The following is a 422,001-nucleotide window of genomic DNA, read 5'->3' as shown; positions in this document are numbered from 1 at the left end:
GGGGCCGGGCGGGCGGATCTGGCCGCGGCGGCGGTGGCGGTGCTGACGCAGGAGGGGCACCTGGGGGCGACCTATGAGCTCGGTGGGGCACCGTTCACGCTGACCGAGCTGGCGGCGACGTTCAGCGAGGTCCTGGGGACCCCGATCGTCTACCGGGATGTGTCGGTCGCCGAGTACACGGCGACGTTGACGGGTGCGGGGGTGCCGCCGGAGATGGCTGCGGCGGTGGCTGATGCCGATGCCGGGCTGGCCCGCGGGGAGTTGTTCACCGCCAGCGAGGACCTGGCGAAACTCCTCGGCCGCCCGGCGACCACAGCACACGACGCCATCCGGAACGCCGCGGAGCCCCGATGAACCACGTCGACACCCGCATTTGGTCGGGGAGGGGAAACTGCTCCCGATCGTCTCGGGGCGCGCCAGGCACGGCGTGAGCGCGATTCCCGCACCCGGCGGCAAACGAGGAGACGGCGCGTGCCGTCGCCGGCTGATTACCACCCTCCTTTGAAGACCCGAGAGGCAGCACGCCATGACCACCCAGAGCACCACCGCCACACCGGAGCTCGCCGGCAAGACCGCCCTGATCACCGGCTCCACCAGCGGCATCGGCCGCGCCACTGCCGACACGCTGGCCGCGCTGGGCGCCCACGTCATCGTCTCCGGGCGTGATGCTCCGCGCGGTGAGGCCGCAGTGGGCGAGATCCGCGCCGCCGGTGGCCGGGCCGACTTCGTCGCAGCCGACCTGCGGGATTCCGCCAGCGTTCGCGGTCTGGCCGAGCGGGCCCTGGGGATCGGGGGCGGCCGGGTTGACATCCTGGTCAACAACGCCGCCGTCTACCCGTACGCGCCGCTCGCCGACGTCACCGAGGACGCTTTCGATCAGGTCTATGCCGTCAATGTCAAAGCGCTGTTCTTTCTGACCAAGGCCTTGGCGCCGGCCATGGTCGAGCACGGCGAGGGCGTCGTGGTGAACTTCTCCACCGGACTGGCCAACATGGGTGTCGCGACGGGCTCGGTCTACTCCTCCAGCAAGGGCGCGGTGGAGTCCTTGACTCGCGCTTGGGCGGCGGAGCTCGGCCCCAGCGGCGTGCGCGTCAACGCGATCAGCCCCGGGATAATCGTCACTCCCGGTCTCGACGGCGTCGACCCCGGAATCCTCGAATTGACCAACGGCGACCCCGCCGGCCGCCCCGGTCAACCCGAAGAGGTCGCTCGCGGGGTCGCGTTCCTTGTCTCCGACTCCGCGAGCTACGTCCACGGGGTCGTGCTGCCGGTCGACGGCGGAGCACTCGCCACCCTCTGATCGAAAGACCTCGATCCGCGGCTGATCCACCCATAGTTTTAAGGAGATCCAATGAGCTTCGATACCCGCGCGGGCACGCGCGGCGGCAAGGTTCCCGCGGGACGGTTCGTCCGCATGTTCAACAAACTGGCCGAGCGGTGGCTGCGCCGCAGGGGTGGCCGGGTCATGGGCTTGAGAGTGCTGGTGCTGACCACGACCGGCGCCAAGTCCGGTGCCGAGCGCACCACGCCGGTCGGCTACTTCCCGGACGAGGACGGAAGCTGGCTGATCGTGGCCTCCGCGAATGGCGCGGCCGGAAATCCGGGCTGGTACTACAACATCGGCGCGCACCCGGACAAAGTCCGTGCCGAGGTCGATGGCCGCACAGTCACGGTCGCGCCCCAGCAGTTGCGCGGGTCTGAACGCGAGACGGTGTGGAAGCGGATCACCGCGACAGCACCCCGGTTCGCCCAGTACCAGGAGAAAACGGATCGTGAACTGCCGGTCATCCGCCTCACATCGCAGCGCTGACCTCGCTCGCGATCTGTTCGTGTGCCTGCGAAAAACCAGGAGGTTCACCATGTCCGAACTGCGGGGTCCGGCCGGGAAGAACGGACAAGGCCGTCCGCTGCGCTGTCACGAAGTCCCGCGAGTCGCCGGGTGAGCGCCGCCGACGTCCCCATTGACCTGAGTGGCCGGATCGCACTCGTCACCGGCGGCACCGGAGGGATGGGCCGGGTCATCACGACCGAATTGGCTCGGGCCGGCGCTCACGTCGTCACCACGAGCAGGGACCCCGTGCAAGGAGACGCGCTGCGCCGCCGCGTCGCGACCGACGTGGGCGCCGACCGGGTCGAGGTGCTGACCGGAGACCTCGCGTCCCGCGCCGACCTGCTCCGGCTCGCCGCCGAGTTCGCGGCGCGACACGATGCTCTGCACCTGCTCGTCAACAATGCCGGTGCGCATTACCGGAATCGATGGCTGACCGTCGACGGCGTCGAGGCGCATGTGGCGGTCAACCACCTCGCCGGGTTCGGCCTCACCTACCTCCTGCGCGACCGCCTCCGGGCCGACCCTCCGGCCCGGGTGGTCAACGTCGTCTCGGCAGCGATGTCCAACATCCGCCCGCCGCTGTTCGGCCGCCCGCGTCCGGTTCCGCTCGACCTCAGCGGTGTCGCCGACGTGCGGGAACTGAACCCGGCCGAAGGGTTCGCGCCGTTCGCCGCCTACGCCAGGGCCAAACTGCTGGCCACCGTCTGCGGCTACGAATTCGCCGACCGGTGGCGGGACGAAGGCGTGACCGTGAACGCCGTGCACCCGGGAATCGTGAGCACCGGCATCGTCGACGACATCCTCCCGACGGTGCTCGGACCGTTCCGCTCGCTGATCCACCGGCGGCTGCTGACCCCCGAGCAGGGCGCCTCGGCAGCGCTGCGCCTGGCCACCGACCCGAGCCTCGCTACCGCGTCCGGTCGCTACTACGTGCGTGACCAGGAGAAGCGTTCCCCCGACGTTTCCTACGACCCCGTCACCCGCGCTGCGGCTTGGCAACTCAGCCTCGAATGGGTCACCACACCAGGCCGGTCCTAGGGAGCTGTTTTACGCCGCGGCTGGTGAGGCGGAGCCCCGTCGGGCGGCTGCGGTTTGCGACTCGCCCAAGGTCCACAGGGATGCGCCGAGCAGGACGAGGTCCTTGAGCAGGAACTGGCCGGTCGGGGAGAGCGCGGGCAGGCCGCCGGCGGCTGGGTCGCCGATGCCGGGGGTGGTGAACAGGAAGCTGAGCGTGGTCAGGAACAGCCCGACGGCGAGCAGACTGCCCACCGCCGAGGAGCGCGGCAGCAGGGGGCGCAACGCGATCAAGAGCGCCGCGGCGAGTTCGATGGTGCCGAATACCGCCGACAGCGCCCCTGGGTCGAGTACTCCGCTGGTCCAGCTCAGGAACGGGCTGTGCGAGACGTACTGCTGGATCCGCGCCGCCTCCGAGGCGGTGAACTTCAACGCGCCGATCCAGGCGATGACCACCACCAGGCCGTACCGCAGCACCACTGCCCCGGCCACGCCGATCCTGTTGCCCGTCTGCTGCGTGGAAATCACTGTGGCTGCGCCCTTTCGCCGGCTTCGATGATCGGCTCGACCGTAGTGACATCGGGGCGGGCGCGGGTGGGGCAGCGCATTACGGTTTTCTGACCAGGACGAGTGCCCGGGGCTCAGGCTGGGCCCGGATCGTTGTGGTGTGGGCGCCTCCACGCGCCGCTGCTGCGCCGCTCGTCGGCAAGCCGCCACGGCCGGGCCAGGTGGCCGGTTGTGGTGAGGGCCTTGCCCTGCGGGCTTTCGGCGGCTCGGCGGGCGTCCATCTCGGTCTGGCCGGCGCTCGCGCAAGTTGGGAGAGGCCGGATTCAGCGGGCACGGAGGTAGGTAGCGAACGTCTACTGTGTACTCAAGGTCGTGAGGCCGGTCGCCAATAGGTGCACTGATCGCGACCTGGGTTGCTTTCATGGCAAAGACCCTCGCGCTCGATCCCGAAGTCGCCGCACGACTGGATGGCGGGTCTATGTTGCTGTAGTCCTTGCAGCTCGGTGTGATTCTCGCCGTCTGGCAGGCGATCCTGCGCCGTGGGCAGGACGACAGGTGTTCCGGGCGTTCGACCCGTTTGTGCTGGGCACGCCGGCGCCGGCGGGTTCCTCCGCGTCAGTCCAGGACGGCTTCCGTCTCGAGCCCGGCCGTGAGCATGGCGATCAGGTTGGCGACGAAGGCTTCGTGGTCCAGCAGTACCGGTAGTCGTTCGTCGATGCGGTTTGCGCGGTCGGCGAGGGTCGCGGTGAGCATGGTGATCGTGAGGGCGATGCGTTCCAGTGCGACCGGCTCGGGCAGTCGTGCCCGGCAGCAGTCCTCCAGGAGGGCCAGCTGGGCGGCCAGCGCCGTTCCCGCGACCGGGTCGGGCAGTTCGTGGGTGCGGACGCCGGCGCGTCCGGCGAGTTGCGCGATGATGCGCAGGAAGTCTCGCCCGTCCTCGCGCGTGAGTTCGGCGGCGACCGGGCCCACGACGGCGGCGACCACAGCGCTGAGTTCCGGCTCCGATCCGAGCGCGTCCAGCGCGGGTTTTCGCTGGTCCTCCATGCGTTGGACATGCCGGTCGATGATGGCCGTCAGCAGGCCGTGCCTTGAGCCGAAGTGGTAGTGCACGGCCGAATCGTTCGCCTGGCCGGCCAGCGCCACGATGTCCCGCGTCGCCGCGCCGTCGATGCCGTGGCGGGCGAACAGGCGCGCACCGGCGCTGAGCAGCCGCTCCCTGGTGGTTGTGGCAGACCTTGGCATGCGGCTATATTAACCACTGTCGTTAATAACGGCGACCGTTAACCCCGATGAAGGGGGCGCCATGGCCGTTACTGCCTACTACGACCCGTTCGACGAAGCGGTACTGGCCGACCCGTATCCGGCTTACCGGCGCTTGCGTGACGACGACCCGGTGCACCGCCACGGCAAACCGCCGTTCTGGACCCTGGCCCGATTCGAGGACGTTTGGGGCGCCGTACGCGATCCCGGCACGTTCTCTTCGGCGCAGGGGTTGACCTTCCTCCCCGACGAGATCGGGAAACTCGGGCTCGCCCCGACGATCGTGATGCAGGATCCGCCGCTCCACGGCCAGTTGCGGGCGCTCGTCAGCAAGGGCCTCACCCCGCGGCGGGTGACCGATCTCGAGGCGATGATCCGGGCTTTCGCGCGGGAACGGATCGCGGCGATGGAGCAGCAGGCCGCCGAAGGCATTCCGGTTGACCTGCATCGGGACTTCTCCGCTCGTATTCCCACTTTTGTACTGGCTCACCTGCTCGGCGTGCCGGAGCACGACCGGGCGCGGTTCGGACCGTGGGTGTCGGCCCTGACCACGTTGCAGGACAGTGGTTTCGACCTCGCGGCGCTCAACGCCGCCGACGCCGTCACCGAGATGTTCGGGTACTTTTCCGAGGTGATCACCGCCCGGCGCGCGAATCCCGGCGACGATCTCATCAGCGCGCTCACCGCCGCGGAGGTGGCCGGGAATACGTTGACGGACTGGGACATTCTCGGGTTCTGCTTCGTGATGGTCGCGGGCGGCAACGACACCACCGGCAATCTCATCTCCCACGCGGTCACGTTGCTCGACGGCGATCACGCCCAACGGGAACTCCTGCTGCGGCAGCCGGACCTGCTGCCGGGCGCGCTGCTGGAGTTCCTCCGGATGGAGGGATCGGTGCAGGGCCTGGCGCGCACCACCCTTCGCCCGGTGGTGCTCCACGACATCGAGATCCCCGCCGGCGAGAAAGTGCTGATGCTCTTCGGCGCGGCCAACCGCGACGAGCGCGAGTTCGGGCCGACGGCCGACCGGCTCGACGTCACCCGCGAGATTCCCCGGCACCTCGGCTTCTCCAGCGGCCCGCATTTCTGCGTGGGCTCCCACCTGGCCCGGCTACAGGCGAAGGTGGCGCTCGAAGAACTGCTCTCCCGGCACCCGGACGTCGGCGTGGACCTCCCTTCCGCGGTGCGGCTGCGCTCTCCATTTACCCGCGGGTGGGTCAGCCTTCCCGTCACCGGGCTGGCGCATTAGGCCTCGCGGTGAGATGGGCCGAATGGCTACTTCTTCCCGGCCTTCCGGTCGTTTCGGGTTGGTCACGGGGTCCGAGTGCGCCACCGCCCACGTTCCACTGTCCTATCGGGACCCAGGTGGACCGCAGATCTCCTTGGCCCTGACCAAACGGCCTGCCACCGACCCGCAGCAACCCCGGCGGTCCCGCCGCGGCTGTCGCCGGTGCCGGCCGCGCGCTTCGACATCGTCGGGTTCGACCCGCGTGGCACCCACGACTCCAGCCCGGTCACCTGTTCCGACGACCCGGCCGACGACGCGAAACTGAACCCGGTCTTCCCTGTCACCGAAGCCGAAGTGGCCGCGGCGATCCGGCAGGTCGGCGAAGTCACCGCGCGCTGCGCACAGCACGCCGGACCGCTGCTGGCGCACATGTCCACCGCCGATGGCCCGGGACCTGGACCTGCTGCGCCGCGCCGTCGATGACCGGCAACTGACCTATGTCGGCACTTCCTACGGGACGCACCTGGGTGAGGTGTATGCCAACCTCTTCCCGCAACGGGTGCGGGCGATGGCGCTCGACGGCGTGCTGCAACCAGAGGACTGGACCACCGGCCGTCAGCCGGGGCAGGGCGACGAGCCGTACGTCTACCGGCTCGGCTCGGCTCGGCCCTCGGCGCCCAGACCGCGCTGGACACCATGCTGCGAGTTCGGCGGGCCCGATGCCACGGAGCAAAGCCTGCACCGCAAGTACGACGAGCTGCTGGCCACGCTGCGCCGGGGACCGATCACCTACACCGATTCGCACGGCGAGAAGCAGCAGATCACCTACCAGGAGCTGGTCGGCCGGATGCCGACCGCGCTGTACGGCGCGGATGCCGCCACCTACATCGGCCCTTTTCTTCAGGTGCTGTACCTCGCCACCCGGCATCCGGCCGCCGCCGCGGCCGCGCGTATCCCGACGCAAGCCCAGCCGCGGTTCTCCGACGAGCCGCAGAGTGCCGACAACGCCTGGCACAACGCCGTTGCCTGCACGGATTCCGACAACCCGCGCGATCCGCGGGAGGTCGGTCGCTATGCCCGGCTGGCCGACCGGCTCGGGGACCCGGCGACACCGTATGAGGCGCCGTCTCCGCCAGTCACCTGCTCGCCCGGGCCCGCCTGCTCACCGCCGACGTCCCCGGGCACGGCATCGCCTACGACGGCCGGAACCAGTGCGTGGACCAGTGGCTGGACGGTTACCTGACCGACCTGGCGCTGCCGCCGGCCGGCACGGTCTGCGCCGCCGAGCACGGAACCTCTTGAAGTGCGCGCCAAACCGCCAGCGGGCCCGCTGATCGCCGTGATGATCGAGGCCACGCGATGCTCCTCACCACGCCTGGCCGAGTGGTCAGCGGTCGTCGACGGGGCGGAAGGCGATCACGGGTAGTTCACGCACCAGGCGGTGGCGGGCCTCGTCGGTGCCGTCGTAGGTCCAGCCGACCAGGTTGCCGAGCACCCGCCGCAGGAGTGGGGCGACCAGGCGGTTCCGTTGTTCATAATCGGCCAGCACCGCGGCGGCGGCGTCTTCGTCGAGGATGCGATGGACCGGGACGAACTGCCGGCGGCCGAGGGTGATCTCGATCGCCGGGCGGGCCTGGATGTTGCGCAGCCAGTCGGTGGCCCGGCCGAAGCCGGCCATGACCATGACTTCCCCGGAGGCCGGGTCGGTCTTCAGGACCTCCACGACGGTCCGGTACCGGCGGCCGGAACGGCGGCCCTGGTGGGTCAGGCGCAGGAAGCGGTGGCCCAGCAGCCATCCGGCATGCCAGTCGTACAGGCGCAGCGGTGCGCGGAACACGGCTCGCAGCAGTGGGCCGGGGCGGCGTGGCTCGGTCATCGTGGCTCCTCCGCAGCTTCGTGGTTCGTCGTGGGGTCCACCGCTGCGGCCGGCTGCCACAGGCCCGTGGTGTAGAGGGCGGTGACTTCGTCGGACCAGCGGCGCAGCCCGTCGGGGGCGAGGGGGTCGGCGCCGAGGACCTCCCGGATCGGTTCGCGCAGCAGGATCATGGCCAGGTCGTTGGCGAGCAGCAGCGCCGCGCGCAGTGGAGTGTCTTCGTGCGGGGCGAGCAGTTGCTGTTCGGCCAGGGCCGTCAGCAGGCGCGCGGTCGCGGCGTGCCAGCTGCGGAACAGCCGCGTTCCGGCGGGATCGCCGGACAGCAGGAGCCACCGCAGGTACCCCGGCAACGGCGAGTCCGGCGGCAGGGCCCGCCCGATGGCGGTGGCGATCGACTCGCTCTGCCCGGGCAGGCCGGGACCGGCCAGCACCTCGTCCAGCAACGCATCGAACACCCTGCTGACCTGCTCGTCGACTGCCGCGCGCAGCCCGTCCTTGGTGCCGAAGTGGTGCACCACCAGCGCGGGTGAGACGCCGGCGGCGGTGGCGATCTGACGGAGGCTGACCGCGTCGGGGCCGCGTTCGGCGAACAGGCGCAACGCTTCGTTGCGGATGGTCGCCCGCGCGGTCAGATCGCCCGGCGATGGTACTGAACGCATGTACAGCAGACTAAACAAGTGTTCAGTACGGTGTCAACGACTGCTCCGCGGCGAAGCCGGAAGTGCGCAATTTCGTGCATCGATCGGACCGGTGCTCTTGATCTAGCGTCGTGGCCGTGACTGAGATCGAACCTTTCCCGGTGAGCATTCCCGAGCGCGCCCTGGAGGATCTGCGGGAGCGGCTGGACCGCGTCCGGCTCCCCGAAGCCGAGACCGTTCCGGACGGGACCCAGGGCATCGGCCTGAACCGGCTGCGGAGCCTGCTGGACGCCTGGCGGCAGCACGATTGGCGGTCGCTGGAGAAGCGATGGAACGCGATACCGCACTACCGCACCCGGCTGGACGGACTGGACATCGCGTTCTGGCACGTGCGCTCGCCCGAGCCTCGTGCCTCTCCGTTGGTGCTGACGCACGGCTGGCCCGGTTCGGTGCTGGAATTCGAGAGCGTCATCGGGCCGCTGACCGACCCGGTCTCGCACGGCGGCTCCGCCGAAGACGCCTTCGACGTGGTCGTACCCGCCATGCCGGGCTTCGGTTTCAGCGAGCGTCCCGACGAGCCCGGCTGGAACACCGGCCGGACCGCGCGGGCCTGGGCCGAGCTGATGACCCGGCTCGGGTACGAGCGCTTCGGCGCGCACGGCGGCGACTGGGGCGCGTTCATCAGCACCGAACTGGCCCGTCAGGAGCCCGAGCGGGTCGCCGCCCTGCACCTGACCATGCCGATCGCGTGGCCCCGGCCCGAGGACCTGGAGACCGCCGACGAGGCGGAGCGGCGCCTGATCGCCAAACGGGACCGGTTCCTGGCCACCGGCCCCACCCACGTGATCGCGCAGGGCATGCTGCCGCAGACGTTGGGCTACTCCCTGCTGGACTCTCCCGCCGGGCTCGCCGCGTGGCTGGACGAGGCGCTGGTCGCCTTCTCGGACACCCGGCCCGAGGCCGGCGGCGGCGTCAGCGTGGCGCAGCAGGTGGACGACATCGCCCTGTACTGGTTCACCGGCACCGGCGCCTCCGCCGCCCGGTGGTACTGGGAGTCGATGCGGTCGCGGCAGCAGCTCGCCCAGGAGCAGCCGGTCACCGTGCCCACCGCCTGCACGCTGTTCCCGGGCGAGCCGTTCCCCGTCGCCCGGCGCTGGGCGGAGCGCAGCTACGCCAACCTGATCAGCTGGAACGAGATGGAGCACGGCGGGCACTACCCGGGCTGGGAACACCCCGATGTGCTGATCAGCGAGCTGAGGAACGCGTTCCGGACGGTTCGTTGAACCACTCTGTCTACTGTGGATGGTGGCCTGGGCGCATGAAAAAAGCAGGGAGCTCTCCCTGCCACTTCCAACGTATACCGCACCACTGGGCTTGCGGCAAGGCCCCCGCGGTGGCGCACAATCGTCAGCCGTGGCCGGAGCGCGTTGTGTCCGGTGTGGAGACGAAGGTGAATCGGGGGAAGTTTCGTGATCGACGTGATCATCGCCGGCGGCGGGCCGACCGGCGTGATGCTGGCGGCCGAGCTGCGGCTGCAGGGGCTGGGCGTGGTCGTGCTGGAGCGGGACGCCGAGCCCGGCGAGATCGTCCGCGGGCTGGGCCTGCACACGCGCAGCCTGGAGGTGCTGGATCAGCGCGGGCTGCTGGAGCGGTTCCTGGCGGTCGGCACGCAGTACCCGATCGGGGGATTCGCCGGCATCGCCAAACCGACTCCGGCGCACCTGGACACCTCGTTCCCGCACATCCTCGGCCTGCCGCAGACCGTGGTCGAACGGCTGCTGGCCGAGCACGCCCTCGAGGTCGGCACCGACCTGCGGCGCGGCTGCGAGCTGGTCGGACTGAGCCAGGACGAAGACGGCGTGACGGTCGAGCTGGCCGACGGCACCCGGCTGCGCTCGCGCTACGTCGTCGGCTGCGACGGCGGCCGCAGCACGGTGCGCAAGCTGCTCGGGATCGGCTTCCCCGGCGAGTCCGCGCGGCACGAATGGCTGCTGGCCGAGGTGGAGCTGGCCGCCGGCGCCGACGAGGTGACCGCGGTGATGACGGAGGTCCGCAAGACCCAGCTGGGATTCGGCGCCGGCCCGCTGCCAGGCGGGGGCTACCGGCTGGTCACGCCCGCGTTGGAGGTGGCCGAGGGCCGCACTCGCCCGCCGACGCTGGACGAGCTGAAGGAGGCGACCCGGGCGACCGCGGGGACCGACTTCGGAATGCATTCGCCGCGCTGGCTTTCGCGGTTCGGCGACGCGACCCGGTTGGCCGAGCACTATCGGGCCGGACGGGTCCTGTTGGCAGGCGACGCGGCGCACACGCATCCGCCGATGGGCGGGCAGGGGCTCAACCTCGGTATCCAGGACGCGTTCAACCTGGGCTGGAAACTGGCGGCCGAAATCCATGGCTGGGCGCCGGAGGGGCTGCTGGACAGCTACGAGGCCGAACGGCATCCGGTCGCCGATTCGGTGCTGAACAACACGCGGGCGCAGTCGGAACTGATGTCCTTGGAGCCGGGCGCGCGGGCGGTGCGGCGGCTGGTTTCGGAGTTGATGGACTTCGAAGAGGTCAATCGGTTCCTGGTCGAGAAGGTCAGCGCGATCGGCATCCGTTATGACTTCGGGGAAGGCCACTACCTGCTGGGACGGCGGCTGCGGGACGTGGGGTTGAAGCGGGGGCGGCTCTACGCGCGGATGCACGCCGGCCGCGGGCTCCTGCTCGACCAGACCGGTGGGCTTTCGGTGGCCGGGTGGGGTGATCGGGTGGATCACGTCGTCGACGTGAGCGAGGAACTCGACGTACCCGCGGTGCTGCTGCGACCGGACGGGCACGTGGTCTGGGTCGGTGACGATCAGGCGGAGCTGGCCGATCGGCTGGCGCAGTGGTTCGGGACGGCCGGGTGACCGGGCCGGGTGGGTGATCGGGCCGGGTGGGCCGGGCTGGTTCAGGTGGGTGATCGGGCCGGGTGGGCCGGGCCGGTTCAGGCGGGTGCGGTGCGGTCCGAGCGCGTACAGCTTCAGCACAGGCCGGCCATAAGCGGCTCACATGAATGGTGAGCACTCTCTGGAAGGTCACCTACTTGGTAGGTAGGCAACCAGGTATCAGGCCGAGGAGAGGAACACCGTCATGAACGACTACGAACCGGCCCATCGCCCGCCCGCCGGGTCGTCCCCGGTGGCCGGACCCGATCGGGCAAGCCGGTCGCGCCGGTCGCGGTGGGGGAAACGAGGCACGTGGATCGCGGCCGCGGGGCTGACCGTGGCGATGGTCGGGCTGGCCGGTGCCGGCACGGCCTCCGCGGCGGAGCTCTCGCCGGCCGCGTCGACGCCGGTCGGTGGTGGACCGGCGGCCCCGCCGTCCGACGGGGGGACGACCGGGATCATCGACTCCAAGTCCGCGTCGAGCTTCACGCTCGCGACGGCGACGGGCGTGGAGGTGACCGTCAACGAGGATTCCGCCACGACGTACCGGCTCGGCATCCTCCCCGCCCCGGCGAATGTCGTGCGGACGGGTGAAAGCGTCCTCGTGCTGGGGCTCGTCGACAGCGCGACGATCACGGCTTCGCAGGTCACCGTGCAGCCCTTCGGCGACGGCGGCGCGGCGGCCGCCCAGAAGGCCGGGGTGATCGCCTTCCAGCAGGGCGTGCCTTCGCCGACGCAGTCGGTCGGCCAGATCCCGACGGACTACACCGAAGGGGACGGGACGATCGTCAGCGGGGCGGTGGCGGACAAGGCCACGACGGCCTCGCAGGCCGTGGTCCCCGGCGGCGTCGTCGACCGCGTTGTGCTGTTGAGCGACGGCGAGTACGAGGTCCACAACATCAGCATCAACTGGCCGCACCATGTCTTCGTCAGCAAGGACTTCAAGGTCCTCGGCTACGAGTGATCGCCGGACGGGCGGCCCCCACCGCGGGGCCGCCCGTCTGCGGCCGGGGTCAGGGCCGGTTGCGCGGGTCCGCGCTGCCGCCCAGCCCCACGTGTTCGCCCAGCCAGGAAGACAGCAGCGCGGTCAGTCCGGGATCGGTCTCCCGGAGGCGTTTCGCACCGGGGGAGGTCTGGACCCGTTTGACCGCCTTGTAGTGGTACTCGCGCACGAGCTGGACGGCCGCGGGGCCGTCGCGCCGCGCGAGGGCGTCCACGATGTCCATCCGGGCCTTGGCCAGCGATCGGGGGACGCGCCCCCATTCTTCGGCGGATTCCTTCGACAGTTCGAGGGCCAGGCCGATCTGCATCTGGGTGATGAACCGGCACAGCGCGGCCAGCAACGGGTTGTGCGAGATCGCGGAGAGGGTCACGAAGAAGTTCAGCAGTGCCGCGGCGGAGGCTTCCGCGTCGGCGACCTTCGCCGCCTGCTCGGCAGCGGCCCGCAGTTCGGCGATGTCCTCATCGGACGCCCGTTCGACGGCCTGCTCGACGGCGTAGGCGTTCAGCGCCCCGAGGAGGCCGAACACGTCGGGAGCGGTCACCTTCTCGAACTGGACGACCGAGGCGATGGACATCGCGAGCAGGGTGTCCCCGCTCGCGGTGACCGTGGTCCGGCTGCCGTTGCGGGTGCTGAGCAGGCCCATCGCGGTCAGCACCCGGACGGCTTCGCGGACGGTCGGCGCGCTGACGTCGTACTGGGCCGCCAGCTCCCGCTCGGACGGCAGCCGCGCGCCGTCCGGCAGCGCGCCGCTGAGGATCTGGGCCCGCAGGTCGTCCACGATCTGATCGGCGACCCGGCCACGGTACAGGCGTGCTGACGGCTGCGACATGTGCTCTCCTCGGCGGTTCTCCCTGACGATTCTACCTACTTGGTACCCAGTGTCGAGTTCGCGCAGCCGGGAACGGCCACCACCCTTGCTCTCAACCTACCAAGTAGGTAGCGTAGTTGGCGGACATCCACAGAGGAGGACCGAGATGAAGATCGCGCCTTACGACGAAAACGGCTATCACATGGACCACCCGAGGGGCACGGTGTCCTTCAACTACCTGCTGATGGGCGGCGAGCCGGAGAAGCTGGAGAACTTCCGCTACATCCTGGGGCGGCAGGAAGGCGACTTCCGCATGCCGCGGCACCGGCACACGTTCGAGCAGATCCGGCTGCCGCTGGTCGGCGACATGAACCTGGGCGAACAGGGCATCCTGCACGAGGGGGAGATCGGCTATTTCCCGGAGGGGCAGACCTACGGGCCGCAGGACGACCCGCTGGGCACCCCGAAGCAGCTGCAGCTGGTGCTGCAGTTCGGCGGCGCGGCCGGCCTGGGCATGGCCGCCGCACGAGGTCGTGGACCGGCCGCGCAGCGCGACGGCGAGGCACCGCGCCGCGAACGCCGCGAGATCAAGTTCCCGCGGCCGCGTTACCAGAGCGTGCTCATCATGAACCCGGTCCACTTCAACTGGCTGCCGGTGGCCGGGGCGCCGGGCGTCGAGCGCAAGTTCTTCGGCTCGTTCACCGAGCGCGCGTTCTGGATCGAGCACGTCAAGGTCGGTTCCGGCGCCCGGTGGACCTCCACGGCCGGCGAGGGGCGGCGGCTGATCGTCGCGCTGTCCGGAACGGCCACTGTGGACGGAACGTCGATCGGCCGGCTGGCGGCCCTGCAAGTCGAGGCCGGCGAGACGCTGGAGCTCGACGCGACCGAGGGGATGGTGCTCTTCGTCGTGGGCCTCCCGCCGGTGCAGGTGCCGGCGGTGCCTTCGGATCAGTTCGACATCGTCACCAGCGACGGCGGGATCGAGTTCGAGACCCCGCGCAAGCGGGCGGCCCGGGACGCGGCCGAGAAGGCCACGGCTTCTTGATCCGAGTGGTTCGGCTCGGGATCCGGTCGAGTCCACTGTGGCCTGATCCGAGTCCTGTTGTTCATCGACCCGCTCGGGCCGGGCGGGCTGCGGCTCGGCCTCAATCTCGCTGCCGGGCGATCGGGTCGGGTCGGGCACGCCGCGGCCCGACTTGGATCTCGCCGTTCGTGGGAAGACTCGGCCGGCGCCCGACCTGAAACCCGCCGTCCGCGGACCGGCTCGGAGGTGACCCATGGTGCGACCTGATCGAAGGATCCGTGAAGCCGTCAGCGCGCCGGTCGCGGTGGCCGTGGTCTACGTCGCGGTCATGTTTCTGTCCACTATGGACTCAACCATCGTCAACGTGGCGCTGCCGACCATCGGGCGGAGCTTCTCCGTGCCGTCCACGGCGGTCGACTCGGTGTCCATCGCCTATCTGGTCAGCCTGGCGGTGTTCGTGCCGGCGTCGGGCTGGGTCGGCGACCGGTTCGGCGGCAAGCGCACGCTGCTCACCGCGATCACGGTGTTCACGATCGCCTCGGCGCTGTGCGGGACCGCGTCGAGCCTCGGCGAGCTGGTGCTGTTCCGGGTGGTGCAGGGCGCGGGCGGCGGGCTGCTCACCTCGGTCGGGATGGCCATGCTGATGCGGGCTTACCCGCCGCGGCAACGGGTCCGGGTGTCCGCCCTGATCACGTTGGCGACCGGGGTCGCGCCGGCTGTGGGGCCGGTGCTCGGCGGGCTGCTGGTCACCGGCCGGTCCTGGCGGGCGGTGTTCTCGGTCAACGTGCCGATCGGCGTCGCCGCGCTGGTGTTCGGCGCGGTGTTCCTGCGCCGTGACGACCAGCACCGGCCCGGCGAGTTCGACACCGCCGGGTTCCTGCTCGCCGCGTCCGGGCTGGGGCTGGTGATGTACGGCGTTTCGGTGGGGCCCCGTGACGGCTGGGCCTCGCCCGGAGTGCTCGCTGCCGTAGCCGCGGGGATGGTGCTGCTGGTCGCGTTGGTGGTGCTGGAACTTCGCCGGAAAGCGCCGATCATGGACGTCCGGTTGCTGCTGGACCGGCTGTTCGGCAACGCCACCGCCATCATGGCGATCGAGTCCGTCACGTTCCTCGGCACGCTCTACACGGTTTCACTGTACTTTCAGGACGGTCGCGGGATGTCCGCGCTCGAGTCCGGCCTGAGCACGTTCCCGGAGGCGCTCGGGGTGATCGCGGGCTCGCAGCTGGGCAGCCGGTGGCTGTACCGCAGGCTCGGGCCGCGCCGGCACCTGATGGCCGGGATCGCCGGGACCAGCCTGTTCATCGCGGGGCTCGGACTGCTCGGCACGGACACGAACGCCTGGGTGCTGCGGGTGGTGCTGTTCGGGATGGGCTTGTCCGTCGGGCAGGTCTTCGTGGCCGGCCAGGCCGTCGCGTTCGCGGACATCTCGCCGGCCGACTCCGGCCGGGCGTCCACTTTGTTCAATATCGGCCGGCGGCTCGGCGGCGCGCTCGGGGTCGCCGTGACCACCACCGTCCTCGTGCTGGCCGGCACGACGGCCGGTGGCCCGGTCGCGACCTCGGCCTACCACCTGGCCTTTTTCGTGGCCGCCGCGTTCAACCTGCTCGGCCTGCCGGCCGCCCGCGCCCTGCGCCCGGACGACGCGGCGAACACCATTTCCTTTCCACGCAACAAAAAGAAAGGCAATCATGCTGTCCTTGAACCAAGCCTCGGAAATCGTCGACGCGGCACTGGGCAAAGCGCGTGAGCTCGGCCTGCGCCCGTTGACCGTCACCGTGCTCGACCCCGGCGGTCACCCCATCGTGGTCAAGCGGGAGGACGACGCCGGGATCCTGCGCCCGCAGATCGCGCACGCGAAGGCGTGGGGCTGTCTCGGCACCGGACACGGCGGGGCCGCCGGCGCCCGGCACGCCACCCGTGACCCGGCGTTCTTCTCCGCGTTGGCCGCGATGTCGGAAGGCCGTGTCGCGTCCTCTCGTGGCGGCGTGCTGGTCCGCGACGCCGAGGGAGCCCTGCTGGGCGCGGTCGGGGTGAGCGGGGATCGCCCGGAGAACGACGAGACGGTCGCCGTCGCCGGGGTCGAGAAGGCCGGTCTGGTCGCCGACGCCGGCTGAACCACCCGTATTCGACGCGAGAAACGTTGGTGTCCCATGAAGGAGAACCCGGCCGAAGACCGTTCCGAATCCCCGGCCCGGCGCCGGCCCGCTCTGGTGATCTGCCTCGTGGCCAGCTTCATGACCCTGTTCGACGTCAGCGTCGTCACCATCGCGCTGCCTTCGATGGAACGCTCCCTGCGCCTGACCCCGGCCGAGGTCACCTGGGTCCTCGCCGGTTACGCGCTGGCGTTCGGCCTCACCCTGATCCCGGCGGGCCGGCTCGGCGACGAACACGGCCGCCGCACCCTGTTCCTGATCGGCCTCGCGTTGTTCGCGGTGACCGGGGTGATCTGCGGGGTGGCGCCGAACGGCGTGGTCCTGATCGCCGGACGGCTGCTGCGCGGCGTCTCGGCGGGCATCCTCGCGCCACAGGTGATCGCCTTGCTGCAACAGATGTACCCGAAGCAGACGCGTGGCCGGGCGTTCGGCTACTACGGCGCGACGACCGGGCTGTCCACCGCGCTCGGCCCGCTGCTCGGCGGGGTGATCCTGCAGGCCTTCGGCCCGGCTCTGGGCTGGCGGTGGATCTTCTGGCTCTCGATTCCCATCCTGCTGGTCGCGCTGGCCGTCGGCTTCAAGGTGCTGCCGGCCGACCGGCGCGGCCCTGCCCACCGGCTCGATTTCGTGGGCGTTGTGGTGCTGGCGCTGGGCCTGGTCGCGATCATGCTGCCGCTGCTGCAGGAGACCGGGCCGGCCGCGCATCCGCAGTTCTGGCTGTTCGCGGTGGGCGCGGTGCTCCTCGTGCTGTTCGTGCTGTGGCAGCGCCGCCTCGCCGCGCGGGAGGCCCGGCCCCTGGTGCACCTGAAAGTGCTGCACATCCGCAGCTACGCGGTCGGCACCGCGATCGCCACCGCCTTCTACACCGGTTTCACCAGCATTTTCCTGATCCTCACGCTGTTCCTGCAGCAGGGCCTGAAGTATTCCCCGCTGCACGCGGCCCTGACCACGCTGATCTTCACGATCTCGTCGGCGGGCACGGCCGTGCTCAGCGGGCGCCTGGTGCACCGGTTCGGCCGTCCGCTGGTCGTGCTGGGCACCGGGATCGCCACGGTCGGATTGATCGTGACGGCGCTGGTCGCGCACGTCTCGACCGTGGCGAGCGCCCCGCTGGCCCTGGCCGTTCCACTGCTGATCGCCGGGGCGGGCTGTGGTCTGGTCATCTCCGCGAACCAGACGCTCACCCTCGTCGACATCACCCGCGGCACGGCCGGAGTCGCCGCCGGCGTTTACGAAACCGGCGTGCGCATCGGCACGGCGCTGGGCACCGCGATCGCCGGCGCGCTGTTCTTCGGCACGCTCGCGAGCACGCACGGGGACTATCACGCCGCGGTCGCCATCGGGCTGATCAGCCCCGCGGCGTTGGTGGGACTGGCTTTTGTGATCGGGCTGACCGATCTGATGCGGCCGGTGCGTGCCACCGTCGGGGCGGCCTCATGAAGGCGGGCGGGCGCCGCGGAGGAATTGTTCGACCGCGGTTTCGACGAGGCCGTCCAGCAGTTCCGGTTTGACGAAGTTGCCGTTGATGATCGAGGCGATGCCCTGGAGGGTCGCGAACAGCACGATCCCGATCTGCTCGGGGGCGCAGGTCTGGAGCGCGCCCTCCTCCTGCCCCTGGAGGATCAGCTCGCCCATCACCCTGAACGGCGCTTCGGCCGCTTCGACGATCTGCGTCGCGCCCGGCCGGTGCTTGCTGGTGTACATCAGTTCGAGGAGCGCGGCGTTCTCGGTGGCGAAGCGGGTGTAGGCCGTCATGGTGGTTCGCACGCGTGATGGGAAGTCTTCGCCGGCACTGGCCAACGCGGTGCGCAGGGTGGTGTCCAGTCGTTCGAAACCGGCCAGGGCGAGCGCGTCGAGCAGCGCTTGACGGTCGGGAAAATGCCGGCGCGGCGCGGCGTGGCTGACGCCGATCTCCCGGGCCAGGTCACGCAGCGACAGCTGGTCCGCGCCGTTTTCCCGCAGGCCGCGCTCGGCCGCGTCGAGCAGTGCGGTCCGGAGATTGCCGTGGTGGTAGGGCCGGTCGTCGTTCGGTGGAGGCACAGGCCAGACGATAGCCGAACATGTTTTCGTTGACAACATAGTTGACGGCGCCTACTTTGTTGCTTGTGACTACATTCAGCGTCTCGGACCTTCCTTCCATGACCGGCCGCACCGTCGTCGTCACCGGCGCGAACAGCGGGATCGGCCGCGTGGCGGCGCGCGAACTCGCGGCCAAGGGCGCCCGCGTGGTGCTGGCCGTGCGCAATCCCGACAAGGGCCGCGAGGCCGCCGCCGGGATGACCGGCCAGGTCGAGGTCGCGCGGCTCGATCTCGCCGACCAGTCCTCGGTCCGCGCCTTCGCCGAGGGCTTCACCGACCCCATCGACCTGCTGATCAACAACGCGGGGGTGATGATCCCGCCGTTCTCCCGCACGGCGGACGGTTTCGAATTGCAGTTCGGGACCAACCACCTCGGGCATTTCGCGCTGACGAACCTGCTCCTGCCGCGGATCACCGGACGCGTCGTCACGGTCTCGTCCAACGGGCACAAGATGGGCTCGATCGACTTCGACGACCTGAACTGGGACCGCAAGCCGTACCGGGCGATGACCGCCTACGCGCAGTCCAAGCTGGCGAACCTCCTGTTCACCTCGGAACTCCAGCGGCGGCTCACCGAAGCCGCCTCGACGGTGGTCGCGACAGCCGCGCACCCCGGCGCGGCAGCCACCAACCTGCTGCGGCCCGATGGCCGCGGACGCGTGAGCCACCTGGTACAGAAGGCGGCGGTCAACTTCATTTCCCAGAGCGAAGACGACGGCGCCCTGCCGACGCTGTACGCGGCCGTCGCGGATATCCCGGGCAACAGCTACGCCGGCCCGCGCGGATTCCTGGAGGGACGCGGCGCACCGGAACTGGTCGGCCGCTCGAAGCGGGCGCAGGACGCCGAGGTGGCCCGCCGCCTGTGGGAGGTCTCGGAGAAGCTGACGGGAGTCGGTTTTCCCCGGGACGCTCTTCACGCCGTCTGACGTCGTCGGTCCTTTGTGGACGTGCGGACGCGGTCAGCCGGGGAGGGCGGCGCGGGCGCAGGCGCCCAGGGTCTGCTCGCCGTACGCGGTGAGGTCGGCGTCCAGGTCGAGGGGGCCGTTGTGGGCTCGGGCCCCGGGGGTGATCAGGTCGTGGGGGACGAGCCAGCAGACCTCGAACTCGAGGCCGTCCGGGTCCTTGGCGTAGAGGGCCTTCGTGGTGCCGTGGTCGGTGGAGCCGACCAGGGCACCGGCGGCGGTGAGGGCCTCGGCGTACGCGCGGAGGTCGCCGAGGGTGGGGACTTCCCAGGCCAGGTGGTAGAGGCCGACCTCGCCGTGGCCCGCCCGGCTGGCGGCGGCTTCGCCGATCTGGAACAGGCCCAGGTCGTGGTCGTTCGCCGATTCCGGGGCCTGCAGGAACGCCGATTCCGGGGTGCGGTGCACCACGCGGAAACCGAGCACGCCGACGTAGAAGTCCGTGCTGCGGGCCGCGTCCCGGACCCAGAGGACGGCGTGGTTCATACCGCGGATCGGCACGGGCACTCCTTCGGTCTCACCGAGAGTTCGGTGTCACGGCAGGGCGAACGAGGACCCCTCGTGGTGCCACCAGTTCCGGTAGAACTCCGAGTCCTCCACCAGCGCGAGGTACCCCGCCTCGATCTTGGCACACAGCTCGTCCACCAGCGAGGCCACCGGGGAGTCCGCGCGCCAGGCGAGCAGCAGCTCCCGGTACAGCGGCGTCCCGGTGAGCGAGAGCGTCGCGAGGCCGGTGCGCGCCGTGCCGATGGGGTAGAGCAGGCAGATCCCGCGGCCCTCGGCGGTGAGCGAAAACGCCACGTGCGCCTCGTTGGTCAGATGCGTGATGCGCTGGTCGAAACCGGCGGCCGCGCAGGTGCGGGCGAAGTACTCGTTCATCCCGCTGTCGTCCGGGTCCGGCATCACCCATTTCTCGCCGGACAGCTCCGCCAGCGCGATTTCCCCGCGTGCCGCCAAATCGTGGTGCTCGGCCACGCCGAGGAAAAACGGCTCGCGCAGCAGCAGCCGTTGTTCGACGCCCGGTGGCTGCGGCACCGGGAATCCCGGGAACTGCCGCAGCACGGCGACATCCAGCTCGCCCGAGCCCAGCAGGGCCGTCAACGCGCCGGTCTCCCGGATCGTCCGGCTGGTCACCTCACGCCGTGGCAGCGTGGCGGTGAGCGTGTTGACCAGCAGGCTGAACTGCTGCGCCGGGATGCCGCCGACCTTGACCGGCGCGCCCGCCTCGTGCTGCGCGTTGAGCCGCGCCGACCGTTGCAGGGAATCGAAATGGCGTAACAGGTTCTGCGCGTCGCGGACCAGCTCGGTGCCCGTGTGCGTGGGCAGCACCCCCTCGGCGGAGCGGACGAACAGCGGGCCGCCGAGCAGCTGCTCGATGCGTTTGAGCTGCGTGGTCACCGCCGGCTGGGTGAGGTGCAGGCGTGCGGCGGCCCGGCGGAGACTGCCCGCTTCGGCGATCGCCAAGACCAGTTCGAGATGCCGGATCTCCAGGCGCATGACCGCACATTATCGCCGAATGCAATAGGGCCGTTCGGAGTGACGATCATGGATCGGGGCCCGGGGCGCGGTTACGTTCCCGGCGTGACGTCCACCGCGCCCGTACCGCTGATCGGGAAGACCGCACTTCCGGTGCTGTTCTCCGACGACGTCCTGCGGCAGTTCCTCGACGCCGCGGCCGTCGAATACGCGTTCATCACCCCGGAGGAGCCCAGACCCTGTTTCGGGGTTTTGCTCGGTGTGGTCGCCGAGGACGCGCTGCTGGTCACGGACATCGCGTTCGGCCGCAACGTCCGCGGCACCGATCCCGCCGCGCGCGCCGAGTTCGCGGACACGATCGTCCCGCGGTTCGGCTCGGCGTACGAGAACGAGGTGCGCGCGTGGTGGCTGGCTCCGGCGGACCTGCTGCGCATCACGCGTGCGGCGGACGCGCGCGGCCTCGACGTGCTCGGCTCGATCCACCTGCACCCGGACTGGCACCGGCTCGGCCCGGAGTGCGAGCGCGGGCGGCCGCTGAGCGAGCGGCCGACGCCGATGGACTCGTACGTCTTCCGCAGCACGGGCTGGCCGCTCAACGTCGTCTGCTACCTGGAGCGCCGGCACGGCGGCTTCTACTACACGCTCGCCGCGTGGGACGGCGACTGCTCGTCGCTGCCGCTGCGCGTGCACACCCCGGCCGGCAAGGAGATCGCGTGAGCGACGAGCAGATCCGAGACCTGTGGCGGACGATGACGCTCGGCTGGGCGGAGGGCGATGCTTCGCTGTTCGCCTCCGTCTTCGCCGAAGACGTCGACTTCGTGACGGTGCGCGGCGAAGAGCTTTCCGGCCGCGAAGCCGTCGAAGCGGGCCACTCGCGCCTCTTCGCGACGGCCTATCGCGACACCACGTTGCGCGCGACGGTCGGCCTGATCCGCCCGCTCTCACCCGGGCTCTCACTGGTGCACGCGACGTCCACCATCGCCCCGATGGGCGCGACGACGCATGCCCAAGCCGTGGTGCGGCTCAACGGTTCGGCGTCGATCGCCGCCTTCCACAACATGATCCCGAAGGGAGCCTCCTGATGACCCGGCCCCGGCTGCGCCACCTCGCGTTCGTCGTCCAGGACGCCAAAAGCATGGCCGAGTTCTACTGCTCGCAGTTCGGCATGGACCTGTTCCACACCGACCCCGACGGCAGCCACTTCGTCACCGACGGGTACCTGAACCTCGCGCTGATCCAGCAACAACTGGACGGCGACGTGCCCACCGGCTTCAACCACTTCGGCTTCGAGGTCCCCGACGTCGCCCCGATCGCCGACCGGCTCACCGCCGCAGGCCTCCCCACCCCCGCCCTCCGCGGCGGCGACCGGCCATTCGCCGAGTACCGCGCGATCGACCCGGAGGGGAATTGGTTCGATCTGTCGGCGCACGGGTTTCTGCCGCCGGGGGTGGAACAGGGCTGAGGCCGGCTATTTCAGCAACGCGACCAGGTCGGTGGCGATGCGGTGCTCGACCGTGGCCGGCACGGACTGGACGACGGGCGCCAGCACGCCCGAGGCAACGGCGCCCAGGCAGCGGGCCTGGAGGGTCAGGCCGAGGTCCATGGCCTGGATCGAGTTGCCGTTGGCGGCCGTCAGGTTGAGCATCCGGCCCTGGTCGAGCAACACCAGCTCACGACCGTCGTCGAGGACATGGCCGGTGCGGCGGGACGGGGAGCCGTACTCGACCGTGCGGACGGTGCGCGCGGCCAGCGCCGTGCGGTCGACCTCCCACGCGAAGTGGCCGACCCCGGCCAGCACGGCGCCGTCGGGCAGGGCGGCCAGCTCCTCGGCGCCGAGCACGTTCGCGTGGCCGGTGGCGGTGAAGACCAGCCGCGCGTCGGACACGACTTCGGCGGCGGTGCCGACGCGGTGGCCGTTCAAGATCGCCTCCAGGGCGCGCATCGGGTCGGTGTCGCAGACCGAAACCCGCGCGCCGAGCCGGCTCAGTGTGTCGGCGACACCCTTGCCGCACGGGCCGTAGCCGAGCACGGCGGCGCGCAGTCCGGGCACCATCAGGTTGGTGGCGTTGAGGAATCCCTGGACCACACTCTGGCCGACGCCGAACTCGTTCTCCACCAGCAGCTTCAGCCGCGAATCGTTGATCACGACCACCGGGGCCAGCTGGGAGGCCTGCTCGGATGCCGCGCGCAGGCGGATCCCGCCGGTGGTGGTCTCCTCGGTGCCGCCGAGGTAACCGGCCGGTGCGCCCGATTCGAAGAGGGAGAGCGTCAGGTCGCCGCCGTTGTCCAGCGTCAGGTGCGGCTCGCATTCGAGCACCCGCTCGACGTTGCGCCGGTGCTCCGGCTCGCCGTCCGCGCGCCGGGTGAAGACGGCGACGCCCAGTTCCCGCAGATAGTCCGCGACGTCATCGTGCGTCGTGCCCGGCGAGCCGGTGAGACTGACCTCGACGCCCGCACGTACCAGCAGCGTCACCAGCCCAGCGGTCTTCGGCTCGACGTGCAGGCACATGGCGAGTCGCCGTCCGGTGAGGATCGGGGCCAGTTCGCCGACCGCCTGGGCGGTGAGGGGCATGTGCTTCAGCGCCCAGGCCGTGGCGGGACTTCCGGGCAGGACCGGGTTTTCGGGCAGCGCGGGGTTTTCGGGCATGACGGGATTCCTTTTCCACGGGATGACGGGTGAACGGAAGGGCGCGCTGGCCGCCGTCAGCCGTAGAAGTCACACCGGAAGGAATGGTCGCCGAAGATCGGCGTCACGAGTTCCTGCCGGGGGAAGCACACCTCGGCAGGATACCCCGACCGCGGCCCGGTCCCTGACCGTTCGCCGTGGGAGCGCAGGAAAGCCCGGAATGCCAAGAGTTCCGCTCAGCGCACCGGCAAGGCCCGCCTCCTCCGGCCGAGGGCGGATGGGTCGAGGTTGGCTCGGGTGCCGGCCTGGTGGCCGTCGCGGTAGCCGGAGCCGGACAGGCGGCGGGGGGAGGCGGAGCGCAGGTTGCCGTACTCCTGGTCGAAGGCGTTTTGCACTACGGCGGTGCGATCGCGGATCACCAGTTCCGCCGAGCGTTGGCCGGGGCCGGCGGGCTGGTGGTCGCGGGCGGCGTTTTCCTCGGCGTGGATCAGGCGCTCGTGGACGGCGCGCGCGAAGCCGTGCAGCCAGGTGCGGCGGTACGCGGCGAGCGACTCGCGGAACACCCGGCCGTCCGGCCGGACCCGGGTCAGCTGGGTGCTCGCCTGGAGCAGCAGGCTGGTGAACAGCAGCTCGACCCGCGAGAGGTCGGAGCGGAACCCGAACACGGTGACGGCGACGACGCTCTGGCCTTCCCGGTGCAGCAGAGTGCGGCAGCGCAACGGGTACGCGACGTTCGTGAGCAGGCTCGCCTTGTCGCGGCTGTACGGGTTGTCGATCGGGATCTTGAGCACGGTGAGGTCGTCGGCGCTGCGGCCCGCGGCGGCGAGCATCGCGTTGTCGATCCCGTACCGGGCGATCAGCTCGGCGGCCTTGGTGTTGTACAGCTCGGCTTCGGCCTCGGTGACGGCCGGGTCCTCCGCCTTGGCGAGCAGCTTGCGGATGCGCTCCAGCTGCGTGTCGTGGTCGGGCATGATCCCCCTCTCCTGCTGGGCCGGGCCTGGGCGGCCGGCATGGGGTACAAGGTAGGCGCGGGGTACGACAATATTCGATCAGATGTTCGGACGGCGTCCGGGGCGGCCGCGTGTCGGCGCTGTCCGCCATAGGATCTACGTCGTGACCGATGCCGTTGTGGTCGGGTCCGGGCCGAACGGCCTGGCCGCCGCCGTGCTGCTGGCCAGGGCCGGGCTGTCCGTGGAACTGCACGAGGCGGCGGCGGAGCTGGGCGGGGGCGCGCGGTCGGCGCGGCTGTTCGACGCCGACGTGGTGCACGACGTCTGCTCCGCGGTGCACCCGATGGCCGTCGCTTCGCCGTTCTTCCGCGGCTTCGACCTCGCGGCGCACGGCGTCGAGATGTGCCGGCCCGAAATCGCGTACGGCCATCCCGTGGACGAGCACCGCACGGGGCTCGCGTACGCGGACCTCGACCGCACCTGCGAACGCCTCGGCCGGGACGGCGGGCGCTGGCGCCGGCTGATGGCCCCGCTCGTCGAGCACAGCCGTGAGGTCACCACGCTGCTCCTGGGCGACCTCCGCCACCTGCCGTCGCCCGGTCCGGCGGCCCTGCTGCCGCCGCGGATCCTGGCGCTGCAGGCCGATCTGTTCCGCGGTCCGGAGGCGTCCGCGCTGCTCGCGGGCGTCGCTGCGCACACGACCGGACGGCTGCCCTCGCTGGTCGGCGGCGGAACCGCGCTGCTGCTCGGGCACCTCGCGCACGCCACCGGCTGGCCCGTCCCGCGCGGTGGCACGCAGGTGCTCGCCGACGCGCTCGCCGCGGACCTGCGCGCGCACGGCGGCCGCATCCACACCAGCAGCCGCGTCACCGACCTCCGCCAGCTCGCCCACGCGCGCGCGGTGCTGCTCGACGTCGCCCCGCGCGGCCTGCTCGACATCGCGGGTGCGTACGTGCCGGCGGGCTACCGGCGCGCGCTGGAGAAGGTGCGTTACGGCCCGGGCGCGGCGAAGGTCGACTTCCTCGTTTCGGAGCCGATTCCTTGGCAGGAAAGGGAACTCGCGAAGGCCGGCACCATCCACATCGGCGGCACGCGCGCCGAGGTGCACGCGGCGGAGAACACCGTGGTGGCCGGGCGCCGCGCCGCTGAGCCGTTTGTGCTCGTCGCCCAGCCGATGGTCGCCGACCCTTCGCGCGGCCTGCCCCGCAAACAGCCGATCTGGGCGTACACCCATGTGCCGCAAGGAGATCCGCTCGACGCCACCGACGTCGTCCGACGGCGGATCGAGCGGTTCGCGCCCGGCTTCGGCGACACGATCCTCGCGTCGCGGGCGGTCCCGGCGAGTGAACTCGAGGCCTACAACGCGAATTATGTCGGCGGTGACATTTCCGCGGCCGCCGTCACGCTTCGCCAGGTGCTCGCGCGCCCGGTCCCACGCTGGAACACCTACCGCACCCCGCTCAGTGGCGTTTACCTCTGCTCCGGCGCGACGCCGCCAGGACCGGGCGTCCACGGCATGGCGGGCCTGCACGCCGCGAAAGCCGTGCTGCGCAAGGAATTCGGCCTCAACGAGCTGCCGGCGGGCTGGGCCTAGGGGCGCGGGGCCGCACGAGCCCGGTTTCGTAGGCCACGACCACGGCCTGGGCGCGGCTGGAGATGCCGAGCTTGGTCATCAGCCGGTTGAGGTGCGTTTTCACCGTCGCCTCGCTGACGCGCAGCTGGACGGCGATATCGGGATTCGTCGCGCCGGTGCCGACGAAACGCAGGACCTCGACCTCACGCTCGGTCAGGCAGGCCAGCGTCGGCCCCGGCTCGTCCGGCGGCGTGCGCGTGAACGCCTCGACGAGCCGGCGGGTGACGGTCGGGCCGAAGAGCATGTCGCCGCGCGCGACGGCGTGGATGCCCGCGATCAGCGTCTCCGGCGGGCTGTCCTTGAGCAGGAAGCCCGACGCTCCCGCGCGCAGCGCCGTGTACACGTACTCGTCGAGGTCGAAGACGGTCAGGATCAGCACTCGCGGCTTCTCGGCGCCCGCCGCGGCGAGGATCCGCGCGGTGGCCGTGACGCCGTCGAGGCCGGGCAGCCGGATGTCCATGAGGATCACGTCGGGCTTGAGCCGCAGCGCCTTCTCGACCGCTTCCAGCCCGTCCTTCGCCTCGCCGGCGACGTCGATGCCCGGGACGGCGCCCAGCAGCGCGGCGAAACCGGCGCGCACCAGGTCCTGGTCGTCCACCACGAGCACACTGGTCACTACGGCTCTCCCGCGCTCCGGCCGGGGTTGGGGTACGGCAGGGTCAGCTCGATCCCGAACCCCGCTGGTTCGCGCGGGCCGATCTCGATCACGCCACCGTACATACGTGCGCGCTCGCGCATGCCGACCAGCCCGTGCCCGGCGTGGTTCGCGCGGGGCGGGGCGCCGCCGCCGGAGTCGACGACCAGCAGGCGCAGGCCCTCGGCGCCGTAGTCCAGCGTCACCTCGGCCGACGCGTCCCCGGCGTGCTTGATGACGTTCGTGAGCGCTTCCTGCGCCACCCGGTACGCGCAGAGCTGCTGGCCGGGCGGCAGGGACCGCGGGGTGCCCGTGATGCACAGATGTGCGCTGAGGCCGGCTTCGCGCAGCCGCCCGACCAGCGCGGGCAGGTCGGCCAGCCCGGGCTGCGGGCGGTACTCGCCCGGCTCGTGCCGTGGCGGCCGCAGCACGCTGAGCAGGCGGCGAAGCTCATCGAGGGCTTCGGTGGTGGTGCCGGTGATGGTGTCGAGCGCGCCGCGCGCGGTGTCCGGCGCCGACTCGAAGACGTACCGCGCCAGGTTCGCCTGCACGGAGATCACCGAAAGGTGGTGCGACACCACGTCGTGCAGCTCTCGCGCGATCCGGATGCGCTCCTCGACCACGGCGTGGCGGGCTTCCAGCTCGATCTCGCGCTCGGCCCGCTCGGCGCGTTCCGCCGTGGCGCGCAAGCGGTTCGCGCGGGTGTACACGGAGTGTCCGATGAGGACGATCGCGGCCCCCTGCAGCAGGCCGAGCACCGTGTCGGGGAGCGGGTGGGAGGCGCCGCCGGCGATCATCGCGGCCTCGTAACCGAGCACCGCGATCGCGGTCGGCGGCCAGGCCTGGCGGACCGGGTAGCGCGCCCACACCGTGTACGCGGCGATGAGGATGCCCGGCTCGCCGAGCGTGGAGCGGAAGCCGCACAGGTAGAAGGCGCACACCAGGACGATCACGGCCAGCAGTGAGCCGATCGGGTAACGGCGGCGCACCAGCAGCGGGCCGGCGCCGGCGGCGGCCAGCACGAGGCCGGGCAGGCCCGGCCGGTCGCCCAGCTCACCGCCGTGGACGGCCGCGCCCGCCACCAGCAGGACCCCGACCGCGACCGCCAGCGTGCTGTCCAGGAGCACCGGCCGCGCTCGTACCCCACGCACAACTCGTTCCGCGAACCCCAGCACGCCCGCGAAGCTACCCGGCCCGAGCCGCGGAAAACCACTCCGCTACCGCCGTGGTAGGAGGCCGCCGCGCGGGATACCGCCAAGGTTTACCCGCGGCTGAGGCTTGGGTGGGATTCGGCGGGCGCCGGGCCCGGATAACGTTTTCCACGAATGGTCACCCATTCCCGTTGCTCGGCGGAGAGCGTGCCAGGGCCTGGGGAGGAACCCGGCCGCTCTTCGCCGAGTGTCAGCCCAAGTACGCGTCGAGCGTCACCGCGAGAGCTGATTCCGGCGAAGGCGCGAAGCTCGCCCCGGCCAGCCCGCCCCACAGCCACAGCTGCGCCAGCCCGTGCAACGCCGCCCAGAGCGAAGCCGCGACGAGCCGTGAGTCGGTTCCTTCGCGGAGGCGCTCGTCCTTCGCTACTTCGCGGTCTTCGTGGACGAGCGTGGCGAAGAAGTCGAACACGATGCTGCTCGCGCTGACCAGGCCGGGCTCGTCCGGGTCGGTCAGGTCGCGGCGGAACATCAGCTCGAACATCGCCGGGTTGCTCAGCGCGAAGTCGACGTACGCGTGGCAGGCGGCGGTGAGACGCTCTCGCGGAGTGCCGTCGGGGAGCTGGGAGCCGCGTTCGAGCAGCTGCGTGAAGCCCCGCGTCGCGACGACGGACAACAGCTCGGCGCGTCCGGCGAAGTGACGCAGTGGCGCGCCATGGGAGACGCCCGCCGCCTTCGCGATGCCGCGCAGCGTCACCGCTTCCACACCGGCGTCGGTGAGCAGAGCGGTGGCGGTGCTGATCAGCCGTTGTCTCACAGCTGCGCCTCGCTGAACGCCACGGGCAGCAGGTCGGGGCGCTTGGGCAGGAAGCCGTCGCCGGGTGAGCGCCCGATGAGGCGGTTGCGCAGCCGCGTGACGCCGACCGGCAGCACTTCCTTGCACAGCCAGAGCAGGTCTTCGCGGACGCTCGAGCGCGCGGGCACGCCGGGCAGCGGACGGAGCCAGTCGCCGTCGTGGCCGATGCCGAGGCGGTTGAGGACATGGCCGGCGACGCGGAGATGACCGGTCTCGGACAGGTGCAGGCGGTCCGGGCCGAAGTAGCGGGCGTCGTGCGCGGCCTGGTCGGGCCAGAGGTCCACGAGCTTGGCGCCGTAGCTGACGGAGGCTTCGCGGATGGCGTCGTTCAGCGCGGTGACGCGGGGGCGCATGCGGGTGCCGAGCGGCATGCGGTGCGAGATGTCGCTAAGCGTGAAGGTGACGACGGTGGGGGCGATTCGCGTGCAGTGGCGGATCGCGGCGTCGACGCGGCGGGCGACGGTGCGCGCGTCCCAGCCGCGGCTCATCACGTCGTTGCCGCCGCCGAACAGCGCGATCAGGTCGGGCTCCAGCCGTTCGGCGGTGGGCAGCTGCTCGGCGGTGATCCGGTCGAGGCGCCGTCCGCGCACGGCGAGGTTGGCGTAGCGGAAACCGGGCTCGTGGCGGGCGAGCCGCCCGGCGACGAAGTCGGCCCAGCCGCGGTACTGGCTGTGGTCGGGGTACGGATCGTCGAGCCCCTCGGCACAACTGTCGCCGACGGCGACGAATCTCTGGAAGCCCATGTCGAATCTCCGTAACCCCTGGTTCACCTTGTAGACACTGTCTATCAAACTTGTGTAGACGGTGTCTACGTGGGGTGGATCGCTCAGGGGTATGAAGATGCCGAGCCGGTTCAGCAGGCCGACTGGGCCACCGAGTCGATCCGGTCCGCGGCGGGCGACGCGGGATCTTGCTTTGCTGAAGACGCCGGCGCCGCGACGAGGTTGGCGTCGCGATCGCTTCGTGGCCTGGGCCGACGTGGCAGCGCTCGGGGCCGGTGAGAGTGTCGAAAAATGGGGTGAGGAGCGGCTGGTCGCGGGCGTAGCGTCGCCGGCTGTGATCAGTGAGGACGACCCGGCGGACGGGTGGTTTCCCGAGAGCGTGGCCGCGGGCTACGACGCGCCCGGTGGAGCGAACTCGCCCGAGGTGGTGACGCTCGCGGTGCGCCGGTGAGCGGCATCGAGCTGAGCCGGGCGATGGCGGCGCGGCTCGCGGGCAAGCCGGGCGGCGGCGCGGTCGAGGTCACGATCGGCGATATGACGACGACGCGGGTGGCCGGTCGGTTCTCCATGGGCTACCTGGTGTTCAACACGATCAGCAATGCGCGAACGGGACGGTGTCCTGTCCCGGCGGCAGGCGGCGCAGGTCCGTGTCGCCCGGCGCCGGCTACGTCGGGTTCGACCAGTACGACGTCGTCACGCAGGAGTTCACTTCGAACCACGTCACTGTGTCGCCGGACGGGACGGGGCGGTTGGGCGTTCACTGCCGAAAGCACCAAACACGTGTCGGTCTGGCAGAAGTTCCCGAGTGTGTGAGGGTGCGGCGCAGCCCGGCCGGGAGTCCGGAAGGATCTTCGGCATGAAGATCCTGGTGGTGGGTGGAAGCGGGTTGCTGGGGCACCACGTGCTGGAGCAGCTGCGGTTGCGCGGGCACGAGGCGACGACGGTGGCGCGTACGCCCCGCGAAGGCGTCGACCGTGTCCTCGACGTCGCGGCGGCTTCCGACGAAGAGCTGCGAGAGCTGGTCGCGGGTCACGACGGTGTGGTGTTCGCCGGTGGCATGGACGACCGGGCGGTCGGCAAGGGGCCGGTCGCGCCGAGGTTGTACGCGGGCAATGTCGCGCCGGTGGTGGCGTTGCTGCGTGCGGCTCGTGCGGCGGGCTGTACGCGGGCCGCGGTGCTGGCGTCGTATTACACGTACTTCGACCGCGTGCACCCTGAGTGGGAGCTGGCCGCGAAGCATCCGTACGTGCGCAGCCGCAACGAGCAGGCTCGGGTTGGGCGCGAGACGGCGGGGCCGGACCTGCCGGTGGCGATCATCGAAGTGCCGTTTGTCTTCGGGGTCGCGCCCGGACGGGTGCCGGAGTGGTCGGTGCCGCTGGTGAAGTGGATCCGGTCCTCCGCACCGCTGTTCGCGCCCGCGGGCGGCAGCGCGGCGACGAGCGCGCGCGGCGTCGGCATCGTGACCGTCGAGGCGCTGGAGGACGCGTCGGGCGCCGACATCCCGGTGGTGGAGGAGAACCTGCACTGGAAGGACATGCTCACGCGGATGGCCGGCGCGGCGGGCCGGGCCCGCCCGGTGCGCACGATCCCGGGCGCCGTCGTCACGGCGATGTTCCGCCTCGGCGGTTTCGTCAACCGGGTGGCCGGCAAGCATCCCGGGCTCGCCATCGAGCATCTCGACGGCCTGTTCCTGCGTGAGCTGTTCGTGGAGCCGCCGGTGCCCCGCTCCGTCGACGAGGCCATCCGGGAGACGGCGAAGGCCTGACTTACCGCAGCCGGGTCCGGTGCGTCCTCGCCGCGGCCAGACGAGGGTCGTCGGCGGGCAGCCGGGTGCAGAGGGCCTCCAGGATCTCGCGGTCGTCCGCGCCGCAGGAGGTTTCCCAGAACGACCACAGCACCGCGGGGTCCGGGCTGTTCAGGGCCAGCTGGCGGACCTGGGCGGTCAGGGCCTCGCGTTCCTCCAGGATCGCCGGGGCCTCCGATTCCGACAGCAGCGGGCCGTGGAAGGCCTCGACGGCTTCGGCCGCCGAGCCGCGGCGCAGCGCGGCGCGGATGCGCAGGAAGTCCGCGTCGACGTCGGCGGCCAGCCGGTACGGGCGGGTCTGCACCACGCCCGTGCCGAGTTGCGTGCGCAGGCGGTGGATCTCCGCGCGGACGGTGACCGGGTTGCCGTTCTCGCCGTAGAGCTGCAAGGCCAGGCGCTCCGCGGAAAGCCCGCGCGGGTGCAGCGCGAGCAGGGTGAGGATCTCCGCGTGCCGCAGCGTGAACGGGACCTCGCGACCGTCCACAGTGGTCGATCCGGCGCCGTCGGTGAGGAACTCCAGCCGCAGCCGGCGCCGGTGCGCCGGTCCGGAGGTGGCCAGGCGCAGCAGGAAACCGTCGTCCAGCGGGTCGACGACGGCGATCCGGCCGTCCGGCAGCGTCACCGTGCCGCCGCCGCGGCGTACCTCCACAGTGGACGGAAGGGTGCAGGATTCCGCGGCCAGCACCCGTCCGCCCGCCGAAAGCAGGGCGCCGGGACGGCCGCGCAGCGCCTCCAGGTGACGCATGTTCGTGCGCCGCACCTTCTCGTCCCGCACCGCCAGGTGGGCGCGCAGCTGGCCCTCCGCGAGCTGGGCCGTGGCGGTGACCAGCGCGAGCATCGCCGGGTGGACGGTGCGCAGCGGCCCGCTGACGTCGATCGATCCCAGCAGCAGCCCCGTTTCCGGGTCTCGCACGGGCGCCGCCGCGCAGGTCCACGCGTGATAGCGGGCGACCAGGTGCTCGGCCGAGTAGATCTGCACCGGCGCGCCGGTCGCCAGCGTGGTGCCCATCGCGTTGGTGCCGATGGCCTCCTCGCTCCAGCGCGTGCCCTCCGTGAGCGCCACGCGGTCCGCGCGCACCAGGACGCCGGACGCGCCTTCGCGCCAGAGGATCAGCCCCTCGGCGTCGGTCACGATCATCATGTGCTCGGCGTCTTCGGCGATGCTCACCAGCGTCTGGCGCAGCAGCGGCAGCAGCGGCGCGAGCGGGTGCTCGTCGCGCAGGTCGGGCATTTCGGCCGGCTCGTACACCAGCGGGGCCTCACCCGAGTCCGGGTCGACGTGCGCGGCCAGCGAGCGCTGCCAGGAGTCGGAAACCACCGAACGCGGCGAGCGCGGGGCCGGGACGCCGGACAGCACGGCCTCGCGGACGTCTTTGAGCAGCCGCGCGTACGACTCCGGATCGCGCAGCAATTCCGGCTCGGGCAGCTCCGCCACGTCTCCCAGGGTAGAGACCCAGCTCACAGCGGCGCAACGTCCGTGCAACGTAGCCCGGCCTAGCGTTCGCGGCTGTCCGTCACTCCCGGCAACGAGGCAGGAAAGATGGCCGTTTACGCCGCACCGAACACCGACGGCAGTGTCGTCGACTACGAAACCCGTTACGACCACTACATCGGCGGCGAATACGTCGCCCCGGCCAGTGGGCAGTACTTCGAAAACCCCACCCCGATCACCGGCAAGACGTTCACCGAGATCGCGCGCGGGACCGCCGCCGACATCGACCGGGCCCTCGACGCGGCGGAGGGCGCCGCGCCGGCGTGGGGCCGCACGTCCGTGGAAGCGCGCTCGGGCATCCTGCTCAAGATCGCGGACCGGATGGAGCAGAACCTCGAGAAGATCGCGGTCGCCGAGGCGTGGGAGAACGGCAAGCCGGTACGCGAGACGCTGGCCGCCGACATCCCGCTCGCCATCGACCACTTCCGCTACTTCGCCGGCGCCCTGCGCGCGCAGGAGGGCGGCATCTCGCAGATCGACGAGAACACCGTCGCGTACCACTTCCACGAGCCGCTCGGCGTGGTCGGGCAGATCATCCCGTGGAACTTCCCGATCCTGATGGCGGTCTGGAAGCTGGCCCCGGCACTGGCCGCGGGCAACGCGATCGTGCTCAAGCCGGCCGAGCAGACGCCGGCGTCGATCCACCTGCTGATGTCGCTGATCGGCGACCTGATCCCGCCCGGCGTGCTGAACATCGTCAACGGCTTCGGCGTGGAAGCGGGCAAGCCGCTCGCGTCGAGCGACCGCGTGCGCAAGGTCGCCTTCACCGGCGAGACCACCACCGGGCGGCTGATCCTCCAGTACGCCAGCGAAAACATCATCCCGGTGACGGTGGAGCTGGGCGGCAAGAGCCCGAACATCTTCTTCGACGACGTCGCCGCCCAGAACGACGCCTTCTACGACAAGGCGCAGGAGGGCTTCACGCTCTTCGCGCTCAACCAGGGCGAAGTCTGCACGTGTCCTTCGCGCGCGTTGATCCAGGCCGGCATCTACGACTCGTTCCTCGGCGACGCCGTGGAGCGCGTGAAGAAGATCAAGCAGGGCAACCCGCTCGACACCGACACGCAGGTCGGCGCCCAGGCGTCCAACGACCAGTACGAAAAGATCATGTCCTACATCGACATCGGCAAGCAGGAGGGCGCGAAGGTCCTCACCGGTGGCGAGAAGGCGGACGTCGGCGGCGAGTTCAGCGGCGGCTACTACGTGCAGCCGACGGTGTTCGAGGGCGACAACAAGATGCGGATCTTCCAGGAGGAGATCTTCGGCCCGGTGGTCTCGGTGGCGAAGTTCGACGACTACGCCGACGCGATGAAGATCGCCAACGACACCCTGTACGGCCTCGGCGCCGGCGTCTGGTCGCGGGACGGCAACACCGCCTACCGCGCCGGCCGCGACATCCAGGCCGGCCGCGTCTGGGTGAACAACTACCACGCGTACCCGGCGCACGCCGCGTTCGGCGGGTACAAGGCCTCGGGCATCGGCCGCGAGAACCACAAGATGATGCTGGACCACTACCAGCAGACGAAGAACATGCTGGTCTCCTACTCGGACCAGGCGCTCGGGTTCTTCTGATGACCACGCGACGGGTGGACCTCACCGAGTCGGCGGGCGACCTGCTGCGCAAGCTGGTGGCGTTGCACGGCCCGGTGATGTTCCACCAGTCCGGCGGCTGCTGCGACGGCAGCGCCCCGATGTGCTACCCGCTCGGCGAGTTCAAGGTGGGCCAGCGGGACGTGCACCTGGGCGACCTCGCCGTCGACGGCATCGACGCCGTGCCGGTGTGGATGTCCGGTCCGCAGTTCGAGTACTGGAAGCACACGCACCTGACGATCGACGTCGTCACCGGGCGCGGCAGCGGGTTCTCCCTGGAGGCTCCCGAGGGCGTGCGCTTCCTGATCCGCTCGCGGTTGTTCAGCGACGAGGAGTCGGCGGCGCTGAACGGATAGCGCAAGGGCTCGTGAGTGGTCGTGCCGGTGAGAACCGGCGTGGCCACTCACGAGTCGTGTTAGCTTCCGGGGTATGACCGACCTCCGACTCGCCGGCGTTTTCGTCGGCCGCCCCAGCGTGCTCGGCCACCGTCGCGACCAGCCGGTCCTCAGCGCGATCGTGAAGGAACCGGTGACCGCGCCGGAACTCGCGCTCACGCGGCTCAACCTCGACGGCGACGAGCAGGCCGACCTGACGGTGCACGGCGGGGTCGACAAAGCGGTTTACGTCTACCCGAGCGCGCACTACGACGCGTGGGAAGCCGACGGTTTCGACGTCGGGGTCGGCCACTTCGGCGAGAACCTCACGGTGTCGGGCGCGGACGAGACGACCGTGCGGATCGGCGACGTCTGGGCGTGGGGCGAAGCACTGGTGCAGGTCTCGCAGCCGCGGCAGCCGTGTTTCAAGCTGGCCATGCGGACCGGGCGCAAGGACGTGGTGCCGGGCATGATCGACTCCGGCCGCTGCGGCTGGTACCTGCGGGTGCTGCGCCCGGGGACGGTGCCGACCGGCGGCGCGCTCACCCTCGTGGAGACCGACGCGGACGCCCCGACGATCAGCGAGGTCCACGTCATCGCGTTCGCCAATTTCGCGCAGCTCGAACCGCCGCAGGCCGAGGCGGGCATCCGGTTCGCCGAGCGGGTCCTGGCCACCCCGGCGCTTTCGCCGTCCTACAGCGGCGGGATCCGCTCGGCCGTCGACCGCTGGCGGTTGCGGCACGCCAACGTGAGTTGACGCCGCGGGTCACGGTGTTTCGAACGAGCTGAGCGTCACGTCGTAGTCGGCGCCGCCGACGGCGAACATCGACGTCATCCAGTGGTAGAAGTTGTCCCCGCGCTCGCGCAGCTGCCGGTACAGCTCGGTGATCAGCTCGCGGCCGACGTCGGCGAGGCGCGGGTCGTCGATCCGGTTCACCAGCTCGTGCGGGTCGTCGCGCAGGTCGTACAGCTCGTTGACCGACTCGGGGTTGACCACGAGCTTGTGCGTGCTCGTCCGCAGCATTCGTTGCGGGTACGGGAAGTGGTGCCCGTGGAACTCGGCGAGCACGGACCCGCGCCAGCCCGGGTGCTCGCCGTCGACCAGCGGCCGCAGGCTCCGGCCGTCGGCCGCGGGCTCGGTGGGCAGTCCCGCGAGGTCGAGGATGGTCGCGGTCAGGTCCGTCAACGTCACGAACTCGTCGCGGACCTGACCCGCGGGGCTGCCCGGAATCCTTGCCAGCGCGGGAATCCGGTAGATCTCGTCGTACATCGCGGGGCCCTTGTCGTGCAGGCGGTGCGCGCCGGTGAACTCGCCGTGGTCGGCGGTCATCAGCACCGCGGTGTCCTCGGCGAGGCCGAGGCGGTCGACCGCGTCGAGGATGCGCCCGATCTCGTGATCGATGAGCGTGACGTAACCCCAGTAGGCGGCGACGAGCTTGCGGCTGACGGCCTCGTCCAAGGTGTCGAACGCCCAGTGCGCGCTGTAGTTGCGTTGCACCGGGGGCTTGCCGTCGAAGGTCTCGCGCACGGACGGCGGCAGCTCGATCCCGTCCGGTTCATAAAGATCGAGGTACTCGCCGGGCAGGATGTAGGGCAGGTGCGGGCCGAAGAAGTGGGTCGCCAGGAAGAACCGCCGGCCACCGGGATCGGCGGCGAACCGTTCGAGCATCTCGATGGTGCGGTCCGCCAGGTAGTGCTCGAACGTGGCTTCGACGGGCTGGTGCAGCCGCGCCGCCATCAGGTTGCCCGGCCCGCCGTTGGGCGCCACGCCCCGGACGGGGTCGCTGATCCGGTACGGCGGCAGGCCGCGCTCGTCCAGGTAGGCCAGGTAGTCGGGGTGATCGACCGGGTTGTGCCAGCCGGGCAGCGTCGGCCCCTCGAAGCCGTAGTCGGCCGCGGTCCGGCGCACGCCCCCGTGCCACTTGCCGACCAGCCCGAGCCGCCAGTCCGCGTCACGCAACGCCTCGGCGAAGGTGAACTGGTCGTCGGCCAGATCCTCCAGGTAGCCGACGTTGCGCTCGTAGTTGGCCAGCAGCCGGTGCCGGAACGGCGCCACGCCGGTCAGCAGGCTCGCCCGCGCCGGGGTGCAGATCGCCGTCGGGGTGAACGCGTGCGTGAAGCGGGTCCCGCTCGCGGCCAGCCCGTCCAGCGCCGGGGTCCGGACGGCCGGATTGCCGTAACAGCCCAGCGTGGAGATCGAATGCTGGTCGGTCATCAGGAAGACGATGTTGCCGGGCGCGTCGTTCATCCCGTGGTCCGCGCCGGGATCCCGGTCCGGTCCGCGGCCAGGCGGGCGTGCACCAGCGCGCCGCGCGCGCCGGCCGTCCGGTCGTCGTGGGCCAGCCGGACGGTCAGCTCGGCCACACACCAGCTGGGCGCCACATCGCGCAGCACGTGTTCCAGCCGGTCGGGGAAACCCGGCAGCTGGGCGACCCGGCCGCCGACGACCACCAAGGACACGTCCAGCACGGCGAGCACCCCCGCCAGCGCCTGCCCGGCCGCACCGGCGGCCTGGTCGAGCGCGGCCGTCGCGCCGGGATCGCCGGCGCGCAACCGTTCGGTCAACGCGGTGAGATCCGCGCTGCCGGTCGCGGCCAGCAGCGCGGGCAGGCTCGCCACCAGCTCGACGCAGCCGCGCCCGCCGCAGGCGCACCGCGGCCCCTTCGGGTCGACGCACACGTGGCCCAGTTCGCCCGCCGTGCCCCAGCTACCCGAAACCAGCGAGCCGTCGACCACCACACCACCGCCGACACCCTCGTCCACCCGCAGGTAGACCACATTCCGGTCGCCGGCGGCCGCGGTCTCGCCGAGCGCCGTGTAGCGGGTGTTGTTCTCCACGCGCACCGGGACACCGAAGCGCTCGGCCAGGCAGGCGGCGACGTCGGCGCGGTCGCGGGTGAACCGGGCGAGCGCCAGGTCCTGGGAGCGGCGGCCCTCGCCGGTGAACTTCGGGCCCGGGGTCCCGGCCGCGACGCCGTGCACGGTGGTCAGGTCGAGGTCCTGCTCGGCCGCGAGGTCGGCCAGCAGCGCCACGGCCGCCGCCACGCGGGCGCGGACCCCGGTGCCCGCGCCGATATCGCGGTCCGCCACCGCGATCACGTTGTCCGCGCCGTCGGCGACGGCGACCGCCAGATGCGCGCGCCCGATCTCGATGCCCACCAGCTCGGCCCGCGAAGCGTTGATGCTGACCAGCATCGACGGCCGTCCCCGGCCGCCGTCCGTCCCGTGCGCGGACTCCCGGATCCGGCCCTCGCCGGCCAGCACCCCCAGGCAGCTGGACACCGTCGCCCGGGAAAGCCCGGTCTCGGCGACCAGGCGCTGGCGGGTCATCGGCCCGTACCGGCGCAGGGCCGCGATGATCGCGGCGCGGGAGGCGTCCGAGCCCGCCCGCCGGGCGTCACCACTCGTTGTCCCGGCGATCTCGCGCCCCTTCCCCCGGCTGTCGTCCGTCCTCGGAAGATTATGTCCAACATCCGACGGAAACAAGATGATGCATGGAAAGAGTCTTCCCATTTTTGTTGTAGTACTTGACGTTAATAGACGGGCGGGTTGACACTCTCCGGCACGTTCCCGCCCAGGCTCGGTGACCACCGGAGGCCAGTCATGAAGCGAGCGACCGCGGTGGCCGCGATGGCCGCCGTGCTCGTCGGCTACGACATGGGGGTCATCTCCGGCGCGCTGCTGTTCATCAAGCCGGAGTTCCGGCTTTCGCCGCTGGAGAGCGGTTTCGTCGTCACGACCTTGCTGGTGGGGGCGGTGGTCGGCGCGGCGGTGGCCGGATCGGTGGCCCAGGCGATCGGCAGGCGGACCACCCTGCTGATCACCTGCCTGGTGTACGTGGTGTCCAGCGTGGTGATGGCGGTGGCGCCGGGTTACGGCTGGCTGCTCGTCGGCCGGGCGCTCGCGGGCGTCGCCGTGGGCAGTACCCAGAGCACTGTGCCCACGTACCTGGCGGAGCTCGCCCCCACCGACACGCGGGGCCGGCAGAGCACCGGCAACCAGCTCATGATCGCGACGGGCATCCTGATCTCCGCGGTCGTCAACTACTTCTTCGCCCGCGACCTCTCGTGGCGCTGGTCGCTCGGCCTCGCGGCGGTGCCGGCCGCGCTGATCGGACTGGCCCTGCTCCGGCAGTCCGAGACGCCCCGCTGGCTGATGCTCAAGGGACGGGTCGACGAGGCGCGCCGGGTCCTCGACGCGTTGCTGCCTGCCGACCAGGCGCAGCGAGCGTTCGGCGAGCTCGACGCCGCGCGCCGGGCCGACGTCGGGGGCGACACCGGCAACGCGTCCCTCACCTGGCGTTCGCTGCTGCGCTCGCGCGCACTGCGCCGGATACTGGTCGTCGCGACGATCTTCTCGATGGCACAGCAACTTCTCGGCATCAACTCGATCGTCTACTACGCGCCGACGATCCTCGCCCAGGTCGGCTTCGGCACCACGGCGGCCTTGATCAACACTATCGGTTTCGGCGTGCTTTCGGTCGTGATGACGCTCCTGTGCGGGTATGTCGTCGACCGGACCGGGCGACGTCCGCTGCTGATCGCCGGCGCGGTCGTGCTGGGCGTCGCGATGCTCGGCGTGGCCGCCGTGTTCGGCTTCCACCTGCTCGGCACCTTCGCCGGGCAGAGCGCCGTCCTGGCCATGCTCTCGATCTTCAAGGCGGGCTACTCGCTGACCTGGGGGCCGGTCGTGTGGATCATGCTGCCGGAGCTGTTCCCGCTGCGGGCGCGCTCGGCCGGCGTCTCGGTGGCCACCAGCGCCCAGATCCTCGTCACGGTGGCGCTCACGCTGTTCTTCCCCGACCTCATCGCGCACGGCGCCACCGGCATCTTCGTGTTCTTCGGCCTGTTCGGCTTGGCCGCGGCGGTTTTCGCCGCGAAGCTGCTGCCCGAGACCACCCGGCAGAGCCTCGAGTCGCTCCACCTGCCCGCACTGCGACGATCGTCGTGATCAGTTGCCGAGGTTCATCTCGCCGATGAACCACCGTCCCTGCTTCCGCTGCAGCGTCCATTTCACGCCGAAGCCCCCGGCGTTGTGCGAGCCGATGAGCATCAGGGCGTTCAACGTGTGACCGTCCAGGCTGATCCCGGTGTCGGCCACGGTCGCCGTGTCGCCCGACGGCGTGATCTTGTCCACCGTCACCTTTCCCTTCGGGGGCAACGCGATGCCGGGCTTGGCCCACCCGGTGCGCAGGCTGGTCAGGGTTTGGTGGCTTCCGGTTGCGCGCAAGCCTTGGCCGGGTCCAGGTTCGAGTTCGGGGGAGCGGTGTTGAGCAAGCATGCCTTGCGGTAGTGCTGCTGAAGGACATCCGTGACGAAAACGGTCATCAGGGCTTCGGGCGTCGCCGAGCCCTTCGCCTCGTCACCGCCGGGCGTGGTGGCCGATGGGGCAGTGCCGGCTGTGGTACTCGGTGCCGCGGCCGGTGAATCACCTCCGGCCGCGCTCGTCGCTGCCGGGCCGCCGCAGGCCGCGGTGCCGGCGAGCATCGTGACCAGCGCGGCCGGCACCACGACCCGGCGGAGTTTTGCCGTCGCGAGCATCAATGGGCCTTTCACTTGTGCTGCAGGGCCTGGAATTCGGGCAGCCAGGCGTAGTTCGGCGCGGCGGTTCCGTTCGGGAGCGGCTGCACGGTGTGCGTGGCGAACAGGCTGTTCAGCAGCCATGGCGTCTTGTCCGGGCCGAAGCCGCCCGACATCGCGGCGTCCTGGCCGATCCCGTACCCGGCGAACGCGAGCTTTCCGGTCGCGCGGAACTTCTGCGTCTGCTCGGTGAGGAAGTTCTTGTTGTTCTCGAACCACGGGCTGGTGCGGAGGAAGTCGTCCCACTGGTCCTGCGGGAACGGCTTCGCGAGCGCGTCCTTGATGACCTGCCACACCTGGGTGCCGGGCGCGACGTGGTACTTGCTCGCGTACTCGGCGGACACCCGGCCGGTGAGATGCTTCTTCCAGAACAGGACCAGCGAGAACTCGGTGGCGAGGAACTTCTTGTCCGGCCCCAGTTTCGGCAGGACGTAGTCGAGGTAGGCGGCGCCGCCGCCCGGGTCCGCGAGGTGCGGGTGGATGTCCGTGCCGGCGAGCTCCGGGGTGGTGCGCACGTGGGTCAGCCAGCGTTCGGTGGCCGCGACGCGCCACGCGGGCTCGTCCAGGTGGTTCAGCGCGCCCATGTAGAGGCTGGTCTTGCCCTGGCCGGGGGAATGGGCCGCGCGGTACTTGACGACATGGTCGGCGACTGCCTCGTAGAAGGCGTTGAGCGCGCCGTTGGCCCAGTCGTCGCGGGTGGACTCGATGAACGGCTCGTTGCCGAGCACCAGGATGTCGATCTTGTCCAGCACCAGCGGCAGCACCTTGTCCAGCCGGGCGAGCTCGGCGTTCATCGCCGCGCTGCCCGGCCGCGGCAACGGCTTCGGGGCGTACGGGAACTTCAGCGACAGCACCGTTCCGTAGCCCTGCCCGCTCGCCCGCAGGAGGGTGCTGACCGTCGGGTCGGCGGCCGGATCGCCGTCGTCGACCCGCGGCATGGGCAGGAACCCGCGCAGCCAGGTCGCACCCGCGGTCGTGAGCTCGCCGAAGGTCATGACGCGCGGGTCGCCGTTGAAGTTCGCGCCGAGGACGCCGTCCGGCGGCGGTGCGGTGACCCGCGCCGCGGCCTCCGGCGAAGTGGCCGCGGCCAGTCTCGGGTCCGCCGAGCCGCAGGCCGCCCCGCCCAGCGCGGTCGCGCCGGCCATTGTGGACAGTTGAAGCAGGCGGCGCCGGGACAGTCGGGTCATGTGCGCAGATGTTCCATGCACCGCCTGCTTATTGTCAAGCGGTACGACATAAATCAGGTGAGTCAGGGCAGCGCCGGCGCCGGTTCGGTCACCTCCAGTCGACCTGCGGGGAGCGGTAGAAGTCGATGCCCTGCGCCTGCCAGCGCGGGGCCTGCTTCGCCAGCCGCTCGCGGTAGGCGTCCCAGTTGTGGGAGGCCTGCGGCGACCAGCCGATCTCCGCGATGCCCGCCAGTCGCGGGAAGGCCATGTACTCGAGGTTGTCGCTGGTGCGGAGGGTCTCCGTCCACAGTGGAGCCTCGACGCCGGCGACGGAGCTTTCGCCGACGCCGTCCACGAGGGTCGCCGGGTCCCAGTCGTAGGCGTCCTTGACCTCGACGAGGCCGGCCCAGTCCTGGCCGAGCGGCGTCTGCGCGTTGTACTTCATGTCGAGGTACGCGTGGTTCGACGGCGACATCAGGATCTTGTTGCCGCGCGCGGCGGCGGCCGCGACGTCGGCGTTCGCGCCGCCCTGGTCCCAGTACTGCGGGATGGCCGAGGCCGGCGGCTGGGTCTTCGAGATCTCGTGCCAGCCGGTGATCAGCTTGCCGTACTTGGCGACCAGCGGGCTCACCTTCTGGTAGAAGGTCTTGTAGTCGGCGTCGGTGGTGGAGTGCGCTTCGTCGCCGCCGATGCCGAGGTACTTGCCCGGCGTGATGGCGGCCAGCTCGCGGATCACGTCCTCGACGAACTTGTACGTCGTCGGCGAGCTGATGCACAGCGAGCTGTAGCCCACCTCGGTGTCGGTGCGCGGCGGCACCGCGACCCCGTCGCAGTTCAGCTCCGCGTACGTGGCCTGCGCCGCGTTGGTGTGCCCGGGCATGTCGATCTCCGGGACGATCGTGATGTGGCGCGAAGCGGCGTACGCGACGATGTCCTTGTACTCCGCCTGCGTGTAGTAGCCGCCCGGGTCGCCATCGACGGCGCCCTTGCCGCCCTCGGTCGCCAGCCGCGGCCAGCTCTTGATCTCGATGCGCCAGCCCTGGTCGTCGGCCAGGTGCAGGTGCAGGGTGTTGATCTTGTACTGCGCGATCTGGTCGATGTACAGCTTCACCTGCGACGGCGTGAAGAAGTGCCGCGCGACGTCGAGCATCGCGCCCCGGTAGCCGAAGCGCGGGTAGTCCAGGACGCTGCCGCCCGCCACCGTCCAGCTCGCGCGGAACTGCACGGACTTCGCGTCGATCGTGGCCGGCAGCAGCTGCCGCAGCGACTGCACGCCTTCGAACAGCCCGGCGGCGGTGTCGGCCTTGAGCGTGACCCCGGACTTCGCGACGTCCAGCTGGTAGCCCTCGGTGCCCACGCGCGGGTCGGCGTGGCCCACCTCCAGCGAGATGGCGGGCAGCCCGGCCGAGCGCTGGACCACGGGCAGCGCGTACCCGGTCGAGGTCCGCAGCAGCCCCCGCAGGTAGGCCGCGACGTCACCCGCGCCCTGGCCGGCGCGGATGACGGTGAGCGGCGTCAGCGTGAAGTTCGCCTTCGGGTCGGCCTTCGCCTCCACGGGCACCGGCACGATGTCGGTGACGCTGCGCTCGACCTCCCGGGGCGCGGGCACTGCGGCGGCGGACCCGGGCAGCCCGAGCGCCGCGAGGCCGAGAACGGTCACACCGAGCACGGCCCTGGACAGGGTCTTCCTCACGGCTACCTCCGTCGGGGAGAAGACAGACATCAAGAGGTATAGACCACCTCGATCGCCGGGGCAACGGCCGAACGGCTGGTGACCTCAACCGCTTCGAGCACCGGGGTGGAGGAGCACATCACCGCGGTAGCTCACACCGTGATGACGATCTTGCCGTGGACGTGCCGATCGGCCTGCAGCTCCACGGCGTCGCGGAACTTCTCGAGCGGGAAGGTCGCGGCGATCGGCACGGTGATGCGGCCGGCGAGGATGGCGTCGGTGAGCTGCTTCGCCGAGCCCGGGCTCGCGTCGACGCCGCCGGTCGCGCGGACGCCACCGGGCGGGTTGGGGCCGGCGGCGATGGTGGAGATCCGCTCGGCCGGCACGCCGAGTTCGAGTGCGGCCTCGGCCGTTTCGGTGCCGAACAGGTCGGTCGCCGCGGTCACCCCGTCCGACGCCAGCGCCCGGACGCGGTCCGCCAGCCCGGCGCCGTAGGCCACCGGCTCGGCGCCGAGTTCGCGCAGGAATTCGAACGTGCTCGCCGACGCGGTGCCGATCACCCGCGCGCCGGCGAGCTTCGCGAGCTGCACGGCGAACACGCCCACCCCGCCCGCGGCGCCGCCGATCAGGACGGTGTCGCCGGACTTCAGGCCGATCACCGACAGCGCGGCCGAAGCGGTCAGACCGGCGACGGGAAGCGTGGCCGCCACCTCGTCGCTGATGCCGTCCGGCGTCGGCCAGAGCGTCTCGGCGGGTGTCTCGAGCACGACGAAATCAGCGACGGCGCGGCTCAGCGCGCCGCCGAAGACCCGGTCGCCCAGCGCGAATCCGGTGGCGCCTTCGCCGACCTCGTCCACCACGCCGGCCAGGTCGTAACCGAAACCGGACGGCAGGGTCACGCCGAACCGCGCCGCCGCCTCGGGCCGGGCGGCCAGGGCCCAGTCCATCGGGTTCAGCCCGGCCGCCGTCACCCGGACCCGGATCTCGCCCGTGCCGGCGTGCGGCTCGGGAACGTCTCGCAGCTCCAGCACTTCGGGGCCACCGAACTTCTCGTAGATGACAGCGCGGCTCATGTCGGACCTCCACGGACAGTGATGAGACTTGGTCCTGTCACCGTACACCTCATCACGGGACCAAGTCCCGTACGCTGGGTCGCATGGCCCGCTGGGAACCCGACGCACCGGGGCGACTCGCCGTCGCCGCCCTCGACCTGTTCGCGGAGCGGGGCTACGAAGCGACGACGGTGATCCAGATCGCCGAGCGGGCCGGGCTGACGAAAAGCACGTTCTTCCGCCACTTCCCGGACAAGCGGGAGGTGCTCTTCGGCGGGACCACGATGGCCGGGCGGCTCACCGACGAGATCGTCGGCGCGCCGGCCGAAGCCACGCCGCTCGAAGTGCTGGCCCAGGCCATGGACGCGATCGGGCGCGAGATCTTCACCTCCGATCGCCGCGAGCTCAGCGCCCGGCGGCGGGCGGTCATCGCCGCCAACCCGGAGCTGCGGGAGCGCGAGGCGTTGAAGGGGCTCGGCCTCACCGCGGCGATGAGCGATTCGCTCAAGCGCCGCGGCGTGCCGGAGCTGACCGCGCGCGCGGCGGCGGAACTGGGCGCACTCGCGTTCGAGATCGCTTACGACCGCTGGAGCAGCGCGACCGGCGGCGACGATTTCGCTGCGGTCGCCCGGAAAGCCCTCGGCGAGGTGCGGGCGGCCACCGAGCTGTGCTGACCGGGGTCAGCCGCGCAGCACCGCCCGCAGCGCGTCCAGCACCGCGACGTCCTCGATGGTCGAAGGCACCGGCTCGTCCCGGCCGTCCGCGATCCCGCGCATGGTTTTCCGCAGGATCTTCCCCGAGCGCGTCTTCGGCAACGCCTCCACCACCGACACCTCGCGGAACGCCGCCACCGGGCCGATATCCCGGCGTACCAAGGCGACCAGCTCCTCCCGAAGCTGCTCCTCCGCGACGTCCGCGCCCGCCTTCAGCACCACGAAACCCCGCGGCACCTGCCCCTTCAGCTGATCGGCGACACCGATCACCGCGCACTCCGCGACGGCCGGGTGCGAAGCCAGCACGGCCTCCATCGAGCCGGTCGACAGGCGGTGGCCGGCCACGTTGATCACGTCGTCGGTGCGGCCCATGACAAAGAGGTAACCGTCCTCGTCCAGGTAACCGGAGTCGCCGGTCAGGTAGTGGCCGGGGTAACGGGACAGGTAGGCCTCGCGGTAACGCTCGTCGGCGCCCCACAAGGTGGTCAGGGAACCGGGCGGCAGCGGCAGTTTCAGCGTGATGGCGCCCTCCTGCCCGGCGGGCAGCTCCGCGCCGTTCTGGTCGAGGACGTGCACATCCCAGCCGGGCACGGGCTTCGTGGCCGAGCCGGGCTTCACCGGCATCGGCTCCAGGCCGCGCGGGTTCGCGGCGATCGGCCAGCCGGTTTCGGTCTGCCACCAGTGATCGATCACCGGCGTGCCGAGTTTGTCCCCGGCCCAGTGGTAGGTCTCCGGGTCCAGCCGCTCGCCCGCGAGGAAGAGCGCGCGGAACCCGGTCAGGTCGTACTTCTTCAGCTCCGCCGCGTCCGGGTCGATCTTCTTCACCGCGCGCAACGCCGTGGGCGCGGTGAACAGCGCCTGCACGCCGTGCTCGGAGATCACCCGCCAGAACGCGCCCGCGTCCGGCGTGCCGACCGGTTTTCCTTCGTACAGCACAGTTGTGGCGCCGACCAGCAGCGGCGCGTACACGATGTACGAGTGCCCGACGACCCAGCCGACGTCGGACGCGGTCCACCACACGTCGCCGGCGTGGACGTCGTAGATCGCGCCCATCGACCAGGCCAGCGCCACCGCGTGGCCGCCCGCGTCACGCACCACGCCCTTCGGCTTCCCCGTGGTGCCGGACGTGTAGAGGATGTACAGCGGGTCCGTCGCCTTCACCGGCACCGGGTCCACGGGAAGGGCGCTCTCGACCAGGTCGTCCCAGTCCAGATCGGTGCCGGACAGCTCGGCGCCCGCCTGTTCGCGCTGCAGCACCACGACGTGCTCGGGCTGGTGCTCGGTGGTCGCGAGCGCGGCGTCGATGATGGGCTTGTACTCGACGACGCGCGTCGGCTCGATGCCGCACGAAGCGGCGATCACCAGCTTCGGCTTCGCGTCCTCGATGCGCGCGGCCAGCTCCTTCGGCGCGAAGCCCCCGAAGACGACGGAGTGCACGGCGCCGATGCGCGCGCAGGCGAGCATCGCGATCACCGCCTCCGGGATCATCGGCAGGTAGAGGATCACGCGGTCACCGCGTGTCACGCCGAGTGAGGTGAGCGCGCCCGCGAACACCGCCACCTCGTCGCGCAGCTCGCTGTAGGTGTAGCGGCGCTTCTGCCCGGTGACCGGCGAATCCCAGATCAGCGCGGGCTGCGCACCCCGGCCGCCGTCCGCGTGCCGGTCGAGCGCGTTGTACGCGGTGTTCAGCTCCCCGTCGGGAAACCACCGGTAGAAGGGCTCGGCGGAGGCGTCCAGCGCCCGCGTCGGCGGCTTCGCCCAGTCGATCGCCCGCGCCGCGTCGAGCCAGAAACCCTCGGGGTCGGCCAGGCTGCGCCGGTAGGTCTCGGAGTAAGCGCCCATGCTCGGTGTCTCCTCGTCGACGGATCTGCTCCAATCATGGCCCCCTCGGCAGCGTGACGCAGGTTTCATCGGCGGTCGCGGCGAACGGACCCGGCAACCTCGGGAAACCCGTGCGCGTCCTAAGCTGGACAGCGGGGAACACACCGCGCAGCGGTACCACGGCGACACCGACAGTGAGGGGACCCAGGCGGTGAACGGATTCGCGAGCGCGCTGCTCTCGCTCGCGCACACCCTGTTCGGCCCGGATTTCTGCCCGGGCGACTGGGTTTGGGCGACGACCACAGCCGGTGCGCTCGTCGCGCTGTTCCCCGCGCTCGGCGCGCTGGTGGTGGCCATCATCCGCAAGGGCACCGGCAACCGGTACGACGCGACCACGCTGACGGTTTTCGGCCTGATCGGCTTCGTGACCGTGCTGCTGCTGCCGTGGCTGCTGTCGAACGGCATCTCCGAGACCTTCCGCTCGATCAGCGCGGGCGGCAGCGGCGGCCTTTCGCACGCCGAGGTTTCCACGATGGGCAAGTCGTTCTGCTTCATCGACGGCTCGCAGGGGAAGTACCTCGGCGCGGGCAGCAACGTGTTCGAGACGCTCTTCTACCCGAAGGGCCTCAAGCTTTCCTACGGCCTGTACGTGCTCGCGTTCACCGTGCTGCCCGTCGGCTCGCTGCTGTTCGTGATGCTGCAGGCACGCACCGCGTTCCGGCGTGGGCCGAAGTGGCCTTCGCGGTTCTTCTGGATCCCGTTCGTCGTGATGGCGCTGGCTAGCGTCGGGATGTCGGCGAACACGGCCGTGCACTTCTGGCTCGGGTTCCTGCCGTTCAGCGTGCTCGGCCTGATCCCGGTGGGGCTGGTCGGCCCGCCGCCGTGGTCGGTGATCAACCGGCCGGAGCCGCGGCGCGAGCCCGAGCGGCCGCCCGTCGCGCAGCAACCGCCGCCCCAGCAGCAGCCCCCGCCGCCGGTGAACCGGCCGTACCCGGCCACCGCGCTCGCGTCGGCGCCCGATCCGATGGGGCTGGCCGCGGTGCCGGGCCCGATCCCGCCGCCGCCCGGTTCGCGGGGTGCCGGCGGCAGCCGTTACCGGCGCGTCCGGCGGCTCGGCCACGGTGGCTTCGGCACCGTCTGGGAGGCCGTCGACACCCAGCTGAACCGCACCGTCGCGCTGAAGATCGCGCACGCGCCGGACCGCGACACCGAGGAGCGCATGCAGCGCGAGGCCCGCGCGCTCGCCGTGGTGAACCACCCGAACTGCGTGAAGGTGTACGACCTGGCCGAGGAGCCGGATGGGCTCGCCCTGGTGATGGAGTACCTGGAGGGCCGCCCGCTCGCCGAGGTGGTCGACGGCCAGGGCCCGCTCGACGACGTCGCCGCCGGACGGCTGTGGGCCACCATGGCCGGCGCGCTGGTCGCCGCCCACGAGAAGGGTGTGCTGCACCGCGACATCAAGCCGTCCAACGTGATCCTCGACCCGGCCGGCCTGGCCCACCTGATCGACTTCGGCATCGCCCGCAGCCAGGGCGACTCCAAGATGACGGCCACCGGCATGATGATCGGCACGCCCGACTTCGTCGCGCCGGAGCAAGCGATGGGCGCGCCGGCCAGCCCGGCGTCGGACGCCTGGCAGCTCGCCGCCACAGTCAGCTACGCGCTGTCGGGCCAGCCCCCGCGCGGGACCCGCGAGACCCCGATGGCGGCGCTGATGGCCGCCGCGCGCGCGGACCCGGTGACGCATTTGCCGCGGCGTTCTGCGCACGCGCGCATTCTCGGTGCGTCACTTGATCCGGAGCCGCGGCGCCGTCCGACGCTGGCGGCGGTTCGGCGTGAGGTGGAGGGCTGGTTGAGCCGGGCGGGTAAGTCTGCTGATGGGCCCGTTACGCAGATCGTGCCGCGTCAGCCGCATCGTTGAGCCGGTTTGGCGGCGGAGAACTCGAGCCGTTCCTTGGGTTTGTGCTGCACGTTCACCTGCTCGAAACCGGCCGTGCGGAGGCGCTGCGGCAGGGTGGCCGGATCGACGACGTTCATGGTGTCGCCTAGGTGCAGCAGCCGGAAACGGAAGCTGAGCTGGCTGTCCGTGCCGCAGTAGGTGCCGCCGGGGCGCAGGACCCGGGCGGCCTCGCCGAAGATCGCGTTCTGCAGGGCGGTTGTCGGCACGTGGTGCAGCATCGTGAAGCACACGACGGCCGAGAAGCGGCCGGTGTCGAACGGCATCTCGGCGCCGCTGCCCTCCACCACCTCGGCCCGGTCACCGAACTTGCCGCGCAGCAGCTCGGTGGACGCGTGGTCGATTTCCAGCACGGTCAGCTTCGGCAGGACGTCGAGCAGCACCTGAGTGGTCGCGCCGAAGCCGGGGCCGATCTCGAGGACGTCGTCGCCGAGGTCGAAGCGCGCGAGCCACGCCGGCAGCACCGAGGCGATCATCGCGGCCCACTTGTCCGAGCTGCACAGCTTGCGGTGGACCAGGTTCATCGGCATGGCCCTCACGCTAGGAGCCGGCAGGCGTGACCGTAAGGCAATAGGCTGTCAAGCCATGTCGTCAGACAGCCAAGTGAGTGCGATGCTGCTGGGCGACCTCGCGCTGCCCGCCGGCGCCTGGTTCCCCTGGCACGAGCACCCCGTGCACCAGCTGGTCTGGTCGGCGCGCGGGGTCCTCGCGGTCGCGGTGGGCGACGCGCACTGGGTGCTGCCGACGACCCGTGCGCTGTGGATGCCGGCCGGGGTGCGACACCGCACCGGCGCGGTCGGCAACGCGGTGCTGCGCGGCATCTACGCCGAGCCGAAGCGGTGCCCGGTCAGCTGGCCGGAGCCGCGGATCGTCGCCGTCCGGCCGCTGCTGCGGGAGCTGCTGGATCACCTTTCGGCCGACGGGCTGGCCGACGAGCCGCGCCGCCGCGCCGAGGCCGTGGCCTTCGACCTGCTGGAACCCCTTGAGGTGGCGCCGATCGTGGTGCCTTCGCCGCTCGACCCGCGTGCCCGTGACGTCGAGGCCGTGGTGCTCGCCGATCCCGCGGACCGCCGTGGGCTCGCCGAGCTGGGCCGCGCCGTCGGGGCCAGTGAGCGGACGCTGGCGCGCGCGTTCACCCGCGACTGCCGGATGACGTTCGGGACCTGGCGCACGCAGGTGCGGTTGCGCGCTTCGCTGCCGCTGCTGGCCGCGGGACAGCCGATGGACACCGTCGCGCACCGCGTCGGTTACGCGTCGGCGAGCGCTTTCGTGGCCGCCTTCCGGCGCTCGGTCGGGGTCACCCCCGGCGCGTACTTCGCGAGGTGAATCAACGCCAGGACGGCAGCCACATTTCGGCTTGCCACTGGGCGTTGGTGATCGGCACGCCGTTCAGGATCGGCCACAGCCAGGCGAAGTTGGCCACCACCAGCCCGGTGTACAGGGCGACGACGAGCAGACCGGTGCCTCGCCGTTCGAACCCGAGCTTCGCGCTGCCGAGGATCTGCCCCAGCACGAGCACGATCCCGAGCACGAGGAACGGCGCCATCGGAGTCGCGTAGAAGAAGTACATCTGCCGGTCGATGTTCGTGAACCAGGGCAGCAGGCCGGCGAAGTAGCCGACGAGCACGGCGGCGTAGCGCCAGTCGGCGCGGAAGAACCAGCGCCACAGGCCCCAGCCGAGCATCGGCAGCGAGACCCACCACATCGCCGGGGTGCCGATCAGCATCGTCGCGCCGACGCACCGGGACTCGCCGCAGCCGGTGACGTTGCCGTCGTAGTAGTAGAGCATCGGGCGCAGGCCCATCGGCCACGTCCACGGCTTGGACTCCCACGGGTGCGGGTTGTCCTTGGGCGTGAGCAGGGTTTCGTGGAAGTGCAGCACGTTCAGCGTGTAGTCGCCGAGCGACCGCAGCGCGGGCGGCACCCAGGCGAACAGGCCGGGCGCGATGTCCTTGATCTCGGTGTAGTGCCGGTCGGTGGCCGTCTCGCTGGCGAACCAGGCCCAGAACGCGGCCAGGTACATCAGCACCGGGATGGCCACGATCGCCCAGAGCGCCGGGGCGACGTCACGCCGGATCGTGCCGACCCACGGCCGCTCGACGCCGGCCGCGCGCCGCGCCGCGACGTCGAAGAACACGGTCAGCAGGCCGAACGCCGCGATGTAGTAGAGGGCGGACCACTTGACGCCGAAGGTCAGGCCGATCATCACGCCGGTCGCGAACCGCCACCAGCGGAAGCCGAGCTTCGGGCCCCACGGGGACTCGGTCGCCCAGCCCTCGCGCACGGCGACCGCGAGCCGCCGGCGCACCTGGTCGCGGTCGCAGAGCAGGCAGGCGAACGCGGCGAGCGCGAACAGCGCGATGAAGATGTCGAGCATGCCCATGCGCGATTGCAGGTGCAGCACGCCGTCGCTGATCACCAGCACGCCCGCGATGCCGCCGAGCAGCGTCGAGCGGGTGAGCCGCCGCGCGATGCGGACGGTGAGCAGGATGATCAGCGTCCCGGCGAGCGCCGGCATGATCCGCCAGCCCCAGCCGTTGTAGCCGAACAGCCATTCGCCGATCGCGATGAAGTCCTTCGCCAGCGGCGGGTGCACGATCAGCTCGTAGCCGGCGTTGTCCTCGTAGCCGCCGTTGCGCAGCATCTGCGCGGCCTGGGGCACGTAGTGCTTTTCGTCGAAGACCGGGGTGCCGTGGTCCGTGGGGACGCCGAGGTTCTGCAGCCGGACGTACCCGCCGATCAGCGTCAGCACCAGCGTGACGATCCAGCTGCGCAGCCGGTCGGCCGGCATGCCGCGGCCGAGGAGGGTGGCCTCGCGGTCGGTCGGCGGCCGGAGCGCGTCGAGGGGGTCCGGCCGCACGCTCTCGTCGTCGGGACGGGTCAGCAGTGCGGTCACGGGGCCCGATACTAGTGGCTCGGCTGTGACGGGCGTCGTTACGCTGGCCGTCATGACCACTTCGCCCGGACGGCTCGTCCTCGCCGCGACCCCGCTGGGCGACACCGGCGACGCGTCCTCGCGCCTGATCACGGCGCTGGCCACGGCGGACGTCATCGCGGCCGAGGACACGCGCCGGCTGCGGACGCTGGCCTCCGCGCTGAACGTGACGCCGTCCGGCCGCGTGGTGAGCTTCTACGAAGACGTCGAGACCGCGCGTCTGCCGAAGCTGCTGGAATCCTTGCGTGCGGGCGAAACGGTGCTTTTGGTGACCGATGCCGGAATGCCCAGCGTGTCCGACCCGGGCTTCCGCCTGGTAGCTGCCTGCGTAGCCGAGGACCTGCCGGTGACCTGCCTGCCCGGCCCTTCCGCGGTGACGACGGCGCTGGCGCTCTCGGGACTGCCGTGCGACCGGTTCTGCTTCGAGGGCTTCGCGCCGCGCAAGCCGGGTGAACGCGGGAAATGGCTGGCCTCGCTGGCTTCCGAGCCGCGGACCGCCGTGTTCTTCGAGTCGCCCCACCGGGTGGCCTCGACGCTGGCCGACGCCGCCGCCGCGCTCGGCGGCACGCGGCGGGCCGCCGTCTGCCGAGAGCTGACCAAGACGTACGAAGAGGTCAAGCGGGGCACGCTGGCTTCGTTGGCCGAGTGGGCCGCCGACGGCGTCCGCGGCGAGATCACGGTGGTGCTGGAGGGCGCGGCGCCCCGCGCGGTGAGCGTTTCCGACCTCGTCGGCGAGGTCTCGTCCCGCGTCTCCGCCGGCGAACGCCTGAAGTCCGCGGCGGCCGACGTCGCCGAGGCGGCGGGAGTGTCCAAAAAGGAGCTTTACGACGCGGTGCTCGCCTCGCGGAAGTAAGCCGGTTTACGAGAGCAGCGCGGTCACCGCGGCGTGGGCCTTCGACGCGTCCGGCTCCTCGCCCGTGATCACGTCGGTGTAGATGAACGACTCGCCGATGCGGACCAGCAGGTAGGCCAGGTCCGCGACCGGCAACGGCGTGGTTAGGCGGCCCGCCGAGACCTCCGTCGACAGCAGGCCCGCCAGTTTTCCGATGGTCCGCGACTGCACCAGGCTCGCCTTGGTGGTCAGCAGGCGCAGCGCCCGCTCCGGCTCCCGCTGGAGGAACGAGCGGAACGGCGCGGAAGCGTTCACCGTGCGCACGAAGGCGCCGATGGCGTCCGCGATGCCCGCCGCGCCGCGGCCGGTGAACGAGACGTTGTCCAGTACCGAAGCCGTTTCCGCCCAGAGGACCTCCGCCAGCAGCTGGTCGCGGCCGCCGACCCAGCGGTGCAGCGTGGCGCGGCTGACGCCCAGCGAAGCGGCCAGCTCGCGCATGTCCACCCGGCGCCCGGCCAGGAACCAGGTCCGCGCCAGGCGGAAGGCGGCCACGGCGTCGGGCCGCGGGGCGGCGAGTGAGCGCGAGAGTGGGGTGTCGATGGCGTGAGACGTTATCACGTACTGTCGCATCGGTGAGACATCTGGCAGAGTGTCTCATCAGCCGTGGCCGAGGAGGAAGACGAAGATGCGCGCAGTTCAGGTGACCGAGTTCGGTGGTCCCGAGGTCCTCAAGCTCGTCGAGCTGCCGGACCCCGTCGCCGGGCCCGGTGAAGTGCTGATCGACGTCGAGCGGATCGGGGTGAACTACGCCGACACGCACCAGGCGGAGAACTCCTACCTCGCGCCCAGCAAGCTGCCGCTGGTCCCCGGCGGCGAGGTGGTCGGGCGCACGGCGGACGGCCGTCGGGTCGTCGCGCTGCTGAACGGCGGGGGCGGCTACGCGGAGCGCGCGGTGGCCGCCGAAGCCATGGCCTTCCCGCTGCCCGAGGGCATCGACGACCTCACCGCCTTGTCCATGCTGGTCCAGGGCGCCACCGCCTGGATCCTGCTGCGCAAGAACGTCCACCTCGACGCCGGTGAGTCCGTGGTCGTGCACGCCGCGGCCGGCGGGGTGGGCACGATCGCGGTGCAGCTCGCCAAAGCGTGGGGCGCGGGCCGCGTGATCGCGACCGCCAGCAGCGACGAGAAGCGCGCGCTGGCCCTCGAACTCGGCGCCGACGTCGCGGTCGACTCCCGCGCGGAGGACATGACCGAAACTCTGCTGGAGGCCAACGGCGGCAAGCGGGTCGACGTGGTGCTCGACATGGTCGGCGGGACCACCACCGACCAGAGCCTCACGGCCCTCGCGCCGTTCGGCCGCCTGGCTTTTTACGGCATGGCCGGGCGCAAGCAGCCCAAGCCGGTCGAGCCGCGCAACCTGCTCGGCCACAGCACCACGGTCGCCGGCATGTGGCTGCCGCACGTCTTCCGCCTGCCCGGCAACGTTTTCGGCACCGCGCTCACCGAGCTGTTCGACCTGGCCGCCGGCGGGGCCATCCGCGCGATCCCCGGCGGCGAGTACGCGCTCGCCGACGCCCGCGGCGCGCACGAAGCCCTCCGCTCGCGCGGCACCATCGGCAAGCTCCTGCTCGACCCCACCCGCTGACAACGGCTCAGTGCGGCGGGGTGGCCAGCAGCCGTTCCAGCGGAGCGACCTTGTGCAGGCACTCCTGCCACTCCGCCGCACTGTCCGAATCGGCCGTGATGCCGCCGCCGACGCCCAGCTCGATGGTGCCGTCGTGGATCTCGAACGTCCGGATCGCGACGTTCAGCTCCAGCCCGGCCAGCGGCGAAGCCAGTCCGACGGCTCCGGTGTAGACCCCGCGCGCAACCGGCTCCAGCGCGGCGATCAGGTCCAGCGCGCGGATCTTGGGCGCGCCGGTCACCGAGCCCGGCGGGAACGTCGCGGCCAGCAGCGCCTCGTCGGTCACCCCGTCCGCGAGCCGTCCCTCCACAGTGGACGCCAGATGCCAGACGCCCGGTGCCGGGTGGACCGCGAGCAGGTCCGGCACCACCACGCTGCCGACCGCGCAGACCCGGCCGAGGTCGTTGCGCACCAGGTCGGTGATCATCACGTTCTCGGCGACGTCCTTGGCGGAATCCCGCAGCCGCGCCGCGTTCCCGTCGTCCTCGGGGCCGCGGCGGGGGAGCGTGCCCTTGATCGGCCTGGACCGCACGCGCCGGCCGTGGCGTTCCAGGAACAGCTCCGGCGAAAGCGACACGACCGACCCCCACGAGCCGGCGATGTACGCGGCCCGCCGCGGCGCCAGCCGTCGGACCCCTTCGGCGAACAGCGCGGCCGGCTCCCCGGCGAAGTCACCGGTGAACCGGCAGCAGACGTTGGCCTGGAACAGCTCACCGGCCTCGATCTCGTGCACACACGCCTTCACGGCCTGCTGGTGCGAAGCCGCTGAGGGGCGGTGCAACCGCGAAGCTGACCAAGACAGCTTCGCTGGTGCGGCCAGTGCACGCTCCACAGTGGACAACCGTGGCCCGGGGTCGGCGAGCGATTCGAACCAGCACACCCCGTCGGAATCCCAGCGCAGCACGTGGTCCGCCCACCCCCACACCGAGGCGGGCAGCGCCCCGCGGCGCCCGGACGGGTCCGCCAGGTCATAGGACAGGGAGCCGAACCAGCCGCCGCCCACACAGCCGGGCACGGCGTCCTCGACCTCCGGCAGCACGGTGGGGAACGGGCCCGCGGTGATCTCGGGGAACGGCGCGACGATCGCCGTCGAGCCGAACCACGAGCCGCACAGCGCCGCGGGCTGCGGCAGGCCGTGCGCGAGCGCGTACGCGGACAGCAGCTCCACGGCCCGTGACGGGGTCACGGGGGTGGACAGGCGCTGCCGCTGGAACCGCATCCGGACATTGTGCCCGGAAAAGCTGGCTGGCCAGCGGGAACGTGATCAGAGCAGCACGTCGGACAGCTTGAACGGGTACACCACCGCGTCCTGCGCGACCGGCCCGCTGATCCCCGGCACGTCGTCTTCGCACGCGTACTGGTGCAGCCCCAGCCGGGAGTGGAACCAGCCGGCCCGGCCCGCGATGCCGTTGTGCCGCACCAGCCAGAGCACCACCTCGGGGTCGGCCCAGCGGTCGGGATTGAGCCGGTGCGCCCAGCAGTCGTGGCCGGCGTAGACGAGCACCCGCTCGATCCGCGCCGCGTGCCGCACGTGCTTGATCCACGCCTTCACGAACCGGTCGTCGACGCTCTGCGCGTCCACCTCCAGCGCGGGGGCCAGCGAGCCCGGGGCGAACGCGCCGAGCTTGCTGGCCGTCCGGACGAAGTGCTCGGCCTGGTCGTGCACGGCGCCGGGCCGCGCGTAGTGCCGCGCGCCGGTGTGGAGGCCGGCCCGCTGCGCGCCGGCCAGCGTGCGCTCGGCGCCCGCGTCGCTCCAGTTCACGTTCTCGCTCACGGTCACCGAGGCGAACCGGATCTCGGCGTCCCGGACCACTGCCCAGTCGAGTACCTGCTCACGATGGGAGAGGGTGAGCCCTCGCTCGATCTCCGGTTCGGTCACTCTGCGCCCCCACCAGCCCCACGTCGGGTGAAAGAACACCCTACGTCTCTGTCAAGGGCGCAGCGTGACCGGTGCCCGGCGTGTCCCGGCTGGTCAGGCGTTCTCGCGCTGGAACGTGCGGGTGCCCCACCAGATCGCCAGCACCGCCATCACCAGCACCACCACGCTCCCGGTGAACAGCGCGTCCATCGAGAAGTCGCCGCGGAAGCTGTTGCGCTCCACGTCGACCACGTGCCGGAACGGGTTGATCTGCGAGATCGTGTACAGCCACTTCGGTGCCAGCCCGGCCGTGATCGGGATGAGGATCCCGGACAGCAGGAGCAGCGGCATCAGCACCGCGTTCAGCAACGCGGGGAACGACTGCTCGCTCTTCAGCGTGAGCGCCAGCGCGTACGAGCACGAAGCCAGCGTCACCGCCAGCAGGAACACGATGAGCAGGCTCAGCAGCACCCCGCCGACCGGCGCGTTCAGATCGAACACCAGGTAGGCGAGCACGATGATGAGGATCGACTGCACCACCGCCTGCAACGCGTTGGCCAGCACCTTCCCCAGCAGCAGGGCCGCGCGGCTGACCGGCGTCACGCGCAGCCGCTCGACCACGCCGGAGCGGTAGTCGGCCAGCAGCGAGAACCCGACGAACGAGCTGCCGAACAGCGCGAGCTGCGCGATCAGCGCCGGGGTCAGCACCATCCAGCCGTCCACGTCGGACAGTCCTTGCGCGTTCAGCGTCTTCACCAGAAGCGGCCCGAAGAAGAAGAGGTACAGCAGCGGTTGCATGATGCCGATCAGCAGCCAGGCCGGGTTTCGCAGCGCGCCGACCATGTCCCGCCGGAAGATCAGCCAGGTGTCACGCAACATGGGTCACCTCCGGCTGGGCCGCGCCCTGCTCGGCGTCGCGCAGCGAGCGCCCGGTGAGCGTGAGGAACACGTCGTCGAGCGTCGGCCGGGTGACCTGGATCGACGACATCACGATGTCCTTCGCGTCGAGCGCGCGCAGCAGCTCCGGCATGGCCGTGTCACCGCGTGGCACGCGGAACCGGATCAGGCCGTCCTCGACGTCGAAGTCGTGCGCGCCGGTGAGCTGCCGGGCGATGTCCGCGGCCGCGGACGTCACCTCGGGCTCGACGCCGACCACCACGCCGTCGCCGGAAACGCGGGCCTTGAGCGAGTCCGGGGTGCCCTCGGCGACGATGCGGCCGTCGTCGATCACGATCAGCCGGTCGGCCAGCGCGTCGGCCTCGTCGAGGTAGTGCGTGGTCAGGAAGATCGTGACCCCGTGCTCCGCGCGCAGCCGGCGGATGTGGTCCCACAGGTTCGCCCGGCTCTGCGGGTCGAGCCCGGTGGACGGCTCGTCGAGGAAGACCAGCCCGGGGCTGTGCACCAGCCCGAGGACGATGTCGAGCCGCCGCCGCTGGCCGCCGGACAGTGTTTTGGTCAGCCGGCCGCCGAGGCCGGCCAGGTCGAGCTGCTCGGCCAGCAGGGCGCCGCGTGCGTGCACGTCGGCCTTGCTCATGCCGTACAACCGGCCCTGCAGCTCGATTTCCTCGTCGACCCGGCTCTCCGGCGCCGAGCCGCCGCCCTGCGCGACGTAGCCGATGTTGCGCCGGACCCCCAGCGGGTCGGCCAGCAGGTCGTGCCCGCCGACGGTCGCCGTCCCCGCGGACGGCTTCAGCAGCGTGGTGAGCATGCGCAGCGTGGTGGTCTTGCCGGCCCCGTTCGGACCGAGGAACCCCACCAGCTCGCCGGCCTCGACATCGAGGTCGACCCCCTTGACCGCGTGCACCTCACCACCGCTGCGGCCCTTGCGGCGGAACCGCCGCTCGAGACCACGTGCCGTGATCATGCGAACCCCTCTCCTCCCAGTGATCAACTAGTCAAGTTTGACTAATCGAAGACCACACTGTGCCCGAGGAGGGCGGCACTAGTCAAACTTGATTACTCGGTTTCCGGCGGGCTGCCGAACGACGAGCCCGGATCGTCGGCCATCACGTATTCGCCCGCCTCGAGCCGGGCGATCAGGCCGATGAGCCATTCGTGGCTCGTGTCGGCGATCCCGGACCACAGCCGGAACAGCTCGCTCACGTGCGCCGCCTTGCCCCAGTCCTCCCCGTTGTCGATGAGCATCCGGGACTGCTTCGCCTCGGCCTCGAAGTCCACCAGCCGTTTCCGCAGCAGGGTGAGGGCGTGCTTGCGGGACAGCGCGGGCATCAGGCTGACCGCGGCGCCCATCTCCGGGCGGCTCATCGGCGCGTCGGCCAGCGCCCGCGCCAGCAGCACCCGGAACTCGTGGTCGCCGTCGGCGGTGAGCCGGTAGGCCACGCGGTCCGGGCCGCTGTCGCCCGGTTCCACCTCGACCTGCTCCAGCAGGTGCTCCGCGGTCATCTTCTTCAGCGCGTGGTAGATCGAGCCGGGCTGCACGTTCGCCCACTTGTCCGCGGACCAGGACAGCAGCTCCCGCCGCACCTGATAGCCGTGCGCCCGGCCGTACATCCGCACGACCCCGAGCACGAGCAGACGCGTCGCCGACACCCGTTCTCCCTTCACGGACCGGCCACGAAACGCCGTGGACCGCTTCCGTAACCTAAACAGGTATGAGCACCCCTGTGTTGACAGCGGTGGCCTGGCCCTACGCCAACGGGCCCCGCCACATCGGCCACGTATCCGGATTCGGCGTCCCGTCCGACGTCTTCTCCCGCTACCAGCGAATGGCCGGCAACCGGGTGCTCATGGTGTCCGGGACCGACGAGCACGGCACCCCGATCACCGTCCAGGCCGACAAGGAGGGCCTGACCCCGCAGCAGACCGCGGACAAGTACACCCGCCAGATCGACGAGGACCTGCGCGGGCTCGGCCTGTCCTACGACCTGTTCACCCGCACCTCGACCGGCAACCACGCCGAGGTGACGCAGCAGATCTTCCTGGCGCTCAACCGCAACGGCTACGTGATCCCGAAGACCACGCGCGGCGCGATCAGCCCGTCCACGGGCCGGACGCTGCCGGACCGCTACGTCGAGGGCACCTGCCCGATCTGCGGCTACGACGGCGCGCGCGGCGACCAGTGCGACAACTGCGGCAACCAGCTCGACGCCGCGGAGCTGATCAACCCGAAGTCGCGGATCAACGGCGAGACGCCGAAGTTCGTCGAGACCGAGCACTACTTCCTCGACCTGCCCGCGTTCACCAAGGTCCTCGGCGACTGGCTGGCGACCAAGACCGAGTGGCGCCCGAACGTCCTCAACTTCACCCGCAACCTGATCGACGACATGCGGCCCCGCCCGATCACGCGTGACCTCGACTGGGGCGTGAAGATCCCCCTCGACGGCTGGAGCGACCAGCCGATGAAGCGGTTCTACGTCTGGTTCGACGCGGTGATCGGCTACTTCTCGGCCAGCGTCGAGTGGGCCCGGCGCTCGGGCAACCCGGAAGCGTGGCAGGAGTGGTGGACCAACCCGGACGCCCGCGCTTACTACTTCATGGGCAAGGACAACATCACCTTCCACGCCCAGATCTGGCCCGCGCTGCTGCTCGGCCACAACGGCGAGGGCGATCGCGGCGGCGATCCCGGCAAGTACGGCAGGCTGCGGCTGCCGGACGAGATCGTGTCCAGCGAGTTCCTCACCATGAGCGGCTCGAAGTTCTCCACCTCGCGCGGCACGGTCATCTACGTGCACGACTTCCTGCGCGAGTACGGCCCGGACGCGCTGCGCTACTTCATCTCGGCGGCCGGCCCGGAGACCCAGGACACCGACTTCACCTGGGACGAGTTCGTGCGCCGCACCAACTTCGAGCTGGCCAACGAGTGGGGCAACCTGGTCAACCGGTCGATCTCGATGGCGCACAAGAACGTGGGCGCCATCCCTCGCCCGGAGGCGCCGACGGCCGCCGACGAGGAGCTGAAGGCGTTGTCGCGCAAGGCTTTCGAGACCGCCGGCGCGCATCTGCAGCGCTCGCGTTTCAAGGCCGCTTCGAGCGAGGCGATGCGGGTGGTCACGGCCGCCAACCGGTACCTGTCGGACCAGGAGCCGTGGAAGCTCAAGGACGACCCCGCCCGGCGTGACAGCGTGCTGCACACGGCGTTGCAAGTGGTCAGCGACGCGAACACGCTGCTGACGCCGTTCCTGCCGCATTCGGCGCAGAAGGTGCACGAGGCGCTCGGCGGCACCGGTGTCTGGGCCGCGCAGCCGGAGCTGCAGGAGGTCGAGGACCTCGACATCCCCGGTCGCGTCAACCCGATCCTGACCGGCGACTACGCGGGCGAGCAGGCCAAGTGGGAGTCGCAGCCGATCGAGGTCGGCCGTCCCCTGTCGAAGCCGACGCCGCTGTTCACCAAGCTGGACCCCGAACTCGGCGAGACCGGCCCGGAGTGGGCCCCGATCGTCAAATAAGGGCTCGTGGGTGTTCAAGCCGGTGAGAACCGGCGTGAACACCCACGAGTATCTTCGGCGCCATGGGTGACGAGAAGCGTGAACTGCCGCCGATCCCGGACCGCCTGCCGGCCTCGGTCGTGGACGCCCACACCCACCTCGACGCGTGCGGCGCCGTCACCGCGGCCGACGTGACGGCCATGGTCGACCGGGCCGAGCGGGCCGGCGTCGCGCGGGTGATCACGGTCGCCGACGACCTCGCCTCGGCCCAGTGGGCCGCCGACGCGTCCACCTGGGACACCCGGGTTTTCGCCGCCGTCGCCATACATCCCACGCGCACCAAGGACTTCGGCGATTCCGAACGGTCCGAAGTGGAGCATCTCGCGAAGGCCGCGGGGGTGGTCGCGGTCGGCGAGACCGGCCTCGACTACTACTGGGGCTACTCGCCGCACGACGCCCAGCAGGACGCGTTCCGCTGGCACATCGACCTCGCCAAGCGCGTGGGCAAGCCGCTGATGATCCACGACCGCGAAGCGCACGAGGACGTCCTGCGCATCCTGGACGAAGAGGGCGCTCCGGACGACGTCGTCTTCCACTGCTTCTCCGGCGACGAGCACATCGCGCGCCGCTGCATCGATGCCGGCTACGTGTTGTCCTTCGCCGGCACCGTCACGTTCAAGAACGCGCGCGGCCTTCACGAGGCGGCGCGGATCTGCCCGGCGGGCCAGTACCTCGCCGAGACGGACGCGCCGTTCCTGACGCCCCACCCGTTCCGTGGGCGGCCGAACGAGCCCTACTGCGCGGCCTACACCGTCCGGCACCTCGCGGCGCTGAGGGGCGAAGGCGTCCACGAAGTCGCCGAAGCGGTCCGGACCACTGCCGAACGCGTCTTCCGGCTGACCGGCGGTTCCCCAGCGTGACAACGGGTTCAACACATTGCGACGTTCGGGTTCTCCTGTTCGTCCACCTGATGAGTGACGCGGGTCACGACACTCCGGGGGGTGTTTGCGCAACCCGCCGACCTCCGTTACTGTCCCGTGATCGTGCCGGTCGGTGCCGCCGAAGCGGAACCGGCTGATACGCCCACAGTCACGTCAGTGCACGTCGGGGAAGCGGGACCGAGGTTGGTACGACTCGGACCCGTGACGATGGCGCTGACTGGGGGTGTCGGACTTGAGAGGCGCGCCGTATGGCGCGTCGCGACGAAGGTTCGGTCGCGGAAACGCGACTGTCCTGGGAAAGGGAACGACCCAAGTGACTGGTAGTAGGCAGGGTGGCTCGCGCCATAGGGCCGAGGACACCTTCTTCGCTTCCGCCGGCTCGGTGGCCGTGCTCGACCGCGAACTCGAAGACACCGCGTACGGGCATCTGGACTTCTCTGACGAGCTGTACGTGACCCAGCAGGACGTGCTCGCGGCGCTGGGCCCGGACGCCGACACGCTGATGGCCGAGATCGACGTCGACGTCGACGAGCTGATCCGGCTGATCAATGCCGAGACCACGATGCTCCCGCCGCTCGTCCTGCCGGACGAGGTGGCCGAGGACCGCACCGCGACGCCGCAGACCCAGAAGGTCGCCGTCGAGGAAGGCCTCATCGAGGCCACCCGCACCTGGAAGCGCCGGTTCCTCAAGGGCGCCGTGCTGGCCGTGCTGATCACCGTCGGCGGTGGCGGTGGCGCCGCCGCGCTGGCGATGAACAAGAGCGTCACGGTCGACGTCGACGGCCAGCAGCGCACGGTGCACAGCTACGGCGACACCGTGGGCGAGGTCCTCCAGGACGCCGGCCTTTCGGTCGGCGCGCACGACTCGCTCTCGCCCTCCCCGCAGGCCGCGGTCGGCGACGGCGGCGTCATCAAGCTCGAGCGCGGCCGCCAGCTGAACCTGGTCGTCGACGGCGTCTCGCGCCCCTCGTGGGTCCGCGCGAGCAGCCTCGGCGACGCGATGACCCAGCTGGGCATGGCCGACCTGGTCGCCAAGGGCGCCTGGACCTCGATGCCGGCCAGCGGCCAGCTGCCGCTGGAGGGCTCCACCGTCCAGGTCAAGACCCTCAAGCACATCACGCTCTACGACGGCACGAACGCCCCGAAGAAGGTCACCAGCAACGCGGTGACCACCAAGGAGTTCGTCTCCGACCTCAAGATGAACCTCGGCCCGGACGACGCCGTCGAAGGTGGTCTGGACGTCACGCTCAAGGACGGCGCTGAAGTCCACGTGAGCCGCATGGGCGTCTCGATGGTCAACCAGCAGGAGACCATCGACCCGGACGTGCAGCAGTCCGACGACCCGACCTTGGAGAAGGGCAAGACCACCGTCGTGGACCCGGGCACCCCGGGCCAGAAGATGGTCACCTACAAGGTCACCAAGAAGAACGGCGAAGAGATCTCGCGCGAGCAGGTCTCCGAGCAGGTCCTGGTGCAGGCCAAGCCGAAGATCATCAAGGTCGGCACCATGAAGCCCGCCGACCCGGCGATCGGCGACGGCTCCGCCTGGGACCGCATCGCGCAGTGCGAGGCGACCGGCAACTGGGCCGCCAACACCGGCAACGGCTACTACGGCGGCCTCCAGTTCAACAAGAGCACCTGGGACGCCTACGGCGGCGACCAGTACGCGGCCTACCCGCACCAGGCCAGCCGCGCCCAGCAGATCGCGATCGCCCAGAAGGTCCACGACGCCCGTGGCGACTACAGCGCCTGGCCGGTCTGCGGCAAGAAGGCCTGAGTTCCGCTCCCGTACCCACGGCTCGGTAGGCTCTCCCGGTGGTTGAACTGCTGGGGCCTGCCGAGATCCGCGGGATGGCGGCCGAGCTCGACGTCCGCCCGACGAAGAAGCTCGGGCAGAACTTCGTGCACGACCCCAACACGGTTCGCCGCATCGTCGAACTGGCCGGGGTGGGCGCGGGCGATGTCGTCCTCGAAGTCGGGCCCGGGCTCGGCTCGCTGACCCTGGGGCTGCTGGCTTCGGGCGCGGACGTCGTCGCCGTCGAAATCGATCCCGTGCTGGCCGAGCGCCTGCCGCGGACGGCGGCGGAGCGGGCCCCCGAAGCGGCCGAACGCCTTTCCGTGTTCGGCGCGGACGCCTTGCGCGTGCGGGCCGCCGATCTGCCGGCCGCGCCCGTGTCGCTGGTCGCGAACCTGCCGTACAACGTCGCGGTGCCCGTGGTGCTGCACCTGCTGGCCGAGCTGCCCTCGCTGCGGCGGGGGCTGGTGATGGTCCAGACCGAGGTGGCCGACCGGATGGCCGCGGGCCCCGGCAGCCGCATCTACGGCGTGCCGAGCGTGAAGCTCGCCTGGTACGGCCCGGCCCGCAAGGTGGCCGCCGTGCCCCGCAACGTCTTCTGGCCGGTCCCGAACGTCGACTCGGCGCTGGTCTCCTTCGAACGGGCCGAGACGCCGGTGACCGACGTCGACCGCAAGACCCTGTTCGACCTCGTGGACGCCGCGTTCTCCCAGCGCCGCAAGACTTTGCGGGCCGCGCTGGCGGGCTGGGCCGGGTCCGCCGACCGCGCGGGCGAGCTGCTCACCGCCGCGGGCATCGACCCGCGGACCCGCGGTGAGCAGCTGGACGTGCACGACTTCGCGCGGCTGGCCGCACAGGTCTGAACCACGCCGGACGGCGGTCAGGCGGTGCCGAACAGCCGGTCGAGGTGGTAGTCGAGGGTCGCGACGACCTCGTCGGGCCGGTAGCGGTCGTGCAGCACGTCCAGCCCCAGCCCGGTGATGCCGGAGACGAGCAGGTTCGCCTCGTGCCAGGGGTCCGCGCCGGGCACGAGTGACGCCGCCGACAGCAGGCCGGCCACCAGGTCTTCGATCGGCGTGCCCTCGCCGAGGAAAACCTTCGCCAGCTCGGGATCGCTGTGCGTGCGGCTGAAGTACGCGATGTGCACGCGCAGGGACTGCGCGCGCTCCTCGTCCAGCGGCAGCAGTTCCGTGAGCACCGAGCGCAGGACGCCGCGCGGGCTCTGCTCCGGCAGCTCCGCGATGCGGGCCTGCGCTCGTGACTCGCCCTGCTCGTGGAGGTAGCGCAGGGCCAGGACGAGCAGGTTGTGCTTCGTCTCGAAGTAGTACTGCACCAGCCGCAGCGAGACGCCGGCCTCGGCGGCCACCTCGCGCATGCTCACCGACTCGAGGCCGCGGGCGGCGGCGATCCGCCAGACCGCTTCGGCGATCTGACGCCGGCGCTGGTCGTGGTCCACCCGCTTGGCCATCGTGCTCCTCGATTGTGTGGTACGAGTGTATCTGATACGTCTGTATCACCAGGAAGGGACATGAACGAGGGCTGGTACCGGCTGTGGGAGGTGATCGTCGGCGCGGTGGGCATCCGCGCCGGCGTGATCGCCGTGGCGTTCGCGCTGCTCGTGGTGCTCGACGAGCGGCGTAAGAAGGCGCCGCCCATGAAGGGTTCCTGACCGTCCACAGGGGAATTGCCCGGCGGCCCGGCTATCGGAGCGCGGCCGGTCGTGTCAAGCGGCCCGACCGGTGAACCGTCCTCACGTTCCGCGATGCAGGACGGAGTGTTCCGGTATCCGGGCGCCACCACTCGTGTGATCTGCACCAACGCGCTTGCGTTCACCCAATGGGATCGGCTTTACTCGGTATGTCCATCCCGAGCGACTGAGAGACCTGGCTCGCCGAAGTCGCAGCAACCACCCTCCGCAGGGCAGGTGCTACCGCCAGGACCGATGGAGGCTGTTTCCGATGAAGAGGGAACCCCGACCGCTCCTGCTCACCAAGCGGCGCGTAGTCGACGAAGGTCGCCGCACGGTATGTGCGTGTCGACGCTCCATGGTCATCGCCTGATCCTCTCTTCCGCTTCTTCTTGAGCGCCGTCCTCTTCGGACGGTTTATCGGTGACGCCCGGCGCGCCCGTGAACGGTGCTGCGCCCCCTGCTTGGAGCCCTTCGTGATCACTGTCGAAAACGTGTCCAAATCCTTTCCCCTCAACGGAAATCCGGTCGCCGCGCTGCGTGACGTGAGCGTCGACGTGCAGGCCGGCTCCCTCTTCGGCGTGGTCGGCCCGGCCGGCTCGGGCAAGTCGACCCTCGCCCGCTGCATCGCGCTGCAGGAGCGCCCCGACCGCGGCGTCGTGCGGCTCGACGGCCTCAACACCGGCACCCTCGACGGCCGCCGGCTGCGCGAGGTCCGCCGCCAGCTCGGCATCGTCGGCACCAAGCCGGAGCTGCTGGCCGAGCGCACCGTGGCCGGCAACATCGCGACCCCGCTGGAGCAGCTGGGCGTCGACGGCCCGCAGCGCCGCAGCCGCGTCGGCTCGCTGCTCGACCTGGCCGGGCTGACCGCGCGGGCCGCCCAGCACCCGGGTGAGCTGACCGACGGCCAGCTGCGCCGGGTCGCCGTGGCCAAGGCGCTCGCGGCCGGACCGGCCGTGCTGCTCGCCGACGACCCGACCGCGGGCATCGCCCCGGAGGAGGCCGGCGCCGTGCTGGCGGTGCTCGACCGGGCGCGCGCCGAGCTGGGTGTCACGGTGCTGGTGACCACGCAGGACGCGGGCGTCGTCCGCCGGGTCTGCGACGACGTCGCGGTGCTGGAGGAAGGCGCCATCGTCGAGCGCGGCACGGTGCTCGACCTGATCGCGTCGCCGGGCAGCTGGACCGCGCAGGCGGTGCTGCCCGCGATCGAGACCACCCGGGCGCAGACCGCGAAGTACGACCGCTCGGCCGACGTCGTGCTGATCGGCTTCGCCTCCGTGGGCGCGCTCCTGCCCGAGGCGGCCGGCCGGTTCGACGTCGAGCTCGCCACCATCGGCGGCGGCCTGACCCGCATCGGCGACACCCCGATCGGCCGCTTCCGCCTCGGCGTCCGTGGCGAGCGGGCCGACGCCGCGCTGGCCTGGATCGCCGACCGCGGCGCCCACGTGACCCACACCGCGCGCGGCCCGCAGAGCGTCGTCGCCGCCTGATCGATTCGCTCGGAAAGGCCGTCCCGGAGCAGTTTTGCGGGGCGGCCTTTCCCGTGTCCGGGGTTCCGGGACGGCTGTCCGAAATCCGGGTACGGGTGTCCGGCCGGGGAGGGGTTGCCGAACGCGGCAGCCCGTGCGCGGAAGGTCGGCGGCGCCCCGAGTTTCTCCTGGTGGCCAGCCGATCGGCCCGGCCACGTAGGCTGACTGGGTGCTCGCAGTGGTTCCTCCCCCAGTCACCGTCCGGGTCCCGGCCAAGGTCAATCTGCACCTGGCGGTCGGCGACCCGCGCGCGGACGGTTTCCATGAGCTGGTCACCGTGTTCCAGGCGCTCTCGCTGACGGACGAGGTCACCGTCGCGGCCACCGACGAGCCCGGGCTCGAGGTCTACGGCGAGGGGGAGGGCACGGTGCCCACCGACGCCACGAACCTCGCCTGGCGGGCGGCGCGGGAGCTGGCCGCGTACGCCGGCCGTCCGGACGACGACGATCCGAAGGTGCGCATCGTGCTGCGCAAGGGGATCCCGGTCGCGGGCGGCATGGCCGGCGGCAGCGCGGATGCGGCGGCGACGCTCGTGGGCCTCGCGTCGCTGTGGAAGCTCGACATCACCCGCGACGAGCTGGCCGCGATCGCCGGTAAGCTGGGCAGCGACGTGCCTTTCGCGCTGTACGGCGGCACGGCGCTCGGTACCGGGCGCGGCGAGCAGCTCGTGCCGGTGCTGTCTCGGCACACGTTCCACTGGGTGCTCGCGTTCGACCACAAGGGCCTCTCCACGCCGAAGGTGTTCGGCGAGCTCGACCGGCTGCGCGCCGAGGGCAAGCCGCCGCGCGTCGGCGCGCACACGCCCGTGGTCGAGGCGCTCGCTTCCGGTGACCCGCGGCAGCTCGCGCTGCTGCTGGGCAACGACCTCCAGGCCGCGGCCGTCTCGCTGCGGCCGGGCCTGCGGCGCACCCTGCGCGCGGGCGTGAACGCGGGAGCGCTGGCCGGCTGTGTTTCCGGCTCGGGCCCGACGTGTGCCTTCCTCTGCGTCGACGCGCAGGCGGCCGTTGAGGTGGCCGCCGAGCTGTCCGGCGCCGGGGTGTGCCGCACGGTGCGCGTCGCGCACGGGCCGGTGCCCGGCGCGCGGGTGGTCGGCGGCGACGACGCGCCGCGCAGCACGCCGCCGCGCGTGCACGCCTGATCTTCATTGAACTGTCCACTGTGGAAGGGATCGGATGGCCAACCTGGTCAACCTGGAGTCGGTGAGCAAGTCCTACGGGGTGAAGCCGCTGCTGGACAAGGTTTCCCTCGGCGTCGCCGAAGGACAGCGCATCGGCGTGGTCGGCCTCAACGGCGGTGGCAAGACCACCCTGCTGGAGGTCCTCTCGGGACTGAGTGAACCGGACGACGGGCGCGTGAGCCACGTGCGCGGGCTGCGGATGGCCGTGGTCACCCAGCGCACCGAGCTGCCCGAGGGCAGCACGGTCGGCGATGTCGTGCTGGCCCGCTACGGCGCCGAGCACGAATGGGCCGCCGACGCCCGCGTCCGGTCCATTGTGGATGGTCTCGGGATCACCGCGATCGGGCTGGACAAGGCGACTGCCACGCTTTCCGGTGGAGAGCGCCGTCGCGTCGCGCTCGCCGCCGCGCTGACCGGCGAGCTGGACCTGGTGGTGCTCGACGAGCCCACCAACCACCTGGACGTCGAGGGGGTCCGCTGGCTGGCGGATCACCTGCTCGCCCGCCGGACCGCCGTGGTGGTCGTGACCCACGACCGGTGGTTCCTGGACACGGTCGCGAGCGTCACCTGGGAGGTCGCGAACGGCCGCGTCGAGCAGTACGAAGGCGGTTACGCGGACTGGATCTTCGCGCGTGCCGAGCGGGCGCGGCTGTCCGCGACCGCCGAGGAGAAGCGGCAGAACCTGGCGCGCAAGGAGTTGGCGTGGCTGCGCCGCGGCCCGCAGGCCCGCTCGTCGAAGCCGCGGTACCGCGTCGAGGCCGCCGAGGCGCTGATCGCCGACGTGCCGCCGTTGCGGGACACCGTCGAGCTGCACGCGTTCGCGAAGCGGCGGCTCGGCAAGACGGTGCTGGAGCTGGAGGACGTGACCGTCGGCGTCGGCGGCCGGACCCTGCTCGACCACGTCACCTGGCGGATCGGCCCCGGTGACCGGATCGGCCTGGTCGGCGTGAACGGCTCCGGCAAGACCACCCTGCTCAAACTGCTCGGCGGGGAGATCGAATCCTCGACCGGGCACCGGAAACAGGGCAAGACCGTCGCGCTCGCGCACCTGCGCCAGGAGCTGGACGACCTGCCGAAGGACCTCCGGGTGCTGCAGGCGATCGAGCAGGTCGCCGGGCGCGTGGTGTTCGGCAAGCAGGAGATGACCGCTTCGCAGCTCGGCGAGAAGCTGGGCTTCCCGCAGGCCCGCCAGTGGACGCCGGTCGGCGACCTGTCCGGCGGCGAGCGGCGCCGGCTCCAGCTGTGCCGGCTGCTGATGGCCGAGCCGAACGTGCTGCTGCTCGACGAGCCGACGAACGACCTGGACATCGACACCCTGCAGCAGCTGGAAGACCTGCTCGACGGCTGGCCCGGCACGATGGTCGTCGTCTCGCACGACCGGTACCTGGTCGAGCGCGTCTGCGACACCACGGTCGCCCTCTTCGGCGACGGCGAGGTGACCGACCTGCCCGGCGGCATCGAGGAGTACCTCAAGCGGCGCCTGAAGATCCGTGACGCCGCCCCGCGCCGTGAGTCCGTCGAGGCCGCCCCGGCGAAGGCCGAGGCCAAGCGCGACGCGGCGGAGGTGCGGGCCGCGCGCAAGGAGCTCGGCCGGCTGGAGCGCAAGCTCGACCAGCTCTCCTCGCGCGAGGAGAAGATCCACGTGGCGCTCGCCGAAGCGGCCACGGACCCGGCGAAGCTGATCGAGCTGAACACCGAGCTGAAGACGCTGCAGGCGGAGAAGGACGACGTCGAGGCGCGCTGGCTGGAGACCTCCGAGGCGGCCGAATAGCCGCCCGTCGAGCCGGGTGCACCGAGCCGAACAGCGCTGTTCAGGCCACGGGCGGCGGGCGTTGACAACCAGACAGTAATCTGACGCCCATGAGTCGGTTCGTGGACACGCTCGTCGGTACGGCGGCAGGGCGGGGTCAGCAGCGGGGCATGGTCACCGGGGAGCCCAAGGAGCCGGTGCGCAGGACGTGGGCCGAGGTCCACGACGAGGCGCTACGGGTCGCCGGGGCCTTGGTGGCAGGCGGGCTGACGCCGGGGAGCGCGGTCGCGGTGCTGGCCGCCGCGCCTTCGCTGATCGCGCCCACCGTGCAGGCCGTCTGGCTCGCCGGGGGCAGCGTGACGATGCTGCACCAGCCCACCCAGCGCACGGACCTCGCCGAATGGGCGGACGACACGGTCAAGGTGCTGGGCATGATCGGCGCGGAGCTGGTGGTGCTCGGCGAGCCGTTCGACGCGCTCGCGCCGGTGCTCGCGGAGAAGGGCATCGGCTACCGGCTGATCACCGAGCTGCGTGACGGCGAGCCGCTGGCCGAGGTCGTGCCCACCGCCGAGGGCGACACCGCGCTGCTGCAGCTCACCAGTGGGTCGACCGCCGAGCCGAAGGCCGTGCGGATCACGTACGGGAACCTCTACACCAACGTCAAGGCGATGGTGGAGCGCGCGGAGTTCGACTTCGACACCGACGTGATGGTGTCCTGGCTGCCGACCTTCCACGACATGGGCATGGTCGGCTTCCTGACCGTGCCGATGACGTTCGGCGTCGAGCTGGTCAAGATCACGCCGGTGGAGTTTCTGTCCGGGCCGCTGATCTGGCCGGAGCTGATCACGAAGTACCGCGGCACCACCACGGCGGCGCCGAACTTCGCGTACGCCATCGTCGGCCGCCGCATGGCGCGGGTGGACGACGAGAGCGCCTACGACCTGTCCACGCTGCGCATCGCGCTGAACGGCGCGGAGCCGATCGACGAGACCGCCGTGCAGACGTTCGTCGAGGCCGGCGCCCGGTTCAAGATGCCGGCCGAGTGCGTGTTCCCGGCGTACGGCATGGCGGAGGCGACCCTGGCCGTCTCGTTCGCGCCGCTGTTCACCGGGCTCACGCTGGACGTGGTGGAAGCCGAAGCGCTGGAGGCCGGTAACCGCGCGGTGCCGGTGCCCGAGGGCGACCCGCGGCGCGGGACCGACTCGGTGCGCTCGTTCGCGATGCTCGGACGCCCGCTCGACGGCCTCGAGGCGGAGATCGTCGACGACCAGGGCCACCGGCTCGGCGACCGGGAGGTCGGCGAGATCCGGCTGCGCGGCGAGGCCGTGACGCCGGGCTACCTGACCGTCGACGGCCCGGTCGACACCCAGGACGCCGACGGCTGGCTCGACACCGGCGACCTCGGTTACCTGGTGAACGGCCAGATCGTCATCTGCGGGCGGCGCAAGGACGTGATCATCATGGGCGGCCGCAACCTCTACCCGACCGACATCGAGCGCGCGGCCACCTCGGTGGAGGGCGTGCGCGCGGGCAACGCCGTGGCCGTGCGCATCGACGCCGGCAGCCGTCGCGAGCGTTTCGCCGTGGTGGTGGAGTCCAAGCTGGCCGGTGACGCCGACGCCGAGCGGGCACTGTCCAAAGAGGTCGCGGCCCGGGTGCGCGACGCGGTCGACATGCGGCCGTTCGCCGTGGTCGTGCTGCCGGCCGGCAGCCTGCCGAAAACGCCTTCGGGCAAGGTCAAGCGCGCCGCCACGGCCGTCCAGTACGCCGAGAAGATCTCGCACGACGCGAACTCCTGACCCACGCGAAAAGCCCCCGCCCGCGACGAGGATGGAGTCGCGGGAGGGGGCTTTTCGCTGTCGGGGCTGGGAGTCCGGAGGGTGGGAGAACAACTGCGCCGCGGGGGAACGGCGCCGGGTTCCGGTGCGGAGGGGACTTTCGCGCCTCGTCCCGGCTCGGATCGCTGGGCCGTTCAAGAAGAACGGCACGGCGGCCCGGGCTCGAAAGCGGGCGGCCGCGGGGTACGGCGGTCCGGGTCTGATGGCGGGCGCGGGGGGACGGCGTCCCCCCCGGCACCGCCTCGGGTTACCGGTCCTGGAGGTGTTCGGCCGCTTCCCCGGCCGGGCGTGGGGCGCGCTGGGCGGTGGCCTCGTGCTCGTCGCGGGCGCCCGGGACACCCGGGGCGCGCCGTCCGGAGAGGTCGGCCAGCTGGTCCTCGACCTCGTCGAGGAACTGGTCCACCTCACGCTCGTCGTAGCCGCGCTTGCCGATCAGCGGCTTGTTGAACATCACGTGGTGGACTTCCGCGGCGGTCAGGTCGTCCTCTTCGGCGATCGTCTTGGCGATGCGCCGCACGTACTCGTCGACCTCGTTCTTCGCGTATCCGCGGCGGCCGATCGGGGCGTTACCGAAAGCGACCTCGGCGAGGTCCTCGGCGGTGAACGACATGAAAGATTCTCCGATTCAAGGTCGGTGTGCGAACTCCCGCCCTCCGTCCTAACCGGTCATCGGGGCACCCGGAAGGGAAAGCACCCCGGGTCGACTCGATCAGGGAAGCAGAAGCCGCCCATCGAGTGAGGAGATATCGCGTTACGTCACCGACCATCACTCACTGAGAGCAACGGAGTGGTCAGCCCGCGTGGAACTCGTTCTGCGCGTCCGTGAGGCCCTTGGCGACCAGTGCCTCGGTGGCGTCGGCGCAGCGGTCGACCTCGAACGGGAGCTCCTTGCGCTCCACCGTCGAGAAGTCCTTCAGCACGAAGTCGGCCGGGTCCTGGCGGCCCGGCGGGCGGCCGATGCCGAACCGCACGCGGTAGTAGTCACGCGTGCCGAGCGACTTGGTGATGGAGCGGAGGCCGTTGTGGCCGTTGTCGCCGCCGCCGAGCTTGAGCTTCAGCGCGCCGAACGGCACGTCCAGCTCGTCGTGCACCACGACGACCCCGGACGGCGGGACCTTGAAGAACCGGGCGGCGCCGACCACGGGCCCGCCGGACAGGTTCATGAACGAGCGGGGCTTAACCAGCACCACGCGACGGCCGGAAAGCCGTCCCTCGAGCACCTCGGCGCCGCTCTTGTGGGCCTTGAACTTGCCGCCGATGCGCGCGGCCAGCTCGTCGAGCACCATGAAGCCGACGTTGTGCCGGTTGCCGGCGTACTGGGGCCCGGGATTGCCGAGGCCGGCGAGCACGATCAGCTCGCCGGCCCCGGGCAGGTCTTCACTCACGGAAGTGAGCTTATTCGGCGGCCTCGGTGGCGGCGGCGTCGCCTTCGGCGGCGTCCTCGTCCTCGGTCGACTCACGCTGCTCGTTGACGGCCACGACCAGCGCCTCGGGGTCGGTGACCAGCTCCGCGCCCGCGGGCAGGGTGAGCTGCCCGGCGCTGATCTGGACGCCGGCCTCGATCCCCTCGACGGAGACCTCGACCTGCTCCGGGATGTGCAGGGCCTCGACCTCGACCTGGATGGTGTCGAGGTCCTGGGCGACCAGGGTGCCCGGGGCGGCGGTGCCGGTGACGACGACGGGCACGTCCACGGTGATCTTCTCGCCGCGCTTGACGACCAGCAGGTCGACGTGCTCGATGTAGTTCTTCAGCGGGTGCACGACGATGGTCTTCGTCAGCGCCAGCTCGTCGGAGCCCTCGAGGTCGAGGGTGATGACGGCGTTGCTGCCGTTCTCGCGGACCACGCGGGCGAACTCGAGGGCCGGCAGCGCGAAGTGCCGCGGGTCCGAGCCGTGCCCGTACAGGACCGCGGGGATCTTGCCGGCACGACGGGTGCGCCGCGCGGCACCCTTGCCGAACTCGGTGCGCGGCTCGACGGAAAGACGTACCTCGGACACGGTGTAGCACTCCTTCAAATCACGATGCGGTGCAGCAGTGGCGGCGGGGATCGTCGATCTCTGCTCGGGGCGGTTGCGTACGGCGGCGAGTACCGGGCGTGAGGGGTCCACGGGGGCTTCTCAAACCGCCGCGTCGATCACGCTGGGCACCGAATGGTGCACCCGCCTCGCCGAGACAACTCGAGAAGTGTAGACCAGCCTGGGCCGGTGCGGTGACGACGGGGGCGCCCGCGCGCGCCGACCTTGGGCCGGGCGGTGGGTGACGACACAATAAAGGTGCTCCCGGCACCGGTCGCGGGGATGAGATGATCCCGGCGGAAAGAGGGGCGGGAATGCGGGCTCGATGGACCGCCGTGGCGGTCGTGCTGATGGGCGGGCTGCTCGCGGGCTGCCAGGTCGCGGTGTCCGGTTCGGCCGGGGTTTCGGCCGCCGACCAGCAGAAAGCCGACCGGCTCGCGGCGCAGAAGACCGCCGTCGCCGCGGCGCTCGACGCGCTGCGGCAGGCACCGGCGCTGCAGTACGACACCACGGTCAAGGACGCCTCCGGCAAGCCCGCGGACCTGACCTTCCGGGTCACGCGCGACGGCGACGGGATCGGCACGCTGCCGTTCGAGGGCCAGGCCGTGCAGATCGTGCAGGTCGGCGGCGAGCTGTACGTCTCCGCGAACGCGGACTACTGGAAGGCGCACGGGCTGGAGGACAGCAGTGCCCGGTTCGGCACCGGCTGGGTGCACACCGTCGGCACCGAGCTGCCCGTGGACCCGGGGGCGAAGCTCGCGCCGGGCAAGCTCGCGGACGAGCTGGGCAAGTCGCTGGCCACGCTGAACCAGACGGCCGAGCCGGTGCGGCAGAAGCAGCCCGACGGCACGGAGGCGTACCAGCTCGGCGGCGGCCTCGGCACCCTCCAGGTGACCGCCGCGCAGCCGAACCGCGTGGTGGGCTTCGCGCCGGCGCTGATCGACCCGCAGGGCGGGGCGAAGCTCGGCGCCGGGTTCCAGGTCCGCCCGATCGCCGGTGACGAGCTGAAGAAGTTCCACACCGACTTCGACAACGCCGTGGGCGGGCTGGGCCAGCCGTTCGAGGGACTCGCGCAGGCCAGCGTCGCGGTGCTGAACGACAAGCTCGACTGCAAGGACTTCGTCGGCTCCTGCACCACCTCGGTGGACGTCTCGACCAGCGTGGTGGGCGGCGACTCGGACCCGAAGCCGGTGGTGCACGTGACGCTGACCGTCGAGATGAGCGCCGACGCGCTCGGCTCGCAGACCTGCACCACCCAGGGCGACGCGGCGGCGGACGCGACGATCACGATGTCCTGCTCGGTCAAGTTCTCGCTGCCGAACCGCACGGCCAGCTACCAGGTGCTGGCCAAGCCGACGGCCGTCGCCGAGGTCCGGGTGCCGTTCGACGCGAACGCCGTGAAGCAGAAGCTGGCGACGTCCTTCGCCGCGCTCGGCGGCTGACCTGCACGCCTACCCGCGGGTGCGTTGGTTTCGTTGAAGTAGCCGATCACCCGTCCTTACCATCGGCGCCGTCAAGCACGGAGTCCTTGGGTGAGGAGCGGTCATGAGCAAGCTGGTGGTGTTCGGCGCGACGGGGTACGCCGGCGGCCGGATCACGGAGGAGGCGCTGCGGCGCGGCCATTCGGTGGTCGGCGTCGCGCGTAAGGCTGAAGGCCTGCCGGACGGCGTCGAGGCGCGCGCGGGTTCGATGCACGACGCCGGCTTCGTCACGGACGTGACCCGCGGCGCCGACGTGATCGTGGTCGCGACGCCGGGTCGCGCGGATGACGAGGGCCGTCGCCTGCTGGACGCCGTGCCGACGCTGGTGGACGCGGCCCGCGCGGCCGGCGCGCGCCTGTCGTTCGTCGGCGGGGCGGGCTCGCTGCACGTCGCCGAGGGCGGCCCGCGGCTGATCGACACCCCGGAATTCCCGGACGAGTACAAGGCGGAGGCGGGCAGCCACGCCGACGTCCTCGCGGCCCTGCGCGCGCTGCCCGAGGGTGACGACTGGTTCTACGTCAGCCCGGCCGCCGAGTTCGGCGCCTGGAACGCCGGCGAGCGCACCGGCGAGTTCCGCCTGGGCGGCGACGTCCTGCTGTCGGACGAGGACGGCCACTCGAGGATCAGCGGCGCGGACTACGCGATCGCCTTCGTCGACGAGATCGACGAGCCGAAGCACCCGCGGGCACGATTCACCGTCGCCTACTGACCGACTCGTGAGTGTTCGTGACGGTTCCCACCGGCAGGAACACTCACGAGTCCTGACCGGTCAGCCCGGGGAGCCCACCACACAGAGGAACTTCGTGGCGTGCGCGGGGTCGAGCGCGTTGGTGACCAGGTTCCAGACGTTGAGGTCGTAGGCCTCGCCGATGTGGCCCACCGGGTCGAACGGGCAGGTGTCCTGGACGTACTGGTTGTCCACGCCCGGCTCGCGGACGAACGCGGTGTCGGTGGGCGTGACCAGCTCGTCGGCCCGCGAAGTGAGGACCGTGTAGCGCACGCCGGGCTGGGCGATCGGTCCGTTGTCCAGCGTGGTGACCGCGGCGCCGTCGGTGATCAGGTTGTCGCAGGCCGGGCAGCCGAGCGTGGACAGCGCCTGGCCGACGGCGTCACGCTCGCCCTGGCCCAGCAGGTACGCGAGCTTGGTCAGCCCGCCGAAGGTGGTGCCGTGGGTGGGCGGCGCGATGGCCACCACGGTGCCGATCTTGTCCGCGATGCCCTGGGTCTTGGTCACGTAGAGGGACTGGAAGCCGCCCTCGGAATGCCCGACGATGTCCACTTTGGACGCACCGGTCTCGGCCAGCACCCGGCCGATGAACGCCTTGATCTCGGCCGCGGAGTCGGCGATCGGGCGCAGCCCGCCGACCACGGGGAAGCCCGGGTAGGCGCCGTAGGTCTGGCTGAACGTGCAGTAGCCCTTGGCCGCGACGGCCGACTGCATGAAGTTCAGGTCCTCGTAGTAGGTGGCGCCCAGCCCGTGGAGGAAGACCACGGGGTGGGGGTGCGCGGCGCTCGGCCGGCAGGACGGGTCGTTGTCGCCGCCGGTCGCCGCCTGCGCCGGGGCGGCGGTGAACGCCGCCGTCACGAGCGCCGCGGCGGCCAGCACAGCCGCTTTGGTCCGCAATCGCATCCTCATCGAGAAGCTTCCTTCCTCAGGGGCTCACCGGCGGCGTTGCCGGTGGATCAGGTGGCCCGTCGCGGGGCGGGGTAAAGCGTTTCGACCAGTTCGGCGTGGCGGCGGGCGACGACGTCGCGCCGGATCTTGAGGGTCGGGGTCAGCTCGCCGGCGGCCACCGAGAACGGGGCCGGCACGATCGCGAAGTCCCGGATCCGCTCGGGCGGAGAATAGCGGGCGTTGACGGCTTCGACCTCTCGGGCGATGAGCGCGCGCAGGCGCTCGTCGCCGGACCAGCCTTCGGCGGCGGGGTCGACGCCGGTCTCGGAGGTCAGCTCGGGCAGCCGGTCCTGGTCGAGGGCGAGCAGCGCGACCGGGTACGGGCGGCGGTCGCCGAGCAGCACGGCCTCGGCGATCCACGGCGTCCGGCGCAGGTCGGTTTCGATCGCGGCGGGGGACAGGTTCTTGCCCGCCGAGGTGATCACGATGTCCTTCTTGCGCCCGGTGATGGTGAGGAACCCGTCGGCGTCGAGCGAGCCGAGGTCACCGGTGCGCAGCCAACCGTCCACAACGGACTCCGCGGTCGCGGCGGGGTTGTTCCAGTAGCCCGCGAAGACGCCCGCCGAGCGGCCCAGCACCTCGCCGTCTTCGGCGATCGCCAGCTCCACGCCGGGTGCCGCGCGCCCGACGGTGCCGACGCGCCAGGCATCCGGCGTGTTCGAGGTGAGCACGGCGGTCGACTCGGTCATCCCGTACGCCTCGTACACCGGCACTCCGCAGGCGAAGAAGAACTCGAGGATCTCCGGGGCGATCGGGGCCGACCCGGTGATCGCGTGGCCGAGCCGCCCGCCGAACGCGGCGCGGACGCGGCCGAACAGCTGCTCTTCCGCGTCGGCGAACCGGCGGGCCTCCGCCTCGTCCAGCTGCTCGCCGCGACGCGCGCGCAGACCCAGCTCGACCGTCGGCCCGAGGTCCGGGGCCAGGCCGCTGACCACCGAGTAGATCTTCTCGAACAGCATCGGCGCCGACGGCAGGTAGGTCGGCGCGACCTCGGCCAGCTCGCCGGCCACGGCGCGGATGTCGCCGCCGGAGTACGCGATCGTGGCGCCGGTGCGCAGGCAGTAGACCTGCAGCATCCGGGTCAGCAGGTGGGCCAGCGGGAGGTAGGCGAACAGCACGTCGCCCGGGGCGGCTTCGCTGATTTCGCGCAGGGCCCCGATCACCGAGGCGACGTTGTGGTGGGTGAGCACGCAGCCCTTGGGCTCGCCGGTGGTGCCGGAGGTGCCGGAGGTGTAGACGATGGTGAACGGGTCGTCCGGCGCGGGTTCGGGCACCGGTCCGAGGTCGGCCGCGCCGGTGCCGGAATTGATCACCTCGGTGAGCGGACTGCCAGTGGCGTCGATGCCCAGCACCAGCTCCAGCGCGGGCAGCTCGTCGCGCAGCGCTTCGATGTCGGCCAGGTGCCCATCGGTTTCCACGAGCACAGCGGTGGCGCCGGAGTCGTGCAGGATCCAGCGAATCTGGCCGCGGGAGCCGGTGGGGTAAACCGGCACGCAGATCGCGCCGAGCCGGGCGATCGCGAGGTCGCAGACTGTCCACTCAGGACGGGTCCGGCAGAGCAGCGCCACCCGGTCGCCTCGCCGTACACCGCCTTCGCGCAGCAGCCCGGCCACTCGGCTCGTCGCGTGGTCCAGCTCGGTGAAGGTGCGCTCCCGCCAGCCGCCGCGCTCCGGGAAGCGCTGGGCGACCGCCTCGCCGAACGCGGCCGCCGCTTCGGCGGCGAGACCGCACAGGCCACGCTCGGTTGACATTGGATACCTCCGGGTATTGGATACTTGAAGGTATGGAGTTGGGCTCGCCAAAGTCAAGACCCAGATCAGGGAGGACCGGCCGATGGCCGCGCTGGAACCCGGACCCGGCCGGACGCGGCCGACGCGGTCCGAAACCCGCCGTCGCATCCTCGACGCGGCGTTCACCGTCTTCGGCGAGCGCGGGATCGCGGCGTCGAAGCTGACCGAGGTCGCCGCGGCCGCGGGACTGACCAAGGGCGCGGTGTACTCGAGCTTCGCGTCGAAGGACGAGCTGGTGCTGGCGCTGATGGAGGAGCACGCCGCGCACCGGCTCGAGGCGAGCCTGGCCGGCTTCGCGGAGGCCGGCGACGGCGGCGTGGGCCTGGGATGCGTCGCGGCGGTGCTGATGCACGAGATGCGCACGGACGCCGTCTGGCACCGGCTGCTCGCGGAGTTCTTCGCGCTGGCCCACCACGACGAGCACCGGCGCGACGCGTTGAAGCTGCGCCGCCGCGAGGTGCGCACGACCATCGCGCGGGCGCTGGAACGGCTGGCCGAGGGGTTCGACCTGGAGCTGCCGCTGCCGCCGCGGGAGTTCGCCGTGATCCTGCTGGCGCTGAGCAACGGCCTCGCCGTCGAGTCGGACATCGACGACGAGGCCGTCCCGGACGACCTGCTCGGCCGCGTGCTGACCCTGATCGCCGGCGAGGCCGTCGCCAAGGTCCGCTCAGCGGCGGAAAGCATTACAGAGCAATGAAAACCCGCTACCGGCCGCGCAGCTCGGCGACCACCGGCGCGAACGTTTCCAGCATCGCCTCGAACACGGTGATGTAGGAGAACCCGTAGCGCTCACGGCGGTCGACGAGCTGTTGGACGATCTCGTCCACCGTGCCGAGGAGCAGTTGCGGCGCGTCCAGCAGCTCGTCGGTGTTCTCTACTGAGCGGTTCTCGACCGAGCGCTCGTCGGTGTCCGCGTGCCACTCGGCCGCGGCGGCGCGCCGGTCTTCGGTCACGACCACGCGCTGGACCAGCATGTTGTACTCGACCTCGCGGTCGCCGGCGAGTGAGCGGAAGAACCGGACGCGTTCGTCCATCGCCTCGGCGTTGTCGAGCACGAAGGTGCCCGGTGGCTTCCCGCGGTCCTGCCTCAGCCCCGCGAAACCGGCGATGTCGGCGTGCTCCGCGGCGAGGCGCAGCACCCCGTCGCTGTTGCCCGCGATCAGCAGACGCGGCAGCCCGCCCTCGTCCGCCAGCCGGGTCTTCAGCTCGTCGAGCCCTTCGACCAGGTAATCGATCCGCTCGGCCGCCTTGCGCCACGGCAGCCCGGCGTCGTCGAACTCGGACTTCATATGCCCGGAACCGAGCCCGAGGTCGAGCCGGCCGCCGGTCAGCGCGTCGGTGCTCGCGACGTCACGCGCGAAGAGCGCCAGGTTGTAGAACGGCACGTTGGACACCAGCGTGCCCACTCGCGGCCGCTCGGTGACGGCGGCCGCGGCCACCAGCGCCGGGAACGGCGCGGGCCGGCCGGGGCCGAGGTGATCGGGCACCGTGATGACGTCGTAGCCCAGCTCTTCGGCCCGGCGGCACTTGGCCGTCCACTCGGCCCGGTCGGTGACCCCGCGGAAGCTGATGCCGAACTTGAATTTCCCCATGCGGCGAAACTAGCGCCTGCCGGGGCGGCGGCGGAGACGATTTCGCCGCCGGCGGACCGAGGTTCACCGGCGGCGAAAACGAGGGCTTTCCGGACGCGGGTCAGGCGGCGCCGTCGAACAGCGAGGTGACCGAGCCGTCCTCGAACACCTGCTGGATGGCCTCCGCGAGCATCGGCGCGATGGACAGCACCGTCAGCCCCGGGAAGCGCTTCTCCTCCGGGATCGGCAGGGTGTTGGTGACGATGACCTCGCGGGCCTTGCACTGCGAGAGCCGCTCGGTCGCCGGGTCGGAGAGGATGCCGTGCGTGGTCGCGATGACCACGTCCGCCGCGCCCTCCTGGATCAGCGCCTCGGTGGCCTTCACGATCGTGCCGCCGGTGTCGATCATGTCGTCGATCAGCACGCAGAGCTTGCCCTGCACCTTGCCGACCACGCGGTTGGCCACCGCCTGGTTGGGCTTGTCCGGGTCGCGCGTCTTGTGGATGAACGCGATCGGCCGGTCGCCCAGCTGCTGCGCCCACTTCTCGGCCAGGCGCACCCGGCCCGAGTCCGGCGAGACGACGGTGATGTCCGCGTCGCCGTAGGTGGCCTTGATGTGGTCGGCGAGCACCGACTGGGCCATCAGGTGGTCGACGGGGCCGTCGAAGAAGCCCTGGATCTGCGCGGTGTGCAGGTCGACCGTCATGATCCGGTCGGCGCCCGCGGTCTTGAACAGGTCCGCGATCAGCCGGGCCGAGATCGGCTCGCGGCCCTTGTGCTTCTTGTCCTGCCGCGCGTACGGGTAGAACGGCATCACCACGGTGATCCGCTTCGCGCTCGCCCGCTTGAGCGCGTCCACCATGATCAGCTGCTCCATCACGTACTCGTTGATGGGCGTGGTGTGCGCCTGGATCACGAAGGCGTCGGTGCCGCGCACCGACTCCTCGAACCGCACGAACAGCTCGCCGTTGGCGAAGGTGTGCGCGGTCTGCGGGGTGATCTGGACGCCGAGGTTCTCGGCGACCTCCTCCGCGAGTTCCCGGTGTGCGCGGCCGGAGAAGAGCATCAGGTTCTTCTTCGGCGTCCCGGACTTCTGGCTCATGCTGGCGACTCCCCGTCGGTTCCTGATTCTGCCAAGGACACGGCGGTGTCCTGCTGCGCGGCGAGTGCGGCTTCCGCCGCCTCCGCCGCGGGTGTGCCCGGCCTGCGCCGGCCCGCCCAGCCTTCGATGGTGCGCTGCGGGCCCGCCGACACCGCCAGCGCGCCTGGCGGGACGTCGTCGCGGATGACCGCACCCGCCCCACTGTAAGCGCCGTCGCCGATCCGCACCGGCGCTACCAGCGTGTTGTCCGCGCCGAGGCGCACGTGGGAGCCGACGACGGTGTGGTGCTTGCCCACGCCGTCGTAGTTCACGAACACGCTGGAGCAGCCGATGTTGCTGTGCTCGCCGATCTTCGCGTCGCCGACGTAGGTCAGGTGCGGCACCTTCGTGCCGTCGCCGATTTCCGCGTTCTTGGTCTCGACGAACGCGCCCAGCTTGCCCTTGGCGCCGAGCTTCGTGCCCGGCCGCAGGTAGGTGTACGGGCCGACGTTGACGCCGTCGCCCAGCTCGGAGCCGGAGCCGTGCACGCGCACGACCGAGGCGTGCGCGCCGATGACCACGTCGGTGAGCGTGGTGTCCGGGCCGACCACCGAGCCCTCACCGACCGAGGTGGCGCCCTTGAGCTGCGTGTTCGGCTCCAGCAGGACGTCGCGGGAGAGCTTCACGTCCGCCTCGATCCAGGTGGTGCCCGGGTCGGTCACGGTCACGCCCTCGCGCTGCCAGCGGCGCACGATCCGGCGGTTGTACTCCGCGCCCAGCACGGAGAGCTGCACGCGGTCGTTCACACCCTCGGTGACCCACGGGTCGTCGACGACCAGCGCGCCGACGCCCTTGCCGTCGTCGCGGGCGATGCCGAGCACGTCGGTCAGATATAGCTCGCCCTGCGCGTTGTCGGTCGACAGGCGCGAGAGGCCGTCGGTCAGCACTGCGGCGTCGAACGCGTAGACGCCCGAGTTGATCTCCTGGATTTCGTGCTGCGCCGGGGTCGCGTCCTTGTGCTCGACGATCGCGCTCACGCCGCCCGCTTCGTCGCGCACGATCCGGCCGTAGCCGGACGGGTCGGCGACCACGGCGGTGAGCACGGTGACCGCGTTGCCGGAGCCGGTGTGCTCGGCCAGCAGCGCGGACAGCGTCTCGGTGTCCAGCAGCGGCACGTCGCCGTAGCTGACGAGCACGGTGCCGGTCAGGCCGTCCGGCAGCTCGTGCAGCGCGCAGGAAACGGCGTGCCCGGTGCCCTTCTGCTCGGCCTGCACGGCGGTGGTGACTTCGCGGCCCAGTACTCCGCCGACGCGCGCCAGCTCGGCGCCGACGGCTTCACGGCCGTGGCCGATCACCACGACGAGGTGTTCCGGGTCCAGTCCGGCCGCGGCGCGGACCGCGTGCTCCACCAAGGGGCGCCCGGCGATCGGGTGCAGCACCTTGGGGGTGGACGAGCGCATGCGGGTGCCCTCACCCGCGGCGAGGATCAGCGTGCTCAGCGGGCCGCTCAACGACACTCCCAATGATTCACCGGTGGGGTTGCTTCTCGGCCAACGATCCTACGTGGGGTCTTCGGAGTCCCACGCGGGGTCGGTCGGGCTGGTCCCGTCGGGCCAGCCGGTGCCGGCTTCGGTGGCCATCGAGTTGGCCGACGCCACCTGGTTGCCACCGCCGCGTTTTGCCTGGTACATGGCGGCATCCGCCCGCGCGAGCACCTGCTCGGCCCGTTCCTGCGGCCGCAGCGACACCAGGCCGATCGACAGCGTGACGCCGTGCGAAAGGTGATGGGGCAGGTCTGCGACGGATTTCACTGCGCGCCCCAGCGCCATCTTCGCCGCCGAAGCCGGCGCGCCCGGGAGCAGCACGATGAACTCGTCGCCGCCGTACCGCGCGACAACGTCGTCACCACGCAACGCGTCACGAAGCGTGCTCGCGACGACACGGAGCACGTTGTCGCCCTCGGCGTGCGACTGGCGGTCGTTGACTCCCTTGAAGCCGTCGAGGTCGACCAGCCCGACGGCCAGCGGCTGCGCGTCGGCCGACGAGGCCAGCGTGCGCAGGCGCTCGTCCAGCGCGCGGCGGTTCGGCAGCCCGGTGAGCGGGTCCTGCAGGGCCTGCTGGGTGATCGCGCCGTGCTCGGCGGAGAGGCGCTCGTGCTCGCGGCGGGCGTTCAGCGTGGCGATCTGCGACTCGCGCAGCGTCCACATCTCCGCTTCGAGCGTGGTGGCGTAGTCGATCATCGACGGGCTGGAGCCGGACGGGTGGTCCCGCGAAGTGTCGAGGCGCGCGAGCTCGCGGGCCACGTTGAGCCGCATCGACGGCTGCGACAGGTCCCTGTTCATCGCGGCGCGGACGTCACGCAGCACCTGCAGCGCCTCTTCCCGGCGGTCGCACCGGTCGAGGCAGCGGGCCAGCGCGATGGCGACGATCTCCTGCTCGTGCGGGAACTGCTGGCCGCTGTTCAGCTCGTGCAGACGGGCCACCTGGTCTTCGCTCGGGTGGTGCAGCGCGAGCGCGGACGCGAGCACGCCGACCTGGTCGACGGCCGCGACGCCGGCCTTGCGCGGGAACAGCGACTCGGCGAACGGGCCCTCGGCCGCCACCGCCATCGACGCGGCCGTGCGGAACTTCTCCTTGGCCTCTTCGTACTGCTCGACGCGCTCCAGCCGCAGGCCCCAGCCGAGCATCAGCCGCACCCGGTTCATCAGCTGCAGGGTGATCTCGTGCGGGCTCGCGCTGTCGCGGATCGCCTGGTGCGCGCGGCCGAGGACCTCCTCGGCGGCCTCGTAGACGCCGAGCTGGTTGAGCACGATCCAGCAGTCGAGCAGGGCGTTGGACAGCATCCGGTTCCAGTTGCGGATGCCGATCTGGCGGTCCGGGATGGTGGAGTCGTCGAGGATCGCCAGCGCCCTGGCGATCTCGGTGAGCGCGGCGTCTTCCTGCGCGGCCAGCACCAGCCGGCGCCCGCGCAGGGCGTGCGCGTCGGCGCGCAGCAGCGAAAGGCCGTGGCGGCGGGTGTGCGCGAGCATCTCGTCGAGCCGCGGCTCGGCCTCGGCGGCCAGGCCGCGCGTGACCAGCCGGGCGAAGGCGGAGGCGCGCAGCAGCTGCGCGACCAGTGACGGCTCGCCGCGGCGCAGGGTCTCTTCGAGCAGCTCGTCCATGATCGCGACGATCTCGAGCTGCTGCTCGTGGGGCTGCCGCTGGACCGCCGCGATCAGTTCGCGGCCACGGCCGACCAGCCAGGCGTCGGACATCTCGGCGAGGGTCGGGCGCCTGGCCCCCGTGTCGTCGGTCGCTTCGTCGGTCAGCCGCCCCACCCCCCATCGCCATGGCCGCCAGGAACGTTCCGCTGCTCCGCCGCCAGGATTCGAACCTGAACCGTCAGAACCAAAATCTGAAGTGCTGCCGATTACACTACGGCGGATCGATCCTGGTCAGGATAGCGATGATCGAAGACCCCGGTCGCGGGAGGGTGAGCCCCGTACCCCCCGGGTACGCGGTAAAAGCAGTTGACTGCCCGGGGATCGGGCAAATCGGGCCTCCCCAGGGCGGGAAACCTCCTGTACCGTAACTTACGGCATCGTAGGTAAGGTGACCCTTCGTAAGGGCTCGTAGGAAGAAGTGAACTGTATGACGGCCACCCTTGACCGTTCCCAGCCCGCTGGAGAGCCGCCGGCCCCGAAGGGGCCCAAACCGATCATCGAGGGCCACCGGTCGATCGGGGTCCAGTTCTCCGTCTACTTCGGCGTGATCGCGCCGCTGGTGGCGCTGCTGGTCGCCGTCCCGTTCGCCTGGGGCTGGGGCCTGAGCTGGGTCGACGTCGGGCTGTTCGTGGTGTTCTACGGGATCAGCGGGCTCGGCATCACCGTCGCCTACCACCGTTACTTCACGCACGGCTCGTTCAAGGCCCAGAAGTGGCTGCGCGTGGTCATGGCCATCGCGGGCAGCATCGCCCTGCAGGGCCCGGTGATCACCTGGGTGGCGGACCACCGCCGGCACCACGCGTTCTCCGACCGCGACGGCGACCCGCACTCCCCGTGGGCGTTCGGCACCTCGCCGATGGCCATCGCCAAGGGCTTCTGGCACGCGCACATGGGCTGGCTGTTCGAGCGCGACACCAGCAACCAGGGGCGGTTCGCGCCGGATCTGGTCAAGGACAGCGCCATCCGCAAGGTCGACGACCTGTTCTGGCTCTGGGCACTGGTGAGCCTGCTGCTGCCGGCGCTGCTGGGCGGCCTGATCTCGTGGTCGCTGTGGGGCGCGGTGACCGCGTTCTTCTGGGCGGGCCTGGTGCGCATCTGCGTGCTGCACCACGTGACCTGGTCGGTCAACTCGATCTGCCACATGATCGGCGAGCGCCCGTTCGCCGCGCGGGACAAGTCGGCCAACTTCTGGCCGCTGGCGATCTTCTCCTTCGGCGAGTCCTGGCACAACCTGCACCACGCCGACCCGACGTCCGCGCGCCACGGCGTGCAGCGCGGGCAGATCGACATGTCCGCCCGGCTGATCTGGATGTTCGAGAAGTTCGGCTGGGTGCACGACGTGCGCTGGCCGACTCCGCAGCGGCTGGCGAGGATCGCCGCCGAAGCGAAGTAGGTCTCCGGTTCGGCGTAGTCTGCCCCGGTGGCGGGGAGACGACGGGCCAAGCGAGAGGCGGCCGTCACCGGAGCGCGACCGACCGCTCCGGTGACCCGGGTTCGCATGACGGGCAGCGAGCGCCGGCAGCAATTGCTGAACGTGGCGCGGGCACTGTTCGCAGAGAAGGGTTTCGACGGCACCTCGGTGGAGGAGATCGCGGCGCGCGCCAACGTCTCCAAGCCGGTGGTGTACGAGCATTTCGGTGGCAAGGAAGGCATCTACGCGGTGGTCGTGGACCGCGAGACGCGGGTCCTGCTCGACCGCATGGTCTCGACCCTGCACGGCGGCCACCCGCGCGTGATGCTGGAACAGGCGGCGTGCGCGTTGCTCGGCTACGTCGAGGACTCCCATGACGGCTTCCGCATCCTGGTCCGCGACTCACCGGTGGCCAGCTCCACCGGCACGTTTTCCACTGTGCTGAACGACATCGCCAGCCAGGTGGAGCACATCCTCGCGCAGCAGTTCGCGGCGCGCGGGTACGAGGAGAAGCTTTCCGCCGTGTACGCCCAGGCTCTGGTCGGCATGGTCGCCCTCACCGGCCAGTGGTGGCTCGACGCCCGCAAGCCGAAGCGTGACGAGGTGGCGGCGCACCTGGTGAACCTGGCCTGGAACGGGCTGTCCAATTTGGAGCACAAGCCCAAACTGCTCGGCTGACTCAGCGCAGCAGCCCTTGCGAGTGCAGGTCGTCGAAGATCAGCTGGTCGACGGCGGAGACGCGGGGGCGGTCGGCGTACCCGAGCCACGCGAGCTCCGCGATCTCGCTGCTCGGCGTGAGTGCGCCGGTGTATTCGGCGGTGTAGCAGGTCATCCGCACCACCACGCCGGACGCGCGGCCGTGCGCCTGCGCTTCCCACGTGCCGGCCGGGGAGATGGACGCGGGCATCAGCGCCACGGTCAGCTCCTCGGCGATTTCGCGCACCAGCGTCTCGACGTCCGACTCGCCCGGCTCGCGCTTGCCGCCGGGGAAGTACCAGGCGTCCTTGCCCTTCGAGCGGGTGCTGAGGATCCGGCCGTCCACGAGGTGCAGCCAGGCGATCTTGTCGATCATGCGAGCGCCGCCAGCACCTCGTCGGTGGTGGCCACCGTGCCGAGCCGCGTGAAGATCTTCGTCAGCGACGATTCGTGCGAGAGGTCCGAAAGGCCGGTCATCGCGTCGGACACCGCGATGGTCTGGTAGCCGTGGTCCGCGGCCGCGCGCAGCGTCGACTCCACTCCGAACTCCGTGGCGATCCCGCCGAACACCACCGTGCGCACGCCCGCTTCGCGCAGATGGGCGTGCAGGTCGGTGCCGTAGAAGCCGCCGATGGTCTGCTTGACCACCAGCTTCTCGCCGACGCGGGGCTGGATCTCGGGCACCACGTCGAGGCCGTCGGCCTGCTCGCTGCCCGGCGGCCGCGCCTGGACGACCACCACCTGGGCGCCGGCCTCGGAAAATGCGTCGCGCAGGCGCACGGCGTTCGCCACGACCTCCGGCCCGGACAGCGGGGTCGTCGGCAGGGCCACGATCCGCTCCTGCAAGTCGACGAGCACGAGGGCGGCGGAGCCGGGGTCGATCTCGGTCATGGCGCCGATCCTAGGCCTGCCCGGTGATCGAGGTCGGCGAGCAGGAGGCGCAACAGGCCCGCCAGCTGGTCGCGCTGGGCCGGGGTGAGGGCCGAGACCAGCGTCTCCTCGTGGTCGAGCAGGTCGGTCACGGTGCGCTCGATCAGCTCGTGCCCGGCCGCCGTCAGCTCGACGTGCACCGTGCGACGGTCCTCTGTGGACTTGACGCGGCGGACGTGCCCCTCGCGCTCGGCGCGGGCCGTCTGCTGGGAGATGGCGCCGGGGCTGACGCGGCAGCGCTTCGCCAGCTCGCCCGCGGTCAGCCGGTACGGCGGCCCCGCGCGGCGCAGGGTGCTCAGTAGCGTCCGCGTCGTCGCGTCCACGCCGAGCCGCAGCATGGTCGCGCGCCGGTCGTCCTCCAGCAGCTTCGCGATGTGCCAGATCCGCGTGATGACGCCGATCGACGCCACGGGCGCGCCCGGCTGCTCGCGCTGCCACGCCCGCTGGATCTCGTCGACCTCGTCGCTTGACGCGTTTTCCGGCGCGCGGGTACGGTCGTCCATGGACTTACTTTAACAGTAAAGGATGTATTTGATGAGTCGGAACGTCGTGGTGACCGGCGGGGGCACGGGAATCGGGTACGCGGTGGCTTCCCGGTTCGCGCGAGACGGTGACCGAGTGACGATCACCGGCCGCCGTGAAGGCGTGCTCACCGAGGCCGCGGCCCTGCTCGGCGCGCGGGCGGTGGTCTTCGACGCGGCCGATGCCACCGCGGTCGCGAACGCGCTGGGAGAACTGCCCGAAACCGTCGACGTACTGGTCAACAATGCCGGGGGAAACACCGATTTCCTCCGTGACGACGAGGCCGGCCTGGCCGCGCTGGACGCCGCCTGGACCGCGAACTTCCGGGCCAACGTGTTCACCGCCGCGCTGATCACCTCGGGCCTGCGCGACCGGTTCGCCGACCACGGCCGCGTGATCACCATCGGCTCCATCGCCGCGCACACCGGCGGCGGCTCGTACGGCTGGGCGAAGGCGGCCGTCGAGGCCTGGAACGCCGACGTCGGGCGGATGCTCGGCCCGCGCGGCATCACCGCGAACGTGGTGGCGCCCGGCCTGATCGTCGACACGGAGTTCTTCCACGGCAAGCTCACCGACGAGCGCCGCGCCCGCCTGGTCGGCAACACGATGAACAAGCGCGCCGGTGTGCCCGAAGACGTCGCCGACGTCGTCGCGTTCCTCGCGAGCCCGGCCGCCGGCCACGTGACCGGGCAGGTGGTGCACGTCAACGGCGGTGCGCACTCAGGTCGCTGAGCCGTCCAGGAACTCGGCGGCCACGCGCTTCGGCACGCACATCCGCCACGCGTCGAGGACCAGCTCGGTCATTTCGTCGGCCTCCAGCGCGGCGAGCCGCACGCGGACCCACTGGTAGCGCTCGTCGGACGGCTCGGGTGGCAGGAACTTCTCCGGCTCGCCGGCGACCAGCGCGTCCCGCTGCTCCCTCGGGAACGCGAAGCCCATGGTCGTCTCGTCACGGGAGAAGGCCAGGTAGACGATCCGGCCGATGCGGAACTTCACCCGGTCCCGCACCAGTGCTTCGGTGCTGCGCGGCAGCGTCCGCGCCAGCCGGCGCACGTCCTCGATGGTCACCATCGGTGGAGGCTAGCGCGGCTTCCCTGAAACCTGTTGTCAGCGAAGCCGGTCTCAGGCAGGTGTCACGCGCAGCAGTTTGTCGTTGTCACCGTTGGAAGTCGTCACGTACAGCGCGCCGTCCGGGCCGCTGCGCACGCCGCGCAGGCGGCCGAACTTGTCGTCGAACTCCTTGGGCAGCGTCACGCTCGTGACGTTCGCGGCGGCGTCGAGGTGCAGCAGCAGGAGCTTCTGGCCCTTGAGCGCGGCGACGGCCAGCGCGCCGTTGTTCGCGCCCCACTGCTCGCCGGTGAGGAACGCGTCGCCGCTGGTCGCCTCGGTGATCGAGCCGGTGGTCCACAGTGGACTGACGGCGTCCGGGAAACGCTTCGTGTCCGTCATCGGCACGCTCTCGTCGTAATTCGGGTCGGTGCCGCCCTTGGACGGGTCCCAGCCGTAGTTCCCGCCGCGCTTGATCAGGTTGACCTCGTCGTCGAAGGCCGGCCCGTGCTCGGCGGTGATGACCTGCCCGGTGCCGGGGCGGATGGCGACGCCCTGGATGTTGCGGTGCCCGTAGGTCCAGATCCGCCGTTCGTTCGGGTCGGCCGAAGAGAAGAACGGGTTGTCCGGCAACGGTTCCCCGGTCTTGGCGTTGATCCGCAGCACCTTGCCGCCGAGCCGGTGCCGGTCCTGCGAGACCGCCGCGGTCGCGGTGTCGCCGGTGCCGACCAGGAGCGCGCCGTCCGGGGCGAGCGTCGGGCGGCAGCCGGAGTGGCGCCCGCTCGGGTTGACCGGCAGGCCGGTGAGCAGGTCGCGCGCCTTCACCGCGCTCGCGCCGTCCTCGGCCAGCCGCCAGGTGACCAGCCGGATGTCGACCGCCTTGCCGTTCTCCTGGTGCGTCTGGCAGGTGGTGAACTCCCGGGACGAGCCGAAGTCCGCGGCCGGCGCGAGGCCCATCAGCCCGCCTTCGCCCTGCACGAGGACGTCGAAGAAATCGGCGCGCACCTCGGTCACCCGGCCCTCGCGCACCAGCGCGAGCCGGCCCGGCCGTTGCGTCACGAGCATGGCGCCGCCGGGCAGGAAGCCGATGTCCCAGCCGTGCTCCAGCCCGCTCGCGACCTCCTCGACGTGGAAGCCGCCGGCCGCCGGCGCGGTGGTGGCCGGCGGCGTCTGGGCGTTCCCCGGCGGGCTCGAGCAGGCCGCGGTGAGCACCACCAACGTCGCGAACAGGGCGGGCACGGAAAGGCGCATGGGCCCAGCATGCCGGACAAACCGGAAAGATCACCGATTCAATCGCCGGACGGCGAGGTCGTCGGCCGCGATCGCCGCGACGCCGTCGCCGTTCAACGAGCTGATGCTGCGCACGTTCGAGCGCGACGGCTTCGTGGACCGGCGCGCGTGCGCGGTCGTGCCGCCCCGCGTCGAGCACCGCCTCACCGCGCTCGGCCGCCCCACGGGCGGACGCCGTCACCTCCGCTCGGACGCACCGCGGGTGATCGCCGACGGTTCCGCGGCGCGTTCACACTCAGTCGCCACCAGCCGGACAGACCTTCGCGAGGGGAGTTTCGGGGCCACCGCGGCGGATCAGCCGGTTCCGCTGCGTGAGCGCGGGCGGGCGCCGGTGTCGCGAGCGGCCCACTCGTGCGGTGAGCGGCATCTTGTCGGTGCCGGCACGTAGTCTGGGACAGTGACCGACGCTCCACTGTCCGGACTCCTCCAAGCCATCCTTCCCGACCCGGCCCTGCGCGGGGCCGTCGAGCGGGCGGGCGCCCCGTTGCTCGAACTGCAGGGCCCCGTCGCCGCGCGCCAGCTGGTCGCCGCGGCCCTCGCCGAAGAACCCGGCGCGGGCGGCGCCGGCCGTCCCGTCCTCGTGGTCACCGCCACCGGGCGGGAGGCCGACGAGCTGACCACCGCGCTGTCGGCGCTGCTCGGCCGCGAGCGGGTCGCCGACTTCCCGTCGTGGGAAACGCTGCCCCACGAACGCCTCTCGCCGCGCGCCGACACCGTCGGCAAACGGCTGGAGGTGCTGCACCGCCTGCACACGGGCGAAGACGAGCTGAGGGTCGTCGTCTCGACCGTGCGCAGCCTGATCCAGCCGATGGCGCCCGGCCTCGGCTCGCTCGCGCCGGTCGACCTGGTGGTGGGCGAGGAGCAGAGCTTCGAAGACCTGCTGGAGCGGCTCGTCGAGCTGGCGTACAGCCGGGTGGACATGGTCGAGAAGCGCGGCGAGTTCGCGGTGCGCGGCGGCATCCTCGACCTGTTCGGGCCCACCGCGCAGCACCCGGTCCGGGTCGAGTTCTGGGGCGACGAGGTCAGTGAGATCCGCGCGTTCGCGGTGTCCGACCAGCGCTCGCTGCCCGGCGAGATCCAGCACGTCACCGCGCCGCCGTGCCGCGAGCTGCTGCTCACCGGTGCGGTCAAGGCGAAGGCCGCCGAGCTGGCGGGCGCGTACGAGGCGGACGCGCACCTGGCCGAGATGCTCACCAAGCTCGCCGACGGCATCCCGGTGGAGGGCATGGAGGCGCTCATCCCGGTGCTCTGCGAGGGCGAGCTGGAACTGCTCACCGACGCGATGCCGGTGGGCAGCCACGTGCTGCTGGCCGATCCGGAGAAGATCCGCGCCCGCGCCGCCGACCTGGTGCGCACCGGCCAGGAGTTCCTGGAGGCGTCCTGGACCACCGCCGCGGCGGGCGGCCAGGCGCCGATCGACCTCGGCGCGTCGGCCTACCGCGAGCTGACCGGGGTCGCCAAGCACGCGCAGGAGACCCGGCGGCCCTGGTGGACGATCACCCAGCTGACCACCGAGGACGCGGACGTCCTGCGGGTCGCCGTCGAGCCGGCGCCCGCGTACCGGGGCGAGCTGGAGCGCGCGATGACCGACCTGCGCGCGCACGTCGCCTCGGGCGGCACCGGGGTGCTCGTGGTCGCCGGGCAGGGCACCGCGAGCCGCGCCGTCGAGCAGCTGGCCGGCGCCGAGGTCCCGGCCACGCTGGCCGCGGACGGCCTCACGGCGGTCCCGCCGGCCGGCATCGTCACGGTCACCTGCGGCGGCCTTTCCGATGGCTTCGTGTCACCGGAGCGGGCGCTCGTCGTGCTGTCGGAGGCCGACCTCACCGGCCGCGGCGCGAACGCCGGGGTGTCCACAAAGGACCTCAACGCGAAGATGCCGTCGCGGCGGCGAAACGCGGTCGACCCGCTGGCGTTGCGGGCGGGCGATTACGTGGTGCACGAGCAGCACGGCATCGGCCGGTTCGTCGAAATGGTGCAGCGCACCGTCGCGGGGGCGACGCGCGAGTACCTGCTGCTGGAGTACGCGTCGTCGAAGCGCGGCCACCCGGGCGACCGGCTCTTCGTGCCGACCGACCAGCTCGACGAGGTCTCGCGTTACGTCGGCGGCGAGCTGCCGACGCTGAACAAGCTGGGCGGCTCCGACTGGAAGAACACCAAGGCCAGGGCCAAGAAGGCGGTCAAGGAGATCGCCGCCGAGCTGGTCCAGCTCTACGCCGCGCGCCAGGCCGCGCCCGGGCACCCCTTCGGCCCGGACACACCGTGGCAGCACGAGCTGGAGGACGCGTTCCCGTTCACCGAGACGAACGACCAGCTGGCCGCCATCGACGAGGTCAAGTCCGATATGGAGCGCGGCGTCCCGATGGACCGCGTGATCTGCGGCGACGTCGGCTACGGCAAGACCGAGATCGCCGTGCGCGCGGCGTTCAAGGCGGTGCAGGACGGCAAGCAGGTCGCCGTGCTGGTGCCCACCACGCTGCTCGCGCAGCAGCACCTGAACACCTTCGCCGAGCGCATGCAGTCGTTCCCGGTGACCATCAAGGGGCTCTCGCGGTTCACCAACAAGACCGAGTCCGACCTCGTGCTGGAGCAGCTGGCCGAGGGCGAGGTCGACGTCGTGATCGGCACGCACCGCCTGCTGCAGACCGGGATCCGGTACAAGGACCTCGGCCTGGTGATCGTCGACGAGGAGCAGCGGTTCGGCGTTGAGCACAAGGAGCACATCAAGGCGCTGCGCACGCACGTCGACGTGCTCACGATGTCCGCCACGCCGATCCCGCGCACGCTGGAGATGTCGCTGGCCGGCATCCGCGAGATGTCCACCATCCTGACGCCGCCGGAGGACCGGCACCCGATCCTCACCTATGTCGGCTCGTACGACGACAAGCAGGTCGGCGCCGCCGTCCGTCGCGAGCTGCTGCGCGACGGCCAGGTGTTCTACGTGCACAACCGCGTTTCGTCGATCGAGAAGGCCGCGCGGCGCATCCGCGAGCTGGTGCCGGAGGCGCGGGTGGTGACCGCGCACGGGCAGATGAACGAGGACAAGCTCGAGAAGATCATCCAGGGCTTCTGGGAGAACGAGTACGACGTGCTGGTGTGCACCACCATCGTCGAGACCGGGCTGGACATCTCCAACGCCAACACGCTGATCGTCGAGCGCGGCGACCTGCTCGGGCTCGCGCAGCTGCACCAGCTGCGCGGCCGCGTCGGGCGTGGCCGCGAGCGCGGGTACGCGTATTTCCTGTACCCGCCGGAAGCGCCGCTCACCGAGACGGCGCACGACCGGCTCGCCACCATCGCGCAGAACACCGAGCTGGGCGCGGGCATGGCCGTCGCGATGAAGGACCTGGAGATCCGCGGCGCGGGCAACATCCTGGGCGCGGAGCAGTCCGGCCACATCGCGGGCGTCGGGTTCGACCTGTACGTGCGGCTGGTCGGCGAAGCGGTGGACGCGTTCCGCCGGCACGCCGGCGCCGAGCCCGCGGAGGACGACGAGCTGGCCGAGGTCCGCGTCGACCTCCCGGTGGACGCCCACATCCCGCACGACTACGTGCCGGGGGAGCGGCTCCGCCTGGAGGCCTACCGCAAGATCGCGGCCGCGCCGGACACCGCGGGCCTCGACGCGGTCCGCGAGGAACTCGTCGACCGCTACGGCCAGCCGCCCGCGCCGGTCACCCGCCTGCTGGCCGTGGCAGCCTTCCGCCACACCTGCCGAGCGGCCGGGGTCACGGAGGTCGCGGTGCAGGGCAACACCATCCGCTTCGCCCCACTGCCGCTGGCCGACTCGCAACTGGTCCGCCTCAAGCGCCTCTACCCCAAGGCGACCTACAAGGCGATCACGAACACCGTCTCGGTCCCCAAGCCGACCGAAGGCCCCGCCGGCGGCCGCATGGGCGCCCCGACCCTGCGCGACGAACAGCTGCTGGAGTGGTGCGCCAAACTCCTGGGCCACCTGACGAAAACCCCGGCCGCGGTCTGACGGGCGGCAAATGCTCGTGAGTGTTCAGGACGGTTCTCACCGTCGTGAACACTCACGAGGCCTGATGTCACGAGCCGTTCGAGCTGAGCTGGAACATCGGCGGCTCCGTAGTGGCCAGCCGCATGCGGTGCTCCACCTCCGGGGTCGGCAGCGCGCCCGCGTCCGCCAACGGCTTCGGACGGGGCACGCGCGGCACCCGGGCGCCCGAGCCGCCGCCGCGGCCCGGGTAGACGAGCAGGCCGCGGTCCGGGTCGGGGACCGCGTCCAGGGCGGCCGTCACCGCGGGGAGGGCGCGGAAGCGGTCGCGCCGGTCCTCGGTGTCGAACTCGATCTCCAGCGTCACGCCCCAGCCGTGCACGTGCCACGTCCACTGCCCGGCGCCGTTGGTCAGCGCCGCTTCGGTCAGGCCGTCGCCGTGCGCGCGTTGCCAGGCCCGGGCCGGGAACGTGCCGTCGAGGACCTCAATCGACAACCAAGAGTCCATTTGTCGACAATACTGCGCGGGCAACGAACACGGTGTTGCGTTTCGGGGGCGGGCGTATGAGAGGGTATGGCCTGTGATGCGGATCATGGGGCGCCCTCGCGCGCTGATCGCCGTTGTGGCCGGTGCGTTCCTGCTCTCCGGATGTGGTGCCGGGCCCAGTCAGGTGAGCGCCGCGGCGATCATCGACGGCAAGGTCACCTCCATCGACCAGGTGCAGGCGCTGCTGGACAAGGCGGTCCAGGAACAGCCGTACGCCAAGCAGCTCGCGGCGCAGCACAAGCTCGACCTCGTGGGCCGGGAGATCGTGCGCCAGGAGCTGCTGCACGCGGTGGTGACCAAGGCCGCGGAGAAGGAGAAGGTCACCGCCGACCAGGACGCCATCGGCGCGGCCATGCTCCAGGACCCGCTGGCCGGCGCGCTGCCGCAGTCGGTCACGCAGAACCAGGACTCCGCCGTCACCCAGCTGGTCTGGCGCGTGCGCGACCACCGCGAGGCGCTGACCGACCAGTACCTCGAGCAGAAGCTGGCGATCAAGTACCTGCCGACGCTCACGGTCAACTTCGACTACACCACCGTCGGCGCGCCGAGTGCCGACGGCACGGCGCCCTCGACCGACCCGGCCACCGCGCGCGCCGACGCCATCGCCAAGGCGCGGCAGTTCGCCGCCGACCCGAAGGCCGTCCAGGGCGAGATCCAGAGCGGCGCGCAGGCCGGGGTCGAGGGCAACGTCGGCACGCAGGTGCCCGCGCTGTCGTCGCCGCAGGACGCCACGACGGTGCTGTTCGGCGTGCCCGCCAACACCGTGATCGCCTTCCAGCCGAACGCGGCCGGCAACCCGACCTGGGTCGTCGCGGTCGTGCGCCAGCGCGCCACCGGCAAGGCCGTCGCCACCGATCAGGCCCAGCAGCCGACGCCGGACCAGCTCGGCGGCATCGGCATCCGGCTGCTGCAGCCGTACCTCGGCGACGTCGACTACCGCATCAACCCGCGCTACGGCGTGTGGGACGCCGTGGGCATGGACCTCGCGCCGAACGCCAACGCCACCAAGGGGCTCGTGCTGCCGGTGCAGGGCGCCGCCCCGGCCCAGCAGTGACCGGCTCTGTTGTCGTAGTCGCCCGAGGGGCGACGCTCCCGGCCGCCGCGGTTCCGCTCCTGCGTACCGCGGCGGCGGTGTACGCGGGGTCGGACGTGGACGCCGCCGCGTTCGGCCTGCCGCCGGTCGCCGAAGCGCCGTCCCTGCGCGACATCGTGCTCGTGGTCGGCTCGCTCGCGGAGCCGACGGCCGTCGCGCTCCGCTCTGCCGGGGCGCAGGTGCTCGAGGCGTCGGCCGATCCGCTCGTCGAGGCCGTGCTGGTGATGGACCGGCTCCGCTCGCCGGGCGGCTGCCCGTGGGACGGGGTGCAGACGCACGATTCGATGCGCAAGTACCTGGTCGAGGAGACCTACGAGCTGCTCGAGGCCATCGAGGAGAACGACCGCGCGGCCCTGCGCGAAGAACTCGGCGACGTGCTGCTGCAGGTGCTCTTCCACGCACGCGTGGCCGCCGAGGACCCCCAGGACCCGTTCACGATCGACGACGTGGCGGGCGAGCTCGTCGCCAAGCTCGTCGGCCGCCACCCCAACGTCTTCGGCGACGCCGGCAAGGTGGCCACGGCCGAGCACCAGGAACTGAAGTGGGAAGAGCTCAAACAGGCGGAGAAACAACGTAAGTCCATTGTGGACGGCGTGGCGCTCGGCCAGCCCGCGGCCGCGCTCGCCGGAAAGCTCGGCCAGCGCAGCGGCCGCGCCGGCATCCCGCTGGACCTGTTCCCCGCCGGCGCCGACCCGGCCTCCCAGCTCTTCCGCACGGCCGCCACGGCGCGCCGCGCGGGCATCGACCCCGAGGGTGACCTGCGGGCGGTCGCAAAGCAGTTCGCGCGCGACATCCGCGCCGCCGAGGCCGCCGCCCGCGCCGAAGGCGTCGAGCCCACCACCCTCGAAGCCGATGGCTGGCGCAAGTTCTGGCCCTCGGCCTGAGGCCGCGCCGGGTGCGAACCAGACCGGTCTGACCCCGACCTGAGCGCCGGTGTGTCCACCACCCGTCTCAACGGATGATCGAGAAAAGCGGTTTGCTGCGCATTCCGTCGTCCGGGACAATCGATCAAAGCGCCGAAGAATTCGTTCTGTCCGGCTGGCAGACTCGCTGATGGCGCGCGGAAGTATTCGCGCCGAGCGGTAAATGTCCTGTCCGAAAAGAATCGAATTGGGTGTGATCACCATGGAGCAGACCACTCCGGTTGTCGAAGACCTGTCCATCGAGGAGCTCAACGACGTGGCGGCCGCTGACTGTGCCGGCACCGCCTCGACCGCGAGCACGCCGGTCAGCACCGCGGCCTGCATCGGCTGCGCCAGCGTCTGATCCGGGCTTTTTTCATTTCCGCAGTATTCGAGTAACCAAAACATCTGAGGGGAAAGACATGACTCCGGAAAAGCTGAACACGACCGAGCTGCCGATCGAGGACCTGACGGTGGAAGAGCTCTCCGAGGTGGGTGGCGCCGCTACCGCCAGCACCGCCGGCACCATCAGCACCCCGGCCACGGTCGGTACCGCGGCCTGCCTGGGCGGCTGATTTCGACGGTCTTCGCATCGCGAGAACCGAGGTAGCTACCGGTGTGTGCCGGCCGGTCGGCACACACCGGTAACACCCGAGAGCTGGGGAGCAGACATGGACGAGCTGACGAAGGCGGCGCTGCGGTTCATCGGTGATCCGAAGTCGCAGCCGGTGGGGGACAACGGGCTGTTCGCGCGGCTGGCCGAGGAGAAGCCGGTGATCCACGCGGGCAGCGTGTGGATCGTTTCGCGGCACGACCTGGTCGGCAAGATCGCCCGGCACCCCGCGGGCGCGCTCCGGATGCCGGACGAGTGGTCCGCGACGCGGCAGCTCGACGAGGCGACCAGCCGGGTGCTCGACGGGTTGCTGCCGATCCAGCCGCCCGCCGACCACCAGCGGCTGCGGCGGCTCGTGGCCGGGCAGTTCAGCGCCAAGTCCGTGGCCGGGCTGCGGGGCGCGGTCCAGGAGATCGTCGCCGAACTGCTGGCGGAACCCTTGCGCCACGGCGAATGCGAGTTCGTCGGTGACGTGTGCGGGCCGCTGCCGGTGTACACCACGGCCGCGTTGCTGGGGCTGCCGCCCGCCGACCGGCATCAGGTGCTGGGCTGGGCGAGCGCGATCAACAGCGCGGTGGTCAACGAGGTGACCGGACGGCTCGGCGGCCGCTACGGCGCCCCGGGCTCCACCGCCGCGACCGGTCTCGCCGAAGTGGTGGGCTACATCAACGACCTCGCCGCCCGCCGCGGCGACGGCACCGACCTGATCTCCCGGCTCGCGCGCGCTTCGTCCGAAGAGGACGGACGACTCTCGCACGACGAGCTGGTCTCGATGGTCCTCATGCTCTTCATGACGGGGATCGACACCGTGGGCAGCGCGCTCGCGAACGTGGTGCTGGCGCTGCGGAAGCACCCGGACGCCTGGCGTCGCGTGGTCGCCGATCCTTCGCTGGCCGCTGCCGCGTACGTGGAGGGCATCCGCCTGCACCCACCGTTGCCGCTGATGAGCCGGATCGCGGAGGACGACATCGACCTCGACGGCGTGACCATCCCGCGGGGCAGCACGGTGCTGCTGATGTACGGCGCGGCCAACCTCGACCCGGCGGTGTTCACGCGCCCGCTGGACTTCGATCTGGACCGCACGGAGGCGCGGCACCTCGCCTTCGGCCACGGTCCCCACTACTGCCTCGGCGCGAGCCTGGCCGTGCTGCAGGGCGAAACCGTGCTGGCGGCGCTGGCCGCCCACGCGCCGGACTTCCGGCTGGCCGGCCAGGACATCCGCCGTCGCGACGAGATGGCGTTCCACAGCCCGGCGTCGCTGCGGCTCGTACTGCCCGAAACGGAGCCGATGGCTTCGGCCGTCGCGGCTCCGGCCGGGTCGTGTCCGTTCGGGGCCGGTGGAAGGCCGTGAGGTCGCCGTCCAGCGCTACCCCCGTCATCGGGCAGGTGGAGGAGGCCGACTGCGGCCCCGCCTGTCTGGGCATCCTGCTCGCGCACCGCGGCACCCCGGTTCCCGCCGCGCGGTTGCGGGCGGAATGCGGGGTCTCGCGCGACGGCACCACGGCGGCCGACCTGCTCCGGGTCGGGGCCGGCCACGGACTGGCCGGACGGGGGCTGCGCATCCGTGAAGGCGACCCGTTGCCCGCGCTGCGATCGCTGCCGCTGCCGGCCGTCGTTCTGTTGCACGGCAACCACTTCGCCGTTCTCGAGGCGGTTGACGGCGGCGCCGTCGTCAACGATCCCGCCCGCGGCCGGGATCGGCGCACCAGCGCCCAGTTCCGGGCCGAATTCAGTGGCATCGTGCTGACTTTCACCTCCGCCGCCGCGCCTCCCGCGACGGCCAAGCGACCGAGCCGGTCGACCCTGCGGACGTGCGCGCGCTGGCTCGCCGAGGTCCGGGGCCGGGTGACCGCCGCGGCCGGCGCCGGGCTCGGCCTCGGTGCGGTGACCGGCGCCGCGGCACTGCTCGTCGACGGTGTTGTCGCCGGCCGCCTGAACTCCGGCGTTGCCGTGGCCGCGCTGATCGTCGCGGCGCTCGCGGCCGCCGCGCTGGCGTACGGGCAGCGGTGGCTGGCCGCCGAGGTCCATGACGTGGTCGCCGGACGGCGGAAGCGGGCGGTGCTGGACAAGCTGCTGACGGTGCCCGCGTCGTTCCTCGACCGCCGTTCGAACGCGGCGCTGGGGGCGCAGGCGCGGTTCGCCGAGACCTCGGCGGTCCTGCTCGCGCACCGGGTGGTGCCGCTGCTGGCGAGCGCCGGGTTCCTGGTGCCGGTGGCCGTGGTGCTCGGGTGGCTTTCGTGGCCGGCGCTGCTGGTCGGTATCGGCGGCGCCGGCCTCGCGGCGGGGCTGCGGACGATGGGACAGCGCCGCTCGGCGGTGTCGCGACGGCTGTTCGTCGGGGAGCTGACCCGGCGCAACGGGATCGCGCGCGCCGCGTTCGCCCGGCTCGACGCGGTTCACGCCGAGCAATCGGAACCGGACCTGTTCGCGGAGTTCGCCGAGCTCCAGGGCGAAGAGCTGGCCGCGCGCCGCCGTGCCGCGGACCGCGCGCGTCTCTGGACCTCAGCGGCGACGGGGGTGGAACTCGCGGCGGCCGCCGGCGCGGTCTGGCAGGCCGCGGCGCTGGTCGCGCTCGCCCCGTTCCTGATCCACGCCCGGGCGGTGCTGGAACACCTCGGCGGGCTGCCCGAGCTGATCGACCGGACGAACGTGCTGGACGACCTCGACGAAGCCGCCCCGCATCCACGTTTCGTCGCCGAAGCCGGGGTTGCGGAGTCCACATTGGATGGCCGGGTCGAATTGACCGGCGTCGGTTTCGGCTACTCACCCCGGCGGCCGGTGCTGCGCGGGGCCACCGTGAGCGTGCCGGCCGGTGGGCGGCTGGTGGTGACCGGCAGCGGCAAGTCGACCCTGCTGCGGCTGCTGGCCGGCGCGCTCGAGCCCACCACCGGCGAGATCCGCCTCGGCGGCCGTGCCCACGGCGAGATCCCGCGGGCCATGCTGCGCGACGGGGTCGGCTACCTGCCGCAGGTGCCGTGGCTGTTCCCCGGCACGGTGCACGAAAACCTCACGCTGGCCGACGATGACGTCACCGACGCTCAGGTCGCCCACGCCCTGGACGACGCGGGCCTCACCACCCTGATCACCGCCCGCGGCGGCGCCCGCACCGCCCGGATCGCCCCGAACGCCCGAAATTTCAGCGGCGGTGAACGCCGTCGCCTCGCCTTGGCCAGGGCGCTGCTCCGCGACCCGGCCATCCTGCTGCTCGACGAGCCGGACTTCGTGGGGGACGCTCGGATCGAGCGTGCGCTGGCTCGCCGCGGTGCCACCGTGGTGGTCACCTCCGGGTCTGCACCGTCCACTTCGGATGGTCAGGTCCTCGAGCTGGGGCTGGTGGCGTCATGACCACCATCGACCGCGAGCTGCCCGCCGCGGACTGGCCCGCGTGTCGTGAGGCGCTGCGGCCGTTGCTGGGCCAGGTGCCGGAAGACGCGCCGGACGGGCCCGATCCGGTGACAGCGGCGGCCGAGGCGGGCGGCTGGCGGGCCGTGCGGGTTTCCCCCGGCAGCACCGTTTCCGGGACCGCGCTGGTGCTCGATACCGCCGGCCGGGCCGTCCTGCTGCGGTCCGGCCGGCACCCCGAGCCGGTGGGCGCCCGCGCGGTTTGGCAGCTGTACGCGAAGGGCCTCGATCGACCCCGCGTTCCGGTCGCGGTGGTGGTCACCGGGCTGCTGGCCGCGCTGGTCAGCTGTGCGTCCGCGATGCTCAGCGTGCGGTACGGCTGGCTGGTGCCCGTGCTGGCCGCGCTGCCGATCATCCTGCTGCTGGGCCTGCGCGACCGGCTCGCCGCCGACGCCCAGCACCGGCTCCAATCCACAGTGGAACCCGCGCTCTGGGATCTGCTGCTCGACCCGGCCCGGACCGGATTGCGCACCACGGAGCCGGAACTGCGCGCGGCCGCGACCACCGTCGTTTCCCGGTTGCGCACGCTTGTGGCCGCCGCCGCGCTCGACGCGTTGCTCGTGACGGCTATGGTCGCCGCGGCCTTCTTCGCGTTGCTGACCGTCAGCGTCGGAACGGCTTGGGCGGTGCTCCCCGTCGCAGTCGCCGGTCTCGTGGCGCTGGCCCGCTCGGCTCGTGGCCCGGCCGCGGGCCTCACCGGCGACGGGCTCGACCAGCTGCTGACCGGGACCGACGAGATCCACCTCTACGCCGCCGAACGCCGGATGCTCGCCCGGCTCCGGCCGGAGCGCCCCGCGGCCCGGCCCGAACCGCGGTCGGCCGCGGTCGCCGCGGCTATCCCCTTTCTCCTGCTCGCCACCGTTCTCGGGATCGCGCGCGCGGATGTCCTGCTGGCCGCGTGCGCGGTCCTGGCCCAGCTCTTCCTGGTGCTGGGCCGCTCGGACAACACGGTCCGCTCGGTCTTCGTGGTCGGCGGTGAAGCCGTCCGGGGGATCCGGGCGCTGCTGGCCGCCGCGAAAGCCACCGAGGTACCCACCCTCGCACTCGACCTGATTCCGGGTGAGTTCGTGGTCATCACCGGTCCGTCCGGCGCCGGCAAGACCACCCTGCTCGACCGGCTCAGCGCGGCCGACCGCGGCCGGACCGGGTACCTCCGGCAGGACGCCGACCTCCCGCGTGGCACCGTCCGCACGGTGGTGCTCGGCCGTTCCCCGGCCGCTGACGACCAGGCCTGGGCCGCGCTCGGCCAGGCCGGGCTCGCCGAGGTGATCAGGGGGCTCCCGATGGGACTGTCCACTGTGGTCAGCGGCGGGGCCGGCGGGTTCTCCGCGAGCCAGCTCAAGCTCCTTCAGCTCGCCCGGGCGTTCGCGCGCCGGCCGCGGCTGCTCCTGCTCGACGAGCCACCGGACACGATCGCCGAGGTGGTGCGCGATCAGGAGGGCGTGACCAGGGTCGTCGTCAGCCGCTCGCCCCGGTTCCTCGACGTCGCCGACCGGGTGCTCGTGCTCGGAGACGACGTGCCAACGAACACCGAAACCCGCTGGGGGAATTCATGAGGAAAGTCATCCGGTTCAAGCGGTACCTGCGTGCCGAGGTCGTCGAGGGCGACGGCGTGTACCTGATCGCGGAGCGGTTCGGGCACGTGCGGCTGGCGGGCGGGCTCGTGGAGCGGGCGACGCCGTTGCTCGCGAGCAAGCACACGCGCGCCGAGGTCGTCGAGGCGCTGGCAGGCGAGTTCCCGGCCGCGCGGGTTGAGGCGGTGCTGGACAAGCTCGTCGTCGCCGGCCACGTCGCCGAGGTGGACGCCGATGCCGACCAGCGCGCGGGCGGGTTCTGGGAGCTGCATTCCCTCGACGGTGACGCCGCGCTGGACCGGGTCGCGGCGACACCGATCGACGTGGTGCGCTTCGGCGACGTCTCCGAGGAGGGCTTCGCCGAGGCCGCCGAGCAGGCCGGGCTAACCCTCGGCACCGGCCCGTCCGCCCTCACCGTGGTGCTCGTCGACGACTACCTCAACCCCGAGGTGGCGGACTTCAACCTCGACCGCCTCGCCGACGGCCGCCCCTGGCTGCTGGCCAAGCCGACCGGCGGTCTGCTGTGGACCGGCCCGGTGTTCGAACCGGGCACCACGGCCTGCTGGTGGTGCCTGGCCGCGCGGCTGTCGTCGAACCAGATGGTGATGAACTACCTCAAGCAGCGCAACGGTCTCATCGCCCCGCCGGTGACCTCGATCGCCGATCTCGCCACCACCCGGCAGCTCGGCCTGCGGCTCACCGCGTTGCAGGCAGCGGCCTGGCTGGCCACCGGCTCGAGCAGCCCAGACCAGAGCTGTCCGGCGGAGACCGAGGTCGTCACCTTCGACACCGTGACGATGGACAGCCGGCACCATCGGCTCACCCGCCGTCCGCAGTGCGCCGCCTGCGGCGACCGCGAGCTGCAGAGCCGGCTGCACCAGGAGCCGGTGCGGCTGACCAGCCGGCCCAAGGCGAAGATCACCGACGGCGGGCACCGGGCCAAGTCGCCGGAGAAGCTGCTCGCCGAATTCGAGCCGCTGGTCAGCCCGATCACCGGCCCGGTGAAGCAGCTCGTGAAGCTGCCGTCCGATGTGGAGGGTCTGCACACCTATCAGGCGGGGCAGAACTTCGCCGTGCCGATGGGGCACGTGTCGGACCTGCGGGCCGGCCTGCGCAGTGCCGCGTCCGGCAAGGGCATGACCGACGTGCAGGCCCGCGCGTCGGCGATCGGCGAGGCCGTCGAGCGGTACAGCGGGCTCTACCGCGGCGACGAGGGACGGATTTCCGCCACCTACCGGGAACTCGGCCCGGAGCAGGCGTTCCAGCCGAACGAGCTGCACCTGTTCAGCGACGCCCAGTTCCGCGACCGGGCCGAGTGGAACGCGCGGGACTCGCACTTCCAGCGGGTGTGCGATCCGTTCGACCCGGCGCAGAAGATCGACTGGACGCCCGTGTGGTCGCTGACGCACCAGCGCACCAAGTACTTCCCGACCGCCAGCCTCTTCTTCGGCTACCCGTTGCAGCGGGGCAACCGTTACAGCGGCGCGGACTCCAACGGCAACGCCGCCGGGACCTGCCTCGAGGACGCCATCGTGCAGGGTTTCATGGAGCTGGTGGAACGCGACAGCGTCGCGCTCTGGTGGTACAACATGCTCCGCCGTCCGGCGATCGACCTGGCCAGTTTCGGCGACCCCTACTTCGACACCTGGCAGCGGAGCTACCGCGCCGCGAACCGCGAGGCCTGGGCGCTCGACCTCACCACCGACCTCGGCATCCCCACCGTGGTCACGGTTTCCCGCCGGATCGACAAGCCGGTGGAGGACCTGCTCATCGCGTTCGGCGCGCATTTCGACATCAAGATCGCCATCTCCCGGGCGATGACGGAGATGAACCAGTTCCTGCCCGCCGTGATCGGCGCCAAGGACGGAGCCGAGGAGTACGCCTTCCCCGATCCGGAGCAGCACCGCTGGTGGCGCACGGCGACGCTGGCGAACCAGCCGTACCTGCGTCCGCTCGACGGGCCGCCGCGCACCGCCGCCGACTACACCGACCTGAGCACCGACGACCTGGCCGAGGACGTCCGGCTCGCGCAGCGGACCGTCGAGCGGGCCGGGCTGGAGATGCTGGTGCTCGACCAGACCCGGCCGGACATCGGCCTGCCCGTGGTGAAGGTGCTCGTGCCCGGCCTGCGGCACTTCTGGACGCGGTACGCGCCCGGCCGGCTCTACGACGTGCCCGTGCGGATGGGCTGGCTGGCCGGGCCCACCGCCGAAACCGCCCTGAACCCGACCGCGATGTTCCTGTGAGGAGCACAGCCATGACCACCATCGATCACCCCCGGCCCGCCACCCGGCTCGGCCTGCGCTCCGACGTCCGGATCGACGAGCGGGACGGCACCGTCCGGCTGCTCAGCCGGGTCGGTTCGTTCGCGCTGCACGGCGTCACCCCCGAGGTGACGCGGGCGTTGCGCGAGCTGGCGGTGGCCCCGCGCGCCGATCTCGACCTGTCGGAAACGCAGCTGCGGCAGATCGTGGAGCGCGCGAAGCAGCTCTTCGCCCGCTTCATCGAGCTCGACGGCCGGGTCCTCGTCCGGATCGAGGCGACCAGTCGCGCCGGTGCCTACGAGCCGGCCGAGATCTCCGCGGACGCCCGGCTGCGGCTGTCGAAGTTCGCCCTGCTGCGCACCCTGGACAACGAGCTGGTGCTGGAGTCCCCCTTGGTCCGGCACCGGGTGACGCTGGTGGACCCGGTCGCGGCCGCCGTCGTCGCGCGGCTCGGGACCGAGGGCACGGCCGCGGATCTGGCCGGTCTGCTCCCCGAGGACGCCACGGCGGAGCTGATCGGGCACCTCGTCGGCGCGGGTTTCGTCGAGCAGGGCACGCCGACGGGCTTCCCCTCCGACACCGAAGCAGTGCTGCGCCAATGGGACTTTCACGACCTGCTCAGCCACTCGCGGGCCCGCAGCGGTCGCTTCGATCAGCCGTTCGGCGGGATTTTCCCGTACCTGGGCGACATCGAGCCGCGTCCGGCGATCAAACCGGTGCCGGACGGCAGGTCGATCGAGTTGTTCCGCCCGGAGCTGGACGAGGTGCTCGCCACCGACCCGTCGCTCACCGCCGTGCTGGAGGCCCGCACCTCGGTCCGCCAGTACGGGGAAAAGCCTTTGACGGCAAGGCAGATCGGCGAATGGCTCTACCGGACGGCGCGGGTTCGCGCGGTCTACGGCCCCACCCCGAACGCACCGTACGAGGCGAGCACCCGGCCGTACCCCTGCGGCGGCGCGGCGTATGAGCTGGAGCTGTACCTGACCGTGCAGCGGTGCGACGGCATCGAGCCCGGCATCTACTACTACGACCCGGTGGGCCATCGGCTGGTGCTCGTCAACGACGGCGAGGCCGACCGGCAGGCCCTGTTGGAGACCGCTTCGATCGCGACCGCGCTGCAGGCCGATCCGGACGTGCTGGTGACGATGACGTCGAGGTTCCAGCGGCTTTCGTGGAAGTATCGCGCCATCGCGTATTCCGTGAGCCTCAAGCACGCCGGCGTGCTTTACCAGACGATGTACCTGGTGGCGACCGCGATGGGGCTGGCGCCGTGCGGGCTCGGCAGCGGTGACTCCGACCTCGCGGCCCGCGCGTTCGGCCTCGACTACCTGACGGAGTCCAGCGTCGGCGACTTCATCCTCGGCAGCCGCCCGGTGCCGGCCGCGGACGCGCCGCCGCGCCCGCTGCCCGAGAGCTGGCAGGCGGTGAACGACCCCGGGTGGGCGTCGAGCGCGTACTCGCTGCTGCGTGAACGGCACTGGACCTCGTCGTGATCCCCGACGTCGGAACGCTGGCCCCGGCGGCAACCCGGATGGTGGTCGCCCCGGTGACCGTCGTGCGGGTGGCCGGGCTGCCGGTGCCGGCGGTCGACGACCTGGCCGCGCCCGACACCGTGACCGCGCTGCGCGAGGCCGCGGAGCACGAGCGGGCGGCGGCCGCGCTGGCCGGGCCGCTCGGTGATCGGCTCTACGACTTGGTGCCCCAGCTCGACAAGCCGCTGCGGCGGGCCGTCGTGAAGCTGCGCCGGGACATCCACAATGGACGCCCGGTGCCGGTGCCCGCCGGACTGCCGCCCGGCCTCGCCGCGGAGGTCACCCGGTGGGCCGAACTGGTGCGCCACGCCCAGACGCGGCGCACCGCGGCCAGTGCGGACTTCGCCGCGGAGACCGCGCGGGCGGCGAAAGCGATGCGTGGTCACCTGGGCGCGCCGGAAGTCGCGAGTGGACTGGCGCTGGCGAGTCCGGAGTTCACCGGACGGCTGCTCGCCGCGCCGCTCGACGACGCCCCGTCGGCCCGTTCGGTCCGCAGCGCGACCGCTTACCTCACGCGGATCGCGTTGAAGACGAGCCCGTTCAGCTCACTGACCACGGTCGGCGTCCCGGACGGCGAGCCCGCGCGGGTGACCAGCTCGTCGCGGCCGCACGCCCTCGCGTTGTTGCTGGCCTGCTTGAAGGATCGACGGCTCGCGGACCGCCTGACCGTCACCGCCGTGTCGGGGTTGCGGCAGGTCGACGGCCGGTGGCTCGCCACCCTGCCCAGCCGGGTGATCGTGCGCCGCACGCCGCTGCGCGTTGACGAGCTGGTCGGCTGTGGGGCGTACGACTGGCTGCTCGACGGCCTGCCCGCCGATCCGGTCCGGCTCGCCGAGTGCTTCCCGGACGAGCCCGGCCTGGCCCGCCGGCTCGCGGAAACCGGTCTGCTGCAACCGGTTCTGCCCTGGCCGATCCGGGCGCGGTCGGACTTCGCCGAGCTGGCGGCGTGGGCCGAGGACCGGATCGGCGGCCCGTTCGCGGCGGCGGCCAGTGCGCTGGCCGAACAGGAGCGGATCGTCGCCGGCGAACCCGAGCCGGCCCGCCGGGCCGCGGCGATCGGGTCGGCCCACCAAGCCGTCGCGGAGGCGTTCGCGGCGCTGGACCAGCCCGCGCCGTCGTGGGCCGGTGAGCTGCCGCTGTTCCACGAAGCAGTGGCCGCGCCGCGATGCCCGGAGCTGCCGGCCCCGGTGACCGAAGACCTCGCGGACATCGGCCGCACGCTCGTCCCGCACATCTGGCGCGACGGGCGGTACGCCGAATTGGTGCGCTGCTTCGTGCTCCGTCACGGCCGGGGCGCCGCGAACGTGCCGCTGCTCGATTTCCTCTACGCGTTCCTCACCCGGTCCGATCCGGCCGCGCTGGCCATGTTGCTGCCGGAAGTCGACCTCGCCGTCGCCCGTGACGCCGCCCGCCTGCGGGGCACCGGAACCCTGGCGACCGCGAGCAACGCGGTGTTCTTCCAGGTCGCCGCCGGCTCCGCGGCCGAGGTGGCCGCCGGGGCCCACCTCACCGTGGTCAACGCGGTGCACTCCGGCGGGCTCGGCCTGCTCGGCCGGTGGACGCCGGTCGCCGCCGGTCTGGACGAGCCGCTCGCCGAGTGGGCCCGGGGCCTGCACCCGGGCTGTCGCGTCCACCAGGTGACGCCGCACGCCGACTGGGCCTCGCTGCAGCGGCCGGCGCTGGGCCTGCCCGTGCTGTCAACCCCGGGCGACCTGCGCCACCCCGAGTCCGGTGCCGGGCTGGAGGGGATGACACTTGCCCACGATCCGGCGAGCGACACCCTCCAAGTGTCCGATGTGGACGGAGCGGTGGCGTTCGCCTACACCGGGGCGGTGCCGCAGCACCTGCAACGCGGGGTCGCCGAACTCGTCTGCCTGCTGTCCAACCCGTGGCTGACGCTCGGCCGGGTCGACCGCGACCGCCGGGTGGCCGACGACGCGGATTCCGGCTACCAGCCCCGGCGGCAGCGTGGCCGCGTGGTCTGGGCGAGGGCGCGCTGGAGCTTCCCGGCCGAAGCGGTGCCGAGGCCGGACCGCGGCGAGCCGCCGGTGGAGTTCTTCGCCCGGCTGCGGGGCTGGCGCGAGGTCCACGGCCTGCCGGACGAGGTGTTCGTGACCGGCGTCGTCCGGGCGGGCGGCCGGGTCAGCAGGCGCAAGCCGCAGTGGCTCGGGTTCGACCACCCGTTCCCGGTGTGGGCCGCGCTCGGCGTCGCCGATCCGGATGTGTCCGCAGTGGACTTCGCGGAGGCGCTGCCCGATTGCGCCGGGCATTGGGCCGAGTGCGCCCGCGGTGAACGGTTCGCGACCGAGTTCCAGGGGCTGGTGCGCCATGGCTGAGTGGCTCTACTACCGTGCCCCCGTCGAACCGGCCGGGGCGGGCGAACCCCTGCTGCGCACCGTGGTGGCCCCCGCCGTCCGGCAGCTGCGCGCGGAGGTGTCGGACCTGCGCTGGTTCTACCTCAGGTTCCTCGACGCCACCGGTCTGCACTTGCGCTGGCGGCTGACCGCCGGCCCGGCCGCGCTGAACCACGTCGAGCAGGTCGTCGACGAAGCGCTGGCGGGTGCCTACAGCAAACACGTCTACGAGCCGGAGACCGGGAAGTTCGCGGACATGGCGGTCGCCGAGCGGCTCTTCCAGCTCAGCAGCGAGACGGCGCTGGAGTTGCTGGCGCGGCACCGCAGCGGCGGCCGCTCGGGGCTCGCCGCGGCGGTGATGCTGGCCATGACCGCCGGCCTGCCCGCGAGCCGGCGTCCGGCTTTCCTGCACCAGTACGGCTGGTACTGGTCGGGCGGTCCGGCGCGGCGCCCGTGGACCGCGGCGCCGTGGACCTCGCTGGCCGACCCGCGGGTGCGGGCGAAGGCGGACGGCCTGCTTTCCGAGGCGAACGCCGTGCTCGGCGGACCGTCCGGGGAACTGATCCGCGGTTTCTCGCGGCAATTCTGGGCGGCGGCCGATTCGATGCCGCTGCGGTCGGGATATTTTCAGCTGTTCCACCACTTGCATCTGGCCGGGAATCGCCTCGGGGTGTTTCCCGCGGCCGAGGCCGTGATCGCCCGCCTGCTCTTCCTTTCCCACGCTGACCAGCAGCTGGGCCACCTGACACTTGTCATGTGAGCCGGATGGAAAATGTCATCCGATACTCGTGTTCTCATCCACTGACGGAGGCTGGGCCATGACCGGTAAATTCGATCCCGTGAGTGACGAATCGGTAATCGAGATACGCGATCTCCACCTGGACTACGGGGATTTCACCGCGGTGGACGGCATTTCGCTGGCCGTCCCGCCGGGGCAGGTGCTGGCGCTGCTGGGCACCAACGGGGCCGGCAAGACCAGCACGGTCGACGTGCTGACCGGCTTCCAGCGGCCGACCAGCGGCACCGTGCGGGTGCTCGGCGCGGACCCGCTGACCGAGCGGCGGAAGATCGCCACCCGGGTCGGGATCGTGTTGCAGGAGGCCGGTTTCCTCGAGACCCTCACGGTGGCCGAGACCATCGACGCCTGGCGCCGGTTCACCCCGGGCGCGCGGCCGCGGGCCGAGGCGCTGGAGATGGTGGACCTCGGGCGCCGGGCCGGAGTCCAGGTCGGGAAGCTCTCCGGCGGGGAGAAGCGCCGCCTCGACCTGACCCTCGGCCTGCTCGGCGGGCCTGAGGTGCTGTTCCTCGACGAGCCGACCACCGGGCTCGACCCGGAGGCCCGCCGCAACGTCTGGCACCTGCTGCGCGAGCTCATCCTCGCCGGCATGACGGTGCTGCTCACCACGCACTACATGGAGGAGGCCGAGGCGCTGGCCGACCAGGTCGCGATCATGGACCGCGGCCGGATCGTGCGGGAGGGCACGCTCGCCGAGATCACCGCGCGCTCGGCCACCGCCGTCTCGTTCCGGCTGCCGCCCGCGTTCGGCGCCGCCGACCTGCCACCACTCGACGGCGCCGAGGCGGCCGAGCGGGACGGCCGGGTCCTCGTGCACACCCACGAACCCCAGCGCACGCTCGCCGCCCTGCTCGGCTGGGCGGCCGGGCACGGGGTGGAGCTGGCCGAACTCGACGTGCGCGCCGGCTCGCTGGAAGACGCGTTCCTGGCGGCCGCCGCCGGGGAGAGGAGCTCACGATGACCTGGCTCGGTTACGCGCGGGCGCAGTTCCTGTTGTCCCAGCAGGTGTATTGGAAGCGGATCGGCATCGCGCTCACCGGCACCCTGGTGCCGCTCGTGCTCGGCGGCTTCATGCCGTTCCAGCTCCGCCACGGCCCGGCCGTGGACGGCGCGCCCGCGGGGATGTACGCGCTCACCGGCTTCCTCGCCTTCGCCCTGTTCTTCACGGTGTACACCCTGGTCAACGCGGTCACCTCGCGGCGCGATGCCTTGGTGTACAAGCGATTGCGCGCGGCCTCGCTGCCGGACAGCGCGATCTTCGCCGGTGAGGGCGCCGCGGCCTCGCTGCCCGGGCTGATCGTGGCGGTGCTGCTGATCGTCTTCGGCCTGGTGGCCCTGGACGCCGGCGCGCCCGCCAACCCGTTGCTGCTGGTCGTCGGGCTCGTGCTGGGCGTGGCGATGTTCGCGCTGCTCGCGGTCGGGATCTCCGGGATCCTGCCCAGCGCCGACACCTCGATGTGGATCGTCACGCCGGTGATGGTGCTGTTCATGTTCTGCTCCGGGATCTACGCGCCGCTCTCCTCCCTGCCCGGCCCGCTCGCGGACGCCGCGGTCTACCTGCCGATGGCGCCGGTGGTCAGCATCGTGCGCACGGCCTACCTCGGCGCGGACTTCGCCGGCCACAACGCGATCATGGGCCTGTCCGGCGCCGGGGCCCCGCTGGGCTTCGCCGGCCAGGTCCAGGCCTGCATCGGCCCGTTGTGCGTGACCGTGGCGTGGGCCGTGATCGGGCTGTCGCTGGCCCGCAAGTTCTTCCGCTGGGACCCCAAGCGGTCCGGTCGCTGAGATGTCCGCGACGGTGAGCTGTGATCCAATGACGGAACAGGTGATCGGGATGGAGACGCTCGCGCTCCGCCCTTCGCCGGTCCGGGGGAGCGGGGAGGAAACAGGGGCCATGGCGCGACGCTCGCGGACCGCGGTGGCCCGCACGGCGACGATCCTGCTGATCGTGCTCTGCGTCGCGTACGGCGTCGAGCCGCTGTTCTCCTCCGGTGCGCCGCGGACCGGCGCCCTCTGGGCCGCACTGCTGGGCCTCGCGGCCTTCAGCGCCGTTCTCGCCCACGTGATCTGGAGTGGCACGCAGCTGGTGGCCGCCGGGAAACCCTGGTCGCTGGTCGTGGCCGGGATCCTCGCCGTGGGCTTGTACCTGCGCTTCGGCCCGGCGCTGGTGGCGCTGCCGGCGATCTTCTGCGGGGCCGCGGTCTTCACCCTCAGCCGGGTGCGCGCCGCCTCGCTGGTCGTGGTCGTGGTCGGCGGCTCGTGGCTGCTGCTCGCCCGGTCGGCGCTGCCGGCCGGGGAGATCGTCGACCTGATCGGCCGCGGGCTCGTGGTGATGGTCGTGATCGCCGTGGTGGGCACCGTGATCCTGCTCAACGGCGAGGTCGAGCGCAGCCGCGGCGAGCTCGCGCGCGTCGCGGTGCTGGAGGAGCGGTTGCGCTTCGCCCGCGACGTGCACGACCTGCTGGGACACAGCCTGTCCGTGATCGCGTTGAAGGGTGAGGTCGCGGCCCGGCTCACCGCCCGTGATCCGGAGCGTGGCGCGGCCGAGATGGACGCGGTCGTCGACCTGGCCCGCCGGTCCGTGGACGAGGTGCGCACGCTGGTGCGTGGTTACCGCCGGCAGTCGCTGAAGGCCGAGGTCGAGGGCGGGGTCAGCGTGCTGACCGCGGCCGGGGTCGAGTGCCGGGTGGACGAGGTGCCCGCGGGCCTGCCGGACCGGATCGAGCCGGTGTTCGGCTGGGTGGTGCGCGAGGCCGTCACGAACATCCTGCGCCACAGCGAGGCCACCCGGTGCGGCATCGGCTTCCACCGGGCCGGCGGCCGGATCAGCCTGGTGGTGACCAACAACGGCGTCCGCGAGAGCCCGGCCGACGGGCTGGGCAACGGCCTGGCCGGGCTGGCCGAGCGGCTCGGCGCCGTCGGCGGCACGCTGGAGAGCGGACCGGAGCCCGGCGGCGGCTTCCGGCTCACCGCTTCGGCCCCGCTGGAGGAGAAGTGACGATCCGCGTACTGATCGCCGAGGACCAGGAGCTGATCCGCACCGCGCTGGTCACCCTGGTCGGGCTGGAGCCGGACATCGACGTCGTCGCCAAGGCCGAGGACGGGGCCCAGGCGGTGGCGATCGCCGCCGGCACCGAGCTCGACCTGGTGGTGCTGGACATCGACATGCCGGTGCTGGACGGGCTCTCGGCCGCCGAGCAGCTGGCCGCCGCGCATCCGGGCCTGGCGCTGGTGATGCTGACCAGCCACGGCCGTCCCGGCTACCTGAAGCGGGCCGTGCAGGCGGGCGCGCGGGGTTTCGTGACCAAGAACGTGTCCGGCACGGAGCTGGCCAAGGTCATCCGCGAGGTGCACGCCGGCGGCCGCTACCTCGACCCCGACCTGGTCGCCGACGCGATGTTCGCCGGGGAGTGCCCGCTCGCCGCGCGTGAGCTGGAGATCCTGCGGCTGGCCGAGGACGGGCGTCCGCTGTCGGGCATCGCGAAGACGCTTTCGCTGCAGGAGGGCACCGTCCGCAACTACATGTCCGCGGCGATCACCAAGCTGGGAGTCGACAACCGCATCAGCGCGGTCCGGCACGCCAGGAACATGGGCTGGCTGTAATCCCGGCCGGCTCCCGCGTTTTCCGGGAAGGGAGTAAGGAAATGGGTAGTTTCGGCAAAAAGGACGACGGCGACCGCAAGCCGCCGCTGGCCAACGTCATCGGTTCCAAGGGCAAGGGCGGCTGGTTCGGCAAGAAGGACAAGAAAGACAAGAAGGACGACAAAAAGAAGTACAACGGCAGCTACTGACCACTGCCACGGCTGAACGCCGAAGGGGCTTTCCGCGCCGGCCGGCGCGGGAGGTCCCTTCGGCCGTGAGGCCTCCCCGACGATGCGGACGCCGGGTGCCGGGTGAGCCGGACCCGGGCAGGCGGGTGGCGCGGGTCCTTCCCCTCGCGCCGCCCAGCCGTCACGCGTGCGTCAAGCCAGCTCCGGCAGCCGTCTCTCCTCGCTCGTCGCGAGGGCGACCAGCCCGGCCCCGTAGGCCGCGATCACCGCCTGCGCGCGGCTGGGCACGGCGAACTTCTGCAGGATGTGGTGGACGTGCGAGCGCACCGTCGCCGCCGACACCGACAGCCGCAGCGCGATGTCCGCGTTGGACAATCCATAGGCGAGCAGCTCCAGCACGTCGCGTTCCCGGCTGGTCAGCTGCAGGTCCACGCCGCCGCGGCGGGTGGTGTCCGAGTCCTGCATCAGGGAAGACACCTGGCGGTGCACCTCGACCGGCATCAGCACGGTGTCGCCGGCCGCCACCACTCTGATCGCGAGCATCAGCTCGTCCGGGGTGGTCGCCGGCGAGAGGACCGCCCGCGCGTTCAGCGTGATCAGGTCCACCGGCCGGTAGGCGTCCCCGAGCTCGGCGAACGTGATCACCTTGACCGCGGTGCCCAGCCGGCGGAACGCGGTGAAGTCGTCGCCGGGGTCGCACACCACCGCCACCACCTCGTCCGTGCCCGGAAGCTGGGCGAGGGCCTCGCACACCCGGCCGCACTGGCCGACGACCTCGAGGTTGTCCTGACCGGTCAGCAGCGCCGAGAGCCCGGCGCGCGTGAGCGGATCGGCACAAGAGATGAATACTTTGATCTTCAACCTGTCCCCCAGGTTTCCCGCTTCGCACAACGCCATATCTGAAGGAATTTCGTGAATTTTACGGATGAAAATTCAACCGGGACCGGATTGAATGCTGCTCACCGTCGAGTGGCTGATCACAACGCCCCCATTGCGTTCTTGTGATGCTTTCGTGGAGGAGAATTTCATAATGCCCGAAAGTTGTCCACCGGCCGTGATGGCGATGAGTGAGACGATCACCCGGACGGCTGGAGGCAACCTTAAGAGGGCATCAACTTGTATTCGGGTACGGCCGGTGAGGCTGCCGAAATATCCGATTGGCGTAGTTTCGGTTCGGGTGATGTGTGACGCACGACACAGTGATCCGAGAACCGGAGGACGGGGCATGGCGTCTTGCCTGGTGTGAAGCACAAGCCACCAGCGGAGGCGGACGAGGAGCAACTCGTCCGCCGGACGGCGCGGGGTGACCGGGCGGCATTCGAGGAGTTCTACCGCCGCACGTCACCCTGGCTCGCCGTCCGCCTGCGCCGCCGTTGCGCCGACGAACAGGTCGTCGCCGAGGTCATGCAGGAGACCTACCTTGCCGTCTGGCGGGCCGCGGGCTCGTTCTCGGGCGCCGCGGCCGGCGGGACGGCCGTCGGGTGGGTGTGGACGATCGCCGCGCGGAGACTGGTCGACGCGTTCCGGCGGCGGGCGCACCACGCCCAGCCGCCGCCGGCCGTCCAGGTCGCGGTGGTGGCACCGGCCGCCGAGGAGGAGGCGCTGGCCGCGACGGTCGGCGACTACGTCGGCAACGCACTGCGGGCGCTGGCGCCCGAACTGCGCCAGATCCTGCAGGCGATGGTGCTCGACGGGCTGTCCGTCCGCGAGACGGCCGTCCTGCTCGGGCTGCCGGAAGGAACTGTGAAAACACGGGCGCGCCGCGCGCGGATCGCCATGCGAGAGGCACTGTCATGAACCACGTCGCCGATCGGCTGCTCACCGGCTACCTCAACGGGCACGACCTGCCCGCCGACCAGGCCTGGGCGGTCGAAGCCCACCTGGAGCTGTGCGCGGTCTGCCGGGGCCGGCTCGCCACACTGTCCACACCGGACGTTTCGGCGCTGCTCGACGGCGTCTGGGCGGGGCTCGAGCCGAAGCTCGGCACCCGTCCGCAGCCGGCCACCAGCCGGTTGCGGGCCCTGCTGGACCGGTGGACGACGCCGGTGATGCTGCCGTGGCTCCTGATGGTGCTGCTGGTCTCGCTCATGTCGGTGTGGCTGGACTGGGCGGACTTCTGGCAGCACGGGTCGTTCGTGCAGCTGTTCGCGCCGGTGCTGCCGGTGCTGGGCGTGGCCGCTTCGTGGTCGGGCGGGCTGGACCCGGCCCACGAGCTGGTCACGGCGAGCCCGCGGGCCGGGCTGGACCTGGTGCTGCGCCGGACCACCGCGGTGCTGGTGGCGGTGCTGCCGGTGCTGCTGATCGCGGGCTGGCTCACCGGGTCTTCGGTGGGGCTGTGGCTGCTGCCGAGCCTCGCGTTCACGACGGGGACGCTCGCGCTGGGGTTGCTGATCGGAGTGCAGCGCGCGGCCGGGGCACTGGTGGTGGTGTGGCTGGTCGTGCTCGCGGCGCCCACGCTCGCCACCGGCACCTCGTTCGCCCTGCAGGCCGGGGCCACGCCCGTCTGGGCCGGAATCTTCGCGCTGACCGTGGTGGTGATGGTGCTCCGCCGGAGCGCCTTCACGCGGCTCATCGCTCATCGATAGGGAATGAGGGGACAATGGACATGCGGGCAGTCGAAGCCGCAGAGGTCGCTCCGTCGACCTATGCCTGGGAAATCCAGGCCAAGGGGCTGAAAGTACGGGTAGGACGGCAGAAAATGGCCGTCAACGGCCTCGATCTCTCGCTGGGGACGGGAGTGCACGGGCTGCTCGGGCCCAACGGGGCCGGCAAGACCACGCTGATCCGGGCGCTGGCGACGGTGCTCCGGCCGACCGAAGGCAGTCTGACGCTGCTCGGTGAGTCCGTCGGGGGACGCATCGACCAGCGCGGCCTGCGCCGCCGGATCGGGTACCTGCCGCAGACGTTCGGCTACTACAAGCGGTTCACCGTGCGCGAGTTCGTCGAGTACCTGGCGTGGCTCAAGGAGATGCCCAAGGCGGACATCCCGGGTGCGGTGCAGCGGGCGATCGAGCGCGTCGGCCTCGCCGACCGCGCCGAGGACAAGTTGAAGACGCTCTCGGGCGGCATGGTCCGCCGGGTCGGGATCGCCCAGGCGATCGTCAACGACCCGCAGATCCTGCTGCTCGACGAGCCCACCGCCGGGCTCGACCCGGCGCAGCGCGTGCGGTTCCGCGAGCTGATGCAGGAGCTGGGCCAGGACGCCTGCGTGCTCGTCTCGACGCACCTCGTGGAGGACGTGGCCACCGCCTGCACCGACGTGGTCCTGTTCGCCGAGGGCAAGCTGGTCTTCCAGGGCACGCCCGACCAGCTGGCCGCGGCGGGCGGGCAGCAGCACGTCGGCGACAGCCCGATCGAACGCGGCTACTCCGCCCTGCTGAACCACGAACGCGGGCAGGAGGCGTGGTGAACGTCTTGCGGACGGAGCTGCGGCGCACCATCGCGCCGTGGCTGACCCTGGCGGTGCTGGTCGTCGGGCTGGGCTTCTTCTTCGGCTTCCTCAACAAGGGCCCGTGGTTCAAGGAGCCGGCGGCCTGGGACGGGCAATGGGCGTCCTCGGTGCTGTGGACGCGCTACCTGCTGATGCTGCTGTGGCCGATCATCGTCGGCGCTTCGGCGATCCAGGGCATGCGCGACAGCCGGTCCGGCACCGGGGAACTGCTCGGCACGATGCCGCGCCCGGCCCGGCACCGCATGACGAAGCTGAGCCTCGCGCTGGGCCTCGCGGCCGTGGTGGCGTACGTCGTCATCCTGCTGACCGGGCTGGGGCAGGTGGTGGCGCACGACGGGCTGTTCACCTTCAGCTGGGTGCTGCCCGCGCTGGTCGGGCTGGTGGCGGTGATCGCCGGGGTCGGGCTGGGCCTCGGTGTCGGGCGGCTGCTGCCGAACCCGGTCACCGCCCCCGCGCTCGCCGTGCTGGCGCTGGTGGCCTGCGTGTTGTTGCAGCTTTCGAGCGAGCAGAGCAGTGTCGGCGGGCTGCTGCCGAACCGGCTGACCCAGCTGGGGATCGCGCCACAGGAGCCGCGCAGCCCGTTCCTCGTGCCGACGGTGAGCCTCAGCGTCGGGCAGCTGTGCTGGCTGGCCGGTCTGGCCGCCACCGGGTTCCTGCTGTTCTCGGCGTCGACGGTGCGACGGCGGCTGCTCGCACTGCTGCCGGTGGTGGCCGGCCTGGCGATCGCCCTCCCGCTGTTCCCTTCGGCGTTGGCCGACAACCTGACCGTCGACCAGGTGACCGCCGCCCCGGTGTGCGACGGCCCGGTGTGCGTCACGAAGATGCACGCGGACCAACTGTCCACTTTGGTCAGACCGGGGAAGGAAGCCTTGCGGCAGCTGGCGAAGCTCCCCGGAGCGCCGACCACGCTGATGGAGTCGACCGACGCGAGCCGGTCGACCGCCCGGCTCGTCGGCGCCCAGGACCCGTCGAAGGTCTTCGTGCAGCTCGACGACTGGAAGTACTACAGCAAGCACGGCGACGATGCGGTTTACCGGCTCACCGCCGGCGGCGGGACCCAGGTCTGCGGTGCACCGAGCTACGGCGGCGAGCGGGAAACCCGGGAGCTGGCCGCGCGCTCGGTGGTCTCCGGATGGCTGGGCGGCGGGCTGAAACTGCCCTCGGCGGCGCGTTACTACACCGGCTTGACGGATCTGGCGAACCAGGCGTGGGCGGGCTTGCAGGCCCTGCCGCAGCAGGAACAGCTGGCCCGCGTCGCCGCCTCCCGGCAGGCCGAGCTGAGCTGCCAGGGTGACGCGCTGACCGCGCTCACGCGGGGAGCCGCGTGATGAGGTGGATGACGCTGTACGTGCGGTCGCGGCAGGTGCCCGCGTCCCTGCTGGCCCTGGTGATCTGCACGGTCGGGATCCGGCTGGCGTCCGGGAGCCAGTGGTCCGCCTTCTTCGCCACGCTCACGCTCGCCGCGGCCGTCGCGGTGGCGGCCACCGGGCTCAGCGGCCAGGACATCGAGCTCGACCGGACCGCCGGGTTCAACTGGCTGCCCCGGCGGCTCGGGCACCTGCTGCTGATCGGGGTGCTCGCGGGCGGGGTGCTGCTGGTCGTGCAGGCGCCGGGTGACACGCAGGTGGCCGCGTCGGTGGTGCTGCGTGACGGCGCGGGCCTGCTCGGCCTCGCCGGTCTGGCCGCGACCCTGCTCGGCGGCCAGTTCGGCTGGACGTTCCCGCTGCTGTGGACCGTGGTGGCCCTGTTCGTGCCGAGCCCCGACCCGAAGGCGGTCTCGGGCGCGGTCGCGTGGCCGCTGCTGCCGGCGGAAGCGTCGGTGAGCTGGTGGATGGCGGGGATCCTGTTCGGCGCCGGCACCGCGGTTTACACGCTGGCCGGCGCCCGCCGATGAGGGGACCTTCGGCCGCCGTACCGCCCCCGGGCCGGTGCGGCGGCCGAAGGGCGTCAGACGTCGCGGTTGTTCGGCTTCAGCTCGAGGGGCTCGTGGTCCGGATCGTCGATGCCCATGCTGATGATCCGCTCCGGGTGGATGCGGATCACGGCGCCGTCGAGGTGGCCGTCGGTCTCGAAGACGTCGGTGACCACCTCGGCGTGGCCCCGGATCTCCAGGCAGCGGATGCGCATCGGCGCCAGCGACGGCCGGTCGTCGACGACGAACGCGACCCGGCCGTTGTCGGCGACGTTGCGGTACTTGCGGCTGCGCGTCAGGTTGTAGCCGGTGACGTCGATGGCCTTGGCTTCGTCGTTGTAGGTGAAGGCGACCGGGCTGACCTGCAGGGTCCCGCCCGGCTGCTGGGTGGCGATCCGGCCAAGGCCCTGCTCGGCCAGGTAGGCGATTTCGGCTTCGGTGAACATGTCACCCAGTCTGTAAGTTCAAGGGCACTTGAAGTCAACTCGCGTTGGGCGCGAGTTCCCGCACGCGGGGGACGACGTGCTCGGCGAACCGCCGCATCTCCGCCTCGAACGGCTGGAACTGGAGCATGAACGTCTCGATGCCGAGGTCGGCCCACTCGCGGATGCGGCGCGCGACCGTGTCGTAGCTGCCGACGAGGCCGGCCGCGGTGCCGCCGTTCGTGCCGATGTGGGGGTACTTCGCGAAGGTCTGGAACATCACCGCCTTCGGGTCGGCATCGGCGACCAGGGCCTCCCAACGGGCCTTGCCGGCCTCCGCGAGTTCCCACAGCGCGGCCAGTTCTGCTTCGGCCTCGGCGTCCGTCTCGCGCGCGACCACGAACGCGGACAGCCCGAACCGGACCGGGTCGCCTTCCCGCGGCCGCGCGGCGACGTCGGCGATCAGGCGCTCGACCTCGGCGCGGGGCTGGCCGTTGATGAACCAGACGTCGGCCTTGTCCGCGACCAGCGCGCGGGCCGGGTCCGACTCGCCGCCGACGTACACCGTGGGGCGCGTGCGCGTCGCGTCGATCGGGCGCAGCTGGTAGTCCTCGACGTGGAAGTACTTGCCCTGGAAGGAAACGCGCTCGCCGTTCAGCAGCCCGCGCACGACGGTGATCCACTCGCGGCCGTAGGCGTACCGCTCGTCGTGCTCGGCGAACGGGATGCCGGCGCGTTCCAGCTCGGGCTTGAACCAGGCGTTGACCAGGTTCAGGCCGAAGCGCCCGCCGCTGATCTGCTCGATCTGCAGCGCCTGCTTCGCCAGCACCACGGGGTGCACCAGGTACGGCTTGATCGCGGCGATGATCTCGATCCGCTCGGTCAGCGCCGCGAGCGCCGCCGCCGAGGTCCAGGTCTCCAGCTGGTCCAGCTCGTCACCGAACGGGTTCACCAGGTGCTGGGCGATCAGCGTGGAGTCGAAGCCGAGCCGGTCGGCTTCGAGGATCAGCTGTTTGTTCCGCTCCCAGCTCGCGTCCACCGGGTCGTCCGGGTGGTCGAACGGCCCCCACGACCCGTAGACGACGGCCCAGACACCGAACCGCGGATGCGCCACACCGGCCACGACAGGACTCCCTTGCCTCGGAGAACGTCAGCGTGGAGTTGTGCGCGCTCCGTGGGCAATCGGTCTCACGAGGTGGGTTCGGTCCGCTGGTTCAGGCGAACAAGCCGTCGCCCCAATCGGACGTCGGGGTGAGGCCCGGCGGAACGGCGAAGTGGGCCGAACCGGTGTGCTGCACGTACTCCATCATCGCGTCCTTCGCGGACAACGCCTGCTGCATGGGGACGTACTGCGTGCGTGTGTCGCGGTTGAAGGCCAGGAAGAACAGGCCCGCCTCGAGATGGCCGACGCCGTCTGAGCCGTCGACGAAGTTGTAGCCACGGCGGAGGATCCGGGCGCCCTTCAGCGTTTCATGCGAGGCCAGCCGGATGTGCGCGTCTTCGGCGATCAGGGGGACGCCGCCCGCGCCGCCGACGTTCAGGTCGACCGTGTCGAACTCGCCCGCCTGCCCGAGCGCCGCGCCGGAACCCTTGGTGCGCCCGATGATCTGCTCCTGGCCGTCGAGCGTCTCGCGGTCCCAGGTCTCGATGTGCATCCGGATCCGGCGCGCCACCAGGTAGGTGCCGCCGGCCATCCAGGCCTGCCCGTCGCCGGCCTGCGCCCACACCTGGTCGCGCAGGATGTCGGTGTCCTCGGACTTGATGTTGTTCGTGCCGTCCTTGAAGCCGAACAGGTTCCGCGGCGTGGCCTGCGCCCGCGAAGTCGACGAGCTGCGCCCGAACCCGAGCTGCGACCAGCGCACCTCCGTGACGCCGAAGCCGAGGCGCACCAGGTTGCGCACCGCGTGCACGGCGACCTGCGGGTCGTTCGCGCACGCCTGGATGCACAGGTCGCCACCGCTGCGCGTCGGGTCGAGCTTGTCCTTCGGGAACGCGGGCAGGTCCACCAGCTGCGGCGGGCGTTTCGCCGCCAGGCCGAACCGGCCGTCGAACAGCGAGGGGCCGAAGCCGATCGTCAGCGTCAGCTCCGAAGCCGGCAGGTCCAGCGCCTCGCCCGTGTCGCCGGGCGGTGCCTCGGCCGCGCCGCCGACGGCGCCGTTCGGCACGACCTCCTGGCCCGTGGTCATCCGGCGCGCCGCGGCGGTCCACGTGCGCAGCAGCTGCCGCAGCTCGGCGACGTCCGTCGTGGTCACGTCCAGCGCCGCGAAGTGCAGGTTCTGCTGGGTCGAGGTGGCGATGCCGGCCTGGTGCTCACCGTGGAAGTCCACAGTGGACGTCGAAGCCTGCGCCGTGGCGCCGTCGCCGAGGCGGTCGAAGCCCACCCCGGCCGCCGCCCCCGCTCCGGCCAGCGCGACCCCGGCTCCCGCCAGCCCGAACAGCTTCCGGCGGGAGACGCGGGCACCCTCCTCCGTCACTTGGACACGACCTCCGCGACCTTGCTCAGCGGCTCGCTCAGCGCGTCGACCGCCGAGGCGAACGCCTTGATCTCGTCCGGCGAGAGCTGGTTGTAGTACTTGAAGCCGTCGCCGCTGCGCGTCTTGTCCAGCAGCGCCTGCACGTTCGCGAACTGCTTGTCCAGAGTGGACACCAGGGCAGGGTCACGCTCCTGCAGGATCGGCCGCAGCGCGGCGATCGCGCCCTTCGATCCGTCCACATTGGCCTGGAAGTCCCACAGGTCGGTGTGCGAGAAGGTCTCCTCCTCACCGGTGATCTTGCCGGTGGCGACCTCGTCGAGCAGGCCCTTGGCGCCGTTGGCGAGGTCCAGCGCGGTCAGCTGCAGCGTCTTGGTCTTGGTGACCAGGTCCTTGACGTCGGTGAGCAGCTTGTCGGCGACCTGGCCGCTGTCGGGCTTGAGCCCGGTGACCCACAGGTCCTTCTCCAGCCGGTGGAAGCCGGTGAACTGCTGGCCCGCCGTCAGATCGGCCTCGCGGACGTCGATCAGCGGGTCGAGGTCCCCGAACTTCTCCGCGACCGGCTCGATGCGCTCGTAGTACGCGCGGGTGGTGGCGTACTGGGCCTTGGCCTCGTCGACCTTCCCGGCCTTCACGGTGTCGACGAACTTCGCCGTCTCGGTCTCGAGCGCGCTCGTGTTGTTGGCGATGTAGGTGGCGTAGCTCTTCGTGGCCTCGGACTTCTGCGCGTTCACGTCGTTCTGCTTCGCCGCTCCGCCGGTGACGGTGAAGTCGCCGCGGATGCCGTTGCCGACCATGCCCGGCTTGCACGCGGTCTGGTACTTGCCGGCGTCGGGGACCTCGACGATCAGCCGCCGGTTCAGCCCCGGCGCGATGTTCTCGACCTCGCCCATGATCCGGTCGCCCTCGGCGTAGAGGTAGAACTCCGTGACCTTGCTGCCCTTGTTGGTGATCTCGAACGTCAGGTTGCCCGCGTTCGCCGTGCTCGTGGCGACGGCGCACGAGGTGTCGGAGGCCTCGACCTTGATCGGCCCGCCCGCGGCACCGGTCGTGGAGCCCGTGCTGTCGCAGGCGGACAGCGCGACGAGCGCACCGACTCCGGCCAGCACGGCCAGCGGGGTTTTGGGGGACTGGGGCACGGTCACTCCTTGACAGCGGCCGCGGCGGGCGCCGGGACGGTTTTCTTGGTGGGCTTGAGGAACAGCGGCAGCACGATGACGACGTAGGCGACCCACGCGACGGCCTGCACCACCGTCGTCTGCTGCGAGTAGTTGAGGACGCCCTTGAGCAGCGCGCCGTACCAGGAGGTCTCCGGCAGGACGTTGGAGGCGTCGAAGGCGAGTGTGGTCAGGCCCGGGAGGAAACCGGCCTCCTGCAGGTCGTGCAGGCCGTAGCCGAGCACGCCGGCGGCGACGAACACCAGCAGCACACCGGTGACCGTGAAGAACTTCGCCAGGTTGAACCGGACGGCGCCGCGGTAGAGCAGGTAGGCCAGCGCCACGGCGAGCACGATGCCGACGACGAAGCCGATCAGCGGCTGGATGGTGTCCGACTGCGCGGTCTGCACGGCGGAGTAGAAGAACACCGCGGTCTCGAGGCCTTCCCGGCCGACTGCGAGGAACGACAGCAGCAGCACGGCCGCGGGGCCGACGTTCAGCGCGTTCTCCATCTTGCCGCGCAGCTCGGCGGCGATGTGCCGGGAAGCCTTGCGCATCCAGAAGATCATCGCCGTCACGAAGCCGACGGCCACGATGGAGAGACTGCCGCCGAGCAGTTCCTGGTGCTCGAAGCTCAGCTGCGCGGTGCTGTAGGTGAGGATCGCGCCGACGGCGACCGAGAGCACGACCGCGGCGGCGACGCCGGGCCACACGTAACGCAGCGCCTGCCGCCGGTCGGTCTTCACCAGGAAGGCGACCAAGATGCTGACGACGAGTGCGGCCTCCAGGCCTTCGCGCAGCCCGATCAGCGCGCTCGAAAACACCACGGTGTTGTCCTCCTCAGTATTCCCTGACCTGATGGTTTTAGGTAAGCCTTGCCTTTAAGTCCAGGGGGTGTACGTCGAGGAGTGCCCGTTTTGTCCGTCAAGGGCCCGGCTGAGGCTGGGTAAGGTTAGGGTAACCGCAGGTCAGCGCGCCGAGCTGCGACTCGGTAACAAAATGTGTGATGTCCGCCGGATGGCGCACGAGTTAACCGTCCGTTTGCCATTCGCCCGATCCAGTGTCCTGCTAGCGGTGGGGCAGTAACCTGTCCGGGTGGCCGATACCACTCCGCCGACCGTGGACGCGCCGGCCTCGCCCGCGCCCGCCGGCCCGCCCCGTCGTTACGTCAGCCGGATCGCGTTCACGCTGGGCCTGGTGGTCACCGGGGTGGTGCTCGTGGTGACGATCGGGGTCCGCAACCCGGCGGGCGAGGCGCCGGCCGCCGCGCCGCCGTCGCCCACGTTCGTGGTCCAGGAGCAGCGTCCGCAGCCGGGGGCGCAGGCGCCGCGCGCGGGCCTGGCGGCGCCGCCGGACCGGCCGACGGTGTCGGACCAGGCGGAGCTGGACGCGTGGGCCGCGCGCGTCGCGGGGAAGACGCAGGTCCCGGCGCGGGTGCTCGCCGCGTACGGCCGGGCGGAGATGTGGATGCGCCGGCAGAAGCCGACCTGCCACCTTTCGTGGGCGACTCTGGCGGGCATCGGCCACGCGACGTTCGGCACCGTGGCGATCAGGCCCGACGGCGTGGTCGGCAGTCCGATCATCGGCCCGCCGACGCCCCCGGACACCGACGACGGCAAGCTCGACGGCGACCCGAAGGCCGACCACAAGCTCGGCCCCATGCAGTTCCTGCCGTCCACCTGGTCGAAATACGCGGAGCGCGCGACCGGCGACGGCAAGCGCCCCGACCCCCAGAACATCGACGACGCCGCCTTCACCGCTGCCCGCTACCTCTGCTCCGGCGGCGACGACCTGGGCACCCCGTCCGGCTGGTGGCGCGCGGCCCTGTTCTACAACCCGGCCGTCGACTACGCCCAAACGGTCTTCAGCGCAGCCGACGCCTTCGCGGCCGCCAGCGTTTCGGTTTGAGTTACCGCCAGCCGGCCGGCTTCCCGCCGAGGGCCAATCGCAAGGCGACGATCGTGTACCCGCAGAGCACGGCGAGACCGGCCCAGCCCGGGAGTGGGAAGTACCCGGCCGACGGCGCGTAGTGCGCGGTCACCTGCGGATACTCCACGAGCGTCTGCTGGACGGCGAAGCCGGCGGCCGGGGTGACCCGCAGCAGCCACTCGGAGACCGGGTCGGGCAGGAGCGGGATCGCTGTGACGGCAAAGGGAACGGCGACCACTGACAGTCCTATGAGGACGGCCGCCCAGCCGCGCCGCAGCCACACGCCGAGCCCGTACGCGAGGACAGCGCAGACCGCCAGCACTGCCGCGACGCCGACGATCACCCGCACGTCGGTCAGCACCGGGCTCGGCTGCACCAGGATGCCGTTGCCCTTGAGGATCGCCAGGCCGGCCGGGATGACAACGCCGGTGGCGACCAGTCCGGTGACGAAGGCGGCGGCGCCGACGACGCCGGCCCGCGCGGCGCGCACCGGCCGAGCAGTCGTCTCGCGAGCCGTGCGGGCGCCGTAGCGGGCCGCGATGACGAGCACGATGATCAGCGCGAACACCAGGCCCGGCAAGGTGTTCTCGACGCTGCGCACGCTGTCCTCGCTGAGCGGCCCGATGTCACCGGTGCCGCTGACCGTGACGACACCGTTGTCGTCCACGGCTCCCGACGCGTGGTGGTGCTTCTCCCAGTCGGTCTGGTTCATCTCGCCGACGGGTTCGCTGGTCCAGGCGCCGCCGCCGTCGGCGACGACGTGGTCGAAAACGCCGACGGCCTGGGTGAACCGGACTTGCTCGGTCGCGCCGCCGAGCCCGGTTCTCTTGAGCGTGAGATCGCCGGGCGACGTGGCGAAGAGGCCGACCTGCACGGTGTCCGGCAGCCGGTCGAGCTTCACCGTCGCGACGGTCTGCCACTGCTTGCCGTCGGCGGACTCGGCGCCCGTGATGGTGTCGCCCGAGCGGGTCAGCCGCAGCCACCGCGGGGACCGCGGCGAAACGCCGCCCGCGCTGCCGGCGACGTCGTGCTGGTAGTCGTACTGAAAGCGCACGCCGTGGGCGCCGGTCATCGCGAGCGCCGCGTACCGCGAGCCCGGCCGCACCCCGTCCTTGACGATGATCCCGGCCTTCGCCCACGGCACCAGGCCGGGCACGATCCGGTCGTGGTCCGGCGGCGGATAGGTGATCGTCCCGGTCAGGGCGGTCAGCCGGACCGTGACGCTGCCTTCCGGGCCCAGGTCCCGATGCCGGAACCAGAACCGGTCGCCGACGAAGGAGCCGTCACCGGCGATGGGCACGGCCGGGCAGTCGCCCGCGCAGGACGACTGGTTGCGGGCAGCGGACACCAGGCCGAGCGCGATCACGGCGAGGGCCGCGAGGCTCAGTGCGATCAGGCGGGCCGGTCGGCGGAAAGTGGTCCATTCCCGCCGCAGGAGTTCGGTGGTCGACATGCGGACGGTTCTACGGAGCGGCGCGTAACACGGGCCGAACCGCTGCTGTTATGCCGTTGTTAGGTCAGGCGGCGCATGCTTGGGGGTGTGATCAGGAGCGTGAGGTCGAAGTTCACCGTCTTGTACGCCGCCGGGTTCCTCCTATCCGGCGCGGCGTTGCTGGGGCTGACGTTCCTGCTCTCCGGCGGCGGCCGGGTGACTGCCGGCGGGGGTCCGCCGCCCCTCGCCTCGGCGCCGCAACGGATCCAGGAGCTGACGGACCAGCTGGACGAGGTGCACACGCAGCAGTCCCGTCAGCTGCTGGCCGGTTCGCTGATCGCGCTGGTCGTGATGGCGGCCGTTTCGCTGCTGCTGGGCCGGGCGCTGGCCAAGCGCGTGCTGCGGCCCCTGCGGCTGATCACCAGTGCCACCCGGCGCATCTCGGCCGACAGCCTCGACCGTCGGCTGGCCGTCGTCGGGCCCGCCGACGAGGTGAAGGACCTCGCCGACACCATCGACGAGCTGCTCGAACGGCTTGAGGCGTCGTTCACCGCGCAGCGCCGGTTCGTCGCCAACGCTTCGCACGAGCTGCGCACTCCGCTGGCGACGATGCTGGCCACGCTCGACGTCGCGGTCGCCAAGCCCGATCCGGCCGGCTCGACCGTCGCGCTCGCGGACCGGCTGCGAATCCAGGTGGACCGGGTCGATCACCTGCTCGACGGGTTCCTCGTGCTGGCCCGGGCACAACACGGCGCGCTGGCAGACTCCGCCCCGGTCGACCTCGGCGACCTGGTCGACGCGGCGCTGCGCGACCGGTCCGCCGGCGTGCGGGAGAAGGGGCTGACCGTGACGGTGGGTGTGCCGTCGGCTCTGGTGGCCGAGGGCAGCCCGGCGTTGCTGGCGCGGCTGGTGGACAACGTCGTCGACAATGCCGTGGCGCACAACGAGAACGGCGGCTGGATCAAGATCACCGGCTCGGCCGGCTCGGCCGGTGAGGAGACGGCGCTGACGGTCGAGACCGGCGGGCGGGTGTTGGACCAGCGGGAGGTGGACCGGTTGGCCCAGCCGTTCGAACGGCTGGGCGGCGAGCGCACCGGCTCCTCGGGTCTCGGACTGTCCATTGTGGCCGCCGTCGCCGCGGCCCACGGCGGGCGGCTGGCCCTGCACGCGCGGCCCGAAGGCGGCCTGCGGGTGTCGATCACGCTTCCGGCGGCGAAGGCGCTGGTGCCGGCATGAGAATCCTCGTCGTCGAGGACGATCCGGCGCTGGCCGAGGTCGTCGCCGAAGGACTGCGTGATCAGGGCATGGCCGTCGACCTCGCCGGAGACGGGCTGGCCGCGGCCGCCAAGCTCGAACTCACCGCGCACGACGTGGTCGTGCTGGACCGGGACCTGCCCGGCCTCCACGGCGACACGCTGTGCCGGATGATCACCGAACGGCCCGATCGGCCGATGGTCTTGATGCTGACCGCCGCGAGCGCCCCCGGCGACCGGGTCAGCGGACTGACTCTGGGCGCCGACGACTACCTGCCCAAGCCGTTTCACTTCCCGGAGCTGATCCTGCGCATCCACGCCCTGGCCCGCCGCAAACCCCATGCGCGGCCCCGAATCCTCCACACAGCCGGAATCGACCTGGACCCCCTACGCCGAACCGCCACCCGCGACGGCCGTCAGCTGTCCCTCTCGGTGAAGGAGTTCGCCGTGCTGGAGGCCCTGCTGCGCGCCAGCCCGGGCTTCCTGAGCACCGAGTCCCTGCTCGAACAGGTCTGGGACGAGAACGCGGATCCTTTCACCAACACGGTGACCGTGACGATAGGCCGCCTGAGACGCAAGCTCGGCACCCCCTCCGCCATCACGACTACCCCTGGAGTCGGCTACCGAATCGGCTGATCCGGCCGGTCCCGCACTGGCCTGGACCGGCCTGCTTCGGCTCGCTTCGTTCGCTTCGGTTCGTGCTGGCCGGATTGGTCCGCTCGGGTTCGCGCTGGCTTGGACGGCCTGCTTTGGTTCGCGCCCGTCTTGACCGGGCCCACTCCAGTTCGCCCGGTCCGGACTCGGTCCGCTCTGGTTGGCGCCGATCTGGGCCGGTCTGCTCTGGTTCGTGCCGGTCTGGGCCGGGCCTGCTTTGGTTCGTGCCGACGTGGGTTGGTCTGTTTCGTTTCGTGCCGGTCTGGGCCGGGTCCGCTTCGGTTCGCACCGACGTGGTCGGTCTGTTTCGGTTCACGCCGGCCTGGGTCGACCTGGCGTGGCCGGGGGCTTGTGCCCGCTAGCCCCGCTGTCGGTCGGCGGCCTCGGTTCTTGCCTGTGGGCCGTGGCTGGGGGCGGTCACTCCGTCCTCGCTTTCAGCCCGCGGCTCTGGCTCTTGCCTTGCGAGCCATGGAATGTCTGGCTTCGAGACCCCAGCTCACGCGCGCTGGCTCCGGTTGGTCTGCTCCGGTTCGCCCTGGCTTGGATCGGTCCGCGCGAGCTCGCGCGGACCTGGCGTGGCCGGGCTCGTGCCCGCTAGCCCCGCTGTCGCTCGGCAGTCCCGGTTTCTGTCTGCGGGCCGTGGCTCCGGCCTGCGATTTCCGGTCCATGCCTGTGGCCCCGGCTCTTGCCTTGCGGGCCGCAGCATTTCCGGCTTCGAGACCCCAGCTCAGGCGTGCGCCGTGATCCGAGTCCCGGCCGCGCCATGGGCCGCCTTGACCGCGTGTGCCGTGCCTGCCGGTGCCGGTCGAGCAGTCTTGACTGCGCGCACGGCCCTCGCCGACTGCGCCTGCTCGCGCGGCCCGGCGGGGAATCGGCCGTCGAGGTCCACAATCGCCGGTGCCAGCGACATCAGTACGAGAACCAGCAACCCGGCGCAGGCTCCGACCGTGGCGAGGATCGTCATTTCCGCCTCCTAGAACGAACTCGGTGACACCAGGTTCGCTCGCGGACCCCCGCCGCCGGATCGGTCATCCGGCCGACCCCGCCTGCCGGATGGCCAAATGGCCGACCGCCGAGGCTCAGCTGTCGCCGAGGGTTAGGCGGGCGTTGACTTCGCTGATGGCTTCCAGGTACTCCGGGACGGGGTTCATCGCGGACGCCATGCGGAGTTGCGCGAGCGCCTCGGCGAAGCGGCCGAGGCGCTGAAGCGTGCGGCCGAGCACGAAGCGCGCGTAGTGGTCCGTCGGATCCAGCTCGAGGACTCGGGTGAACGCTCGTTCCGCCCGGCGGAGCTGCGCGGAGTGGAAGTAGGCGCGGCCGGCCAGAAGCTGCACGCTCGGTTTGTCCTGCTCGTCGTCCAACAGGGGTTCGAGGGCCTTCAACGCGTCCAGGGGACGGCGGCGTTCGACCAGATCCTCGGCCCGCCGGAAGGCGTGGAACCGGGCCTCGCCGTTGGGCTCGGGTGCGGGTGCGGCGTCCGTCATGGTCACACCGACTTTACCCTGAACCGAGGGGGTTCCACGAGGCGTCGGAGGCGTCGTGATGGACTGTGCCGCCATGAGCAGCGAACAGGAGCCCGGCTACCTGGGGCTGGCGCCGTACCTCTATTACAGCGACGCGACAGCCGCACTGGCCTGGCTGACCAGGGTCTTCGGCTTCACCGAGGAAGTGCGGTTCGAGGACGCCTCCGGCGAGGTGTTCCAGGCGACGTTGTGCGCGGGCAACGGACGTGTCCAGCTGGCGGGCGTCGGTCCCGAATACTGGGCGGCCAAGGGGGTCGAGGGGCCCGTCGGGCAGCTCAACATCGTCTACGTCACCGACGTTGACGCCCAGTACGAGCGCGTCCGCGCCGCGCTCGGCGAGGAGCTCGAGCCCGAGCCGCCTCAGGACCAGCCCTACGGCGCGCGCGTGTTCACGGTCGCGGACCTCGGCGGCAACAGCTGGACGTTCTGGCAGCAGACGTCCGACACCGTCGAGCTGCCGTCAGGCTGGCGTGAAGTGCGGCCGGAAGACCACCCGGAACACTGAGCGGAACCGCTCCGGACCGGCCGTGCCTCCAACGGGTGAACGTGGCGGACGGCTACGCTGGGCGGCGTCACCGCAGGCACGACCCATTGAGGAGCATGGCGTGGCTCTCATCGAGCAGGTAGGCGCGCGCGAGATTCTCGACTCGCGCGGCAACCCGACCGTCGAGGTGGAGGTGGCACTCGACGACGGCACGCTGGCGCGGGCCGCCGTCCCGTCGGGGGCGTCCACCGGCGAACACGAAGCCGTGGAGCTGCGGGATGGGGACACCGGCCGCTACAACGGCAAGGGCGTCGAGCGCGCGGTCGCCGCGGTGCTCGACGAGATCGGCCCGGAGATGGTCGGCATCGAGGCCGTCGACCAGCGGATCGTCGACCAGAAGCTGGTGGACCTGGACGGCACGCCGGCCAAATCGCGCCTCGGCGCGAACGCGATCCTCGGGGTCTCGCTCGCCGTCGCCAAGGCCGCGGCCGACTCGGCGGAGCTGGAGCTGTTCCGCTACCTGGGCGGCCCGAACGCGCACGTGCTGCCGGTGCCGATGCTGAACATCCTCAACGGTGGCGCGCACGCGGACACCGACGTGGACATCCAGGAGTTCATGATCGCGCCGATCGGCGCCGAGTCGTTCCGCGAGGCCCTGCGCTGGGGCACCGAGGTCTACCACTCGCTGAAGTCGGTGCTGAAGGGCCGCGGCCTGGCCACCGGCCTCGGCGACGAGGGCGGCTTCGCGCCGAGCCTCGCCAACAACCGCGAGGCACTCGACCTGATCCTGCAGGCCATCGAAAAGGCCGGCTACACGGCGGGCCGCGACATCGCGCTCGCGCTGGACGTCGCTGCCACCGAGTTCTTCTCCGACGGCGCCTACACCTTCGAGGGCTCCAAGCGCAGCGCCGAGCAGATGTCCGCGTACTACGCCGAACTGCTCCGCGACTACCCGCTGGTGTCGATCGAGGACCCGCTGAGCGAGGACGACTGGGACGGCTGGGTGCAGCTCACCGCCGAGGTCGGCGACAAGGTCCAGCTCGTGGGCGACGACCTGTTCGTCACCAACCCGGACCGGCTCGAGGAGGGCATCACCCGCCGCGCCGCCAACGCGCTGCTGGTGAAGGTCAACCAGATCGGCACCCTGTCCGAGACGCTCGACGCGGTTTCGCTGGCCACCTCCTACGGCTACAAGTCGATGATGAGCCACCGCTCGGGCGAGACCGAGGACACGTTCATCGCGGACCTGGCGGTCGCCACCGGCGTCGGCCAGATCAAGACGGGTGCCCCGGCCCGCGGCGAGCGGATCGCGAAGTACAACCAGCTGCTCCGGATCGAGGAGACCCTCGCGGACGCGGCCCGCTACGCCGGCGACCTCGCCTTCCCGCGGTTCACCGCGGAGGCCTGATCGCGCATGGCCGACCGGGGGAGGGCGCGCGGCCGTCGCGGCGGCCGGGACGACGGGGGCAGGTCCAGCCGGGCCCGCCGTCCCGCTTCGGCCCGGCGCCGCACGGGCGCGGACAACGCGGAGACGACCAGGTCCCGGCTTCGCCGCGGGCTGGCCGCCAAACGCGCGTCCGGTGCCGCGAAGGTGCTCGGCATGTCCACCACGCGCCGGGCGGCCGTGGTGGCGATCGTGGTGTGCGCGCTCGCGTTCACCGTGGCCGTGCCGCTGCGCACCTACCTCAGCCAGCGCTCGGAGGTGCGTGACCAGGAGGCGCAGCAGTCGCAGCTGCAGCAGCAGGTCACGCAGCTTCAGGACCGCAAGGCGCAGCTGAGCGACCCGGCCCAGATCGAGGCCGAGGCCCGTCGCCGGCTTCGGTACGTGAAGCCCGGTGAGGCGCCGTACATGGTGCAGCTGCCCGAGGATCAGGCCGCGGCACAGGCGCCGCCGACGGGACCGCAGCCGGTTCCGCAGGGCTCTTGGTACGAGAAGCTCTGGGACCAGGTTTCGGGCGGTTGAGTTCTTCCTGGGCGCTTCGTGGCTCAGGTTCGGTGGACAGCGGGCCGGTCCGCGTGACAGATCGATGTCGCGGGCGGTCCGCTGTTTCGTGTCGTGAGTTCCCATGCGTCCGAGGCTAAGCGGGTCCGGAGGGGTGCCGGGCGGGTTCGGCCGAGTTGTCCACAGGGGAGGTCAGTTGTGGACAACTCGGGCCGAACAGCGGAGGTCCCGGCGGACCGGACACCTCGCGGCATTAACCTGGGACTCGTGAACAGCAGCACGGAAACACCCCGCTTCGAGCCCGTCACCGAGGTCGACCGGGAGGTCATCGCGGAGCAGCTCGGGCGGCCGCCGCGGGCGTTGCGCGCCGTCGCGGCGCGGTGCCCGAGCGGGCATCCGTCGGTGGTGCAGACCAGTCCGCGGCTGGAGAACGGGACGCCGTTCCCCACGCTGTACTACTTGACCTGCCCGCGGCTCAGCTCGCTGGTCGGCACGCTCGAAGCGTCCGGGATCATGAAGGAGATGACCGAGCGGCTCACCACGGACCCGGAGCTCGCGGCCGCCTACCAGCGCACGCACGACACGTACCTGGCCGAGCGTGACGCCATCGAGTCACTCGGCACTCAGGTGACGGCGGGCGGCATGCCGGGGCGCGTGAAGTGCCTGCACGTCCACCTCGCGCACACCCTCGCAGCCGGCCCGGGGGTGAACCCGTTCGGTGACGAGACGCTGGAATGGCTCCACGCCAACGGGTGGCCATCGGGCGACTGCGCCGAGTAACACCGCGCTCTCGTGCGCAGATAGTTCCGACGAGCGAGCATTTACTGCCTTCGTGGGTTCCCGTATGGGTGACCTCGGGCCAAGCTGAGTACGGAGTCTTCACACGAGCTGGGCGAGCATCGGACCACCATCGGGTGATCCGAGGAGGGGTTCGGGACATGCGGGCGCCACGCGGGATCAGGCACGTCGCCCGGCGAGCCCGCGCGTTGGGCCGGAAACCCCTGGACGGCGAGCCTTTGGCGAAGGCTGATGCCGCGGAGACTGAAATCCCAGCCGCGGCGGGAGCCTTGGACGCTGCGGCGTCCGAGGTCGCGGAGGTGGATGCGGTCGAGTCCGAGGTGGCGAGCGGGGCCATGGATGCCGAAGTCTCGGATGCCGAAGTCTCGGATGCCGAGGGTGATGCCGCCGACGCCGAAGCGGTAGACGCCGAGGTGGCGGATGACGAAGCTGCGGATGCCGAGGCGGCGGATGACGAAGCCGCAGATGCCCAGGTGGCGGATGCTGATGCGGCGGATGCCGAGATCGCCGATCTCGAGGCGGCGGATGCGGATGTAGCGGATGACGAAGCCGCGGATGCCGAGGCGGCGGATGACGAAGCCGCGGATGCCCAGGTGACGGATGCTGATGCGGCGGACGACGAGGTCGCCGATACCGAGGTGGCGGATGCTGAGGTGGCGGATGCCGAGATCGCCGATCTTGAGGTGGCGGATGCGAAGGCCGGGGATACCGACGAGGCCGAGGCTGGGGCCACGGGTGCCGAGGCGGCGGGGGCTGGGACTGCCGCTGTCGATGAGGGTGAGGCTCGGGTCGCCGTTGCTGATGCGGCGGGCACCGAGTCCGCTGAGGTTGACGTGGCCGGGACTGGGGTCGCGGGTGCTGCGGAGGCCGAAGCCGGAGCCGTGGATGCGGCCGGGGGTCTGGCCGTTGGGCTGATGGGTGCTGAGTACGGGGGTGTTCCTGCTGGTGGCGGGGCGGAGGCTGCGTCGGCGAGTGGCGTGGCTGGGCAAGAAGTCGTCGAGACCGGTGTGCAGCAGGAGCTGGACCGGCTTGAGGGCGAGCACGGACTCGAAGAGGGCGGGCAGGGACTCGAAGACGGCGGGCGCGGATTCGAACAGGGCGGGGAGAGTCGCGATGAGCGCGGGCAGAGAGTCGAAGAGGGTGGGCAGGGACTCGATCAGGGTGGGCAGGGACTCGAACAGGACGAGCAGAACCGCAGGCAGCCCGGCCCGAGACCCAGGCTGAGTCAACCCCGTCGTACCGGTGTGGCGGGGGCGCGGCGGTGGGTGCGGGTCACCGGGCGGAAGGCGCGGGTTCGGGGGCGGGGGTTCGGCGCTCGGCACCGGACGTTGGTCGCCGTGGTGGCTGGGGTGCTGGCGGTGGGGCCGGCGGCGGTGGGGGCGGGGGCGGTGGCCGCTTGGGTGGGGCGGATGCCGACTGTCCACACGCAGGACGCGGCGCTCACTGAGGGGTACGACCCGCGGAATCCGCAGGTCGAGCACGTTGCCGTGGACGGGAGTTTGCCGGATTCGCCGGTGCCGTTGCCGTTGCCCGCTTACGAGTTGCCGAATGGGCCGTTGGGGATTCCGGTCACCGCGCTTGCCGCGTACAAGAATGCTGCCGACGTGCTCGGCAAGGAACAGCCGGGCTGCCACATCGACTGGGCGCTGATCGCCAGTATCGGGCGGATCGAGTCCAACCACGCGCGCGGCGGGTACGTCGACGCGGCCGGGACCACGCTCGAGCCGATTCTCGGGCCCGAGCTCAACGGCACCGGGCCCTACGCGGCCATCCCCGACACCGACCACGGCCTCCTCGACCACGACACGGTGTGGGATCGCGCCGTCGGGCCCGCGCAGTTCATCCCCGCCACCTGGCGCACGTACGCGTCCGATGGCAACGGCGACGGCATCGCGGACCCCAACAACCTCTTCGACTCCTCCCTCGCCACCGGCCGGTACCTCTGCTCCGGCGGCCTCGACCTCGCCAACCCGGACCAGCTCCGCACCGCGATCTACCGCTACAACAACTCCGACGCGTACGTGAACACCGTGATCCTCTGGGCCGAGGCCTACCGCAACGGCGTCGCGCCCACCCCGGACAGTCAGGTCCCCGTCGGCGCGCCCAACGCGGCCGCGGTGCCGGGTCCGCCCGCCGTGCCGCCGCCGCCCGTGCCGCCGTCCACGCCGGGCACGCCGACGAGCGGCCCCAGCCTGCCGCCGTCCGGGAATCCCGGGAACAGCAGCTCGTCGAACCCCGGGACCAGCAGCAGCACACCGACCTGCGTCAGCAGCACCACACCAACAAGCACGACAACGACCACAACCACAACGACCACCAGCTTGCCGACGTGTGGCCAGCCGTCTTCCACGCCGCCCAGTGACGACAGCGCTCCACCCACCCCGACGAGCAACGCGCCCGGCAGCTAACCCGTAAAGTCGCAGCCATGCCTCGTGTTGCCGCGATCGACTGTGGGACCAACTCCATCCGCCTGCTCGTCGCCGAGCTGACGCCGCGCCACGACGGCACGGTGGACCTGCGTGACCTGCACCGGGAAATGCGCATCGTCCGGCTCGGGCAGGGCGTCGACGCCACCGGGCGGCTCGCGCCCGAGGCGCTGGAGCGCACCCGCGCCGCCCTCGCGGACTACACGATCGCCGCGCGGCGCAAGGGTGTCGAGAAGGTGCGGATGGTCGCCACGTCGGCCACGCGCGACGCGAGCAACCGTGACGAATTCTTCGCGATGACGCGCGAAACTCTCGGCGTCGAGGCCGAAGTGATCAGCGGCGACGAGGAGGCTCGGCTGTCCTTCACCGGCGCCGTCGGCGAGCAGGACCCCGACGACGGCCCGTTCGTGGTCGTCGACGTCGGCGGCGGCTCCACCGAGCTGGTGCTCGGCACCTGGGACGGGCGCCGGGCCGAGGTGCTCGCCGCGAAGTCCGTGGACATCGGCTGTGTGCGCATCACCGAGCGCGCGCTGAAGGGCGACCCGCCCACAGCGGCCGAGATCGCCCAGGCCCGCGAACTCGCCGACGGCGTGCTCGCCGAGGCCTTCGACGTGGTCGACGTGGCCAAGGCCCGCACCTGGATCGGGGTGGCCGGCACGGTGACCACGTTGTCAGCCGTCGCCCAGGGACTGCCGGAGTACGACTCCGAGCGCACGCACCTTTCGAAGCTCTCCCACGCGGACATCAACCGCCTCGCCGGCGAGCTGCTGGCGGCCGATCACGCCACCCGCGCGGCCAACCCGGTGATCCACCCGGGCCGGGTGGACGTGATCGGCGGAGGCGCGGTGATCGTGCAGGCGCTCGCCGACGGACTGGCCGCGCGCGGTGGTCCCGACCACTTGATTGTCAGTGAGCACGACATCCTGGACGGAATCGCCCTCGCTCTCACCTGAGCGGAGCAGCGCGGGCACAGTCGGTGATCCGTGCGACCTTGGTCGTGCTCTGCCCGGGTGACGGAAAGGGTTGTCACTCATTCGCAACACGCCGATCTGGTTACAAACCCCGCACTCCGGCTAACGTGCGTCTCACTTTTCGGGAACACGAGATGGAGTGGAACATGCGGCGTTCACGCAGGCTCTGGGGAGCTGCTGCGGTGGTGACAACCTTGTCATTGGTGCTGGCTGCGTGCGGGGGTGGCTCCGGCAGCAGCGGCTCGAGCGGTGAGGTGGATCCGAACGGCACTTTCACCGTCTACGGCACCGAGCCGCAGAACACGCTGATCCCCACGAACACGAACGAGCTCGGCGGCTCCAAGGCCGTCGACGCCATGTTCGCCGAGCTGGTCGCCTTCAAGGGCGAGAATGCCCAGCCGTACAACCAGATGGCCGAGTCGATCACCACGCCCGACTCCAAGGTCTACGACATCAAGATCAAGCAGGGCTGGAAGTTCCACGACGGCACCGAGGTCAAGGCGAAGAACTTCGTCGACGCCTGGAACTACGGCGCCTACGCCCCCAACGGCCAGATCAACACCGACTTCTTCTCCAACATCCAGGGCTACTCCGACGTCCACCCCGACGACAAGGCGGCGAAGCCGACCACGGACAAGATGTCCGGCCTGGTCGTCAAGGGCGACTACGAGTTCCAGGTGACGCTCAACGCCCCGTTCTCGGTCTTCGAGACCAAGATCGGCTACACGGCCTTCGCGCCGCTGCCCGACGCGTTCTTCAAGGACCCCAAGGCGTTCGCCGAGCACCCGATCGGCAACGGCCCGATGAAGTTCGTCAGCCGGACGCCGAACGCGGACATCAAGCTGACCCGCTTCGACGGCTACCAGGGCCAGGACAAGGTCAAGTTCAAGGACCTGGACATCAAGATCTACGCCAGCCAGGAGACCGCGTACCAGGACCTGCTGAGCAACAAGCTCGACTTCATCGAGACGCTGCCGCCGTCCGCGCTGGCCGGCAGCAAGTACAAGACCGACCTGAAGGACAACCTGGTCACCGGTCACCTGCTCGGCATCAGCACCATCGCGATCCCGTACTACGTGCCCGGGTACGACAACCTGGACCTGCGCAAGGCCATCTCGATGGCGATCGACCGGACGCAGATCACCAAGACCGTCATGAACGACACCTACGTGCCGGCCGACGGGTACATCTCGCAGGGCATCCCGGGTTACCGGCCCGGCGTCTGCCAGTTCTGCAAGTTCGACCCGACGCAGGCCAAGCAGCTGTTCGCGCAGTCCGGTTTCAAGGGCAAGCTGACCATCGCCTCGAACGCCGACGGTGGCCGCAAGGAGCCGCTGGTGGCCGCGTGCAACAGCATCAAGAACGTGCTCGGCGTCGAGTGCGACTTCGTGCCGGCCACGGACTTCGGCCAGTGGCGCAGCATCGTGACCGGGCACAAGCTGACCGGCATGGGCCGTTCGGACTGGTCCGCGGACTACCCGTCGATCGAGGACTTCTTGAACCCGATCTACAAGACCGGTGCTTCGTCGAACGACTCGGTGTACTCCAACCCGGCCGTGGACAAGCTGCTGGAGCAGGCCGACGCGACGCCCGACAAGGACGCCGCGGTGAAGATCTACCAGCAGGCCGAGGACCTCATCGCCAAGGACCTGCCGTCGATCCCGGTCTGGGACGAGAAGGGTGTCGCGGCCAAGTCGAAGCACACGAAGACCGTGGTGCTCGACTTCCGCCGTCGCGCGGACTACTCGTCCGTCGAGGTCACGAAGTGACGCGCTGATCACCGTCCCACCACCACGGCTCGTGGGTGGCTGTGCACTGGCACAGCCACCCACGAGCCCGGCGCGCACTCCTAGGAACTGACGCATGATTCGCTATGTCCTGCGACGCCTGCTCCAGCTGATCCCGGTGTTCTTCGGAGCCACCTTCCTGATCTACACGCTGGTGTGGGCCGTCCCCGGGGACCCGTTCTCCGGCAAATGCGGTCAGACCGCCTGCCCCCAGGCGTACATCGACCTGATGACCCAGAAGTTCCACCTCAACGACAACCTGATCGTCCAGTACTTCAAGTACCTGGGCAGCCTGTTCACCGGCGACTGGGGCGAGACCTTCAACGGCAACTCGGTCGGCGAGCTGATCGGCAACGCCTACCCCATCACGCTGCGGCTGGCGCTCGTGGCGGTGCTCATCGAGGCCGTGATCGGCCTGACCGCCGGCGTGCTCACCGGCTTGCGCGGCAAGGGTTTCCTCGACAACCTGGTGCTGGTCTCCACCACGTTCCTGATCTCGCTCCCGGTGTTCGTCACCGCGATCGTGCTGCAGATCGTGCTGGGCACCGAACTCGGCATCATCGACACGAGCGTCTCGGACAATCCCGGGTTCGGCGAGCTGATCGTGCCCGGCATCGCGCTCGGCAGCCTCTCGATGGCCTACATCGCGAGACTCACGAGAACGTCGATCGCCGAGAACCGGCACGCCGACTACATCCGCACCGCGATCGCGAAGGGCCAGCCGCGCAGCCGCGTGGTCGGCGTCCACCTGCTGCGCAACTCGGTGATCCCGGTGCTCACCTTCCTGGGCACCGACCTGGGCGCGCTGATGGGCGGCGCGATCGTCACCGAGGGCGTGTTCAACATCAACGGCCTCGGCGGGCTCATCTTCCGCGGCATCCAGAACCGGGAGAGCGCCACCGTCACCGGCGTGGTGGTCCTGCTGGTGCTGGTGTACCTGCTGATGAGCCTGATCGTGGACCTGCTCTACGCCGTTCTCGACCCGAGGATCCGTTATGACTGACCCCAACCTCGTCGGCGGCGGCGGGGTCGACGCGGCGGAGCTGTCGCGTATCGACGACTCGGCCGTCGCGGCGAAGAAGCCCCGCAGCCTGTGGTCCGACGCCTGGCGCCAGCTGCGCCGCAAGCCCGCCTTCGTGATCTCCGCGGTGATCATCGTGATCATCGTGGTGATCGCGATCGCGCCGGGCCTGTTCTCCCACCGGGACGCCGGTTTCACCGATCTGACCAAGGCCAACGAGGGCCCGTCGGGCGACGCCTGGTTCGGCTACGACAACCTCGGTTACGACGTCTACGCCCGCACCATCTACGGCGCCCGCGCGTCGCTGCTGGTCGGGGTGTTCGCGACGATCCTGACTGTCCTGTTCGGATCGCTGGTCGGCATCGTCGCGGGTTACTACGGCCGCCTGATCGACAGCCTGCTTTCGCGGCTGGGCGACATCTTCGCCGGGCTGCCGTTCGTGCTGGGCGCGATCGTCATCCTCACGACGTTCAACGCGCCCGGCTCGAACCCCGGCGCCGTCACGATCATCACGCAGGTGGTGTGCTCGATCGCCGTGCTGACCTGGCCGGTGGCCATGCGCATCATGCGCTCGGCGACGCTGGTCGCGAAACAGCTCGACTACGTCAAGGCCGCGCGGGCGCTCGGCGCGAGCACGCCGCGGATCGTGTTCCGGCACCTCCTGCCGAACACGCTCGCCCCGGTGCTCGTGTACGGCACGATCGCGCTCGGCGCGGCGATCGGCGCCGAGGCGACGCTGGCGTACCTCGGCATCGGCGTGCGGCCGCCGGTGGTCTCCTGGGGCGTGATGGTCAGCGACTCGCGCGACTACTTCCGGGCCGATCCGCACATGCTCCTGTTCCCCGGTGCGTTCGTCACCATCACCGTGCTCGCGTTCGTGATGCTCGGTGACGGTATCCGCGACGCGCTCGACCCGAAGTCGAGGTAGCAGTCGATGTCCGAAACAGAGAACGAGCTGCTGCTCGAGGTCGAAGACCTGCACGTCGAGTTCCGCACCTCCGACGGCGTGGCCAACGTGCTCAACGGCGTCAGCTATTCCGTGCACGCCGGCGAGACGCTGGCCGTGCTCGGCGAGTCCGGCTCCGGCAAGAGCGTCACCGCGCAGACGGTGATGGGCATCCTCGACGTGCCGCCCGGCGTGATCACCGGCGGCGCGATCCGCTACCGCGGCGAGGACCTGCTCACCGCCACCGAGGAGCGGCGGCGCGAGCTGCGCGGCGCGGAGATCGCGATGATCTTCCAGGACGCGCTTTCGGCGCTGAACCCGGTGTTCACCATCGGGTTCCAGATCGAGGAGCAGCTGCGCGTCCGGCAGGGGATGTCCAAAAAGGACGCCCGCAAACGCGCGATCGAGCTGCTCGACATCGTCCGGATCCCGGCGGCGGAGCGGCGGATCAAGGACTACCCGCACCAGTTCTCCGGCGGGATGCGCCAGCGCGCGATGATCGCGATGTCGCTGGCGCTGGACCCGGACCTGCTGATCGCCGACGAGCCGACCACCGCGCTGGACGTCACCGTGCAGGCCCAGATCATGGACCTGCTCTCGGAGATCCAGCGGGAACGGCGGATGGGGCTCATCCTCATCACGCACGACCTCGGCGTGGTCGCGGAGACGGCCGACCGGATCGCCGTGATGTACGCCGGCCGGATCGTGGAGCAGGCCGACGTGCGCGAGCTGTTCCGCGCGCCGGGGCACCCGTACACCTCGGCGCTGATGGATTCGCTGCCCCGGCTGGACTTGAAGGGGCAGACGCTCGAGACGATCAAGGGGCTGCCGCCGAGCCTGCTCGACATCCCGCCGGGCTGCCCGTTCCACCCGCGCTGCAAGCGGGCCGAGCAGCGCTGCTCGGAGGAGCGCCCTTCGTTGCACGGCTTGGGCTTCGGCCGGGTCAGTGCGTGTCACTTCGCCGAAGAGGTGGTGGAAAGCCGTGGTTGAGCCGATTCTCAGCGTCCACGACCTGGTGAAGCACTTCCCGGTGCGCCAGGGGGTGCTGTTCAAGCGCACGATCGGGCAGGTGAAGGCCGTCGACGGCGTGTCGTTCGACCTGATGCCGGGTGAGACGCTCGGCGTGGTCGGCGAATCCGGGTGCGGCAAGTCCACGCTCGCGCAGGTGCTGATGCGGCTGGAGGAGCCCACCTCGGGGTCGGCGACCTTCGAGGGCAAGGACCTGTTCGCGGTCCGCGGGGCGGAGTTGCGGCGGCTGCGCCGGGAGATCCAGATCGTCCTGCAGGACCCGTACACCTCGCTGAACCCGCGGATGACCGTCGGCGACATCGTCGGCGAGCCGTTCGAGATCCACACCGAGGTGGCGCCGAAGGGCTCGCGGGCGCAGAAGGTGCGGGAGCTGCTGGATGTGGTCGGGCTCAACCCCGAGCACCTGAACCGCTACCCGCACCAGTTCTCCGGCGGGCAGCGCCAGCGCATCGGCATCGCGCGGGCGCTCGCGCTGCGGCCCAAGGTGATCATCTGCGACGAGCCGGTGTCCGCTTTGGACGTCTCGATCCAGGCGCAGGTGATGAACCTGCTCGGTGACCTGCAAGGCGAGTTCGGGCTGTCGTACGTTTTCATCGCCCACGACCTGTCCGTGGTTCGTCACCTTTCCACCCGGGTTGCCGTGATGTACCTGGGAAAGATCGTCGAAGTCGGCACCGAGGACGAGATCTACGAGCGGCCCTCGCACCCGTACACGCAGGCGCTGCTTTCGGCCGTGCCGGTGCCGGACCCCGAGGTACGCGGGCAGCGGCAGGTCATCCGGCTGGAGGGCGACGTGCCCAGCCCGCTGGACCCGCCGTCGGGCTGCCGGTTCCGCACGCGGTGCTGGAAGGCGCAGGACGTGTGCGCGACCGAGGTGCCGGAGCTGGTCGCGCGCACCGACGGGCACCTTTCGGCCTGCCACTTCGCAGAGGCCAGGTCCGTCGTGCCGTGATTTTCCGGTTTCCTCCGCATGGCCGTTGCTGCGACGTGTGTCCGCTATGTACGTTGCGGTATCGGTTTTTCCTGAGGAGGACCAGTGAAAAGACCCAGACTGCTCGCCGCGGTGCTCGCGGTTCCCTTGATCGGCGCGGGGTCCGGCGTCGCCGTCCCGGCGGCGTCGGCCCAGCCGGCCGCCCTGTCCGGACCCACCACGGAGTTCACCGTGCTGGCGCGCGACGCCCAGGGGGTGGCCGCCGTGCAGCAGGCGGTCCGCCAAGCGGGCGGCACCGTCGTCGGGACCAACACCGCGGTCGGGCTGGTCACGGCCACCGCGCCCGCATCCGGCTTCACCGAGCGGATTTCGGCGAACCGCTCGGTGTTCGGCGCGGCGAAGGCGAAGTCGATCGGCTCCGCGCCCCGCGGCGGGAAGAAGGTGAAGCCGGACGCCGTGGAGAAGGAGGGCCGGGCGTCGGCCGGTGCTTCGGCCAAGAAACAGCCGGTCGGGACCGATCCGCTGGACGACCAGCTCTGGGGCCTCAAATCCGTCCGGTCCGACCTCGCGCGCACCGTTCAGCCCGGTGACAAGCGGGTGAAGGTGGGCGTGATCGACACCGGCGTCGACGGCAGCCACCCGGACATCGCGCCGAACTTCGACAAGGCCGATTCGCGCAACTTCACCAAGGACATCGTCGCCGACGTCAACGGGACCGTGGTGGACGGGCCGTGTGAGTACCGCGGCTGCGTCGACCCGGTCGACCACGACGACAACGGCCACGGCACGCACGTCGCCGCCACGATCGGCGCGGCGGCCAACGGGTTCGGCGTCTCCGGCGTCGCCCCGAACGTCTCGCTGGTGAACATCCGCGCGGGCCAGGACTCCGGCTTCTTCTTCCTCCAGCCGACCGTCGACGCGCTGACCTACGCCGGCGACGCGGGCATCGACGTGGTCAACATGAGCTTCTACGTGGACCCCTGGCTGTACACCTGTTCCGCGAACGCGGCCGACTCCCCGGCGGAGCAGGCCGAGCAGCGGACCATCATCGAGGCCACCAAGCGCGCGCTGGACTACGCGCACCGCAAGGGTGTGTCGATGGTCGTCGCGCTCGGCAACCAGCACGACGACCTGGCCGCGCCGCACGACGACGTCACCAGCCCGGACTACCCGAGCAACGCGACGCACCCGCGTCCGGTCGACAACGCTTCGTGCCTGTCGCTGCCGGTCGAAGGACCGCACACGATCGGCGTCGGCGCCTTCGGCCCGTCGCAGGCGAAGGCGGACTACTCCAACTACGGCACCGAGCAGATCTCCGTCTCGGCGCCTGGCGGCTACTTCCGCGACGGCTTCGGCACGCCGTGGTTCCGGACGGTGGAGAACGAGATCCTTTCGGCGTACCCGAAGAACGTCGGCGTGGCCGAGGGCAACATCGACGCGGCGGGCAACCTGACGCCCGCCGGCATCGCGCTCGGCGTGCAGAAGGCGACGGCGGCGGACGGGCGCGTCGGCTACTACCAGTGGCTGCAGGGCACGTCGATGGCCGCGCCGCACGCCACGGGCGTCGCCGCGCTGATCGTTTCGCAGTACGGAAAGCGCACCGGCGGCGACTTCGGGATGGACCCGGACGCGGTGCAGCGGGTCATCGAGGGCACGGCCTCCCCGATCGCCTGCCCGGTTCCCCGCACGGTCGACTACCTCGACGAGGGCCGCGACGCTTCGTTCACCGCCACCTGCGCGGGCGACGCGTCCTTCAACGGCTTCTACGGCCACGGCGGCGTCGACGCGTACTCCGCGGTGACGCACGGGGCTGCTTACCTGCGCAAGTAGCCGCGGGCGCGGAGCCTTCCGTCGGTGCGTGGCGGAAGGCCCCGCGTCGCGCTGTCCACATGCGTCAGCCCTGCGGCACGGCTGCTGCCGGGTTGACGCCGAGGAAGTCCCGCAGGATCGCGGTGAACCGCGCCGGCTGTTCCTCGGCCACGTAATGGCCGCAGTCGTCGACGACCACCTCGGTGACGTCGTCGGCCGCCAGCCGCATCGTCTCGGCGGCCATCGCGCCGCTGTACCGCGCGCCGCCGACGGCGAGCACCGGCTGCGTCAGCCGGGTCTTCTTGCGCCGCTCGTTCTGCGCGATCGTCTCGTCCAGCGCCCGGTAGTACCCGAAGCTCGCCCGCAGCCCGCGAGGATCCGCGGCGATCGCATCGACGTAGACGTCGACGGCGTACGCCGGGATCGCGTCCGGGGTGGCGGCCTTCTTGGCGAACTGGTAGCCGAAGAAGAGCCGCTCCCGCCCTCGGACCAGCTCCTCGTTGAGGTCGGTGAGCCGGTTGAAGCCGAAGTGCCAGAACCGCTGGCTGACCGCGGCCGGGCTGAAGACCGGCGGGGCCGGCGTGAGGCCGGGGATGATGGCGTCGACGACCGCGAGCCGGCCCACCCGCTCGGGGTGATCGGCGGCGAGGGCGTATCCGGTCCACATGCCGATGTCGTGGCCGACCACGTCGAACCGGTCGTGCCCGAGCGCGGCCATCAGCGCGACCAGATCGCCGGCCAGCGTGCCGGCGTCGTAACCGTCGTCGGGCTTGTCCGAGAGCCCGGCCCCGCGCGAGTCGACGGCGACGACGGTGTGCTCGCGGGCGAGCGCGGGCATCACTTCCCGCCAGGCGTACCAGGTCTGCGGCCAACCGCCCACCAGCAGCAGCGGCGGGCCTTCCCCGCCGGTGACCGCGTGCAGCCGCAGCCCGTCCAGCTCCACGAGCCGGCTGGTGAAAACGTCGGTGAACCCGTCCGGCAGCCGCAGCGAGCCCAGGCTTGCCGTGCTCATCGTGGAACGATCAGTCCAACTTGTCATGCCGACTACCCTACACATCTTGAAACGATCGGTGCAAGATGTGTAGGGCTGCCTGTGAACGCGGCCGGGCGGGTCCGGCCCGGCCGCGTTCACGGGCGGAGCGCTAGCGGTTCGACGCCTTCTTCACGAAGTCCGCGAGGTCCTTCGCCTGCTGTACTCGCGTCGGCTCGTGGACGTACATCATGTGGCCCGCCGGGTAGTAGGCCGTGTCGATGTTCTCGCGCAGCTCGTCCGGGATCTTCAGCTGGGCCAGCACGTGCTCGGAGGCGAAGTAGGCCGTCGCGCCGTCGTAGTGGCCGAAGGCGACGTGGACCCGCAGGTGCGGGTTGGCCCGCATCGCCGCGCTCACCGCGTCCACAACGGACACCGAACGGCCTTCGAACTCCTTGTACGACCACGCCTGGTTCGTCTCGTGCGAAAGGATCTCGTACGGCAGGTCGTTCTGGTAGCCCAGCTCGGCGCGGATGTAGTGGTTGAACGCCGCCGAGTAGGCGCCGATGATGCGCGAGATCGACGGGTCGTCGCTCATGTGCTCGCGCCCGCCGTCGGTCTCCCAGGTGGTGAAGCGGCCGTCCATCCGGCCGACGGTCAGGCCCCGGTCGCGCAGCAGCTCGGTGAAGAAGCGCACGTGCTCGATCCGCAGGTTGACCCGGTCCACATAGGACTCGCTCAGGCCGGTCAGCGACGCCAGCGTGGCCACGGCCTCGGCTCGGTCCTGAGTGGACAGCCGGGCCCCGCGCGCGAGCGCCCACGGCAGCTCCTTCGCCGCGAAGTCCTCGGCGTCGGCCAGCACGTCGTCGAGCGGGCGGTCGCCGTGCAGGCCGTGGTAGTGCGCGATGGCCGCGTACGTCGGCACGAACAGCGAGTACGGCAGGTCGTTGCCCTCGTGGAAGCGCAGGGTGCCCATGTCCAGCACGGACGAGATGAGCAGCAGCCCGTTCAGGTACAGGCCGAAGCGCTCCTGGAGGAGCCCGGCCAGCCCGGCCGCGCGAAGCGTGCCGTACGACTCGCCGGCCAGGAACTTCGGCGACAGCCAGCGCTCGTTGCGCGAGACCCACAGCCGGATGATCTCGGCGACCGAATCGAGGTCGCCCTGGAAGCCCAGGTAGTCCTTCGGTTCCCCGCCGTCGACCGCGCGCGAGTAGCCCGTGGAGACCGGGTCGATGAACACCAGATCGCTGTGCACCAGCAGGCTTTCGGCGTTGTCCTCGAGCCCGTACGGCGGCGGCACGAGGTCGTCGACGTCACCGGAGAGCACCCGGCGCGGGCCGAGCAGGCCCATGTGGAGCCAGATGCTGGACGAGCCGGGGCCGCCGTTGAACGCGAACGTCACCGGACGCGTGCCCGGTTCGGCGTCGTCGAGCGTGTACGCGGTGAGGAAGACCTCGGCCTTGGGCTTGTGGCCGGCGGACTTGCCGTCCTTGACGACCTCCTGGCGCAGCACGACGCGTCCGGCCTGGGCGGTATAGGCGAGTTTTCGGCGCTTGACCGTGAGGGTGTGCTGGGTGGTGACGAGGTCGTCGACGGGGTCCGGGGCGGTGTCCGCGGCCGCCGGCCTCCCGGTCTTGTCTTCTGGCTCTTCGGGAGTGGTGTCCGACATGGTCTCCAACCTAGCCGCAGTGGTGTGGGAAGGTGGCCGGATGCAGTGGCCGGCATGGGTTGCCGAGGCGCGATGACGGGCCCGCTCGCGGAGCTGGACGCCGCCGTGACCGGGTGCCGCGCGTGCCCGAGGCTGGTCGCGTGGCGGGAGGAAGTCGCCGTCACCAAGCGCGCGGCCTTCGCGGGCCAGGAGTACTGGGCGCGGCCGGTGCCCGGGTTCGGGGCGGCGGACGCCGCGCTCGCCGTGGTCGGGCTGGCACCCTCGGCGCACGGTGCGAACCGGACCGGGCGGATGTTCACCGGCGACCCGTCCGGGGACTTCCTGTTCCGCGTGCTGCACGAAGTCGGCCTCGCCTCCCAGCCGACGTCCACCGGCCGCTGCGACGGGCTCACGCTGCGCGGCACGCGGCTCGTCTCGCCGGTGCGCTGCGCGCCGCCGGGGAACAAGCCGACGCCGGCCGAGCGGGACACCTGCCGGCACTGGCTCGCGGACGAGCTGGCGCTGCTGCGCCCGACGCTGCGCGCCGTGGTCGTCCTCGGCGCGTTCGGCTGGCAGGCGCTGCTGCCGGTGCTCGCCGCGGCGGGCTGGCCCGTGCCCGCGCCGCGCCCGGCGTTCGCGCACGGCGCCGACGTCCGGCTCGGCGGGCTGCGCCTGTTCGGCTGCTACCACGTGTCCCCGCGCAATGTCCAGACACGGCGTGTGAGTCACGCCATGGTGGGTGACGTTTTCACCGCCGCGGCCGCGGCCGCCGGGCTCATCTGAATCGTTGTGGCCTGCGTGGCGACGCTGGTCACAGCGGGGCGGGGTACCCGAGCGACACGGGCGCGGAGGTGGGACTATATGAGCATGGCTGCTGCGAAGTCGGAACCGACTCGGATCCTCGTCCTGGGTGGTGGATACGTCGGCCTGTACACCGCGTACGGGCTTCAGAAGATGCTGCGCGCCAACGAGGCCTCCGTGACCGTCGTTGACCCCCAGCCGCACATGACCTATGCCCCGTTCCTGCCCGAGGCGGCGGCCGGCGCGATCGAGCCGCGGCACGTGGTCGTGCCGCTGCGCCGCGTGCTCAAGCGCTGCCATGTGCTCACGGCGCGGGTCACCAAGATCGAGAACGACCGCAAGTCCGTCACGGTCGAGGCCGCCGACGGCCACATCGAGGCGCTGAACTACGACATCCTCGTGGTCGCCCTCGGCGCCGTCGCGCGCATCCTCCCGATCCCGGGCCTGGTCGAGCAGGGCATCGCCTTCAAGACCATCGGCGAGGCCATCTACCTGCGCAACCACATCATGACCAAGCTCGACGAGGCAGCCAGCACGCTCGACCCCGAGCTGCGCAAGCGCCTGCTCACGTTCACCGTGGTGGGCGGCGGCTTCGCCGGGATCGAGGCGCTGGCCGAGCTCGAGGACATGACCCGGTTCGCGGTGGAGAACTACTACCCGAACATCAAGCCCGCCGACATCCGCTGGGTGCTGGTCGAGGCCGCCGGGCGGATCCTGCCCGAGGTCCGCGAGACTCTGGGCGTGTACACGGTGCAGCAGCTGGAGAAGCGCGGCATCGAGGTGTACCTGGCGACCGCCGCGAAGTCGTTCGAGAACGGCCACGTGGTGCTCTCGGACGGCACCGAGTTCGACACCGAGACGCTCATCTGGACGGCCGGCGTGAAGGCCAACCCGGTGCTCGCCGAGTCGGACCTGCCGCTGGACAAGCGCGGCCGCCTCGAGGCCACCGCCGGCCTGCAGGTCGTCGGTCACCCGGACGTCTGGACCGCGGGCGACAACGCCGCCGTGCCGGACCTCTCCCGCACCGAGCAGGACCCGACGGCCACCTGCCCGCCGAACGCGCAGCACGCGGTGCGCCAGGCGCGCGTGCTGGCCAAGAACATCATCAAGGTGATCCGCGGCGGCCAGCCGAAGGACTACTACCACAAGAACCTCGGCGCCGTCGCCAGCCTCGGCCTGCACAAGGGCGTCGCCGACGCCCTGAACCTCAAGATCAAGGGCTTCCCGGCCTGGCTGTTCCACCGCGCCTACCACCTCAAGGCGATGCCCACCTGGAACCGCAAGATCCGCATCCTCTTCGACTGGATGCTGGGCGGCCTGTTCCGCCGCGAGGTCATCTCCCTCGGGCAGATCAACAACCCGAAGGAAGAGTTCGACCGGGTTTCCAAGGGCTGAGCCCCCCGGCTGGGTCTTTGTGGCCGGGCTACCGCGTTTCCGCGGTGGCCCGGCTTTTTTGCCGCGGGGGCCCGCTAAGGTGTGCGGTGCCCCCGTAGCCCAACTGGCAGAGGCAGTCGACTTAAAATCGACCCAGTGCGGGTTCGAACCCCGTCGGGGGCACGTACAGCATCCACACGAGGCTGGGTGCATTTCGTCGGGCACGGCTCGTCATGAGCGCCAGCTCGCGCTCGGTCACCAGGGTTTGTCACGGTTGCGATGGCGTTGGTCATCGGGCTCACGTTCCTGTTTGGCTTCGGGCACGTGTTGAAGGTTGTTCGTCCCTCCTCGGGGAGCACCACGCGAACCGTGCGGCGATCGTGTTCGCGACACCGCCGTTCGTTCGGGAGAAAAGCCTTATGGGCATGGGAAAGAAGCTGGCCGCGGCGACACCCACCGGGAGGCGGGCTGGCCGAGTGAGGAGTCGGCCGCCGGGGCAACGTCGTTCTACTGTGGACACTGCAAAGGGTCCTGACCGGAGACGGGGGTTTGTCCAGTGAGTGAGGTTCGTCGGATCGTGCTGGATCATTCGCGGGTCAGGCCGGGATCGACGTTGCGGCCGATCTCGCGGTTCGTGGTGGAGCGCGATGGGGTCGAGCAGGCGTCGGTGGTGCTGGGGCGGGCGGAGATCTTCGAGCGCGAGCCCCTCGAGTACGCGGTGGCTCGGCTGTCCTGGGCGGACGGCGGGCTGGGGGACGCGCGGGCCGTGGTGGCCGCGGCCGTGGGCTCGGCCCCGCCGGGGATTCCGGTCTATCTGCCGGTCAGCGCCGCGGTGAGCGCTGACCACGCCGCTCGCCGCGACGTCGCGCTGGCGTGCGGGTTCGAGTTGTTCCAAGAGAAAGAGGGCTTCCGGTGGGCCGACACCGGCCAAGCGCTGCCCGAACCCGCCGGCCTGCGGCTGGAGCCGATGTCGCGGATCGGGCCGGAGGCGTTCGTCTCCGTGCTCGGACGGTGTGTGGCCCAGACCCTGGACCGGACCGACGCCTTGGTGTTCGGCCGGCAGCAGCCCCGGCAGTGGGCCACCACATTCCTGAACCACCACGCTTCCGCCGCGGACGCCCAGTCGTGGCTGTACGCCGAGACGACCGGCGGTGCGCCCGTGGGCTTCGTGGGGCTGGCGCAACGGGAAGGTGATCCCGAGGTGGGCACGATCGTGCTCATCGGGGTCCTGCCGGAACAGCGCGGTCACCGTTATGTGGACCGGCTTCTGACGGCGGCCTACCGCGCCGCCCGCGCCCGCGGCTTCGTGGCGGTGCGATCCCTGGTCGATGTGGACAACCACCCGATGATGGCGGCGATGCGCCGCTCCGGCGCGGACCCCGACGCGGATCCTTGGCACGGCTGGCTGTTCACCTCGGCCCGTGACGCATAACGCCGACACCGGCCGAGGTCGGGCCGCCTGCCGGTAGACCACGCCGTCCGCGACCGGATCGGGGCCGACCATCGCCATGTCCGGCCGTACCCGGTAGCTGCGCTCCACCGCGCCAAGCGCCCGTTTCTCGGCCACCACCTCCAGCCCGCCGGCGTCGGCCAGCGCGGCGATCTGCCGGTACATCGTCGCGGTGCCGAGGCCCGTCGCGTAGGCGTTCATCGTGGCCGAGCAGCTTGACAGCGTTCCGACGTGAGCAGATACTAACGACGTTAGGAATTCTAACGACGTTAGGAGTAGGTCATGGGCCGGCGGGAAGAGGTGCGCCGGCGGACGTTCGACGAGATCTTGTCGGCCGCGAGCCGGGTGGCGGAGCTGGAGGGGTGGCCGGCGGTGACGATCCGGCGGATCGCCGGTGAGATCGGCTACAGCGCGCCCGTGATCTACCAGCATTTCGAGAACAAGGACGCGGTGCTGCACGCCGTCCTGGAGCGGGGCAACGCGGCGTTGCTGGGGCAGATGCGGGACGCGGTGGACGCTGGCCCGGCCGCCGAGGGCGTGCGGCTCGCGGCGGTCGCCTATCTCGAGTTCGCCCGGTCCCAGCCCGGCCTCTACCAGTTGATGGCCGGCTCGCCCGGTGCGGTGGTGGACCCGGTCGCCCGGCACCGGGCCGCCACAGAGGTGATCGAGTTGACCGGGCAGGTCATCGAGCGGTGGGCGGCCGCCGAATCGGTGCGCCTGCACAGCGTCGAGGACGCCTGCGACCTCCTCTGGGCCACGACACACGGCCTGACCGGCATCGGTTCGCTCGCGGACGTCGGATTCGACCGCGCGCTGCGCTTGGCCGATCAGGCGGTGGCCGCCCTGCTCGCCTATTGGTCGGCTCCCTGACCGCTTTCACCACGAGGAGAGAACCATGATCTACCACCACAACCGGATCGTCTTCAAAACGAGTGCGACCGACGAACAGCGCGCGGAAGCCCTGGCGAGCCTGCGCAACCAGGGTGAGAAAATCGACGCGGTGACACGTTACGTCGTCGGCAAGGACATCGGTGGCGAATACGAATACGGCGCCGTTTTCGCCATCGAAGACCTGAAGGGGTACTGGGAATACCTGACGGCTCCGTCGCACGCGCACACCGACCGCATCGGCCTGCCGCTGGTGGAGAAATTCGTCTCCTACGACACCACCGACAGCGACGATCCCGAGATCGCCGAGAAGATCGCCGAACTGCACGCGCGCCGCTATTCCGGCAATCCCGCGCTCGCCAAACTCGTCGCCGACCTGCCTTCGTACAGCGGCAGCAGCGCCCCGGCCGGACAACCCGGCTGAGCTCGCCCGCTCAGTTGTGCGGCCGCAACCAGACCTCTTCGGCGCGGGCGCTGGCCTCCGGCGTGAAGTAGTCGCCGGTCCTGAGGTCCTCCAGCAGGGTCGGGTGCTCCGGCACCCAGCCCAGCTGCGCCCGGGTGTGCTCGCTGGAGACGGGCACGTCCAGGGAGAAGAACTTGGCCAGGAACGGGTTTCCGAGATGCTCGCCGGCCTCCTCGAGGGTCAGTGAAACGGCGGGGATGTCGAGAATCCGCCCGATCTGCTCGGCGACGCTCTTGATCGTGACGGCACTCTCGCCGGCGCCGTGCAACACGCTCCCGGCGGGGGCTTTCTCCAGTGCCAGGCGGAAAAGAGCGGCGGCGTCGAAGCGGTGGACGGCCGGCCAGCGATTCGCGCCGTCACCGATGTAGGCCGAGACGCCCGCCCGGCGCGCGCCCGCGATGAGGGCCGGGATGAACCCGTAGTCGCCGGGGCCGTGCACGGTCGGCGCGAGCCGGACGACGCTGGCGCGCACTCCCCGGCCGGCCAGGTCCAGGCAGGTCTGCTCGCTCCGGATCCGGAAGGCGGCGACCGAATCGGGGTCCGGCGCGTCCAGCTCGGTGCTGACCCGGCCCGCCCTCGCCACCAGCGTGCCGGACGTGACGACGAATGGACGGCCGGACCCCTCGAGCGCCTGCCCGATCGCCTCGATCGCCGTGCAGTCGCGGCGGATGAGGGCTTCCGGGTCGGCGTAGTCGCCGCCGTAGGCCATGTGCAGGACGCCGTCGGCGGCTTCGGCGCCGCGGCGCAGGCTGTCGAGGTCTTCGACGGAGCCGCGGTGCGGGGTGGCGCCCAATGACTCCAGCCGGGAGGCGGCGGCGTCCGAGCGGGCCAGGCCGGTGACGGTGTGGCCGGCCGCGACGAGCCCGGCGACGACTGCGGGGCCGGTCTGGCCGGAACCGCCGGTGACAAAAACGTGCATCAAGCACTCTCCTTGTTTACGCCAGTGACTGGCACTACGGCGCTGACTCTACGCGTAGCGCCAGTGACTGGCGCAACGTGACGCCAGTCACTGGCGCTACGGAGTGCCCGCGGCCGGCGCGCACGGGTAGTGTCAGGGGGTGCCACGAAGCGGAGCAGACGCGCGTCGCCGCCTTCAGGAGGCGGCCATGGAGTTGTACCGGGAAAACGGGTTCGACCAGACCACCACGGCCGAGATCGCCGCACGGGCCGGGGTCAACGAGCGCACGTTCTTCCGGCACTTCCCGGACAAGCGCGAAGTCCTCTTCGGCAGCGAAGGCGAACTGCGCACGACGATGACGCAGGCGGTGGCCGAAGCGCCCGATGGCTTGCAGCCGTTCGAAATGCTGCTTCGCGCCTTCCGTCAGGCCGGGAAGATTCTCGAGCGCAACCGGCCGTTCTCGGAGCCGCGCTTGGAAATCATCGCGGCGACGCCGGCGTTGCGCGAACGCAATCTGGCCAAGGCCGCGTCGCTCGCCGAAGCGCTGGCCGAGGCGCTGCGTCAGCGCGGCGTCGCCGACCGGTTGGCCAGTCTGGCCGCGCACGTCGGCTGGGCCACCTACCACGAAGCCGCCCAGGCCTGGATCGACGATCCTGCCCAGGGCCTGGACCGGAACCTCTTGCGGGCGTTCGACGATCTGCGCACGCTCTCCGCCGACCCGTTCGCCGAAGGCTGACTGCGGCAAGCGCGTGAACCCTTGTCCGGAACGAGCCAGAACCGGGCGGATTCCTTCAACGCGGGCCCCGGGTTTCCTATCCTGACCGGACCTTCGGTGCGTGGAGAGGGATGTCGATGCGGACATTGCTCGTGCTCCTGCTCGTCCTCGGTTCCCTGACCCCGATGCCCGCGGCCGCGGCGGCCGCGGTGTGCGTGACGTCCTGCGACACGCTGGATCCGTCACAGGCCGCGCAAGAGAGCTTTCCCTTGCCCGACAAGGTGATCAACGGCCGGGTCCTGCGGCTGCACGCCTCCGACCCGGACGGGATGGCGTGGGCGAGCATCGACAGCGCCGTCGAGGGCGACGCGGTCTGGCTCGACCGGTCGTGGGACGGCGGCGCGACCTGGGACGGACTGCTGGGCAAGGCGACCGTGCCGAGCACGTGGACCGGCACGCGCACCCTGATGTACAACCTGACCGATCCGGCGAGCCACCGCCGTGGCCTGCTCCGGGCCTGCGGCGACGCGCAGGGCGTCGGCTGCACCGCGTGGATCTACCCGGCGGTCTGCGACACCGCTTGTGACGGGACCGCGCCGGGCTCCGGGGACAGCCAGCCGGTGGGGTCGACCACCATCTTCGGCCGCACGGTCCGGCTGCACTTCGACGGGAACGGCATGGCGTGGGCCGGGATCGAGGCGGGCGGGTCCGGTGACGAGATCTGGCTCGACCGGTCCTGGGACGCCGGGGCGAGCTGGCCCGACGGCTCGTCACTGGGTCGCACCAGCGTGCCGTCGGGCGCGACCGGCACCCACACCACGGCGTTCGCCACGCGGGACCCGCGCGGCCGGCTGTACGGCGGGGCCGTGCGCGCGTGCGGCCGGGAAGCGACCCACGACCAAGGCAGCTGCACGGCTTGGGCGAGCCCCGCGACGACCCGGGCGGCCGGCGCGGCCGACGCGCTGATGTGGTCCTACGAGCCCTACACCGCGTGGTGGCCTTCGAGCTGGTGGAACTCGGCGGTCGCGGTCACGGCGCTGGCCGACGCCGGCGGCTCGGACGCCGCGCTGGCCCGCACCTTCGACGTCAACCGGGTTGCTTTTCCCGCCGGGGCAAGGAGTTCCGACCCGATCGACGGCCACTTCATCAGCCGCGCGATCGACGACACCGCCTGGTGGGGCCTGGCCTGGATCGCCGCCTACGACCGTACCCACGACGCGCGTTACCTCACCGAGGCGACGACGATCGGGGACTACGTCTCCGGCTTCTGGGACACCGGGACCTGCGGTGGCGGGGTGTGGTGGGACCGCGAGCGGACGTACAAGAACGCCGTCACGAGCGGGCTGTACCTGCGCCTGGCCGCGTCACTGCATCTGCGGGTCGCCGGGGACACCGTGTGGGGGCAGCGGGCGAAAACCGCGGGGGACTGGTATCTCAACAGCGGCCTGATCAACGCTTCGGGCCTGGTGAACGACGGTCTGACCGCCTCGTGCGCCAACAACGGCCAGACTGTCTGGACCTACAACCAGGGCCTTGGCATCGGCGGTCTGGTCGAGCTGTGGCGCGCCACCGGTGAAACGTCCTATTTGGACGCCGCCCGGCGGCTGGGCGACGCGGCGATGAGCGGGCTCACCTCCGGCGGGGTGCTCGTCGAATCCTGCGACACCGGCACGAATTCCTGTGACGACAACCAGAAGCAGTTCAAGGGCATTTTCATGCGGTACTTCGGCGATCTGGCCGCCGCGACGGGTTCGGCCACGTACCGGGCCTTCGCCCAGAAACAGGCCGACACGCTCTGGGCGGGCGACCGCGACCCGTTGAACCGGATCGGCCAGCGCTGGACCGGGACCACGCCGAACGTGACGGACTGGCGTACCCAGGCGTCCGGTCTCGAGGCGGTGCTCGCGGCGGGATAGATTCGACCCCGGGGCGATCACCAAGGAGAATCGATGTCACGTCATCTTCCGGAAACGCCAGGCGAACTGCGAGAACTGGCGGTGGCGAAATCCGTCGAGCAGCTCGACAACGGGGCGTACTTCGAGTCGCTGGCCCGCCGCGTCGCGATTCCGACCGAAAGCCAGAACCCGGATCGGGCCAGTGACATCGTCCGCTATTTCACCGACGAGATTTCCCCCGTGCTCACGAGAATGGGATTCGAGGTGAAGCTGGAGGAGAATCCGGTTTCGCCGGGGCACCCGTTCCTCGTCGCGTCCAGGATCGAAGATCCACTCGGGCCGACAGTGCTGCTGTACGGACACGGCGACGTCCAGCACGCGCATCCCGAGCAGTGGCGGGCCGGGCTCGACCCGTGGTCGCTCCGGATCGAAGGCGACAAGGTCTACGGCCGGGGGACGGCGGACAACAAGGGGCAGCACAGCATCTGCATCACCGCGCTGGAGCAGACCCTGGCGGCGCGGGGCGGGCTCGGTTACAACGTCAAGTTCCTGCTCGAAAGCGGCGAAGAAACCGGATCACCCGGCCTGCTCGAATTCGCCGCGGCCAATCGGGAAGAACTCGCCGCCGACCTTTTCCTCGGCTCGGACGGGCCGCGGATCTCCGCCGAGCGTCCGACGGTTTTCCTCGGCTCGCGGGGAACGCTGAACTTCACCCTCCGGGCCGACCTCCGCGAATCCTCGCACCACTCGGGCAACTGGGGCGGCGTGCTGCGCAACCCGGGAACCGTGCTGGCCGCGGCGATCTCCTCGCTGGTGGACGGGGCCGGCCGGATCAAGATCGAGGCGTTCGTGCCGGGTCCGATTCCCGACGCGGTTCGCACGGCGCTGGCCGACATCACCGTCGACCAGGGGCCGGACAGCCCCGCCGTCGACGAAGGCTGGGGCGAGCCCGGCCTGACGCCGATCGAGCGGCTGATCGCTTGGAACACGATCGAGGTGCTGGCCATGCTGACCGGGGACCCCACCGCGCCGGTCAACGCCATCCCCGCCACCGCGGTCGCCCACCTGCAGATCCGGTTCGTCGTCGGCACCGACGTCACCGATTTCGCGGAGAAGGTGCGAGATCATCTGGCCGGGCTCGGTTATCCGTTCATCGAGGTCGAGGTGGCGCATGCCATGCCGGCCACCCGGCTGGACCCCGAGCACCCGGCGGTGGGGCTGGTGCTGGAGTCCATCGAACGGACGCTCGGGAAAAAGCCCGCGCTGCTCCCGAATCTCGGCGGTTCGATCCCGAACAGCGTTTTCGCCGACACCCTCGGCCTGCCTACCGTCTGGGTCCCGCATTCCTATCCGGCCTGCGCCCAGCACGCGCCGGACGAGCACGCCCTGGTTTCGATTTCGCGGGAGGGATTGCAGATCATGGCCGGGCTGTACAGCGATCTCGCCGAAACCCGTGAGGTCTGGGCGCCGCGCCACCCCTGATGGGCCACTCGCCGTCCTACCGGGTCCGGAGGCCGTCGAGGATGAGCGCGATGACGGCTTCGGACTCGGCCTTGATCTCGGGGGAGCGCCACTCCGCGGCATGGGACGGATTGTGGAAGCGGCCGGTGGCGTCGAGAATCGCCCGCGCGATCACGTCCGGCTCGCCGTCGGCGAAGTCTCCGCTCGTGATGCCGTCGACCACGACGGTGCGGATCTGGGCGAGCAGGACGGCGACGTGCGCCGAAGACACGGCGCTGTGTTCCGCCGCCAGCACCCGGAAAGTCTCGAACAGCTCCGGGTCTTCCTGCGCCTTCGCCCATTTCAAGGCGAACATGGTGGTGAGCAGATCTCGTAACCGGTCCGGCGGGGGCAGCTCGGCGCCGGCATCCCGGACCGCCGCGGTGAAGTCCGCTCGCGTCCGGTCGAGCCAGCGCTGGATCACGGCCTCGCGCAGGGCGGCCTTGGACGGGAAATGCCGGTACACGCTCCCGTGGCTCACCCCGAGGATCCGGGCGACGTCGAGCACCGTGGCCTTTTCCGGGCCGTGGCGGCGCAGTACGTCCTCGGTGGCCGACATGATCGTCTCCGGATCGAGTGGCTCCCGGCGCATGTGGACTCCTTGTCTGCTCGAGAACGAACGTAGGCGGACAGTCTGACAGGTGTCAAACTCTGTCATGTTGTTAAGTATGGAGTGACAGAAGTTGCCATCTGTCAGTGAACGGCTGTACGTTGCGCTCATGACCACTGCTACTGCTTCGTTCGCCGGCCGCACTGTGTCCCGGCTCGGTTATGGCGCGGCTCAGCTCGGCCGCCTGTCCGAACGCCGCGACGACGCGGTCGCGTTGCTGCGCCGCGCAATCGAACTCGGTGTGAACCACGTGGACACGGCCGAGTTCTACGGTTTCAGCTTCGCCAACGAGGTGATCCGCGAAGCGCTGCGCTCCGACGACGACGTCCTGGTCGTCACCAAGGTCGGCGCCGATCCGAACCCGGGCGGGCGGGTGCCGTTGCGGATGGCGCAGCGGCCCGAGCAACTGCGGGCCAGCGTCGAGGACAACCTGCGCAGCCTCGGTGTCGACCGGCTCGCGGTGGTGAACCTCCGCCGTCTCGACTCCGGCCCCGGCCTGCGCCCCGAGGGTGATCAGATGGTCGATCTCGACGCCCAGCTCGCGGAGATGACCGCCCTGCGCGACGAGGGCAAGATCGGCGCGATCGGGCTCAGCTGCGTCACCCTCGACGGCCTGCGCCGCGCCCTGCCGGCCGGTATCGCGTGCGTGCAGAACGCGTACAGCGTCGTCGCCCGCGAAGACGAGGACCTGCTGCGGCTGTGCGTTGCCGAGGAGATCGCCTGGGTGCCGTTTTTCCCGCTGGGCGGCGCTTTCCCGGGTCTGCCCAAGGCAACCGACGAGCCGGCGGTGCACGCCGTGGCCGAGTCTCTCGGCGCCACGCCGTCCCAGATCGGCCTCGCCTGGCTGCTGCACCACGCCCCGAACGTGCTGCTCATCCCCGGCACCGCCGACCCCGCCCACCTCGAAGCCAATCTGGCCGTCGCCGGGATCACCTTCGACGACGCCACTCTCGCCACCCTCGACGCCATCGAGTCCCGCTCCAACGACGTCCGGCTCGGCTAGTCGCGGGCGTCGTATTCGGCGCGGGCGGCGTCGATGCGGTCCAGATGGGCGACGCTCCACTCCAGCAGGGGCGTGGCGGCTTCGCGCAGCGTCCGGCCCATGGGCGTGAGCTCATAGCTGACGTGTGGCGGCATTACATTGTGGACGGTCCGGGTCAGGATCCCGTCGCGCTCCAGGCCGCGCAGGGTGACGGTGAGCATTCGCTGGCTGATCCCGGTGGTTTCGCGCTTCAGCTCGGTGAACCGGCGCGGCCCCAGCCGGAGGTTGCGCACGACCAGCAGTGACCACCGGTCCCCGACGATGCCGAGCACGACCCGGGGCCGGCACGTCAGTTCCTGGTCGTCCGGCAGCGCGGTCATGGTTACCTCCAAGGAACCGGGGCACCCGAATGTGCCGTATTGCCCCCGGCCGGGCCGGGAGGCCACCATGGTTGTGGTTCCTGAAGCGTACCTAGTTACGAATGGGAACCGCGATTTCCCCGTGCGCCGACGCGCCCCGAACAAGGAAGATCGTGTTCACCATGTCTACATTTCTGCTGGTTCATGGCGCTTGGCACAGCGGCCGGGCTTGGGAGCGGGTGGTGCCGCTGCTGGAGTCGGCCGGGCACCGGGTGCTCGCGCCGTCGCTCACCGGCTACGGCGACAAGGCGCATCTGCTCAGCCCCGAGGTGGGGCTCGAAACCCACGTCGACGACATCGTCACGCTGATCGAGGAGCAGGGCCTGACCGACGTGATCCTCGTCGGCCACAGCTACGCCGGGCTGGTCGTCTCGTCGGTCGCCAACCGGGTGCCGGACCGGATCGCGCACCTGGTGTACCTCGACGCGATGGTTCCGGAGGACGGCCAGACCGCGGTCGACGTGCTGCCCGTGACCCAGCAGATGATCGACCAGGCCGGCAGCTGGCGGATTCCGCCGCTGCCGGAGCAGCCGCCGCCGTTCGGCCTGTTCGGGGTGACCGACCCGGCGGACATCGCCTGGCTGCGCGAGATGCTCTCGGATCAGCCGGTGCTCTGCCTGCAGCAACCGGCCCGGCTGGACAACCCGGCCGTGAACACGATCCCGCGCACGCACATCGAGTGCGTCGGCGCGAAGCCGGCGGGCATCAGCCGACGCCCCGTTCCCGTGATCCAGCCCAACGGCTCCCCGTCCCAGGTGTGGGAGCTGCCGACCGGGCACGACTGCATGATCACCATGCCGGCCGAGCTGACCGAACTGCTGCTCAAGCTCTAGCGTCGCGGTCCAGTGCCGCGGTCAGCCACGGCCGGACGGTGGTTTCGATCTGCGGTTCGGAGATCTCCGCGAGCGCGTCGAGCTTGAGGAAGTGCCGCGCGATCGTGAGGCCCAGGATGCTGCTGACGGTCAGCGCGGCTTCGAGGTCGGCGTCGTCGTGGTCGCTGGTGCGGGCGAGGTTGGTGACGCGCTCGTTGAGGAAGTCCCGCATGGCCTTGGTGGCTTCCGGGGTGGTGAGCATGGACCGCACCAGCGCGCGGGTTTCCGGCGGCAGCTCGGCCAGCCGGACGTCGAGCACGTCGGCGAGGTGTTCGGCGACGTTGTCGCCGGTGCTTTCGCCGGGCAGCTGGATGGCGATGGCGAAGAGGTCGTTTTTCGAGCCGTAGTGCTGAATGACCAGCGAGGGGTCGACCTTGGCGCGGTGCGCGATCGCGCGCACGGTCGTCCCCTCGCGGCCGTGCTCGCCGAATTCCGCTTGTGCGGCCTCGAGAATGCGTTGCGCGGTGGCGGCCCGCCGGGCCGCGCGCGTCTTCGGCTCATCCACCCGAGTGACTTTACAGGTGTTGAGCGAACCTGTAGATTCGCTCAACAGAAGATGAGCCAAAGGAGCTTGATGCGCGTCATCGCGATCGAAGAGCACTGGACCACCCCGGAAATCGACCAGGCGCTGCGCGCGCAGCCCGAAGGGGACCCGAGTGTGGTCCTGAACGACCGCGGCGACATTCCCGCGCGGCTGCTCGACATCGGCGACCAGCGCGTCGAGGCGATGGACGCGGCGGGCATCGACGTCCAGGTCCTCTCGATCGCCCCGCCGGGCGCGCACGGGCTCCCGGCCGGCGAGGCGGTGGCGCTGTGCCGTGAGGCGAACGACCGGGCCGCCGAGGCCGTGCGCCGCCATCCGGACCGGCTGCGCGCGATGACCACGCTGCCGATGCCCGACCCGGACGCGGCGGTGGCCGAACTGCTGCGCACCGCCGACCTGCCCGGCCACGTCGGGATCATGTCCTACGGCCGCAGCGGCGAGCGCCCGCTGGACGACCCGGCGTACGACGAGCTGCTCGCGACCGCCGCCTCCTTGGGACGGCCGGTGTTCGTCCATCCGCAGATTCCGCCGGCCGCGGTGCGGGACGCGTCCTACCGCGGGTTCGACCCGGCCCTCGACCTTTCGCTGGCCACTTTCGGCTGGGGCTGGCACATCGAGGCCGGGCTCGCGGCGCTTCGCCTCATCGTGCGCGGCACCTTCGACCGGCACCCGGACCTGCAGATCGTGCTGGGCCACTGGGGCGAAATGCTGTTGTTCGCGCTCGACCGGGCCGACAGCCTGTCCAACGTCGCGACGCATCTGGAAAGGCGCGTCGCGGACTACTTCGCGACCAACATCCACATCGCGACGAGCGGCATGCTGACCCCGCGGCTGCTGCGCCACGCGCTGGATTACACCAGCGTCGATCGGATTCTGCTGTCCGGGGACTATCCGTTCCACCGGATGGAAGCCGCTGCCGTCGCTGATTTCCTGGAGACCCTTCCCGATCCTGGTGACCGGCAGAAGATCGCCCACGGCAACGCCGAATCCCTGTACGGGCTCAAGGAGTGAGCATGAGCAAGCGTACCGCGTTGCACGATCTGCTGGACACCGCCGACGGCCGGCTGGAGATCGAGCACGTGGACATCACCGTGCCCGAACAGGTCGAGGCGCTGCGCGGCGGCTCGGCGGCCGCCGGTTCGACCCGGGCCAGCAAATCCGCGCTGAACCAGCTGATGCGCAGCTACGCCGCCCGCCACCGCGACGACACCCGGACGCTGCTGCTGATGGCGCCCGGCTGGGTCCGGACCGACCTCGGCGGCCCGCACGCCAAGCTCACGATCGGCGAGAGCATCCCCAGCCTCATCACCACCATCGACGCCCAGAAAGGCCGCGCCGGCCTGCAATACCTCGACTACCGCGGGGAGACCGTGGCCTGGTGAAGCCGGCGGTTCTCGGTAAGGTTCGTGACCGAGGGCACACGGCGGTGGTGAGGGAGATGCACGGGTGACGGCAGCGAATTCGATTCCGAAGGCATTACCCGGGGCGCCGCGCCAATTCGTCAACCGGACCGACGAGGTCGGGCTGGTGGGGCGCGAGATCACGGACGGGGTGGCGGCCGGCCGGCAGACCGTGGTGGTGCTGACCGGCTTGCCCGGGGTGGGGAAGACGACGCTGGCCGCGCAGTGCGCCGAGCAGGTCAAGGACCTGTTCCGCGACGGGTGGCTGTGGGCCACGCTCGGCACGTCGTCGGAAGCGGTGTCGGTCGACGACGTGCTGTTCCTCTTCCTCACGCAGCTCGGGATGGCGTCGCCGCCGCCGACTTCGCAGGGCCTGCGGCTGGCCTTCCAGACCGTCACCGCCGACAAGGCCCTGCTGCTGGTGCTCGACGACGTCGAGTCCGCGGCGCAGCTGGTGAAGCTGCTGCCGTCCTCGTCGCGCAGCGCGGTGCTGGCCACCAGCCGACGGCGTTCGGCGGGCTTCGTCCGCGAGCGGTTCTCGGTGATCGACGTGGCGCCCTTCACCGTGCCCAGCGCGGTCGAACTGATTTCCGCGGACCTCGATTCCACGCGGATCGCCACGGCGGGCACCGAAATCGAGGCGCTCGCCGAATTGTGCGGACGGCTGCCGCTGGCGTTGAGCATCGCCGGCGCCCAGCTCAGCACACGTCATCGCGGTCCGGTTTCGGACTACGTGCGCCAGCTGCGGGGCGCGCGGTCGGTGATCGAGAAGCTCACCGTGGACTCCGAGCGGCTGGTCTCGGCGGTGTTCGAGGTGTCGTACGAGGATCTGGCTCCCGCCGAGCGTCGCGCGTACCGGCTGCTGAGCCTGCACCCCGGGCGGCGGTTCTCCACCGGTGCGGCGGCGGCCTTGCTCGGCGAAGAGCCGACGGATGCGCTGGAAGCATTGGTGACGGCCAATCTGCTGAGCCCGGTGGGCGCGGACCGCTACGAATTCCACAGCCTGGTGCAGGAACACGCCGCCGGGCTGGTCGCGCTGAAGGAAACGGCGGAGGACTGCCAGGCGGCGGTCGCGCGGGTCGTCGAGTGGTACCTGCGGTTCGCGGTCGCGCGCGAGCGGTCGATCAGCGACCGGCCGCGGTTCGGCGAGTACTTCGACGGCCGGGTCGCACCCGAGTACCAGGGCGAGCACGCCTGGCAGCAGGCAGTCGACGACCTGGAACTGGAGCGGGCGAACCTGCGCCGCGCCGTCGTCGCGGCCGCCGAAGAGGGCCTGCATTCGCTGGCCTGGCAGCTGTGCGAGGCATTGGTGACCTTCTACTTCCAGCGGGACCTGTTCGCCGACGCCATCGCCGTGCACTCGCTCGGCCTGGCCTCCGCCCGCGTGGTCCACCGCGAAACCGGTGACGCGCGCCCGCTGCTGCGGATGCACACCGAGCTGGGCACGGCCCAGTTCTCGTTCCGGGACGACCAGCTCGCGTCCGAGCAGTTCGACGCGGCCGTCGCGCTGGCGGAAGGGCTCCCGGACGACGACGCGGTGCTGTTCACCCGCGCGAAGATGTTCCAGTGGAAGTCCTTTGTGGACCAGCGGATGGAGAACTGGTCGAAGGCGGTCGAGGCCATCGCCGCCGCGCGCTCCCTTGTGGACGATCCCCGGTTCCCCGCGAAGGACCGCGGGCGGGAGGCCGCCCTCCTGGACCTGAACGGCGGTCCGATGCTGTCCGCGGTCGGCCGGCACGAGGACGCGCTGGCGACCGGGCGTCGAGCCGTCGCCTTCTTCTCGGACGGGAAAGAACAGCACAACCTCGCGAAGGCGACCGCCAACCTCGGCGAGTCGCTTTCCCTTGCCGGCACGGGATTCCAGGACGAGGCGGAGGAGGTCCTGCGCACGGCCGTGGGCCTGCTCGCCGACCGCGGCATGCAGTCCTGGGAGGCCCACAGCAGCACGGTTCTCGCCGACCTGCTCGAGCGGGCCGGACGGGCTGCCGAGGCCGTGCCGCTGCTTCAGCGCGCCGCCGAGCTGTATACGATTCTCGAAGACCGCAAGGCGGAAGCGTTACGCGGCCGGCTCGGCGAGCACTGACACGAGCTCCACGGTGATCAGCCGCGGCCCGGCCGCGATGGTGGTCACGGGCGGCAGGGTGTCGAGCGATCGTCCCGCGAGCCGCCACTCGTGCACCAGCGCGGACGCCGCGACCGGGTCCGATGCCTTGAGCGTGGCCAGCGCGCCCTCGCGCGACCGCACCACGGTGAGTTCCCCGGCGGCGGCTGCGGCCAGTGCTGCTCCGGGGTTTCGGTGCAGCGCGTCGTCGAGCGCGGTTTCGCGGTCCCTTTGGTCGGGCGCGGGATCGACCAGGATGACCGCGGCCCGGTCGAGCAGGTCACGCCGCGGATGATTCTCGTGGACGACGAGGAGCGCGTCGTCGAGATGACTGTCCGCCCGCTCGCCGGTGGACACGTCGGCGGGGAAGCGGCTGAGCGTCACGGTTTCCTCCAGTGAAAGGACAACGTGATCGGCGAGGGCAGCTGGCCGGGGCGGGATCGTTGTGGGGTCAAGGGTGATGACCGGGATGAGCGCGGGCGTCCCGGGTTCGGGCAGGTCGAGGTGTCCGTAGAACAGGGTGCGCAGCCGGGCCGCCGACTCTCCGGGGCAGGAGGTCAGCGCTTCACGGATCGGGGCGAGCGCGGTCGTCTTGTGGTCGCGCATCGCCGCGTCGAGCTGGGCGCGCAGCGGTGTGTGCCGATGCAGTCGTGGGGCGAGGGCGCCGAGGCGGTCGGCGGCGGAACCGGGCGCGACCTCCTCCTCCGGGAACGCGGCCAGCAGCACCGGGCCGCCGACCCCTGCGGCGTAACAGGAAGCGGCGCCGTAGTCGCCGACGACGAGGTCGGCGGCGATGAGCAGCGCCTGCCAGCCTTCTTCGGGCGGCGCCAGCAGCAGCCCGGCGCGAACGCAGTCCGCGAGCCAGGTGTGCACCTGCCAGGGGCCGTGGCCGTGCCAGACGTTGGGGTGCATCGAGGCGGCGACCCGGTACTCGTCGGCGGGGAGAGCGGCGAGCAGTTCCCGGAAAAGCGAGGGCCAGGAGCCCATCAGGGACCGCTTAGACCAGGTCGTGGCGACCGTGACGAGCTTTTGGCCGGGCTCGACGCCGAGCGCGCGGCGGTACTGGCCGCGCAGGTGGCGGCTGCGGAGGATCCGGTCGAAACAGGGATCTCCGGCGACGACGGCGGTGCCGAGGGCTTCAGGAGTGGCCGCGGCCAGCCGACTCAGCTGCTCTTCGTGGGACAGAACCAGCGAATCGGCGATCGGCTGGCCGTTGTAGAGCAGCCATTCCGGCGCGAGCCCGAACACGGACCGGTTTCCGGTTTCCGGTTTCCGGTTTCCGGTTTCCGGTTTCCGGTTTCCGGGAGAATTTTTAGTATACCCCGCTCCATGCGGAATGATGACCAGCGGGCTCGATATTTCCGTGAGCCCGCCGTGATTCGCGGCGATGACCAGGTCGAATTCGGTTTCGATGGCCTGGTGCCAGGGGATGAGGACGGCGCCGAGGCGGTCGAGCAGGGGCTGGAGGCCGTGCTGGAACGGGTCGGAGCCGTTGAGGCTGAACACGACCTGGACCCGGGGGTCGGAGTCGAAGACGGTGATCACGTCGAGCAGGCGGTCGAGTGAGGTCGCGTGGTGCACGACGACGAGGACCAGCCGCTGGGGGACCACGGTGTTCCAGTGCCCGGCCTGGCGGCCGATCGGGACCTTGACCGGAGGCACGGCGGACACGGGGCTCCCTGCGAGGACGGCTGGTTCGGTGCTGCTCAGCCACCGTAGCCGATCATCGGCGCCGGGCAGCTCCAGCCAGGGGGCCGTTTCGCCGAGGAAGCGCCGCACGGTGCCGAGCTGGTCGTAGGTTCGCAGGGCCTGGTGGAAGGCCCGGCTTCGCATCGTGGCGCGTTCGCGCTGGTCGGTGTCCAGCGCGCGGCCGAGGGCTTCGGCGAGCGCGGCCGGCGAGCCCGGCGGGCAGGCGAAGCCGGTGTGGCCGTCGACGACCTGTTCGGCCAGCCCGCCGGCCGTGGTCGTGATCACCGGCGCGGCGCCCGCGGCGAAGGCCTCCATCGGGATCCGCCCGAACGGCTCGGCCCGTGAGGGGACGACCACCCCGCGCAGACCGGGAGCCGTGAGCAGGCCCGCGACCTGCGGGGTGAACCGGGTCAGCGTGGTGCATTCGACGCCGAGACGGTCCGCGCGGGCCATCAGTGACCGCTGGTACCCGCTCGGGTGCGGGGACTCCCCGGTGGCGGCGAAAACCAGGTGCGGAAGGTCGCGGCCACGGCGCCGCAGAATGGTCATGGCGTCGAGGAGATCGTCGAATCCCTTGTACGGCTGGGCCCGGCCCATGGCGAGCAGGAATTCACCGGGAATGCCGGAATCCGGGCGTCGCGAACGGGCCGCCGCCCATTCGGACGGGGACAATCCGTCCCGCAGGGAAATCAGGCTCGACGGGGGAATTCCGTAGTCCTCGCGCAAATGCCGGTCGAGATACCGGGAAATGGCGCCGATCCGGGTCCCGTCCGCCAATCCGGCGTGCAGGCCGGCCCGTTCCCAGGCGATGCGGGCGGCACCATCCGGGGTGTGGATCAGCCCGCTGGATCGCGGCACCAGCACCGTGTGCGCCCGGACCGACCGGGGCAGCCGGGCGGGCAGGCCGAAAAACGGCACGTCGAAGGCGATGAGCAGCAACGGGCCGGAACCGGGCAGGACTTCGCGCCGGATCCGTTCGGCGGTGTGCTCGCAGAGCCGTTCGAAGTTGGCCAGGCCGCCCCAGCGATCCTGGCCGCCGGTGCCGTTGTCCACCGGCAGGATCTCCGCGTCGATGAGCCGGCGCGCCCGGTCGTGCCACGCGGCCTGGTGCTCCCAGCTGTCCGGGCTCAGCTCGACCGGCAGCAGGACCAGCCGCGCCTCGGCCGGCAGCGAATCGGCCAGCGCTTCGAGGAAGCCGTAGTTGGCGTACCCGGCGCCGGTTCCGCAGCCGTACCAGCCGTCGTGCAGGGCGACCGCGATCGTCGGCCGGGTTTTCATGCCGGGGTGGGACCGAGGTGGGGCGGCAGAGTGGTCTCCGGGTCCGTCGTGGCCGGCTCGATCTGTTCGGCGGTCAGGCCGCTCGCGCGGGTCAGGTCGGCGGCGCGGAGGTCGGCGCCGGTCAGGTTCGCGCCGCTGAAGTCCGTCTCGGCGAGGTCGGCGCCGGTGAGGACGGCCCCGGTCAGGTCGGCGCGGACCACTCGCGCGCCACGGAGGTCGGCCCCGGTGAGATCGGCGCCGGACAGGTCGGCGTTGATCAGCGTCGTCTGGTGCAGCCGCGCCGTCCGGAGGTCGGCACCGGCCAGTACCGCCCCGGTGAGGTCGGCTTGGCCGAAATCGGCCTGCCGCAACGAAATCCCGCGGAGGTTCGCCTCGGACAGCCGGACCCCGCGCAGGTCGAGCGCGTTCTCGGTGGTCCGCTTCGACGGCAGGCCGCGGCCGCGCAAGGCGGCGACGGCGGCGTTGACGTCGTCGCCGGACCGGCCGGAGCCGGGAGTCCGGTGGCGCAGGAAGCCGGTGAGGCTTTCCAGTACCCGGTTACGGTCGCCGGGCGAGTCGTGCAGGATCCGGTCGAGGGCGCGGATCCCGCCCGCCCGCACGGTTTCCTCACCGGACCCGAGGTGGTCGATGGCGGAGTTGAACCGGTCGGTGAACTGCTTGTCGCGATCGAGGAAGAACTTCCGGCCGGTGTAGTACAGCCCTCCGCCGACGAACGCCGCGCTGAGCACCGCGCCGACCTGCCCCCGGATCGTGCCCACCGCGGCCAGCCGGTCCTGCGGGCCGAGGTGGTCGAGGTCGGCGCCGCCCAGCCAATACGTGACCGGCCAGAACAACAGCCAGAGCACCACGATGGCGCCGAGCAATACGCCGGCCACGGCGAGGCGGCGGGTCCAGGTTCGCGTCATGCCCTCATCTCACTACGCACCGGTCGACGTGGTGACGGAGGGTTGACAACTTGGTCGGTGACCAAGTTTACTGGGTGGAGTTGGTCGGTGACCAAGTTGCTTCGGAGGTGAAGGCATGAAGGTGCTCATCGCGGGTGCGAGCATCACCGGGCCCGGCGGCGTGCGGGTGACGTTCGAGCAGGCCGCGGCGCGCACCTACGACGACAGCCTCAAGGCCGTGCTCCGCGCGCGGGCGGCCGGGATGGGCTGGGAGTGCGACCGGCTGATCGCACAGATCGACGAGGCGCCGGACTTCTACTTCGACTCCTGCAACCAGGTCCGCCTGGCGAGCTGGTCGGCGGGCAACGGCAAGGCCATGACCCCGGAGACGGCGCTGGGGGTTTGGTTCCGCAACAACGTTTCCCGGCTCCAGCGCGCGCACAGTGCCTGAACCGGAAAACCACTGAAGGGAAAGGAGAACAACCATGAAGACCTGGTTCATCACCGGTGCGTCCAAGGGATTCGGCCGGGAGTGGGCGGAAGCGGCCCTCGGCCGCGGTGACCGTGTCGCCGTCACGAGCCGCGGGGCGGACGTGTTCGGCGATCTGGTGGCGCGGTACGGCGAGGCAGTACTTCCCTTGCGGCTCGACGTGACCGATCGCGATGCGGTGTTCGGCGCTGTCGAGCGAGCTCACGATCACTTCGGCGCGCTCGACGTGGTCGTCAACAACGCGGGCTACGGACTGTTCGGCATGGTCGAGGAGGTCACCGCGGAGCAGGCGCGGGCGCAGGTCGACGTCAACCTGTTCGGCCCGCTCTGGGTCACCCAGGCCGCGCTGCCGTACCTGCGCGAGCAGAAGTCCGGCCACCTCGTGCAGGTGTCCTCGATCGCCGGCGTCTTGGCGTTGCCGGGCCTCGGGCTTTACCACGCGTCCAAGTTCGGGCTCGAAGGCTTCACCTCCAGCCTGGCCGCGGAGGTCGAGGGATTCGGCGTCCACGTGACGCTCGTCGAGCCGGCCGGCTACGCGACCGATTGGGCCGGCCCGTCCGCGGTGCAGGCCGAGCGATCCCCGGCGTACGAGGACTTCCGGGCCAACGTCACCGCGCGCCCGTCGGCCCGCCGCGGCGATCCCCGTGCCACCCGCGCGGCCATCCTCGCCGTGGTCGACGCCGAACAGCCGCCGTTGCGGATCTTCTTCGGTGACGGCCCGCTGCCGGTGATCCGCCAGGAGTACGCGAACCGGATCGCGGAATGGGAGCAGTGGGACGAGGTTTCCCGCGCGGCCTTCGGCGAGTGAACTGGGATACTGCCCGGCATGCGCTGGACTCGTGACGACGTGATCACCGCCGCCTTCACCATCCTGGAGCAGGAGGGGCTGGAAGGGCTGTCGCTGCGCGCCGTGGCCCGCGGGCTCGGCGCCCACCTCAACTCGGTGACCTGGTACGTCAAGAGCAAGCAGAGCCTGGTCGACCTCATGGCCGACGCGATCGTCGGCTCGGTTTCCCTCGAAGACCTGTCCGAGGAGCCGATCGCGCGGGTGCGGCTGATGGCGCATCGCTACCGCGGCGCCCTGCTCGCCCGGCGCGACGGCGGACGGCTCGTCGCCGGGACCTTCACCGGCGGCGGGCAGACCTTGCGGGTGGCCGAGGTGATCGTCGGCGGGCTGCTCGACGCCGGGTTCGGCGAAGCGGAGGCGGCCCGGCTCTGCTGGGCGATCGTCTACTTGGCACTGGGGCTCACCCAGGAGGAGCAGACCAGCCCGGCCGATTCGGCGCCCGGACTGGCGGAAGCACTGGATTCCGGTGGGTTCCCGGCACTGGCGAAGGTCGGGGTGCCGCTGCTCGCGCACGACTCGTTCGACTCGCGCTTCGCCTACGGGATCGACCGCCTGCTGCACCTGGCGTGACGGGCTCAGTCGGCCTCGAGCAGGCCCGCGGCAGCGCCTTCGAGGGCGGTGGCCGTCTCGATCGACCGCGGCAGCATGGTCTTTTCGTAAACGCGGACGGCATCGTCCACAGTGGCCGCGTTCACGAGGGCGAGCGCGAGTTCCGAGGCGTCGAGCATGGCGAGGTTGACGCCGACGCCGAGCGGCGGCATGAGGTGGGCGGCGTCGCCGAGCAGGGCCACGGTCGGGTTGTGGTCCCAGGTGTGCGGGACCGGCAGGGCGAGGATCGGGCGGTCGATGTACGCGCCGTCGTTGTCGGTGATCATCTTGCGCATGCGCGGTGACCAGGCGGCGTACTCGTCGAGCAGCAGGGCGCGGACGCCCTCGGTGTCCGCGGTGGTCAGGCCGTTCGCGGCGAGCCAGTCGGCCGGGCCCTGCCGGATGAGGTACACGCGGATGTGGTCCCCGCTGTTGCGCTGGGCGAACACCCCGCGCTCGCCGTCGCCCGCGATGGCGCCGCCCTGACCGACCATTTCGGACAGTTCGGGGTGCCGGTTCCCGACGTCGGAGAACCACGCCTCGACGAAGCTGATCCCGGTGTGGCCGGGCACGGCGGCGGACACGGCCGGGCGCACCCGGGAGTGGGCGCCGTCCGCGCCGATGACCAGATCGGCCTCGACGATTGCGCCGTCAGTGAAGTGCAGCCGCCGCGGGCCGTCGTCGGGCCCGCTGATCCGCTCGAGGCGGTGGCCCCAGCGCACCGTTCCCGGCCGCAGCGAGTCGAGCAGCAGGGTGCGCAGCTGGCTGCGGTCGATCTCCGGTTTGAACAGGTCGTCGGCCTCGGGCAGCTGCCGGAAGGTGACCTCGCCGTCCAGGCTGAGCTTGCGCATCTCCTGGCCCTCGGGCCGGGCCAGCTCGAAGAATTCCTCGAGCAGGCCGGCTTCGCGCAGGGCGAGCTGGCCGTTGTCGGCGTGCAGGTCGAGGCTGCCGCCCTGGTTGCGGGCTTCGGGGCCCGGCTCGCGGTCGTACACGGTGACCGCGACGCCGTGCTGCTGGAGGATGCGCGCGCAGGTCAATCCGCCGGGCCCGGCGCCGATGATCGTGATCCTGGCTTGGCTGGGTGCTGGTGAGTTCATGATGGCTCCTCTCTGGTTGCCACCCATGAAAGCAGACTCGGTAAAAAAGTGCAACGAGTCAACTTAGTGATGGTGGCAACCATTGCGAGAGGCTGGCGGGCGTCGGTCCCGGCGGCGGTAGCGAGCTGATGCCGGACCTGCTCGTCGATGAATTCCTCGACCGCGCCGAAGAGGCCATAGCCGGCGTTGATCACGACGGCGTCGATGCGGCCGAGCCAGAACTGGTTGCCGTACTTGGCTTTCCGGTCGTCGGCCGAGCCTTCCCGCTGTTGCCCCCGGTGCACGGCGTGAGCTGGTCACGCCCGCGGAAGCCGGCCTGCCGCCCGGGAACGGCCTGCGCCGCGTGCCCGGGCCGCGCCGCGAGGAGGTCGCCATGCCGGCCGGGATCAGCGCCGAAACCGAGGGCGATCAGCGCCTGCGAGCGGTTCCGTCAGCCGGCCGGCACGAAGGCGGCGTACTCCTCGATCCTGGTGATGAGGCCGTCTTCGAAGCGGAAGTACACCGCGGCCTGCACTTCGCCCCGCATGCCGTCGGTCGTGGCGACGTGGATCACGTGCTGCTGAAGGACTTCGTCGCCGTCGGAGAGCTGGCGCACGACGTCGTAGCGCATCGATTCCATCGTGTGGATCTGCGCCTTCATGCCGTTGATGTTCTCGTCGATCGTCTCGTCGCCCTTGCCGTCGTTGTGCCAGACGGTGGCGGTGCCGGCGCACATCGACCGGGCGGCCTCGAAGTCCCGGTTCTCCAGGTGGCGGAGGTACTGGCGCGCCTTGTCCTTAGTGGACTGATAGGCCAACGCGCGCTCGCCCGCCTCGACGCGCATCGGCAGGTGGTTGCCGGGAGGCGAGAGCGGACAGGTGTACACCGGCGGCGCGAAATGGTGCTGGGAAAGCGTTGTCCGGTTGAAGTCGACCGGCACGGGGCGGCCGGGCTCGGCCGGCGGCAGCAGCAGCCAGCGGCCGATGTCGGGGGTGCCGTTCCCGCTGGTGCCGTCGGTGAAGATCACCAGACGGCGGCCGGGCAGGTCTTCGAGCACGGCGAGCAGGTACTCCTCGCCGCCGATGGTGACCACGAGGTCGACGGGCGCCGGCAGGGCGTCCTGGGTCCGCGGGACCGTCAGCCGGTCGACCTCAATGGTGCGCCCGGGCGGCGCGGCCCGGTACTCGCCTTCGAGGACCCACGCCGGATCGTAGGGGTAGGCCAGTATTTCGCTGAGCCCCGATCGGGCCACGGCGGTTTCGTCCATGACGATGAGGCCGTACGCGCCGTCCCCGCCGCCGACCGAACCCGTCCGTCCCGAGTGGAACTCCAGCTGGCCGCCGGGCCGGACTTCCACCGTGCCGTCCACCGGCTCGCCCTCGACCACCACTCCGTCGGCGAGAGTGGCCGTCACCGTCAGGCCGCCCGCTTCGGTGGTGCTCCACTGTCCCGGAACGTCCGGCACGGTCTGGAGTTCGGGCCCGGAGACCATGCCCCGGGCCACCACGCTCGCTTTTCCTTGCGGGCCGGCCATTTCCGCCCACCGGGTCTGGCGCCAGGCTTCGTATTCGAGGGTGTCGCTCATGAGAACTCCTTCTCGGTTGTGGTTTCGGTGGTGCGAAGCGGGCCTCGCACGAGGAGGTAGACCGCGGCGATCGCCAGCACGGCTGCGCCGGCCCACATCGCGTGCTGCCAGCCATCCACAAAGGACTGCCGGGCGGCCCGGACCAGCTCCGGTGACCGGGCGCCGGCCGCGACCGCGTTGGCGACGCCGTGGCGGGCCGTGTCGGCGAGTTCGGCCGGTACTCCGGCGAGCCGGGAGCTGATGGCGTCGCGGTAGCCGGCGGCGAGGATGGTGCCGAGCAACGCGACGCCGAGGGCGGTGCCGAGTTCCCGGGTGACGTCGTTGAGCGCGGACGCCACCCCTTGCCGGTCACGCGGCAGGGAGCTGGTGATGGCCTCGGTCGAGGGCGTCATCGTCAACCCCATGCCCAGCCCCATGGCGAGCATTCCGGGCAGGACCGAGAGATAACCGCCGTCGACCGAGACCAGCCCGGCCATCAGGGCCAGGCCCGCGGTGCCCACGACGATCCCGGTCACCATCGTCGAACGGCCGCCGATCCGGGCGGCCACGCGCGGGGCGAGGCCGGACGCGGCCATCATCAGCAGCGCCGTGGGCATCAGCGCGAGGGTGGCGCGAAGACCGGACCAGCCGAGCACCGCTTGGAAGTACGGGTAAAGCACCACGAAGATCCCCGCCTGGACACCGAAAACGACCAGCAGGGCCACGGATCCGCCGGCGAGGCCCCGGGTGCGGAAGAGGCGGACGTCGAGCAGCGGAGCCGGCCGGCGCAGTTCCCAGGCGACGAACCCGGTCCCGCCGAGGATCCCGGCGAGCAGGCTCACCAGCGTCACCGGCGCGGTCCACCCGCGTTCGGGCCCGTCCTGGAGGACGAAGACCAGCCCGACTACCGTCACCATGGCCAGCACCGAGCCGAGGGCGTCGAACCGGTGCCGCGACGGCTCGCGGGAGTTCGGCACCGAGCGCAGCGTGACGGTGATGGCCGCGGCCACCAGCACGATCGGCAGGACGAACAGCCACCGCCAGCCGGCCAGGTCGACCAGCGCGGCGGACAGGAACATCCCGAGGATGCCGCCACCGCCGGCGACCGCGGTCCACACGCCGATCGCCTTGGCGCGTTCGCCGTCCGGGAAGGTCGAGGTGATGACGGCCAGCGTCACCGGCATGATCATCGCCGCGCCCACCCCGCTCAGCAGCCGGGCGGCCAGCAGGACGCCGGCGGACGGGGCGAGGCCCGCGGCGAGGTTCGCCAGTCCGAAGAGGACCAATCCGGCGAGCAGCACGGGTTTGCGGCCCCACCGGTCACCGGCCGCGCCGAGCGGCAGGAGCAGCGCGGCGAGGGTGATCGGGTAGACGTTGATGATCCACAGGACGGTGCCCTGCGACGCGCCGAATTCGAGCGCGATCTCCTGCTGCGCGACGTTGAGCCCGGAGACCGACGCGATCACGGCCATCAGGGCGATGTTCACCGCGATCAGGATCGCGCGGCGCCGGCGTGGGTCGTCGATGGTCGCGCCCGTTCTTTCGACGGGCGCGGGTTGTGTACGCATGACTTTCTCCTGCGGGCAGGGGGCATCGGCGCCGGTGCCGAAAGGCCGCGGCGCTGAGCTGCTGGGTGCTTACTGGTGCCGGGTGGCGCGCACGACGACGTCGTGCAGCGAGACGCTCCGGCCGTCCGGGGCGGTCACCGTGCGGGCCTGCTCGTCGGCGGTGACGATGGCCCACTTCGCGACGGCCAGGCGCGCGGTGATGTTCGCGGCCGTCGCGGTGGCTTCGGCGGGGTGGTGGCCGTGCAGGTGCCCGACGATCAACAGGGTTCCGCCGGGCGCGACCCATTCGGCGATGCGGTCGTAGAAGGCCAGCTGCGGGATCGACGGGTGCGCGTAGTGCGTCATGACCAGGTCGAACTGACGGCCCGGCGTCCAGTCGGTCAAGTCCGCCTGGACCCAGTCCACGCTGCTCGGCACCCGGCCGGCTCGGGCCAGTACTTCGGCGGAGATGTCCGCGGCCGTGACGTCCCAGCCGTGCTCGGCCAGCCAGCGGGCCTCGCCGCCTTCACCGCAGCCGGCGTCGAGCGCCGTGCCCGGCTTCAGGGCGCCGGTCTCGCGGAGCAGGTACGGGTTGGGGGCCGGTCCGGGTCCGTTCCGCCGGGCCTGCTGCCAGTGCCGTTCCCAGTAGGGCCGGTCGAAGTCGTGGGTCTCCTGGTGCTCGTTCACCGGTGTCCTCCTGGTGGTTCTCTCGCTTCGAGTACCACCGTGCACCGGGATCGGCGATGTTGGCAAAGCATCTTGCCAAATGGCAAACTACGGGGGTGGACAGAAGTATCGATCGGGCCCTGGACGCAGTCGGGCCGCGGCTCAAACGCCTCCGGACACACGGCGAGATCACGCTCACTGCGCTGGCCGAGCAGACCGGCATCTCGGCCAGCACGCTGTCCCGGCTGGAGGCGGGCCTGCGCCGTCCCACGCTCGAACAGCTGCTGCCGCTCGCGCGGGCGTACGGCGTCACTCTCGACGAGCTGGTCGACGCGCCGGCCACCGGCGACCCCCGCATCAACCTGCGCCCGGTGGCCTGCGAGGACGGCTCGACCGTCCTGCCGCTGACCCGGCGGCCGGGCGGCATCCAGGCCTACAAGTTCGTCCTGCCCGCGGGCCGCGACGACGCGGAACCCGTCTTGCGCACCCACGAGGGGCACGACTGGGCCTACGTGCTGAACGGCACGCTCCGCCTGGTCCTCGGCGAGCACGACCTGCGCCTCAAAGCGGGGGAAGCCGCGGAGTTCGATACCCGCACGCCGCACTGGTTCGGCGCCACCAGCGCGGGCCCGGTCGAGTTCCTCAGCCTGATCGGGCGGCAGGGCGAGCGCGCCCACGTGCGGGTGGCGCCGGCCGGGTAGCGGTCGCCGGGATCAGGGCCAGCTCATCAGGATCGAGCGTTCGAAGTCGGTGTACCCGGCGCGCCGGAAGGCGTTCGCCATCGGGGTGTTGCCGAGGTCCGTGGCCGCCCGGATACGCGGCACGCCCTGCGCGGCCAGAACCCGCGTGCCCTCGGCGAGGATCTCGTCGATGTAGCCGTGACCGCGGTGCTCGGGCAGCACGGCGAGGTAGCCGATGACCGGGTTGTAGGCGTTGCGGCCGGGGGTCACGAACCCGACCGGCTCGCCGCCCGGCAGCATCGCGACCCGCCACCATTCCCGCGGGCTGAGGTAGGGCGCGAGTTCGTCCTCGTAGTGCTTGACCGCCGCCTCGCGGGCGGGCATCCGGGTCAGGTCGTCGCGGCTGTGCGCGTCCAGCGTGCCGTCCAGGACCCGGGTCATCAACGAGAGGACCTCCTCGGTGTCACGGATCGGCCGGAAGTCCAGGCGCCCCGCCGGCTCGGCGATCGGGGTGCCCGGACTCCACTGGAACCGCAGCCGTTCGACGAACGGGCGGGCGCCGGTCCTGGCCAGCGCGGACATCCGGTCCTCGACGGCGCTCCGGGCCGCCGCGTCCTCGCGCCAGTCCGGCGGGACCATCCGGAGGTACTTGGGCGCAGCGGCGCCCGCCGGGACCACCTCGGCCATGGCGGTCCGCAGCAGGCGTTCGGCGACGTCCACGCGATCGGGATCCGCGCCGTTGTCGTCGACATCGAAGATGTCCAGGAGGAACGGGCTGTCCGCACCGGCCCGGCCCCACCAGCCGGCCCTGGCCAGCAGCCGGTCACCGCGGAGGGCGACCCACAGCCAGTCCGCGCGCCGGCGGCCTTCGCCGAGGTCGTCGGCCAGCTCTTCGTTGAGGACGTAGGGCAGCCCGGAGAAGAGGGCGAGTTCCCCGGGCCCGGAGATCGGGCGCAGGATCAGGTTGTCGTTTTCCACGCGCCCCAGCAAAGTCGATCACGCTCGGCCGGGCCACCGCTTATCGGGCCGGGTCACCGTCCGGCGGGCACGACCGTGGTGACGAGGCCGGTCTCGAGGTCGTACACGTGGCCCGAAACCTTTACCTCGTCCGGAATCTGCGGCGCCTGCCGCACCCGATCGACGTCCACGGCGACGGTGTGCGCCGGGTCCAGGACGGCGGTGTCCAGCAGGGTTCGCTCGTCGACGCCCATGCGTTCGGCGTAACCGCGGCGGATCGAGTCGTCGGCGAGCAGTGCCGAGCCGCAGCCGGTGTGGTGGATGATCGCGACCTCGAACCACGGGCCTTCGGGCGCCTTGGCCCCGACGAGGTAAGCGGCGTAAGCGATATCGCCGAGGACCGACGGGGTCACGCGGCCGCCGATGTTGCGCTGCACCAGCGCGTCGCCCATGCCGACGCCGAGCACCTGCGCGGGGTCGACGCGGCAGTCGAGGCAGGTGATCAGGTACAGGCCCTGCCGCGGCAGGAACGGGAGCACGGGTACTTCGGTCCGGACGTCGGTCGCGGCGAAGGCGCGGTTGCGGTCGAGCAGACGGTTGAGGTTGGTGTTGTCGGACAACGTAGGCCTTTCCAGGGTGTTCAGGCGGCGGCCGCGAGGATGAGCGCGGCGGTTTCGGCGGGGTGCGCGATCGGCACGGCGTGGGCGGAATCCAGCTCCACGACCGTCGAGCCGGCCCGCTTCGCCATGTCGCGCAAGGCTTCCGTCGGGATCGAGTGGTCGGCGGTCGAGATCAGCGCCCACGACGGCAGGGTGCGCCAGGTGGCCTCGCCGGTGAACGACTCGTCGAGCGCCGCGGGGTTGATCGGGTGCTGGGCGGCGGCGAGCACGGCCGCGGTCGCCGGGTCCAGGTCCGCGGCGTACACCTCGGCGAAGTGCTCGGGCCGCAGGTACAGGTCGTTGCCGTCCAGGGCCTCGCGGACCAGCGTGGTGTCCGGGGTCAGCTTGCTGCCGGGGAAGCGGTAGTTGAGTTCGCCCGCGGTCTCGCCGCTGTCCTGCTGGAACGCGGCGACGAACGCCAGCGACCGCACCGCGGGCGTCAGCGCGTCGGGGTCGGAGATGACCGAGCCGCCGTAGGAATGCGCGGCGACGGTGATGGGGCCGTCGATCGTGCTCAGGAAGCTGCGCAGGCGGGCGACGTCCGAGGCGAGTCCGCGCATCGGCATCGCGGGCGCGAGGACGCGGTGTCCCCGTCGCTGGAGTTCGGTGATGACGCCGTGCCAGACGGAGGCGTCGGTGAGGGCGCCGTGGACGAGCACGATCGTCGAGGAGCTTGGTGACACGGTGGTGTTTTCCTTCGCCAGTAGGGACTGTTCCCCGAGCATGGCTCGCGGCGGGCTCGCCCGGACAGCGGCAGTACTGACGGCTGGCGATAGGATGCTGCCATGAGCCGGCATCGGATCGCGGTGGTGCTGCTGGAGCAGGTGCTGCCGCTGGACTTCGCCATCCCCATGCACGTCTTCGCCCGCGAGGCGCCCGAGTTCTACGACGTCACGACCGCGACGGTGGACGGCGGCCCGGCCGGTGTCGCCGGTGGGCTGAGCGTGGTCCCCGACGGCGGCCTTGACCTGTTGCGCAAGGCCCAGACGGTGATCGTGCCCGGTTACGGCGGGGCGGCCGCCGGTGGACTGGACCGGATGACCCTCGGCGCGCTGAAAGCGGCGGCGGACCGGGGCGCGCGGATGGTATCGATCTGCTCTGGCACGTTCGCGCTCGCGCAGGCGGGCCTGCTCGACGGGCTGAAGGTGACCACCCACTGGTCCCTCTGCGACGCCCTCGCCCATCAGTTCCCGGGCGTGACGGTCGACCCCGCGGCGTTGTTCGTGGACAACGGTTCCGTGCTGACTTCGGGGGGCGTGACCGCGGGCGTCGACCTGGCGCTGCACATCCTGCGCAAGGACCTCGGCGCCTCGGTCGCCAACCACGTCGCCCGCCGGATCCTGGCGACGCCCCGCCGCGAAGGCGAGCAGGCGCAGTTCATCGAAACCCCGCCGGTGCCACCGGGCGACGACGCGCTGGCCGCCGCGCAGCAGTGGATGCTGTCCCATTTGGACGAACCCGTCACGGTGGCCCGGATGGCCGCGAAGGCGCACCTGTCCCCGCGGCACTTCCACCGGCTGTTCCTGGAGCGGACGTCGGTGACGCCGTTGAACTGGCTGCACCAGCAGCGCATCGGCCGGGCCAAGGAGCTGCTGGAGACCACGGACCTGACCGTCGAGGAGATCGCCACCCGCGTCGGGCTCGGCACCCCGGCCAACCTGCGCCAGCACTTCCGCCGCGCGACGAGCCTGTCGCCGATGCGGTACCGCCAACTTTTCCCTGGCGCGAAGGCCGCTTCCTGACCCGCGTTCGTTACGGCTCAGGCTCGGCGCCGGGCTCGTCCGTGGGCTTCGCCGGGCGGAGCAGTCCGGAGAGCGCCATCACGCCGGTCGCCACCCAGATGATCGGCTGCCCGGAGTCCGAGACGGCGGCCTGAGGCAGATCGGTGGACACGATCAGCACCGTCCCTGAGGACGCGACGGCCCACAGGATCTGCACCCGTCGGCCAGGGCCGATCAGCAGGTCCAGCAACAGCACCACGGCGAACCACCAGATGCCGAGGCCGATCAGCGCCCCGGTGCCACTGGAGATGGTCATCAGCAGCTCGCCGAGGCTCAGCAGCAGAACGGCGAACGCGGTTAAGGCCGCGGGCGTGGGAAGGGTCCCGGCGCCGAATCCGCCGACCGGCGCAGTTCCCGCGGCTGAATGGCGGCAGCGTGATCGTTTTTGTTCGGGAAAAGGCCGGTGAACGCGCCGTGGCGGTCGTCTGGAATGGACGTCTCTACCCCTCACAGAATGGCGTCAACCTGCCCGAACGGACGAGGTGGCAGCTTTAGGCATACCCCGAGTGAGCGCGTGTGTGGCGCGTGTATGCTCCCGTATCGCTTGAATGGGTGGAACTTCGCCCAAATGGGTGGCCGGGTGATCGGGGATTGTGGTCTCACGCGGCTCGTGACGGTCTGGTGGGTTCAGGGCTTCGGATAGGAGACTTATGCACGGCAGGTCAGGGCTGGTCAAGGGCGGGATCGCGGTGCTCGCCGCGGCCGCCGCGGTGCTGGTGGCGGCGCCGGCCGCCAACGCCGACGACGGTGCGGCCCAGGGCAAGGTGATCCCCAAGAGCGGTACCGAAGGGTTCAGCGTCAACCTCGAGGGCGGCACGAGCTTCGTCACCGAGCTGTTCGGCCTGAAGCTCTCCGACGGCAGCATGCTCAAGATGTACTGCGTCGAGATCGACACCGACCTGCGCACCGACCAGACCATGGTCGAGCAGCCGTGGACGAAGTACCCGAACCCGAAGTCGCCGTTCACCAAGAACAGCGACAAGATCAACTGGGTGCTGCACGAGGGCTACCCGGCCAACGACGCCGCCGCGCTGCAGAGCACGCTGGGCAAGAAGGGCGTCACGCTTCACGACGGGCTGTCCGAGCAGGAGGCCGTCACCGCGACGCAGGCCGCGGTGTGGCACTTCAGCGATGGCAAGAACATCAACCGCGACAAGCCGCTGCCGTACGAGAACGCCGACGCCTCGGCCGACGTGCTCGCGCTCTACGACTACCTGACCGGCAGCGCGAACACCGGCATCGGCCAGCAGCCCAAGCCGACCCTGAGCGTCACCCCGGCCAAGGCCGACGGCGCGGCGGGCACCCGGATCGGCCCGTTCACCGTGGCCACCACCGGTGACGTCACCGACCTCGCGAGCCAGCTGCCCGAGGGCGTCAAGCTCACCGACGCCAACGGCGACGCGCTGAAGACCGGCGACGTCAAGGACGGCACCAAGCTCTACGTCGACATCCCGAAGGACGCCAAGGACGGCACGGGCCAGTTCGTGCTGAAGGCCGTCGGGCACCTGGACACCGGCCGCCTGTTCGTCGGCGAGAACTACGCCAAGCAGCCGGCGCAGTCGCTGATCGTGGCCCAGTCGGAGAAGACCCAGGTCAGTGCCAACGCCTCGGTCAGCTGGACCGCCGCGGGCGCGGTCCCGACCACGGCGCCGTCCACCCCGGCCGGCAACAACTCGGGCCAGGCCCCGCTGGCGAACACCGGTGTCGACGCCTCGCTCCCGATCGGGATCGGCGCCGCGCTGGTCCTCGGCGGCGGCGCGATGCTGCTGCTGGTTCGCCGCCGCCGCAGCGCGTGACGAACGCAGTCTGAACCGCACGAAGCGGGGCTGGTCCACTGTGGACCGGCCCCGCTTTGCCTTGTCGCGGCAGGCCTGGGTGCTGCGATGACCGGCGCTATGCCCGCCGGGTGGCGCCGCAGCCACCACAGCACCACGGCTTCCGGCGTGGTGTCCTTACCAGCCCCTGCTCGTGCGGCGGCCGCGACCTCGGCCGGCCGGTACGGCCTCGGTGTCCCAGCCGCCCCGATCATCCCCCGATTCGCAGCTCCAGCAACCGCGCCTTGACGTCGGTCTTCAGCACCTTCCCGACCTTCGACCGGGGCAGGTCCGGCCAGACGAGCACCGCCTTCGGCGTCTTCACGCTGCCGAGGAGCGCCTTCACGGTGGCGCGCAGCTCGTCCGGGGTCGCTATCTGTCCACTGTGGATCTTGACGACGGCGGTCACCTGCTCGCCCCACTTCTCGTGCGGCAGCCCGACCACGGCGCAGTCCTGCACGGCCGGGTGGGTCATCAGGGCCTGCTCGACCTCGGCGGAGTAGACGTTGAAGCCGCCGGTGATGATCATGTCCTTCGCCCGGTCCACTATGTACAGGTAGTGCTCGGCGTCCAGGTAGCCGATGTCGCCGGTGTGGTGCCAGCCGTGCTCACGGACAGCCTTGGTGGCGTCGGGGTCCCGGTAGTAGCCCGGCATCACGAGCGGGCCGCGGACCACGATCTCGCCGCGTTCGCCGGGTGGCAGCAGCGCGCCGGACTCGGCCATGATCGCGACCTGGGTCAGCGGCGTCGGCCGGCCGGCGGAGGTGAAGCGCTCGCGGGCGAGCGAGCCGTCGGCGTGGAAGTGCTCGGCCGGGGCCAGCGTCGAGATCATCATCGGCGCCTCGCTCTGCCCGAACAACTGGCCCAGCACCGGCCCGATCCGGGTGATCGCCTCCTCCAGCTTGGTGGCCGACATCGGCGCCGCGCCGTACCAAAGGCATTGCAGCGACGACAGGTCCGCCGACGCCAGGGCAGGCCGGTCCAGCAGCAGGTAGATCAGCGTCGGCGGCAGGAAGCTGTGGGTGACGCGGTGCCGCTCCACCAGCGTGAGGAACTCGTCGAGGTCCGGCGCCGGCATCACCACGATCTCCCCGCCCAGCGCCATCACCGGGAAGCACAGCACCCCCGCCGCGTGCGTCAGCGGCGCCAGCGCCAGGTACCGCGGCCGCCCGGAGAACGGGTAGCTCATCAGCGTCAGCGCGGACATCGTTTCGACGTTGTGCCCGGTGAGCACCACGCCCTTGGGCCGCCCGGTGGTGCCGCCGGTGCCGACGAGCATCACCACGTCGTCCGGCGCCTGGACCTCCCACGGCCCGTCTTCGAGCCCGTCGAGCCAGTCCGGCAGCGAGACGGTGCCGGGGATCGAGCCGTCGAGGCAGACCACCGTGGCCAGCTTCGGCAGCAGCGGGCGGATCCGGGAGACGAGCGGTGCGAACGACTCCTGCACCAGCAGGCAGGTGCAGTCGAACAGGTCCAGCAGCTCCGAGTTCTCGGCCGCCTCGTTGCGCGGGTTGACCGGGCACCACACCGCGCCCGCGCGGCTGATGCCGAACACGCAGCCGAACGAGACCGGGTCGTTGCCGGACAGGATCGCGACCTTGTCGCCCGGCCGGACGCCCGAGCGCGCCAGCGCCCGCGCGACCCGCCAGGACAGCTCGCGCACGTCGCCGTAGCTGAAGGACGTGCCGGCCATGGTGAGGCAGGGCGCCCCGGGGTCCAGGGAAGCGCCCTTGTCGAGGTAGTCGCTCAGTCGCACCGCTCGTCCTCCGGGGTCAGGCGTGCACGGTCAGGATCGGGTTCGACACCAGGCCGAAGCTCCGGAGCACGCCGAGCAGCTCGCGGTGGCCGAACGCCTGGCAGGCGGAGGCGAACCCGGCCTGCTTCGGCGGCTGCTGCAAGAGCGAATACGCGGCGTACGCCTGCATCAGCCCGGTCTGCTTGTAGTTGCAGGTGCCGTGGATGACGCAGTGCGCGCGGCCCAGCGGACCGGACGCGTGCACCGAGTCCAGCGACGTGTTCAGCCGCTGGTTCTCCCGCGGCGGCATCTCGTCGCGCACCGCGGCGGCCTGCTCGTGCAGCACCTTGATCTTCTCCGCCTCGGGCAGGTCCTTCACCTGCTCCAGCACGGCCGCGACGATCTGCGGCACGCCCTGCATCAGCGCGCGGTCGAAGACCCCGCCGAGCGCCTTGACGTTCGCCACCCGCGGATCGCGCTTGAACCACACCGGGTGCGAGGTGCCGCCCCAGGGCAGCGCCAGCCCGACCTCGTGATAGCCGGGCACGACCACGTCCTGCGGGCCGCCGTCCGCGGGCCACTGCCGGTATTCGTTCTGCTCCAGGTAGTACGCCGAGGAGAGCGCGGCGTTGACCAGGATCGTCCTCGTCGAGGCGACGGTGGGGTAGCCCTTCCAGAACACCAGGATGTCCAAAGTGTCCAGTCCGGGCGTCTCGAGGCAGACGTTCGCCGCGATCTCGCCGGTGGTGTACATCTGCGCGACGCCGGGCGAGAGCAGCAGGCCCTGCTCGGCCATCCGCGCGCCGTACTGCTCCTCGGCGGTGATCAGCCAGTCCTGCTCGCCGGTGGTGTCGAGGTAGTGCGTGCCGGTGCGGGCGCAGGCCTCGACGACCTCGTGGCCGTACTCGCTGAACGGGCCGACGGTGTTGCAGACGACCTTGGCGTCGGCGAACAGCTCGCTCAACGGCTCGACCTCGTGCGCGACCTCGACCACCTCGTGGTCCACGGTGTCGAGGCCGGGGATGTGATCGAGCGTCTCCTGCAGCCGGGCCTTGTCGCGGCCCGCGGCGATGAAGGGGACGTTGTACTCGCGCAGGTATTCGCAGATCAGCCTGCCGGTGTAGCCGGAGGCCCCGTAGACGACAACGGGCTTGGCGCTGGTCATGAGTCAGCCTTTCGTTGGAGGAGCGCGGTCACATGCCCATGCCGCCGTCGACCGGCAGGCCGGCGCCGGTGATGAAGCGGGCGGCGTCGGAAGCGAGGAACACCACCGCGTCGGCCATGTCGGAGACCTCGCCGAGACGCCCGGCCGGGGTCTGCGAGACGACGGCGCCGATCGCGTCCTCGACACTCGGGAACAGCCCGACGTCGACCACGTCCTGCGCCAGCCGGCTGCCCATCTGCGTGGGCACCAGGCCGGGGTAGACGCAGTTCACGCGCACGCCGTAACCGAGCTTCCCGGACTCCATCGCCGCCACCCGGGTGAGCCGGTCGACGGCCGACTTGGTCGCGGAATAGCCCGCGATGCCGGGAAAGGCGATGATCGCCGCGACCGACGAGATGTTCACGACCGCGCCGCCCTGGCCGGCTGGGCCGCCCGGGCGCATGGCGCGGAACGCGTGCTTCACGCCGAGCGAAGTGCCGAGCACGTTGACCTCGAGCATCTTCCGCACGCCGGCCGGGTCGAGGTCGGCGACCAGCCCGGTGATCTCGACCCCGGCGTTGTTCACCACGATGTCCAGCCCGCCGAGTTCGGCGACGACCTCGGTGACGGCCCGCTCCCAGTTTTCGTCGTCGGTGACGTCGAGCCGGACGAAGCCCGCGGTGGCGCCGGTCTGCTTGATCGCGTCGGCCGTCGCGCGGCCCAGGTCTTCCTGCACGTCGCCGATGACCACGGCGGCGCCGGCCGCGGCCAGCGCTTCGGCCATTCCGGCCCCGAGGCCCTGCGCTCCACCGGTGACCAGTGCTTTCCGCCCGGTCAGGTCGTACGAAACCATCGACATCTCCTCCTTGAGACAGGCCTCGGATGCGGCGTGGCTCACATCATCAGCGAAATTTGGACGATCGTCAAGATTTTCTTGGACAGTCGTCAAGATCTCGTGCGACGCTAGACTGCGAGGGGTCCGCGAACTGCGCGGGCACCCCGAGGCGACAGGAAACCGTGGTGACCGAGGCGAGAGAGCGGATCTCGCGCCGCAGCGTGGACAAGTTCGCCCAGCGGCGCGCGCAGCTGGCGGAATCGGCGCTGCAGGCGCTCTCCGAGCTGGGCTACGCCCGCACGAGCCTGCGGGAGATCGCGCAGAAATCGGACTTCTCCCACGGTGTGCTGCACTACTACTTCGCCGACAAGGTCGAGCTGCTGACGTACGCGGTCCGCCAGTTCGAGGAAGTCTGCGTCACCCGTTACGACGACGTGGTGGCCGCCGCGAACTCCGCCGAAGACCTCAAGCGGGGCTTCGGCGCCGCGATGGCCGGCACCCTGCGCGCCGACGCCGTGATGCACCGGCTCTGGTACGACCTGCGCAACCAGAGCCTGTTCGAGGAGTCCTTCCGCGCCGACGTGCTGGACATCGACGAGCAGCGCGAGGCCATGGTCTGGCGGGTGGTGGAGCGTTACGCCGAGTTCGCCGGCGTGCCCGCGAAGGTCACCCCGCCGGTCGCGTACGCCACCTTCGACGGCCTGTTCCAGCGGGCCCTGCTCCAGCACCTGGCGGGCCGGGACAGCGCCGCCGAAGACCTCGAGCAGAGCGTGCCGCGCCTGCTGGAACTGCTGGTCTGCGCCGGAGCCCCGGCCGTGTGAGTCAGCCGGGCCGAAACCGGGTGTCCGGTTACGATGCGCAGCGTGTGTTCCGGTGACAGGAGGGCTTGTGGGGCCGATGGCGCGCGGTGAGACCGGGGCTTCGGCGGACCTGCCGCCCGAGTCGCAGGACGTGGTCGGGCCGCTCACCCGGGCGGCGATCTTCCTGGTGGTGCGAGTGAACGAGGGCACCGAGGACACCGTCAAGGATCTGTTGACAGACCTGCCCGGGCTCCAGCGCTCGGTCGGGTTCCGGTCGCTGACCGGCGGCCTGTCCTGCGTGACCGGCATCGGCTCCGCGGCGTGGGACCGGCTCTACGGCGGGCCGCGCCCGGCCGAGCTGCACGAGCTGCCGGTGTTCAAGGGCGACCGGCACGAGAGCGTGGTCAGCCGCGCCGACCTGCTGTTTCACCTGCGGGCCGACCGGATGGACCTGTGCTTCGAGCTGGAGACGCTGATCATGGCGCGCCTCGAAGGCGCGGTGACCGTGGTCGACGAGGTGCAGGGCTTCCGCTACTTCGACGCGCGCGACGTGCTGGGCTTCGTCGACGGCACGGAGAACCCGACCGGCCGGGGCGCGAGCGAGGCCGTGCTCGTCGACGACGACGGGGACTTCGACGGCGGCAGCTACGTCGTCGTCCAGAAGTACCTGCACGACATGGCGGCGTGGAACGCGCTGTCCACCGAGCAGCAGGAGCTGGTGATCGGGCGGCGCAAACTGTCCGATGTGGAGCTTTCGGACGAGGAAAAGCCCGCCGACGCCCATATCGCGCTGAACGTGATCACCGACGAGGACGGCAACGAGCTGGACATCCTGCGTGACAACATGCCGTTCGGGCGCCCGGCGTACGGCGAGTTCGGCACGTACTTCATCGGCTACGCGAAATCGCCGTCGGTGATCGAGCGGATGCTGGAGAACATGTTCGTCGGGTCGCCGCCCGGCAATCACGACCGCATCCTCGACTTCTCCACGCCCGTCACCGGCGCGCTGTTCTACGTGCCGACCGCCGGGTTCCTGGAGGACCCGCCCGCGCCGTCTTCCCGATCTTCCCCGGCCGCGCCGGAAAACGAGTCCGAGCCCGATGTGTCACTCGGCATCGGCAGTCTGCGAAGGAGTGCCCGGTCATGAACAACCTGCATCGCGAGCTCGCCCCGATCTCCTCGGCCGCCTGGTCGGAGCTCGAGGAGGAGGCCCGCCGCACGTTCCGCGAGCTGGCTTCCGCGCGCCGGGTCGTCGACGTGGTGGTGGCCGGCGATCTGTCGCTGTCGGCCGTCGGCACCGGGCACCTGGACTCGATCGCGTCGCCGTCGGCGGGGGTGCAGGCGCGGTTGCGCACGGCCCAGCGGATCGTCGACCTCCGGGTGCCGTTCACGGTCAGCCGCGACGCCGTCGATTCGGTGGAGTGGGGCGCGAAGGACGCCGACTGGCAGCCGGTGAAGGACGCCGCGCAGAACATCGCATACGCCGAGGACCGGGTGGTCTTCGACGGTTTCGCCGACGCCGGCATCGACGGCATCCGCCCGGCCTCGTCGCTGAGTCCGCTCGCCCTGCCTTCCGAAGCGAGCGCGTACCCGCAGGCGATCGGCGACGCGCTCGGCAAGCTGCGCGCGGCCGGTGTCGTCGGCCCGTACGCGGTGCTGCTGAGCAAGACGGCCTACACCGCCGCGATCGAGGCGGCCAGCCACGGTTATCCGGTGATCGACCACCTGAAGCAGATCGTCGACGGCGACATCATCTGGACCCCGGCCATCGAAGGCGCCTGCGTGCTCTCGACCCGCGGCGGCGACTACGAGCTGCACCTCGGCCAGGACCTGTCGATCGGCTACCTCGGCCACGATGCGTCCACTGTGGAGCTCTACTTCCACGAGACGCTGACGTTCCTGGTGAACACCGCCGAGGCCGCGGTCGGCCTGACCGCCTGAGCCTTACGGGCGCTGGATCGGGCAGCTCGAGGCGCTCCGGTACGCCGCGCCGATGGTCTCGGAGGACTGCGCCGCGTCGTAGAGCTCGCCGCCGTCCGGGTGGATGCTCGCCAGCAGCGCGTTGGCCTGGTCGAGGCGCGCGGTGACCGCGGCGTCCGAACCGGCCGCGCCCTGGTCGAACAGCGCGGCGGCTTTCGGCGCGGTCGAGTCGACGGACTGGCGCAGGCGGGCGGCGATGGCGTCGACGTCGTCCACCCCGGTGTGCGGGATCGAGTCGACGGAGGTCACCGCGCTGCGGACGAGCTGCGCCGAACTCGCCACCCGCTTGGTGAAGCCGCCGGGGTCGGCGTGCGGTGAACCGGCGTAAACCACTGGTGCCATGGAGATCGAGCCGGTGGTCAGGCACATCAGCAGCGCCCAGCCCCGCGGGTCCGGGCTCGCTGCGGGCCCCGGTGGCGCGGACACCGACGACACCGGCGGCGGTGCGACCGAAGAGACCGGCGGCGTCGACGGCGCGTCGGCCGCGGGCTGTCCGCCGCTCCCGCAGCCGCTCAGCAGGGTGAGGGCGATCAGGCCCGATCCGGCGACCGCCGATTTGCCGCGCATGGCCGTTCTCCCGATTCAGCAGTGGTCAGTGCACTCGAATCCTAAGCAATGCGAACGGGGACCGGGCCCGGCTGTCCGCATCATGCCGCGGGTTTCGAACTGCGTCCCCGCGTGACCCACAGCGCCCGGGCCACCGCGGCCGGAGCGGCCAGCGAGTTCGGATGGGCCAGCATGTTGATGATCCGGCTCAGGCGGTCGTCGGTCCGGGGGTCGGTCAGCGACGCCGTGAACATCCGGCCGGTGAGCCAGCGGATGAGCCGGTAGCCGGGCGGGTACGGCCCGTCCACGTGCGGGAGTTCGAGGTCGGCGAAGGCGGAGACCTGCCAGGCGGCGTCGATGATGACCCTGACCTGGTCGAAGTACGCCTTGGCCGGCTCGCGCAGGGACGGCTCGGCCCGCAGGTAGGCCGAAAGGCAGGAGGCGTGCAGGGCGGCCGAGGTCAGCCCTGCCCGTAGACCGGGTTGAACGACGCCACCGCGTCGCCGGCGGCGACCAGGCCCGCCGGAAACCGGCGCAGCGCATGGAAATCCCGCCGCCGGCTGTCGGCCTGGTGGTAGGTCAGCACTTCGCCGATCATCTCCGCGCGCTCGGCGATGTCGCCGAACTCCGGCGGGAAGTCGCGGCGGCACCGGGTGATGAAGTCCTGTGGGTCGCGGCTCGGGTGATCGTCGCCGTAACCGGAGATCAGCATGATCCAGCGGTCGCCCTCCACCCGCAGGACGCCGCCGATCCGGGCCGCCCGGTCCGGGGTGACGTCGGCGCCGGCCTGCGAGAGGACGGTGCAGACGTCGGTGATGCTGCTGTCGTGGCGGAACACCGCGGTGGCGTAGTTGAGCTTGATCGGCATCCGGTGGATCGGCGGGCGCTCCCAGCCGGCCCCGTCCAGCCAGTCGCCGAGCCGGCTGGAGCGGCCCATCGCGTCGACCACGAGGTCGGACGCCACCGTGACCGGCTCGCCGTCCCCCTCGGGCCGGTAGCTCGCGCCGGTCACCCGGTCCCCGTCGAAAACGAGCCCTTCCGCCCGTCCGGTCACCTGCCGGACGTTCCCGATGGCCAGGGTCCGGCGGCGCACCCGGTTCTCCAGGAACGACCGGGTGCTGAGCAGGAACAGCGGCTCCTGCGCCTGCGGCCGGGCGGCGCCGTTCACGAACCGCCGGGTCCGGGAGCCGTCGGCCGGCGGGATGACCGCGCCGCCCGCGACCGCCTCCGCGGTGAACCCGGGGTACCACCGCTCCAGCTGCACCGCCCCGGCCGGCAGCAGGGCGTGCACATGGCCGCCCTGGGGAACGCCCGGGCGTGGCCCGCCGTCCGCGGTGTCCTCGTCGCGTTCCACGATGAGGACTTCTTCGGCGTGCTCGCTCAGCACCCGCGCGGCCATCAGCCCGGCCACGCTCCCGCCCAGCACGACCGCCCGCCGGAGGAAGACCCGGCCGGGGCCGGGCGGCAACCCGGTGCTGAGCGTGCGGAATCGAGATGCGGTACTCGGCACGTCGGGACCCCCTCCTGCCAGGACGAGCGCAGAACATGAAAGACATTCCCAGGGTAACCGCCGCCCGCCGATCGGTCAGCCGTCGGAGTTCGCGCGCAGGGCGCTCACCAGCACCGGCAGCGCGGCCAGCAGCGCGAGTCCACGCAGGACTCCGGCCACGGGGTACGGCGCACGCAGCCCGAAGGCGTGCGCCACCAGTCCGCCGGTCAGCGTGCCGAGCGGGATCAAGCCCTTGCCCAGCAGCTTGTACACGCTGGTGACGCGACCGAGCAGCACGTCCGGCACGATCTGCTGGCGCAGGCTCACGGTCACCACGTTCCAGAGTGTGGTGGCGAAACCGTTGGTGGCGAGCAGCGCGCCGAGCACCACCGCGTCGGGGGTCAGGCCGATGCCGACGAACACCACGACGTTGCCGGCCAGCGCGGCCAAGAGGGCGGGCAGCGCACCGAAAACGGCCACGAGCCGCGCGTTCACCAGCCCGCCGAGCAGCCCGCCGAACGCCGTTCCCGCGAGCAGCACGCCGTAACCGGCGATGGACACGTGCAGGGTCTCCGTGGCCAGCAGTACGAGCGTCGCGGTCGCGAGTTGGCCGCAGAAGGTGTTGACGCCCAACAAGATCGCGAGCGTACGCAGGAGCCGGTGCCGCGCGAGCCAGCGCAGGCCATCGGTGATCGCTGTGCGCGCGGGCGGCCTTCGCGTACGTGGCAGCGTGGCGAGCAGGCTCGCGGACAGCGCGAAGGAACCGGCGTCGAGGCCGAACGGCAGCGCGACAGCGAGTGCGAAGAGCGCGCTGCCGACCGGCGGCCCGAGGAACTGCGCACCGACCGTGGTGATCGCCTGCTGAGCGCCGTTGGCCTTGTGCAGCAAGGGTTTCGGCACGATCTCGGGCAGGAAGGCCTGGCTCGCGTTGTCGAAGACGACGTCGCAGCAGCCCAGCGCGAACGCGGCCACGGCGAGTGAGACCAGGCTGATCCGGCCGGTCGCGGCCAGCGCCGCGACGGCCCCGACGAGCACCGCCTGGACCGCCTGCGAACGCCACATCAGCGCGACGCGGTCGTGCCGGTCGACGAGCGCGCCGGCCGGCAGCGAGAGCAGCAGCCACGGCAGGTACGTCGCGGCGGAGACCGCTGCCACCAGCCGCGGGTCGTGCGTGATCGTGACGGCCAGCAGCGGGACGGCCGCCGCGAAGGCCCCGTCGCCGACGTTGTCGATGCCGCTGGCCCACCAGAGGCGCCAGTACGAGGAGGGGAGACGGGGCATGGCGCGATCTTCGGGCGCGGCGGGCGCCGTCCGACATGATTTAGCTCCTTGCTACATACTCGGACCGGTGACGACGACGGTCGAACTCGGGGTGGCCGAGCTGGCGGAGACGCGGTTCGCCGTCTCCGCGCTGTCGGAAACCATTGCGGCCCTGCAACAACTGGGCGGGCAGAACCGCCGGGCACTGCACCTGCGGTGGTTGCGCTGGGCGTCGGACGAGCTGGCCGCGCGGCCGCTCGACCTGCCGCGCACCTGGCCGCTGATCACCGGCGACCGGCCGAGCTGGCCCAATTTCCTGGTGCCCGCGCCCACCGGCGCCGGCACTTCACTCGACGACGACCTCGCGGCCCTGTGCCGCACCACCGCCCGTCAGGTCCGCGCCAGCCTCCACCGCGTCTTCGGCGACGACCTGCCCACGCCCGCGGCCGAACTCGCCGCGCACCCGGCGGCCGGCCTGCGCGCGATCGCGGCCGAGCTGCGGGCGGCCCACGACCGGCTGATCGCCCCGCACTGGCCGCGGATCCGGGCGGTGCTCGACGCGGACGTCGCCTACCGCGCCCGGCAACTGGCCGCGGGCGGCGCCGCGCGGCTGTTCGCCGACCTGCACCCGGACCTGCGCTGGGCGGACGGCCGCCTGACCCTCGGCGGCCGACGGTGGCGCGCCGACAAGATCGTGAACCGCGGCCCGGGCGGACTGGTGCTGATGCCGGTCGCGCTGGGCTCGGCATACGTGCTGATCAAAGGAAACACGACCACCCAGACCACGGTCCGCTACCCGGCGCGCGGCGTCGGCGCAGTCTGGACGGCCGGCACGCGCCCGCCGTCCTCCGGCGTGACCCGGCTGCTGGGCCCGATGCGCGCCGGGCTGCTCGAAGCACTCCGCTCGCCCGCCACGACCACCGACCTGGCCCGGGTTTTCGCCGTGACGCCGAGCGCCGTCTCCCAGCACCTGCGCGTCCTGCGCGAAACCGGCCTCGTCGCCCGCGAACGGTCCGGCCGCGGCGTGCTCTACCTGACGACACCGCTGGGCGAGGCACTGCTCGGCTAGTGCAGAGCGGCGATTCCGCTCAGGAAGATGTCCACGCCGGCAAGGAACTGCTCGCGGTCGTCGTGCTCGCGCAGCTTGGTCATGGAGGCGTGGACAAACGGGTACCGGGCGGGATCCAGCTGTGCCCATCGGGTGGCGGTGGCGTCCAGGAAGGCCGCCCGTTCCGTGCCGTCGCCGTCGAGGTGGCGGGCGTTCGCGGCGTTTTGCACGGCGACGCCGATGACGTAGTTCACGAGCGTGCCGGCGGCGTCGAAGATCGCCCGCTCGGGGACGGCGAGCGCGTCCAGCAGCTTGCCGATGCTCTCGTAGAAGTCCAGCAGCGCGGGCCGCCACGGTTGCCGGGAAAGCTCCGCCCCGACCCAGGGGTGCGCGTCGATCGCGTCGAACAGGCCCAGCGCGAGGCGGCGCAGGGTTTCGCGGGGGTCGGCGTCGGTGGCCGCGCCGGACAGCACGCGGGTGATGATGTCGTCGGCGGTGGCCGCGAGCAGGTCGTTCTTGTCCGTGACGTGGTGGTAGATCGCCCCGTAACCGGTGTGCAGGTGCACGGTCAGCGCGCGCAGGGTCAGCGCGCTCTCGCCGCCGTCGTCCAGCAGCTCGGTCGCGGCCTGGATGATCACCTCTCTGGACAGGCCGTCTTTGCGCCGGGGTGCTCGCGTCTTCTTGTCCACGGGTCCACTATCGCATAGTTGGAGTGGCGATCCAATCACGTGCTAACTTGATTGGAGTGGCGATCCAACGAGGGTCGGCGGGCTTGGGGAGGAACACCATGACGACACCGGTCACGATCATCGGAGCGGGCCTCGGCGGGCTGATGCTGGCCCGGGTGCTGCACGTCCACGGCATTCCGGCCACGGTCCACGAGGCGGAGCCCTCCCCCTCGGCGCGCACCCAGGGCGGGCTGCTCGACATCCGCGAATACAACGGCCAGCGGGCGCTGGAGGCCGCGGGCCTCACCGGGGAGTTCCGCGAGCTCGTCCTGGAGGGACGTCAGGCGATGCGGCTCCTCGACCGGGACGGCCGGCTCCTGCTCGACGTCCCCGACGACGGCACGGGCGGCAACCCCGAGGTGCAGCGCGGCGAACTGCGGCGCATGCTGCTCGACTCGCTCCCGGCCGGGACTGTCCACTGGGGACACAAGGTGGACGGTGTGCGAGCCCTCGGTGATGGCCGCCACGAGGTGGCCTTCGCCGACGGCACCACCGTCACCACGAGCCTGCTGGTGGGCGCGGACGGCGCCTGGTCCCGCGTCCGGTCGCTGGTTTCCGGCGCGATGCCCGAGTACACGGGCATTTCGTTCATCGAGACCCATCTGTTCGACGGCGACACCCGGCACCCGGTCAGCGCGGAGACCGTCGGCGGCGGCGCGATGATGGTGCTCGAACCGGGCAAGGGGATCCTGGCCCACCGGGAGCGCGGCGGGAACCTCCACACCTGGGTGATGCTCGCTCGTCCGCAGGAGTGGTTCGACGGCATCGATTTCACCGATCCCGCCGCGGCCTCCGCCCGGATCGCGGGCGAGTTCGACGGCTGGGCACCGCGGCTCACCGCACTGGTGACCGACGGCGAGACCGCGCCGGTCCTGCGCCACATCCACACCCTGCCGGTCGAGCACCGGTGGCACCGGACGCCGGGGGTGACCCTGCTCGGCGACGCCGCGCACCTCGCGGCCCCCAATGGCGAAGGCGCCAACTCGGCCCTGTACGACGGCGCCGAATTGGGCCGGGCCATCGCCGCTCGTTCCGGCGACGTCGAGACCGCGCTCACCGAATACGAGCAAGCCATGTTCGCCCGTAGCATCGCGGCCAACTCCGAGGCCGCCGATCTCTACCTGATGCTGGGCGAGGGCACTCCCCACACCCTGATCAGCTCTTTCACTTGAGGTCGAACAAGTCTGTGACAAGTCCGTAGGTCAACGACGTTCACGACTACTCAGGGTTGCTCCCTTGCGGCCAATCCCACTTACGAAGGTAATCCGATCAGGGGGTGGGCATATTTCACGAGTGAGCGCGCCGCGTGCTGAAAGAATCACCGCGGGTCGCGCGGCGGGCGGAACGTCCGCTCGTGAAGAGGAGGAACACTGACCATGACCATCGGACTTCGCCACCTCGCCGCCGTGGCCGCGATCGCCGGGGCCACCGCGGTTTTCGCGGGTGCCGGGACGGCGTCCGCGATGCCGACCGACTTCCGCTGCACCGCCGGACAGGTCGACACCGCGCTGCTCGCCGGTGATCCGGGAGCCGGCCAGCGGTACGCGTACGTGCAGTTCACCGCCAAGCCCGGGGTGTCCTGCAACTTCCAGGGCGCGCTGCCCGTCGCGCTCACCGGCGCCGACGGCATCACCGTGACGCCCGTGGCCGAGGACGCGCCGCTGGTGACCATCGCGGACGGCCAGTCGGCCACGATGTTGTTGCACTGGACCGGAATCGAGGCGCCGGAGAACCAGGCGCACCCCTCGAGCGTCACCGTCACCGCGCCCGGCACCACCGACCCGCGCGGCACCGACTCCGACCCGCGGATCACGCTGCCGTGGAACCAGGGCCCGCTCGACAACTCCGCCGACGCGCACAGCCTGACCGTCGGCGCCGTCACGGCGGGCGCCGCCCCCGTTCGCTGATCGGAAGCCGTGGGGCCCGCTCGCCTGTTGTGGCGAGCGGGCCCCACGGACGTTTCACAGATTTCGTCGCCGTGCCGTCGAGCCACGTGGTCGGCGAAGACAGCTGCCGCGTCGCGCGGCTGCGGCCACCGTGACGTGCCATGATCGGGCGATACCGCGTTGATGCTCCCCGTTGACCACTGGAGAAGGCATGACCACCACCCGCCCGCGGGAGCACGAGCTGAACAGCGGGATCCTGCCCGGCAACGTGCACGCGGACGACTGGGTGATGTTCGTGCTCGCCCTCGTCTCGGTCGGGCTGCCGGGGTACCTGCTGCTCACCCCGCAGGCCGGGGCCGAGGGGCGGTGGCTGTTCACCGTCGACTGCGTGGTGTGCGGGATCTTCCTGCTCCACTTCCTCTGGCGCTGGCGCAAGGTCGGCTGGCGGGCCGCGTTCATCGCGCGCAACTGGTACGAGGTGTTCGCGATGATCCCGATCGCGCACCCGGCTTTCGTCGCGCAGCACCACGTGCTGGTGGTGCTCCTGCTGCTGATCCGGATCGGCCGGGGCGCCGACCGCGCCGTGGGCGAGCAGTTCACTTACCGGCTTGTCGACAAGCTGTCCGAGCCGATCGTGCGCGCCATCAAGAAGCCGATCACCGTCGCGGTGCTGGACGAGGTCGTGAAGGTGCTGGAGACCGGCAACTACCCGGAGAACCTGGCGAAGTCCTTGAACGAGAACAAGGTCGAGCTGCGGTCCATCATCACCGAGAAGCTTTCGGAGGACCCGCAGCTGGGCCGGCTCAAGCGGCTGCCCTTCCACGACGAGATCGTGCGCGCCGCCGTGGACACGTCCTTCCGGGTGCTGCTGGAAGTCCTGCTGGACCCCCGCATCGACGATTTCTTCTCTTCGGTCGTCCGCGAAAACCGGGAGCAGATCCGCCGTGCGGTGGAACTCGGCCTGAACGACGTGGACGACGAACCGGAAGCGGCGCTCCTGCGCACCCGCACCCAGCGCTCGGCGGTCCACGAATACGACGCGAACCACCCTCAGAAGCCTTAGGACGTCACGGTTCCGCGCGTGCCGGCGACTGCCCAGGCCGCCTCGATCATCCGGAAGACCTCGTCCACCGCGGCGTCCGGGTCGGCCGCCTCGCGGGCCAGCGAATAGGCGTCGATCACGAACCGCCCGATCGTCCGGGCGGCCGTGGTGGTCAGTCCCAGGCCGGGATCGGCGGCCATGGCCGAGGCCAGCGACTCCGCGTGACGCAGCCGCATCGATTCCTCGTACTTCAGCAGGGCGGGGGAGGCCTCGATCATGCGCCAGAGCGGGTTGGCGCTGTCCGCCGCGCAATGCCGCACCAGGGCGTGAATCTCTTGGCGCAGCGCGGGAATGAGCGGAGCGTCCGGCGCCCGGTCGGTCACCGCCCGCGTGAGGCGCAGTTCGAAGTCTTCGTCCTGCTCGAACACCAGGGCCTCTTTCGAGGCGAAGTGGGAGAACAGCGTGGTGACGGCGACGTCGGCCTCGGCGGCCACGTCGCGGATGCCCACCGCGTCGTACCCGCGTTCGAAGAAGAGCCGCAGCGCGGTGTCGGCGATCTTCTGGCGGGTCGCGGCCTTCTTGCGCTCACGGCGGCCGGGCGGCGTGGTCATGAGCTGACGCTACCAGATACAAAACACTAACCGTTAGTGCTACGTTCGAAGTCATGAAGAGAGTGAGCTTCGCCGAGTTCGGCGGTCCGGAAGTCCTGCGTCTCGAAGACGCCGAGGAGCCCCACGCGGGTCCCGGCCAGGTCCGTGTCGCGGTGCGGGCGGCGGGCGTGAACCCCGTCGACTGGAGGGTTCGTGAAGGCCAGGTCCTGGGTGCTCATCCGACGGAACTGCCTTCCGGCGTCGGGATCGATGCGGCCGGAGTGGTGGACGAAATCGGTGCGGGCGTTGAAGGAATCGAGGTCGGCGACCGCGTGTTCGGGGAAGGCTCGAGCACCTACGCCGAGTTCGCCGTGCTTTCGGCCTGGGCCCGGATGCCCGAGGGGCTGGCGTTCGAGGAGGCAGCCGGGTACCCGTCGGTGGTGGAGACCGCGTTGCGCCTCATCCGCGAGGTCGGGGTGCGGCCCGGGCAGACGCTGCTGGCCAGCGGCGCGTCCGGGGGAGTCGGATCGGCGCTGTTGCAGATCGCCCGCGAACGCGGCATCACGGTGATCGGCACGGCTGGGGCCGCGAACCAGGATTACCTGCGGAGCCTGGGCGCCGTCGCCACGACGTACGGCGAGGGCTGGGTCGAACGGGTCCGCCGGCTCGGCCCGGTCGACGCGGCGGTTGACCTGGCCGGTTCGGGCGTGATCCGCGAACTCGTGGAGCTGACCGGGGATCCGCGCAGGGTGCTGACCATCGCCGACCTCGGGGCGCCGGAGTTCGGTGTCCGGTTCTCCGGCGTGGCGGGGAGCGTGCCGGACGCGCTCGTCGAGGCGGCAAGCCTTATCTCGCAAGGAAAGCTCCGCATTCCGGTGGAGAAGTCGTACCCGCTGGCGGACGCCGCGGCGGCGCACGTCGACAGCCACGCCGGTCATACCCGCGGGCGCCGGGTGATCGTCGTCCGAGCCGGGACGGCGCGGTCGATCGTCCAGACCGCCAGTGCGGCCACCGCGTAGAGGCAGCCGGCGGTGCTGACCGCCGCCCAGCCCGCCGTGGCGTACAGAGTGGTCGCGGTGATGGCGCCGAGCGCGCTGCCGACCGAGTAGAACACCATGTAGCTGCCGATGAGGCGGCTGCTCGCGGCGGGCCGGGTGGCGACGATCTGGTTCTGGCTGGTGACGTGGACGGCTTGGACGGCCGCGTCGAGCAGGACGACGCCGAGCACCAGCAAAACCAGGGAGCGCGGGGCCTGCCCGGTCGCCGCCCAGGATCCGATCAGCGCGACCAGTGCCATGGCGGTCACCACGCCGCCGTGGCCACGGTCGGACCAGGCGCCGGCGCGGGCCGCGCCGAGGGTCCCGGCGAGGCCGGCGATGCCGAACAGCCCGATCTCGCTGGTGGACAGGTGCCACGGGGATCCGCTCAGTGGCAACGAAATCCCGCTCCAGAGCACGCCGAACGAGGCGAACAGGAACAGCGTCATGACCGCGCGGACGCGGAAGACCCGGTTGGCCAGGGTGAGCACGCCGACCGAGGCCAGTGCCGTGACGTAGGTCCGCGCCGGGCCGGCCACCGTCCGGGTTTCGGCCGGGAGCCGGGTGAACGCCAGTGCCGCCAGCGCGAGGGAGAGCGCCGCGGTGCCGAGGTAGACGGCGCGCCAGCCGGCCAGGTCCGCGGCGGCCCCGGAGACCGTGCGGGCCAGGATGATCCCGACCACCACCCCGCTGGTCACGACGCCGATGTTGCGGCCGCGCTCGGCGGGGTCGCTCAGCGCCGCGGCGTAGGCGACCGCGACCTGCACGACCACGGAGAAGAACCCGGCGACCAGCAGTCCGATCAGGAGCAGCGCCCGGTCGGCGGAGAACCCGGCGAGGCCGGTCCCGGCCGCGGCCGCGGCGAGCAGGACCACGGTCAGCGCTCGCCGGGAAACCAGGTCTCCCAAGGGAAGCAGGACCACGAGCCCGAGCAGGTAGCCGACCTGCCCGGCGCCGACCACGAGGCCGAGTTCGCCGGTGGGGATGGACAGCTCGGCGCCGAGGCGGCCGAGCAGGGGCTGGGCGTAGTAGACGTTCGCCACCGCGACCGCGCAGATCGTCGCCAGCAGTGCTTTCACCGGCCGGTCCATGGCTGTCCCCTCGGTTTGGTTGTAGATTGAAACCGAAGTTAGGTCATTCGGTTTCAAAACGCAACCGATCGGAGTGGTGAGTGAGCCAACGACGGGACTGGACCGACCCGCAGTGCCCCGTGGCGCGGGCAGCGGACCTGATCGGCGACCGCTGGTCGCTCCTGATCGTGCGCGACGCCTTCGACGGCGCGCGCCGGTTCACCGAGTTCCAGCGCAACCTCGGCATGGCCCGCAACATCCTCAGCGACCGGCTCCGAACCCTGGTGGACTCGGGAATCCTGGCCTCGGTCCCCAACGCGACCGGCACCCGCGCCGAATACCGCCTGACCGCCCGCGGCCGGGACCTGTTCGCCGTCATCGTCAGCCTGCGCCAATGGGCCGAACGCAACGCCTTCCCCGACGCCGAGCCCCACTCCACGTTGATCGACGACGCCACTGGTCAGGTCGTGCCGATGGTGCGGGTGCTTGATCGTGACGGGGCGATGCTCGACAGCGCCGCCACACACGTCGAGCGCGTGCCGTCCGGGAGCTGACCGTTCAGGACTGTCCTGATTGAACCGGTTCTCGTCTGGTCGGCGATGTGGCCGGTCGGGTGCTTGATCGTGACGGGGTCATGCTCGACAGCGCCGCCACACACGTCGAGCGCGTGCCGTCGGCAGGCTGGCTGTTCGGGGCTGTCGTCATTGGACGGGTTCTCGTCTGGTTGGCGATGCGGTCGGTCGGGGGCAGGGGTGCGGGTGCTTGATCGTGACGGGGCGATGCTCGACAGCGCCGCCACACACGTCGAGCGCGTGCCGTCCGGGAGCTGACCGTTCAGGACTGTCCTAATCGGACCAGTTCCGGTCGTTCGGGGTTGCGGAAAGCCGTCCGGTAAGCCTGCGGGCTGGTGCCCACCACGCGTTTGAACCGTTCCCGGAACGCGGTGACGGAGCCGAAGCCCACCTGGTCGGCGATGCGGTCCACCGAGTGGCCGGTCGCCTCCAGCAGGTACTGGGCCTGGCGGACGCGGACGCGGTGCAGCCACTGCAGCGGGGTGGTCCCGACCTGCTCGCGGAAACGGCGGTTCAGCGTCCGCGTCGACATGCGGGCCTGGGCCGCGATGTCCTCCAGCGTCAGCTCGCGCGCGGTGTTGTCCTCCAGCCACGCCAGCAACGGCTCCAGCACCGAACCCTGCGGGGCCGGCGGCTGCTCGTGCACGATGAACTGCGCCTGGCCGCCCTCGCGTTCCAGCGGCATCACCGAAAGGCGCGCGCAATCGGCGGCGACGGCCGAGCCGTGGTCGCGCCGGATCAGGTGCAGGCACAGGTCCAGGCCGGCCGCGGCGCCCGCCGAGGTGAGGAACTGGCCGTTGTCGACGTAGAGCACGTCCGGGTCGACCTCGATCTCCGGGTGGCCCGCCGCCAGCGCCGGGGCGGCGAGCCAGTGGGTGGTCGCGCGTCCGCCGTCGAGCAATCCCGTGGCGGCCAGCACAAACGCGCCGGTGCAGATCGACGCGATGCGCGTGCCGCGGGCGGCCGCCGCGCGCAGGGCGGCGATCACCTCTCCGGGCACGGGCGCGGCCGGGTCGGCGCAGCCCGGCAGGATGATGGTGTCCGCCTCGGCGAGCGCGGCCAGGCCGTGGCGCGGGGTGAGGGTGAACGACTCGGACTCGACAGTCGGCGTCAGCCCGCAGACCCGCACCCGGTACGGCGTGCGCCCGTCGGGCAGCCGGGTGCGGGCGAACACCTCCAGCGGGGTGGCCAGATCGAAGGCGATGACCCCGTCCAACGCGAGCACGGCGACAGTGTGCATGGCATTAACTTACCCGGGCAACGAGTTCCCGCCAACCAGGCCGATGCACAAAAGACCTGGTCAGAGCCACTGGCGAGAATTCGTTGGATAATGGCGACCAGGCCTGGTCGCCGCCGCCGGGACGTCACCACCGGCAGACACCGGGGACGGTAGGATTCCGGCACTGGCACGAGAGGATCGCCGTGACGACGAGCGGAGACCGCATGGCCGACCGACTGGACGAGCTGACCACGGCGATGGCGGACCTGACCGGGACGCTGGAGGCCGCGCCCGACAACGCCGAGGTGTTCGAGGCGATCTGCGGTGAGGCCGCCACGGTGATCGAGGGCGCGGACCTCGCGAGTATCACCGTGGTGCGCGAGAGCGGCCCCGAGACGGTCGCGTGGACCCACGACACGGCGTACGCGCTGGATCAAGCGCAGTACGCCGCCGGCGAGGGCCCGTGCCTGAGCGCCGCGGCGACCGGCGAAGTGGTGCGCGTGAGCGTGAGCACCGCGAGCGAGAAATGGCCGTCGTTTACCGCTTCGGCCAAGGAAATGGGTGTCGGCAGTTACCTCGCGGCCCCGTTGTGGGTGGACGAGCAGCTCTCCGGTGCGGTGAACCTGTTCGGCTACGGCGCCCACGGGTTCGAGGAGCTGGACACCAAGGTGCTCCGGCTGTACACGGTGGTCGTGGTGTCCGTGCTGCGCACCGCGCGGCGCTACCAGCAGGCCCGCCAACTCGCCGAAAGCCTCGACGCCGCGATGCGCAACCGCGCCGTGATCGAACAGGCCAAGGGGATCCTGATGGCCGTGCACCGGGTCGACGAGGAGCAGGCCATGCGCCGGCTGATCACCGAGTCCCAGCACACCAACGTCAAGCTGCGCGAGGTCGCGGCCCGCTTCGTTCGTGATCTCACCGCGGGGTGACGGCCGTCAACCGCTGAACGGGTGCACGCCCGGGGCCGGGAGGTCGACACGGGAGCATCCGGCAGGAGTAGGCTGGCCTCCTCGTTCCGTTGGTGCGCAAGGGTTGTGTTCCCGGCGGGCACGGGGTGTTCTGGCCGCTCCCGAGGCAGACTGGGCCGGGCCGGGAGCCGAGTCACAGTGGGAGTCGCGAACGTGATGGACAGCAGCAGGCAGCAGGTGCAGTCGTGCCGACGGCTGGAATGCACGGAGCCGTCGTTGTGGCGCGGGCTGTGTTCCGCGCACTGGAACCGCTGGCAACGCGGCCTCGACGCCCTCGAACTCCCCGACGACGAGGTGCCCCCGCCGCCCGCGCAGGTCTGGTGGCCCCCGGAACGGCCGCACACCCTGCCGCTGAGCAGCCGCGTACTGCCGAACTCGGGCGGGACCGGGGCCTGACCCGGCCTCGGATCGGGCCTGGCTCGCATTTCGGGTGGGCCGGCCTTGGCTCGCGCTCTATCGGACCGAGCGCCTTAGCCCGCACTTGGCCCGGCTCGTGCTTGGGCTGGGACCGGCCTTAGTCGACGCTCGGTCGGACTGGGCCTAAGCCCGCACCTGGCCGGACCGAGGCCCAAGGCCACGCTCGGCTCGTGCTTGGGCGGGGACTGGCCTTAGCTCGCGCTTGATCGGACCGAGCGCCTTAGCCCGCACTTGGCCCGGCTCGCGCTTGGGCTGGGACCGGCCTTAGTCCACTCGGTCGGACTGGGCCTAAGCCCGCACCTGGCCGGACCGAGGCCCAACGTCACGCTTGGGCGGGGATCGGCCCTGGTCCACATTCGGCCGGGCCGTGCCTAAGGCTCACGCTTGGTCGGACCGAGTCCCAAGGCCCCACTTGGCTTGCGCTCAGGCGGGACTGGCCTAGCCAGCGCTCGGTCGGACCTGGCTTAAACCAGCGCTTGGTCGGACTGAGGCCCAATGCCACGCTCGGCCGGATCCGGCTTGCGCTCGGGCGGGGGGAGCGGACCTGGCGCGCTCGGTCGGACTGGGCCTGAGCCCGCGCTTGGCCGGAACTGAGGCTCAAGGCCTGACCGGGTCTGATCCCGCGCTTTAGCGGATCGGGGCCCAAGGTCGCACTCGGCTTGCGCTCGGGCGGGGAGCGGCCCTAGCCCGCGCTCGGTCAGACCGGGCCTGAGCCCACGTTCGGCCGGACCGGGGCCCAAGGCCGCACTGGCCGGATCCGCGCTCGGGTGGGCGGCGACCGGCGCTAGCCCACACTCCGGCCCGAGCGGTGCCGGACGCCGGGACCCCGCACGTCGTTTGCCAGCAGGCGTTGCAGGCGGGTGCGGCTCATGCGGTGCAGCATCTCGCCGAGGTCCTCCGGGGCGATGCGGCCCTCGAGATCGCGGCGGGTCACCCGCAGGACCTCGGCGACGGCCGAGGCGGGCAGCCGGCCGGAGAACTCGCCGGTCAGCCACAGTCCGACCTCGGCGACCGCGTCCTCCACTGGGCGGTGGCTCTTGACGGTCATCGCGCTCCTCGCTTCTCCTCGCCGGCACTGACGTGGGTCCGACGGGCCACGGCGCGGCTCATGACGGGGAAAACGCGGAAAAACCGGTGGGGAGCAAGGAAAACTCCCCACCGGTCAGCAAAGCACGGGTCGGTTAATCACCGCCTTACAACGTCCACTGCTGGTTCGAAGCCGCCGTGCAGGTCCAGATCTGCAACGGGGTGCCGTCGGCCGAGCTGGGGCCGGTGGCGTCGAGGCACTTGCCGGAGCCGGTGTTGACCAGCTCGTTGGAGCCGTTGTGCGTCCATTGCTGCGCGGCGCTGCCGTTGCAGTCGTAGATCTGCACCTTGGTTCCGTTCGTGATGCCGGCGGAGGCGACGTCCAGGCACTTGCCGAGCGCCTGGAGGGTGCTGCCGGTCGAAGTCCACTGCTGGGCGTTGGTGCCGTTGCAGGTGTAGAGGTCCACCGCGGTGCTGTTGGCGCTGTTCGCGCCCGTGACGTCGACGCACTTGCCGCCGTAGCCGGTGATCTGCTTGCCGCCGGTCGGCGGGGGCGTGGTGCCGCCGGAGATGGCGTTGAAGATCCGCGAGTACGCGTAGCCGGTGGCCTTGTCGTAGTCCTGGACTTCCCAGAACGACAGCTCCTGGACGCCGTTCTGCGCGGCGAAAGTCTCCAGCTGCTGGGCGTCGGACTGGCTGAACTGCGCGCCGTCGTCGTTGCGGCCGGCGATCGGCGTGAGGCCCATCATCCCGTACGCCGCCGAGGTCGAGATCCCGTACAGGCTCGCCAGCTGGCCGGCGGTGGCCCGCGCGGCCGCGAGCGCGTCGCCGAGCACCGGCTGGCCGTCGTAGAAGTCCATCACCATCAGGTTGACGACGCTGACCTTCAGGCCCTTGTTCTTGGCGTCGCGCAGGATGTCCAGCTGCGTGCCGGGCAGGCCGTCCGGCGCGACGGCGAGGGTGTAGTCGACCTGGACGCTCGGGTTCTGCTGCTGCAACGCGGCCAGCGCTGAGTTGCGGCGCTGGTTCGCCGCGGTGTCCTTGATCGTGTCCTCTTCGATGTCGAAGTCCAGCCGCGGGGTGCCGTAGGTGTTGACCACGTTGGCGTACGCGGCGGTCAGGCTGGCCTGGTCCGTGCAGGTCTGCGCGATCTCGCCGCCCTGCGCGCCGCCGAACGACGGGATCACGTTGCCGCCCGCCGCTTGCAGTGCGCTGATCTGCGATTTGAACGAGCCGACGCCGGTGCCGTTCGCCTCCCACAGCTGGTTGCAGCCCGACGAGGGGGTGAGGAACGCCAGCGTGAAGAACTTCGTGCCGGTCGCGCTCTGATCGGCCGCCATGTCACCGATGTCGGAGTCGCTGACCTGGAGGTACGGCGCCGCGTAGTGAGCGGGGAAGGCGCCGCCGGCCTGGGGCGCGGCCTCGCTCGCGCCGGGGGTGAGGGTGAGCGCGACGCCGGCCACGACCGGCAGCGCCGCGACAGCGAGCGTTCTGAGCTTCGGGATACGCATGTCCGTGATCTCCAGGGGAAGTCGGGGAGGGGAGAGCACGGCGGGGCGCGGCGGTCGGGTCCGGTTCGCGGTCCGGCCGCCACGGCCCGCCGAGGGCATGCCGAAGCGACCCGGGACCGGAGTTCAACCCCGCGGCGGCGGCTTCGTCGCCGCGTACGCGTGGGGCATCGCGTCCATGACCGAATCGAAAACGGCATGGCACAAAAGCGAGCCGGCAATTTCGGGGGCGATGGGGAGGGAGTTCTCTTGCCGACTTAATCCGTGTTGTGAAGAAAGTTATACCCGCTCGCCCTGACCGGGGCAACGGGTTCACCCTGCTGGTCCAGACCACCGGGTTCATACTGGTCAACGGAATCGGATGTCCCGATGAATGGGGCGTGTCCATTCGAGAGTGTGAAAAGAATGGCGTCCGTGTCGGCCGGGACGCCGGGCGCGGGGCGGAGGTCGTCGACGAGATCACCCGCGAAGGCGGCTCGACGTGCTGGTCAACAACGCCGGCGGGGCCACGTGGGGCCCGTCGGAAGACCTGAAGGTCGAGGACTTCGACGCGATGTTCAACGGCAACGTCCGCGCGCCGTACTACTTGGTGGCCGCCTTCGCCCCGGCGATGGCGCGGAAAGGGGCCGGCAGCATCGTGAACATCGGCAGCATGGCTGGCAGCCTCGGGTTGCCGGCCGGCGCCGCGTACGGCGCGACGAAGGCCGCGCTCGCGTCGCTCACCCAGGGCTGGACAGCGGAGTACAGCCCACGCGGAGTGCGCGTGAACACCGTCGCGCCCGGGCCGGTCTAGACCCGGCCGGAGGGCAAGGAGCGGTTCGAAGCGCTCGGTGCCACCACGGCGCTGAAGCGGGTGGCGCAGCCCGAAGAGATCGCGGAGGTGGTGGCGTTCCTCGCCTCGCCGCGGGCCGGCTACGTCACCGGCGCGACCATTGCCGTCGACGGTGGGCGCACCGCGATCTGAGGCCAGGCAAGGAAAACCGGCAGCACCTTGGACCAGGTGCTGCCGGTTCCACGCTCAGCCCGCGCAGGTCGTGTCGTGCGCCGGACGCCGGCCGGTGGCCAGGAACGCCGTCACCGTGTCGTTCGCGCACTGGTTGCGGGTGACCAGGTAAACGCCGTGGCCGCCCTGGTCCACGGTCACCATCCGGGCCCGCTCGCCCAGGGCCTGCCGCGTCTTCAGCGCGCCGGCCAGCGGCGTGCCCGGGTCGCGGAGGTTCTGCACCATCAGCACGTCCGACGGCCCGTGGTCGCCGATGCGCACCGGCGGCTCCACCGGGTCGGATGGCCAGTACGCACACGGGCTGACGTTCGCCGTCGACGCGCCCAGCATCGGGTAGCGGACCCGGTCCACCGCGACCGCGGCCTGATACGCCGGGATAGTCCGCGGCCAGCGCGAGTCGCCGCAGATCGTGTACAGGCGGCTGGAACTCAGGTTGTCCGGGTCCGGCGGGTCGGCCGGCGTGCCGGGCGGCGGGGGCACGGGCTGGTTCGTGTCGAGGTCCTGCCAGGCTCCCGCCACGTAGGCGTTATCGCTGCCGTAGAGGTTGCCGAAGGTGAGCCCGCGGAACCCGTTGTCGTCGATCCCGTCGACCGGGGCCCGCTTCAGCCGGGCGGCGAGTTCGTAGAACTTCGCGGTGACCTGTTCCGGGGTGCTGCCCAGGCCGTACTTCGGGTTGGCGGCGGCGAACTTCGCGAAGTCCGGGAACCGGTCCTGGAGGCCGAGGGCGAAGTTCCGCATGGCGGTGAAGTCGTAACCGCCGGGGCCCATGTTGCTGTCGAGCACGATCCGGTCGCTGCGCTCCGGGAACATCGTGGTGTACACCGAGCCGAGGTAGGTGCCGTACGAATAACCCAGGTACGAAAGCTTCTGCTCGCCCAGCGCCACCCGGATCCGGTCCATGTCACGGGCTGAGTTCGCGGTGGTGATGTACGGCAGCATCGGCGCCGTCTTCGACGTGGCGCACTGCTTGGCGAGCGCCTTGGCCTCCTCGGCCGCCTTCGTGATGTCGGCCAGATCGTTCGCATACCGCGGGAAGTTGCCGAACGCCTTCTGCGCGGCTGTGAGGTTGCACGTCACCGGCGCGCTGTGGCCGACGCCGCGCGGGTCGAAGCCGATCACGTCGTAGGCGTCGCGCACGCTGGCTGGCAGCTTGATGAAGCTGAGGACCTGCGGGTAGTCCAGGCCCTCGCCGCCCGGGCCGCCCGGATTGGTCAGCAGCACGCCGCGCCGGTGCGCCGGGTTCGTGCTCGGCAGGCGGGAGATCGCGAGGTCGAACGTCGGCCCGTCCGGCTTCCGGTAGTCCACCGGGACCTTGATGGTCGAGCATTGCAATTCGGGCACCGTGAGGTCCGCGGGGCACGGACCCCACACCACCGTGCTGAGCGACGGCGGCACCGCCGTCGAGGCCGAGGCCGCCGGGACCACCACCCCCGCCATCGCGGCGACGGCGAGGCCTATGGACAAGGTTCTGCGCATCTGGTGACTTCCTTCATGAACGCGCGACAAAGCGTCGCGACAACTGGGTAAAAGAGGGAATCCGCTAGCAGTTCATCCGCACCAGCACGTCGATCTGGGCGGGGTTGTACAGCTCGGCCACGGCCCGGGTGATCGCGTTCAGCGCGAACTCCGCACCGTGCGGCGAGTCGGCGCTCGTGTCTTCGAAGGTCGGGAACGCGGTGAGCATCTTCCGGACCGAGGGCGTCTCGAGCATCCGCTCGGCCAGGTCCTGGCGCGTCCGCTCATCTGCGTTGGCGGGCAGGGCGTCGAACTCCGCGAGGGTGGGCTCCGAGCCGCACGTCCGCAGGGTTTCGACGTAGGCCCCGAGCGGTGCCGGGCCGAGCACCTGGCTCAGCACGACGCCCATCGAACGCTCGGTCGCCGGGGCGCCCGCGTCGGCCAGCGCCCGGCCCAGCTCGGGCGGGAGGTCGGTCGGCGCGGCCTGGTCCAGGATCACGGCGAGGTCGGCGCGGGCCCGCCGCATCCGTTCGATGCTCTCGGCCAGCTCGGAATCCAGTGCGCGCAACGCTTTTTCGGGATGCTCGTCGGCGTCGCCCAGCTCGGCGATCTGCGCCAGCGAGAGCCCGAGCCCGGTCAGGCGCTTGATCCGCAGCACCCGGACGAGGTGCGTGACGCCGTACCGCTTGTAGCCGTTGGCCCGGCGCTCGGGCTGGGCGAGCAGGCCCACGTGGTGGTAATGCCGGATCGCGCGCTCGGTCGTGCCGGCCAGCGCGGCGAGCTGATTGGTGCTCCACCACCCCACGCCGTCCCCCTGCCCCTGGTTTCCCCCCGACGCGGATGCGCCGGCTCACCCAGTTGAAACCATGACGTTGCGTCGTGGTCAAGGCGAGCCGGCGCTTTTCGCCGGAAGGGGGAGCCAGGATCAGCCTGAGGTCTGATCCCGCCTCATCCGGCAGGGCCGGAAACCCGCTCAGGACAGGGCATTGCGGCTGATGACGCCGGAGTACCAGTGGGCGCTCTGCTTCGGCGTCCGGCGCTGGGTCGCGTAGTCGACGTGGACCAGGCCGAAGCGCTTGGCATAGCCCTCGGCCCACTCGAAGTTGTCGAGCAGCGACCAGTAGAAGTAACCACGCAGGTCGACGCCGTGGGCCAGGGCCGCGTGCGCCGCGCGCAGGTGCGCGTCGAGGAAGGTGACGCGGTCGGCGTCGGCCACGGCACCGTCTCGCAGGACGTCCGGATAGGACGCCCCGTTTTCCGTGATGTAGAGCGGGATCGGGCGGTAGTCGCGGTGGACCTGGAGCAGTGACTCGGTCAGCCCGGCCGGCTGGACCTCCCAGCCCGAGTCGGTGCGCGGGGCGGCCGGGTCGGGCAGGAAGTGGACCTCGTCCGCGCCGATCCACTCCGCCCCGGCCGGGGTGCTGCCCGGCCGCGGCGTCCCGGCCACGTGGTACCCGCGGTAGTAGTTCACGCCGAGCCAATCGACGGGCGCGGCGATCACGGCGGTGTCGCCGTCTCGCACCACGGCGTCGAAGCCGAACGGCGCGAGGTCCGCTGCCACGTCGTCCGGGTAGCCCCCGCGCAGCACCGGGTCCAGGAACAGCCGGTTCTGCTGCCCGTCCACCCGCCGTGCGGCGTCGGCGTCCGCGGCGCTGTCCGAGAAAGCCGTGACGGGGTACAGGTTCAGCGTCACCCCCGAGGGCGCGTTCGGCGCGTGCTGCCGCAGCACGTCCATCGCCAGCCCGTGCCCGAGCAGCAGGTGATGGGTGGCGGCGACGGCGGCCTCGGGCGAGGTGCGGCCCGGCGCGTGGATCCCCTTGGCGTAGCCCAGCATCGCGGCGCACCACGGCTCGTTGAGCGTGGACCAGCCGGCCACGCGGTCGCCGAGCCGGGGGACGATCGTCTCGGCGTACTCGGCGAAGCGGAACGCCGTGTCCCGCGAGGTCCAGCCGCCCAGGTCCTCCAGTGCCTGGGGCAGATCCCAGTGGTACAGCGTGGCCCACGGCTGGATCCCGGCCGCCAGCAGCCGGTCGACGAGCCGGTCGTAGAACCCGATGCCGCGCTCGTTCGGCCGCCCGCCGGGCCGGATCCGGGGCCAGGACAGGGAGAAGCGGTACGCGCCGAGGCCGAGCGAGCGCATCAGCTCGACGTCCTCGCCCGAGCGGCGGTAGTGGTCGGCGGCCGGCTCGCCGGTGTCGCCGCCGGCCACCGCGCCGGGCCGCGCGGCGAAGGCGTCCCACACCGACGGCTCCCGGCCGTCGGCCGTCGTCGAACCCTCCACCTGGAACGCGGCGGTGGCGGCGCCCCAGACGAACCCCGCGGGGAAGGCCGGTACCGGCAGCGGCTCTGCGGACATGGTCACCCTTTCACGGCACCTTGCATGATCCCGGCCACGATCTGGCGGCCGAGCAGGAGGAAGACGATGAGGATCGGGATGGTCGCGAGCGTGGTGCCCGCGAGCACCAGCGAATAGTCGACGTAGTACCCGCTCTGCAGCTTCTCCAGCGCCACCTGGACGGTCGGGTTCCCGACGTTCAGCACCACCAGCGGCCAGAGGAAGTCGTTCCAGGACATCATGAACGTGAACATCGCCAGGATCGCCGCGGCCGGGCGGACCGCGGGCAGGCACACGTTCCAGAAGATCCGGATCATGCTGCAGCCGTCCACGCGCGCGGCCTCGATCAGCTCGTACGGCACAGCGTCCACTGTGTACTGCCGCATCCAGAACACGCCGAACGCGGTGACCAGGTTCGGCACGATCACCGCCTGCAGCCCGCCGGCCCAGCCGAGCTTCGACATCGCGATGAACAGCGGGATGATGCCCAGCTGTGTCGGCACCGCGAGCGTCACCACGATGAACACGAACAGCCCGTTGCGGCCGCGGAAGCGCAGCTTGGCGAAGGCGAACCCGGCCAGTGACGAGAACAGCACCGTGGTCAGCGTGACCGTGCCGGACACGATCACGCTGTTGGCCAGTGCCTTCCAGAACGGCACGGTGTCGAACACCCGCGCGGCGTTGGCGAAGAAGTTGCCGCCCGGCAGCAGCGGCGGCACGCGCTCGGTGAGCATCCCGTTGTCCCGGCTGGCCACCAGGAACGACCAGTAGAACGGGAACAGCGAGCCGAGCACGAACACCGCCAGCACCCAGTAGGTGGCCTTGCGGGGTTTGCCGAGACGACCGGCCCTGGCCCGCAGATTTCCGGTGAGCGTGGTCATTTCTTCCTCCCCGGCGTGCGCGCCAGCCGGCCGGTGAGCAGGTAGTTCGCCAGCGCGATCAGCACGATGATCAGGAACAGCAGCCAGGCGATCGCGGACGCGTAACCGAGGTCGAAGTTCTCGAACGCGGTCTGGTACAGGTACAGCGTCACGGTCTGGAACTGGTGGGTGGAGCCGCCGTTGTTCGAGCCGGGCATGGCGTCGAACAGCTTGGGCTCGGTGAAGATCTGCAGGCCGCCGATCGTCGAGGTGATGGTGACGAAGATCAGCGTCGGCTTGAGCAGCGGCAGGGTGATGTGCCGGAACCGCCGCACCGAGCCCGCGCCGTCGATCAGCGCCGCTTCGTGCAGCTCCCTCGGGATCGCCTGCATGGCGGCGAGCACGATCAAGGCGTTGTAGCCGGTCCAGCGCCAGTTCACCATGATCGCGATGGCCACGTGGCTGGCCAGCCGGTTCGCCTGCCAGTCCACAGGGGACAGTCCGATGGTTTGGAGCAGGCCGTTGACCAGGCCGTACTTGGGGCCGAACAGGTTCGCGAAGATGATCCCGAGGGCCACCAGGCTCGCCGCGTACGGCAGCAGGATCCCGACGCGCCAGCCGGTGGCGCCGCGGATCCCGGTGGTCAGCAGCGCGGCGAGCCCGATCGCGATGATGATCTGCGGGATGCTGGAGAGCAGGAAGATGCTGACGGTGTTCTCCAGCGCGTGCCAGAACTGCGCGTCGGCGAAGAGCTCCTTGAAGTTGTCGAGGCCGATGAAATCCGGGTTGTCGTCGCCCGCCTTCCAGTGGAAGAGCGAGACGTACGCGGTGTAGAGCAGCGGGAACAGCCCCACGACGCCGAACACGATAAAAAACGGCGCCACGTACAAGTAGGGCGAAGCCTTGACGTCCCACCGGGCGAGGCGGTCGCGGAACCCCGGCCGGGGCGCGGGGGTCCGCACCTCGGCCGGGTGGTCCGCGGCGAGCTTGTCGGTGACGGTCATCGTCAGCGGGTGAGCTTCTTCGCGCCGTCCACGAGCTGCTGCCAGCCGTCCGCGGCGGAGGTGCCCTGTTCGACGGCCTGCAGCGCCGCGCTGGCGACGGTGTCCTGGATCTGGCCGTCACCCGGGCCCTTGTACTGCGCCTGGGTCACCTTCTTGGCCTGCTCGGCGAACAGCTCGCCGACCTTCGCGCCGCCGAAGTAGGCGTCGGTGGAGTTCAGCAGCTCGGGGCTGGCCAGTGCCTTGACCTGGCTCGGGAAATTGCCCTTGGCCTCGAACGCCTTGATCTGCTGTTCCGGCGCGGTCAGCCAGGCGGCCAGCTCGGCGGCCTCACGCGGGTGCTTGCTCTGCGTCGGCACGGTCAGGTACGAGCCGCCCCAGTTGCCGCCGCCGCCGGGGAACGCCGCGGTGACCGCCCACTTGTCCGCGTTCTCCGGGCCGGCCTGCTCCTTGATCACGCCGAGCATCCACGCGGGGCAGACCTTGGTGGCGAAGGCGTTCTGCTTGAACCCGGAGTTCCACTCGTTGCTGAACGCGGTGAGCTTCGCCGATTCGCCCTTCGCGACGGCGCCGGTCACCTTCGCCCAAGCGTCCTTGATGCCCTGATTGGTGTCGAGGGTCAGCTTGTCGCTCTTGTCGAGGTAGCCGACCGGCAGCTGGTTGACCATGGCGTTGAAGTTCTGCGCCGCCGAGTCGAACCAGGCCTTGCCACCGGTCTTGGCCACGTAGTCGGCCCCGGCCTGGAAGTAGCTGTCCCAGCTGGAGAAGAGCGACTTCACCGCTTCCGGGTCGGTCGGCAGCCCGGCCGCGGCGAACAGGTCCTTGCGGTAGCACATCGCGTCCGGCCCGATGTCCGTGCCGTAGCCGATCAGCTTGCCGTTCTTGTCCTTGCCCGCGTCGTACTTCCACGGCAGCCAGCGGTCCGCGGTCGCGTCGGCCGGGCCGATCTTGGCGAGGTCGTTGAACTTCGAGGACTTGTCGAGGATGTCGGAGAGGTGGCCCTCCTCCACGGCCTGCACGTCGGCCAGCCCGGAGCCGGCGGCGAGCTTGGTCATCATGTCCTGCGCGTACGGGCCGCCCTGGCCGGTCTTGCGGTGGGTGATCTTGATGTTCGGGTGCAGCCGCTCGTACTCCGGGATGAGCGCTTCGTAGCCGAACTCCGTGAACGTGGCCAGCGTCAGGTCCACGTGCTCGTTCGGCCCGGCGGCCGCGGGGACGTCACCGCCGCTGTCGCCACCGCCGCAGGCCGCCACGCCCAGCGCCGTCATCGTGATGCCCAGTGCGAGGACCAGGCCCTTCCGGAACGTTGTCACCGTCGTCAACCCCTTGAAGGTTCGATTTCTGGGAGCGCTCCCAGATGGCTGCCGAGTCTGTGGCAGGTACTTGTGCATGTCAAGGTTGGTTATCAGAGTGTTTCATTCCGGGAGCGCTCCCGGATTGGTCCCGCTAAGCTGGGCGCGATCATCAGGGCAGCGCCGTCGAGGAGGGCAGGAGGTGACCCAGTGGCGCCCAAATCGGACGACGAGCGGCCGACGCTGGAGGACGTGGCGGCGTTCGCCGGGGTTTCCCGGTCGACGGCTTCGCGTGCGTTGAACGACGACACCTACGTCAGCGCCCGCTCGCGGGAGAAGGTGCTGGCCGCGGCGCGGGACCTCGGCTATTCGCCCAACCAGGCCGCGCGGTCGCTGGTCACGCGGCGGACGGGCGCGATCGCCGTGGTGCTGTCCGAGCCCGAGGCGCGGCTGCTCGACGACCCGTACCGCACCGCGGTGATGCGCGCCGGCTACCGCGAGCTGGCCGACGTCGGCTGCCAGATGGTGCTGATCTTCAGCGACACCCGCGAAGACCTGACGCGCACGGTGCGGTTCCTGGAGGGCGGGCACGTCGACGGGGTGCTGGTGTTCGCGCCCCACCGCGCCGACCCGCTACCGCGCGCGCTGCGGCTGCTGCGGGTCCCGGTGGTCTTCGGCGGCCAGGCGGCCGACCTCCGCCGCGGGGTGCACGTGGTCGACTTCGACAACGAGAACGGCGCGCGCCTGGCCGTCTCGCACCTGGTGGAGGCGGGCCGTCGGCGCGTGGCGACGATCGCCGGGCCGCAGGACCAGGGCGCCCCGATCGACCGGCTCGCGGGCTGGCGCAAGACCCTCGTGGACGCGGGCCTCGACCCGGCCGGGCTGGCCGAGGAGTCGGACTTCACCCTGTCCGGCGGCGCGCGGGCGATGTCGGCGCTGCTCGAGCGGGCTCCGGACCTGGACTCGGTGTTCGTGGCGAGCGACATGATGGCGGTCGGCGCGCTGCGCACCCTCTCCGCCGCGGGTCGCCGCATCCCGGAAGACGTGGCCGTCGTCAGCTTCGACGACAACGCCACCCTGGCCCCGGCCATGACCCCACCGCTGACGTCGGTCCACCAGGACCCGCGTGAGCAGGTGCACGCGATGGTCGTGACCCTGATGCGGTTGCTGGAAGGCCAGGAGATCAAGCCGGGCCAGCAGGTTCTGCCGGTGTCACTGACCGTGCGCGAGTCGAGCTGACTTTCGGTTCAGGGGAACAGTTTCACCGGCGGCGCCCCGGCCTCGGTCGCGACGCCGCGGGTGAAGGACTCGGCCGGGCTGCCGATGTACGTGCCCTCGGCGTCGAAGATCACCACTGCGCCGAGGCCGTCCGATGGCGAGGCGGCGTAGGCCGTGCCGGGGACTCCGTCGAGGTTCCGGGAAGGGCTGGCCGGGGCCAGCAAGGCGGCCGTGCGTTGCAGTGCGCGTGAGAGATCGATGGGCAGCCCGTTCGCGCGGGCGGCGACACGGAGGACGGCAAGCGTGGCGTACGCGCTCGATGGGTGCGGCGCCGAGCCGTTGTTTCCCGGGGCGGCCGCGGCCAGCTGCGCCGCGATCACGGCCGGGTCGCGCGGGGCGCGCGCGAGGAACTCCGGGCTCGGGTTGGCCCAGCCCGGGGCGAGGGTGCAGGCGTCGGCCGCCGCGAGGGTGTTGAACGAAAGGCAGCGGCCGCTCGACGTCGCGGGCTCGCCGGTGCCGACCTGGCTGCGGCGCAGCCACATCCCCGTCGACGGCTCCGGCTGCCAGATCTCGCTCCGCACCCGCTCCCCGGAACCGTCGGCCGAGACCGACAGCGAGTAGTAGAAATGGCCCGGCGCCAGGTGTCCCGGAGTGTCCGAAATGGACGCCGCGGGCGGCGCCGTGGCCGGCCCCTGCGAAACGACGACCACGACCACCGCCAGCGCCAGCGCGGCCGCCGCCACGAGCGTGGCTCCCACCCGGCGTGGTTTCCTTTCCCGCCAAGGGCTCGCGGCGTCACGGGTCCTGCTCGCGCGGGGCGACCACGGCGTGTCCGGCACCGACTCGGCCCGTGCACGCAGAGCGGCGGCGAGGTCGTCTTCGAGGCTCGGGTCAGAGTTCATGCGTCCCGTCCTTCATCCGGCGGCGGAGGGCGGCCAGCGCACGGTGGGCCGTCGACTTGACGGTGCCGGGCGGGATGCCCAGGGTGCGGGCGATTTCGGCCTCCCCCAGCTCGCAGTAGTACCGCAGCACGAGCACCTCGCGCTGACGCGGCGGCAGGCGGTCCAGCGCGCCGAGCAGCTCGCGGTGGGCTTCGGCGGTCAGCAGGTCGCGGTCGGCGGGCGGGGCGGAGTGCGGGCGCAGTTTCGCCAGGTACCGCAGCACGGTGCCGCGCCGCCGCAGCGCCGAGCGCGCCCGGTTGACCACCGCCCGCCGGAGGTAGGCGACGAGATGGTCCTCGTCGTCGACCTCCGGGCGCAGGCGCAGCACGGCCTCGTAACAGTCCTGGACGACGTCGCGCGCTCTCCTGGTCGTCGACCAGCAGCGTCGCCAGCCGGACGAGCGGGGTCCACTGGGCGTGCAGCACCGTCACCACTTCGTCGGCCGTGACGGCGGGTACGGGCATCGGGGGCTTCCTCGGCTACGGGCGGCGGGCCCCGGCGTACTGGCTCTGCAGCGGGGAGATCTTGACGACGTCCCCGGTGTCCGGCGCGTGGACCATCTTGCCGTTGCCGAGGTACATCCCGACGTGGGAGACCGGCGAATAGTAGAACACCAGGTCACCGGGCTGGAGCTGGTCGCGCGGGATCGCGGTGCCGAACGCCGACTGCGCCCGGCTGGTGCGCGGCAGGCTCACCCCCGCCTTGGCGTAGGCCCAGAGCATCAGGCCGGAGCAGTCGAACGCGTTGGGGCCGGTCGCGCCCGTCTGGTACGGCTTGCCCAGCCGGCTCAGCGCCGCGTCGACGGCGGCCTGCGCGGCGCCCGCGGGCGCGCGGACGTCCGGCGGGTCGCCGCCCTCGTCGTGCTGCGCCGCGCGGTCGGCGGAGGTCAGGTCGCCGGCGGCGGCCTCGAGCCGGCGCATCTGGTCGTCGAGGGAGTGCTGCCGGGCCTGGATGTCGGACTTCAGCCGGGCCGCGGCGTCGCGGGCGGCCTGGGCGCGGTGCTCGGCGTCGGCGGCCTTCGCGGTGGCGTCGTTCGCCGCGTGGGTGGCGTCGGCCAGGGTGTCGAGCGCCGCCTGCTGCTTGGCGGCGACCACGTCCAGCGCGGACGAGCGCTGCAGGTAGTCGGCGATGGATTCGCCGCTCAACAGCGCGGAAAGCCGGTTCAGCTCGGAGTTGCCGGTGAAGGCGGCGCCGGCGAACCGGTCCACGTCGACCTGGTGACGCTGTTGCTCGCCGGCCGCCTTCGCGCCGGTGTCCTTCGCCGCCGCGAGATCCTGACCGGCACGCGCCAGGTCGGCCTGCTTCGCGTCGAGGTCGGCCTGGGCGCCGAGCAGGTCCTGGCTGAGCTTCTCGGCCTGCTGCGAAAGTTCGCGGTACTTCTCCAGGGGAGTCGGCTCCGGCGCGGCCGACGCCGTGGCCCCCGCCGCCCCCGCGACGACCACAGCCAGGACCAGCGGCCACCCCCAGCGGCGGCGGGTCCCGTGCTTTCTGCTGTTCATGCCGGGTACACGCGCTCGGCCGCCCGGGGTTCCACCGGTTCGAAGTGACGCCGGTCACTCCGGGGCCGGGACCGGTCCCGGCCGTCCGCCCTAACTTTTGCGGCATGGGTGCGAACGAGGGCCGGAGCCGGACGGCCGCGACACGGCTGAAGGCCGTCGCGACCCCGGAGCTGTACCGCCGCAACCCGTTCCGGATCACCGGCCTCCCGGCGACGGCCACCCGCCGGGCCGTCCGCGAGCGGCGGCTGCGGGTGCTGGGCGCGCTCGAGGTCGGCGGGCGCCCGCCGGGCGTGCCCGAAGACGTGACGCCGGACCAGGTCCGCTCGGCGTTCGACGAGCTGGGCAACACCGAGCACCGGCTCGTCGACGAGGTGTTCGGCCACTGGGGCGCGCCCGAGGACTGCGACTGCCCGCCCCAGCTGCACGACCGGCACGACGCCGCCGTGAAGGCCCACGCCGCGGCGCTGGACGCCGAGGCCGACCGGACCGAGGACCACCCGATGCCGCTGTGGAACGACGCCGCGCGCAACTGGGCGTTCACCCAGCGCAGCGAGGCGTTCTGGCAGCACCTGCGCCACCGGGTCGGCACCAGCGGCGACCGGCGGCTCGACGAGTCCACAGTGGATGGTCTGCGCGCCGCGCTGCCGGGCGCGCTGGTCGCCCCGCTCGTCACGCTGGCCGCCGCCTCGCCCGAGCCCGACCGGCTGCTCGGCTTCCTCTCGATGTGGGGAGTGGACAAGGCCACCGAAGCCGCCGCGCGCACCGAAGCCGCCGGCGACACCTTCAGCCGCGGGGAAGACCTGTTGAAGGAGCTGCGAAAGCTCATCGACAACGGTGGTGCGCGAGAGGCCGCCGAGCGCGCGCTGGGCGAGCTGGCCCCGATGCTGGACCGGCTCGAACGCGTGATGCCGTTCGAGGAGTACCGGCGGGCCGGGCGATTGCGGGAAACGTCGGCGATCGCGGCGAACAACATCGGCGTCGCCCTCTCGGAGGTGCCCGCCTCGTCACGCCGGCTCGTGCGTGACGTGTTCGCGCTCGCGCGCCGGCTGAGCACCGACTCCGAGACCCTCGCGACCATCGGGCGCAACGAGCGGTCCGCGACCACGGCGCCGCTGCCGCCGACCGACGTCGGCCAGCTGTGGAGCCGGGTCACCACCCTGACCCGGCTGGGGCGCTACGCCGAGGCCGAGCAAGCGCTGGAACAGATCCTCGCCCACTCGCGGCGGCCGGGGGACCAGCAGCAGGCCAGGCGCATGATCGCCACGATGCGCCGGCTGCAGGAGAACGGGGTGGTGCCGCCGCCGTCCAAGAAGGCACGGGTGCTGCTGGGGCTGCTGCACACCGCGCTCGGCCTGGCGTTCCTGTCGACGCTGCTGGCTTCGCCGCTGGTTTCGTGCCTGGTGATCGGCATCCTGGGGCTGCTGTTCTGCATCGGCGCGGCGCTCAGCGACCGGGGCAGCACCGGTGGGATGGCCGGGCTGGTGGCCTTCGGGGCCGTGGTGGCCGGCGTCTTCTGGATCGCCCACGCGAGCGGGGCGGCGATCCCCAGCGGGCTGACCGTGCTCACCGCGGTGCTGCTGTTCGTGGTGTTGCCGTCGTGGCTGGCCGGACGAGACTAGGGAGGCGGCTGTGACTGTCACAGGAACGTACGCGCGGTGGCGCGCCGAGGCCCGGCAACGCCGGCAGCACCGGGAGTTCCGCATCGAAGAACCGTTGTGGGGCAAGGAAGAGCGGGAACGGCTACGAGAGCTGGTCACCCAGGTCTCGACCGCGCTCGCGGCCGCCGAACGGCAGTCGGCGACCGCCGGCACCGGCTCGGGACTGTCCGAATCGGACCTCGCGACGGCCGCGACGGCGTTGTGGCGGGCCCGCAAACGGCTCGACGGCGCGGACGACCGGGCCGCGCGCCAGGCCGGCCGGCTGCTCGCGATGAGCCAGGAATCGCTCGAAGCCGCCGGCGTGGCGGTCCAGGACCACGACGGGACGCTGTACGACTCCGGTCTCGCGCTGGAGGTCCTGGTGTTCCAGGACGAACCCGGCTTCACCGCCGAGCGGGTGGTGGAGACCGTGCGGCCGTCGGTGTACCTGGCCGACCGCCGGATCCAGATGGGGCAGGTCATCGTGGGGTGCCCGGTCGCCCCCGGCAACACGGAGGACAGGAATGCGCGACACCATTGACTTCGGCGTCGACCTCGGCACGACGAACAGCGCCATGGCGGTGCTGGACGACGGTGGCGTCGCGATGGTCAAGAACAACGCCCAGAGCGACTACACGCCGTCGGCGGTCTGGATCCCGAAGGCGGGGGTGATCCAGGTCGGCGCCGCCGCCCGCGACCGCCTCGAACGCGACCCGGAAAACGTGCAGATCGAATTCAAGCAGGCCATGGGCTTCGCGGACGTCCGCCGTGAATTCACCCGCTCCGGGCTTTCGCTGACGCCGGTGGAGCTTTCGGCCGAGGTGCTCAAGACGCTGCGCGGTGACGCCGCCCGCCGATTCGGCGAGGCGCCCGCGGCCGCGGTGATCACCGTGCCCGCGGCCTTCCTGCTCAACCAGACCAACGCCACCAGCGAGGCCGCGAAGCTGGCCGGCTTCACCGCGCCGTGCCCGCTGGTGCAGGAGCCGACCGCGGCGGCCTTCGCCTACGGCTTCCAGAACGAGACCAGCAGCGCGTACTGGATGGTGTTCGACCTCGGCGGCGGCACGTTCGACTCGGCCGTGGTCAGCACGGTCGACGGCGAGCTGAAGGTGCTCGACCACGCGGGCGACACGAGCCTCGGCGGCAAGAACATCGACGCCGCGATCGTCGACCGGCTGCTCGCCCCGGCCGCGGCGAAAGAGCTGGGGCTGAAGGACTTCCGGCGGGACAACCCGGCGTGGCGGCGGAACTTCGCGTTCCTTCGCGTCGGCGCGGAGGCGGGCAAGATCGCGTTGTCCCAGTCCGGCCAGACGCAGGTCATGCTGGACCTCCAGCGTGGTGACGGCCAGCCGGAGATGTTCGAATACACCCTGCGGCGCGAGGACGTCGACCAGCTCGCGTGGCCGCTCTACCGGCGGGCGATCACGCTCTGCCGGGAAGCGCTGGCGAAGGCGAACCTGGGGCCGTCGGACATCGACCGGCTGCTGCTGGTCGGCGGCCCGACGCTGTCGCCCAGCCTGCGGGAGCTGCTCGCGGACCCTGCCGAGGGGCTCGGCATCCGGCTGGACCACAGCCAGGACCCGAGCACGGTGGTCGCGCGCGGCGCCGCGGTCTACGCCGGCACGGTCGCGCTGCCGCGCACCGCCGTCGCGCCGAAACGCGGCGAGTTCACCCTCGAACTGTCCTACCCGCCGACCACGAGCCTGACCTCCGTGCCGGTCTCCGGCCGGTGCGCGACGCCGGGCGGCGCCGACTGGAGCCGGTTCCGGATCGCGCTGAACGACCCGGCCCGCCGCCCCTCGTACCGGACCGCGGAGGTGACGCTGGCCGCCGACGGCACGTTCACCGTCGACGCGCTGCTGGCCGACCTGGCGCGCAACCGGTTCGACGTGGAGCTGATGGACCCCTCCGGCGCGCGGGTGCCGGTCAGCCCGGACTCGATCACGATCACCCAGTGGGTCAACGAGATGACCGGGCAGACGGTGGTCAACTCCGTGGGCCTGACCGAGGCCGACGGCACGTTCACCCCGATGCTGCTGAAGAACACCACGTTGCCGGCGAAGGCCAACCAGCCGTTCCACACCACGGTCACGTTGCGCCGCACCGACACCGGCGCGGCGATCCGGATCCCGATCGTCGAGGGCGAGCGCAGGCGCGGCGAGCGCAACCTCGCCGTCGGCCTGATCGAGATCCGGGCCGAAGACCTGCGCCGGGACCTGCCGCGCGGCAGCGAAGTGCAGATGTTCTTCGAGATGAACGAATCCCGGCTGGTTTCGGTGGTCGCCGAGGTGCCGCTGCTGAACGAGGAATTCGACGCCGTGGTCGACCTGAACACCCGGACCGTGCCGGACCCGCCGACGCTGCGGCGGCTGATGAACGAGGTGGAGGCGCGTCACGAGCAGCTGCGCGAACAGGTCGAGGTGACGCGCTCGGACCGCGCCCGCGGCCTGCTGATGCGGCTCGACGACCAGGGCGTGGTGCCGTCGGTCCGCGAGGAAGTGGCCTCCGCGACCACCGACGAGAGCGCCGCCGTTTCCGCGGAGGCCCGGATCCGCGGCGTCCAGGCCGAGCTGGACGACATCGAGGAGGAGCTGCGCGTCCCGGAGGTGCTGGAGCGGGTGCGCGACCAGATCGAGCACTGCCGCGACCTGGTCGACCGCGTCGGCGCCGAGGAGGACCGCACGGAGCTGGCGGACATCGAACGCGGTTACGCCGAGCTGCAGAACACGCGTGACGTGCCCGCCGCCGAGCAGCTTTCGGAGCAGGCCCTGGACCTCCAGGTCCGCCTCCTGCGCCGCGACGGTTCATTGGATGTCGAGATCTTCAACGCCCTGCGCGCATCCCAGGACCGGATGTCGTCCCCGGCCCAGGCCCGCGAACTGGTCCGCGAGGGCGAACGCCTCATCGCGACGAGCAACTGGCCCGCCCTCCCGAGCCTGAATCGCCGCCTGCGCGCCCTGCTGCCGGACGACGGCCGCGGAACCCCGAACAGCGGCATCCAGCAGGAGCGGAAATGACCGGCTCCCTGGACCTGCTCGGCCGTGAACTGACCCTGGCCGAGGCGGCTGAAGCTGCGCGTCGCGGAGACTTCGACGCGGCGGTGCGGTTGCTGGAGCAGGCCGGCGCAGTTGGCTTCGGCGGTGGTGGGCTGACGCGGGGCGGCCGTGGTGACTCGGCGGGTGACGGCTCCTGCGGAGGCGCGCGAGTCGGCAGCGGTGACTCGGAGGCAGGCAACACGCGCGGCGCCGAGCGCAGCGGCACAAAGGGGGATGGCTCGAGCGGCGCCGAGCGCAGCGGCCGGGGCGATCTCGGCGGGCAAGGTGGCCGGGGCGGCACGAAGGGGGATGGCTCGAGCGCCACCGACCGCAGCGGCCGAAGCGATCACGGCGACCGCAGCGGCCGGGGCGATCTCGGCGGGCAAGGTAGCCGGGGCGGCACAAAGGGGACTAGCTCCAGCAACACCGGCCACGGCGACCGCCGCGGCCCGGGCAGTCGGGCTGGCCAGGGCGGCTCTGACGACCGCGGCGACTCCCGCGGTGCCGGGCAAGGTGGCCGCGGTGGTCCTGAGGGGGACATCGCGACCACCTCGGCGCCCAGGGATGGCCGGGCGGCACCGGCTGGTGGCACCGATCCGTGGCCCACCGGCGGCGAACCGGCGCGGCTGGACCTCCTTGCGCGCGTCTACGCCCAAGCCGGGAACCTCGACGCGGCCGACGCTGCCTGGGCGCGGGTGCTGGAGCTGGTGCCGGACGCACCGTCGGCAATGGCGGGGCGGCAGCGGGTGGCGCGGGTGCGGTCGGTGTGGGGCCGTCGGCGGCGGGTGCCGTGGCGGGCGCTTGCGGTGGGGGCGGCCGTGATCGTGGTGGCGGGGGGTGTGGTGGTGGTGACGGTGCCGTTCGGGTCGGCGCCGGCGGTCGTCTCGGGGTCGGCCGCCGGGGCTGCGCCGAACGGGCCCGCCGCGTCGAGCCTGCAAGCCGAGCTGGATCGGCTGAACGCCGCGAAGTTCCGTGACGCCGCCGCGGCCGCCGCCCGGCGGGAGCGGCTCGCGGCGCTCGCCACGGCGTTGGCCGCGCCGGGTGTCCACACCTCGCCCGGCGAAACGGACGTCTCGGTGTCCTTCGACGCCGGCCTGTTCGGTCCGAACGCGACCTCGCCGAGCACCGAGGGCCGCCGGGCGCTCCAGCAGTGGGCCGAAGTCCTCAAAGGACAGTCGGTGCGCGTGACAGTGCTGGGGCACGGTGTCACAGTCGCGGGCGGTCCCGCCACCGGCGGCTCGACGGTCGCCCTCGCGCGGGCGACCTCCGCGGCCCGCGTGCTGGCGACCGCGAGCGGCCTCCCACTGACGGCGTTCGCGATGGGCAGCGCCGACCAGTCCACCGCCGCCCATCCGGACGGCGACCCGGGTGCCAACCGCACCGTCACGCTGCTCGTCATGCCCGCCTGAGCGTCACCGCACCGGCAGCGCCGACCGGTCGAGCGCGGCCCATCCGGACGGCGACCTGGGTGTCAACCGCACCGTGACGTTGCTGGTCGCTCCCGGCTGACGTCACCGCGTCGGCGGTGTCGACCGGTCGGCCGCGGCCCATCCGGGCGGTGGCCCGGGCGCCAACCGCACCGTCACGCTGCTCGTCATGCCCGCCTGAGCGTCACCGCACCGGCAGCGCCGACCGGTCGAGCGCGGCCCATCCGGACGGCGACCCGGGTGCCAACCGCACCGTCACGCTGCTCGTCATGCCCGCCTGAGCGTCACCGCACCGGCAGCGCCGACCCGGTCCACCGCCGCCCATCCGGATGGCGACCCGGGCACCAACCGCACCGTCACGTTGCTGGTCACCCCCGCCTGAACGTCACCGCACCGACAGCGGGTGCGTCCGGAAGAACTGCCAGATCACCGGCGTGGCGTCGATCGTTGTCGGGGTTGCGGAGTCCAGGTTCGGCTTGGTGCTCGGCCAGACGTGTCCGGCGTGCTGCACCTGGAAGTGCACCAGCGAGCAGCCGAGCCACCACTGGGTCACCACGTCGCGCACCGGGGAGAACTCCAGCGGACGCGGGAAGCAGCCGTCGCGCGAGGCCCAGCCCGCCAGCCAGTCCGGAATGGACGGCAGGCCCTTCGCCGGGTTGCCGCCGTACGGGATGGTGGTGTCCGCCGTGCCGTGGAAGTCGATCAGGGGCGCCCGGCGCGAGGGCTCGCACGCGCCGCCCTGCGGGTAGAACGCGCCCGAAACCGGGGCGAACGCCGCGATCCGGCTCGGCAGCCGGCAGGCGAGCACGCCGACGAAACCGCCGCCGTTGGACTTGCCCGCGGCGTAGATCCGGCTCGGGTCCACGCACAGCTGCTGCTGCAGCGAGGTGAGCAGGTCGCTGGTGAACAGCACGTCGTCCACCGGCGCGGAATACGGCGCGCCGCTCCAGGCCGATTCACCGTCCGTCCCGGTCACCCCCTGGGGGTATACCGCGATGGCGTTCGTCTTCGAGAAGCCCGAAAGCTCCTCTTGGTACTGCGAGGTGCGCCCGTGCCCGTGGAACGACAGCACCAGCGGGTACGGCCGCCGCGCGTTGTAGCCGTCGGGCAGGTGGATCAGGTAATCGCGGGCGACGCCGCCGGACGTCAGGTGACCCGTCCCTTCGGCCGGCGCCGGTTTGCCGCAACCGGTGGTGGCCACCGGCCGGTCGACGATCCCGGCGGGCGCCGCGGACGCCGGCGCGGTGATGAGAAAGCTCAGCCCGAGCGCGACCGCGGCTCCGGCGAGAAGACGTTTACACGACACTCGATCCTCCTTGATCGACCGGCAAGCGGGACCAGGATCACACCGGAGGACACCGAACGCGGTGTTGAGTTCATAGAGTTCGCCCGTCAGGGCTCAGCCGCAGGCGCCCTTGGACGTCAGCACCCGCTGCACCGAAGCGGCCACGCGGTCGGCCGGCAGGTCCCCGTCGGCGACCGCCTTCGTCAGCCGGTCGAGCACCTGGCCGACGTTGCCCGAGCCGGAGGAGAACAGGGCTTCGTCGGCGCCCGACTGGAGCGCCTTGAGCACCGCGTCGGGCAGGGAGTACTGGTCGGTGATCGCCTTCATGCCGCCCAGGTCGTCGGTGATCACCGGGCCGGTGAAGTGGTATTCGCCGCGAAGGAGCTGATACGCGGCGGGGGAGATGGACGCCGGGACGCCGTTGGTCAGGTCCGGCACGTCGAGGTGGCCGACCATCACCTCGATCTTCCCGTACTCGGCGATGTTGCGGTACGGCTGGAGGTCCACCTGCCGCAGCTGGTCCAGTGGCGGCGTGGTGACGGTGCCCTTGTGCGAGTCGCCGGAGCCGTGGCCGTGGCCGGGGAAGTGCTTGAGCACCGGCGTGATGCCGCTCTGGCGCAGCCCGTTCGCGAACGCCATCGCGTACTGCCGCACCTTCGCCGGGTCCGCGCTGTAGGAACGGTCGCCGATCACTGCGTCGTCCGGCTCCTCGCTGACGTCCGCGTCGGGCGCGTAGTCGACGGTGACCCCGCGGGCGCGCAGCTGCTGCCCGCGCTGGACGCCGAGCGCGCGCACCTCGTCGGGTGTTTTCGTGGCGGCGAGTTCGCGCGCGCTCGGCAGTGAGCCGTCGAGATCGTCGATGCGCTGAACTCGGCCGCCTTCTTCATCGACCGCGACCGACACCGGGATCTTCGCGGCCGCTTGCACGGCGTTCAACGCACCATTCTGCAACAGCGTGGTGTTATTGCCGCCCACGAAGATTCCGCCGATCTGCTGCGAGCGCACCAGTTCGACCGCCGCGGCCGGATTCCCGGCGTCGACCCCCGGTACGACGAGCTGGGCCACCTGCGCGCGGACGTCCATCGAGGCGACCTTCGCACCGCACGCCGAGGCCGGCAAAGACGGTGCTGCCGCAGGTGGGGAGGCCATGGAGGAGCCGCCGGCGGTGGGCGCGGCCGCCGAGGGGCGCGCCATCGCGGTGCCGGAGATCGTGGGTGAAGCGCAGCCTGAGACGATCCCGGAGAACAGCAGGGCCGCGAAGATTCCCACTGGTAGCCGCTTCCGTGCGTGCGCCTTCATGAATTCCTTACGATCTGCCGCGGGCGGTGTCCCTCGCGACGGTATCGGAAGCCCCGGTGACCTCCGGCTTCGCGTCGTGAAGAATGGCTTCACGGCGGCTAGAGAATTCATGAAGGCACCCTCAGCAGACTGATGACACGGGATGGGTGTTTCTTCAGGGAGGTAACGATGGATCAGGTCAGGGTGGCGGCGTGGGCTTCGGACCCGATCGCGCTGGCGGGGCTCATCGAGCACCTCCGGTCGTGCGACGAGATCCAGGTGGTGCCGGGGCAGCGCCGCGGTGAGGCCGCCGTGCTGGTGTTCGCCGCGAGCCGGGTGACGCCCGACGTGAAGGCCGCCCTGCGTGCCGCCGCGTCCGAGACGCCCGCTGCCATCGTCCTGGTGGCCGGCCACGTCGAGGCCGAGGAGCTGCCGGAGCTGGCCGCCTGCCACGTCGCCGCCGTGCTGCCGCGCGAGGCCATCGCGGGCGACAAGCTGGTGAAGAGCATCGTCGCGGCCGCGACGGGCCGGGAGAGTTCGCTGCGCGATCTGCTGGGCCAGGCGCAGAGCCTGCAGCACGCCGCGGGCGGCGCCGCGCTGTCGCCGCGCGAGGTCGACGTGCTGCGCCTGATGGCCGAGGGCTGGGACACGGCCGAGATCGCGGGCAAGCTCTGCTACTCGGAACGGACCGTGAAGAACGTCATCTACGGCATGACCAATAGGCTGAAGCTGCGCAACCGACCGCATGCCGTCGCCTACGCCCTGCGCGCAGGTGTTATCTGAGGGAAGCTCACCCCGTGCGAACGCTGACCCGACGCCCGGCCGTCGCTGTCCTGACGACCGCGCTCCTCCTGCTCGCGTCCGCCTGTGGTGGCTCCGACGCCGCAGCCGGCAAGATCAAGCTGACCGTCGCGACGTTCGGCGAGTTCGGCTACGGGCCGCTCTTCGCGGAGTACCAGAAGCAGCACCCGGACATCGAGATCCAGAGCCGGGTCACCGACTTCGACACGCACTTCAAGACCCTCGCCACGCAGCTGGCGGCGGGCCGCGGCGCGGCCGACGTGGTCGCGGTCGAGGAGCAGTACGTCCCGCAGTACATCCGGGCGAAGGACAAGTTCGTCAACCTCGCCGACTACGGCGCGGACCAGCTGAAGAACCAGTGGTCGCCGTGGAAGTGGGCGCAGGGCACGGACGGGAGCTACGTGCTCGGCCTCGGCACCGACATGGGCAGCCTCGCGATGTGCTACCGCCGCGACCTGTTCGAGCAGGCCGGCCTGCCGTCCGACCGCGCGTCCGTCGCGAAGCTGATGCCGACCTGGCAGGCGTACGCCGACCTCGCCGCCCGCTTCACCGCGAAGCTGCCGAAGGTGAAGTTCGCGGACTCCGCGGGCACCGTCTACACCGCGATGCTCAACCAGTCGCCGGAGAACTACTTCTCCTCGAAGGACGATTCCTACATCGCGGACACGAACCCCGCTGTCCGCAACGCTTTCTTCCTGGCCGGTGGGATCGCGCAGAAGGGCGAGACGGCGGCCGCCACCACGTACACACAGGCGTGGAACGTCGCGATCAAGCAGGGCTCGTTCGCCACCATCGCCTGCCCCGCGTGGATGCTCACGCAGATCAAGGAGGCGGGCGGTGACGGCAACACCGGGAAATGGGACGTCACCACCGTTCCGGGCGCCAGCGGCAACCAGGGCGGCTCGTTCCTGACGATCCCGAAGCAGAGCGCGCACCCGAAGGAGGCGTACGACCTCGCGCGCTGGCTGACCGCGCCGGAGCAGGAGAAGCGGCTCTTCCTGTCCGACGGGATCCTCCCGAGTGAGCCGCCGGCCTACAAGGACCCGCAGGTCGTCGCCCACACCGACCCGTACTTCTCGAACGCCCCGGTCGGGCAGCTCTACGCCGCCTCGGCGGACACGCTGCGCCCCAACTACCGCGGCCTCCACGACGCCGACGTGCGCCCCGAGTTCGGGCACGCCCTCGGGCGGATCGAGGACAAGTCCGAGGACGTGCAGCAGGCCTGGGACGACGCGGTCAAGACGGGCCGAGAAGCGATCAAGTAGCCGCAGTGCCGCGTGCAGCCCGGCCGGCCCTGCCGGCGAGGTTCGATCGGAAGGGCACGCCCTTCCTGTTCATCGCACCGTTTTTCGCGGTTTTTGTCGTTTTCGGCGCCTTTCCCCTGCTTTACACGGCGTGGGTCTCGCTGCACCGCTGGAATCTGATTTCCGGCGACGAGGGCCGCTTCGGCTTGGCCAACTACGCCGGGCTGCTCGCCGATTCGCGGTTCTACAACGCGCTTTTCAACACCACCAGCATCTTCCTGCTCTCGGCGGTCCCGGAGTTCTTCCTCGCGCTCGGCATCGCGGCGCTGCTGAACCGGCCGTTGCGGGGCGCGACCTGGTGGCGCACCGGGGTGCTGCTGCCGAACGTGGTGTCGGTGGTGGCCGTCGGGCTGGTGTTCGGGCAGCTGTTCAGCCGTGACTACGGCGTGGTCAACGAGGTGCTCGGCTGGTTCGGCGTCGACCCGATCTCCTGGCAGGCGCGGCAGTGGTCCTCGCACCTGGCCGTGGCCACCATGGTGATGTGGCGCTGGACCGGGTACAACGCGCTGATCTACCTGGCCGCGATGCAGGCGGTGCCGCAGGACCTGTACGAGGCGGCGGCGCTGGACGGCGCCTCGCGCTGGCGTTCGTTCTGGTCGGTCACCGTGCCCGGCATCCGGCCGACGATCGCGTTCACCGTCGTGGCCGCCACCGTGAACGGCCTGCAGCTGTTCGCCGAGCCGCAGCTGTTCGACCCCACCGGCTCCGGCGGCAACGACCGGCAGTTCCAGACGCTCACGATGTACCTGTACGAGCAGGGTTTCGGCAAGTTCGACGCCGGCTACGCGGCCGCGTTGTCGTGGGTGATGTTCGTGTTCTGCGCGGTGTTCGCGGTGTTCAACTACCGGCTGGTGCGCCGGTTCGTGGGCGCGTCTTGAGGCCCCGCGGCCGGGCGGGCGCCTGGGTCTACGTGGTGCTGGTGGCCGTGCTGGGCGCCTCGGTGTTCCCGCTGTACTGGTCGTTCGTGGTGTCCACTCGCGACGATTCGGCGATCGGCAGCACGACGCCGGTGATGCTGCCGGGCGGGCACTTCTTCGAGAACGTGCGGCAGGTGTTCGACACCGTCGACTTCTGGGCCGCCATCGGCAATTCGCTGATCGTGTCGACCACGGTGATGGTGTCCAATGTGGTCCTGGCGAGCCTGGCCGGGTTCGCCTTCGCGCGGCTGAGGTTCCCCGGCCGCAACAGCCTGTTCCTGTTCGTGGTCGGCTCGGCGATGGTTCCCACGCAGCTCGGCGTGATCCCGCTGTACCTGGTGGTCAGCGACATCGGCTGGTACGGCCGGCTGGAGGCGGTGATCGTGCCCGCGCTGGTGGGCGCGTTCGGCGTGTTCTGGATGCGCCAGGCGTGCGAGGCCGCGGTGCCGCGCGAGCTGGTGGACGCGGCCACTGTGGACGGTGCCTCGGCGGTGCGGACGTTCTGGCACGTGGCCGTCCCGGCGCTGCGCCCGCAGGCCGCGGTGCTCGGGATGCTGACGTTCATGGCCTCCTGGAACGACTACTTCTGGCCACTGGTGGTGCTCGACCCCGACGAGGCGCCCACCGTGCAGGTGGTGCTCTCACACCTGGCCAGCGGCTACTACACCGACTACGCGCTGATGCTGACCGGCGCGACACTGGCGGTGCTGCCGGTCATCGTGCTGTTCCTGGTGATGGGCCGGTACATCGTCCGGGGAATCCTGAAGGGCACCGTGTACGGCTGAGCTCGCGTTGGCTGAGTCAGCTCGTACGCCGTGCCACGGCGTTCGCCACCCCGCTGCGCGAGGGCGACTCCAGTTTTCCGAGCAGCCGCGCCACATGCGCCTGCACGGTGCGCCGCGGCAGGGCCAGCTCCGTCGCGATGTCCGGGTTCGAGCGGCCGGCCGCGACGAGCGTCGCGATGCGGACCTCGATCGGGGAGAGCGCGTCCCAGCCGAAGCCCGGGCGGACCACGGAGAACCGCGAGCCCTGCCGGACGCCCAGGTCCAGCAGGCGCTTCTCGGCGCGTTGCAGGTCCCATCGCGCGGAAAGCGAGGTGTACAGCTCCGCGGCCTCGTCGAACGCCGCGTGCGCGCCGACCATGTCGCCGGTCTGCGCGAGCAGCACCGCGGCGTCCTCCAGCGCGCTCGCCAGCTCCGGTTTCCGGCCCACCCGGCGGAAGTGCTCCACGGTCTCCAGCACCGGCCCGGGGTCGTTGTCGATGAGCCCGCGACACCAGGCCGCGGCGGCGGTCGCGCGGGCCGGCTCACGCTCCTTCGCCGACTCTTCCTCGCAGACGGCGAGGGCCCGCCGTGCGCGGTCGAGGTCGCCCGCGTCGAGTGAAAGCCGCACGAACATCGGCAACCACTGGTGGCGCAGCATCATCTGCGCGTACGTCGGGTTCAGGATCGGCTCGAGGACCGCCAGCGCCTGCTTGACGTCGCCGCGTTGCAGCTCCACGAGTGCGTGCGCCACCAACAGGAAATCGAAGCTCTCCCGCTCGGCGCCCGTCGCCGGCGCGTACTCCTCGGCCGCGTCGAGGTGCGCCGCGGCCTGGCCCTGTTCACCGCGGCGCGCGGCGATCAGCGACGCGACGCCGTGGAGCAGCAGCGCGGCCGCACCCGGCTCGCGCAGGCCGTAGAACGTGATCGCCGGCCCGTCCTCGGTGACGGTGTCCAGCTCCACCAGCGCCTCGTCCCAGCGGCCCTCCCAGTACCGGTGGACGGCGACCGAGACCTGCAGCCCGACCGGCATCGAGTGCCGCAGCGCGATCTCGCCCGCGGCGCGCAGCGTCCGGTCGGCCTCGCCGAGGCGGTCCAGGTTCTGCAGGGTGAACACGCGGTTGTCCAGCAGGTCCAGGTGCAGGTCGGCCAGCTCGTGCTCGTCGCCGACGGCGGTGATCGCCTGGTCGATGTGCTCCAGCGCGCTCGCGTGGTGGCGCCGCACGGAATCCACCAGCCACAGCGTTTGCAGCGCGTGCGCGGTCAGGTAGCGGTCGCCGTGGGCGTCGGCGCGCGCGGCGTACGCCCTCGACTCGGCGGCGTCGAGGTCGTCCAGCCCGCCACGGCGGAAGTTGGCCAGCAGGTGCCGGTGCCGGACGCGCCAGATCTCCGGCACCTCCGGGTCCTCGGCCGCTTCGCCGAGTGTCTCCACGGCCAGCTCGACCTGGCCCTGCCGGAACCGGATGGCGGCGAGCAGATGCCGTATCTCGGCGAGGTTCTCCGGGTCCTGGCACAGGGCGAGGGCCTGCTCGGCCAGCGTCTCCGGGCTGCGCTCGAGCCGGAACAGCACCTTCACCAGCGCGGTGATCAGCACCTCGCGCCGCGGGTCGGCGGGCTGGCAGGCGGCCAGTGCTCGTTCGAGCAGTTCGACGGCGATCAACGGCGCGCGGTTGGACACGGCGGAATGGTTCTCCGCCAGCCAGTCGAGCACCCACGGGTCCACTGTGGACGGCGCGGCCACCAGCTGCTCCGCGACCCGCTTCACCGGCGCGCCGATCCGCGCCAGCGCTTCGGCGGCCTGCCGGTGCAGCGCCGCGCGGGTGCCTGAGAGCAGCCGGCTGTAGAGGGCCTGGCGCAGCAGGGGATGGCGGAACGCGAGCTGGGTGCCGGTGTCGATCAGCACGTTCGCCGCCACACCCTCTTCCAAGGGGCCCAACAGGTCCGACGGCCGGATGCCGAGCACCGCCGCGATGTCGCCGACCGCGAACTCCATGCCCAGCAGCGCGCCCCAGCGCAGCACGTCCTGCGTCTCCGGCGGCAGGAAGTCGAGCCGCCGGTCGACCGCCGCCACCAGCGAGCGCGGGGTCTCGAACTCCGCCGGATCGTCCACGTCGGCGCGCCCGTGGCCGACCTCGACAGCGCCCGCGCGGACCAGGACGTCCACCATCTCCTTGACGTACAACGGATTCCCGGCGGCACGGGCGGCCAGCTCGCGCAGCCCGGGGCCGGGATCGGCGCCGAGCAGCTCTTCGATCAGCCGGGACACGTCGTCCGCGACGAGCGGGGCCAGGTCCAGCACCACGCCGTCGCGCTGCTCGACGCCGCGGCGCAGCTGGGCCAGCTCGGCGCGGTCGGGGGCCGGGCGGGTGGCGGCGACCAGCAGCAGGGGCAGCTGCCGCGTCGCGGCGCAAAGCCGGTGCCACACCAGCACACTCGACTCGTCGGCCCACTGGAGGTCGTCGATCACCAGCACCAGCGGGGCGGCCGCGCACAGCTCGTCGACCAGGGAGAGCAGCCGGTCCACGGCGCCGAGCACCGGATCGCTGGTGCCCCAGGTGCGGCGCGCCGGCTGGTCGCCGGTCAGCTCCTTGGCCACGCGGGCCCGGCGCGGATCCGGCGACGCGGCGTCGATGGCCAGGCACTCCATCATCACCTGCAGCGGGAACCGGGTGCTCAGCTCGTCCGCGGCCACCCAGGCGACCTGCAGGCCCTGCTCGCCCGCGTGGCCGAACGCGCTCGCGAGCAGCTCGGACTTGCCGATGCCGGGCTCGCCTTCGATCCAGACGGCGCGCCCCCGGCCGTCGTGGACCTCGTCGAGCAGCTCGGTCAGCCGCCGCCCCTCGACCTCGCGGCCGAACAGCGGACCTTCGGTAGCGCCGTGCATCGCGCGGCTGATCCGGGTCGGCAGCACGGACACCGGCGCCGGTTCCGGTTCCGGTTCCGCGACCGGGCGCGGCAGTTCGAGGGCGGGGTCCTGCGCGAGGATCCGCTGCTGCAGCTCACGAAGCTCGGCGCCCGGTTCGACGCCCAGCTCGGCACGCAGGGTGGCGCGGGCTTCGCGGAAGACCTCCAGCGCGTCGGACGGCCGTCCGCTGCGGTAGAGCGCGAGCATCAGCGACTCCCGCAGCGGCTCGTGCAGCGGGTGCTCGCCGGCGAGCACGGTCAGCTCCGCGATGAGGTCCTGGTGGCCGCCCAGCGCGAGAACGGCTTCGGCGCGGCGTTTGAGCGTGTCCAGCCTCAGCTCGGCGAGGTGTTTCCGGTGCCGCTCGGCGAATTCGCCGGGGACGCCGGAGAGCGCTTCCCCGTTCCACAGCGCGAGCGCGGCGTCCAGGGCGGCCGCGGCCCGCTCGTGGTCGCCCTCGGCCGCGTACTGCTGGGCCTGTTCGCGGTGCTGCTCGAACACCGCCGCGTCGAGGGCCTGCGGGTCGAGGTCGAGTGAGTAGCCCGCGGGCTCGGACACCAGCACGCTGGCCGCCGCCCACCGCGTCCGCTCCGGCTCCAGCGCGCGGCGAAGCCCGGAAACGTAGGTGTGCACGCTGCCCTCGACGCTCGCCGGCGGCGAGTCGCCCCACACCCCCGCGATGAGTTCCCCGCGTGGCACGGAACGCCCGGCGTTGACCGCCAGCATCGCGAAGATGGCGCGCTGACGAGCGGGCCCGAGCTTGACTTCAGCTCGACCGCGCCAGGCCCGCAAGGGACCGAGCACGTCCACCCGCAATCCGTTGTGCCCATCCCCTGGCATGTCGTTCCGTTCGACGTACCGTCCTGATTTCGGCGAGCCTACCGGGAGCGGATCACGTAACGGCAGCGCGCGACCCCGTCGATCCACAGTGTCCTGCGGACAGTTCGCCGATTGGGGCGGTCAACGCGCTCACATGAGCGGAATCGGTGTGTGGTGGCCGTTTCTCCCCATTCGAATCGGCCGGTTCATTCGCCCGCGGCCCGCCGCACCGGGTTGGCCCGGCGGATTCCGAACGGCTGCATCCGGCCCTCGGCCCGCCGCACGTCCCACACCGCGCCGAGCGTCGTGTAGCTCGTCAGCGCCGTCCGGAACGCCGTGCGCGCCTCGTCCAGCCGCCCGCTCCCGGCGAGCAGGATCGCCGCGTCCTCGTTCGCCCGTGCGTACTTCAGCACCCGCCCGGCGAGCTCGTAGTGCGCGGCCGCCCCGAGGATCGCGTCCGGGTCCGCCGTGACCAGCCCGCGGCAGTGCGCCGCGGCGGCCGCGTGCGTGGGCGGCATTTCCGCCGTGTCGCCGGTGCCCATCATCCGCAGCGCCTGGTGCGCGCGCTGGTCGCCGAGCTGCACGGCCAGCCGGGCCAGGTCCGGCAGCCACTGCTGCCGCGCCGACGGCGGGTAGCCCGGGTCCAGCAGCGGCGAGAGCGCCGCCAGCGCCGCTTCCGGCCGTCCTTCCAGCTCCGCCAGCTGGGCCTCGGCCGCCAGCAGGTAGTCGCCGCCGTTGGGCTCCAGGTCGTTGGGCCAGTGCTGCCGGGAAGCCGCGTCGAGGTGAGCGCGCGCCTCCTCCGGCTCGTTGCGGTGCCCGGCGATCAACGCGCCGACGCCGTGCACCAGCAGCGCCGAGCCCGGGCTGCGCAGCACGTACGACGCCGTCTCCGCGCCGCCCTTGATCACCGTGTCCAGCTCGGCCAGCGCCTCGGGCCAGCGCCCGCGCCAGTAGTAGTGCACAGCGCCGGCCAGGTGCATTTCGCCGGGCACGGCCCGGGTTGCGGCCAGCCGGCGGGCGGTGTCCAGCGGCTCGGCCGCGTCGTCGAGTCCGTCGAGGACACCCAGCTCGGACAGGTCGGGCTGGGACGTCTCGTCGGCGGCCAGCCGCTCGATCGTCACGCGCAGGGTTTCGTGGCGGCCGCGCCACATCTCCGGCACGTTCGGGTCGGCCAGCGTCCGCCGGACCTCCTCCGCGGCCTCGGCGAACTCGCCGCGCCGGTAGTAGATGTAGGCCAGGATCCAGCGCATCTCCGCGGCCTGCCTGCTGTCTTCGGTGCGCGCGACGACGGACCGCGCCTCCGCCTCGGGTTCGCGGCCGAGCCAGAACAACAGCCGGGCCAACGTGGCGGTGAGCGGCTCGCGTGCTTCGGCCGGGAGCGTGCCCTGCGTGACGACGTGCCGCAGCAGGTCGACCGCCATCCGCGGCGCGCCGGTGGCGACCGAGCCGATGTGCTCGAGCAGCCAGGCGGTCACCCACGAGTCGATCTGCACGGGCGCCGCCGCGAGCTGCTCGGCCACCCGCTCCGGCGACGCGCCCGCGCCCTGGAACGACTCGGCCAGCTGGCGGTGCAGCGCGACGCGCATCGCGGCCGGCGTCTTTTCGCAGAGCACCCGGCGCAGCAGCGGGTGCCGGAACTTCAGCCGTTCCTCGGACTCGACGAGCACCCCGGCCGCGAGCGCCTCTTCGACGGCGCCCACCAGGGCCGTCGCCTGGCGCTCGGTGGCGATCGCGATGTCGGCGAGCGAGAACTCCTTGCCCAGCAAGGCCGCCCAGCGCAGCACGTCGCGCGTGCCGCTGGAAAGGAAGCTGAGGTAGAGCGTGACGCGGGAGCCCAGCGGCGACGGGATGGAGCGGCAGCTGTTGCCGTCGACGATGGCCTGCGCGCCGTCCAGCAGGATCATCGAGTTCGACAGCAGCGTCTCGACGGTTTCCTTGGCGTAGCGCGGGTTTCCGGCGGCGTAGGAGATCAGGATCCGCAGCACCTGGCCGGGCGGGGCGCCGGTCAGGTCGGCCGAAAGGTCGCGGATGGCGGTCTCCGGCAGCGGGCCGAGCGCCAGCACGTCGGCGCCGTCGGCCGAAAGCTCCGCGCGCAGGCTGTCCAGCGCGGCGGGCCGAGGGATCGGCCGGCACGCGCCGATCAGCAGCAGGGGCAGCCGTCGCGTCTCCCGGCTCAGGTAGCGCCAGACGCGCAGCGTGGTGTCGTCGGCCCACTGGAGGTCGTCGACCACGAGCACCAGCGGCTCGTCCGCGCACAGCTCGCGGACCAGCCCGAGCAGGCCCTCGACCGGGTCCTGGTCCGGGTTCTCCGCCAGCGCCACGGCCAGCTCGGCGCGCCGCAGGTCCGACGCCCGCGGGTGCACGCCCAGCGCGTCGAGCAGGGGGCGCAAAGCGAACCGCTGGTCCAGCGCGTCGGCCGCGGCGAACAACGGCTTGCAGCCCGCTTCCTGGGCCATGGCCAGTGTTTCGGCCAGCAGCGCGGTCTTCCCGATGCCCGGCTCGCCCTCCACCCAGACCGACCGGCCGAGCCCGCTCGGCAGCCCGGCGACGGCCTCACGCACCAGCAGCGTCTCGTCGGCCCGGTCGAGGAACACGTCCGGGCGCGGCGGCAGGACCGGCACCGGGAACCGCGGCACGCGGGCGGGCGCCGGCGAAGGCCGTGGCGTGGCCGGTGGGGCCGCGGGCCGGGATTGACCGTCGCGGATGCGCTCGGACAGCTCGCGCAGCGCCGGGCCAGGTTCGGTGCCGGACGTCTCGATCAGCCGGTCCCGCACGTCGGTGTAGACGGCGAGCGCTTCGGTGCGGCGGCCGCCGGCGTCCAGCGCGCGCATCAGCAGGCCGCGCAGCGTTTCCCGGAACGGGTGCTCCTGGGTGAGCGCGGTCAGCCCGGCGATCAGCTCGCCGTGGCCGCCGTCGTTGAGCACCGCCAGCGCCCGCCGTTCCACGGTCGCCAGCCGCAGCTCCTCCAGCCGGGCGCGCTGCGCGTCGGCGAACGGGCCGGGCAGCCCGGACAGCGGGGTGCCGTGCCACAGGCCGAGCGCCTCGTCGAGCACCTGGCGGGCGGGCCGCAGCTCGTCGGCGGTGAGGTGGCGGTGGGCTTTTTCGCGCAGCGCCTCGAAGTGGTGCACGTCGATGGTCTCGGGCTCCACGCACAGCGAGTAGCCCGAGCCGATGGACGCGAGCAGCTGCGGGCCGGTGCCGCGGGCGCGGCCGGGCTCGAGCACGCGGCGCAGGCCGGAGATGTAGGTGTAGATGCTGCCCTGGGCGCTGGCCGGGGGAGCGTCGCCCCACACCGCGTCGATCAGCTCCTCGCGCGACACCGTGCGGTTCGGCGACATGGCCAGCACGGCGAAGACCGTGCGGCGGTGGGCGGACCCGAGGTCCAGCTCCGTGTTCCCTCGCCAGGCCTTGACCGGGCCGAGCAGCTGGACCCTCGGCGCGGTGAAGCCTGGCCCCGCGCCGTCCGCTGCCGACATGGGTCTCCCTTCACGCGCTGACGGATCGTCACACGCCGGATGCCAGAGGTGAGCTTACGCCCGAAACGGTGACGCGGCGGCCCTGGGGCGGGTTGCCCGCCCGGTCCGGTTTCCCGATTCTCCGGCTCCCGCGTTTCAGCCATCCGGACTAGCGGCGAACGGCAGGAAAACTCCCTCCGGTCCCGGCCGGGGGCCCGGCAGGCAATGATCACCGAAATTCGGGCATGGCACCTGGGGGTTCGGTACCGCCGGCCCCGGTCGTTGGATCACTCTCGGTGGTGCCCCGCGTGTCCAATCGCAGGCGGGCTGGGGATGTGTGGCGAGGAGAGGCATGCAGGACACAGCGGGCCAGTTCGCCCGGGCGATCGAATCCGCCAACGCGCACTTGCGTCAGGTCAACACCGAGATGGCCGTCCTGCAGACCTCGTGGCGGGGCGAGGCCTCCGTCCGGTTCGGCCAGGCGATGAACGAATGGGAACAGCAGTTCGACGTGATCGTCGGCCGGCTGGAGGACCTGAGAGCGGCCACCGGCGACGCGAGGCACCGGACCGGCGGCTCGAGCGGAACCTGAGCATGACGGGCGCCGGTTCCGATTTCAGCCACGCCGACGACATCCTGGACCGGATGGGCGCCACCACCGGCGGCCTCCGCGCGGTGATGGCCGAGCTGGAGTCCACTGTGGAACAGGACCTGGCCGCTTGGCCGGCCGAGGCCCAGGCCCGCTACCGCGCCGCGAAACAGGAGTGGACCGAGGCACTCGCCCGGATGCCACAATGCCTGGACCGAGCCCGCGACGCGTTCGAGGAGATCGCGGGCAGCTCTGGGCCCGGAGGCGGGCCGGGTCCGGACCCCGGGCGCACCGGGCCGGAATCCGGGCGGCCGGACGGCGGGCCGGGTTCCGGGTAGCCGGGCACTGGGCCGGGACTCGGGCGACGAGCAGCCGGCCGCTGGTGGTCAGGCCGAGGAGCGCCGACCCCCGGCGCAGGGTGGCTCGGCGGGCTCGTGAAGGTGGCCGAGAGGTCGTCGTGAAGTGCGCTGACCTGGGCTGACGGCCATGTTCTTCACAAACTCTGCGGGGCGTGGAGATTCGCGGGGAGAAAACGTGAAGTCGCGCACGCGAGACTGACTGTCGTCAACGTGGAGTGGTGGTAGGAGTACTCGTGAAGCTCGTCAAAGTCGCTGTTCTCGCCTCGGACCCGATCACCAAGGCCGGCGCCGCGAGTCTGCTGGGGACCCGCGCCGAGCTGCAGGTACTGCCCGAGGACTCGGCCGCGCAGGCCGACGTCGTCCTGGTGATGGAGGAGCACGTCACCGATCGCGTGCTGGCGCGGGTGAAGGAGCTGGGCCGCGAGTCCGAGCACCTGGCGGGTCCCGACCTGGTGATCGTCGCCGACCACTTCCGCGAGAGCGACCTCATGACGGCCATCGAGTGCGGCATCGTGGCGATCCTGCCGCGCCGCGAAACCGGCGGCGCCGAGCTGGTCGCCGCCGTGCTCGCCGCGGGCGACGGCACCGCCACCCTGCCGCCGCGGCTGCAGGGCGCCCTGCTCGGGCAGGTGCAGCGCATGCGCCGCGACGTGCTCGAGCCCAACGGCCTCACCCTGTCCGGCCTGGCCGCCCGCGAGTGCGACGTCCTCCGCCTGGTCGCCGAGGGCTTCGGCACCGAGGAGATCGCCGCCAAGCTCTGCTACTCCGAGCGCACCGTGAAGAACGTCCTCTACGGCCTGATGACCCGCTGCGGCCTGAACAACCGCGCCCACGCCGTCGCGTACGCCCTGCGCGCCGGCGCCATCTGAGACTTTCCCCTGGAGCCGCCCATCCGGGGCTCCCCGGCCCGGGGCGGCGGTAGGCGCGGAGCCGCCGCCCCGCCATCCGGGGCTCGTGCTTCCGGCCGGACACAAAAAGCCCCTCCGGCCGGAGGGGCTTTTCGCGCTGAGCTTGATCAGGAAACGGGCTTGCCCGCGGTCGGGGAGAGCGGCTTGCCGCCGCCCTGGTTGCCCTCGCCGCCTGCTTCGCCGCCCGAGTTGCCGGGCGCGGCGGCCTTGCCGTTGCCGGGGGACGGCTTCGGCTTGGGGCCGTTGGACTTGACGAGGGGATTGCCCGCAGCGGGCTGGACCGTCGCCGTGCCCGGCGTGGTCGGCGAGTCGGCCGATCCCGTGGCCGGCTTGGGCTTCGGCGCCGGGGACGGGGAAACAGCAGCGGCCGGACCGCTATTGGCCGCACCGCCCTTGGCGCCAACGCTCGTCGGGGCACCGCCGTTGGCCGCGCCGCGGTTGGCGGCAGCAGCGGCAGGGGCACCGCCGTTGGCTGCGCCGCGACCGGCCGCCCCGCCATTGGCACCGGCGCCGGTCGCGCCACCGCCATTGGCACCGGCACCGCCCTTGGCGCCTGCGCCGGTACCGGTCGCGCCGCCGTTGGATGCGCCTCGGTTGGCCGCACTACCGCCATTGGCGCCCGCACCGGCCGGGGCATTGCCGTTGGACGCGGCACCGGGCTTCGGTGCGGAGGCGCCGGTTGCCGGGGAAGGGCGGCTCGCGACGGGAGCGCCGGAGGAGGCGCCGTTGGCCGCGGGAGCCTCGTCGCCGCCGACCAGTTTGGACGCCGACGGGATCACGGACTCGGCCGGCAGCGCGGCCAGCAGGCCTTCGCTGCGGCCGAGCACCTCGTCGGCCATCGCGAGGTTCTTGCGGGCCTGCTCGCGGATCTCGGCGAGACGCTCGACCTTCCGCGTGGCCGCGGTGGTGCGCTGCGCGGCCTGCGTGGTCGCCTCGTCGAGGCGGCGCTTGGCTTCCGTGGTGGCCTCGTCGACGCGGCGCTTGGCCTCGGCCGTCGCCTCCGCGATCCGGCGCTCGGCCTGGTTCTTGCTCGCCGTGCGCTGATCGGCGATGAGCTTTTCGTGCGCGCTGCGCTCCGCGGTGATCTTGCCGTCGAAGTCGCGCTCGATCTTGCGGCGCTTGCGCTCCGCCTCGTTGTCGAGCAGTTCCCGGCGCTGCGCCGCTTCGACGGTCAGGCGCTGCACCTCCGCGCGCGTCTCCTTCAGTGCCTCTTCATGCTCGGAGTGCAGCGCTTCGGCCTGCTTGTCCAGCTCGGCCACGAGCCGCGTGTAGCGCTCGCGCAGCTTGGTCGACGCCTCGGTCGACGAAGCCCAGTGCTTCTCCGCCGCCACCTGCGCACGCTTCGTGATCTCTTCCGCGCGCGCCTGCGCGAGCTGGACGGTGCGCTGCATCCGCTCGTCCAGGTCCTCGAGCCGCTCCGGCGGCTTCATCAGCTCCTCGACGCGGCCCTGCAGCTTCTTCACCTCGCCGCGGGCGGACTCCAGTTCACGCGCGAGCGTGTTCACCTGCGTCGCCGCCGCGTCGCGATCACTCAGCAGCCGGCGCAGCTGCGCCTCCAGATGATCGAGGTACTGACGCACCTCGTTGCGATCGAAGCCGCGCCAGGCTTCGGTGTACTCACGCCGCACGGGCAGGAGGCCGTTGTCTCGCTCGGGAACCATGCGCCCGACCGTACCCGCGCACATTGTGTCGCCGCCGTCAGGACTGGTGATTCACCGCCACGTGTCGGGCCCTACCTGGTGATCGTCCCCTGAACGGCCGCACCCCCGCAGACACTCCGTGACTACCAGTGGAAGCCGCGCGACAGCCGCGCCAGCGCCATCGCGGCCTTCGACAGGTGTTTCTCGCCACGGCCGATCTTGAGCTGCCCCGAGCCGCCGGCCGCCGTGGAGTCCGGGAAAATCCGGAAACCCTGGTACGCGATCGCGTCGGTGAGGCCCGGCGTGAGCGTGTACGCGAGCCCGATCGCCTGCCCCGCCGGGGTCCCGATGTGCTTGGGACGCTCCAGCAGCGCCTTCATCACCATGTTGGCCGCCTGCTCCGGCGACTTCGTGGGGAAGGCGTCGTAGATCTTCGTCGGCCGGATCATCGGTGTGCGCACCAGCGGCATGTGGATCGTGGTGAACGTGATCCCGTCACCGTGCGTCTCGGTGGCCGCGATGCGGGAGAAGTAGTCCAGCGCGGCCTTCGAAGCGGCGTACGCGGAGAAGCGCGGCGCGATGCCCTGCACACCGATGGACGACACGTTCACGATGTGCCCGAACTTCCGCTCGGACATGTGCGGCAGCACGGCGAGGATCAGCCGCACCGCGCCGAAGTAGTTGATCGCCATCGCGCGCTCGTAGTCGTGCATGCGGTCGTACGACAGCTTGATCGACCGGCGGATCGAGCGGCCCGCGTTGTTCACCAGCATGTCGATCCGGCCGTGCTCGGCCAGCATCGCGTCCACGGCCTTGTGCACCGAGTCCTCGTCGGTCAGGTCCGCCGGGTACACCGACGCCGTGCCGCCGGCGGCGATGATCTCGTCGCGCACCTCTTCCAGCTCGTGCTGCCGCCGCGCCACGAGCAACGGCACCCCGCCCGCTTCCGCGACCTTCAGCGCCGTCGCGCGCCCGATGCCCGAAGACGCGCCGGTGATGATCACGCGCCGCCCGTCGAGTTCGCCGCGCGGGCCGTGCTTGCGCGCGCGGAACGGGTCGAGGTGCTCGCGCCAGTACCGCCACAGCGTCGCCGCGTAGTCCTCGAGCCGCGGCACGTCGACGCCCGCGCCGGCCAGCGCCTTGCGCGTCTCGGCCGACGCGAACACCGAGGGGAAGGCCATCGTCTCCAGCAACACCGGCGGGATGCCGAGGCGCTCCATCACCGCGTCACGCGCGATCGTGAAGCCGGGGATGTGCTCGCTGAGCTTCACCAGCCCGACGATGCCCTTGGACACGCGGTCGCCCAGCTGCGCCGTGATCGTCGGCGCGCCCGCGGCCCTGGCGAAGGCGTTGTAGACGGAGACGACCGGCTGCGGCTCCGGGTTCACCAGGTGGAAGGCACGCCCGTCGAGGCCCTTGGTGGTCACCAGCTCCAGCAGCGCCTTGGCGACGTAGTCGACCGGCACGACGTTGGTGTCGCCGAGGTCCGGGCCGACGATCGGCACGTCCGGCAGCCCGGCGAGCCTGCTGATCGCGGGGAACAGGTAGTACGGGCCGTCGATCTTGTCCATCTCGCCGGTCTCGGAGTTGCCGACGACCACGGCGGGCCGGTACACCCGCCACGGCACCTCGTGCTGCTCGCGCACCAGCTTCTCGGCCTCGAACTTGGTGCGGTGGTACGGCGTGACCAGCCGCTGCCCGACGTCGAACATCTCCTCGGTGAACAGGCCCTCGTGGTCACCGGCGACGGCGACCGACGAGACGTGGTGCAGCCCGCCGGCGCCCAGGTCCGCGGCCAGGTCGACGACGTGCTGCGTACCGTCCACATTGGCCTTGATGCTGGCGTCGTCGTCGGCCGTGAGGTCGTAGAGCGCGGCCAGGTGCACCACGTGGTCGACGCCGCGCAGGCTTTCGCGGTCCTCGGCGGAGACGCCGAGCAGCGGCTCGGACAGGTCGCCGGTCACCAGGCTGACGCGCTCGGCGTGCGGCCACCCGTCGACGAGCGCGGAGAGCCGCTCCCGCGAAGAGGCGCGCACCACGAGCGCGACGCGTTCGGCGTCCGGCCGCGCGAGCAGCAGCCGGGTGAACTGGCGGCCGATCAACCCGGTCGCGCCTGTCACCAAGAACGTCGCCATCTGTCTCACCCTCCGCCGTACACCGCTTGGACCCTTGCGCATTCTGCTGCATGGACGCCGTGCTGACCACAGCCCGCCCCAGGCATGTTACTCGCAGGTAACTTAGCGTTTCGCAGAGGGTCCGCAGGTCGCGGCCCGGTTTTCGGCCCCGGCGGGTCCCGATCAGCGGTACGAAAGGGCCGTTCGCGACCGCCGGGACCGGTGCGAAAGTCCCCCTCGCGACGGCAACGAACGACAGGAGGGTCAGGCCGGGTCGGCGATGACGACGCGGTTCTCTTCGTAGCCGTCGCTGCCGCCGACCCAGCGGCCGCCGCAGGTGACCAGGACGACGCGGTGCGCGCCGGCTTGGCCGAAGAGGTCGTCGGCGCGGGCGGCGAGGTCGTCCTTGTGCACCGTGACCAGCTGGGAGATCCGGTACCGCGCCGTCTTGCCCGCACTGTCCACAATGGTCACCACGCCGCCGATGCGCTCGTTCCACAGCTCGGCGAACGGTCCGGTCGCCCCGCGCCAGTTCACGTGCCCGGCGAACACGCTCGCCCCGCTCACCGCGTCCAGCGCGGCGCCCCACCAGGCGGCCTGGCCGATGTCCGACGGCACCGGCAGCGTGTTGCCGGGCCCGAGGCCCTGGCGCACCATCGCCGCCGTGCCGCCGCCGGGCAGCCGGATCGTGCCCGGTTTCTGCGGGCCGGGTGCCGGGGGCTGCCGGTTCTCCGCGGGCGCGGCCGGCGGCGGGGCGGAGGAGGACGGCGGTGCCGGACTCGGCGACGCCACCGCGGGCGGCGCCGGGGAGCCCTGGCGCGCCGCGAGCGCGGCGGGGGCCGGCTGCGCGCTGCCGGCCACCACCGCCGTCGGGGGTGCGCTGATCACGACGGTGACGAGTTCCACCGCGAGCACACTCGCCGCGCCGAGGACGAAACCGGCGATCAACCGGCCCTTCGCTGCCATACCCCTACCGCTCTCGTTTACCGCCGGGAAGCCCGCCGGGCGGCGAAGCCGACCAGTGCCGAGCCGACGAGCGCGAGCACCCCGAGACCGATCAGGCCCGGCAGGGAGTAGCTCGTCTCGACGGCACCCTTCGCCATCGCCACCGGCTGGTCGCCGGCCGGGATCGCGTGCGGCACCTCGTTCGGCTTGTTGACCAAGGTGAGCGACAGTGTGTCTCCCGGCTTCAGCGAGCCGCACGCCGAGGGCGGGTTCTTCGCGTCGAACGCGTTCTCGTAGCCCGGCGGCGGGCTCACCTCGACCACGCAGACGTCCTGGGGCGCCAGCAGGTTGTCGACGGTCACCGCGCCGGTGCCGCCGCTGGTGGTGACCACCACCGGCTGCCCGTCGGGACCGTTCAGCGGCTTGCCGTCCTGCCCGGTGGCCGCGGCCTTCTTGTCCGCGCCGGTGATCCGCAGCGCGGTGCCGCCGATGCCCTTGCCGGTGTTCGCGTCGGTCTTGGTGACGGCCACCTTGCCGGGCTTCGCGACGGCGACGGTGCCGGTCGCGGTCAGCGTCTTCTCGCCGCCGGTGGAGACCACCTTCTGGGCTCCGGTGTTCACCGTCGGCGACTGCACGTACGGCCGGTCGGCCGGCGCGGTGAGCGAGGTGGACAGCTTCGGCTGGTCGCCGGTCGGCGTCACCTTGACCGAGATCGTGCCGTCCGCGCCGGTGTTCAGGGTGGTCTCGGCCGGCGCGCCCTGCGTGGCCGCGCTTCCCTTGGTGTCAGTGCTGCCGGAGGTGTCCGACGCCTTGGCGTCCGCACCCGTGGCCAGCGTGCCGTCGGCCGCGGTGATCTTCACCGGGACGTCCGCGATGCCGGTGCCCTTGGCGTTCTTGACGCTGATCGTCCAGGTGGCCGGCCGGCCGAGGTGCTGGTCGCTCTTCGGCGGCGTGACCGAGGTGGTCCACGGGCCGCGGTTGGCCTCCGCGTCGGTGGTTAGCTTGGCGACGTCGGCCGCCGCGCCCGGTGCCTGGCTCTGCAGCTTCGAGAGGTGGAACGGCGCGTCGTAGCCGATCTTGTCCGCGGTGAGGCTCGGGTTCAGGTCGTCGTGGCCGGGTCGCGGGGCGGAGGTCCACGAGTGCAGCAGGTGCGCCAGCGCGGCGGCCTGGTCGGCGTCCTTGGTGTCGCCGTAGCGCAGCAGCAGGTACGAGATGTTGGCCGCCTGGTCGGCGGGGATCTTGTCGCCCCACTTGGTCAGCAGCTCGTCGCCCGGCTTGTACACCTCGCCGGTGTCCGGCGCCTTCAGCTGGAAGCTGACGCAGAAGACCTGCTTGCCGCCGACGATGTAGGACCCGAGCCAGTTGCGGCTCGGGGTGTGCGGCGACATCGGCTGGCCGGGCGTGACGGCGTGCCCGACGCCTTCCTGCGTCGCCGCGAGCGCGGGCGTCGTGCCCACGGCGGTGACGGAGAGTGCGCCGAGCAGGCCCGCGGCGACCAGGCCGGTGACCGCGCGCTTCCCCGCACGCGGGCGTGAGGTCCACCCCATGGTGTGTTGACTCCTTATTCGCGCTCCCCGACAACGCCTTTTACGTCGTCGCAGGTCACACGATCGAATAGCTCCCCGACACGCCTTCGGTTACATCTCGAACACGCGAAGTGAAGAGTCCCGTCAGCCCACCCCGGATGTCTAGAGTCCATCGGGTGACCTGCGGTGAACGGTCGTGATCTCAGTCGCATACGGTGTAGCCCGGCTCGGCTGCGTGGCCACGATCGGGGAAGAGGGTAAAGTTCTCTTTACTCGACGGGAACCAGTCGGCCCGACCGGTCGTTGAACCCGATGCAAGGTGCCAGCAGATCCAGGAGGATCAGGTGCGTTCCAGTAGCAACCCGGCGTTCCGCAACCTGCCGCGCGGCCAGGCCGCGGGCGGGCAGTACGGGCCGAATGTCGGCTTCAACCAGCCGTACGGCATGCCGCAGGGCCAGGGCGGCGTGCCCGGTTACGGCCCGGGCCAGATGTCCACCGGCGCCGCCGATCGGCCGATGACGGTCGACGACGTCGTGATCAAGACCGGCCTCTCGCTGGGGGTCGCGCTGGTCTTCGGCGTGCTCACGGCGATCTGGGCCCAGACCCAGCTGGTCGTCGACTCCCTCGGCCGCGTCGCCGGGATGAACGGCGCCCTGCTGGGCGCGCTCATCGGCGGCATGATCGTCGGCCTGGTCATCTCGCTGGTGATCATCTTCCGGCGCAAGCCGAGCGGGCCGCTCACGCTGGCCTACTCCGCGGCCGAAGGCATTTTCCTCGGTGCGCTGAGCGGGTTGTTCGAGCTGCTGTACCCGGGCATCGCGCTGCAGGCGCTGATCGGCACCGCGGGCGTGTTCATCGCGATGCTGGTGGTCTACAAGACCGGCGCGGTCAAGGTCACGCCCAAGCTGACCAAGTGGATCATCGGGGCCGTCGCCGGCGCCGCGATCCTGATGCTGGTGAACCTGCTGACCGCGGTGTTCTTCGGCTACAACCCGCTGCGCGACGGCAGCCCGATCGCGATCATCTTCAGCCTGGTGGTCATCGGCATCGCCGCGTTCAGCTTCCTGCTCGACTTCGACCAGGCCGACCGCATGATCCGCGAGGGCATGCCGTCCAAGTGGGCCTGGTACGCCGCGTTCGGCCTGATGACCACGATGGTCTGGCTGTACCTGGAGATCCTGCGACTGCTGTCTTACCTGCGCGAGTAACGCTCGCACAGGTCTCCCGAGAAGGCGCTCCGTGATCAACGGGGCGCCTTTTCTGTGCGCTTGTCCGCCAATCAGGGGACCGGTGCGCCATGTTGATCACCCTGCGTGTTGGATATCGAAGTCCGATTTCCCTTCACACATGTGAGGTCGACGTTGAGCGTCATCCCTCCGGCCCCTGGGGGCCAATCGCCGGTGGGCCCGCCCGATCCCTACGGTCAGCCGTCCGGCGGGTTCCCGCCGCCCGGTCAACCCGGCCAGCCTGGTCAGCCCGGCCAGTTCCCGCCGGGGCAGCCCGGCCAATATCCGCAGCCCGGCCAGGCCCCGTACGGCCAGCCCGGCCCGTACGGTCCGCCGCCCGGGACGCCGTACGGCCAGCCGGGCCAGTTCCCGCCGGGCCAGTTCCCGCCCGCGCCGGTGGCGCCGAAGTCGAAGTTCCGGTTCCTCCGGCTCGGCCTCATCCTGGTCGTCGTGGTGGCGGCCGTGGTGATCGGCATCGTCAGCTACTCCAGCTCGCCGGAGAGCGCGCAGGTCGGTGACTGCCTGAAGGTCGCCGAGTTCACCAACGGCGTCACGCCGGACAAGATCGACTGCAACGACGCCGCCGCGAACGTCAAGATCGGCGCACGCCTGGACAACGCGTCCGACAAGTGCCCCGAGGGCATGTACGACGAGTACGAGGTCACCGGCCGTTCGGACTACCGCCTCTGCCTGGTGATCAACGCCAAGCAGGGCGACTGCCTGAAGGGCTACCAGTCGCAGACGGCCGGCTACCAGAAGGTGCCGTGCTCGGACCCGGCGAAGGATGCCGAGCTGGTGAAGGTCGTCGACGGTCAGGAGGGCGAAGCCGTCTGCCAGGGCACCGACGCGACCGAGTACCGGTCGTACTCCCAGCCCAAGCTGACGCTCTGCATCAAGTCCTGATCGGGCGGTAAGGCGAGCTGTAACAAAGGGGGCGTCCGGGGTCCGTTCGGATGCCCCCTCTCGCCCGTTCGTCGCACTCTTTGGGACAGGCTGCGACCGGCCGGTCACCCGCCCTAACCTTTGGCGCCCTGCTCCACCGAGAAGACCAGGAGTCCTGGTGGCGACCACTGAATCCCCAGCCGGAGACAACAAACTCCTCGATTTCCCCACCTCCTGCGCCGCGCCCGTGCCCCAGCCGGAAGACCCGGTCCGGGTGGTCCCGCTGGTGGTCGCGGGCGCGCTCGCGATCGGCCTGACCTGGTTCGTGTGGGCGAGTTACGGCGCCAAGTTCGGCGTCCTGCTCGTGCTCGGGCTGCTGCTCGGGCTGGCCCTGTTCCACTCGCGGTTCGGGTTCACCTCCGCCTGGCGGCAGCTGATCGCCGTCGGCAACGGCCAGGGCCTGCGCGCCCACACCCTGTTGCTCGGCACGGCCGCCACGCTGATCGCGCTGATCTGCGGCACCGGCGCCGGGCTCTTCGGCAGCAAACCGGTGCCGGTGGCGAACGTCGGGCCGATCGGGGTGGCGCTGTTCGTCGGCGCCACGCTGTTCGCGATCGGCATGCAGCTGGGCGGTGCCTGCGCGTCCGGCACGCTGTTCGCGGTCGGCTCCGGGCAGTCGACGATCGTGCTCACGCTCGGCGGGTTCATCACCGGCTCGGTCCTCTACACCTGGGGTTACCCGATTTTCGACGGCTGGCCCCAGGTTCCGGGCATCCTGCTCGCCGATCACGTCGGCTGGTTCGGCTCGTGGGCGATCACGATCCTGGTGCTCGCCGCCATCGTGCTGGTCACGCGCACCGTCCAGAAGCGGCGCCTGCCCCCGCCGGTCGACGTCGTGCCCACCGCCCGCGGGTTCGCGCGGGTCTACCGCGGCGCGTGGCCGATGCTCGTCGGCGCCGTCGTGCTCGGGGTGCTGGCCGGCGCCGTTTACCTTGTCTCCGGCGGGATCTGGGGCGTGACCAGTGCGTTCAGCCTGTGGGGCGCGAAGGTCCTGCAGGTGTTCGGGCTGCACCCGGAGCACTGGGAGTTCTGGCAGCTCAAGGCGAACGCGACCTCGCTGCACAGCCCGATCTGGAAGGACAAGACCAGCCTCACCGACATCGGCATCATGATCGGCGCCGCGGTGGCGGCCGCGGCGGCGGGCGCGTGGAAGATCCACAGCTCGATCCCTTGGCGCACCGCGGTCGCCGCGATCCTCGGCGGGATCCTGATGGGCATCGGCGCGCGGCTGGCCGGCGGCTGCAACATCGGCGCGTACCTCGGCGGCATCTCCGTCGGCAGCCTGCACGGCTGGCTGTGGGGGATCTTCGCGCTCGGCGGCACGTGGATCGGGATCAAGCTGCGGCCGCTGTTCGGCCTCGGCAACCCGGTGCCCACCGACAGCATCTGCTGAGGCCGGGATTTTTCGCCAATCCATCGTGGACGGTGAAGAATCCCCTTTCTTTCGCTTTCGGCAAAATCAGTGGAACCCCCCGGTGCGGGTCACTTATCCTCGGCCGCACAAAAGGGGGGTTTCCACATGCCTGCACAATCGGCCCCGTCCGGGCCCGGGGACAAGCTCGACCGGGACGTGCTGAGGGTCGCGTCCGTGGTCGTGCTCGGCGCGATCATGGCGATCCTCGACACCACGGTCGTCAACGTCGCGCTGCAGAAGCTGACGCTGGAGTTCAGCACCTCGTTCGACACCATCCAGTGGGTCGCCACCGGTTACATGCTGGCGCTCGCCACGGTCATCCCGGTCACCGGCTGGGCTTCGGACCGGTTCGGCACGAAACGGCTGTACCTGCTGGCGATCGGCACGTTCCTGGTCGGCTCGATGCTGGCCGGGCTGGCCTGGAACGTCGAATCGCTGATCATCTTCCGGGTCCTGCAAGGACTCGGCGGCGGCATGCTGATGCCGGCGGGCATGACGATCCTGACCCGCGCGGCCGGCCCGCAGCGGATCGGCCGCGTGATGTCGGTGCTGGGCGTGCCGATGCTGCTGGGCCCGATCTGCGGGCCGATCCTCGGCGGCTGGCTCGTCGACGCGGTCAGCTGGCGCTGGATCTTCTACATCAACGTGCCGATCGGCGTGCTCGCCTTCCTGCTCGCGCTGCGCCTGCTGCCGAAGGACGACCCGGAGCCCTCGGGCCGGTTCGACTTCGTGGGCATGCTGATGGTGTCGCCGGGCCTGGCGGCGCTGATCTTCGGCGTCTCGCGGATCCCGTCCACCGGCACCGTCGGCGCGGTCGAGGTGTGGCTGCCCGCGCTGGCCGGGCTCGTGCTGCTCGTCGCGTTCGTGCTGCGGGCGCTGAGGGTGGCGCACCCGCTGATCGACCTGAAGCTCTTCCGCAACCGGTCGTTCTCCGTCGCGATGATCACGATGTCGGTGTTCTGCGTCGGCTTCTTCGGCGCGATGCTGCTGCTGCCGACGTACTTCACGCTGGTGCGCGGCGAATCCGCGCTGCACGCCGGGCTGCTGCTGGCGCCGCAGGGCCTCGGCGCGATGCTCGCGATGCCGATCACCGGCCGGCTGGCCGACAAGATCGCCGCGCGCCGCATCGTGCTGCCCGGCCTGGGGCTGATCGTGCTCGGCATGGTGGTCTTCACCCAGGTCGGCGCGACCACGTCGTACGGGCTGCTGCTGTCCTCGCTGTTCGTGATGGGCCTCGGCATGGGGGCCACGATGATGCCGATCACCTCGGCCGCGCTGCAGACGTTGCGGCCCAAGGACATGGCCAAGGCGTCCACGGCGACGAACATCGTCCAGCAGACCGCGGGCGCCATCGGCTCCGCGATCATGTCGATCATCCTGGCGGCCCTGCTGGCGGCGAAGTTCGGCGTCTCGACCAGCCAGGGCCAGCTCGCGGCCACGGCCGCCACGCTGAACCCGGCCACGCACACCGCCGCGGCCACGCTGACCGCCGACTCGTTCGCGACGACGTTCCTGTGGGCGACGGTGCTGCTGGCGCTGTGCTTGATCCCGGCGTTCTTCCTGCCGAAGAAGCGCTTCGTGCCGGAGGCCGACGCGGACTCGGCCGCCCAGGTGGCCGTGCCGATGCACTGACCCTTGTCACGCAACGAAAGGGGCCGCTCACGCGCTGACGTGAGCGGCCCCTTTCTCGTTACGCAGCTGTCAGGAAAGGCGCTCCAGCACCATCGCCATGCCCTGGCCGCCGCCGACGCACATGGTCTCGAGGCCGAACTGCTTGTCGTGGTGCTGCAGGGAGTTGATCAGCGTCGAGGTGATGCGGGCGCCGGTCATGCCGAACGGGTGGCCGACCGCGATCGCGCCGCCGTTGACGTTCAGCCGGTCCAGCTCGATGCCCAGGTCGCGGTAGGACGGGATGACCTGCGCGGCGAACGCCTCGTTGATCTCCACCAGGTCGATGTCCGAAATGGACAGACCGGCGCGCTTGAGCGCCTGCTTCGAAGCCTCGACCGGGCCGTAGCCCATGATCTCCGGCGAAAGGCCGGTGACACCCGTCGAGACGACGCGTGCGAGCGGCGTCAGGCCCAGCTGCTTCGCCAAGGTGTCGGACATGACGATCACGGCCGCCGCGCCGTCGTTCAGCGGGCAGCAGTTCCCGGCCGTCACGCGGCCGTCGGGGCGGAACACGGGCTTCAGCCCCGAGACGCCCTCGATCGTGACGCCCGCGCGCGGGCCGTCGTCCTTCGACACCACGGTGCCGTCCGGCAGCGTGACGGGCGTGATGTCCTTGGCCCAGAAGCCGTCGGCGATGGCCTTCTCGGCGAGGTTCTGCGACCGCACGCCGAACTCGTCCATGTCCTCGCGCGTGATGCCCTTCAGCCGCGCCAGGTTCTCCGCGGTCTGGCCCATCGCGATGTAGACGTCGGGCACGTTGCCCTCGGTGCGCGGGTCGGTCCAGCTGCCCGAGCCCGACTCCGCGGTGGCCTTGGTGCGGTTCTCGGCGCCGGCGAACAGCGGGTTGTGCGTGTCCGGCCAGGAGTCGGAGCTGCCGTTGGCGAACCGCGACACGGCCTCGACGCCGGCGGAGATGAACACGTCGCCCTCGCCGGCCTTGATCGCGTGCATCGCCATGCGGGTGGTCTGGAGGCTGGAGGAGCAGTACCGCGTGATCGTGCAGCCGGGCAGGTGGTCGTACCCGAGTTCGACGGCGACCGCGCGGCCCATGTTGAACCCGGACTCGCCGCCGGGCAGGCCGCAGCCGAGCAGCAGGTCGTCGATGTCGCCCGCGTCGAGCTGCGGGACCTTGTCGAGCGCCGCCCTGATCATCTGCACGACCAGGTCGTCGGGTCGCATGCTGACCAGCGATCCCTTGCCGGCGCGGCCGATCGGGGAGCGGGCGGTGGAGACGATGACGGCTTCGGGCATGGCGTGGACACTTCCTCGGGTCGTCGGCACTAAGCGGTTGCTCACCATAGTGCCGCCTGTCACGCCCGCCGGAAAGCCGAAGGCGACGTGGGCCACTCCCGGTACTGGCAGGATCCCGTCCGTGACGAACCGGAGCCGGGCCCTGCGCACGAGCACGATCCTGTGGTGGGGGGCCGGTTTGATCGTGGTCGCCGCGGCCGCCGCCGTCCTCCTGCTGAGCACGCTCGGCGGCGGCAGCCCGCAGGACTCGGCCCGGCTCGACGCCCTGCGCACGGCCGCGAACATCGTCGTCGGCACCGGCGGGGCCGCCGCCCTGCTGCTCGCCGCGCGTCGCCAGCGTTCCGCCGAACTCGACCTGGAGCAGAAGGACCACGACGCGACCCAGCGCCGGATCACCGAGATGTACGGCAAGGCCGCCGACCAGCTCGGTGCCGACAAGGCGCCGGTCCGCCTCGCCGGGCTCTACGCGCTGGAACGGCTGGCGCAGGAGCATCGGTTCCAGCGCCAGACCATCGTCAACGTGCTGTGCGCGTACTTGCGGATGCCCTTCGACGAGTCGGCCGGCGAAACGCAGGTCCGCAAGGCCGCGCAACGCATCCTGACCGTGCACCTGCACCCGGCCGAGGACGGCGGCGACGCCTGGTTCTGGCCGGACATCGACCTCGACCTGGACGGCGCGGACCTGTTCGACTTCTCGCTGAAGTACTGCCACGTCCGCTCGGCGGTGTTCGCCCACGCGCGCTTCTTCGGGGCCACCACCTTCCGCGGCGCCGCGTTCGCGACCAAGGCGGACTTCACCCGGGCCACCTTCAAGACACCGCCCGACTTCACCGGCGCCGTCTTCCCGGCCGGGGTCTCCGCACCCGGCTGAGTGGACGGCCGCGCAGGTCAAGCGTTTAGGCTGGACGCCGACCGCCGAGATCCGGCGCGGAAGGGCAGGAGCGCAGTCGTGGAGTACGCCGAGCACATCGTGGATCTGGTGGGCAACACCCCGCTGGTCAAGCTGAACGCGCTGACCGAGGGGCTGAAGCCGCTGGTGCTCGCGAAGGTCGAGTACGTGAACCCGGGCGGCAGCGTCAAGGACCGCATCGCGCTGCGCATGATCGAAGCCGCCGAGCGCTCCGGCGAGCTGAAGCCGGGCGGCACGATCGTCGAGCCGACCTCGGGCAACACCGGCGTCGGGCTCGCCATGGTCGCGCAGCGCAAGGGTTACAAGTGCGTGTTCGTCTGCCCGGACAAGGTCAGCGAGGACAAGCGCAACGTGCTCCGCGCGTACGGCGCCCGCGTGGTGGTCTGCCCGACCGCGGTCGCGCCCGAGCACCCGGACTCCTACTACAACGTCTCCGACCGGCTGGTCCGCGAGATCGACGGCGCCTGGAAGCCCAACCAGTACGCCAACCCGGAGAACCCGGCCAGCCACTACCACTCCACCGGCCCCGAGATCTGGCGCCAAACCGACGGCAAGGTGACCCACTTCGTCGCCGGCGTCGGCACCGGCGGCACGATCTCCGGCACCGGCCGCTTCCTCAAGGAGGCCAGCGACGGCCGCGTCCAGGTCGTCGGCGCCGACCCCGAGGGCTCCGTCTACTCCGGCGGCAGCGGGCGGCCTTACCTGGTCGAGGGCGTCGGCGAGGACTTCTGGCCGGAGACCTACGACCGCGGGGTCGCCGACGAGATCATCCCGATCTCCGACGCGCACTCGTTCGACATCACCCGCCGCCTCGCGGTGGAGGAGGGCCTGCTCGTCGGCGGCTCCTGCGGCATGGCCGTGGCCGCCGCGCTGAAGCTGGCCGAGCGGCTGACCGAGGACGACGTGATCGTGGTCCTGCTGCCCGACGGCGGCCGCGGCTACCTGACCAAGGTCTTCAACGACGACTGGATGTCCTCCTACGGCTTCCTCCCGCCCGACTCCTCGGGTGCGACGGTCGGCGACGTGCTGACGAAGAAGAGCGGCTCGCTGCCCAGCCTCGTGCACACGCACCCGAACGAGACGGTCGCCGAGGCCGTCGCGATCCTGTCCGAGTTCGGCGTGAGCCAGATGCCGGTGGTCAGCGCCGAGCCGCCGGTGATGGCGGCCGAGGTGGTGGGCGCGGTCAACGAGCGCGACCTGCTCGACGCCCTGTTCACCGGAAAGGCGCAGCTGGCCGACCGGCTGGACGCGCACATGTCGCCCCCGCTGCCCACGATCGGCGCCGGCGAGCAGGTCAGTTCGGCGATGAAGGCGCTCGAGGCCGCGGACGGCGCGCTGGTGCTGATCGACGGCAAGCCCGCGGGCGTTGTCACCAGGCACGACCTGCTGGGCTTCCTCGCGGGACGATAGGGCGGAGCAAATCGGCGGAGCGGGCCGGGGCGTTACGAGCGCCTTGCCCCGCTATCCGATAGCGTGGTCGCGATAGAACTTTTTCGCGTCCTCGTCAAGGGGGTTCAAGACCCACATGAGTGCTCCGCAGCCACCGAACCAGCCCTGGGACGGCGGCCAGCAGCCGCCGCAGGGCCCACCGAGTGGTCCCACACCTCAGCAGGACAGTCCGTTCGGCACGTCGGAGCCGACGCAGGTGGTCCAGCCGGGCCAGCCGCAGCCCTCCTACGGCGGGGGTGCTTTCGGCGAGACGCCGGAGCCGACCCAGGTCGTGCAGCCGGGCGGGGGCCAGCCGGGTGACGCGAACGCGACGCAGATGGTCAACCCGCTGACCGACGGCGGCGCCGAGGCGACGCAGATGGTCGCGCCCAGCCAGCAGCCGCCCGCCATTCCGTACGCCCCGCCGCCGAGCGCGGCGGACAACCCCGCCGCCGTCGGCGGGTTCGGCCAGCAGGGCGGCTACGGCCAGCCCGGCCAGCCGTTCGGGCAGCCGGGCCAGCCCGGCGACCCGCAGGCCGCGTTCGGCCAGCCCGGTCAGCAGCCCCAGGGCTTCGGCGCCCCGGGCGGCTTCGGCCAGCCGCCGCAGGGCGGGTTCGGCCAGCAGCCCCCGGGCTTCGGCGCGCAGCCCGCGTTCGGCGCCCCGGCGGGCGGTGCCGGCGGGGCCGGCCTGTTCGGCTACATCGCCGGCGGGGTCACAGCCGTGCTCGGGCTGGTGGCGCTGATCATTTCGTTCAGCTACCTCGGCGACGCCAGCGACTACTCGAAGGCCATCGAAGGCGTGCCGCAGGCCACCGTCGACAAGGCACTGAGCGCGGCGGGGCTCGCCAGCCCCGGCACCGTGACGTTCTACGTCATCCTGATCCTGGTCGGCGCGATCATCGGCCTCGTGGGCGGTGTCGGCCTCGCGCTCGCGGGCAAGCTCGGCGGGCTCAAGAAGATCGTGCCCATCGTGGTCGCGGTCGGCGGTCTGGTCCTCGGGGTGTTCTCGATCCTGCTGCTCAACGGGACCACGGTGAGCAGCTCCTACCTCAAGCAGATGCAGGCGGCCGGCGCCGGCTCCAGCGGTCCCACCAGCACCGCGGGCCTGCCGACGCTGATCTTCGGCATCGTGATCCTCGTGGTCGGCGTGCTCGGCCTCATCCCGGCGACCGCCAAGTTCGTCGGGCTCGGCGACGCCGGGCCGCAACAGCCGGGCGGCCCCGGTGGCTTCGGCGGTCCGGGCCAGCAGCCCGGTTTCGGCCAGCAGCAGCCGGGCCAGTTCGGTCAGCCGGGTCAGCCGGGTCAGCAGCCCGGCTTCGGTCAGCCCGGCGGCCAGAACCCGGGCAGCGGTGGTTTCCAGCAGCCCGGTTTCGGTCAGCCGGGGCAGCCGCAGCAGCCGGGCCAGCCGCCGTACGGCCAGCCGGGCAGCGGCGGATTCCCGCAGCCGGGCCAGCCGCAGCAGCCGGGTGGTTACGGCCAGCAGCCCCCGCCGGGCTACGGCCCGCCGCCGGGTTACGGCCCGCCCCCGGGCCAGCAGCCGCCTCCCGGTTACGGCCCGCCTCCCGGCCAGCCGGGCGGGTACGGGCAGCCGCCGCAACAGCAGCAGTGGTGACCGTCTGACGGTCCGTGGTCGAAGGGCCCCTTCAGCGCCGACAACGCGTTGAAGGGGCCCTTCGCCGTTCGCAGCCGTTATTCGCGAGGAATTGAGAAATGCGGTTTTTCGGTAACAGTTCGCGTTATCGATCTTGATCCATTCCGAGGCCGGGGAGGTACGGGCACGGCTTCTTCATTCCTTCGCCATTTCCGGTCCATGGCCGCGTTTTCCGGGCTATGGTGAGCGCCGTCGTTTCCGGTGCGAGCTGATGGGGGAGCAGGAGTGGGTGGCCCGTACGGAGACCCAGCGCAGCCGCCGGAATCCAGCGAATCGGCGGCGGACCGGCCGATCCGGCGTCCGTCCGGCGCCACGGCCGTGATCGCCGCGCTGCTCGGGCTGGCCGCCGCCGTCATCGCCGGCTACGTGCCCGTCACGGTGTTCCTCGGCATCCCGTCCGGCTTCAGCCTCGGCGACCTTCCTCTGTGGACACTCGTGGACCTCGGCGCGTACCTCGTCGCCGGGCTGGTCCTCCTGCTCGGCGCGCTCGGCACGATCTTCCGCGCGACCGCGGGCGCGGTCCTGCTGATCCTCGGCGCGCTGCTCGCGATCGGGGCGCTCCTGGTCGAGTCGACACTCGTCAGCACCGCGGGTTACGCGGCTTATTTCCAGTCGGCGTTCGGGTTGCACAACACGCCCGGCACGGCCCGGGCGGCGCTGTGCGTGCTCGCGCCGCTCGTGCTGGTCCTCTCGGCGCTGCCGCCGACCTTCTCCTACCTCCGGTATCGGACACCGGTGGCGCGTCCGTACGGGGCGCACTCGCCGGGACAGTGGTGATTTTCGCCCCGAAGGGCCCGTCGACCTGGCACGATGATCCCCGACACCGCCCGCCGGATCTCGAGGACGCCCCGTGACCTACCCCCAGAACCCAGGACCGCAGAACCCTGGACCCCAGCAGCCGGGGCAGCAGCCGTATCCCGGGCAGCTCTACCCGGCGCAGCAGCAACAGCCCTATCCTGGCCAGCCGAGCCAGCCTTTCCCGGCCCAGCAACAGCAGCCGTACGGTCAGCCGCAGCAGCAGCCGTACGGGCAGCCGAGCCAGCCGTTCGGCGCGCAGCCGCAGCCGTACGGCCAGCAGCCGTTCCCGGCCTACCCGGGCGGTCCCGGCTCGATCCAGCCGCCCAAGCCCGGTGGCGGCACGGCCATCACCGCCGCCGTGCTGGCGATCCTCGGCGGCATCGTCGCGCTGATCAGCGTGATCGGCTCCGTCGCGATCGTCGCCGGCGGCTCCAGCCACTTCCTCGTTTTCGGCCTCGTGTCCCTGGTGGTGAGCCTGGCGATGGCCGGGCTGCTGCTCTTCGGCGGGATCACGCTGATCATGCACAAGCCGATCGGCCGGATGTGCGTGATGATCGGCTGTGGCCTCACGATCGCGTACACCGTGATCTCGCTGATCCTCGCGCTCGTCGGCGTGGGGGGCTTGGGCCGGACCGCGGGCGCGCTGGCCTACGGCTCGTTCGGTTCGATCCTCTCGATCCTGCCGCCGATCGCCACGCTGATCCTGGTGATCGTGAAGCCGACCGCGTTGTGGGTCGGCCTCGGCAACCCGAACCCGGGCGTCCAGCAGTACCCGGGTGGGTACTCCCCGCAGCAGGGCGGCCCGCAGGGCTGGTGACCGATTCTTTGACGTACGGCCATCCGCCGCGCCGTCGTGGCGCGGGCGCGACCGGGACAGTGACGGCGTTGCTCGGCTTCGGCATGGGCGGGGTCGCGGTGTCGACGCCGATCGTGCTGCTCACGAAGCTCCAGACCGGCGCCGTGCTGTCCGGCGGCGCGATCACCGTGCTCGTGCTGTTCGCCTTGGCGGGGCTGGTTTTCCTCGCCGGTGCCGCGACGACGTTCATCCGGCCGGCGGGCGGGCTGGTCCTGCTGATCGTCGGCGGGGTGCTCGCGGTGGCGCCGGCGCTCCTGGAACCGGTGCTGCTCGGTGCGCCGTACGGGAAATTCCTCGAGCGGTCCTTCGAGTTCCGCGTCGACGGCGCGTACGGCACGGTCGGCTGCCTCACGCTGGCGCCGCTGGTACTGGTGCTGGCCGTGGTGGGGCTGATCGTCCGGGGCGTGCACCGCGGGCACGACCGGGCGGTGGCCGAGGGACGGCGCGCGCCGCGCCAATCCCGGCTGCGCCTGGTGCTGGCCGCCAACCCGGCGCTGAACCGCCTGCTCGCCACGGTGGTGCTGGTGGCGCTCGGCGTCACCGGCGTCCTGCTCACGCTGTTCTCGATGAGCGACTGGCGCGACGGCAACGGCGTCGTCGCGCTGGTCCTCGAGTTCGCCTGCTGGCTGGTCGTGGCCGCGTCCGGGGTGGCGCTGCTCGGCGGGCAGCGTTTTGGCGCCCGGCTGGCGATCGGGGCGGCGACGCTGGCGTTCGTGAACGCGGCGGTCGAGGCGCTGGGCCACGGCTGGGACGTCTGGCCGGAGCTGGCGGCCGCGCTGGTCACCGGCGTCGTCGGCGTGCTGCTGGTGCGGCCGAAGCGGGCCGGAAGGGTGGTGTCGCCCGCGCACCCCGGGCCTTCGCCGTACCAAGGCGGACCCGCCGTCCCGCCTTATCAGGGCGGACCTCCCGGCGGCTGGTGAGATCAGTCCCACCTGACGGGATTGTCGGGGGTGGGCCGTACCCTGGGTGCATGGTCGACGACTACTCCGCCCTGGGCTTCGAAACACGTGCGATCCACGCGGGACAGAAGCCCGATCCGCGCACCGGCGCGGTCATCGTGCCGATTTACCAGACCTCGACGTACGCGCAGGATGGCGTCGGCGGCACGCGTGAGGGCGACTACGAGTACTCCCGCACCGCGAACCCCACGCGCACCGCGCTGGAGCAGGCGCTCGCGGCCCTGGAGGGTGCGCGCCACACGCTCGCGTTCGCCTCCGGCATGGCGGCGTCCGACGCGGTGCTGCGCACCGTGCTGCGCCCGGGCGACCACCTGGTGCTGGGCAACGACGCGTACGGCGGCACGTTCCGGCTGATCGACAAGGTGCTGAGCCTCTGGGGCATCGAGCACACCGTGGCCGACCTGTCGAAGATCGACGAGGTGCGGGCCGCGATCCGCCCGGAGACCAAGCTGATCTGGTGCGAGTCGCCCACCAACCCGCTGCTGGGCGTCGCCGACATCGCGGCGCTGGCCGGCGTGGCGCACGACGCGGGCGCGCGGCTGGTCGTCGACAACACGTTCGCGACGCCGTACCTGCAGACCCCGCTGGCGCTGGGCGCGGACATCGTGGTGCACTCCACCACCAAGTACCTCGGCGGCCACTCCGACGTGGTCGGCGGCGCGGTCGTCACCGACGAGGACGACCTGCGTGAGCAGCTGTTCTACCTGCGCAACGCGGCCGGCGCGGTGCCCGGCCCGTTCGACGCCTGGCTGACCCTGCGCGGCCTCAAGACCCTCGCCCTGCGCATGGAGCGCCACAGCGACAACGCCGAGCTGATCGCGCAGACGCTCGCGAAGCACCCGAAGGTCTCCGAGGTCTACTACCCGGGCCTGCCCGAGCACCCCGGCCACGAGGCGGCGGCCAAGCAGATGCGCCGCTTCGGCGGCATGGTGTCGTTCCGCCACGCGGACGGCGAGGAAGCGGCCCTGGAGGTCGCCTCGCGCACGAAGCTGTTCATCCTGGCCGAGTCCCTCGGCGGCATCGAGTCGCTGATCGAGCACCCGGGCCGGATGACCCACGCCAGCACGGCCGGCTCCACCCTCCAGGTCCCGGCCGACCTGCTCCGCCTCTCCGTCGGCATCGAGGACGCCCGCGACCTGATCGCGGACCTCAACGCCGCGCTGGGCTGAGCCCTCCCGTTCGCGAAAAACCCCGCGTCTCCGGTGGAGGCGCGGGGTTCTTCGTGCGTGGTGATCTCAGGGGCGGTAGCTGCTGGGAAGAGGGTGGGCGTTGTGCACCGAGTGGTGCGCCGCCGCTTCCTCCTCGGGTGAGGCCGGGGACAGCTCGGAGCCGTCCACGCAGCCGCCGACCAGCTCGACGTGGTTGTCGTGGCGGATGTACTGCGCGGGGCCGCCGCAGCCGGCCGCGTCCACGGTGAAGAAGGCCGCGCCGGTGAGGGCGACCGCGGAGACCACGCCGATCACGAGGGGCAGCAGACCGGCCGAACGGGTCACGCCCAGACGCCGGGCTTTCGGCGCGTCGCTCTCGGCGGCCATAGTCGCACTCCCTGATCACGTGTGGTTGCTGTTATCAGCGTACCGGTCGCCCGTCTGGTGCACTCCGGCCATAGGTGGGTGGCATCATCGCGACCATGGAACTGGTCAGCCTCGAGCGCGTTCAGGAGGCCCGCAAGCTCCTGGAGGGCATCACGCGCCTCACCCCGATGGAACACGCGCGCGACCTCCGGCGGCTCCACGGCGGCCCGGTGTACCTCAAGTGCGAAAACCTGCAGCGCACCGGCTCGTTCAAGATCCGTGGCGCGTACACGCGCATTCACGGCTTGAGCGCCGAGGAGCGGGCCCGCGGCGTGGTCGCGGCCAGCGCCGGCAACCACGCCCAGGGCGTCGCGCTGGCGTCTTCGCTGCTGGGGATCTCCTCGACGGTCTTCATGCCGCTGCGCGCGCCGTTGCCGAAGCTGGCCGCGACCCGCGGTTACGGCGCGGACGTGCACCTGTTCGGCGCCGTGCTGGAGGAGACGCTCGCCGAGGCGATCGCCTTCTCCGAGCGCACGGGCGCGGTGTTCATCCACCCGTTCGACCACGTCGACGTGATCGCCGGGCAGGGCACCGTCGGCCTGGAGATCCTGGAGCAGGTGCCCGGCGCGAAGACGGTGCTCGTCGCGACCGGCGGCGGTGGCCTGGTGGGCGGCGTCGCGTCCGCGGTGAAGGCGCTGCGCCCGGACGTGCGCGTGGTCGGCGTGCAGGCCGAGGACGCCGCCGCGTACCCGCCTTCGCTGGCCGCCGGGGCGCCCGTCCGGCTGGGCGAGCTGCACACCATGGCCGACGGGATCGCCGTCGGCCAGCCGGGGCCGGTCAGCTACGCGCATGTCTCCTCGCTGGTGGACGACATCGTCACGGTCACCGAGGAGTCCCTTTCGCGCGCCGTGCTGCTGTGCCTGGAGCGGCGGAAGCTGGTGGTCGAGCCGGCCGGCGCCGCGACGGTGGCCGCGCTGTTGCAGCACCCGGGCGCGTTCGAGCCGCCGGTGGTCGCGATCCTGTCCGGCGGGAACGTCGACCCGGTGCTGCTCCAGCAGATCATCCAGCACGGCATGACCGCCGGCGGCCGTTATCTCAAGCTGCACCTGCGCGTGCCGGACCGGCCGGGCTCGCTCGTCTCCGTGCTCAGCTGTGTGAAGGACCTGGGCGCGAACGTGCTCGACGTCGAGCACTCGCGGATCTCCGGCAGCCTCGCCCTGGGCGAGGTCGACGTCGCGCTGGCGCTGGAGACCCGCGGCCCCGAGCACTGCGCGGACGTGGAAGCCGCCCTCGCCGACGCCGGGTTCACCATCGTCTGACGTCCTAAGTGGACGGTGGCCCGGTGATCGAGGCCAGCGCCAGGTCCCGTGCGGGCTCGCCGACCTCCGGGACGGCGAACCGGTGCCCGCGGATGTGGCCCAGCAGCTCGGGATCCGGCGCGACCTCGTGCTCACGCAGGTAATACGCGACGGCGCCGGGCCAGACCCAGGTGCCGTCGGTGCTGAAGGTCAGCGGCACGACGTCGGTGCGCGACGGGTCGAACGCGTCGGTCTCGTACGTCCGCGCCGCGAGCACCACCGGCGCCGCTTCCAGGTACGCGAGCACCTGCTCGCGTTCGCCGGGTGAAAGCGGATCCCGTTCGACTACCGGCCGCCCGGCCTCGTCGAGACCGTCGTAGACGCGGGGCGTCCGGACGTCTTCGGCAGTCTCGGCCGGCGGGTGCGGCGTGCTGACGACCGGTGCCGCTCCCGGCTGTGGGTTCGACGGTGACAGCCCGGCCCTGGCGCGCAGCCACGGCGGGAGGAAGCGGTCGGCCCTCGGGAAGAACCGCAGCTCGTCCTGGAAGCCGATCGGCGGCGGCGCCTGCCGCCAGCCGGGCTCCTGGTCCGGCCGGAACTCGGCGGACGGCGGTCGCCGCGGGTCGAACACCAGGGTCGCGCTCAGCCAGGTGCCGCGTCCCGGCTGGTACATGCCGCTGCGCAGCACGCCGAGCAGCCGCACCGCCTCCGGGTGCGGCCGGACCGGGTGCGCGCGCCCGTCCGGCGCGACAACCAGGACGTCCACCTCGACGTGCCGTCCGGCGGCCCGGTAGTCGACCTGCAAGCGGCGCCAACCGGGTGCCGTCGCGGAAACGAGGGCCTGGCCGATGCGGGCGACGAGGTCACGCTGCCCGTCCGGGCCGAGCGGGACTGGAGGCTGGGTCATGTGGCTCAGCCGTCCGCGGGCCGGATGCCCAGGAGCAGGTTCGACGGCGCGTAACCGGACTGGACGTCCACGGTCATCCCGGCCGACCGCGCCAGCACGGCGATCGCCAGCGGCGCGAACGCGATGAACCCGTCCGGCTGCACCTCGTTGCCGCCCGCGGTCCAGTAGGCCCGGTGCTGCTCCAACGCGCCGGTGTAAGCCTCGGCGAACTTGGCGGAATCGCGCCGGAGCAGGTAATAGAACATCCGGATCGGCGGGTAGACGAGCCGCATCATCGCGTCCGGCGGCGTGAACCGGGCCGTGTCCGGGTCTGTGCCGTCCATCGCCGGCAGGAACAGCTCCGGCGTCACTTCTCCGTGCGACAGAAAGGTTTGCAGGGTTTCGACCCACGGGTACAGGTACGCGTCGTGCTCGATTCCGGACGCCCGCAGGAGTTCCAGCGGCACGGAGGCCAGCTGCTGGATCAGCGTGTCGTCCCGGGTGAGGACGGCGAGCCAGGCGGCGGTGAGCCACGCGCCGGGGTCGGCGCGCTCGTTCGGCCCGGTCCCGGCGAAGCGCATCGGACGGCCGACCACCGCCTCCACCTCGGCATCCGTGCCGGCCGCGGCGAAGATCGCCGCGGCGGCCTGCGCGGCGGTCCCGACGGCGTCCCACGTGTCGGGGTCGCCCGCGTCCGGATCGACCACGCTCCGGTACTGGGCGAGCATCAGCTCACGGCGCAGCACGTTCGCGAGCGCGGCGGTGTCCTTCTCCACGTAGTCCAGGTAAAAACCGACCTGGGGCGAGAGCGCTTCGATCTGCTTCCACGCCAGGTCGACGTCGATCGGGTGCCTTTCCACGGTGGTCATCGATCTCATTCCTCGCTGCGTGGTGCCGGACCGGGCGGCCGCAACGGTGACTGGTAGTCGTAACCGTTGAACGGCTTGTAATCGTAACCGAGGTTGCGATGGGGCGTGACGGACTCGTCGACGAGCGCGCGCACCTCGATGTAGTCGAGCCGCTTCTCGAGCTTCGCACGTTCCAGCGCGTCCGCCAGTGCGGGGTCGGTGAGCGCCATCCGCTTGACGATGTCGTCGAAGTAGGCGGGGTGGCCCTGTTTGTAGGTGCGGGCGATGTCGGGCAGGTAGCGCTCGCTCGACCCGCCGCCGGGGCCTTTCGCCTCGTGCACGATGTAGTGCGGCTCGCCGCCGTCGTGGTGGTCGACTTCCCAGATGTGGTCGAAGTTGCCGGGTCCGGGTTTTTCGCCGTCGACCGGGTGACGCGGGGTGATGTCCGCGCGCACGTTGCCGTCGGCGTCGACCACCTGGTAGCGGTGGCTGCCCTCCGGCGCGTCGGGATGCGGCCGCACGTCGAAGTCGTCGTCCGGGAAGGCCTCGCTGAACTCGCGGTGCAGCCGGTCGCGCACCGCGTGGCCGGAAGCCTCCTCGCCGAGGACCTCCGAGGCGTCGTTCTTGGCGTTGTGCGCCGATTTCCAGCCGTCGTCGTCCGCCGGGGTCTCGTCGAGGATCGCCTTTTTGGCTTCACGATCGGCGATCCGGTCCTCGATGGCGTCGTAGTCGTGGTCACGCCAGTTGCGGGTGTCGGAGTGCGGGCCGGGCACGTGGCCCTCGGTGCTCGGGGTGTCGTGGCCTCCGGTTTCCGCTGTGTGTCCCGCTTCGTGTCCCGCTTCGTGGCTCGGTTCGTGGTCCGACGACGGTTGGTCACGCTGCGGCGGATGCGTCGCCGAGCGCCCCTCGTCGAACCCGAGCGATTCGGCGGCGGGCCGGTCGTGCTTGAACGTCGGCTTGCCGTCGACGAGGTCGAGCGGGTGCGGCGGGTTCTCGGGATCGGCGGCCGAGTGCCGGATGCGCAGCTCGCGCACCCCGTTGTGGGTCGTCTCGTAGTAGTGCTTCTCGATGTACTCGGGGTCCTCGATGTTCTCGCGCGGCGTCCGGCCGTCGGGCCCGGGCCGGTCGCGCCAGTCCTCGGGTTCGTTCTCGTCGCCGCGGTGCCGGGAGCTGTCCGCGTCGACGTCATGCGGGTCGTGGCGCTGGGTGTCCGGCGCGAACCCGTCCTCCCCGACGTGATGCGACGTCCCGTCCGGGCGATGCACGGACCACTCCCCGTCCGGCGGAATCCGCGGCCGCATCCGCCCGTCCGGCCCGATTTCGTAGTCGGACGAGAAAACGCGCCCGTGCGAATCGGTCCACGCCGGCTTGTTCGGCGCCATCACCTCGGTGTCCAGCTCACGCGAGAGCCGGTGCGCGAAGTCATTGGACCCGGCATCACACCCGATCAGCCGAATGGGCCGCCCGTCGTAGTCCCCGTTGCGGCGCAAGACATCCGCGAACTCCTCCGGCGTGTAGAGCCGATCGCCGATCCGCGCGTGCCCATCCGGCGTCACATGCACGTCAGCAGTGAACCGCCCATCCGGATCCGCCTGAACGCGATGGGGCAGGTCGCCCATGTCCGCGTCCCCACGGTGATAGGAGCTGCCGGCCGGGGTGCTCTCGGCGTGGTGCCGGTTGACCTCGTCGGGGGTGAGGGGCTCGTTGTGGTGACCCGGGTTGTCGTGGTTTGTGGTGTCGTGGCGCGCGGTGTCGTGGTGACTGTCCGGCTGGTTGCCGTGGTGCGGGGTGTTTTGGCTCGGACTGTCGTGATGGGGGGTGTTGCTGTGCTGCGCACCTGGCCTGTCGTGATGTGGTGCGCCTGGGCTGTCGTGGTGTGGTGTGCCTGGGGTGCTGTGATGCGGTGTGCCCGTGGTGTCGCGGCGGGGTGTGCCCGGGCTGTGGTGATCCGGTGTGCCCGTGGTGTCGCGGCGGGGTGTGCCCGGGCTGTGGTGATCCGGTGTGCCCGAGGTGCCGTCATGCGGTGTGCCCGTGGTGTCGCGGCGGGGAGTGTTGCCGTCGGGTGTCCGATGTGGACCTTCGGGACCGGGCCTTGTGCCCCCGGGACCGCCACCGGGCCGCTGAGTGCCCGGCTGGGCCACGGTCCCTTGCGATCCGCGCGCCACGGGCACCGGCGCGTCACCCGGCCGCCGAGGCGCGGGTCCAGTGCCATCGCCGGGCCGCTGGGGACTGTGGGTGTTGGGGTCACCCGGGTGTTGGGGTCCGCGGGCTCGGGGATCGTCGCCGGGACGTCGCTGGCTGGGGGCGGTCCGCTCGGGGCCTGGGCGGCCGGTGGGCGAGTCCGGGGTGCGCGAGGTGTGGGCACCGGGACTGCCGGGCGTGCCCGTCCAGCCGCCACCGGAGCCGGGGCGGGCACCAGGAGCGCCACCACCAGGAGCGGCGGACGGCGAGCCGCCCGAAGCACCGCCACCAGGAGGCATCGAGCCTCCGGCCGGCGTTTGTCCTTGCGGTGACGCGGATCCACCCGGCGAGTCACCACTGCGTGGAGCTGGAGCACCGGCCGTGGCCTCGTTCGCCCGAGACGGCGCATAACCACTCGCCGACGTCGAACTGTCACCCGGACGCGAACCACCACCCGGGCTGTCCCCACTCGCGTGAGTTGCGGAACCACCGCCACCACCGGAATGAGACGCCCCACCACCACCCGAGTGAACCGCCGAACCACCATTCGACGGCGCCCCACCGGACTGCGGCGAACCCCCACCACCGGACGCGTGCGACACGGAACCGCCACCGGAATGTGACGCGGAGCTGCCGTGGGACGGGGAGCTGTTTCCGGTGCTGGCATGGGAAGAGGAGCCGCCAGTGGCGTGGGACGGAGCGTTGTCAGCGTGGAGGGTGGAAGGGCCGTTGCCGCCGCCGGACGGGCCATTGTCGCCGTGGTTGCCATTGCCGGTGGAGCGGTCGGACGGGCCACCACCCGGAGACCTGTCCCCTGTGGACGAAGAGCTGCCACTATCCGAGGTACGGGAACCTCCACCCGAGGAAGGGGAATCGCCGCCGGAGCCGGAACCCTCGCCGCCGGAGCCGGAGCTGCCGGAATCCGAGCCATTCGACCCCGAACCATTGGACCCCGAACCATTCGATCCCGAGCCACTCGATCCCGAGTCACCCGACCCCGAACCCGACCCAGACCCCGACCCAGACCCCGAGCCCTCACCATCAGCCCCACCGGCCCCAGACCCCGGCGAATCCCCGTCCCCGCCGCCGTGATGCCCGCCGGAACCGCCAGAACCGCCGGAACCGCCGCGCTGGAGAAACCCGCCGGCCTTGATGTTCTTCGTGCTGATCACATCGAGGCCGGTGACCTTGCCGGCGAGTTTGCCGAGAACCTTGATGATCTTGGTGAAAACGTCGGCGAGCTTGCCCAGCAACGGCGAAACCCGGCGCATCGTGTCGCACAGCTTGGTGAGCAGCTCGCTGATCTTCTCGCCCCACTTGGCGATCGCCGCGACGGCCTGCGCGATCACCACCGGCGTGCCGAAGCCGAGGGAGAAGACCTCCTCCAGCACCCACGCGATCAGCTTGCCCACCAGGTCGGCGATCAGGTCGCGCACCGTCTCGCGCACGAACGCGACGACCTCGCCCATGATCATCGTCACCGTGCCGATGGCGCTCGCCACCGTCGCCGCCCCGCCGATCGCCTCGGCGGCCTCCGCGGAGGACTTGCGGTACGCGTCGGCGGCGTCGCCGGTCCAGTCCGCAGTGCCGGTCTTCACGGCGTTCGTCAGCTCGGTTTGCCGTTCCTCCAACGACTTCGAGACGTTGCCCCAGCTTTCGGCGTACGACTGGATCACCGGCGGGTCGCCCGCCACCGAGTCGAGCATGTCCTTCAGCGGCTGCACGTGCTCCATCAGGAACGACGCCGCGGACGAAAGCAGATACCCGAACGGGTCGATCGCCGCGCCCGCGATCTCGCCGGCCAGGCTCAGCACGCCGAGGCCGCCGGAGACCCAGTCGCCGTCCTTGATGCCGTTGAACGCGTCCATCGCGGACTCGGCGACGCCGATGCCCGTGCCGTAGCCGTAGTCCCCGTTGCCCGCGGTCAGCGGGCCGGGGCCGTCGCCGTCCTGCTCCGGCTGGACGACGAGCGGGTTCGCCTCCGCCATCAGTCACCCGCCTTCATCGAGCCCGCGACGTCACCTTCGTAGGTCTGGTACGCCTTCGCCGCGTCGCGCACCTTCTGCGCCTGCGCGTCCATCGCGGTGACGGTGTCCTTGAGCGCGTTGATGCCGTACTCCTCCACCGGGTCGAGCATCATCCGGAACGGCTGGCAGAGGATGCCGTACGCGTCCGTGGGCATGCTGACCTGGTTCGCGGCGTCGACGGCCTGCTGCAGCGCGTCGCTGAGCGCGTCGAGCTGCCGGGCATGCGCTTCGAGGTCGGTGCCGACCTCGAATCCCTTTGGTGCCATGAGTTACGTCCCCCTGGAATGGCCGCGAACGTCAGGAAAGGATGGGTCCGCCGAAGTTGTCGTCATCGTCGTCCGTCCGGGACCGGCGACGACGCGGTGCCGGCGGCGCCACCGGTGGCGGAGGCGGGGCCTGCCGCGGCGGCTCCGTGTCCTCGGGCAGAAACCGCCGCCCGTGATCGGGTTCGGCCGCGGCGGGCTCCTCCGGCGGCGCCGGGAACGAGCCTTTCGCCTTCTCCACCAACGCGTCCGTGGTGCCGCCAGCCCCGACGGTCTCCGCCGCGGCCTGCTGCAGCAGCTCGGGAATCCGTGACTGCGCCTTCTGCACGAGCTGCATCACCTGGGCGGACACCTCGGCCATCCGCTTGCCGTTCGCGGACTCCGCGATCACCAGGTTCTTCAGCAGCCCCTTGGCATCCACGGTCACCTCGACCAGGCGGTCCTTCGACCGCTCGGTGACGGTCTGGCCCTGCACGCGCTCGGCCATCGCCTGGTAGCGCGCGGCGGTCTCCTTGAGCTGGCGTGCCCAGCCGTCCACCATCTGCTGGCTGGCGTCGACGCTGTCCGGCATCGGCCCCCCTGTCTGATTCGCTGACTTCCCCACAGTGACGGTCCCGGCGCGCGGCCGGTTCCGGTTCAGCCCGAATTGCGCCGATCAGTCCAGTTTCGCATCTCGGTCAATCGGCTCAAACAAGCCTAAACCACGCACTTTGGGTGGCGAGAAGTAGCGCAAAGTAGCGAACGGCCCGCTCGCGACGAATTCGTCACGAGCGGGCCGTTCGCTACTGGGGTGTCAGAGGTTGCCGCGGCGCTCCTGCTCACGCTCGATCGCCTGGAACAGGGCCTTGAAGTTGCCCTTGCCGAAGCCGAGCGAGCCGTGCCGCTCGATGAGCTCGTAGAACACCGTCGGGCGGTCGCCGATCGGCTGGGTGAAGATCTGCAGCAGGTAGCCGTCCTCGTCGCGGTCGACGAGGATCTTGTGCTCCTTCAACGTTTCGATCGGCACCCGCACCTCGCCGATCCGCGCGCGCAGCTCCGGGTCCTCGTAGTAGGAGTCCGGCGTGTCGAGGAACTCGACGCCCGCGGCGCGCATGGCGGTGATGGTCTGGATGATGTCGTTGGTGGCGAGCGCGATGTGCTGGCAGCCCGCGCCCTCGTAGAACTCCAGGTACTCGTCGATCTGCGACTTCTTCTTCGCCACGGCCGGCTCGTTGAGCGGGAACTTGACCCGGTGGTTGCCGTTCGACACCACCTTGCTCATCAGCGCCGAGTAGTCGGTGGCGATGTCGTCGCCGACGAACTCCGCCATGTTCACGAAGCCCATCACACGGTGGTACCAGTCGACCCAGTAGTCCATCTTGCCGAGTTCGACGTTGCCCACGCAGTGGTCCACGGCCTGGAACAGCCGCTTCGGCGCGCCCTCGGGACGCTTGACGGCGCTCTCGCGCGGCTCGTAGCCGGGCAGGTAGACGCCGGTGTAGCGGGACCGGTCGATCAGCGAGTGGCGGGTCTCGCCGTACGTGGCGATCGCGGCCATCCGCACGGTGCCGTGCTCGTCGGAGACGTCGTGCGGCTCCTCCAGGATCGTCGCGCCCTCCGCGCGGGCGTGCGCCACGCACTTGTCGACGTCGGTGGTCTCCAGCGCCAGGTCGATGACGCCGTCGCCGTGCCGGCGGTGGTGGTCCAGCAGCGGGGAGCCGGGCTGCACCCCGCCGGTGATGACGAACCGCGCCGAGCCGGACTTCAGCACGAACGACTTGCGGTCGAAGTGCCCCGTCTCCGGGCCCGAGTACGCGACGAGGCGCATCCCGAACGCGACTTGGTAGAACCAGGCGGTCTGCGTCGCGTTGCCGGCGACGAACACCACCGCGTCGAGGGACTTGACCGGGAACGGGTCGGCGGCCGCGTCGTGGTCGACCAGGCCGACGAGCTGGCGGAGCTGGTCGTAGCTGACGTCGTCGAGCGCGCTCTGCGGATCCATGGTGTTGGTCATGTCAGGAAGCATCCGTGGTGAAGGGCAAGATGAGCAACGGTCGTCGATTACGCTGCACAGGCTGACCAGTAGAACCGGATAGCCGAAGGTCATCCTGGACAACCTGCGCAGGGAGATGACGATGCTGGACTCGCTCGACGCGCGGCTCCTGCTGCTGCTCACCGACTCGCCGCGCCTCGGCGTGCTGGAGTGCGCGCGCCGGCTCGGCGTGGCCCGGGGCACGGTGCAGGCGCGGCTCGACCGGCTGACCGAGCGCGGCGTCCTCGGCGGCTTCCCGCCGGAGCTCGACCTCGCGGCGATGGGCTACAGCCTCACCGCGTTCGCCGTGCTGGAAATCGCGCAGGGCAAGCGTTCCGGGGTCGCCGAGGCGCTCGCGGCGATCGACGAGGTGTGCGAGGTGCACGCGACGACCGGGCAGGGCGACCTGTTCGTCCGGCTGGTCGCGCGGGACAACGACGACCTGCAGCGGGTGATCGACGAGGTGGTCGGCGTGACCGACGTCCTGCGCACGTCGACCTCGATCGCCCTTTCGACGCCGGTGCCGCCGCGCGTGCGCCCGCTGCTGGAGCGCACCGCGCGGCGAGACTCCTGAGCCCTACAGCGTTTCCAGCGCGTGGGCGAGATACCGCCGGGCCGAGCGCTGGACGACCTCGTGCCCGTCGGAGCGCACGACCGCGTCCCACCACGCGCCGTAGATCGCCTCGAAGCGGTACGGCTCGAGCAGCTCCGCGGCCCGGCGCACGACACTCGGCCGTTCCGGGATCAGGTTCGGGTAGCTGTACATGAAGCCGACGTGCGTGCGGTCCGGCACGACCTGCACGATGTCGCCCGAGAGCAGCGCGCCGCGCCCGTTCTCACCAGCCGGCCAGTGCAGCACGGTTCCGCCCGCGAAGTGCACGCCCAGGTTCAGCAGCCGCAGGTCGTCGGCCACGTCGAGGGTGGCGCCGGACCACAGCTTGATCGACGGGTCGGGCCGCCCGATCCACTGCTGGTCGTCCTCGTGCAGGTAGACGGGCACGTCGAAGGCGCGCGCCCACTCCACCATCGTCGTGTAGTAGTGCGGGTGGCTGATCGCGATGCCGGTGAGGCCGCCGAGTTCGGTGATCTTCGCGACCAGCGCGTCGTCGAGGTATGCGGCGCAGTCCCACAGGAAATTGCCGGACTCCGCGCGCACGAGCAGGGCGCGCTGGCCGATCGCGAACTTCGGGTCCGATCCGACGCCGACGATGCCCGGGCCCTGCTCCTGCACCCGCGGGCGGTACGACCTGCTCTCGCGCAGCGTGGCCAGATCCGTCCACCGCTGGCCGGCGGCCGGGACGTACTGGCGCTCGTCCTCGCAGACCGGGCAGTCGTCCCTCGGCCCGGCGTACTGCATGCCGCAGGCGAGGCACATCGGTTCGCTGCTCATCGTGGCTTCCTCCCGGTTTTGCTCCCGGGAACCACGCTAGACCGGGGCGAACGCGCCGAACGCGCTCGCCCCGGGAGATCAGGCTTCGCTGTAGGGCACGGCCTTGACCAGGGTGACCTTCTGGATCTTGCCGTTGGGCAGCTCGTACTGGCGGGCCTCGCCCTCCTTGGCGCCGAGCAGGGCCTTGCCCAGCGGCGACTCCGGGGAGTACACGTCGATCCCGCCCTCGGCGCCCTCTTCACGGGTGGCGAGCAGGAACTTCTCGTCGTCGTCGTCCCCGTCGTAGCGCACGGTCAGGACCTTGCCGGGGCCGGCGGTGCCGTCGTCCTCGGGCGCCTCGCCGACCTTGGCCGCGCGCAGCAGCTCCTGGAGGTGGCGGATGCGGGCCTCGGCCTGGCCCTGCTCCTCGCGTGCGGCGTGGTAGCCGCCGTTCTCCTTGAGGTCTCCCTCTTCGCGGCTGTCGTTGATACGCGCTGCGATGACCGGACGATTCTCGATCATTTCGTCGAGCTCGTGCTTGAGCCTGTCGTAGGCATCCTGGGTCAGCCAGGTCACCTTGGTGTCGCTCACGGTCACCATCTCCTCGTCGGGCCTGCCAGGCTTGGGTGTACAAGCCGGCCACCGCGCGAACAAGGATTGCCCGCGCGGCCTGAGATAAAGGAAAAACACGGCCCGCCTCGGGCCGTGCTGGTGAATCAGCGTATCACGGCATGACTACGCGACGCCGGTCAATTCCCACGTGGCGCGGTCGCTCGCCGCGCACATCACCCCGTTGGCCGCTATGGGGTTGACATATACCGTGGTATGTCGTACGAGCAGCCGTACACGTCGGCGGTCACCGGCATCCCGATGCTCTTCACCACCACGCTCACCCGGCTGTGCCCGGCCCCGGCGGGGACCAGTACTTCCCGTCGGCCGCTTTCCGCGCCCGCCCGGTCCCGCACGCGGACGACGCAGACCCCGGCCTTGTCGGGCTGGTCGCGCGTGACGTTGATCGTGATCTCCATCGCGTTGCCCGGGCGGTCCTCGAACGCGACGCGCTCGGCGTCGATCGGGGCGTCGCCGAGGTTCACGTACGCCACCCAGGCGATCACGCAGCTCACGACCACCGCGATGCCGGTGAACAACCATCGCCGCCAGCGCCGGGAACCGCTCCGGCCGACCGTGCCGTACCGGTCCGCGGGCGGTGCCGGACGGGCGCCACCCTCGGTGGTCACGACGTCTCCGGTCTGCAAATCCGGGCCTCCGGTCGTTCTTGTCGTACCCGTGGGGACAATGGGGGGCGGGGCCGACGCGGGCACCACCCGCAGTCGAGTATCCGCGAGCCCGTCCGGCGCCGCGGAGCCGGGGCGGGGTACGACGGAATAAAGGCACACGAAGGGGTCGTTCCGAGCATGGTGCGAGCTGACGAGCTGACGAGCGACGACAACCGGAACCTGCGTCTCATGGCGGTGCACGCGCACCCCGACGACGAGTCGAGCAAGGGCGCCGCCACCATGGCCAAATACGTGGCCGAGGGCCACGAGGTGATGGTGGTGACCTGCACGGGCGGTGAAGCGGGCAGCATCCTCAACCCGGCGATGGACCGGCCGGAGGTGCTCGCCAACATGTCGGAGATCCGGCGCGAGGAGATGGCGACCGCCGCGAAGATCCTCGGGGTCAGCCACCGCTGGCTCGGCTTCATCGACTCCGGGCTGCCCGAGGGCGACCCGCTGCCGCCGGTGCCCGAGGGCTCGTTCGCCGTGGTCCCGCTGGAGGAGTCCACCGAGGCGCTGGTCCGCGTGATCCGCGAGTTCCGGCCGCACGTGATGACCACCTACGACGAGAACGGCGGCTACCCGCACCCGGACCACATCCGCACCCACGAGGTGTCGATGGCGGCCTTCGACGCGGCCGGCGACCCGGAGCGGTTCCCCGAGGCCGGTGAGCCGTGGCAGCCGCTCAAGCTGTACTACGGGCACGGCTTCTCCAAGGCCCGCATGGTCGCCTTCGACACGGCCCTGAAGGCCCTCGGCCAGCCCTCGCCGTACGAGGAGTGGCTGAAGTCCTGGCCCGCCGACCGGCCCGACATCATGGAGCGGGTTACCACGCGCGTCGAGTGCGGTGAATACTTCGAGGTGCGGGACGAGGCGCTGAAGGCGCACGCCACGCAGATCGACCCGACCAGCCGATGGTTCGCGGTCCCGCTCGACGTGCAGCGCGAGACGTGGCCGACCGAGGAGTACGAGCTGAACCGCTCCCTGGTGGACAGCACGCTGCCGGAGGACGACCTGTTCGCCGGCATCAAGGAGAAGGTGAGCCCATGAGTTTCGGTGTGCCGGCCGTCGCGGTGGTCCCGCTCACGGCGTCGGCCCTGTTCCTGGCGCAGCAGCCGGACAGCGGGGACAACGGCGGCCAGGGTGAGGACTTCGGCAAGTCGTCCCCCGTCGGCCTGCTGGTGCTGATCCTGTTCCTGATCGCCGTCGTCTTCCTGGTGCGGTCGATGAGCAAGCACCTGAAGAAGGTGCCGGCGAGCTTCGACACGGAGGAGAAGGCGCCCGAGGAGAGCTCGGAGCCGGCTCCCCAGCCCGAGGAAGACGAAGCGAAACCGGTCGACAAGTCGAGCTCGAGCCCGTCGAAGACCGACTGACCCTGAAGCGGTCCGGCGACGGCGCCGGACCGGGTGGATGACACCCTGGTAACCATGCCGAACCGTCTGGCGGACGCCACCAGCCCGTACCTCCTGCAGCACGCGGACAATCCCGTGGACTGGTGGCAGTGGGGTGCCGAAGCGCTGGCCGAGGCGCGCCGGCGCAACGTGCCGATCCTGCTTTCGGTCGGCTACGCGGCCTGCCACTGGTGTCACGTGATGGCGCACGAGTCCTTCGAGCACGAGGGCACCGCGGCGCTGATGAACGCGCACTTCGTGAACATCAAGGTGGACCGCGAGGAGCGGCCGGACGTCGACGCCGTCTACATGGCCGCCACGCAGGCGATGACCGGTCAGGGCGGCTGGCCGATGACGTGTTTCCTCACCCCAGAGGGCGAACCGTTCCACTGCGGCACCTACTACCCGCCGTCGCCGCGGGCGGGCATGCCGTCGTTCAGCCAGCTCCTGGTCGCCGTCGCCGAGGCGTGGACCGAGCGGCCGGAGGACCTGCGCACGAGCGCGAAGCAGATCATCGGGCACCTCACCGAGCAGGGCGGCCCGCTGCCGGAGTCAGCGGTGGACGCCGAGGTGCTGGCCGCCGCCGCGCGAAAGCTCGGTGAGGAGGCCGACGCGGTGAACGGCGGCTTCGGCGGCGCGCCCAAGTTCCCGCCGTCGATGGTGCTGGAGTTCCTGGTGCGCCACCACGAGCGCACCGGCTCGGCCGAGGCGCTCGCGCTGGCGGAGTCGGCGGCCGACGCGATGGCCCGCGGCGGCATCCACGACCAGCTGGCCGGCGGCTTCGCGCGGTACTCGGTGGACGCCGGGTGGACCGTGCCGCACTTCGAGAAGATGTTGTACGACAACGCTTTGCTGCTGCGTGTCTACGCGCACCTGGCCCGGCGCGGCTCGGCCTTCGCCCAGCGCGTCGCCGAAGGGGTCGCTGAGTTCCTGGCCACGGACCTGCGTACGCCCCACGGTGGGTTCGCCGCTTCGCTCGACGCGGACACGGACGGCGTCGAGGGCCTCACCTACGTCTGGACGCCGGAGCAGCTGCGTTCCGTGCTCGGTGACGAAGACGGCGCGTGGGCAGCCGGGCTGTTCGGCGTCACGGAGTCCGGCACCTTCGAGGAGGGCGCCTCCACGCTGCGCCTGCTCGACGACCCCGATTCCGAGCGTTACGAGCGGATCCGGCGGGCATTGCTGGCCGAGCGGGCCACACGCCCGCAACCGGGGCGGGACGACAAGGTCGTCGCGGCGTGGAACGGGCTCGCGATCACGGCGCTGGCCGAGGCGGGCGTGGCCCTGGACCGTCCACAGTGGATCGAGCTGGCGCGCGGCGCGGCCTCGTTGCTGCTCGACGTGCACGTGGTCGGCGGTCGGCTGCGGCGCAGCTCGCGAGACGGCGTCGTCGGCGGCTCCGCCGGGGTGCTCGAGGATTACGCCTGCTTCGCCGACGGTTTGCTGGCGCTGCACCAGGCCACTGGCGAACCGCAGTGGCTCACCGAGGCGACGCGGCTGCTCGACCTCGCGTTGGCGCACTTCGCGTCCGAGACCGCGGACGGCGCGTACTACGACACCGCGGACGACGCCGAATCCCTGGTCCAGCGCCCCTCCGACCCCACGGACAACGCGAGCCCCTCGGGTGCGTCCGCGCTGGCGGGCGCTCTGCTGACGGCGTCGGCGCTGGCCGGCCACGAGCAGGCCGCGCGCTACCGGGACGCCGCCGAGCTTGCGCTGCGCCGCGTCGGGCTGCTGGCGACGCGGGCGCCGCGGTTCGCCGGGCACTGGCTTTCGGTCGCGGAGGCCGCGCAGTCGGGCCCGGTGCAGGTCGCGGTCGTCGGCTCGGCGCCCGAGCTGGTCAGCGCCGCCGCGCGTCACGTCCACGGGGGTGGCGTGGTCCTCGGCGGCGCTCCGGACGCGCCGGGGGTCCCGCTGCTGGCGGACCGCCCGCTGGTCTCGGGCGCGCCGGCGGCGTACGTCTGCCGCGGTTACGTCTGCGACCGCCCGGTGACTTCGGCGGAAGACCTGCTGGCCCAGCTGCGACGCTGAGTTTCCGCCCCTGGTGAACACCGCCCTGTGATGCCGGTATTCGGCGTAGCGTCGGTGACGTTGTAATCATGTAATCGCACGTATTTCAGGGTGGTGGGACACATGGGACGAGGTTGGAAGGGCCGCGGCGGCTGGTCACAGGGCGAGGTGCCGTCGGCCGAAGACGCGGCCGCCTGGCTGGGCGGACGCCTCCCGGACGGTTGGTTCACGGGCGCGCCGGAGGTCACGGCCGACCGCGAGGAGATCGTCATCGTGGGCGAACTGCCCGCCCTGACCGGCGAATACGCCGACGACGCGGCCCGCGCGGCCGCCGAGGACGGCCGAATCAGCCGATTCCGCGAGGAGACCCGCGACGAGCGCATCGAGATCGCCCGCCAGGCCGAGCACCGCTACCAGCGAAAGGTCGCCTGGGGCGCGAAGCTCGGCGGCACGAAAGTCCTCTTCACAACACTGTCGGCCCCGGTGATGACCCGCCTGCGACAGCCGGAGCGCCTGATCCTCGACACCTTGGTGGACGCAGGCGTCGCGCGCTCCCGCTCGGAAGCCCTGGTCTGGGCCGTCCGCCTGGTAGGCGAACACGCCGACACCTGGCTCGCCGACCTACGCGAGGCCATGACCAAGGTCGACGACCTACGGGCAAAAGGCCCAGACCTGGCCTGAGCCGCCCCGAAGGGGACCCTCGCACGCGGCGGAGGGTCCCCTTCGCGCGCACGAGCGAGTGTCCCTTTCGCTTACACGCGCGAGCGAAAGTCCCTTTCGCGCGTGGCGTGCAGCGAGTGTCCCCTTAGCGCGCAGCCGAGAGTCCTTTCGCGCGCGGTGTGGCGAGGGCTCCTTTCGCAGGTGCTGCCGAGGGCCCCTCCTCGCACGCGGCGTGCAGCGAGAGTCCCCTTCACGCGAGGCAGCGGCGAAGTCCCTTCGTGCGCGGGCGTGCGGCAAGGTTCCCTGTCGCGGCCGAGGGCTCCTGTCGCGTGTGGCGTGTGGCCCTCTTCGTACGCGGGTGAGGGTCCCGTTAGCGCGGCCGAGAGCCCCCTTTCGTACGCGTGGCCGAGGACCCTCCTTCGCACGGCGTGTGGCGAGGGTCCCCGTTCGTACGCGTGGCCGAGGGCCCACCTTCCCACGGCGTGTGGTGAGAGTCCCCTTCGTACGCGCGGGCGAGGGTCCTCTTCGTATGCGGCAGTGGCGAAAGTCCCTTTCCTGCGTGGCGTGTGGTGAGGATCCCTGCCACACATGCGGCCGAGATCTCCTATCGCGCGCGGCCTGCAGTGAGAGTCCCTTCACATGCGGCAGCGGCGAGGATCCCCCTTCGCACGTGCAGCCGAGAGTTCCCTTCGCGTGCGGCCTGCGGCGAGAGTCCCTTTCGCGCGGCTGAGAGTCCCCTTCGCGTGCGCCAGCGGCGAGGATTCCTCCTTCGCGCGTGCGCTCGAGGGTTCCCGTCACGCGGCCCGCAGCGAGAGTCCCTTTCGCGCGCGGCGGCGAGGGTCACCTTTCGCACGTGGCGGCCGTGAGCGTCCCCTTCGCGCGTACGAGCAAGAGTCCCCTTCGCGCGCCCGGAGCGGCGAAAGTCCCCTTCACTGCCAGGCCAGCTGCTGCGGTACCGCAACCCGTGCCGGGCTCCGGGCGGACCCCTTTGCCGCCGTTTCCCCGGCCGTGCCCAGGCCAAACGATCGAGTCTTCCTTCTCACCTCGGCCTGCGGGGGTCGTCGCGGTGGGGCAGTCTTCCTTATAGGTGGCAAAACGAGCAGTAACGCAGCCGCATCGGAGGAGCCGTGGACATCCCTGCCGTTCCGACCAAAGTGGACCCCGGCGCGTTGACCGCCGTCCTGGACGGCCGTTGGGCCGGGCTCCGGCGCGAGGTGCGCGCGCAGATGGCGGCCGAGGACTTCAGCGATCCGGCCAATCTCGACATCGAGGCGCACCGCGCGCAGGTGCTGGAAAACCTCCGCCGGCTGGCGCGGACCGACCAGCCGGGGCTCGGTTTCGACGTCGCGTACGGCGGTGGGAACGACGTCGGCGGCTCGGTGACGTCGTTCGAAATGCTCGGCTTCGGCGACCTCTCACTGATGGTCAAGGCCGGGGTGCAGTGGGGCCTGTTCGGCGGCGCGGTGCAACTGCTCGGCACCGAGCGGCACCACGAGAAGTACCTGCGCGGCATCATGGATCTCAGCACCCTCGGCTGTTTCGCGATGACGGAGCACGGCCACGGCTCCGACGTCCAGAACCTGCACACCACCGCGACCTACGACCCGGCAGCGCGCGAGTTCGTGGTGCACAGCCCGGATTCGGGCGCCACCAAGGAATACATCGGCAACGCGGCGCGCGACGGGCGGCTGGCCGTCGTCTTCGCCCAGCTCGTGACCGGCGGCGAATCCCGTGGCGTGCATGCCTTCCTGGTGCCGATCCGCGACGCTGACGGCACGCCGGCGCCCGGCGTCACAATCGAGGACTGCGGCCGTAAAGCGGGCCTCAACGGTGTCGACAATGGACGGTTGACCTTCGACCGCGTCCGCGTCCCGCGCGAGGCGCTGCTGAACCGCTTCGGTGACGTCGCCGAGGACGGCGCCTACTCCAGCCCGATCGAGAGCGACGGCCGGCGCTTCTTCACCATGCTGGGCACGCTCATCCGCGGCCGGGTCAGCGTCGGCGGCAGCGCGGGCAACGCCACGAAGCGCGCGCTCGCGTTGGCGATCCGCTACGGAGAGCAGCGACGCCAGTTCAAGCGTCCGGACGGCGACGAGGTGGTCATCCTCGATTACCTCGGCCACCAACGGAAACTACTGCCCGCGCTGGCGAAGACGTACGCGCTGCACTTCGCGCAGGAGGAGCTTGTCTCGAAGCTGCATGACATCCCGTCGGACGCGTCGGAGGAGGAGCAGCGTGAGCTGGAGGCGCGCGCCGCGGGACTGAAGGCGTTCAACACCTGGCACGCGACGCGCACGATCCAGGCCGCGCGCGAGGCCTGCGGCGGTGCCGGTTACCTGTCGGAGAATCTGCTCGCCGGGCTGAAGGCCGACACCGACGTGTTCACCACGTTCGAGGGCGACAACACCGTGTTGCTGCAACTGGTCGCGAAGGGCCTGCTGACGCAGTACAAGGAGTATTTCGAAGACCTCAGCCCGCTGGCGACGGCGCGGTTCGTCGCGGAACAGCTGGTGGGCGCGGTGCTCGAACGCACCGCCGCCCGCCAGGTCGTGGAGCGCCTGACCGAATCCGACGACGGCGACGTGCTGTTCGACCGTGAGTGGCAGCAGAAGCTGTTCGAGGACCGGGAGGAGCACGTCCTGGAGGGCGTCGCGAACCGGCTGCGCAAGGCGGCGGACGACCCGTTCGGCGTGTTCAACGCGGCGCAGGACCACGTGCTGCGCGCCGGCCGCGTGCACGTCGACCGCCTGGTGCTGGACGCTTTCGCACGCGCGGTCTCGTCGTGCGAGGACGCGGAGGCGAAGGCGCTGCTGGAGCGAGTCTGCGACCTGTACGCCCTGTCGGCCATCGAGGAGGACCGCGCGTGGTTCCTTGAGCACGGCCGCCTCACGGCTTCGCGCTCGAAGGCCGTGACCGCCGCGGTCAACGGGCTGTGCGCGGAGCTGCGTCCGCACGCGCGTGCGCTGGTGGACGCCTTCGCGATCCCGGAGCAGTTCCTCGCCGCGCCCATGCTGCTGGGCTGATTCAGTCTGACAGTACGCAGCTTTGGGGTTGGAGATCGCGATTACTTGACGAATTCGCTTGCTGGAACCTGGTCGACCAATTTCCCTACTTCGCCGTTTAGCCATTTTGCAAGCTCGCCGAGATACGTTCCGGCAGGTTCTCCGCGAAGCACCGCGTCGGACAGCCTGCGTTTACCCGTTGAGAGGGTTGACTTTGAAATTTCGTAGAACTCGTCACCGTTTGATCTTTTTAGCAGGTCTTTTCTTCCTATTGTCTTCACGACAAATTTAGTTCCGAGATAGCGTTCAATGCCAACGAAAGAAGGTCCGAGCTCGGGATTCGTCATGGACTCTGGCGTTGCAATAGCGCTCGAGTAAGGGTGTGCTTGCAGTAGATTCCTGTAGGTGCCGACATCCTTTGATTCCCAATCGCGAAGTACTAGGATTGGAGCGGAGAGTGGCCGGGCCTTCAATGCTGATTGATTGAATTTCAGATAAGATTTTAACGCGTCGCCGGCGGTGCCATCTCCAAAGGAATCGTCTGGAGAAAGTATTCTCCAGCGAGGCCGAATTCCTGTCTCTCGAACGGCGGCGCCTAGGTATATCTCGTCGAATCTTCCCTCGACCACGACTATGGGAATATCGGGGTACTCGAGCAACGGGTGGCGGTACGAGGTAATGGCCATCCTGGTAGATTTTGCCAATGTCTCTTTCGCGGGTAGACATTCTACCCTGGATCCACTCGCTCCTTGGGAGACAATCCAGGCCATCGGGGCCACTCGTACAAATTCATCCTGATGTGTGGTTGCGAATATCTGTCGACGAGGGTCATCTGCGTATCGAGCGAGGTCTGTTGCGAATCGTGAACGCAGGCCTGAGTGGAGAAATGACTCGGGCTCTTCTATCGCCCAAATGCTCGCTTGTACCCAGCCGAACGCACGTCCGCGAGATACACGGTCGACGAGGTTCAAGATGTGCAGGAGGATAAATGACTGCGCGCCCGATCCTTCCATTTCCGGAGAGCGACCCCTTCCGTTCGAAACGGACTGGAGCGCCACCTCAAACGCGAGTTCGGCAAAGTCTGTGGGTAGTGTCGCGTTAACTGAGAGATTTGTTATCCCGGATCCTACGCTGGCGGATACGTCTGCAAACATCTGATCGCCGGTGCGTGACAGCGCTGACATGAGGTCGGCGACTGCACCTTGTCGGTATTCCTGCGTTCCTTGGAGCCGCTTGATTAGTTCGGCGCGAAGCGGTTGGGCGAACTGGCGAATTAGGTCTGCTGGGCGGGCGTGATTCGGGATATACCTGAACTGGACGGCTCTGATAAAGAGCAGGAGGTTTGGTACCTCGGTGCTCTCGGCTGGCTTCAAAGAAGAGAAACTATTTCCGAATGAGTAGCTATCTATCATCGATTGACCCTGGCTGTCCAGGGTCCAAGTTCGAGTGATCGCGATGGATTCTTTTAGGTTATGCGAATTGAGGAAGTCATCCTGCTTTCGAACCTTGAAAGTGGATGCGATGTTATATACTTCTTCTTCCCTGTGGGGGCGTAGTCTGAGAAGTCGCGAATCAAGTTCAGTTCGCGACTGTCTTCGTCGACGATGTTGTTGAAGAAAAGGTTTAGTGCCCTTAGGACATTGGACTTTCCTGAACTGTTCAATCCGACGATGGGATTGTAATCGCCGGGTGAGTCGATCTCGATCAGGCGGATCGAGCGAAAATTTTCCACTCGTATCGACTTAACCAGCTGCATATCGCCATCCATGTCCAATTTCGAGATTTAGTCGATGAATTCTAGTGCATGCCTCCTCGGTGGGATAATCGGGGGGCCGGTTCTGGGTTGCTCGACTCTTTACTTGATCGGTTTCGGAAAGCATCAGATCACTCCTATGGTGCGGTTCGATGCCGTATTGCCCTGGCAGGGCGCCGGACGGCATTCAATACATGCGAGGACATGCACGGCGCGCGTCGACTTCACGCGCGATGGCGGGCTGTCGGTGCGCTGGAGTCGGGCGGCGGCTATCCGCCGCTAGGCCGGGTGGACCATTGGCGTTCGGCTGATTAGCGCAGCGAAGCGTCGGGCGAGCGTGGTGCTCGTCAGTCTCGCCAGTGTGGCTAGATCTTCGACCTGCCCCTGGTGCGGGGTAGACGTGCAGGAACAGCCACTTCCACGGCGATCTTGAGGTCGGCCGTAGGCCAGGCGGCCAGCGACCCCAGCGTGCGCGATCGAGGCCCGTAGCAGTTCTAGGCCCGCCACTGGAAGGTCCTGACTGTGAACGTCACCCGGGGGACCACGCACGACGCCCTGCTCGCCGCCTCATCCGCAGGCTGGCCGACGACACTTCGCTACGCACTCCTGCTGCTCGTCACGAGGGGGACCCTCGGTGCGGCGGTGCTACTCCTGCTGCGGTGACCAGCTAGGCGTACATCGCCAGCCAGATCGCGATGTAATGCGACACCGCCGCCAGCACCGTGCACGCGTGGAAGAACTCGTGGTACCCAAAGGTATTCGGCCAGTGATTCGGCCACTTCACGGCATAGAAGACCGCGCCCATGGTGTAGAACAGGCCGCCGACGCAGAGGAGGACGAGGGCGGCGACGCCGGCGTGGTGGCCCAGCTCGGGCATCACGAAGACCGCCACCCAGCCCAGGGCGATGTAGATCGGGACGCCGAGCCAGCGGGGGGCGTGCGGCCACAGCATCTTCATGCCCACGCCCAGCACCGCGCCGCCCCAGACGACCGCCAAGACGATGTAACCCGTGGGCTGGGACATGGCCAGCAGGGCGAACGGGGTGTAGGTGCCGGCGATGAAGAAGAAGATCATCGAGTGGTCGGCGCGTTTCATCCACTTGTACGCGCGCGGGCTCCAGAGCCGGCGGTGGTACAGGGCGCTCACGCCGAACAGGCCCAGCACGGTCAGCCCGTAGACTGACGTGGCCAGCGCCGCGAGCGGCGAAACGGTCGACGCGGCGAGGCTGATCAGCGCCGCGGCGCCGGCGACCGCGCCGAAGAAGGACCAGAAGTGGATGTGCCCGCGCAGGCGCGGGCGGGTGTCGACGGGCGCAGGGCCGGACGGTGGGGGTTCGGTCGTCACGCTCACTCAGCCAGGTTACGGGACCGTAGGTTTTTCGCCACCTCCCGTGGCGCGTCACACGTCCGGCTCAGGGGTGCGTACGCTCAGCTGACGTGAGCATCAGGTCCTTCATGTCCGACGTCGTCTACAGCGTCTACGGCCGCCGCCTGATCCAGCAGGCCGCGGACAGCCATCCGCGGCACGTCGCCATCATGCTCGACGGAAACCGCAGGTGGGCGCGCGAAGCCGGCTTCACCGACGTCGCCGACGGGCATCGCGCCGGGGCCAAGAAGATCGCCGACTTCCTCAGCTGGTGCCAGGAGGCCGAGGTCGAAGTGGTCACCATGTGGCTGCTGTCCACCGACAACCTCAACCGCGACCCGGACGAGCTCACACCGCTGCTGAAGATCATCACCGACGTCACGGACGAGCTCGCGGCCCCCGAGGCGCCGTGGCGGCTGCGCATCGTCGGTGCGCTGGACCTGCTGCCGATCGAGGTGGCGCAGAAACTCACCGCCGCCGCGGCCCGCACCGGGGACCGGCCGGGCATGGAGGTGAACGTCGCCGTCGGTTACGGCGGGCGGCAGGAGATCGCCGACGCCGTGCGCAAGCTGCTGCTCCAGCACGCCGACGAGGGCACCTCGATCCGCGAGCTGGCGAAAATACTCGACGTCGACCACATCTCCGAGCACCTGTACACCTCGGGGCAGCCGGATCCGGACCTCATTATCCGGACCTCCGGTGAACAGCGGCTTTCCGGATTCCTGCTCTGGCAGTCCGCGCATTCGGAATTCTGGTTCACCGAGGCGTATTGGCCGGCATTCCGCCGGGTCGACTTCCTTCGCGCGCTTCGCGACTACGCCTGGCGCCACCGCCGCTTCGGCGCCTGACCTCGCACGAAGGATCCCGGGCACGAACAAGGGCCCCGGAGCGAACTCCGGGGCCCTTGTCTCAACCCACGTCAGTGGCCGTGGTGCTCCAGCGAGTGGGCGATCAGCGCCGGGGTGGTGGCGATGCCCGTGTAGGCACCCGCGACCAGGGAAGCCGCGCCGTAGCCCAGCGCGCCGCCACCTTCGATGAAGGTCGCGTATGCGTCACCGAACGTCGGGTCCGGGGTGTGGGCTGCCGGCGCGGCGAACGCCGTACCGCCGAGCATCATCAGGCCCGCGGCCGCACCGGCGACAATTCCAGCCTTCTTCAGCACTTCGCACACTCCTAGGTAGATAATCTGGGATCTCGGGCACCGAACGATCCGGTGGTGTGTCCCGCAGTGAGAAAATTACCCCCGAGCGGCCCGTAATGAGTGCCCGGTACTCCCATTGTGTGAGCCGCAAATAGGCGGGTTCACCCGGTCCGGGTCAGTGTCCAGTATGCGAAATGCATTTCCGCCGCCCCCGTGGTACAAGCTTTCCTGGATTCTTCCAACCCCGTTCCGTGACAATTTCCCGAAGATCATACTGACGCGTGATCACCCGAATGCCATTGTGCTCACCCAGCGTGATGTCACGGGGTGTTGATGTCGGGCGACCCACGGTGAGATGACGAATTGGCGAATCACCTGTGTGGCTGCCTGCACGATCGCCCGGACGTAGGTACCTTCCGGAAGTGAGGGCACGCGTTCCGTGCGGGTCCTCGCGGGAGGCCCTGGTCGTGGCGTTGATCGAGGGGGCGGCTCAGCCGTCCACGAGATGCACGAGGGGGCCGGCACCCGGCCCTCGTGGCCGCATCGCCTGACGCAGCCGGCGTCAGGAGGAGCGGACCCAGCCAGGGAGGTGCCCGGCCCAGCGAGTGCGGGCGTGGGGTGCACACGCCCTCGAGGGAGATGCCGTCGTGACTGCGCAGCGTTCACCCCGCAAGGCCTCTGGCCGTTCTTCGACCGGTGCCCCTGGCCCGGAGAAAGCCTCGATCTCGCCCACCCCAGGTGTGTCCACCTACGTGCTGGACACGTCGGTCCTGCTTTCCGACCCGTGGGCGGTGACGCGGTTCGCCGAACACGCGGTCGTCCTCCCGCTGGTCGTCATCAGTGAACTGGAGGCGAAACGTCACCACCCCGAGCTCGGCTGGTTCGCCCGTGAGTCGCTCCGGCTGCTCGACGACCTGCGCCGGCAGTACGGCAGGCTCGACGCGCCGATCCCGATCGGGGAGCACGGCGGCACGCTGCAGGTGGAGCTCAACCACACCGACCCCTCGGTGCTGCCGGTCGGCTTCCGGACCGACTCCAACGACCACCGCATCCTCGCCTGCGCGCTGAACCTGGCCGTGGAGAAGGTGCCGGTGACGCTGGTGACGAAGGACATCCCGCTGCGGGTCAAGGCCGGGGCCGTCGGCCTCGCCGCCGACGAGTACCGCGCGCAGGAGGTCACGCCGTCGGGCTGGACCGGCATGACCGACGTGGACGTGCCGCAGGAGCTGGTCGACGCCCTGTTCGCGGGCAACTCGGTGGACCCGGTGGAGTTCGGCCTCGCCGAGGTGGGCGAGCTGCCCTGTCACACCGGGCTGCGGCTGCTCGCCGGCAGCACCGGCGCGCTGGGGCGGGTCACCGCGGACAAGCGGATCCGGCTGGTGCGGGGCGATCGCGAGGCGTTCGGGCTGCACGGCCGCTCGGCCGAGCAGCGGGTGGCGCTGGACCTGCTGCTGGACTCCGACGTCGGCATCGTCTCCCTCGGCGGCCGCGCCGGCACCGGCAAGTCCGCGCTGGCGCTGTGCGCCGGGCTCGAGGCGGTGATGGAACGCCGCCAGCACCGCAAGGTCGTGGTGTTCCGCCCGGTCTACGCCGTCGGCGGCCAGGAGCTGGGCTACCTGCCGGGCTCCGAGAGCGAGAAGATGCAGCCGTGGGCGCAGGCGGTGTTCGACACCCTCGGCGCGCTGGTCAGCCAGGACGTGCTGGACGAGGTGTTCGACCGCGGCATGCTCGAGGTGCTCCCGCTGACGCACATCCGCGGCCGCTCGCTGCACGACACGTTCGTGATCGTGGACGAGGCGCAGTCGCTGGAGCGCAACGTGCTGCTCACGGTGCTCTCCCGCCTCGGCACAGCGTCACGGGTGGTGCTCACGCACGACGTCGCCCAGCGCGACAACCTGCGCGTCGGACGGCACGACGGCGTCTCGGCGGTGATCGAGAAGCTGAAGGGCCACCCGCTGTTCGCGCACGTGACGCTGACCCGGTCGGAGCGCTCGCCGATCGCCGCGCTCGTCACCGAGATGCTGGAGGACCACGGCTGATCCCCTGGGGAACTCGTGAGTGTTCAGGCGGTTCTCACGGTCCTGAACACTCACGAGTCCTCACCAGCCGGACGGGAGGGGACGGCCCTCGGCGAAGCCGGCGGCGGACTGCACGCCCAGCAACGCACGCTCGTGGAACTGCTCCAGCGTGCGCGCGCCCGCGTACGTGCAGGACGAGCGGACGCCCGCGCAGATCGAGTCGAGCAGGTCCTCGACGCCAGGGCGGTTCGGGTCCAGCGCCATGCGCGAGGACGAGATGCCCTCCTCGAACAGGGCCTTTCGGGCGCGGTCGAAGACGTTGTCGGTGCGCGTCCGGGCGCCGACGGCCCGTTTGGACGCCATGCCGAACGACTCCTTGTACGGCCGCCCCTGCTCGTCGAACCGCAGGTCGCCGGGCGATTCGTGGGTGCCGGCGAACCAGGAGCCGACCATCGCGGCGGACGCGCCGGCGGCCAGTGCCAGCGCGACGTCGCGCGGGTGCCGCACGCCGCCGTCGGCCCACACCTGCTTGCCCAGCTCGCGCGCGGCGGCCGCGCACTCCGCGACGGCCGAGAACTGCGGCCGTCCGACGCCGGTCATCATCCGCGTGGTGCACATGGCGCCGGGGCCCACGCCGACCTTCACGATGTCCGCGCCCGCGTGGATCAGATCCCGGGTGCCCTCGGCGGTGACGACGTTGCCGGCCACCACCGGAACCCGCGGCGACACCGCGCGGACCGCCTTGAGCGCGGCGATCATTTTCTCCTGGTGCCCGTGCGCGGTGTCGACCACCAGCGTGTCGACGCCCGCGGCCAGCACGGCCTCGGCCTTCGCGGCCACGTCGCCGTTCACCCCGACGGCCGCGGCCACCCGCAGGTTGCCGTCGGCGTCCGCGGCCGGCGTGTAGATGCCGGCGCGCAGGGCGGCGACGCTGGTCAGCACCCCCGCGAGGCGGCCTTCGGCATCGAGGCCGAGCGCGAGCCGGGCGCCGTGGGCGTGCAGCTGCTCGAAGACCTCGCGCGGCTCCGTGTCCAGCGGAACGGCGACGGCCGCGGGCTGCGCGACGTCGGCGAGGCGCGCGAAGCGGTCGACACCCGCGCAGGCCGCTTCGTCGACGATGCCGACGGGCTTGCCGTCGCCGTCGACGATCACCACAGCGCCGTGGGCGCGCTTGTGCACGAGGTTGAGCGCGTCGGCCACCGCGTCGCCGCCGGTCAGCACGAGCGGGGTGTCCCACACCGGGTGACGGCTCTTGACCCAGGCCACGATTTCGGTGACCGCGGCGGTGTCGACGTCCTGCGGCAGCACCACGAGCCCGCCGCGGCGGGCCACCGTTTCGGCCATCCGCCGTCCGGCGACGGCGGTCATATTGGCCACCACCACGGGGATCGTCGCACCGCTGCCGTCCACAGTGGACAGGTCTACGTCGAAGCGGGACTCCACGTCGGAACGGTTCGGCAGCAGGAACACGTCGTCGTAGGTCAGGTCGTGAGCGGGCACATGCCCATCCAGAAAGCGCACGTGTTCCCACGGTACGTGGCTCGCGCGCGGGACGCGAACCAGGCCTGGCCCGTGGAACAATGCCGTTATGAACGGCCGTGACCGCGACGACACCGGGCGTGCCCGCAACGCACGCCCCCGCGACGGCCTCGGGCGGCCGCTGCCCTACGGCGCCGACGGCGTGGAGCGTCAACCCGAGGGCGTCGTGCGCACCCCGGAGGAGACCCTGACCGAAGCCCAGCGGCTGCTGGACGAGGGCAAGCCCTTCCACGCCCACGAGGTTTTCGAGGACGCGTGGAAGTCGACTGACGGCCCCGAGCGCGAGCTGTGGCGGGGCCTGGCGCAGCTCGCGGTCGGCCTCACCCACGCTGCCCGCGGCAACGGCGCGGGCGCGGCCTCCCTGCTGGAGCGCGGCGCGGCGAACATCGAGCCGTTCCGCGCGCGGCCGCCGCACGGCGTCGACGTCGAGGGCTTGCAGGCCTGGGCGCAAACGCTTGCGGCAGAGGCCAAGGTGAAGGTGCGCGTCGAACCGGTGGCGCCCCGGTTGCTTCCTTAGGTCGTCTGACCGTTCCTCAGGTGCCTGGTGTGGCGGGCCCTCAGGCCTCGGGCCACTCCGCCGAGCCCGCCTTCTCGTCGGCGATCGTGGTGCCCTCGCCGTGCCCGGTGTGGACCTCCGTCGGGTCGGGCAGGGTGAAAAGGCGCTCGCGGATGGACTTCACGATGGTCGGGTAGTCCGAATAGGACCGTCCGGTGGCGCCGGGGCCGCCGTGGAACAGCGTGTCGCCGGTGAAGACCACGCCGAGGTCGGCCGCGTAGAGGCAGACGGCGCCCGGCGCGTGGCCCGGGGTGTGGAGCACGGTGAGGCCGGTGCCCGCGATGGTGACGACCTGGCCGTCGGCCAGCTCGCCGTCCGGCGCTCGGCCGGGGTGCGTGAGGTCCCAGACGACGCGGTCGGCCGGGTGCAGCAGGATCGGCGCGCCGGTGCGCGCGGCCAGCTCGGGCGCGGCGTTGACGTGGTCGTTGTGGGCGTGGGTGCAGACGATCGCGCGCAGTTCGCGGTCCCCGACGACCTCGGCGATCGCGGCGGCGTCGTGCGCCGCGTCGATCACGATGACCTCGGCGTCGTCGCCCACGATCCAGACGTTGTTGTCGACTTCCCAGCTGCCGCCGTCGAGTTCGAAAACACCCGACGTGACCAGGTTCTGCACTATCGCCGTCATGGTCTGCAGACCCTAGCGCCCAGTTGGGATACCGCTGGTATCTACTTTCGGGTAGCCTACTGCCGGTAAGTTTCGCTGCGAAGACGGGACCGCGATGACAGCCACCCGGGAACTGCTGGCCGAGCCGCTCAAACTGCGCTGCGGGGCAGTGCTGCCGCACCGGATCGCGAAGTCGGCGCTGAGCGAGCAGCTCGGCGACCGTCGCAACCGGCCGACGCCGGAGCTGGCCGAGCTGTACCGGACCTGGGCGCGCGGCGGTGCGGGCCTGCTGGTGACCGGCAACGTGATGGTCGATCCGGCCGCGCTCGGCGAACCGCGCAACGTCGCGCTGCCGGTCGTGCCGGACCCGGCCGTCTTCCGGCCGTGGGCGCGCAGCGTCGACGGGACCGAAGCGCGGCTGTGGGTGCAGCTCAACCATCCCGGGCGGCAGAGCCCGCGGTTCCTTTCGCGGCAGCCGGTCGCGCCGTCCGCGGTGCCCTTCGGCGATCGCGGCGTGCGGACCGCTTTCGCCGCGCCGCGAGCCCTGACGGGCGACGAGATCGAGGCGATCATCGACCGGTTCGCGTTGGCGGCGAAGACATTCGTCGACGTGGGCTTCGACGGGGTGCAGCTGCACGGCGCGCACGGGTACCTGATCTCGCAGTTCCTCTCGCCGCTCACGAACCTCCGCGACGACGCGTGGGGCCGTGATCGAAGCCGTTTCCTGCTCGAGGTGGTCGCCCGCGTGCGGTCGGCGGTGGGTGATTCCGTGCCGGTGTCGGTAAAGCTGAACAGTGCGGACTTCCAGCGCGGCGGCTTCGGCGAGGACGAGTCGCTCCAGGTCGTCCGCGCCCTCGGCGACGCGGGCCTCGACCTGCTGGAGATTTCCGGCGGCACGTACGAAAAGGCCGTGATGATGGGCTCCGGCCGCGAGAGCACCGCGCGCCGTGAGGCGTATTTTCTGGACTACGCGGCCAAAGCACGCCAGGTCTCCGACGTCGCGCTCATGGTGACGGGCGGCTTCGCCACTGCCGAGGGCATGGCGGAAGCCCTGCGTTCAGGCGCCCTCGACCTGATCGGCCTCGGCCGGCCCCTGACCGTCGACCCGAGCCTGCCAGCGCGCCTGCTCGCCGGCGAGGACGCCCGCGCCGAGCGACTCTGTCCGCGCACCGGCATCCGGCTGGCCGACAGCCTGCTCGAAATCCAGTGGCACACCCAGCAAATCCACCGCGTGGCGGCGGGCAAGCCCGTCGCCCGCGGCCGAAGCGCTTGGCGGGCATTGGCCCAAGCCGGGATCAACGACCCGTTCAACGCCTTCCGCCGCGTCCGCGGCTGACTCCGGAACGCCCGGGTGACAGGGCGTGCGTTGTCTGGCCGCGAGGTCGGGTGGCGCCGGGCGACTGGGCGACAGGGAGGTTTGCCGGTCGAGAGTGGTCGGGAGGTTAGGCGACGGGAAGGTCGAGCAAGCCGGTGGGGCGACGGTCCGGCTTGTCTCTTCGGAGCATGCCGAAGGACTTGGCGGACAGCGTTCCCGGTCCGGGAAGGGTGATGGTCCGGCTCCTGTTTGCAGAGCGCGCCGGGCCCGTGGGCCGGTGGTCGACCCCTGGTTTGGCGAGTGCGCCGCGTTGGCCGCGGCTGTCGCCGTAGTCAGGCGCCAGTGCGGTTGGCCGCAGCTGCGGAGGACCGCTGCCGTGGCGGCCGTGAGCGTGGCTGGCACCTACCCAGGGGTCGAGCCGGGAGTGTGAGCCCGTGCTGAGGTGTTGGCCGGTGCGCGTCGGTCGGCGGCGGGCGAAGCAGGCCGATGCGGCATAGCGCTCAGGCAGCAGGTGCGCCAGGGCTGGGTGCGTCCAGAGTCAGCCCTCCTCGCCTGGGCGGTCGCCGCGGAGGAGGGTGCGGACGGTGTCGATCGTGTCGGCTTCGGTGGGGGTCTTGTCTGGGCGGTAGCGGACGACGCGGGCGAAACGCAGGGCCAGGCCGCCCGGGTAGCGGGGGCTGATCTGCGCGCCGTCGAGTTCGATCTCGACGACTACTTCCGGTCGCACGTGGACGGTCCAGTCGTCGCGGTGGGTTTCGATTTCCTGGAACCGCTTCGTTTGCCAGGCCAGCAGCTCGTCGGTCATGCCCTTGAAGGTCTTGCCCACCATGATCGGCGGGCCGCCGTCCGGGTCGCGGGCGCCGAGGTGCAGGTTCGACAGCGTGCCGGTGCGGCGCCCGTGCCCCCATTCCGCCGCGAGCACCACCAGGTCGATCGTGTGCACCGGTTTCACCTTCAGCCAGGCCCGCCCGCGCCGGCCCGCCGCGTACGGCGAGGCGAGGTCCTTCACCATCACGCCCTCGTGGCCCGCGGCCATCGCCGCCGCCAGCACCGCGGCCGGGTCCGCTGGCTCCACCTGACCCGGGATGACGTGCTCGCCCGCGACCCGGCGCAGTGCCGCGTTGCGCTCCGACAGCGGCGCGTCCAACAGGTCGACGCCGTCTAGGTGCAGGCAGTCGAAGAAGTACGGCCGCAGCAGCAGCGCGCGCACCTGCTCCTCGCGCGTGCTGCCGAAACGGCTCATCGTCTCCTGGAACGGGCGCGGCCTGCCGTCGTCGGCCAGGGCCAGTGTTTCGCCGTCCAGCACCACCGACTCGCACGGCAGCGCCCGCACGAGGTCGACCAGCTCCTGCACGCTCGAGGTGATCTCCCGCAGCGTGCGGGTGTAGACGTGCACTTCCTCGCCCTGACGGTGCACCTGGATCCGCGCACCGTCCATTTTGTACTCGACGATCGCGTGTTCGTGCTCGGAAGCCGCTTCTTCGAGCGATTCCGCGGGGGAGGCCAGCATCGGCCGGATCGGCCGCCCGAGCGCCAGACGGAACTCGGCGAGCCTCGCCGCGCCACCGGTCAGCGCCGCGTGGCCGGTGACCGGCAGCCGGCCGGACAGCATGAACGCGCGCCGCACGTCCGCCGCCGGCAGCTCGGCCGCCGCCGCGATCGCGTCGACCATCACGCCCTCCAGCGCGCCCTGCCGCAGCTCGCCGGTGACCAGCCGGAACAGGAACTCCTGCTCGGCCTTGGTGAGCCGGGTGAACAACGCGGTGAGCACCTCGGCCCGCCGCTTCACCGATCCCGCCCCGGACGCGGCGGCGACCTCGGTCAGCGCCTCGTCCACCTCGGCGACGCTCACCTCGGGCGCCGCCGCGGGGGAGGCGGCCAGGTCCGCGAGCGTGCGCCAGCCCGCGCCCAGGCGGTCCTGCGCCGTCTGCCCGGTGAGGTACGCGATCACGGCGGGCAGCTCGGCGGGCTCGGCGGCGCGCAGCACCGCGGCCAGGGTGGCGGTCTTCGCCTTCCTGGACCGGGTGGCCGCCAGCTCGGCGGACGCGGTGACGATCTCGGTCAGCAGCACCCCGACATCATGACCCCGGGCACCGACAATTTCCGCTCGTCCATCGCCCGATCAGGAACAAAGCACCTGCTCGAACCGGGAATTCAGCGGGAAGATCCCGAGCCGGTTACTTGCCGCCCCGGGCCATGCGGAGCACGTCGAGAGCCTCGTCGAGCTGGGCCTCGGTGAGCTTGCCGTCCCGCACGAAACCGCGTTCGAGGACGACCTCGCGGATCGTCTTCATCTCCTTGAGCGCCTGCTTCGCGACCGCTGCCGCCGCTTCGTAGCCGATGTACTTGTTGAGCGGCGTGACGATCGAAGGCGAGCCCTCGGCGTACTGGCGCGTGCGCTCGACGTTCGCGGTGACGCCGTCGAACACCTTGTCCGCCAGCAGCCGCGAGACGGCCGCGAGCAGCCGCGCGGATTCGAGCACGTTGCGCGCGATCACGGGCAGGTTCACGTTGAGCTGGAAGTTGCCCGCCGCGCCCGCGAACGCTACCGCCGCGTCGTTGCCGATCACCTGCGCCACCACCTGCAGGGTCGCCTCGGGGATCACCGGGTTGACCTTGCCCGGCATGATCGACGAGCCGGGCTGCAGGTCCGGCAGCGCCAGCTCGGCCAGCCCGGTGCGCGGGCCGGAGCCCAGCCAGCGCAGGTCGTTCGCGATCTTGTTCAGCGACACCGCGACCGTGCGCAGGTGACCGGAGGTCTCGACGACGCTGTCCTGCGTCGCCTGCGCCTCGAAGTGGTTGCGCGCCTCGGTCAGCGGCAGGCCGGTCAGCTCCGCGAGCTCGGCGGAGACGGCGGCGCCGAAGTCGTCCGGCGCGTTCAGGCCGGAGCCCACGGCGGTGCCGCCGATCGGCAGCTCGCCCAGCCGCGGCAGGCCGGACCGGAGCCGTTCGACGCCGAAGCGGACCTGCGCGGCCCACGCGCCCGCCTCCTGGCCGAGCGTGATCGGCACGGCGTCCATCAGGTGCGTGCGGCCGGACTTCACGACGTCCGCCCACTCCCGCGCCCGCGTTTCGATCGCGCCCGCGAGGTGCTCCAGCGCCGGGACGACGTCGGTGAGCACGGCCTCCGTGGCGGCGACGTGGATGGTCGTCGGGAACGTGTCGTTCGACGACTGCGAGGCGTTGACGTGGTCGTTCGGGTGCACCTCGCGGCCCAGCGCGCGGGTGGCGAGCGTCGCGATGACCTCGTTCGCGTTCATGTTGGACGAGGTGCCGGAGCCGGTCTGGAAGACGTCGATCGGGAAGTGCCGGTCGTGCTTGCCGTCGGCCACTTCGTTCGCGGCGGCGGCGATGGCTTCGGCGACTTCGGGCTCCAGCACGCCGAGCTTGGCGTTCACGCGCGCGGCGGCCGCCTTCAACAGGCCCAGCGCGCGGATCTGGGCGCGCTCGAGACCGCGGCCGGAGATGGGGAAGTTCTCCACGGCACGCTGCGTCTGCGCGCGGTAGAGCGCGTCGACCGGGACGCGGACCTCACCCATCGTGTCGTGTTCGATCCGGTATTCCTGTTCAGCCATACCCCCGATTCTGGCCCTGTTCGGCGCCGGTGGCGGGGTGGCGTCGCACACGCGGTTCGCGGAAATCACCCAGTCGGTCGGACTAGCTCCGCCTTCCTCCCCACCGCCGCCCTCAACCGAGTGGCAAGCCACGCTGTATATCCTCGAAGTGTTCTCGATCACCGCCACCCCACCACTGGCTGGAGCGAGCCTCATGGATTCGTCGTACGACCTCGTCATCATCGGAGCCGGGCCCACGGGGCTGTTCGCGGCCTATTACGCGGGGTTCCGCGGCCTGTCGATGGCCGTGGTCGATTCGCTGCCCGAGCCGGGCGGCCAGGTCACCGCCATGTACCCGGAGAAGATGATCTTCGACGTGGGCGGGTTCGCCGCGGTCCGCGGCCGTGACCTGGTGCAGGGCCTGGTGGACCAGGTCGAGCCGTGGCAGCCGGCGTATCTGCTGGGCCGCAAGGCGGAGAAACTGGAAAGCGTCGACGGCGGGGTCGAGCTGACCCTCGACGGCGGCGAGGTGCTGCGCGCGGGCGCCGTGCTGATCACCGCGGGCATCGGCGAGTTCACCCCGCGCCCGCTGCCCGCGGGCGACGGCTGGCTCGGCCGCGGCATGGTCCACTTCGTCCCGTCGTTGCAGGTGCACGCGGGCCAGCACGTGGTCGTCGTCGGCGGCGGCGACTCGGCGTTCGACTGGTGCCTGGCGCTCCACCCGATCGCCGCGAGTGTCACTCTCGTGCACCGCCGCGCGAAGTTCCGCGCGGCGGAGTCCATCGTGCGCGAGGTCCGCGGCCTCGGCGTGCGGATGATCACCGACGCCGAGGTGACGCGCTTCGTCGAGGCACCGGACGGCGAGCTCGCGGCGGTGGAGGTGGCGGTGAAAAACGGTGAGGGCGAACAGCTCCCGGCCAACGCCGTGGTCGCCGCGCTGGGCTTCACGGCCGACCTCGGCCCGATCGAGAGCTGGGGGCTGGAGATCGACCACCGCGCCATTTCGGTGGATTCGACGATGGCGACGGCGCGGCCTCGCGTCTACGCGGCCGGCGATGTCGCGGCGTATCCGGGGAAGGTGAAGCTGATCGCGACCGGCTTCGGCGAGGCCGCCACCGCGGTGAACAACATCGCCGTCGCGCTGGACCCGGAAGCGCACCTGTTCCCGGGCCACTCCAGCAACGCCGAGTGACTCAGCCGGTCTTTTCCGCGATCCACGGCGCGTAGGCGACCACGGACGTATAGATCGACGGCGCCGTCGCACAGGTCGGGGAGCCGTTGCCGGGGCGGCTGGTGAGGCCGATCAACGTCCAGTGGTCGCCGTCGCGGGTCAGCTCCGGGCCGCCGGAGTCGCCGTAGCAGGAGCCGGCTTTGCCGTCCGGGTTGTCGGTGCACAGCTCGGCGGTGCCGTCGAAAGCCGCGGTGCATTTCGAGCCCTCGACCAAATGTGTGTCGAGCTGTTGCAGCGAAGGCGCGAGCGGGCCGCAGTTCGGGGCCGCGCAGGTCTGGCCCCAGCCCAGGATGCGGGCCGCCGCGCCCGGCGCCGCGGTGGTGCCGAGGGCGATCGGGGTCGTCTGCGCCGCCGCCGTGAGCCGGATGAGCGCGAGGTCGCCGGTCTGCGTCTTGACGTTGAAATGCGGGTGCACGATGAACTCCGCGGCCTGCGCGGTCTCCCCGCCCTGGTCGCTTTCGTTGCTGCCCAGCCGAAGCGCGACCGTCGCCGGGTCCTTTCCGTACACGCAGTGCGCGGCCGTGGCGACCCACGTCGGCGCGATCAGCGAACCGGCGCAGAAGACCGATCCCGACGAGGAGTGCAGCGACACCACGAACGGGTAAGGCTGGTCCGCGGCGGTGCCGCCGACGATCGACGGGCCGGCGCTCGCACTGCCGGTGGCGAGCGCCGCGCCGGCGAGCATCGTCGTCAGCAGCGCGAACAACCGCTTGGGCACCGGGCGACTCCTTGGTCGGGAAGACTCAGGGCAGGGGCGGGACGGCGTCGAAACCGTCCTCGGGGCTGTCCAGGTTGCCGTCGAAGTTCACGGACGAGTAAGCCCGGAGCTTGTTCAGCCGGTGGTAGCCGTCGATCATTCTGACGGTGCCGGACTTGGACCGCATCACGATGGACTGCGTGGTGGCGCCGCCCGAGCGGTAGTGCACGCCGCGCAGCAGGTCGCCGTCGGTCACGCCGGTGGCGCAGAAGAAGATGTTGTCGCCGCGCACCAGGTCGTCGTTGCCGAGCACGCGGTCGAGGTCGTGGCCCGCGGCCAGCGCCTTCTCGCGTTCGGCCTCGTCCTTCGGCCACAGCCGGCCCTGCAGCTCGCCGCCGAGGCACTTCATCGCGCAGGCCGCGATGATGCCCTCGGGCGTGCCGCCGATGCCGAGCAACATGTCGACACCGGTGGTCGGCCGGGCCGCGGCGATCGCGCCCGCCACGTCGCCGTCGGAGATGAACCGGATGCGGGCGCCGGCTTCCCGCACCTCCTTGATGATCTGCTCGTGCCGCGGCCGGTCGAGGATGCACACGGTCACGTCGCTGACGCTGGAGTTCTTGGCCTTCGCGACGCGGCGGATGTTCTCCGCGACCGGCGCGGCCAGGTCCACCTTGCCCGCGGCGTCGGGGCCGACGGCGAGCTTCTCCATGTAGAACACGGCCGACGGGTCGAACATCGCCCCGCGCTCGGCCACCGCGAGCACGGCCAGCGCGTTCGGCATGCCCTTGGCCATCAGCGTGGTGCCGTCGACCGGGTCGACCGCGACGTCGCAGTCCGGGCCGTCGCCGTTGCCCACCTCTTCGCCGTTGAACAGCATGGGCGCCTCGTCCTTCTCGCCCTCGCCGATCACGACGACCCCGCGCATCGAGACGGTGGAGACGAGCTGGCGCATCGCGTCGACCGCCGCGCCGTCGCCGCCGATCTTGTCGCCCTTGCCGACCCAGCGGCCCGCGGCCATCGCGGCGGCCTCGGTCACCCGGACCAGCTCCATGGCGAGGTTGCGATCCGGCGCTTCACGGCGGCGTGGGTCACTGGCGGTAGTCATGCGGGCCTCCCGGATCGCTGAACTCGGCGGGTGCCCAGTCTCTCAGACGGTCCGCTCACGTGACCGATTCAGCCGCGCATGGTGCACGTCACTCTGAGTCGTCGGTCTCCACGGACGCCAGCGCGGCCTCGATCCGCTCGCGCGCGCCCTCGAGGTGCCGCTCGCAGACCTTCGCGAGCTGCTCGCCCTTCTCCCACAGCGAGAGCGACTGCTCCAGGGACAGGCCGCCCGCTTCAAGCTCCTTGACCACCTCGACGAGCCGGTCGCGGGCCTGCTCGTAGCCGAGTCCGGCGGTTTCGCTGGCTGCTTCGCTCACGCTCGACGTTCTCCGACCTTCCGATGCACCGGGCTGTGCGCGCACACTACCGCGGTGGCCATCGCGTGGTCGTAGCCGACGAACGCGAGGGCGAACTCCTGCCCGTCACTGTCCGCTATCGCGTCCTCGAGGTGTTCCTGCGCGCCCGCGACGCGCCGCCGGTGCTCGGCGCCCTCGGCGAACCACCAGCGCCGGCCGACGTGCACGGACGTCGCCTCGGACAGCCGTCGCAGCTGCGGCGCCAGGTCACGGCGGGCGGGCGTGCCGCAGCCCGCCAGCAGCGCCGTCCAGCACTCGGTGGCGGCGCGGTCGGTGGCGAGGGCCTGGCGCAGGAGGGGGCCGGCGTCGAGCCGGGCGGCGGCGTCCACGGTGAGCGGGAGGAACGCCGGTGCCCGGCAAGTCACGGCCCGTCTCCTTCCGCGGTCTCGGTCGGTTCGGTGACGGCGTGGACCGCCCCGTCGGCGACCCGCACGCGCAAGCGCGCACCGTCCTCGATCTGGGAGACGGAGCGCAGCACCTGGAGGTTGCCTTCGGAATCGGTGAACTGCACGACGGCATAACCGCGGGACATCGTCGCGGCCGGGCCCAGCGCGGTCAGGCGGCCGCGGGCGTTGGCGACTTCGGCCTGGTCACGCGCGAGCAGGCCGAGCATGGCGCGGCGGCCTCGCTCGCGTTGCAGGTCGACGTCGTCGAGGCGGCGCTGGACCGGGCCGAGCGGGTCGGCCAGCGACGGGCGGCTGCGCAGCTGGGTCAGCAGCCGCGTCTGGGTGTCGACCCAGCCGTGCAGCGCTCGGCGGCCGCGGTCGCGCATCTGGCGGACGCGAGCGGACTCCTCGCGCACGTCCGGCACGATCCGCTTGCTCGCGTCCGTGGGCGTGGAGCAGCGCAGGTCGGCGACGTGGTCGAGCAGCGGGGTGTCCGGCTCGTGCCCGATCGCGCTGACCACGGGCGTGCCCGCCGCCGCGACGGCCCGGCAGAGCGCCTCGTCGGAGAACGGCAGCAGGTCCTCGACGCTGCCGCCGCCGCGGGCGATCACGATGACGTCGACCTCGGGGTCCTTGTCCAGTGTGGACAGTGCGCGGAGGATCTGCGGCACGGCCTGGGAACCCTGCACGGCGGTGTTCAGCACCTTGAACAGCACGTGCGGCCAGCGCGCCTGCGCGTTCACCAGCACGTCGCGCTCCGCCGCCGAAGCGCGTCCGGTGATCAGGCCGATGCCTTGCGGCAGAAAGGGAATCGGCCGTTTCCGCTCAAGTGAGAACAGGCCTTCGGCGGCCAGCAGCTTGCGGAGCCGCTCGATGCGCGCGAGCAGCTCGCCGATGCCGACCGCGCGGATCTCGTCGGCACGTAGGCTGAGCGTGCCGCGGCCGAAGAAGAACGACGGCTTCGCGTGCACGATCACGCGGTCGCCCTCGCGCAGCGGCGTCGCCAGCTCGCGCACCAGCCACATCGGGCAGGTGACGGACATCGAGACGTCCGCCGACGGGTCGCGCAGCGTCAGGAACGCGGTCTGCGTGCCGGGACGCGCGCTGATCTGCGTGACCTGGCCCTCGACCCACACGGCGCCGAGCCGGTGCACCCAGTCGCCGATCTTGCGGGCGACAGTCCTTACCGGCCAAGGGTTTTCCGCACTGGTGGCGGGTTCGCCGCTCACTTGCCTTCCGCGCTGTCGCCCTGTTCCTCTTCCGCCTTGCGCGCGTTGCCGATCCGGCGCGCGAGCATGCCGGTGAACGACGCGCGGTCCTCGTTGGCCTTCTCGTACTCCAGGATCTCTTCGAGCTGGGGGACGGTCAGGCGGCGCAGCCGGGCGCGCAGCTGCGGCAGGGTCAGCTCGTCGTAGTTCGGCAGGCCCGCGGGGCCGGCGGCGCTGTCGTTCTCACCGTCCGCGTGCTCCTGGGCCAGCGCGCGCTCTTCCTGCGCCCACGGGTCGCCGTCGTCGTCGCTCTCGGGCAGGGGCTCCAGCACGATCTCGATCTCGGGCTCGGCCGCGGGTTCGGCTTCCGGCTCGGTGAACGAGGGGCGGTGGCCGTTGGTCTGCGCGCGCGGCTCGGGCGGATTCTCGACCGAGACCAGCGTCGGCCGCGAGGGCGTCACGTCGGGCTCGGCGTCCTCGTCGAACGTCGCCCAGCTGGGGGTGTCCTCGACCGGGCGTAGGCCGGACAGGGCGTCGTCACCCTTGATGGCCAGCTCGGTGACGTGCTGCTGCACACGCATGGAGAACTGCAGCACCTGGCTGACCACGGTGACGGGGAGCCCGGTGAGCTGCTGGGGGAGCCCGCGAACCCGCTCGGCGGTGATGGCGGCGAGGCCCGCGGCGACCCGGATGGGGAGCGGGAGTGGCTTCATGCGTCCAGCCTGCCGTATAGGGGCCATCCTGCCCAACCGAACGGGTGGGTTGGGGTACGCGAGGTGACTCCCGGCACACCCCGGATGGCGGAGCCGGCTCATCCTAAAGAGGACTTCGAGTTCACGGCAGGGCAGCCCGTACGCTGGGGGCATGAGTTCAGCGAGCCCCGGAATCGACCCCGCCGGCACTCCGACGATCGCCGGCTCCGGCGAGCCGGCCACCGGCAAGCGAGTCCTGCTCGCGAAGCCGCGTGGCTACTGCGCGGGCGTGGACCGCGCCGTCATCGCCGTGGAGAAGGCCCTCGATCTGTATGGCGCCCCGGTGTACGTGCGCAAGGAGATCGTGCACAACCGGCACGTCGTGGAGACGCTGCGCGAGCGCGGCGCGATCTTCGTCGAGGAGACCTCGGAGGTGCCCGAGGGTGCGCTGGTGGTGTTCTCCGCGCACGGCGTCTCGCCGATGGTGCACGCCGAGGCCGAGGAGCGGAACCTCCGCACCATCGACGCGACCTGCCCTCTCGTGACCAAGGTGCACAAAGAGGTCAACCGCTTCGCCAAGGACGACTACGACATTCTCCTGATCGGCCACGAGGGCCACGAAGAGGTCGAGGGAACCGCGGGTGAGGCGCCGGACAAGGTGCAGCTCGTGGACAAGGCGGAGGACGTCGGCAAGGTCGACGTGCGCGACCCGTCGAAGGTGATCTGGCTGTCCCAGACCACGCTTTCGGTCGACGAGACGATGGAGCGCGTCGACCAGCTGCGCGAGCGTTTCCCGGGCTTGGCGGACCCGCCCAGCGACGACATCTGTTACGCCACCACGAACCGCCAGGTCGCGGTCAAGGCGATGGCCCCCGAGTGCGACCTGGTCCTGGTGGTCGGCTCGACGAACTCGTCGAACTCCAAGCGCCTCGTGGAGGTCGCCCTGAAGGCCGGCGCCCGCGACGCCCACCTGATCGACTTCGCCACCGAGGTCGACGAAACCTGGCTGGAAGGGGTCGTGACGGTCGGCGTCACGTCGGGCGCCTCGGTCCCGGACAACCTGGTCATGGACCTCCTCACCTGGCTTGCCGCCCGCGGCTGGGGCCAAGTCGACGAGGTGACCACGGCGAACGAGAAGATCGCCTTCGCGTTGCCGAAGGAGCTGCGGAAAGCGGTGAAGTCAGAGGCTGCGGGGCCGTCTGAGTCCTGAGGACGGGCTGGTTTTGGGTTCGGCTGGGCCGGGTGGGCTGGGGTTGTGCCTAGTCTGCCCCGCTCCGTCTGACCTGACTGCCCTGCCCGCTCGCCTTGCCCGCGCGACCTGCCCTCACCACTCAGTCTGCGTGCCTGCCGGGCATGGCCCGGGCTTAGCTTGCTCGCGCGGCCTGCCCTGGCTGCCCGGCTCCCCTGGCTGCCCGGCTCGCGCGGCCTGACCTGGCTGGCCCGCGCGGCCTGCCCTGGCTGCCTGGCTGCCCGGCTTGACCTGGCTGGGTCGCGCGGCCTGCCCTGGCTGGCTCGCGCGGCCTGACCTGGCTGGCTCGCGCGGCCTGACCTGGCTGCTCAGTCTGCGCGCCTGCTCTCCCGCCCTGCCTGGTCCGCTTGGCTTGGTCGCGCGGCCTGCCCTGGCTGCGCGGCACGCCCGGCCTGACCTGGCTGGCCCGCGCGGCCTGCCCTGCCTGGCCCGCCCGGCTTGCCTCGCCCACTCGACCTGCCCTGGCTGCTCGGCCTGTGCGCCTGCCTGCCCGACTTTCCTTGCACGCCCGCGTAACAGGAGCCCGCGCGACCTGATCTAGCTGCTCAGTCTGCGTGCCTGTCCCTGGCAGGCTCGGCCCGGTTGGGCTTGCTCGCGCGGCCTGCCCTGGCGGCTTGGCCTGGCGGCTTGGCTTGCGTGCCTGCTCTCCTGCCCTGCGCTGCCTGGCCCGATTGGCTTGCTCGCACGACCTGCCCCGACTGCTCGGCCTGCGCCTGCCCTCCTGTCCGGCACGCCCGGGCGCTGAGTCGCGGGGTCCGAGCTGTCAGCTGAACCCGCGATGACGATGCCTGCGTCCCGTCACGGTGCTGCTGACTGGCTGCGGTGCTGCTCGTCGGACTTGGCTCCCGCCGCGGCGAGCGCCAAGGTTCGGCTGTGGTGCCGCCCATCCGGCGGGCCCGGTGAAGCGGCGTGTCCGGTGAATCTGCGCGGTGGCTCGGGTAGTCCGCGTGGATGACCTGCGGCGCGGGGGTCGGGCCACCCTGGCCCCGTTTTCCTTTGCCCCGCGCGAAAAAGCCAGATCAGAAGGGCCGCCGATCCGGTGTGGATCGGCGGCCCTGCTCGGTGTTCTGGGCCCGGCGGGTGGTTTCCCGCGGGATGTCAACGTTGTCGGGTGGTCAGGACTCGTCGTCCCAGGGGCGGGAGCGGCGCGGGGGCTCGCGGCGGGGCGGGCGGGGACGGCCGCCGGGTGGCGGTTCGTCGGCCCGGGGGCGGCGACGCGGCGGCGGAGTGTCGCCACGAGGCTCGCCGCGGCGGCGAGGGTCGCCTTCCGGCGGCCGCGGGCGGCGGCCGTCCGGCGGGGGCTTGCGCGTGCCACGCGGGCCGGGGTCGACCGGGTCTCGGCGCGGGCGGGCGCCCGGGTCGGCCGGTGGACGGGGCCGTCGCGGTGGCGGGGCATCCAGGTCGCGGTCCCTCGGCGCGCCTCGCCGTCCACCCGGAGGCAACGGCGTCTGGCCCGAACGGCCGGATCCCGGGGGCCGGGTCCGCGGCCGGGCCGCGGGCGGCTCCCCGTCGTCGGCGGGTGCCTTCTTGCCCTTCAGCTTCACCGGGGCGTCGGGATCACGCTCGCGGTAGATGCGGAAGAAGCCGAAGAGGAGCGTCACGCCGGTGACGACCGCCATCGTCGGGAAGCCGTTGATCAACGGACGGCCGATGTCCAAGAGCTTGGAGAGCGTGTCCCCGCTCGAACCGGAGCCGCCGGTCAGCAGCACCACACCGGGCACCGTGACGGCCAGCACCAGCGGCGGCTGCACCATCGGGCCGAACAACGCCCGTCTCTGCACCGCACCGACCGCGATCACGGCCCCGACGAAATAGCCGGCCTTGAAAACGAGGTCGAGGCTGCCCTTGGTCTTCTCGTCGATGACGGCGCCGAGCACGGCAAGGCCGAAGCCCACAAGTACGGCCGCCCACCAGGGCAGCCCGCGCCTAGCGCCGACGACAAGACGCTCGTCCCAGGGCACGGGGGCGTCATCGGCATCAGGATCGCTCTGGCGATCGCGTATCGCGGTCACGAGGCAACACCGTAGCCCGTACTTGTCACGATCTTGCCAGCACGGCCGAAGACTGCCCTGACCAGCCACCCGCCAGCGTGACGCCGGTTGCCGGCGGACCGCGCACGTGCTGCTCGGCCCGCGACCGGCCCCGCATCCCGACGACCAGCCGTTTCCCTCCGCTGACCAGCCCAGATCCGGTCGCCCCGGCTCGATCCGCCGAGCCGCGGGAACGCCCTGGCCCGCAGTCGATATTTTGCGAGTTTTTTACCTGTCCGCGTGCGGGCGGGCTGTTCCGGAACGTCCGGCTTCCCGGAACGGCTGTCCCATTGGCTGGTACCTGCACGGCCGCGATGACAACGCCGGATCGGATGGGCACTGTGGGTCATAGGCACTGCGCTCGCTCACTTGACCCGCCAACCCGCGCAAGCGCGCTCTCCGACGCGCCGCACTCCGATGCGGCGCACCGTGACGCGACCAGCCCGGCTCGAACCCGTCACGGTGCGGCTCGGCCCCCCGCGGCGCGCGAAGGTCAAGGCTTCCGAGCGCCGGCCCTCCACAACGCAGGGGCCCCACCGAGAGCCAGTCAGCTGGCGGCCAGTTCGTCCCCCTTCCTCACCTGCGGGACCGGCGCAGGGCTGCCCGAGGCGTCCGTCAGAGGGGCGACTGTGGTGCGGAAGTTCTCCAGGGCCTCCAGCTCGCGGCGCCGAGCGGAGATGAAGCGTTGCAGGTGGGTGCTGGAGAGATTGAGCGCGTCAACGGCGTTGCCCGCAGCGCGGTGGGCCGAGGCGGCGCCCGCGCGGACTTGTTCGACGTCCTCCACCAGCGCGCGGTCGCTGGCGGCGAACAGGGCCGCGGAGGCCAGGACGCCGAAGCCCGTCGGGCCGCACAGGAACACGCGGCGGTCGATCAGCCAGCGCAGCAGCTCCGGGTCGGTGTCGAGCGCCGCGACCACGGCGGCGTCGGACGGCACGAACATGATCGTGCCGTAGATCGCGTCGGCCCAGCGCTGATAACCCTTGCCGGCCAGCTCCGCGGCCCGCGAGCGCAGCTGCCGGACATGCGCGCGCAACGCGTCGAGCCGTTCCTCCGGGTCGTCGGTGTCCACGGCCTCGGCCCAGATCGCCATGCTCGCCTTGGCGTCCACCGGGACCGTGCGCCCGCCGCCGACACGCAGCACCATGTCCGGTTTGACGCTGCCGCCGCCCGCCAGATCGGTCTGCAGCGTGAAATGCAGCTCCTCGCGCAGCCCCAGCGCCCGTGCCGTCTCCACGAGCACTTGCTCGCCCAGCTCGCCACGTCCGCTGATCGACGCGAACGCGACCTCGTACCTGCGCAGCGCGAGCTGCTGCTCATCACCCTTCGCGCGCTCCGCCGCCACGAGCCGCGCCGCCGCGTCGGCGCGGCGCATGCCGTCGTTGTAGAGCCGCCACAGGATCGCGACCGCGACGCACAGGAGCAGCGCGAGCACGATGGCTGCTGTGGTGATCACCGTCTCCACCCGGTCCTCCCTCCTCCGATGCCGTCCCTGTTGCCGTCTTCCGGTGCCGCCGCCGATGCCGCGGCGATCGACCGGGACATCATGGCGGACGGCACCGACAAAAACGGGTTCGCCCGGTCGCACTGCGTAGCTGACCAGCGGGTTCACCGGTTCGGCCGTCGGCGTGTCCGGCTGCCCCCTGATAGGCTTCGTACACACGTTCGAGTGGCCCGTCGGCGAGTCTCCCGCGTTTCGTCGGTGTCCGCTCTTAACGTGGTCGCCGTGAAAGTCCTGCACACCTCCGATTGGCACATCGGCCGCACGTTCCACGGCGCCGATCTGCTCGCCGAGCAGGAAGCCGTCCTCGGTCACTTGGCCGGCCTCGTCACCAGCGAGGCGGTCGACGTGGTCGTCGTGGCCGGCGACATCTACGACCGCGCGGTCCCTTCGGCCGAGGCGGTCCGGGTCGCCACGGCCGCGCTCGCCCGCATCCGCAGGGCCGGTGCCCAGCTCGTCATCACGCCCGGAAACCACGACTCCGGGCCACGCCTCGGCGCCTTCGCCGAGTTCGCCGCGGCCGGCGGCCTGCACGTGCGCGCCACGGTCGCGGGCCTGGCCGAGCCCGTGCTGCTCGCGGACGAGCACGGCGAGGTCGCGTTCTACGGCCTGCCTTACCTGGAGCCGGAGCCGTCCCGGCACGCGCTGGGCGTCCCGGAGGCGCGCGGCCACACCGGGGTCCTCACCGAGGCCATGCGCCGTGTCCGCGAGGACCTCGCCACTCGCCCCGGCACGCGGTCCGTGGTGCTGGCGCACGCGTTTGTCACCGGCGGCAATGCCAGCGAGTCGGAGCGCACGATCGCCGTCGGCGGGGTCGAACAGGTGCCCGGCTCGGTGTTCGACGGTGTGGACTACGTCGCGCTCGGCCATCTGCACGGTCCGCAGACCCTGGCCGAGCACCTGCGCTACTCCGGCAGCCCGCTCGCGTACTCGTTTTCCGAGGCGCGGCAACGGAAATCGGTTTGGCTCATCGATCTCGACGCCGCCGGGCTGGCCGAGGTCCGGCGGCACGAGCTGCCCGTGCCGCGGCCGCTGGCCACCCTGCGCGGCGAGCTGTCCGAGTTGCTTTCCGCACCGGAGCACGACGAATGGACCGGCCACTTCCTGTCCGTCACGCTCACCGACCGCGTGCGGCCGGTCGACGCCATGCGCAAGCTGCGCGACCGCTTCCCGCACGCCGTGCACCTGGATTGGCAGCCGGAAAGCGGGCACGCGGGCGCGGAGCTGAAGTACGCCGAGGCCGTGCGCGGCCGCAGTGACATCGAGATCGCTCGCAACTTCCTCGACGACTGCCGTGGTGCCCCGCCTTCCGATCGTGAAGAGACGCTTGTCTTCCTCGCGCTCGAGGCGGCCGATCGGGCGGCGGTGGCGAAGCTGTGAGGCTGCACCTGCTGGAGGTCCAGGCGTTCGGCCCGTACGCGGGCCGTGAGGTGGTCGACTTCGACGTCCTCGGCGCAGATGGCCTCTTCCTCCTGCACGGCGATACCGGCGCGGGCAAGACAACGCTGCTCGACGCCATCGCTTTCGCGTTGTTCGGCGAGGTCCCGGGCGCGCGCGGCGAGGTGAAGCGTCTGCGCTGCGACCTCGCGGAGCCCGACCAGGTGACCGAGGTAGTGCTGGAGCTGACCGTGCAGGGCCAGCGGCTGCGCATCGTGCGCAGCCCCGAATACCAGCGCCCGAAAAAACGCGGCGACGGATTCACCACGCAGCAGGCGAAGGTATCGCTGAGCTGGGTCGGGAAGCCGCCGGCGGGGCTGCCGCCCGAGGGCGTCATCCGGATCGACGAGGTGGCGCGCACGGTCGTGCGGCTGCTCGGCATGACTGCGCAGCAGTTCTTCCAGGTGGTGCTGCTGCCGCAGGGCGAGTTCGCGCGGTTCCTGCGCGCGGACACCCGCGAGCGCGAGGAACTGCTGGAGCGGTTGTTCGGCACAGAGCGGTTTTCCGACGTCGAACGCTGGTTCGCGGACCTGCGCGCCGAGCGCGGGCGGGTGCTGCAGGAGCGTCAGCAGGACGTGCGCGAACTGGTCGCGCGGTACGCCCAGGAGGCCCAGCAGGACGCGCCGGAGGAAGACCAGGCGGAGTGGGTCGAAGTCGTGCTCCAGGACGTCGCGGCGCGGGCCGGTGCGGCGGAAACCGAAGCGGCGCAAGCACGTTCGACTGCGAACAAGGCCGAGACCGCGCTGCGCGAGGCGCAGGAGGACGCGGAGAAGGTCCGGCGCGTCCGCACCGCGCACACCCGGCTCGCGCAGATCGCCGAACAGGCCGACGAGCGCGCGGGCTGGACCGAGGAGATCGCGGCGGCCCGGCGGGCGGAGGCCGTGGCACCGGAGGCCGAGCTGCTGGAGCGGCGGACCACCGAGTTGGACGAGGCGCGGGCCGCCGAGGCTGATCACACTCGGGACCTGGCCGAGCTGGGTGTCGACTCGGCCGGGCTGGCCCCCGCCGACCTGCGGGAGCGGGCCGGCTCGCTGCGGGAGGACGCGGGTGCTCTCGCCGAGCTGGTCGCCGAGGCCGAGCAGCAGCAGATCGAGACGAAGCGCCGTGACGAGCGCAAGACGGCAGCCGGTGCGGCCCAAGACAAAGCCGTCGAACTGACGACCCGGCTCGGTGAGTTGCCCGAGCGGTTGACGGCGTTGCGCGGCGAAGCGGCTTCGGCCGCCGAAGCCGCGGCGAAGCTCGACGGCGCGAAGGCCCACGTCGAAGAGCTGACGGTGATCGCGCGCGCCGCGGCCGACCTGCCGTCCGCGGAGGAGCGCGTCGGGCGCGGCGAGGCGAAGCTGCGTGAGGTCGTCGACAGTCACCAGACGGCCCGGCAACATCGGCTCGAACTGCGGGAACGGCGGCTCGAAGGCATGGCGGCCGAGCTTGCCGCGAGCCTGGCCGTCGGCGCGGCGTGCCCGGTCTGTGGATCCGCGGAGCACCCGGCGCCCGCGAGCCACAGTGCCCGCCTCGTCGACCCGGCGGAGGAACGCGCGGCGGAGGAGGCTGAGCAGCAGACGGAGGCCTTGCGACAGCGGGTCGTCTCGGCGCTGGAGGAGGCGAAGGCCCGGCTTGAGGCGTTACGGGAGCGGCTAGGTGAGCGCACCGCGGAGTCCGTGGCGGCCGAGCTGACCGAGGCACGGGTGACCGTTGGCACGCTTTCCGAACAGGCCGCGCGGAAGGATCGGCTGGCGAAGCAGGTCGTCACGCTGGAGCAGGACGCGGAGAAGCTCGCGGAGCAGCGGCGGCTCGCCGAGACCGCCGCCGCTGAGGCGGCGGCCGAGGTCCGCTCGTTGCAGGACCGGCTCGACGAGCGTGAACGACGGCTGGTCGCCGGCCGCGGCGAGTTCCGCGATGTGACCACGCGCCGACGGCATCTGCTCACGCTGGCGGGAGCGTTGGACGCGGTGGCCGAGGCGCGCACCGCCGTCGCGGGTTCGGTGAAGCGGCTCGCCGAACAACAGGACCTCGTCGAGATCTCCTTGCACGCCAAGGGGTTCCTGTCGCTGGAGGAGATGCGCGGCGCCGCGCGGTCCGAGGAGCAGGTGACGAAGCTGGAGCAGGGCCTCGCCGAGGCGGAGGCCATGGCCGCGGGCGCGCGTGAGCTGCTGGCCCAGCCCGAGCTGTTCGGCATCTCGCCCGACGACGTCGTGGAGGTCGGGCCCGCGAGCGAGGCCGCGAAGTCCGCGCGGGACACGGCGGAGGCGGCGTTTTCGACGCTGCAGGCGGCCACAGCGCAGCAGCGTGAGCTGACCCGGCTGGCCGGGCGGATGAGCAAGGTGCTGGCCGGGCTCGCGCCCGTCGAAGAGGAGTACGCGGAGCTGCGCGCACTGTCCGAAGTGGTCAACGGGCGCGGCCAGAACGCGCGGAAGATGTCGCTGCGGTCGTACGTGCTGGCGGCGCGGCTGGAGGAGGTCGCGCTCGCGGCGACCGCCCGGCTGCGCACGATGAGCCAGGGCCGGTACTCGTTCGTGCACTCCGACGCGGCGGGCGCGCGCGGCACCCGCGGTGGGCTGGGCCTCGACGTGCTGGACGACTATTCAGGGGCGATCCGCCCGGCCAAGACGCTGTCCGGCGGTGAGTCCTTCCTGGCCTCGCTGTCGTTGGCGCTCGGCCTGGCCGACGTCGTCGCGGCCGAAACCGGCGGCGCGCTGCTCGACACGCTGTTCGTCGACGAGGGCTTCGGCACCCTAGACGCGGAGACGCTGGACGTCGTGATGAACATCCTGGACGAACTGCGCGCCGGGGGCCGAGTCGTCGGCCTGGTCTCGCACGTCGAGGAGCTTCGCCAGCGCATCCCGACCCGGCTGCGGGTCCGCAAGGCGCGCACCGGATCGAATGTGGAGGTGCGCACGGCCTAGTGAACCTCTTTGTGGCTGAGTAGCCGGTGCTCTCGGCGGAGATTGCCGATCGTGCCTCCGGTGCGACGTGGTGACACGGGGCTGCGGGTCGGACCGCGCTGCTCGCGGGCTGAGGCCGCCGGGGTGGCACGGACAGCTGGCGAGTTGCCTGCTCCGCCGCTGGCCGCTGGTCGCCAGCGGCCTCGGGTTCGTGCCCCGTTGCTCGCGGCGGAAGTTGCCGATCGTGCCGCCGGTGCGCGACGGGGTGACGTGGGGCTGCGGGTCGGACCGCGCCGCTCGTGGGTGGAGACCGCCGGGTGGCGCGGACAGTTGGTGAGTTGCCTGCTCCGCAGCCAGCGCTCAGCCGCCTCGGGTTCGTGCCCCGTTGCTCGCGGCGGAAGTTGCCGATCGTGTCGCCGGTGTGCAACGCGGTGATACGGGGCCTGCGGGATGGACCACGCTGCCCGCGGGCGGACGCCGCAGGGTGGCGCGGACAGTTGATGAGTTGTCTCCTCGGCCGCCAGCCGCCAGCCGCCAGCCGCCAGCCGCCAGCCGCCAGCCGCCAGCCGCCAGCCGCCAGCCGCCAGCCGCCAGCCGCCAGCCGCCAGCCGCCAGCCGTGCGCTGCCAGCCGCCAGCCCGCGCGCCGCTAGCGGTCGCTCGCCCGCCGCTAGCGGCCAGGCGCTAGCCGCCCGCCGCTAGCGGCCAGGCGCTAGCCGCCCGCAGCGTTCGGGCTCGCGTCCCGGCGTTTGCGGCTTGCCGTTCGCTGCCACGGTGGTGGGCGAGCTGAGTGGTGTCCGAAGTGGACTGGGAAGCGCGCTGAGAGGTGGTGCTCAGGCGCGTTTTCCCGCGCGCGCCAGGTACATCCCAGCGTAGGAACTCCACGGCTGCCAGCCGCGGGCCGATTCGGTCAGATCGATGCCCAGTGCCGTTACCCCGTGGCTCACAGAGACGTCAGCGGTCAGCAGTATGTCGGGTGCGCCGAGGACGCGCATCAGCACGTAGTCGGCGGTCGGGGCGTCGACGCTGTGGGCGAGCAGTTCGGCTCGCAGTTCGGCGGGGTCACGGCCGACGTGCGGGTCGAGGCTGCCGTGCGCGATCGCTGCGGCGATGGCCTTGACCTGCGGGTCCACGCCGGCGTCGGCGATCTGGGCGGGTGTCGGGAACAGGGTGGTCAGCGGGTCCAGCGGCGGGTCGGCCGGCGGGACCGGATCGCCCAGGTCGGCGGCCAGCGTCGTGGCGGCCGGGCCGAGCAGGGTCCGCAGCAGCAACTCGGGGCCGTCGACGGCGCCGGGCAGGCGGATGCCCGGCGCCTCGGCGACCAGCGGTGCGAGCGCCGGGTCCGCGCCGAGCGTCCGGGTGACGGCCTCGGGGTCGGCGTCGAGGTCCAGCAGGCGCCGGACCCGCGTGACCGCGCTGCTCAGGTCCCGCAGATCGGCCAGGCCCAGGTCACAGCGGACGTGATCCGGTCGCGGGGCGAGCCACGCCGCGCCGCCGCCGTGCGGGAGTCGCAGCGTGCGGCCGTAACCGGTGATGTCGCCTTCGTCCTCCGTCACGGCCTCGACGCCCGGGATCGCCCGCGAGGCGTGGTAACGAAGCACTCCCTGGGCGTCGAACGGCGCGCGGAACGGCAGACGCAGGCTGAGCCGCGTTGCGCCTCCGGGCTCGTCGCCCTTGCGCCGTCCGCGACGCAGGCTCGCGGCGCGAAGCTGTGAAGGCGTTGTCGCGAACACCTCGCGGATCGTCTCGTTGAACTGCCGGACGCTCGAGAAGCCCGCGGCGAACGCGACGTCGGTGAGTGGCAGCCCGGACATCTCGATCAGCAGCCGCGCGGAGTGCGCACGGTGGGCGCGGGCGAGCGCGAGCGGCCCGGCGCCGAGCTCGGCGGTCAGGACGCGCCCGAGCTGGCGTTCCGAGTAGCCGAGCCGCTTCGCCAGGCCGGGCACGCCCTCGCGTTCGACGAGGCCGTCGGAGATCAGGCGCATGGCGCGCGCGGCGAGGTCGGCGCGGATGTTCCAGTCGGGTGAGCCGGGTACGGCGTCGGGCAGGCAGCGGCGGCACGCGCGGTAGCCGTTGGCCTGGGCGGCGGCCGAGGTCGGGTAGAAGCGCACGTTCTGGGCCTTCGGCGTGAGCGCCGGGCAGGACGGCCGGCAGTAGATGCCGGTGGTGCGGACGGCCATGATGAACTGGCCGTCGAACCGCGGGTCGCGGGCGGTGACGGCGCGGTAGCAGCGCTCGGTGTCGCGCCAGATCGCGGCGGTCGTGGTAGCCATGTCCTCGATGATGCCAGCAGGTCGCGGGCCTGACTGGCGGAAATCCGACGGTGCGTTACCGGGTCGGCCCGGCCCCGGGCCCGGCACGTAGACTCACCGGTCGTGAGTCTGACCCTCGGTATCGTCGGCCTGCCCAACGTCGGCAAGTCCACCCTGTTCAACGCGCTGACCCGCAACGACGTGCTCGCCGCGAACTACCCGTTCGCGACGATCGAGCCCAACGTCGGCGTGGTCCCGCTGCCGGACCCGCGCCTGGACGAGCTGGCGAAGCTGTACAGCTCGGAGAAGACGGTGCCCGCCGTGGTGTCCTTTGTGGACATCGCCGGGATCGTGAAGGGCGCGTCCGAGGGCGCCGGCCTCGGCAACAAGTTCCTGGCGAACATCCGCGAGGCCAACGCGATCTGCCAGGTCATCCGCGTGTTCGACGATCCGGACGTGATCCATGTGGACGGCCGGATCGACCCGTCCAGCGACATCGAGACGATCAACACCGAGCTGATCCTCGCCGACCTGCAGACCCTGGACAAGGCGCTGCCGCGGCTGGAGAAGGAAGCCCGGACGAAAAAGGAGAACAAGCCGGCGCTCGACAATGCGCAGAAGGCGAAGGAAATCCTCGACGCCGGGCGCACGTTGTTCCAGGCGCAGAAGGAGGTGGACTTCGACGCGTCGCGGGAGCTGAGCCTGCTCACCATGAAGCCCTTCCTGTACGTCTTCAACGCGGACGAGTCGATCCTGACCGACGAGGCGCGCCGCGAGGAGCTGGCGAAGCTCGTCTCCCCGGCCGACGCCGTCTTCCTCGACGCGAAGGTCGAGGCGGAGCTGCTGGAACTGGACGACGAGGAGTCCGTGCGCGAGCTGCTGGAGTCCGTGGGCCAGCCGGAGCCGGGCCTGCACGCCCTCGCGCGCGCCGGCTTCCACACCCTCGGCCTGCAGACCTACCTCACGGCGGGCCCGAAGGAATCCCGCGCCTGGACGATCCCCCAGGGCGCCACCGCCCCCCAAGCCGCGGGCGTCATCCACACGGACTTCGAGCGCGGCTTCATCAAGGCGGAGATCGTCTCGTACACCGACCTCATGGAGGCGGGCTCGATGTCCGTCGCCCGGGCGGCGGGCAAGGTTCGCATGGAGGGCAAGGACTACCTGATGGCGGACGGGGACGTGGTGGAGTTCCGGTTCAACGTGTAGGCACGGCCAGTCGTCGATGAGCTCGTACGAGTATGACGTCGCCGTAACCTTCGCCGGCGAGGATCGGGCGTTCGTCGAGGACGTGGTGCGGCAGGTGAAGGCGGCCGGGTTCAAGGTCTTCTACGACCAGGATGAGCAGGTCGCTCTCTGGGGCGAGGACATGACCGAGTTCTTCCCCACGGTGTACGAGGAGCGTTCCCGGTTCGCGGTCATGTTCGTGTCACGGCACTACGCGGCAAAGGCCTGGACGCGGTTTGAGCGCCGCAGCGTTCTGCTGCGCGCGATCCGGCAGGAATCGGCGTACGTGCTGCCCGTGCAGCTGGATGCCACGAAGCTGGACGGCCTCCGGGAGAGCGTCGTCTACCTCGACGGCGTCGAGCAAGGGCCGAGCGGGATCGCGGCCGCCATCTTGTACAAGCTTGGCGGGGTGCACAGCGGCGGCGGTGGGCTGTTCAACGGCTATGTGCCGAGGAACGAGTACGAGGCGACCGTGGTCGTCGGCGAGCGGCCGGCGGGCTGGGAGTTCCTGCTGTTCGCCTATTCGCTGGTGAAAGGGACAGAGCAGCTGCAGGAGCAGTACTTCGATCACAAGATGGGCTTTGCGCGGGTCGGTGCGCACATCCCGCTTGATGAAGTGCTCGCAGTGGTCCAGCGAGAAATGGCCACAGTGCTCAGCATCGCCCGGACCTTCAAGGCCGTGCTGGCACCGGGGCCGCAGCAATCCGCCTTCGGGATACCGGGCGAACCCGGCAACGTCGACGGTATCCTGCACCTCGCCGACCGGTTCGTGGCCGTCTACGGGTCGTTTCTCGATTGGGCGGCCCGGCTGCGGGGGTATGCCACGGAGCACGACGAGGCCCACGACTTGTTTGCGTCGACGGCGCGTTACGCGGACCGACCGGTGGAGCAGCTGCGGGACTTCGTCTACAAGTTCCGCGACTCGGTCGATCCGCTCCATGAGAAGGTCATGGCCGGGGAGAACGTGAACCTGGAGATCACGCTCGCACTTGATGTCGGCGGCGCCGACGCTGGGTTCAGTTCGGCCAGGAAGCGGTTTCTGCAGGCCCGGCTCGAGTCGTAGTTCCCTCGGACGGAGAGGCGTCCTGCTCGGGAGCGTTTGACCGCTCGTGTTGCCGAAGAAGCACGAGCGGCCGGCAGGCCCTAAGGCTGTGGCTCCGCTTGCACGGGGAGAGTTGCGGCGAGCAGCGAGAAGTAGCGCAGGTGCGCCCAACGCTCACGGTTGCCGATCACGTACAAGCGGCGTTTCGCCCGGGACGCCGCGACGTTCAGCAGGTTCGGTTTCGACGCGGCCCATGCCCTGGCTCCGGGTTTGTGTGGCGCACTACCGAGCACGAGGACCACCACGTCGGACTCTTGGCCTTGCACGGTGTGCACCGTTCCCACGTTCGCCGAAGGGAAGATTTCGCTTCCGAAGAAGCCGTTGATCATGCGAGGGCATTCCCGCACGACGTCGCGGAACGGGCTGATCACGCGGATGCTGCTCAGTGGGACGCCCTGTGCGCTGAGTTCTGCGAGTAGCCGTACCAGGGCTTCTCCTTCGGCCGGGATCCAGTTGTCACGGCTACGCTCGGAACGGACGTCGAGCCAGGAACTCGCGCCGGGATAGTCGCCTCGTTCCGGAGTGCCGTAGATCATCAGATCCCCGCCGTACGCGATGGCGTTCGAGATCTGGAACATCGGCCGGTCGCAGCGCCGATGCACCCGAAGTGGAGCTCCGACCCAGATCTGTCCCTCGCCGTCCGTGCTGGGCAGTGCTGTGCCGTGACGCGCGTGGCGGTCCGCCACCCCCTGGGCTGAGGTCGTCTCCGGTAGCCACTGCTCATGCACCCGGAGGCGGTTGCGTAGCGCGTGCTGGGCAGGGAGCGGCACCGTGACGATGGGCTCGAGCTGTTGGGGGTCACCGACGATCACCGCACGGCGGCACCTCCACAGACCGCCGACCGCCTGCTGCGTAGTGGCCTGGCCGGCCTCGTCCACGAAGAGCCAGCCGAGCGCTTTCGTGCCCAGGTCGGAGAAGAGCCGTGGGAGCGAGGCGAAGGTTGTGGAGACCACGGGTACGACGAGGAACAACGACTGCCAAGCCGCGAGTGCTGTTTCAGGGAGCAGTTTCTGCTTGCCCTGCAGCGCCTTGGCGAGCACTGCCAGGTTGTCGCGCGCAGGCTGGATGGCGGCGAAGAGGAAGGACTTGTGGAGTGCGAGAGCCGCGAAGAAGAGCCGGTTGCGTGCAGACGTGAACTCGGTGTCGGCCCATGGCGCGCAGCGCTGGAAGTCCTCCTCATCTTCGAATTCCGGACCGGCGGGGACGGTGCCGGGCCATTGCACGCGAGCGGTCTTGATACGCGCGTCGATCGAGGCCAGCACCGATCTCGTCTGGGCGAGCCCGGCTTCCAGATGGCGGGCTTCAGCCTGTGCTGCCTGTGTCAAGGCGGCAAGGTTCGTCGCTTCGACCAGACGACCGTTGAATTCCTGGAGGGCCTCGAAGTGCTGGCCGGAGAGGGTCCGATGGCGTTTCCGCCACTCGCGGCCCAGCCGGAACATGCTGCACAGTGAGGCCCAGAAGCCTGGCTTCTGGGCCTGCCAGCTTGCCACCACTTGTTCCAGGCCTCGCGCGAGTTGCGCCGCTCTCTCGCGGGCCGCAACGACTTGCCGGAGCGTCTCGGCGAGCTGAGCACAGTGCTCGTGAGACTGGCGTACACGTAATTCTGCGTCGCGCACGAGCCGCAGGCAGCGAGCGTGTTCGGTGATATCCGTCGCGACAGCCTGGCGAATCCGGCCAAGATCGCGTACTTCCTCGTCGGCTTTCCTGAACGCCGCGGCGGCGGCTCGCCACTCTTCCGGGGAGAGTGGTTCCGCTTCCTTGAGGATGCGCAGCATTCCTGCGGGTTCGTCGTCCGATTCTTTTCCCGACCACCAGAACTTGTCGGCGAAGTCCTTGCGGAGGCTCATGTTTCCCAGAGTCGCCGCCGCGAGTCCCCAAGCCGGTTGGCCAAGCAGGTGGGAGGCCAACTCGGGGAAGTAGTCGGCCGCCGCGGCTTCAGGCTCGGCCCCCGTGACGGCTCCGAGGCCAGGGATCTCCCTCGTCACGTTGGCTGCCGCCTTGTTACCGGAGGTGGCGACTACCATCTCGAAGCCGGTCAGCTCGGGAATCAGCGGACGGACTCCGGGGTGGTACCACTTGCTGAGCTCCACGGTTTCGGTTACATCAGTGTATGCGTCCAACGGATTCCGCAGCTCGGCCAGCTTTCTGGCCCGGCCGAGCACGATTCCGGCGAGCAGGTCGCGCAGCATGGTGGTCTTGCCTGTGCCGGGCGGGCCGTTGACGGCGAACAGCCCTTCGCTGTCCGCCAGTTCGAGGATCGCGCGGTTGACTGCGAACTGCTGGCTGACCACCAGCGGCCGGTCGGGTGCTGATGGCCACCGGGCACCGGGGATGAGGTTCGGTTCCACGCCGGCCAGCTGGGCATCTCGTCTGGTGCGGACATCGATCCTGTCGGAGATCGGGATGGAACGTTCGTCGGTCAGGTACGTTGCCAGAGCTGCGCCGTGAGAGCCGGCCCGTACCACTTCCGCTACCTCCGCCAGGTCATCGGCGAGGTAACTGTTGAGGAAGTTCTGCTCGCTCGTGGCTTCGGCGGTCGTGATCGAGACGGGGGTGCACTTGACCCGGACGCCACCGGCTTCCAGTGCTTCGTCGAGCCCGAGCTCTTTGACCAGTTCAGCGGTGAACGCAAGCAGCGTGTCCCGGGTCATGTGGATGCGCGGGCCGTGGGAGTTGTCCGGCGGGGCGCCGTCGTCCGCGGGCTTCCCACCGGACGATGGGGTCAGCAGCTTTTCCGCGAACTTGCCCGCCACCGATGCGGCGATACCGCCTACGATCGGTCCGGCGACCGAAGAGACCCCAGTCGCGACTACGGCTTTCACCGCGGTGCCGGTCGTCTTGGCTCCTTCGGCCGCCGCGTCCCGGGCGGCGCCGCGAGCGTGGTCGGCCACCGCCGCCCCTACGGTTTCCAGAGGCGTCGGGCGTTCGGACTTCCGATTCGGAGCCAAGCGGTTCAGGCCGCTACGGAAGGACGATTCCTCGAGCGCGAAACCGTCCAGCCAGGACGGGTCTTCCAGACCGGGCGAGCGAAGTCTGCTGACCGCCCATGCGCAACTGGAGAGCACCGGCGAATTCTCGACGAGTGCGCCATCCTCATCGAGTGTGCAGGCGAACACGGCGGTCCGCTCATCAGAGCGGGCGTCGGCCGGCACGTTGTCCTGACCGAATGCCCTGGTCAGTTCGGACCGCACTTTCGCGGTGGTGTACAGACCGCCGTAAACCGTGAATTGCCAGGTGGTCTTGTCGCGAAGCCGGATGGCAGAAAGCGGGTGCTCCTTCGACCAAGGAGCAGGGTGACCGGCCTGCAGATCGAGGACTACGGTGGTCGGCTTCGTGGACGGCCCTGGTGGACTCACCGACGGGACGCGCTGTGGGCTGAACATCTCGAGCGTTCGCCAGAATTCCACGACTGACGCAGCGCGTTCGTTTTCCCGCACTTCAATGGCTCCCCTCCACTCGTGCGGGGGAACCATACGACAAGATCGACTTTCGGCGATACGCGCCAAACGGAGGTAAATCGATGGCCAGTTTGCCAATTCGGCCAGGACGAAGAAGAGGTCCGAGGTGAACTGGTGCTTACCGTCCCGAGGCGGCCTGGGGCCTCGCCGTGACGACGAGGCCAGGCGGCCTGCGTACTAGGTCGGCGCCCCGGCGAGCTGCCCGGGGCCCGCGGTCGGGCTCAGCCGATGAGGCCGAGCACCAGAACCGCGAGCAGGGTGACGGCTGTGGCGAAGGTGGTGACCCACGCGCGCTGAGTGCTGGAGAGGGTGGCGGAGGCGCTGTTCATGACGTGTCCTAGCGGGGCGAGTGCCGGATATTCCGCTGGATTAGCGCATCGATCATGGACGACGTTACCGCCTGTGGCTGAGATCACGGCGGTTACGCACGGTGTGCCAGAGCACACCGCCCGCGGCCGCGATCATCAAGCCGAATGAGATGGCTCCCACCACGATTGCCTGAGTCATCCCCTGGTCCTTCCCGCGTTGCTGGAACCTCGTAGGGAGGACGCGCGAGAACGGTCCAGGTGTTGCCGTCGTATCGGAGATCACACCTGGTCAGAGGGCTGTGAGGACCTCGTCGATCTGTCGGGCCAGTGCGAAGTCCTTCGCGGTCAGGCCGCCTTCCGAATGGGTGCTGAGGCGGAAAGTGAGCGTCCGCCAGCGGATGTCGATGTCCGGGTGGTGGTCGGCGGCCTCGGCCAGGGCGGCGACGCGGTTCACCACCTCGATCGCCTGCGGGAAGGTCGCCAGTGAGGCCGTGCGCTCGATCGTCACGTCCGAGCGGTGCCAGTCGGTGAAGCTTCGGAGGGCCTCGTCGGCCTGTGAGTCGTTCATGATTTTCGCCATGTGCCCAATGGTGATCCTGTCTCGGCTAGGCTGCACGGTTGCCACGGGAGTCCGGTACGCCGGGCTGAGAGGCGGGTGCCCGTAGACCCGCGACCGTTCGCACCTGAATCCGGATCATGCCGGCGCAGGGAGGCCCGTTCTCCTCTCGCCGGCCAGTGCAGGAGGACAGCCAGATGAATCCGCGGACCGCACGCTCGGCGTTGGCGGTGGCCACGGTCACCGTGCTGGCGAGTGCCTGCTCGTTGTCCGGCGGCTCGGGCGGCGACGCCCAGCAGACCCCCGAGGTCACGCTCGTCACGCACGACTCGTTCGTCGCGCCCCAGGACGTGCTCGACGCCTTCCAGCGCCAGTCCGGCCTCAAGCTGAAGGTCGTCAAGTACGGCGACGCCGGCGCGCTGACCAACAAGCTGGTGCTCACGAAGGCCAACCCGATCGGCGACGTGGCGTACGGCGTCGACTCGACGTTCGCCTCCCGCGCGCTCGGCGAGGGCGTCTTCCAGCCCTACACCAGCCCCGAGGCGGACCGCGGGCCGCAGCGCTACTCCGTGGACCCCGAGCACCGGCTCTCCGCCGTGGACCTCGGCGACGTCTGCGTGAACGTCGACTCCGGCTACTTCGCCGCCAAGGGCCTCCCGGAGCCGAAGACCTACGACGACCTGGCCGACCCGAAGTACAAGGACCTGACCGTCGCCGAGGACCCGGCCACCGCGTCGCCCGGCCTGGCGTTCCTGCTCGGCACCATCGCGAAGTTCGGCGAGCAGGGCTGGCCGGGGTACTGGAGCAAGCTCAAGGCCAACGGCCTGAAGGTCGACAGCGGCTGGGAAGAGGCCTACACCAAGGACTTCTCCGGCTCCTCGGGCAAGGGCCCGCGGCCGATCGTCGTCTCGTACGCCTCCTCGCCCGCCGCCGAGGTCGGCCAGGACGGCAAACCGCGCACGAAGGCGCTGCTCGACACGTGTTACCGCCAGGTCGAGTACGCGGGCGTGCTGACCGGGACCAAGAACCTGCCCCAGGCGCAGAAGGTGGTCGACTTCCTGCTGTCCCAGCAGTTCCAGACCACGGTGCCGGCGAACATGTACGTCTACCCGGCGCGCCAGGGGGTCGACCTGCCCGCGGGCTGGGCGCAGGCGGCGCCGCTGCCGACGGCCCCGGCCACGCTGCCCGCCGACCAGGTGCAGGCCGGCCGCGAGAAGTGGATCGGTGCATGGCGCTCGCTCATGGGGGCCTGACCCCGGCGCGCACCTTCCGCACGGCCGGGCTCGCGCTGCTCGGACTGCTGCCCGTCGCGTTCCTGGTGGTGTTCTTCGCGTGGCCGGTGGTGGCGATCGTCGGCCGCGGCTTCTCCGCGGGCGGCGTCGACACCGTGCTCGGCGACCCTCAGACGTGGCGGCTCGCCGGGTTCACGCTGGCCAGCGCGGCGGCGTCCACTGTGGTCGCGCTGCTGGCCGGCCTGCCGGTCGCGTACCTGCTGGCGCGCGTGCGGCTGCCCGGCGTCGGGCTCGCGCGCACGCTGGTGCTGGTGCCCTTTGTGCTGCCGACGGTGGTGGTCGGCCTCGCGTTCCGCGCGATCTGGCCGGACGGCGGCGTGCTGCCGCTGGTGCTGGCGAACGCGTTTTTCAACGTCGCCGTGGTCGCGCGGACCGTCGCCGGGCTGTGGTCGCACCTCGACCCGCGTGCGACGGAGGCGGCCAGGGCGCTGGGGGCGTCGCCGTGGCGCGCGTTCCGCACGGTGACGCTGCCCGCGCTCGGCCCGGCCGTCGCGTCCGCGGCCGCGGTGGTCTTCCTGTTCTGCGCCACCAGTTTCGGCGTGGTCCTGATCCTCGGCGGCGGGCAGTACCGCACGCTGGAGACCGAGATCTACCTGCGCACCGTCGACCTGCTGGACCTCTCGGGCGCGGCCGCGCTGTCGCTGATCCAGTTCGCGGCCGTGCTGGCGGCGCTGGCGCTCGGCGCGATGGCCCGGCGGCGCCGCGAGAACGCCGTCCGGCTGCGGTCCGCGCTGGTCACGGCCCGGCGGCCACGCGGTGGCGAGTGGTGGACGGTCGGCGCCGCCGCCGTGGTGCTGGCGCTGCTGATGACCCCGATCGTCGCGCTGCTGGCCGAGTCGGTGTCCGGCGAGAACGGCTGGAGCCTGGCCGGGTACCGCGCGCTGTCGGGCACCGGCGCGAACGACGCGTTGCAGGTCTCCGGCTGGACGGCGGCGAAGAACTCGCTGGCCGCGGCCACCGACGCCACGCTGCTCGCGATGTTCGTCGGCGTGCTGGCCAGTGTGGTCCTGGTCGCGCTGCGCCGCGCGCCCGGCCGGCTCGCGCGCGGCATGGGCGAGACGATGGACGCGGCTTTGATGCTGCCGCTGGGCGTCTCCGCCGTCACGGTCGGCTTCGGTTACCTCATCACCCTCGACGCGCTGCCCGGCGACCTGCGGACGTCGCCGATGCTCGTGCCGCTCGCACAGGCTCTGGTGATCATCCCGCTGGTGGTGCGGATGGTGCTGCCCGTGCTGCGCGCGGTGGACGTCCGGCTGCGCCAGGCCGCGTCGACGCTGGGCGCGAGCCCGGCGCGCGTGTGGCGCGAGATCGACCTGCCGCTCACGGCCCGCTCGCTGGTGGCGGCGGCGGGGTTCGGCTTCGTCGTGGCGCTGGGCGAGTTCGGGGCGACGAGCTTCCTCGCCCGGCCGGACGCGCCGACGCTGCCGGTGGCCGTCGCGACGCTGATGGGGCGGCCGGGCGAGCTGAACAACCAGATGGCGTACGCCGCGTGCGCGCTGCTGATGGTGGTGACCGTGGCGGCCGTCGCGCTGATCGACCGCTTCGGCTCGGTCCGCGGGCACGGTTCGGTGGGGGAGTTCTGATGGCGCTCTCGGTTCGGGACTTGACCGTCCACTATGGATCATTCGCCGCGGTGCGCGGCGCGCGCCTCGACATCGCCGACGGCGAGGTGCTGGCGCTGCTCGGCCCGTCCGGCTCGGGGAAGTCCACACTGCTGCGCGCGATCACCGGGCTGGAGCCGTCGACCTCGGGCTCGGTGCGCTGGGACGGCGCCGACCTCGCGCCGGTCCCGGTGCACCGGCGCGGCTTCGGCCTGGTGTTCCAGGACGGGCAGCTCTTCCCGCACCGCGACGTCGCCGCCAACATCACTTTCGGGCTGCGCATGCACGGCGTCCCACGGCGCGAGCACGCCGCGCGCGTGAAGGCGCTGCTGGATCTGGTCGGGCTCACCGGCTTCGAACGGCGGCGCGTGACGGAGCTGTCCGGCGGCCAAGCCCAGCGCGTCGCGCTCGCCCGCGCGCTGGCGCCGGAGCCGCGGCTGCTCCTGCTGGACGAGCCACTGTCCGGATTGGACGCCGGCCTGCGTGAGCAGCTCGCCATCGATCTGGCGGAGTTGTTGCGGCGCAACAAGATCACTGCACTGCTGGTGACGCACGACCAGGAAGAGGCGTTCACGCTCGCCGACCGCGTCGCCGTGCTCGACGCCGGGAAGATCCGTCAGGAGGGCGCGGTCCGGTCCGTGTGGCAGCAGCCGGTGGACGACGGCGTGGCGCGGTTCCTCGGCGTGACCTCGTTCGTCGACGGCGTCGCGGCGGGCGGGCTGGTACGCACGCCGCTCGGCGACGTCGTGCTCGCCGCGGTCACCGAAGGCCCGGTGCGGCTGGGCCTGAGGCCGCATGCGTTACGCGTCAACGAAAACGGTCTCGCTGGTGAGGTGAGGGCCGCCGTCCACCGCCGTGAGCACGTGCGGCTGGTCGTTTCCGTTGGAGAGTCCACTGTGGACGCTGTTGCGCCGGTGACGGCGGACCTGCGCGCGGGCGATCCCGTCCGGCTCACGCTGGACCCGGACGGGATCGCTGTCGTCGGCTGAAGGCTCAGCCGTCGCGCGTGGTGAGGCGGGCGTACGCGATCGAGAGGCCCACCACGATGTAGCAGACCGCGCGCAGGGCGCCTTCGCCCAGCATCGTGGACGACATCGGATCCTGGAGCACCTCGGCCGGGGCCAGCGTCCAGTTCTGCGTGAGCAGGAACGGGTGCAGCCAGTTCAGCGAGGTCAGGAAGCCGAGGATGGTGAACACGATGTTCCCGGCCAGCACCGAGGCCACGACGAGCATCGGGTGCTCGGTGAAGCTGGACACGGCCAGCGCCACCGCGCCCACCGCCCACAGCTGCAGCACGATCCAGGCCGCCGCCAGCAGGATGCGGCCCAGTGCGTCCACAAGGGACAGTGTGGTGCCGGACAGGGTGAACAGCCCGCCGGTGCCGTTGATGATCAGCCCGGTGGCCACGCCGGTCACGCACATGGCCAGCACCGCCACCACCGAGACCGTCGCGACGCCGAAGGCCTTGACCGCCAGCAGCCGGCCCCGGCTGACCGGGGCGATCAGCCAGCCGCGCAACGTGCCGTGGGCGGCTTCGCCCGCGATGGCGTCCGCGCCGGCCATGGCCGAGGCCAGCGGCAGGAGCAGCGTCAGTGTCATCACCATCGCGGCGATGGGCAGCACCAGCGCGTTGTTGACCGCCGCCCCCACCAGTGCGGCGCCGCTGTCGCTCGGGCCAGTGCCCACGTCGCCCTGGCTCACCAGGGTGAGCCCGACGCCGATCACGATCGGGATCAGCGCCAGCAGCCCGAGCACGGCCAGCGTGCGCGGACGCCGGAAGATCCAGCGCAGCTCCGCCGCGACCAGCCTGGGCAACGGCACCGTGTCGTGGCCCAGGCGCGGCGCGGGAGCCGCGAGTGCCTGCGTGGTCATGCGTCCCCCTCGGAATCAGCTGGAGCGGAGGAATCGGCCGCCGGGCCGCCTTCGGTGAGCCGGGCGAACAGGTCCTCCAGGCCCGTGCGCGCCCGCGTGGCCTCGTGGACCGCGACCCCCGCGCCCACGAGCACCTCCAGCACCCGGGGCGCGACCGTCGCGGTGAGGTCCGCGCGGACCCCGTCCGGCGTCAGCCGGGCCCCGATCCGGTTGTCCCGCAACGTCTCCACCGCGAGCTCGGCGTCGGGCGTTCGCACGAGCAGCGCCGCGTTGCCCGACTCCAGCAGCTCGGACAGCTCCCCCTGCGCGACGACGTTGCCGGACTGCAGCACCGCCACGTGCGTGCACGTCGCCTCGACCTCGGCGAGCAGGTGCGACGAGACGAGCACCGTGACGCCGTCGGCGTGCAGTTCGGCCACGATCCTGCGGATCTCCCTGGTACCAGCAGGGTCGAGGCCGTTCGTGGGCTCGTCGAGCACGATCATCTTCCGCGGCACGAGCAGCGCCCCCGCGAGCCCCAGCCGCTGCTTCATGCCGAGCGAATAGCCCTTGTACCGGCGCCGCGAGGCATCGGTGAGGCCGACGCGCTCCAGCGCCGTGTCGACCGCGGCCGGGATGCCCGCCGAGGTCAGCCGCGGCTCGGCCGCCGCGAACCGGATCAGGTTGTCCCGCCCGGAAAGGAACGGGTGGAAGCCCGGTCCCTCGACGAGCGCGCCGACGTCGGGCAGCGCGTGGGCCGCGCCGTCCGGCATCGGCCGGCCGAGCAGCTCCACCTCGCCCTCGGTGGGGCGCACCAGCCCGAGCAGCATCCGGATCGTGGTGGTCTTGCCCGAGCCGTTCGGGCCGAGCATGCCGAGCACCGCGCCTTCGGGCACGTCGAGGTCGACGTGGTCCACCGCGACCGTGCCGCGGTAGACCTTGCGCAGGCCCCGCGTCCGCGCGGCGAGCGGGACCGCCGGGGCGGACGCCTCCTGAGAGGTGTCCGCCCCGGCCTCGACCGTGCTGGTCACTTGGTGCCCAGCGCTTCGTAGAGAACCTGCTCCGGCACCGCGCCGACGGCGTAACGGCCGTCGTCGGTCAGCACCGCGCCGCCCACCTTGGTGGTGAACAGGTAGCCGCTGCCCCAGGTGCCGCTGACGCGCTTGGCGACCCGGCTGAGCAGCTTCTGCGGGTCCATGCCCCGGCCTTCGGCCGAGCCGGACGACTGCTGCTTCGGCGCGAGGGTGCCGGCCGGCAGCTTGCCCGTGAGCACGGTGTCCCAGCCGTCGCCGACGACCTTGGTGGCCTGCTGGGCCTGCTGGGCCTCGGCCTTGGTCTGGTCGTCGAGCTTGGCGGTCTTCTCCGTCACCTTCGCGCCCTTCGGCGGGGTGAAGGCGAATTCGCTCGCCGCCTGCGGCGTGAACTCGATGCCCGAGAACGCCAGCTCCAGCGCCGGAGTGGTGGTTCCGTTGCTCAGCACCGAAACCCGCAGCGGCATCCGGGTCTGCGAGTCGACCGCGACGCGGATCTCGCGCAGCAGCGTGCGCTCGGTCGGCTTCGGGGTCAGCACCAGCTCGTAGGCCGGCCGGTCGGCCACCGTGGCCGTGCCGTCGACGGAGACGGTGCTGCTCTCGCGGACCTTCGCCAGCAGCTGCGTGGCCGCGGACGCCGGATCGGTCATCTTGCCGGCGTCGGCACCCGCACCCGGCTTCGCGGCGATGTCCGCCGGGATCGTCGTCTTGGTGGCGCTGTTGCTGTTCGACTTGTAGTCCCAGACGGTGGTGCCGTTGTGGATGATCGTCTCTTGCGAGCTGCCCTGCGCGAGCGCGATCTTCGACTTGCCGGCGCCGTCGCTGAAGACGTGCGCGGAGTCGACGTTCAGCGCGCTCGCCCCCGGGATCGCGTTGCCCATCGACGGCAGGCCGAGGTTGTTGCTGACGCTCACTGTGCCGTCGAAGGCCCCCGGCTTCGCGGTCATCACGGACTGGACCAGGTTTTCGGCGCTGACCTGCGGCAGCTTCGGCGCCGCACCCGCCGAGGCCGGCATGGCCACGACGACGAGCCCCCCGACGCCGAGCGCGGTGCCGACTACTGCGGCGGTGATCGCTTTCTTCTTCGGATCCATGGTGTCTCTCCCTGTGTTCCCGGGCCCCAGTGTGCCCGGCTCCCGGCTCAGAGGTTTCCCTCCCGAGCCTGAGATACCCCTGAATGCTCGGCCGTCGCGGCTGAGATCGCGCTGAGAGCTCGCGCAGGAGCTGCGGAAACCGGTCATGATGAGCCTCGTGAACCCTCGAGTGCTGGTGGTGGACGACGAGCCCGGCGTGCGAAAGGCGCTTCAGCGCGGGCTGCGCGCGGAGGGCATGGACGTGGTCACGGCCGCCGACGGGCCCACCGGGCTGCAGCTCGCGCGCACCGGCACGTTCGACGTGGTGCTGCTCGACATCATGCTGCCCGGCCTGTCCGGCTACCGCGTGCTGGAACGGCTGCGCGCGGAGAACGTGGTCACCCCCGTGCTGCTCGTTTCGGCCAAGGACGGCGAGGTCGACCAGGCCGACGGGCTCGACCTCGGCGCCGACGGCTACCTGGTGAAGCCGTTCTCGTTTGTCGTGCTGGTCGCGCAGGTGCGCGCGACGCTGCGGCGCGCCGGGCCGGACGCCTCGCGCGGCGCGTTGAAGCTCGGTGCGCTGGAGATCGACCGGGCGTTGCGGCAGGTGCGCTGGGACGGCGCCGAGGTCCCGCTCAGCCCGCGCGAGTTCGCGCTGTTGGAGGTGCTCGTCGGCCGGGCCGGCACGGTCGTGACCAAGGACGAGCTGCTGCGCGCGGTGTGGGGTGAGGAGCAGGCCGTGACGCGCAACCTGGTGGAGGTCTACGTCGGCTACGTGCGGCGCAAGCTCGACGCCGTGGGCGCGGGTTCGCTGCTGCGGACCGTCCGAGGACACGGCTACCTGGCTTCGGACGCGCAGCTGGACGAGGTGTTGTGATCGGCTCCCTGTCCTGGTGGCGCGGCCGCTCGCTGCAGGTGCGCATCACGGTGCTCGCCACCACGATCACCCTGGTCGGCCTGCTCGGGCTGGCCACGCTGGCGGCCAACCGGCTGGAACCGCTGCTGGTGGGCTCCGTCGACCACGAGCTGACGGCCGCGCTCGGCCCGGCGACGGCGGAGGTTTCGGCCGGGCAGCCGCTGACCGCGCGCGACCCGGTCACCGTGCGGGTGCTGGACATCGCGGGCGGCTCCGTCGACGGCCGGGCGGCGCCGCCGCTGGACGCCGCGCAGGTCATGCAGCTCAAGTCCGGGTTGTCCGTGCAGACCGGCGGCTCGCGCTGGCGCGGCCAGGTCGTGACCCTGCCGGACGGCGCGCAACGGCTGGTGCTCGCGGGCGCCGGGCTGGTCGGCTTCGCCGCGGCGGTGGAGTACGGCGGGGTCTGGCTGGTGGTCGTCGCGCTGGTGGGCGCGGCCGTTGCGGGGCTCGCGACGTGGCTGGTGGTGCGGTTGGCGCTGCGGCCGGTGGCGCGGATGCGCGGGCTGGTGCGCGCGCTGCCGCCGGGCTCGCGGCTGCCGTTGCCCACTTCGCACGACGAGCTGCGCGCGCTGGCGCAGGAGTTCAACGCGCTGCTCGTCCGGCAGGAAGAGGTGAGCGACCGGCTGCGCCGCTTCACCGGCGACGCCGCGCACGAGCTGCGTTCGCCGGTCGCGTCGATCCGGGTGCAGGCCGAGGTCGCCGTCACGAACCCGGATCCGGAGCTGGCGCAGGAGACGCTGTCGGACATCCTCACCGAGGCCGAACGGCTTTCGTCCCTTTTGGACGGTCTGCTGTCGCTGGCCCGCTCGGACGCCGGCGAGGTGCCGCCCGCGGAGCCGGTGGAGGTGGTGACGGAGGTCCGCGACGCCGTGGAACGGCTGCCCGCCGGCGCGCCCGAAACCCGCGTCAGCACCGCCGTCCCGCAGGCCTGGGCTTCGGCGGAGCACGCGGAGGTGCAGCTGGTGCTGGACAACCTGCTGCGCAACGCTTCCCGTTACGCCAACGGGCAAATCGTGGTTTCGGTGCTCGCCGCGCGCGGCCTCGTGCGGGTGGTCGTGGACGACGACGGGCCGGGCATCGCGCCCGAGCACCGGGCCAAGGTCTTCGACCGCTTCTACCGCGTTTCCGACGACCGGGCGCGCACCTCCGGCGGCACCGGCCTGGGGCTGGCGATGGTCGCCGAAGCCGTGCGACGGCGGGGCGGGCGCGTCCGCGTCGGGGAGTCCCCGGACGGCGGAGCGCGGTTCGAGGTGTCCTGGCGGGCGGCGCGTTAGAGCGGATTCGCGAGCGCGCGGGGAGGGCCGGAACCGGCCTGGGCACTCGCCGGGCGGACGGGTGCGGGAGACTGTCGGGATGGACGGGGTCATCGTCGGGGCCGCGCTGGTGCGCGACGGGAAGCTGCTCGCCCAGCAGCGGGCGTGGCCGCCGCATCACGCGGGGCAGTGGGAGCTGCCCGGCGGGCGCGTCGAGGAGGGCGAGACCGAGGCGTTCGCGCTGGCGCGTGAGTGCCAGGAGGAGCTGGACGTCACCGTCACCATCGGGCAGCGCGTCGGCACCGAGGTGCCGCTGCCCGGCGGGAAGGTGCTGCGGGTGTACACCGCCGCGTTGATCTCGCCGGGGGAGGAGCCGCGCGCCGTCGAGCACACCGCGCTGCGCTGGGTCGGCCCGGACGACCTCGACGACGTCGACTGGCTGCCCGCCGACCGCGGCCTGATCCCGGACCTGCGGGCGTTGCTCGCCTGAGACGTCCCGGACGACGCTTTCGCCTGCTGTGCAAGCGAAAGCGCCATCCGCCGCTCTTCAGCCGGCGCCGATCAGCCGCAACGCCGCCGAAACGCGGTGCGCGCCCCGGTCGGCCGCCCGCGCGGCACCGGCCTTGCGCACCCGCTCCAGCTCCGCGACGTCGCCGAGCAGCGCCTTCGTGCCCTCCCGGATCGGCCGCAGCTCCTCGATCACGGCGTCGGCGACAGCGTCCTTGAGCACGCCGTAGGACGGGTACTCGTCGGCCAGCGCGGCAGGATCACCGCCGGTGCACGCGGCGAGCACCTCCAGCAGGTTCGCGATCCCCGGCCGGGTTTCCGGGGAGTACGCGGGCACGGAGCCGCCGTCGGTGCGCGCGCGGCGGATCTTGCGGCGCACCTGGTCCGGCTCGTCGAGGACGAACACCACCCCCGCCGAGTCGTGCGCGGACTTCGACATCTTCCGCGTCGGGTCGGCGAAGTCCTTCACCCGCGCGCCCGTCAGCGGAAGCACAGCCGTCGGGACGGTGAACACTTCGCCGTACGTGGCGTTGAACCGCTTCGCCAGCGTCCGCGCCAGCTCCACGTGCTGCCGCTGATCCTCGCCGACCGGCACCTCGTCGGCGCCCTGCAACAGGATGTCGGCGGCCATCAGCACCGGGTAGGTCAGCAGGCTGAGCCGGACGCCGGCCTGGCCGCCGGGCTTCCCGTCCGCTTCGCCGCGGGCCGACTTCTCCTTGAACTGGATCATCCGCGCGGCCTCGCCGTAGGCGCAGGTGCACTCGAGCACCCAGGTCAGCGCGCCCAGGTCCCGCGCGATGTCGGACTGCACGAACACCCGCTCCGGCGAGATGCCCGATGCCACCAGCACCGCGAGCTGCTCGGTCGCGAGCGAGCGGAGCCGGGCCGGGTTGTGCTGGGTCGTCATGGCGTGCAGGTCCGAGACGAAGTACAGGTCTTCGGGCCCGCCGTCGGCCGCCCAGCGGCGCACCGCGCCGAGGTGGTTGCCGAGCTGGGCGTGGCCGGACGGGGTGATGCCGGACAGCTGGACCATGGGTCTTTCCTCTCCCTGGATGTGCCCCGGGAGGAGACCCGCAGAAAGCGAGAAGGCCGCCCACCGGGGCGGCCTTCGCTGGTTTTGTCAGCGCAGAACTTCGGGGCCGCCGAGGGGCGGCCACCACTGGTTGTTCGGCGCGAGCATGGATCACAGTCTAGGGCACAACCGGATGCCGTGGGGCGGCCGCGGGTCTACCGTCGGGGGATGTTCGTCGTGCTGCTCAACTACACCGCTCCCATCGAGGAGATCGACTACGTGCTGCCGGACCACGCGCAGTGGCTCGCGAAGCAGTACGAACAGGGTCTCTTCCTCGCTTCGGGCCGCCGGAACCCGCGCATCGGCGGCGTGATCATCACCCGCCCGATGGCCAGGGGGAAGCTCGACGCGATCCTGGCGACCGACCCGTTCTCGGTGCAGCACCTCGCGCGGTACGAGGTGATCGAGTTCTCCCCGACGAAGACGGCGCCGGAGCTGCGCCTGGTCAACGAGGCCGTCCCGCACTGACGTCGGCGGCCGGTTCCGCGACGGTGTGAGCAGGCTCGCACTGTCGCCGCCGCCACTGCTCGCGCGAGACCCGGCTCAGGCGGCCTTGACCAGGTCGTTCTTGGCCTTTTTCAACGCCAGCACGGGGCATTTCTTGCAGCGCGGCTTCGACCGGCAGCACTTCTTCTTGACCTTGCCGGCCTTCATCAGCTTGCGCACGACCGCCCGTGGGTCGGCGGGCTGTTTCTTGCCCACAAAGGCTCCCTTGTCGCCGGTGACGTCCGGGTTTCCAGCTTAGGTGAGCCTAACCGATCCAGGGGCGTGGCGGTACTCACAGTTCGGCGGGAGGTATGATTGTGGGGTCCGCGTGTGGCCAAAGTCGGCCATGCTGCTCGGGGACGTGCTCGCACGCACGGATTCCGCCCGCGACGCGGCCGCCCACCCGCCTTTGAAGTTCAGGAGTCTTCGCGTGCCCGCAGCCAGCGCCACCGCCGTCGAACCCGGCCGCGCGTCCGGCAAGACCCGGCCCGACCTGCGCAACGTCGCCATCGTCGCACACGTCGACCACGGCAAGACGACCCTGGTCGACGCCATGCTCCGGCAGTCCGGCGCCTTCGCCGAACGCGCCGAGATGGTCGACCGCGTGATGGACTCCGGTGAGCTCGAACGCGAAAAGGGCATCACCATCCTGGCCAAGAACACCTCGATCCACCGCCAGACGCCCGAGGGCCGGGTGACCATCAACGTCATCGACACCCCCGGCCACGCCGACTTCGGCGGCGAGGTCGAGCGCGGCCTGGCCATGGTCGACGGCGTCGTGCTGCTGGTCGACGCCAGCGAGGGCCCGCTCCCGCAGACCCGCTTCGTGCTGCGCAAGACCCTCGAGGCCGGCCTGCCGGTGATCCTGGTGGTCAACAAGACCGACCGGCCCGACGCCCGGATCTCCGAGGTCGTCGAGGAGACCCACGACCTGCTGCTCGAGCTGGCCAGCGACATCGAGGACGCCGACCACGACGCGATCCTCGACCTCCCGGTGGTCTACGCCTCGGCGCGGGCCGGCAAGGCCGGGCTGGAGCAGCCCGCCGACGGCGAGGTGCCCGACAGCGAGAACCTCGACCCGCTGTTCGACACCCTGCTGCGCCACGTGCCGCCGCCCGCGGCGGACCTCGACGCGCCGCTGCAGGCGCTGGTCACCAACCTCGACGCGTCCAACTTCCTCGGCCGCATCGCGCTGATCCGCATCCACGCCGGCAAGCTGCGCAAGGGCCAGACCGTGGCCTGGATGCGCGAGGACGGCACGGTGCAGAACGTCCGCATCTCCGAGCTGCTGGTCACCGAGGCGCTCACCCGCGTCCCGGCGACCGAGGCCAGTGCCGGCGAGCTCGTCGCCATCGCGGGCATCCCGGACATCACCATCGGCGACACCCTGGCCGACCAGGAGAGCCCGGTGGCGCTGCCCCGGATCACCGTCGACCAGCCCGCCATCTCGATGACCATCGGCGTCAACACCTCGCCGCTGGCCGGGCGCAACGGCGGCGACAAGGTCACCGCGCGGCTGGTCAAGGCCCGCCTCGACCAGGAGCTGATCGGCAACGTCTCGATCCGCGTGATCCCGACCGAGCGCCCCGACACCTGGGAGGTCCAGGGCCGTGGCGAGCTGGCGCTGGCGATCCTGGTCGAGCAGATGCGCCGCGAGGGCTTCGAGCTGACCGTCGGCAAGCCGCAGGTGGTCACCCGGGTCATCGACGGCAAGGTGCACGAGCCGTTCGAGCGCCTGTCCATCGACTCGCCGGAGGAGCACCTCGGCGCGATCACCCAGCTGCTGGCCGCGCGCAAGGGCCGCATGGAGCACATGGGCGGGCACGGCTCCGGCCGGCTCAAGCTCGACTACGTGCTGCCGGCCCGCGGCCTGATCGGCTTCCGCACCGACTTCCTCACCGAGACCCGCGGCACCGGCATCGCGAACCACGTGTTCGAGGGCTACTTCCCGTGGGCGGGCGAGATCCGCACCCGCCACAGCGGCTCGTTGGTCGCCGACCGCACCGGCCCGGTCACCGCGTACGCGATGATCCAGCTGGCCGACCGCGGCACCTTCTTCGTCGAGCCGGGCGCCGAGGTGTACGAGGGCATGGTCGTGGGCGAGAACCCGCGCTTCGAGGACCTCGACATCAACATCACCAAGGAGAAGAAGCTGACCAACATGCGTCAGTCCTCCGCCGACGTGATGGAGACGCTGGCCCGCCCGCGCAAGATGGGGCTGGAAGAGGCGCTGGAGTTCTGCTCGGTCGACGAGTGCGTCGAGGTCGCGCCGGAGGTCGTCCGCGTCCGCAAGGTCACGCTGGAGATCTCGACCCGCGCGAAGGAGCGTTCGCGCGCGAAGAGCCGCGACCAGGGCTGACGTTTCCGCTTGAGCGAGGGCGCCGCTTCCCGAACGGGAGGTGGCGCCCTTTCTCATGTCGCGGGGACCGTGCTGCCGCGCCGGTGCAGCAGGGCGACACCGGCCGTCGCCAGCGTCGCGAAGACGCCCAGTCCACAACAGACCCAGCGCAGCGCCGGCGTGTAGTCCGGGCCGGCCAGCGCGTCGTGGGTGAGGGCGGCCAGCACGGCGCCGACCACGGCGATGCCGATGGTCTCCGTGGCGAGGCGGGAGGCGTTGAACATCCCCGCGGCCACGCCCGCCTGGCCGGGCCGCACGCTGCCGATCGCGAGGCCGTCGAGCAGGCCGGTGGACAGGCCCATGCCCGCGCCGGTGAGGGCCAGCGGCGCGAGCAGCGTCCACGGGGTGCTGGACGGGCCGATGGTGATCAGCCCGAACGCGCCGGCCGCGGTCAGCGCGACCGAGCCGGCCACCATGACCACCGGGGGGAGCCGCCGGGCCAGCGCCGCGCCGGCCGTCGGCAGCAGGACCGCCGGGCCGGTGAGCATCAGCAGCCACGCGCCGGCCGCGCCCGGGCTCAGCCCGACGACGGAGATCAGGTACGAGGGCAGGTACACCAGCAGCGGCACCAGTACGAACACGATCGACCCGGCGGCCACCGAGAGTGCCAGGAACCGGCGGTTCGCGAGCACGGCCAGGTCGAACATCGGGTCCGCGCGGTGGCGTTCGACGGCCGGGAACACCGCCGCGAGCACCACCACCAGCCCGAACGACGCGAGGATCACCCAGCTGCCGAAGCCCAGCTCGGGCGCCTCCACCAGCGCGAAGATGAGCAACAGCAACGCCCCGGTGAAGACGGCCGCGCCGGGCACGTCGAGGCGCCGCCCCGGCGCGGGCGTGCTGCGGGGCAGCAGCGGCACACACATGAGCACCACGGCGGACACGACCGCGGGCAGGCCGAACACCGCACGCCAGCCCAGCGCGTCCACCAGCAGGCCGCCGACCGTCGGGCCGAACGCCAGCCCGGCGCCGAGCGTCGTGCCCAGCAGGCCGAACGCGCGGGCCCGCGACGCCCCCGGGAAGGTCTCGGCCAGCACCGCCCCGCCGCCGGCCACCGCGGCCGCGGCGCCGATCCCGCCCACCGCGCGCACGACGTCCAGCGCGACGATCCCGCCGGCCAGCGCGCTGACGGCGTTGGCCGCGCAGAACAGCGCCACCCCGGCCGCGAACACCCGCCGCCGGCCCAGGATGTCGGCGAGCGATCCGGTGACCACGAGGAACCCGGCGAACGCGGCGTTGTAGCCGTTCACCACCCACTGCGTCGCGGAAATCCCGGCGCCGAGCTGCGCGCGGATGTCCGGCAGCGCGATCGAGGCCCCGGTGATCGTGAGCGGGAAGGTCACCGTCGAAAGCAGGACGACGGCCAGCACCAGGACACGCTTGTTCACGGTCCCGACGCTAACGGCCGGAACCGTTGCGCCCTATCCGTTTTCCTGCACTTCGGGACGCCGGAAAGCCCGCGCGAAGACCAGCAGCGCGGCGGCCACGGCGACTCCGGCCGAGCCCGTCCAGAGCGCGGTGTACAGCCCGGCGGCCTCCGCGACGATCCCGGCCACCAGCGTGCCCGCGGGCAGGAAGCCGTAGACCAGGAAACGCGTGCTCGCGCTGACCCGGCCGCGCATTTCGGCGGGTGTCTCCACCTGCTGGTAGCTGACCAGCAGGATGTTGATCACCGTCACCGCGTACGCGCTCATGAAGCCGCCGACGGGGTAGCAGAACAGGCGCCAGCCAGGCGCGGTGAGCGGCGTCAGGAGGTAGCCGAGCGCGAGCCACGGGGCGGTGAAGCGGGCCGTGCGCAAGGCGCCCCACCGTTCGCCGAGGCGGCGGGCGACGGCGGCGCCCGCCAAGGAACCCGTCAGGCCCGCGGTGCTGACCAAGCCGATCGCGCCCGGCGTGAGATGGATCTCGTGCAGCAGGAACAGTGGTGCCAGCGCGAGCTGGAACGCCTGGAATGCCGCCACCAGCGTCGTCGAGGCCGTGATGACGCGCAGGACCGGGTGCTCGGCCACGAACCGCAGGCCCTCGCCGATCCGGCGGCGCAGGGGGAGGCCGGGCGGCGCCGGCGGGGGCTGTTCCGGCGCGCGGATCCGGCCCAGCCAGGCCGCGGACCACAGGAAGCTCAGCGCGTTCACCGCGAGCACCGCCGGACCGCCGAGGTACTGCAGCAGGAAGCCCGACGCCGACGGCCCGGCCACCGAGGCGACCGAGATGTTCGCCTCGAGGCGGGCGTTTCCCGCCACCAGCTGGTGCTCCTCGACGAGCCGCGGCAGGTAGGTCCGGTGGGCGACCTGGAACACCACCGTCAGGATCCCGGCCACGCCGACGACCGCGTACAGCTGCGTCATCGTCAGCGTCCCGAAGGCGGCCGCCACCGGTACGGACGCGAACGCGGCGGCCCGTCCGAGGTCGGCGCCGATCAGCAGCGGGCGGGTGCGCAGCCGGTCGCACCAGGCGCCCAGCTGCAGGCCGAGGGCCAGGTAGGCGACGGTCTGCAGCCCCCGCAGCAGGGACACCTCGAACGCCGACGCGCCCAGCTCCGTCGCCGCCAGCAGGGGGACGGCCAGCGCCGTGATGCGGTCGCCGAACTGGCTGGCCAGGTCCGCCGTCCCCCTGCTGTCGGCGAGTCCCCATGTCCGCGCAGCACTCCCGTTCCGGCCATCCATTGACCGTGCCAGCACCGCTCGGCGCGCGCGGCCGTGTTCGCGCCGAGCTGAGGGAACCCCGGACCCCGCTCGCCCGTCCACCAGATGGCGGTATCCACTCCGGTGTCACGAGGTCGTGCCGGATGTGGGAATCTCGGTGCCGGGTGATGGCCCGGCATGGCAGCATATCGGCTCGGGCAGCAGAAGGCGGAGGGACGAGAGCGTGCGGATGGGACGCAGGGCGGCGCCGGTGCTGGCGCTCGCGGGCGTGCTGCTCGCCGCGTGTTCGAACACCCCGCCGCCGCCGGTGGTGTCCTCGCCCGCCGCGTCGAGCACGCCCGCGCTGCCCACGCCGTCGCAGATCGTGGTCGGGGTCGACGACGTGGTCGGCGGCTACAACCCGCACAACCTGGCGGACGCCTCCACGGTCACGTCCGCGCTCTCGCAGCTGCTGCTGCCCTCGGTGTTCCGCACCGCCGACGACGGCACCCGCACGCTGGACAAGACGCTGATGACCTCGGCCGAGGTCGTCTCCCAGATGCCGTTCACGGTGAAGTACGAGATCCGGCCCGACGCCTCCTGGTCCGACGGCGCGCCGATCGCCACCGAGGACTTCATCTACCTGTACAACGCCATGAAGTCCGAGCCCGGCGTGATCGAGCCCGCGGGCTACCGGCTGATCTCCAACATCGACCAGCGCGACGGCGGCAAGGGCGTCGAGGTGACCTTCACCAAGCCGTACCCGGCCTGGCAGACGCTGTTCGACAACCTGCTGCCCCAGCACCTGCTCAAGGACGCGCCGGGCGGCTGGCCGACCGCGCTCGCGTCCAGCTTCCCGGCCGTGGCGGGGCCGTTCGCGATCAAGAGCATCGACACCGCGCGCGGCGAGGTGATCCTGCAGCGCAACGACCGCTACTGGGAGAAGCCCGCGGCCGTCGACACGCTCGTGCTGCGCCGCTCCGACCCGTCGGGCATCGCGACGGCACTGCGCAGCGGCAACGACCAGTTTTCCATCACCCGCACCGATTCCGCCGGGCTTCAGCTGCTCAACGACCTCGGGCCGGCGGTGCAGCTGCACACGCTGGCGCGGCCGGTCGAGGCGAGCGTGCTGCTGCGGCCGGTGAGCGCGACGCTGTCCAGCCCCGAGCTGCGGGCCGGGGTGGCGGCGCTGATCGACCGCTCGAAGCTGATCGCCGCCGGCGCCAAGGGCGGCCCGGCGGCGGCGATGAAGGCCGACGCGCAGGTGATGCCGCCGGCGGACAAGGGTTACGCCGCGACCATCCCGGCCGGCCCGCCCGCCGCGCCGGACGCGGCGAAGGCCGAGCAGCACTTCAAGGCCGCGGGCTACACCAAGGACGCCGGGGTCTGGCGCAAGGGCGCCAAAACGCTGTCGCTGGTCATCGCGTCGCCGGGGCCGGCCGAGCCGTACGCCTCGATCGTCAAGGAGCTGTCGGCCGAGCTGATCGCGGGCGGGGTCCAGGTCACCGCCGTCACGCCGGCGCCGCGCGACCTGTTCTCCTCGCTGCTGGCGATGCCCGTGGTGAACGGCCAGCAGCAGGCGGGCCCGGACGCGAACGGCAACGTCGGCGTCGACATCGCCGTGGTCCCGCAGTCCGTGGGCGGCGACCCGGCATCGGTGCTCGCGTCGAACTTCGGCTGCGCCCCGGAGCAGGCCACCGCGGACAAGACCAAGCCCGTGGTCCCCGCGAACGCCGCCGGCCTGTGCGACGAAAGCCTCCAGGCCACGATCGACTCCGCGCTCACCGGATCCACCACCGTCGCCGAGGCGCTGAAGACGCTGGAGCCCGCCCTGTGGGCCGCGAACGTGGCGATCCCGCTCTTCCAGGAGGCCGACACCCTCGCCGTCGGCAAGGGCGTCTCGGGCCTCACCCCGGGCCCGCCGATGGGCAGCCCGTTCGGCTCCGCGGTCAACTGGACCCGCGGCAGCAACTAGCGCCCAAAAGACTCGTGAGTGTGCAGGCCGGTTAGAACCCGGCCTGCACACTCACGAGTCGCTCAGGTCAGATCAGCTGCAGGCTTTCGGCGAAGTGGCACGCCGTCGGGTGACCCTGGCCGCGGTCGACGAGGGCGGGCTCCTCCGTCGAGCACTTCTTGCGGCCCGCGTCGTCGATTTCGTTGGCGTACTTGGGACAACGGGTGCGGAACCGGCAGCCGGACGGCGGGTTCGCCGGGCTCGGCACGTCACCGGTGATCACGATGCGCTGACGGGTCCGCTCCTTGCGCGGGTCCGGCACCGGGATCGCCGAGATCAGGGCCTGCGTGTACGGGTGCGTCGGGTTCAGGAACAGGTCCTCGGCCGCCGCGGTCTCCACGATCTTGCCGAGGTACATCACCGCGATGCGGTCCGCCACGTGCCGGACCACCGAGAGGTCGTGCGACACGAACAGGTAGGACAGCCCGAACTCCGCCTGCAGGTCCTTGAGCAGGTTCAGCACACCGGCCTGAATGGACACGTCCAATGCGGACACCGGCTCGTCCAGCACCAGAACCTTGGGCTTCAGCGCGAGCGCGCGGGCGATGCCGATGCGCTGGCGCTGGCCGCCGGAGAACTCGTGCGGGTAGCGGTTTCCGTGCTCCGGGCGCAGGCCCACGGTCTTCATCAGGTCACGGACCTGCTGGCGGCCGCCGTCGTTGTACATCCCGTGGATCCGCAGCGGCTCGGCGATGATCTCGTTCACCGGCAGCCGCGGGTCCACCGACGCGTACGGGTCCTGGAACACGATCTGCATGCTGCGCCGCAGCCGCTGCAGCTCGCGGTTGTGCATCTTGCCGAGGCTGCGGCCCTCGTAGGTCACCTCGCCCGAGGTGAGCGGCTGCAGGGCCAGCGCTACGCGCGCGGTGGTCGACTTGCCGCAGCCGGACTCGCCGACCAGCGCCAGCGTCTCGTGGTCGTAGATGTCGAACGACACGTCCGACACCGCCTGCACCGCACCCGAGGCGCGGCGCAGGATGCCCCCGCCGCGGATGGGGAAGTGCTTGACCAGGTTCTTCGCGGACAGGACGGGCGTCCGGGCCGCCGTTGCCTCGCTCATGAGTTCGTCTCCGTGTCGCTCGCGGTGGCCTCGACGGCGACCGGGACGGCCGCCGTGTCGGCCGAGGTGGCGCTGAACAGCTCGGCCGGGTCCCGGCCGACCACCTGGTCGGTGAAGTGGCAGGCCGCGTGCTGCGCGCCGGGGCCGGCGACCAGCGGCGGCTCCTCCTCGTCGCAGATCGGCTGCGACAGCGGGCAGCGCGGGCTGAACGGGCAGCCCGGCGGCATGTTCGTGGTCGCGGGCGGCGCGCCGGTGATCGGGGTCAGCCGCTCGGTCTTCACGTCGAGGCGGGGCAGGCTGCCCAGCAGGCCCAGGGTGTAGGGCATCCGCGGCGTGTAGAAGATCTCGTCCACGGTGCCGGACTCCACGACCTTGCCCGCGTACATCACGTGGACCCGGTCGGCCGCGCCCGCGATCACCCCGAGGTCGTGGGTGATCAGCACCATCGCGGCGCCCGTCTCCTGCTGCGCCGCCCTCAGCGCTTCGAGGATCTGCGCCTGCACGGTGACGTCCAGGGCGGTGGTCGGCTCGTCCGCGATGATCACGTCCGGGTTGTTCGCCATCGCGATCGCGATCACCACGCGCTGGCGCATACCGCCCGAAAGCTGGTGCGGGTACTCGTTCGCGCGCTGCGCCGGGTTCGGGATGCGCACCAGCTCGAGCAGTTCGACGGCCTGCTTGCGTGCCACGTCCTTGCGGATGTCGTTGTGCGCGGTGATCGCCTCGGCGATCTGGTCGCCCACGGTGTACACCGGGTTGAGCGAGGTCATCGGGTCCTGGAAGACCATCGAGATGCCCTTGCCGCGGACCTTGTTCAGCTCCTTCTCGCTCGACTTCAGCAGCTCGACGCCGCCGAACCGGATGGAGCCGGTGACCTGGGCGGTGCGGGGCAGCAGCCCCATCACGGCCAGCGAGGTGACCGACTTGCCGGAGCCGGACTCGCCGACGATGCCCAGCACCTCGCCGCGGCGCAGCTGGTAGTTCACCCCTCGGACGGCCTTGACCAGGCCTTCGCCGGTCGGGAACTGGACCGTCAGGTCCTCCACCACGAGGACGGGATCGCCGCTCCCCGCTTGGGAGTCGTACTCGCTCATGCGCGCACCTTCGTCTGCTGGGGGTCGAACGCGTCCCGCAGGCCGTCCCCGATGAAGTTGATCGTCAGCGCGATCAGGATGATGAACAGGCCCGGGAAGTAGAACAGCCACGGCCGGGTGTCGACCGCCGTCTGCGCGGTGCTGACCAGCAGGCCGAGCGAGGTGTCGGGCACCTGGACACCGAAGCCCAGGAACGACAGCGCGGTCTCCAGGAGGATCGCGATCGACACCAGGATCGTCAGGTTCACGATGATGGAGCCGAGCGCGTTGGGCACCAGGTGCCGGAAGATGATCCGCGCGTCGCTGGCGCCGAGCGCCTTGGACGCCTCGACGAATTCCTTCTCCCGCAACGAAAGCACCACACCGCGGGCGACACGCGAGACGTACGCCCAATACAGCCCGGCGATGACCACGGCGATCAGCAGCCAGGAGCCGCCCGACTGGTGGGCCAGCACCGCGGCGACGGCGAGCAGGGGCAGGGTGAGCACCAGGTCGGAGATGCGCATCAGGACCGTGTCGAGCCAGCCGCGGTAATAGCCGGCGACCGCGCCCCACACGGTGCCGACGACCGTCGCGAAGACGGCGACCAGCACCGAGATCTGCAGCGAGATCTGCGTCCCGCGCATCACCTGGGCCAGCGTGTCGTGGCCGACCGCGTCGGTGCCGAACGGGTGTGCGCCCGACGGCGCCGCCGAGTTGTCCTCCGTGATATCGCCGGGGCCGTACTTCCAGATCAGCGCGCCGACGTAGGCGAACAGGATGATCAGCACGAACACGACGAGGCTGATCATCGCCAGCCGGTGCTGCCGGAATCGCCGGAAGACCAGCTGGACCTGGCTGCGCTCCTCGACGGTGAATTCGCGTTCGGGCGCACCGGCCGGGGTCTGCGGGTCGTCCGGGGAGAAGCGGGAGCCGCCGATTGTGGTGGGGGGTCCCGTGAAGTTGTCAGGCATACCGGATCCTCGGGTCGAGCAGGCCGTAGAGCAGGTCGGCGATGAGGTTGAGCAGGATGATGAACGTCGCCGCGATGAGCAGCCAGGCTTCGACCGCGTACACGTCGCTTCCCTTGATCGCGTCGAGCAGGAACGTTCCCGCGCCCTGCCACTGGAACACGGTCTCGGTCACGACGGCGCCGCCGAGGATCGAGCCGATGTCCAGCGCGGTCACCGTGGTGAGCGGGATCAGCGCGTTGCGCAGCGCGTGCTTGCGGGTCACCGTCCAGCGGGGCAGGCCCTTCGCCCGGGCGAGCCGGACGTAGTCGCTGTTGAGCACCTCGAGCATCGAGGCGCGCTGGAACCGGCTCCAGGCGGCGTAACTGGTCAGGGCCAGCGAAATCGTCGGCAGCACCAGGTGGCCGAGGATGTCCGTGAAATGGGCCCAGGCCCCGCCGGTGACGATGATCGACGAGGAGCCGATGGTGTAGAAGATCTGGTCGCCGACGCCCGTGTTGATCGAGATGCCGATCTGCTTGAGCACGATCGCGAACCAGAACGAAGGCATCGAAAGGAACAGGAAGCCGAAGAAGGTCGCCGTGTAGTCGAACTTCGAGTACTGGCGGGCGGCGCTGATCACGCCGATGATCACCGCGAGGATCAGCGCGACCACCATGGCCAGCACGATCAGCCGCAGGGTCACGCCGAACCGGCTGATCACCTCGTGGCCGATGTTCATGTTCGACTGCACCGACGGGCCGAAGTCACCGCTCAGCACACCGGTGATCCAGTGCCAGTAGCGCTCCAGGATCGGCTGGTCGAGGTGCAGCCGGATGCGCTCGAGTTCGATCGTGCGCGGCGGCGGGGGCGGGCTTCTCTGGATCAGCGGGCTCAGGGGGTTCGCCGACAGAGAAACCATTACGAATACGACAAATGTCGAAACGATCAGAATCGGCACCGAGACGAAGAGCCGGCGCAATGCGAAGGCAAGCATGGAGGTCTTCCTGCTCTGGACGGTGTTCTGCCGGCGGCCGCCGCTTGTGGTGGCAGGGCCGGGGCGGTGGCGGAGGCATCGGGCGTAGGTGTTCGGGAACGGTAGGAAACGGGCAAACGGTGAGGGGCCGGCGTGCGCCGGCCCCTCACCGGTAAACGGAATCTACCGGGTGGTGATCACTTGCGGATGCCCCACTCCGCCATGTTGTAGACGGGGCCGTCCAGAGTGGAGTTGTTCCGCAGGTTCGCGATCTTGTCCGAGGCCGCCAGGAAGGTCGGCTTCTGGTAGAGCGGCAGCACGTACGCGTCGTTCGCCATCAGCTGGTCGGCCTGGTTCAGCAGGTCCGAGGCCTTGGTCTGGTCGGTCTCGGCGTTGGCCTGGCCGATCAGGCTGTCGACCTGCGGGTTGCTGTACTTGCCGTAGTTGTTGCCCTGGTCGGTGGTCCAGTTCTGCACCGCGCCGCCGAACACGAACGGCGAGGAGACCCACGCGAAGACGATGATGTCGTAGTCACCGGTCGTCGTGGTGGTGCCGAGGTCGTCGGTCGAGGAGACGTTGACCTTGACGCCGAGCTGGGCCGCCGCCTGCGCGAACAGCTCGCACTCGTTCTGGCGGATCTGGTTGCCGACGGTGTAGCGGATCCGCAGCGGCGCGATAGCGGCGCCGGACGGGTCCATCAGCTGCGTGCCGTTGATCTTGTAACCGGCGTCGGTCAGGATCTTCTTGGCCTTCTCGATGTCACCCGTGCCCTGGCCGGTCGAGGAGATGACGTCCTTGTACCCGGCCTGCTGCGGCATGAAGTTGTGGTTGTTCAGCGGCTGGACCTTGTCGGTGAACTGGCCGACGGTCTTGGCGATCATGTCCTTGCGGTTGACCGCGGTGAACAGGGCCTGCCGCAGCGCCTTGTCGCCCAGCGCCTTGCTCTTCAGGTTGAGGTCGAAGTGCTCCCACTGCAGGCCGAGGCCGATGTAGGAGGAGATGTTCGGCATGTTCTTGACCTGGTTGACCAGGTCGACCTGCGGCTGCGGGTAGATGGCCTGGACCTCGTTGTTCTGCAGCGCGGTCGGCTCCTGCGTCGCGTCGGTGATGACGCGGAAGATCACGCTGGCCAGCTTCGGCTTCGTGCCCCAGAACTTGTCGTTCGGGACCATCGTGACCGACTGGTTGTTCACGAACTTCGAGATCTTCCACGGGCCGCCCGACCAGGTCGGGACGGTGGTGCCGAACCACTTGAACGACGCGGCGAGGCCGGCCGGGGTGGTGGTGTCACCGTGCTGGGCGGCCAGGTGCGCCGGGTACATCGCGCCCGAGGAGCTCCACAGCTGGCGCCAGTCGGTGAACGGCTTGGAGAAGGTCGCGGTGACCGTCTTGCCGCCGTCGGAGCCGACGACCGAGGAGACCTGGTCGTAGCCCGAGGTGCTGGCCGCGGCGCAGTCCTTGCAGTCCTTGCCGTTCTGGGTCTTCCAGTTGTAGATGAAGTCGTCGGCGGAGAACGGCGTGCCGTCCGACCAGACCGCCTTCGGGTTGATCTTGTAGGTGATCACCTGCGGGTTGGTGCTGGTGACGTCCGCGGACTCGACGAAGTCCTTGTTCAGCACCGGCTTGAGGTCCGGCGTCGCGTAGAAGGTGTAAGGCAGGATGCCCTTGGTGACCTCGCCGGTCTCGAAGACGTTGCCCTCGGCCGAGACGACGTTCCAGTTCGGGACGTTCTTCTCGAGGACGTACGTGACGTCGCCGCCGTCCTGCAGCTGGTCGGCCTGCGCCGAGTTGCAGGTGTTCGGGTTCGCGTCGCAGTCGGCGAATGCCTGCCCGGTCTGCACTGCGCTGTTACCACCGCCGCCGCCACAGGCGGAGAGCAGAAGGGCCGCGCCCGCGACGAACGCACCTAGCTTCACGGCGCGCGACCTTGTCGTCACTAACATTGATTCTCCTTGCTCGACGCCGTCGCGGGTTTGCGAGGCGACCTCTTCCTGACCGCAAGCTTCGATGTAATCGAGTTTGCTCACCGTAGTCGTGCAACCTAGGCAGTGGACAGCAGTCAAAACTATCGATCCGGACACTCTCAGTGAGATTGTGATGGAACAGCAATCTCGTCTTGCCTAGCTCTACCACGGTTTCTGCCGTTGATCGACTACTGCGTGTAGTTGATCGTGTGTCTAAACGGATGAACGTAGTGACCCGTCCACTGCTCGGGTGAGTCATTCGCCCGGGGGACAATAACGGACGCCTTCCCTTTTGTGGACCCTGCGAAAGGAGTAGTCACACAGCCGTGACGGAACCAGAAGTGACAAGGAATTAACCTGATCGGTGTGAGCCGAAAGTTGCTGCTGGTCCATGCCCACCCCGATGACGAGAGCATCACCACCGGGGGCGCGATGGCGCGCTACGCCGCGGAGGGCGCCGAGGTCTTCCTGGTCACCTGCACCCTCGGCGAGGAGGGTGAGATCGTCCCGCCGCGGCTGGCCGGGCTGGCGGCCGGCGCCGCCGACCAGCTCGGCGGGTACCGGTCGGGTGAGCTGGCCGCCGCGTGCGCCGCGCTCGGCGTGGCCCGGCACGAGTACCTCGGCGGCATCGGCCGCTGGCGCGACTCCGGCATGGCGGGCACGCCCGCCGCCGGCCACCCGCGCGCGTTCGCCGGCGGGCTCATCGACGAGCAGGCCGCGCAGCTGCGCGCGCTCATCGACGAGCTGCGGCCGCAGGTCGTGGTCACCTACGACGACTTCGGCGGGTACGGCCACCCCGACCACATCCGGGCCCACGACGTCACGATGGCGGCGGCGCCCGGTGCGGAGCCGGTCGAGCGCGTCTTCCATGTGGTCCCTTCGCGCGAGGCGGTCGACGCGGGGCTGGCGGAGCTGCGTGCGCACGGCTCGTCACCCTTCCGGGTACCGGCGGGGGATGAGCTTCCCGGCACGCCGGATGAGAAGGTCAGCACCGTGCTCGACATCTCGGCCCACCTCCCGGCGAAGCTGGCGGCCCTGCGCGCCCACGAGACGCAGCTGACGGTCGTCGACGGCGATGTGGTCCACTTCGCGCTGACCAACGACATCGCCCAGCCGATCCCGGGCGCCGAGTACTTCGTGCTCGCGCACGGGGACGCCGCGGGTGCCGCGACCGACCTGTTCGGCGGCCTGTGACATGACGACTCCGCTACCGGCGGGCCCGCGCCTGATGCTGGTCCTGCTCTGCCTCGACGCGCTGGTGCTGGGCGTGCTCGAGCTGTTCTTCCTCCCGCTGCGGGTCGGCCCGCTCGACGTGGTGCCGCTGCCGCTGACCGTGCTCGTCGGCGCGGTCACGACGCCGTGGCTGGTGCTGACCGCCGGCAAGCTCGTGCGGCCGGGCCTGTCCTGGGTGCCGCTGCTGGTCTGGGTGGTCACGGTGCTGGGCGTCGGGCTGTTCGGCCCCGGCGGCGACCTGGTGCTGGTGCAGGACTGGCGCGCGCTGCTGCTGCTCGGCGCCAGCGCGCTGCCGGCGGCGCTGGTGCTCGGCGGCGGGCTCGGCCGCGCCGCCGCAGGCAAGGCCATGACCCGTGGCTGAGTCGATCTCCGACAGCCAGGTCGTCGCCGTGCTGCGCCCGTTCGTCCGGGCTTCGGCGCCGATGCTCGACGCGCTGCGCGAATCCGACCCGTTCGGCCTCCAGGCGCGTGCCCGCGGCGCCGCGCACAACGAGGAGTTCGGCGACGAAGGCTTCAAGAAAAAGGTGCTCGACACGCTGACGGCGGTGAAGGTGCCCGGCACCGCGGCGTGGGCGGGGATGGACATCGACCAGCGCGCCGGCTGGTGGGTCAACCGCGTCGGCCGGTTCACCGCGCTGCTCACCTCGATCCCGGGCCTCGGCGGCGCGCTCGCGGACCGGCTCCCGGTGCAGGACACGCTCGGCGCCGCGTCGCAGGGGCTGCTGCTGTGCGCGATCGCGGGCGAGTACGGCGTGACCGACGTCGGCAGCCGCGTCCGCCTGATCGCCGCGGCGCTCTTCGAGCGCGACATCGACCCGGCGCTGGCCGACGGCAAGCACGCCGCGCACGACGAGTCCGCAGAGGACAGTGAGGCGGCCAAGCTCACCGAGGAGCTGACGGACTCCAAACGTGCACACGGACGGGTGACAGTGAAGGCCGTCGCCGGCACGCTCTGGCGGCTCGGGCGCTCGCTCTGGGGCATCACCGGGGAACTGGAGAAACGGCCGCGGGGCCGCCTCTACCACCGTGCGCTCGGGCTCTTGCCGGTCGTCGGCGCCGCGGGCGACTACTTCGGTGAGCGCCACGGCCTCAAGAAGGTGTGGAAGCGCGCACACGTGTGGCTCATGGCCAACTCGCGCTGGGCGGACTCGTAAGTCCCGGTCAGTTGCGCCAGAACAGGAAGGCGGCCTGCCCGATCACCCCGGCGAGGTCGCTGCCGCCGAGCGCGCCGAAGATCGCGCGGGCCACGTCCCACAGCAGGTTCGACACCGCCTGGAAGGCGAACAGCAGCGCGAACAGCACCAGCGGCGCCCACGGCCGCACCCGCGCGCCGAACTCCCGCGCCTGCGGCGAGAGGTACGGCTCCAGCGCGCCCCAGCCGTCCAGGCCGGGGATCGGCAGGATGTTGATCAGGAAGGTCATCACCTGCAGCAGCGCGAGGTAGGACAGCCCGTAGAAGAGGCCCTGGGCCATCGGCACCAGCGCGATCACCAGGCAGAGCGCGGCGCCGGCGCCGAGGTTGCTCAGCGGGCCGGCCAGCGAGACCCACATCGAGGTGGCCCGGGTGCGCAGCGCGCCACGGTTGATCCACACCGCGCCGCCCGGCAGCGGGATGCCGCCGATCAGCAGGAAGACCAGCGGCAGCACGATCGACAGCACCGGGTCGGTGTACCGGCGGACGTCCAGCGTGAGGTAGCCCTTGTCGGGGATGCTGCCGTCGCCGCCGCGGTAGGCCACGATGGCGTGGCCGAACTCGTGCAGCGTCAGCGAGGCGATCCAGCCCCCCGCCACCAGCAGCACCACCCCGGCGATGAACATCGGGTCCTTGCTCCCGGTCAGGGACGCGGAATCGCCGTAGGCGGCCAGGAAGCCTCCCACGACGGACACTGCGAGGATGCCGAAGAAGACCGGGCTCGGGCGTACTGCTGATCTCTGCACCCCACCAGTCTTCCGTATGCCCGGTGTGAAGTCTCCGGCGTGTCCCCTTGCGCAGCGGGCGAGAGGTATCCCCCGAACTCGCTACTCCGCTTGACCTGATCGCACTACACGGGTGTAATCACAGTGATGTCATTCGTTGTCGAGAGGGGACAGCGGGTGTCGTTTCACCACCGCCAGCCTGGGGAGTGCGTAGGAGCGAGGAGGCGGACGTGCGGTTGGAAGCGGATAACAAGGAGTGGGGGCACGTCGTGGGTTGGGGAGAGAACCCGGAGCAGCAGCTGGGGGATCTCACCGACCTCTTCGATGCCGGTGAAGAGGAGCAGGACTGGCAGGAGCGCGCCCTGTGCGCGCAGACGGACCCGGAGGCGTTCTTCCCCGAGAAGGGCGGCTCCACCCGTGAAGCCAAACGGATCTGCCTGGGCTGCGAGGTCAAGGACGAGTGCCTCGAGTACGCACTCGCGCATGACGAGCGCTTCGGCATCTGGGGCGGCCTGTCCGAGCGAGAGCGGCGAAAGCTGAAGAAACGCATCGTGTGACGGGCCGGCTTCGCGGGTGAGGTGTGTTCGCGGAAAGCGCGAACCATCTCGTCGGCCGTGTCTTCTGGGGGTGCAACCCCCAGACCCCGCCCGGGGGCACGCCCCCGGACCCCCGGGGTGGTTGGCTGCCGTTCTCGGGTGCGGCCGGGTGCGGTTCGTGGTTGGGGATTGGTGGCTGGGCGGGGTTTCGGGGTGGGCGCTCAGTCGGTGACGTACCAGGTTCCGTTGCGTAGCTCCAGGACGGCGTCGCCGAGGTCGCTGTCGGTGAACTTGACGGCGGCCTTGACCGCCTTGGCCGGGATGTCGACCTTCGTCGAGGTCTCGGTGATCCGGGCCCGGTCCACGGTGGCGCTCTGCAGGGCTTTCCGCTGCGCCGGGCTGATCATCGCGAAGGTCATCGGAAACGTCGTTTCGCACGGCCCGATGCCCTCGTCCTCCGCCTTCTTGGCGGCGGGCCCGGCGATTTCGCAGGCCGTGGTGACATCTTGGTTGCCCACCGCGTGCAGGAAAGTCTCGTAGCGCTCGACCGCGCCGGCGGCCGGCTTCTTCGTCGACGAGGTGGCCTGCGTGCTCGTGGAAGGCAGCGCGGCGGAGGTCGTGGCCGCGGGCGGGGTGGCAGCCGAGGACGTCGGCGCCGCCGAAGGGATGCCCCCGCCCGAACAGCCGGCGACCAGCAGGGCGAAACCCGTGACGTACAGGGGGAGCGCGCGAGTGGACATGGGCCGAGAGTAGCGCTTTGACCAGGCAAGAGTGACACTTTTAAGCAAAATGCCACGCGATGGGGTGCCGGCCTGCCCGTTCCTCCGGCCGCCGGGTGGCGGGAGCGAAACCGACGGCTCCCGAAAAACCCTGTGGGAGCGCAAGACCTTGGTGTAACCGGTCAAGAAGTAAGCCCCGCTGAACGGCGTGGGTTCGACGCCGCGCGACGGGGTGAGGCCGTAGGGTGGCCGCACCCGTCCGCCGCCTGTCCAGGAGTGGTTGTTGACCCGCACCGTCGCTCCGTCCGCCGTGCGGACGCTGCCCGTTCTGGCCATTGTGGTCTGTCACGACGGCGAAGAATGGCTGCCACTGGCGCTTTCTTCCTTGCGCCGCAGCACGATCCGGCCGCGGCACGTGCTCGCGGTCGACACCGGGTCGACCGACCGGACGGCCCGGCTGCTGGCCGAGGCGGCCGACCCCCACGGCGTGGCGACGGGCTCCGACGCACCGCCGGTGCTGTCCGGCGTCGTCACTCTATCGAGTGAAACCGGCTTCGCTGCGGCGATCGCGGCGGCGGTCGAGCACGCCGTCGAGCGCTGGGGCGACCCCGGCGCGTGGCTGTGGATCCTGCACGACGACTGCGCGCCGGAGCCCGACTGCCTGGAACAGCTGCTGCACGCGGCGGAGGTCACGCCGTCGGCGAAGGTGCTCGGCCCGCTCGGGCTCGACTGGGCCGACCCGCGCCTCGTCGTCGAGGCCGGGCTGTCCACCGACGCCTCCGGGCACCGCCAGCAGATGGCCGCGGCCGACGGCGGGCCGAGCGAGGTGCTCGCCGTCCCCAGCGCGGGATCGTTGGTACGGCGGGAACTCTGGGAGGACCTCGGCGGCTTCGACGAGGAGTTCGGTTTGCTGCGCGAGGATCTCGACTTCGGCTGGCGTGCGAACGCGGCCGGGTCGCTCGTGCTGTCCGTGCCCGCCGCGCGGCTGCGGCACGCGCGCGCCCTCACGACGGGACAGCGCTCGCCCGACGCGGTGTCCTCGTCGCTCGCCGCGCTGAACCGCGCCCACGGGCTGCGGGTGTTCCTGGTGAACTGCTCGCCGCTTTCGTTCTGGTTCGGGCTGGTCCGGCTGCCGGTGCTGCTGGTGTTGCGCGCGCTCGTCTTCTTCCTGCTGCGCCGGACCACCGAGGCCCGAGCGGAGCTGTCGGCGCTGGGATATCTCTGCCGTGGCCGAGGAAAACTGCGAGCCGCGCGGGCCTGGCGGCGGGAGATCCCGCGCCCCGGCACGGTCCGTGGGCTTTTCACCGGACGGTTCACCCGGCTGCGCAACGCCGTGCGCGCCGGGGTGGTCGGCCTCGTGCGCAAGGGCGTGGAGAGCGACCTGGCGCTCGGCACGGTCCCCGAGGGCGTCCAGCAGGACTCGGCGTGGATCCCGCCGGAGGCGCTCGCCGCGTCCGCCGGCCGTCCGGTCGGGCCCGACGCGCTGCCCGCCGGGGCCTTGCGGGGGTTGAGCGTCCGCGGCTCCGGGCTGCGCCGGCCCGGCTCGGTGGTCGCCGTCGCGTTGCCGGAGGCGCCGACGCGTGACGAGGCACCGGACACAGAGGACAGTGCGAGCGCCGAGCCGACGGAGACCGAAGACGCCGGCCGGCCGTCGCCGGTGCCGCGCCCGGACCCGGCTCCAGCCGAGCCGGAACTGGTCTTCGTGGAGGTGAACCGCCGGCGCGTGCTCGCCGCGACGGTGTTCGCGCCGCCGTTCGTCCTCGCCGTGGTGCTGATCGCGCTCGCGCTGGCGGTCAACGCCGGACGGCTCGGGCTCGACCTGTCCGGCGGCGGGCTGCTGCCGGTCGGCGGGCTCGGCGAAATCTGGTCGGCCTACCTCTCGCCGTGGCACGCGATCGGGGGCGGCACGGGCGCGCCGGCGCCGGCCACGCTGCCGGTGCTCGGCACCATCGGCGCGATCTTCACCCCGATCGGCGGCCCCGCCGCACTGGTGGCGATCCTGCTCATCGGTGACATCCCGTTGGCCGGGCTGAGCGCGTACGCGGCCACGCGCAGGCTTCCCGTGCGTCGCTGGGTGCGCGCGGTCGTCGCGGCGACGTACGCGCTGCTGCCGGCCGCCACGGCGTCGGTCGCACAGGGCCGGCTCGACGTGGTGGTGGTCCACCTCGTGCTGCCGCTGGTGGTCGCCGGGATCACGCGCCTGCTGACGCGTCCCGGCACGCGGTGGCTGCACGTCTCGGCGTTGTCCGCGTTCGGCGTCGCGCTGCTCGGCGCGTTCTCGCCGCTCGCGCACGCGCTGGCACTGGCCGGGCTGCTGATCGGCTTTGTCGTGCTGCCGGCCCCGACCGGGCTCGCGCGCCGCGTGGCGTCGGTCGGCATCGTGGTGATCCTGCCGCTGGTGCTGCTGCTGCCGTGGCCGACGGTGCTGCTGAAACACCCCGAACTGCTGCTGCACGGTCTCGGCGGGCCGGCCGCGCCCGCGTCCGGCACCGATCTGGCCGGGCTCACCCCGGGTGGGCCCGGCGCGTGGCCGATCGGCGTGGTGGTGCTGGCGGCGACGCTCGTCGCCCTGGTGGTCCGGCCGACGCGGCGGGTGGCCGGCGGGCTCGCGCTCGCCGTGCTGGGTGTGCTCGGCGTGGTGCTCGTGCGGCAGATCCCGGTGACGCCGCTGCACGGCGGCGCGGCCGCGACCGGCTACACCGGAGTGCCGCTGCTCGTGGTCGGCGCCGGGCTGCTGTGGGCGGTGCTCGCCACCTGGCAGCGCGGCGGCTCCTCCGGCATGCCCGCGCCGTGGCTGCCGAAGGCGGCCGGGATCGCCGGCGTGGTGGTGCTGGCCGCGCTCGGCACGGGCGCCGTCGTGACCGGGCACGAAGGCCCGTTGACCGCGCAGCCGCGGGCACAGCTCGCGCCGGAAGTGGCGGCCGACGTCGCCGCGACCGGACGCGCGGTGCTCGACCTGAGCCGGCCGGGGGAGCCGCCGCGTCAGACCGGCGGCCGGCTCGCGCTGTTCGGCGACGACGAACTGGCGCCGGCCCCCGGCACTCCGGAGCGGCTCGCCGGCTGGCGCCGCGACCTCGGGCAGGGCGACGCGAACGCGGTCAAGCGCGCCTTCGCCGCCGCCACGGCGTCCGGCGTGCAGTACGTGGTTCTCCCGCAGGGCACGGATTCACGGCCGTTCGTGACCATGGCCGGCGATCTTGTGGCCACCGCGGCCCCGATGTCCGACGGCCGCCCGGTGCTCAAGCTCGTGGCGAAGTCCGGCGGGGTCGAGCTGATCTCGCCGGAACTGGCGAAGCAGGCGGTCACGGGTGGCGGCGCACCCGGCGTTTCCCCCGGCGTGTCCCCGGTGGACGCCCGGCTGCCGGACGTCCGCGTCCGCGCTTCCGACGGGCCGACCGGACGGCTGCTGGTCCTCGCCGCCGAGCAGGAGGCGGGCTGGCAGGCGACGGTGAACGGCAAGGCGGTGCCGATCGTGCCCGCGTGGGGCCACCAGGTGGCGGTCTCGATCCCGCCGTCGCCGTCGGAGGTTTCGGTGACTTTCCCGGGCACCGAACGCGGTCTGCTGCTGCTCGTGCAACTCGCCGCGGTGCTCTTCACAGCGCTGACGGCCGTGCCGCCCCGGCGTCGCCGCCCCTGAAGTCAGTCGCCTTCGATGACGTCCGGCTCGACGCCCAGGTAGCCCGCGACCTGTTCCACGAGCACGTCGTGCACCAGGTCGGCCAGCTCGCCGGGGTCCTTCGCGCGGGCCTCGAGCGGGCGCCGGTAGAGCACGATCCGGGCGCGCGTCGGCAGGCCGGCCCGGTCGACGCCGGCCGGGACCAGGCGCGACAGCGGCACGGCGCCGTCGTGCAGGACGCCGTCGATCGGGGCGCGGCTGTCCGCGTTGACCTCCGGGACGTCGTCGACCGCCACGTCCAGCGTGGTCAGCTCGTGGCGCCAGCGGGCCTCGATCGGCTCGAGCGCGTCGAGCACCAGCGCGTCGAACCGCTCCGCCCGGCTCGCGGCAGCGGGCAGGGACGCCGGATAGAGCGTCCCGCGCAGGCCCCGGCCGTGCCGGTCCCTGCGCAGACGCCGCCGCTGTCGGTAGTCACGAGCCGTCGCCACCGGGTAAGTCTATGCGGTCGCCGGCCCCACGCGCGTGTCGCCGGTGCCCCCTTGCCACGACGCGCTATCGTTCTCGATCGTGCGGAGCGTACGGAAATGTTCGCGAACGGGTTGCCCCGAGCCCGCTGTCGCCACGCTCACGTATGCCTACAGCGATTCGACCGCCGTCGTCGGCCCCCTCGCCACCGCGTCCGAACCGCATTCGTACGACCTCTGTGAAGCCCACGCACTCCGGCTCACCGTGCCCAAGGGCTGGGAGGTCGTGCGCCACGAGGGCGCCTTCGCCGCCCCCGACCCCTCGAACGACGAGCTGACGGCGCTGGCCGAGGCCGTGCGCGAGGCCGGCCGCTCGGACCGCCCGGCGCCCCCGCCGGAGCCCGACGCCCCGTCCGGCAGGCGCGGCCATCTCCGCGTGCTCCCCGGGCGCGCCTGAACCAGGCTCCCGCCGGTAGGCTTTCCGCGCGGCGCGTCCGGCGCCGGGACGACACTATCGGCGGGGAGACGGCGTGCCAGATCTTTCGGGCATCGTGAAGGCTTACGACATTCGCGGAGTGGTCGGCGAGCAGCTCGACGCGGCCCTTGTCCGTGACTTCGGTGCCGCGTTCGCCCTGCTCATCAAGCCCGAGGCGCCGGCCGTGGTGATCGGCCACGACATGCGCGACTCCTCGCCGGAGCTGTCCGCCGCGTTCGCCGACGGCGTGACCTCGCAGGGCCTCGACGTGGTCTCGATCGGCCTGGCCAGCACGGACCAGCTGTACTTCGCTTCGGGCTCGCTCAACCTGCCGGGCGCGATGTTCACCGCGAGCCACAACCCGGCCAAGTACAACGGCATCAAGATGTGCCGCGCCGGCGCCGCCCCGGTCGGGCAGGACACTGGCCTGGCCGAGATCCGCGACACCGTCGAGCAGGGCGTGCCGTCGTTCGAGGGCAAGCGCGGCACCGTCACCGAGCAGGACGTGCTCCACGACTACGCCGCCTACCTGCGCAACCTCGTGGACCTGTCCGGCTCGCGGCCGTTGAAGATCGTGGTCGACGCCGGCAACGGCATGGGCGGGCACACCGTGCCGACGGTCTTCGACGGACTGCCGATCGAGGTCGTCCCGATGTACTTCGAGCTCGACGGCACCTTCCCGAACCACGAGGCCAACCCGCTCGACCCGGCCAACATCGTCGACCTGCAGGCGAAGGTCCGCGAGGTCGGCGCCGACGCGGGCGTGGCGTTCGACGGCGACGCCGACCGGTGCTTCGTGGTCGACGAGCGCGGCGAGCCGGTTTCGCCCAGCGCGATCACGGCGCTGGTGGCCGTGCGCGAGCTGGTGAAGGAGCCGGGCGGCACGGTCATCCACAACCTGATCACCTCGAAGGGCGTGCCGGAGATCGTCGCCGAGCACGGCGGCAAGCCGGTGCGCACGCGGGTGGGGCACTCGTTCATCAAGGCCGAGATGGCGCGCACCGGCGCGATCTTCGGCGGCGAGCACTCCGCGCACTACTACTTCCGCGACTTCTGGCGCGCCGACACCGGCATGCTGGCCGCGCTGCACGTGCTGGCGGCGCTGGGCGAGCAGGACGGCCCGCTGTCCGCGCTCACCCAGGACTTCTCCCGCTACGCCGCGTCCGGCGAGATCAACTCGACGGTCACCGACCAGGTCGCGCGGATGATCGCGGTCAAGGACGCGTACGCGGGCAAGTCCGGCGTCGAGATCGACGAGCTGGACGGGCTGACCGTGCAGCTGCCGGGCGGCGCGTGGTTCAACCTGCGCCCGTCCAACACCGAGCCGCTGCTGCGGCTGAACGTGGAGGCCGCCGACCGCGCCGCGGTCGAGGCGCTGACCGACGACGTGCTGTCCATTGTCCGGGCCTGAAGAGGCCGTGCCGAGGGTCCTTTCCTGGCCGAACCGTATCCGGGAAACGCCCGTTACCACCCACCTACGCGTGGTATGGAGGAACCATGGCCATCACGCTTGACGCACAGCTGCTGGAGATCCTCGCGTGCCCGTCGCCGGATCACGCGCCCCTGCGGCCCGGCACCCCGGCCGACGCCGATGCCGAAGCGCTGACCTGCACCGAGTGCGGCCGGGTGTACCCGGTCCGCGACGGGATCCCCGTGCTGCTGCTGGACGAGGCCGTAGTCGACGGGGCGCCCGGCCAGGGCGATGCCACGGGAGACCCGGATGACAGCCATGCCGACAGTGCTTGACGATTCCCTGCTCGACGATCCCGCGCGGCTGGCCGAGGCCGACAGCGCGGGGCTGCTGCGTGCCGCCGCGATGGCGGGCGCGCAGGTCCGGGCCGCCGCCGAGGCCGCGGCCGAGATCGGGCTGAGCGACCGGCTCGACGTCGGACGGCCGCGCTCGGTGGTGCTGATCGACCGCCCGGGCGTCAGCCGGACGCTGACCCGCCTGCTCGCGGCGCTGCTCGCGCCGTCGTGCCCGGTGCCGGTGGTGGTGGCCGAGGCCGTGCCGTCGTGGATCGGCGCGCTCGACGTGGTCTTCGCGCACACCGACGACGCGGGTGACCGCGAGCTGGCCGCCTCGCTGGAGCGGGCGGCCCGGTTCGGCGCTTCGGTGGTGCTGTCCGCGCCGCCGGACGGCCCCGTCGCCGCTGCCGTCGCGGGCAAGGGCCTGGTGCTCGCCCCGCGCGTGCCGGTGCCGCCGGAGCTGGCGTTCCCGCGCGGGCTCGCGGCCGGGCTGCTCACGGCGAACGCGCTGGGGCTGCTGGTCGCCGACGTCCAGGTGCTGGCCGACCAGCTGGACCTCGAGGCCGAGAAGGACTACCTGGCCCGGGATTCGTTCGCGAACCCGGCCAAGGCGCTGGCGTTGCGGGTCGCCGACCGGGTGCCGCTGCTGTGGGGGCTGGACCCGGTGGCGGTCGCCGTCGGGGAGCACGCGGCGCACGCGTACGCGGCCCACGCGGCGATGGTGTGCGACGTCGAGGACTACCGGCAGGCGCTCGCGCGGCCGGCGTTGCGCATCCGGGCGCAGTCGGGCGGCGGAGAGCGTGACATTTTCGCCGATCCGGACGACTCACCCGATGACACCGCGACCCGGGTGCTGCTGCTCTCGGTGCGGACCGGGCAGGCCGCCGAGGCGGCGCGGTTCGAGGCCGAGGAACTGCTGCCCGGCGTGGACGTGATCGCGCCGGCGGAGGAGTTCGAAGCGGACGAGATCGTCCGCGCGGCCGTTCTCGCGCTCAGATTCGAACTTTCTGCTGTTTATCTCGGGCTCGCTGCGGGCAGCATCGGTGGTGCCGGACGCTACGAGCCGGCCACGGCGTAACGACGAGCCGGCGCGCGAGGGTGCCGCGGCGCACCACGTCGGCTTCGGCCGACGGGAAGGATTGGGAGTTGAGGTGACAGTGGAGCTGTTGCGCAACGCCGTACGGCCGTACGCCTGGGGATCGCGGACCGCGATCCCGGAGCTGCTGGGGCGTCCGGTGCCGGCGCCGCACCCCGAAGCCGAGCTGTGGATGGGCGCCCACCCGGGCGACCCGTCCCACGTGATCGGCCCGGACGGCACGGAACGGAGCCTGCTGGAGCTGGTCGACGCCGATCCGGTCGGCCAGCTCGGCGAGCGCTGCGCGAAACGCTGGGGCGGCCGGCTGCCGTTCCTGCTGAAGATCCTGGCCGCGGAAGAGCCGCTTTCGATGCAAGCGCACCCTTCGGCCGCGCAGGCCGCCGAGGGGCACGCACGCGAGGAGCGGCTGGGAATCCCGCGCGACGCGTCGAACCGCAACTACCCGGACCCGACGGCGAAACCGGAGCTGGTCTGCGCGCTCACGGAATTCCACGCGCTGGCCGGATTCCGCGACCCGGGCCGCACCGTGAAGCTGCTGAAGGCGATCGAGACGCCGGGGCTCGCGAAGTACACCGGCCTGCTCGAGGCGCAGCCGGACCCGTCCGGGCTGCGCGCGCTGTTCACCACGTGGATCACGCTGCCGCAGCCGTCGCTGGACGGGCTGCTGCCGGAGGTGCTCGACGCGTGCGTGCGGCACGTCCAGGAGCACGGCGAGTTCGCGACCGAGTGCCGCACGATCCTGGAGCTGGGCGAGGCGCACCCGCGTGACGCCGGGGTGCTCGCCGCGCTGCTGCTGAACCGCCTGACGCTGCGCGAGGGCGAGGCGATCTACCTGCCGGCCGGCAACCTGCACCTGTACCTCAGCGGCACCGCTGTGGAGATCCTGGCCAACTCGGACAACATCCTGCGCTGCGGCCTCACCCCGAAGCACGTGGACGTGCCCGAGCTGCTGCGCGTGGTCGACTTCGCGTGCGGCGAGATGCCGGTGCAGCCCGGCGAATGCGCGGACGACCGGATGGCCGTCTACCACACCGACGCCCCGGAGTTCGAACTCTCGCGCATGGAGTGGACCGCCGACGACCCCACGGAGATCGAGGTCGACTCCGCCGGCCCGCAGATCCTGCTCTGCACCGCCGGCGACCTCCTGGTCACCGCCGCCGACGGCGAGCGGATCGAACTGCGCCGCGGCCAGTCGGTCTGGCTCCCGGCCGCCGACCCGGCCGTCAAGATCCGCCCGCTGGACGGTGTGCGGGCCCAGTTGTTCCGCGCTACGGCAGGCACCTGCGAGGAGTAGCCGCGGCCTCGGATCCCCAGCTGATCCTCTAGGCTCCGATCGGGCAATTCGGGTAATACGACGCAGTGCATGCCCGTCCGCGGAAGCAGGGGAGCAGACAGTGTCAGCTGGTGGCGGTACGAAGGCGATCGTCGCGGCGCTCGCGGCCAATGCGGGGATCGCGGTGGCCAAGTTCGCCGGGTTCCTGGTGACCGGGTCCTCGTCGATGCTGGCGGAGTCGGTGCACTCGCTGGCCGACACGTCGAACCAGGGGCTCCTGCTGCTCGGGCAGAAGACCTCCAAGCGGCGGGCCACGCGCGAGCACCCGTTCGGCTTCGGGCGGGAGCGGTACTTCTACTCGTTCATCGTCGCGCTGATGCTGTTCACGCTCGGCTCGGCGTTCGCGCTGTACGAAGGCATCCACAAGGTCATCGAGCCGGAGCCGCTGGACTCGCCGATCGTCGCGGTGATCATCCTCGTGGTGGCGATCTGCCTGGAGGGCTACAGCTTCTACACCGCCGTCGGCGAGTCGAGGAAGATCAAGGGCAACGCCGGCTGGTGGCGGTTCATCCGCCAGGCCAAGGAGCCCGAGCTGCCGGTGGTGCTGCTGGAGGACAGCGGCGCGCTGATCGGCCTGGTGTTCGCGCTGCTGGGCGTCGGGCTGTCCACCGTGACCGGCGACCCGGTGTGGGACGGCCTCGGCACCGTGATGATCGGCGTGCTGCTCGGCATCATCGCGGTGATCCTGATCGTCGAGATGAAGAGCCTGCTGATCGGCGAGGGCGCCACCGACGCCGACCTCGCGACGATCGTCGGCGAGCTGGCCGCGGGCAAGGTCGAGCGGGTCATCCACATCCGCACCCAGTACCTCGGCCCGGACGAGCTGCTCGTGGCCGCCAAGCTGGCGCTGGTGCCCGGCCTCGACACCGCGCAGGTCGCCGAGGCCATCGACGACGCCGAGGCCCGCGTCCGCGCGAAGGTGCCGGTCGCCGCCCTGATCTACCTGGAGCCGGACCTCGATCGCACCCCGGCATGACGGTGACTCCGGTAGGCCGTGCCGGGTTTGACGCGATAGGGTGATCCACCCCGATTCACGCAGGTCACCGCAGGAGGTTCACGTTGCCCGGGACGGGTTTGTGGCGCACGAAGTCCATCGAGCAGTCCATGGCGGACACCGATGAGCCGGACACGAAGCTCCGAAGAAACCTGAGTGCCTGGGACCTGACCGTGTTCGGCGTCGCGGTGGTCATCGGCGCGGGCATTTTCACGCTCACCGCGCGCACGGCCGGTGACTACGCGGGCCCGTCGGTGTCGCTCGCGTTCGTGTTCGCGGCGATCGCCTGCGCGCTCGCCGCGCTGTGTTACGCCGAGTTCGCCTCCACGGTTCCGGTCGCGGGCAGCGCGTACACGTTCTCCTACGCCACGTTCGGCGAGTTCGTGGCGTGGATCATCGGCTGGGACCTGATCCTGGAGCTCGCCGTCGGCGCCGCCGCGGTGGCCAAGGGCTGGTCGGTCTACCTCGAGACGGTGCTCGGCTACCTCTTCGGCCAAGGCGCCAAGACGACGTTCGACCTCGGCGGCGTGACCGTCGACTGGGGCGCGTTCGTCCTCGTCGCCGTGCTGACCACGCTGCTGGTGATCGGGACCAAGCTGTCCTCGCGGTTCTCGATGGTGATCACCGGCGTCAAGGTCGCCGTGGTGCTGTTCGTGATCGTGCTCGGCATCTTCTACATCAAGAGCGCGAACTACACCCCGTTCATCCCGCCCGGCCAGGGCGCCTCCGCCTCGTCGGAGACCGGCGTCGACCAGTCGCTGTTCTCGCTCATCGCGGGCGGCGCGAGCAGTTCGTTCGGCGTGTTCGGGCTGCTGGCCGGCGCCTCGCTGGTGTTCTTCGCGTTCATCGGCTTCGACATCGTCGCCACCACCGCCGAGGAGACGCGCAACCCGCAGAAGTCCGTGCCACGCGGCATCTTCGGCTCGCTGGCGATCGTCACGATCCTGTACGTCGCGGTGTCGCTCGTGGTCGTCGGAATGGTGTCCTACAAGGACTTGGCGACCTCGGCGGGCGACGGCAGCCACAAGACCCTCGCCACGGCGTTCTCCGCCAACGGCGTCGACTGGGCCGCGAACATCATCTCGTTCGGCGCGCTGGCCGGCCTCACCACGGTGGTCATGGTGCTGATGCTCGGCCAGGTCCGGATCATCTTCGCGATGTCGCGTGACGGCCTGATGCCGCGCGGCATGGCCAAGACCGGCGGCACCGGCACCCCGAAGCGCGCGACGCTGGTGGTCGGCGGCCTGGTCGCCCTCGCGGCGACGTTCTTCCCGGCCGACAAGCTGGAGGAGATGGTCAACGTCGGCACGCTGTTCGCGTTCATCCTGGTTTCGGCGGGCGTGATGGTGCTGCGCCGCACGCGCCCGGACCTGCCGCGGGCGTTCCGGGTGCCGTGGATGCCGGTGATCCCAGTGCTGGCGATCGTGGCCTGCCTGTGGCTGATGCTGAACCTGACCGTGCTGACCTGGCTGCGGTTCATCGTGTGGATGGTCGTGGGCGTGGTGATCTACTTCGCGTACAGCCGGAGGCACTCGCTGCTGGGCAAGCGCCAGGCCGCGGGCGAGGCACCCAGCGCTTCGCACGCCGGCGAGCCCGAGGGCCCTCCGAGGGTTCCGGAAGACTGACCGTCACCACACTCGTCACGGCCCGCCGTCCCCTCGGGGCGGCGGGCCGTTTCGCGTCCTGACCTGCGGATTCACCGGGGGCCGAGTAGGTTGCCCGAGGTAACCGATTTGGGACATAAGCGCAGATTTGTCACGGAAGGGTAACCGACGCGTCTCGCTTTGGATCGCCTCTCGGACGCTGGGTGACCGTCTGACCCATATGCGATACCTTCCGAGCCTTGACTCCCTCTGACGGGTTAATCACTCCGGTGTAATTCACGCAGTGAGTGGCAGGGGAATCCACAGAGGGTGCACAGATCTTGCTCGATGTCCCCCGTTCGGTACAGGAGAGTTCCTCATGCCCACCATGTCCAGACGACCTGTTCGCGCCGGTCTGACCATCGCCGCCGTGGCCGGTCTCGCCCTGCTCGGGTCGGCGACGTCCGCCCTCGCGTGCACGTCGGGCGACGGCCGCGCGAACCCCACCCCGGGCACCGACGTCACCAAGTGCTCCGACGTCCGCGGCGTCAGCGGCAAGACGCTCGACCAGGGTGACTTCACCTTCACCGGTGGTCCGAAGAGCAAGTCCGTGAGCATCACCGGCGTCAAGGAAGGCGTCACGGTCGAGGCGATCGTCGTCGTCGGCGGCGACGACGGCCACGCGGTGTACGTGCCGGGCAAGAAGGGCCTGGGCAAGGACCTGCCCTGGAACGACCTGATCGCGCCGTTCAGCTTCGACCACAGCCAGCCGAAGGTCGACCACTGGTTCGCCTGCGGCACCGAGAAGGCGCCGACGACCGAGCCGACCAAGCCGTCGCAGCCGTCCGGCACGCCGACCGCGGCCCCGACCTCGGCTCCGGCCGAGACCGCGACGCCGACCAGCAGCACCGCCCCGGCTGCCGTGCCGGCCGGCAACGAGAGCGGCACCGGCGGCGGCCTCGCCAACACCGGTTTCGACAACATGTGGCTGGTCTGGACCGGCGGCCTGCTGCTGGTGCTGGGCGGCGGTCTGCTGGCGCTGCTGAAGCTGCGCCGCCGCGGCACCAACTGACGTAGAACGGGTTCCCGGAAAGGGGGATCTCCGCCCACGAGCGGAGATCCCCCTTTCCGTTATGGGACAAGGGTTTCAGCGTGGTCGCGGCAGGTCGCCGAACAACGAGCCCTGCTCGCCGTGCCGGGACGCCCAGGTGCTCGGCCGGCCGAGGCCCGCGGCCATCGCGACGGCGTGGTCCCACTCCGGGTCGGCGACGTAGTCCGCGTGCTTGAGCACTCCCGGCGCCCACCGGGTCCGGCCGTCCGGCCCGCGCAACGGGTCGGGCAGCCAGTGGTCGCCGCCCAGCACGAGCACGCCGGAGGGCTCCGACGTCGTCTCGAGCGGGCCCGAGCCGCCGGCCGGCAGGTAGCCGTCGCCGATCAGGTGGCGGCCGGAAACCTTGTGCCGCCAGGTGGTCACACCGCCGCCGAAGATGTCCGTGCCACGGCAGAGCGCGCGCCAGCGGCCGTCGAGATCACCGAACAATCCGGCCAGTGATTCCTCCGGCAGCATCGCGGGGAACGCCCGCTGGTAGCCCCATTGCAGCGGTGAGCCCGCGGTCAGCAGGCCGACGCGTTCGCGCTCGTCCTCCGGCAGCTCCGCCATCAGCCGCGCGGCCGTGAGCACGGTGAGCAGGCTGCCCAGGTTCAGCCCGGCCAGCACCACCCGCGTGCCCGGCTCGGCGAGGTGCTCCTTGACGCGTTCGGCCAGCTCCGGCACGACCTTCAGCGCGTAACACGGCGGCACGGTCGGGTGCGCCGCGCGCGGCCAGAACGAGACGAGGTCCGACAGTGCGCCGAGGTGCCGCCCGCGTTGTGGCGCCCGCGCGGCGGAGTAGACGACGCGCACGAGTCCCGCGGCGAGGCCGCCGAGCGCGAAAACTCCGACGGCCGCGACCGGCGTGAACCAGCCCGGCCGGGTGTTGAAGCCGAACCGCACCACGAGCAGCGCCGCGCCACCTGCGGACAGGGCCAGCGCCACGATCAGCACCAGGTGGTGCAGGTGCCGTCGTTCCCAGGCCGACCGGGCCCAGGCCCGCGCGGCGTCGGTCTCCTGCTTGAGGTCGTGCTCCATCAGCTCGACGATCGCCGGGATGCCGCGCCGCCACCGGCGCAGCGGCACCGCGATCGCGAACCCGGTGGTGCCCAGCACCACGATCAGCGCGAGCCCGGCGCCCCAGAGGACCGTGATCAGGTCGTACGTCGTGGGCAGCCGCAGCCCTCCGGTGCCGAGCAGGCGCCGGACGGCGACCGCCAGCCCCGCGCCGAAACCGCCGCCCAGCAAGCCGGCGAGGGCCAGCACCGGCGCCGCGGCCCAGCCGCCGAGCCACGGGCGCAGCCGGTGCGGCCGCTTCTTCCACAGCGGCCGGGCCAGCAGCGCGGCCGGCACCAGCGCGAGCGCGAACAACACCGTGACGACGAGCAGTGCGCCGCCGAGGCCTTCGACGGTCGCGTCGGTGCCCGGCAGCCCGCCGCGCGCCGGGAGCGGCGCGGCCAGCACCGCCGCCGCGATGAACAGCAGCGTGGCGAAGGTGATCAGGCTGCGCCGCGCGATCCGGCCGGGGTCGCTGCCGACGGCGGCGCCCACGATCACCGTGAGCACCAGTGCCAGCACGCAGATCCAGGCGATCAGGTCGAGGATCCCGGACGGCACCCGGAACGGCCCGCCGAGCAGCAGCAGCGAGACGCACGCGAGCGCCGCGACCGTGTGCGTCGCCGACATGCCCGGCGCTTCCGGGTCCGCGCGCAGCTGCATCGGCGACGAGCGCTTGCGGGATTCGGGGGCGTGCACCTGCCAGTTCGCCGACGAGATCCGGTGCAGGACGAAGATCACCAGCAGCAGCGGCACCCCGCCGACGGCCAGCCGCGGCGCCGAACCCCGCAGCCCCGACGGGACCCACGGCAGGCAGCCGGTGCCCGGCGCCAGGCACTGCGTCGCGAACAGGTCGAGCGCGGTCGCCGCGATCTGGCCGAGCAGCAGCATCGTGAGCAGCACCGACGCCACGCGCAGCAGCCCGCGGCACAGGCCGCCGAGCCAGCGGGCGCGCCGCACCGGCGGCAGCATCCAGAACGCGACATTGGCCAGTGAGAACGGGAAGAGCAGCGCCCAGGTGGCCTTCGCGGCAGTCCCGGAGGTCATCCGGCTCCACAGGTATCCTTCGAGCGTGCGCGGGATGGACCGGCCCAGTGCGGGCACCACCGGCCCCGGGGCCGGGCGCCGCAGCCGGTCCGCCGGGCGCACCACCCGGCCGATCCCGTCACCCGCGACATCCACCGTCGAGACCGCGTCGAGCAGGGTTTCGCCCTGAGTGCCCGCGAGTCCGGCCACCCTGAGCTCGACGATGCGGGTGTCTGGGCCGGGCAGTGGGGCGGGCACGGTAAGGGTCTCCTAATCCGATCGTGTGGGTGTCGAGCCGACAACGGTACTGTTCAGGTGCCATCAATCCTTGGAGGAACCGCACTATGACCCCCGAAAGCGTTGCCAAGCGGCACGACACCCGGGGCGGCATCGAGTTCGCCGTCGCCGACCTCGAAGCCGCCGAGTTCGGCCGCAAGGAGATCCGCCTGGCCGAGCACGAGATGCCGGGCCTGATGGCGTTCCGCCGGGAGTACGCCGAGGTCTACCCGCTGCGGGGCGCGCGGATCTCCGGGTCGCTGCACATGACCGTCCAGACCGCCGTGCTGATCGAGACGCTGGTCGCGCTCGGCGCCGAGGTCCGCTGGGCCTCCTGCAACATCTTCTCCACCCAGGACCACGCGGCCGCCGCCGTGGTCGTCGGCCCGCACGGCACCCCCGAGGAGCCCAAGGGCGTGCCGGTGTTCGCCTGGAAGGGCGAGTCGCTGGAGGAGTACTGGTGGTGCACCGAGAAGATGCTCACCTGGGACGGCGAAGGCCCGAACATGATCCTCGACGACGGCGGCGACGCCACCATGCTCGTGCACAAGGGCACGGAGTTCGAGAAGGCCGGCGCGGTGCCGTCCACCGACGACAACGACCCCGACGAGTGGAAGGTCTTCCTGGAGCTGCTGCGCGCCTCCACCGCGGCCGACAACTCGAAGTGGACCACCGTCGGCGCGGGGATCCGCGGCGTCACCGAGGAGACCACCACCGGCGTGCTGCGGCTGTACCAGCTCGCGGCCGCGGGTGAGCTGCTCTTCCCGGCGATCAACGTCAACGACGCGGTCACGAAGTCGAAGTTCGACAACCGCTACGGCATCCGCCACTCCCTGATCGACGGCATCAACCGCGGCACCGACGTGCTGATCGGCGGCAAGGTCGCCGTGGTCTGCGGGTACGGCGACGTCGGCAAGGGCGCCGCGGAGTCCCTGCGCGGCCAGGGCGCGCGCGTGATCATCACCGAGATCGACCCGATCTGCGCCCTGCAGGCCGCGATGGACGGCTACCAGGTCAAGCGGCTGGAGAACGTGCTCGGCGAGGCCGACCTCGTGATCACCACCACCGGCAACAAGAACGTGGTGATGGTCGAGCACATGGCGCAGATGAAGCACCAGGCGATCCTGGGCAACATCGGCCACTTCGACAACGAGCTGGACATGGCCGGGCTGGCGCGCTACCCGGGCATCCGGCGGGTGAACATCAAGCCGCAGGTCGACGAGTGGGTGTTCCCGAACGGCAACACCATCCTGGTGCTGTCCGAGGGCCGGCTGCTGAACCTCGGCAACGCGACCGGCCACCCGTCGTTCGTGATGTCGAACAGCTTCTCGAACCAGGTGATCGCGCAGATCGAGCTGTTCACCAAGCACGAGGAGTACGACAAGGAGGTCTTCCGCCTCCCGAAGAAGCTGGACGAGAAGGTCGCCCGCATCCACCTCGACGCCCTCGGCGGCGAGCTGACCAAGCTCAGCAAGGAGCAGGCGGAGTACATCGACGTGGACGTCGAGGGCCCGTTCAAGTCGGAGCACTACCGGTACTGATCTCCCCGGTGATTCGCAGGTGAAAGGCCGCCCTGAATGGTGTCCGGGGCGGCCTTTCGCCTGCATTTGCCAACGGTGATCATGGCGGCATGAAGCGGCTGATGACCCGGATCGACGACGACCTGCACGCGCAGCTGAAGGCGAAGGCCAAGACCGATGGGTGCAGCGTGAACGCCCTGGTCCTCGAGGTCCTGCAAGCCCTTGCCGACCGGCCGCAAGGAGCTGCCCAGCGGCAGCCGGAGACCGACGGCTTCGACCGGCCCTGACACCCGGGCGACCCGGGGTCGGCGGGAATCAGGTCGGCCGGGCCGCCGGTGGAAAGGGCCGTGACCTCGGTTCCACTCCACGGCGAGCCTGGCCATGCGGCCTTGCGGAAGCTCGTGCTCGAGAGTGATGAGCAGCGAACTCGCCCGGATCGAGCTGGCCAGCGCCGTGACCGCGGCCAAACGGACCGGCCGGATCCCGGACGCCTCGGTCGTCCTTGACCATTTCGACTGGATGGCATCACAGGAAGGACCGGTGGTGCTCATCCCGTTCCGGCCGCAACGGATCTTCCTCCCGGCGAAGTGGCTCGTGATGGAGAACTACCCGCTGCGCACGCTGGACGCTCGCCAACGGCTTCAGTTCCACTCCACGGCGATCCCGGCCAAACCCGGCCCCGGGTCGCGGAAGTAGCCGCTGGTCACGCCGCCCGTGTCGCAGGGGAGTTCCTCGGTTTCGACGGGGATGGCGTCGTCGCGGGCGCGGATTTCGCGGGTGCAGCGGGCGGGCAGCGCCTCGGCCGCGAACTGCATCTGCAGCAGGTAACTGGAGCACTGGTCGCGCAGCATGCGGTAGTAGCCGGGGCACACCGCGCCCGAGTCGTCGCGCATCTCGAAGCAGAAGACGTGGACGTCGCCCTCGCCGAGCTTGCGGTCGAAGAGCAGTTCGGTCGCCATGATCTCGCCGCCGGGGTGACGCCGGATGCGGCCGACGCGGCAGCCTTCCGCGGTGATGATCTCGACGTCGTCGATGCGGCAGCCCGGGTCGCCGCTGTACACGGTCACGTAGCGGTCCGGGCCGTGCCGCCGCGCGCGCACGACGAGGCGCGTCCGGATGCTCACCTGCCGCCGTTCGGCGTCGAGCGTGATGGTGTCGTGCACCGAAAGTAGTTCCAGGTCGGCGTTCGAGTGGCTGGCCGAGGGCAGCACGCCCAGATCGGTGAGCAGCTTGTCGACGATCGAGCCCACGTCGCCCGAGCGCAGGTCGTAGAAGGACACCGCGGCCTGGTGCCCGCGCGGGCGCGCCGAGCGCGGGCCGATCAGCACCACCAGCGAGTCGGCGGGCAGCTGCAGCACCGATTCCAGCGCGCGGACGGCCGGCAGCGCCTTGGGCACTTCGGGCTGCCGCAGCCCGCGCTGCCAGTAGCTCAGCGTCGACTGTCCGATTTGGACACCCCGGAGCGCGAGGTGGGCCCGCAGCCGGGCCAGTGACAGGCCCCGGTGGCCGATGGCGAGCCGCAGCACCTGGTGGAATTCACCGGTCCGCAGCGCGTCGGCCAGCTCGGTCGGCAGGTCGTTCGTGCCCCGCCGGGCAGGTTCGATGATCAGCGGACCTTCCCTGTCTTGTACCACCGCTTGTCCCTTCACCCGACCAGTGTCTGCGCTGGGCGTGAACACCGCGGAACGTTCACGTTAGCAGCGCACGGTAGTCGGTCCGACCCCCGTTTGGGGTGGTTGGCCACGGAAGGCTGCCCGTTCCGTGTTCCACAACAACCCCGGAACACCCTGATCACCGGAAGAGCACCTTGCTCTCGGTCACCGCACTGTTCACCGTTGTGACGACCGATGGCCGGGTTCGTGACTTGCGGCGAAAGGGGTCCGTGGCGGTGATGTCGATACGGGTTCGTTCCGCCGGCGTCCACTCAGGACGCGCTCCGCAGCCGGAGAACACCGGGCTTCACCTGGACGCACGCACTCACCGGGACGGCGCGCTGAGCCGCCGCCTCCTGGTGCTCGTGGTGCTTGCGGGCTTGGCGTTGCTGGCGACGGCACCGGGCGCGGGCGCGGCGCAGCCCGCCGGCGTCAGCAACGCCGACCTCGCCGCGGCGCGCACCGCCGCCGCCGGCCTCGCGCTGTCGTCCGGCGCCCTGCTGATGCGCCCCCGCGCCACCCTCACCGGCTATCGGCCCACGGTCTCCGGCCAGGACGCCGACAAGCTGGCCGGCCCGTACAGCTACAACCTCGTGAGCAACGTCCTGCCCCGCGACGGCGACAACCGCGGCCAAGCGCCGCCGACTCACGACGACGCGTGGATCGCCCTGGTCATCCTCGCCGGCCTGCTGGTCATGAGCGGCGCCGGCTACCTGCTGTACGCGCGCCGCGAGGCCGCCTAGACGGGCCGGCCGGCCCGGCGGTGCCGTCCTCCCGCCGGGCCGCCGGTCGACCACTCGCGGCCCCGCCCCGTTACGCTGGGCCGCGTGGGGCGACTGGTCGTGATCGAAGGTCTGGACGGTGCGGGCAAACGCACCCTGGCGGACGGGCTGACCGCTGCCCTCGGCGAGAACGGGGCGAGCGTCGCGACTCTCGCCTTCCCGCGCTATGGCCGCAGCGTCCACGCCGACCTCGTGCGTGAAGCTCTGCATCGCGGTCACGGCGACCTCGCCGACTCGGTGTACGGCATGGCGATGCTGTACGCGCTCGACCGCAGCGGCGCCGCGGACGAGATCCGCGCGTTGCGTGCCGAGCACGATGTGGTGCTGCTCGACCGTTACGTCGCCTCGAATGCCGCGTACGCCGCTGCCCGCCTGCGCCAGTCCGCCAAAGGCGAAGTGGTGCAGTGGGTGTGGGACCTGGAGGTCGGCCGGTTCGCGCTGCCGCGCCCGGACGCGCACCTGCTCTTGCGGGTGGCCCCCGAAATCGCGGCCGAACGCGCGGTGCGCCGCGCCGCGACGGAAGCCGACCGCGCCCGCGACGCCTTCGAGTCCGACGACGCCCTGCAGCAACGTTGCGCCGCCGTGTACGACGAGCTGGCCGCTTCCGGTTGGCTCGCGCCGTGGCACGTCCTCGACGGTGTCGCCGGAGTGGACCTGCCGACGCTCGCGAAGTCCCTGCTCGCCTGAACAGTCAGAATCGCGCCGGGTCGAACAGCGCGATCGGGTGCGGCGTGCTCCCGTCGAGGACGAGATCGGCCAGGATCTCACCGACCACCGGGGCGAATTTGAAGCCGTGGCCGGAAAACCCGCACGCCACGACGGCGCGTGGGTGGTCCGGGTGCCGGGCGAGGACGAAGTGCTCGTCGGGGGTGTTCGTGTACAGGCAGGTCGCCGCGCGCCGGAACTCGCCCGGCAGCGTCGGGAGGCGGGAGCCGGCGAGCGCGGCCATCCGGCGGATCTCGGATTCGTCCACCCGGCGGTCGATCGTCTCGGCGGTGCACGGCGTCCCGCCCAGGTGCGAAGCCACCTTCACGTCCTGGCCGGCGCTGGCCGGGAAGCCGTAGAACTGCGTGTCCTCGTCTGTCTCCCAGAGGTAGACCGGCTGGCGCGAAGGCGCGTACGCCGACGCGTCGCCCGAAGGTCTGAACCAGTACTGCACCTGACGCTGCACCTCGAACTCGACGCCGAGTCCTGACAGCAGGCACGGCGCCCACGCGCCCGGACAGAGCACGAGCTGTGAAGCTGTGTAATAGCTCGACGCCGTCCCGACGCGTACGCCGCTTTCCGAGGTGCTCCAAGTGAACACTTGCTCTTCGTGGTGCAGCTCCGCGCCGAAGCGCGCCGCGAGTTGCAGGTGCGCCGCGACGCTGCCCTCGGGCGAGACGAAGCCGGCGCCCGGCTCGTACAGCGCCACTTCGTCGTCGAGCGGGACCATCGTCGGGAAGCGGCGGCGGACGTCGGCGGCGTCGAGCAGCTCGTGCGGGATGTCGAACTTCTCCGCCGAAAGCCGGCTGCCCGCGACCGTCTGCGAGTCCGGCTGCCCGACCATCAGCCCGCCGCAGCGGGTGAAGACCTCGCGCCCGGTGTCACGTTCGATTTCGTCCCACAGCTCGTGCGCGCGCAGCAGCAGCGGCACGTAGTCCGGGCCTTCGAGGTACGCCTGGCGCGTGATCCGCGAGCCGCCGTGGCTGGAGCCGAGGTTGTGCACGGGCGCGAACTGGTCGAGGCCGAGCACCCGCTGCCCCCGCCGCGCCAGCTGGTACGCCGCGGCGCTGCCCATCCCGCCGAGCCCGGCCACGATCACGTCGTAGTGCGTCACGCGGCGCTCCGCAACCGGGTCCGGCCGACGTCGAACAGCGGCTCGACGGCCACCACGGCGGGGACTTTCGCGCCGAAGTACTCGATCTCCACGGGCGTCCCGGGTCTGGTGTACTCCACCGGAAGCCAGGCGTACGCGATGTTCTTGCCGACCGTGTACCCGTACGCGGCGCTGGTGACGTAGCCCGCGGGCCGCCCCTCGGCGTACACCGGTTCCTTGCCCAGCACCACGGCCTGCGGATCGTCGACGGTCAGGCAGGTCAGCTTCCGGCTCACCGTCGCCTCGGACCGGCCTCGCAGCGCGTCGCGGCCGAGGAAGTAGCCCTTGTCCATCCGCACCGCGAAGCCGAGCCCGGCCTCGAACGGGTCGTGCTCGGCGGTGACGTCCGTGCCCCACGAGCGATAGCCCTTCTCCAGCCGCATGCTCGAGACGGCCTCGCGCCCGGCGGCGATCACCCCGTGCGGCTGCCCGGCCTCCCACAGCGTGTCCCACAGCCGCCGGCCGAGGTCCGCGGTGGTGTACAGCTCCCAGCCCAGTTCGCCCACAGTGGACAGTCGCAGGGCGACAACCGGGACGTTGCCGACATACGCGCGCAGCGCGCGGAAGTAGCCCATCCCGGCGTGCGAGAAGTCCGTTGTGGACAGTGGCTGCAGCACCTGCCGCGCGAGCGGGCCCCACAGGCCGACGCCGCACGTGCCCGCGGTGGTCTCGTGGACCTGCACCGCGCCGTCGCCGGGCAGGTGGCGGCGCAGCCAGTCGACGTCGAGGCTGCCGTTCACGCCCACCTGGAACCGCTCGGGCCCGAGCCGCGCGACGGTGAGGTCGCTGCGCACGCCGCCGTGTTCGCCCAGCAGCAGCGTGTACGTCACCGCGCCGGGCGCCTTGTCCAGCTGGTTCGTGGTCATCGCCTGCAGGAACGGCAGCGCGCCGGGGCCGGTCACCTCCAGCCGCTGCACCGGGGTCAGGTCGAACATCGCCACCCGCCTGCGCGCCACCAGCGCCTCGGCGCCGCCGACCGGGGACCAGTACCGGGCGGCCCAGCCGCTGCGCGCCGGCACCTGCGCGACCTCCGGCAGGTTTTCGTTCGCGGCGAACCACTGCGGCCGCTCCCAGCCGCCGGATTCCAGGAAGTACGCGCCCAGCTCGGTGTGCCGCTCGTAGAACGGCGAGGTGCGCAGCGGCCGCGGCTGCTCGGCCGGTTGCCGGGGATGGATGATGTCGCAGACCTCCACGAAGCTGCGGAGGCAGCGCTCGCGCACGTGGTCCGGCGCCAGCTGCACCTGCTCGAACCGCGCGAGGTCGCTCGCGTGCAGGTCGAGCTGCGGCTGCCCGTCGACGAGCCAGCGCGCCGTTTCCCTGGCGACGCCCGCGGAGTACGTGACCGAGACGGCCTCGGCCACCCAGAAGCCGTCGAGGTCCGGGTGCTCGCCGAGCAACGGCATCCCGTCCGGGGTGACGGGGAAGAGGCCGTTGACGCCGTCTTCCACCTTGGCCTCGCCCAGCACCGGCAGCAGGTCGACGGCGGCGGCCCACGCGTCCTCGAAGCCGGCCGGGGTGAAGGCACTGCCCGGCTGCCCCGGATCCGCGGGGCCGGCCGGCATCGCCCGGTGCCCGCAGGAGCCGATGCCGAGCCGGTCGACGTGCTCGCGGAAGTACAGGCCGGCGTCCTGATGGCGCAGGATCGGCTTGCCCGCCTCGGTGAAGTCGTCGTTGTCGCCGGCCAGCGCGGGCAGGGGCGTGGTGCGGGCGTACGGGTGCGCCATCGGCACCAGCGGCACGGCGAGGTCCACCAGCTGCCCGACCAGCGGCGCCCACCTCCCGGCGCACGAGACCACCACGTCGGCGCGGAAGCGATCGGTCTCGGTGACCACGCCGGTGACCCGTCCGGCGTGCCGCTCGACGCCCGTGACTCGTTGGTGTGCAAGGAACTTCGCCCCGCGGTCCCGGGCGCGGCGGGCCTGGGCCTCGGCCGCGCGCAACGGCTTCGCCAGGCCGTCGCCGGGGATGTGGAGGCCGCCCAGCACCTTCGCCGCGTCCAGCAGCGGGTGCAGTTCGGCGCATTCGCCCGGTGTCCGCAGGTAGCTGCGCACGCCGGACGCCGTGGCCCAGCCGTGCCGCCGCTTCAGGTCCGCGAGCCGCTCCGGCGTGGCCGCCACCTCGAGGCCGCCGACAGGCTGGAAGCACCACGTGCCGGCCAGCGTCAGCGAGCTGTACTTCGCGACGGTGTACTTGGCGAGCTCCGTCATCGTGCGGTCCGCGCCGGTCTGGAACACCAGTCCCGGCGACTGCGGGGTGGACCCGCCGGTGGCGAAGAGGCCGTTCTGCTCCAGCACGGTGACGTCGGTCCAGCCGCGCTCGGTCAGCTCGTCGGCCAGCGCGCAGCCGACGAGCCCGGCACCGATGACGACCACTCGCGGTCGGGCTGCCATCGCGGGTACCTCCTGCCTGCCGGGGCGTCCACGGCGGACGCGCCGGCTCGGGGTGAGACAGGCATGCCGAACGACCCGCCGGGCAGCGGGCAGGTTGCGTATGGGGGATGGTGTTCCGTCTTCTGCAACAAAGTGCGGGATCGCGGGCACGGTGTCAAGAGCGCGCGAGGATGCGGTTTTCAGCCAGTCCTCAGGCTGGTGGCGCGCGTGGCCCGGTCAGCTCGTGAAGTAGCCGAGCTGGGCCGAAAGTTCTTGCGCCGCTTCGGACATCGGCCGGACAATCTGTCGTATCCGCTGCTTCGAAAGGCGATAGGACGGCCCGGACGCGCTCATCGCCGCGACCACCTCGCCGCCGGGGCCGTGGATCGGCACCGCGACCGCGTGCATGCCGAGTTCGAACTCCTCGAAGCAGGCCGCGTAACCGTCTTCGGCGACGCGCTCCAGTTCGTGGTCCAGCTCCTCGGCGTCCACCGTGGTGCGCGGGGTGTAGGGCTCCAGGTCGTGGTTCAGCACGCGCTTGCGGTCCGGCTCGCCCATGTACGCCAGCAGGACCTTGCCGCTGGACGTCGCGTGCAGCGGGGTCCGCTGGCCGGTCCAGTTCTGCGTGGTGATGGCGGCCGCGCCGCGGGCCTGGCTGATGTTGATGGCCACGCCGTCGTCGGCGATCGCGATGTTCACCGTCTCGCCGAGCTCCTCGGCGAGCGACTGGCAGGTCTGGCGGCCGAGCTTCGCGATGTCCATCCGGCCGGTGGCCGCGCCGGCCAGCCGGACGATGCCGAAGCCGATCGCGTACTTGCCGCGCTCGCCCAGCTGCTCGACCAGGCCGTGCGACTCCAGGACACTGAGCAGCCGGGACGCGGTCGACTTGTGCACCCCCAGCTCGCCGGCGATCTCGGTGATCCCCGACTCGCCGTTGCGCGCCAGCAGTTCCAGCACGTTGATCGCGCGGTCGACCGACTGAACTTGACTTCCCGTTGCGTTGCCCGAGTCCTGGTTCCGCATAGCGCAACACTAACCGCTGGGGGTGGATCTGTTCGGCTGAGCGGGCGAATCCCTTGACGACGAGGGTGCGTAACCCGGATTGTTGCGCACAGTACGTCCTGTCTCGCGATACGCAACAAACTGCCGAACCGTCTTCGGTTCCCGTGACCTGTTTCCCGGAGGCCCCTGATGATCCGCGCCTGCGCCGCCGCCGACCTGCCCGAAGGCGAAGCGCTCCGCCTCGACGGTCCCGTCCCGATCTCGATCTTCCACACCGAAGACGGCTTCTACGCCATCGACGACACCTGCACCCACCAGGACGCGTCGCTGGCCGACGGCTGGCTCGAAGGCTGCTTCGTGGAGTGCCCGCTGCACGCCGCGCTGTTCGACCTCCGCACCGGCATGCCGAGCTGTCTGCCTGCGAAGAACCCCGTGCGCACGTACGCGGTTGTCGTCACCGAAGGCGTCGTCTACGTCGACGCGCCGGTGCCCGCCATCGCCGGTGTCGAGGACGTCGCCTGAGCCATTCCGGACCGGCCGGCGGTGCGCCGCACGCGTCCGGATGGAGCAACGGGGTGCCCCGATCTTGATCTTTCTGGTGGTCAAACGCGCGGGTCGTGCCCGGGCCCGTGCGAACTAGTGCGAACATGTGCTCATGAAGGCACGTGTCTTGGTGGTCGACGACGACCCCGCGCTCGCGGAGATGCTCACCATCGTGCTCCGCGGCGAGGGGTTCGACACCGCGGTGGTCGCGGACGGTTCGAGGGCGCTGCCGGCGCTGCGGGAGCTGAAGCCGGATCTCGTCCTGCTCGACCTCATGCTGCCCGGCATGAACGGCATCGACGTCTGCAAGGCGATCCGCGCCGAGTCCGGCGTGCCCATCGTCATGCTGACGGCCAAGAGCGACACCGTGGACATAGTGCTGGGCCTGGAGTCCGGCGCCGACGACTACGTGGTGAAGCCGTTCAAGCCGAAGGAGCTGGTCGCCCGGGTCCGCGCCCGGATGCGCCGCACCGAGGCCGAGCCGGCCGAGTCGCTGACCATCGGCGACCTGGCCATCGACGTGCCCGGCCACGAGGTCACCCGCGAGGGCAAGGCCATCCCGCTGACCCCGCTGGAGTTCGACCTGCTGGTGGCGCTGGCCCGCAAGCCGCGCCAGGTGTTCACCCGCGAGGTGCTGCTGGAGCAGGTCTGGGGCTACCGGCACGCGGCCGACACCCGGCTGGTCAACGTGCACGTCCAGCGCCTGCGGTCGAAGGTCGAGAAGGACCCGGAGCACCCCGAGGTGGTGTTGACGGTGCGCGGCGTCGGTTACAAGGCCGGCCCGCCGTGATCGGGCGATGACGGCGGAAGCGCCCGCCGAACCACCGGAACCGGACACCCCGCGTGCCCCGGAGGCGGGACGGCTGCGAGTCTCCGCGCGCGCCACGGCACGCCTCGTCCGGCGTGCCGTGGTTTCCGCGCGCCGCCGGGCCGTGGGGCTCAACGACCTGTGGCGCCACTCGCTGCAGTTCCGCGTCACGATCTCGACCCTCGCGCTGTCCTCGGCCGTGGTGTTCGTGCTGGGCATGGTGCTGCAGAACCAGATCACCGAGCGGCTGCTGGACACCAAGCGGCACGCGGCGATCGAACAGACCCAGAACCTGGCCGACACGGCCGCGCGCGAGCTGGTGGGGGTCGGCGGCGAGTCGGCGGACGCGCTGCACACGCGGCTGGAGAACGCGCTCAAGAAGATCTCCACCACGTCCGCCTCGCCTGCGGGCTCCACAGCGGGCACCTTCGAGCCGGTGCTGGCCAGCGCCGCACCCGACCAGTCCGACAAGGACACCGTGTTCGCCGGGCCGTTCAACTCCGTGCCGGTGGGGCTGCGCCAGTTCGTGGAGGGCAACCACCTGGCCCGGTCGGAGCACACCGTCGACACGGGCAGCGGGCCCACCACCTACCTGATCGTCGGCACGCCGCTCAACTCGGTGGCCACCCCGTTGCAGCTGTACTTGCTGTTCCCGCTGACCAGCGAGCAGAACACCGTCTCGACCGTGCAGAACACGCTGCTGGTCGGCGGGCTGGTGCTGCTGATCCTGCTGGCCGGCATCACGAACCTGGTGGTGCGGCAGGTGGTGCGGCCGGTCCGCGAGGCCGCCGCCGCGGCCGAGCAGTTCGCCGGCGGTGACCTCGACCAGCGGCTCGCCGCGGTCGGCGAGGACGACCTGGCCAAGCTCGCCGTGTCCTACAACGGCATGGCCGCGAGCATCCAGGGCCAGATCCGCCAGCTCGAGGAGTTCGGCGGCCTGCAGCGGCGGTTCACCTCCGACGTCTCCCACGAGCTGCGCACCCCGTTGACCACCGTCCGGATGGCCGCCGACGTGCTGCACGCTTCGCGCGAGCAGTTCCCGGCCGGCCTCGCGCGCTCCACGGAGCTGCTGGTGGACGAGCTGGACCGGTTCGAGGCACTGCTCGGCGACCTGCTGGAGATCAGCCGGCTGGACGCCGGGGTCGAGGAGCTTTCGGCCGAGCTGATCGACGTCCGGCCGATCGCCACCCGCGCCGTCGAGCAGGTCCGCGTGATCGCCGGCACCGCGGGCAGCACGGTGGAGCTGGTCCTGCCCGAACAGGACGCCGCGGCCGAGGTCGACGCGCGGCGCGTGGAGCGCATCCTGCGCAACCTGCTGGCCAACGCCGTCGACCACAGCGAGGGGAAGCCGGTGGTGCTGACGGTCGGGGTGAACGAGACGGCGGTGGCCATCACCGTCCGGGACCACGGCGTCGGCCTGCGGGCCGGCGAGGCCGACCTGGTGTTCAACCGGTTCTGGCGGGCCGACCCGTCCCGCAACCGGCGCACCGGCGGCACCGGGCTCGGCCTGGCCATCAGCCAGGAGGACGCCCGGCTGCACGGAGGCGCGCTGGAGGCCTGGGGCGAACCCGGCTACGGCGCCTGTTTCCGCCTGCTGCTGCCGCGCCGGCAGGACGTGCCGGTGGTGGCCGCCGAGAGCCCGCTGCCGCTGCCGCCCCGGGACCACGTGCCGCCCGTGCCGGTGCTGCCCGCGGTGCTGGAGGTCCAGCCCGCGCCCGAGGCGATCCTGGCCGACTCCGGCGCCGACCGCGAGGAGGTCGGCCGGTGAAGCGCGCCCTGCTCGCCCTGTGCTGCCTGCTGCTGCTGGCCGGCTGCGCGAACGTCCCGCTCGAGTCCCAGCCCGTGGTCGTCTCCGACGACCGCCCCGCGCCGCAGGGCAACGACGCGCCGGAGCCGACGCCGGGCATCGACGCGCTGACGCTGGTGCGGGACTTCGTGCGCGCCAGCGGCGACCCGAAGTCGAACAACGCGGCCGCCCGCGCGTACCTCGACGACCGGCAGCGCAGCACCTGGAAGCCCAGCCGCGCGATGACGATCATCGACAACATCTTCGGCACCAACTTCGACACCCAGGCGGCCCCGCCGTCCACCGGGCCCGCGCCGGACCCGAACGTGCGCGAGGTGGTGCTGCGCGGGTCCGTGCTCGGCACGATGAGCGCGGACAGCGCGTTCATCCCCGGCTCCGGCCCGACGGAGCAGCGGGTCGAGGTCCGCAAGCAGGCGGACGGTCAGTGGCGGATCTCCACCCCGCCGCCGGCGCTGCTGGTGACCGACGACGATTTCGACACCAACTACAACCGCGTCGCGGTGAGCTTCTACTCGCCGGACTCGGGGACCTTCGTGCCCGATCTGCGCTACGTCGCGGCGGCGCCCCAGTCGGGCCTGCCCGGACGCGTGATGGACCTGATCCTGCAGGGCCCGTCGGCCGGGCTCGCCGGGGCGGTGAAGAACCTGCTCGGCGACCAGGTCACGCTCGAGACGAACGTGAAGAACAACGACGACGGCTCGCTGCTGGTGCCGCTGTCCGGCCTCACCGGGGCCAGCCCGGAGACCCGCGTGCTGATCGCCGCGCAGATCGTCCTGTCGATGCAGACGGTCACCTCCACGCGCATCCGGCTGCTCGCCGACGGCATGCCGCTGGTGCACGACCACGAGTACTGGCGGAGCAGCGATGTGCCCGCGTACAGCGCCGCTTCGTCGCCCAACTCGGGCCTGACGGGACTGATGACAGCCGGGGGCCGAGTTCGCTCGCTCGGCGACGGCGCGCCCGTCGAGGGGGCCGCGGGCAACGGGGCGTACAACGTCGTCAACGCCGCCCAGTCCATCGACGGCAAGCGGCTCGCGGTGGTGGAGCACGACGGCGACCAGGTGCGCCTGCGCATCGGCGACATGGGCCGGGACCTGCCGCTGGTCGATCTCACCGGCGGCACCCTGAGCCGGCCGACCTGGCGCCCGGCACCCGCCGGCGCGGGCCCGTCGGGCGAGGTCTGGACGGTGGTGGACCGCTCGACGGTCGCCCGCATGGTCCTCGACCCGACCGGCCACTGGCTGCGCCAGAGCGTGAACGCGAACGACGTCCTGGCGCTCGGCCAGATCGACGGCCTGCGCCTCTCCCGCGACGGCGCCCGCGTGGCCGCCATCGTGAACGGCCAGCTCGTCGTGGCGGCCGTCATCCGCAGCGCCGACACGGTGACCCTGCGCGAACCGCGGGTCCTCCAGCCGGGCACCCTGTCCAACGTCGTGGACGTCGACTGGGGCTCGACGGCGGACTCGCTGGTGGTGGTCACGTCGTCGAGCTCCCAGCCGGTCCAGCGCGTCTCGCTGGACGGGCGGCGGATGGACGCGTTCAACAGCTCGAACCTCACGACCCCGGTCCGCGCCGTCACCTCCGCCCCGAGCCGCCCGATCGTCGTCGCCGACGCCGGCGGCCTGTGGAACGCGACGGAACTGGGCGAGGTCTGGCGCCCCCAGCCCCACTCGATGCCGGACGCGGAGCCGTTCTACCCGGGGTGAGGCCGGGGACTCGTTGAGTGGTGGTGACGGTTGGAACCGGCCTGACCATGCACGAGCCGGAAACTGTCGGTGCCCGGGTGCACACTGCGGGTCATGGTTCTGAATCTGCTGGTCCCGGCCCGCTGCGCCGGTTGTGGTGTCCGTGGTGCCCCGTGCTGCGCGGTGTGTTCGCAGGTGTGGGGTTCGCTCACGGAGGTGGTCCGCGCTCCCCTGGCGGGCGTCGTCCCCGCGTACGCACTGGCTCGCCACCAGGGCGCGGCAAGGCGAATGCTGATCGCATACAAGGAGCGAGGCCGCCGCGACCTGGCCCCGTCCCTAGGCCGCGCGATCGCTGCCGCCCTACCCGCCCTCCCAGGCGGCGGCCTTAGTCCTGGGCGCTGGAGTCCGGGCTTCTCGATTTCTGGCCGCTCGAGCCCGGGTCGGGCAGGTCCTGGTGCGAGTCTCAGCTGCGCAAGTCCGAGCCCGAGTTCCAGCCGCTCGAGCCGGAGTTCCGGCCTTGGCCCCGGTCCCAACCTTGGCCCCGCTACCGGCCTCGACGTCGGCCCTGGCCCTGGCTCGGGTTCCAGCCTCGGCTCTGGCCACGGCTCCGGCTCCGGTTTTGGCCCCAGCTCGGGCCTCGGCTCGGGCCTCGGCTCCGGTCTTGACCCTGCTGCCGGTCGCGACCGCGGTCCCGCTTCTGGCCTTCGCCGGTCCAGCCCGGCAAGTCCTGCCCACCCAAGTCCTGCCCTCGCTTCGTCGCCCTTGCCCTTCCCAGCTGCCCCGCCATTCCCAGCGGCCTCGCCCTCCACCCCCACCCAGCCCTCCACCCCACCCACCGCGGCAACTCGACCGACCCCACACGTCCCACCAACCGCACCAACCCCGTTGTGCCTGGTTCCCGCCCCCAGCCGTCGTTCGGCTTCGCGGGTTCGGGGTGGGCCGCACATGTTGCGGATCGCCGAGGTGGCCGCGCGGGAGGTGGCCGCGGCGGGGCTGGGCATCGCGGTGTTCGTCGCGCCGGCGTTGGAGCTCAAGGGCGCCCGCGACGCCGTGGGGCTGGGGCGGGCCGAGCGCGTCGCCAATCTGGCCGGGCGGCTGAGGTTCGTCCCGGATGGGCGGCCGCCGGCGGGATGCCGGGTCGTGGTGCTCGACGACATCGTCACCACCGGGGCCACCGCGGCCGCGTGTGTGGCCGCGTTGAAAAGTTCGGGTGTCGCCGTCGCGGCTGTGCTCACGCTGCTCGCTGCCGGGTGACGAGGGTGTCACCTACACGAGTGAGGTCAAGCGGGAACGCTGCGTGGTCCCGGGCCGTTGTCGGGACATGAGGGTTCGCCGGGAAATCACTCCGGCAGCCGAGCACCCCACCGGGGTGGCGGCTGTGGTGGAGAGTGCCGTCACCCTCGGTCTCCGAGGTCCCGCACCATTGCGCCGTCCGCGTGAAATCGAGCGACGCGCGCTCGGCCGTCCGGTACGGGATTTCGTCCTTCGCACGGGGGTTTCGCTGCGCGCCGTGACGGGTTACCGGTCCGGGACATCCCCCGGCTCGGGGGCTGTTGCAAGCGGCGTGATGAAGCTAACGTGCACCGCTATCAGAGATTCCCGCAGGCAGGGAGGTATGCAGCCCATGTCCCTGGCGCCGGAGGCCTGCTGAGTCCGCGCTCGCGCAATCGCCACGAGACGTCGTGACCGGTTCCCGAGTTCTTCTCAGCCCGCCAGATCCGGGCTCCGTCCCCGCAGTACCGGCGCCGTGTGAACACAACAGCTCGCAGTCATCTCAGCGAGGGAGGTCGTGTATGGACATCGTCGTTAAGGGCCGCAACGTGGAGGTGCCCGAGCACTATCGGGCACTCGTCAGCGAGAAGCTGGCCCGGCTCGAGCGCTACGACAAGAAGGTCATCCGCTACGAGGTCGAGCTCTTCCACGAGCCCAACCGCCGGCAGTCCAAGAGCTGCCAGCGCGTTGAGATCACCGGGAAGGGCCGCGGCCCGGCCGTACGCGCTGAAGCGTGCGCCGCGGACTTCTACGCCGCGCTCGACTCCGCCGTCACCAAGCTGGAGAACCGGCTGAGGCGGACACACGACCGGCGGCGCGTGCACTACGGACGCAGCCGCCCGGAGTCGGTCGCCGAGGCGACCTCCGTGGCGATGGCCGGCGGATCCGACGCCGTCGCCCGTCCTGCCGCCGGTACGGCGGTGCTGGACGCCCCCGAGAGCGAAGCGGCCGAACCCATGGTGAACGGTTTCGCGGGCACCGGGGAGATTCCCCAGCAGAAGCGCTGGGAAGACGACGAACCGGGCCATCAGCCCGGCCGCGTCGTCCGCGAGAAGCAGCACGGCGCGGACCCGATGACGGTGGACCAGGCTCTCTACGAGATGGAGCTGGTCGGCCACGACTTCTACCTGTTCAACGACTCCGAGGCCGGCCGGCCGAGTGTCGTCTACCGGCGAAAGGGCTTCGACTACGGCGTGATCCGGCTCGGCTGAGCCCGCTCCGATCAGCTGTCCCGGATGGCCCGCACGCGCTCGCGTGCGGGCCATCCGCACGTCGAAGGTAGGGTGTCACCGGGGCTTTTCGTGGCCTTTGACAAGCACGTGCGTGCACGGACCGCGCCGTGTTCCCTACGATGGGGTCAGACGACGGCGACGCACTCGGGCGCCGCCGTGCCCAGATTGCCCGGGACCGGCTCGGGTGCGATCGAGATCAGCTAGTGAGGTCGACCGGATGGTGCTGAACCGCCTGCTCCGCGCGGGCGAGGGCAAGATGGTGAAGCGGCTGCGCAACATCGCCGATCACATCAACACCCTCGAAGACGACGTGAAGGATCTGTCGGACGCCGAGCTGCGGGCCAAGACCGAGGAGTTCCGCGAGCGCAACGGCAAGGGGGAGTCGCTCGACGAGCTGCTGCCCGAGGCCTTCGCCGTGGCCCGGGAGGCCTCGAAGCGGGTGCTCGCCCAGCGGCCCTTCGACGTCCAGCTGATGGGTGCCGCCGCGCTGCACCTCGGCCAGGTCGCCGAGATGAAGACCGGTGAGGGCAAGACGCTCACCTGTGTCCTCGCGGCCTACCTGAACGCGATCTCCGGCAAGGGCGTGCACGTCGTCACGACCAACGACTACCTGGCCAAGCGCGACTCGGAGTGGATGGGCCGCATCCACCGCTTCCTGGGCCTCGAGGTCGGCGTGATCCTGGCGGAGCAGACGCCGCAGGAGCGGCACCGCATGTACAACGCCGACATCACCTACGGCACGAACAACGAGTTCGGCTTCGACTACCTGCGCGACAACATGACGTGGTCGCTCGAAGAGTGCGTGCAGCGCGGGCACAACTACGCGATCGTGGACGAGGTCGACTCGATCCTGATCGACGAGGCCAGGACGCCGCTGATCATCTCGGGCCCGGCGGACCAGTCGTCGCGGTGGTACATGGAGTTCGCCCGGCTGGCGCCGCTTATGCAGGGCATCGACACCACCACCATGGGCACGCGCGAGCGGACCGAAAAGGCCAACCTGATCAACTCGAAGTACCACTACGAGGTCGACGTCCGGAAGCGCACCGTCGCCGTCACGGAGACCGGCGTCCGGTTCGTCGAGGACCAGCTGGGCATCGAGAACCTGTACGAGGCCGCGAACACGCCGCTGGTCGGCTACCTGAACAACGCCCTCAAGGTGCAGGAGCTCTACCACAAGGACAAGGACTACATCGTCCGCGACGGCGAGGTCATGATCGTCGACGAGTTCACCGGCCGCATCCTGGTGGGGCGCCGCTACAACGAGGGCATGCACCAGGCGATCGAGGCCAAGGAGAAGGTCGAGATCAAGGCCGAGAACCAGACGCTCGCCACGATCACCCTGCAGAACTACTTCCGGCTGTACAAGAAGCTCGCGGGCATGACCGGTACCGCCGAGACCGAGGCCGCGGAGTTCCACCAGACCTACAAGCTGGGTGTGGTGCCGATCCCGACCAACCGGCCGATGGTCCGTGACGACCGCGCCGACCTGATCTACAAGACCGAGCAGGCCAAGTTCGAGGCCGTCGCCGAGGACATCGCCGAGCGGTACGAGAACGGCCAGCCGGTGCTGGTCGGCACCACCAGCGTCGAGAAGTCCGAGCACCTCTCGAAGCTGCTGCTGAAGCTTCAGGTCCCGCACGAGGTGCTGAACGCGAAGCACCACGACCGGGAAGCGCTGATCGTCGCCAGGGCCGGCAAGAAGGGCGCCATCACGGTCGCCACCAACATGGCCGGCCGCGGTACCGACATCGTGCTGGGCGGCAACCCGGACATCATCGCCGACCAGCAGCTGCGCGAGCGCGGCCTGGACCCGGTGGAGAACTCCGAGGAGTACGAGGCCGAGTGGCCGAAGGTGCTCGAGGAGATCAAGGAAGCGGCGAAGGACGAGGCCGACGAGGTCCGCGAGGCCGGCGGCCTGTACGTGCTGGGCACCGAGCGGCACGAGTCGCGCCGCATCGACAACCAGCTGCGCGGTCGCGCCGGCCGTCAGGGCGACCCGGGCGAGTCGCGGTTCTACCTCTCGCTCGGCGACGACCTGATGCGCCGGTTCAACGCCGTGATGGTGGAGCGCGTGATGACCACGATGCGCCTGCCGGACGAGGTGCCGATCGAGCACAAGATGGTCTCCAAGGCGATCCGGAGCGCGCAGACCCAGGTCGAGCAGCTCAACATGGAGACCCGCAAGAACGTCCTCAAGTACGACGAGGTGATGAACGAGCAGCGCAAGGTGATCTACGCCGAGCGCCACCGCGTGCTCGAGGGCGAGGACCTGCGCGAGCAGATCGAGCACATGCTGGTCGACGTCGTGAACGCCTATGTCGACGGCGCCACGGCCTCGGGTTACGCCGAGGACTGGGACCACGAGCAGCTGTGGACCGCGCTCAAGACGCTCTACCCGGTCCGGCTGAACTGGGACGAGCTGATGGAGTCCGACAGCGACCTCGACGCCGACGGCCTGCGCCAGGCCCTGGTCGAGGACGCGCACAACGCGTACGACACGCGTGAGTCCGAGATCGACGAGCTGGTCGGCGAGGAGGGCGCGATGCGCCGCCTCGAGCGCCAGGTGATGCTGACCGTGCTCGACCGCAAGTGGCGTGAGCACCTCTACGAGATGGACTATCTCAAGGAGGGCATCGGCATGCGGGCGCTCGCGCAGCGCGATCCGCTGATCGAGTACCAGCGCGAGGGCTTCGACATGTTCCGCGCGATGCTCGACTCGCTGAAGGAGGAGGCCGTCGGCTTCCTGTTCAACCTCCAGGTCGAGCGCGCCGAGCCGGAGCCCGCGGCCGACAGCGCCGCGTCGCTGCCCGCCGGGGTCACTTCCGCGACCGGCGCGGCCGCGGCTTCCTTCGGCAACGGCAACGGAAACGGCCAGCCCGACGGCCGCCACGCGCGCCCAACCCCGCCGCAGGCACCGGGCACCGACACCGAGTCGGTGCCGTCCGCCTTGCGGGGCAAGGGAATCGGCGGCGGTGTCCAATCCGGACTGACGATGTCGGGCCCGTCCGAGGGCGGCGGTGTCGAGTCCCATTCGGACAGTGCCGAGAGCGACGACGAGGCGGCGGCCGGCGGCAACACCCGCCGCGAGCGCCGGGCCGCGGAGCGCGCGCAGGCGAAGAAGGGCAAGAAGGGTCCGCGTCGCTGACCTTCGGTACCGCGGGCCGTCCGAATAGGACGGCCCGCGGCTTTTTCGGGTAGGAGGGACTCCGGTGGCCACCGCGCCCGTGCGAGCGGATCCGCAGGAACTCACGGAAATGTTCGCGCCCCGGCACAAAGCGGATCCCTATCCGCTGTACGGGCGGTGGCGCGCGCGGTCGGCGGTCACCGAGCTGGCGCCGGGCTCGCTGGTGGTGAGCGGTTTGGCCGAGGCCACCGAGCTGGTGCGCGATCCGGCGTTCGGCCATCCCGAGCCGGAGCTGCTGGACCCGGCCGAGCGTGACGCCGACGAGCCGGTGGACGAAAACGGGCGGGTGGTACGGGCGTTCCTCGGCCTGAACCCGCCGGATCACACGCGTCTGCGGCGGCTGGTGTCGAAGGCGTTCACGCCGCGCACGGTGGAGCGGCTGGCCCCGCGCATCGAGGCGATCGCCGACCGGCTGGTCACCGATCTGCTCGACGCGGGCGGGGCCGACCTGATGCCCGCGCTCGCGGCGCCGCTCCCGGTCGAGGTGATCAGCGAGATGCTGGGCGTCCCACTGGCCGACCGCGAGCGTTTCGCCGGCTGGTCCCACGCCATGGCGCGGGCGGTCGACCCGGATTTCCTGTTGTCGGAGGCCGACCGGACGGCGGCGGTGCGCGCCCGCCGCGAGTTCGTCGCGTATTTCCGGGAGCTGGCGGCCGAGCGCCGGCGCGCCCCGGGCCAGGACCTGCTGTCCGACCTGGTCACCGTGTCGGACGCGGGTGACAAGCTCAGCGAGGGCGAACTGCTCGTCACCCTGACGCTGCTGCTGGTTGCCGGCCACGTGACCACCACCAACCTGATCGGCAACGGCGTGCTGGCGCTGCTGCGCGAACCCGCCGGCCTCGGGGCGCTGGGCACCGGCGGCGAGCTGGCGGAGCCGGCGGTCGAAGAGGTGCTGCGCTACGACTCGCCGGTGCAGCTCACTTCGCGGACCGCCTTGCGCGACACGTCTGTCGGCGGCTTCGCTGTGTCTGCGGGCACGCAGGCGATCGTCCTGATCGGCGCGGCCAACCGTGATCCGGCCGGTCACGCGGACCCGGACCGCTTCGACCCGTCCCGCGAACCCGGCCGCCACCTCGCGTTCGGCCAGGGCATCCACTTCTGTCTCGGCGCGCCGCTGGCCCGGTTGGAAGGCCGGATCGTCTTCCGCGCGCTCGCGCGCCGAGTCCCCTCGCTGCACCTCGCCGGCGCCCCGTCCTGGGGCCCGATGACCACCTTGCGCGGCCTCGCGAGCCTGCCGGTTTCGACCAGCTGACCGGATTTTCAGGACCGCTGTCCCGGAGCACCTGCGGCGGACTCGGCCGGAATGAACGATCCCGCCGCCCGGTCCCGAGTGACGGGGTCGCGAGCAGAGCCGTCGCCGGCCATCGTCTTCTCGTGAACGACCTTGCTGCCCGGTGAACGTTCGCGCGTGACCGAACTCGGCCATCCGCGAACCCAAGCCGCCAGCCCCCGCACCGGCGCGGCGACCGGGCCTCTCATTCCTCAACGGGCCGGTCGCCGTACCGGTTGAGGAGTGAGACCCCGTCCGCCTGGGGTTGGCTCGGGTGGTCGGCTGCCGAACTGGCGTCCGGCGGTCGTGCTGGTTGGGCGGTGGGAGCCGTTCGCCTGGGGTTGGCTCCGGTGGTCGGCTGCCGATTTGTCGAGGCGTCCAGTGGTGGTGCTGGTTGCGCGGTGGGAGCCGTTCGCCCGGGGCTGGCTCGGGCGAACGGCTGCCGAAGTGCTCAGGTAACCAGGTGCTGTGGCGGTTGGCCTGGCGGGACCGTCCGCCGGGGCTGGCTCCGGCGGACGGCTGCCGAACGGTGGCCGACCGCCGTGTCGCTGCCGGCACGGAGCTGGCTCAGGCGGCCAGCCGCCGGATCGGGGCGGTGGGTTGGACTGCTCGCATCGGGCCGGTTCTCGGGGCCAGGAGGTGGAAGCGCATGCACACCCAGCCGGATCGCGTTTGCTGGAAGCGGGCGGCCAGGGCGAGTACCCGCGGGCCGCTGCGGATGGTGGCGCAGGCTTCGATCGCGGTGTCCGACGGGTGGCAGACGTGGAGCGGGCCGATGCGGTGGCGGGTGCCGGGCAGGCGGGGGTGTTCGCGCAGGCGGGCGAACAGCGCCGGGTCGACCAGGTGCTCGATCTGGGCGGCCGGGCGGCGGCGGACCAGGACCTCGAGGATCGTGTTCAGCCGTTGCGTCAGGCGGTGGTCGTCCGGCGGTTCCGGCAACGTCGTGACCAGCCGGTCCGCCGGCGGCAGATCACGTACTGGGCGGCTCCCGGGCCGCTTGCGGGCCGGGTGGGGTCGTGGCGCCGGTTCGAACGGCGCCAGCGTGCTGATGCGGTGGTCGATCGTCATATGTTCCTCCCCGAAACTCGGACGATCCGTCGCCAGTAGTGGGCCGGGGAGCCGGAAAACGCGACAAGTCCCGCCTGATCCGGGGAAAACCGCCGAAGGCTGCCCACCAGATCCGCGGGCTGTGCTAGCGCCGGCCGAGGCTAGGGTGGGCCGGGTGCTCAAAGGGTTGCTGGTCGACTACGCGGGTGTCCTGACCGACCCCGACGCGCACCTGCTCTACGACTACCTCCGCGCCGCCCGGGCCCGCGGCACCCGCACCGCGCTCGTGTCCAACGCGCCCGGCGCCGGTCCCGGCGCGAAGGCCGAGCTGGCCGAGTACTTCGACGCCCTCGTCTTCTCCGGTGAGGTCGGCGTCGCCAAGCCGGACCGCGAGATCTACCTCATCGCCGCCGAGCGGCTCGGGCTGTCCGCCGTGACCTGCGCCTTCGTGGACGATTCCGCGCGAAACGTCCAAGGCGCCGCCGACGCCGGACTGGTCGGCATCCACCACCTCAGCGTGCCCGCCACGCTCGACGAGCTGGCCGCCTTGTTCAGCTGACGGCGCGCCGGACCAGTTCGAACGACAGCACGGCCGCCGCCGCCGAGACGTTCAGGGATTCGACGTCGCCGGGCATCGGGATGGACAGCCATTCCGTCACCAGTTCGCCGACCTCCTCGCCGACGCCCGCGGTCTCGGCGCCCAGGACGAAGGCCGCGCGCTGCGGCAGATCCGCGTTGTACAGCGTCGTCTTCGCGGACGCGCCCAGCGCGTACAGGCTGTACCCCGCCTCCGTCAGTAGCTCCGCCGCTTCGCGCGCGCTGCCACAACGCAGCACCGGCGCGCGGAACGCGACGCCCGCGGAAGCCTTGACCACCAGCGGATCCAGCGCGGCGACGCCCCGCCGCGGCACGACCACGCCCTCCAGCCCGGCCGCGGTGGCCGTGCGGAGGATCATCCCGACGTTCGCGGGCGTGGTGATGCCGTCGAGCAGCAGCACCCGCGCGGGCGGACGCCGGTCTTCCAGCGCCGCGGCGAGCGAGCGCATCCGCGGCGCGACGACGTCGGCGAGCACGCCCTGGTCCTGTTTGCCGTTGCCGGCCAGCACTTTCACCCGGTGCGCGCTCGCGCGCTGGACCGGCACCCCGGCCGCCTTCGCCGCCCGCTGGATCTCCGTGGCGCCCGGGCCGCGCGCGGTGTCGGCGAGGATCACCTTGTCGACCTCGAGACCGGTGTCCGCCAGCGCCTCGAGCACCGGCTTGCGCCCGTACACGGTCAGGAACCGGTCTTTCGGCGAAACCGCCTCGTCATCACCCACGCGGGCCAGTCTCGCACTGTGTAAGGATCGGCCCATGCCCGACCGCCTGTCCGCGCTGGACGCCTCCTTCCTGTACGTCGAGGACCACGCGACCCCGATGCACGTCGGCAGCGTGGCGATTTTCGAGCGGCCGCGCACCGGGTTCGACTACGGGCAGCTGCTGGACCTGATCGGCGCGCGGCTGGCGTTCCTGCCGCGGTACCGCCAGCGGGTGCTGACGGTGCCCGGCCACCTCGCGCGCCCGGTGTGGGTGGACGACACCGACTTCGACCTCAACTACCACGTCCGGCGCTCCGCGCTGCCGCAGCCGGGGACCGACGAGCAGCTGTTCGACCTGGTCGCGCGCCTGATTTCACGAAGGCTGGCGCCCGAACGGCCGCTGTGGGAGGCGTACTTCGTCGAGGGGCTGGCCGGCGACCGCGTGGCGCTGGTGACGAAAACGCATCAGTCCGTTGTGGACGGCATCGGCACCATCGACCTCGGCCAGCTCATCCTGGACGCGCGCCCGGCGCCGCCGGAGCCGTTCGAGGACACCTGGACGCCCCGGCGCGAGCCGAGCCGGGCGCAGCTGGTGCTCGACGCCGTCAGCGAGACCGTGCAACGCCCGACCGAGCTGGTGGAGAACGTGCGCTCGGCCGCGGACGACGCCGTCGCCTCGCTGGGCAAGGTGGCCGAAACGCTCGGTGGCGTCGCGTCGACGCTGCGCACGGTGGTGAGCCCGGCGCCGTCCGGGCCGCTGAACGTGCGCGTGTCCGGTGGCCGGCTGTTCTCCGTGGTGCGCACGCGGCTGGAGGACTTCCGCAAGGTCCGCGCCGAGCACGGCGGCACGGTGAACGACGTGGTCCTCGCCGCCATCACCGGCGCCCTGCGCGAATGGCTGCTCTCGCGCGGCTCGGCCCTGACCCCGACAACCACCGTCCGAGCACTCGTGCCGATGGCCGTGCGAGACGCCGAAACCGCCGAATTCTCCACTCCCGCGCTGGTCGGCAACCAGGTGGCGGCGTTCCTGATCGACCTGCCGGTGGGTGAGCCCAACGCCGTGCTGCGGCTGCAGCACATCGGGCACGCGATCGCCGAGCACCTGGAGTCCGGCCGCTCGGTCGCCGCGCGCGGGCTGCTGAAGGTCGGGGGATTCGCGCCGGCGACGCTGCACTCGCTCGGCGCGCGGGCCGCGGGATCGCTGTCCGGGCGCATTTTCACCGTCATGGTCACCAACTCGCCGGGGCCGCAGGTGCCGATGTACGCGGGGGAGGCGAGACTGGTGGAGATGTTCCCCGTGATGCCGCTGATGCGCACCCAGGCGCTGGCGATCGGGGTCACGTCCTACCACGGCGGTGTCTACTTCGGACTCAACGGCGACCGCAAGGCCGCGTTCGACATCGGGCTGCTCGGCGGGATGATCGAGGAAGCGCTGGAAGAACTGAAGGGTGCGCACTGGTGAGGGTTTATCTCCCCGCGACGATCGCGATGCTCCGTGACCTCGAGGCGAACGGCGAGTTCCGCGCCCGCAGCGGCACGGGCTTCGCGTTGACGCCCGCGCTTCGCGAGGCGTACGTCAGCGGCTCCGACGAAGAGCTGGAGTACGCCGCGCTCCTCGACGCGGCGCGCGCGTCGATCCGTCTCATCGCGGCGGAGGAGAAGGCGGAGCCACGCCGCGTCGTCGTGTCGGCCGACGTCGAGAACGTGACGCTGCGCTCGGACCTGGACGCGCCAGTGGTGCGCCTCGACGGCCCGGTGCCGCTCTCGCAGATCGCCGCCATTCACGTGGACGCGCCCGAGGCAACCGAAGCCGTCGCCGCGGCCGCCGACGTGATCGACGCCGCCGACCTGGGCGACGAGGACGCCGAGTTCGCCCTCGGCGACGCGGAAGACCACGAGCTGGCCTGGTACGCGCCGCAGGAGCTGCCGTTTTTCCTGGAGCTGCTGTAGCGCGTCAGCTGCCGGCGAACGCGCCCAGCTGGTCGGCGGCGGGGGCCTGGACGTCCACGGGCGAGCCCCAGCCGCTGTACCGCGCGGTGATCCGGGCGCCGTCAGGCCCCTTGAGGATCGGCGTCAGGTCCAGCACCAGCTGCAGCGGCCGGTCCGCCGCGTCGAGCCACAGTTCGAGGGGGACTTTCGTGCCGGGCACCACGCTGCCCGGCGGCAGTCCGGCGGGCAGTTCCGAGCCGAGCTTCGCCAGGTCGACGTCCACCCGGTAGTGCTCGGCGCCGACGCCGTCGAGCTGGGTCCGCTCGCCGGACGCGAGGGTCCCCGCCGTGCGGACCTGCGCGAGCGTGCGCGCCGGGTCGTTCTGCTCGGTCAGCTGCGCGAGGCTGCCGCCGAGCACCTGGGAGAACGGGTCGCTGCCGTCGGGGGACACCTTCACCCACGGCTTCCCGCCGGTCACCTGGTCGCGCGAGCCCTCCGGGACCTTCGCGTACAGCTGCCCCGCCACCAGCCGCAGCTCCAGCGGTTCGCCGATGTAGTCGGTGGTCATCACCAGCGAAGTCCCGTCCGCCGCGAACTTCGCCTGCCCCTGCCCGTGTGACACGAGAGTCCCCGCCGCGACGTCGGTGGTGAATTTCGCGGAGTGCCCGGCGACGGTGGCGGCCGAGGCGGCGTCGGCGAGCGCGCGGGCGTCGGAGAACAGTGGCGACGAGTTGTCGGAGCACGCGCCGGCGAGCGTCACCGCGAGCACGGCACCGAGGGCCAAGGCCGTCCTGCGCATCCGGGAACCCCGTCCTGACCGGCGGAAAGAGACCCTACAAAAGCACAGTGGCTCCCCCGAACCCGTTCGGGGGAACCACTGTCACCGGGAGTGGGTCAGTGACCCAGCTTCTTCGCGATCTCGCCGAAGTCCCCGACCTGGTCGGCCGGCGGGGCGGTCACGCCGAGCTGGGTCTGGTCGGAGCGACGATCCGGCCGGTCTTGGCGACCTGGTCCAGCACCCGCGACGGGTCACCCTGCTCCGACGCCTGCGACATCGCCTTGCTGAACGCCTGCGAAAGCGGGTCCGTGGCGTCCGGCGAGATCTTCAGCCACGCCTTGCCGGTGCCGAACTGCGACGCCTCGGTCTTGCCGCCGGCCGACATCTCCATGGACATCTTCGCGGACTTCGACTTCTCCGTGCCCTGCTTCGCCGCGCTCGCGAGCTCCAGCACGTTGCCGAACGGCGCCGCCAGCCCCAGCTCCGGCTTGGCGCCACTGGCCGAGGCCGTGCCGGACTCGCTCTTCGCCCCGCAGCCCGTCAGAACGAGTGCCAGCGCGGCGACGGCGAAAGTGGTCACGTCTCGAGCGTGCCCGCGCGTGAAGTGAGCAGCCGGCGCAACGACGCCAGCCGGTCGGCGCCCGCGCGGCCCTCCTTGACGACGTCGTCCAGCGCGCAGTCCGGGTCCTCGGGCGGGCCGAGGTGGCCGCAGTTCGTCGGGCACTCCTCGGCGGCCTCCGCGAACTCCTCGAACGCCTTGACGATGTCGTCGCTGGTCACGTGGGCCAGCCCGAACGAGCGGATGCCCGGGGTATCGACCACCCAGCCGCCGCCGGCCAGGGGGAGCGGCAGCGCGACGGCCGCGACGGAGGTGTGCCTTCCCTTGCCCACCGCGCTGACGTCGCCGGTCGCCAGTGAGGCGTCCGGCACGAGGCGGTTGACCAGCGTGGACTTGCCGACGCCGGAGTGCCCGACCAGCGCGGTCACGCGGCCTTCCAGCCGTTCCGCGAGGCCTTCGGGCTTCTCGTCGTGCCGGGTGACGATGGCGGGCACGTCGAGCCCCGCGTAGCCGGCGAGCAGCTCGTCGGGGCTCGCCAGGTCGGCTTTTGTCAAGCACAGCACGGGTTCCACCCCGCCCGCGTAACAGGCGACGAGGCAGCGGTCGATGAAACCGGTCCGCGGCGGCGGGTCGGCCAGCGACGTCACGATGAGCAGTTGCGCGGCGTTCGCGACCACCACCCGCTCGTACGGGTCGGTGTCGTCGGCCGTGCGGCGCAGGACGCTGGAGCGCTCGTCGACGCGGATGATGCGGGCGAGGGTGTCCGGCTTGCCCGAGACGTCGCCGACCACGCCCACCATGTCGCCGACGACCACGGAGACGCGGCCCATCTCACGGGCGCGCATGGCCGTCACGAGCTGGTCCGGGTCGGCGTCGATCGCGCAGGTCCAGCGGCCCCGGTCCTTGCCGACCACCATGGCGGTGACGGCGTCGGCGTGCTCGGGGCGGCGCTTGCTGCGCGGCCTGGTGCCCTTGCCGGGACGGACCCGCACATCGGATTCGTCCAGCTTGCTCCAGTCGCCTCGCGCCAAACCGCCCACGTCCTTCCGCCTCGTCCGGCCTGGTCGAATGATCCCATGCCGCTCGCGCCCGGCCCGGCCTGCGTGTAACGATTGGTCCCGGGGCCCGGTGCGAGGAGGTTGGCATGTGCGGCCGTTACGCCGCGACGAAGGACCCGGCGGCGCTGATCGAGGAGTTCGCCGCGGTGGACCTGACCGAGGGCCGGGCCCGGGTGGACCACAACGTCGCGCCCACGAAAAGCGTCGTGACCGTGGTGCAGCGCCATCCCCGTGACGCCGAGGGCCTGGTGCTCGAAGACGAGCCGGCCGAGCGCTCGCTGCGGATCATGCGGTGGGGCCTGGTGCCGTTCTGGGCGAAGGACCCGTCGGTGGGCTCGCGCATGATCAACACCCGGGCCGAGACGGCGCGTGAAAAACCCGCCTTCAAGCGCGCGCTGGCGTCGCGGCGGTGCCTGGTGCCCGCCGACGGCTGGTTCGAATGGCGTCGCACGGGCAAGGAAAAAGAGCCGTTCTACATGACGGACCCGGCGGGCTCGTCGATCGCGTTCGGCGGGATCTGGGAGACCTGGCGGCCGAAGGACAGCGAAGGCGCTGCAGGCACTGATCCGCTGATCACGTTCTCGATCATCACCACGGACGCCGCCGGGCAGCTCACCGACGTGCACCACCGGATGCCGCTGATCGTCCCGCGTGCGCACTGGGCCGGCTGGCTGGACCCGGACCGCGACGACGTCGACGGCCTGATGGTGCCGACGCCGCCGTCCATCGTGGAATCCCTCGAGCTGCGGCCGATTTCCAGCCTGGTCAACAACGTGCGCAACAACGGGCCCGAACTGCTGGACCGCGTCGAGGCGCCCGTCCAGCCACTGGACGACGGCCTGTTCGAGTTGTCATGACCACCTTGGAGATCGACACCGACCACGGCCTCGCGCGGGCCGAGCTGCACTGCGCGAAGGACGGCGTCGCGGTGCTGATGCTCGGTCACGGCGCCGGCGGCGGCATCGGCGCGCAGGATCTCGTGGTGGTGGCGCGGGCCGCGAAAGAGGCGGGCGTGCACGTCGCGCTGGTGGAGCAGCCGTATCGCGTCGCGGGCCGTCGTGCCCCCGCACCGGCGAACCAGCTGGATTCGGCCTGGCTGACGGTGGCCGACGAGCTGTCCGCCCGGTTCGACGACCTGCCGCTGGTGTTCGGCGGCCGCTCGTCGGGCGCGCGCGTGGCGTGCCGCACGGCGTCGGCGGGCCAGGCGGTGGCGGTGCTGTGCCTGGCGTTCCCGGAGCACCCGCCGGGCAAGCCGGAAAAGACCCGTCAGCCGGAGCTGGACGCGGTGGAGGTCCCGGCGCTGGTCATCCAGGGCGAACGCGACCCCTTCGGCCGCCCCACGCCCGGACCGCACCACGAGGTCCTCATGATTCCCGGCGACCACAACCTTTCCGCCGATCTGGACGCGGTGTCGCGGGCGGCCGCCGAGTGGCTGGAGCGGGTGCTGCGGCCGCACCTCTGATCCGGCGTCCGGCGAAACCTGCGGGCCGGTTTTCACTACGGTGACCGGGTGATCGACGACCAGGAAGTCAACGGCTACGGCGAATCCACCATCGCCGTCGTCCTCCCGCCGTTCCCGCCGCACGCGCGCAGCTCACCCGCCGGCTTCGCGCCGCACGATCCGGTGCGGGCCCGGGCCTTCGCCGAGTCGTTCCCCACCATCGAGGCCGTCCTCGAAGGACTTCCCGACACCAGCGCCGTCCCCGCGTCTCCGCAGACGCGCGCGGACCTCGACCTCGTCGCGGTCGGTTGCTGGGGCGGCGTCATCGGCATCTCCGACCCCGCGCTCGCGGGCGACAGCTTCGACAAGGCCCTGTGGGACGTGACGAGCGCACTGGCCGAACGTCACCCCGAGGCCAGGATCATCGGCTCGGCGAGCATCGACCGCGGGGAGAACCACAGCCAGACCGCCATCCACCTGCCCGGCGGGCTGAAGCTGTACACCGAAGGCTGGCCCGGACCCGAGCAGTTCTCCATCGAGGGCGACCCGCACGCCATCGCGCGTGCGGTCGGCATCAGCGCCGAAGCCCTCGCCGCGGCGTACATCGACCTCGACGACGAACCGTGGACCGTGCCTTGGGGGCACTTCGGCCGTCAGCTGCTGGATCCGTGCGACCCGTGGGGTCACGCCGGCCTCCGGATGTCCGAGTTCCGCGTGCGCCGCACCGAAGACGCCGCACTCCACCTGGCAGAGATCTGGCTGAGCGTGATCGGCTGAGCCTAAGCCGCGATCCCGGCGACCACCGCGTTCGTCAGCCGGACCAGGTCGGCCGGGTCGAGTTCGACCTCGAGGCCGCGACGGCCGGCCGAGCAGTACACCGTGGAAAAGGCCGGAGCGGTCGCGTCGATCACCACCGGGAGGCGGCTGCGGTGGCCCAGCGGTGAAATCCCGCCCAGCACGTAACCCGTGGCCCGCTGGGCCGCGGCCGGATCGGCCATCTTGGCCTTCTTGCCGCCCGCGGCCATGGCCAGCGCTTTCAGGTCGAGCTGGCCGGTGACCGGCACCACGCCCACCACCAGCTTGCCGTCGACCTCGGCCACGAGGGTCTTGAACACCCGGTCCGGCGCCAGGCCCAGCGCTTCGACGGCCTCCAGGCCGTACGAATCGGCGCGCGGGTCGTGGTCGTACGAGTGCAGGACGTGCGCCACCTTCTGCTTCGTGAGCAGCGCCGTCGCCGGAGTTCCCTTGCCCGCCATGGCAGGCGAGTCTACGAGTGGGCGGGAATGGACCGCCGCCACGCTCTGTTGTAGCCGATGTGAACAGCACGCTCGCCACCACCCGCCCAGCCCGGCGCCGGCCCGAGAGCCCGGGGGGTTCAGGCCTCCGGGGACCCCGCGTAAACTCGACTGTGCCGTATGCGCGCCCGCGCATCGACGCCGATCGGGAAGGGAACGGTTTGCCGAGCACCCCCAACTCCGCGCCGGAGACGGCGACCGACGAGCTGGAGCTGGCCGAACGCTTCGAGCGGGACGCCATGCCCCTGCTCGACCAGCTGTATTCGGCCGCGATGCGGATGACCCGCAACCCTGCCGACGCCGAGGACCTGGTCCAGGAGACGTACCTGAAGGCCTACGCCGCGTTCGCGTCGTTCAAGGCCGGCACCAACCTGAAGGCGTGGATGTACCGCATCCTCACCAACACCTACATCAACGGCTACCGCAAGCGGCAGCGGCAGCCGGTGCAGCAGCCCACCGAGGAGATCACCGACTGGCAGATCGCCAAGGCGGAGGGCCACACCTCGGTCGGCCTGCGTTCCGCCGAGGTCGAGGCGATGGACAACCTCCCCGACGTCGACGTGAAGGCCGCGCTGCAGAAGCTGCCCGAGGAGTTCCGGCTGGCCGTCTACCTGGCCGATGTCGAGGGCTTCGCCTACAAGGAGATCGCCGAGATCATGGACACGCCGATCGGCACCGTGATGTCACGCCTGCACCGTGGCCGCGCCCAGCTGCGCGAACTGCTCGCCGACGTCGCGCGCGAGCGCGGCTTCATCCGTGGCGATCGCCAGGAGGTGGGTAAGCGATGAGCACGGGCGACGCCAAGGACAAGGTCCGGTGCGAAGAGGCGCTTTCGGAGATCTTCCTGCTCCTGGACAAGGAGTGCAGCCCCGGCCGTGACGCCGAGCTCCGGCGTCACATCGAGGACTGCCCGCCGTGCCTCGCGGAGTACGGGATCGACGAGCAGCTCAAGCACCTGCTGGCTCGCAAGTGCGGCGGCGACCACGCCCCGGACGACCTGAAGAGCAGGCTGCGCGCCTCGATTCGCCAGACCGTCGCCACCCGCGGCGGGGTGACCGTGGAGCGCACCGAGGTCACCATCGAGCAGCGGACCGGCGAATAGCCCTCGGCTCAAGACGACGACGGCCCCCGTACCAGCTGGTGCGGGGGCCGTGTCGCGTCCGTACGCCGGAAATCAGGCGTTGGGCTTCTTGCCGTGGTTCGCGCCGTTCTTCTTACGGTCGCGACGCTTGCGGGCGCGCTTCGACATGCTTCACTCCTCGTACTTGCACCGGATGGCCCGTGGGCGGGGGTGCGGGCACACCTGCCGGGCTCGGGTCAACCGCTCCAGTGTGTCATGCGTGCCCGGGCTCACCTGCGGCACCCGTGCTGATCCGGGGTCCCTCTGGTTGGATGACAAGCATGAGCTGCTCGGACAGGACTGCCACGACCGGGCCTGGCCCGGTCGCCGCCGCGGCCGGGACGGTCGGGTAACGCCGTGTCGACCCTTTCCGACCTGCTCGCCGAGAACACCGGCCTCACCGGCGAGGCGGCCGACCACCTGCAGACCGTCGTCGCGGAGTGGCAGCTGCTGGCTGACCTCTCGTTCGCCGACTTCCTGCTCTGGGTGCCCGTCGCGAAGGACCTGCAGCCCGACGGCGGCGATTTCGTGTGCGTCGCGCATGCCCGCCCCACCACGGCGCCGACCGCGCACCCCGAGGACGTCGTCGGCACGCGGTTCACCGTCGACGAGCACCCGCAGCTGGCCAAGGCCGTGCGCGAGGTGCGGATCTGCCGCGAGGAGGACCCGCACTGGTACCGCGACGTGCCGATGCGCCGCGAGGCCGTGCCGGTCAGCTTCGGCGGTGAGGTGGTCGGCGTGATGAGCCGCGAGACGAACCTCGCCGCGCCGCGCGTGCCGAGCCCGTTGGAGATCGCCTACCTGGGCAGCGCGGGCGACCTGTGCCAGATGATCGTGGACGGCACCTTCCCGCCCGGCAACGGCAACCAGACCGACACGCACACCAGCCCGCGCGTCGGCGACGGGCTGATCCGGCTGGACCCGACGGGCACCGTGGTGTTCGCCAGCCCCAACGGCCTGTCCGCCTACCACCGGATGGGCCACGAGTCCGATCTGGTGGGGCAGCGGCTGGCCCCGTTGACGCGCTCGCTGATCCGCGATCCGTTCGACGCCACCGAGATCTCGCACCGCATCATCGAGGCCCTCGACGGGAAGCCCTCGACGCGCACGGAGGCCGACTCCCGGCGCGGCGCCGTGGTGCTGTTCCGCGCGCTGCCGCTGCGCCCCGCGGGCCAGGCGGCCGGCGCGCTGGTGCTGGTCCGCGACGTCACCGAGGTCAAGCGCCGCGACCGCGCGCTGCTGTCCAAGGACGCGACGATTCGCGAGATCCACCACCGCGTGAAGAACAACCTCCAGACCGTCGCGGCCCTGCTGCGGCTCCAGTCGCGCCGCACGTCGAGCGAGGAGGCGCGGCTGGCCCTCGGCGAGTCCGTGCGCCGGGTCTCGTCGATCGCGATGGTGCACGAGGCGCTGTCCATTTCCGTGGACGAGCGGGTGGACCTCGACAAGCTGCTCGACAACGTGCTGCCCATGGTCGGCGAGGTCGCCACGGCGGAGTCGCAGGTCGGGCTCACCCGGAAGGGCTCGTTCGGCATCGTGATCGCGGAGATCGCGACGCCGCTGGTGATGGTGCTGGCCGAGCTGGTGCAGAACGCCATCGAGCACGCGTTCCCGCAGGGCCGCCCGGGCAAGGTGGAGCTGGTGGTGGAGCGCTCGGCGCGCTGGCTGGACGTGGTGATCCGCGACAACGGCCGCGGCCTGCCCTCGGGCTTCTCCCTGGAACGCAGCGACGGCCTCGGCCTGCAGATCGTGCGGACCCTGGTGGAGTCGGAGCTGCGAGGGTCCCTCTCACTGCGCAAGGTCAGCAGCGACGAGGCGGGGGCCCGCGTGTCGGGCACGGAAGCCGCCCTGCGCATTCCGCTTTCCCGGCGGCTCTAGCTTCTGGTGTGTCCGAAAGGGACCATCGCACTGTCCTAACTGGACTGAGACGGCCACGGTCCGCGGTGGACCACATCGACCCCGGACACGGTGAAGGGCCGGTGCCCGCCGAAGCGGTACCGGCCCTGTCAACGTCGTGAGTGAGGTGGCGCGACACCCGCTTATGGGTGATTTCACCTCAGTTGTTAAGCTGGAACCGGATGGGTATCGCCCCGGACGGCGTGGCATGAAGCTGCTACGCCGGCGGAAGTTTCCGGTTCCCGGTGGTGCTTTTCTGAGCCGAAGCTCAGGCGTTGGTACGCGTGCCGATGTGCGTACGGCGGCGCTTGAGCGCGCGTCGCTCGTCCTCGCTCATGCCGCCCCACACGCCGGCGTCCTGACCGCTGGCCAGAGCCCAGGCCAAGCAGTCGGATGCGACGGTGCAGCGGTGGCACACGGCCTTCGCCTCGGAGACCTGAAGCAGAGCAGGACCGCTGGTTCCCACCGGGAAGAACAGCTCGGGGTCCTCGTCTCGGCAGGCCGCGTCGTGGCGCCAGTCCATGTTCGTGAGCTCCTTTATAGCGACGCGGGAGGGCCGCGCCACAGTCGTCATGGCGGTCGTGTTTTTGGGTGCTTGTGAATGCTTTCACGAAGCACCGCTTTCGACAAGGGTTTCTTGAAGATCGGTGAGTCAGCTCACCCGGCCGGGCGACGGCTCTGACCTGCGGTTTCTGTCTGAAACAGACCGCATTGGGGAAGGCCGATGCGGTGAGTGGAGCTTCTGCGTCGACGAACGGCAACAGGCACTTTGCCGCAGGCGATCAGCGACCCGGTCGTCACACGATTACGGAGAGTGCGCCGGGGACGCTGTGGAACTCCACCCGCGTGCGCTGGCCGACGAGGTCGCCGTCCACCTGGAAGTTTACCGGTTCAGCTGCGTCGATGCGGATCAGCGGCACGTCATCGTGACGCACGAGACGCCGTCCGCGCTGGTTGCTCTTGGTGAGCAAAGCTTGGCGTACATGCGTGAACACGGTCGGCAACGGCATACCGTTCAACGCGAACAGGCCCAATCCCGTCTCGAACGAGCAGCCCGAGTTCAGGTGCACGGGACGCTCGCCCAGGTAGGTCCACGGATCGGTGTTCGACACGAACGCGGTCACCACCTCGACCGGCTCCTCGCCCGGGACCCGGACGGTGAGGGCCGGGCGGCCCAGCGGCGGCCGGAAGTAGGAGCGCACCGCGGCCCGTAGGTAGAGCCCGGCGCTGGTCTCCTTGCCCCGGCGCTTGGCGACGCGGCCGACGACGTCGGCGTCCCAGCCGAGGCCGGCGTTGAAGGTGAACCAGTGCCCGTCGGCGAGCCCGAGGCCGACGCTGCGGCTGCGGCCCGACTCCAGCGCGTTCAGCAGCTGGTGCGTCGCCTCCACGGGGTCCACGGGCAGGCCGAGAGCGCGGGCGAAGACGTTCGCGGACCCGCCGGGCACGACGCCCAGCGCGGGCACGGACCCGAGTTCGGCGGGATCGCCGTCGGAATCCGCGAGGAGGCCGTTCACGACCTCGTTCACCGTGCCGTCGCCGCCGTGCGCCACGACCAGGTCGATGCCGTCCCGGGCCGCCGAGCGCGCCACGGCCATCGCGTGGCCGCGGTAGTCGGTTTCGACGACGTCGAGCTTGAGCTGGCTGGCCAGCGCGTGCGCCAGAACGTCCCGGCCACCGGCGGTGGTCGAGGTGGCCTGGGGGTTCACGACGAGGATCGCGCGCACTACCGCAGGCTAGGTGACCCGCGGCCGCCACGAGAACCTCCGACGTCACATGGTGACGCGAAGCTCAGCCCGTCCGGCGGCCCGGTGTCCGATGACCCGACAACCCCGATGACGCTGTGGCGGGCGGTCCTCCTCTGCGGACGGCGAACTCTCGTCTCCGTCGTGACAAGTGCACCCGGGCCGACCGCCCGCTCATCGACGACACCTCGATTTTCACGTTCCCGGCGTCCCGCGAAAACGGCCGACCGGGTGGCATACCATCGAAACTGCTCACGCATTGTGACTCGTGCAGGTGGGGTCCACTGTGCTCTCGCAAAGCACTGCGCAAAGGTTCCGCCCGCGTCTGGAAGGCCGTCCCGTGTCGCTCACCGAGAAGCCGCCGTCCGCCCCGGCCGAGGTCCGGCTGGCGGGTGTCCTCACCGCGCTGCCCGGCCTCGGGCTGCTGGCACTGGGCGTCGTGGTGCTCGTGCGCGGCCTGGAATCACCGCCGCGGCCGGGCAACAACATCTGGGCCGAGTTCGCCACGTATGCGGTGCTGGCGCTGGCTTTCCTCGCCGCGTCCACCGGGCTGGTGCTGGGCCGCACCTGGGCCCGTTCGCCCGGGGTGGTCGTCGCGCTGCTGCTGGTCGGCGTCGGCTGGTACGTGCTCGGCCCGTCCGGCCAGCCGGCCTGGGGGGTGCCGATCGCCGTGTTCGGCGTCGCGGCGCTGGTGCTGCTGTTCCGCCGTCCGGCGCGTGCCTGGGCGCTGGGGCAGCACGTGGACGAGACGGAGGAGGAGGCCGCCGAGCGCGGCGGCCTCGCCGGCCGCCGCGCGGAGCGGGAGAAGAACGAAGAGGACTGAGGCTCTCAGACGTCGGCGGCGAGGGCCCGCAGCGGGTCGTCGGTCAGCCGGTACACGGTCCACTCGTCCTGCGGCGAGGCACCCAGCGCCCGGTAGAACCCGATCGCCGGATTCCAGTTCAGCACCGACCACTCCAGCCGCTGGTAGCCCTGCTCGACGCACTCGGCGGCCAGCGTCGCGAGCAGCGCCTTGCCCAGCCCGGAACCACGCAGCTCTTCGCGGACGTACAGGTCTTCCAGATAGATGCCGTGGGTGCCGCGCCAGGTCGAGAAGTTCAGGAACCACAACGTGAAACCGGCGACGGCGCCGTCCAGTTCGGCGACGTGCCCGAACAACGCGGGCGCCTCGCCGAACAGCGCGGCGTGCAGCTGCGGGGCGGTGAGGTGGCACGCTTCGGGCTCGCGCTCGTACTCGGCGAGCGCGAGGACCAGCTCCACGACGGCGTCGACGTCCTCGGGCCGGATCCGGCGGACGCGGGGGTCGGCCACGGCGTCAGCCTTCCAGCGCCGGCAGCAGGTTCAGGTGCTCGACCTGCGGTTCGCCGCGCTCGTCGCCGAGCACCGCGATCCCGGCCGGGTCGAGTCCGAAGTGGACACCCGACGGCGCGGGCAGGCCGACCCAGCGCGCCACCAGCACCCGGCTGAAGTGCCCGTGCCCGACGAGCACGACGTCGCCGTTCTCGACTTCGCGGCGCGCGCGGTCCAGCACCTTGTCGGCTCGCGCGCCCACCTCGTCGGCGTTCTCGCCGCCGGGGCTCGGGTGGGTCCACACGGTCCAGCCGGGGTCGGTCTCGCGGATCTGGGGCGTGGTGATGCCTTCGTAGTCGCCGTAATCCCACTCGGCGAGGTCTTCGGTGAACTCGTCGACGCGCAGTCCGGCGAGTTCGGCCGTCCGCTTCGCGCGGTCGCGGGGGCTGGACAGGACGAGCTGCGCGCCGCCCAGCAGCGTGCGCAGGGTGCCTCCCGCCGCGCGCGCCTGTTCCTCGCCCGCGGCGGTGAGCGGGATGTCCGTGCGTCCGGTGTGCCGTCCGTCGGCCGACCATTCGGTCTGGCCGTGACGGAGAAGGAAGAGCCGATGTGCCACGTGGCCGAATATAGCCCCGGCCCCGTTTGCGGGCAGGTCGCGCGATGTGCTTACCTACTCATGAGTAGGTTAACCTGGAGGTCTTGATGGGCTCGAGCCCGACGTACGCGATGTGGCGCCGCCTGGTCGCCAAACCCGGTGGTAAGCAGCTGTTTTCCGCCGCGATGTGCCTTCGCGTGCCCTACTTCGGGACGGTGCTGCCGTCGGTCCGCGAGCTGCGTCCCGGCCACTGTTCGGTGACCGCGCCGAAGTGGTGGGGTGTCCACAACCACATTCACACCTTCCACGCGATCGCCGCCTGCAACCTCGCGGAGATCGCGATGGGCATGCTCGCGGAGGCCACCGTGCCGCCTTCGCACCGCTGGCTGCCTAAGGGGATGAGCGTCGAGTACCTGGCTAAGGCGGAGACCGGCCTGCGCGCCGTCGCCGAGCTGCCGCGGCTCCCGGAGTTCGGCGACGACGGTTTCGACCTGCCCGTGCCGGTGACGATCGTCGACGCGCGCGGCCAAACCGTGGTGACGGCCACGATCACGATCTGGGTGACGCCCAAGAAGCGTTAGGCGTGCCGATCTTGTTTTCCTTGTGCAGCAACGAATGCCGCCGTTCGGCGGAGGCATCGGGCGGGTTCGCCGGTTCTCGGGCGGCCCGGAAATTGACCCGAACGGGTGGAAATTAACACCGTTTACTGGGCAAAAGCGAATAGTCTTCATTTTGGTCTTGTCAGGGCTCGGAAGCGGCGACACGATGCAGGGATGCCAGCCCTGACGCGCCGCCGATTTCTCGGCCTCGCCGCGCTGAACACCGCCGCGGCCTTCGGACTGACCAGCATCTCCGCGGCCACCGCGCGGGCCGCGACCGCGGCCCCGCTGCCGGACTACTCGCCCGCGATCGTGATCGGGACCGGATACGGGGCCGCCGCCACGGCGTTGCGGCTCGGCGAGGCCGGCGTTTCCACGCTGATGCTCGAAATGGGGCAGCTGTGGAACGAGCCGGGCCCCGACGGCAAGGTCTTCTGCCAGATGCTCAACCCCGACCAGCGCTCGATGTGGTTCAAGAACCGCACGCAGGCGCCGCTCGCGTCGTTCCTCTGGCTCGACATCGCCAACCACGACATCAAGCCGTACGCCGGGGTGCTCGACCGCGTGAACTTCGGCGACATGTCGGTGTACCTCGGCCGGGGCGTCGGCGGCGGCTCGCTGGTCAACGGCGCCATGGCCGTGACGCCGAAGCGCTCGTACTTCGAGGAAATCCTGCCGCGCGTCGACGCGGACGAGATGTACGGCAAGTACTTCCCGCGCGCCAACACCGGGCTCGGGATGAACCAGATCGACCCGCAGTGGTTCGAGACCTGCAAGTCCTACCAGTTCGCCCGCGTTTCGCGGAAAGCCGCGCAGAAGGCCGGTTTCAGCACCACTTTCGTGCCCAGCGTGTACGACTTCGAGTACCTGAAGCAGGAGGAGGCGGGCACCGTCCCGCGGTCCGCGCTCGCGTCCGAAGTGATCTACGGCAACAACTACGGCAAGCGCTCGCTGGACAAGACCTACCTCGCCGCCGCGCTCGGCACCGGGCACGTCACGATCCAGACGATGCACGAGGTGCGCGAGATCATCCAGCAGCCCGACGGCACGTACACGCTGGCCGTGCGTGAGATCGACGTGCTCGGAAATGTGCTCTCCACCAAGCACGTCAGCACGAAGTACCTGTTCCTCGGCGCGGGCAGCCTCGGTTCGACGGAGCTGCTGCTGCGCGCCCGCGAGACCGGCCGGCTGCCCGCGCTCCCCGAAGCGGTCGGACAGGGCTGGGGCACCAACGGCAACGTGATGCTGGGGCGCGCCAACCACATCTGGGACACCACCGGCAGCCTCCAGTCCGGCATGCCCGCGCTGGGCATCGACAACTGGAACGACCCGGTGCACCCGGTCTTCGCCGAGATCGCGCCGGTGCCGGCCGGGCTCGAGACCTGGGTGAGCCTGTACCTCGCGATCACGAAGAACCCCGAACGCGGCCACTTCACCTACGACCCGGTGACGGACTCGGCGAAGCTGCAGTGGACGTCCGCGCAGGGCCAGCCGTCGATCGACGCCGCGAAGTCGCTCTTCGACAAGATCAACTCGGCGAACACGACGATCTACCGGTACGACCTGTTCGGCGACACCCGCCCGTTCGAGAACCGCTTCACCTACCACCCGCTCGGCGGCCTCGTGCTGGGCCAGGCGACCGACGACTACGGGCGGGTGAAGGGCTACCGGAACCTGTACGTCACCGACGGCTCCCTGATCCCGGGCAGCACCGGCGTGAACCCGTTCGTCACGATCACCGCGCTGGCCGAGCGCAACATCGAGCGGGTGCTGGCCGAGGACGTCGTCCGCTGAACTTCAGCGGTGGGCGGCGCGCAGCTTCTCGTAGTACGCCGTGCAGTCCGCGTACGACGGCAGGATGCCCTGCGCCTCGGCTTCCGCCAGCGTCGGGGCGTGACGGTCCTTTTCGGACACAATGGGGGTGAGGTCCGCGGGCCACGGCAGGCCTAGCGCCGGGTCGAGCGGGCTGATCCCGTGCTCGCCCGAGGGGTTGTACGGCTCCGAGCACAGGTAGGCCATCGAGGTGTCGTCCTCGAGCGCGATGAAGGCGTGCCCGAGCCCTTCGGCGACGTACACCGCGCGGAAGTCCTGCGCGTCGAGCACTACGGAGTCCCACTGGCCGTACGTCGGCGAGCCGGTGCGCAGGTCCACGATCACGTCGAGCAGCGAGCCGGCCGGGCAGTAGACGTACTTCGCCTGGCCGGGCGGGGTGTCGGCGAAGTGCACGCCGCGGATGGTGCCCCGCTTCGACACGCTGTGGTTCGTCTGGGCCACGCGCATCGGGTGCCCGGCGGTGGCCAGCACGGCCTCCTCCTGGAACGGGGCCACGAACAGGCCGCGCTCGTCGGGAAACGCGCGCGGGGCGTACGCGTAGGCGTCGAGAACCTTCAGCGGGCGGAATTGCATGGGATCACCATATCGAGTGGTGGCGTGGGCGATTGCCGGGCGGGTGGCGGCGCCGGGAGATCCACTGAATCGGTTCCGTTCCCGGTATGGCTGTTTCCAAAACCGGACGGACGTCTTGGGAATAGGGGTTTTGTCCGCGAATAACGCTGAATCTGTGACATGAACCGCACCGAGGGGTCACCCGGCCCGGGGCGCCTGTCATAGTTGACGGACCGCAGCGTCCGCGGCCATCGCCACACCCCACGGACTTGGATGGCCGCTGTGACGCCTCGCCGACAGGCCGGCGCTACCGCGCTGGGCTGCCGTACGGAGGACAAGTTCCATGGGTGCCGGGTGCGCCTTCGCCCGCCACCGGTGGTCCCCCGCTCGCAGTCCCAGGAGTATTCCAGTGACCCAGACCCATTCCGCGAGTTCCGTCGTCGCCTCAGGGCGAATGACGGAAACGACGACAGGAACCCCGATGAGCGACCAGGCCGACACCACGTCGTCCGAAACCATGCTGCCGGTGACCGACGCCGAGATCTTCGCCGGGCACGAGGGCGGCAAGCTCGCCGTGGCGGCCACGCGGCCGATCTCGGACCCGCGCGACCTTTCGATCGCGTACACGCCCGGCGTGGCGAAGGTGAGCCGGGCGATCGCCGAGGACGCGGCCAAGGCCAAGCGGTACACCTGGGCCGACCGGCTGGTCGTGGTCGTCAGCGACGGCACCGCCGTGCTCGGGCTCGGCGACATCGGCGCGAGCGCCTCGCTGCCGGTGATGGAGGGCAAGTCGGTCCTGTTCAAGACGTTCGGCGGCCTCGACTCGATCCCGCTGGTGCTCGACACCACCGACGTCGACGAGATCGTCGAGACGCTGGTGCGGCTGCGCCCGTCGTTCGGCGCGGTGAACCTCGAGGACGTCTCGGCGCCGCGCTGCTTCGAGCTGGAGGACAAGCTCAAGGAGGCGCTCGACTGCCCGGTCATGCACGACGACCAGCACGGCACCGCGATCGTCACGCTCGCGGCGCTGCGCGGGGCGAACCTGGTGCTGGACCGCGCCATCTCGAGCGAGCGGGTGGTCATCTCGGGTGCGGGCGCGGCGGGTGTGGCCTGCGCCCGGATCCTGCAGGCGGCCGGCGTCGCCGACGTGACGGTGCTCGACTCGCGCGGCATCATCCACTCCGGCCGCGAGGGGCTGAACCCGATCAAGGCGCAGCTGGCGGAGACCACGAACAAGGCCGGCCTGCGCGGCGGGATCGCCGAAGCGCTGCGCGGGGCCGACGTGTTCCTCGGCCTGTCCTGCGCGACCATCGACCCGGAGCTGCTCGCCACCATGGCGGCCGACCCGATCGTCTTCGCACTGTCCAATCCGGACCCGGAGGTGCACCCGGACGACGCCGCGCGGTACGCGGCCATCGTCGCCACCGGGCGCAGCGACTTCCCCAACCAGATCAACAACGTGCTGGCGTTCCCCGGGGTGTTCCGCGGCGCGCTGGACGCCGGCGCGCGGGCCATCACGGAGAACATGAAGCTGGCGGCCGCCGACGCGATCGTGGCGGTCGCGGCGGACGACCTCGGTCCCGACCGGATCGTGCCGAGTCCGCTCGACCCGCGCGTCGCCCCCGAGGTGGCTGCGGCCGTGGCCAAGGCGGCCGAATCGGACGGCGTGACTGCCTGACTCTCGGCGAGGGGCCTTCCATCCGGCGTGCCCGGGCGGAAGGCCCCTTTTTTGGACTTGCGGGTCCAATTTCGCTGCTCCACGCTGGCCGGTATGACCATTCACTTCGGCGCGTACGGCATCTGGCAGCCCACGGCGTTGACCACCCCGGCCATGGCCACGGAGATCGAGGCGCTCGGCTTCACCACCCTGTGGGCCGCGGGCCCGCCGGTCGACCTGGCGGGCATCGACGAACTCCTCGAAGCGACGTCCTCGCTGGTGGTCGGCACCAGCATCCTCAACATCTGGCAGGGCGACCCGGCCGTCGCCGCGGCCGCGTACCAGCGGATCACCCGGCGGTTCCCCGGCCGCTTCTGGCTCGGCCTCGGCGTGGGCCACCCCGAGCAGTCGTCACAGTTCACGAAGCCGTTGGCTTCACTGAATTCGTACCTCGACGGCCTGGACGCGGGCGGCGTGCCCGTCGAGGGGCGGGCGATCGCCGCGCTGGGGCCGAAGATGCTGGAGCTGACGGCTTCCCGTGCGGGCGGCGCCGTGCCGTACCTCGTGACCCCGGAGCACACCCGGCTCGCGCGCGCCGCGCTGGGACCCGGCTCGGTGCTGGCGCCGGAGCAGAAGGTCGTGCTGGACACCGACCCCGACAGGGCGCGCGCGACGGGCCGGCCGCGGATCAAGCACCCGTACCTGGGCCTGACGAACTACACGAACAACCTCCGCCGCTTGGGCTTCACCGACGAAGACCTCTCCGGCGACGGCAGCGACCGCCTGATCGACGCCCTCGTCGCCCACGGCGACGCCCCCACGATCGCCCGCCGGCTAGCCGACCACCACACCGCGGGCGCCGACCACGTGGCGATCCAGGTCGTCACCACCCGCCACGTCACCCACCCCGACCTGCCGGACGTCGAACTCCAGGTTTACGACGACGAGGTGTTCTCCGTCTACAAGGAACTGGCCGCGGCGCTGCTCTGACGCTGGTCAGGAGACCTGCCACAGCGCGCTGATCGGCACGGCCCGCAGCTTCGGGCCGAACGGCAGGGTTTCCGGTCCGGTGTGGAGCACGTATCCGGCGAGGAAGTCTTCGCCGACTCGCTCCTCGAGATGACGGAGACCGCGGAAGTCCTTCGCGGTCACCGTCGTCGATGCCTTCACCTCGATGGCGATCACCTGGCCACGCGCGTTTTCGAGCACCACATCGACTTCCACCTTGTCCTTGGTGCGGTAGTGGTACAGCTCGGCGCGCGTTTCGGACCAGGTCAGCTGCCGGGCCAGCTCCATCGTCACGAATCCTTCGAGCAACGGCCCGAATTCGCCGCCGGGACGAATGAGTGACTGTGGGTCGGCCTGCCGCAGGTTGGCCACGATTCCCGTGTCCACGAAGGCGACTTTCGGGCTGTCGACGGCTCGCGCGTTGATGTTGCGCGTCCACGCCGGGATCCGCTTGATCAGGAAGATCTCTTCCAGCAGGCCGAGATAGCGCTGAACGGTGTGATAGGTCAGGCCGACGTCGTTGCCGAGCGAGGACGGCACCAGCAGCCCGGCGTTGCGCCCGGCGATCAGCCTGAGCATCGCGCGGAGCTGGGCGAGACGTTCGATCTCGCCCAGCTGCCGGATGTCCCGGTTGATCAGATCGGCCAGATAGGACTCGAAGAAGCGCGCTCGACGGCGGGGATCCGTCCGGCGTACTGCCTCGGGGAAGCCACCGCGGACAGCGCGCTCCGCGTAGCCGGACCGGGTCACGGCCGAGTGGTGGTGAAGATCGGGACCGAGTGCGAATGCCGCGTCGACGAACGCGTCGGTCGTGCCGTCGATCTCGCCCTGCGAGAGCGGCCACAGCTCGATGGTTTCGCTGCGGCCAGGCAGGGTGTCCGGCAGGCCGCGCAGGGCGAGTACCTGTGAGGAGCCGGTGAGCAGGAACCTTCCCGGCCGGGGGTCGGCGTCGACGGTCGCCTTGATCGCCAGGAACAGCTCGGGCGCGCGCTGGACCTCATCGATCACCATGAGCTGGTCGAAGTCGACGAAGCCGCTGGGGTCTGCTTGCGCTGCCCGGAGGTCCTGAGGCCGGTCGAGATTCCGCACTTCGACCGAGGAATGGCCGGCGATCAACCCGGCCAGCGTGCTCTTGCCCGCCTGGCGGGCGCCATTGACCAGGATCACCCGAGTGTCCGCCATCGCCGCTGAGACGATCGCTTCAGCCCGCCGGGCGAGAAGCGGGTTCGGGGATGCCGACATTCTTACATTATGCCTGTTCAGGAGCCTATGGTGCAATCTGGCCGCGGGGTATCCTGCAATCTGGCCGTCAGGGTCTCTACAATCTAGCCGCCGGGCTGCCTGCAGTCTGGCCGCGGTTTTCAGGAGCCGAGCAGTTCCGGGAGCCGGTGCCGGGGGACGTCGACCAGGCGGAGGTCGGCCAGGCCGGGCGGGACCGAGAGCGAGACGTTCGCCAGGCGGGCGTGGGCTCGGGAGAGTACCTCGTCCGGGTTGTCGGCCAGGTCGGCGACCACGACGGCGTGCCGGTTGTCCGGGGTGCTGCGCAGGAAGCGCAGGCGGTACTTGGGGCCGATCAGGCCGGACAGCGCCGCCTGCGACACCGCGTCGGACAGGTCCGGGTGGTTGTTCGGGACCAGCAGGGCCAGGCGGCGGGCGTTGGTGCCCAGCAGGGTGCGCAGCAGCCACGGGCCGGGGTCCGCGGAGAGGTCCATGGCGACCGCGTCGCCCTCCGGGCCGGACGTCGACCAGCCGACGGGGCGGGTCTCCAGCGCCAGGCCGCCGGCCGCGGCGATCTCGTGCAGGGCCGACAGCAGCGCGGGCTTCGTGCCGGCCGACTCGACCGACTGCGGGCCATGTGTGTAGATCGCCGGCTTTCCCTTGCCCGCACGGGATTTCTTGGCCTTCGCCGTCGGCTGGCAGACGTACAGGTCGGCGGCGCTGCCGATGGCCTGTGCGCCGAAGTAGCGGTTGAAGTCCGGCAGGATCGCCTCGAAAGTCAGCCCCAGCGTCGCCAGCGAACGCTGCACCTGCGCGCCCAGCGCCGGGTGCCGCGGGCTGTAGCCGTAGGCGAGCAGGATCCGGCCCTCGCTCGGCTCGCGCAGCGCCTGCACCGCCCGCGCGGCGAACAGGCCCATGCCTTCCGGCGTGTACGGCGGATCGCTGAACACCAGGTCCGCGTGCCCGGTCAGCGCGGGCGGCAGGCCCACACGCAGGTCGGTGTGCGCGGTGGTGATGGTCCGGTCGCCCGTCTCGTCCAGGTAGGACAGCACCCGCTCGTCCAGGTCCACGACGGACAGATCGGCCTCGGGGCACAGCGCCCGCACGGCGAGCGACGTCAGGTCGTGGTCACCGAGGAACAGCAGGCGCGAGCGGCGCAGGTCGTACCGCGCGTTCAGCCACAACGCCCGGCGCAGCACCGTCTCCGGCGTCGCCTGCACGTGGTCCAGCGCGGCCAGCGGCGCGGGCACGGCGGCGATCCACGCGGTCAGCTTCGCGAGCAGCTCGCGGTGCGCGGCCACGGCGTCGTCGAGTGGGTCGGGTTGGCGCGGCAGCGTGTACTTCGCGTACGCGGCCAGCGCGGACGGTGCGATCCGGACACCGGCCGCGGAACGCTCCAAGTCGTCCGCCATCGCGGCCAGCACGTCCTCCACACTGCGCCGGGGCGCGGCCGCCAGTCGCACCAGGTCGGCCAGCTCGTGGGGACCGGTGCGCAGCAGGTCGATCACCTGGTACAGCGGGCGGACGCCGACACCGTGCGCGGCGAGGACGTCGTCGAGAGCCTTCACGGTCGCCGAGCCTAACCGGCCAACCTTCGGGACAGGCTGCCAAGGGCGGTCGAGTGGGCTACCGTCGATCCTGCATCTGACGTGGGGAGAAGTCTGTGACAATCGAATTCCGTGACGTGACCAAACGGTATCCGGATGGCACGGTGGCCGTCGACGGCCTCTCCCTGACGGTCGAGGACGGCACCATCACGGTGTTCGTCGGACCGTCCGGCTGCGGCAAGACCACCTCACTGCGGATGATCAACCGCATGGTGGAGCCGACTTCCGGCGCCGTGCTGCTCGACGGCAAGGACGTCGCCGACGGCGATCCCGCGCTGCTGCGGCGCGGCATCGGCTACGTCATCCAGCACGCCGGCCTCTTTCCACACAGGACGGTGCTGGACAACATCGCCACCGTCCCGCTGCTGTCCGGTTGGGACAAGCGCAAGGCCCGGACCCGAGCGGGCGAGCTGCTGGAGACCGTCGGCCTGCCCACCGAGCTGGGCAAGCGGTACCCGGCGCAGCTTTCCGGCGGCCAGCAGCAGCGTGTCGGTGTCGCCAGGGCGCTCGCGGCGGACTCGCCGGTGCTGCTGATGGACGAGCCGTTCTCCGCGGTCGACCCGATCGTGCGCGAGGGCCTGCAGGACGAGCTGCTGCGCCTGCAGTCGCAGCTGGGCAAGACGATCGTGTTCGTCACCCACGACATCGACGAGGCCGTGCGGCTCGGCGACAAGGTGGCGGTGATGCGCGTCGGCGGCAAGCTCGCGCAGTACGGCACCCCGTCGGACGTGCTGCGGCACCCGGTGGACGATTTCGTCGCCTCGTTCGTGGGCAAGGACCGCGGCTACCGCGGGCTGTCCTTCCTCTCCGCCAACGGGGTCGAGGTCTCCGACGTCGCGCTGGTCGAGCTGGGCGCGAAGCTCGCCGGGCCGAGCACCGGCTGGCAGCTGGTGGTGAACGCCGACAAGCAGCCACGGGGCTGGCTGCCACCGAACTCCACTGTGGACGGTGAGCTGACCGAGGCCGACCTCGTCGCCGGCGGCTCGCTGTACGTGCAGGGCACGCCCATCCGCGGCGCGCTGGACGCCGCGCTCTCCTCGCCGGCCAGCCTCGGCGTGGTCGTCGACGACGAGCACCGCGTGGTCGGCACGGTGGTGGCGCGCCAGGTGCTGGAAGTAATCGAGGCCACCCCGCAGGCGTCCTGATGGGCGGCTTCTTCGGCGAGCTGGGCCGGTACCTGGCCAGCGCCAACAACCGCGGCGAGATCCTCGGCGACCTCGGCGAGCACGTCTACCTCGCGCTGGTGCCGCTGGTGATCGGCATTGCGCTGGCCGTCCTGCTCGGCTGGGCCGGGCACCAGTGGCAGCCGGTGCGCAGCGTGCTGCTGGTGCTGTCGAACCTGCTGTACACGATCCCGTCGCTGGCGCTGTTCGTGGTGATCCCGGGCATCATCGGCTCGAAGATCCTGGACAGCATCAACGTCATCGTCGCGCTGACCGTCTACACCACGGCGCTGCTGGTGCGCCCGGTGCTCGACGCGCTCGAGGCCGTGCCGCCGCACATCGTCGCCGCGGCCACGGCCATCGGCTACCGCGCGCCGCGCCGGTTCCTCGGCGTCGAGCTGCCGCTTTCGGTGCCGGTGCTGGCGGCCGGGGTGCGGGTGGCGTCGGTGAGCAACATCAGCCTGGTCAGCGTCGGCGCGCTGATCGGCACCGGCGGCCTCGGCGTGCTGTTCACCGACGGCTTCCAGCGGACCTACTTCTCGCCGATCGTGGTGGGCATCGTGCTGACGCTCCTGCTGGCCCTGGTCGTCGACTTCGTGCTGGTGCTGCTGAGAAATCTCCTGACCCCTTGGGAACGCGCGGGCAAGGCCCCCGCCGTGGAGGTGGCGGCCGGATGATCGGCGACGTCTTCGGCTGGTTCACCACGGCCGCGAACTGGCAGGGCCCGGACGGCATCGGCGCCCAGCTCCTCGCGCACATCGGCTACGTGCTGCTGGCGCTGGTGATCGCGTTGGTGATCGCCGTGCCGCTGGGCCTGTACGTGGGGCACACCGGCCGCGGCTCGGTCGTGCTCGTCGGCGCGGGCAACGCGATCCGCGCGCTGCCGACGCTGGGCCTGGTGACCTTCCTGTTCCTGTTGTTCACCGACAGCAAGCTGGCGGCCGTGATCGGGCTGGTGGTGCTGGCGATCCCGCCGATCCTCGCCGGCACGTACGCCGGGCTGCTGGCGGCCGAGCACGACGTGGTCGACGCGGCCGAAGGCATCGGCATGACGGGCTGGCAGCAGCTGTGGCAGGTCGAGCTGCCGATCGCGCTGCCGCTGGTGCTGGGCGGGATCCGCAACGCCGTGATGCAGCTGATCGCGACGGCCGCCGTCGCCGCGTACGTCGGGCTCGGCGGTCTCGGCCGCTTCCTGCTCGACGGGCTGGCGATCCTCGACTACACCGAGGTGGTCGCCGGCGCGATCCTCACCGCGCTGCTGGCCATCGTGTTCGACCTCGTCCTCGCCGCGGTCCAGCGCGCGTTGGTCCCGAAGGGGGTCCGGCTCGCCGCGCAGGCGACGTCCGGCCGGGCCGCGGCTGCCGGAGGTGTGGCGTGAAGCGTTTCGCAGTGCTCGCGGCGGCCGTCGCCCTGCTGGCGGCGGGCTGCGGCAACCCGCTGGCCGGCGGCGGTGAGGGCGGCAGCAGCGGCGACATCATCATCGGCGCGTCCGACGTCGGGGAAAGCCTTCTGCTGGCCCAGATCTACGCGGGCGCGCTGCGCAACGCGGGCGCGCGGAACGTCACCGTGCGCCCGCCGGTCGGCAGTCGCGAGGTCGTGGTCAAGGCCCTGCAGGACAAATCGCTTTCGGTGGTGCCGGACTACAGCGGAAACCTGTTGCGGTACTTCGACAAGAACACTCAGGCGACGACGTCGGAGGACGTGTACGCGCAGTTGAAGCAGAAGCTGCCCGCCGGGTTCGAGGTGCTGGACCAGGCCCCCGCTGAGGACAAGGACCTGCTCGTGGTCGGCAAGCAGCTGGCCGGCTCGGGCGTGAAGACGTTCTCCGAGCTGGGCCCGCGCTGCGGGGAGCTGGTGATGGGCGGGCCGGGCCAGTGGAGCAGCCGCTGGAAGGACCGGATCAAGCAGCTCTACGGGTGCGCGTTCAAGGAGATCCGCACCACCGACACCGGCGGCCCGGTCACCGTGGCCGCGCTGAAGTCGGGGGACGTCCAGGTGGCGGACCTGTTCAGCACCTCGTCCACCATCAAGTCCAACGGTTTCGTCCCGCTCGAGGACGACAAGCACATGTTCCCGGCGCAGAACATCGTGCCGCTGGTGGCGAAGGGCACGCTGTCCCCGGCCGAAGTGGCCGCGCTGAACCACGTTTCGGCCGTGCTGACGACCGACCAGCTGACCGAGCTGAACGTCCAGTTCACCGACGAGAAGCGGAATCCGCTCGACATCGCGGACGACTTCCTGGCGCGTAACCACTTGAAGGCGGCGACGTAGGCCGTCGTCGTCGGTTCGGCCGGCGCGTGCCCGACCTCGACTGGAAAACCGGCGCCGTCCGCCTCACCGAACTTGGTTCGGCCCGGGCGTTCAGAGCCGTTCGAACGCCGGGGAGTAGCGGAACGGGCCGTGGATCGACGGGGTGTACGCGGTGAGGGCGCGGGCCTGGAAGTGCGGGGCCCAGTCCGGCACCGGCGGGGTGATGCCCAGCGTCGAGGCCAGGACGAAACCGAAGCGGGAGTAGTACTTCGGGTCGCCGAGCAGGACGACGGCGGCGAAGCCCAGTGCGTTGGCCGCGCCGAGCGTCGCGTGCACGAGGGCCGAGCCGGCGCCGCTGCGCTGCAACTCCGGGAGCACGCCCAGCGGGCCGAAGCCGACGGCGGCCCCGGTGTCCTCGGCGACCCGGGCCGCGCTGGAGCAGGCGTGGCCGATCACCTCGCCGTCGCGCTCCGCGACGAGGGACAGGGCCGGGATCAGGTCACCGTCGGCGCGCAGTTCGCCGACGAGGCGGGCTTCCGGGATCTCGGCGGTGCCGGCGGGATTCTGGTCGCGGAAAGCGGCGGTGTGCACGGCGTGGATCGCCGCGGCGTCGGCCTCGATGGCCTGGCGGATGAACATGACCGGCAGTCTCCCCGATGCCGTCTGGGAGCGGAAACCGTTTTCCCGCTTCCGGGGACGTCACCCTCCTTTGTGGAGCGATGCGGGAAAACGGAAGGCCACCGCAGGGATTCCCCGCGGTGGCCTTCCGTGTTTGCCGATTCAGGCAGCGATCACTCGAACGCCTTCGCGATCAGCGCCTTCTGCTCGACCTCGTGCACCTTCGACGAGCCGGCCGACGGCGCGGCCATCGGGCGGCGCGAGACGACCTGCAGGCCCGAGAACGCCTCCGGGAACTTCCGCGGCAGGTTCAGGCCGAAGAACGGCCACGCGCCCTGGTTTTCCGGCTCCTCCTGGACCCAGGCGACCTGCGTCGCGTTGGTGTAGCGCTCCAGCGCCGCGAGCAGCTTCTTCTTGGGCAGCGGGTAGTACTGCTCGATCCGGACGATGGCGACGTCGTCCGCCTCGCGCTTGGTGCGCTCGGCGACCAGTTCCCAGTACAGCTTGCCCGAGGTCAGCAGCACCTTGCGGACCTTGGCCGGGTCCGGCGTGGTGTCGTCGATGACCGACATGAAGCGGCTGGAGCCGGTGAAGTCCGCCACCGACGAGGTCGCGGCCTTGTTGCGCAGCATGGACTTCGGCGTGAAGACGACCAGCGGGCGCTGGATGCCGTCGAGCGCGTGCCGGCGCAGCAGGTGGAAGTAGTTCGCCGGGGTGGACGGCACCGACACCGTCATCGAGCCCTCCGCGCACAGCGAGAGGAACCGCTCGATGCGGCCGGAGGTGTGGTCCGGGCCCTGGCCCTCGGCGCCGTGCGGCAGCAGCAGCACGACGTCCGAGCGCTGGCCCCACTTGGCCTCGCCGGAGGAGATGTACTCGTCGATCACGGTCTGCGCGCCGTTGACGAAGTCGCCGAACTGTGCCTCCCACATGACCAGCGCCTCGGAGTTCGCCACCGAGTAGCCGTACTCGAAGCCGACGGCCGCGTACTCCGACAGCGCCGAGTCGTAGATCATCACGCGGCCCTGGCCCTCGGCCAGGTGCTGCAGCGGCGAGTACTCCTGGCCGGTCTTGCGGTCGATGTACACCGAGTGCCGCTGGGTGAACGTGCCGCGTCGCGAGTCCTGGCCGGACAGCCGCACCAGGCGGCCCTCCAGCGCCAGGGAGCCGAACGCCAGCAGCTCGCCGAACGCCCAGTCGGCGTCGCCCTCGCGCGACATCTTGTGGCGCCGCTCCATCACCGGCTTGACGCGCGGGTGCGGGGTGAAGCCCTCGGGGGTGTAGAGGAACGCGTCGCCGATCTTCTCCACGACCTCGGTGGAGACGGCGGTGGTCACCTTGGCCGGGATCTGCTGCTCGCCCTCGACCGAAGGGCTGGCCTTCGCCGGGCGCTTCTCCAGCTCGCGGACCTCGTTGAAGACGTGCTCCAGCTGGCTCGAGAAGTCGCGCAGCGCGGCCTCGGCCTCTTCGACGGAGATGTCCCCGCGGCCGATCAGCGACTCGGTGTAGGTCTTCCGCACCGAGCGCTTCGTGTCGATGATGTCGTACATCGCCGGCTGCGTCATCGAAGGGTCGTCGCCCTCGTTGTGGCCGCGGCGGCGGTAGCAGATCAGGTCGATCACGACGTCCTTGTGGAACGCCTGGCGGTACTCCACGGCCAGCTTGGCCACCCAGTGCGCGGCCTCGGGGTCGTCGCCGTTCACGTGGAAGATCGGCGAGCCGATCATCTTCGCGACGTCGGTGGCGTACTGCGAGGAGCGGGAGTGCTCGGGCGCGGTGGTGAAGCCGACCTGGTTGTTGACGATCACGTGCACGGTGCCGCCGGTGCGGTAACCGCGCAGCAGCGCCAGGTTCAGCGTCTCCGCGACGACGCCCTGGCCCGCGAAGGCCGCGTCGCCGTGCATCAGCACGGGCAGCACGGTGTAGCCCTCGCCGCCCTTGTCGAGCAGGTCCTGCTTCGCGCGGACGATGCCCTCGAGCACCGGGTCCACGGTCTCCAGGTGCGACGGGTTCGCGGTCAGCGACACCTTCGTCTCACCGTCGCCGAACATGCGGAAGTACTTGCCCTCGGCGCCGAGGTGGTACTTCACGTCGCCGGAGCCGTGCGCCTGGCCCGGGTCGAGATTGCCCTCGAACTCCTGGAAGATCTGCGAGATCGGCTTGCCGACGATGTTCGCCAGCACGTTCAGCCGGCCGCGGTGCGGCATGCCGATGACGACCTCGTCCAGCTCGTGCTCGGCGGCCTTGTCCAGCAGGGTGTCGAGCAGCGGGATCGCCGTCTCGCCGCCCTCGAGCGAGAACCGCTTCTGGCCGACGTACTTGGTCTGCAGGAAGGTCTCGAACGCCTCGGCGGCGTTCAGCTTCGAGAGCACGTACTTCTGCACGGCGGAGTCCGGCTTCTCGTGCGGGACCTCGACCCGCTCCTGGATCCAGCGCCGCTCCTCGGGGTCGAGGATGTGCGTGTACTCGATGCCGACGGTGCGGCAGTAGGAGTTGCGCAGCACGCCGAGGATGTCACGCAGCTTCATCCGCTCCTGGCCGGAGAAGCCGCCGACCGGGAACTCGCGCTCGAGGTCCCACAGCGTGAGGCCGTGGCTCAGCACGTCGAGGTCGGCGTGGCTGCGCTGGCGGTAGTTCAGCGGGTCGGTGTCGGCCATCAGGTGGCCGCGCATGCGGAAGGCGTCGATCAGCTCGATCACGCGCGCGGTCTTGTCGACCGGGCCGTCCGGGATGTCGGCGACCCAGCGGATCGGCTCGTACGGCAGGCGCAGCGAGGTGAAGACGTCGTCGTAGAAGCCGTCCTCGCCGAGCAGCAGCTGGTGGATGCGCTTGAGGAACTCGCCCGACTCCGCGCCCTGGATGATGCGGTGGTCGTAGGTCGAGGTCAGCGTCATGATCTTGCTGATGCCGAGGTCGACCAGGGTCTTCTCGCTGGTGCCCTCGAACGCCGCCGGGTACTGCATGGCGCCGACGCCGATGATCGCGCCCTGGCCCGCCTGCAGCCGCGGCACCGAGTGGTTGGTGCCGATGCCGCCCGGGTTGGTCAGCGAGATGGTGGTGCCCGCGAAGTCGTCGGCGGTCAGCTTGTTGTTGCGGGCCTTCTTGACGATGTCCTCGTACGCCTGCCAGAACTGCAGGAACGTCATGTTCTCGGTGCCCTTCACCGAGGCCACGACGAGCGTGCGGGAGTTGTCCTTGCCCTTCATGTCGATGGCGAGCCCGAAGTTCACGTGCTCCGGCGTGATCGAGAACGGCTTGCCGTCGATCACCTGGTAGTGCCGGTTCATGTTCGGGAAGTCCTTCAGCGCCCGCACCATGGCGTAGCCGATGAGGTGCGTGAAGGAGATCTTGCCGCCGCGCGTGCGCTTGAGGTGGTTGTTGATGACGATGCGGTTGTCCGCCATCAGCTTCGCCGGCACGGCGCGCACGCTGGTCGCGGTGGGCACGGACAGGGAAGCGTCCATGTTCTTCGCGATCGCGGCCGCGGCGCCGCGCAACTGCTTCGACTCCGGCTCTTCCTTCGCGTCCTTCGCCACCGGAGCGGCTTCCTTCGCGACGGGCTTGGCGGCCGGCTTCGCAGGCGCGGCGCTCTTCGCCGGTGCGGGCGCGGGCTTCGCCGGTGCCGCGGTGGAGGTCTGCTGCGCGGCCGAAGCCGCGTTCTGGACCGCCTTGGCCGAAGGCGCGCTGACGTGGCCGTTCCCGGTGCCCGGGGCCTGCGTGTCGGCGGTCTGGCGGGCGGTGTCAGCCTTCGCCTGGGCCGTCTGCGTCGGCTTGAAATCCGCGAAGAAGTCGTGCCACGCGGCATCGACTGAGGATGGGTCCGCGAGGAACTGGTCGTACATTTCCTCGACCAGCCACTCATTGGGGCCGAACTGTGACGCAGGGCTGCTGCTGGACACGGCTTGGGCTCGCCTCTATCCGTCTCGATCTTGTCTGTGCTAATGCGCCTACCAGGCTAACCCCCTCCGTGACGGCCGTGTGATGGAACTGCCCTGTGTGAGGCGTGGCGCACTAAGGGATCGATCACTGACTCGATCAAGATCAGCGTGGGACGGGCCGTTCTGGTACTGGCGGCGGGGTGGGCGGCACGGTCTTTTCGGGCATCGTTGATGCCTGATTTGCCGGGCTGCCCGCGGCCGTTCACCGTGCAGGGCTGCACTGACCTGCTAAGACGCGGCCGAGCGCGCCGCGGCGGCCGGACGAGGTGGTGCAGCGCGATGTGGCTGGTGGAATGTCCGTCGTTCTGGGACCAGGGGCTCATCCGCCCGCTGGTCGTGGAGGGCGGCAAGGTCGTCCTGATGTGCGATTCGTGCGCCGCTGTCTGGCACACCCCAGCGGACATCGAGGAGTTCGAACACGTCGAACCATGCGAGCCGGACTGGTCCATCGGCGCGGGGGCGCACGTGCGCCCGGGGACGGTCCGCTGGGCGGAACCCGAGGACGTCTCGTCGGCGGGCTGGGGCTCGCTGGCGTGGCGGGAACTGCCCTGACTGTGCGTGCCGGGTACCGCTATCGCGCGCCGACGGCCTCGGCCAGTTCGGCGGAAAGCGCGGCTCGTCCGGCAGGAGGGCCAGCGCCTCGGACAGCCGGTGACCCCGGATCTCGCACATCACTGGCGCGACGGCGGTGATCCACTCGTCCACGTACCGCCCGACGGCCTCGCCGCTCAACCCGATCTGGACCGAGCGGTGCGGCAGCGGCCGGTGGTGGACGTCGCGCCCCGGGTCCCACTGGATGCGGACCCGGCTGGCCCGGACCGCCGTCTTCCAGGCTTCACGATCCGGGTGGACGTCGGCGAGCACCCATTCGAAGCCCTCGCGGGTGATGTTCCAGCGCCAGCACACACTGCCGGTGATCCTCTCAGCGCCGGATAGCCGTGGCGAGGGCTTTTGCTTACGGCGACGGCAATCCTGACGGTGGTGACTCGGCGGGGCGATGACGCCCCGGCTGGCGGGCGGTGGGTTGCTTGGCCGCGGTAAACCGGTCTGGCGTGGGGGATTGCCTTGCCGCCCTCGCTGCGGCACCCCGCAGCGCCGCGGCGATCGCCCTGCGGCAGTGCCCTGCCGGGCGGTGGTGGCCGGGCTTGCGGTGGTGGCCGGTGTGGCGGTGGCGGCTCCGGTGGCTGGCTGCGGCTGCCGGAGATGAGGTGCCAGGTGACTGGCTCGGCGGTGGTTGCCTGCTTGTGAAAGTGGCCCGTTTAGCGGCGGTGGCCGGTTCGGCGGTGGTGGCCAACACAGCGGCCGCGCACTGCGATCTCCACGGCGGTGACCGGCTGCGGCGACCGGAGTGCGGGGCGACCGGAGTACAGGGCGACTGCGGTGTGGGTCAGCTGCAGGGCGGGGCGACTGCGGGGCGGGTCGGCTGCGGTGGGGGGTGGCTGCAGTGGGGGCGGCCGGAGTGCGGGGTGGCTGCAGTGTGGGGTGACCGCAGCGCGCGGCGGCTGCGGGGCGGGTCGGCTGGGGTGCGGGGTGGCTGCAGTGGGGGCGGCCGGAGTGCGCGGCGGCCGGAGTGCGGGGCGGCTGCAGGGCGGAGCGGTGGCCGGGTCCGGCAATGGGGCTTACCTGGCAGGGGCCCCGGCGGGGATCGCAGGGTGAGGGGGGCAAGCGAGGTGCCGCCGGGAGTGGCAGGGGTCAGCCCAGGGACCAGAGCTTGGCGTAGTGGCCGGCGGCGGTCAGGAGTTGGTCGTGGGTGCCTTGTTCGATGATGCGGCCGTGGTCGAGGACGATGATGCGGTCGGCCTTGGACGCGGTGGCCAGGCGGTGGGCGACGACGAAGGTGGTCCGGCGGCGGGACAGGTGTTCGGTCGCGCGTAGGACCGCGGCTTCCGTGGAGGGGTCCAGGGCGGCGGTGGCCTCGTCCAGGAGCAGGACGTCCGGGTCGACCAGTTCGGCGCGGGCCAGTGCGACCAGCTGGCGCTGGCCGGCCGACAGGGAGCGGCCGCGTTCGCCCACTGGTTGCAGGAAGCCGGCTGGCAGGGCGGCGACGCCGTCGAGGGCGCCGACTGAGCGGACCGCTGCCTCGACCTCCGCGTCGGAGGCTTCGGGGCGGCCGTAGCGCACGTTGTCGGCCACCGTGCCGGAGAACAGGTGCGCCTCCTGGGGTACCACGCCCATCCGCGCGCGCAGGCCGGGCAGGTCGTACTCGCGGATGTCGGTGCCGTCGATCCGCACCACGCCGCCGGTCACGTCGTAGTAGCGCGCCACCAGCTTCACCGCCGTGGACTTGCCCGCGCCGGTCGCGCCGACCAGCGCGACGGTCTCGCCCGCCGCGACGTCCAGCGAAAGGTGCTCCAGCGCCGGCCGCTCGGCGCCGGCGTAGGAGAAGTCGACGTCCTTGAAGCTCACCTCGCCGGTCAGCCGGTCCGGCAGCCCGACCGGGCGTCCCGCCGGTGGCACCGACGTCGGCGTGCGCAGCAGGTCGCCGATCCGGCTCAGGCCGACCCGCGCCTGCTGGTAGCCGTCGAAGACCGACGAGAGCTGCTGGATCGGGGAGAAGAACTGTTGCAGGTACAGCAGGAATCCCAGCAGCACACCGGCTTCCAGCGTCCCGGCCGCCACCCGGTGCGCGCCCGCGACCAGCACCGTGGTGGTCGCCAGGTCCGACATCAGCGAGACCAGCGGGAAGTAGATGGCGATGTAGCGCTGAGCCCGCAGGCGCGAGCGCCGGTAAGCGTCGCTGCGTGAAGCGAAGGCCTCGGCCGAACGCTCCTCGCGCGTGTACGCCTGGGCGACGCGCAGGCCGCTCACGTTCTCCTGCAGGTCCGCATTGACCACGCTGACCTTCTCACGCGCTTCGCTGTACGCCCGCGACGCGACCCGCCGGAACACCATGGTCGCGACGAGCAGCACCGGCAGCATCGCCAGCGCGTACAGCGCCAGCGACACATCGGTGACCAGCAGCGCGACGGTGATGCCCACCAGCGTCAGCGCGCTCACCACGGCAGTGGCGAGCCCGGTCTGCAGGAAGGTGGACAGCGCGTCGACGTCCGTGGTCATCCGCGTCATGATCTTCCCGGACAGCTCGCGCTCGTAGTAGTCGAGCCCGAGCCGCTGCAGGTGGGCGTAGCTGCGGACGCGCAGCGAGTACAGCACCGTCTCGCCGACGCGCGCGGTGAGCCGCGTCTGCCCGCGCACCACGATCCAGTCGGCCGCGACCACCAGCACGCCGATCGCCGACATCAGCCACACCACGCTCTCGACGCCCGGCAGCACGCCGTGGTCGACGCCCCGCTGGTACAGCGCGGGCAGCGCCAGCGACGCCAGCGCGTCGGCCGCCACCAGGGCGATCACCCCGACCAGCGGCCAGCGCACCGGACGCAGCAGCCGCCCGAGCCGGAACCCGGGGTCCGCCGCCGTGACGTCCACTTCGGACAGTCGCGGCCGGTCCGTGGCCGGCGGCAGCTTGCGGACGCCCTCCAGCAGCTCCGGTGTCGGCGGCACGTCCGGGCCGTCGCCGGCGAAGCCGGAGCCACCGCCCGGCTGCCCGCCGCGCTGCTGCGCCGCTTCGGCCAGCGCGTCGACCTCGTCCCGGCTCTCGTCGCGCGGCCACAGCGCGGGCGTGACGCCGGTTTCGTCGCGGTCGAGGTTCTTGTGGCGCAACGGCTGCTCGGCGTTGTCCTCCGGCCCGGACACCAGCTCACGGAACAGCGGGCAGCGCGCTTGCAGCTCCGCCTCCGTGCCGACGTCGACGACCCGGCCCCGGTCGAGCACCGCGATCCGGTCGGCCAGCTGAAGCGTGGAACGGCGGTGCGCGACCAGCAACGTGGTGCGCGTGGCTGTGACCGACCGCAGCGTGTCGTGGATGGCGGCCTCGGTGACGGTGTCGATCGCCGACGTCGCGTCGTCCAGGATCAGCACCCGCGGGTCGGTCATCAGCGCCCGGGCCAGGCCGAGGCGCTGGCGCTGGCCGCCGGACAGGGTGAGGCCGCGCTCGCCGACCTCGGTGTCGTAGCCCTCCGGCAGCGCGCGGATGAATTCGTCGGCTTCCGCGGCACGCGCCGCGGCGAAGACCTCCTCGTCGCTCGCGTCCGGGCGGCCGTACGCGATGTTGTCGCGCACCGACGTGGAGAATAGGAACGCTTCCTCGAACACCACGCCGATCGACTGCCGCAGCTCCTTCAGCGCCACCTCGCGCACATCGGTGCCGCCCAGCCGGACCGAGCCGGAGTGTGCGTCGTAGAACCGTGGCAGCAGCAGCGAAATCGTGGACTTGCCGGACCCCGCCGTGCCCACCAAGGCCAGCGTCTCGCCTGGCCGCGCGGCGAGCGTCAGGCCGTCGAGCACCGGCTCGCTGCGGGTGTAGCCGAAGCGGACGTCTTCCAGCTCGATGCCGAGCGCGCCTTCGGGCAGCGGCCGCGGGTCCGGGCGCTCCGTGACGTCCGGCTGCGCGTCGATCAGCTCGTACACCCGCTCGGCGCCCGCGCGGGTCAGCTGCGCCTGCACGACGAGCCCGGACAGCATCCGCGCCGGCCCGATCAGCGCGGCGAGGTAGGTGGCGAAGGCGAGGAACGTGCCGAGGCTGATCTCGCCCTTCAGCGCGAGGATGCCGCCGACCGCGAGCACCGCGACCTGCCCGGCCGCGGGCAGCGCCGAGGTGGTCGCCGTGGGCAGCGCGGACAGCCGGGCCGCGCGCAGCCGCTCGGCGAACAGCTTGCGCGCCGTGCGCTCGAGCCGCGAGACCTCACGCGCCTCCTGGCCGAAGCCCTTCACCACGCGTACGCCGGTGACGGTCTCCTCCACCCGCTGCGCCACGTCGGCCGCGCGCTGCTGCGCCGACCAAGTGGCCGGGAAGAGCCGTTTTCGGCTCAGTGCCACCACAATCCCGACGGCGGGCGCGACCACCAGCGCGATCAGCGTGAGCATCGGCGACATCCACAGCATCGCGCCGAGCGCGAGCACCGCGAAGATCACCGACCCCGCCGAGAGAGGCACCTGCATCAGCAGCCCCGTGACCAGCTGCAGATCGGAGATCGCGCGCGAGACCACCTGGCCGGTGCGCAACGCGTCCTGCTTGCCGCCGTCGAGCCGCGACAGCGCTCTGAACACGCGGTTGCGCAGGTCGTGCTGGACGTCGAGGGCCAGCCGGCCGCCGACGTACCGGCGCAGGAACGCCGAGCCGAACGCGACCACCTGCAACGCCACCAGTGCCACCGCGATCCCGGCGATCTGCGCGGTCTGGCCGGCCACCGCGTCGTCCACCGCCGACCGCACGAGCAACGGGCTCGCCGCCTGGACGCCGACGCTGAGGATCGCCGCCGCCATGGCCAGCACGACCACGCCGCGGTGCTTCCAGCAGGCGGCGGACAGCCGCCGCACCCAGCCTTCGGGGCGGGGCGCGGTCTCAGCAGTCGGACGGGCTTGACGCGGACGCGTCGGGGTGGTGGTCACGTAACAAACCTAGGGAGGGGGACCGACAATTTATTCCCGCCGGCCCCGCCCGCCGCCGCTCAGGTGATGTCGCGGCGCTGGTTCCCCACCCAGCCGAACGCGAAGAACACCATGGTCCAGCCGAAGAAGATGAGCGCCGAGGCCCACCACGAAAAAACTCCGGGCGCGCCCGCCGCGAGTTGCAGGCCGAGCTGTGACCAGCGGTCGACGCCGCCCGGCAGGTTCAGCGTGTTGATGCCGAACGCGTCGGCCGCGATCCCGCCGACGATGCCGTTCGCGGTGCCGTTGGGCAGGATCCCGCCGAGCACCGAGGTGAGGTTCCAGGTCGCGATCACCAGCACGTTCTCGATGATCAGGAACCACACGAGCAACAGCACCACGGCGAGCGTGACGTTGCGCAGCACCGCGCCGAAGCCGATCCCGAACAACGTCACCAGAATCGACGCGAGCACCGTGCCGCCCAGCGCGGCGAGCCACTGCGGCCCGGTCGGCAGCCGTTCCGAATCGACGCTCGCCAGCGTCGCCAGCGCCGCGACGCCGAAGCTGACCAGGCCGTAGAGCGCGCCCCACACGATGTAGGTGAGCATTTTCGCGGTCAGCGCGGAGATCCGGTTCGGGGCGGTGAGGAAGGTCGTGGTGATCGTCCGGCTGCGGTACTCGCCCGCCAGCGCGAAGATCCCGAACAACGCGGGCACGAGCTGCGCGATGTTCACCCCGTGCGCGATCGCCAGCAGCCCGACCGGGAACGCGTCCGGGTTCAGCCCGAGCGGCCGCGCGAGGTCGCGGGCGGTGTCCGAGCCGATGAAGCCGACGAAGTCGTTGGTGATCTTGCCCCACACGTAAGTCAGCCCGAACGACAGGACCACGAGCGGGAACAGCAGCACCCACCAGGTGTTGAGCGAGAGCGTCTTGCGGAACTCCGCCTTGATCAGGTTTCCCATCACCGGCCACCGTTCCAGTTCTGCGGCGGGTACTGCTGTTGTTGTTGTGGTTGCTGGGGTTGTTGCGGCGGCGGGCCCCAGCCCGGCGGCGGTTGCTGTTGCTGCGGCGGCAGCGGCTGGCTGCCGTACTGGGGCTGGGTGAGCTGGAAGAACAGCCGCTCCAGATCGGCCGTCTCCTCCTGCATGCCGTACACGGCGATGCCGCTCTTCGCCGCCAGGTCGCCGATCTGCTGCACCGACGCGCCCGCCACCGCCACCCGGCCGTCCGGCGTCGGCGAAACCTGCGTGAACCCGTTCTCCTGCAACGTCTTCACCAGCGCGCCCGGATCCGCGGGCTGCACGAGCACCCGCGAATGCTGGCTCGCCCGCAGCTGGTCGAGCGAACCGTAGTACCGCGTCATGCCCTGGCTGATGATCACCACCTGGTCGATGGTCTGCTCGACCTCGTTCAGCAGATGGCTCGACACGAGCACGGTGCGCCGCTCACGGGCGTACGCGCGCAGGAAGTTGCGCAGCCACAGGATTCCCTCGGGGTCGAGGCCGTTGGTCGGCTCGTCGAGCACCAGCACCTGCGGATCCCCGAGCAACGCCGTGGCCAGCGCCAGCCGCTGCCGCATGCCGAGCGAGAAGCCGCCCGCCTTGCGCTCCGCCACCGGGGCCAGCCCCACGACCCCGAGCACCTCGTCCGCCCGCCGGTCCGGCACGCCGATGGCCGCGGCGTACACCCGCAAATGGTCACGCGCCGTGCGGCTCGGGTGGAAACCCTCGTTCTCCAGCACCGACCCGACCACCCGCGCCGGCGTGCCCAGCTGATCGTGCGGGCGGCCGTTGATCGTGGCCGAGCCCGTCGTCGGGGTCACCAGGCCGAGCAGCATCCGCAACGTCGTGGTCTTGCCCGCGCCGTTCGGCCCGAGAAACCCCGTCACCGACCCCGGCTCCACCACGAAACTGAGGTTCTGCACCGCGACCACGCTGCCGAACTGCTTGCCGAGGTTCTGCACCACTATCCGGCCGCTGCCGTCGTGCATCGCGCCCCCTGCCTGATCCGCCTGACACCGACCGCGGCCATCCTGCCGCACCCGTGACCGCCATGCGGGCCGAACGGGAGAGCCGGACCGACGCGACGTTCGTCACGCCGCCCGCCCGGCCGGCTGCCCGAGCGAAAGCCCCTGACGACGCCTTTAACGATTCCGAGTGGGCCGGCTCACCGGACGCGGGTGCGAGAAGTGGAGAAGTAAGGGCACCAGTTCGGCACCCCGGGGAGCGAACTCCGAAGTTATTACCTAAGCTTGTCCGTGGCGACCCGCTCCCAGTGACCCCCAGGCTGGTTGAGCGGGTCGCCCCTTCTGGCCCTTCCCTGTTCGCGCTGGCGCGCTTCCCGGGGGGAAGGGGCGAGAGTGTCGCCCGGGGGCCGAGCCCCCGGACCCCCGCGGTGCGGTCGGTGCCGAACCAGCATGGGTGAGTGGTGTCGTTGTGGGGATCGGTGACGGGGGGAGCTGAAGGGGGGGCAGGGGAGGTTCAGGGTGGGGGTCTTAGGGTGCGGGACATGGTCGTGAACTCGCGCCGCGGGTGGTGGCAGCCGCTTGGTCATGACGAGTACCGGGCGTCGTCGTGGTTTCCGGGGCTGGCGGGGGTGCGGGCGCTGGCGGCGCTGGCGGTCGTGTTCTTCCACTACGGGGCGCCGGCCACGGAGCGGTTGCAGGGGTGGATTTCGGTCCAGCTGTTCTTCGTGTTGTCGGGCTTCCTGATCACGACGCTGTCGTTGCGGGAAGAGGACCGCACAGGGCGGATCTCCTTGCCCGACTTCTACATCCGCCGCGTCTTCCGGATCATGCCGGTGTACTTCCTGCTGCTCGGCCTGACGACGCTGGGAGTCGCGCTCGCCGGGGTCTACCACAGCAGCAGGCTCGCCGACGCGATGCCGTACTACCTCACGTTCCTCAACGAAATCGTCGACTACAACACGCCGTACCCGACGTCGTGGTCGCTGGGCGTGGAGGAGAAGTTCTACCTCGTCTGGCCCGCGCTGCTCGTGCTGACGGCGTTCGCGAAAAGCGCGAAGACCGTGCTGCGCTTGATGATCGGCGTCGGCGCGGTGCTCGGCGTGCTCCTGTTCACCTTGCCGATGGCGCCCTCGGCGCACTGGGCGAGTCTCACCGCGCACTACTGCTCACTGGTCGTCGGCTGCCTGCTGGGGCTGGCGCTGCACCACCCGCGGGGGTTCGCCGTGTTCCGGCCGCTGACGAGCCCGGCCGCGGCGGTACTGGTCGCGCTCGGGTTCTGCGTGCTGCAGCTGTCGATCGAGCCGCTGCGCGACGTGCTGGGCGGCCAGTGGCAGTTCGTCATCCCGATCTACGCGGCCGGTTCGGCGCTGCTGCTCGTCGCGGTGGTCTCGGCGGGCCCGGTCCGGCGGCTGCTGTCGAGCCGTCCGCTGACCTTCATCGGGGACCGGTCGTACGCGCTGTACCTCACCCAGACCGCGGCCGCGGGTGTCACCGGTCTGCTGTTGCCTTCGGGCCTCGCCAAAGCCGTTGCGACGTCGGCGGTCGCGTTGTTCTTCGCGTGTCTGCTGCGCCGGTGGGTCGAGCTGCCCGCGATCGCGTTCGGCCGGAAGCTGGTGGCGAAACGCAAGCGGGCCCCTGCCGTCACACAGCAGGGGCCCGCCCGGGTGAACTGAATCAGGCGAGAACGCTCTCCACCGACGTGTGGGGCAGCGAGTGCGCGACGGCGACCGGCTCGTTCGTCAGCTGGCCGGCGTGGGTGTTGAGGCCCTTCGCGAGGCTCGCGTCGGCGGTCAGGGCCGACTTCCAGCCGTGGTCGGCGAGCTGGACGGCGTACGGCAGGGTCACGTTGGTCAGTCCGTACGTCGAGGTCCGCGGGACCGCGCCCGGCATGTTCGCGACGCAGTAGAACACCGACTCGTGCACCTGGTAGGTCGGCTCGTCGTGGGTCGTCGGGCGGGAGTCGGCGAAGCAGCCGCCCTGGTCGATGGCGATGTCGACGAGCACGCTGCCCGGCTTCATCCGGCGCACGAGATCGTTCGACACCAGCTTCGGCGCCTTCGCGCCCGGCACCAGCACCGCGCCGATGACGAGGTCGGCCGCCAGCACGGACTCCTCGACGGACAGCCGGTTCGACGTGACCGTGCGGATGCGGCCGCCGAAGTCGTTGTCGATCTGGCGGAGGCGGTCGACGTTCGTGTCCAGGATCTCGACGTCCGAGCCCAGGCCCAGCGCCACGCGAGCGGCGTTCAGACCGGCCACACCGCCGCCGATCACGACGACCCGCGCCGGGTGCACCCCCGGGATGCCGCCGGGCAGCACGCCGCGGCCGCCGCTGGGCTTCATCAGGGAGAACGCGCCGACCTGCGGGGCCAGCCGGCCCGCGACCTCGGACATCGGGGCGAGCAGCGGCAGCGCGCCGTTCGGGGTCTGCACCGTCTCGTACGCGATCGCGGTGGTGCCGGCGGCCAGCAGCGCGTCGGTCAGCGCACGGTCGGCGGCGATGTGCAGGTAGGTGAACAGCACCTGGTCCCGGCGCAGCCGCGGGTACTCCTCGGCGATCGGCTCCTTGACCTTCAGCACCAGCTCGCCCTCGGCCCAGGTGTCCTCGGCGGTGGCGAGGATCTTCGCGCCCGCCGTGACGTACTCCTCGTCGCTGATCGACGAGCCCACACCCGCGCCGGTCTCGACGAAAACGTCGTGCCCCCGGCCGACCAGCTCGTGCACCCCGGCCGGGGTCAGCGCGACCCGGTATTCGTGCCTCTTGATTTCACGGGGAACGGCGATACGCACGGCGGCCTCCTGGCGGCTGGGTTTCGAAGGTGCTGCCACTCACGGTGATGCACCCGGACGGCGGTGTCATCGTGCTCGTGGGACAGTCTTGACGTCCTTTCATGGTCCCGGGAGAACAAGAACACTCACCGTGCGCACAACCGGTCCAAGGCCGACTGGCTCTCCTCGTCGGCGGCGCGGTAGATCACCAGCCGCTGGTCCTGGTCCTGCAGGGGCATGAGCACCTCGAAGTCGACGGTCAGCGTGCCGACCTCGGGACGCCGCAGCACCTTGCGCCCGCGGCCGTTGAGCACGATGTCCCGCTCGGCCCACAGGCGCGCGAACAGCTCGTCCTGAGTGGTGAATTCGGTGATGAAGCCGGCCAGCACACGATCTTCCGGATGCGCGGCCCAGGCGGCGCGCAGGTGCGCGATCGCCTCCCGCACGACGAGTTCGCGGTCGGCGTAGAACTCCCGGACTTCCGGGTGCATCAGGCACAGCCACATCTGATTGCGGCGAGACGGCGGCAGTGTGCCGAAGTCCACCAGCAGGCTCGCCATTTCGGGATTCCAGGCCAGGATGTCGTAACGGTGGTTCATCAGCATGGCCGGCAGCGGCGACAGGTCGGTGACCAGCCGGGCCAGCGGCTCCGGCGCGGTGGTGGCGGGCTTGTCGGTGTTGCGGGGGCGCTGCTGGGCGAGGTCGAACAGGTAGGCGCGTTCGTCGGGGGCCAGGCGCAGGGCCGTGGCCAGCGCCTCCACCACGTTCGCGGACGGCCGCAGCCCGCGGGCCTGTTCGAGTCGCACGATGTAGTCGATGCTGACCCCGGCCAGTTCGGCGACCTCTTCCCGGCGCAAGCCCGGGGTCCGCCGGGAGCGGCGGCGGGCCGGCAGGCCGAAATCGTCCGGGTCCAGGCGTTCGCGCCGGGTCCGCAGGAACACGGCCAGCTCCTGGGTCGGGTCCGCGGTACTCGTCATGACCATTCCTACCGCGAGAGTAGGACTGGTATTCCCAGGAATTCCTCTCCCTTATCCCCGGCTCGCGGCGATCGCAGACTGGCTCGGACAACGTTTCGAGCACAGGAGGAAACCCATGTCGACCACCCTCGACAGCTACCGGCTGCTGGGCCGCTCCGGGCTGCGGGTCTCCCCGCTGGCGCTGGGCGCGGCGACCTTCGGCACCGAATGGGGCTGGGGCGCCGAGCAGGACGACGCACGCAAGCTGTTCGACACCTACGTCGGGCGCGGCGGCAATTTCATCGACACCGCCAGCACTTACACCAATGGCAGCTCCGAGCGGCTGCTGGGCGAATTCGCCCACGACAACCGCGAAAGCCTGGTCCTGGCGACGAAATATTCGACCCTGAGCCGGCCCGGCGACCCCAATTCCGGGGGCAGCCACCGCAAGACCATGTTCGCGTCGGTGGAAACCAGCCTGCGCCGGCTGGACACGGACTACATCGACCTGCTGTACCTGCACGTGTGGGACTTCACGACGTCGGTCGAAGAGGTCCTGCGCGGGATGGACGACCTGGTCCGCCAGGGCAAGGTCCTGTACGTGGCGATCTGCAACACCCCGGCGTGGCAGGTCTCGCGCATGCAGGCGATCGCCGACCTGCGCGGCTGGTCGCCGTTGGTCGCGCTGCAGTTCGAGTACAGCCTGATCGAGCGCACCGGGGAGCGTGACCTGATCCCCATGGCCCGGGAGATGGGGCTGGGCGTGATCCCGTATTCGCCGCTGGCCGGCGGGGTGCTCGCGGGCAAGTACAGCCGCGCCGACCTCACCGCGGGGAAGATCGCCGACGGCACCCGCAAGGACTTCAACATCGCCAACGGCGACGTCACCGAGCGCAATCTGGCGATCGCCGACGTGCTGAAGGAGGTCGCCACGGAGATGGGCCGCAGCCCCGGCCAGGTCGGGCTGGCCTGGGCCCGGCAGAACCCGGACGTGACGGCGCCGATCATCGGCGCGCGCACCCCGGCGCAGCTCGAGGACAACCTGGGCTCGCTGGAGGTCGACTTCACCGCCGCCCAGCTGGCCCGCCTCGACGAGGCCAGCGCGATCGACCTCGGCAATCCGCACGCCCTGCTCGCCAGCGGCCGGGGCCGCGCGTTCAACAGCGGCGAGCTGAAGGTCGAATCCCGCCGCTGACGCCCGTTTCCCGGGCGGGCTGGGCTGCTGCGGCGGCGGTGGCTCGCACGCCGGCGAGCACGATCGCGCTCACCTGCTGCGCGTCGGCTCGGGTGAACGGGCGGGAACCGCGGCTGACGAACAGCTGGACGGGCCCGGCGAGCATCGCGCCGAGGAAGGAGAGGTCGACCGCGGGCAGCTCGCCGCGCTCGACGGCGGTCTGCAGGCGGTCTCGCAGGGTCGCCTGCCGCTGGTCGGACACCTCGTCGACGACGGCCCGCAGCTCGGGGTTTTCCCGGGCCGCGGCCACCGCGTTGAGCAGCGCCCGGCCCTCCGGGCTCGCGGTGGCGGCGGCGAGGGCTTCGAGGAAGTCGACGAGGTCGGCGTCGATGTCGCCCGAGTCGTGCAGGGGCGCGGCGTCGGCGCCGAAGGCCGCGAGCGCGTCGGCGACCAGGGCGGTGCGGTCGGGCCAGTTGCGGTAGACGCTGGTCTTGTTGA

General features: G+C 71.0%; 384 protein-coding genes, 2 tRNA genes, 6 pseudogenes and 2 riboswitches (1 of these 394 running past the window's edge). Of the genes and pseudogenes, 213 read left to right on the top strand and 179 right to left on the bottom strand.

Going from position 1 to position 422,001, the window contains the following annotated elements:
* From BMY97_RS04495 to BMY97_RS04480, 4 genes and pseudogenes are all read left to right on the top strand, one after another.
* Positions 1 to 354: pseudogene (locus tag BMY97_RS04495) on the top strand (SDR family NAD(P)-dependent oxidoreductase); the annotation flags it as partial.
* Between the two features lie 172 nt (positions 355 to 526).
* Entirely contained in the window at positions 527 to 1,300 is a 774-nt protein-coding gene (locus BMY97_RS04490; protein ID WP_091612687.1) for an SDR family NAD(P)-dependent oxidoreductase, read from the top strand.
* Between the two features lie 51 nt (positions 1,301 to 1,351).
* Positions 1,352 to 1,810, top strand: coding sequence for a nitroreductase/quinone reductase family protein (locus tag BMY97_RS04485; protein WP_091612684.1), 459 nt, complete (start codon positions 1,352 to 1,354; stop codon positions 1,808 to 1,810).
* A 129-nt stretch (positions 1,811 to 1,939) separates the two neighbouring features.
* The gene (locus BMY97_RS04480; protein WP_091612681.1) at positions 1,940 to 2,869 is read left to right on the top strand and encodes an SDR family NAD(P)-dependent oxidoreductase; all 930 of its coding nucleotides are present in this window, start codon (positions 1,940 to 1,942) and stop codon (positions 2,867 to 2,869) included.
* A gap of 9 nt (positions 2,870 to 2,878) precedes the next feature.
* On the opposite strand, the gene BMY97_RS47720 is transcribed toward BMY97_RS04480, so the two are convergent.
* Together BMY97_RS47720 and BMY97_RS04470 are read right to left on the bottom strand one after the other, a co-directional pair.
* Positions 2,879 to 3,373 (bottom strand): YkgB family protein, encoded by a 495-nt coding sequence (locus BMY97_RS47720; RefSeq protein ID WP_218156675.1) that lies wholly within the window; start codon positions 3,371 to 3,373, stop codon positions 2,879 to 2,881.
* Between the two features lie 594 nt (positions 3,374 to 3,967).
* Entirely contained in the window at positions 3,968 to 4,594 is a 627-nt protein-coding gene (locus tag BMY97_RS04470; RefSeq protein ID WP_245787135.1) for a TetR/AcrR family transcriptional regulator, read from the bottom strand.
* Positions 4,595 to 4,655: 61 nt separating this feature from the next.
* Here BMY97_RS04470 and BMY97_RS04465 point away from each other — a divergent pair, with 61 nt between their 5' ends.
* The 4 genes and pseudogenes from BMY97_RS04465 (at position 4,656) to BMY97_RS48175 (ending at position 7,142) form a co-directional block, all read left to right on the top strand.
* A complete protein-coding gene (locus tag BMY97_RS04465; RefSeq protein WP_091612676.1) occupies positions 4,656 to 5,861 on the top strand; it encodes a cytochrome P450 in 1,206 nt (401 codons plus the stop codon).
* Positions 5,862 to 6,062: 201 nt separating this feature from the next.
* Positions 6,063 to 6,323 (top strand): hypothetical protein, encoded by a 261-nt coding sequence (locus BMY97_RS48185; protein ID WP_245787134.1) that lies wholly within the window; start codon positions 6,063 to 6,065, stop codon positions 6,321 to 6,323.
* Positions 6,283 to 6,384: pseudogene (locus BMY97_RS48180) on the top strand (hypothetical protein); the annotation flags it as partial. The gene BMY97_RS48185 and the pseudogene BMY97_RS48180, both read left to right, overlap by 41 nt.
* Positions 6,385 to 6,980: 596 nt before the next feature.
* Positions 6,981 to 7,142, top strand: coding sequence for an alpha/beta hydrolase (locus tag BMY97_RS48175; RefSeq protein WP_342743998.1), 162 nt, complete (start codon positions 6,981 to 6,983; stop codon positions 7,140 to 7,142).
* Between the two features lie 85 nt (positions 7,143 to 7,227).
* Here BMY97_RS48175 and BMY97_RS04455 read toward each other — a convergent pair whose 3' ends face one another.
* A complete protein-coding gene (locus BMY97_RS04455) occupies positions 7,228 to 7,716 on the bottom strand; it encodes a nitroreductase family deazaflavin-dependent oxidoreductase (RefSeq protein WP_091612673.1) in 489 nt (162 codons plus the stop codon).
* A complete protein-coding gene (locus BMY97_RS49030) occupies positions 7,713 to 8,372 on the bottom strand; it encodes a TetR/AcrR family transcriptional regulator (protein ID WP_091612670.1) in 660 nt (219 codons plus the stop codon). The genes BMY97_RS04455 and BMY97_RS49030 overlap by 4 nt, the downstream gene beginning before the upstream one ends.
* Before the next feature lie 116 nt (positions 8,373 to 8,488).
* On the opposite strand from BMY97_RS49030, the gene BMY97_RS04445 reads away from it, so the two are divergent.
* From BMY97_RS04445 to BMY97_RS04435, 3 genes are all read left to right on the top strand, one after another.
* Positions 8,489 to 9,634 (top strand): epoxide hydrolase family protein, encoded by a 1,146-nt coding sequence (locus BMY97_RS04445; protein ID WP_091612991.1) that lies wholly within the window; start codon positions 8,489 to 8,491, stop codon positions 9,632 to 9,634.
* Positions 9,635 to 9,820: 186 nt separating this feature from the next.
* Positions 9,821 to 11,242 carry a rifampin monooxygenase gene (rox, locus tag BMY97_RS04440; RefSeq protein ID WP_091612667.1) on the top strand — a complete coding sequence of 474 codons (1,422 nt, stop codon included), beginning with the start codon at positions 9,821 to 9,823 and terminating at the stop codon, positions 11,240 to 11,242.
* Positions 11,243 to 11,465: 223 nt separating this feature from the next.
* A complete protein-coding gene (locus tag BMY97_RS04435) occupies positions 11,466 to 12,224 on the top strand; it encodes a hypothetical protein (protein ID WP_091612664.1) in 759 nt (252 codons plus the stop codon).
* A 49-nt stretch (positions 12,225 to 12,273) separates the two neighbouring features.
* Here the strand turns inward: BMY97_RS04435 and BMY97_RS04430 are convergent, their stop codons facing one another.
* The gene (locus BMY97_RS04430) at positions 12,274 to 13,092 is read right to left on the bottom strand and encodes a FadR/GntR family transcriptional regulator (protein WP_091612662.1); all 819 of its coding nucleotides are present in this window, start codon (positions 13,090 to 13,092) and stop codon (positions 12,274 to 12,276) included.
* Between the two features lie 145 nt (positions 13,093 to 13,237).
* Between BMY97_RS04430 and BMY97_RS04425 the strand changes: the two genes are divergently transcribed.
* The 4 genes from BMY97_RS04425 (at position 13,238) to BMY97_RS04410 (ending at position 17,688) form a co-directional block, all read left to right on the top strand.
* Positions 13,238 to 14,116, top strand: a complete 879-nt coding sequence (locus tag BMY97_RS04425) for a hypothetical protein (RefSeq protein WP_091612659.1) — start codon at positions 13,238 to 13,240, stop codon at positions 14,114 to 14,116.
* Between the two features lie 232 nt (positions 14,117 to 14,348).
* Positions 14,349 to 15,842, top strand: a complete 1,494-nt coding sequence (locus tag BMY97_RS04420; protein ID WP_091612657.1) for an MDR family MFS transporter — start codon at positions 14,349 to 14,351, stop codon at positions 15,840 to 15,842.
* Positions 15,784 to 16,209, top strand: a complete 426-nt coding sequence (locus BMY97_RS04415; RefSeq protein WP_091612654.1) for a GlcG/HbpS family heme-binding protein — start codon at positions 15,784 to 15,786, stop codon at positions 16,207 to 16,209. The genes BMY97_RS04420 and BMY97_RS04415 overlap by 59 nt, the downstream gene beginning before the upstream one ends.
* Positions 16,210 to 16,245: 36 nt before the next feature.
* Positions 16,246 to 17,688 carry an MFS transporter gene (locus BMY97_RS04410; protein ID WP_091612651.1) on the top strand — a complete coding sequence of 481 codons (1,443 nt, stop codon included), beginning with the start codon at positions 16,246 to 16,248 and terminating at the stop codon, positions 17,686 to 17,688.
* Here BMY97_RS04410 and BMY97_RS04405 read toward each other — a convergent pair.
* Positions 17,683 to 18,288: a TetR/AcrR family transcriptional regulator gene (locus BMY97_RS04405; protein WP_245787133.1), complete on the bottom strand. Its 606-nt coding sequence runs from the start codon at positions 18,286 to 18,288 to the stop codon at positions 17,683 to 17,685. The two genes, BMY97_RS04410 and BMY97_RS04405, sit on opposite strands and share 6 nt — an antisense overlap.
* 98 nt (positions 18,289 to 18,386) lie before the next feature.
* On the opposite strand from BMY97_RS04405, the gene BMY97_RS04400 reads away from it, so the two are divergent.
* Positions 18,387 to 19,253, top strand: coding sequence for an oxidoreductase (locus BMY97_RS04400; protein WP_245787132.1), 867 nt, complete (start codon positions 18,387 to 18,389; stop codon positions 19,251 to 19,253).
* Between the two features lie 33 nt (positions 19,254 to 19,286).
* Here the strand turns inward: BMY97_RS04400 and BMY97_RS04395 are convergent, their stop codons facing one another.
* Together BMY97_RS04395 and BMY97_RS04390 are read right to left on the bottom strand one after the other, a co-directional pair.
* Positions 19,287 to 19,787 carry a VOC family protein gene (locus tag BMY97_RS04395; protein ID WP_091612643.1) on the bottom strand — a complete coding sequence of 167 codons (501 nt, stop codon included), beginning with the start codon at positions 19,785 to 19,787 and terminating at the stop codon, positions 19,287 to 19,289.
* Between the two features lie 33 nt (positions 19,788 to 19,820).
* Positions 19,821 to 20,783, bottom strand: coding sequence for a LysR family transcriptional regulator (locus tag BMY97_RS04390; RefSeq protein ID WP_091612641.1), 963 nt, complete (start codon positions 20,781 to 20,783; stop codon positions 19,821 to 19,823).
* Between the two features lie 84 nt (positions 20,784 to 20,867).
* Between BMY97_RS04390 and BMY97_RS04385 the strand changes: the two genes are divergently transcribed.
* Genes BMY97_RS04385 through BMY97_RS04375 form a run of 3 tightly spaced genes read left to right on the top strand, consistent with a single transcriptional unit; the run spans position 20,868 to position 22,224 of the window.
* A complete protein-coding gene (locus BMY97_RS04385) occupies positions 20,868 to 21,479 on the top strand; it encodes an MPN domain-containing protein (RefSeq protein ID WP_091612638.1) in 612 nt (203 codons plus the stop codon).
* Positions 21,476 to 21,844 (top strand): SgcJ/EcaC family oxidoreductase, encoded by a 369-nt coding sequence (locus tag BMY97_RS04380; RefSeq protein WP_091612635.1) that lies wholly within the window; start codon positions 21,476 to 21,478, stop codon positions 21,842 to 21,844. The genes BMY97_RS04385 and BMY97_RS04380 overlap by 4 nt, the downstream gene beginning before the upstream one ends.
* Positions 21,844 to 22,224, top strand: coding sequence for a VOC family protein (locus BMY97_RS04375; RefSeq protein ID WP_091612632.1), 381 nt, complete (start codon positions 21,844 to 21,846; stop codon positions 22,222 to 22,224). The genes BMY97_RS04380 and BMY97_RS04375 overlap by 1 nt, the downstream gene beginning before the upstream one ends.
* A 6-nt stretch (positions 22,225 to 22,230) precedes the next feature.
* Here BMY97_RS04375 and BMY97_RS04370 read toward each other — a convergent pair whose 3' ends face one another.
* Positions 22,231 to 23,409, bottom strand: a complete 1,179-nt coding sequence (locus tag BMY97_RS04370; RefSeq protein ID WP_091612629.1) for an adenosylhomocysteinase — start codon at positions 23,407 to 23,409, stop codon at positions 22,231 to 22,233.
* Between the two features lie 215 nt (positions 23,410 to 23,624).
* Positions 23,625 to 24,359 (bottom strand): DUF2786 domain-containing protein, encoded by a 735-nt coding sequence (locus tag BMY97_RS04365; protein ID WP_091612626.1) that lies wholly within the window; start codon positions 24,357 to 24,359, stop codon positions 23,625 to 23,627.
* Between the two features lie 142 nt (positions 24,360 to 24,501).
* Here BMY97_RS04365 and BMY97_RS04360 point away from each other — a divergent pair, with 142 nt between their 5' ends.
* Positions 24,502 to 25,932, top strand: a complete 1,431-nt coding sequence (locus tag BMY97_RS04360) for a phytoene desaturase family protein (RefSeq protein ID WP_245787131.1) — start codon at positions 24,502 to 24,504, stop codon at positions 25,930 to 25,932.
* Here the strand turns inward: BMY97_RS04360 and BMY97_RS04355 are convergent.
* From BMY97_RS04355 to BMY97_RS04340, 4 genes are all read right to left on the bottom strand, one after another.
* A complete protein-coding gene (locus BMY97_RS04355) occupies positions 25,904 to 26,587 on the bottom strand; it encodes a response regulator (RefSeq protein ID WP_091612620.1) in 684 nt (227 codons plus the stop codon). The two genes, BMY97_RS04360 and BMY97_RS04355, sit on opposite strands and share 29 nt — an antisense overlap.
* Positions 26,587 to 27,756: a sensor histidine kinase gene (locus BMY97_RS04350; RefSeq protein WP_091612617.1), complete on the bottom strand. Its 1,170-nt coding sequence runs from the start codon at positions 27,754 to 27,756 to the stop codon at positions 26,587 to 26,589. Before BMY97_RS04350 ends, BMY97_RS04355 begins: the two co-directional genes overlap by 1 nt.
* Positions 27,757 to 28,006: 250 nt before the next feature.
* Positions 28,007 to 28,570, bottom strand: a complete 564-nt coding sequence (locus tag BMY97_RS04345) for a TetR/AcrR family transcriptional regulator (RefSeq protein WP_091612615.1) — start codon at positions 28,568 to 28,570, stop codon at positions 28,007 to 28,009.
* On the bottom strand, positions 28,567 to 29,352 hold the full coding sequence (locus BMY97_RS04340) for an SGNH/GDSL hydrolase family protein (protein ID WP_091612612.1): 786 nt from the start codon (positions 29,350 to 29,352) through the stop codon (positions 28,567 to 28,569). Before BMY97_RS04340 ends, BMY97_RS04345 begins: the two co-directional genes overlap by 4 nt.
* Positions 29,353 to 29,778: 426 nt before the next feature.
* Here BMY97_RS04340 and BMY97_RS04335 point away from each other — a divergent pair, with 426 nt between their 5' ends.
* Positions 29,779 to 30,144: a hypothetical protein gene (locus tag BMY97_RS04335; RefSeq protein WP_245787130.1), complete on the top strand. Its 366-nt coding sequence runs from the start codon at positions 29,779 to 29,781 to the stop codon at positions 30,142 to 30,144.
* A gap of 43 nt (positions 30,145 to 30,187) precedes the next feature.
* Positions 30,188 to 31,096 (top strand): NAD(P)H-binding protein, encoded by a 909-nt coding sequence (locus BMY97_RS04330; protein WP_091612609.1) that lies wholly within the window; start codon positions 30,188 to 30,190, stop codon positions 31,094 to 31,096.
* Between the two features lies 1 nt (position 31,097).
* On the opposite strand, the gene BMY97_RS04325 is transcribed toward BMY97_RS04330, so the two are convergent.
* Positions 31,098 to 32,570 (bottom strand): helix-turn-helix domain-containing protein, encoded by a 1,473-nt coding sequence (locus BMY97_RS04325; protein ID WP_091612606.1) that lies wholly within the window; start codon positions 32,568 to 32,570, stop codon positions 31,098 to 31,100.
* 105 nt (positions 32,571 to 32,675) lie between these two features.
* Between BMY97_RS04325 and exaC the strand changes: the two genes are divergently transcribed.
* From exaC to BMY97_RS04310, 3 genes are all read left to right on the top strand, one after another.
* The gene (gene exaC, locus BMY97_RS04320) at positions 32,676 to 34,199 is read left to right on the top strand and encodes an acetaldehyde dehydrogenase ExaC (protein ID WP_091612603.1); all 1,524 of its coding nucleotides are present in this window, start codon (positions 32,676 to 32,678) and stop codon (positions 34,197 to 34,199) included.
* Positions 34,199 to 34,573: a DUF779 domain-containing protein gene (locus BMY97_RS04315; RefSeq protein ID WP_091612599.1), complete on the top strand. Its 375-nt coding sequence runs from the start codon at positions 34,199 to 34,201 to the stop codon at positions 34,571 to 34,573. Before exaC ends, BMY97_RS04315 begins: the two co-directional genes overlap by 1 nt.
* A gap of 73 nt (positions 34,574 to 34,646) precedes the next feature.
* Entirely contained in the window at positions 34,647 to 35,348 is a 702-nt protein-coding gene (locus BMY97_RS04310) for an MOSC domain-containing protein (RefSeq protein ID WP_091612596.1), read from the top strand.
* Positions 35,349 to 35,357: 9 nt separating this feature from the next.
* Here BMY97_RS04310 and BMY97_RS04305 read toward each other — a convergent pair whose 3' ends face one another.
* Complete coding sequence (locus BMY97_RS04305) at positions 35,358 to 36,839, bottom strand: sulfatase family protein (RefSeq protein WP_218156674.1); 1,482 nt, start codon at positions 36,837 to 36,839, stop codon at positions 35,358 to 35,360.
* On the bottom strand, positions 36,836 to 37,921 hold the full coding sequence (locus tag BMY97_RS04300; protein ID WP_177231168.1) for an ROK family protein: 1,086 nt from the start codon (positions 37,919 to 37,921) through the stop codon (positions 36,836 to 36,838). The genes BMY97_RS04305 and BMY97_RS04300 overlap by 4 nt, the downstream gene beginning before the upstream one ends.
* A 273-nt stretch (positions 37,922 to 38,194) precedes the next feature.
* On the opposite strand from BMY97_RS04300, the gene BMY97_RS04295 reads away from it, so the two are divergent.
* A complete protein-coding gene (locus tag BMY97_RS04295) occupies positions 38,195 to 39,541 on the top strand; it encodes a sugar porter family MFS transporter (protein ID WP_091612590.1) in 1,347 nt (448 codons plus the stop codon).
* On the opposite strand, the gene BMY97_RS04290 is transcribed toward BMY97_RS04295, so the two are convergent.
* From BMY97_RS04290 to BMY97_RS04270, 5 genes are all read right to left on the bottom strand, one after another.
* Positions 39,542 to 39,820, bottom strand: a complete 279-nt coding sequence (locus BMY97_RS04290; RefSeq protein ID WP_143086118.1) for a hypothetical protein — start codon at positions 39,818 to 39,820, stop codon at positions 39,542 to 39,544. It abuts the gene before it with no gap.
* Entirely contained in the window at positions 39,790 to 40,131 is a 342-nt protein-coding gene (locus tag BMY97_RS04285; protein WP_091612583.1) for a hypothetical protein, read from the bottom strand. The genes BMY97_RS04290 and BMY97_RS04285 overlap by 31 nt, the downstream gene beginning before the upstream one ends.
* Positions 40,132 to 40,142: 11 nt before the next feature.
* Positions 40,143 to 41,357, bottom strand: coding sequence for a hypothetical protein (locus BMY97_RS04280; protein ID WP_218156673.1), 1,215 nt, complete (start codon positions 41,355 to 41,357; stop codon positions 40,143 to 40,145).
* 88 nt (positions 41,358 to 41,445) lie between these two features.
* Entirely contained in the window at positions 41,446 to 43,059 is a 1,614-nt protein-coding gene (locus BMY97_RS04275) for a beta-N-acetylhexosaminidase (protein ID WP_091612580.1), read from the bottom strand.
* Between the two features lie 101 nt (positions 43,060 to 43,160).
* Positions 43,161 to 44,081 (bottom strand): NADP-dependent oxidoreductase, encoded by a 921-nt coding sequence (locus tag BMY97_RS04270; RefSeq protein WP_091612578.1) that lies wholly within the window; start codon positions 44,079 to 44,081, stop codon positions 43,161 to 43,163.
* An 83-nt stretch (positions 44,082 to 44,164) separates the two neighbouring features.
* On the opposite strand from BMY97_RS04270, the gene BMY97_RS04265 reads away from it, so the two are divergent.
* Complete coding sequence (locus BMY97_RS04265) at positions 44,165 to 44,734, top strand: TetR/AcrR family transcriptional regulator (protein ID WP_091612575.1); 570 nt, start codon at positions 44,165 to 44,167, stop codon at positions 44,732 to 44,734.
* A gap of 6 nt (positions 44,735 to 44,740) precedes the next feature.
* On the opposite strand, the gene BMY97_RS04260 is transcribed toward BMY97_RS04265, so the two are convergent.
* Positions 44,741 to 46,615, bottom strand: a complete 1,875-nt coding sequence (locus BMY97_RS04260) for a propionyl-CoA synthetase (protein WP_091612572.1) — start codon at positions 46,613 to 46,615, stop codon at positions 44,741 to 44,743.
* A gap of 190 nt (positions 46,616 to 46,805) precedes the next feature.
* On the opposite strand from BMY97_RS04260, the gene BMY97_RS04255 reads away from it, so the two are divergent.
* Positions 46,806 to 48,515, top strand: a complete 1,710-nt coding sequence (locus BMY97_RS04255; RefSeq protein ID WP_091612570.1) for a serine/threonine-protein kinase — start codon at positions 46,806 to 46,808, stop codon at positions 48,513 to 48,515.
* Here BMY97_RS04255 and BMY97_RS04250 read toward each other — a convergent pair.
* Positions 48,500 to 49,081: a class I SAM-dependent methyltransferase gene (locus BMY97_RS04250; RefSeq protein ID WP_091612567.1), complete on the bottom strand. Its 582-nt coding sequence runs from the start codon at positions 49,079 to 49,081 to the stop codon at positions 48,500 to 48,502. The two genes, BMY97_RS04255 and BMY97_RS04250, sit on opposite strands and share 16 nt — an antisense overlap.
* Positions 49,082 to 49,136: 55 nt before the next feature.
* Here BMY97_RS04250 and BMY97_RS04245 point away from each other — a divergent pair, with 55 nt between their 5' ends.
* Positions 49,137 to 49,877: an AraC family transcriptional regulator gene (locus tag BMY97_RS04245; RefSeq protein ID WP_245787129.1), complete on the top strand. Its 741-nt coding sequence runs from the start codon at positions 49,137 to 49,139 to the stop codon at positions 49,875 to 49,877.
* 1 nt (position 49,878) lies between these two features.
* Here the strand turns inward: BMY97_RS04245 and BMY97_RS04240 are convergent, their stop codons facing one another.
* Complete coding sequence (locus tag BMY97_RS04240) at positions 49,879 to 51,447, bottom strand: dolichyl-phosphate-mannose--protein mannosyltransferase (RefSeq protein ID WP_091612562.1); 1,569 nt, start codon at positions 51,445 to 51,447, stop codon at positions 49,879 to 49,881.
* Positions 51,448 to 51,499: 52 nt separating this feature from the next.
* On the opposite strand from BMY97_RS04240, the gene rsmI reads away from it, so the two are divergent.
* The gene (gene rsmI / locus BMY97_RS04235; protein WP_091612983.1) at positions 51,500 to 52,339 is read left to right on the top strand and encodes a 16S rRNA (cytidine(1402)-2'-O)-methyltransferase; all 840 of its coding nucleotides are present in this window, start codon (positions 51,500 to 51,502) and stop codon (positions 52,337 to 52,339) included.
* A 6-nt stretch (positions 52,340 to 52,345) separates the two neighbouring features.
* Here rsmI and BMY97_RS04230 read toward each other — a convergent pair whose 3' ends face one another.
* On the bottom strand, positions 52,346 to 52,816 hold the full coding sequence (locus tag BMY97_RS04230) for a QsdR family transcriptional regulator (RefSeq protein ID WP_091612980.1): 471 nt from the start codon (positions 52,814 to 52,816) through the stop codon (positions 52,346 to 52,348).
* A 187-nt stretch (positions 52,817 to 53,003) separates the two neighbouring features.
* Between BMY97_RS04230 and BMY97_RS04225 the strand changes: the two genes are divergently transcribed.
* Positions 53,004 to 53,963, top strand: coding sequence for a quinone oxidoreductase family protein (locus BMY97_RS04225; RefSeq protein ID WP_091612559.1), 960 nt, complete (start codon positions 53,004 to 53,006; stop codon positions 53,961 to 53,963).
* 7 nt (positions 53,964 to 53,970) lie between these two features.
* Here BMY97_RS04225 and BMY97_RS04220 read toward each other — a convergent pair whose 3' ends face one another.
* The 5 genes from BMY97_RS04220 to BMY97_RS04200 all read right to left on the bottom strand — a co-directional run bounded on the left by BMY97_RS04220 (position 53,971) and on the right by BMY97_RS04200 (position 58,410).
* Positions 53,971 to 55,221 carry an aminodeoxychorismate synthase component I gene (locus BMY97_RS04220; RefSeq protein WP_091612557.1) on the bottom strand — a complete coding sequence of 417 codons (1,251 nt, stop codon included), beginning with the start codon at positions 55,219 to 55,221 and terminating at the stop codon, positions 53,971 to 53,973.
* 45 nt (positions 55,222 to 55,266) lie between these two features.
* The gene (locus BMY97_RS04215; protein ID WP_091612555.1) at positions 55,267 to 55,881 is read right to left on the bottom strand and encodes a glycoside hydrolase family 25 protein; all 615 of its coding nucleotides are present in this window, start codon (positions 55,879 to 55,881) and stop codon (positions 55,267 to 55,269) included.
* A gap of 93 nt (positions 55,882 to 55,974) precedes the next feature.
* Complete coding sequence (locus BMY97_RS04210) at positions 55,975 to 56,739, bottom strand: ABC transporter permease (protein WP_091612552.1); 765 nt, start codon at positions 56,737 to 56,739, stop codon at positions 55,975 to 55,977.
* Positions 56,729 to 57,724: an ATP-binding cassette domain-containing protein gene (locus tag BMY97_RS04205; RefSeq protein ID WP_091612549.1), complete on the bottom strand. Its 996-nt coding sequence runs from the start codon at positions 57,722 to 57,724 to the stop codon at positions 56,729 to 56,731. The genes BMY97_RS04210 and BMY97_RS04205 overlap by 11 nt, the downstream gene beginning before the upstream one ends.
* Positions 57,725 to 57,816: 92 nt before the next feature.
* On the bottom strand, positions 57,817 to 58,410 hold the full coding sequence (locus tag BMY97_RS04200; RefSeq protein ID WP_091612547.1) for a PadR family transcriptional regulator: 594 nt from the start codon (positions 58,408 to 58,410) through the stop codon (positions 57,817 to 57,819).
* 62 nt (positions 58,411 to 58,472) lie between these two features.
* On the opposite strand from BMY97_RS04200, the gene metG reads away from it, so the two are divergent.
* From metG to rsmA, 4 genes are all read left to right on the top strand, one after another.
* Entirely contained in the window at positions 58,473 to 60,266 is a 1,794-nt protein-coding gene (gene metG / locus BMY97_RS04195) for a methionine--tRNA ligase (RefSeq protein WP_177231166.1), read from the top strand.
* A 62-nt stretch (positions 60,267 to 60,328) separates the two neighbouring features.
* On the top strand, positions 60,329 to 61,165 hold the full coding sequence (locus BMY97_RS04190) for a TatD family hydrolase (RefSeq protein ID WP_091612544.1): 837 nt from the start codon (positions 60,329 to 60,331) through the stop codon (positions 61,163 to 61,165).
* 409 nt (positions 61,166 to 61,574) lie between these two features.
* A complete protein-coding gene (locus BMY97_RS04185; RefSeq protein WP_091612975.1) occupies positions 61,575 to 62,963 on the top strand; it encodes a resuscitation-promoting factor in 1,389 nt (462 codons plus the stop codon).
* A gap of 38 nt (positions 62,964 to 63,001) precedes the next feature.
* Complete coding sequence (rsmA, locus tag BMY97_RS04180) at positions 63,002 to 63,844, top strand: 16S rRNA (adenine(1518)-N(6)/adenine(1519)-N(6))-dimethyltransferase RsmA (RefSeq protein WP_091612541.1); 843 nt, start codon at positions 63,002 to 63,004, stop codon at positions 63,842 to 63,844.
* Positions 63,845 to 63,861: 17 nt separating this feature from the next.
* Here the strand turns inward: rsmA and BMY97_RS04175 are convergent, their stop codons facing one another.
* Positions 63,862 to 64,449, bottom strand: coding sequence for a TetR/AcrR family transcriptional regulator (locus tag BMY97_RS04175; protein WP_091612538.1), 588 nt, complete (start codon positions 64,447 to 64,449; stop codon positions 63,862 to 63,864).
* 60 nt (positions 64,450 to 64,509) lie between these two features.
* On the opposite strand from BMY97_RS04175, the gene BMY97_RS46835 reads away from it, so the two are divergent.
* The 5 genes from BMY97_RS46835 (at position 64,510) to BMY97_RS04155 (ending at position 70,923) form a co-directional block, all read left to right on the top strand.
* Entirely contained in the window at positions 64,510 to 64,650 is a 141-nt protein-coding gene (locus BMY97_RS46835; RefSeq protein WP_177231165.1) for a hypothetical protein, read from the top strand.
* A 189-nt stretch (positions 64,651 to 64,839) separates the two neighbouring features.
* Positions 64,840 to 64,946: riboswitch (SAM riboswitch) on the top strand.
* Between the two features lie 198 nt (positions 64,947 to 65,144).
* A complete protein-coding gene (locus BMY97_RS04170; protein WP_091612972.1) occupies positions 65,145 to 66,158 on the top strand; it encodes a methionine ABC transporter ATP-binding protein in 1,014 nt (337 codons plus the stop codon).
* A gap of 217 nt (positions 66,159 to 66,375) precedes the next feature.
* Positions 66,376 to 67,335 carry a 4-(cytidine 5'-diphospho)-2-C-methyl-D-erythritol kinase gene (locus tag BMY97_RS04165; RefSeq protein WP_177231183.1) on the top strand — a complete coding sequence of 320 codons (960 nt, stop codon included), beginning with the start codon at positions 66,376 to 66,378 and terminating at the stop codon, positions 67,333 to 67,335.
* Between the two features lie 34 nt (positions 67,336 to 67,369).
* Entirely contained in the window at positions 67,370 to 69,145 is a 1,776-nt protein-coding gene (locus tag BMY97_RS04160; protein ID WP_091612533.1) for an ABC-F family ATP-binding cassette domain-containing protein, read from the top strand.
* A gap of 89 nt (positions 69,146 to 69,234) precedes the next feature.
* Positions 69,235 to 70,923 (top strand): fatty acyl-AMP ligase, encoded by a 1,689-nt coding sequence (locus tag BMY97_RS04155; protein ID WP_091612531.1) that lies wholly within the window; start codon positions 69,235 to 69,237, stop codon positions 70,921 to 70,923.
* Between the two features lie 286 nt (positions 70,924 to 71,209).
* On the opposite strand, the gene BMY97_RS04150 is transcribed toward BMY97_RS04155, so the two are convergent.
* The 3 genes from BMY97_RS04150 to BMY97_RS04140 all read right to left on the bottom strand — a co-directional run bounded on the left by BMY97_RS04150 (position 71,210) and on the right by BMY97_RS04140 (position 72,960).
* Positions 71,210 to 71,572 (bottom strand): DivIVA domain-containing protein, encoded by a 363-nt coding sequence (locus BMY97_RS04150; RefSeq protein WP_091612528.1) that lies wholly within the window; start codon positions 71,570 to 71,572, stop codon positions 71,210 to 71,212.
* Between the two features lie 181 nt (positions 71,573 to 71,753).
* Complete coding sequence (gene pth, locus BMY97_RS04145) at positions 71,754 to 72,347, bottom strand: aminoacyl-tRNA hydrolase (RefSeq protein ID WP_091612526.1); 594 nt, start codon at positions 72,345 to 72,347, stop codon at positions 71,754 to 71,756.
* A gap of 10 nt (positions 72,348 to 72,357) precedes the next feature.
* Positions 72,358 to 72,960, bottom strand: a complete 603-nt coding sequence (locus BMY97_RS04140) for a 50S ribosomal protein L25/general stress protein Ctc (RefSeq protein ID WP_091612969.1) — start codon at positions 72,958 to 72,960, stop codon at positions 72,358 to 72,360.
* Positions 72,961 to 73,292: 332 nt separating this feature from the next.
* On the opposite strand from BMY97_RS04140, the gene BMY97_RS04135 reads away from it, so the two are divergent.
* The gene (locus tag BMY97_RS04135) at positions 73,293 to 74,420 is read left to right on the top strand and encodes a hypothetical protein (RefSeq protein WP_177231164.1); all 1,128 of its coding nucleotides are present in this window, start codon (positions 73,293 to 73,295) and stop codon (positions 74,418 to 74,420) included.
* 103 nt (positions 74,421 to 74,523) lie between these two features.
* Positions 74,524 to 75,168: an NAD(P)-dependent oxidoreductase gene (locus BMY97_RS04130; RefSeq protein WP_091612520.1), complete on the top strand. Its 645-nt coding sequence runs from the start codon at positions 74,524 to 74,526 to the stop codon at positions 75,166 to 75,168.
* 60 nt (positions 75,169 to 75,228) lie between these two features.
* Here the strand turns inward: BMY97_RS04130 and BMY97_RS04125 are convergent, their stop codons facing one another.
* Together BMY97_RS04125 and BMY97_RS04120 are read right to left on the bottom strand one after the other, a co-directional pair.
* The gene (locus tag BMY97_RS04125; protein ID WP_245787127.1) at positions 75,229 to 76,095 is read right to left on the bottom strand and encodes an esterase/lipase family protein; all 867 of its coding nucleotides are present in this window, start codon (positions 76,093 to 76,095) and stop codon (positions 75,229 to 75,231) included.
* A gap of 47 nt (positions 76,096 to 76,142) precedes the next feature.
* Positions 76,143 to 77,885 carry an AMP-dependent synthetase/ligase gene (locus tag BMY97_RS04120; protein ID WP_091612514.1) on the bottom strand — a complete coding sequence of 581 codons (1,743 nt, stop codon included), beginning with the start codon at positions 77,883 to 77,885 and terminating at the stop codon, positions 76,143 to 76,145.
* 82 nt (positions 77,886 to 77,967) lie between these two features.
* Between BMY97_RS04120 and BMY97_RS04115 the strand changes: the two genes are divergently transcribed.
* Positions 77,968 to 78,621, top strand: coding sequence for a TetR/AcrR family transcriptional regulator (locus BMY97_RS04115; RefSeq protein WP_245787126.1), 654 nt, complete (start codon positions 77,968 to 77,970; stop codon positions 78,619 to 78,621).
* A gap of 7 nt (positions 78,622 to 78,628) precedes the next feature.
* On the opposite strand, the gene BMY97_RS04110 is transcribed toward BMY97_RS04115, so the two are convergent.
* The 5 genes from BMY97_RS04110 to BMY97_RS04090 all read right to left on the bottom strand — a co-directional run bounded on the left by BMY97_RS04110 (position 78,629) and on the right by BMY97_RS04090 (position 84,000).
* Entirely contained in the window at positions 78,629 to 79,516 is an 888-nt protein-coding gene (locus BMY97_RS04110; RefSeq protein WP_091612511.1) for a TIGR03621 family F420-dependent LLM class oxidoreductase, read from the bottom strand.
* A gap of 100 nt (positions 79,517 to 79,616) precedes the next feature.
* Positions 79,617 to 80,597: a ribose-phosphate diphosphokinase gene (locus tag BMY97_RS04105; protein ID WP_091612509.1), complete on the bottom strand. Its 981-nt coding sequence runs from the start codon at positions 80,595 to 80,597 to the stop codon at positions 79,617 to 79,619.
* Positions 80,594 to 82,087, bottom strand: a complete 1,494-nt coding sequence (gene glmU, locus BMY97_RS04100; RefSeq protein ID WP_091612967.1) for a bifunctional UDP-N-acetylglucosamine diphosphorylase/glucosamine-1-phosphate N-acetyltransferase GlmU — start codon at positions 82,085 to 82,087, stop codon at positions 80,594 to 80,596. Before glmU ends, BMY97_RS04105 begins: the two co-directional genes overlap by 4 nt.
* A 48-nt stretch (positions 82,088 to 82,135) precedes the next feature.
* A complete protein-coding gene (locus BMY97_RS04095; RefSeq protein ID WP_091612964.1) occupies positions 82,136 to 83,830 on the bottom strand; it encodes a GGDEF domain-containing protein in 1,695 nt (564 codons plus the stop codon).
* Between the two features lie 98 nt (positions 83,831 to 83,928).
* Positions 83,929 to 84,000: transfer RNA gene (locus BMY97_RS04090), tRNA-Gln, on the bottom strand.
* Between the two features lie 206 nt (positions 84,001 to 84,206).
* Between BMY97_RS04090 and BMY97_RS04085 the strand changes: the two genes are divergently transcribed.
* Positions 84,207 to 85,172: an acyl-CoA desaturase gene (locus BMY97_RS04085; RefSeq protein ID WP_091612506.1), complete on the top strand. Its 966-nt coding sequence runs from the start codon at positions 84,207 to 84,209 to the stop codon at positions 85,170 to 85,172.
* Between the two features lie 105 nt (positions 85,173 to 85,277).
* Positions 85,278 to 85,868, top strand: coding sequence for a TetR/AcrR family transcriptional regulator (locus BMY97_RS04080; RefSeq protein ID WP_091612503.1), 591 nt, complete (start codon positions 85,278 to 85,280; stop codon positions 85,866 to 85,868).
* Between the two features lies 1 nt (position 85,869).
* Here BMY97_RS04080 and BMY97_RS04075 read toward each other — a convergent pair whose 3' ends face one another.
* The 3 genes from BMY97_RS04075 to BMY97_RS04065 are packed head-to-tail and all read right to left on the bottom strand — an operon-like array spanning position 85,870 to position 87,319.
* Positions 85,870 to 86,262: an NUDIX hydrolase gene (locus BMY97_RS04075; protein WP_091612501.1), complete on the bottom strand. Its 393-nt coding sequence runs from the start codon at positions 86,260 to 86,262 to the stop codon at positions 85,870 to 85,872.
* Positions 86,259 to 86,777 (bottom strand): isochorismatase family protein, encoded by a 519-nt coding sequence (locus BMY97_RS04070; protein WP_091612499.1) that lies wholly within the window; start codon positions 86,775 to 86,777, stop codon positions 86,259 to 86,261. The genes BMY97_RS04075 and BMY97_RS04070 overlap by 4 nt, the downstream gene beginning before the upstream one ends.
* Positions 86,774 to 87,319 carry a MarR family winged helix-turn-helix transcriptional regulator gene (locus tag BMY97_RS04065; protein WP_091612497.1) on the bottom strand — a complete coding sequence of 182 codons (546 nt, stop codon included), beginning with the start codon at positions 87,317 to 87,319 and terminating at the stop codon, positions 86,774 to 86,776. The genes BMY97_RS04070 and BMY97_RS04065 overlap by 4 nt, the downstream gene beginning before the upstream one ends.
* A gap of 31 nt (positions 87,320 to 87,350) precedes the next feature.
* On the opposite strand from BMY97_RS04065, the gene BMY97_RS04060 reads away from it, so the two are divergent.
* Positions 87,351 to 88,070 (top strand): SDR family NAD(P)-dependent oxidoreductase, encoded by a 720-nt coding sequence (locus BMY97_RS04060; RefSeq protein WP_091612494.1) that lies wholly within the window; start codon positions 87,351 to 87,353, stop codon positions 88,068 to 88,070.
* On the opposite strand, the gene BMY97_RS04055 is transcribed toward BMY97_RS04060, so the two are convergent.
* From BMY97_RS04055 to BMY97_RS48165, 3 genes are read right to left on the bottom strand one after another with little or no spacing between them, the layout of a single operon-like run.
* Positions 88,059 to 88,409, bottom strand: coding sequence for an MmcQ/YjbR family DNA-binding protein (locus tag BMY97_RS04055; RefSeq protein ID WP_091612492.1), 351 nt, complete (start codon positions 88,407 to 88,409; stop codon positions 88,059 to 88,061). The genes BMY97_RS04060 and BMY97_RS04055 overlap by 12 nt on opposite strands.
* Positions 88,410 to 88,460: 51 nt before the next feature.
* The gene (locus BMY97_RS04050) at positions 88,461 to 89,636 is read right to left on the bottom strand and encodes a PQQ-dependent sugar dehydrogenase (protein ID WP_091612489.1); all 1,176 of its coding nucleotides are present in this window, start codon (positions 89,634 to 89,636) and stop codon (positions 88,461 to 88,463) included.
* 30 nt (positions 89,637 to 89,666) lie between these two features.
* Positions 89,667 to 89,840, bottom strand: a complete 174-nt coding sequence (locus BMY97_RS48165) for a hypothetical protein (protein ID WP_245787150.1) — start codon at positions 89,838 to 89,840, stop codon at positions 89,667 to 89,669.
* Between BMY97_RS48165 and BMY97_RS04045 the strand changes: the two genes are divergently transcribed.
* Both BMY97_RS04045 and mfd read left to right on the top strand, forming a co-directional pair.
* Entirely contained in the window at positions 89,770 to 90,063 is a 294-nt protein-coding gene (locus tag BMY97_RS04045; protein ID WP_245787146.1) for a hypothetical protein, read from the top strand. The two genes, BMY97_RS48165 and BMY97_RS04045, sit on opposite strands and share 71 nt — an antisense overlap.
* 24 nt (positions 90,064 to 90,087) lie before the next feature.
* Complete coding sequence (mfd, locus tag BMY97_RS04040) at positions 90,088 to 93,651, top strand: transcription-repair coupling factor (RefSeq protein WP_091612961.1); 3,564 nt, start codon at positions 90,088 to 90,090, stop codon at positions 93,649 to 93,651.
* A 67-nt stretch (positions 93,652 to 93,718) separates the two neighbouring features.
* Here the strand turns inward: mfd and BMY97_RS04035 are convergent, their stop codons facing one another.
* Positions 93,719 to 94,135 carry a hypothetical protein gene (locus tag BMY97_RS04035; RefSeq protein ID WP_091612483.1) on the bottom strand — a complete coding sequence of 139 codons (417 nt, stop codon included), beginning with the start codon at positions 94,133 to 94,135 and terminating at the stop codon, positions 93,719 to 93,721.
* Between the two features lie 85 nt (positions 94,136 to 94,220).
* Between BMY97_RS04035 and BMY97_RS04030 the strand changes: the two genes are divergently transcribed.
* The 16 genes from BMY97_RS04030 to BMY97_RS46825 all read left to right on the top strand — a co-directional run bounded on the left by BMY97_RS04030 (position 94,221) and on the right by BMY97_RS46825 (position 112,495).
* Entirely contained in the window at positions 94,221 to 95,228 is a 1,008-nt protein-coding gene (locus tag BMY97_RS04030) for a hypothetical protein (RefSeq protein ID WP_342743995.1), read from the top strand.
* Positions 95,225 to 96,151 carry a nucleoside triphosphate pyrophosphohydrolase gene (locus BMY97_RS04025; RefSeq protein WP_091612477.1) on the top strand — a complete coding sequence of 309 codons (927 nt, stop codon included), beginning with the start codon at positions 95,225 to 95,227 and terminating at the stop codon, positions 96,149 to 96,151. The genes BMY97_RS04030 and BMY97_RS04025 overlap by 4 nt, the downstream gene beginning before the upstream one ends.
* 241 nt (positions 96,152 to 96,392) lie before the next feature.
* The gene (locus tag BMY97_RS45790) at positions 96,393 to 96,533 is read left to right on the top strand and encodes a thiocillin family RiPP (RefSeq protein WP_143086117.1); all 141 of its coding nucleotides are present in this window, start codon (positions 96,393 to 96,395) and stop codon (positions 96,531 to 96,533) included.
* A gap of 58 nt (positions 96,534 to 96,591) precedes the next feature.
* Positions 96,592 to 96,744 (top strand): thiocillin family RiPP, encoded by a 153-nt coding sequence (locus BMY97_RS45785; RefSeq protein ID WP_143086116.1) that lies wholly within the window; start codon positions 96,592 to 96,594, stop codon positions 96,742 to 96,744.
* A 96-nt stretch (positions 96,745 to 96,840) separates the two neighbouring features.
* Positions 96,841 to 98,133: a cytochrome P450 gene (locus tag BMY97_RS04020; RefSeq protein WP_091612475.1), complete on the top strand. Its 1,293-nt coding sequence runs from the start codon at positions 96,841 to 96,843 to the stop codon at positions 98,131 to 98,133.
* A complete protein-coding gene (locus BMY97_RS46830) occupies positions 98,130 to 100,127 on the top strand; it encodes an ATP-binding cassette domain-containing protein (protein ID WP_218156672.1) in 1,998 nt (665 codons plus the stop codon). The genes BMY97_RS04020 and BMY97_RS46830 overlap by 4 nt, the downstream gene beginning before the upstream one ends.
* On the top strand, positions 100,124 to 101,740 hold the full coding sequence (locus BMY97_RS04005) for an ABC transporter ATP-binding protein (protein WP_091612472.1): 1,617 nt from the start codon (positions 100,124 to 100,126) through the stop codon (positions 101,738 to 101,740). Before BMY97_RS46830 ends, BMY97_RS04005 begins: the two co-directional genes overlap by 4 nt.
* Positions 101,737 to 104,004 carry a TOMM precursor leader peptide-binding protein gene (locus tag BMY97_RS04000; RefSeq protein ID WP_091612469.1) on the top strand — a complete coding sequence of 756 codons (2,268 nt, stop codon included), beginning with the start codon at positions 101,737 to 101,739 and terminating at the stop codon, positions 104,002 to 104,004. Before BMY97_RS04005 ends, BMY97_RS04000 begins: the two co-directional genes overlap by 4 nt.
* Positions 104,005 to 104,015: 11 nt before the next feature.
* Positions 104,016 to 105,515, top strand: coding sequence for a SagB/ThcOx family dehydrogenase (locus BMY97_RS03995; RefSeq protein ID WP_091612467.1), 1,500 nt, complete (start codon positions 104,016 to 104,018; stop codon positions 105,513 to 105,515).
* Positions 105,512 to 107,890 carry a hypothetical protein gene (locus tag BMY97_RS45780; protein ID WP_143086115.1) on the top strand — a complete coding sequence of 793 codons (2,379 nt, stop codon included), beginning with the start codon at positions 105,512 to 105,514 and terminating at the stop codon, positions 107,888 to 107,890. Before BMY97_RS03995 ends, BMY97_RS45780 begins: the two co-directional genes overlap by 4 nt.
* A complete protein-coding gene (locus tag BMY97_RS03990) occupies positions 107,883 to 108,668 on the top strand; it encodes a thiopeptide-type bacteriocin biosynthesis protein (RefSeq protein ID WP_177231162.1) in 786 nt (261 codons plus the stop codon). The genes BMY97_RS45780 and BMY97_RS03990 overlap by 8 nt, the downstream gene beginning before the upstream one ends.
* Before the next feature lie 79 nt (positions 108,669 to 108,747).
* Positions 108,748 to 109,665 (top strand): ABC transporter ATP-binding protein, encoded by a 918-nt coding sequence (locus BMY97_RS03985; protein ID WP_245787125.1) that lies wholly within the window; start codon positions 108,748 to 108,750, stop codon positions 109,663 to 109,665.
* Entirely contained in the window at positions 109,662 to 110,489 is an 828-nt protein-coding gene (locus BMY97_RS03980) for an ABC transporter permease (protein WP_091612460.1), read from the top strand. Before BMY97_RS03985 ends, BMY97_RS03980 begins: the two co-directional genes overlap by 4 nt.
* A gap of 28 nt (positions 110,490 to 110,517) precedes the next feature.
* Positions 110,518 to 111,702, top strand: coding sequence for a sensor histidine kinase (locus tag BMY97_RS03975; protein ID WP_143086114.1), 1,185 nt, complete (start codon positions 110,518 to 110,520; stop codon positions 111,700 to 111,702).
* Entirely contained in the window at positions 111,699 to 112,307 is a 609-nt protein-coding gene (locus BMY97_RS03970; RefSeq protein ID WP_091612454.1) for a response regulator transcription factor, read from the top strand. The genes BMY97_RS03975 and BMY97_RS03970 overlap by 4 nt, the downstream gene beginning before the upstream one ends.
* A 41-nt stretch (positions 112,308 to 112,348) precedes the next feature.
* Positions 112,349 to 112,495, top strand: coding sequence for a hypothetical protein (locus tag BMY97_RS46825; RefSeq protein ID WP_177231161.1), 147 nt, complete (start codon positions 112,349 to 112,351; stop codon positions 112,493 to 112,495).
* A gap of 171 nt (positions 112,496 to 112,666) precedes the next feature.
* Here the strand turns inward: BMY97_RS46825 and BMY97_RS03965 are convergent, their stop codons facing one another.
* Positions 112,667 to 113,335 (bottom strand): response regulator transcription factor, encoded by a 669-nt coding sequence (locus BMY97_RS03965; RefSeq protein ID WP_177231160.1) that lies wholly within the window; start codon positions 113,333 to 113,335, stop codon positions 112,667 to 112,669.
* A 381-nt stretch (positions 113,336 to 113,716) separates the two neighbouring features.
* Here BMY97_RS03965 and BMY97_RS03960 point away from each other — a divergent pair, with 381 nt between their 5' ends.
* From BMY97_RS03960 to BMY97_RS03940, 5 genes are read left to right on the top strand one after another with little or no spacing between them, the layout of a single operon-like run.
* Positions 113,717 to 114,271, top strand: coding sequence for an RNA polymerase sigma factor (locus tag BMY97_RS03960; RefSeq protein ID WP_091612449.1), 555 nt, complete (start codon positions 113,717 to 113,719; stop codon positions 114,269 to 114,271).
* Entirely contained in the window at positions 114,268 to 115,059 is a 792-nt protein-coding gene (locus BMY97_RS03955) for a zf-HC2 domain-containing protein (RefSeq protein WP_091612446.1), read from the top strand. Before BMY97_RS03960 ends, BMY97_RS03955 begins: the two co-directional genes overlap by 4 nt.
* A 20-nt stretch (positions 115,060 to 115,079) precedes the next feature.
* Positions 115,080 to 115,883: an ABC transporter ATP-binding protein gene (locus BMY97_RS03950; protein WP_091612953.1), complete on the top strand. Its 804-nt coding sequence runs from the start codon at positions 115,080 to 115,082 to the stop codon at positions 115,881 to 115,883.
* Positions 115,880 to 117,253, top strand: coding sequence for a hypothetical protein (locus tag BMY97_RS03945; RefSeq protein WP_091612956.1), 1,374 nt, complete (start codon positions 115,880 to 115,882; stop codon positions 117,251 to 117,253). Before BMY97_RS03950 ends, BMY97_RS03945 begins: the two co-directional genes overlap by 4 nt.
* Positions 117,253 to 117,819, top strand: coding sequence for a hypothetical protein (locus tag BMY97_RS03940; RefSeq protein WP_091612443.1), 567 nt, complete (start codon positions 117,253 to 117,255; stop codon positions 117,817 to 117,819). Before BMY97_RS03945 ends, BMY97_RS03940 begins: the two co-directional genes overlap by 1 nt.
* Positions 117,820 to 117,872: 53 nt before the next feature.
* Here the strand turns inward: BMY97_RS03940 and BMY97_RS03935 are convergent, their stop codons facing one another.
* The 5 genes from BMY97_RS03935 to efeU form a co-directional block, all read right to left on the bottom strand.
* Positions 117,873 to 118,283 (bottom strand): PPOX class F420-dependent oxidoreductase, encoded by a 411-nt coding sequence (locus BMY97_RS03935; protein ID WP_091612441.1) that lies wholly within the window; start codon positions 118,281 to 118,283, stop codon positions 117,873 to 117,875.
* Between the two features lie 34 nt (positions 118,284 to 118,317).
* Complete coding sequence (locus BMY97_RS03930) at positions 118,318 to 119,382, bottom strand: LLM class flavin-dependent oxidoreductase (RefSeq protein WP_245787124.1); 1,065 nt, start codon at positions 119,380 to 119,382, stop codon at positions 118,318 to 118,320.
* A 91-nt stretch (positions 119,383 to 119,473) separates the two neighbouring features.
* Positions 119,474 to 120,733, bottom strand: coding sequence for an iron uptake transporter deferrochelatase/peroxidase subunit (gene efeB, locus BMY97_RS03925; RefSeq protein WP_091612438.1), 1,260 nt, complete (start codon positions 120,731 to 120,733; stop codon positions 119,474 to 119,476).
* Positions 120,730 to 121,869, bottom strand: coding sequence for an iron uptake system protein EfeO (efeO, locus tag BMY97_RS03920; RefSeq protein WP_425425220.1), 1,140 nt, complete (start codon positions 121,867 to 121,869; stop codon positions 120,730 to 120,732). Before efeO ends, efeB begins: the two co-directional genes overlap by 4 nt.
* Before the next feature lie 2 nt (positions 121,870 to 121,871).
* Positions 121,872 to 122,714 (bottom strand): iron uptake transporter permease EfeU, encoded by an 843-nt coding sequence (gene efeU, locus BMY97_RS03915; protein ID WP_091612433.1) that lies wholly within the window; start codon positions 122,712 to 122,714, stop codon positions 121,872 to 121,874.
* 370 nt (positions 122,715 to 123,084) lie between these two features.
* Here efeU and BMY97_RS03910 point away from each other — a divergent pair, with 370 nt between their 5' ends.
* The gene (locus tag BMY97_RS03910) at positions 123,085 to 123,795 is read left to right on the top strand and encodes a lytic murein transglycosylase (protein WP_091612947.1); all 711 of its coding nucleotides are present in this window, start codon (positions 123,085 to 123,087) and stop codon (positions 123,793 to 123,795) included.
* Between the two features lies 1 nt (position 123,796).
* Here BMY97_RS03910 and BMY97_RS03905 read toward each other — a convergent pair whose 3' ends face one another.
* The gene (locus BMY97_RS03905; RefSeq protein WP_091612430.1) at positions 123,797 to 125,269 is read right to left on the bottom strand and encodes a DUF1349 domain-containing protein; all 1,473 of its coding nucleotides are present in this window, start codon (positions 125,267 to 125,269) and stop codon (positions 123,797 to 123,799) included.
* Positions 125,270 to 125,368: 99 nt separating this feature from the next.
* Between BMY97_RS03905 and BMY97_RS03900 the strand changes: the two genes are divergently transcribed.
* Both BMY97_RS03900 and BMY97_RS03895 read left to right on the top strand, forming a co-directional pair.
* Positions 125,369 to 126,484: a sensor histidine kinase gene (locus BMY97_RS03900; protein WP_218156670.1), complete on the top strand. Its 1,116-nt coding sequence runs from the start codon at positions 125,369 to 125,371 to the stop codon at positions 126,482 to 126,484.
* Entirely contained in the window at positions 126,481 to 127,137 is a 657-nt protein-coding gene (locus tag BMY97_RS03895; RefSeq protein WP_091612424.1) for a response regulator transcription factor, read from the top strand. Before BMY97_RS03900 ends, BMY97_RS03895 begins: the two co-directional genes overlap by 4 nt.
* 745 nt (positions 127,138 to 127,882) lie before the next feature.
* Here the strand turns inward: BMY97_RS03895 and BMY97_RS03890 are convergent.
* Together BMY97_RS03890 and BMY97_RS03885 are read right to left on the bottom strand one after the other, a co-directional pair.
* Positions 127,883 to 128,119, bottom strand: a complete 237-nt coding sequence (locus BMY97_RS03890) for a hypothetical protein (protein ID WP_091612422.1) — start codon at positions 128,117 to 128,119, stop codon at positions 127,883 to 127,885.
* A gap of 115 nt (positions 128,120 to 128,234) precedes the next feature.
* Positions 128,235 to 128,639: a tetratricopeptide repeat protein gene (locus BMY97_RS03885; RefSeq protein WP_177231159.1), complete on the bottom strand. Its 405-nt coding sequence runs from the start codon at positions 128,637 to 128,639 to the stop codon at positions 128,235 to 128,237.
* Between the two features lie 73 nt (positions 128,640 to 128,712).
* Between BMY97_RS03885 and BMY97_RS03880 the strand changes: the two genes are divergently transcribed.
* From BMY97_RS03880 to BMY97_RS03865, 4 genes are all read left to right on the top strand, one after another.
* Positions 128,713 to 129,183: a VOC family protein gene (locus tag BMY97_RS03880; protein ID WP_091612420.1), complete on the top strand. Its 471-nt coding sequence runs from the start codon at positions 128,713 to 128,715 to the stop codon at positions 129,181 to 129,183.
* A gap of 100 nt (positions 129,184 to 129,283) precedes the next feature.
* On the top strand, positions 129,284 to 130,570 hold the full coding sequence (gene eno, locus BMY97_RS03875; RefSeq protein WP_091612418.1) for a phosphopyruvate hydratase: 1,287 nt from the start codon (positions 129,284 to 129,286) through the stop codon (positions 130,568 to 130,570).
* Between the two features lie 192 nt (positions 130,571 to 130,762).
* Positions 130,763 to 131,125 (top strand): septum formation initiator family protein, encoded by a 363-nt coding sequence (locus BMY97_RS03870; protein ID WP_091612416.1) that lies wholly within the window; start codon positions 130,763 to 130,765, stop codon positions 131,123 to 131,125.
* A 237-nt stretch (positions 131,126 to 131,362) separates the two neighbouring features.
* Positions 131,363 to 131,884 (top strand): DUF501 domain-containing protein, encoded by a 522-nt coding sequence (locus tag BMY97_RS03865; RefSeq protein ID WP_177231182.1) that lies wholly within the window; start codon positions 131,363 to 131,365, stop codon positions 131,882 to 131,884.
* Between the two features lie 41 nt (positions 131,885 to 131,925).
* Here the strand turns inward: BMY97_RS03865 and BMY97_RS48160 are convergent, their stop codons facing one another.
* Complete coding sequence (locus BMY97_RS48160; protein WP_245787122.1) at positions 131,926 to 132,945, bottom strand: hypothetical protein; 1,020 nt, start codon at positions 132,943 to 132,945, stop codon at positions 131,926 to 131,928.
* 222 nt (positions 132,946 to 133,167) lie between these two features.
* Between BMY97_RS48160 and BMY97_RS03855 the strand changes: the two genes are divergently transcribed.
* From BMY97_RS03855 to BMY97_RS03820, 8 genes are all read left to right on the top strand, one after another.
* The gene (locus BMY97_RS03855; RefSeq protein WP_091612944.1) at positions 133,168 to 134,310 is read left to right on the top strand and encodes a lytic transglycosylase domain-containing protein; all 1,143 of its coding nucleotides are present in this window, start codon (positions 133,168 to 133,170) and stop codon (positions 134,308 to 134,310) included.
* A gap of 17 nt (positions 134,311 to 134,327) precedes the next feature.
* Positions 134,328 to 135,281, top strand: coding sequence for a Ppx/GppA phosphatase family protein (locus BMY97_RS03850; protein WP_091612407.1), 954 nt, complete (start codon positions 134,328 to 134,330; stop codon positions 135,279 to 135,281).
* Between the two features lie 152 nt (positions 135,282 to 135,433).
* Positions 135,434 to 137,068 (top strand): peptide ABC transporter substrate-binding protein, encoded by a 1,635-nt coding sequence (locus BMY97_RS03845; RefSeq protein ID WP_091612404.1) that lies wholly within the window; start codon positions 135,434 to 135,436, stop codon positions 137,066 to 137,068.
* Positions 137,069 to 137,162: 94 nt separating this feature from the next.
* On the top strand, positions 137,163 to 138,089 hold the full coding sequence (locus BMY97_RS03840) for an ABC transporter permease (RefSeq protein WP_091612402.1): 927 nt from the start codon (positions 137,163 to 137,165) through the stop codon (positions 138,087 to 138,089).
* Entirely contained in the window at positions 138,082 to 139,035 is a 954-nt protein-coding gene (locus tag BMY97_RS03835) for an ABC transporter permease (protein ID WP_091612399.1), read from the top strand. Before BMY97_RS03840 ends, BMY97_RS03835 begins: the two co-directional genes overlap by 8 nt.
* 6 nt (positions 139,036 to 139,041) lie before the next feature.
* A complete protein-coding gene (locus BMY97_RS03830) occupies positions 139,042 to 140,043 on the top strand; it encodes an ABC transporter ATP-binding protein (RefSeq protein ID WP_091612395.1) in 1,002 nt (333 codons plus the stop codon).
* Positions 140,036 to 141,034 carry an ABC transporter ATP-binding protein gene (locus tag BMY97_RS03825; protein WP_091612392.1) on the top strand — a complete coding sequence of 333 codons (999 nt, stop codon included), beginning with the start codon at positions 140,036 to 140,038 and terminating at the stop codon, positions 141,032 to 141,034. Before BMY97_RS03830 ends, BMY97_RS03825 begins: the two co-directional genes overlap by 8 nt.
* Before the next feature lie 84 nt (positions 141,035 to 141,118).
* Entirely contained in the window at positions 141,119 to 142,843 is a 1,725-nt protein-coding gene (locus tag BMY97_RS03820) for a S8 family serine peptidase (RefSeq protein ID WP_091612390.1), read from the top strand.
* A 64-nt stretch (positions 142,844 to 142,907) separates the two neighbouring features.
* Here the strand turns inward: BMY97_RS03820 and BMY97_RS03815 are convergent, their stop codons facing one another.
* Positions 142,908 to 143,834 carry an alpha/beta fold hydrolase gene (locus tag BMY97_RS03815; protein ID WP_177231155.1) on the bottom strand — a complete coding sequence of 309 codons (927 nt, stop codon included), beginning with the start codon at positions 143,832 to 143,834 and terminating at the stop codon, positions 142,908 to 142,910.
* A gap of 130 nt (positions 143,835 to 143,964) precedes the next feature.
* Complete coding sequence (locus tag BMY97_RS03810; RefSeq protein ID WP_091612388.1) at positions 143,965 to 145,461, bottom strand: S10 family peptidase; 1,497 nt, start codon at positions 145,459 to 145,461, stop codon at positions 143,965 to 143,967.
* A 72-nt stretch (positions 145,462 to 145,533) separates the two neighbouring features.
* On the opposite strand from BMY97_RS03810, the gene BMY97_RS03805 reads away from it, so the two are divergent.
* From BMY97_RS03805 to BMY97_RS03780, 6 genes are all read left to right on the top strand, one after another.
* Positions 145,534 to 146,223: a uracil-DNA glycosylase gene (locus BMY97_RS03805; protein ID WP_091612385.1), complete on the top strand. Its 690-nt coding sequence runs from the start codon at positions 145,534 to 145,536 to the stop codon at positions 146,221 to 146,223.
* An 84-nt stretch (positions 146,224 to 146,307) separates the two neighbouring features.
* Positions 146,308 to 147,636, top strand: a complete 1,329-nt coding sequence (locus BMY97_RS03800) for an NAD(P)/FAD-dependent oxidoreductase (protein ID WP_177231181.1) — start codon at positions 146,308 to 146,310, stop codon at positions 147,634 to 147,636.
* An 88-nt stretch (positions 147,637 to 147,724) separates the two neighbouring features.
* Positions 147,725 to 147,798, top strand: a tRNA-Leu gene (locus BMY97_RS03795).
* Positions 147,799 to 148,171: 373 nt separating this feature from the next.
* Positions 148,172 to 149,047: a GNAT family N-acetyltransferase gene (locus tag BMY97_RS03790; RefSeq protein ID WP_143086112.1), complete on the top strand. Its 876-nt coding sequence runs from the start codon at positions 148,172 to 148,174 to the stop codon at positions 149,045 to 149,047.
* A gap of 300 nt (positions 149,048 to 149,347) precedes the next feature.
* Positions 149,348 to 149,935: a TetR/AcrR family transcriptional regulator gene (locus tag BMY97_RS03785; RefSeq protein ID WP_091612376.1), complete on the top strand. Its 588-nt coding sequence runs from the start codon at positions 149,348 to 149,350 to the stop codon at positions 149,933 to 149,935.
* A 25-nt stretch (positions 149,936 to 149,960) separates the two neighbouring features.
* On the top strand, positions 149,961 to 150,377 hold the full coding sequence (locus tag BMY97_RS03780; protein ID WP_091612374.1) for a Dabb family protein: 417 nt from the start codon (positions 149,961 to 149,963) through the stop codon (positions 150,375 to 150,377).
* A 10-nt stretch (positions 150,378 to 150,387) separates the two neighbouring features.
* Here the strand turns inward: BMY97_RS03780 and BMY97_RS03775 are convergent, their stop codons facing one another.
* Positions 150,388 to 151,335, bottom strand: coding sequence for an SDR family oxidoreductase (locus tag BMY97_RS03775; RefSeq protein ID WP_091612371.1), 948 nt, complete (start codon positions 151,333 to 151,335; stop codon positions 150,388 to 150,390).
* Between the two features lie 187 nt (positions 151,336 to 151,522).
* On the opposite strand from BMY97_RS03775, the gene BMY97_RS03770 reads away from it, so the two are divergent.
* From BMY97_RS03770 to BMY97_RS03760, 3 genes are all read left to right on the top strand, one after another.
* Complete coding sequence (locus tag BMY97_RS03770; RefSeq protein ID WP_218156669.1) at positions 151,523 to 152,050, top strand: TetR/AcrR family transcriptional regulator; 528 nt, start codon at positions 151,523 to 151,525, stop codon at positions 152,048 to 152,050.
* A 116-nt stretch (positions 152,051 to 152,166) separates the two neighbouring features.
* A complete protein-coding gene (locus tag BMY97_RS03765; protein ID WP_091612939.1) occupies positions 152,167 to 153,945 on the top strand; it encodes a glycoside hydrolase family 76 protein in 1,779 nt (592 codons plus the stop codon).
* A 33-nt stretch (positions 153,946 to 153,978) separates the two neighbouring features.
* Complete coding sequence (locus tag BMY97_RS03760; protein ID WP_091612364.1) at positions 153,979 to 155,406, top strand: M20 family metallopeptidase; 1,428 nt, start codon at positions 153,979 to 153,981, stop codon at positions 155,404 to 155,406.
* 16 nt (positions 155,407 to 155,422) lie between these two features.
* On the opposite strand, the gene BMY97_RS03755 is transcribed toward BMY97_RS03760, so the two are convergent.
* The gene (locus BMY97_RS03755) at positions 155,423 to 156,016 is read right to left on the bottom strand and encodes a TetR/AcrR family transcriptional regulator (protein ID WP_091612361.1); all 594 of its coding nucleotides are present in this window, start codon (positions 156,014 to 156,016) and stop codon (positions 155,423 to 155,425) included.
* 127 nt (positions 156,017 to 156,143) lie between these two features.
* Between BMY97_RS03755 and BMY97_RS03750 the strand changes: the two genes are divergently transcribed.
* Positions 156,144 to 157,037 (top strand): aldo/keto reductase, encoded by an 894-nt coding sequence (locus BMY97_RS03750; RefSeq protein WP_091612359.1) that lies wholly within the window; start codon positions 156,144 to 156,146, stop codon positions 157,035 to 157,037.
* Here the strand turns inward: BMY97_RS03750 and BMY97_RS03745 are convergent.
* Positions 157,034 to 157,396: a winged helix-turn-helix transcriptional regulator gene (locus tag BMY97_RS03745; protein ID WP_091612357.1), complete on the bottom strand. Its 363-nt coding sequence runs from the start codon at positions 157,394 to 157,396 to the stop codon at positions 157,034 to 157,036. The two genes, BMY97_RS03750 and BMY97_RS03745, sit on opposite strands and share 4 nt — an antisense overlap.
* Before the next feature lie 161 nt (positions 157,397 to 157,557).
* On the opposite strand from BMY97_RS03745, the gene BMY97_RS03740 reads away from it, so the two are divergent.
* Positions 157,558 to 158,268 (top strand): alpha/beta fold hydrolase, encoded by a 711-nt coding sequence (locus tag BMY97_RS03740; protein WP_091612936.1) that lies wholly within the window; start codon positions 157,558 to 157,560, stop codon positions 158,266 to 158,268.
* Here the strand turns inward: BMY97_RS03740 and BMY97_RS03735 are convergent.
* Positions 158,258 to 158,812, bottom strand: coding sequence for a TetR/AcrR family transcriptional regulator (locus BMY97_RS03735; RefSeq protein WP_091612354.1), 555 nt, complete (start codon positions 158,810 to 158,812; stop codon positions 158,258 to 158,260). The two genes, BMY97_RS03740 and BMY97_RS03735, sit on opposite strands and share 11 nt — an antisense overlap.
* Positions 158,813 to 158,881: 69 nt before the next feature.
* On the opposite strand from BMY97_RS03735, the gene BMY97_RS03730 reads away from it, so the two are divergent.
* The 3 genes from BMY97_RS03730 (at position 158,882) to BMY97_RS03720 (ending at position 162,334) form a co-directional block, all read left to right on the top strand.
* Complete coding sequence (locus tag BMY97_RS03730; RefSeq protein ID WP_091612351.1) at positions 158,882 to 159,862, top strand: amidohydrolase family protein; 981 nt, start codon at positions 158,882 to 158,884, stop codon at positions 159,860 to 159,862.
* A 2-nt stretch (positions 159,863 to 159,864) separates the two neighbouring features.
* Complete coding sequence (locus tag BMY97_RS47715) at positions 159,865 to 160,233, top strand: Rossmann-fold NAD(P)-binding domain-containing protein (RefSeq protein WP_218156667.1); 369 nt, start codon at positions 159,865 to 159,867, stop codon at positions 160,231 to 160,233.
* Between the two features lie 64 nt (positions 160,234 to 160,297).
* Entirely contained in the window at positions 160,298 to 162,334 is a 2,037-nt protein-coding gene (locus BMY97_RS03720) for an NB-ARC domain-containing protein (RefSeq protein ID WP_091612348.1), read from the top strand.
* Here the strand turns inward: BMY97_RS03720 and BMY97_RS03715 are convergent.
* Both BMY97_RS03715 and BMY97_RS03710 read right to left on the bottom strand, forming a co-directional pair.
* Entirely contained in the window at positions 162,308 to 165,319 is a 3,012-nt protein-coding gene (locus tag BMY97_RS03715) for a glycosyltransferase family 4 protein (RefSeq protein ID WP_091612346.1), read from the bottom strand. The two genes, BMY97_RS03720 and BMY97_RS03715, sit on opposite strands and share 27 nt — an antisense overlap.
* The gene (locus BMY97_RS03710) at positions 165,316 to 166,224 is read right to left on the bottom strand and encodes a pentapeptide repeat-containing protein (RefSeq protein ID WP_091612343.1); all 909 of its coding nucleotides are present in this window, start codon (positions 166,222 to 166,224) and stop codon (positions 165,316 to 165,318) included. Before BMY97_RS03710 ends, BMY97_RS03715 begins: the two co-directional genes overlap by 4 nt.
* Before the next feature lie 115 nt (positions 166,225 to 166,339).
* On the opposite strand from BMY97_RS03710, the gene BMY97_RS03705 reads away from it, so the two are divergent.
* The 3 genes from BMY97_RS03705 to BMY97_RS03695 are packed head-to-tail and all read left to right on the top strand — an operon-like array spanning position 166,340 to position 168,110.
* Positions 166,340 to 166,654 (top strand): hypothetical protein, encoded by a 315-nt coding sequence (locus tag BMY97_RS03705; protein ID WP_091612340.1) that lies wholly within the window; start codon positions 166,340 to 166,342, stop codon positions 166,652 to 166,654.
* A gap of 34 nt (positions 166,655 to 166,688) precedes the next feature.
* The gene (locus tag BMY97_RS03700; RefSeq protein ID WP_091612338.1) at positions 166,689 to 167,501 is read left to right on the top strand and encodes an SDR family oxidoreductase; all 813 of its coding nucleotides are present in this window, start codon (positions 166,689 to 166,691) and stop codon (positions 167,499 to 167,501) included.
* 18 nt (positions 167,502 to 167,519) lie between these two features.
* Positions 167,520 to 168,110: a TetR/AcrR family transcriptional regulator C-terminal domain-containing protein gene (locus BMY97_RS03695; RefSeq protein WP_091612335.1), complete on the top strand. Its 591-nt coding sequence runs from the start codon at positions 167,520 to 167,522 to the stop codon at positions 168,108 to 168,110.
* A 5-nt stretch (positions 168,111 to 168,115) separates the two neighbouring features.
* Here the strand turns inward: BMY97_RS03695 and BMY97_RS03690 are convergent, their stop codons facing one another.
* The 5 genes from BMY97_RS03690 to BMY97_RS03670 form a co-directional block, all read right to left on the bottom strand.
* Entirely contained in the window at positions 168,116 to 169,225 is a 1,110-nt protein-coding gene (locus BMY97_RS03690) for an FAD-dependent oxidoreductase (protein WP_091612333.1), read from the bottom strand.
* Positions 169,222 to 169,509 (bottom strand): hypothetical protein, encoded by a 288-nt coding sequence (locus tag BMY97_RS47710; protein WP_091612330.1) that lies wholly within the window; start codon positions 169,507 to 169,509, stop codon positions 169,222 to 169,224. Before BMY97_RS47710 ends, BMY97_RS03690 begins: the two co-directional genes overlap by 4 nt.
* A gap of 146 nt (positions 169,510 to 169,655) precedes the next feature.
* Complete coding sequence (locus tag BMY97_RS03680) at positions 169,656 to 170,789, bottom strand: DUF1684 domain-containing protein (protein WP_091612327.1); 1,134 nt, start codon at positions 170,787 to 170,789, stop codon at positions 169,656 to 169,658.
* A complete protein-coding gene (locus tag BMY97_RS03675; RefSeq protein ID WP_091612326.1) occupies positions 170,786 to 172,336 on the bottom strand; it encodes an MFS transporter in 1,551 nt (516 codons plus the stop codon). Before BMY97_RS03675 ends, BMY97_RS03680 begins: the two co-directional genes overlap by 4 nt.
* A 69-nt stretch (positions 172,337 to 172,405) precedes the next feature.
* Complete coding sequence (locus BMY97_RS03670; protein WP_091612324.1) at positions 172,406 to 173,002, bottom strand: class I SAM-dependent methyltransferase; 597 nt, start codon at positions 173,000 to 173,002, stop codon at positions 172,406 to 172,408.
* A gap of 95 nt (positions 173,003 to 173,097) precedes the next feature.
* On the opposite strand from BMY97_RS03670, the gene BMY97_RS03665 reads away from it, so the two are divergent.
* Positions 173,098 to 173,682 carry a helix-turn-helix domain-containing protein gene (locus BMY97_RS03665; RefSeq protein ID WP_091612323.1) on the top strand — a complete coding sequence of 195 codons (585 nt, stop codon included), beginning with the start codon at positions 173,098 to 173,100 and terminating at the stop codon, positions 173,680 to 173,682.
* A 12-nt stretch (positions 173,683 to 173,694) separates the two neighbouring features.
* Here BMY97_RS03665 and BMY97_RS03660 read toward each other — a convergent pair whose 3' ends face one another.
* The 3 genes from BMY97_RS03660 to BMY97_RS03650 are packed head-to-tail and all read right to left on the bottom strand — an operon-like array spanning position 173,695 to position 175,960.
* Positions 173,695 to 174,639: a GNAT family N-acetyltransferase gene (locus BMY97_RS03660; protein ID WP_091612321.1), complete on the bottom strand. Its 945-nt coding sequence runs from the start codon at positions 174,637 to 174,639 to the stop codon at positions 173,695 to 173,697.
* A 53-nt stretch (positions 174,640 to 174,692) separates the two neighbouring features.
* The gene (locus BMY97_RS03655; RefSeq protein ID WP_177231154.1) at positions 174,693 to 175,238 is read right to left on the bottom strand and encodes a carbonic anhydrase; all 546 of its coding nucleotides are present in this window, start codon (positions 175,236 to 175,238) and stop codon (positions 174,693 to 174,695) included.
* 20 nt (positions 175,239 to 175,258) lie between these two features.
* On the bottom strand, positions 175,259 to 175,960 hold the full coding sequence (locus tag BMY97_RS03650) for an alpha/beta hydrolase (protein WP_245787121.1): 702 nt from the start codon (positions 175,958 to 175,960) through the stop codon (positions 175,259 to 175,261).
* Between the two features lie 102 nt (positions 175,961 to 176,062).
* On the opposite strand from BMY97_RS03650, the gene BMY97_RS03645 reads away from it, so the two are divergent.
* On the top strand, positions 176,063 to 177,019 hold the full coding sequence (locus tag BMY97_RS03645) for a GlxA family transcriptional regulator (protein ID WP_091612317.1): 957 nt from the start codon (positions 176,063 to 176,065) through the stop codon (positions 177,017 to 177,019).
* A gap of 10 nt (positions 177,020 to 177,029) precedes the next feature.
* On the opposite strand, the gene BMY97_RS03640 is transcribed toward BMY97_RS03645, so the two are convergent.
* Positions 177,030 to 177,314 (bottom strand): hypothetical protein, encoded by a 285-nt coding sequence (locus BMY97_RS03640; protein ID WP_091612314.1) that lies wholly within the window; start codon positions 177,312 to 177,314, stop codon positions 177,030 to 177,032.
* 394 nt (positions 177,315 to 177,708) lie between these two features.
* Between BMY97_RS03640 and BMY97_RS03635 the strand changes: the two genes are divergently transcribed.
* Complete coding sequence (locus tag BMY97_RS03635; RefSeq protein WP_091612312.1) at positions 177,709 to 178,854, top strand: thioester domain-containing protein; 1,146 nt, start codon at positions 177,709 to 177,711, stop codon at positions 178,852 to 178,854.
* Positions 178,855 to 179,083: 229 nt separating this feature from the next.
* On the opposite strand, the gene BMY97_RS03630 is transcribed toward BMY97_RS03635, so the two are convergent.
* Genes BMY97_RS03630 through BMY97_RS03620 form a run of 3 tightly spaced genes read right to left on the bottom strand, consistent with a single transcriptional unit; the run spans position 179,084 to position 182,604 of the window.
* Positions 179,084 to 180,628 (bottom strand): AMP-binding protein, encoded by a 1,545-nt coding sequence (locus tag BMY97_RS03630; RefSeq protein WP_091612309.1) that lies wholly within the window; start codon positions 180,626 to 180,628, stop codon positions 179,084 to 179,086.
* A gap of 16 nt (positions 180,629 to 180,644) precedes the next feature.
* Positions 180,645 to 181,772, bottom strand: coding sequence for a DUF5938 domain-containing protein (locus tag BMY97_RS03625; protein WP_091612306.1), 1,128 nt, complete (start codon positions 181,770 to 181,772; stop codon positions 180,645 to 180,647).
* Positions 181,773 to 181,800: 28 nt separating this feature from the next.
* Positions 181,801 to 182,604 (bottom strand): SDR family NAD(P)-dependent oxidoreductase, encoded by an 804-nt coding sequence (locus BMY97_RS03620; protein WP_091612930.1) that lies wholly within the window; start codon positions 182,602 to 182,604, stop codon positions 181,801 to 181,803.
* 167 nt (positions 182,605 to 182,771) lie between these two features.
* Between BMY97_RS03620 and BMY97_RS03615 the strand changes: the two genes are divergently transcribed.
* From BMY97_RS03615 to BMY97_RS03605, 3 genes are all read left to right on the top strand, one after another.
* A complete protein-coding gene (locus BMY97_RS03615) occupies positions 182,772 to 183,407 on the top strand; it encodes a TetR/AcrR family transcriptional regulator (RefSeq protein ID WP_245787120.1) in 636 nt (211 codons plus the stop codon).
* A gap of 76 nt (positions 183,408 to 183,483) precedes the next feature.
* Complete coding sequence (locus tag BMY97_RS03610) at positions 183,484 to 184,533, top strand: Dyp-type peroxidase (protein WP_091612300.1); 1,050 nt, start codon at positions 183,484 to 183,486, stop codon at positions 184,531 to 184,533.
* The gene (locus BMY97_RS03605) at positions 184,530 to 185,327 is read left to right on the top strand and encodes a family 1 encapsulin nanocompartment shell protein (RefSeq protein ID WP_091612296.1); all 798 of its coding nucleotides are present in this window, start codon (positions 184,530 to 184,532) and stop codon (positions 185,325 to 185,327) included. The genes BMY97_RS03610 and BMY97_RS03605 overlap by 4 nt, the downstream gene beginning before the upstream one ends.
* A 3-nt stretch (positions 185,328 to 185,330) precedes the next feature.
* On the opposite strand, the gene BMY97_RS03600 is transcribed toward BMY97_RS03605, so the two are convergent.
* The 4 genes from BMY97_RS03600 to BMY97_RS03590 form a co-directional block, all read right to left on the bottom strand.
* Entirely contained in the window at positions 185,331 to 185,933 is a 603-nt protein-coding gene (locus BMY97_RS03600; protein ID WP_091612293.1) for a hypothetical protein, read from the bottom strand.
* Between the two features lie 80 nt (positions 185,934 to 186,013).
* Positions 186,014 to 186,220 (bottom strand): hypothetical protein, encoded by a 207-nt coding sequence (locus BMY97_RS47705; protein ID WP_218156665.1) that lies wholly within the window; start codon positions 186,218 to 186,220, stop codon positions 186,014 to 186,016.
* Positions 186,221 to 186,372: 152 nt separating this feature from the next.
* Positions 186,373 to 187,422: an FAD-dependent oxidoreductase gene (locus BMY97_RS03595; protein ID WP_218156664.1), complete on the bottom strand. Its 1,050-nt coding sequence runs from the start codon at positions 187,420 to 187,422 to the stop codon at positions 186,373 to 186,375.
* 75 nt (positions 187,423 to 187,497) lie between these two features.
* Positions 187,498 to 188,682 (bottom strand): MFS transporter, encoded by a 1,185-nt coding sequence (locus BMY97_RS03590; protein WP_091612290.1) that lies wholly within the window; start codon positions 188,680 to 188,682, stop codon positions 187,498 to 187,500.
* A 67-nt stretch (positions 188,683 to 188,749) separates the two neighbouring features.
* Between BMY97_RS03590 and BMY97_RS03585 the strand changes: the two genes are divergently transcribed.
* Positions 188,750 to 189,730, top strand: coding sequence for an ArsR/SmtB family transcription factor (locus BMY97_RS03585; RefSeq protein ID WP_245787119.1), 981 nt, complete (start codon positions 188,750 to 188,752; stop codon positions 189,728 to 189,730).
* On the opposite strand, the gene BMY97_RS03580 is transcribed toward BMY97_RS03585, so the two are convergent.
* Complete coding sequence (locus BMY97_RS03580) at positions 189,727 to 190,398, bottom strand: TetR/AcrR family transcriptional regulator (protein ID WP_218156663.1); 672 nt, start codon at positions 190,396 to 190,398, stop codon at positions 189,727 to 189,729. The two genes, BMY97_RS03585 and BMY97_RS03580, sit on opposite strands and share 4 nt — an antisense overlap.
* Before the next feature lie 98 nt (positions 190,399 to 190,496).
* On the opposite strand from BMY97_RS03580, the gene BMY97_RS03575 reads away from it, so the two are divergent.
* The 3 genes from BMY97_RS03575 (at position 190,497) to BMY97_RS03565 (ending at position 193,386) form a co-directional block, all read left to right on the top strand.
* Positions 190,497 to 191,609, top strand: coding sequence for an FAD-dependent oxidoreductase (locus BMY97_RS03575; protein ID WP_091612283.1), 1,113 nt, complete (start codon positions 190,497 to 190,499; stop codon positions 191,607 to 191,609).
* 204 nt (positions 191,610 to 191,813) lie between these two features.
* Positions 191,814 to 192,344: a DUF4232 domain-containing protein gene (locus tag BMY97_RS03570; RefSeq protein ID WP_091612280.1), complete on the top strand. Its 531-nt coding sequence runs from the start codon at positions 191,814 to 191,816 to the stop codon at positions 192,342 to 192,344.
* A 190-nt stretch (positions 192,345 to 192,534) separates the two neighbouring features.
* On the top strand, positions 192,535 to 193,386 hold the full coding sequence (locus tag BMY97_RS03565; RefSeq protein WP_091612277.1) for a hypothetical protein: 852 nt from the start codon (positions 192,535 to 192,537) through the stop codon (positions 193,384 to 193,386).
* On the opposite strand, the gene BMY97_RS03560 is transcribed toward BMY97_RS03565, so the two are convergent.
* On the bottom strand, positions 193,383 to 193,976 hold the full coding sequence (locus tag BMY97_RS03560; protein WP_091612275.1) for a TetR/AcrR family transcriptional regulator: 594 nt from the start codon (positions 193,974 to 193,976) through the stop codon (positions 193,383 to 193,385). The genes BMY97_RS03565 and BMY97_RS03560 overlap by 4 nt on opposite strands.
* Before the next feature lie 53 nt (positions 193,977 to 194,029).
* Here BMY97_RS03560 and BMY97_RS03555 point away from each other — a divergent pair, with 53 nt between their 5' ends.
* Entirely contained in the window at positions 194,030 to 194,974 is a 945-nt protein-coding gene (locus tag BMY97_RS03555) for an NADP-dependent oxidoreductase (protein WP_091612272.1), read from the top strand.
* On the opposite strand, the gene BMY97_RS03550 is transcribed toward BMY97_RS03555, so the two are convergent.
* The gene (locus BMY97_RS03550; RefSeq protein WP_091612270.1) at positions 194,890 to 196,083 is read right to left on the bottom strand and encodes an MFS transporter; all 1,194 of its coding nucleotides are present in this window, start codon (positions 196,081 to 196,083) and stop codon (positions 194,890 to 194,892) included. The two genes, BMY97_RS03555 and BMY97_RS03550, sit on opposite strands and share 85 nt — an antisense overlap.
* 80 nt (positions 196,084 to 196,163) lie before the next feature.
* On the opposite strand from BMY97_RS03550, the gene BMY97_RS03545 reads away from it, so the two are divergent.
* Positions 196,164 to 196,616 (top strand): winged helix-turn-helix transcriptional regulator, encoded by a 453-nt coding sequence (locus BMY97_RS03545; RefSeq protein WP_091612267.1) that lies wholly within the window; start codon positions 196,164 to 196,166, stop codon positions 196,614 to 196,616.
* A 280-nt stretch (positions 196,617 to 196,896) separates the two neighbouring features.
* Here BMY97_RS03545 and BMY97_RS03540 read toward each other — a convergent pair whose 3' ends face one another.
* Positions 196,897 to 197,874 carry a GlxA family transcriptional regulator gene (locus BMY97_RS03540; RefSeq protein WP_091612265.1) on the bottom strand — a complete coding sequence of 326 codons (978 nt, stop codon included), beginning with the start codon at positions 197,872 to 197,874 and terminating at the stop codon, positions 196,897 to 196,899.
* A gap of 203 nt (positions 197,875 to 198,077) precedes the next feature.
* Here BMY97_RS03540 and BMY97_RS03535 point away from each other — a divergent pair, with 203 nt between their 5' ends.
* Both BMY97_RS03535 and BMY97_RS03530 read left to right on the top strand, forming a co-directional pair.
* A complete protein-coding gene (locus BMY97_RS03535) occupies positions 198,078 to 198,782 on the top strand; it encodes a GAF and ANTAR domain-containing protein (protein ID WP_091612262.1) in 705 nt (234 codons plus the stop codon).
* Positions 198,783 to 198,977: 195 nt separating this feature from the next.
* Positions 198,978 to 199,217: a hypothetical protein gene (locus BMY97_RS03530; protein WP_143086111.1), complete on the top strand. Its 240-nt coding sequence runs from the start codon at positions 198,978 to 198,980 to the stop codon at positions 199,215 to 199,217.
* An 805-nt stretch (positions 199,218 to 200,022) separates the two neighbouring features.
* Here the strand turns inward: BMY97_RS03530 and BMY97_RS03525 are convergent.
* Both BMY97_RS03525 and BMY97_RS03520 read right to left on the bottom strand, forming a co-directional pair.
* Entirely contained in the window at positions 200,023 to 200,286 is a 264-nt protein-coding gene (locus BMY97_RS03525; protein ID WP_091612260.1) for a hypothetical protein, read from the bottom strand.
* Positions 200,287 to 200,431: 145 nt separating this feature from the next.
* Positions 200,432 to 201,775, bottom strand: coding sequence for a ricin-type beta-trefoil lectin domain protein (locus tag BMY97_RS03520; RefSeq protein ID WP_091612257.1), 1,344 nt, complete (start codon positions 201,773 to 201,775; stop codon positions 200,432 to 200,434).
* A 478-nt stretch (positions 201,776 to 202,253) separates the two neighbouring features.
* Here BMY97_RS03520 and BMY97_RS48150 point away from each other — a divergent pair.
* Positions 202,254 to 202,736: pseudogene (locus BMY97_RS48150) on the top strand (SDR family NAD(P)-dependent oxidoreductase).
* Positions 202,737 to 202,790: 54 nt separating this feature from the next.
* On the opposite strand, the gene BMY97_RS03510 reads toward BMY97_RS48150, so the two are convergent.
* From BMY97_RS03510 to BMY97_RS03485, 6 genes are all read right to left on the bottom strand, one after another.
* Positions 202,791 to 204,251, bottom strand: coding sequence for an alpha/beta hydrolase (locus tag BMY97_RS03510; protein WP_091612253.1), 1,461 nt, complete (start codon positions 204,249 to 204,251; stop codon positions 202,791 to 202,793).
* 64 nt (positions 204,252 to 204,315) lie between these two features.
* Entirely contained in the window at positions 204,316 to 205,035 is a 720-nt protein-coding gene (locus tag BMY97_RS03505; RefSeq protein ID WP_091612249.1) for a MerR family transcriptional regulator, read from the bottom strand.
* A 168-nt stretch (positions 205,036 to 205,203) separates the two neighbouring features.
* Complete coding sequence (locus BMY97_RS03500) at positions 205,204 to 206,586, bottom strand: GH1 family beta-glucosidase (RefSeq protein ID WP_091612247.1); 1,383 nt, start codon at positions 206,584 to 206,586, stop codon at positions 205,204 to 205,206.
* A gap of 2 nt (positions 206,587 to 206,588) precedes the next feature.
* Positions 206,589 to 207,446 (bottom strand): carbohydrate ABC transporter permease, encoded by an 858-nt coding sequence (locus tag BMY97_RS03495; protein ID WP_091612244.1) that lies wholly within the window; start codon positions 207,444 to 207,446, stop codon positions 206,589 to 206,591.
* Positions 207,443 to 208,429 (bottom strand): carbohydrate ABC transporter permease, encoded by a 987-nt coding sequence (locus BMY97_RS03490; RefSeq protein WP_091612242.1) that lies wholly within the window; start codon positions 208,427 to 208,429, stop codon positions 207,443 to 207,445. Before BMY97_RS03490 ends, BMY97_RS03495 begins: the two co-directional genes overlap by 4 nt.
* Positions 208,430 to 208,431: 2 nt before the next feature.
* A complete protein-coding gene (locus tag BMY97_RS03485) occupies positions 208,432 to 209,694 on the bottom strand; it encodes an ABC transporter substrate-binding protein (protein WP_425425226.1) in 1,263 nt (420 codons plus the stop codon).
* Positions 209,695 to 209,928: 234 nt separating this feature from the next.
* On the opposite strand from BMY97_RS03485, the gene BMY97_RS03480 reads away from it, so the two are divergent.
* A complete protein-coding gene (locus BMY97_RS03480) occupies positions 209,929 to 210,957 on the top strand; it encodes a LacI family DNA-binding transcriptional regulator (RefSeq protein ID WP_177231153.1) in 1,029 nt (342 codons plus the stop codon).
* Between the two features lie 8 nt (positions 210,958 to 210,965).
* Here BMY97_RS03480 and BMY97_RS03475 read toward each other — a convergent pair whose 3' ends face one another.
* The 3 genes from BMY97_RS03475 to BMY97_RS03465 all read right to left on the bottom strand — a co-directional run bounded on the left by BMY97_RS03475 (position 210,966) and on the right by BMY97_RS03465 (position 213,376).
* On the bottom strand, positions 210,966 to 211,838 hold the full coding sequence (locus BMY97_RS03475; RefSeq protein WP_143086110.1) for a hypothetical protein: 873 nt from the start codon (positions 211,836 to 211,838) through the stop codon (positions 210,966 to 210,968).
* Positions 211,828 to 212,205, bottom strand: coding sequence for an RNA polymerase sigma factor (locus tag BMY97_RS03470; RefSeq protein WP_091612235.1), 378 nt, complete (start codon positions 212,203 to 212,205; stop codon positions 211,828 to 211,830). The genes BMY97_RS03475 and BMY97_RS03470 overlap by 11 nt, the downstream gene beginning before the upstream one ends.
* Before the next feature lie 151 nt (positions 212,206 to 212,356).
* Positions 212,357 to 213,376 (bottom strand): C40 family peptidase, encoded by a 1,020-nt coding sequence (locus tag BMY97_RS03465; protein WP_091612232.1) that lies wholly within the window; start codon positions 213,374 to 213,376, stop codon positions 212,357 to 212,359.
* A 104-nt stretch (positions 213,377 to 213,480) separates the two neighbouring features.
* Between BMY97_RS03465 and BMY97_RS03460 the strand changes: the two genes are divergently transcribed.
* From BMY97_RS03460 to BMY97_RS03445, 4 genes are read left to right on the top strand one after another with little or no spacing between them, the layout of a single operon-like run.
* Entirely contained in the window at positions 213,481 to 214,995 is a 1,515-nt protein-coding gene (locus tag BMY97_RS03460) for a hypothetical protein (protein WP_091612229.1), read from the top strand.
* A gap of 10 nt (positions 214,996 to 215,005) precedes the next feature.
* Positions 215,006 to 215,554 carry a hypothetical protein gene (locus BMY97_RS03455; protein WP_091612226.1) on the top strand — a complete coding sequence of 183 codons (549 nt, stop codon included), beginning with the start codon at positions 215,006 to 215,008 and terminating at the stop codon, positions 215,552 to 215,554.
* Entirely contained in the window at positions 215,538 to 218,030 is a 2,493-nt protein-coding gene (locus BMY97_RS03450) for an Hsp70 family protein (protein WP_091612224.1), read from the top strand. The genes BMY97_RS03455 and BMY97_RS03450 overlap by 17 nt, the downstream gene beginning before the upstream one ends.
* Positions 218,027 to 219,457 (top strand): tetratricopeptide repeat protein, encoded by a 1,431-nt coding sequence (locus tag BMY97_RS03445; protein WP_091612221.1) that lies wholly within the window; start codon positions 218,027 to 218,029, stop codon positions 219,455 to 219,457. The genes BMY97_RS03450 and BMY97_RS03445 overlap by 4 nt, the downstream gene beginning before the upstream one ends.
* 403 nt (positions 219,458 to 219,860) lie before the next feature.
* Here the strand turns inward: BMY97_RS03445 and BMY97_RS03440 are convergent, their stop codons facing one another.
* Both BMY97_RS03440 and BMY97_RS03435 read right to left on the bottom strand, forming a co-directional pair.
* Positions 219,861 to 220,781 (bottom strand): CE1 family esterase, encoded by a 921-nt coding sequence (locus BMY97_RS03440; RefSeq protein ID WP_425425219.1) that lies wholly within the window; start codon positions 220,779 to 220,781, stop codon positions 219,861 to 219,863.
* A 93-nt stretch (positions 220,782 to 220,874) separates the two neighbouring features.
* Complete coding sequence (locus BMY97_RS03435; protein WP_425425225.1) at positions 220,875 to 222,023, bottom strand: glycoside hydrolase family 3 N-terminal domain-containing protein; 1,149 nt, start codon at positions 222,021 to 222,023, stop codon at positions 220,875 to 220,877.
* 204 nt (positions 222,024 to 222,227) lie between these two features.
* On the opposite strand from BMY97_RS03435, the gene BMY97_RS03430 reads away from it, so the two are divergent.
* From BMY97_RS03430 to BMY97_RS03415, 4 genes are read left to right on the top strand one after another with little or no spacing between them, the layout of a single operon-like run.
* Positions 222,228 to 222,821 carry a helix-turn-helix transcriptional regulator gene (locus BMY97_RS03430; RefSeq protein WP_091612214.1) on the top strand — a complete coding sequence of 198 codons (594 nt, stop codon included), beginning with the start codon at positions 222,228 to 222,230 and terminating at the stop codon, positions 222,819 to 222,821.
* 14 nt (positions 222,822 to 222,835) lie between these two features.
* Entirely contained in the window at positions 222,836 to 224,104 is a 1,269-nt protein-coding gene (locus tag BMY97_RS03425; RefSeq protein ID WP_091612211.1) for an extracellular solute-binding protein, read from the top strand.
* Between the two features lie 5 nt (positions 224,105 to 224,109).
* Positions 224,110 to 225,021, top strand: a complete 912-nt coding sequence (locus BMY97_RS03420) for a carbohydrate ABC transporter permease (RefSeq protein WP_245787117.1) — start codon at positions 224,110 to 224,112, stop codon at positions 225,019 to 225,021.
* Positions 225,018 to 225,845 (top strand): carbohydrate ABC transporter permease, encoded by an 828-nt coding sequence (locus BMY97_RS03415; RefSeq protein WP_091612209.1) that lies wholly within the window; start codon positions 225,018 to 225,020, stop codon positions 225,843 to 225,845. Before BMY97_RS03420 ends, BMY97_RS03415 begins: the two co-directional genes overlap by 4 nt.
* Positions 225,846 to 225,861: 16 nt before the next feature.
* Here the strand turns inward: BMY97_RS03415 and BMY97_RS03410 are convergent, their stop codons facing one another.
* Both BMY97_RS03410 and BMY97_RS03405 read right to left on the bottom strand, forming a co-directional pair.
* Positions 225,862 to 229,533, bottom strand: a complete 3,672-nt coding sequence (locus BMY97_RS03410) for an ATP-binding protein (RefSeq protein ID WP_091612206.1) — start codon at positions 229,531 to 229,533, stop codon at positions 225,862 to 225,864.
* A gap of 215 nt (positions 229,534 to 229,748) precedes the next feature.
* Complete coding sequence (locus tag BMY97_RS03405) at positions 229,749 to 233,018, bottom strand: ATP-binding protein (protein ID WP_091612205.1); 3,270 nt, start codon at positions 233,016 to 233,018, stop codon at positions 229,749 to 229,751.
* A 331-nt stretch (positions 233,019 to 233,349) separates the two neighbouring features.
* Between BMY97_RS03405 and BMY97_RS03400 the strand changes: the two genes are divergently transcribed.
* The 3 genes from BMY97_RS03400 (at position 233,350) to BMY97_RS03390 (ending at position 234,814) form a co-directional block, all read left to right on the top strand.
* A complete protein-coding gene (locus BMY97_RS03400; protein ID WP_091612202.1) occupies positions 233,350 to 233,589 on the top strand; it encodes a WXG100 family type VII secretion target in 240 nt (79 codons plus the stop codon).
* A 2-nt stretch (positions 233,590 to 233,591) separates the two neighbouring features.
* Positions 233,592 to 233,924, top strand: coding sequence for a WXG100 family type VII secretion target (locus BMY97_RS03395; RefSeq protein WP_177231151.1), 333 nt, complete (start codon positions 233,592 to 233,594; stop codon positions 233,922 to 233,924).
* A 254-nt stretch (positions 233,925 to 234,178) separates the two neighbouring features.
* Positions 234,179 to 234,814 carry a helix-turn-helix transcriptional regulator gene (locus BMY97_RS03390; protein ID WP_091612199.1) on the top strand — a complete coding sequence of 212 codons (636 nt, stop codon included), beginning with the start codon at positions 234,179 to 234,181 and terminating at the stop codon, positions 234,812 to 234,814.
* A 775-nt stretch (positions 234,815 to 235,589) separates the two neighbouring features.
* On the opposite strand, the pseudogene BMY97_RS49320 reads toward BMY97_RS03390, so the two are convergent.
* The 4 genes and pseudogenes from BMY97_RS49320 to BMY97_RS03370 form a co-directional block, all read right to left on the bottom strand.
* A pseudogene (locus BMY97_RS49320) lies at positions 235,590 to 236,514 on the bottom strand (cell division protein DivIVA); the annotation flags it as partial.
* Positions 236,515 to 236,636: 122 nt separating this feature from the next.
* Entirely contained in the window at positions 236,637 to 238,628 is a 1,992-nt protein-coding gene (locus BMY97_RS03380; protein ID WP_091612196.1) for an SDR family oxidoreductase, read from the bottom strand.
* 243 nt (positions 238,629 to 238,871) lie between these two features.
* Complete coding sequence (locus BMY97_RS03375; RefSeq protein WP_091612194.1) at positions 238,872 to 239,573, bottom strand: class F sortase; 702 nt, start codon at positions 239,571 to 239,573, stop codon at positions 238,872 to 238,874.
* A gap of 17 nt (positions 239,574 to 239,590) precedes the next feature.
* The gene (locus BMY97_RS03370) at positions 239,591 to 241,099 is read right to left on the bottom strand and encodes a hypothetical protein (protein ID WP_091612191.1); all 1,509 of its coding nucleotides are present in this window, start codon (positions 241,097 to 241,099) and stop codon (positions 239,591 to 239,593) included.
* Positions 241,100 to 241,422: 323 nt separating this feature from the next.
* Between BMY97_RS03370 and BMY97_RS03365 the strand changes: the two genes are divergently transcribed.
* The 4 genes from BMY97_RS03365 to BMY97_RS03350 all read left to right on the top strand — a co-directional run bounded on the left by BMY97_RS03365 (position 241,423) and on the right by BMY97_RS03350 (position 246,292).
* Positions 241,423 to 242,286 carry a Bax inhibitor-1/YccA family protein gene (locus tag BMY97_RS03365; protein WP_091612189.1) on the top strand — a complete coding sequence of 288 codons (864 nt, stop codon included), beginning with the start codon at positions 241,423 to 241,425 and terminating at the stop codon, positions 242,284 to 242,286.
* A gap of 192 nt (positions 242,287 to 242,478) precedes the next feature.
* Positions 242,479 to 243,207 carry an LppU/SCO3897 family protein gene (locus BMY97_RS03360; RefSeq protein WP_091612186.1) on the top strand — a complete coding sequence of 243 codons (729 nt, stop codon included), beginning with the start codon at positions 242,479 to 242,481 and terminating at the stop codon, positions 243,205 to 243,207.
* A gap of 157 nt (positions 243,208 to 243,364) precedes the next feature.
* Complete coding sequence (locus BMY97_RS03355; protein WP_091612183.1) at positions 243,365 to 244,639, top strand: YeeE/YedE family protein; 1,275 nt, start codon at positions 243,365 to 243,367, stop codon at positions 244,637 to 244,639.
* Positions 244,640 to 244,765: 126 nt separating this feature from the next.
* Entirely contained in the window at positions 244,766 to 246,292 is a 1,527-nt protein-coding gene (locus BMY97_RS03350) for a DHA2 family efflux MFS transporter permease subunit (protein WP_091612180.1), read from the top strand.
* Positions 246,293 to 246,361: 69 nt separating this feature from the next.
* On the opposite strand, the gene BMY97_RS03345 is transcribed toward BMY97_RS03350, so the two are convergent.
* On the bottom strand, positions 246,362 to 247,582 hold the full coding sequence (locus BMY97_RS03345; RefSeq protein ID WP_091612177.1) for an acetyl-CoA C-acetyltransferase: 1,221 nt from the start codon (positions 247,580 to 247,582) through the stop codon (positions 246,362 to 246,364).
* A 121-nt stretch (positions 247,583 to 247,703) separates the two neighbouring features.
* Between BMY97_RS03345 and BMY97_RS03340 the strand changes: the two genes are divergently transcribed.
* The 7 genes from BMY97_RS03340 to BMY97_RS03310 all read left to right on the top strand — a co-directional run bounded on the left by BMY97_RS03340 (position 247,704) and on the right by BMY97_RS03310 (position 255,353).
* A complete protein-coding gene (locus BMY97_RS03340) occupies positions 247,704 to 248,453 on the top strand; it encodes a pentapeptide repeat-containing protein (protein ID WP_177231150.1) in 750 nt (249 codons plus the stop codon).
* Between the two features lie 78 nt (positions 248,454 to 248,531).
* Positions 248,532 to 249,902, top strand: a complete 1,371-nt coding sequence (locus BMY97_RS03335; RefSeq protein ID WP_091612175.1) for a cystathionine beta-synthase — start codon at positions 248,532 to 248,534, stop codon at positions 249,900 to 249,902.
* Between the two features lie 115 nt (positions 249,903 to 250,017).
* The gene (locus tag BMY97_RS03330) at positions 250,018 to 251,532 is read left to right on the top strand and encodes a hypothetical protein (protein WP_245787116.1); all 1,515 of its coding nucleotides are present in this window, start codon (positions 250,018 to 250,020) and stop codon (positions 251,530 to 251,532) included.
* Between the two features lie 264 nt (positions 251,533 to 251,796).
* The gene (locus BMY97_RS03325; protein ID WP_245787115.1) at positions 251,797 to 252,348 is read left to right on the top strand and encodes a hypothetical protein; all 552 of its coding nucleotides are present in this window, start codon (positions 251,797 to 251,799) and stop codon (positions 252,346 to 252,348) included.
* A gap of 73 nt (positions 252,349 to 252,421) precedes the next feature.
* Positions 252,422 to 253,186 carry a hypothetical protein gene (locus BMY97_RS03320; protein ID WP_091612169.1) on the top strand — a complete coding sequence of 255 codons (765 nt, stop codon included), beginning with the start codon at positions 252,422 to 252,424 and terminating at the stop codon, positions 253,184 to 253,186.
* Positions 253,183 to 254,145 (top strand): hypothetical protein, encoded by a 963-nt coding sequence (locus BMY97_RS03315; protein WP_143086109.1) that lies wholly within the window; start codon positions 253,183 to 253,185, stop codon positions 254,143 to 254,145. The genes BMY97_RS03320 and BMY97_RS03315 overlap by 4 nt, the downstream gene beginning before the upstream one ends.
* Before the next feature lie 50 nt (positions 254,146 to 254,195).
* Entirely contained in the window at positions 254,196 to 255,353 is a 1,158-nt protein-coding gene (locus BMY97_RS03310) for a cystathionine gamma-synthase (protein WP_091612164.1), read from the top strand.
* Positions 255,354 to 255,419: 66 nt separating this feature from the next.
* Here BMY97_RS03310 and BMY97_RS03305 read toward each other — a convergent pair whose 3' ends face one another.
* On the bottom strand, positions 255,420 to 255,719 hold the full coding sequence (locus BMY97_RS03305) for a hypothetical protein (protein WP_245787114.1): 300 nt from the start codon (positions 255,717 to 255,719) through the stop codon (positions 255,420 to 255,422).
* Positions 255,720 to 255,814: 95 nt separating this feature from the next.
* Between BMY97_RS03305 and ilvA the strand changes: the two genes are divergently transcribed.
* Positions 255,815 to 257,017, top strand: a complete 1,203-nt coding sequence (gene ilvA / locus BMY97_RS03300) for a threonine ammonia-lyase (RefSeq protein WP_091612917.1) — start codon at positions 255,815 to 255,817, stop codon at positions 257,015 to 257,017.
* Positions 257,018 to 257,021: 4 nt separating this feature from the next.
* Here ilvA and BMY97_RS03295 read toward each other — a convergent pair whose 3' ends face one another.
* The 6 genes from BMY97_RS03295 to hppD form a co-directional block, all read right to left on the bottom strand.
* A complete protein-coding gene (locus BMY97_RS03295; RefSeq protein WP_091612162.1) occupies positions 257,022 to 257,903 on the bottom strand; it encodes a ferredoxin in 882 nt (293 codons plus the stop codon).
* Between the two features lie 5 nt (positions 257,904 to 257,908).
* Positions 257,909 to 258,751: an immunity 49 family protein gene (locus tag BMY97_RS03290; RefSeq protein ID WP_091612159.1), complete on the bottom strand. Its 843-nt coding sequence runs from the start codon at positions 258,749 to 258,751 to the stop codon at positions 257,909 to 257,911.
* 5 nt (positions 258,752 to 258,756) lie between these two features.
* Complete coding sequence (locus BMY97_RS45755) at positions 258,757 to 262,899, bottom strand: hypothetical protein (protein ID WP_143086108.1); 4,143 nt, start codon at positions 262,897 to 262,899, stop codon at positions 258,757 to 258,759.
* On the bottom strand, positions 262,899 to 263,204 hold the full coding sequence (locus BMY97_RS03275; protein ID WP_091612152.1) for a type VII secretion target: 306 nt from the start codon (positions 263,202 to 263,204) through the stop codon (positions 262,899 to 262,901). The genes BMY97_RS45755 and BMY97_RS03275 overlap by 1 nt, the downstream gene beginning before the upstream one ends.
* 31 nt (positions 263,205 to 263,235) lie before the next feature.
* Positions 263,236 to 263,772 (bottom strand): YbaB/EbfC family nucleoid-associated protein, encoded by a 537-nt coding sequence (locus BMY97_RS03270; protein WP_091612149.1) that lies wholly within the window; start codon positions 263,770 to 263,772, stop codon positions 263,236 to 263,238.
* A gap of 222 nt (positions 263,773 to 263,994) precedes the next feature.
* Complete coding sequence (gene hppD, locus BMY97_RS03265) at positions 263,995 to 265,194, bottom strand: 4-hydroxyphenylpyruvate dioxygenase (protein ID WP_091612147.1); 1,200 nt, start codon at positions 265,192 to 265,194, stop codon at positions 263,995 to 263,997.
* A 115-nt stretch (positions 265,195 to 265,309) separates the two neighbouring features.
* On the opposite strand from hppD, the gene BMY97_RS03260 reads away from it, so the two are divergent.
* Positions 265,310 to 265,786, top strand: coding sequence for an Lrp/AsnC family transcriptional regulator (locus BMY97_RS03260; RefSeq protein WP_091612144.1), 477 nt, complete (start codon positions 265,310 to 265,312; stop codon positions 265,784 to 265,786).
* A 3-nt stretch (positions 265,787 to 265,789) separates the two neighbouring features.
* Here the strand turns inward: BMY97_RS03260 and BMY97_RS03255 are convergent, their stop codons facing one another.
* The 3 genes from BMY97_RS03255 to BMY97_RS03245 form a co-directional block, all read right to left on the bottom strand.
* The gene (locus tag BMY97_RS03255) at positions 265,790 to 266,602 is read right to left on the bottom strand and encodes an MBL fold metallo-hydrolase (RefSeq protein ID WP_091612141.1); all 813 of its coding nucleotides are present in this window, start codon (positions 266,600 to 266,602) and stop codon (positions 265,790 to 265,792) included.
* Positions 266,603 to 266,680: 78 nt separating this feature from the next.
* Positions 266,681 to 267,181, bottom strand: coding sequence for a transcription elongation factor GreA (greA, locus tag BMY97_RS03250; protein ID WP_091612138.1), 501 nt, complete (start codon positions 267,179 to 267,181; stop codon positions 266,681 to 266,683).
* 200 nt (positions 267,182 to 267,381) lie between these two features.
* Entirely contained in the window at positions 267,382 to 267,837 is a 456-nt protein-coding gene (locus BMY97_RS03245; protein WP_218156661.1) for a DUF4307 domain-containing protein, read from the bottom strand.
* Positions 267,838 to 267,996: 159 nt separating this feature from the next.
* Here BMY97_RS03245 and mca point away from each other — a divergent pair, with 159 nt between their 5' ends.
* The 5 genes from mca to BMY97_RS03220 all read left to right on the top strand — a co-directional run bounded on the left by mca (position 267,997) and on the right by BMY97_RS03220 (position 274,942).
* Positions 267,997 to 268,908 carry a mycothiol conjugate amidase Mca gene (mca, locus tag BMY97_RS03240; protein WP_091612136.1) on the top strand — a complete coding sequence of 304 codons (912 nt, stop codon included), beginning with the start codon at positions 267,997 to 267,999 and terminating at the stop codon, positions 268,906 to 268,908.
* Complete coding sequence (locus tag BMY97_RS03235; protein WP_091612133.1) at positions 268,905 to 269,231, top strand: hypothetical protein; 327 nt, start codon at positions 268,905 to 268,907, stop codon at positions 269,229 to 269,231. The genes mca and BMY97_RS03235 overlap by 4 nt, the downstream gene beginning before the upstream one ends.
* 54 nt (positions 269,232 to 269,285) lie before the next feature.
* Positions 269,286 to 271,280, top strand: coding sequence for a thioredoxin domain-containing protein (locus BMY97_RS03230; protein WP_091612130.1), 1,995 nt, complete (start codon positions 269,286 to 269,288; stop codon positions 271,278 to 271,280).
* 102 nt (positions 271,281 to 271,382) lie between these two features.
* Positions 271,383 to 271,940 (top strand): hypothetical protein, encoded by a 558-nt coding sequence (locus tag BMY97_RS03225; protein ID WP_091612127.1) that lies wholly within the window; start codon positions 271,383 to 271,385, stop codon positions 271,938 to 271,940.
* 1,106 nt (positions 271,941 to 273,046) lie between these two features.
* Positions 273,047 to 274,942: an acyl-CoA dehydrogenase family protein gene (locus BMY97_RS03220; RefSeq protein ID WP_091612125.1), complete on the top strand. Its 1,896-nt coding sequence runs from the start codon at positions 273,047 to 273,049 to the stop codon at positions 274,940 to 274,942.
* Positions 274,943 to 274,983: 41 nt separating this feature from the next.
* Here the strand turns inward: BMY97_RS03220 and BMY97_RS45750 are convergent, their stop codons facing one another.
* Entirely contained in the window at positions 274,984 to 276,333 is a 1,350-nt protein-coding gene (locus BMY97_RS45750; protein WP_143086107.1) for an AAA family ATPase, read from the bottom strand.
* A 53-nt stretch (positions 276,334 to 276,386) separates the two neighbouring features.
* Entirely contained in the window at positions 276,387 to 276,677 is a 291-nt protein-coding gene (locus tag BMY97_RS49490) for an AAA family ATPase (protein ID WP_177231149.1), read from the bottom strand.
* A 519-nt stretch (positions 276,678 to 277,196) separates the two neighbouring features.
* Here BMY97_RS49490 and BMY97_RS46820 point away from each other — a divergent pair.
* Positions 277,197 to 277,337 carry a hypothetical protein gene (locus BMY97_RS46820; RefSeq protein ID WP_177231148.1) on the top strand — a complete coding sequence of 47 codons (141 nt, stop codon included), beginning with the start codon at positions 277,197 to 277,199 and terminating at the stop codon, positions 277,335 to 277,337.
* Positions 277,338 to 277,341: 4 nt separating this feature from the next.
* Here the strand turns inward: BMY97_RS46820 and trhA are convergent, their stop codons facing one another.
* Complete coding sequence (gene trhA, locus BMY97_RS03210) at positions 277,342 to 278,025, bottom strand: PAQR family membrane homeostasis protein TrhA (RefSeq protein ID WP_091612120.1); 684 nt, start codon at positions 278,023 to 278,025, stop codon at positions 277,342 to 277,344.
* Positions 278,026 to 278,129: 104 nt separating this feature from the next.
* On the opposite strand from trhA, the gene BMY97_RS03205 reads away from it, so the two are divergent.
* Positions 278,130 to 278,888, top strand: coding sequence for an isoprenyl transferase (locus BMY97_RS03205; protein WP_091612117.1), 759 nt, complete (start codon positions 278,130 to 278,132; stop codon positions 278,886 to 278,888).
* A 71-nt stretch (positions 278,889 to 278,959) separates the two neighbouring features.
* On the opposite strand, the gene BMY97_RS03200 is transcribed toward BMY97_RS03205, so the two are convergent.
* Positions 278,960 to 279,202 (bottom strand): hypothetical protein, encoded by a 243-nt coding sequence (locus BMY97_RS03200; protein ID WP_091612912.1) that lies wholly within the window; start codon positions 279,200 to 279,202, stop codon positions 278,960 to 278,962.
* 626 nt (positions 279,203 to 279,828) lie between these two features.
* Here BMY97_RS03200 and phoH2 point away from each other — a divergent pair.
* Positions 279,829 to 281,220, top strand: coding sequence for an RNA 5'-3' helicase PhoH2 (phoH2, locus tag BMY97_RS03195; RefSeq protein ID WP_177231147.1), 1,392 nt, complete (start codon positions 279,829 to 279,831; stop codon positions 281,218 to 281,220).
* Positions 281,221 to 281,280: 60 nt separating this feature from the next.
* Here phoH2 and guaB1 read toward each other — a convergent pair whose 3' ends face one another.
* Positions 281,281 to 282,720 carry a GMP reductase gene (guaB1, locus tag BMY97_RS03190; protein ID WP_091612114.1) on the bottom strand — a complete coding sequence of 480 codons (1,440 nt, stop codon included), beginning with the start codon at positions 282,718 to 282,720 and terminating at the stop codon, positions 281,281 to 281,283.
* Positions 282,721 to 282,787: 67 nt separating this feature from the next.
* Between guaB1 and BMY97_RS03185 the strand changes: the two genes are divergently transcribed.
* Positions 282,788 to 283,255: a DUF309 domain-containing protein gene (locus BMY97_RS03185; protein WP_091612112.1), complete on the top strand. Its 468-nt coding sequence runs from the start codon at positions 282,788 to 282,790 to the stop codon at positions 283,253 to 283,255.
* 40 nt (positions 283,256 to 283,295) lie between these two features.
* Here the strand turns inward: BMY97_RS03185 and BMY97_RS03180 are convergent, their stop codons facing one another.
* On the bottom strand, positions 283,296 to 283,919 hold the full coding sequence (locus BMY97_RS03180; RefSeq protein WP_091612109.1) for an MBL fold metallo-hydrolase: 624 nt from the start codon (positions 283,917 to 283,919) through the stop codon (positions 283,296 to 283,298).
* Positions 283,920 to 284,013: 94 nt separating this feature from the next.
* Here BMY97_RS03180 and BMY97_RS03175 point away from each other — a divergent pair, with 94 nt between their 5' ends.
* The gene (locus tag BMY97_RS03175; RefSeq protein ID WP_091612106.1) at positions 284,014 to 285,234 is read left to right on the top strand and encodes an NADH:flavin oxidoreductase/NADH oxidase family protein; all 1,221 of its coding nucleotides are present in this window, start codon (positions 284,014 to 284,016) and stop codon (positions 285,232 to 285,234) included.
* Between the two features lie 517 nt (positions 285,235 to 285,751).
* On the opposite strand, the gene BMY97_RS03170 is transcribed toward BMY97_RS03175, so the two are convergent.
* Both BMY97_RS03170 and BMY97_RS03165 read right to left on the bottom strand, forming a co-directional pair.
* Positions 285,752 to 287,284: an ATP-dependent DNA ligase gene (locus BMY97_RS03170; RefSeq protein ID WP_091612104.1), complete on the bottom strand. Its 1,533-nt coding sequence runs from the start codon at positions 287,282 to 287,284 to the stop codon at positions 285,752 to 285,754.
* A gap of 106 nt (positions 287,285 to 287,390) precedes the next feature.
* Positions 287,391 to 288,788, bottom strand: coding sequence for a class II fumarate hydratase (locus BMY97_RS03165; protein WP_091612101.1), 1,398 nt, complete (start codon positions 288,786 to 288,788; stop codon positions 287,391 to 287,393).
* A 193-nt stretch (positions 288,789 to 288,981) separates the two neighbouring features.
* Here BMY97_RS03165 and BMY97_RS03160 point away from each other — a divergent pair, with 193 nt between their 5' ends.
* Positions 288,982 to 289,959 carry an NAD(P)/FAD-dependent oxidoreductase gene (locus tag BMY97_RS03160; RefSeq protein ID WP_091612098.1) on the top strand — a complete coding sequence of 326 codons (978 nt, stop codon included), beginning with the start codon at positions 288,982 to 288,984 and terminating at the stop codon, positions 289,957 to 289,959.
* Position 289,960: 1 nt separating this feature from the next.
* Here BMY97_RS03160 and BMY97_RS03155 read toward each other — a convergent pair whose 3' ends face one another.
* The 6 genes from BMY97_RS03155 to BMY97_RS03130 form a co-directional block, all read right to left on the bottom strand.
* The gene (locus BMY97_RS03155; protein ID WP_245787113.1) at positions 289,961 to 290,716 is read right to left on the bottom strand and encodes a S1 family peptidase; all 756 of its coding nucleotides are present in this window, start codon (positions 290,714 to 290,716) and stop codon (positions 289,961 to 289,963) included.
* A 25-nt stretch (positions 290,717 to 290,741) separates the two neighbouring features.
* The gene (glpX, locus tag BMY97_RS03150; RefSeq protein ID WP_177231146.1) at positions 290,742 to 291,803 is read right to left on the bottom strand and encodes a class II fructose-bisphosphatase; all 1,062 of its coding nucleotides are present in this window, start codon (positions 291,801 to 291,803) and stop codon (positions 290,742 to 290,744) included.
* Between the two features lie 88 nt (positions 291,804 to 291,891).
* Complete coding sequence (locus BMY97_RS03145; RefSeq protein WP_091612092.1) at positions 291,892 to 292,119, bottom strand: exodeoxyribonuclease VII small subunit; 228 nt, start codon at positions 292,117 to 292,119, stop codon at positions 291,892 to 291,894.
* Positions 292,116 to 292,523 (bottom strand): hypothetical protein, encoded by a 408-nt coding sequence (locus BMY97_RS03140; protein WP_091612089.1) that lies wholly within the window; start codon positions 292,521 to 292,523, stop codon positions 292,116 to 292,118. The genes BMY97_RS03145 and BMY97_RS03140 overlap by 4 nt, the downstream gene beginning before the upstream one ends.
* Entirely contained in the window at positions 292,520 to 293,773 is a 1,254-nt protein-coding gene (gene xseA, locus BMY97_RS03135; RefSeq protein WP_091612088.1) for an exodeoxyribonuclease VII large subunit, read from the bottom strand. The genes BMY97_RS03140 and xseA overlap by 4 nt, the downstream gene beginning before the upstream one ends.
* Positions 293,770 to 294,465, bottom strand: a complete 696-nt coding sequence (locus BMY97_RS03130; RefSeq protein ID WP_091612084.1) for a lipid droplet-associated protein — start codon at positions 294,463 to 294,465, stop codon at positions 293,770 to 293,772. Before BMY97_RS03130 ends, xseA begins: the two co-directional genes overlap by 4 nt.
* Positions 294,466 to 294,616: 151 nt before the next feature.
* On the opposite strand from BMY97_RS03130, the gene BMY97_RS03125 reads away from it, so the two are divergent.
* Positions 294,617 to 295,654: a 4-hydroxy-3-methylbut-2-enyl diphosphate reductase gene (locus BMY97_RS03125; protein ID WP_177231145.1), complete on the top strand. Its 1,038-nt coding sequence runs from the start codon at positions 294,617 to 294,619 to the stop codon at positions 295,652 to 295,654.
* A 1,154-nt stretch (positions 295,655 to 296,808) separates the two neighbouring features.
* Here BMY97_RS03125 and BMY97_RS03120 read toward each other — a convergent pair.
* Positions 296,809 to 297,705: a DUF6542 domain-containing protein gene (locus BMY97_RS03120; RefSeq protein WP_091612081.1), complete on the bottom strand. Its 897-nt coding sequence runs from the start codon at positions 297,703 to 297,705 to the stop codon at positions 296,809 to 296,811.
* Between the two features lie 565 nt (positions 297,706 to 298,270).
* Entirely contained in the window at positions 298,271 to 299,185 is a 915-nt protein-coding gene (gene rmuC / locus BMY97_RS03115) for a DNA recombination protein RmuC (RefSeq protein WP_091612078.1), read from the bottom strand.
* Positions 299,186 to 299,446: 261 nt separating this feature from the next.
* On the opposite strand from rmuC, the gene BMY97_RS03110 reads away from it, so the two are divergent.
* Together BMY97_RS03110 and BMY97_RS03105 are read left to right on the top strand one after the other, a co-directional pair.
* Entirely contained in the window at positions 299,447 to 300,601 is a 1,155-nt protein-coding gene (locus BMY97_RS03110; RefSeq protein ID WP_177231144.1) for an exonuclease SbcCD subunit D, read from the top strand.
* Entirely contained in the window at positions 300,598 to 303,561 is a 2,964-nt protein-coding gene (locus BMY97_RS03105) for an AAA family ATPase (RefSeq protein WP_091612073.1), read from the top strand. Before BMY97_RS03110 ends, BMY97_RS03105 begins: the two co-directional genes overlap by 4 nt.
* An 810-nt stretch (positions 303,562 to 304,371) precedes the next feature.
* Here the strand turns inward: BMY97_RS03105 and BMY97_RS03100 are convergent.
* Positions 304,372 to 305,811 (bottom strand): bifunctional transcriptional activator/DNA repair enzyme AdaA, encoded by a 1,440-nt coding sequence (locus BMY97_RS03100; protein WP_091612071.1) that lies wholly within the window; start codon positions 305,809 to 305,811, stop codon positions 304,372 to 304,374.
* Positions 305,812 to 305,913: 102 nt separating this feature from the next.
* On the opposite strand from BMY97_RS03100, the gene ychF reads away from it, so the two are divergent.
* Positions 305,914 to 306,996, top strand: coding sequence for a redox-regulated ATPase YchF (gene ychF, locus BMY97_RS03095; protein ID WP_091612069.1), 1,083 nt, complete (start codon positions 305,914 to 305,916; stop codon positions 306,994 to 306,996).
* A 16-nt stretch (positions 306,997 to 307,012) separates the two neighbouring features.
* On the top strand, positions 307,013 to 308,077 hold the full coding sequence (locus BMY97_RS03090; RefSeq protein ID WP_091612066.1) for a TIR domain-containing protein: 1,065 nt from the start codon (positions 307,013 to 307,015) through the stop codon (positions 308,075 to 308,077).
* Positions 308,078 to 308,157: 80 nt separating this feature from the next.
* On the opposite strand, the gene BMY97_RS03085 is transcribed toward BMY97_RS03090, so the two are convergent.
* Both BMY97_RS03085 and BMY97_RS03080 read right to left on the bottom strand, forming a co-directional pair.
* Complete coding sequence (locus BMY97_RS03085) at positions 308,158 to 311,553, bottom strand: DEAD/DEAH box helicase (protein WP_245787112.1); 3,396 nt, start codon at positions 311,551 to 311,553, stop codon at positions 308,158 to 308,160.
* A 618-nt stretch (positions 311,554 to 312,171) separates the two neighbouring features.
* The gene (locus tag BMY97_RS03080; RefSeq protein WP_091612062.1) at positions 312,172 to 312,462 is read right to left on the bottom strand and encodes a 4a-hydroxytetrahydrobiopterin dehydratase; all 291 of its coding nucleotides are present in this window, start codon (positions 312,460 to 312,462) and stop codon (positions 312,172 to 312,174) included.
* A gap of 33 nt (positions 312,463 to 312,495) precedes the next feature.
* Positions 312,496 to 312,610, top strand: a riboswitch (TPP riboswitch).
* A gap of 25 nt (positions 312,611 to 312,635) precedes the next feature.
* On the opposite strand from BMY97_RS03080, the gene BMY97_RS03075 reads away from it, so the two are divergent.
* From BMY97_RS03075 to BMY97_RS03065, 3 genes are read left to right on the top strand one after another with little or no spacing between them, the layout of a single operon-like run.
* A complete protein-coding gene (locus tag BMY97_RS03075) occupies positions 312,636 to 313,691 on the top strand; it encodes a thiamine ABC transporter substrate-binding protein (protein ID WP_091612895.1) in 1,056 nt (351 codons plus the stop codon).
* On the top strand, positions 313,667 to 315,313 hold the full coding sequence (locus BMY97_RS03070; protein WP_218156660.1) for an ABC transporter permease: 1,647 nt from the start codon (positions 313,667 to 313,669) through the stop codon (positions 315,311 to 315,313). Before BMY97_RS03075 ends, BMY97_RS03070 begins: the two co-directional genes overlap by 25 nt.
* Positions 315,313 to 316,320: an ABC transporter ATP-binding protein gene (locus tag BMY97_RS03065; RefSeq protein WP_091612059.1), complete on the top strand. Its 1,008-nt coding sequence runs from the start codon at positions 315,313 to 315,315 to the stop codon at positions 316,318 to 316,320. Before BMY97_RS03070 ends, BMY97_RS03065 begins: the two co-directional genes overlap by 1 nt.
* A gap of 4 nt (positions 316,321 to 316,324) precedes the next feature.
* On the opposite strand, the gene BMY97_RS03060 is transcribed toward BMY97_RS03065, so the two are convergent.
* Genes BMY97_RS03060 through BMY97_RS03050 form a run of 3 tightly spaced genes read right to left on the bottom strand, consistent with a single transcriptional unit; the run spans position 316,325 to position 319,307 of the window.
* Positions 316,325 to 317,203 carry an ABC transporter permease gene (locus BMY97_RS03060; protein ID WP_091612056.1) on the bottom strand — a complete coding sequence of 293 codons (879 nt, stop codon included), beginning with the start codon at positions 317,201 to 317,203 and terminating at the stop codon, positions 316,325 to 316,327.
* Positions 317,200 to 318,213, bottom strand: coding sequence for an ABC transporter ATP-binding protein (locus BMY97_RS03055; RefSeq protein ID WP_091612054.1), 1,014 nt, complete (start codon positions 318,211 to 318,213; stop codon positions 317,200 to 317,202). Before BMY97_RS03055 ends, BMY97_RS03060 begins: the two co-directional genes overlap by 4 nt.
* Positions 318,210 to 319,307 carry a LolA family protein gene (locus tag BMY97_RS03050; protein ID WP_091612052.1) on the bottom strand — a complete coding sequence of 366 codons (1,098 nt, stop codon included), beginning with the start codon at positions 319,305 to 319,307 and terminating at the stop codon, positions 318,210 to 318,212. Before BMY97_RS03050 ends, BMY97_RS03055 begins: the two co-directional genes overlap by 4 nt.
* Positions 319,308 to 319,452: 145 nt before the next feature.
* Between BMY97_RS03050 and BMY97_RS03045 the strand changes: the two genes are divergently transcribed.
* The 3 genes from BMY97_RS03045 (at position 319,453) to BMY97_RS03035 (ending at position 321,945) form a co-directional block, all read left to right on the top strand.
* Positions 319,453 to 320,163: a response regulator transcription factor gene (locus tag BMY97_RS03045; protein WP_177231143.1), complete on the top strand. Its 711-nt coding sequence runs from the start codon at positions 319,453 to 319,455 to the stop codon at positions 320,161 to 320,163.
* Positions 320,160 to 321,476: a sensor histidine kinase gene (locus tag BMY97_RS03040; protein ID WP_091612046.1), complete on the top strand. Its 1,317-nt coding sequence runs from the start codon at positions 320,160 to 320,162 to the stop codon at positions 321,474 to 321,476. Before BMY97_RS03045 ends, BMY97_RS03040 begins: the two co-directional genes overlap by 4 nt.
* A gap of 79 nt (positions 321,477 to 321,555) precedes the next feature.
* Complete coding sequence (locus tag BMY97_RS03035) at positions 321,556 to 321,945, top strand: (deoxy)nucleoside triphosphate pyrophosphohydrolase (protein ID WP_091612043.1); 390 nt, start codon at positions 321,556 to 321,558, stop codon at positions 321,943 to 321,945.
* Positions 321,946 to 322,002: 57 nt separating this feature from the next.
* Here BMY97_RS03035 and trpS read toward each other — a convergent pair whose 3' ends face one another.
* Positions 322,003 to 322,995 (bottom strand): tryptophan--tRNA ligase, encoded by a 993-nt coding sequence (gene trpS, locus BMY97_RS03030; protein WP_091612040.1) that lies wholly within the window; start codon positions 322,993 to 322,995, stop codon positions 322,003 to 322,005.
* A 207-nt stretch (positions 322,996 to 323,202) separates the two neighbouring features.
* Here trpS and BMY97_RS03025 point away from each other — a divergent pair, with 207 nt between their 5' ends.
* A complete protein-coding gene (locus BMY97_RS03025; RefSeq protein ID WP_091612037.1) occupies positions 323,203 to 323,502 on the top strand; it encodes a YciI family protein in 300 nt (99 codons plus the stop codon).
* A 75-nt stretch (positions 323,503 to 323,577) separates the two neighbouring features.
* Here BMY97_RS03025 and BMY97_RS46815 read toward each other — a convergent pair whose 3' ends face one another.
* Positions 323,578 to 323,736: a hypothetical protein gene (locus tag BMY97_RS46815; RefSeq protein WP_177231142.1), complete on the bottom strand. Its 159-nt coding sequence runs from the start codon at positions 323,734 to 323,736 to the stop codon at positions 323,578 to 323,580.
* Between the two features lie 214 nt (positions 323,737 to 323,950).
* On the opposite strand from BMY97_RS46815, the gene typA reads away from it, so the two are divergent.
* Positions 323,951 to 325,879, top strand: coding sequence for a translational GTPase TypA (gene typA / locus BMY97_RS03020; protein ID WP_091612892.1), 1,929 nt, complete (start codon positions 323,951 to 323,953; stop codon positions 325,877 to 325,879).
* 53 nt (positions 325,880 to 325,932) lie between these two features.
* Here the strand turns inward: typA and BMY97_RS03015 are convergent, their stop codons facing one another.
* Together BMY97_RS03015 and BMY97_RS03010 are read right to left on the bottom strand one after the other, a co-directional pair.
* Positions 325,933 to 327,306 carry an MFS transporter gene (locus BMY97_RS03015; protein WP_091612034.1) on the bottom strand — a complete coding sequence of 458 codons (1,374 nt, stop codon included), beginning with the start codon at positions 327,304 to 327,306 and terminating at the stop codon, positions 325,933 to 325,935.
* Positions 327,307 to 327,339: 33 nt separating this feature from the next.
* Positions 327,340 to 328,581 carry an MFS transporter gene (locus BMY97_RS03010; RefSeq protein ID WP_091612031.1) on the bottom strand — a complete coding sequence of 414 codons (1,242 nt, stop codon included), beginning with the start codon at positions 328,579 to 328,581 and terminating at the stop codon, positions 327,340 to 327,342.
* A gap of 208 nt (positions 328,582 to 328,789) precedes the next feature.
* Here BMY97_RS03010 and BMY97_RS03005 point away from each other — a divergent pair, with 208 nt between their 5' ends.
* Positions 328,790 to 330,514, top strand: a complete 1,725-nt coding sequence (locus tag BMY97_RS03005) for an ABC transporter family substrate-binding protein (RefSeq protein WP_218156659.1) — start codon at positions 328,790 to 328,792, stop codon at positions 330,512 to 330,514.
* Positions 330,515 to 330,581: 67 nt separating this feature from the next.
* On the opposite strand, the gene BMY97_RS03000 is transcribed toward BMY97_RS03005, so the two are convergent.
* The 5 genes from BMY97_RS03000 to BMY97_RS02980 all read right to left on the bottom strand — a co-directional run bounded on the left by BMY97_RS03000 (position 330,582) and on the right by BMY97_RS02980 (position 336,555).
* Positions 330,582 to 331,613: an ABC transporter ATP-binding protein gene (locus BMY97_RS03000; protein ID WP_091612024.1), complete on the bottom strand. Its 1,032-nt coding sequence runs from the start codon at positions 331,611 to 331,613 to the stop codon at positions 330,582 to 330,584.
* Positions 331,610 to 332,707 (bottom strand): ABC transporter ATP-binding protein, encoded by a 1,098-nt coding sequence (locus BMY97_RS02995; protein WP_091612021.1) that lies wholly within the window; start codon positions 332,705 to 332,707, stop codon positions 331,610 to 331,612. Before BMY97_RS02995 ends, BMY97_RS03000 begins: the two co-directional genes overlap by 4 nt.
* Complete coding sequence (locus BMY97_RS02990; RefSeq protein ID WP_177231141.1) at positions 332,704 to 333,660, bottom strand: ABC transporter permease; 957 nt, start codon at positions 333,658 to 333,660, stop codon at positions 332,704 to 332,706. The genes BMY97_RS02995 and BMY97_RS02990 overlap by 4 nt, the downstream gene beginning before the upstream one ends.
* Positions 333,653 to 334,633 (bottom strand): ABC transporter permease, encoded by a 981-nt coding sequence (locus BMY97_RS02985; RefSeq protein ID WP_091612018.1) that lies wholly within the window; start codon positions 334,631 to 334,633, stop codon positions 333,653 to 333,655. Before BMY97_RS02985 ends, BMY97_RS02990 begins: the two co-directional genes overlap by 8 nt.
* A 176-nt stretch (positions 334,634 to 334,809) precedes the next feature.
* Positions 334,810 to 336,555 carry an ABC transporter family substrate-binding protein gene (locus tag BMY97_RS02980; RefSeq protein WP_091612015.1) on the bottom strand — a complete coding sequence of 582 codons (1,746 nt, stop codon included), beginning with the start codon at positions 336,553 to 336,555 and terminating at the stop codon, positions 334,810 to 334,812.
* 378 nt (positions 336,556 to 336,933) lie between these two features.
* Between BMY97_RS02980 and mshB the strand changes: the two genes are divergently transcribed.
* Genes mshB through BMY97_RS02965 form a run of 3 tightly spaced genes read left to right on the top strand, consistent with a single transcriptional unit; the run spans position 336,934 to position 338,963 of the window.
* Entirely contained in the window at positions 336,934 to 337,770 is an 837-nt protein-coding gene (mshB, locus tag BMY97_RS02975; protein ID WP_177231179.1) for an N-acetyl-1-D-myo-inositol-2-amino-2-deoxy-alpha-D-glucopyranoside deacetylase, read from the top strand.
* Position 337,771: 1 nt separating this feature from the next.
* Positions 337,772 to 338,170 (top strand): hypothetical protein, encoded by a 399-nt coding sequence (locus BMY97_RS02970; RefSeq protein WP_091612012.1) that lies wholly within the window; start codon positions 337,772 to 337,774, stop codon positions 338,168 to 338,170.
* A complete protein-coding gene (locus BMY97_RS02965; RefSeq protein WP_091612008.1) occupies positions 338,163 to 338,963 on the top strand; it encodes a hypothetical protein in 801 nt (266 codons plus the stop codon). The genes BMY97_RS02970 and BMY97_RS02965 overlap by 8 nt, the downstream gene beginning before the upstream one ends.
* Positions 338,964 to 338,970: 7 nt before the next feature.
* On the opposite strand, the gene BMY97_RS02960 is transcribed toward BMY97_RS02965, so the two are convergent.
* A complete protein-coding gene (locus tag BMY97_RS02960; protein ID WP_091612005.1) occupies positions 338,971 to 339,747 on the bottom strand; it encodes a site-2 protease family protein in 777 nt (258 codons plus the stop codon).
* 278 nt (positions 339,748 to 340,025) lie between these two features.
* On the opposite strand from BMY97_RS02960, the gene BMY97_RS02955 reads away from it, so the two are divergent.
* Entirely contained in the window at positions 340,026 to 340,283 is a 258-nt protein-coding gene (locus BMY97_RS02955; RefSeq protein ID WP_177231178.1) for a WhiB family transcriptional regulator, read from the top strand.
* Between the two features lie 200 nt (positions 340,284 to 340,483).
* On the opposite strand, the gene BMY97_RS02950 is transcribed toward BMY97_RS02955, so the two are convergent.
* The gene (locus BMY97_RS02950; protein ID WP_091612000.1) at positions 340,484 to 341,002 is read right to left on the bottom strand and encodes a hypothetical protein; all 519 of its coding nucleotides are present in this window, start codon (positions 341,000 to 341,002) and stop codon (positions 340,484 to 340,486) included.
* A gap of 262 nt (positions 341,003 to 341,264) precedes the next feature.
* Here BMY97_RS02950 and BMY97_RS02945 point away from each other — a divergent pair, with 262 nt between their 5' ends.
* Positions 341,265 to 344,618, top strand: a complete 3,354-nt coding sequence (locus BMY97_RS02945; protein ID WP_091611997.1) for a glycosyltransferase family 2 protein — start codon at positions 341,265 to 341,267, stop codon at positions 344,616 to 344,618.
* A gap of 2 nt (positions 344,619 to 344,620) precedes the next feature.
* On the opposite strand, the gene BMY97_RS02940 is transcribed toward BMY97_RS02945, so the two are convergent.
* On the bottom strand, positions 344,621 to 345,085 hold the full coding sequence (locus tag BMY97_RS02940) for a metallopeptidase family protein (RefSeq protein WP_091611994.1): 465 nt from the start codon (positions 345,083 to 345,085) through the stop codon (positions 344,621 to 344,623).
* A gap of 79 nt (positions 345,086 to 345,164) precedes the next feature.
* On the opposite strand from BMY97_RS02940, the gene BMY97_RS02935 reads away from it, so the two are divergent.
* The 8 genes from BMY97_RS02935 (at position 345,165) to BMY97_RS02900 (ending at position 353,360) form a co-directional block, all read left to right on the top strand.
* Positions 345,165 to 345,518 carry a DUF3499 domain-containing protein gene (locus BMY97_RS02935; protein WP_091611991.1) on the top strand — a complete coding sequence of 118 codons (354 nt, stop codon included), beginning with the start codon at positions 345,165 to 345,167 and terminating at the stop codon, positions 345,516 to 345,518.
* Between the two features lie 73 nt (positions 345,519 to 345,591).
* The gene (locus BMY97_RS02930) at positions 345,592 to 346,947 is read left to right on the top strand and encodes a phosphomannomutase/phosphoglucomutase (RefSeq protein ID WP_091611988.1); all 1,356 of its coding nucleotides are present in this window, start codon (positions 345,592 to 345,594) and stop codon (positions 346,945 to 346,947) included.
* 86 nt (positions 346,948 to 347,033) lie between these two features.
* On the top strand, positions 347,034 to 347,282 hold the full coding sequence (locus BMY97_RS02925) for a Trm112 family protein (RefSeq protein WP_091611985.1): 249 nt from the start codon (positions 347,034 to 347,036) through the stop codon (positions 347,280 to 347,282).
* Positions 347,266 to 348,360, top strand: a complete 1,095-nt coding sequence (locus BMY97_RS02920; protein WP_177231140.1) for a hypothetical protein — start codon at positions 347,266 to 347,268, stop codon at positions 348,358 to 348,360. Before BMY97_RS02925 ends, BMY97_RS02920 begins: the two co-directional genes overlap by 17 nt.
* A gap of 79 nt (positions 348,361 to 348,439) precedes the next feature.
* Complete coding sequence (gene manA, locus BMY97_RS02915) at positions 348,440 to 349,672, top strand: mannose-6-phosphate isomerase, class I (protein ID WP_091611979.1); 1,233 nt, start codon at positions 348,440 to 348,442, stop codon at positions 349,670 to 349,672.
* Positions 349,673 to 349,772: 100 nt separating this feature from the next.
* A complete protein-coding gene (locus BMY97_RS02910; protein WP_091611976.1) occupies positions 349,773 to 350,687 on the top strand; it encodes a cation diffusion facilitator family transporter in 915 nt (304 codons plus the stop codon).
* Positions 350,688 to 350,770: 83 nt separating this feature from the next.
* Positions 350,771 to 352,330, top strand: coding sequence for an amino acid permease (locus BMY97_RS02905; protein WP_091611971.1), 1,560 nt, complete (start codon positions 350,771 to 350,773; stop codon positions 352,328 to 352,330).
* Positions 352,331 to 352,667: 337 nt separating this feature from the next.
* Positions 352,668 to 353,360 (top strand): LPXTG cell wall anchor domain-containing protein, encoded by a 693-nt coding sequence (locus tag BMY97_RS02900; RefSeq protein WP_143086105.1) that lies wholly within the window; start codon positions 352,668 to 352,670, stop codon positions 353,358 to 353,360.
* 75 nt (positions 353,361 to 353,435) lie between these two features.
* On the opposite strand, the gene BMY97_RS02895 is transcribed toward BMY97_RS02900, so the two are convergent.
* Positions 353,436 to 355,706 carry a hypothetical protein gene (locus tag BMY97_RS02895; protein ID WP_091612881.1) on the bottom strand — a complete coding sequence of 757 codons (2,271 nt, stop codon included), beginning with the start codon at positions 355,704 to 355,706 and terminating at the stop codon, positions 353,436 to 353,438.
* A gap of 98 nt (positions 355,707 to 355,804) precedes the next feature.
* On the opposite strand from BMY97_RS02895, the gene ahcY reads away from it, so the two are divergent.
* From ahcY to BMY97_RS02880, 3 genes are all read left to right on the top strand, one after another.
* Positions 355,805 to 357,277: an adenosylhomocysteinase gene (ahcY, locus tag BMY97_RS02890; protein ID WP_091611968.1), complete on the top strand. Its 1,473-nt coding sequence runs from the start codon at positions 355,805 to 355,807 to the stop codon at positions 357,275 to 357,277.
* Between the two features lie 89 nt (positions 357,278 to 357,366).
* Complete coding sequence (locus tag BMY97_RS02885) at positions 357,367 to 357,543, top strand: toxin-antitoxin system HicB family antitoxin (RefSeq protein ID WP_091611965.1); 177 nt, start codon at positions 357,367 to 357,369, stop codon at positions 357,541 to 357,543.
* Positions 357,544 to 357,670: 127 nt separating this feature from the next.
* Positions 357,671 to 357,952, top strand: a complete 282-nt coding sequence (locus BMY97_RS02880) for a PIN domain-containing protein (RefSeq protein WP_091611963.1) — start codon at positions 357,671 to 357,673, stop codon at positions 357,950 to 357,952.
* Here BMY97_RS02880 and BMY97_RS02875 read toward each other — a convergent pair.
* Complete coding sequence (locus BMY97_RS02875; RefSeq protein ID WP_091611960.1) at positions 357,898 to 358,890, bottom strand: hypothetical protein; 993 nt, start codon at positions 358,888 to 358,890, stop codon at positions 357,898 to 357,900. The two genes, BMY97_RS02880 and BMY97_RS02875, sit on opposite strands and share 55 nt — an antisense overlap.
* A gap of 257 nt (positions 358,891 to 359,147) precedes the next feature.
* Between BMY97_RS02875 and BMY97_RS02870 the strand changes: the two genes are divergently transcribed.
* Positions 359,148 to 359,651, top strand: coding sequence for a hypothetical protein (locus tag BMY97_RS02870; protein WP_245787111.1), 504 nt, complete (start codon positions 359,148 to 359,150; stop codon positions 359,649 to 359,651).
* Positions 359,652 to 359,735: 84 nt separating this feature from the next.
* On the top strand, positions 359,736 to 360,377 hold the full coding sequence (locus BMY97_RS02865; RefSeq protein ID WP_218156658.1) for a dTMP kinase: 642 nt from the start codon (positions 359,736 to 359,738) through the stop codon (positions 360,375 to 360,377).
* A gap of 4 nt (positions 360,378 to 360,381) precedes the next feature.
* Here the strand turns inward: BMY97_RS02865 and solA are convergent, their stop codons facing one another.
* The 3 genes from solA to BMY97_RS02850 form a co-directional block, all read right to left on the bottom strand.
* Positions 360,382 to 361,509, bottom strand: a complete 1,128-nt coding sequence (gene solA / locus BMY97_RS02860; RefSeq protein WP_091611954.1) for an N-methyl-L-tryptophan oxidase — start codon at positions 361,507 to 361,509, stop codon at positions 360,382 to 360,384.
* Positions 361,506 to 363,938 carry a GcvT family protein gene (locus BMY97_RS02855; protein ID WP_091611952.1) on the bottom strand — a complete coding sequence of 811 codons (2,433 nt, stop codon included), beginning with the start codon at positions 363,936 to 363,938 and terminating at the stop codon, positions 361,506 to 361,508. Before BMY97_RS02855 ends, solA begins: the two co-directional genes overlap by 4 nt.
* A 216-nt stretch (positions 363,939 to 364,154) precedes the next feature.
* Positions 364,155 to 364,940: an IclR family transcriptional regulator gene (locus BMY97_RS02850; protein ID WP_091611949.1), complete on the bottom strand. Its 786-nt coding sequence runs from the start codon at positions 364,938 to 364,940 to the stop codon at positions 364,155 to 364,157.
* A gap of 168 nt (positions 364,941 to 365,108) precedes the next feature.
* Between BMY97_RS02850 and BMY97_RS02845 the strand changes: the two genes are divergently transcribed.
* The 8 genes and pseudogenes from BMY97_RS02845 (at position 365,109) to BMY97_RS02805 (ending at position 376,705) form a co-directional block, all read left to right on the top strand.
* Entirely contained in the window at positions 365,109 to 365,441 is a 333-nt protein-coding gene (locus BMY97_RS02845; RefSeq protein ID WP_091611946.1) for a bifunctional 3-phenylpropionate/cinnamic acid dioxygenase ferredoxin subunit, read from the top strand.
* Between the two features lie 133 nt (positions 365,442 to 365,574).
* Complete coding sequence (gene mtrA / locus BMY97_RS02840) at positions 365,575 to 366,252, top strand: MtrAB system response regulator MtrA (protein WP_005150760.1); 678 nt, start codon at positions 365,575 to 365,577, stop codon at positions 366,250 to 366,252.
* Positions 366,253 to 366,259: 7 nt separating this feature from the next.
* Entirely contained in the window at positions 366,260 to 368,038 is a 1,779-nt protein-coding gene (mtrB, locus tag BMY97_RS02835) for an MtrAB system histidine kinase MtrB (RefSeq protein WP_091611943.1), read from the top strand.
* Positions 368,035 to 369,783, top strand: a complete 1,749-nt coding sequence (locus BMY97_RS02830; RefSeq protein ID WP_091611940.1) for an LpqB family beta-propeller domain-containing protein — start codon at positions 368,035 to 368,037, stop codon at positions 369,781 to 369,783. The genes mtrB and BMY97_RS02830 overlap by 4 nt, the downstream gene beginning before the upstream one ends.
* 924 nt (positions 369,784 to 370,707) lie before the next feature.
* On the top strand, positions 370,708 to 371,016 hold the full coding sequence (locus tag BMY97_RS02820) for a hypothetical protein (RefSeq protein WP_218156657.1): 309 nt from the start codon (positions 370,708 to 370,710) through the stop codon (positions 371,014 to 371,016).
* Between the two features lie 539 nt (positions 371,017 to 371,555).
* Entirely contained in the window at positions 371,556 to 372,245 is a 690-nt protein-coding gene (hpf, locus tag BMY97_RS02815) for a ribosome hibernation-promoting factor, HPF/YfiA family (protein WP_091611935.1), read from the top strand.
* 238 nt (positions 372,246 to 372,483) lie between these two features.
* A pseudogene (secA, locus tag BMY97_RS02810) lies at positions 372,484 to 375,043 on the top strand (preprotein translocase subunit SecA); the annotation flags it as partial.
* Positions 375,044 to 375,478: 435 nt separating this feature from the next.
* Complete coding sequence (locus BMY97_RS02805; RefSeq protein WP_245787110.1) at positions 375,479 to 376,705, top strand: cytochrome P450; 1,227 nt, start codon at positions 375,479 to 375,481, stop codon at positions 376,703 to 376,705.
* Positions 376,706 to 377,290: 585 nt separating this feature from the next.
* On the opposite strand, the gene BMY97_RS02800 is transcribed toward BMY97_RS02805, so the two are convergent.
* A complete protein-coding gene (locus BMY97_RS02800; protein ID WP_143086103.1) occupies positions 377,291 to 377,791 on the bottom strand; it encodes an Rv3235 family protein in 501 nt (166 codons plus the stop codon).
* Positions 377,792 to 377,945: 154 nt separating this feature from the next.
* Between BMY97_RS02800 and BMY97_RS02795 the strand changes: the two genes are divergently transcribed.
* Positions 377,946 to 378,329: an HAD-IA family hydrolase gene (locus BMY97_RS02795; RefSeq protein ID WP_245787109.1), complete on the top strand. Its 384-nt coding sequence runs from the start codon at positions 377,946 to 377,948 to the stop codon at positions 378,327 to 378,329.
* Here the strand turns inward: BMY97_RS02795 and BMY97_RS02790 are convergent.
* On the bottom strand, positions 378,322 to 379,122 hold the full coding sequence (locus BMY97_RS02790; RefSeq protein WP_425425218.1) for a TrmH family RNA methyltransferase: 801 nt from the start codon (positions 379,120 to 379,122) through the stop codon (positions 378,322 to 378,324). The genes BMY97_RS02795 and BMY97_RS02790 overlap by 8 nt on opposite strands.
* Between BMY97_RS02790 and BMY97_RS02785 the strand changes: the two genes are divergently transcribed.
* The gene (locus BMY97_RS02785; RefSeq protein WP_091611922.1) at positions 379,121 to 380,527 is read left to right on the top strand and encodes a WS/DGAT/MGAT family O-acyltransferase; all 1,407 of its coding nucleotides are present in this window, start codon (positions 379,121 to 379,123) and stop codon (positions 380,525 to 380,527) included. The two genes, BMY97_RS02790 and BMY97_RS02785, sit on opposite strands and share 2 nt — an antisense overlap.
* Positions 380,524 to 381,015: a DUF6912 family protein gene (locus BMY97_RS02780; RefSeq protein ID WP_091611920.1), complete on the top strand. Its 492-nt coding sequence runs from the start codon at positions 380,524 to 380,526 to the stop codon at positions 381,013 to 381,015. Before BMY97_RS02785 ends, BMY97_RS02780 begins: the two co-directional genes overlap by 4 nt.
* Positions 381,016 to 381,019: 4 nt before the next feature.
* Here BMY97_RS02780 and BMY97_RS02775 read toward each other — a convergent pair whose 3' ends face one another.
* From BMY97_RS02775 to rsgA, 3 genes are all read right to left on the bottom strand, one after another.
* Positions 381,020 to 381,793: an SCO4651 family lipoprotein gene (locus BMY97_RS02775; RefSeq protein WP_091611917.1), complete on the bottom strand. Its 774-nt coding sequence runs from the start codon at positions 381,791 to 381,793 to the stop codon at positions 381,020 to 381,022.
* Between the two features lie 157 nt (positions 381,794 to 381,950).
* Positions 381,951 to 382,352, bottom strand: a complete 402-nt coding sequence (locus BMY97_RS02770; protein ID WP_091611914.1) for a hypothetical protein — start codon at positions 382,350 to 382,352, stop codon at positions 381,951 to 381,953.
* Entirely contained in the window at positions 382,349 to 383,362 is a 1,014-nt protein-coding gene (gene rsgA, locus BMY97_RS02765) for a ribosome small subunit-dependent GTPase A (protein WP_091612875.1), read from the bottom strand. The genes BMY97_RS02770 and rsgA overlap by 4 nt, the downstream gene beginning before the upstream one ends.
* A 113-nt stretch (positions 383,363 to 383,475) precedes the next feature.
* On the opposite strand from rsgA, the gene BMY97_RS02760 reads away from it, so the two are divergent.
* The 3 genes from BMY97_RS02760 to BMY97_RS02750 are packed head-to-tail and all read left to right on the top strand — an operon-like array spanning position 383,476 to position 385,607.
* Positions 383,476 to 384,246: an SOS response-associated peptidase gene (locus BMY97_RS02760; RefSeq protein WP_091611912.1), complete on the top strand. Its 771-nt coding sequence runs from the start codon at positions 383,476 to 383,478 to the stop codon at positions 384,244 to 384,246.
* A complete protein-coding gene (locus BMY97_RS02755; protein WP_091611909.1) occupies positions 384,243 to 384,851 on the top strand; it encodes an alpha/beta hydrolase family protein in 609 nt (202 codons plus the stop codon). Before BMY97_RS02760 ends, BMY97_RS02755 begins: the two co-directional genes overlap by 4 nt.
* 48 nt (positions 384,852 to 384,899) lie before the next feature.
* Entirely contained in the window at positions 384,900 to 385,607 is a 708-nt protein-coding gene (locus BMY97_RS02750; RefSeq protein ID WP_091611906.1) for a DUF6333 family protein, read from the top strand.
* A gap of 2 nt (positions 385,608 to 385,609) precedes the next feature.
* Here the strand turns inward: BMY97_RS02750 and ybaK are convergent, their stop codons facing one another.
* Positions 385,610 to 386,086 (bottom strand): Cys-tRNA(Pro) deacylase, encoded by a 477-nt coding sequence (ybaK, locus tag BMY97_RS02745; protein ID WP_091611904.1) that lies wholly within the window; start codon positions 386,084 to 386,086, stop codon positions 385,610 to 385,612.
* 200 nt (positions 386,087 to 386,286) lie between these two features.
* Here ybaK and BMY97_RS02740 point away from each other — a divergent pair, with 200 nt between their 5' ends.
* Together BMY97_RS02740 and rsrA are read left to right on the top strand one after the other, a co-directional pair.
* The gene (locus tag BMY97_RS02740; RefSeq protein WP_091611901.1) at positions 386,287 to 386,913 is read left to right on the top strand and encodes a sigma-70 family RNA polymerase sigma factor; all 627 of its coding nucleotides are present in this window, start codon (positions 386,287 to 386,289) and stop codon (positions 386,911 to 386,913) included.
* Positions 386,910 to 387,227, top strand: coding sequence for a mycothiol system anti-sigma-R factor (gene rsrA, locus BMY97_RS02735; protein ID WP_091611898.1), 318 nt, complete (start codon positions 386,910 to 386,912; stop codon positions 387,225 to 387,227). The genes BMY97_RS02740 and rsrA overlap by 4 nt, the downstream gene beginning before the upstream one ends.
* A gap of 72 nt (positions 387,228 to 387,299) precedes the next feature.
* Here the strand turns inward: rsrA and BMY97_RS49485 are convergent, their stop codons facing one another.
* Positions 387,300 to 387,374: a 50S ribosomal protein bL37 gene (locus tag BMY97_RS49485; RefSeq protein ID WP_098515123.1), complete on the bottom strand. Its 75-nt coding sequence runs from the start codon at positions 387,372 to 387,374 to the stop codon at positions 387,300 to 387,302.
* Positions 387,375 to 387,602: 228 nt separating this feature from the next.
* Between BMY97_RS49485 and BMY97_RS02730 the strand changes: the two genes are divergently transcribed.
* Positions 387,603 to 389,123 carry a sensor histidine kinase gene (locus BMY97_RS02730; RefSeq protein ID WP_091611896.1) on the top strand — a complete coding sequence of 507 codons (1,521 nt, stop codon included), beginning with the start codon at positions 387,603 to 387,605 and terminating at the stop codon, positions 389,121 to 389,123.
* Between the two features lie 286 nt (positions 389,124 to 389,409).
* Here BMY97_RS02730 and BMY97_RS02725 read toward each other — a convergent pair whose 3' ends face one another.
* Positions 389,410 to 389,664 carry a WhiB family transcriptional regulator gene (locus BMY97_RS02725; RefSeq protein ID WP_091612873.1) on the bottom strand — a complete coding sequence of 85 codons (255 nt, stop codon included), beginning with the start codon at positions 389,662 to 389,664 and terminating at the stop codon, positions 389,410 to 389,412.
* Positions 389,665 to 389,938: 274 nt separating this feature from the next.
* Entirely contained in the window at positions 389,939 to 390,865 is a 927-nt protein-coding gene (locus BMY97_RS02720) for a diacylglycerol/lipid kinase family protein (protein WP_091611893.1), read from the bottom strand.
* A 358-nt stretch (positions 390,866 to 391,223) separates the two neighbouring features.
* Here BMY97_RS02720 and BMY97_RS02715 point away from each other — a divergent pair, with 358 nt between their 5' ends.
* Positions 391,224 to 391,706: a hypothetical protein gene (locus tag BMY97_RS02715; RefSeq protein ID WP_091611890.1), complete on the top strand. Its 483-nt coding sequence runs from the start codon at positions 391,224 to 391,226 to the stop codon at positions 391,704 to 391,706.
* A gap of 5 nt (positions 391,707 to 391,711) precedes the next feature.
* On the opposite strand, the gene BMY97_RS02710 is transcribed toward BMY97_RS02715, so the two are convergent.
* Both BMY97_RS02710 and BMY97_RS02705 read right to left on the bottom strand, forming a co-directional pair.
* The gene (locus BMY97_RS02710; RefSeq protein ID WP_091611887.1) at positions 391,712 to 392,194 is read right to left on the bottom strand and encodes a GNAT family N-acetyltransferase; all 483 of its coding nucleotides are present in this window, start codon (positions 392,192 to 392,194) and stop codon (positions 391,712 to 391,714) included.
* A 4-nt stretch (positions 392,195 to 392,198) separates the two neighbouring features.
* Positions 392,199 to 392,789 (bottom strand): acid phosphatase, encoded by a 591-nt coding sequence (locus BMY97_RS02705; protein WP_091611885.1) that lies wholly within the window; start codon positions 392,787 to 392,789, stop codon positions 392,199 to 392,201.
* An 86-nt stretch (positions 392,790 to 392,875) separates the two neighbouring features.
* Between BMY97_RS02705 and BMY97_RS02700 the strand changes: the two genes are divergently transcribed.
* Positions 392,876 to 393,349 carry a hotdog fold domain-containing protein gene (locus BMY97_RS02700; protein ID WP_091611882.1) on the top strand — a complete coding sequence of 158 codons (474 nt, stop codon included), beginning with the start codon at positions 392,876 to 392,878 and terminating at the stop codon, positions 393,347 to 393,349.
* Positions 393,350 to 393,541: 192 nt separating this feature from the next.
* Positions 393,542 to 395,161 (top strand): GMC oxidoreductase, encoded by a 1,620-nt coding sequence (locus tag BMY97_RS02695; RefSeq protein ID WP_091611879.1) that lies wholly within the window; start codon positions 393,542 to 393,544, stop codon positions 395,159 to 395,161.
* Positions 395,162 to 395,164: 3 nt separating this feature from the next.
* Here the strand turns inward: BMY97_RS02695 and BMY97_RS02690 are convergent, their stop codons facing one another.
* A complete protein-coding gene (locus BMY97_RS02690; RefSeq protein ID WP_091611876.1) occupies positions 395,165 to 395,773 on the bottom strand; it encodes a dTDP-4-dehydrorhamnose 3,5-epimerase family protein in 609 nt (202 codons plus the stop codon).
* Positions 395,774 to 396,233: 460 nt separating this feature from the next.
* Here BMY97_RS02690 and BMY97_RS02685 point away from each other — a divergent pair, with 460 nt between their 5' ends.
* Both BMY97_RS02685 and BMY97_RS02680 read left to right on the top strand, forming a co-directional pair.
* Positions 396,234 to 397,430, top strand: a complete 1,197-nt coding sequence (locus BMY97_RS02685) for an NAD(P)-dependent malic enzyme (RefSeq protein WP_177231139.1) — start codon at positions 396,234 to 396,236, stop codon at positions 397,428 to 397,430.
* 93 nt (positions 397,431 to 397,523) lie between these two features.
* Positions 397,524 to 398,399 (top strand): LLM class F420-dependent oxidoreductase, encoded by an 876-nt coding sequence (locus BMY97_RS02680; RefSeq protein ID WP_091611874.1) that lies wholly within the window; start codon positions 397,524 to 397,526, stop codon positions 398,397 to 398,399.
* 6 nt (positions 398,400 to 398,405) lie between these two features.
* Here the strand turns inward: BMY97_RS02680 and BMY97_RS02675 are convergent, their stop codons facing one another.
* Complete coding sequence (locus BMY97_RS02675) at positions 398,406 to 399,599, bottom strand: ATP-binding protein (protein WP_245787108.1); 1,194 nt, start codon at positions 399,597 to 399,599, stop codon at positions 398,406 to 398,408.
* A gap of 179 nt (positions 399,600 to 399,778) precedes the next feature.
* Complete coding sequence (locus BMY97_RS02670; RefSeq protein WP_091611869.1) at positions 399,779 to 401,203, bottom strand: bis-aminopropyl spermidine synthase family protein; 1,425 nt, start codon at positions 401,201 to 401,203, stop codon at positions 399,779 to 399,781.
* Positions 401,204 to 401,298: 95 nt separating this feature from the next.
* Here BMY97_RS02670 and BMY97_RS02665 point away from each other — a divergent pair, with 95 nt between their 5' ends.
* From BMY97_RS02665 to BMY97_RS02650, 4 genes are read left to right on the top strand one after another with little or no spacing between them, the layout of a single operon-like run.
* Positions 401,299 to 402,387, top strand: coding sequence for an ABC transporter ATP-binding protein (locus tag BMY97_RS02665; RefSeq protein ID WP_091611865.1), 1,089 nt, complete (start codon positions 401,299 to 401,301; stop codon positions 402,385 to 402,387).
* Positions 402,387 to 403,082, top strand: a complete 696-nt coding sequence (locus tag BMY97_RS02660) for an ABC transporter permease (RefSeq protein WP_091611862.1) — start codon at positions 402,387 to 402,389, stop codon at positions 403,080 to 403,082. Before BMY97_RS02665 ends, BMY97_RS02660 begins: the two co-directional genes overlap by 1 nt.
* The gene (locus BMY97_RS02655; protein WP_091611859.1) at positions 403,079 to 403,783 is read left to right on the top strand and encodes an ABC transporter permease; all 705 of its coding nucleotides are present in this window, start codon (positions 403,079 to 403,081) and stop codon (positions 403,781 to 403,783) included. Before BMY97_RS02660 ends, BMY97_RS02655 begins: the two co-directional genes overlap by 4 nt.
* The gene (locus BMY97_RS02650) at positions 403,780 to 404,676 is read left to right on the top strand and encodes an ABC transporter substrate-binding protein (RefSeq protein ID WP_091611856.1); all 897 of its coding nucleotides are present in this window, start codon (positions 403,780 to 403,782) and stop codon (positions 404,674 to 404,676) included. The genes BMY97_RS02655 and BMY97_RS02650 overlap by 4 nt, the downstream gene beginning before the upstream one ends.
* Before the next feature lie 90 nt (positions 404,677 to 404,766).
* On the opposite strand, the gene BMY97_RS02645 is transcribed toward BMY97_RS02650, so the two are convergent.
* Positions 404,767 to 405,294, bottom strand: coding sequence for a GNAT family N-acetyltransferase (locus tag BMY97_RS02645; RefSeq protein ID WP_091611854.1), 528 nt, complete (start codon positions 405,292 to 405,294; stop codon positions 404,767 to 404,769).
* A 152-nt stretch (positions 405,295 to 405,446) separates the two neighbouring features.
* Positions 405,447 to 409,172 carry a multifunctional oxoglutarate decarboxylase/oxoglutarate dehydrogenase thiamine pyrophosphate-binding subunit/dihydrolipoyllysine-residue succinyltransferase subunit gene (locus tag BMY97_RS02640; RefSeq protein ID WP_091611851.1) on the bottom strand — a complete coding sequence of 1,242 codons (3,726 nt, stop codon included), beginning with the start codon at positions 409,170 to 409,172 and terminating at the stop codon, positions 405,447 to 405,449.
* A 318-nt stretch (positions 409,173 to 409,490) separates the two neighbouring features.
* On the opposite strand from BMY97_RS02640, the gene BMY97_RS02635 reads away from it, so the two are divergent.
* Entirely contained in the window at positions 409,491 to 409,763 is a 273-nt protein-coding gene (locus BMY97_RS02635; RefSeq protein WP_091611849.1) for a hypothetical protein, read from the top strand.
* Positions 409,764 to 409,883: 120 nt separating this feature from the next.
* Here BMY97_RS02635 and BMY97_RS49025 read toward each other — a convergent pair.
* From BMY97_RS49025 to BMY97_RS02615, 4 genes and pseudogenes are all read right to left on the bottom strand, one after another.
* Positions 409,884 to 410,117, bottom strand: a pseudogene (locus tag BMY97_RS49025) (DUF4291 family protein); the annotation flags it as partial.
* A 786-nt stretch (positions 410,118 to 410,903) separates the two neighbouring features.
* Positions 410,904 to 414,659 (bottom strand): ABC transporter ATP-binding protein, encoded by a 3,756-nt coding sequence (locus tag BMY97_RS02625; protein ID WP_425425217.1) that lies wholly within the window; start codon positions 414,657 to 414,659, stop codon positions 410,904 to 410,906.
* Between the two features lie 59 nt (positions 414,660 to 414,718).
* The gene (locus BMY97_RS02620) at positions 414,719 to 415,600 is read right to left on the bottom strand and encodes an ABC transporter permease (protein WP_091611846.1); all 882 of its coding nucleotides are present in this window, start codon (positions 415,598 to 415,600) and stop codon (positions 414,719 to 414,721) included.
* The gene (locus tag BMY97_RS02615; protein WP_091611843.1) at positions 415,600 to 416,628 is read right to left on the bottom strand and encodes an ABC transporter ATP-binding protein; all 1,029 of its coding nucleotides are present in this window, start codon (positions 416,626 to 416,628) and stop codon (positions 415,600 to 415,602) included. Before BMY97_RS02615 ends, BMY97_RS02620 begins: the two co-directional genes overlap by 1 nt.
* A gap of 518 nt (positions 416,629 to 417,146) precedes the next feature.
* Between BMY97_RS02615 and BMY97_RS02610 the strand changes: the two genes are divergently transcribed.
* A complete protein-coding gene (locus BMY97_RS02610) occupies positions 417,147 to 418,277 on the top strand; it encodes an acyltransferase family protein (RefSeq protein ID WP_091611841.1) in 1,131 nt (376 codons plus the stop codon).
* A gap of 1 nt (position 418,278) precedes the next feature.
* On the opposite strand, the gene ald is transcribed toward BMY97_RS02610, so the two are convergent.
* Complete coding sequence (ald, locus tag BMY97_RS02605) at positions 418,279 to 419,394, bottom strand: alanine dehydrogenase (protein ID WP_091611838.1); 1,116 nt, start codon at positions 419,392 to 419,394, stop codon at positions 418,279 to 418,281.
* 125 nt (positions 419,395 to 419,519) lie between these two features.
* Positions 419,520 to 420,350 (bottom strand): helix-turn-helix transcriptional regulator, encoded by an 831-nt coding sequence (locus BMY97_RS02600; protein ID WP_425425215.1) that lies wholly within the window; start codon positions 420,348 to 420,350, stop codon positions 419,520 to 419,522.
* Positions 420,351 to 420,465: 115 nt separating this feature from the next.
* On the opposite strand from BMY97_RS02600, the gene BMY97_RS02595 reads away from it, so the two are divergent.
* A complete protein-coding gene (locus BMY97_RS02595; protein ID WP_091611832.1) occupies positions 420,466 to 421,524 on the top strand; it encodes an aldo/keto reductase in 1,059 nt (352 codons plus the stop codon).
* Here the strand turns inward: BMY97_RS02595 and BMY97_RS02590 are convergent.
* On the bottom strand, positions 421,487 to 422,001 hold the 3' portion of the coding sequence (locus BMY97_RS02590; RefSeq protein ID WP_245787107.1) for a TetR/AcrR family transcriptional regulator. 154 nt of this gene lie beyond the right edge of the window; the window shows 515 of its 669 coding nt (coding positions 155–669); its start codon lies off the right edge, out of view — the gene reads right to left on this strand; it ends in the stop codon at positions 421,487 to 421,489. The two genes, BMY97_RS02595 and BMY97_RS02590, sit on opposite strands and share 38 nt — an antisense overlap.

This window comes from Amycolatopsis saalfeldensis (assembly GCF_900110575.1).
Taxonomy (GTDB): Bacteria; Actinomycetota; Actinomycetes; order Mycobacteriales; family Pseudonocardiaceae; genus Amycolatopsis; species Amycolatopsis saalfeldensis.
Note: the sequence above shows the minus strand (reverse complement) of the source record. Positions and strands in the feature narration are given on the sequence as shown.

Bases quoted from the DNA above. Each gene is read 5' to 3' on its own strand.
- BMY97_RS04490 (WP_091612687.1), top strand. From the start codon at position 527: ATGACCACCCAGAGCACCACCGCCACACCGGAGCTCGCCGGCAAGACC.
- BMY97_RS04485 (WP_091612684.1), top strand. From the start codon at position 1,352: ATGAGCTTCGATACCCGCGCGGGCACGCGCGGCGGCAAGGTTCCCGCG.
- BMY97_RS04470 (WP_245787135.1), bottom strand. From the start codon at position 4,594: ATGCCAAGGTCTGCCACAACCACCAGGGAGCGGCTGCTCAGCGCCGGT.
- BMY97_RS04465 (WP_091612676.1), top strand. From the start codon at position 4,656: ATGGCCGTTACTGCCTACTACGACCCGTTCGACGAAGCGGTACTGGCC.
- BMY97_RS04455 (WP_091612673.1), bottom strand. From the start codon at position 7,716: ATGACCGAGCCACGCCGCCCCGGCCCACTGCTGCGAGCCGTGTTCCGC.
- BMY97_RS49030 (WP_091612670.1), bottom strand. From the start codon at position 8,372: ATGCGTTCAGTACCATCGCCGGGCGATCTGACCGCGCGGGCGACCATC.
- BMY97_RS04435 (WP_091612664.1), top strand. From the start codon at position 11,466: ATGAACGACTACGAACCGGCCCATCGCCCGCCCGCCGGGTCGTCCCCG.
- BMY97_RS04430 (WP_091612662.1), bottom strand. From the start codon at position 13,092: ATGTCGCAGCCGTCAGCACGCCTGTACCGTGGCCGGGTCGCCGATCAG.
- BMY97_RS04425 (WP_091612659.1), top strand. From the start codon at position 13,238: ATGAAGATCGCGCCTTACGACGAAAACGGCTATCACATGGACCACCCG.
- BMY97_RS04420 (WP_091612657.1), top strand. From the start codon at position 14,349: ATGGTGCGACCTGATCGAAGGATCCGTGAAGCCGTCAGCGCGCCGGTC.
- BMY97_RS04415 (WP_091612654.1), top strand. From the start codon at position 15,784: ATGCTGTCCTTGAACCAAGCCTCGGAAATCGTCGACGCGGCACTGGGC.
- BMY97_RS04410 (WP_091612651.1), top strand. From the start codon at position 16,246: ATGAAGGAGAACCCGGCCGAAGACCGTTCCGAATCCCCGGCCCGGCGC.
- BMY97_RS04400 (WP_245787132.1), top strand. From the start codon at position 18,387: ATGACCGGCCGCACCGTCGTCGTCACCGGCGCGAACAGCGGGATCGGC.
- BMY97_RS04390 (WP_091612641.1), bottom strand. From the start codon at position 20,783: ATGCGCCTGGAGATCCGGCATCTCGAACTGGTCTTGGCGATCGCCGAA.
- BMY97_RS04375 (WP_091612632.1), top strand. From the start codon at position 21,844: ATGACCCGGCCCCGGCTGCGCCACCTCGCGTTCGTCGTCCAGGACGCC.
- BMY97_RS04370 (WP_091612629.1), bottom strand. From the start codon at position 23,409: ATGCCCGAAAACCCCGCGCTGCCCGAAAACCCGGTCCTGCCCGGAAGT.
- BMY97_RS04365 (WP_091612626.1), bottom strand. From the start codon at position 24,359: ATGCCCGACCACGACACGCAGCTGGAGCGCATCCGCAAGCTGCTCGCC.
- BMY97_RS04340 (WP_091612612.1), bottom strand. From the start codon at position 29,352: ATGGGCTTCCAGAGATTCGTCGCCGTCGGCGACAGTTGTGCCGAGGGG.
- BMY97_RS04330 (WP_091612609.1), top strand. From the start codon at position 30,188: ATGAAGATCCTGGTGGTGGGTGGAAGCGGGTTGCTGGGGCACCACGTG.
- exaC (WP_091612603.1), top strand. From the start codon at position 32,676: ATGGCCGTTTACGCCGCACCGAACACCGACGGCAGTGTCGTCGACTAC.
- BMY97_RS04315 (WP_091612599.1), top strand. From the start codon at position 34,199: ATGACCACGCGACGGGTGGACCTCACCGAGTCGGCGGGCGACCTGCTG.
- BMY97_RS04310 (WP_091612596.1), top strand. From the start codon at position 34,647: ATGACCGACCTCCGACTCGCCGGCGTTTTCGTCGGCCGCCCCAGCGTG.
- BMY97_RS04305 (WP_218156674.1), bottom strand. From the start codon at position 36,839: ATGAACGACGCGCCCGGCAACATCGTCTTCCTGATGACCGACCAGCAT.
- BMY97_RS04300 (WP_177231168.1), bottom strand. From the start codon at position 37,921: ATGACCCGCCAGCGCCTGGTCGCCGAGACCGGGCTTTCCCGGGCGACG.
- BMY97_RS04295 (WP_091612590.1), top strand. From the start codon at position 38,195: ATGAAGCGAGCGACCGCGGTGGCCGCGATGGCCGCCGTGCTCGTCGGC.
- BMY97_RS04285 (WP_091612583.1), bottom strand. From the start codon at position 40,131: ATGCTCGCGACGGCAAAACTCCGCCGGGTCGTGGTGCCGGCCGCGCTG.
- BMY97_RS04280 (WP_218156673.1), bottom strand. From the start codon at position 41,357: ATGACCCGACTGTCCCGGCGCCGCCTGCTTCAACTGTCCACAATGGCC.
- BMY97_RS04275 (WP_091612580.1), bottom strand. From the start codon at position 43,059: ATGTCTGTCTTCTCCCCGACGGAGGTAGCCGTGAGGAAGACCCTGTCC.
- BMY97_RS04270 (WP_091612578.1), bottom strand. From the start codon at position 44,081: ATGAGCCGCGCTGTCATCTACGAGAAGTTCGGTGGCCCCGAAGTGCTG.
- BMY97_RS04265 (WP_091612575.1), top strand. From the start codon at position 44,165: ATGGCCCGCTGGGAACCCGACGCACCGGGGCGACTCGCCGTCGCCGCC.
- BMY97_RS04260 (WP_091612572.1), bottom strand. From the start codon at position 46,615: ATGGGCGCTTACTCCGAGACCTACCGGCGCAGCCTGGCCGACCCCGAG.
- BMY97_RS04250 (WP_091612567.1), bottom strand. From the start codon at position 49,081: ATGCCGATGAACCTGGTCCACCGCAAGCTGTGCAGCTCGGACAAGTGG.
- BMY97_RS04245 (WP_245787129.1), top strand. From the start codon at position 49,137: ATGTCGTCAGACAGCCAAGTGAGTGCGATGCTGCTGGGCGACCTCGCG.
- rsmI (WP_091612983.1), top strand. From the start codon at position 51,500: ATGACCACTTCGCCCGGACGGCTCGTCCTCGCCGCGACCCCGCTGGGC.
- BMY97_RS04230 (WP_091612980.1), bottom strand. From the start codon at position 52,816: ATGCGCGAGCTGGCCGCTTCGCTGGGCGTCAGCCGCGCCACGCTGCAC.
- BMY97_RS04225 (WP_091612559.1), top strand. From the start codon at position 53,004: ATGCGCGCAGTTCAGGTGACCGAGTTCGGTGGTCCCGAGGTCCTCAAG.
- BMY97_RS04220 (WP_091612557.1), bottom strand. From the start codon at position 55,221: ATGCGGTTCCAGCGGCAGCGCCTGTCCACCCCCGTGACCCCGTCACGG.
- BMY97_RS04210 (WP_091612552.1), bottom strand. From the start codon at position 56,739: ATGTTGCGTGACACCTGGCTGATCTTCCGGCGGGACATGGTCGGCGCG.
- BMY97_RS04205 (WP_091612549.1), bottom strand. From the start codon at position 57,724: ATGATCACGGCACGTGGTCTCGAGCGGCGGTTCCGCCGCAAGGGCCGC.
- metG (WP_177231166.1), top strand. From the start codon at position 58,473: ATGAGCACCCCTGTGTTGACAGCGGTGGCCTGGCCCTACGCCAACGGG.
- BMY97_RS04190 (WP_091612544.1), top strand. From the start codon at position 60,329: ATGGGTGACGAGAAGCGTGAACTGCCGCCGATCCCGGACCGCCTGCCG.
- BMY97_RS04175 (WP_091612538.1), bottom strand. From the start codon at position 64,449: ATGGCCAAGCGGGTGGACCACGACCAGCGCCGGCGTCAGATCGCCGAA.
- BMY97_RS46835 (WP_177231165.1), top strand. From the start codon at position 64,510: ATGAACGAGGGCTGGTACCGGCTGTGGGAGGTGATCGTCGGCGCGGTG.
- BMY97_RS04160 (WP_091612533.1), top strand. From the start codon at position 67,370: ATGGCCAACCTGGTCAACCTGGAGTCGGTGAGCAAGTCCTACGGGGTG.
- BMY97_RS04155 (WP_091612531.1), top strand. From the start codon at position 69,235: ATGAGTCGGTTCGTGGACACGCTCGTCGGTACGGCGGCAGGGCGGGGT.
- BMY97_RS04150 (WP_091612528.1), bottom strand. From the start codon at position 71,572: ATGTCGTTCACCGCCGAGGACCTCGCCGAGGTCGCTTTCGGTAACGCC.
- BMY97_RS04135 (WP_177231164.1), top strand. From the start codon at position 73,293: ATGCGGGCTCGATGGACCGCCGTGGCGGTCGTGCTGATGGGCGGGCTG.
- BMY97_RS04130 (WP_091612520.1), top strand. From the start codon at position 74,524: ATGAGCAAGCTGGTGGTGTTCGGCGCGACGGGGTACGCCGGCGGCCGG.
- BMY97_RS04125 (WP_245787127.1), bottom strand. From the start codon at position 76,095: ATGAGGATGCGATTGCGGACCAAAGCGGCTGTGCTGGCCGCCGCGGCG.
- BMY97_RS04120 (WP_091612514.1), bottom strand. From the start codon at position 77,885: ATGTCAACCGAGCGTGGCCTGTGCGGTCTCGCCGCCGAAGCGGCGGCC.
- BMY97_RS04115 (WP_245787126.1), top strand. From the start codon at position 77,968: ATGGCCGCGCTGGAACCCGGACCCGGCCGGACGCGGCCGACGCGGTCC.
- BMY97_RS04110 (WP_091612511.1), bottom strand. From the start codon at position 79,516: ATGGGGAAATTCAAGTTCGGCATCAGCTTCCGCGGGGTCACCGACCGG.
- BMY97_RS04105 (WP_091612509.1), bottom strand. From the start codon at position 80,597: ATGAGCCAGAAGTCCGGGACGCCGAAGAAGAACCTGATGCTCTTCTCC.
- BMY97_RS04095 (WP_091612964.1), bottom strand. From the start codon at position 83,830: ATGTCCGACGCCTGGCTGGTCGGCCGTGGCCGCGAACTGATCGCGGCG.
- BMY97_RS04085 (WP_091612506.1), top strand. From the start codon at position 84,207: ATGACGGCCACCCTTGACCGTTCCCAGCCCGCTGGAGAGCCGCCGGCC.
- BMY97_RS04080 (WP_091612503.1), top strand. From the start codon at position 85,278: ATGACGGGCAGCGAGCGCCGGCAGCAATTGCTGAACGTGGCGCGGGCA.
- BMY97_RS04075 (WP_091612501.1), bottom strand. From the start codon at position 86,262: ATGATCGACAAGATCGCCTGGCTGCACCTCGTGGACGGCCGGATCCTC.
- BMY97_RS04070 (WP_091612499.1), bottom strand. From the start codon at position 86,777: ATGACCGAGATCGACCCCGGCTCCGCCGCCCTCGTGCTCGTCGACTTG.
- BMY97_RS04065 (WP_091612497.1), bottom strand. From the start codon at position 87,319: ATGGACGACCGTACCCGCGCGCCGGAAAACGCGTCAAGCGACGAGGTC.
- BMY97_RS04060 (WP_091612494.1), top strand. From the start codon at position 87,351: ATGAGTCGGAACGTCGTGGTGACCGGCGGGGGCACGGGAATCGGGTAC.
- BMY97_RS04055 (WP_091612492.1), bottom strand. From the start codon at position 88,409: ATGGTGACCATCGAGGACGTGCGCCGGCTGGCGCGGACGCTGCCGCGC.
- BMY97_RS04050 (WP_091612489.1), bottom strand. From the start codon at position 89,636: ATGCGCCTTTCCGTGCCCGCCCTGTTCGCGACGTTGGTGGTGCTCACC.
- BMY97_RS04035 (WP_091612483.1), bottom strand. From the start codon at position 94,135: ATGGACTCTTGGTTGTCGATTGAGGTCCTCGACGGCACGTTCCCGGCC.
- BMY97_RS04030 (WP_342743995.1), top strand. From the start codon at position 94,221: ATGGGGCGCCCTCGCGCGCTGATCGCCGTTGTGGCCGGTGCGTTCCTG.
- BMY97_RS45790 (WP_143086117.1), top strand. From the start codon at position 96,393: ATGGAGCAGACCACTCCGGTTGTCGAAGACCTGTCCATCGAGGAGCTC.
- BMY97_RS45785 (WP_143086116.1), top strand. From the start codon at position 96,592: ATGACTCCGGAAAAGCTGAACACGACCGAGCTGCCGATCGAGGACCTG.
- BMY97_RS04020 (WP_091612475.1), top strand. From the start codon at position 96,841: ATGGACGAGCTGACGAAGGCGGCGCTGCGGTTCATCGGTGATCCGAAG.
- BMY97_RS04005 (WP_091612472.1), top strand. From the start codon at position 100,124: ATGACCACCATCGACCGCGAGCTGCCCGCCGCGGACTGGCCCGCGTGT.
- BMY97_RS04000 (WP_091612469.1), top strand. From the start codon at position 101,737: ATGAGGAAAGTCATCCGGTTCAAGCGGTACCTGCGTGCCGAGGTCGTC.
- BMY97_RS03995 (WP_091612467.1), top strand. From the start codon at position 104,016: ATGACCACCATCGATCACCCCCGGCCCGCCACCCGGCTCGGCCTGCGC.
- BMY97_RS03990 (WP_177231162.1), top strand. From the start codon at position 107,883: ATGGCTGAGTGGCTCTACTACCGTGCCCCCGTCGAACCGGCCGGGGCG.
- BMY97_RS03980 (WP_091612460.1), top strand. From the start codon at position 109,662: ATGACCTGGCTCGGTTACGCGCGGGCGCAGTTCCTGTTGTCCCAGCAG.
- BMY97_RS03975 (WP_143086114.1), top strand. From the start codon at position 110,518: ATGACGGAACAGGTGATCGGGATGGAGACGCTCGCGCTCCGCCCTTCG.
- BMY97_RS46825 (WP_177231161.1), top strand. From the start codon at position 112,349: ATGGGTAGTTTCGGCAAAAAGGACGACGGCGACCGCAAGCCGCCGCTG.
- BMY97_RS03955 (WP_091612446.1), top strand. From the start codon at position 114,268: ATGAACCACGTCGCCGATCGGCTGCTCACCGGCTACCTCAACGGGCAC.
- BMY97_RS03950 (WP_091612953.1), top strand. From the start codon at position 115,080: ATGCGGGCAGTCGAAGCCGCAGAGGTCGCTCCGTCGACCTATGCCTGG.
- BMY97_RS03940 (WP_091612443.1), top strand. From the start codon at position 117,253: ATGAGGTGGATGACGCTGTACGTGCGGTCGCGGCAGGTGCCCGCGTCC.
- BMY97_RS03935 (WP_091612441.1), bottom strand. From the start codon at position 118,283: ATGTTCACCGAAGCCGAAATCGCCTACCTGGCCGAGCAGGGCCTTGGC.
- BMY97_RS03905 (WP_091612430.1), bottom strand. From the start codon at position 125,269: ATGTCGACCACCGAACTCCTGCGGCGGGAATGGACCACTTTCCGCCGA.
- BMY97_RS03895 (WP_091612424.1), top strand. From the start codon at position 126,481: ATGAGAATCCTCGTCGTCGAGGACGATCCGGCGCTGGCCGAGGTCGTC.
- BMY97_RS03890 (WP_091612422.1), bottom strand. From the start codon at position 128,119: ATGACGATCCTCGCCACGGTCGGAGCCTGCGCCGGGTTGCTGGTTCTC.
- BMY97_RS03885 (WP_177231159.1), bottom strand. From the start codon at position 128,639: ATGACGGACGCCGCACCCGCACCCGAGCCCAACGGCGAGGCCCGGTTC.
- BMY97_RS03880 (WP_091612420.1), top strand. From the start codon at position 128,713: ATGAGCAGCGAACAGGAGCCCGGCTACCTGGGGCTGGCGCCGTACCTC.
- BMY97_RS03870 (WP_091612416.1), top strand. From the start codon at position 130,763: ATGTCCACCACGCGCCGGGCGGCCGTGGTGGCGATCGTGGTGTGCGCG.
- BMY97_RS03850 (WP_091612407.1), top strand. From the start codon at position 134,328: ATGCCTCGTGTTGCCGCGATCGACTGTGGGACCAACTCCATCCGCCTG.
- BMY97_RS03845 (WP_091612404.1), top strand. From the start codon at position 135,434: ATGGAGTGGAACATGCGGCGTTCACGCAGGCTCTGGGGAGCTGCTGCG.
- BMY97_RS03840 (WP_091612402.1), top strand. From the start codon at position 137,163: ATGATTCGCTATGTCCTGCGACGCCTGCTCCAGCTGATCCCGGTGTTC.
- BMY97_RS03835 (WP_091612399.1), top strand. From the start codon at position 138,082: ATGACTGACCCCAACCTCGTCGGCGGCGGCGGGGTCGACGCGGCGGAG.
- BMY97_RS03830 (WP_091612395.1), top strand. From the start codon at position 139,042: ATGTCCGAAACAGAGAACGAGCTGCTGCTCGAGGTCGAAGACCTGCAC.
- BMY97_RS03815 (WP_177231155.1), bottom strand. From the start codon at position 143,834: ATGAGCACGGCAAGCCTGGGCTCGCTGCGGCTGCCGGACGGGTTCACC.
- BMY97_RS03810 (WP_091612388.1), bottom strand. From the start codon at position 145,461: ATGTCGGACACCACTCCCGAAGAGCCAGAAGACAAGACCGGGAGGCCG.
- BMY97_RS03805 (WP_091612385.1), top strand. From the start codon at position 145,534: ATGACGGGCCCGCTCGCGGAGCTGGACGCCGCCGTGACCGGGTGCCGC.
- BMY97_RS03800 (WP_177231181.1), top strand. From the start codon at position 146,308: ATGGCTGCTGCGAAGTCGGAACCGACTCGGATCCTCGTCCTGGGTGGT.
- BMY97_RS03785 (WP_091612376.1), top strand. From the start codon at position 149,348: ATGGGCCGGCGGGAAGAGGTGCGCCGGCGGACGTTCGACGAGATCTTG.
- BMY97_RS03780 (WP_091612374.1), top strand. From the start codon at position 149,961: ATGATCTACCACCACAACCGGATCGTCTTCAAAACGAGTGCGACCGAC.
- BMY97_RS03775 (WP_091612371.1), bottom strand. From the start codon at position 151,335: ATGCACGTTTTTGTCACCGGCGGTTCCGGCCAGACCGGCCCCGCAGTC.
- BMY97_RS03770 (WP_218156669.1), top strand. From the start codon at position 151,523: ATGGAGTTGTACCGGGAAAACGGGTTCGACCAGACCACCACGGCCGAG.
- BMY97_RS03765 (WP_091612939.1), top strand. From the start codon at position 152,167: ATGCGGACATTGCTCGTGCTCCTGCTCGTCCTCGGTTCCCTGACCCCG.
- BMY97_RS03760 (WP_091612364.1), top strand. From the start codon at position 153,979: ATGTCACGTCATCTTCCGGAAACGCCAGGCGAACTGCGAGAACTGGCG.
- BMY97_RS03755 (WP_091612361.1), bottom strand. From the start codon at position 156,016: ATGCGCCGGGAGCCACTCGATCCGGAGACGATCATGTCGGCCACCGAG.
- BMY97_RS03750 (WP_091612359.1), top strand. From the start codon at position 156,144: ATGACCACTGCTACTGCTTCGTTCGCCGGCCGCACTGTGTCCCGGCTC.
- BMY97_RS03745 (WP_091612357.1), bottom strand. From the start codon at position 157,396: ATGACCGCGCTGCCGGACGACCAGGAACTGACGTGCCGGCCCCGGGTC.
- BMY97_RS03740 (WP_091612936.1), top strand. From the start codon at position 157,558: ATGTCTACATTTCTGCTGGTTCATGGCGCTTGGCACAGCGGCCGGGCT.
- BMY97_RS03730 (WP_091612351.1), top strand. From the start codon at position 158,882: ATGCGCGTCATCGCGATCGAAGAGCACTGGACCACCCCGGAAATCGAC.
- BMY97_RS47715 (WP_218156667.1), top strand. From the start codon at position 159,865: ATGAGCAAGCGTACCGCGTTGCACGATCTGCTGGACACCGCCGACGGC.
- BMY97_RS03715 (WP_091612346.1), bottom strand. From the start codon at position 165,319: ATGAAAACCCGGCCGACGATCGCGGTCGCCCTGCACGACGGCTGGTAC.
- BMY97_RS03710 (WP_091612343.1), bottom strand. From the start codon at position 166,224: ATGACGCGAACCTGGACCCGCCGCCTCGCCGTGGCCGGCGTATTGCTC.
- BMY97_RS03705 (WP_091612340.1), top strand. From the start codon at position 166,340: ATGAAGGTGCTCATCGCGGGTGCGAGCATCACCGGGCCCGGCGGCGTG.
- BMY97_RS03700 (WP_091612338.1), top strand. From the start codon at position 166,689: ATGAAGACCTGGTTCATCACCGGTGCGTCCAAGGGATTCGGCCGGGAG.
- BMY97_RS03695 (WP_091612335.1), top strand. From the start codon at position 167,520: ATGCGCTGGACTCGTGACGACGTGATCACCGCCGCCTTCACCATCCTG.
- BMY97_RS03690 (WP_091612333.1), bottom strand. From the start codon at position 169,225: ATGAACTCACCAGCACCCAGCCAAGCCAGGATCACGATCATCGGCGCC.
- BMY97_RS03680 (WP_091612327.1), bottom strand. From the start codon at position 170,789: ATGAGCGACACCCTCGAATACGAAGCCTGGCGCCAGACCCGGTGGGCG.
- BMY97_RS03675 (WP_091612326.1), bottom strand. From the start codon at position 172,336: ATGCGTACACAACCCGCGCCCGTCGAAAGAACGGGCGCGACCATCGAC.
- BMY97_RS03645 (WP_091612317.1), top strand. From the start codon at position 176,063: ATGAGCCGGCATCGGATCGCGGTGGTGCTGCTGGAGCAGGTGCTGCCG.
- BMY97_RS03640 (WP_091612314.1), bottom strand. From the start codon at position 177,314: ATGACCATCTCCAGTGGCACCGGGGCGCTGATCGGCCTCGGCATCTGG.
- BMY97_RS03635 (WP_091612312.1), top strand. From the start codon at position 177,709: ATGCACGGCAGGTCAGGGCTGGTCAAGGGCGGGATCGCGGTGCTCGCC.
- BMY97_RS03625 (WP_091612306.1), bottom strand. From the start codon at position 181,772: ATGACCAGCGCCAAGCCCGTTGTCGTCTACGGGGCCTCCGGCTACACC.
- BMY97_RS03620 (WP_091612930.1), bottom strand. From the start codon at position 182,604: ATGGTTTCGTACGACCTGACCGGGCGGAAAGCACTGGTCACCGGTGGA.
- BMY97_RS03610 (WP_091612300.1), top strand. From the start codon at position 183,484: ATGGCGCGCGGTGAGACCGGGGCTTCGGCGGACCTGCCGCCCGAGTCG.
- BMY97_RS03605 (WP_091612296.1), top strand. From the start codon at position 184,530: ATGAACAACCTGCATCGCGAGCTCGCCCCGATCTCCTCGGCCGCCTGG.
- BMY97_RS03600 (WP_091612293.1), bottom strand. From the start codon at position 185,933: ATGCGCGGCAAATCGGCGGTCGCCGGATCGGGCCTGATCGCCCTCACC.
- BMY97_RS03590 (WP_091612290.1), bottom strand. From the start codon at position 188,682: ATGCCCCGTCTCCCCTCCTCGTACTGGCGCCTCTGGTGGGCCAGCGGC.
- BMY97_RS03575 (WP_091612283.1), top strand. From the start codon at position 190,497: ATGACGACACCGGTCACGATCATCGGAGCGGGCCTCGGCGGGCTGATG.
- BMY97_RS03570 (WP_091612280.1), top strand. From the start codon at position 191,814: ATGACCATCGGACTTCGCCACCTCGCCGCCGTGGCCGCGATCGCCGGG.
- BMY97_RS03565 (WP_091612277.1), top strand. From the start codon at position 192,535: ATGACCACCACCCGCCCGCGGGAGCACGAGCTGAACAGCGGGATCCTG.
- BMY97_RS03560 (WP_091612275.1), bottom strand. From the start codon at position 193,976: ATGACCACGCCGCCCGGCCGCCGTGAGCGCAAGAAGGCCGCGACCCGC.
- BMY97_RS03555 (WP_091612272.1), top strand. From the start codon at position 194,030: ATGAAGAGAGTGAGCTTCGCCGAGTTCGGCGGTCCGGAAGTCCTGCGT.
- BMY97_RS03550 (WP_091612270.1), bottom strand. From the start codon at position 196,083: ATGGACCGGCCGGTGAAAGCACTGCTGGCGACGATCTGCGCGGTCGCG.
- BMY97_RS03540 (WP_091612265.1), bottom strand. From the start codon at position 197,874: ATGCACACTGTCGCCGTGCTCGCGTTGGACGGGGTCATCGCCTTCGAT.
- BMY97_RS03535 (WP_091612262.1), top strand. From the start codon at position 198,078: ATGGCCGACCGACTGGACGAGCTGACCACGGCGATGGCGGACCTGACC.
- BMY97_RS03530 (WP_143086111.1), top strand. From the start codon at position 198,978: ATGGACAGCAGCAGGCAGCAGGTGCAGTCGTGCCGACGGCTGGAATGC.
- BMY97_RS03525 (WP_091612260.1), bottom strand. From the start codon at position 200,286: ATGACCGTCAAGAGCCACCGCCCAGTGGAGGACGCGGTCGCCGAGGTC.
- BMY97_RS03520 (WP_091612257.1), bottom strand. From the start codon at position 201,775: ATGCGTATCCCGAAGCTCAGAACGCTCGCTGTCGCGGCGCTGCCGGTC.
- BMY97_RS03510 (WP_091612253.1), bottom strand. From the start codon at position 204,251: ATGCGCAGAACCTTGTCCATAGGCCTCGCCGTCGCCGCGATGGCGGGG.
- BMY97_RS03500 (WP_091612247.1), bottom strand. From the start codon at position 206,586: ATGTCCGCAGAGCCGCTGCCGGTACCGGCCTTCCCCGCGGGGTTCGTC.
- BMY97_RS03495 (WP_091612244.1), bottom strand. From the start codon at position 207,446: ATGACCACGCTCACCGGAAATCTGCGGGCCAGGGCCGGTCGTCTCGGC.
- BMY97_RS03490 (WP_091612242.1), bottom strand. From the start codon at position 208,429: ATGACCGTCACCGACAAGCTCGCCGCGGACCACCCGGCCGAGGTGCGG.
- BMY97_RS03485 (WP_425425226.1), bottom strand. From the start codon at position 209,694: ATGACGGCGCTGGGCGTGGCGGCCTGCGGCGGTGGCGACAGCGGCGGT.
- BMY97_RS03475 (WP_143086110.1), bottom strand. From the start codon at position 211,838: ATGAACTCTGACCCGAGCCTCGAAGACGACCTCGCCGCCGCTCTGCGT.
- BMY97_RS03465 (WP_091612232.1), bottom strand. From the start codon at position 213,376: ATGAACAGCAGAAAGCACGGGACCCGCCGCCGCTGGGGGTGGCCGCTG.
- BMY97_RS03460 (WP_091612229.1), top strand. From the start codon at position 213,481: ATGGGTGCGAACGAGGGCCGGAGCCGGACGGCCGCGACACGGCTGAAG.
- BMY97_RS03450 (WP_091612224.1), top strand. From the start codon at position 215,538: ATGCGCGACACCATTGACTTCGGCGTCGACCTCGGCACGACGAACAGC.
- BMY97_RS03445 (WP_091612221.1), top strand. From the start codon at position 218,027: ATGACCGGCTCCCTGGACCTGCTCGGCCGTGAACTGACCCTGGCCGAG.
- BMY97_RS03430 (WP_091612214.1), top strand. From the start codon at position 222,228: ATGGATCAGGTCAGGGTGGCGGCGTGGGCTTCGGACCCGATCGCGCTG.
- BMY97_RS03405 (WP_091612205.1), bottom strand. From the start codon at position 233,018: ATGTCGGCAGCGGACGGCGCGGGGCCAGGCTTCACCGCGCCGAGGGTC.
- BMY97_RS03400 (WP_091612202.1), top strand. From the start codon at position 233,350: ATGCAGGACACAGCGGGCCAGTTCGCCCGGGCGATCGAATCCGCCAAC.
- BMY97_RS03395 (WP_177231151.1), top strand. From the start codon at position 233,592: ATGACGGGCGCCGGTTCCGATTTCAGCCACGCCGACGACATCCTGGAC.
- BMY97_RS03380 (WP_091612196.1), bottom strand. From the start codon at position 238,628: ATGGCGACGTTCTTGGTGACAGGCGCGACCGGGTTGATCGGCCGCCAG.
- BMY97_RS03375 (WP_091612194.1), bottom strand. From the start codon at position 239,573: ATGGCAGCGAAGGGCCGGTTGATCGCCGGTTTCGTCCTCGGCGCGGCG.
- BMY97_RS03370 (WP_091612191.1), bottom strand. From the start codon at position 241,099: ATGGGGTGGACCTCACGCCCGCGTGCGGGGAAGCGCGCGGTCACCGGC.
- BMY97_RS03350 (WP_091612180.1), top strand. From the start codon at position 244,766: ATGCCTGCACAATCGGCCCCGTCCGGGCCCGGGGACAAGCTCGACCGG.
- BMY97_RS03345 (WP_091612177.1), bottom strand. From the start codon at position 247,582: ATGCCCGAAGCCGTCATCGTCTCCACCGCCCGCTCCCCGATCGGCCGC.
- BMY97_RS03330 (WP_245787116.1), top strand. From the start codon at position 250,018: ATGAGTGCTCCGCAGCCACCGAACCAGCCCTGGGACGGCGGCCAGCAG.
- BMY97_RS03310 (WP_091612164.1), top strand. From the start codon at position 254,196: ATGGTCGACGACTACTCCGCCCTGGGCTTCGAAACACGTGCGATCCAC.
- BMY97_RS03305 (WP_245787114.1), bottom strand. From the start codon at position 255,719: ATGGCCGCCGAGAGCGACGCGCCGAAAGCCCGGCGTCTGGGCGTGACC.
- ilvA (WP_091612917.1), top strand. From the start codon at position 255,815: ATGGAACTGGTCAGCCTCGAGCGCGTTCAGGAGGCCCGCAAGCTCCTG.
- BMY97_RS03295 (WP_091612162.1), bottom strand. From the start codon at position 257,903: ATGACCCAGCCTCCAGTCCCGCTCGGCCCGGACGGGCAGCGTGACCTC.
- BMY97_RS03290 (WP_091612159.1), bottom strand. From the start codon at position 258,751: ATGACCACCGTGGAAAGGCACCCGATCGACGTCGACCTGGCGTGGAAG.
- BMY97_RS45755 (WP_143086108.1), bottom strand. From the start codon at position 262,899: ATGGCGGAGGCGAACCCGCTCGTCGTCCAGCCGGAGCAGGACGGCGAC.
- BMY97_RS03275 (WP_091612152.1), bottom strand. From the start codon at position 263,204: ATGGCACCAAAGGGATTCGAGGTCGGCACCGACCTCGAAGCGCATGCC.
- BMY97_RS03270 (WP_091612149.1), bottom strand. From the start codon at position 263,772: ATGCCGGACAGCGTCGACGCCAGCCAGCAGATGGTGGACGGCTGGGCA.
- hppD (WP_091612147.1), bottom strand. From the start codon at position 265,194: ATGACCAACACCATGGATCCGCAGAGCGCGCTCGACGACGTCAGCTAC.
- BMY97_RS03260 (WP_091612144.1), top strand. From the start codon at position 265,310: ATGACGATGCTGGACTCGCTCGACGCGCGGCTCCTGCTGCTGCTCACC.
- BMY97_RS03255 (WP_091612141.1), bottom strand. From the start codon at position 266,602: ATGAGCAGCGAACCGATGTGCCTCGCCTGCGGCATGCAGTACGCCGGG.
- greA (WP_091612138.1), bottom strand. From the start codon at position 267,181: ATGGTGACCGTGAGCGACACCAAGGTGACCTGGCTGACCCAGGATGCC.
- mca (WP_091612136.1), top strand. From the start codon at position 267,997: ATGGTGCGAGCTGACGAGCTGACGAGCGACGACAACCGGAACCTGCGT.
- BMY97_RS03235 (WP_091612133.1), top strand. From the start codon at position 268,905: ATGAGTTTCGGTGTGCCGGCCGTCGCGGTGGTCCCGCTCACGGCGTCG.
- BMY97_RS03230 (WP_091612130.1), top strand. From the start codon at position 269,286: ATGCCGAACCGTCTGGCGGACGCCACCAGCCCGTACCTCCTGCAGCAC.
- BMY97_RS03225 (WP_091612127.1), top strand. From the start codon at position 271,383: ATGGGACGAGGTTGGAAGGGCCGCGGCGGCTGGTCACAGGGCGAGGTG.
- BMY97_RS45750 (WP_143086107.1), bottom strand. From the start codon at position 276,333: ATGATAGATAGCTACTCATTCGGAAATAGTTTCTCTTCTTTGAAGCCA.
- BMY97_RS49490 (WP_177231149.1), bottom strand. From the start codon at position 276,677: ATGCAGCTGGTTAAGTCGATACGAGTGGAAAATTTTCGCTCGATCCGC.
- BMY97_RS03205 (WP_091612117.1), top strand. From the start codon at position 278,130: ATGTCCGACGTCGTCTACAGCGTCTACGGCCGCCGCCTGATCCAGCAG.
- BMY97_RS03185 (WP_091612112.1), top strand. From the start codon at position 282,788: ATGAACGGCCGTGACCGCGACGACACCGGGCGTGCCCGCAACGCACGC.
- BMY97_RS03180 (WP_091612109.1), bottom strand. From the start codon at position 283,919: ATGACGGCGATAGTGCAGAACCTGGTCACGTCGGGTGTTTTCGAACTC.
- BMY97_RS03175 (WP_091612106.1), top strand. From the start codon at position 284,014: ATGACAGCCACCCGGGAACTGCTGGCCGAGCCGCTCAAACTGCGCTGC.
- BMY97_RS03165 (WP_091612101.1), bottom strand. From the start codon at position 288,788: ATGGCTGAACAGGAATACCGGATCGAACACGACACGATGGGTGAGGTC.
- BMY97_RS03160 (WP_091612098.1), top strand. From the start codon at position 288,982: ATGGATTCGTCGTACGACCTCGTCATCATCGGAGCCGGGCCCACGGGG.
- glpX (WP_177231146.1), bottom strand. From the start codon at position 291,803: ATGACTACCGCCAGTGACCCACGCCGCCGTGAAGCGCCGGATCGCAAC.
- BMY97_RS03130 (WP_091612084.1), bottom strand. From the start codon at position 294,465: ATGAAGCCACTCCCGCTCCCCATCCGGGTCGCCGCGGGCCTCGCCGCC.
- BMY97_RS03125 (WP_177231145.1), top strand. From the start codon at position 294,617: ATGAGTTCAGCGAGCCCCGGAATCGACCCCGCCGGCACTCCGACGATC.
- BMY97_RS03100 (WP_091612071.1), bottom strand. From the start codon at position 305,811: ATGGCTACCACGACCGCCGCGATCTGGCGCGACACCGAGCGCTGCTAC.
- BMY97_RS03090 (WP_091612066.1), top strand. From the start codon at position 307,013: ATGAGCTCGTACGAGTATGACGTCGCCGTAACCTTCGCCGGCGAGGAT.
- BMY97_RS03080 (WP_091612062.1), bottom strand. From the start codon at position 312,462: ATGGCGAAAATCATGAACGACTCACAGGCCGACGAGGCCCTCCGAAGC.
- BMY97_RS03075 (WP_091612895.1), top strand. From the start codon at position 312,636: ATGAATCCGCGGACCGCACGCTCGGCGTTGGCGGTGGCCACGGTCACC.
- BMY97_RS03070 (WP_218156660.1), top strand. From the start codon at position 313,667: ATGGCGCTCGCTCATGGGGGCCTGACCCCGGCGCGCACCTTCCGCACG.
- BMY97_RS03065 (WP_091612059.1), top strand. From the start codon at position 315,313: ATGGCGCTCTCGGTTCGGGACTTGACCGTCCACTATGGATCATTCGCC.
- BMY97_RS03060 (WP_091612056.1), bottom strand. From the start codon at position 317,203: ATGACCACGCAGGCACTCGCGGCTCCCGCGCCGCGCCTGGGCCACGAC.
- BMY97_RS03050 (WP_091612052.1), bottom strand. From the start codon at position 319,307: ATGGATCCGAAGAAGAAAGCGATCACCGCCGCAGTAGTCGGCACCGCG.
- BMY97_RS03045 (WP_177231143.1), top strand. From the start codon at position 319,453: ATGATGAGCCTCGTGAACCCTCGAGTGCTGGTGGTGGACGACGAGCCC.
- BMY97_RS03035 (WP_091612043.1), top strand. From the start codon at position 321,556: ATGGACGGGGTCATCGTCGGGGCCGCGCTGGTGCGCGACGGGAAGCTG.
- trpS (WP_091612040.1), bottom strand. From the start codon at position 322,995: ATGGTCCAGCTGTCCGGCATCACCCCGTCCGGCCACGCCCAGCTCGGC.
- BMY97_RS03025 (WP_091612037.1), top strand. From the start codon at position 323,203: ATGTTCGTCGTGCTGCTCAACTACACCGCTCCCATCGAGGAGATCGAC.
- BMY97_RS03010 (WP_091612031.1), bottom strand. From the start codon at position 328,581: ATGGATGGCCGGAACGGGAGTGCTGCGCGGACATGGGGACTCGCCGAC.
- BMY97_RS03005 (WP_218156659.1), top strand. From the start codon at position 328,790: ATGGGACGCAGGGCGGCGCCGGTGCTGGCGCTCGCGGGCGTGCTGCTC.
- BMY97_RS03000 (WP_091612024.1), bottom strand. From the start codon at position 331,613: ATGAGCGAGGCAACGGCGGCCCGGACGCCCGTCCTGTCCGCGAAGAAC.
- BMY97_RS02995 (WP_091612021.1), bottom strand. From the start codon at position 332,707: ATGAGCGAGTACGACTCCCAAGCGGGGAGCGGCGATCCCGTCCTCGTG.
- BMY97_RS02990 (WP_177231141.1), bottom strand. From the start codon at position 333,660: ATGCCTGACAACTTCACGGGACCCCCCACCACAATCGGCGGCTCCCGC.
- BMY97_RS02985 (WP_091612018.1), bottom strand. From the start codon at position 334,633: ATGCTTGCCTTCGCATTGCGCCGGCTCTTCGTCTCGGTGCCGATTCTG.
- BMY97_RS02980 (WP_091612015.1), bottom strand. From the start codon at position 336,555: ATGTTAGTGACGACAAGGTCGCGCGCCGTGAAGCTAGGTGCGTTCGTC.
- BMY97_RS02970 (WP_091612012.1), top strand. From the start codon at position 337,772: ATGACGACTCCGCTACCGGCGGGCCCGCGCCTGATGCTGGTCCTGCTC.
- BMY97_RS02950 (WP_091612000.1), bottom strand. From the start codon at position 341,002: ATGTCCACTCGCGCGCTCCCCCTGTACGTCACGGGTTTCGCCCTGCTG.
- BMY97_RS02925 (WP_091611985.1), top strand. From the start codon at position 347,034: ATGGCCATCACGCTTGACGCACAGCTGCTGGAGATCCTCGCGTGCCCG.
- BMY97_RS02920 (WP_177231140.1), top strand. From the start codon at position 347,266: ATGCCGACAGTGCTTGACGATTCCCTGCTCGACGATCCCGCGCGGCTG.
- BMY97_RS02900 (WP_143086105.1), top strand. From the start codon at position 352,668: ATGCCCACCATGTCCAGACGACCTGTTCGCGCCGGTCTGACCATCGCC.
- ahcY (WP_091611968.1), top strand. From the start codon at position 355,805: ATGACCCCCGAAAGCGTTGCCAAGCGGCACGACACCCGGGGCGGCATC.
- BMY97_RS02885 (WP_091611965.1), top strand. From the start codon at position 357,367: ATGAAGCGGCTGATGACCCGGATCGACGACGACCTGCACGCGCAGCTG.
- BMY97_RS02880 (WP_091611963.1), top strand. From the start codon at position 357,671: ATGAGCAGCGAACTCGCCCGGATCGAGCTGGCCAGCGCCGTGACCGCG.
- BMY97_RS02870 (WP_245787111.1), top strand. From the start codon at position 359,148: ATGTCGATACGGGTTCGTTCCGCCGGCGTCCACTCAGGACGCGCTCCG.
- BMY97_RS02855 (WP_091611952.1), bottom strand. From the start codon at position 363,938: ATGGCAGCCCGACCGCGAGTGGTCGTCATCGGTGCCGGGCTCGTCGGC.
- BMY97_RS02850 (WP_091611949.1), bottom strand. From the start codon at position 364,940: ATGCGGAACCAGGACTCGGGCAACGCAACGGGAAGTCAAGTTCAGTCG.
- BMY97_RS02845 (WP_091611946.1), top strand. From the start codon at position 365,109: ATGATCCGCGCCTGCGCCGCCGCCGACCTGCCCGAAGGCGAAGCGCTC.
- mtrA (WP_005150760.1), top strand. From the start codon at position 365,575: ATGAAGGCACGTGTCTTGGTGGTCGACGACGACCCCGCGCTCGCGGAG.
- mtrB (WP_091611943.1), top strand. From the start codon at position 366,260: ATGACGGCGGAAGCGCCCGCCGAACCACCGGAACCGGACACCCCGCGT.
- BMY97_RS02820 (WP_218156657.1), top strand. From the start codon at position 370,708: ATGTTGCGGATCGCCGAGGTGGCCGCGCGGGAGGTGGCCGCGGCGGGG.
- hpf (WP_091611935.1), top strand. From the start codon at position 371,556: ATGGACATCGTCGTTAAGGGCCGCAACGTGGAGGTGCCCGAGCACTAT.
- BMY97_RS02800 (WP_143086103.1), bottom strand. From the start codon at position 377,791: ATGACGATCGACCACCGCATCAGCACGCTGGCGCCGTTCGAACCGGCG.
- BMY97_RS02785 (WP_091611922.1), top strand. From the start codon at position 379,121: ATGCCCGACCGCCTGTCCGCGCTGGACGCCTCCTTCCTGTACGTCGAG.
- BMY97_RS02790 (WP_425425218.1), bottom strand. From the start codon at position 379,122: ATGGGCCGATCCTTACACAGTGCGAGACTGGCCCGCGTGGGTGATGAC.
- BMY97_RS02775 (WP_091611917.1), bottom strand. From the start codon at position 381,793: ATGCGCAGGACGGCCTTGGCCCTCGGTGCCGTGCTCGCGGTGACGCTC.
- BMY97_RS02760 (WP_091611912.1), top strand. From the start codon at position 383,476: ATGTGCGGCCGTTACGCCGCGACGAAGGACCCGGCGGCGCTGATCGAG.
- BMY97_RS02755 (WP_091611909.1), top strand. From the start codon at position 384,243: ATGACCACCTTGGAGATCGACACCGACCACGGCCTCGCGCGGGCCGAG.
- ybaK (WP_091611904.1), bottom strand. From the start codon at position 386,086: ATGGCGGGCAAGGGAACTCCGGCGACGGCGCTGCTCACGAAGCAGAAG.
- rsrA (WP_091611898.1), top strand. From the start codon at position 386,910: ATGAGCACGGGCGACGCCAAGGACAAGGTCCGGTGCGAAGAGGCGCTT.
- BMY97_RS02725 (WP_091612873.1), bottom strand. From the start codon at position 389,664: ATGGACTGGCGCCACGACGCGGCCTGCCGAGACGAGGACCCCGAGCTG.
- BMY97_RS02700 (WP_091611882.1), top strand. From the start codon at position 392,876: ATGGGCTCGAGCCCGACGTACGCGATGTGGCGCCGCCTGGTCGCCAAA.
- BMY97_RS02695 (WP_091611879.1), top strand. From the start codon at position 393,542: ATGCCAGCCCTGACGCGCCGCCGATTTCTCGGCCTCGCCGCGCTGAAC.
- BMY97_RS02690 (WP_091611876.1), bottom strand. From the start codon at position 395,773: ATGCAATTCCGCCCGCTGAAGGTTCTCGACGCCTACGCGTACGCCCCG.
- BMY97_RS02685 (WP_177231139.1), top strand. From the start codon at position 396,234: ATGAGCGACCAGGCCGACACCACGTCGTCCGAAACCATGCTGCCGGTG.
- BMY97_RS02680 (WP_091611874.1), top strand. From the start codon at position 397,524: ATGACCATTCACTTCGGCGCGTACGGCATCTGGCAGCCCACGGCGTTG.
- BMY97_RS02675 (WP_245787108.1), bottom strand. From the start codon at position 399,599: ATGGCGGACACTCGGGTGATCCTGGTCAATGGCGCCCGCCAGGCGGGC.
- BMY97_RS02660 (WP_091611862.1), top strand. From the start codon at position 402,387: ATGGGCGGCTTCTTCGGCGAGCTGGGCCGGTACCTGGCCAGCGCCAAC.
- BMY97_RS02655 (WP_091611859.1), top strand. From the start codon at position 403,079: ATGATCGGCGACGTCTTCGGCTGGTTCACCACGGCCGCGAACTGGCAG.
- BMY97_RS02645 (WP_091611854.1), bottom strand. From the start codon at position 405,294: ATGTTCATCCGCCAGGCCATCGAGGCCGACGCCGCGGCGATCCACGCC.
- BMY97_RS02635 (WP_091611849.1), top strand. From the start codon at position 409,491: ATGTGGCTGGTGGAATGTCCGTCGTTCTGGGACCAGGGGCTCATCCGC.
- BMY97_RS02620 (WP_091611846.1), bottom strand. From the start codon at position 415,600: ATGGGAAACCTGATCAAGGCGGAGTTCCGCAAGACGCTCTCGCTCAAC.
- BMY97_RS02615 (WP_091611843.1), bottom strand. From the start codon at position 416,628: ATGCACGACGGCAGCGGCCGGATAGTGGTGCAGAACCTCGGCAAGCAG.
- BMY97_RS02610 (WP_091611841.1), top strand. From the start codon at position 417,147: ATGGTCGTGAACTCGCGCCGCGGGTGGTGGCAGCCGCTTGGTCATGAC.
- BMY97_RS02600 (WP_425425215.1), bottom strand. From the start codon at position 420,350: ATGACGAGTACCGCGGACCCGACCCAGGAGCTGGCCGTGTTCCTGCGG.
- BMY97_RS02595 (WP_091611832.1), top strand. From the start codon at position 420,466: ATGTCGACCACCCTCGACAGCTACCGGCTGCTGGGCCGCTCCGGGCTG.